This is a genomic window from Bordetella genomosp. 1, assembly GCF_002261335.1.
Lineage (GTDB): Bacteria > Pseudomonadota > Gammaproteobacteria > Burkholderiales > Burkholderiaceae_B > Bordetella.
The window spans coordinates 388,210-727,657 of the sequence record NZ_NEVL01000002.1 but is presented as its reverse complement, the minus strand read 5'-3'; the positions used below and the strand labels follow the sequence as shown (position 1 = coordinate 727,657).

The following is a 339,448-nucleotide window of genomic DNA, read 5'->3' as shown; positions in this document are numbered from 1 at the left end:
AAAACAAAACCCCACTGGAGGGTATCCAGTGGGGTTTTGAGGAATAAAAGCCTGACGATGACCTACTTTCACAGGCGAATGCCAACTATCATCGGCGCGAAGGCGTTTCACGGTCCTGTTCGGGATGGGAAGGAGTGGGGCCACCTTGCTATGGTCGTCAGGCGTAACCGGGTAAGCGGTTGACGCGGAGTCAAACACTTGAATTTGGAAGAAGCAGCACGCGCTCGTGTCACCGCGGGCTTGTGGCCAGGCGGGTCATCGAGAGCACGTAAAGTGTGTATGGGTTGCGTTGATGTATGTTTGAACGGCACTGGCAGAAATGTCGCCAGCGTCACATGCGAGGGGCAAGGGTTAGTTGCGCTCTACATGGTTAATTAAGACTTGAGAGTTATAGGATCAAGCCTCACGAGCAATTAGTATCGGTTAGCTTAACGCATTACTGCGCTTCCACACCCGACCTATCAACGTCCTGGTCTTGAACGACTCTTCAGGGGGGTCAAGCCCCCAGGGATACCTAATCTTCAGACGAGTTTCCCGCTTAGATGCCTTCAGCGGTTATCTCTTCCGTACTTAGCTACCCGGCAATGCCATTGGCATGACAACCGGTACACCAGAGGTACGTCCACTCCGGTCCTCTCGTACTAGGAGCAGGCTCCGTCAAGTATCCAACGCCCACGGCAGATAGGGACCAAACTGTCTCACGACGTTTTAAACCCAGCTCACGTACCTCTTTAAATGGCGAACAGCCATACCCTTGGGACCGGCTACAGCCCCAGGATGAGATGAGCCGACATCGAGGTGCCAAACACCGCCGTCGATATGAACTCTTGGGCGGTATCAGCCTGTTATCCCCAGAGTACCTTTTATCCGTTGAGCGATGGCCCTTCCATTCAGAACCACCGGATCACTATGTCCTGCTTTCGCACCTGTTCGACTTGTCAGTCTCACAGTCAAGCACGCTTATGCCATTGCACTATCAGCACGATTTCCGACCGTACCTAGCGTACCTTCGAACTCCTCCGTTACGCTTTGGGAGGAGACCGCCCCAGTCAAACTGCCCACCATGCACTGTCCCCGATCCGGATAACGGACCAAGGTTAGAACCGCAAACAAACCAGGGTGGTATTTCAAGGTTGGCTCCACGAGATCTAGCGACCTCGCTTCAAAGCCTCCCACCTATCCTACACAGACCGGTTCACAGTCCAATGCAAAGCTACAGTAAAGGTTCATGGGGTCTTTCCGTCTAGCCGCGGGTAGATTGCATCATCACAAACACTTCAACTTCGCTGAGTCTCGGGAGGAGACAGTGTGGCCATCGTTACGCCATTCGTGCAGGTCGGAACTTACCCGACAAGGAATTTCGCTACCTTAGGACCGTTATAGTTACGGCCGCCGTTTACCGGGGCTTCGATCAAGAGCTTGCACCCCATCACTTAACCTTCCGGCACCGGGCAGGCGTCACACCCTATACGTCGACTTTCGTCTTTGCAGAGTGCTGTGTTTTTAATAAACAGTCGCAGCCACCGATTCTCTGCGACCCCATCATGCTCAGCGCGCAGGCGCCTCACACTACCGGGGCATACCTTCTCCCGAAGTTACGGTATTAATTTGCCGAGTTCCTTCTCCCGAGTTCTCTCAAGCGCCTTGGAATATTCATCCCGTCCACCTGTGTCGGTTTGCGGTACGGTCTCGTACAGCTGAAGCTTAGAGGCTTTTCTTGGAACCACTTCCAATCACTTCGCGAGACATGCTCGCTCGAGCCACACCCTTGATTTACGCGCCCGGATTTGCCTAAGCGCCATCTTCAATGCAGCAACAGGGACATCCAACACCCTGATGATCTTCCGCGATCCGTCCCCCCATCGCACTGTACGACGGTGCTGGAATATTAACCAGCTTCCCATCAGCTACGCATCTCTGCCTCGCCTTAGGGGCCGACTCACCCTGCGCCGATGAACGTTGCGCAGGAAACCTTGGACTTACGGCGAGGGGGCTTTTCACCCCCTTTATCGCTACTCATGTCAGCATTCGCACTTCTGATACCTCCAGCAGCCTTCACAAGCCACCTTCGCAGGCTTACAGAACGCTCTCCTACCGCGTATATCAAAGATATACACCCGCAGCTTCGGTTTATCGCTTAGCCCCGTTACATCTTCCGCGCAGGACGACTCGATCAGTGAGCTATTACGCTTTCTTTAAAGGGTGGCTGCTTCTAAGCCAACCTCCTGACTGTCTATGCCTTCCCACTTCGTTTCCCACTTAGCGATAATTTGGGACCTTAGCTGGCGGTCTGGGTTGTTTCCCTCTTGAGTCCGGACGTTAGCACCCGGTGCTCTGTCTCCCAAGCTGTACTTGCAGGTATTCGGAGTTTGCCATGGTTTGGTAAGTCGCCATGACCCCCTAGCCATAACAGTGCTCTACCCCCTGCAGTAATACTTGAGGCACTACCTAAATAGTTTTCGGAGAGAACCAGCTATTTCCAGATTTGTTTAGCCTTTCACCCCTATCCACAGCTCATCCCCTAGTTTTTCAACACTAGTGGGTTCGGTCCTCCAGCACGTGTTACCGTGCCTTCAACCTGGCCATGGGTAGATCATCTGGTTTCGGGTCTACACCCAGCGACTGAACGCCCTATTCGGACTCGCTTTCGCTACGCCTTCCCTATCCGGTTAAGCTTGCCACTGAATGTAAGTCGCTGACCCATTATACAAAAGGTACGCCGTCACCCCACAAGGAGGCTCCGACTGTTTGTATGCACACGGTTTCAGGATCTATTTCACTCCCCTTCCGGGGTTCTTTTCGCCTTTCCCTCACGGTACTGGTTCACTATCGGTCGATCACGAGTATTTAGCCTTGGAGGATGGTCCCCCCATCTTCAAACAGGATTTCACGTGTCCCGCCCTACTTTTCTCATGCTTAGTTCCACCATCGACATTTCGTCTACAGGGCTATCACCTGCTACGGCCAGACTTTCCAGACTGTTCAACTATGTTGATGGCTAAAACATGAAGGCTCTTCCGATTTCGCTCGCCACTACTTTCGGAATCTCGGTTGATTTCTTTTCCTCGAGCTACTGAGATGTTTCAGTTCACCCGGTTCGCTTCCACTGACCTATGTATTCAGTCAGGGATACCGCTTGCGCGGTGGGTTTCCCCATTCGGACATCTACGGATCAAAGCTTGTTTGCCAGCTCCCCGTAGCTTTTCGCAGGCTACCACGTCCTTCATCGCCTGTGATCGCCAAGGCATCCACCATGTGCACTTAGTCGCTTGATCCTATAACACTAAAGTCTTATAGGACGCTTGTTGACATTTCGCGTTTGTGCCGTTCATCAAAGCTATTTTTCGATCGCCACTTGCGTGACCATCGAAACTTGAGACTTTGGAACAAAATCATGCAATCACAACCCGTATTCATCTTCGTCAACTTGCGTTGATTACTTGATGAACACTTTACGTTGTGCTTCTTCCAAATTGTTAAAGAACAAATATAGCTGTCAGGCCTAAACCCAACGATTAATACTGACTCGCAGCACTAATCGTTGAACTCTTGCGTGCTTAGTATCTACCAGGCAGTGCGCGAAGCACTGGTGGAGGTGAACGGGATCGAACCGATGACATCCTGCTTGCAAAGCAGGCGCTCTCCCAGCTGAGCTACACCCCCATACCCCGATCGCTCGGAATAACTTTGGTGGGTCTGGTTGGATTCGAACCAACGACCCCCGCCTTATCAAGACGGTGCTCTAACCGACTGAGCTACAGACCCCAGACTCTTACTCTCGGATCTGTACGATCCAGCAGCTATATTTCAAACAACCGATAAGCGTGGACACTTGACATCGAGCGCTAAGCTCTTAAAGGAGGTGATCCAGCCGCACCTTCCGATACGGCTACCTTGTTACGACTTCACCCCAGTCATGAATCCTACCGTGGTAATCGCCCTCCTTGCGGTTAGGCTAACTACTTCTGGTAAAACCCACTCCCATGGTGTGACGGGCGGTGTGTACAAGACCCGGGAACGTATTCACCGCGACATGCTGATCCGCGATTACTAGCGATTCCGACTTCACGCAGTCGAGTTGCAGACTGCGATCCGGACTACGATCGGGTTTCTGGGATTGGCTCCCCCTCGCGGGTTGGCGACCCTCTGTCCCGACCATTGTATGACGTGTGAAGCCCTACCCATAAGGGCCATGAGGACTTGACGTCATCCCCACCTTCCTCCGGTTTGTCACCGGCAGTCTCATTAGAGTGCCCTTTCGTAGCAACTAATGACAAGGGTTGCGCTCGTTGCGGGACTTAACCCAACATCTCACGACACGAGCTGACGACAGCCATGCAGCACCTGTGTTCCGGTTCTCTTGCGAGCACTCCCAAATCTCTTCGGGATTCCAGACATGTCAAGGGTAGGTAAGGTTTTTCGCGTTGCATCGAATTAATCCACATCATCCACCGCTTGTGCGGGTCCCCGTCAATTCCTTTGAGTTTTAATCTTGCGACCGTACTCCCCAGGCGGTCAACTTCACGCGTTAGCTGCGCTACCAAGACCCGAAGGTCCCAACAGCTAGTTGACATCGTTTAGGGCGTGGACTACCAGGGTATCTAATCCTGTTTGCTCCCCACGCTTTCGTGCATGAGCGTCAGTGTTATCCCAGGAGGCTGCCTTCGCCATCGGTGTTCCTCCGCATATCTACGCATTTCACTGCTACACGCGGAATTCCACCTCCCTCTGACACACTCTAGCTCGGTAGTTAAAAATGCAGTTCCAAAGTTAAGCTCTGGGATTTCACATCTTTCTTTCCGAACCGCCTGCGCACGCTTTACGCCCAGTAATTCCGATTAACGCTTGCACCCTACGTATTACCGCGGCTGCTGGCACGTAGTTAGCCGGTGCTTATTCTGCAGGTACCGTCAGTTGCACGGGGTATTATCCCGTGCCGTTTCTTTCCTGCCAAAAGTGCTTTACAACCCGAAGGCCTTCATCGCACACGCGGGATGGCTGGATCAGGGTTGCCCCCATTGTCCAAAATTCCCCACTGCTGCCTCCCGTAGGAGTCTGGGCCGTGTCTCAGTCCCAGTGTGGCTGGTCGTCCTCTCAAACCAGCTACGGATCGTCGCCTTGGTGAGCCATTACCCCACCAACTAGCTAATCCGATATCGGCCGCTCTAATAGTGCGAGGCCCGAAGGTCCCCCGCTTTCCCCCGAAGGGCGTATGCGGTATTAGCTACGCTTTCGCGTAGTTATCCCCCGCTACTAGGCACGTTCCGATACATTACTCACCCGTTCGCCACTCGCCACCAGACCGAAGTCCGTGCTGCCGTTCGACTTGCATGTGTAAAGCATCCCGCCAGCGTTCAATCTGAGCCAGGATCAAACTCTTCAGTTTAATCTCTGTTTTTCGCCGCCATCCGTAGACAGCGACTTCGCTTGCTTCTCAAAGGAAGTGAGGTATTACTACCTTACTTCTATTGTGTCGGCACTTTGATACTTTTGCTTTTGCCACCGAGCCGAAACCCGGTGGCAGCGCACTCGCATCAAGTGCCCACACTTATCGGTTGTTTAGTTGTTAAAGAGCGGTACTGCCAAATTCTTGCCTGCTACGCTCGAAGTCTTTCGACTTCGCTGCCAACTTCGCTTCAGTGACTCGCTTTCGCTTCGTCGCTGTCGCTGCGTTGTCAGCAGCAGAGAAACGAGATTATGAAGAAGTTTTTTTCGTTTGTCAACTCAGTTTTGAAGATTTTCATCACCGAGCAACTCACCACTTCTTCTCTCGCTTCCGGCGCCGTCGTTGCCGACCGCACCATCTGCTTGAGCGCCGTGCTTTCAGCACCTTGGCCTTTCTCGAAACATCAGGGTAAACCCTGAATTTTCGACAACTGCCAAGCCCGAAACTATAACACGATTTTTGCATTTCGTGCAACTCACATCGCACAATTTGCAGCTCATCGTGAGCAGCTTGTCGTTCGCGGCACCTACGCCTGACTCCCAACACGCTGCTGCTTCGAGCGGCCTTGGCTGCTTTCGCCACACCCGGGCAAACCCTGATGTTTTGATTACTGCCAAGCCCGAAACTATAACACGATTTTTGCAGATCATGCAACTCAGGTCGCACATCCTGCAGCTCACCGTGCAACGCTGGAAAGTCCGGCGGGTCATTCGACTCACACCTGGGCTACGCCCCACTCTCCTGCGCTGAAAGCCGCTTTTTCCGTCTCGCGTCCCACTCAAGTGGCAACCGCTTTGAGACCAGGAAACAGCTGCTTGCCGCTTCGGCTTCGTCGCTCGCATCAATGTGTGAGCAGCGAAGGGGGCGAACTATAGCACACAAAAAATCGCGGTGTCATGGAAACGCCAAACTTTCGTCATGCCACCGTCAATTTCTGCGGATTGCGGGGATGACACCCTGCCCTATCCTGCGAAACGAGGGGGTTCGACTCGGGTCCGCCAGGACCAGTTCCCCGGAATTCCAAAAAAGATTCGGCGCGCCGAGGCCCTCGCTCTGCCGCGTCAGCCAAGCCCTCCCTACGTGGCGTCGGGCAAGCCTCTATATAGGCAAGGTGAAAAACCCCGTGGGAGCACGAGGATCCGGCGCGCATGGCGCGCCCACGCCGCCGCGGGAAGGCGCCCCGAGGCGCCGCCCACTGGGCTCCCCCGGTATTCCCTCCCGCGCCCCGCCCGACCGTCCTCTATATAGAGGAAGGAAGACCGCCCCCCGGTCGGCCATCCCAGTGTGATGTCGAGCGGCAGCTGGCCGGCCGTCGAAGTCCGCGACCTGCTGCGCCGCCACCACCGGCGGGAAATCGTCTCAGCCGTGCCTCCCTGCGCGCGCCGGGCCAGCAGCCTCGACCACGCGGCGCGCCAGACGAGGCGGCAGCAGCGACATCCACCCTTTACGCCTCAGCGCACCACGAGGCTCTGCGCACGCGGTCGGACAGCGCATCGCGAGGAATGGCACGCGGGGGTCGGGCGTCGCACCGGCGCGCACGATGCGCCGCAAGGCGCTTGCACCGCGGCGTTCCCGCACGAGCCTCGGGACTTACGGTACCCTACGCAGGAAATACAGCAGATCTGACAACACGGAAAACAATGACTGAAGATATCCTGGTTAACGTCACCCCCTTCGAGACCCGTGTTGCGCTGGTTGCCCAGGGCGCGGTGCAGGAGCTGCATGTGGAACGCAGCATCCAGCGCGGCCAGGTGGGCAACATCTATCTCGGGCGCGTGGTGCGCGTGCTGCCGGGGATGCAGAGCGCCTTCATCGACATCGGGCTGGAACGCGCGGCCTTCATCCATATCGCCGACCTGCGCGAAAACCGGCTGGAGCGCAGCCAGGGCCACACGCCCACCCCCATCGAAAAGCTGCTGTTCGAAGGCCAGACCCTGATGGTCCAGGTCATCAAGGATCCGCTGGGCACCAAGGGCGCGCGGCTGTCGACCCAGATCAGCATCGCGGGCCGCATGCTGGTGTACCTGCCGCACGATCCGCACATCGGCATCTCGCAGAAGATCGACTCGGAGGTCGAACGCGTGCAGCTGCGCGAACGCCTCCAGGCGCTGATGCCCGCCGAGGAGAAAGGCGGCTTCATCGTGCGCACGCAGGCGGAAGGCGCCACCAACGAAGAAATCGCCGCCGACCTGGAGTATCTGCGCAAGCTGTGGGGCAGCGTGCAGGCGGCTGCGCGCACCCATCCGGCGCCGACCGCGCTGCATCGCGATCTCACGCTGGCGCAGCGCGTGCTGCGCGACATGGTCAGCCCGAACACGGGCGCCATCCAGGTCGATTCGCGCAGCACCACGGCCGAGCTGCAGGAATGGGCCCGCGTCTACACGCCCTCGGTGGCCGACCGGATCCGCCATTACAGCGGGGAGCGCCCCCTGTTCGACACGGCCAACGTGGACGAGGAAATCGCGCGTGCGCTGTCGCGCCGGGTGGACCTGAAGTCGGGCGGCTACCTGATCGTCGACCAGACCGAGGCGCTCACCACGGTGGATGTGAACACCGGCGGCTTCGTCGGGGGCCGCAGTTTCGACGACACGATCTTCAAGACCAATCTCGAGGCGGCCCAGGCCATCGCGCGCCAGTTGCGGCTGCGCAATCTCGGCGGCATCGTGATCCTGGACTTCATCGACATGGAAGACGCCGAGCACCGCGACACGGTGCTGAGCGAGTTGAAGAAGGCGCTGTCGCGCGACCGCACCCGCATGACCGTGAATGGCTTCACCCAACTGGGGCTGGTGGAGATGACGCGCAAGCGCACGCGCGACTCGCTCGCGCACCAGCTGTGCGAGCCCTGCCCCATGTGCCAGGCGCGCGGCAACGTGCGCACGCCCCGCACCGTCTGCTATGAGATCCTGCGCGAGATCCTGCGCGAGGCGCGGCAGTTCAATCCCAAGGAATTCCGCATCCTGGCCGCGCAGAGCGTGGTGGATCTGTTCCTCGAGGAAGAGAGCCAGCACCTGGCCATGCTGGGCGACTTCGTGGGCAAGCCGATCTCGCTCGAGGTCGAGGCCACGTACTCGCAGGAAAACTACGACATCATCCTGATCTGAGGTGCGCCGCGCCCGCCGGGCGCCGCGCATGTCACCGGCAAGGCGCATCGCCGCTCGGGTGCGCACCCGACGGCTCGGAGCGCCGCCCCGGCGCCGGCCTAGGGCCGGTCCGCGCCGGGCGCGGCGAGCAAGGCGCGGATGTCCTCGAACACGGCCTGCCATTCCTGCGGGCCGATCGACATGAAGTTGAAGAAGCGCAGCATGAATGCGCCCTCGGTCGCCAGGAAGGCCAGGCGGGCGCGGCGGCCCGCCTCCGTCGTGACGTCCAGCCCTTCGATGCGGCTGCGATACCAGGCCTGGGTGCTGGCCAGGTGCTCGGGCGACTGGATCAGCATGGCCATGAGGCCGGCCGCCTTGGCATTGGAGATCTCGTCGGCATCGCAGGTGGCGCCGGCGTGGGCCGCGACGCGGTCGAGCGGCGTGGGCGCGGGGCCGGCCACGGCGGCAAAGCGCGTTTCGTAGGCCTTGCCGAATCGCTCGAACAGCGCGTCGATGAGGGCGTCCTTGCTGCCGTAGCAATACTGGATGCCGCCCTTGGTCACGCCCATCTCGCGCGCGACGGCGTCGATGGTGAGACCGGCCGCGCCCTCGCGCGCCACGATGGCTTCCGCCGCGTCGAGCACCTTGTCACGATCGATGGTCCGCTTGCGCCCCATTTTTTGCCTCTTTTCAATACATACGTATGGATTTATATTATAACGCCTGAGCCATCCGCTCAGGGTTTCATGTTGGCCCTCCCCCGCGAGGCGGGACGCCGGGCCGAGGTTCGTATCATGCAGTCCCTTCCGCTCGACCCCAAGCGCTGGCGCGTGCTCGCCATCGTGTCCGTTGCCCTCCTGCTCATCACCATCGACGCGACCGTGCTCTATGCGGCGCTGCCGCGACTGACCCACGCGCTGCACGCCGACGCGTCGGCCAAGCTGTGGATCATCAATGCCTACCCGCTCGCGGTCACCGGCCTGTTGCCGGGTGCCGGGGCGCTGTCCGACCGTTTCGGGGCGAAGCGCATGTTCGTCGCCGGCCTGGTGGTGTTCGGCATCGCGTCGGCCTGCGTGGCCTTTTCGCCGACCTCGGGCTGGCTCATCGGCACCCGGGTGTTTCTCGCGCTGGGCGCGGCGATGATGATGCCGGCCACCCTGTCGCTGCTGCGCCATGCCTTCACCGACGAGCGCGAACGCGCGCTGGCCATCGGCGTGTGGGCCGCGATCGCAGCCGGCGGCGCGGCGCTCGGGCCGGTCGTGGGCGGCATCCTGCTGGAGTTCTTCTGGTGGGGGTCCGTGTTCCTGATCAACGTGCCCATCGTGCTGGCGCTGCTGTGGCCGGCCAGCCGCGTGGCCGAGGCCGGCGCCGGGCATGCCGTGCGGCCCTGGGATCCGGCGGGCTCGCTGCAGATCCTGCTCGGCATGGTCGGCGTGGTGTATGCGATCAAGGAGCTGAGCATGCCCGCGCCGATGTACGCGGCGGCCGCGGGCGCGGCGCTGCTGGGCGTGGCGTTCTGCGTCCTGTTCGTGCGGCGCCAGCGCCGCAGCGCGCAGCCGATGATCGATTTCGCGCTGTTTCGCCTGCCGCCGTTCCGCCAGGGCGTGGTGGTGGCACTGGTTGCGAGCTCAACCCTGGTGGGCGTGGAGCTGGTGCTGAGCCAGCGCCTGCAGCTCGTGCTCGGCCTGAGCCCGCTCGACGCGGCGCTGTATCTGTTGCCAGTGCCGGCGGCCGCGGCGGTGGCGGGCCCGGTCGCCGGCCTGCTGATCGGCCGCATCGGGCAACAGCCGGTGATGCGCGCCGCCCTGCTCATTGCCGGCGTCGGCATGGGCCTGGCCGCCTGGATGCACGCGCAACCGCCGCTGTCGCAGGTGCTGGCCCTGTCGGTGCTGGGCGTGGGCCTGGGCGCGGCGATCACCGCCGCATCGAACGCCGTGATGGGCAGCGCCCCGGCCGAGAGCGCCGGCATGGCGGCCTCGATCGAAGAGGTGTCGTACGAATTCGGCCACGTGCTGGGCGTGACCGTGCTGGGCAGCCTGCTGACGGCAATCTATGCCCGCACGCTGGTGCTGCCCGCCGGACTGGGCGGCGACGCGGCGCGCGACAGCCTGGACCGCGCCATGGAGGCGGCCGCCCGCCTCGACGCCGGCACCGCGCAGCACCTGCTGCAACTGGCCCATGGCGCCTTCGACCACGCCTATGTGGTGGTGGTGACGGTGGCGGCGCTGGTGCTGGCCGCGACGGGCCTGAGCCTGCGGCGCCTGCGCGCGGCCTGAGCGCCGGCGCAAACAGAAACGCCCGGCGCGTGCCGGGCGTTGGGTTGCGCGGACAACCGGGCGCAGCGCTCAGTCTTCGCGGAACTGCATGTTGTAGAGCGAGGCGTACATGCCGTTGGCGGCGAGCAGCTCGTCGTGCGGACCCTGCTCCACGATCTGGCCGTTGTCGAGCACGATGATGCGGTCGGCGTTCTGGACGGTGGACAGGCGGTGCGCGATCACCAGCGTGGTGCGGCCCTTCATCAGGCGTTCGAGCGAGGCCTGCACCTGGCGTTCGGATTCGTTGTCGAGCGCCGAGGTGGCCTCGTCGAGGATCAGGATCGGCGCGTTCTTGATGAGGGCGCGGGCGATCGCCAGGCGCTGGCGCTGGCCGCCGGACAGGCGCGCCGCATTCTCGCCCACCGCGCTGTGCATGCCCTGCGGCAGGCTGTCGACGAACTCCAGCAGGTTGGCGGCGGCGAGTGCATCGCGCACCTGCTCGTCGCTGGCCTTGCCGAGCGCGCCGTAGCCCACGTTGGCGGCGATGGTGTCGTCGAACAGCACGACATCCTGGCTCACCAGCGACAGGTGGGAACGCAGGCTGGACAGCGTCAGGTCGTCCACCGGCACGTCGTCGACCAGGATCTGGCCGCCCGTGGGCACCACGAAGCGCGGCAGCATGTTGGCCAGGGTGGTCTTGCCGCTGCCCGAGCGGCCCACCAGCGCCACGGTCTGGCCGGGCTCGACCGAGAACGAGACGTTGGAAACCGTGTCGCGGGTGGCGTCGGAGAACCGATGGGTGACGTCGCGGAACTCGACCTTGCCGCGCACCGGCTCGGCCAGCTGGCGCGTGCCGCTGTCGGGCTCCGGCACCTGGTCGACCAGCGTGAACACGCTTTCGGCCGCGACCAGCATCTTCTGCATCTTGCTGGCGAGGTTGGTCAGGCGCTTGATCGGGTCGAACAGCTGGGCCAGCGCGGCCATGAACGAGGCGAACGAGCCGGCGGTGAGCGTGCCGGCGTTGGCCTGGCCCAGCGCCACGGCGATGACGGCGCCGACCGCGATCGAGATGCAGACCTGGGTCAGCGGCGTCATGGCGGCGTCGGCCGTGGCGGTGCGCATGGCGTAGCGGCGCAGCTTGGCGTTGACGAAGCTGAAGCGGCTGCGCTCGGCCTCATAGCCGTCGAACAGCTTGATGACGCGCTGGCCGTCGATGCCCTCGCTCACGACGCGCGTGAGCTCGGCGTTCATGTTGACGGTTTCGCGGTTGATCTTGCGCAGGCGGCGGATGAAGCTGCGCGCGATCAGGACCGAGACCGGCAGCATCACCAGGATGATGAGCGTGAGCATCCACGACATGTAGAGCAGCACGCAGATCAGCGCGATCACGACCAGGGTTTCGCGCACCAGCACCGTGATGACGTCGGTGGCGTAGCCGGTGACGTTGCCCGCGTCGATCGTGAAGCGGTTGAGCAGGCGGCCGGTGTCGCCGCGCTTGAAGTCGGCGTCGGGCAGGCCGAGCAGGCGGTTGAACATGTCGCGCCGGATGCCGAGCAACACGTTGTTGGCGACCCAGGCCAGCAGGTAATCGGAGAAGAAGTTGCAGATGCCGCGCGCCATGATGAGCCCGACCACGGCCAGCGGGATCGACCACATGTAGGAGGGCTTGGCGCCGGAGAAGCCGTCGTCGAGCAGCGGCTTCATGATGACGGCCAGGGTGGGCTGGGTGGCGGCGGCGCCCGCCATCAACAGGATGGCCAGCAGCAATCCCTTCCAGTACGACCCGACCCGGCTGTAGATGCGATGCCAGAGTTCGGGGCGCACCGGTTGGGCCCCGGCCTGCGCGTTGCGTGCGGCAGAATTCAAGGAATCACTCGCTTTAATACAATTGTGCCCGTGATTGTACCGGCCGCTGGGCCGGCGGCCGGTTTTTCCCCGGCCGCGCCCCGGCCGTCATGGTGAACGCCTCTATGTCTATTTCGTGTCTTTACGTGCGCCTGCCCAACTGGGTCGGCGATGTCTGCATGAGCCTGCCCAGCCTGCGGCTGGCCCTGGCGACCGGCGTGCCCGTGGTGGTCTGCGCCCGGCCGTGGGCCCGCGAGCTGCTGGCCGGGCTGGACCTGGCCGGTTTCCTGCCCATGCGCGGCAAGCTGGGCGCCGACCGGGCGGCCGTGCGCGAGCACCGGCGCTCGCTCGGCGCCGGCGCGCGTCGCGCCCGCGGCCTGGTGCTGCCCGACTCGCTCTCCAGCGCGGCCGTGTTCCGGCTCGCCGGGGTGCCGAGCGCGGGCTACCGCGACGACGGCCGCAGCCTGTTGCTGCGCTGGCCGGTGCGCAAGCCCGCGCAGGCGCTGCATGCCGTGCAGTCCTGGTATTTCCTGACGCGCGCCGCGCTCCAGGCCTGGGGCCTGCCGGCCGGACCGGAGCAGCCCCCGGCCGCGCTCGACCTGCCGGTGACGCCGGCGCAGGCGGCCCAGGCCGACGCGGCCCTGGCCGAGGCCGGGCTGGCGGGCCGGCCGTTCGTGCTGATCGCGCCCACCGCCACCGGCCTGCACAAGGGCCGCGTGAAGGTCTGGCCGGGCTTCGACGGCCTGACCCGCCATTTGCAGGAACGGGGCCATACCGTGTTAATGTGCCCTCCGGCCTCCGAGGTGGACGACGCGCGACGCAATGCGCCGACCGCCACGCTGCTGCCGCCCCTGCCGCTGGGCGCGTTCGCCGCCCTGACGCAGCGGGCAGCGCTGGTGGTGTGCAATGATTCGGGCGTGTCGCACGTGGCCGCCGCCGCGCTGGCGCGCGAGCTCACGCTGTTTGGCGTGACCCGCCGCAGCCGCACCGGCCCGTGGTCGCCGCGGGCCGTGTTGCTCGGGGCGGAAAACGCCTGGCCCGCCCAGGACGAAGTGGAAAGTACGACAGTAGCCTTGCTCGCCGGCGACATGCCCGGGCAGACGCAGAATTGACATGCAGATCTCGACTTACCTGACCAATCTCATCATTCCGCTTAACCTCTGCATCACGCTGGTGGTGCTGGGCCTGGTGCTGGGCCTGTTCCGGCTGCGCAAGACCGGCGCCACGCTGATCGCGGCGGGCGTCCTGTGGGCGGCCGCCTGGTCGCTGCCGGTCACCTCGCTGTATTTCGGCGGCAAGCTGGAGGCCCATTACCCCTATCTGCAGCCCGAGACGGCGCCCACGGCGGACGCCATCGTGGTGCTGGGCGGCAACACCGCCAACGGCCGCGCCAACTGGTTTTTGCCCTACGACAAGGACAAGACCGTGGTGCGGGTGGACACGGCCACCGAGCTGTTCCTGGCCGGCCGCGCGCCCAAGGTCGTGGTCTCGGGCGGCGCGCTCGAGGGCGACGTGAGCGAGGCCAAGGGCATGGCACACCGCATGCGCCAGCAGGGCGTGCCCGAGCAGGCGCTGATCCTCGAGAACGCCAGCCGCAACACCTATGAAAACGCGGCCCTGACCGAAGATACGTTGCGCGCGCATCAAGTGAAGAAGGTGCTGCTGGTGACCTCGGCCCTGCACATGCCGCGCGCCATGGCCGCCTTCTCCAAGCAGGGCGTCGAGGCGATCGCCGCCCCCGCGCCGCGCCAGATCGTGCTGCCCGAAGACGGTTCCGTGTCGCTCTGGCTGCCCGACGAACGCACCTTCGACGCCAGCCGCTCCATCATCAAGGAGTACGCGGGCCTGCTGGTGTACTGGATGCGCGGCTGGGTTTGAGCATGCAATGCCGCCCCCGCTGCGGCGCCTGCTGTACCGCGCCCTCGATTTCCAGCCCCATCCCGGGCATGCCGGACGGCAAGCCCGCGGGCGTGCGCTGCATCCAGCTCGACGATGAACACGGCTGCCGCATCTTCGGCCAGCCCGAGCGGCCCGCCGTGTGCGGCGGACTGCAGCCTTCCGTGGTGATGTGCGGCGACTCGCGCGCCCAGGCGATGGCCTGGCTCACCGACCTGGAACGCGCCACCGCGCCCTGAGTCAGCCGCCCCGCGCCGCGCGGGCCGCCAGGACCTCGGCATAGATCGCCTCGAATCGGGCCGCGACCCGCTCCCAGCTGCGAGCGCGGGCGATCGCCTCTCCTCCCGCAATCAGCTGCCTGCGCAGGCCTGCATCCACGCCCAGCAGGGTGATGGCATCGGCCAGCTGGCGTACGTCGCGCGGATCTTCCAGGACGAGGGCATCCTGCGCGTGCGTGAGATAGCCCGCGAAGCCGCAGTAGCGCGCCGCGCTGACGATGACCGGCAGCCGGTGCGCCATGGCTTCCAGCGGGGTCATGCCGAAGCTGTCGTTGCGGGTGGGATGGGTATAGAGATCGGCCGCCTCGTAGTAGGGCGTGACGTCGGGCGTGGGTTCGATCAGCCGGACCCGGTCGGCGGCGTGGCCATGCGCCATCACGGCCGCCCGGGCGGCCTCGTCGGCCCCCACCACCACGAGGCCGTAGTGCGGCGGCAGCAGCGCGAGCGCGTCGAGCAGCGTGGGCAGGCCCTTGCGCATGGGATTGCGCGCCACCAGCAGGCACACCAGGTGGTCGGGACCGAAGCCCAGCCGCGCCCGCGTGTCGGTGCGCCGCGCCGCATCGGCCGCCGGCGCCATCCGCACGCCGGGCACGATGGTGGTGAGCGGCACCTCGCCGTAGGCGGCCGCCATCTGCTCGACGATGAGCTGCGAGACCGCGACGATGCGCTTGTCGGGCCGGGGCGCGACGCGCGCACGCTCGAGCAGCAGATAGGCGAGCTGGCGCGGATTCATCCAGATCCCCGGCCGGCGCCAGGCCGGCACGGCGCAGATCCGCTTGTAGCGCACCGGCGTGACGTGCATGACCTGCACGTCGCCGGCCCAGCCGTTCATGTGGGAATGCACGATGTCGAAGCGGCCGGCGCGGGCCAGCTGGCTGGCGCGCCAGGCGAAGTACAGCACGCGGATCCAGCTCGGCAGCCGGCGGCTCACCCGGATCGGGAGGTGCGCGACGGCGAGGTCGCTGTCGCAGGTCCGGGTGATGACGGTGACGTCGTGGCGCAGGGAGAGCTCCCGGGCCAGTTCGACGCCATAGGCTTCGGCGCCGCCGAAGCGCTTGCCGAATCGGTCGACCAGCAGGGCAATTCGCAGACGCGCGTCAGCGCCGCCGGCTGTCTTCATAGCGCGTGAGCGTTTTCTGCAGGAAACGCAGCAGATTCGTCGAGCGCGATACGGTCACGCGCGGCAGACCGAAAGGATCGTCGCGCTCGTTGGCCAGGCCGCGCACCGTGAGGGTGGCGTTGTCGTAGCCCGCTTCGCGCGCCATCTCGCGATGCTCGGGGTTGTTGTCGCCATAGGGGTAGCAGAAGGCCGTGACGGCCTCGCCCAGCAACTGCTCCAGCGCATCCTTGGAGTCGCGGATTTGGCGCCGTGCCTCGTCGGGCGCGACGCGCGGCAGGTGCACGTGATCGAGCGTGTGCGAGCCGACCTCGTTGCCGAGCCGGTGCCACTGGCGGATCTCGTCGGCGCTCATCAGGCCGGAATGCGGGATGCCCTTCTCGGCGTCCCAGACGTTGCCGCCGTCGAGCTGGTGGGCCACGAAATAGTTGGTGCCGGTGAAGCCGCACTCCTGCATGACCGGCGCCGCGTTTTCGAGCACGTTGCGATAGCCGTCGTCGAAGGTGATGCCGAACACCTTGCCGTGCTTCTCGCCGCGCAGGTAAGGCATCAGGTCGCGCATCGACAGGCCGCGATAGCCGAAGCGGCGCAGCCAGGTCATCTGGCGGCGAAAGCTCGCGGGATGCACCGTCAGGCCACGATACGGCGTGCCCTTGGGATTGGGCTGGCCGATCTGGTGATACATCAGGATGGGAATCGAGCTCATGCGGAATCTGTGGAGAAGAACGTGCGCGACGATGGCCCGCCGGGCCGCCCCGGATGCCGGGGTCGACCCAATTATATAAGCGGGGTGCGGGGGAAAAACCAGCGCAGAAACGCGCGTCAGCGGGCCAGTCAGCGGGCCAGTGCGGCGTGGTAGACCTGCAGGGTGGCCGCGGCGAAATCGTGCAGATTGAACTCGCGCACCGCCTTGGCCCGGGCGGCCTGCCCCATGCGCGGCGCGAGCGCCGGGTCCGCGAGCAGGGACTTGAGCACCGCCGCGATGGCCGGCACGTCGCGCACGCCGACCACCCAGCCGTCGGATCCGGGCTTGATGTTTTCGGGCAAACCCCCGGCATTGCTGGCCAGCACCGGCAGGCCGATCGCCATCATTTCGCGCGCCGCGAACGACAGCGCCTCGCGATAGGACAGCACGAAACCCACCTGGCAGGCGGCCAGCGCGGCGCGCACGTCGTCGAGCAGGCCCGGGAAGATGACCTTGCCCTCCATGCCCGCGTCGCGCACCCGCGCCAGCTTGACCGCGTTGGGCGGATCGCCCGCCACCAGGATGCGCACGCGCTCGCGCAGTTCGGGCGGCAGGCTGCCCGCGGCGTCGACCAGGTCGAGCCAGCCCTTGTCGAAATCGGTGCCGCCCGCGCTGCCCAGCAGCAGCTTGCCGCGCCAGTCGGCGCCGAAATAGATTTCGTGCAGCTTGGCCTCGCTGCCTTCGGCCGGCGGGGCGTAGAAGTTGGTGTCGATGCCGTGGTGCACCGTCGTGACGGGCACGTCGCGATAGGGCGAATCGCTGATCAGGCGCCGCACGTAGTCGCTGACCGCGATGACGTGGTCGGTGGCCAGGCGCGCGCGCACGCGGTTGCCCAGGCTGGCGAGCGGATGATCGTTGTGCTTGGTGAAGATCACGCGCGGCCGGTGCCGCAGCCCCATCAGGGCGATCATGACCTGGCGGTGATCCGACGAGCCGTTGCAGTGGATGATGTCGAAGCGCTCGCGGTCGATCAGGCGGCGCAGCGCCCGGATCGGCCCGAACCAGGACGTGAGGCGCGACGGGTAATCCATGGCGACCGCCTTCACGCCGGGAATCGCGCCCGCGTAGCGGAACAGCCGGCTGGTGCCCGGCGTGGCCACGGTGATCTCGTGATCGGCCGCCAGCGCACGCGCCAGGTTGATGATGTACGTGACGTGGCCGCCCCCGTTGCGGGGATGGAAGTTGGTGTAGAGGATCTTCACTTGCGCTGATCGGTCAGGAACATCAACTTGGCGTAGCGGTAGAAGCTGCCCGATGCGGCGGTGACGGCGAGCACGAGGCCATGCTTGCCATCGAGGAATCCGCGCCGGATCAGGTAGATGCGCACGAAGGTCCAGAAGCTGTGTCCGAGCGCCGAGAAGATGGTGGCGCGCTTGCCGCGCGCGTGCATCATGGCGGCGGCATCGGAGGAATAGCGGTTGGCCTTCGCGATCAGGGCTTCGAAGTTGTTGTAGGGGTAATGGATGAAATGGCCTTTGAGCCGTGCGGGCGTGCCCTGCTGCGGCACGACGCGCTCGTGCACGGCGGCGTCGGTGAAACGCGCGCTGCCACGCTTCCACAAGCGAAGCACGAAGTCTGGCCACCACCCGCTATGCCGGATGAAACGACCGCAAAAATCAGACAGCCGAGCGATTTCATAGGCGTCGGCGGTGGGATTGGCCATGACGGCCTTGATCTCGGCGGCCAGCTCGGGCGGCACGCGCTCGTCGGCATCGATCGACAGCACCCAGTCGCCGGTGGCGAGGTCGAGCGCGCGGTTTTTCTGCGGGCCGAAGCCGGGCCAGTCGGGGGTGATCTCGACGCGCGCGCCGAAGTCGCGCGCCAGCTCGACCGTGTTGTCGGTGCTGCCCGAATCGACCACGATGAATTCGTCGGCGAACGCGACGGACTCCAGGCACGCCAGGATGTTGGCCGATTCGTTTTTCGAGATGATGATGACGGAAAGCGTCATTTGCGGTTCCTCGAGCGCTTGCGCCAGGCCTTCCAGGCATGGAAATACGGGCCGATCACCGGATGGCGCGAGAGCCAGATGCGGCGATTGAGCCAGCCGGCGGCGCGGTTGCGCACGGCAAAGCGGTAGATGTGTTGCGGGTCCGTGCCGGGCGCGTTCTGCCCGAACGGATCGGTGGTGTAGAGATGGCGAAAGCCCGCGGCCTCGGCGGCGGCCACGTAGTCGGCGTCGAAATAGCCCTGCGGCCAGCACAGATGGCTGCTGACCTCGCCCAGGCGCGCGGTGAGCGTGGCGCGCGAGGCGGCCAGCTCTTCGGCGATGTGGCGGCACTTGGCCTCGCGGTCGCCGGCGCATTGCTTGTCCCAGCGCGTGTGCGTGTGGGTGTGGGAATGGAATTCGAAGGTGCCGGCGGCGCGCATGGCCTCGATCTCGCTCCAGCGCAGCATCACGTCGTCGGCGCGGCCGGCGGCGATCAGGCGCTTGCATTCATCGTGGTCGGGCGTGGCGGGCACCGTGACGTTGGGCCCGGCGTGCGCACGCACGGGGCCATCGCCGATCCAGCCGGTGATGAGGAAGATCACCGCGCGCATGCCGTAGCGCGCCAGCACCGGATGGGCATAGACCCAGTTGTTCAGGTAGCCGTCGTCGAAGGTGATCAGCACCGACTTCTCCGGCACCGGCGCCCCCTGCAGATAGGCCTCGAACTGGGCGCAGGTGAGCGACTGGTAGCCGGCCGCCGCCAGCGCGGCGATCTGCGCCTCGAACACGTCCGGCGTGGCGGCGATCATGCCGCCGGCCGGCGTGACGTGGTGGTACATCAGCACCGGCACATTGGGCGCGTTGCGCGGCACGGGAGTCTCAGCCATGGCCCGGATCCTTCAGCGGGGCGGCGCGCAGGTCAGGCGCCATCAGTAGGTCACCTCGACGCCGTCGGGCTTGGTCCAGGCGTTGAGATTCTCGAGCAGCGTGTCGGCCATGCGCACGCGCCACTCCTCGCCGAGCCGCACCGTGCAGAGGAAGTTGTCCTTGCGGTAGACGATGTCGACCGGCACGCCGGGCACGCCGTTCTCGGGCTCGGCGCGGAACGGGTTGAGCATCTGCTTGAGGCGCGCGGCATCGGCCTGGCCATTGAGCTTGATGCGCAGCGACCGGGCGCGCGCCTCGCGGGCCAGCTGCAGGTCGTAGAGCTGGTCGGCCACGATGCGCATGCCGCCGGAATATTCGTCGTTGCTGACCTTGCCCTGCACGATGATGAGCTGGTCTTCGCGCAGGCGGTTGCGGTGTTTCTCGTAGAGCTCGTTGAACACCGAGACTTCGACCTGGGCGGTGCCGTCGTCGAGCACGGCGAACACCATCTTGCCGCGCCGGGTCATCATGACCCGCACGCCGGCCAGCACGCCGCACATCCATTGCAGGTCGCGCTGCGGCTCGACGCGGGCGAGCTGCATCGGCACGATGCGGCGGACCTCGTCGCGCCAGTGATCGAACAGGTGGCCGCTGAAGTAATAGCCCAGCGCCTGCTTCTCTTCGGTGAGGCGCTTGTGCAGGTTCCAGGGCGCGACCTTGGCCAGTTCGCCCGCCACCACGTCGCCGCTGTCGTCACCGAACAGCGACACCTGGTTGGCGCTGCGCGCGGCCTGCTCGGCCGCTTCCATCGCCGTGGGCACCGAGGCCAGCATGGCGGCGCGGTTGGGTTCGATGGTGTCGAACGCGCCGGCGCGGATCAGGGCTTCGATGGTGCGGCGATTGACCGCGTGCTTGCTGACGCGGCGGCAGAAGTCGAACAGGTTCTGGAACGGGCCGTCGGCCTCGCGGGCACGCAGGATTTCCTCGACGGCGCCCTGCCCCGTGCCCTTGACCGCGCCCAGGCCGTAGCGCATGGTGCGCGGCGGCTTGCCCTTGGCCGTGTAGGCATCCTCGACCGGCGAGAAGCGGTAGCCCGAGAAGTTCACGTCGGGCGGCAGCACCTCGACGCCGTTGTCCTGCGCGTCGCGGCAGAAGATCTGGACCTTGTCGGTGTCGTCCATGTCGGACGACAGGGTCGCGGCCAGGAACTCGGCCGGGTGATAGGCCTTGAGCCAGGCGGTCTGGTAGGAGATCAGCGCGTAGGCGGCCGAGTGCGACTTGTTGAAGCCGTAGCCGGCGAACTTCTCCATCAGGTCGAACAGCTTGACCGCGAGATCGGGATCGTGGCCCTTCTCCATCGCGCCCTTCTGGAACAGCTCGCGATGCTTGGCCATTTCCTCGGCCTTCTTCTTGCCCATCGCGCGGCGCAGCAGGTCGGCGCCCCCGAGCGAGTAGCCGCCGAAGATCTGCGAGATCAGCATCACCTGCTCTTGGTAGACGATGACCCCGTAGGTGCTCTTGAGGGTGCCTTCCAGATCGTTGTGGAAGTAGTCGACCGCGGCGCGGCCGTGCTTGCGGTTGACGAAGTCGTCGACCATGCCGGATTCGAGCGGGCCCGGACGATACAGCGCCAGCACGGCGATCACGTCTTCGAAGGTGTTCGGGCGCAGCTTCTTGAGCAGCTCCTTCATGCCGCGCGATTCCAGCTGGAACACGGCGGTGGTGTTGGCGTCGCACAGCACCTTGTAGGCGGCCGGGTCGTCCAGCTCCAGCGCCATCACGTCGAAGTCGCGCTTGTCGGGATTGAACTGGCGCACGTAGCGCACGGCCCAGTCCAGGATGGTCAGGTTGCGCAGGCCCAGGAAGTCGAACTTGACCAGGCCGGCGGCCTCGACGTCGTCCTTGTCGAACTGCGAGACCGCGCTGTTTTCCTGGCCCGGCTGGCAATACAGCGGGCAGAAGTCGGTGAGCTTGCCCGGGGCGATCAGCACGCCGCCGGCGTGCATGCCGATGTTGCGGGTCAGGCCTTCGAGCGGCTGCGCCAGGTCGACCAGCGCGCGCACTTCCTCTTCCTGCTCGTAGCGCTCCTTGAACGCCGGTTCGTCCTTGAGCGTGCGCTCCAGCGACCAGGGGTCGGCCGGGTTGAACGGGATCAGCTTCGACAGGCCGTCGCAGAACATGTAGGGCATGTCGAGCACGCGGCCGGCGTCGCGCACCACGGCCTTGGCGCCGAGCGTGCCGAAGGTGGCGATCTGGCTCACGGCCGCGCGACCGTACTTCTCTTTGACGTAGTCGATGACCCGTTCGCGGTTGTCCTGGCAGAAGTCGATGTCGAAGTCGGGCATCGACACCCGCTCCGGATTCAGGAAGCGCTCGAACAGCAGGTCATAGCGGATCGGGTCGAGGTCGGTAATGCCAAGGGCATAGGCGACCAGCGAGCCCGCGCCCGACCCCCGGCCCGGCCCCACGGGCACGCCGTTGCTTTTGCCCCAGTTGATGAAGTCCTGCACGATCAGGAAGTAGCCCGGGAAGCCCATCTGGATGATGGTCTTGCACTCCCAGCGCAGGCGCTCGTAATACTGATCGCGCTTGGCGTCGCGCTCGGCGGTATCCGGAAAGAGGAATTCCAGACGCTTTTCCAGGCCCTGCTCGGAGAGCTGGACCAGGTAATCGTCGAGCGTCACGCCCTCGGGCGTGGGGAAATTCGGCAACCGCGGCTTGCCCAGCACCAGCGAGAGATTGCAGCGGCGCGCGATCTCGACGGTGTTGGCGAGCGCCGACGGCACGTCGGCGTAGCGCTCGGTCATTTCCTCGGAGCTGGCCAGGTATTGCTGCGGCGTGAAGCGCTTGACCCGGCGCGGATTGGCCAGGATCTCGCCTTCGGCGATGCAGACCCGCGCCTCGTGCGCCTGGAATTCCTCGCGGTCGATGAACTGCACCGGATGGGTGGCCACCACCGGCAGGCCGGCCTCGGCGGCCAGCCGCAGGGCGGCCTGGGTGTAGGCCTCGTCGCCGTCGAAACCGGCGCGCTGCAGCTCGATGAAGTAGGCGTTGGGGAACATCTGGCCCCACTGGCGCGCGAGCGCGAGCGCGGACGCCGTGTTGCCGGCCTCCAGGGCCTGGCCCACGTCGCCATTGCGGGCGCCGGACAGCACGATCAGGCCGTCCTGGCCCTGCAGCCATTCGCGCCGCAGCTCCGCGCGGCCCTTGTACTGGTTGCGCAGGAACGACTGCGTCAGCAGCTCGCAGAGATTCAGATAGCCCTGGTTGTTGCGCACCAGCAGCAGCACGCGGAACGGCTTGTCGCGATCGTCGTCGTTGGTGATCCACACGTCGGCGCCGGCGATCGGCTTGACGCCCGCGCCACGCGCGCCCTTGTAGAACTTGATCAGGCCGAAAATGTTCGACAGATCGGTCAGGGCGACGGCGGGCTGACCGAGCTTGGCGACGCGCTTGATCAGGTCGGGAATGCGCACGATGCCATCCACGACCGAGAGCTCGGAGTGGACGCGCAGGTGGACAAATGGGGGCGGATTGGTTACGGCTTCGGACATGGACGGGATTGTACCCAGTCGCACCCCGCCCCGGGGCCGCGCCGCCCCGCGCCGGCCGCTTTGCACCGCCGCGGGGGCGCCCGGCCCCGCAGGGGCTAAAATGGCGTCTGATTCCACACCCAAAGACCCGTCCCACAATGAAATGGTTGATCCCTGGCATCTGGCTGGCCGCCATCCTGTTCGCGCACTTCCGCGGACGCGTGCGCCTGCCGCTCGGCCGACAGTTTCTTGACCACTCGGTGCTGCTGGCGCCGGTCAACGCGTTCATGGTGCTGAGTTCGCGCGTGCCGACCACGCCCTACCTGACCTCGCGCGAGATTCCCGAGCTGCAGGTGCTGGACGACAACTGGGAGGTGATCCGCGAGGAGGCCCTGAAGATGGCGGAGCTGCGCCGCATCAAGGCGGCCGAGCGCCACGACGACATCGGCTTCAATTCCTTCTTCAAGTACGGCTGGAAGCGCTTCTACCTGAAGTGGTATGACGCGCGCCACCCGTCGGCCGAGGAGCTCTGCCCCAAGACCGTGGCCATCCTGAAGAGCCTGCCCAAGGTCAAGGCGGCGATGTTCGCCGAGCTGCCCCCGGGCGGCAAGCTCAACGCCCACCGCGACCCGTTCTCGGGCTCGTTGCGCTATCACCTGGGCCTGGTCACGCCGAACGACGACCGCTGCTTCATCCGCGTGGACGGCGACGACTACAGCTGGCGCGACGGCGAGAGCGTGGTGTTCGACGAGACCTACGTGCACGAGGCGCACAACCGCTCCGAGGCCAACCGCATCATCCTGTTCTGCGACGTCGAGCGCCCGCTGAAGTGGCGCTGGGCCGAGGCCTTCAACCGCTGGTTCGGCCGCGTGGTGATGTCGGCCGCGAGCTCGCCCAACGATGCGGGCGACCAGACCGGCGCGATCAACAAGCTCACCCACCTGCACTGGAAGGTCGACCAGCAGCGCAAGCGCTTCAAGGCCTGGAACCGCACGGTGTACAAGCTCACCAAGTATGCGTTGATCGTGCTCGTGATCGCGGGCTTCCTGCTGATCTGAGCGCCCGACCCGCGCAACAAAGCCCGGCCAGGCATGAACCTGACCGGGCTTTTTGTTTGCCGCCGCGGTAGCCCGCCTCAGCGGCGCAGCGACTCCCAGGTCTTCATCAGGCGCTTCACCGACACCGGCATGGGCGTTCGCAGCTCCTGCGCGAAGAGCGCCACGCGCAGCTCCTCGAGCAGCCAGCGGAACTCGTCCAGGCGCGGGTCGGCCGCCCCCTTGAGGGCCGCGCGGGCCCGCTGGTACTGCGTGAGCAGCGGCGCCATTTCCGCCATCAGGCGGGCGTCGCGGGCCGGATCGGCGCGCAGCTTGTCGATACGCGCCACGGCCGCCTTCAGGTAGCGCGGGAAATGCGCCAGCTGGGCATAGGCCGTGTCGCGCACGAACCACTTGGGCATCAGCGCGCCGATCTGCTGTTGCAGGTCGGCATAGGCGGCGGCATGGGCCTTGGCCTGCGGCAGCTTGCGCTGCAGCGCGCCGAACTCCGTCAGGATCGCTCCCGTCAGGCGTGCCACCTCCTGCGCCAGCAGGCCCAGGCGGCCCTTGCCCTCGGCGCGGCGCGCCTCGAACTGCTGCTCGTTGACGGGCCAGGGCTCGGCCAGGCAGGCCTGCGCCACGGCGCAATCGATCACCTGGTCGCGCAGCTCCTCCTGGGTGCCCAGGGTCATGTAGAGCATGCTCATCTTGGTGAGGTCGGTGAGATTCTTTTCGAGGAACTTCACCTGCTCGCGCAGGGCCAGGCGGAACAGGCGCAGCAGGCCGGCGCGGTGATGGCGGCGCGCCTCCTCGGGATCGTCGAACACGTCGAGATCGCAGTGCGCGCCCCGGTCGACCAGCGCCGGGTAGCCGATCACCGAGCGGCCGCCGCGCTTGATCTCCATGATCTCGGGCAGCGGCCCGAAGGTCCAGGCGGTGAGGTTTTCGTGTGCCAGCGCCTGCGCCACGTCGGTATCGCGCGCGGCCAGCTGCTGGAACGTGGCCTGGGCCTGCTTGCCGAGCTCGGCCCGCAGCTGCGCCAGGTTGCGCCCGGCGGCCAGCATGCGGCCGTGCTCGTCGACCACCTTGAAATTCATGAACAGGTGGGCCGGCAGGGTTTCGAGCTTGAAGTCGCTCGGCACCGGCCGCACCTGCACCTGCTTCCACATGTCGGCGATGAGCGCCTCGACCAGCCCCTGCTGCGGATCGTTGATGCGGTCGAACCAGCGGTCGAAGAAGCCGCTGGCGTAGTCGGGCAGCGGCACGCAGTGGCGCCGCAGCTTCTGCGGCAGCGACTTCAGCAGCAGCTGGGCCTTTTCCTTGAGCATGCCCGGCACGAGCCACTCGCAGCGCTGCGCGTCGAGCTGGTTGAGCGCGAACAGCGGCACGGTGAGCGTGACGCCATCGCGCGGCGAGCCCGGCTCGAAGTGATAGTCGAGCGGCATGACCACGCCCTGCCACTCCACCTTCTTGGGGAAGACATCGGTGGTGACGCCGGCCGCCTCGTGCCGCATCAGCTCGTCGCGCGTCAGCATGAGCTGCGCGGCGCGGTCCTTCTCCAGGCCGTGGACCCACTTCTCCAACGAGGCCGTCTGCGACATGTCGGCGGGCAGCTGGCGGTCGTAGAAGGCGTAGATCAGCTCGTCGTCGACGAGGATGTCGGGACGGCGGGTCTGGTGCTCGAGCTTTTCGATGCCCGCGATGAGCTTGCGGTTGTGCGCCACGAACGGCAGCCTGGTGTCGATCTCGCCCGGCACCAGGGCCTGGCGGATGAACAGCTCGCGCGCATGCGCCGGATTGACCCGGCCGTAATGGATGCGCCGCCCCGAATACACGGTGAGGCCATAGAGCGTGGCGCGTTCGTTGGCCACGACCTGGCCGGCCTTCTTCTCCCAGCGCGGGTCCGACCAGTTGCGGCGCAGCAGGTGGCCCGCGACGCGCTCGAGCCAGGTGGGCTCGATGCGGGCCACGCAGCGCGCATACAGGCGCGTGGTCTCGACCAGCTCGCCCGCGATGATCCAGCGCCCGGCCTTCTTCACCAGGTTCGAGCCCGGATGGATCAGGAAGCGGATGTCGCGCGCGCCCTGGTACAGGCCCGCCTCTTCGCCCTTGAAACCGATGTTGCCCAGCAGGCCGCTCATCAGCGCCAGGTGCAGCTGCTCGTAGGTGGCCTCGCTGGTGTTGACGCGCCAGCCCTGCTCGCCCACCACCGCGGCCAGCTGGCTGTGCACGTCGTGCCACTCGCGCAGGCGGATCGGCGACAGGAAGTTCTGCCGCAGCAGGGCCACCAGCTTGCGCTGCGAGCCCTTGTGCTGGACCTGTTCGCCGTACCACTTCCAGAGCTTGAGGAAGGCGACGAACTCCGACCTGTCATCGTTGAACTTGGCGTGCGCCGCCTCGGCGGCCTCGCGCTCGGCCATGGGCCGGTCGCGCGGGTCCTGCACCGACAGCGCCGCGGCGATGATGAGCATCTCGGCCAGGCACTGATGCTCGCGCGCGGCCAGGATCATGCGGCCGATGCGCGGATCGACCGGCAGGCGCGCCAGCTCTTCGCCGGTGCGGGTGAGCACGAAGGCGGGGCTGGTGCCGGCCTCGACCTCCTCGTTCATCTCGATCGCGCCCAGCTCCTGCAGCAGGTGGTAGCCATCGGCCACCGCGCGCCCGGGCGGCGCCTCGACGAACGGGAAGGCCTCGATGTCGTCGAGCCGCAGCGCCTTCATGCGCAGGATGACCGAGGCCAGCGAGGAGCGCAGCACCTCGGGATCGGTGAACGGGGCGCGGTTGTTGTAGTCGAGCTCGTCGTAGAGCCGGATGCACAGGCCCGGGCCGACGCGGCCGCAGCGGCCGGCGCGCTGGTTGGCCGAGGCGCGGCTGATCGGCTCGATGCGCAGCTGCTCGACCTTGTTGCGCCAGGAATAGCGCTTGATGCGGGCCAGCCCGCTGTCGACCACGAAGCGGATGCCGGGCACGGTCAGCGAGGTTTCGGCCACGTTGGTGGCCAGCACCACGCGCCGCGCGTTGGTGCGCGGATGGAAGATCTGCTCCTGCTCGGCCTGCGACAGGCGCGCGAACAGCGGCAGGATCTCGGTGCCGACCGGGTGGCGCTTGCGCAGCGCCTCGGCGGCCTCGCGGATCTCGCGCTCGCCCGGCAGGAACACCAGCACGTCGCCCGGACCGTGGCGCGCGCACTCGTCCACCGCATCGACGATGGCGTCGACCAGGTCGCGCTCCTCGTCGCCGCTCAGGCGCTCGTTGTTGCGCTCGCGCCGGGGTGCGGCGGGCGCGCTGGCCTCGTCGTCGGAGAGCGGCTGCTGCACCGGGCGGTAGCGCACCTCGACCGGATAGAGGCGCCCGGACACCTCGATGACCGGCGCGAGCTGCTCGGGGCCGGGCGCGAAGTGGCGCGCGAAGCGATCGGCGTCGATCGTGGCCGAGGTAATGATGACCTTCAGGTCGGGCCGGCGCGGCAGCAGCTGCTTGAGGTAGCCGAGCAGGAAATCGATGTTGAGGCTGCGTTCGTGCGCCTCGTCGATGATGATGGTGTCGTAGCGCCTGAGCAGCGGATCGCGCTGCGACTCGGCCAGCAGGATGCCGTCGGTCATCAGCTTGACCGAGGCGTTGGGCCCGGTGCGGTCGTTGAAGCGCACCTGGTAGCCCACCACCTCGCCCATGGGCGTGTCGAGCTCCTCGGCGATGCGCTTGGCCACCGAGGTCGCGGCCAGGCGGCGCGGCTGGGTGTGGCCGATCATGCGCTTGCGGCCTCGGCCGAGCTCGAGACAGATCTTGGGCAGCTGGGTGGTCTTGCCGGAACCGGTTTCGCCGCTGACGATCACCACCTGGTGCGCCTCGATGGCGCGCGCGATCTCCTGCCGGCGCGCGCTGACGGGCAGGTCTTCGGGATAGGTGATCACCGGGATCGGGCGTTCCGGGCGCGGCGGGGCGGCCGGCTCGGCGCGCTGGCCGCCGTGCTGGCCGCCGCGCTCGCCGCCGCGCTGGCCGCCGCGCTGTCCCTCCGGACGGGGCGGGTGCTCGGCGCCGGGCTGCGGGCCGGACGCACGTGGCGGTCGGGGCGCGCGCTCGGCGCGGTCGGTGCCTTCCGGCCGGGCAGCGCGCGCCGGGCGGGCGGCGCCTTCGGGACGGGCTGCGCCTTCGGGACGGGCTGCGCGCGCCGGGCGGGTCGTGCCTTCCGGGCGGGTCGTGCCCGCCGGACGGGACTGGCCCTCCGGACGGGTGGTGCCTTCGGCGGCCGGGCGCGCGGGGCGCGGCTCGTCCGCGGCGGCGCGCTCGGCTCCCGGCACGCGGGGCGCGCGCGGACGCTGGGTGGAGTCAGACATGTGTACGAAATCTACCGGTCAACCCGGCATTATAAATTTTTGCGCACCGGCCAGCCGCGCTGGTCCGCCCCGCCGGTGGAACCAATGAAATCGGGCCGCAAATTCCCGCTGTCCGCCGCCCACGGCGCGCCCGGTGCGGCCATATAATTTCGTCAGCCGCGCAGCCGCGCGGCCCCGACGGCCGGAACGTCCTCCGGCCGCCCCTACCGGAACGCCACCCCACATCATCATGCCCGACCTGGAACCTGACACCGTCTCCGCACTTGAAGCCCCTGAATTCGCCCCCGCGCAGTTCGTTCGATGGTTCCGAGACGTGGCGCCCTACGTGCATGCGTTCCGAGGCAAGACCTTCGTGGTGGCATTCGGCGGCGAGCTGGTCCAGGCGGGAGCGCTCAATACCCTGGTACAGGACCTGTCGCTGCTGTCGGCCCTGGGCATCCACCTGGTGCTGGTGCACGGCTCGCGCCCGCAGGTCAACGAGCAGCTGCGCCTGAAGGGCTACACCCAGCAGTTCGACCGCGGCATGGCGCCCACCGACGCCGCCGCGCTCGAATGCGCGAAGGAAGCCGCCGGCGAGATCCGTCTCGACATCGAGGCGGCCTTCAGCCAGGGCCTGCCCAACACGCCGATGTCGCATTCGCACATCCGCGTGATCTCCGGCAATTTCGTGACCGCCCGTCCGGCCGGCGTGCTCGACGGCGTCGACTACAAACACACCGGCCACGTGCGCAAGATCGACGTGGACGCGCTCAAGTTCGCCATCGAGCGCGGCTCGATCGTGCTGCTGTCGCCGCTGGGCTTCTCGCCCACCGGCGACGCGTTCAACCTGGCCATGGAAGACCTCGCCACCAGCGTGGCGGTGGCGCTGCGCGCCGAGAAGCTGATCTTCCTGTCGGGCTCGGCCGGCGTGCTCAACGAAGACGGCTCGGTCGACACCGAGCTCGCCCGCGCCGACGCCGACAAGCTGCTGGCCGGCGACGACCTCGACGAAGACACGGCCTACTTCCTGCGCCATGCCTCGCTGGCGGTCAAGCGCGGCGTGGCGCGCGCCCACCTGGTGCCGTACAACCGCGACGGCAGCGTGCTGCTTGAGATCTTCACGCACGACGGGGTCGGCACCATGGTGGTCGAGGACACCCTCGACGACCTGCGCCCGGCCACGCTCGACGACGTCGGCGCCATCCTGAGCCTGATCGAGCCGCTCGAGGCCGACGGCACGCTGGTGCCGCGCCCGCGCGGCGTGGTCGAGCGCGACGTCGACCGCTACACCGTGCTGGAGCACGACGGCGTGATCTACGGCTGCGCGGCCCTGCACCCGTTCCCCGAAGAGCAGATGGCCGAGATGGCCTGCCTCATCGTGCACCCGGAATGGCAGAGCTCGGGCGAAGGCGAGATGCTGTTGCGCCACATGGAGTCGCGCGCGCGCGCCATGGGCGCCAAGCGCCTGTTCGTGCTCACCACGCGCACCTCGCACTGGTTCATGAAGCGCGGCTTCGTGCAGGGCGGCATCACCGACCTGCCGCGCGAGAAGCAGAACAACTACAACCGCTCGCGTAACAGTCTGGTCTTCATCAAGAAGCTCTGAGCCCCGCCCGCGATAGACCCTGCCGAGCGCAGGGTCTATCCGGCGGCAGGCCCGGCCCAAGACCGCTAAAATGGCTGCATCCGCAACTCATCGGCAGCAATGACATGGCCCGTACCATCAACTGTGTGAAACTCAAGCGCGAAGCCGAAGGCCTGGACTTCCCGCCCTATCCCGGCGAGCTCGGCACCCGCATCTGGCGCGAAGTTTCCAAGGAAGCCTGGGAGGAATGGAAGCAGATCCAGACCCGCCTGGTGAACGAAAACCGCCTGAACCTGGCCGACTCGCGCGCCCGCAAGTATCTGCAGCAGCAGATGGAGCGCTTCCTGTTCGAAGACGGCACCGTCGAAGCCCAGGGCTTCGTGCCGCCCTCGGCCTGAGCGAACGGCCCCGCGGGGCCGGCGCCCCGCCCCGCGTGCAAGAACCGGCCCAAGAGGCCGGTTTTGTTTTTGGGGCGCGCGCAGCGGACGCGCGTAGCAGGCGCGCGCAGCGGACGCGCGTAGCAGGCGCGTGCAGCAGGCGCGTGCAACAGGCGCCTGCAACAGGCGCCGTGCACCAACACTCGCCCGCGCCGCCGTGCTGCGGTAGCCTAGCCGCATGACCGCCCTTCCCGCCCCCCTGATCGCCCAGACCCTGCACCGCCTCGACACGCGCGGCAAATCCCTGCTTGAGATCACCGAGCGCGTGGCGCGCGACGTGCGGGCCAGCGGCATCCGCACCGGCCTGGCCGTGGTCTACACGCGCCACACCAGCTGTTCGCTGCTGATCAACGAGAATGCCGATCCCACCGTCCGGGACGACCTGGAACGCTTCTTCGCGCGTCTCGTGCCCGAAGGCGATCCGCGCTATCGCCACGACGCCGAGGGTCCGGACGACATGCCGGCCCACATCCGCACCGCGCTCACCTCGGTGTCGCTCACGATTCCCGTGTGCGACGGCGAACCGGGCCTGGGCACCTGGCAAGGCATCTACCTGTGGGAACACCGCGACCGGCCGCACCGGCGCGAGGTGGTGGTGACGGTGCACGGGGCGCGGTGAGCTTTCTCTCACAGGTGCACGAGTCTCCTATTGGACGCCGCACCCGCCCGCGCCGGGCCTGAATCGATATGCTCGCTGGCACATCCACACATGACTGGCAGGATCTGCGAAGCAAGGAGCGCCTGTGATTCCAGGTTTCAATATTTCCGGTGTCATTCCGCCCTTCGTCGGCCTGTCGCCCACCGCTCGAGCGACGATGTCGCCCTACGCCACGACCATGCTCGAATTCGCCGAGTATTTTTCATCGTCGGTGGAACGACTCGATTTACTGGAAGGACTGGTCGCGTATCGGCGGGCGTTGCGTGCATCCGGCATCTGTGACGGGTTTCAATGGATCGACGGGAGTTTCGTCGAAAAGGTCGAGGCCAGGCTCCAGCGCGCGCCGGGCGACATCGATGTGGTGACGTTCGCACAACTGCCGTGCGATCGAACGCAGGCCGGCATGTTCCTGCAAGACAACGCGCACCTGTTTCACCCCTCGCTGAGCAAGCGCGACTTCAAGTGCGACGCATACTTCGTAGACCTCGGAAAGCGGCCAACTTTGATCGTGGATGACACGCGCTATTGGTTTGGCCTGTTTTCCCATCAGAGAGACACGAGCCTATGGAAGGGAATGATCCAGATCGGAATCGGGCTCACCGATGGCGAGGCGGAGGCATTCCTTCAGGAGAAACGACCGGCGCTTCTTCCGGGAACCGGGGAATCTCGATGCTGAAACATCTGCAACAGGCCGCGCTGAGCGCCGACATCGCGGCGCTCGACGCGTTGCTGGATGCCCGGACGGAATCCGAAGATCCTATTGGTCGGTTCCAGCTCGCAGCGCGTCGCGCCGAGTTGCTCGAACGGGTACGACGCGCCGGCGAGACCGCATCATGTCGTGCAACCGTGGCACTCCATTTTGGTGGCAAGCCCGTCACAGGCGCGTTAGGCGTGGATGCAAGCTTTGCAGGCAAAGCCCTCGAAAAGTTCCAGGACATCGTCGCCAACAGGCATGCAAGCTCGACGCGCGGCGAGGCATTGAAGGATCGCGGTCCGGTGCCTCATGGGCAGGACGCTGCGCTGATGATCACCGAGATCGCCCGAGGCTCCTTCGGGTTCATCCTCGAAGAATCCGAAACCTCTGCCCGAGATCATCCCGTCGAGCCGGCCTTGAAGAACGCAGTCGGGGAGGTCGCCACGCTGATGCGCGACCTGGCGCAAGACGACCTGGAAAGCTCGGTCGACCTGATCGACGAACGGCTGCTGGCCTCGCTCCGCGACTTCTTCACGTTGATCGATGAGGCCGGCGCGACCGTCCGCCTCGTGGCGGGCAACCATGACGTGCAGTTGGACCGGGACGCCGTCCATGGCGCGCGCCTCAAGACCGAGAGCATCGAGGTCCGGGTGTCGGAGCGGACCGAAACCGGGATTCTGTACATCACTCCTGACAGCCAGCGCTTCGATCTCGAACTGGAGGGGGGGCAGGAGGTGGTGAAGGGCAGGCTCGATCGATGCCTCCTTACCCGTCTCAGAGACCACCACGACGAACGGCTCAAAGCGATTCTGGGCACTACCGTACAGGCAACGCTGAGTGTTCAGGACGTCATCGCTCCGGCCGGCAATCTTCGGTCGAGTCACATCCTCGTCGACGTCAGTTGACCCCCAACGCGCAGGGGCGGGCGCGTCCTTGGCTCGACCTCCCGGCCGAATGCCAGCCCGAGCCCCTGCCCACGCCGGGCGCCGCGCAGCAAAGTGCCCCCCATCCATCCCCGCCCTCAGCTGCGCTCCGCGCCCGCCGCCAGCAGCGCCTCGATCTCGGCCTCGCTCTTGCCCAGGACTTCTCGCAGTACCTCGGCGGTGTGCTCGCCCAGCAGGGGCGGGGCGCGGCGGTAGGTGACGGGCGTGGCGGACAGGCGCAGCGGCGAGGCCGTGACGGCGGCCTGGCCGCCCAGCGGATGGTCCATGTCGACGCGCAGGCCGCGCGCCTGCACGTGGGGGTCGTCGAACACCTGCGCGATGTCGTTGATGGGGCCGCACGGCACGCCGGCGGCCTCGAGCTTGCGCAGCCAGTCGTCGCGCGGGCCGCGCCGCATGATGTCGCTCAGGATCGCCACGAGCTCCTCGCGCCGCGTGACGCGCAGCCGGTTGGTGGCGAAGCGCGCGTCGTCGCCGAGCTCGGGCACGCCGATCGCGCGGCAGTAGGCGCGGTACTGCGATTCGTTGCCGGTTGCCACGATCAGGTGCCCGTCGCTCGCCTCGAACACCTGGTAGGGCACCACGTTCTGGTGGGCATTGCCCGCGCGCTGCGGCGCCCGGCCGCTGTTGAAGTAGTTGGAGTTCTGGTTGGCCAGCATGGCGACGTGGCAATCGAGCAGCGCGATGTCGAGGTGCTGGCCCTGCCCGCTCGCGGCACGCTCGGCCAGCGCCGCCAGGATCGCGATAGTGGCGTACTGGCCGGTGAGGATGTCGGTGACCGCCACGCCCGCCTTCTGCGGCCCGCCGCCGGGCAGGTCGTCGCGCTCGCCGGTGATGCTCATGAGGCCGCCCATGCCCTGGATCATGAAGTCGTAGCCCGGGCGGCTGGCGTAGGGCCCGGTCTGGCCGAAGCCGGTGACCGAGCAGTAGATCAGGCGCGGATTGACCTGCGCGAGCGCGGCGTAGTCGAGTCCGTACTTGGCCAGCCCGCCCACCTTGAAGTTCTCGACCAGCACGTCGCACTGCGCGGCCAGCTCGCGGATCAGCGCGGCGCCGCCCGGCGAGGCGATGTCGGCGGCCACCGAGCGCTTGTTGCGATTGGTGCTGAGGTAATAGGCCGCCTCCGCAGTCTCGGCGCCCGCGCCGTCCTTAAGATAGGGCGGGCCCCAGTGGCGCGTGTCGTCGCCGGTGCGGGGCCGCTCGATCTTGATGACGTCGGCGCCCAGGTCGGCGAGATTCTGGGTGCACCACGGGCCGGCCAGGATGCGGCTCAGGTCGAGCACGCGCACCCCGTCGAGCGGGGCGCGGCGGCCGGCGGCAAAGGCTGGGTTCATGACTGTATCCTCGCGCTGCCATGCGACAGCACCATCACGCCGCGCCCGGGCGCGCGGGCCCGGAAGCGGATCTCGGCGCCGCGGCGCCACATCTCGAATTCGAGCGTCTCGCCCGGGAAGCACGGCGCCGAAAAGCGCGTGTTGAGCTCGGTCAGCGCGTCGCCGTCGCCGTCGCACCAGGTGTCCACGATGGCGCGCGCCGCCATCCCGTAGGTGCACAAGCCGTGCAGGATGGGCCGGTCGAAGCCGGCCTGGCGCGCGATGCCGGGATCGGCGTGCAGCGGGTTGTAGTCGCCATTGAGGCGATACAGCAGCGCGGCGCGCGGCGAGATGCGCAGCGCCGTGCTGCGCTCGGGTGGCGTGTCCGGCGTGGCGGCGAGCGGTTCGGGCGGCGCATCGCCCGCGCCGAAGCCGCCGTCGCCGCGCAGGAACGTGGTGGAGGTGAGCGTGGCCAGGTGCGCGCCGGCCTCGTCGAACAGACGCCGTTCGTTGATCAGCAACGCGCCGCGCCCCTCGCCCTTGTCGATCAGATGCGTGTTGCGCAGCTTGCCGATGACCGTACCGCTGGCCGGCAGACGGCGGTGCAGGCGCAGGCGCTGTTCGCCATGCACCAGCCGCACCCAGTCGACCCCGGTGCGCGGATCGCGCAGCCAGAAGCCCGGATAGGCGAGCGCGACGCTCAAGGTCGGATAGGCCGCGAGCGACTTTTCGTAGACGTAGCGCAGCGCGCGCGGATCGAGCGGGTCTTCGCCCAGGCCGATGCCCAGCGCGTACAGGATCGCGTCCTTCTCGCTGTAGTCGTGGCGGATATCGTCGAAGTGCCAGTGCCGCAGGGTGTCGTAGGAAATGGGCATCGGGGCGGCCTCAGATCGGATCCCAGTCGATCACGTCGGGCGAGCGCTCCAGCGCGTAGAAGTGCTTGCGCATGGCCGGGATCGCGATCTCGCCGATGGCTTCCGGCGTCCAGCCCTCCGACAGATGCACACTGCGCAGCGGGCGCGGCTGGCTCATCAGCATGATCTCGTTGGCGCGCACGGCGAAGATCTGCGCGTTTACTTCGCGGGCCGCGTCGGAGAGCAGGTACACCACCAGCGGCGCGACCTTGCCGGCCTCCATTTTCTTGAGCTTCTCCACGCGCGCGCGCTCGGCCTCGGTCTCGGCCGGGATCGAGCTGGTCATGCGGCTCCAGGCAAACGGCGCGATGCAGTTCGAGCGCACCGCATAGCGGGCCATGTCGAGCGCGATCGACTTCGACAGCGCGACGATGCCGAGCTTGGCCGCGGCGTAGTTGGCCTGGCCGAAGTTGCCGATCAGCCCCGAGGTGGACGTCATGTGCACGAACGCGCCCGACGCCTGCTCGCGGAAATGCGCGGCCGCGGCGCGGCTCATGTAGAACGTGCCGTTCAGGTGCACGTCCAGCACCTGGCGCCACTCCTCCTCGTTCATCTTGTGGAACACGCGGTCGCGCAGATTGCCCGCGTTGTTGACCACGCCGTCGATGCGGCCGTAGCGCTCGATGGCGGTCTGGATGATGGCGTTGGCGCCCTCGTAGCTCGCCACGCTGTCGGTGTTGGCGCAGGCCTGCCCGCCCGCGCCCTCGATCTCGGCCACCACCTGCGCGGCCGGGCCGGCGCTGCCGCCGGCGCCGTCGAGCGCCACGCCGATGTCGTTGACCACCACGCGCGCGCCGGCCGCGCCCAGGGCCAGCGCGATGCCGCGGCCGATGCCGCCGCCCGCGCCCGTCACCACCACCACCTTGCCCTGCATCATGCCGCCACTCATCGCATCGCCTCCTGTCGCGTCCGTTCACCGCACGCCTGATGGTCGCCCCGCCTTGACGGCAGCGCTTTGCAGCATGGTAGATTTCGGTGCAGGTTTGCAGAATTCGAAAATAGAAATACCCCCCTTCAGTGTGGTGGAAGATGAGACACGATCTGACAGACTTGCGATTGTTCGTCCACGTGGGCGAGGCGCTGAATCTCACGCGGGCCGCGGAGCGCACGTTCCTGTCGCTGCCCGCCGCGAGCGCGCGCATCAAGAACATGGAAGAGGCCTTCAAGGCGCGCCTGCTGGTGCGCCAGGCCACCGGCGTGTCGCTCACGCCGGCGGGCGAGGTGCTGCTCAAGCACGCCCACGCGGTGTTCCGCCAGCTCGAATGCCTCAACGCCGACCTGCAGCCCTACGCGAGCGGCATCAAGGGCCGGTTGCGCCTGCTGGCCAACACCACCGCCACCAACTCGTTCCTGGCCGACGCGCTGTCCACCTATCTCGCGCAGAGCGCCGACGTGGACATCGAGCTCGAAGAAAAGATGTCGGGCGACATCGTGCTGGCGATCCGCGCGGGCGCGGGCGACCTCGGCATCGTGGCGGGCAACATCGACGTCGACGGGCTCGACGTGCTGCCGCTGTTCCGCGACGAGCTCACCATCGTGACCGCGCTCGAGCATCCGCTGGCGCAGCGCGAATCGGTGCCCTTCGTGGAGGTGCTCGACCAGTACCAGTTCGTCGGCATCCATCCCGACAGCGCGATCCAGTCGTTCCTCGAAGACATCGCCTCCGGCCTGGGCAAGCGCATCTGCCAGCGCGTGCACGTCGGCAGCTTCGAGGCCGTCTGCCGCATGGTCGAGGCCGGCGCGGGCATCGCCGTGGTGCCGCGCGCCTGCGCCCGGCGCTACAGCCGCCCGGATGCGCTGCACGTGCTGCGCATCGAAGACAGCTGGTCGCTGCGCGACCGCCTGCTGGTGCGCCAACGCGGCCGCGACCTGCCGCGCTTCGCCGAAGATTTCATCGAACACATCCAGCGCGCCGCGCACGCGGCCTGAGCGGGCGTCGGGGATCCGGCCCCGACACCGACTGCTGCCTGGCCGAACGGGGGCTTAGGCAAATAAGAATCGGCGCCGCGCGGCCCCGGCCGAATAATAGGCACGCGCCGGCCACCGCGCCGCCGCGCCATAACGATACCGATATCCGGAGACAGTCATGACCGACCTCACCCGCCGCCGCGTGATCGCGGGGCTGGGCGCTGCTTGCGCCGGCGCCGTCTGGCCCGCGCTGGGCAGCGCCGCGAAAGGCGACGCCGCCTGGCCCGCGCGCCCCGTGAACTTCATCGTGCCCTTCCCGCCCGGCGGACCGGTGGACACCACGGCGCGCCTGTCCACCCAGCCCATGGCGCAACGCTGGTCGGAGCCCGCCGTGGTCGACAACAAGTCGGGCGCCGGCGGCATCGTGGGCGCGCAGTTCGCGGCCAAGGCCGCGCCCGACGGCTACAACTTCTTCTTCGCCTCGATCCATCACGCGGTGCTGCCCAGCCTGCGTGGCGGCCTGAGCTACGACATCACGACCGACTTCGCGCCGGTCGGGATGGCCGCGCTGTTTCCGATCGTGGTCGTGGTGCACGCCGGCCTGCCGGTGCAGGACATCAAGGGCCTGATCGCCTACGCCCGCGAGCATCCCGGCAAGCTGTCGTACGGTTCGTCGGGCACCGGCGGCGGCACGCATCTGGCGGGCGAACTGTTCTGCAGCATGACCGGCGTGAAGATGCAGCACGTGCCCTATCGCGGCAGCGCGCCCGCCATGCAGGATCTCCTCGGCGGCCAGGTGCAGGTGATGTTTGCCGACGGCCCCTCGGCCATGCCCCACCTCAACGGCGGCAAGCTGCGCGCGCTCGGCGTGGGCAACCCCGAACCGAGCGCCCTGTTTCCGGGCGTGCCCACCGTGGCGGCCGCGGGCGTGCCCGACTACGAGGCGTATTCGTGGAGCGGCATCCTGGCGCCCAGGGGCACGCCGGCCGCCGCCATCACGCGACTGAACGCGGACCTGGTGCGCGTGCTGAACGACCCGGCCACCGCGCGTGCCATGCTGGCCGCGGGCGCCGAGCCGCGCGCCGGCACGCCCGACGAGTTCGGCGCCTTCCTGCGCGCCGAGATCGACAAGTGGGGCAAGGTCATCAAGACCGCCGGCATCAAGCTCGAGAGCGGCGCCTGAGGCAGGCGCGGCAAGGGGCCGGCCGGCCCCTTGCGTCCAGCCCGGACAGCGTTCAGCGCAGCCGAGCGCGCGCCTGCGCATACTCCCGCGCCAGCTGCGCCACCAGCTCGGCGGCCGGCAGGATCTCCTGCACCGCGCCCACGCCCTGGCCCGCGCTCCACACGTCCTTCCAGGCGCGCGGCCGGCGGCTCTTGTCGAGCATCGGGCCCGCGGCGGGCGCCTCGCGCGCCTGCGCCGGATCCAGGCCCGCGGCGCGGATGCTGGCGCTCAGGTAGTTGGCCGGAACGCCCGAGAAGTAAGGGGTGTAGACCACGTCCGCCGCGCCCGCCTCGAGCACCATGTCGCGATAGCGGTCGGGCGCGAGTGACTCGCGCGTGGCGATGAAGCGGGTGCCGATGTAGGCGAAGTCGCAGCCCAGCACCTGCGCCGCGAGGATGTCCTTGCCGTGGCTGATGCAGCCCGACAGCGCCAGCGGGCCGTCGTAGAAGGCGCGGATCTCGTTGATCAGCGCGATCGGATTGAGCTGCCCCGCGTGGCCGCCTGCCCCCGCCGCCACCAGGATCAGGCCGTCGACGCCGGCGCGCACCGCGCGCTGCGCGTGGCGCACCGTGGTGACGTCGTGGAACACGCAGGCGCCGTACGCGTGCGCGGCCGCCACCACCGCCTCGGGCGCCTGCAATGAGGTGATGTAGAACGGCACGCGATGGGCGACGCAGATTTCCAGGTCGCCGCGCCAGCGCGGGTTGGCGTCATGCACGATGAGGTTCACGCCGTAGGGGGCGGCCGGGCGCTCCGGGTGCGCGGCGTCGTGCTGCGCGAGCCCGTGCTCGATGCGGCCGAGCCAGTCGTGCAGCTGCTCCTGCGGCCGGGCGTTGAGCGTGGGAAAGGTGCCCACGATGCCGCTGGTGCACTGCGCCAGCACCAGATCGGGCCCGGACACCAGGAACATCGGCGCGCCGATCACCGGCAGGCGCGTGCGGTCTTGCAGCTTCTCGGCGGCGTTCATGCGATCTCCTGCGTTGAGCGTGCCGCCGGCGCGCGCCGGCGGCGGATAGCCAGGCGCGCTAGTTCACCTGGATGTTGGCCGAGGCCACCACGTCCGACCACAGCGCATAATCGCGATCGATGCGCTGCTGCAGCACCTGCGCGTCCCCCGTGTTGACCGTGTAGCCGCCCTCCACCATCGCCTGGCGGAACTTGGGATCCTTCAGCACCGCCTGCAGCGCCGCGGTAAGACGCTGGTTGACCGGCGCAGGCAGCTTCGGCGGCGCCATCAGCGCGTACCAGCCCACCACCTCGTAGTCAGGCAGGCCCGCCTCGATCATGGTAGGCACCTGCGGCAGCTCGGGATTGCGGGTGCGCGAGGTGACGGCCAGCGCGCGCGCCTTGCCGCTCTTCACGAACGGGATCGCGGTGCTGGTGATGTCGAACATGAAGGTGATCTTGCCGCTCACCACGTCCATCATCGCGGGCGAGTTGCCGCGATACGGCACGTGCAGCATCGGCGCGCCGGCCTGTTTCTTCAGCAGCTCGGCCGACAGGTGGTTGGACGCGCCCACGCCGGCCGAGCCGAACGACACCGCGTCGGGGTGGGCCTTGGCGTAGCCGACCAGCGCCTGCACGTCGTCGGCCTTGACCTGCGGTCCGACCAGCAGCACGTTGGCATAGTCGACCACCAGGCCGATCGGCGTGAAGTCCTTGCGCGGATCGAACAGCGTGCTCTTCTGCACCTGCGGCGACATGGTGAGCGTGGGGCTGGCCGCGAAGCCCAGCATGTAGCCGTCCGGCGTGGCCTTGGCGGTTGCGTCCGAGGCGATCATGCCGCTCGCGCCGGCGCGGTTCTCCACCACCACCGCCTGGCCCAGCTTGTCGCCCAGATACTTGGCGAACACGCGCGCGGTGGTGTCCACCGGGCCGCCCGGCGCATAACCCACCAGCAGCCGGATCGGCCGGTCTGGATAGGTGTCCTGGGCGTGCGCGGGCCCCAGGGCCAGCACGCAGGCGGCCAGACCGGCCCGCAGCGCAAGGGGGAACTTCATGGCTGTCGTCTCCTTTGGTGTGTGGCCGGTCTGTACGGGCCTAGGGCCGCGCCGCCAGCCTTTCGCGCAGCGGCTGCTTGAGGATCTTGCCGCTGACGGTGGTGGGAATCGTGTCGATCAGGCGCAGCTCGGCCGGCCGCTTGTAGGGCGCCAGTTGCGTGCGCAAATGGTCCATCAGCGCCGGCGGGTCGATCGTGGCGCCGGGCAGGGTTTCGATGAAGGCGATCACCGCCTCGTTGCCGTCGGCTTCGGGCCGCCCGACCACGGCCGAGAGCCGCACGCCCGGCCAGGCGTTGATGACGCTCTCCACTTCCAGCGGATAGACGTTGAAGCCCGAGCGGATGATCAGGTCCTTCGAGCGGCCGACGATGTGCAGCGCGCCGTCGTCGGCCAGGAAGCCGATGTCGCCGGTGCGCAGCCAGCCGCCCTCGGGCAAGGCGTGCGCCGACAGCTCGGGATCCCTGTAATAGCCCAGCATCACGCCGGGCCCGCGCACCAGGATCTCGCCCCGTTCGCCGGCCGGCGCGGCGGGCGCATCGGGCGCGCCGATGCGCAGCTCCACGCCCTCCACCGCGCAGCCCGCCGCACAATCGCGGCGGGGCGCGTCGATGTCGGTGATGAAGAGCGAGCCCGCGTATTCGGTGATGCCGTAGCCATGATGCAGGGGCTGGCCGAAGCGCGCCTCGACCTCGCGCTTGAGCGTCGGATCGAGCGCAGCGCCGCCGGTGTAGAGATAGCGCAGTGCGGGCGCCACCGGCTCGGCGCCGGTCTCGCGCAGGTGGGCGAGCAGGCGCGTGAACATGGTCGGCACCCCTTGCAGGATGGTGAGCCCGGGGGTCTGCAGCGCCTGCAGCACGTCGGCCGGATCGAAGCGGCTGCGCACGATCAGGCTGGCGCCGCCGTAGAGCGTGGCCAGCAGCACGGTGGCGATGCCGAAGATGTGCGAGAACGGCAGCGCGGCGTAGGCGATGTCGGCCGGCCCCAGCCGGCGCGAGGCCGCCGAGATGCGGGCGAAGTGCAGCAGGCCGCGGTGCGGCACCAGCACGCCCTTGGGCGCGCCGGTGGTGCCGGACGTGTAGATCACGGTGGCCACCTGGTCGCGCAGCGGGCCGCGCTCGGGCTCGACGGCGGCGGCGGCGCGTGCCATCGCCACGCCCTCGCCCCAGACCGCGGCGGGCGCCGGCGTGGCGGCGGCCGCCTGGGCATGGGCGGCGGCATCGCGCGACACGGCCGTGGTGTAGAGCGTGAGCGCCGGCTGCGCGTGGGCCGCGATCACGCCGACCTCGCGCGCCGACAGCCTGGCGTTGACACCCACCGGCCACGCGCCGGCGCGGCTGCACGCGAGCAGCGCCACCACCATGGCGGCGCAGTTCTCGCCCACCATCAGCACGCGCGCGCCCGGGCCCGCGCCCGCCTCGCGCAGCCAGTCGGCCGCGCGGCTCACCTGGGCGTCGAGCGCGCCATACGTCACGCTGCCGGCCTCGGTGCGCAGGCACGGCGCGTCGGGCTGGCGGGCGGCCTGCCAGGCCAGCACCTGGTCGATGCGGGTGGCGTCCTTCAGGGATTGCAGGGTCGTGTGCGGCATGGTGGTCACAGCGTGGAAGCGTCGCCGAGAATGGCGGTGGATTGACTGGACAGCGTGCCGCCGTTGCCGTGCACCAGCGCCAGGTGCGCGTCGGCCACCTGGCGCTCGCCGCATTCGCCGCGCAACTGCCGCACTGCCTCGATCATGATGAAGACGCCATACATGCCCGGATGCACGCAGCACAGGCCGCCGCCGTTGGTGTTCACCGGCAGGCGCCCGCCCGGCGCAATCGCGCCGCCGCTGACGAAGGCGCCGCCCTCCCCCTTGGCGCAGAAGCCCAGGTCTTCGAGGAACAGAATCGTGTTGATGGTGAAGGCGTCGTACACCTCCAGCACGTCGATGTCGGCCGCGCCCACGCCCGCCATGGCATAGGCCTGCCGGCCGGACTGGGCCGCGGCGGTCACGGTGAGATCGTGCATCGACGAGATCTGGCGGTTCCACACGGCGGTGGCGTTGCCCAGCACGTAGACCGGCTTGCGCGGCAGGTCGCGCGCGCGCTCGGCGCGCACCAGCACGAAGGCCCCCGCGCCGTCGGTCACCAGGCAGCAGTCGCGCACGGTAAGCGGATCGGACACCATGCGGGCCGACAGGATGCTGTCGAGCGTGGCGGGCTCGCGCAGCTGGGCCTCGGGGTTGCGCTGGGCCCAGCGATTGGCGGCCAGCGCCACCTCGGCGAGCTGCTCGCGCGTGGTGCCGTACTGATGCATGTGGCGCGCGGCGGCCAGCGCGTACGAGCTCAGCGGGCTGAGCGGATCGTAGGGCGCCTCGTAGGGCTGCGGATCGAAGCTCTTGCGCACGCGCCCGATCTCGGCGCGGCTCAGCGTGGAGGTGCGCTGGGTGCTGCCGTAGCACACCAGCACCGCGTTGCACTGGCCGCTCGCCAGCGCATGCAGCGCCGGCAACAGGTGCGCGACGAAGCTGCTGCCGCCCAGCATGGTGCTGTTGATGAAGGTGGGCCGGATGCCCAGGTGCTCGATCACGGGCATCGCCCACATCGGGGCGGCCACGCTGGCGGTGCACAGGCCGTCGATGTCCTGCATCGAAAGGCCCGCATCGGCGACGGCGCGCTGGGCCGCCTGCACCAGGATCTCCATTTCGGTATAGCCCGCGGCCTGGCCCAGGCCGGCCTGGCCGACGCCCGCCACCGCCACCTTGCCGCGCAGTTCCTTGAGCGTGCTCATGCGCGGTCCTCCACGAACTCGACGCGCGGCACGTCGCCGCCCGCCACGCGCGCGCGCACGGCCATGCCGATGCGCACGTCCTGCGGCGCCAGCCCGGTGACGCAGCTCATCATGCGCACGCCCTCTTCGAGATCGACCAGCGCCACGTTGTAGTCGCCGCCCGCCTCGGGCTTGCGCCGCACCACCGTGGTGGAATAGACCGCGCCGCGCCCGCTCGGCGCGAACCACGCCAGCTCGGCGCCGCCGCAATGCGGGCAGATCATGCGTGGATAGAACACCGCCTTGGCACACGCGCCGCAGCGCTGGATGCGGAATTCGCCGCGCGCCAGCGCCTCCCGGTACTGCTGCTCGACGCCCGTGGCGCCGCCTGGAATCGATGCACTCATCGCGTTTCCCACTGCTTCGGATTGAGGTGCGCCCAGTGTCGGGGCTGCGCCGCGCGCCGGCCATTCTTCATTGCCGAAGCGTGGCTTCAGGTCATCCGTAGCGCCGCGCTTCCACTGATCCGAAGCCGCCCTTTTGCAGAGCCAGATTGTGCGGCGGCGCGCGCCCGTGGCTAGATACGGCACGAGGAGGCGTGAACATGGACCTGACCTGGACCCGGGAAGAGCGTGGCTTTCGCGACGAGGTGCGCGCATTCGCGCAGGCGCAACTGCCCGCCGACATCAGCGCCAAGGTGTGGCGCCACGAACGGCTGGCGCGCGACGACTACGTGCGCTGGCACCGCATCCTGGCCGACCACGGCTGGGGCGCGCCGGCCTGGCCGCGCGAGCACGGCGGCACCGGCTGGAATCCGGTGCAGCGCCTGATCTTCGAGATGGAGACCTTCAAGGCCGGCGCGCCGCGCCTGCTGCCGTTCGGGCTGCAGATGATCGGGCCGGTGCTGATGCGCTACGGCAGCGCCGCGCAGCAGCAGGCGCTGCTGCCGCGCATCATCCGGGTCGACGACTGGTGGTGCCAGGGCTATTCCGAGCCGGGCGCGGGCTCCGACCTGGCCTCGCTCAAGACCCGCGCCGAACGCGAGGGCGATCACTACATCGTCAACGGCCAGAAGACCTGGACCACGCTGGCGCAGTATGCCGACCGCATGTTCTGCCTCGTGCGCACCGACGCCCAGGCCAAACCGCAACGCGGCATCTCGCTGCTGCTGCTCGACATGCACGCCCCGGGCGTGACCGTGCGGCCGATCCGCACGCTGGACGGCGGCCACGACGTGAACGAGGTCTGGCTCGAGAACGTGCGCGTGCCGGTGAGCGACCGGGTCGGCGAGGAAGGCCAGGGCTGGACCTACGCCAAGTATCTGCTGGGCCACGAGCGCACCGGCATCGCGGGGCTGGGCCACTGCCATCGCGAGCTCGCGCTGCTCAAGCGCATGCTGGCCGCGGCCCACGACAGCAACGGCACGCCGCTGGCCGCCAACCCGCGCCTGCGCGACCGCCTCAGCCTGATCGAGGGCGACATCCTGGCGCTCGAGATGCTGCTGTACCGCGTGGCATCCGAACGCGGCGACCATCCCGGGCCCGAGGCCTCGGTGCTCAAGATCCGCGGCTCGGAGATCCAGCAGGACCTGGCCGTGCTGCAGATGGAGGTGGCCGGCCCCGACGCCTGGCCCTACGACCCGCAATGGCTGGACGCGGATGCCGCGTTCCATGGCCCCGGCCCCGACATGGCGGCGGCCGCGGGCGCGGGCTATTGCGACATGCGCAAGACCACGATCTACGGCGGCTCGACCGAGATACAGAAGGGCCTCATCGCCCGCATGGTGCTCGGCAGCTGAGCGCCAGGACAAGGAATCTATCGACATGGACTTCACCTACAGCGACGAGCAGCGCATGCTGGCCGACAGCCTGCGGCGCCTGCTGGACGACCAATGGACCTTCGCCCGGCGGCGCCAGCGCCGCATCGCGCCCGCGCCCGACCCCGCCCTGTGGCGTGCGCTGGCCGAGCTCGGCGTGCTCGGTCTGTGCCTGCCGCCCGAGGCCGGCGGCTTCGGCGAACCGCCGGCCAGCCTGCTGCCCGTGCACCGCGAGCTGGGCCGGGCGCTGGTGGACGAGCCCGTGATCCCGGTCGTGATGGCCGCCACCGCGCTGCAGGCCTGCGCCGACCTGGCGGGCGCGGCGCTGGCGCAGGACTGGCTGCCACGCCTCGCTGCGGGCGAGGCGCGGCTCGCGCTGGCGTACCAGGAGCCCGGGCGGCGCTACGCCACCCAGGCCGACGGCTGCCGCGCGGAGGAGCGCGACGGCGGCTGGCGCGTGCGCGGCGAGAAGCACCTGGTCTGGCACGGCGGCGCGGCCGAGGCCTGGCTGGTGAACGCCGTAACCCAGGCTGGCGAACAGGTGCTGCTGTGGGTGCCGGTGACGGACGGCGCCGCGCAACGGCTGGACACGCCCACGCTGGACGGCCAGCGCTGCGCGCGCCTGCGCTTTGCCGACGCGCCCGCGCGGCTGCTGGCGCATGGCGCGGGCGCCGAGGCCGCGCTCGAGCGCGCGCTGCAATGGGGCACGGCGGCGCTGTGCGCCCATGCCGCCGGCGCGATGGAGCGCCTGTTGGAGATCACCGCCGAGTACCTGCGCACGCGGCATCAGTTCGGCCAGCCGCTGGCCGCGTTCCAGGCCCTGCAGCACCGCGTCGCCGACATGCTGGTGGCGTGCGAGATGGCGCTGTCGATGGCCTATGTGGCGGCCGCCGCGCTGGCCGAGGACGAGCCGCGCGAACGCCGCCGCCTGCTGGCCCAGGCCAAGCTGCAGGTGGGCCGGCACGCGCGCCAGCTCGCGCAGGCGGCCGTGCAGCTGCACGGCGGCATGGGCATGACCGACGAGCTGGAGGTGGGCGACTACTTCAAGCGGCTGACCGCCGTGGACCTGCTGCTGGGCGACAGCGCCACGCAGCTGGGCCTGCTGGCGGCGCTGGCCGACGAGGCCGCCCTCGACGCCGCGCAGGTGCCGGCATGAGCGCCGCCTTCGAACAGATCGTGCTGGACTGGCGCGATGGCGTCGCCTGCATCACGCTCAACCGGCCGGAGCGCCTGAACGCCTTCACCGACGTGATGCAGGGCGAGCTGCAGGCGGCGCTCGACCAGATCGAGGCGCGCGCGGACCTGCGCGGCGTGGTGTTGACCGGCGCGGGCCGGGCCTTCTGCGCCGGCCAGGACCTGGGCCAGCGCAAGCCCCTGCCCGACGGCCAGCGCCGCGACCTGTCGCAGGGGCTGCGCCAGCATTACCGCCCGCTGGTGTTGCGGCTGCGCGCGCTGCCGGCGCCGGTGCTGTGCCTGGTCAACGGCGTGGCGGCCGGCGCGGGCGCGAGCCTGGTGTTCGCCTGCGACGTGGTGGTGGCCGCCGAGTCGGCGCGCTTCGTGCAGGCGTTCGCCCGCATCGGCCTCATGCCCGACGCGGGCGCCACCTACTTCTGGCCGCGGCTGGCCGGCAGCGCGCGCGCCATGGGCGCGGCGCTGTTCGGCGAACCGGTGAGCGCGCGCCAGGCGCAGGATTGGGGGCTGATCTGGGAGTGTGTGCCCGACGCGGAATTCGAGGCGCGTGCGGCCGCGCTGATCGCACGGCTGGCCCAGGGGCCCACGCGCGCATGGGCGGCCACCAAGACCGCCCTGCACGCCAGCGCCGCCAACACGCTGGAGGCGCAGTTCGACCTGGAATGCGCGCTGCAGCGAGAGCTGGGCTACACCGACGACTACCTCGAAGGGATGCAGGCCTTCGGCGACAAACGCGCGCCCCGCTTCACCGGGCGCTGAGGCGGCAAACAAAAACCCCGGCGCGAAGCCGGGGTCGTCTGCATGCGGCGCGGGCCGGGATCAGCCCTCGGTTTCTTCCTCTTCGCCGCGCGCCAGGCGCTCGGTGTTCTTCACGCCGGTGTGACGGACGTCGGCGCCCTTGACCATGTAGATCACGCGTTCGGCCATGTTCTTGGCATGATCGCCGATGCGCTCGAGCGCGCGGGCGATGAAGATCATGTCGATGGCGCGCGAGATGGTGCGCGGATCTTCCATCATGTAGGTGATCAGGTTGCGCAGCGCGGCCTTCCATTCCTTGTCGACCTCCTTGTCGGAGCGCACGACCTGCGCGGCGAGGATGGGGTCGAGACGGGCGAAGGCGTCGAGCGAGTTGTGCAGCATGTTGCCGACGTTCTGGGCCATGTGGCGCAGTTCGATCAGCGGAATCTGCTGCTGGTTGTTTTCGAACATGCGGCGCACGGCGGTGGCGATCTTCTCGGCCTCGTCGCCCGAACGCTCCATGTCGGTCAGCATCTTGGAGACGGCCAGCAGCGTGCGCAGGTCGATCGCGGTGGGCTGGTGGCGCGCCAGGATCAGGCTGATGCGCTCGTCGATCTCCACCTCGTGGCGGTTGACCTCTTTCTCGCGTTCGCGCACCTTTTCCACGAGGGTCATGTCGCCCGTGGGAATCGCTTCGATCGCCTCATGGATCATGGCTTCGACCACGCCCCCCATCTGGAGGAACTGCGATCGGACGTTTTCCAGATCGGCATCGAACTGTTTGTTGGTGTGCTCCGTCATCCGGACTCCCTGCGAGGTTGATCTCATCGTTATGTCCCCTCTGGGTAATGTGCGCGGGGGACCTGCCGACCCGCAAGGTTATGACTCGGATGTGACAGGATTATGAATGGGCGGGAGATGCCCTGCAAGCGCGCCGCGCCGGTGTGGCGCGGCGGCCGCGCGGGTGGGCGCGATCACGCGATCCGGGCTCGCGCCTTGCGGCGAGCCGCCAGGCCGGGCGCTGCCGCGCGCCGGCCCGCGCAGGCGCTCAGGCCTTGCGTTCGAGACGGCGGATGCCGTTCTGCGTGGCGAGCAGCGCCACGTCGGCGCCGGCGATGGCGAACAGGCCGACCGTGACCACGCCGGGGAGGTTGTTGATGCGGGCCTCGAAGCCGGGCGCGTCTTCGATCGACAGGCCGGCCACGTCGAGGATCTCATTGCCGTTGTCGGTGATGAAGCCCTCGCGCAGGCGCGGCGTGCCGCCCAGCGCGGCCAGCGCGCGCGCCACGCTGGCGCGCGCCATCGGGATCACTTCCACCGGCAGCGGAAACGCGCCGAGGCGCTCGACCAGCTTGGACTCGTCGGCGATGCAGACGAAGCGCGCGGCCACCGAGGCCACGATCTTCTCGCGCGTGAGCGCGCCGCCGCCACCCTTGATCATCGAAAGCCGCGCGTCGATCTCGTCGGCGCCGTCGACGTAGATGGGCATGTGCTCGACCTCGTTGAGGTCCAGCACCGGCAGGCCGTGACCGGCCAGGCGGGCGGCGCTGCGCTCCGAGCTGGCGACCGTGGCGCGGATGCGGCCCTTGAAGCGGGCCAGCCCGTCGATGAAGAGGTCGGCCGTCGAGCCGGTGCCCACGCCGATCACGACATCGGGGCCGGCCACCTGTTCGACCAGTTCGAGGGCCGCGTCGGCGGCTTGCTGCTTGAGTTCTTGCTGAGTGAGCATGTGCGGAAGTACGCGAAAAAAGCGATGAAGGAAATCCTGCGCGAGGCCTGCAATTTAGCAGATGCCCGGCCACGCCCGCGAAAGTATGGGGGCCACATCGACGCCGGCCCAGCCCTCGCCCCACAGCGTGCCGCCGCTGGCCAGCCGGGTCGCCACGAAGGCCTGCCCGACCGGCGCCGGCGCGTGCCGCAGCAGCAGGGCCGCCTGCCACAGCCGCGCCAGCCCGGCCGCCAGCGCCCGCGCGCCGGCCTCGCCATCGGCGCTTGCACCGGCGGCGCGGGCGAACCAGCGATCGCATTCGGCGTCGTAGCGCGGATCGCGGCCGGCCGCGATGCCGAGCTCCGCCCGCACGGCCTCGAGCACGTCGGGCTCGCGCGTGAGCGCGCGCAGCACGTCGAGCGCCATCACGTTGCCCGAGCCCTCCCAGACCGAATTCACCGGCGCTTCGCGATAGAGCCGCGCCAGCGGCGCCTCCTCCACGTAACCGTTGCCGCCCAGCGCCTCCAGGCACTCGCCGAGCGCCAGCACGGCGCGCTTGCAGACCCACAGCTTGGCCGCCGGCGTGCCCACGCGCAGCAGCGCACGCGCGGCGGGCGACTCGCGTTCGTCCATGGCGCGCGCCAGCCGCAGCCCCAGCGTGGTGGCGGCCTCCGACTCCAGCGCGAGGTCGGCCAGCACGGCGCGCATGGCGGGCTGGTCGAGCAGGGCGCGGCCGAAGGCCTGGCGCTGACGCGTGTGGTGCAGCGCCTGCACCACGCCCTGGCGCAGCAGCGCGGCGCTGCCCAGCACGCAGTCCAGCCGCGTGGTGGCGGCCATCTCCAGCAGCAGCGCCAGGCCGCGCTCGGGCTCGCCCACCATCACGCCCCAGGCCTCCTCGAACTCGACCTCGGCGCTGGCGTTGCTGCGATTGCCGAGCTTGTCTTTCAGGCGCCGCACCCGCACCGCGTTGCGCGGCCCGTCGGGGATCCAGCGCGGCACGAAGAAGCAGCCCAGTCCGGCGTCGCTGCGCGCGAGCACCAGATGGGCGTCGGCCTGCGGCACCGAGAAAAACCATTTGTGGCCGGTGAGGCGGTAGACCCGGCCGCGGCCGGCGGCGCCCTCGGGCGCGGCGTGCGTCGTGATGGCGCGCAGGTCGGAGCCGCCCTGCTTCTCGGTGAGCCCCATGCCGATCAGCGCGCCCTGCTTGGCCGTGACCGGCGCGTCGGCCGGATCGAACACGCGCGAGCCCAGGCGCGGCATCCAGGCATGGGCGAAGTCGATCGCGCCGGCCGGCTCGCGCGCGAGCAGCGGATAGGCCGCGTAGGTCATGGTGGTGGGGCACAGCGTGCCGGCCTCGACCTGGCCCTGCATCAGGAAACCGGCTGCGCGCGCAACCTGTGCGCCCGGGCCGGGACGCACCCATGCGCGGTTGTGCAGGCCGCGCGCGGCGATGCCGCTCATGAGCTGGTGCCAGGCGGGATGGAAGGCGACGCGATCGATGCGATGGCCGTTGCGATCGTAGGCATGCAGCTCGGGCGGATGGCGGTTGGCCTCCTCGCCGGCGGCGAGGGTCTGGGCCCGGCCGAGCCAGGCACCGTGCTCGCGCAGCTCGGCCTCGTGTGCGCTGGCGCCCTCGCGCGCCAGCGCGGCGGCGAGCACCGGGTCGGTGTCGTAGAGCGAGTAATCGTCCAGGGGCGGCACCTGATTGGTGACCGCATGCGTGAAGAACGGCTGCATGGCGTCTCCTTGCGGACCGACGCCTGCCGGATTGCGGCGTTGCCCGCCCAGCGGCTGGGCGGTGCGGCAGGCGCGCTTAACGCCCTAGTGTATCGGGTTCGTCGTCGGCCGGCGTTTCGGCGGGGCCGAGCAACTGCTGCGTCTCGGCCTCCGGCAGCGCCTCCACGCTCTTGAGGTTGCGCAGCATCGCGCGGGTGCGCACCTCGGTGGCGCCGATCTTGGTGCTGGCGTTGTCGAGCGATTTCTTGACGCTGGCCAGCGCGTCGCCGAACTTGGCGAACTCGGTCTTGACCGCGCGCAGCACCTGCCACACCTCCGACGAGCGCTGCTCGATGGCCAGCGTGCGAAAGCCCATCTGCAGGCTGTTGAGCAGCGCCGCCAGGTTGGTGGGCCCGGCCACGTTCACGCGCAGGCCGTGCAGCCGGTCGACCAGGCCGGGCTGGCGCAGCACCTCGGCGTAGAGGCCTTCGGTGGGCAGGAACATGATGGCGAAATCGGTGGTGTGCGGCGGCGCCACGTACTTGCTCGCGATCAGCCGGGCCTGGGCCTCGACCGCACGCGCCAGCGCACTGCCGGCCTGGCGCGCGGCCTCCGCGTCGGCGGCCTCCTGCGCATCGAGCAGGCGCTCGTATTCTTCCTTGGGGAACTTGGCGTCGACCGGCAGCCAGACCGGCTGGCCGCCCGCCTCGCGCCCCGGCAGCCGGATGGCGAACTCGACGATCGCGTCGCTGCCGGGAATCGGCTTCACGTTGCGCGCGTACTGGTCGGCCGTCATCGTGTCTTCGATCAGGCGCGCGAGCTGCACCTCGCCCCAGGTTCCGCGCGACTTCACGTTGGTGAGCACGCGCCGCAGATCGCCCACGCCCGAGGCCAGGGTCTGCATCTCGCCCAGGCCCTTGTGCACGGCCTCCAGGCGCTCGGACACCAGCTTGAACGACTCGCCCAGGCGCTGCTCGAGCGTGGCGTGCAGCTTTTCGTCGACGGTGCGGCGCATCTCCTCGAGCCGTGCGCCATTGTCGGCCTGCAGCGCCTGCAGGCGCGCGTCCACGGTCTGGCGCACCTCGGCCATGCGGCGGTCGTTGAGCTCGACCAGGCCCTGCAGGCGCTCGCCGAACTGCGCGGCGAAGCGTGCCAGCGAAGCCGCATATTCCTCGCGCGCCTCGCGGCCATCGCGCGCCAGCGAGGCGCGCAGGTCTTCCTGGGTCTGCATCAGCTCCGCGCGCAACGCCCGACTCGACTCGGCCAGCTCCGCGCGCAGCCCGCGTTGGCTCTCGGCCATCTCGCTGCGCACCAGCCGCTCCAGGCGCTCGAGGCCGTCCTGCACCCCGTCCACGCCCGGCGCGCGACCGGCGCGCAGCAACGCGCCGAGCGCGAACAACGCCGCCAGCACCGCGGCGCCCGCGCCCACCATGACCCACATCTGCATCGGTTCCAACCCGCTCTCCCTGCCTTCAAAGACACGCCATGCGCACAGCTGCGATTCTGCCTCAATCCGCGCCAGCGCTGGCGCGCCCGGACTGTTGTATGGCCGCGCCAGCCGCGCCGGCGCCGGGTTAAAAAAGTTAACATCGAGAATTCTTCCTTTGGTCCGACCTCGCCGTGTCCGCCCCGCCCCTGCCGTCCGCCTCTGCTGCCCCGGCGCTCCCGACCGGTGACGCGGCCGCCCCCGGGGTGCAGGCCGTGTTCGGGCCGATCGATCTGTCGGGTGCCACGCCGCTCGCCCAGGGCGGCGACCGCTACGTGTTCCAGCATCCGCACGAACCCGGCCTGCTCATCAAGGTGATGGACATGCAGGCGCGCGCGGTCTATCTGCAGGCGCGGCCGTTCAAGCGCTGGTACAAGCAGTTCCAGCGCGAGAGCGCCTACCGCGTCTACCTCAACGAATTCTCGGAATACGTGTGCACCACCACCCGTCCGTCGGGGGTCTGGCAGGTGCCGATGGCGCGCATCCTGGGCGCGGCGCAGACCAGCCTGGGCCTGGGCCTGCTGGTGGAGAGGATCAGCGACGGCAACGGCGGGCTGGCGCCCACGGTCGCCGACCTGGCCCGGCAGGGCCGGTTCACGGTCACGCTGGCGGCCAAGCTGGACGAATTCTTTGCCGACCTGGCCGACGCCCACCTCGTGATCCACGACATGTCGGCCAGCAACGTGGCCTGCGGCTACAACGCCGAGGGCCGGCCCGGCCTGTACCTGGTGGACGGCTTCGGCGTGCTGCCGTTGATTCCGATCCATGCCTGGAGCCGCTTGCTCAACCGGCGCCGGGTGATGCGCAAGTATGCGGCGCTGCGCGCGCGCATGCCGGCGCCCGTGCCCGACCCCGACTGATCAGGCCAGCTCGGCGCCGTCGCGGTCCATCCACACGTAGTCGCGGCCGGCCTGCTGGCCGCGCCGCAACGGATTGCGCGTGCAGAACGCCGCGTAGGCGGGATCGACGAAGCGATATGGCAGGTGCTCGTCGCGCCCGGCCGGGATGCCGAGCCGCGTGGTGCAGATCAGGCGCGGCATATCGGCGCCCACGTCCTGCACGAAGAATCGTTGCGGATCGAACTTCTTGCCGTCCCAGTCGGGCACCTTCAGGCCGAGCGCGCGGCACAGCAGCGTCTGGCCGGCGCACAGCCGGGTGGGCGCGCGCGGCTGGCCCTGGGCGTCGGGATTGAGCCGCTGCATGCATGCGAGCGCGCGCGCATCGCTGACCGCATCGATCCAGGGATGCGCGGACTTGATCAGCACCGCGTTGCCGGGGCCGTGCGCGCTGAAGTTCAGCGAGTCGCCGCCGCGGGCGTAATACATGTAGATCACGCCGCCGTCCATGAACAGCGCGCGGCGCTTGTGGGTGTAGCCGAGCGAGGCGTGGCTGCCGCGCTCGTCGAGGTAGTAGGCCTCGGTTTCGATGATGCGGGCCGACAGCCACAGGCCGCGCCAGCGCCGCCGGATCACCTTGCCCAGCAGATCGCGCGCCAGCGTGGCGGCGTCGCGGTCGAAGAAGCTGTCGGGCAGCGCCGGCCCGGGGGCCACGCGCGTCATCTCAGGCAAAGCGTTCGGTGTAGCGCTTTTCGGAAAAGCCCACGCTGACCTCGCCATCGGCGGTGACCGTGACGGGGCGGCGCACCAGCGCCGGATACTCGGCGATCAGCGCCGTCCATTGGGCCGGCGTGGCCGCGGCCTTCTGCGCGTCGCTCAGCGCGCGCCACGTCATGGAGGTGCGGTTCACGAGCTTTTCCCAGCCGCCCACCTGCTCGGCCCAGGTCTCAAGCGTGGCGGCGGGCACGGGATGATCGCGGTAATCGATGAAGTCGTGGGCCACGCCATGGGCGGTGAGCCATTCCCGCGCCTTCACGCAGGTGCTGCACTTGGTCAGGCCGTAGAGGGTGGTTTGCTTCATGATTGGGTTTCCTTGCGCACTTGCAGGCGGTTGGCCACGATCACGCAGGTGCCGACCGCCAGGATGAACAGCGTGGCCAGGGCATTGACCTCGGGCTTGAGGCCCAGGCGCACGCGCGAGAACACTTCCATGGGCAGGGTCGTGAAACCCGGGCCCGACAGGAACGAGGCCAGCACCACGTCGTCGAGCGACAGGGTGAACGACAGCAGCCAGGCCGAGGCCAGCGCCGGCACGATCAGCGGCAGGGTGATCGAGAAGAACACCTTGAGCGGCGTGGCGCCCAGGTCCAGCGCGGCCTCTTCGAGCGAGCGGTCCATGTCGCGGATGCGCGACTGGATCACCACCGCGACGAAGGCCATGCACAGCGTGACGTGGCCGACCCAGATCGTGAACATGCCGTTCTGCTCGGGCCAGCCCAGCGTGCCGCGCATCTCGACGAACATCAGCAGCAGCGAGATGCCGAGCACGACCTCCGGGATCACCAGCGGCGCGCTCAGCATGCCGAGGTAGAGGCCGAAGCCGCGGAACCGCCCCATGCGCGCCAGCACGTAACCGGCCCAGGTGCCGATGATGGTGGCGGCCGTGGCGGTGAACGCGGCGATCTGGAACGACAGCCACGCGGCGCGCAGCAGCGCGTCGTCGGCGAACAGCGCCGAGTACCAGCGCAACGAGAAGCCGGTCCAGGAGGTGACCACCGGCGAATCGTTGAACGAAAACACCATCAGGCTGAGGATGGGCACATACAAAAAGAAGTAGCCCAGGCCCAGCGCGAGGGTGCGCATCGACTTGTTGGGACCCTTCATCGGCGGCCTCCGCTGTCGACCTGTTGCTGCTTGACCTGGTTGTACTGGAACAGGGCCAGCGGCACCAGCAGCAGCAGCACCATCACGCAGGTCACCGCCGAGGCCATCGGCCAGTCGGTGTTGTTGAAGAATTCATTCCACATCACGCGGCCCATCATCAGCGTGTCGGCGCCGCCCAGCATCTCGGGGATCACGTACTCGCCCACGGCCGGGATGAACACCAGCATCGCGCCGGCGATCACGCCCGGGCGCGACAGCGGCACGGTGATGCGCCAGAAGGCTTGCCAGGGCCGGGCGCCCAGGTCGTAGGCGGCCTCGAGCAGGCGCAGGTCCATCTTCACCAGGTTGGCATAGAGCGGCAGGATGAAGAACGGCAGGTAGGCATAGACCATGCCGATGTACACGGCCAGGTCGGTGCGGTAGATCTCGATCGGGCTGGCGGTCAGGCCCAGGCCCATCAGCACCTTGTTCAGCAGGCCGTCGTTGCGCAGGATGCCGACCCAGGCGTAGACGCGCAGCAGCAGCGAGGTCCAGAACGGCAGGATCACGCCCAGCAGCAGGATGTTGCGGATGGCGGGCGACGAGCGCGCGATGTAGTACGCCATCGGGTAGCCGATCAGGATGCAGACCACGGTGGTGACCGCGGCCATCTTGACCGAGTTCAGGTAGGTGGCGAAATACAGGCTGTCGGTGAACAGCAGGATGTAGCCGCGCAGATGCAGGCTGAGCTGCACCGCCTCGTCCTTGAACTCGGCCAGCGGCGTGTAGGGCGGGATGCCGAACTGCAGCTCCGCGAAGCTGATCTTGAAGACCAGCAGGAACGGCACCAGCAGGAACAGCGCCAGCCACAGGAACGGCGGCACCACCGCCAGGGCGCGCCCCGACGGCAGCCAGCTACGCAACGCGCCCAGCTTCATGATGCCAGCACCGTGGCGCTGTCGGCGTCCCAGCTGACGAAGATCTCTTCGTCGATGCCCGGGGCGTCCATCGCGCCCAGCTGCAGGCTGGGCACGCTCGCCTCCACGACCTTGCCCGAATCGAGCCGGATCTGGTAGAGGCCGTAGCTGCCCATCCACGCCATGTGGCTCACCATGCCGTGGGCCCAGTTGTAGTCGCTCTCGGGCTGGTTGCGCGAGACCACCATGCGCTCGGGCCGGATCGACACGTGCACCTCCATGCCGAGCGGCTCGCTCACGCCGTGGTTGACGTAGAGCGGGCGCGTGAGCGCCTCGCTCTCGATGGCCACGTGATCGGGCTCGTCCTCGACGATGGTGCCGGTGAAGAGGTTGGTGCTGCCGATGAAGCCCGCGACGAAGCGCGAGTTGGGGAAGTTGTAGACGTCTTGCGGCGAGCCGCACTGCACGATCTGGCCTTCGGTCATGACGGCCAGGCGATGCGCCATGGTCATGGCCTCTTCCTGGTCGTGCGTGACCATGATGCAGGTCACGCCGACCTGCTCCAGGATCTTCACCAGCTCGATCTGGGTCTTCTGGCGGATCTGCTTGTCGAGCGCCGACATGGGCTCGTCGAGCAGCAGCAGCTTGGGCCGCTTGACCAGGCTGCGCGCCAGCGCCACACGCTGCTGCTGGCCGCCCGAGAGCTGGTGCGGCTTGCGGCGCGAGTAGCCCGCCATCTGCACCAGGTCGAGCGCCTCGAACACGCGGTCGTGGATCTCGGCGCGGTCCACGCCCTCCTGCTTCAGGCCGAAGGCAACGTTGGCCTCGACCGTCATGTGCGGGAAGAGCGCGTACGACTGGAACATCATGTTGACCGGCCGCCGGTAGGGCGGCACGGCCGTGATGTCTTCGCCGTCGAGCAGGATCTGGCCCGAGGTGGCCTCCTCGAAGCCGGCCAGCATCCGCAGCAGCGTCGACTTGCCGCTGCCCGAGCTGCCCAGCAACGCGAAGATCTCGTTGCGCTTGACCGCCAGGTTGACCGAACGGACGGCGACGGTGTCGCCGAAGATCTTGACCACATCGACGATCTTGACGAATTCGTCCGGATCGGTGGAATGCTGTGCCGTGTAACGGCTATCGCTCATGATGACTTATCTTCCGGACTTCAGTTCGGCCCACATGCGGGTCTGCAGGCGCTGGACCGGCAGCGGCTGCGCCTTGATGACGTACAGGGACTTCGACACCTCGGCGTCCGGGTAGATCATCGGGTTGTCGGCCACGTCCTTGACCACGTACTTGCGCGCCTCTTTGTTGGCGTTCGGGTAGAACATGGTGTTGGTGATCGCGGCGTGCACCTGCGGCGTCTCGATGTAGTTGATGAAGGCGTGGGCCTCTTCGGGATGCGGCGCATCCTTCGGGATCACCATCAGGTCGAACCAGGCCGGCGCACCGCCCTTCGGGATGAAGTAGTTGATGTCGTAGGTCTTCTTGGCCTGCTGCGCACGGTGGCGCGCGATCATCACGTCGCCCGAAAAGCCATAGACCATGCACAGGTCGCCCACGGCCAGCTCGTCGATGTAGCCCGAGGAGCTGAACTGGCGGATGTACGGCCGGATCTTCTTCAGGAGCTCGAGCGCTTCCTTGTAGTCTTCGGGCTTTTCGGAATTGGGATCCTTGCCGAGGTACTTGAGCGCGGCCGGGAACACCTGGGCCGCCTCGTCCAGCATCGAGATGCCGCAGTCCTTGAGCTTGGCCGCGTTTTCGGGCTTGAACAGCATGTCCCAGCTGGCGAGGTCGACGCCGTCGCCCAGGATCTGCTTGACCTTGGTGACGTTGAAGCCCAGGCCGTTGGTGCCGTAGCCCCACGGCACCGCGTACTCGTTGCCCGGGTCGACCGTGGCCACCAGCGCCATGATGTCGGGATCCAGGTATTTCAGATTGGGGATCTTGGACTTGTCGAGCTTCTGGAACAGGCCGCCCTGGATCTGGCGCGAGGCGTAGTGCGTCGAGGGCACGACGATGTCGTAGCCCGACTTGCCCGTCAGCAGCTTGGCCTGCAGGGTGTCGTTGTTGTCGTAGACGTCGTAGCGGACCTTGATGCCGGTCTCTTTCTCGAAGCCTGGAATCGTGTCGGGCGCGGTGTACTCGGCCCAGTTATAGACGTTGACGACCTTGTTCTGTGCCACGGCCGGTGCAACCGCGGCGGCGACCGCCGCCAGACCCAGCGCAAAGCGCATTCCCGTCATGAATTTCATCGCGACCCCTTGCCTAATTCGCGTTGTAAGGATTTCCAAAAGGCAAAATGATAAAGCCTTTTAGCGGGTGGTTGTTGGCGTCCGGCCCGGCAATCCAGGATTTTCGCCGCGCGATCGTGCCCGGGCGGCGCATCGGGCGTGACATCCGGCGGCACATCGGGCGGACAGCGCCCGCGCCCGCGCGCGCCATCGGCCCGCCGACCCGCGCCCGGCGTCAGCCCCGTCAGCCTCGTCAGCCCCGTCAGCCCCGATAGGCCGCGACGATGCGCTGCCAGGCGGCCACGCCCGGCTCGCCGGCGACCTTCACCAGCGAGCGCTTGAGCCGGTCGAGATTGGCCTGGCGGGCGCGCGGCGACACGCCGCCCGCGGTGCCGCGGTCGAAGTCGATCAGCCAGGCATGGCCGCGGGCGTCGAGCAGGATGTTGAAGGCGTTGAGATCGGCGTGCCAGACGCCGGCCGCGTGCATGTCGGCGATCGCCCGGCCCGCGGCCGCGCAGGCCGGCGCGTCCAGCACCTGCGCCAGCGGGCGGACGTCGGGAATGCGCTCGATCAGGATGGCGGCGCGATAGGTAAGCCCGCTGCGCCAGTAGCCGGCCGCGAGCGGCGCCGGCACGCGCAGGCCGTGCGCGCACAGCATGGCCAGCAGCCGGTATTCGCGAAACGGCCGCGTGCGCTCCTCGCCCTGCCACAGGTAGGCGTCGCGCGAGAGCCGCGCCACCAGGCCGCCGCGGCGATAGCCGCGCAGCACCCCGTGCCAGCCGGCGCCATCCACGAACCAGGCCGCCTGGCGCCCGCCCGCCTGCACCGGCCGCGCCGTGCTGCCGTAGGACTCGGGCCGCAGCAGCGCCGGATCCGGCGCGCCCAGGCGCCTGCTGTCGAACAGCATGGCGCCCCCGTCCCAGCCGTGGCGCCGCGCGCCGGGGTCGTTGGCGTCAATCCGCACGGTTGCGCATCCAGTCGGCCACGCCGAAGAACGAATGCACCAGGCGCTCGACCAGCGCCGGCGCGATCTGCTGGTCCTGCATGGCGCGGCCCATGCAGGCCACCCACTGGTCCCGTTCGACCTGGCCGATCGAGAACGGCAGGTGGCGAGCGCGCAGGCGCGGATGGCCGAAGCGCTGGATGTAGTGGTCCGGGCCGCCGAAGTAGCCACAGAGGAACCAGAACAGCTTGTCGCGCGCCTCGTCCAGGCTCGGGCCATGGGCGGCGCGCAGCTCGCGGAAGTCGGGCTCCAGGTCCATCAGGTCATAGAAACGGTCGACCAGCGCCCGCACGGCGGTCTCGCCGCCGAGCAGTTCGAAGATGGTCTTGGTGGTGTCGAGCGGTTCGAAAACGGGCTCGACGCGGGTCGTCGTCATCAGGCTTCTCGCAAGGTAACCAGGGGCGGCGTGCGCAGCACGCCGCGCAGGGCCAGCGCACCGCCGGCCCAGGCGCCGGCCATGCCGGCGGCCATGCCCGCCAGCCACGGCCAGACGCGCATGGTAATCGTGAAATCGAACACCTGGGTCGACAGGACCCAGGCCACCGCGGTGGCGCCGGCCGCCGCCAGCAGGCCGGCCAGGCCGCCCACCGCCAGCAGTTCGAGCCGCTGCGCCCGCGCCAGCTGCTGCCGGGTCGCGCCCAGGGCCCGCAGCACGGCCGCCTCGCGCACCCGTTCGTCGCGCGTGGCCGACAGGGCCGCGGCCAGCACCAGCACGCCGGCGCTCAGGGTGAACAGGAACAACAGCTGCACCGCGCGCGTGACCTCCTGCAGCACCGATTGCAGCTGCGACAGGATCGCGCCCACGTCGAACACGGTCAGGTTGGGGAAATCGCGCACCAGCCCGCGCAGCACCGGCACCTTGTCGGGCGGCAGGTGGAACGAGGTGATCCAGCTCTGCGGCATGTCGGCCAGGGCCGGCGGCGACAGGATGGCGAAGAAATTCACGCGCATGGTATCCCAATCCACGCGGCGCACGCCCGCCACCGTCACGTCGGTGGTCTGGCCGGCCACGTCGAAACGCAGACGGTCGCCCACCTTCAGGCCCAGCGATTCGGCCAGGCCCGACTCGATCGAGACCTCGTGCGCGGCCGGATCGAGCCAGCGCCCGGTCACGAGCCGGTTGCCCTCGGGCGGCGTGTCGGCGAACGAGAGGTTGAACTCGCGGTCGACCAGGCGCTTGGCGCGCGGGTCTTCATAGTCGTCCGGGCCCACCGCCCGGTCGTTGACCGTGAGCAGGCGGCCGCGCACCATCGGCCACAGCCGCACGTTGCCCAGGCCTTCGGCCTGCAGCCGCGCCAGCACGTCGGCGCGCTGGTCGGGCTGGATGTTGATCAGGAAGCGGTTGGGCGCATCGGCCGGCAGCGTGCGCTGCCAGCCGTCGATCAGGTCGGTGCGGGTCATCGTGAGCAAAAGCAGCGCCATCAGCCCGATGGCCAGCGCGCAGACCTGGGTGATGGTGGCGGCGCGGCGCCGCACCACGCCGGCCAGCGCGAAGCGCAGCGCCGGCAGCCCCGCCACCGCGCCGCGCAGGCGCGCGAGCAGCAGCACCGCCAGCCAGGCCACCAGCGCAAACACCAGAAAGGCGCCGAGGAAACCGCCGGCCACGGCCACGCCCAGCTTCAGATCGCCGGCGAACCACCAGATCAGCAGCGACAGCCCGACCGCGCCCACGGCATAGCCGCCCAGCCCGCGCGCGCGCCCGGCGCCGGCGTCGCGCCGCAACACCCGGGCGGGCGGCACGTGGCGCAGCTGCGCCAGCGACGGCAGGGCGAAGCCCAGCAGCATCAGGAGCCCGGTGACCAGGCCCTGCAGCGCCGGGATCACCGAGGGCAGCGGCAGGCTGGTGTCGATCAGGCCGGACAGCGCCATCACCAGCAACTGGTGCACGCCGAAGCCCAGCACGCAGCCGCCGAGCGCGGCGGCCAGGCCGATGAGCGTGAATTCGGCGCAGAGCATGATGCTGACCTGGGCCTGCGAGGCGCCCAGGCAGCGCATCACGGCAATGCCGTTGCGATGCCGCTGCATGAAGCGGCCCGCGGCCAGCGCCACCGCCACGGCCGAGATCAGCACCGCGAGCAGGGCCACCAGCGAGAGGAAGCGCTGGGCGCGGTCGAGCGTGCGGCGCACCTCGGGCCGGCCCGACTCGACCGTGGCGATCTTCTGGCCGCGCTGCAGATGCGCGCGCAACCAGGTCTGGTAGTCGGCCACCGCCGCCGGTTCGCCCGCCACCAGCAGGCCGTAGCCGATGCGGCTGCCCGGGGCGATCAGCCCGGTGGCGGCCAGGTCCGCGCTGCGCAGCATCACGCGCGGCGCGACGTTGACGAACTGCATGCCGCGATCGGGCTCGTAGGTCAGCACCCGTTCGACGCGCAGCCGGGCGTCGCCCAGGCCGATGCTGTCGCCCACGCCGATGCCGAGCAGCGCCAGCAGCTGCGGGTCGGCCCACACCGTGCCGGGCGACGGCACCTCATCGGTGGGCGTGTCCTGGGCGAACGGCGCCTCGGCCACCCGCAGCCGGCCGCGCAGCGGGTAGCCCGGCTCCACCGCCTTGATCGAGACGAGCTGGGCCGCGTCGCCCGCGCTCGCCATCGACGGAAACTGCAGGGTGGCGCTGGTGCGCAGGTCGCGTTCGCGCGCCGCCGCCAGGAAGGCGGGCGGCACGGGCTCGTCGGCGTCGAGCAGCAGATCGGCGCCCAGCATCTGCCCGGCGTCGCGCTCCAGGGCGCGCGAGACCCGATCCGACAGAAACCCGACGCTGGTGACGGCGGCCACCGCCACCACCAGCGCCAGCACCAGCAGGCGCAGCTCGCCGGCGCGCGCGTCGCGCACCATCATGCGCAGGCCGAGCGCCACCGAGGCGAAAAAGCCGGTGCGCCGGGCGGCGCGAGCGGAGGCATCAGGGAAATCCATCATTATCGAACCGTCAAGTAAACACAGCGACCCGCTATCATGCCGCAGGACGAAACCTCAGCTTTCGTCAGCATACCTAATAGAAAAGCCCCCTGGAGAAGACATCATGCGCAAGACGTGGCTCGCTGCCGCCCTGCTTGCCGCCGGCGCGTTCAGCGTGACCGGTCCGGCCCAAGCCCAGACCACCCTCAAGATGGCCTACGCCCTGTCGACCTCGTCGCATTACGGCGCGGGCGGCGACGCCTTCGCCAAGTCGATCGAGGCCAGCTCGGGCGGCAAATACAAGGTCCAGCAGTTCGCCAACAGCGCGCTCGGCGGCGAACGCGAAGTGATCGAAGGCCTGCAGATCGGCACCATCGACCTGGCCATCGTCTCGACCGGCGCCACGCTGAACTTCGTGCCCGAGACCGGCGTGTTCGACATCCCGTTCCTGCTGCGCGACCTGAACCACGCCCGCGCCGTGCTCGACAGCAAGATAGGCCAGGATATGCTCGCCAAGTTCCCGAGCCGCGGCATCGTCGCGCTGGCCTGGGGCGAACAGGGCTTCCGCCACCTGACCAACAATGTCCGCCCCGTGGCCACGCCGGCCGACGCCAAGGGCCTGAAGATCCGCACCACCGAGAACCCGGTCCACATCACCGCGTTCCGCCAGATCGGCATCCTGCCGACCCCGATGGCCTGGCCCGAAGTGGCCACCGCCCTGCAGCAAGGCACCATCGATGGCCAGGAGAATCCCCTGTCGGTGATCACCTCGGCCAAGCTGTCGCAGATGCAGAAGTACCTGTCGCTCACGGGCCACGTCTACGGCCCGGCGCTGGTGCTGATGTCGGCCAGCACCTACGAAGGCCTGTCGGCCGACCAGAAGAAGAACTTCGACAAGGCCGGCAAGGACTCCGCCCAGGCCATGCGCACGTTCGTCGACAACATCGAGAAGTCGGGCGTCGAGCAGCTCAAGAAGGAAGGCATGCAGGTGACCGAGGTCGACCGCGCCGCCTTCGCCAAGGCGGTCGAGCCGGCCTACCCCGAGTACTACAAGAAGTTCGACAAGAAGCTGATCGACTCGATCCGCGACACCAAGTAAGCGCCCCCGCGCCCCCGCCCGGCCGTCCGCCCTGCGCCGACGGCCGGTGCCGTTTTCTCTGGTACTGGAAGCCGTCATGCGTGTGTTGTGCCTTGCCGAAACCTATTTGTTCAAACTCGCGTCCGCGCTGGCCCAGCTGCTGCTGGTGGCCTCGGCGGGCGCCGCCTTCTACCAGGTGATCGCCCGCTTCGTGCTGCACTCGCCGGCCGACTGGAGCGAGGTCACCACCCGCGCGCTCCTGATCTGGACGGTGCTGCTGGGCGTGGCGCTGGCCTTCCGCCACGGCGCCATGATCAGCGTCGAGATGCTGCGCAACGCCCTCCATGGCCGCGCCCGTCGCGCCCTCGAATGGGCGATCGGGATCGTATGCATGCTGTTCCTGGGCGCGATCGCCTGGATCGGCGGCCAGATGACCTGGCGCGTGCGCTTCCAGAACGTGCCCAGCCTGGATATCTCGATCTCCTGGATCTACCTCGCCATTCCGGTGGGCGCGACGCTGGCGGTGATCGCCGTGCTGGCACGCCTGGCCCGCCACGAAGAGGAAGACGTCCCCGTGCGCAACGACGCGCAGGGCTGATTCCGATTCCCGCATTCCCGCTCACATTGAATAGAAAAGGCGGAAAGTCATGTCGCAGTTGATGATCGTCACGATGCTGATCTTCTTCGGCCTGTCGGTGCCGGTGGCGGTATCGATCGGCCTGGCCAGCCTGGGCGGCGTCGCCGTCGCCGGCCTGCCCTCGCTGGTGGTGGCGCAGCAGTTGTTCGCCGCGCTGGATAAATACCCCCTGGTCGCGATTCCCTTCTTCATCCTGGCCGGCAACCTGATGGAAGCCGGCGGGATCTCCGAACGCATGGTGGACTTCGCCAAGAGTCTGGTGGGCGGCATCCAGGGCGGCCTGGCCTGCACCTGCGTGCTGACCTGCATGATCTTCGCGGCGGTGGCGGGATCCAGCGTGGCCACCACCTTCGCGGTGGGCGCGATCCTGATCCCGGCCATGATCCGCCACGGCTACCCGGCGCCGTTCGCCGCCTCGCTGCAGGCGTCCGCGGCCGAGCTCGGCGTGATCATCCCGCCGTCGATCCCGATGATTCTGTTCGCGGTGTCCACCGACACCTCCACCGGCGAGCTGTTCATCGCCGGCGTGGTGCCGGGCATCCTGATCGGCATCGCGCTGATGTTCTACGTGTGGTTCTATGCGCGCCGCAACAATCTGGGCCTGCGCGACGGCGAGGGCCGGCTGCCGGTGTGGCAGGCCTTCAAGCGCGCCTGGCTGGCGCTGCTGATGCCGGTCATCATCCTGGGCGGCATCTACGGCGGTGTGTTCACGCCCACCGAGGCCTCGGTGGTGGCGGTGGTCTATGCCGTGATCGTGGGCAAGTTCATCTACCGCCGGCTGTCGTTCGCGGGCATCTCCACCACGCTGCACAAGTCGGTGGTGTCGACCGCGGTCATCATGTTCGTGATCGCCAACGCCGGCATCTTCAGCTTCCTGCTCAACCGCGCCGGCGTGCCGGACATGCTGGGCCAGTGGCTCTCGGGCGTGTTCGACAGCAAGCTGGGCTTTCTGCTCGGCGTGAATGCGGCGCTGTTCGTGATCGGCATGTTCATCGAGACCTCGGCCTCGATCGTGGTGCTGGCCCCGCTGCTGCTGCCGGTGGCGGTCGCCTTCGGCGTGGACCCGGTCCACTTCGGCATCATCATGGTGGTGAACCTGGCGCTGGGCATGATCACCCCGCCCTTCGGCGTGAACCTGTTCGCGGCCTGCGCGGTGGCCAAGCTGCCGCTCGAACGCCTGATCAAGCCGCTGATCCCGTTCGTGCTGGTGGTGATCGCCTGCCTGATGGTCATCACCTACTGGCCGGGCCTCTCGCTCGGCCTGCGCGACCTGGTCTACGCGCGCTGACGCGCCCGGGGCCGGCCGCGGCGCGCGGCCTCAGTGCCCCTGCTGCAGAAAGGCCGACAGCGCCGGCACCGTGTTGAGCACGTGCCGGCGCATCACCGCCTCGCAGCGCTCGGGGTCGCGCGTGGCCAGCGCGTCGATCAGCTCCTGGTGCGACTCGCGGGCGCGCAGGGCGCGGCCGGGCTGGCTCGACCACAGGCGCATGTAGGGCTCGACCACCGCGTGCAGCTCGGCGATCTGGCGCAGCAGCCGCGGCTGCTGGCAGAAGCTGCACAGGTATTCGTGGAACTCGCGGTGCGCCGTGGTCCAGTCGAGATAGTCGCCCGAACCCTGCTCGAGCTGGTCCAGCATGCTGGCCAGCCGGCGCAGATGCTCGGGGCCCATATTGAGCACGGCATTGCGCATCGCCAGGCCTTCGAGCACCGAGCGCATCTCGAACACTTCCCGCATTTCCTGGGGGTCCAGGCCGCGCACCACCGCGCCGCGATTGGGCCGGATCTGCACCAGCCCTTCGGAGGCCAGGCGGCGCAGCGCGCCGCGCACCGGCATGCGGCTCGTGCCGATGCGCCCGGCGATGATTTCGGGCACCAGCCGCTCGCCGGGCGCATAGTGGCCCAGGCGGATCTCCTGCTGGATGTGCTGGTAGGCTTCCTCTTCGGCCGTCATTGCCGTCTTCTGCAACTGCAGCATGGCGCTTGGATTCCTGTCGATGGTGAGGGCGCGGCCTGACGCCGCCCCGGCGCGAGGGCCAGAGTTTACGGGTTTGCGCGGCGCGCGACACGGGCGGGCGCGCGGCGACGGAAATATCTGTGCGCGCAACGACCCGGGCCACAGACGACACACGCGGGCGCGCGCGGCGCGGCAGCGAGCACCGAAGGCGCGTGGCGCGCGCCAGGCCGCGCAGCCCGCGCCGCAGACCGCGCCTGCGATGCGCAGGCGCAGGCCCACCCCTTGCAGGGCAAAATAACATAAACTGGATCCAGTGATCCATAGATGCAATCCCCGATAGGCGCGGCCCCGGTGCGCCGGTCTAATCCCGGCTGGAGCGGCATCGCCGTCCTGTCAGGCGGGCCGTTCCTTTTTTCGCTTTTGAATCAGTCATATATACAGGGGAAACCATGAAATTCCGTTATGTCCGGACGCTGCTCGCGGCCGCCGGCCTGGTCGCGAGCGCGCACGCCGCCGCCCAGGCCACCGACTGGCCCCAACACCCGGTCAAGATCGTGGTGCCGTTCCAGGCCGGCTCCGCCACCGACCTCATCACGCGCCAGCTCGGCGCCGCGCTGGCGCAGGAACTCGGCCAGCCGTTCGTGATCGAGGCGCGTCCGGGTGCGGCCGCCGCCATCGGCAGCGCCGCCGTCGCGCGCGCCGAACCCGATGGCTACACCCTGCTGATGGGCGGCCCGGCCGCCATCGTCACCAACCGCTTCCTGCAGAAGCGCCTGGCCTACGACCCCGACAAGTTCGAGCTGATCTCGATGGTGGCCTACACGCCCAACATCCTGCTCGCCAACACCAAGCAGCCGTTCAAGACGCTGCCCGAAATGGTGGCCTACGCCAAGGCCAATCCGGGCAAGCTGACCTACGCCTCGTTCGGCACCGGCACGACCTCGCACATGGCCGGCGAAATGCTCAAGTCGGTGGCCGGCATCGACATCCTGCACGTGCCGTACAAGGGCGCGGGCGAAGCCATCCCGGCGCTGCTGTCGGGCCAGGTGTCGATGTACTTCGACACCATCATGACCGGCCTGCCGCAAGCCAAGAGCGGCGCGCTGATCCCGCTTGGCATGTCCAACGCCAAGCGCTCGGCGCTGGCCCCCGAGATCCCCACCATCGCCGAGCAGGGCTTCGCCGGCTATGACATCGCGCCGTGGTACGGCCTGGTCGCGCCCCCGGGCACGCCCGCGCCCGTGCTCGATCGCCTGAACCAGGCCGTCAACAAGGTGTTGGCACAGCCCGCATTGCGTGACAAGCTGGCGGAAGCCGGCGCCGAACCGCAAGGCGGCACGCGCGCCGAATTCGCCGCCTTCATCAAGGCGGAGATCCCGCGCACGCAGAAGCTGATCGACCAGGCCGGCATCACCCCGCAATAATCCTCAACCGACTCATTCCCCCTCCAGCATCCATGTCTTCCTCTTTCGATTGGACCCTTCCCTACGCCTCCCGCAAACTGCCCGTGCTGGCCTCCAATGCGGTGGCCACCACCCAGCCGTTGGCGGCGCAGGCAGGGTTGCGCATGCTGCTGGCGGGCGGCAATGCCGTCGACAGTGCGATCGCCACCGCGATCGCGCTCACCGTCGTCGAACCCGTGATGAACGGGATCGGCGGCGACATGTTCGCGCTGATCTGGCATGACGGCCAGCTGCATGGGCTGAGCTCGTGTGGCGCGGCGCCGGCCGCGTGGACGCCGGAATACTTCGCCGGCCGCGACGCCATGCCGCCGACCGGCTGGGGCACGGTCACCGTGCCCGGCCAGATCGCCGGCTGGAAGGCGCTGTCGGATCGCTTCGGCAAGCTGCCCTTCGCGCAGCTGTTCGAGCCCGCCATCGCCTATGCCGAAGACGGCTTCCCGGTCTCGCCCACCATTGCCCGCCAATGGGCCACGCAGGCGCCCAAGCTGCAACACGAGCCCGGTTTCGCCGAGGCCTTCCTGATCGATGGCAAGGCCCCCGAGGCCGGCCAGTGGTGGCGCTTCCCGGCCCAGGCCCGCACCCTGCGCGAGATCGCGCAATCGGGCGGCGAGAGCTTCTACCGGGGCGACCTGGCGCGCCGCATCACCGACTTCGCGCGCGAAACCGGTGGCGCCCTCACGCTGGCCGACCTGGCCGACCACCGCGCCGAGTGGGTCGAGCCCATCGGCCAGAACTTCCGCGACTACACGCTGCACGAGATCCCGCCCAACGGCCAGGGCATCGCCGCGCTGATGGCGCTCGGCATGCTCGAGCGCTTCGACCTCGAAGGCATGGGCCGCGACAGCGCCGACTACTACCACGTCAGCATCGAAGCGATGAAGCTGGCGTTCTCCGACCTGCACGAGCACGTGGCCGATCCGCGCCACATGCGCGTGGGCGCGGCCGATCTGCTCGATCCCGACTATCTCGCCGCCCGCTCGCGCCTGATCTCGATGGACCGCGCCACCACGCCGGCCGCCGGCACCCCGCCCTCGGGCGGCACGGTCTACCTGACCGCCGCCGACGCCAGCGGCACCATGGTGTCGTTCATCCAGTCCAACTATCACGGCTTCGGCTCGGGCGTGGTCGTGCCGGGCACCGGCATCGGCCTGCACAACCGCGGCCTGAACTTCAACCTCAAGCCCGGCCACGCCAACCAGGTCGGCCCGCGCAAGAAGCCGATGCACACCATCATCCCGGCCTTCATCACCCGCCGTGGCGAACCCGTGATGTCGTTCGGCGTGATGGGCGGCTCGATGCAGGCCCAGGGCCACATGCAGGTGGTCACGCGCCTGGCCGCCTTCGGCCAGAACCCGCAGGCCATCAGCGACGCGCCGCGCTTCCGCGTCGAGAACGGTCCGGTCGTGAACGTCGAGTCGCACCTGCCCGCCGACGTGGTGCAGGTGCTGCGCGATCGCGGCCACAACGTCGCCGTCGCGCCGGTCGACAGCCTGGAGTTCGGCGCGGCCCAGCTGATCCATCGCCTGCCGCAGGGTGGCTATCTGGCCGCCTCCGACTCGCGCCGCGACGGCCAGGCCGTGGGCTTCTGAGCCGCGCCTGCCCGACGCAAAAGCGCCGCTCGATCGAGCGGCGCTTTTGCTTGGCGCGCGCGCGTCAGTCCACGCGGATGTTGACGGCGCGCACCACCTCGGCCCACTTCCTGAGCTCGGCGTCGATGAAGACGGCGAGCTCCTGCGGGCTGGTGGTGGTGGGCACCGCGCCCTCCTTCTCGAACAGCTGCTTCACCTTGGGCGCGCTCATGGCCGACTTGATCGCGGCGTTGAGCGTGTTCACGACCTCGGGCGGCGTGCCCTTGGGCGCGAGCAACGCGTTCCAGGTGTTGATCTCGTAGCCGGTGAAGCCCGGTGTCTCGGCCACCGTGGGCACCTCGGGCAGTTGCGCCGAGCGATTCGTGGTGGTGACGGCGAGCGGCCGCAGGTTGTTGGCCTTCACCTGCGGCATCGCGCCCGGCAAGGTGGCGAAGCTGAACTGCGCCTCGCCCGTCATCACCGCGGTGTTGGCCAGCGCGCCGCCGCGGTACGGCACGTGCACCAGCTCCAGCCCGGCCTGCTGCGCGAACATCGCGCCGGCCAGGTGCACCGGCGAGCCGTTGCCGCTCGACGAGTAGTTCAGCTCGCCGGGCCGGGACTTGGCCAGGGCCACGAGCTCGGGCACCGAGCGGGCCTCGAGTTTGGGATTGGCGACCAGCACCAGCGGGATGGCGGCCACCATCCCGACCGGCGTGAAGCCGCCCACCGGGTCGTAGCCCAGCGACTTCTTGTAGAGCGCGGGATTGATGCCGTGGCTCGAGACCGTGGCCATCAGGAGGGTGTAGCCGTCGGGATTGGCCTGCTGCACCGAGGCGGCCGCGATGTTGCCGGCCGCGCCCGCCTTGTTCTCGACGATGATGGACTGCTTGAGCGTGCGGCTCAGCTCCTCGCCGAGCGCGCGCGCCAGGATGTCGGTGGTGCCGCCGGCGGCGTAGCCCACGACGATGCGGATCGGTTGTTCGGGCCAGGCCGCGACGGCGGCGGGGGTGGCGCCGGCCAGGGCCGAGGCCAGCGCGGTGGCTGCCAGGATGCGTTTCATGCGTTGTCTCCGTGTGGTTTTGTGTTCTGTACGACGGGTGTATCGGCACTGCATGGCCTGGCGCGCCCGGCCCGGGCGGTCCGCCGGCCGCCTCGCGGCGGCCTGCGCCGGCGCCGCGCGGGCGGCCACCGGCGCCGCGCAACGGACGTGCGCGGTCCGGCCGGGCGGCGCCCGGCCTGTGAAACGGGGGAATGCGGCCGCCGCGATCGCGCGGCGCGGGACTCAGGTGCCGGTGAAGACGGGCGCCCGTTTTTCGGCGAAGGCGCGCTTGCCTTCGCGGTAATCGTTGCTCTCGAAACAATCCATCACGAGGCGCGTCATGGCTTCCATGTCCACGCCCGGGGCCAGCTTCTGCATCTCGCGGATCATGATCTTGCCGGCGCGCAGCGTGAGCGGCGCGTTGGCCGCGATCTGCGCCACGTAGTCGTCGACGGCGGCGTCCAGGCCGCTGGCCGGCACCACCTTGTGCACCAGGCCGCGCCCCTGCGCCTCGGCGGCCGGATAGCGCGCGGCGGTGAGGAAGATCTCGAGCGCGCCCGCGGGCCCGGCGGCGTGCACCAGGTTGCGGATCGCGGTCATGCGATAGCCCAGGCCGAGCTTGCCGGCCGGAATCGCGAAGCTGCTGTCTTCGCTGGCCACGCGCACGTCGCAGCACAGCGCGATGTTCAGGCCGCCGCCGATGCAGTAGCCGCGGATGCGCGCCAGCGTGGGCTTGTCGTAGTCGTAGAGCGCGAGCTGGGCGGCCTCGGCCACTTTCTCGTAGGCCTGCACCGCCTCTTCGCCGGAGCGCAGCTGGTCGAACTGCGAGATGTTGGCGCCGCTCACGAAGGCGCGCTCGCCCGCGCCGGTCAGCACCACCACCCGGATCGCGGGATCGGCGGCGAGCTCGGCCAGCGCCAGCGGAATGCCCTCCCACATCGCATACGACACCGCATTGTGCCGAGCCGGGTCGTTGAACGTGATCCAGCCCGCGGGGCCGCGCTTCTCGACGATCAGGTGTTCGGTGATGCGGTCCTGCAGAATGCGTTGGGCGCTCATGTGTGTTCCTGGACGGGCCGCTAGGAGGCGGCCGGGGGTTGGTCTTTGAGCAGCGCCTGGCGGCGCTGCATGCCATTGCTCAGATGCTCGCGCATCGCGGCGCGTGCCGCCTCGCTGTCGCGCGCGACGATGGCGTCGAAGATGCGGTGGTGCTCCTGCTCGATCTGCGTCACGCGGTCGGTGCCGGTGCTGCAGTAGCGCAGCGTGCGCACGGCGTCGCCGATGGCGCGCCCGAACAGCGAGAGCAGGCGCACGAAATACGGGTTGTTGGAGGCCTGACAGACCGCCATGTGGAAATCCAGCGCCCGCGCCGCGCCCTGGCGCCAGTCGCCGCTGGCCTCGTCGACCTGCCGGAGCGCGTCGCGCAGCTGGTCGATCTGCGCCTCGGTGCGGTGCTGGGCCGCCAGCGCGGCCGCGCCCGCCTCGATCTCGACGCGCAGCTGGTACACGTGTTCGAGCGCGTCGGCGCGCAGCAGGTCGGCCGGCAGCAGCTCGAACGCATGCAGGCCGGGGTCGGCCGCCACGAAGCTGCCCACGCCGCGGCGCGTCTCGATGTAGCCCGAGAGCTTGAGCCGCGCGATCGCCTCGCGCACCACGTTGCGGCTCACGCCGAAGCGCTGCGCCAGCTCCTGCTCGGTGGGCAGGCGCTGGCCCGGCTCGAACGCCTGGCTGACGATCTTCTCGCGTATCTGTTGCGCGATCTCGTCGGGCAGGTTGTCGGGCCGCGCGAGGCTGCCGAACAGGGCATCGGAAACGGTTTCAGGACGGGCCATGGGGTCTCGGCAAAGGGGCGGTCAGGGCCACGATGGTGTCACACCGCGCCCGCCGCGCGCAAACGCTGGCGCCCGGCCGCATCGATGCCCAGGCCTTCGAGGATGGCATCGGTGTGGGCGCCGGTTTCGGGCGCGGGCGCGACCGGCGGCGGCTCGGCGCCGCCGAACTTCACGGCAGGCGCGATGATGTCGATCGGGCCGCGCTGCGGATGCGCGACCCGGCGCGTCATCTGCAGGTGGCGCACCTGCTCGTTCTCGAAGGTGCCGTCCATGCCCAGGATGGGGCCGCAGGGCACGCCCGCCTGGTTCAGCCGCGCGATCCAGTCGGCGCTGTCGCGGGTCCGGGTGCGGGCGATGATCTCGCGATTGAGCGCGCCGCGGTTCTCCACCCGCAGGCCGGCCGAGGCAAAGCGCGGATCGTCCTTGAGCGCCGGCACCTCCAGCACGTCGCACAGCCGGGCGAACATGCTGGAGCCCATGGCGGCGATGTTGATGTAGCCGTCGGCGGTGGGATACACGCCGGTGGGCGAGCTGGTGGGATGGTCGTTGCCCGACTGCCCCGGCACCTCGCCGTCGATCAGCCAGCGCGTGGCCTGGAAATCCATCATCCACACCTGCGCCTGCAGCAGCGAGGTCTGCACCCAGCGGCCGGCGCCGGTGCGTTCGCGATCGAGCAAGGCGGTGAGGATGCCGATGGCGGCGAACAGGCCCGCGCTCAGGTCGGCCACCGGGATGCCGGCGCGCATCGGGCCGCGATCGGCGTCGCCGGTCACCGACATCAGGCCGCCCAGGCCCTGCGCGATCTGGTCCAGGCCGGGCCGGTCGGCGTAGGGGCCGTCCTGGCCGAAGCCGGAGATGCTCGCATAGACCAGACGCGGATTCACCTTGGCCAGCGAGGCGTAGTCGATGCCGAGCTTGGCCTTCACCGAGGGCCGGTAGTTCTCGACCAGCACGTCGGCCCGCTTGACCAGTTCCATGAACACCGCGAGCCCCTCGGGCTGCTTCAGGTTGAGCGTGAGGCTGCGCTTGTTGCGATGGGTGTTCTGGTAATCGCTGAACTTGGCCGCCCCGCCCGGCTTGTCGTCCTTCACCTGGGTGGGTTCCTCGATCTTGATCACGTCGGCGCCCCAATCGGCGAACTGGCGCACGGCGGCCGGGCCGGAGCGCACGCGGGTGAGGTCGAGCACGACGAAACGATCGAGCGGGGCGTAGATCATGAAGCCAGGTCTCCGGAATGTTCTCGGGGGTTGCCGCCGGCCTGCCCGCGCGGCCCGGAGGACTCCGGGTCGCGTCGCGCCGGCCTGGGCGGCGGCACCCCTACTTGTAGGTTGTTGGACATCCTACTTTTGTGAGCCCGCCTTCGCCATCCCGGGGAAACCCGCGGACGCTGGCCAGGCGCACGGGGCCCGCTGCCGCACGCGCCGGGCAAGTCCGGCGTCCGGCCCCTGCCCTACAGCACCAGGAAGCGCCCGATCTTGTCCGCCGCCGCCCGCGCCGCCGGCAGGATCTCGTGCGTGAGGCGGTCGAGCTGCGGGCGCGAGGTCTTCAGGCTCACGTTGATCGCGCTCACCACCTTGCCGCTGGCGCTGCGCACCGGCACGCCGATCGCGCACACGTTGAGCTCGAGCTCCTGGTCGCCGATGGCGTAGTCCTGGCGCTGCACCTGCTCGAGCTCGGCGCACAGGCGCGCGCGCTGGACCACCGTGTATTCCGTGTAGGGCTTGAGCTCGACCTCTTCGAGATAGCGCGCCAGCTGGACCGGCGTGAGCTGGGCCAGCATGATGCGGCCGATGGCGGTGCAATAGGCCGGCAGCCGGCTGCCCAGGCCCAGCGAGGTCGCGAGGATGCGATGCACCTCGGAGCGCGCGAGATACATCATCTCGTTGCCCTCCATGATGGCCAGCGCGCAGGTCTCGTTGACGGCCGCGCTCAGCTCCTCCAGCACCGGCTGTGCCAGCGACACGAAGGGGGTGGACGCGAAGTAGGCGTGGCCCAGGCTCAGGATCAGCGGCGTGAGCACGTAGTGCCGGTCGTGCTGCTCGGCGTAGCCCAGCGCCACCAGCGTGTAGAGGCAGCGCTGCGTGACCGCGCGCGACAGGCCGGCGCGGCGCGCCAGCTCGGCCGCGGTCTGGGGCTGGCGCCGCTCGCCGAACGCGCGGATCACGTGCAGGCCGCGCGCCAGCGTCTGCATGAAATCGGGATCGCCGCGCAGCTGCTCGGGATGGGCCTGCGCCGGCAGCGGCACCTTGTAGGCCGGCGTGGGGGATGGGGGATAGATCATGCTTGTCTCCACAGGGGTCGGGCCGTCGCGCGGGGCGCCGGCGACGGGCGCCGGCACGGGGCGCCGGAAAGGGGCGCCGGCACGGGGCGCCGGCAAGGGCTACGTCTGCGGCGCCAGCAACGGCGCCTCGGTGCGCGCCTGCAGCTCGGCCAGGCTCAGCCCCGGCACGGTGTCGCGCACGCGGAAGCCCTCGGGCGTGACGTCGATCACGGCCAGGTCGGTGTAGACCCGGTCGACCACCGCGCGCCCGGTGAGCGGCAAGGTGCAGCGGCGCAGCAGCTTGGCCGCCCCGTGCTTGCTGTTGTGTTCCATCAGAATGTAGACCCGGCGCGCGCCGACCGCCAGGTCCATCGCGCCGCCCACCGCCGGCGCCTCGCCCGGCCGGGCCAGCGACCAGTTCGCCAGGTCGCCGTTGTCGGCCACCTGCATGCCGCCCATCACGCACAGGTCGAGATGGCCGCCGCGCATCATGGCGAAGGAATCGGCATGATGAAAAAAGGCGCCGCCCGGCAGCAAGGTGGTGGGATGCTTGCCGGCGTTGATCAGGTCCAGGTCTTCGGCCCCGGGCGCGGGCGGACCGCCCATGCCCAGGATGCCGTTTTCGCTGTGCAACACCACTTCGCGTTCGGGCGCGAGAAACTGCGCCACGTGCACCGGCATGCCGATGCCGAGGTTCACGTAGCTGCCGTCGGGAATGTCGCGCGCCAGGCGCGCCGCCATCTCGTCGCGGGTCCAGGGCCGCCAGGCTTGGGAGGAATGCTGCATGGTGCCCCTCAGCTCGAAAAGCCCGCGTGCGCGACGCGGGTGACGCGTTGCACGAAGATGCCCGGCGTGACGATGGCCTCGGGCGAGAGCGCGCCCAGCGCCACTTGCTCGCGCACCTGCACGATGGCCGTGCGCGCGGCCATGCACATCACCGGCCCGAAGTTGCGCGCGCTCATGCGGTAGGTGAGATTGCCCCAGCGGTCGGCCAGGTCGGCCTTGACCAGCGCGAAGTCGCCGGGCAGCGCACGCTCGAACACATAATGGCGGCCGTCGATCTCGCGCGTCTCCTTGCCCTCGGCCAGCTCGGTGCCGTAGCCCGTGGGCGTGTAGAAGCCGCCCAGCCCGGCGCCGGCCGCGCGCAGGCGTTCGGCGATGGTCCCCTGCGGCACGCACTCCAGCTCGATCCTGCCCTCGCGGTACAGCGCGTCGAACACCCAGGAGTGCGAGGCCTTCGGAAACGAGCAGATCACCTTGCGCACCCGGCCGGCCTTGATCAGCGCGGCCAGGCCGGTCTCGTGATTGCCCGCGTTGTTGCTCACCACGGTAAGCTCGCGCGCGCCCTGCTCGATCAGCGCGTGCAGCAGTTCGGTGGGCATGCCGGCCCCGCCGAAACCGCCCACCAGCACGGTGGCGCCGTCGTGCACGTCGGCCACCGCCTCGGCGGGATCGGCCACGAACTTGTCGATCATCGTCGCCCTCCTCAGTTCACGGTGATGCCGGCATCCTTGATGATGCGGGCGTAGCGGGAAGAGTCGGCGCGCATCAGCGCGTCGAACTGCGCCGGCGTGCCGCCGGCCGGCAGGAAGCCCACGTCCATGAACTTGCGCTTGACGTCGTCCTCCTTGACGATGGCGCTGATCTCGCGCGCCATGCGGTCGATGATCGCCGGGTCCGTGCCCTTGGGCGCGAGCAGGCCCACCCACGAGCTCGTCACGAAGCCGGGCATGCCGGCCTGCTCCATCGTGGGCACGGCGGTCTCGGTCGGCCAGCGCTCCTTGCCCGTGAAGGCCAGGGCCTTGAGCCGGTCCTCCTTCACGTATTGCATCGGCACCAGGATCGGGTCGAACACCATCGACACGCGCCCGGCGAGCAGGTCGGTCAGGATCGGCGCGCTGCCCTTGTAGGCCACGTGCGTCATCTTCAGTTGCGCGCGCAACGCCATTTCCGCGCCCGTGAGATGGGCGCTCGAGCCCGTGCCGCTCGAGGCATAGGTGAGCTTGTCGGGATGGGCGCGGCCGTAGGCGATCAGCTCGGACAGCGAGTTCACCGGCAGGTCCTTGGTCACGAACAGGAACAGCGGCAAGTCCGCCATCTGCACCACCGGCACCAGGGTCTCCTGCGAGTAGTTGAGCTCGTACAGGTGGGCGTTGATGACGTAGGCCGGCAGGATGCTCAGGAAGGTGTAGCCGTCCGGCTCCGCCTTGGCCGCCACGGCCGCGCCCAGGTTGCCGTTCGCGCCGGGCCGGTTCTCCACGATGATGTTCTGCTTGAGCCGGCCCGACAGCTTTTCCATCACCACGCGCGTGGCGGTGTCGGTGGCCCCGCCGGGCGTGTAGGGCACGATCACGCGCAAGGGTTTGTCGGGCCAGGTACCCGCGGCCTGTGCGCCAGGACCCGCGATGCCTGCCAAGAGCGCGAACGCCATCGTCGCCAGCACGCGTCGGCGCTGGCGGGCTTGCTGCTGTGCCATGGATGTCTCCTCCATGAGTGGCCGTTGCCGCCACCCCGCCGTCTCCGGAAGACGTCGGGCGTGCGGCCGATGTCAGTTTTTCCTGACTATGTCTCGGTACCGTGGAAAAAAGTATGGCACGCCGCCCCGCGACGCCAAACGGGGTGGCGCCGGGAATGTGTTCGATCACCGGACGCCTGCGCCGCGCGTGCCGTGCGCCGTCGCGGCGACGTTTGCGTGCGCAGACAACGCGCCGGCGCGGGCGCCGCGGGCGCCGGACGCTGGGCTCGGGCGGCCCGCGCCCCGGCCGGCTTCAGCCCGGCAGAACAGGCACTTCGGCATAAAAAAACCCCGACGTCGCGAGACACCGGGGTCGATCGGCGGGCCGGTCCGCCTGCCCCGCGGGGCGGCGGGCGGGGCCGCGCGCGGGCGCGCTCAGCGCGGCCGCTTGTCGATCACGCGACGCGCCTTGCCGGTCAGCGTACGCTCGACGAAGCCGGCCTCGGCCACCTGGACCCGGGCCGACACGCCGATGTACGACTTCACCGCGTGCTGCAGCTGCTTGCCGACAGTGTTGCGCTCGTCTTCCGAGAGGCCGCCGAACTCCGGGCGCAGCTCGGTGAGGATCTCGAGCTCGTCGAGATTGCCGCTGCGCGACAGCACCAGCTGGTAGTGCGGCGCCAGCTGCGCGATCTTCAGCACCAGCTCCTCGACCTGGGTCGGGAACAGGTTCACGCCGCGCACGATCAGCATGTCGTCGCTGCGGCCGGTGATCTTGCCGATGCGACGCATGCTGCGCGAGGTGGGCGCGAGCAGGCGCGTGAGATCGCGCGTGCGGTAGCGGATGATGGGCATCGCTTCCTTGGTGAGCGAGGTGAACACCAGTTCGCCCTGCTCGCCATCGGCCACCGGCTCGCCGGTGTCGGGATTGATGATCTCGGCGTAGAAATGATCCTCCCAGACCACCGGGCCGTCCTTGGTCTCGACGCACTCGCTGGCCACGCCCGGGCCCATCACTTCGGACAGGCCGTAGATGTCGACCGCGTCGATGGCGGCCTCGGTCTCGATGTCGGCACGCATCTGGCCGGTCCAGGGCTCGGCGCCGAAGATGCCGATGCGCAGCGAACTTTGACGCGGATCAATGCCCTGGCGGCGCTGCTCTTCCAGAATGTTGCAGAAATAGGAGGGCGTGACCATGATGATGTCCGGACGGAAATCGTTGATCAGCTGCACCTGCTTTTCGGTCTGCCCGCCCGACATCGGGATCACGGTGCAGCCCAGCCGCTCGGCGCCGTAATGCGCGCCCAGGCCGCCCGTGAACAGGCCGTAGCCATAGGCCACGTGCACGATGTCGCCGGGCTTGCCGCCGGCCGCGCGGATCGAGCGCGCCACCAGATTGGCCCAGTTGTCCAGGTCGCGCGTGGTGTAGCCCACCACCGTCGGCTTGCCCGTCGTGCCGCTCGAGGCATGCACGCGCGAGACGCGCTCGCGCGGCACCGCGAACATGCCGTAGGGATAGTTGTCGCGCAGGTCTTTCTTGGTGGTGAACGGAAACTTGCTGATGTCCGAAAGCTGTTTCAGGTCATCGGGATGCACGCCCTTCTCGTCGAACGCGCGCTTGTAGTGCGGCACGTTCTGGTAGGCGTGGCTGAGCGTCCATTTGAGGCGCTCGAGCTGCAGGGCCTGCAGCTCGTCGCGACTGGCATGCTCGATCGGGTCCAGCCCAGGCTTGCTCATGGTGTTGGACATGTTGTCTCTCTCCTGATTTGCAACGCGCACGGGCCGCTGCCCGCGCGCCTTCATGATTGCGGGCGGTCACTCCCCGTCGGGGGTGCCCACCACTTGTCCCTTGATGCGATACGAGCGGCCGCGAAACAGCGCCACGGTCTTGCCGTGCTGGTTGCTCACCGTCACGTCATAGACGCCGGTGCGCCCGGCCAGCGAGCGCTCCTGCGCCTCGGCGGTCAGCACGTCGCCCTCGAAGCCCGGCGCGAGATAATCGACCACGCAGCCGGAGGCCACGGTCGCCACGTTGCGCGAGTTGCACGAAAAGGCGAACGCGCTGTCGGCCAGCGCGAAGATGAAGCCGCCATGGCAGGTCTTGTGGCCATTGAGCATGTCGCCGCGGATCGTCATGGTGAGGCGCGCATAGCCCGGCGCGATCGCCGTCACCTGCATGCCGAGCGCCTGCGAGGCCGCATCGCCGGCATACATGGTGTCGCGCACCGCGTCGGCCAGTTCCTGGGGGTCGGTGGGGATCGTTGCCACGGTCTCGCTCATCATTGCCCCTTGAACTTCGGTTCGCGCTTGTCGAGGAAGGCGGCCACGCCTTCGGCATAGTCGGCGCTGCGGCCGAGCTCGCGCATCATGTCGCGTTCCAGGTCGAGCTGGGTCGACAGGTCGTTGCCCAGGCTCTGCTGGATGGCGCGCTTGGTGAACGCGAGGCCCTTGGTCGGGGCCTGCGCGAAGTGCTGTGCCAGGCGGTCGAGGGTGGCCTCGAACTCGGCGTCGGCCACGCACTGCCAGATCAGGCCCCACTCCTGCGCCTGCTTGGCCGAGAGCTTGTCGCCCAGCAGTGCCAGGCCGAGCGCGCGGGCGCGCCCCACCAGGCGCGGCAGCACGAAGGTGCCACCGGTGTCGGGGATCAGGCCCAGCTTGCAGAACGACTGGATGAAGCTGGCCGACTCCTTGGCGATCACCAGATCGCCGGCGAACGCGAGGTTGGCGCCCGCGCCCGCGGCCACGCCGTTCACGCCCACCACCACCGGCAGCGGCAGCGCCTGCAGGCGCTTGACCAGCGGACCGTAGAACTTCTCGACCGTTTCGCCCAGGTCGGGCGGCGAGCCGTCGGCCGCCGGGCGGCGTTCGCTCAGGTCCTGGCCGGCGCAGAAGCCGCGGCCGGCGCCGGTGAGCACCAGCACGCGCGCGCCTTCCTGCTCGATGCGGCCGACCGCGTCGGCCACTTCACCGTGCATGCGGGCCGTGAAGCTGTTGAGCTTGTCGGGCCGGTTCAGCGTCAGGCGCGCGATGCCGCCCTCGAGGGTAAACAGAATGTCCTGGTATGCCATGGTGCGCGCTCCTCAGACGTGACGGCGGGTCTGCACCACGCGGAAGCGGTTCGACACGAACGCGGCGTCCGACAGCGCGGCATTGGCGGCCGGGTTGGCGCCGGTGCCGTGGAAGTCGCTGAAGGCAGCGGTCTGGTTGACGAACACGGCGCCGGTCAGGTTGAGCGACAGCGCCACGCCGGCCACCTCGGCCGCGTCCTGCACCGCCTCGGCCACCTCGGGCTTGGTGGTGTAGGCCGACAGGCTCAGCGCGCCGTGCTTCTGCACGGTCTCGCGGGCGATGGCGATGCTGTGCTCGGTGGAGTCGGTGGCGACCACGAACGAGATCGGGCCGAACCATTCCTGCTGGATCGCGGGGTTGCCGGCCTCGGCGCGCAGCAACAGCGGCGTGCGCACGCGCGCGCCGGCAAACTGCGGATGCTCCAGCGCACGCGAGTCGGCCACCACCGGCAGGCCCAGCGCGCGGGCCTGGTCGATGCGGGCGGCGGTGCCCTCGTTCTGGATCGCGCCGGTGAGCTCGACGGCCTTGGCCGCGTCGCCCGACAGCTTCTCGACGGCGGTGCCGAGCGCGGCCACGACCTCGTCGAAGCTCTTGTGGCCTTCGGCGGTGTCGATGCCGCCGCGCGGCACGTAGATGTTTTGCGGCGCGGTGCACATCTGGCCCGAGTACAGCGCCAGCGAGAACGCCAGGTTGCGCGCCACGCCCTTCAGGTCGTCGGCGGAGTCGATGATGACCTGGTTCACGCCGGCCTTCTCGGTGTAGACCAGGGCCTGGCGGGCGTTCTGTTCGAGCCAGTCGCCATTGGCGGTGCTGCCGGTGAAGTCGATCACCTTGACCGCCGGATCGAGCGCCAGCTGCTGCGCGGTGTCGTCGCCCGCGGCATGCGCGGCCAGCGTGACCACGTCGGGATCGAAGCCGGCCTCGGCCAGCACCTCACGCGCGATCTGCACCGTGAGCGCCAGCGGCAGGATGGCACCGGGGTGCGGCTTGACGATCACCGTGTTGCCGGTCGCCAGGCTGGCGAACAGGCCGGGGTAGCCGTTCCAGGTGGGGAAGGTGGAGCAGCCGATCACCAGCGCCACGCCGCGCGGCACCACGGTGAAGCGCTTTTCCATCTTGATCGGATCGTTCTTGCCCTGCGGCTTTTCCCACAGCGACACGCCGGGGATGCGCGACATTTCCTGCCAGGCGTAGGTCACGGCTTCGACGCCGCGGTCCTGGGCGTGCGGGCCGCCGGCCTGGAACGCCATCATGAAGCCCTGGCCGGTGGTGTGCTGCACCGCGTAGGCCATCTCGAAGCTCTTGCGGTTCAGGCGCGCCAGGATTTCCAGCGACACGCCGACCCAGGCCTGCGGGCCGGCGCGGCGCCAGCCTTCGAGCGCCTTCTGCGAGGCGGCGATCAGCTTGGCCGGCTTGACGTGCGGATAGGTGATGTCGAGCGCGAAGCCGAACGGCGAGACTTCGCCGCCGACCTGGCCATCGGCATCGGCCAGCGTCAGCGCAAACGGCTTGCCGCGCAGCGCCTCGAAGGCGGCGCGGCCGTCGTCGTTGGCGGTTTCGCCGTAGTTGCGCGGGCTGGGCGATTCGGCGAACGGGCTCCAGTAGCCGCGTTCGGCGGCGGCCTTGACGGCCTGTTCCAGCAGGGGACGATGACGCTCAAAGAAATCAATGGACACGCGGTTCTCCGATGTATTTTTGGAATTCGCAATAGGGACGGCAGCGGCCGGGCGGATGCGGACGATCAGGTTTCCTGGTCGAAATCGAGCACCAGCCGGTCGCTGACCGGAAAGCTCTGGCAGCTCAGCACGAAGCCGCGCGCCACCTCGTAATCCTCGAGGGCGAAGTTCGCATCCATGTCGACCTCGCCCTCCACCACCTTGCAGCGGCAGGTGGAGCACACGCCCCCCTTGCACGAGTAAGGCAGCTCAACGCCCAGGGCCAGCGCGGCATCGAGCACGCTGTCCTTGTTCTTGTCGATGGTGAAGCTGCGGCTGTGGCCGTCCTGGACCACCGTGACCTCGCACTGCCCCTTGCCCGGCGCGGTCGGCGCGTCGCGGCCGGTGCGCAGCGCGCGCGGGCCCTTGGGCGCGCCGAACAGCTCGAACTTGATGCGGCTCTTCTCGAGCCCGCGCGCCTGCAGGCGCTCGACCACGCTCTCGATCATGGTCTGCGGACCACAGACGAAGGCGTAGTCGATGTCGTCGGGGCTCATCCAGGCGCGCATCAGCTGCTCGACCTTGTCGCCGTCGAGGCGGCCGTTGAACAGCTCGATGTCCTGCGACTCGCGGCTCATGATGTAGACCAGCGAGAAGCGCTCCATGTAGCGGTTCTTCAGGTCTTCGATCTCTTCGCGGAACAGCACCGACGACGAGGCGCGGTTGCCGAAGAACAGGGTGAAGCGGCTGTCCGGCTCGGTGGAGAGCGCGGTCTTGACCAGCGAGAACACCGGCGTGATGCCGCTGCCCACCGCGAAGGCCACGTAATGGCGTGCGTTCTCCGGCGCGAAATCGACCGTGAAGTTGCCGGCGGGCGCCATCACTTCGAGGGTCTGGCCGGCCTGCAGCTGGTGGTTGGCCCAGCTCGAGAACACGCCCTCGTCGACCTTCTTGATCGCGACGCGCAGCAGCCCGTCTCCGGGCGCCGAACAGATCGAATAGGAGCGGCGCACTTCCTCGCCGTCGAGCTCGGTGCGCAGGGTGAGGTACTGGCCGGGGCGGAACGCGAAATCCTCGCGCAGCGCCTGCGGCAGATCGAAGGTCACGACCACCGCGTCGCGCGTGTTGCGCGCGACCGATGCGACTTTGAGCGTATGGAATGGGTTCTGGCTCATGCGTTCACCACGTCAGTGGGTCTTGAAGTAATCGAAGGGCTCGTGACAGGCCAGGCAGCGATAGAGCGCCTTGCACGAGGTCGAGCCGAAGTGGCTGATCATCCGCGTGTTCTGCGAGCCGCAGCGCGGGCACGCGATGGCCGGCGCGGCCTGGCGGCGGCTGATGCCGGAGATGTCGATCGCGCGTTCGGCCGGGGCGGCGATGCCGTAGCCCTTGAGCGCGGCGCGGCCGCGCTCGCTCATCCAGTCGGTGGTCCAGGCGGGCGACAGGCGGGTCTCGATCCGCACCTGCGCCACGCCATGGGCCTGCAGCGTGCGCGTGATGTCTTCGCTGATCTCGCGCATCGCCGGACAGCCCGAATAGGTGGGCGTGATCGTGACCACGCAGGTGGCGTCGTCGAAGCGCACCTCGCGCACCACCCCCAGATCCACCACCGACAGCACGGGGATCTCGGGATCGGGCACGGCCTCGAGCCAGACCAGCACGTCGGCGGGGTCGGCCTGCGGCACGGCGCGCGGCGCGGTCGCGTTCACCATTTGGCTCCGGGGTAGGCGCGCTGCAGATGCTGCATTTCGGCCAGCAGGAAGCCCAGCGCCTCGGTATGACGGCCGCTGCGGCCGCCGCGATGGGCCGGATGGAAGGCGGCCTCTTCTTCGGGCTGCGCCAGCGTGGCCTCGGCCAGCACCTCGCGCACGTGGGCCAGCCAGGGCGCGCGCAGCGCCGCCAGCTCGCAGCCCACGCCGCGCGCGGCCAGGTCCTGGTCGATCTCGTCGTCGACGAACAGCTCGCCGCTGTAGGGCCAGATCGCGTCGATGGCGTCCTGCATGCGGCGGTGGCTTTCGTCGGTACCGTCGCCCAGGCGCACCACCAGGTCCGACGAGCGGCGCACGTGATAGGTGACTTCCTTGAGCGACTTGGCGGCGATGCCGGCCACGCGCGCATCGGCCGACTGCACCAGCCGCTCGAGCAGGAAGTAATGCCACACGTCGAACAGGAACTGGCGCGCCATCGTGTCGCCGTAATGGCCGTTGGCGCGTTCGACCAGCAGCGGGTTGCGGAACTGCGGCGCATCGCGCAGATAGGCGAGCTGGTCTTCGTCGCGGCCGGCGCCCTCGATCTCGGCAGCCAGGCTCAGCCACATGCGCGCCTGGCCCAGCAGGTCGAGCGCGGTGTTGGTGAGCGCCAGGTCTTCCTCGAGCACCGGGCCGTGGCCGGTCCATTCGGACAGGCGTTGCGACAGCACCAGGGTGGTGTCGCCCATGCGCAGCGCAAACTCAAACAGGTTCTTGTCCATGGCCACCGCGCCTTACATGTGTTTGACTTCTTCCGGCATCGGGAAGAACGTCGGGTGGCGGTAGACCTTGTTGTTGGCCGGCTCGAACAGGGGTTCCTTGTCGCTCGGGCTGCTGGCCACGATGTCGGCGGCGCGCACGACCCAGATGCTCAGGCCTTCGTTGCGGCGCGTGTAGACGTCACGGGCGTGGTTGATCGCCATTTCGGCGTCGGGCGCGTGCAGGCTGCCCACATGCTTGTGGGCCAGGCCGTGCTGGCTGCGGATGAAGACTTCCCAGAGGGGCCATTCTTTGCTCATGATGCATCTCCTGCCAGGCGCGGCGCGGGCCGCGCGCGTGGCGCAGGTAGGGGGAGGATGGTGGGTATCCGGATCGGCGGAGCGGGCGCGGCGGGCGCGCGCCGGCCCGCCCGCTCGCCTCAGGCGGCCTTGCGGCGCGCCTGCTTGTCGGCATGCGCCGACAGGGCATCGCGCACCCAGGCGCCGTCTTCGTGGGCCTTCACGCGGGCGGCCAGGCGGTCGCGGTTGCAGGGGCCGTTGCCCTTGATCACCGCATAGAACTCCGACCAGTCGATCTCGCCGAAGTCGTAGTGGCCGCGCTCGGCGTTCCATTTGAGATCGGGATCGGGCACGGTGAGGCCGAGGTACTCGGCCTGCGGCACGGTCTGGTCCACCATCTTCTGGCGCAGCTCGTCGTTCGAGAAGAGCTTGATCTTCCACTGCATCGATTGCGCGCTGTTGGGCGAATCGGCATCCGACGGACCGAACATCATGAGGGCCGGCCACCACCAGCGGTTGAACGCTTCCTGGCACATGGCCTTCTGCTCCGGCGTGCCGTGCAGGCACATCTGGATCAGCAGGTCGTAGCCCTGGCGCTGGTGGAACGACTCCTCCTTACAGACCCGCACCATGGCGCGCGCGTAGGGGCCATAGGAACAGCGGCACAGCGGAATCTGGTTGATGATGGCCGAGCCGTCGACCAGCCAGCCGATCATGCCGATGTCGGCCCAGGTGAGCGTGGGGTAGTTGAAGATGCTCGAATACTTCGCCTTGCCGCTGTGCAGGTCGGCGATCAGCTCGTCGCGCGAGACGCCGAGCGTTTCGGCGGCGCTGTAGAGATAGAGGCCGTGGCCGGCTTCATCCTGGACCTTGGCCAGCAGGATGGCCTTGCGCTTGAGCGAGGGCGCGCGCGTGATCCAGTTGCCTTCGGGCAGCATGCCGACGATCTCGGAATGCGCGTGCTGCGAGATCTGGCGCACCAGCGTCTTGCGGTAGGCATCGGGCATCCAATCCTTGGCCTCGATGCGAACGCCGTCGTCGATGCGTTGCTGGAAGGCCTGTTCGGGACCGGTCAGCTGGTCCACGCCCTTGACCTGCTTGACCCCGGTTTCGACCAGTTGAGCGTACATGGTTTGTCTCCTTGCGCGGCGGCAGGCCCGGAACCGAAGCGGCGTCCGGGCAAGATCCGCTGTCATGCATCGATTATTTAATACAGAATTCCCATTGTCAAACCGATTTCTGTATCACATCGGATTTATGTATCATGTCGAACCGATGGTTTTTCCCTTCTGGCTCAGTGCTTTAGCTTCAGCAGTTATTGCGGCGCAGCGCACCTGGGACTTACCCTAACGACCCGCGATTCTCCATTCATGGCCTCCCCTTCCGACCCGTTGGACCGTTTCATCGCCCGCCTGCTCAAGCAGGATCCGCCGCGCGCCAAGTCGCTGTGCGTGAGCCTGCTGGGCGACGCGCTCGGGCCGCACGGCGGCGCCATCTGGCTGGGCGACCTGATCGAGCTGCTCGCGCTGGTCGGCATCAATGAGCGGCTGCTGCGCACCAGCGTGTTCCGCCTAGTGGCGCAGGGCTGGCTGCATTCCGAGCGCCACGGCCGCCGCAGCCTCTACCTGCTGTCCGAGCAGGGCCAACGCAACACGGCGCGGGCGTCACAGCGCATCTACGAAGGCCCGGCCGCCGAATGGAACGGCGAGTGGACCCTGGTGGCCCTGCCGCGCACCGGCGGCAACGGCCTGACAGAGCGCGCCGAGCTGCGCCGGGAGCTGGAGTGGGAGGGTTTTGCGCTGGTGGCGCCGGGGCTGTTCGCGCACCCGGCCACCGAGGCCCGCGCCGCGCACGACATCCTCGAGAAGCTGGGCATTCCCGACCGCGCGCTGGTGCTGTCGGCGCGCGACCTCGCCGGCGCCGGCGGGCTGCCGATCGCCAGCCTCGCGCCGCAATGCTGGAACCTCGACGCCGTGGCCGAGCAGTACCGCCAGTTCAGCCGCCACTTCGGGCCGCTGGAGGCGCTGCTCGACGGCCCCGAGGTGCTGCAGCCGGCGCAGGCCTTCGCGCTGCGCGTGCTGCTGCTGCACCATTGGCGCCGGATCGTGCTGCACGACCCGCAGTTGCCCATGCCGATGCTGCCCGCGCAATGGCCGGGCATCCCGGCGCGCGAGCTGTGCCGCCGCCTGTACTGGCAGTTGTTCGACGCCTCGGAAGCGCAGCTCGACGCGGTGGCGGGACGGGAAAACGCGGGCTATCGCCCGCTCGCGCCGGACATCCTGGCGCGCTTCGGCGGCCGCCCGGTGCTCGAGGCCGCCTGAGGCCGGGCCGGCGGGCCCTGCCCCGTCTCAGCCCAACGGCGCGTCGAAGGCGCGCGACAGCCAGTCGGGCGCCAGTTCGAGGGTGTCGAGATGCACCTCGCCGGCCGCGGCGGCGCCCGCGCCGAGCGCGAGCCCGGGCGTGGTGGCGATGAAGGCGAGCGTCCAGCGCGCCTGCACCGGCTGGCCCAGCGCCGCGCCGGTGTCGGCGGCGATGCCGCTGGGAATGTCGAGCGCCAGCACCGGCGCCTGCCAGGCGTTGACCGCATCGACGGCGGCCTGCCATTGCGCGGCCAGCCGGCGGTTCAGCCCGATCCCGAACAGCCCGTCGATGACGACCTGCGGCGCCTTGAGCGGCAGCGCCCGGTCTTCGACGCCGCCCGCGGCACGCCAGCCCGCGTAGGCCTGGGCCGCGTCGGGCGGCAGCGCCGCCGGCTCGCTCAGCATGACGACCTGGATCTCATAGCCCCAGCGGCACAGCCAGGTGGCGGCCACCAGCGCGTCGCCGCCATTGTTGCCGGGGCCGGCCAGCGCCAGCACGTGGGTTTCGGGGCCATGGCGCGCCGCGATGAAGTCGGCGGCGGCACGGCCCGCGCGCGCCATCAGGTCGAGCCCCTCGGCCCGGGCCAGCTGCTCGGCGCGGCGGATGCGGTCGGATATGGACGGGTTCATGGGCGGCGCGGGCGGCTCTCGCCGCGTAGTCAGGGTGCCGGCCCAGCGTACCGCAGGCCGGGCGCGCCGGGAACCCGCCGGGCCTCAGACCTTGAGGAAATGCTCGCGGTAGTACTTGAGCTCGTCGATCGACTCGTAGATGTCGGCCAGCGCCTCGTGGCGGCTCTTCTTCTCGAAGCCCTTGTACACGGCGGGCGCCCAGCGGCGCGCCAGCTCCTTCAGGGTGCTGACGTCGAGGTTGCGATAATGGAAGAAGCGCTCGAGCTCGGGCATGTAATTGAACATGAAGCGGCGGTCCTGGCTGATGGTGTTGCCGCACAGGGGCGACTTGCCGGCCGGCACGTGCTGCGCCAGGAACGCGATCAGCTGGGCCTCGGCCTCGGCCTCGGTCAGGGTCGAGGCCTTGACCTTGTCGATCAGTCCGCTCTTGCCGTGCGTGGACTTGTTCCAGTTGTCCATGGCGTCGAGCAGGCTGTCGGGCTGGTGCACGACCAGCACCGGACCTTCGGCGACCACGGTAAGATCAGGCTCGGTGACCACCACGGCCACTTCGATGATGCGTTCTTTCTCGGGATCCAGCCCGGTCATTTCCATATCGAGCCAGACCAGGCGATTTTCGTTCGCAGCCATATAATTTCATTTGCCTTGTAAAACAGCGATTTTCGCATACCGCGCCCGTGCCAGACGCCGCCTCGACCTTTGCCATCCTGTTTGTGATCCTGCTGCTGGCCGACACCGGCGTGCGGCTATGGCTGGCTGCGCGCCAGATCCGGCACGTCGCCGCCCATCGCGGCGCCGTGCCCGATGAGTTCGCCGCCCGCATCAGCCTCACCAGCCACCAGCGCGCCGCCGACTACACCGTGGCGCGCATCCGCCTCGGCATGCTCGAGCGGGTGTTCGACGCCGTGGTGCTGGTCGGCCTCACGCTGCTGGGCGGCCTGCAGGCGCTCGATCTGCTGATGAGCCAGATCACGAGCCATGAGCTGCTGCGCCAGTTGCTGTTGCTGGTGGCGGTGCTGCTGGTGCTGGGCCTGCTCGGCCTGCCCTTCACACTGTACCGCCAGTTCCGCCTCGAGGCGCGCTTCGGCTTCAACCGCATGACGCCCGAGCTCTTCATGGTGGACACGCTCAAGGGCGTGGTGCTGAGCCTGGCGCTGGGCCTGCCGCTCGCGGCGGTGATCCTGTGGCTGATGGCCAGCGCCGGCAGCCTGTGGTGGTTCTGGGCCTGGCTGGTCTGGAGCGTGTTCCAGCTGTTCGTCAATTTCATCGCGCCGGTCGTGATCGCGCCGATGTTCAACAAGTTCACGCCGCTCACCGACGCCAGCCTCGCCACCCGCATCCGCGCGCTGGGCGAGCGTTGCGGCTTCAAGGTCAAGGGCATGTTCGTGATGGACGGCTCGCGCCGCTCGGGCCACGGCAACGCGTATTTCACCGGCTTCGGCCGCACCCGCCGCATCGTGTTCTTCGACACGCTGCTCGACAAGCTCAACGCCGACGAGATCGAGGCGGTGCTGGCCCATGAGCTGGGCCACTTCGCGCGCCGTCACATCGTGCGCCGCCACGTGATCAGCATCGCGCTGGCGCTGGTGTTCTTCGCCGCGCTGGGCTGGCTGGCGAACCAGCCGTGGTTCTATGTGGGCCTGGGCGTGCTGCCGCAACTGGGCGCGCGCAACGACGCGATGGCGCTGATCCTGTATTTCCTGGTGATCCCGGTGTTCACCTTCATGTTCACCCCGCTGGCGAGCTGGTTTTCGCGCAGCGACGAATTCGAGGCCGACCGCTATGCGGCCAGCCAGACCTCGGCCACCTTCCTCGTGTCGGCCCTGGTCAAACTCTACGACGACAACGCCGCCACCCTGACGCCCGATCCCGTGCATTCCGCCTTCTACGACAGCCATCCCCCCGCCGCCATCCGCGTCCGCCACCTGATGGCGGCCGCATGACCGAGGCGCTCGAAGGCCGCATCATCACCGCCCACGGCCGCCACTACACCGTGGAGCTGGCCGACGGCAGCCTGCGCAAGTGTTTCCCGCGCGGCAAGAAAACCGGCCCAGCCGTGGGCGATCTCGTGCGCATTTCGCCGCAGGGCAAGGACGAAGGCGCGATCGACGCGGTGCTGCCGCGCCGCAACCTGCTGTTCCGCTCCGACGAGATGCGGTCCAAGCAGTTCGCCGCCAACGTCGACCAGTTGCTGATCGTGATCGCGGTCGAACCGACCTTCTCCGATGACCTGACCGGCCGCGCGCTGGCGGGCGCCTGGAGCGCCGGCATCGAGCCGCTCATCATCCTCAACAAGATCGACCTCGCCGACGGCCTGCCGGCCGCACGCGCGCGGCTGGCGCCGATCCAGGCGCTCGGCGTGCCGGTGGTGGAGCTGTGCGCACAAGACCGCGACAGCGTGCATGCGTTGCTGGCGCCGCGCCTGGCCGGCCGCGTCAATCTGCTGCTGGGCCAGAGCGGCATGGGCAAGTCGACGCTGCTCAACAGCCTGATCCCGGACGCCAACGCGGCGACGCGCGAGCATTCCACCGCGCTCGACATGGGCCGCCACACCACCACCAGCACGCGGCTCTATCACCTGCCGGCGCCGGGCGGCGACCTGATCGATTCGCCGGGGTTCCAGGCCTTCGGCCTGCAACACCTGAGCGGCGAGGACATCCTGCGCGGCTTCCCGGAGTTCAAGCCCTACATCGAACACTGCCGTTTCTACAACTGCTCGCACCGCCGCGAGCCGGGCTGCGGCGTGGTTGCCGCCCTCTCCGACGGCAGGATCGACCCGGGCCGCTACGCGCTCTACGAGCGCCTGCTCGCCGAAAACGAAGCGGCCCGCGTACGCTATTGACGGGTCGGGCGCTACACTGACCGTCTGCGCGTCTCGTTTTGAGACACCTGTCATTCGGATCGCGGACCGGTTCGCCCGGCCGCGGCCATGCCTCAGAGGACCGTTGCAATGCCGCGTTTTGCCGCCAATCTGACCACGATGTATGGTGATCTGGAGTTGCTGGATCGATGCGCCGCGGCCGCGCGCGACGGCTTTCGCGCCGTCGAGATGCAGTTTCCCTACGCCCATTCGGCCCGCACCTGGCAGGAGCATCTCAATGCCGCCGACCTGGAAGTGGTGCTGTTCAACACGCCGCCGGGCGACGCCGAACGCGGCGAGCGCGGCCTGGCCTGCCTGCCGGGCCGCGGCGACGATTTCCGCGCCGGCCTGGACCAGGCCCTGGACTACGCCGCCGTCCTGCTGTGCCCGCGCATCCACGTGATGGCCGGCTGCCCGCCGCCGGACGCCGATCCGGCCGAGGTGCGCGCGACCTACATCGAAAACCTCGCCTACGCCGCCGAGCAGGCGGGCGCGATGAACGTGGACGTGATGATCGAGCCGATCAACACCCGCGACATGCCCGGCTACTACCTCAATCACCAGCAGGTCGCGCACGACATCGCGGCGGAGACCGGTGCCGACAACGTGAAAGTGCAGATGGATCTCTACCACTGCCAGATCGTGGAAGGCGACGTCAGCACGCGGCTGCGCACCTATATCCCGCAGGGCCGCGTCGGCCACGTGCAGATCGCCGGCGTGCCGCTGCGCCAGGAGCCGGACCATGGCGAGCTGAACTATCGCTATCTGTTCCAGATCCTGGACGAGCTCGGCTACAACGGCTGGGTGGGCTGCGAGTATCGCCCGCGCGGCGACACGCGCGCCGGCCTGGGCTGGCTGCACGCGGCACGCCGCGCATCGTCGCATTGAGGACCGGCGGGCGCGCCGGGCCGGGCCGCCGGCCGGCGCGGTTCAGGGGCGTCCTCGCCGGGCGCCCCTCACCGGGCGCCCCTCGCCGGGCGTTCCTGACCAGGCGTTCTAACCCGCGCGTCGGGCGGTGTCGCCTTGTGCCAGGGTCTGGTAGAGATTGCGGAGCATGCCGGCCGTGGCGCCCCAGATGAAGCGGTCGCCGAACGGCATGGCGTAGTATTGGCGCACGCGGCCGTCGGGCAGGCGTGCCTGGTACAGGCGGTGATTGGCCGGATCCATCAGGAACGTGAGCGGCACCTCGAACACCTCTGCCACCTCGAAGGTATCGATCTCGGGTGCGAAGTCGGGCCGCACCAGCGACACCACGGGCGTGATCGAAAAGCCGGTGGAGGTGAGGTAATCGGGCATGCTGCCCAGCACCTCGACGCGGTCGGCGGGCAGGCCGGTTTCTTCCTGGGCCTCGCGCAAGGCGGCGGCGACCGGCGAGGAATCGCTGACCTCGACGCGTCCGCCCGGAAAGCTGATCTGGCCGGCATGGTCGTGCAGATGCGCGGCCCGCTGGGTCAGCATCACGCTCACGCCCTCGGGGCGCATCAACATCGGGATCAACACCGCGGCCAGCACCGGCGCGCCTTCGCGGCCCGGATAGAGCTCGACCTCGCGGTTGAGCGGGTCGATGGTCCAGCGCTCGGTGGTCTCGACCGGGGTGAGCAGCGTGTTGCGCAGGCGCTCCGGCGTCAGGATGGCGGGGGGCACGGCGGCCAGACCGCGATCGGCGGTCTGCCAGGGTTGCGCCATGGGATCGAACAAAGGCCGCACGACGGGGCGCCGGACGCGCGGCATGGAAGATTCGGACATAGTCCCAGTCAGATACGAAAAAGGCACCATGCAGTGACCTGCAGGTGCCTTTTTAACCCGGAAAACCGCTCGGGGATGATTCCATGAGCGTACCCATGAGACCGCTGTTCCCCGAAACGGCTGCCGTCTGCGATCAAGCCGCCTTGGCTTGCTTGCTGACGAGCTTTTCCTTGATGCGCGCCGACTTGCCCGAGCGGTTGCGCAGGTAGTACAGCTTGGCGCGGCGAACGTCGCCACGGCGCTTGACTTCGATGCTGGCGATTTGCGGCGAGTACAGCTGGAACGTACGTTCCACGGCTTCACCCGACGAGATCTTACGCACGATAAAGGCAGAATTCAGACCGCGGTTGCGCTTGGCAATGACCACGCCTTCGAAGGCCTGGACACGCTTGCGGGTACCTTCGACCACGTTGACGCTGACCACGACGGTGTCGCCAGGGGCGAATTCGGTCATGGGCTTGTCACCGGTCAGGCGGGTGATTTCTTCCTTTTCCAGGATAGCGATGAGGTTCACAAGAACTCCTTGATCATCATGCCTTTGCGGGGTGTTGCTCTTGCCGTATATGAAAGACCGGGCATTCAGCACGGACACATGGCGGCGCTGCACGAGGCAGCGCAACTCTGCGCCCTTGCCTGCGCCTGACGCTGCTCCCCGCTGACCGGAGGTCGCCGGCAGGGTTCAAGGCGCAAGGCTCGCCACGGCGTACGTTGTACTAGTGCCGCAAGCAGAGGATGAGATTTGGCAAACCCAGCATTCTACACCAGGGATCACGGGGGAGCCAGCGCAATTGCGCATTTATTGCGCAGCGGCCGCAGCCGGGGAGCGCTCGCGACGGGGGGACCTCCCCGGCGGGCCGCCCAGTTCCCGGGTGGACTTCCCGGGTGGACTTCCCGGGTGGACTTCCGGGTGGACTTTCCGGGCGGACTTCCCAGGTGGACCTCCGAAAAGAACCTCCCGCGGCCTCCCCGGAGACCGGCGGGCAAGCGCCGGGTCGCCCCGCCGCCCTGCCGTAGGTGTGCCGGAGCGTGGCATCGATGCAACATTGCCGCGCGCGTCATCAAACGGCAAACATCCATCATGCGCCGGGCGCCTGCCGCCAACGTCGCCGACCCGGCGCCCAACGGCCTCGCATATCGCGCCGAAGCATCCACATTCATCTAGACGTTTCGCTGCAAACCTGCGTTTTCATTGGCTTTTCGCCATATCAAAACAGCTGTGCCGGCCGCCGCTTTGCAGTAATCTGCATGGCTTTCCGGCACCTTTTTCGCGGCTGCTCGCACCGCCGCTTTCCCGATGTCCGCTTCATCCCTGATTTTGGTCGTCCTCGCCGCCATGGCGCATGCCAGCTGGAACCTGCTGGCCAAGCGCGCCGCCATGGTCGGGCCCATGTTCGTGTTTGCCTACGGCCTGGCCGCCAGCGTGATCTACGCGCCCTGGGTGGTGTGGGTGCTGCTGCACGAAGGGATGGTCTGGAGCTGGCCGGTGGTGCTGTGCATCCTGGCCTCGAGCCTGTTGCACCTGGGGTACAGCCTGTGCCTGCAACGGGGCTACCAGGTGGCGGACCTGTCGGTGGTCTATCCGATCGCCCGGGGCACCGGCCCCCTGCTCTCCACCATGGGCGCCTTCATCCTGCTGAGCGAACCCGCCACCACCGGCGGCATCCTGGGCATGCTGTGCGTGGTGGGCGGCGTGCTGCTGATCGCCACCCAGGGCCGACTCGCGATGTTCCGCCAGCCCCAGGCCTGGATCGGGGTGCGCTGGGGCGTCATCATCGGCCTCTTCATCGCGGCGTACACGGTGGTCGACGCCTACGGCGTGAAGGTGCTGCTGATCATGCCGGTGCTGTTCGACTGGTTCACCTGCGTGACTCGCACCGTGATGATGGTGCCGCACGTGGTGAAGCGCCGTGAAACCTACGTGCCCGCGATGCGCGGCTACTGGCGCCTGGCGATCGCGGTGGGCTTTCTGTCGCCGCTGGGCTACATCCTGGTGCTGTATGCCCTGCGCAACGGCGCGCCGCTCAGCCTGGTGGCGCCGGCCCGCGAGATGTCGATGATGCTGGGCACGCTCGCCGGCATGCTGCTGCTGCGCGAGAAGGTCGGCCCCGGGCGCCTGGCCGGCTGCGCCGCCATCCTGGCCGGCGTGGTGCTGCTCGGCTCGGCCTGACGCCGCCCGCGCCGCTCAGAAACCGACGGCGGCACCGACCCACATCATGGCGGGGATCATCACGCCCCAGCCCACCACCAGCGCCACATCGATCACCTGGCGGCGACGCCAGGCACTGCGCAGCGCCGGATCGGCCGCGAGCGCGGCGGCGAAGGTGGCGCCACCGGGCTTGCGCATCGCCGCCACACCCGATACCGAGGCGCCCGGCACATGGGCGCCGACCGGCATCTCGGCCGCCACGGCGTCGCCTGCCGGCGCGGCCGGCTGCGCCGTGTCGGGCGCATCGTGCTGCGCGGGCGCGTTGGCGGGATGACCGGCGGGCATGCGCGCCGGTCCGAGCGGCGGGAACGGCCAGCGGCGCGTGGCGGGCAACGCGCCCTGCCCGCCGCCCGCCAGCACCGGCGCGAACGTGCGCGACAGCACACCGGCCAGCATCCGGCGCATGCCGCGACGCAGGGCCGAGTGGCCATTTGCCGCGGCGGCGCCGAGTTCGTCGAGCCCATCGGTGGAAAGGATTACGCTGCTCATGATCACTCCTTAGATCGTGATGCCCTGCGCGGTGTCTGCGCGAGGGGCATCTGGGCGAAGTCCGAAGGACCGCACAGCCGGAGAGCGCGGTGCGTCGCCATCTGACACACCGTTGCGCGATAGGCTCGCGCGGGCTCTCTCGGACGATGCAACGGCCAGTCAGGTGAGGGACTGGGCCGGCCGCGCACTGCGCACAACCGAAGGACTTCGACCAGATTCAAGCGCCACGGCAATCGGCTGCCGTGACCAAACTGAGGCCGCGCCTGGGCGCGGGGGAAACAACCAACTCATCCAAGACATCCAACCGCCTCGAACGCGAACTGCCTCGCACTGCGTGAAACCCACCGCAACCCCGCGGTCATCCCGCGGTCATCCCGAGGCCAAACCCGAGGCCAACCCGAGACGAGCGGCCTGGGGGCAAGCCTGCGGTACGGCGCCGGCCGTCGGGTGGAGCGGCGGCGCGCGGCGGCGGCCACATGGCCACACGCACCGCCGCCGCGCACCGCTCTCATCGGGAGCCGCCTTGCCCGCGGCCCACCCATCCGGCCCGAAGACCGGCACGATTCACGCTGACGCCCACGCGTCAGAACAGATCCATCTGACCTTCCCGGCGCGCCCGCTCGGCGGCTTCGCGGCGCGACACGCGCGGCGCGAGCTGCGGCGCCACGAAGTGTTCGCACGACAGCGTGTGGCGCTCGTTGCGGATCGAGAAGCGCCGCAAGGCGACCTGGAACCGCTGCTTGAGGAGGTCGGCCCAGACGCCGGTGCCGCGCATGCGCGTGCCGAAGTCGGGATCATTGAGCCGGCCCTGGCGCAGGTCTTCGATGCGATGCAGGACGCGCTGGGCGCGATCCGGAAAATGCGTGTGCAGCCAGGTCTCGAAGACGTCTTTGACTTCCCAGGGCAGGCGCACCACGGTGTAGCTGGCCGAACGCGCGCCGGCCGCGGCGGCGTGCTCGATCACGTGTTCGAGCGCGTCGTCGTTGATGAACGGAATCAGCGGGGCCACCAGCACGCCCACCGGAATGCCGGCACGCGCCAGCGTGCGCACCGCCTGGATGCGACGCCACGGCGCGGAGGCGCGCGGCTCAAGCGTGCGCGACATCGCGGTGTCGAGCGTGGTGATGCTGATGTAGACGGTGATCAAGTTGCGCGCGGCCAGCCGCTGCAGGATGTCGAGGTCGCGCTCGACCAGGGCATTCTTGGTGACCAGCGTGGCGGGATGGCCGGTTTCGTCCATCAGCTCGAGCAGGCCCCGGGTGAGTTTCCAAGTGCGCTCGATGGGCTGGTAGACGTCGGTGGCCGAACCGATGTTGATCGGGGAGACCACATAGCCAGGCCGCGCGAGCTCGGCGCGCAGCGCCTCCACCGCGTTGGCCTTGGCGATCAGCCGGGTTTCGAAATCGAGGCCGGGCGAATAGCCGAGGTAGGCATGGGTGGGACGGGCGTAGCAATAGACGCAGCCATGCTCGCAACCGCGATAGGGATTGACCGCCTGATCGAACGGAATGTCGGGCGAATCGTTGCGCGACAACAGCTTGCGCGCCTGCTCGGCCTTGACCGTGGTCTTGAGCGCGCCGCCGGTGGGCAGGATGCTCGCGGCCGGCGGGACGCCGCCGCGCAGCGCCGCCGCATCGTGGCGGGACGGCGCCGCCGGCGCCACCGAGCCCGGCAGCACGCCACGGCGCGGATGGAACACCACCGGCGCGAATTCGGCGGACAGCCCGCGCGGCACCGCCAGCGCGGTGTCGGCAGGGGCGGCATCGCCGCCATCGTCCTCGGCAGCATCGCCGTGGCCATCGGCCGCGCCGGCACGCGGCGCCGGGCCCGACAGGCCATCCGGCGCGGCGGCGTGTGCGGCATCGCCGGCCGCAGCCTGAGCAACCTGGGCTGCCTGGCTCCGCTGGACCGCCTTGGCCGCCTGCGCCGCGTCGAACGCGGCCTGGGCGGCGGCCGCCTGCAGGGCCAGGGCCAGCGCGCGGGCCGCGCCCGCATCGGCGCCGGTGTAGGGCGAGGTGTTGGCACCGGCCGGATCGGCATCGGCGCCCTGCCCGGACGCGCGCGGCGCGCCGCTGGGCGATCCCGCCCCGGCATCCGCGCCATCGTGCGCGGCATCGTGCATCACCAGCGCCGACAACGACGCCTGCACGCCGAAGCGCGCCGGCGCGGGCGGATAGGCCATCGGATAGACCACGGTGGTGCGCGCGGCCCGCAGCTCCAGCGCGGCGCGCGCCGGCGCGGCCTCGGCAGCGGGGACACGGCGGTGGGAGGCCGCAACGGCCCCGCGCTCGTGAGAACGATCTTGAAGGTGATCGTGCAGGGTGTCGTGCAGCGGGTCGTGCAGGGCGTCTTGATCCAGATCGGGATCGTGGCCGGACAGACGGCCGGCGCCCTGCCCTGCCCAGGCCTTGCGCGGCACCGCGGCGGCACTGGCGCCGGAGGCGGAGACGCGATCCCAGAAGCCGCTGCGGGCGCTGGACGAGACCGCGGCTGCCGCGCCGCGCGACCGCGCGACGCCGGCGACGCTCGCGGCGCCGGCCGGACGGCCGCGGCCGCCCTCATCGATATCGGAATAGTCTTCGTCGACGGCGAGGTCGTAGTCGTCGGTAGCGACGGGCTCGGCCTCGATGCGGACGGTGGTTTCGCCGTCGTCAGGGCTGAGATCGACACCTATATCGGACCCATCCTCGCGCAGGGCGACCGCCTCGAGCTCGTCGGGATCGGCCTGGCGGAAATCGGCGGGATCGTAGGCGTCGTCGAAGCGCTCGCGCCGATAGCCGGCGTCGGCGTGGTCGAAATATTCGGGGACGGAATCGTCGGCATCCCCGCGGGCCTCGGCGCATGCATCGGCACCGCGAACCCCGGCGGCGGCCGGACGATATTCAGGGACAGACGCTGCGGGGCGCGAACGGCCGGCGCGGACGCCGGCTGCAGCCGCTTCCGGAGTGGCCAGGGGGTGACCATCCTCCGGATACCCGGCGTCGAGATCGACAAGCCCCTCTTGCCAGCCATCATGGACGATTTCACGGTCGTCTTGCTGGAAGCGGTGGCGAACATTAGTAACCGCACCCCGACCGCGCGAGGCGGCGGGGGCGGCAGCCGGGGACCCAGAACCGGCGGAAAGCGAATGTTCAGTGCTAGCCATGAAAGTACTGTACAAAAAACCAGTACTTCTTGCAAGCCCTGAACCGCTAACCGACTTTACCGCAACTCATCCCGGGCTGTCTGCGGGATTGCCGAAAGACTTGTTAAATCGCGGACAAGTCGTTGATTAATAAGCACTTTGCCGAAAAACAACAGCGATTTTTCGGTCTCTTCTTGACGTTCAGCGCAACATGCCGGCCGCTGCCGTCTGATGCGTGGCTTCATCGATCAGGATGAAGGCGCCGTTGCTCGCGATCTCGTCATACGCATCGACCGCGAGCGACTCGCGCGTGATCAACGACACGCGTCCGATGTCGTTCATCGCAAGCGCGCCCGCATCGTTCGGCACCTCCTGCAACTCGTGTATGTCGCGACGCGTGTGCAACGCGCGGATCTTCGCAGAGGTCAGTCGCGTGCCATGCTTGAGCAGATAGCGGCGCGCGGGATTGAGCGGCTGCGTGTCGAGCCAGCACAGCTCCGCATCGAACTCGCGGCTCACGCGCGCGGGTGCCTGCTCGTGCACGATCACATCACCGCGCGACACATCGACGTCGCGGTCGAGCACCACGGTGACCGAGTCGCCCGCGTACGCGGCATCGAGCACGCGATCATGCACGCGCACCTCGCGCACCACCGCGCTCACGCCCGACGGCTGCACCTGCACGCTGTCGCCCGCGCGCAGCGTGCCGCTCGCGAGCCGGCCGGCATAGCCGCGGAAATCGTCGGCACGATCGCCGCCTTCACGCGACACCCATTGCACCGGCAGGCGCAGCGGCTTGCTGCTGGCGTCTTCGTCTACTGCGAGTTCCTCGAGCAGCGACAGCAGCGGCTTGCCCTGGTACCAGGGCGTGCGCGGCGACAGCGTGACCACGTTGTCGCCATTGAGCGCGGACAGCGGCAGGATCTGGAACGTCGCGATGCCGAGCTTGGCGGCCAGCGCGGCGTAGGCGTCGCGGATGCGTTCGAACACGCCCGCGTCCCAATCGACCAGGTCCATCTTGTTGACCGCCACCACGATGTGGCGCAGGCCGAGCAGTTTGGCGATGGTGCTGTGGCGCTTGGTCTGCGGCAGCAGCACGCCGTCGGCGGCGCGGGTGGCGTCGATCAGGATGATGGCGGCGTCGGCGGTGGACGCGCCGGTCACCATGTTGCGGGTGTACTGCTCGTGGCCCGGCGCGTCGGCGATGATGAACTTGCGCGCCGGCGTGGCGAAGTAGCGGTAGGCCACGTCGATCGTGATGCCCTGCTCGCGCTCGGCTTCGAGGCCGTCGGTGAGCAGCGAGAAGTCGATGCCGTCGCCGGCCACGCGCTTGTACTTGGCGCGCGCGATGGCGTCGAGCTGGTCGGCGAACACGCCCTTGCTGTCATAGAGCAGGCGGCCGATCAGCGTGGACTTGCCGTCGTCGACCGAGCCGGCCGTGATGAGGCGCAGCACGCCGTTGTCGGCGCCGCCCAGAAAAGAATCGTTGAGTGCGTTCATGATGTGTCCCTGAGTCGAATGTCGCGCGCGGATCAGAAGTAGCCTTCGCGCTTGCGGCGCTCCATCGAGGCCTCGGAAGTCTGGTCGTCCATGCGGGTGGCGCCGCGCTCGGTGATGTCGGTCACGGCGGTCTCGGCGATGATGTCGGCGGCCGTGCGGGCCTCGGAGGCCACCGGGCAGGTGCACGAGATGTCGCCCACCGTGCGAAAGCGCACCGGCAGGCGCTCCACCACTTCGCCCTCGGCCGGCGGCGTCAGCCGCGTCACCGGCACCAGCAGGCCGCGGCGGCGCACCACCTCGCGCTCGTGCGTGTAGTAGATCGGCGGCAGCGCCAGCTTCTCGCGCTCGATGTATTGCCACACGTCCAGCTCGGTCCAGTTCGAGATCGGGAACACGCGCATGTTCTCGCCCTTGTGCACGCGGGTGTTGAAGATGTTCCAGAGCTCGGGACGCTGCGCCTTCGGATCCCATTGGCCGAATTCGTCACGGAACGAAAAGATGCGTTCCTTGGCGCGCGCCTTCTCCTCGTCGCGCCGCGCGCCGCCGATGCAGGCGTCGAGCTGCAGCTCCTCGATCGCCTCGAGCAGCGTCACCGCCTGCGCGGCGTTGCGCGAATCGGTCTCGCGCCGCAGCACCACGCTGCCGCGCTTGATCGAATCCTCGACGCTGCGCACCAGCAGGGTCTCGCCCAGCTCGGCGGCGCGCGCGTCGCGGAACGCGATCACCTCATCGAAGTTGTGGCCGGTGTCGATGTGCAGCAGCGGAAACGGAAATTTGCCGGGGCGGAAGGCCTTCTCGGCCAGGCGCAGCAACACCACCGAATCCTTGCCGCCCGAAAACAGCAGCGCCGGCCGGGCGCATTCGGCCGCGACCTCGCGCAGGATATAGATCGCTTCCGATTCCAGCCAGTCCAGGTGGCTGCGGTTGACGACGACAGACATGGTTATTCCTCAGTGCGATTGCGTCGTGCCCGCGGGCACGACCGAAATGATCTGGCTGCGCGGCGCAGCGGCGTTGCCCGCATGCAGCCCGCATTCTTTCGAGTCCGACGACTCCCACCACCAGCGTCCGGCGCGCACGTCCTCGCCCGGCCGGATGGCGCGCGTACAGGGCTCGCAGCCGATCGAGGGGTAGCCCTGGTCATGGAGGGGGTTGTAGGGGATGCCGAGCGCGCGGATCGCGGTCCACACGTCGGCCTCGCTCCAGGCCGCGAGCGGATTGAATTTCTGCAGGCCGAACACCGGGTCGTGCTCGGCCAGCGGCAGCTCGCCCCGGGTGGCGGCCTGCTCGCGGCGCTGGCCGGTGATCCAGGCGCTGCGGCCGGCGAGCGCGCGCTTGAGCGGCTCGACCTTGCGGATCTGGCAACAGGCCTTGCGCAGCGCCACGCTTTCATAGAAGGCGAACTTGCCGTGCTCGGCCACGTGCGCGGCCACGGCATCGGCGTCGGGCCGCCGCACGTCGATCTCGCGGCCGTAGGTCTCGCGCACGGTGTCGATCATGGCCAGCGTCTCGGCGTGCAGCCGGCCGGTGTCGAGCGAGAACACGCCCAGCGGCAGCCCGCCGCCGAAGATGGCGTGGGTCAGCAGCATGTCTTCGGCCGCCAGCGAGGAGGCCAGCACCGCGTCGGGGTGTTCGGCGGCGATGCCGGCCAGGCGCGCCTGCAGCTCGCGCCACAGGGTGGCGACGTGCGGGTCTGGAATGAGGGCGTCGGACATGGTTCAGGCCTGCGCGGCGAAGACCCGGGCACGGCGCGGACGCGCGAGCAGGGCCTCGCCTTCTTTCAGATTCAGTTCGCGGAACAGCCGCTCGGGCACCTCGGCCTCGATCAGCGCGTCGGCATCCTCGCGCGCCAGTTCGAGAAAGGCGCTCGGGCCGGCGAGATAGGCATGCGCCAGCCGCACCGGCACGCCCGAGCCGTCGGCGCCGGCGTCGGTCGCGCGCAGCACCTCGATCTCGTGCGGACGGATGTAGGCCACCGCGCCGACGTCGTGGCCCTGCTCCAGCCCGGGCGCCGGCAGCGCCACGCCATGGCCGCGCCACTGGCCGTCGCGGGCATGGCCGTGCAGCTGGTTCACATCGCCCAGGAAGCCGTAGACGAAGGGCGTGGCCGGGTTCTCCCAGACCTCGCGCGGCGTGCCGACCTGTTCGATCTTGCCGGCGTTCATCAGCACCACGCGGTCGGACACCTCGAGGGCCTCTTCCTGGTCGTGCGTCACGAACACGCTGGCCACGTTGAGCTCGTCGTGCAGGCGGCGCAGCCAGCGGCGCAGTTCCTTGCGCACCTTGGCATCGAGCGCGCCGAACGGCTCGTCGAGCAGCAGCACGCGCGGCTCCACGGCCAGCGCCCGGGCCAGCGCGATGCGCTGGCGCTGGCCGCCGGACAGTTGCGAGGGATAGCGGTCGGCCAGCCAATCGAGTTGCACCAGCTGCAGCAGTTCGTGCACCTTGGCGCGGATCTGCGTCTCCGAGGGGCGTTGCGAGCGGTGCTTCACGCGCAGCCCGAACGCCACGTTCTCGAACACGGTCATGTGCTTGAACAGCGCGTAGTGCTGGAACACGAACCCCACCTGGCGGCGGCGCACGTCCACGCCGGTGGCGTCCTCGCCGGAGAACAGCACGCTGCCCCGGTCGGGCGACTCCAGGCCGGCGATGATGCGCAGCAGCGTGGTCTTGCCGCAGCCCGAGGGGCCCAGCAGCGCGACCAGCTCGCCGGTCTCGATCGAGAGCGACACGTCGTCCAGCGCACGGAAGTCGTTGAAACGCTTGGACAGGTTACGGACTTCGATACTCATGTTTATCTCCTTCAGGCCACGGCGGCCGGGGCCGCGGCGGCCACCGGACGCTCCAGCGGCAGCGAGGCGTCGCGCAGCAATTTGTTGTTGCGCCACTCGACGACGTTCTTCACCAGCAGCGTGACCAGCGCCAGCAGGGCCAGCAGCGAGGCCACCGCGAACGAGGCCGCGAACTGGTATTCGTTGTAGAGAATCTCCACGTGCAGCGTCATGGTGTTGGTGAGGCCGCGCACCTGGCCCGAGACCACCGACACCGCGCCGAACTCGCCCATCGCCCGCGCATTGCACAGGATGGCGCCATACAGCAGGCCCCACTTGATGTTGGGCAGCGTGATGCGCCAGAAGATCTGCCAGCCGCTCGCGCCCAGCGTCAGCGCGGCCTGCTCCTCTTCGCTGCCCTGCGCCTGCATCAGCGGGATCAGTTCGCGCGCGACGAACGGGAAGGTCACGAACAAGGTGGCCAGGATCACACCCGGCACGGCATAGACGATCTTCAGGTCGTGCGCCTGCAGCCACTCGCCGAACCAGCCCTGCGAGCCGAACAGCAGCACGAACACCATGCCCGCCACCACCGGCGACACCGAAAACGGCAGGTCGATCAGCGTGATCAGGAACTGCTTGCCGCGAAACTGGAACTTGGTGATGGCCCAGGCCGCGGCCACGCCGAAGACCAGGTTCACCGGCAGCGCGATGAGCGCCACCAGCAGCGTGAGCTGGATCGCCGACCAGGCATCCGGCTCGGTGATCGCGGCCACATACACCTCCCAGCCGCGCTTGAAGGCCTCGGTGAACACCGCCACCAGCGGCACCAGCAGGAACAAGGCGAGAAAACCCAGGCCCAGCGCCAGCAGGATGCCGCGCACCCAGCGCGGCTCGGTGAGGTGGTCGGGACGATGATCGGCGCTCATGCGAGCCTCCCGTTACGGCGGGTCTGCCAGCCTTGCAGCAGATTGATGAGCAGCAGCAGCGCGAACGACAGCACCAGCATCACGCTGGCGATGGCGGCGGCGCCGGCATAGTCGAATTCCTCGAGCTTGGCGATGATGAGCAGCGGCGTGATCTCCGACACCATCGGCATGTTGCCGGCGATGAACACCACCGAGCCGTACTCGCCCACGGCGCGGGCGAAGGACAGCGCGAAGCCGGTCAGCAGCGCCGGGAACAGCGCCGGCAGCAACACGCGGCGCAGGGTCTGCCAGCGGCTCGCGCCCAGGCTGGCCGAGGCCTCCTCGAGCTCGCGCTCCACGTCTTCGAGCACCGGCTGCACCGTGCGCACCATGAAGGGCAGCCCGATGAAGATCAGCGCGATCACGATGCCCAGCGGCGTGAACGCCACCTTCAGGTCGAACCACGCGAGCAGCGGCCCGCCCAGCCAGCCATTCTTGGAATAGAGCGCGGTCAGCGCGATGCCGGCCACGGCCGTGGGCAGCGCGAACGGCAGGTCGACCAGCGCGTCGACGATCTTCTTGCCCGGGAAGCGGTAGCGCACCAGCACCCAGGCCACGATGGTGCCGAACACCAGGTTCACGAGTGCGGCCAGCAGCGAGGCGCCGAAGGTGAGCTTGTAGGAAGCCACCACGCGCGGCGCGGTCACCGTGTCCCAGAAGCCGGCCCAGCCCAGTCCCGCGCTCTTGATCGGCAGCGCGGCCAGCGGGATCAGCACCAGCAGGCTCAGGTACAGCACCGTGAAGCCCATGGAAATGCCAAAACCCGGCAGGACGCCGGGGCCGTTGCGACGGCGGGGCGCCGTGGCGCCCCCCGCGGTGATGGAGACTGAACTCATGTCCGCGATTCCGCTCTATGCCGCGTTATTTCTTCTGCGGCTGGTACACCTGGTCGAAGGTGCCGCCGTCGCTGAAGTGGTCTTTCTGGGCCTTGCGCCAGCCACCGAAGATCGGATCGTCGATGGTCACCAGCTTCAGTTTGGGGAAGCGGTTCTCATACTTGGCGGCCACGGTCTTGTCGGTCGGGCGATAGAAGTTCTTGGCGATGATTTCCTGGGCCGCCGGGGTGTACAGGAATTCGAGGTAGGCCTGCGCGGCGGCGCGGGTGCCCTTCTTGTCCACCACCTTGTCCACCACGGCAACCGGCGGCTCGGCCAGGATCGACAGCGACGGCACGACGATGTCGAACTTGTCCGGACCGAGCTCTTCCTGCGCCAGGAAGGCTTCGTTTTCCCAGGCCAGCAGCACGTCGCCCACGCCGCGCTCCACGAACGTGGTGGTGGCGCCGCGCGCACCGGTGTCGAGCACCGGCACGTGCTTGAGCAGTTCGCCCACGAATTCCTGCGCCTTGGCCGTGCTGCCGTTGTTCTTCTGCAGCGCGTAGGCCCAGGCCGCCAGGTAGTTCCAGCGTGCGCCGCCCGAGGTCTTGGGATTCGGCGTGATGACTTCCACGCCCTGCTTGATCAGATCGTCCCAGTCCTTGATCTGCTTGGGATTGCCCTTGCGCACCAGGAACACGATGGTGGAGGTGTAGGGCGAGCTGTTGAGCGGCAGGCGCTTCTGCCAGTCCTGCGGCAGCAGGCCCTTGTCGGCGATCGCGTCGATGTCATAGGCCAGGGCCAGCGTCACCACGTCGGCGTCCAGGCCGTCGATGACCGAGCGCGCCTGGCGGCCCGAGCCGCCGTGCGACTGGCGGATGGTCAGGTCGGTATTGGCTTTGGCCTTGTATTCCTTGATGAAGGCCTCGTCGACGGCGCGATAGAGTTCGCGGGTCGGGTCGTACGACACATTCAGCAGCGTCTGCTTCTGCTGGGCATGCGCCACAGGCAGGCCCAGGGTGAACGTCAGGGCGAGCGTGGCGAGCGCGGTAAAGATTCCGGCATTACGGGCAGGCATCGTACATCCTTGGTATGTGAGTAAGTGGATGCAAGTTTGACGGCCGGCCGTTGTGAACGGAACGAATCATTATTTGGTAGTTCATCGCCGCCAGGCATATAGAACGGCTGCGATCGAAAAATGAAAAAAGGCCGTTTTCCCAGGGAAAAACGGCCTTTTTCATAGTGGCGGGAGCGCACTCCCGGCCCCGGCGAAGCCCGTCGAAAAACGGCCTCGCCTACAGAAAAGTCATTTACTTATTCGGTTGCGGCGTGATGCGCAGATAGGGACGGACGGCCTTGTAGCCCTTGGGGAATTTTTCCTTGAGCACCGCTTCGTCCTTGAGCGACGGCACGATGATGACGTCGTCGCCGTCGGTCCAGTTCACCGGCGTGGCCACGCTGTAGTTGTCGGTGAGCTGCAGCGAGTCGATCACGCGCAGGATTTCGTTGAAGTTGCGGCCGGTGCTGGCCGGGTAGGTGATGATCAGGCGCACCTTCTTGGCCGGATCGATGATGAACACCGAGCGCACGGTCGCGGTGGCGCTGGCGTTCGGATGGATCATGTCGTAGAGCTCGGAGACCTTGCGGTCTTCGTCGGCCAGGATCGGGAAGTTGACCTGGGTCGACTGCGTGTCGTTGATGTCGCCGATCCATTGCTGGTGCGAGTCGACGCCGTCGACGGACAGGGCCAGGACCTTGACGTTGCGCTTGGCGAATTCGTCGGCCAGCTTGGCGGTGTAGCCCAGCTCGGTGGTGCACACCGGCGTGAAGTCGGCGGGGTGCGAGAACAGCACGCCCCAGCTGTCGCCGAGGTAATCGTAGAAACGCAGCGTGCCGGTGGAAGACTTTTGTTCGAAATCAGGGGCGGTATCGCCCAGACGAAGTTGGCCCATCGTGAATCTCCTGACTGCAAGTTGAGTGGCCAGATGATTCTTGCATCAAACCTGGCCTGCGGGAAATAAGAACCTTATATAACCTTATGCAATATCGGCAAGCGCCGCACTGGCGTCCGTGACCTCGCCGGCGCGCACCGCGGCCGACAGCCCGAGCGCGCGCGGCAGCAGCTGCGCGCCATAGAAAAGCGCCGTGCCGAGCTTGCTGCGATAGAAGGCATCGGTGCTGCCCTCGGCCAGGTAGCGGCGGCTCACCAGCGCCGCGCGCGCCATCTGCCAGCCGCCATGCACGATGCCGGCCAGCATCAGGTACGGCACGCTGCCCGCGTAGACGGCGCGCGGATGCGCGCTGGCATGCTCCAGCAGATAGGCCACCGCGCCTTCGTAGGCCTGGATGGCCTGGTCGAAGTTGTCGCGCAGCAGGCGCAGCCCTTCGCGGTCGGCCGCGTCCGCACGCGAGGTTTCGGCTTCGAGCGCCTTGAGCGTGTCGCGCATCGCGGCGATCGAGGCATAGGCGGTGGCGCCGCCGTCGCGCAGCGTCTTGCGGCCCACCAGGTCGTTGGCCTGGATCGCCGTGGTGCCTTCGTAGATCGGCAGGATGCGGGCATCGCGGTAGTGCTGGGCCGCGCCGGTCTCCTCGATGAAGCCCATGCCGCCATGCACCTGCACGCCGAGCGAGGCGACCTCCACCGCCGCTTCGGTGGAGAAGCCCTTCACGATGGGCACCAGATATTCGTAGAAGGCGCGGTTGCGTGCGCGCACCTCGGCGTCGGGATGATGCGTGCCCTTGTCGTGTGCCGCGGCCGCCACGTACGACACCGCGCGGGCGGCCTCGGTGAGCCCGCGCATCGTGAGCAGCATGCGCTGCACGTCGGGGTGATGCGAGATCGTGACCGGGCCGGCGGAGCCCTCGATGGCCCGGCCCTGCACCCGGTCGCGCGCATAGGCCAGCGCCAGCTGATAGGCGCGCTCGGACAGCGCGATGCCCTGCTGCCCCACCGAATAGCGCGCCGCGTTCATCATGATGAACATGTATTCCAGGCCGCGGTTCTGCTCGCCCACCAGGTATCCCACGGCACCCTCGCCCACCTCGCCCTTGCCCGAGCCATACAGCAGCACGGCCGTGGGGCTGCCGTGGATGCCGAGCTTGTGTTCGAGCGAGGCGCACCAGACGTCATTGCGCTTGCCCAGCGAGCCGTCTTCGTTGACGAGGAACTTGGGCACGATGAACAGCGAGATGCCCTTCACGCCCGGCGGCGCGTCGGGCGTGCGGCCCAGCACCAGATGGATGATGTTCTCGGCCAGGTCGTGTTCGCCATAGGTGATGAAGATCTTCTGGCCCGACACGCGATACGAGCCGTCGTCTTGTTTGACCGCGCGGGTGGTGACCAGCGCGAGATCGGAGCCGGCCTGCGGCTCGGTGAGGTTCATCGTGCCGGTCCATTTGCCGCCCAGCAGGTTGGGCACGTAGGTGCGGCGCTGCGCCTCGGAGCCCACCGTGAGCAGGGCCTCGATCACGCCGTCGGTGAGCATCGGGCACAGCGAGAACGCCAGGCTGGCCGCCTGGATGTTTTCGCCGGCCGGCGCCGACACCAGATGCGGCAGGCCCTGGCCGCCCCATTGCTGCGGATGCTGCAGGCCCTGCCAGCCGCCCGCCGCGTATTCGGCGAAGGCCTGGGCGAAACCCGGCGTGGTGCTGACCTGGCCATCCTTCCAGACCGGCGGCTGCGTGTCGCCCGCCACGTTGAGCGGCGCGATGGCGTTCTGCACGAAGCGCGCGTTCTCTTCCAGGATCGCATCCACCAGGTCGGGCGTGACCTCCTCGAATCCCGGCAGCTTGAGAATCTCTTCGAGGCCGGCCAATTCGTTCAGGGCAAAGCGGATGTCGCGCACTGGCGTGGTGTAGGTCATGGTGTCTCCGTGGAATTGAACACGGCGGGCCGCGCCCATGGCGCGCCGCCCGCCGGCGGATACTGACTTGCGGATACCGGCACTAGCCTACATGGTAGGCCAGCGCCACGATGAGCGGCCCCAGCACCGGCAGCAGCACATTGGCGATCGCATAGGTGACGGTGTAGCCCAGGATCGGGATCGGACTGCCGGCCTTGGCGATCACCGCGCTGAGCGTCGGCGTGCTGACGTGCTGGCCGGCAATCGCGCCCAGCAGCAGCGGCCCCTCGATCTTGAGGAACTTGTGCCCGATCCAGAGCGAGGCGCAGGCCGGGCCCAGCGAAACCAGGAGGCCCAGCAGCGGCAGCACCAGGCCATGCTCTTTCAAAAGCGTAATCGCCTGCGGCCCGGCGGACAAGCCCACGCAGGCAATGAAGATCGCCAGCCCGAGCTCCTTGATGAGGTGCAGCGCGGGCGCGGGGATGTGGCCGATGTGCGGCCGCTTGGCGGCGATCCAGCCGCACACCAGCCCGCTCACCAGCGCGCCGCCGCCGCTGCCCAGCGAGAGCGGGACCCCGCCCAGCGTGACGGCCAGGCTGCCGATCAGCAGGCCGGCCAGGATGCCGCCGCACAGAAAGATCAGATCGGTGGTGCCGTCGCGCCGCAGCTCGCCGCCCAGGCGTTCGGCGGCGGCGCCCAGCATCGGGTCGGTTCCCACCAGCGTGACCACGTCGCCGTACTGCAGCGCGGTCGAGGGCATGACGGGGAGGTCGTGGCCGGCGCGCTCGATGGCGAGCAGGAACACGCCGCGCGAATGATGGGCACTGGCGCGCCGGGCCAGCTCGGCCAGCGTGCGGCCGTTCACGCGCTTGCGGCTCACCACCACCTTGCGCTCTTCCATGTTGAGCGCGTCGGCGTGTTCGGCCGGCAGCTCGATCTCGGGGCCGATCAGCGCGGTGCCGCGCAGCGCGAAACGGCGCAGGCCGATGAACACCACGATATCGCCCGACTGCAGGATCTCGGTGCCATCGGGCTCGACGGCGGCGCCGTTGCGGAAGATGCGCGTGACCGCGGTGCGCCCGCCCAGCTCGCCTTCGATCTCGCCCACGCTGCGCCCGGCGGCATCACGCACCAGGTGCGAGCGGCCCACCAGCCTGGGCAGGGCCGGCACGTTGGCCTCGTCCGCCTCGGGCACCGCGCCCAGCTTCTCTTCCAGCTCGCGCGACGCGCGCTTGAGGTCGATGCCCAGCAACACCGGCGCCAGCTGGCTGGTGAACAGCACGATGCTGATCATGCCCACCAGATAGGTGAGCGAGTACGCGATCGCGATGTTCGCCTCCATCTGCTGCACCTGCGCGGCGTTCAGGTCGAGGTGGCGCAGCGCCTCCGACGCGGTGCCGACCACCGCGGACTCGGTGGCCGCCCCCGCGGCCAGGCCGGCCGTGGTGCCGGGATCGAAGCCGAAGAACAGGGCCGCGGCCAGCGCGATGCCGAGCACCAGCACGGCCTCCACCAGCGGCAGCACCATGAAGCGCAGGCTGGAGCGATTGAGGTTGGCGAAGAAGCCGGGGCCGCCGGAATAGCCCATCGCGAAGATGAACAGGGCGAAGGCGATGTCCTTGACCTGGAAGTTGGCCTGGCAGCCGGTCTGCCCGAGCAGCAGCGCGGCGATCAGGGTGCCGCACACGCCGCCCAGCTCCACCGGGCCGATGCGCAGCTTGCCGATCAGGTAACCCAGGCCGACCGCGATGAACACCACGGCGATCGGCACGCTGTTGAAGAATCCCACGGAGCAGGAGAGGTCTCTCATGACCCTGCTCCATCGCGCGCCATCGCGCGCACCGCCGAAGTGCTCCAAGCCATGCCGACATCTCCTTGAATGGGTATTTTTGGGAGGGTCTTGCGGTCTTGCAGGGTGCGCGCGGGACGCGGCAGCGAATCGGGGATTGGTCCTAGTCAGGAACCGTGCCGCAGACGTTAGCACCATTCGCAAGACTGCGGATAGTGCCGTCGCCGCTGGTGTCGCGATGGACGAAAAAAAACCGCAGGCCAGGCCCGCGGCTTCTCGTGGCACGGCGCGGTATCGCGCCGGGCCGGGCGCCTTACAGCGCCGAGGTCAGTTCGGGCACGACCTGGAACAGATCGCCCACGAGACCGTAGTCGGCCACGCCAAAGATCGGGGCTTCCGCATCCTTGTTGACCGCCACGATGACCTTGGAGTCTTTCATGCCGGCCAGATGCTGGATCGCGCCGGAGATGCCGATCGCCACGTACAGCTGCGGGGCGACGATCTTGCCGGTCTGGCCCACCTGCCAGTCGTTGGGGGCATAGCCCGCATCGACGGCGGCACGCGAGGCGCCGAGCGCGGCGCCGAGCTTGTCGGCGAGCGGATCGAGGATCTTGAAGTTTTCGGCGCTGCCCAGGCCACGGCCGCCCGAGACGACGACGCGGGCGCCGGCGAGTTCGGGACGATCGCTCTTGGCGACTTCACGGCTCACGAACGAGGACAGACCCGAATCGGCCACGGCTTCGATCGTGTCGACCGAGGCGGAACCGCCCTCGGCGGCCACGGCGTCAAAGCCCGTGGTGCGCACGGTGATGACCTTGACGGCGTCGCCCGATTGCACGGTGGCGATGGCGTTGCCGGCGTAGATCGGGCGCTGGAACGTGTCGGCGGATTCGACATCGGTGATGTCGGAGATCTGGGCCACGTCGAGCTTGGCGGCCACGCGCGGGGCGACGTTCTTGCCCGAGGCGGTGGCGGGGAACAGGATGTGGCTGTAGGCGCTCGCCACGGCCAGCACCTGCGCCGCGACGTTTTCGGCGAGCGCGTCGGCCAGCTGCGGCGCGTCGGCCAGCAGAACCTTGCTCACGCCGGCGGCCTTCGCGGCCTGGTCGGCCACGGCGCGGGCGTTGCTGCCCGCGACCAGCACGTGCACGTCACCGCCGATCTTGGCGGCGGCGGCGATCGTGTTCAGGGTGGCGCCCTTCAACTGGGCGTTGTCGTGTTCGGCAATAACCAGCGTCGTCATCACACCACCTTCGCTTCGTTCTTGAGTTTGTCGACCAGGGCGGCCACGTCGGCCACCTTGATGCCGGCCTTGCGCGCGGGCGGTTCGCTGACCTTCAGCGTCTTGAGGCGCGGCGCCGGATCCACGCCGAGGTCGGCGGGGCTCAGGGTGTCGAGCGGCTTCTTCTTGGCCTTCATGATGTTGGGCAGCGTGACATAACGCGGCTCGTTCAGGCGCAAGTCGGTGGTGACGATGGCCGGCAGCTTGAGCGCGACGGTTTCGAGACCGCCGTCGACTTCACGCGTGACGGTGACCTTGCCGTCGCCCAGTTCGACCTTGCTGGCGAACGTGGCCTGGGGCCAGTCGAGCAGCGCGGCGAGCATCTGGCCGGTTTGGTTGGCGTCGTCGTCGATGGCCTGCTTGCCCAGGATCACGAGCTGCGGCTGTTCCTTGTCGACCACGGCCTTGAGCAGCTTGGCCACGGCCAGCGGCTGCAGTTCGGCGTCGGTCTGGACCAGCACGCCGCGGTCGGCGCCGATGGCCATCGCGGTACGCAGGGTTTCCTGGCTTTGTGCAACGCCGCAGGAGACGGCGATGACTTCAGCGACGCTGCCCTTTTCCTTGAGACGCGTGGCCTCTTCGACGGCGATCTCATCGAACGGGTTCATCGACATCTTCACGTTGGCGATATCCACCCCCGTTTGATCCGACTTCACGCGCACCTTGACGTTGTAGTCAACGACACGCTTGACTGGTACCAGCACCTTCATCCAGCAGCCTCCTAATTAACAATAATTGCCCGGTGATGTCACCGGGCCCGCATTGCACAAATTTCTTTCGATTCTACAGCTTTGAAAGGGATCGTATGTGCGCCACGACACTTCGGCCCAATGCCGACAGGTTGTAACCCCCCTCCAGCATGCTGACGATGCGCCCCTGCGCGTGCTCGTCGGCCAGCGCCACGAGCTGATCCGTGATCCAGGCATAATCGGCCTCCACCAGCCCCATCTGTCCCATGTCGTCCTCGCGGTGGGCATCGAAACCCGCCGACACCAGGATCAGCTCGGGCCGGTGCGCCGCCAGGCGCGGCAGCCATTGTGCGCGCACGATCTCGCGCACGGCCGGCCCCGCCGTGTAGGCGTCGACCGGCACGTTGACCATATTGGCCGCCGGATGATCCGTCCCGCTATTGGGAAAGAAGGGATGCTGGAAAAAACTGCACATCAGCACCCGATCGTCGCCCGCGAAGATCTCCTCGGTGCCATTGCCGTGGTGTACATCGAAATCGACGATCGCGACACGCGAGAGCTTGTGAAAGTCCAGTGCGTGGGCGGCGGCGATCGCCACATTGTTGAGAAAGCAGAATCCCATCGCGCGGGCGGACTCGGCGTGATGGCCGGGCGGACGCACCGCGCAGAACGCCGTCTGGGCCTCGCCGCCCACGACCGCATCCACCGCGGCCACCCCGGCACCGGCCGCGTGCAGCGCGGCCTCGTAGGTGTAGGGATTCATCAGGGTGTCGGGATCGATGGTGGCGTAGCCCACCACGGGCTGGCGCTCGCGCAGATTGTCGAGATAGGCGCGCGTGTGCACGCGCAGGATGTCGGCGCGCGAGGCCTCGGGCGCCTGGCGCTCGTTGAGATACGGCGCCAGCCCGCTGGCCAGCAGCTGATCGGAAATGGCATCCAGCCTCTGCGGGCTCTCGGGGTGCCAACTGCCCATTTCATGCAGGCGGCATGAGGGGTGGGTAAGATACATGGTCTCCATAAGGAAGATTATGTTCATCAGTGGTCGTTTCCTGCAAATCGGCGCGTTTGCCGCCACCCTCGCCACCGCCCTGACGGGCTGCGCCAGCCCCGCCGCCAAGCCGGCCGAGGCGGCCCCCACGCCTTCCACCGCGCCCGCCAGCGGCAAGCCCGGCGCGGTGCGCATCGGCCCCGCCGAGCCCACGCCCGAACCCACCTCCGCCACGCTCACGCCGTCGGGCCAACTGCGCCCCGAGGTGCGCGCCTTCGGCGAGCAATTGGCGCGCGAACGCGGCCTGCCCCTGCCGCAGGTGCTGAGCACGCTGGAATCGAGCCGCTACAACGCCACGGTGTCGCGCCTGATCGCGCCCTCCGCGCCGGGCAAGAAGGTCTGGCGCAGCTGGAACACCTACCGCAGCCGCTTCATCGAGCCCAAGCGCATCGGCTGGGGCGTCGAGTTCTGGAACGCCAACGCGCCGCTGCTCAACCGCGCCGCCCAGCAATACGGGGTGCCGGCCTCGATCATCGCGTCCATCATCGGCGTGGAAACGCTCTACGGCCGCAATATGGGCAACTTCCGCGTCCTGGACGCGCTGGGCACGCTGGCCTTCGACTACCCGGATCCGGCCAAGCCCGAACGCGCCGAGATGTTCCGCGGCCAGCTCGCCGACTTCATCACGCTGTCGTACCAGGGCAAGCTGGAGATCGACGCGGTCGGCTCGTTCGCCGGCGCCATCGGCATGCCGCAATTCATGCCCGGCTCGATCGCGCGCTACGCGGTCGACGGCGACGGCGACGGCCACATCCGTCTGGAGAGCAGCGTCGAGGACGCGGTGATGTCGGTCGGCAACTTCCTGGTCCAGCACGGCTGGCAGCGCGGCATGCCGGTGTTCGCGCCGGTGACGCTGCCCGCCAATGCCGGCCCGCTGGTGGCCGGCGGCCTGACCCCCACGCTCGACTGGCCCGGCCTGCAACGCGCCGGCGCACGCCTGGCGCCGGGCGCCTCGGGCGGCACCTGGCAGAGCCAGCCGCTGGGCGTGATCGACCTGGCCGAGGAGATGCGCGGCACGGCGGTGTATCGCACCGCCACGCCCAACTTCTTCGCGCTCACCCAGTACAACCGCAGCTACTTCTACGCCACGGCGGTGTCCGACCTGGCCGACGAGCTGCAGGCGCGCATGGACCGCCAGGCCGCGGCCGCCGCCGCGCCGGCCGCCGCGGCCCCGGGCGCCGCTGCGCCCCGGCGCTGACGCGCGCCCGCGCACGTTAAACGCCCGCGTGCCGATCGAGACGCGCGGGCGTTTTCACGACTGCGGGGAAGACGTCAGTTGAAGACGCCGGTGGACAGATAGCGGTCGCCGCGATCGCACACGATGAACACGATGGTGGCGTTTTCGACCCGCTCGGCCACGCGCAGCGCGCCGATCAGCGCGCCCGCCGACGAGATGCCGGCGAAGATGCCCTCTTCGGCGGCAAGCCGGCGCGCCATTTCCTCGGCGTCGGCCTGGCCGATGGACTCGTAGGCGTCGACCAGGTTGCGGTCGAAGATCGACGGCAGGTAGGCCTCGGGCCACTTGCGGATGCCCGGGATCGACGCGCCTTCGGCCGGCTGGGCGCCCACCACCTGCACCGCCGGATTGCGCGACTTCAGGTAAGTGGACACGCCCATGATGGTGCCGGTGGTGCCCATGGCGCTGACGAAGTGCGTGACCTGCCCGCCGGTCTGGTCCCAGATCTCGGGACCCGTTCCCTCGATGTGGGCACGGGGATTGTCCGGGTTGGCGAACTGGTCGAGCACCTTGCCCTTGCCCTCGGCCTGCATCGCCATGGCGAGGTCGCGCGCGTACTCCATGCCGCCCTTGTCGGCCGGCGTGAGGATCAGCTTGGCACCGTAGGCCGTCATGGCGGCGCGGCGCTCCACCGAGAGGTTGTCGGGCATGATCAGGATCATGCGATAGCCCCGCATCGCCGCCGTCATGGCGAGCGCGATGCCGGTGTTGCCGCTGGTCGCCTCGATCAGGGTGTCGCCGGGCGCGATCTCGCCGCGCTCCTCGGCGCGCCGGATCATCGACAGCGCGGGCCGGTCTTTCACGGAGCCGGCCGGGTTGTTGCCTTCGAGCTTGGCGAGAATGACGTTGCCGCGCGGGTCGCCGGCCGCGCCCGGAATGCGTTGCAGGCGCACCAGCGGCGTGTTGCCGACGGTCTGTTCGACGGTGGGGTAGGTGACTTTGCTCATGAGTCGATCATAACCGCGTCTTTTGTGCGCGGCGGCAAAAGCCCGGGCGGCGTCATGGCCTCCGGGGAGCCGGCCCCGCCCACCCCCTGCCTGGCGCGAGAGTGCGGCGCCACGGGGCCGGATGGGCCGCGGCGCCGCCCGGCCCCGCATTGCGCTGCGGCAAACGAGGCGCGCCATGGCGGCGCTCAGTGCGCCGGCGGCGCCGCCGAATGGGACCGAACGCCACGCGCCGGCGCGGCGCCCTGCCCCGCCCGGCCCGGCGCACCGCCCGCGCCCGCGCCGCCCGCCGCGCCGGCCGACAGCCCCGCATCGCGCAGCGCCTGCAGCTTCTTTTCGCCGATGCCGCGCACGCGCTCGCGCAGCGCCTCGAGCGAGGCGAACGGGCCGTTGCGGTCGCGCTCGGTCACGATGCGGCCGGCCATCTGCGGCCCGATGCCGCGCACGGTCTGCAGTTGCTGGGCATCCGCCCGGTTGACGTCGATGGCATGGGCGTCGCCGCCCGGCAGCACCAGGCCGCTGAGCAGCGTGAGGGCGGCGAGCAGCCCCCGGCCGCGGCGCACGGCACGCGGCATCATGGAGATGAAGGAGGAAAGAGACATGGCAGGCTCCAGGGGAAAGGCGGCCGCCACGATGGCGGCCGCACCTGTGCCATGGTGCGCAAGCGCGAGCCGGCGCGGCCCGCGAAGTGCATGTTTACGTCCCTCAGCGCGGTCCGAAGCGAGGCCTCGGCCCGCGCCGGCAGGGCTTACTTCAGCGCGCGCCAGTAGCGCACGTATTCGCTCACGCCGGTCTGCACGTCGCGCATGGGCGCCACGAAACCGGTGGCGCGCAGGTTGTCGACGTTGGCCTGGGTGAAGCTCTGGTAGCGGCCCTTCAGGTCGTCGGGGAACGGGATGTAGCGGATCAGGCCCTGCTCCACCTGCTCGGCCAGCGTCAGCGCGGCCTCGCCGCGTTCGGCGCGCAGCGCGTTGACCACGGCGTGCGCGATGTCGTTGAAGGGCTGCGCCCGGCCGGTGCCGCAGTTGAACACGCCGGAGATCTGCGGGTGATCCAGGAAATGCAGGTTCACCGCCACCACGTCGTCGACCGAGATGAAGTCGCGGCTCTGGCCGCCATCGGCCCAGCCGTCCCAGCCGCCGAACAGGCGCACGTGGCCCTCGGCCAGGAACTGGTTCATGTTGTGGAACGCCACCGAGGCCATGCGGCCCTTGTGCTGTTCGTGCGGACCGTAGACGTTGAAGTAGCGCAGGCCCACGACCTGCGCGGTCAGGCGGTCCATGCGGGTACGCAGCACCTGGTCGAACAGCAGCTTCGAATAGCCGTAGACGTTGAGCGGCTTCTCGTTGGCGGGCTCTTCGACGTAGACCGACGAACCGCCGTACACGGCGGCCGACGAGGCGTAGAGGAACGGCACCTTGTGCGCCTGGCAATACTCGAACAACTCCAGCGTGACGCGGTAGTTGTTGTCCATCATGTATTGGCCGTTGCGCTCGGTGGTGTCCGAGCAGGCGCCCTGGTGCAGCACGGCGCGCAGCTTGGGCAGACGGCCTTCGCGCACGCGCGCGCGGAAGTCGTCGCGGTCGAGATAGTCGGCGATGCGGCAATCGACCAGGTTGCGGAACTTGTCGCCATCGGTGAGTTCGTCGACGGCGATGATGTCGGTGATGCCGCGGCGGTTGAGCCCGCGCACGAGGTTGCTGCCGATGAAACCGGCGGCGCCAGTGACCACGATCATGATGTTTCTCCTGCGAGTTCGGCGGCCGTCACCACCGAGGTACCGAGTTTGCCGACCACGATGCCGCCGGCGCGATTGGCCCAGCCCATGGCCTGGGCCCAGGGCTGGCCGGCGGCCCGCATCACGGCGAGCGTGGCGAGCACGGTGTCGCCCGCGCCGGAAACGTCGAAAACTTCGTGAGCCTGTGCGTCCACGTGCTCGCGGCCTTCCTGCGTGAACAGGGTCATGCCCTGCTCCGAACGCGTGACCAGCAATGCCTCGAGATCGAGCTCGCCGCGCAGGCGCTGCGCGCGGTCGGTGAGCTCGGCCTCGGTGTTCCAGCGGCCCACGGCCTGCTGCATTTCGGAGCGGTTGGGCGTGACCAGCGCCGCGCCGCGATAGCGGGTGTAGTCGTCGCCCTTGGGGTCGACCAGCACCGGGATGTTGGCCGCGCGCGCCAGCGCGATGAGGTGCGCGACGCGATCCAGCGTGCCCTTGGCATAGTCGGAGAAGATCACGATGTCGTGGCGCGCCAGCTCGCGCGCGAACGCCGCTTCGATATTGTCGAGCGCGGCGGCATCGGGCTGTTCTTCGAAATCGACGCGCAGCAGCTGCTGCTGGCGGCCGAGCACGCGCATCTTGAGCGTGGTGTGGCGCTGCGGGTCGCGCACCAGCTCGGCACGCACGCCGTCGGCGGCGGCCAGGGCCTGGATGCTGGCGCCGGCCTCGTCGTCGCCGATGATGCCGACCAGCGTGGCCTGCGCGCCCAGCGCGGCGATGTTGCGCGCCACGTTGGCGGCGCCGCCCAGCCGGTCTTCGCGGCGCGCGACGCGCACGACGGGCACCGGCGCTTCCGGCGAGATCCGGTCGACTTCACCGAACCAGTAGCGGTCCAGCATGACGTCGCCCACGACCAGGATGCGGGCCGCGGCGACTTTGGCGGAGGGGAAACGCGTCATTCGGATTCTTCCAGGCGGCGCGGCGCGTAGGTCTCCCAGGCGTTGCAGCCGGGGCATTGCCAGTAAAAGCGCCGCGCCTGAAAGCCGCAGCTGCGGCAGGCATAACGATCGAGTCGCTGCGTGTGTTTGTGGATCAGGCTGCGCAGCAGGCTGAGGTCGGCGCCGGGCACGGGGCCGTCCTCGGTGCCGTCCTTGGCGCTGGCCAGCTCGGCTTCGAGCAGGCGGTCCAGACCCAGCAGCGAGGGATGGTGGCGCAACGCATTGCGCGCGAAGGCCCAGGCCGTGGCGCTGCCCTGCTGCACGCGCAGCTCGCGGAACACCACGTTGAACAGGTCGAGCGAGGCATGGCGCTCGTACTGCTTGTGCAGCACCTCGAGGCCCTGCGCGGGCTGGCCGGCCTGGCGGTAGTTGTTGAGCAGCGTCTCGGCGACCAGGCCGGCGAAATCCGGCGCCTCGTTCAGCACCGATTCGAGGTGCAGGCGCTCGGTCTTGGGATCGTCGGTGGCGGCGGCCAGGCGCGCGCGCAGCATGGCGGTGCGCACCTTCGAGGCCTTGCTGGTGCCGCCGCTCTTGGCGGCCAGCTCGGCCGCGTGATCGGCGGCGTCGAGCGCGGTGTGGGCCGCCTCGATCGCGGGCGGCTTGGCCGACAGCGCCGTCTGCGCCTCTTCGCAGTAGTAATGCACGATCTGCGGCACCGGCTCGTCGACCAGGCCATGCAGGGTCTTGACCGCCTCGATGGCGCGCGGCCAGTCGTGCTCGGATTCGTAGATGCGGATCAGCGAGCGCAGCGCGGGCAGCGCATAGCGCGTGTCCTTGAGCGCCTCGAAGGTGGTCTCGGCGCGATCCAGCATGCCGGCCTTGAGGAAGTCCTGCGCCAGCTCGTGCTGCGCGTGTTCGCGCTCGGCCTGCGGCAGGTCGGAGCGCGCGAGCAGGCTCTGGTGCACGCGGATCGCCCGCTCCATTTCGCCGCGCCGGCGAAACAGGCTGCCCAGCGCGAAGTGCAGCTCGGTGGTTTCGGGATCGAGCTTGGCGACCTCGACGAACGCGTCGATGGCGCGGTCGGGCTGCTCGTTGAGCAGGAAGTTCAGGCCGCGGAAGTACGAATCGGGCAAGGTGCGCGTCTCGCGCAGCATCTGCCGGAAATCAAAGCGCGCCGCCAGCCATCCGAGGGCAAACAGCACGGGCACGAATATCAGCCACCAAGGTTCAAAATCCACAGCTTGGGCTCTCGCAGGGTTGCGTGAATAACAAAGATACCGTCTCGGGAGACGGTATCGGAAAAATCAGTGCAGGCGGGCAGGTTCCGCGCCGGATGGGCCTCAGAGGGGCGACATCGGGGCGACGGCCTCGGGCACGACCGGCTGCGGCGTGCCGTTGGCGGCGGCCTGCAGGCGCTCGACCTCGCGGCGCAGGCGCTGCGCCTCGCGGCGGCGGCGCATCGACGCGGGCACGGTCAGCAGCAGGCCGAACACGGTGCCCAGCACGAAGGTGACCAACATCACCACGATCAGCGGCACGTCGTGCACGACGTAGTCGGCATAGAACTTCACCGCGACCGGGTCGGTGTTCTTGAGCGCGAACATCAACACCGCAACGAACACGAGCAATCGCAGGGCCCAGACAAGGTAGCGCATGGCGCATGCTCCAAATTAGAGAAACTCAACGCGTGATTGTAAGCGAGAAGCGTCCCCGGACTGCCGCCTGCCGCGCATTGCCGCGCAGATAACGGGCCGGGCAGGCGCGATCGCGCCCCAAAAGAACAGGGCCCGTCCGAAGACGGGCCCTGGCAGGACCGACGGGGATCGCCGCGCGGGGCGGCCGCCAATGAACAAGGCCTCTCCGGGGAGAGGCCTTGTCGTGGGTCGAGACGACCTTCGCGGTGCGCCTGACGCGCACGCCCTGCTCAATGCATGGCGTGCAGGTCGAGGACGGACTGCAACGGGTCGGACGATCCATTGGACGAATCGCCACCCTGTTCGCTACCAACCAGATCCACGCGTTCGCGCAATTCCTTGCCGGCCTTGAAGTGCGGCACCTGTTTACCAGGCACCAGCACCTGCTCGCCCGACTTGGGATTGCGACCGACGCGTGGCGACCGCTGGGACAACGAGAAGCTGCCAAAGCCTCGGATCTCGATGCGCTGACCCGAGGCCAGGGCCTGGGTCATCGCGTCGAGCATGGTCTTGACGGCGTAATCGGTGTCGCGGGCGGCCAGCTGGGGATAGCGGGCCGCCAGAGCGGCGATCAGCTCCGACTTGGTCACGTATTAACCGTCGTTGCGCTGTTGGTCCAGCTTGGCCTTGAGCAGAGCACCCAGGTTGGTGGTACCCGAGGAGGCGCTGGCTTCCGACATGCGCTGGATGGTTTCGGCGGTCTCGGCGTTGTCGCGAGCCTTGATCGACAGCTGGATCGAACGCGCCTTGCGGTCGATGTTGATGATCATGGCTTCGAGGTTGGCGCCGGCGGTCAGCACGGTGGTGGCGTCTTCGACGCGACCCGACGAGATTTCCGAAGCGCGCAGGTAGCCTTCGACGTCGACCGACAGCGTCACCACGGCACCCTTGGGCTCGACCGACTTGATCGTGCCAGGAACCACGGCGCCCTTGTCATAGGTGGCCACGAAGTTGTTGAACGGATCGCCTTCGAGCTGCTTGATGCCCAGGGAGATGCGCTCCTTGTCGGTGTCGATACCGAGCACCACGGCTTCGATCTCGTCGCCCTTCTTGAAGTTGCGCACGGCTTCTTCGCCGGTTTCCGTCCACGACAGGTCGGACAGGTGAACCAGGCCATCGATACCGCCGGGCAGGCCGACGAACACGCCGAAGTCGGTGATCGACTTGATGGCGCCGCGGACCTTGTCACCACGCTTGAAGTTGGTGGCGAACTCTTCCCACGGGTTCTGGCGGCACTGCTTCATGCCCAGCGAGATGCGGCGACGGTCTTCGTCGATCTCGAGAACCATGACTTCGACTTCTTCGCCCAGGGTCACGACCTTGCGCGGATCGACGTTCTTGTTGGTCCAGTCCATTTCGGAGACGTGCACCAGGCCTTCGATGCCGGCTTCGACTTCGACGAACGCGCCGTAGTCGGTCAGGTTGGTCACCTTGCCGAACAGGCGGGTGCCTTGCGGGTAGCGGCGTGCGAGGCCCACCCACGGATCTTCGCCCAGCTGCTTGACGCCCAGCGAGACGCGGCTCTTTTCCTGGTCGAACTTGAGGACCTTGGCTTCGACTTCCTGACCCACTTGCAGGACTTCGGAGGGGTGACGCACACGGCGCCAGGCCATGTCGGTGATGTGCAGCAGGCCGTCGATACCGCCCAGGTCGACGAACGCGCCGTAGTCGGTGATGTTCTTGACCACGCCCTTGACCACGGCACCTTCGTGCAGGGTTTCGAGCAGCTTCTGGCGCTCTTCGCCCATGCTGGCTTCCAGCACCTGGCGGCGCGACAGCACGACGTTGTTGCGCTTGCGGTCGAGCTTGATGACCTTGAACTCGAGGGTCTTGCCTTCGTACGGGGTCGTGTCCTTGACGGGACGCAGGTCGACCAGCGAACCCGGCAGGAACGCGCGGATGCCGTTGGTCATGACGGTCAGGCCGCCCTTGACCTTGCCGGTGATGGTGCCGGTGACCAGCTCGCCGTTTTCGAGGGCCTTTTCCAGCTGCAGCCAGGCCGACAGACGCTTGGCACGGTCACGCGACAGGATGGTGTCGCCGTAGCCGTTTTCCAGCGAGTCGATCGCCACCGAGACGAAGTCGCCGGGTTGAACTTCCAGTTCGCCCTGGTCGTTCAGGAACTCTTCCAGGGGGATGAGGGCTTCGGACTTCAGGCCGGCGTTGACGACGACAAAGTTGTGATCGACGCGAACGACTTCGGCGCTGATGACCTCGCCGGACTTCATGTCCTGGCTCTTGAGGCTCTCGGCAAACAGGGCGGCAAAGCTTTCGCCGCCGGCAGCTTGAGTGGAAACGGAAGACATTAGGTTGGAATCCATTAGGCCAAAATGGCCAGTGAAAACACACCACAGCGGATTGCCCGCCACAGTGGAGTGAACAAACCTGGCGGTTGCGCCGGGCTCTTGCGGGGTGGTCCCGTGGGAGCGCGGTCTGGCCGTCAGGGCCTTGAAAACCTGCCGTGCACAGGCACGTCAGGGAGAAAACGAATCGGTGGGCAGCGCGGCTTGCGCCTGCGCTCAGCGGGGCCGGGCGCGCCAGTGATCGAGCACCGCCGCCACCGTCTGCTCGATCGAAAGCGAGGACGAATCCAGCTCGATCGCATCGGCCGCCGGCGCCAGGGGCGCCACCGCTCTCTGGGAATCGCGGGCGTCTCGCTCACGCAGATCTTTCAAGAGGTCGGGTAGGTTAGCAGAAATTCCCTTTTCGATCAACTGCTTACAGCGCCTCTCGGCGCGCGCCTCGACATCGGCGATCAGGAAGATCTTCAGGGACGCATCCGGGAACACCACGGTGCCCATGTCGCGCCCGTCGGCCACCAGGCCGGGGGGCAGGCGGAACGCGCGCTGGCGCTCCAGCAGGGCCTGGCGCAGCGCGGGATAGCCGGCGATGCGCGAGGCCATGTTGCCCACGGCCTCCTCGCGGATCTCGTGGTTCACGTCCTTGCCCGCGAGGTACATATGGGGACCCTCGAAGCGCACGTCGAGATTCTGGGCGATCGCCACCACGGCGGCCTCGTCCTCGGGCGCCACCCCGGCGTTGCGCGCGGCCAGGGCAGTGAGGCGATACAGCGCGCCGCTGTCGAGCACCGTGAAGCCCAGGGCCTTGGCCACGCGGTGGGCGATCGTGCCCTTGCCGGAGGCGGTCGGGCCGTCGATGGTGATCACGGGCGCCGGGGCGCCTGCGGCTGCGGTAGAGCTCATGCGAAATTCCAGTAAAGGCGGCGCCGGGTGGGCGCCCTGGCCGGCCTGGGCCGGCGGTCGAAAGAATGCCGGGCGGCGCGCGGCGCCCTGCCCGGCAGCGGCTCAGGCCGAGACCAGCCCGGCGTAGACGTCGAAATAGCCCGGGAAGGTCTTGCTGACGCAGCCCGGGTCCAGGATCCGCACCGCGGCCGGCCCGAACGCCGCCAGCGAGAAACACATCGCCATGCGGTGATCGTCGTAGGTGCCGATATGCGCATCATGCCACTGGCCCGCGGCCGGCGGCACCACTTCGAGCCAATCCGGCCCCGAGGTGACTGTGGCGCCCAGCTTGGCCAGCTCGGTGTGCATGGCGTGGATGCGGTCGGTTTCCTTCACGCGCCAGCTGCCGATGTTGCGCAACCGGCACGGGCCGTCGGCATACAGCGCCAGCGCGGCCGCCGTCATGGCGGCGTCGGGGATCAGGTTGAAATCGGTGTCGAAGGCCTTGAGGCGACCGCCTCGGGCCACCTCGACGCCGCGCACCTCGATCCAGTCCGGCCCTTTTTCGAGCGTGGCGCCCATGGCGGCCAGGGTATCGGCGAAGGCCACGTCGCCCTGGATGCTGTCGGCGCCCACGCCGGTCACGCGCAGCGGACCGCCGCCGATCGCGCCGAGCGCCAGGAAATACGAGGCGGTGGAGGCGTCGCCCTCGACGGCGATGCGGCCCGGGCTGCGGTAGCGCGCCGAGGCGGGCACGGTGAAACGCTGCCAGCCGTCGCGCTCGACCTGCACGCCGTAGCGCGCCATGAGGTTGAGCGTGATCTCGATGTAGGGCTTGGAGATCAGCTCGCCCACGACCTCGATCACCACCGGCTGGCCGCTGGCGGCGCAGTGGATCGGCGCGGCCAGCAGCAGCGCGGTGAGGAACTGGCTCGAGACCGAGCCCTGCACCCGCACCGGCGTGTCGGTGGCGATCGCCCCCTGGCCGATGTGCAGCGGCGGGTAGCCCTCCTGGCCGAGATAGTCGATGCGCGCGCCCCAGCCCTTGAGCGCCTCGGCGAGGTCGCCGATCGGGCGTTCGTGCATGCGCGGCACGCCGGACAGGCGATAGTCGCCGCCCATCAGCGCCAGCGCGGCGCACAGCGGCCGGAAGGCGGTGCCGGCGTTGCCCAGGAACAAATCCGCCTGGGTCACCGGAAACCGGCTCACGCCGGTGACCGCGACCTGGCCGGCGCCCGTGCCGGCGCCCTCGCCGGCGCCCTGCTCTTCGACCTGCACGCCGAGCTGGCGCAGCGCGGCCAGCATCACGCGGGTGTCATCGGAGTCGAGCAGGCCGGTGATCTCCGTGCGGCCCTCGGCCAGCGCGGCGAGCAGCAGCACGCGATTGGAAATGCTCTTGGAACCGGGCAACGCCACCACGCCCTGCGCGTGACGCACCCGCGGCAAGTCGAGATATGCCTGGGCGTTCATTCAGTGAGACTCCTTGCGCCAGTCACGGCGCGCATCGGCCGCCACCGCGAGCATGTCCTGCAACGCGGTGCCATCGCGGGCCCGCAGCGCGGACTCGGCAGCATCGAGCACCGCGCGCACGTCGGCCAGCTCGGCCAGCATCGCAGCGCGGTTCGAAAGAAAAATGTCGCGCCACATTTCGGGCGAGCCGGCGGCGATGCGCGTGAAGTCGCGAAAGCCCGAGCCGGCCAGCGCCAGGCGCGTATCGGCGTCGGCGGCCTGCACGACCTGGGCCATGTAGACGGCCGACAGCAGGTGCGGCATGTGGCTGACGGAGGCCAGCACGCGGTCGTGGTCGGCGGCGTCCATGTCGAGCACCTGCGCGCCGCAGGCCTGCCACGCGGCGCGCACGCGGGCCAGCGCGGCGGCGCCGTTCTCGGGCAGCGGCGTGAGGATCACGTTGCGCTGGCGGTACAGCGCCGCGTCGGCCGCGTCGGGACCGGTGCGCTCGGCGCCGGCGATCGGATGGCCGGGCACGAACTGGCCGATGCGATCGCCGAGCGCGGTGCGCGCGGCGTCGATCACTTCGGCCTTGGTGCTGCCGCCATCGGTGAGCACGGTGTCCGGCCGCAGGTGCTCGCGCATCTGCGCCAGCACCGCGCCCAGCCCGCCCACCGGCGTGGCCAGCATGACGAGATCGGCCTGCGCGGCGGCCTCGGCCGGCGTGGCCGCGGCGTCGATCAGGCCGAGCGCGCGTGCGCGCTCGAGCGATTGCGCGTTGCGGCCCACGCCCAGCACGCGGCCGACGTGGCCGGCCTGGCGCAGCGCGGCGGCGAACGAGCCGCCGATCAACCCTACCCCAACCACCGCCAGCACCGGGATCGCGGGCGTGCGCGCGACGCCGGTGGATTCGGCGGCGAGACTCATGCGGACAGGATCTCGGTCAGCGCGGCGATGAAGCGCTCGTTCTCGGCCGGCAGGCCGATCGTGACGCGCAGCCATTCGGGCAGATCGTCGCCCGCCACCGGGCGCACGATCACGCCGCGCTTGAGCAGCTCGAGATTGACGCGCGGCGCGTCGCCCACGTGCACCAGCACGAAGTTGCCGAAGCCGGGCACGTAGCGCAGCGACAGCGCCTCGAATGCGCGGTAGAGCTGCTCCTTGCCGGCCTTGTTGGCCTCGTAGGCGCGCTGCAGAAACTCGGTGTCGGCCAGCGCGGCGATCGCCGCGGCCTGGGCCAGCGTGTTCACGTTGAACGGCTGGCGCACACGGTTGAGCAGGTCGGTCAGGCCGGGCTGCGCCACGGCGAACCCCACGCGCAGGCCGGCCAGGCCGTAGGCCTTGGAGAAGGTGCGCGAGACGATCAGGTTGGCGTGACGGCGCACCAGCGCGGTGCTGTCGAAACGCAGTTCCGGATCGAGGTATTCGTTGTAGGCCTCGTCGAGCACCACGGTCACGCGGGTGCCGTGGGCGGCTTCGACGCGCTCGAGAAAGCGCGCGATCTCGGCGCCGGGCACGAAGGTGCCGGTCGGGTTGTTCGGGTTGGCGATGAACACCACGCGGGTGTCGTCGGCGATGGCATCGAACATCGCGTCGAGGTCATGGCCGTAGTCGCGCGCCGGCACCACGATGTGGCGCGCGCCGCGGGCCTGCGTGGCGAGGCGATAGACGGCGAACGAATGGCGGGCATACACGGCCGAGGTGCCCTGCTCCAGCAGGGCCAGCGCCACGATCTCGAGGATGTCGTTCGAGCCGTTGCCCAGCGTCAGCCAGTTGGCCGGCACGCTATAGCGTTCGGCGAGCGCCGCCTTGAGGTCGAAGCCGTTCGGATCGGGATAGCGGGCCAGCGCGTTGGCCGCGGCCAGCATGGCCTGGCGCGCCGATTCCGGCATGCCGAGCGGGTTTTCGTTGGACGCCAGCTTGACGATGCCGGCCGGGTCGAGCCCGAATTCGCGGGCCAGCTCTTCGATCGGCTTGCCAGCCTGATACGGCGCGATGGCGCCCACGTGGGCGGGCGCGACGAGATTTTTTTGTGCGGTCATGATGACGAGCGGAAAAAGGAACGAAGACCTACCGGGCAGGCCGCCGCAGGCGGATCACTGCGCCGGGTAGGAGCCCAGAATCTTGAGGAAGGCAACCTGCGACTGCAGCTCGGCGAGCGCCGTCGCCACCTGCGGATCGCGCTGGTGGCCGAGCACGTCGACGTAGAAGTAATACTCCCACTGGCCGGTGCGGGCCGGGCGCGACTCGAAGCGCGTCATGGACACGCCATTGGCGGCCAGCGGCTTGAGCATCTCGTAGACGGCGCCCGCGCGGTGCGGCACGGCCAGGATCAGGCTGGTCTTGTCTTTGCCGCTGGAGAGCGGCTCGATGTGGCCGATCGCCAGGAAGCGCGTGCGGTTGTACGGGTCATCCTGGATGCCCGACTCGACGACCTGGAGCTTCCAGGCCGGCGCGGCCACCTCGCCCGCGATGGCGGCCACCGAGGGATCCTCGGCGGCGACGCGCGCGGCCTCGGAGTTGCTGGCGGCGGCGACGCGGTTCAGGTTCGGGTAGTGGCGCGTGAGCCAGCCCTGGCATTGGGCCAGGGCCTGCGGATGCGCCGAAATCGTGGTGATGCCATCCATCGTGCCCGAGCGGGTCATGAGGCAATGGCGGATCAGGAGCGAACGCTCGCCCATGATCTTGAGTTGCGTGTTGAGCAGCAGGTCCATGCTGCGGTTGACCGCGCCTTCGGTCGAGTTTTCGACCGGCACCATGCCCATGTCGGCCTGGCCGCCTTCGATCGCGCGGAACACCTCGTCGAACGAGGCGCACGGCAGGCCCTGCACCGAATGGCCGAACTGCTCGAACGCGGCCTGCTCGGAAAACGAGCCCTGCGGGCCGAGATAGGCCACGGTCATGCCGCGCTCCAGGCCCCGGCACGCCGACATGATCTCGGTCCAGACGGACGCGACGGCGGCGTTGGGAAACGGACCGCCGTTCTTTGCCTGCAGGCCGCGGATCACCTCGGCCTCGCGCTCGGGACGCAGCACCGGGCCGTCGGCCTGGGCCGCGTGCTTGACCACGCCCACTTCCTGGGCGGTGCGGGCGCGTTGCGACAGCAGATCGAGGATCTGCGCATCGATGGCGTCGATGCGCGCGCGCAGGGGCGCGAGTTGCGCCTGCAGGGTCTCATCCATAACGGCGCTCGAAGTCCTTCAGGTAGTCGACCAGCGCCTGCACGCCCTCGAGCGGCATGGCGTTGTAGATCGAGGCACGCATGCCGCCGACGCTCTTGTGACCCTTGAGCTGGGTCAGGCCCGCCGCCTCGGCGCCTTGCAGGAAGGCGTCGTTGAGCGATTCGTCGCGCAGCACGAACGGCACGTTCATGCGCGAACGCACCGGCGCGTGCACCGGGTTGCGATAGAACGCGGAGCTGTCGAGGTAGCCGTAGAGGAGCTCGGCCTTGGCGCGGTTGGCGGCTTCCATGCCGGCCACGCCGCCGTTGGCCTTGACCCACTTGTAGACCAGGCCCGCGACATAGATCGCGAACGTGGGCGGGGTGTTGTAGCGCGAATGCTCGGCCGCGACGTTGGCGTAATCGAACGCCGACGGGCAGATCGGCAATGCCTTGCCGATCAGGTCGCGGCGGGCGATCACCACGGTCACGCCGGCCGGGCCGGCGTTTTTCTGGGCGCCGGCAAACACCAGGCCGGCGCGCTGCACGTCGAGCGGACGCGACAGGAAATGCGAGGAGGCATCGACCACCAGCGGCACGTCGGGCGCGCCCAGCGCGGCCGTGTCGGGCCACTCGGTGAATTCGACGCCGCCGATGGTTTCGTTGCTGCACAGGTGCAGGTAGGCGGCCTCGGGGCGCACGTTCCAGGACTCGACCGGCGGCACCCAGGTGAACGGCGCCTGGTCGGCGTCGTCGAGACGGGTGGCCGCGCCGCTGGTGGCGGCGATGCGCGCATCACCATAGCGGCCGGCTTCCTTGTGCGAACGGGTCGACCAGTGGCCGGTGACCACGAAGTCGGCGGCGGCCGGGCCGCGGCGGCCGATGAGGTTCATCGGCACGATCGCGTTCTCGCCCAGCCCGCCACCCTGCATGAACATGACGGCGTAATCGGCCGGCAGACCCAGCAGCTCGCGCAGGTCGGCTTCTGCTTCGTCGCAGATCTGCACGAACTGGCGCCCCCGGTGACTCATTTCCATCACTGACATGCCACTGCCATGCCAGTCCAGCATCTCGGCAGCGGCCTGCTGCAATACGGTCTCCGGCAATACCGAAGGACCGGCCGAGAAATTCCAGGGGCGGGCCATTTTTACTCCGTAGGTTCTGCAGTATCGGTTGCGGCGTCGGGCGTGGCGTCGCCCTGGCCATTGTCACCCGCCTCGCCGTCCTCGGCGTCGGCGCTTTCGTCGGCATCGCTTTCGACCACGCGGCGCACGCCGGACAGCGAGCTGCCGTCATCGACGCTGATCAGCGTGACGCCCTGCGTGGCGCGGCCCATCTCGCGGATCTCGCTCACGCGGGTGCGCACCAGCACACCGCCCGTGGTGATCAGCATGATTTCGTCGCTCGGGGTGACGAGCACCGCGCCCACCACCTTGCCGTTGCGCGAGCTGGTCTGGATCGCGATCATGCCCTTCGTGCCACGGCCGTGGCGCGTGTACTCGACGATCGAGGTGCGCTTGCCGTAGCCGTTTTCGGTCGCGGTCAGCACGCTCTGGCTTTCGTCGCCCGCCACCAGCAGCGAGATCACGGTCTGGGTTTCTTCGAGCATCATGCCGCGCACGCCGCGGGCGTTGCGGCCCATCGGACGCACGTCGTTCTCGTCGAAACGCACGGCCTTGCCGGCGTCGGAGAACAGCATGACGTCGTGCTTGCCGTCGGTGAGGTCGGCGCCGATCAGGTAGTCGCCGTCATCGAGGTCGACCGCGATGATGCCGGCCTTGCGCGGGTTGGAGAAGTCGGACAGCGGGGTCTTCTTGACCGTGCCGCGCGAGGTCGCCATGAACACGAAGTGGTCGTCGCTGAATTCCTTGACCGGCAGCACGACCGTGATCTTCTCGCCGTCGGCCAGCGGGAACATGTTGACGATCGGCTTGCCGCGCGAGGTGCGCGTGCCCTGCGGCACTTCCCAGACCTTGAGCCAGTAGACGCGGCCGCGGTTGGAGAAGCACAGCAGGAAGTCGTGGGTGTTGGCGATGAAGAGCTGGTCGACCCAGTCGTCTTCCTTGGTGGCGGTGGCCTGCTTGCCGCGGCCGCCGCGCTTCTGCGAACGGTATTCCGACAGCGGCTGGCTCTTGATGTAGCCGCCGTGCGAAAGCGTCACCACCATGTTCATCGGGGTGATCAGGTCTTCGGTGTCGAGCTCGGTCGCGTTGTGCTCGATGTCGGAGCGGCGCGAATCCTTGGCCGAGGTCGAGAACTCGGCCTTGATGGCCTGCAGCTCTTCGCTGATGATCGACGAGATGCGCTCGGGCTTGGACAGGATGTCGAGCAGGTCGGCGATGGTGGCCATCACGTCCTTGTACTCGCCAATGATCTTGTCCTGCTCCAGGCCGGTCAGGCGCTGCAGGCGCATGTTGAGGATTTCCTGCGCCTGGATGTCGCTCAGGCGGTACAGGCCATCGCCCTGCAGGCCGAACTCGGCCGCGAGATCGTCGGGACGGAACGCGTCACGGCCGCCGGCCGCGTCGCCATCGACGCGCGACAGCATCTCGCGCACCAGCGACGAATCCCAGGTGCGGGCCATCAGTTCCTGGCGCGCCACCGGCGGGGTCGGCGCGGCCTTGATGATCGCGATGAAATCGTCGATGTTGGCCAGCGCCACGGCCAGGCCTTCGAGCACGTGGCCGCGCTCGCGCGCCTTGCGCAGCTGATACACCGTGCGGCGCGTCACGACTTCGCGACGATGCTGCAGGAAGTATTCGATCATCTGCTTCAGGTTGAGCAGGCGGGGCTGGCCGTCGACCAGCGCCACCAGGTTCATCCCGAAGGTGTCCTGCAGCTGCGTGTTCTTGTACAGATTGTTGAGCACGACCTCAGGCACTTCGTTGCGCTTGAGCTCGATCACCAGGCGCATGCCGTCCTTGTCCGACTCGTCGCGGATGTCGGAGATGCCCTCGATCTTCTTGTCGTTGACCAGCTCGGCGATGCGTTCCTGCAGGGTCTTCTTGTTGACCTGGTAGGGAATCGCGTCGATCACGATGGCCTGGCGGTTGCCCTTCTCGAGATCCTCGAAGTGGGTCTTGGCGCGCATGATCACGCGGCCGCGGCCGGTCCGGTAGCCCTCGCGCACGCCGGAGATGCCATAGATGACACCGCCGGTGGGGAAGTCGGGCGCCGGAATGATCTCGATCAGCTCGTCGATCGTGCAGGCGGGATTGCGCAGGCAATACAGGCAGCCGTCGACCACTTCCTGCAGATTGTGCGGCGGAATGTTGGTCGCCATGCCCACGGCGATGCCCGAGCTGCCGTTGACCAGCAGGTTGGGCAGGCGCGAGGGCAGCAGGAGCGGTTCTTGCTCGCTGCCGTCGTAGTTGGGCCCGAAGTCGACCGTTTCCTGGTCGATGTCGGCCAGCAGCTCGTGGGCGATCTTGGCCAGGCGGATTTCGGTGTAACGCATCGCCGCGGCGTTGTCGCCGTCGATCGAGCCGAAGTTGCCCTGGCCGTCGACCAGCATGTAGCGCATGGAGAAATCCTGCGCCATGCGGACGATGGTGTCGTAGACGGACTGGTCGCCGTGGGGGTGATACTTACCGATCACGTCGCCCACGATACGGGCCGACTTCTTGTAAGCGCGGTTCCAGTCGTTGTTGAGCTCGTGCATGGCATAGAGCACGCGCCGGTGCACCGGCTTAAGACCATCTCGGACGTCCGGTAGTGCCCGCCCAACGATCACGCTCATTGCGTAATCGAGGTAACTGCGGCGCATCTCTTCTTCCAGCGATACCGGAAGCGTCTCCTTGGCAAAGGAATCCATATATATAACGACTGAATCGTGTTTAAGAAGGAACCCAGGCCGGGTAAACGGGAAATTCTATCATCCGAACGCCCGCCCCACGCCGGGGCGCCTCCGATCCGGCCCCAACCAGGCAACGCAAGCGCCCGCAACGGCCGCACCAGCCCTGTTGTCAAAAACCAACATGAAAAACGCGCCGGGCGCCGAAATGGTCATATCCTGCGCCGATGGGTGGCCGCAACGCAGCCAAAGGTCCCCAAATGCCTTAAGATTGTTTCCAGCACGCAGGAGACCCAGTGGCGGCCCTTTGAACCTGTTCTTGGCGTTGCTATACTGGCCCCGTTTTCCTGATATGCGGCGGGGGTTCGCTGCGAGTCACTTATCCAGCTTCAAGCTCAACGAGGAGAAACATGAACAAACCCTCCAAATTCGCTCTGGCGCTCGCCTTCGCCGCCGTTACGGCCTCTGGTGTAGCCTCGGCCCAGTCCTACCCGCAAACGGTGGACAACTGGCGCAATGCGTTCGGCGACGTGTGGAAGAACGGCACCAATGAACTGTGCTGGCGCGATGCGTTCTGGACCCCCGCTACCGGTATCCCCGGCTGCGACGGCGTGCCGGTCGCTCAGAAGGACAAGCCCGCTCCGATGGCCGCCAAGGTCGTGTTCAACGCTGACACGTTCTTCGACTTCGACAAGTCGGTTCTGAAGCCGGAAGGCCGTCAGCTGCTGGATCAAGTGGCCCAGCAAGCTGGCACGATCGATCTGGAAACCATCATCGCCGTCGGCCACACCGACTCGATCGGTACCGAAGCCTACAACCAGAAGCTGTCCGAGCGCCGTGCCGCTTCGGTCAAGGCCTACCTGGTCTCGAAGGGCATCGATCCCAACCGCGTCTACACGGAAGGCAAGGGCGAACTGCAGCCCATCGCCACCAACAAGACCGCCGAAGGCCGCGCGCGTAACCGTCGCGTGGAAATCGAAATCGTCGGCAGCCGTCGCAAGTAATTGCAACGTCGGTCACGATGAAAAGGCCTCGCTTCGGCGAGGCCTTTTTTTATGCCCGCGCGCCCCGGGCGGCACGCCCGCCGGGCCGCCGTGCCGTCATGAGACCCTGATTTCAGGCACAATCGAGGCTATGGGCCGTGCGCCCTTTTCTCATATTGCTTCCGCGCGCGCCGCGCGCCGGAACGTCCATGCCAGTGCCTGCCATGACCGTAGACAGCCCCACTTCGACCCGCCCCATCAACGCCGACCAGGCCGAGCTCGACAAGTTCGCCGCCCTCGCCTCGCGCTGGTGGGATCCTGAGAGCGAATTCAAGCCCCTGCACGCCATCAATCCGCTGCGCCTGGAATGGATCCAGGAGCTGGCCGGCCCGCTGTCCGGGCGCCGCGTGCTCGACGTGGGCTGCGGCGGCGGCATCCTGTCGGAGTCCATGGCCCGCGCCGGCGCCGAGGTCACCGGCATCGACCTGGCCGACAAATCGCTCAAGGTCGCGCGCCTGCACGGCCTGGAATCCGGCGTGAAGGTCGAGTACCGCAAGGTGCCCGTCGAGGAGCTGGCGGCCGAACAGCCCGGCCAGTACGACGTGGTCACCTGCATGGAAATGCTCGAGCACGTCCCCGACCCCGCCTCCATCGTGCGCGCCTGCGCGGCGCTGGTGAAGCCGGGCGGCTGGGTGTTCTTCTCCACGCTCAACCGCAACCCCAAGTCGTTCCTGTTCGCCATCGTGGGCGCGGAATACGTGCTGCGCCTCCTGCCGCGCGGCACGCACTCCTACGCCCAGTTCATCAAGCCCAGCGAGCTCGCCACCGCGGCGCGCCAGGCCGGCCTCGAGCCCTCGGGCATGCGCGGCATGGAATACAACCCGATCACCCAGGTGTATACGCTCAGCGCCAATACCGACGTGAACTACCTGATGGCGACCCGCAAATGAGCGCACTGGTTCTGTTCGACTTCGACGGCACCCTGGCCGACACGGCGCCCGACCTGGCCGCCGCCGCCAACCGCCAGCGCGAACGCCGCGGCCTGGCGCCCCTGCCCTACGAGACGCTGCGCCCCGTGGCCTCGCAGGGCGCGCGGGGATTGTTGCGTGTAGCGCTCGAACTCAAACCGGGCGACGCCGACTACGAGCCCACCCGGCTGCAGTTTCTCGAAGACTACGCGGCCGGCTCCACGAGCCAGAGCCGACTGTTCCCCGGCATCGCGGAATTGCTGGATGAGATCCGCGCAAGCGGTCTCGCGTGGGGCATTGTTACCAATAAAGTCACGCACCTAACCTTGCCTATCGTGGCCCATCTTGGGCTCAACGAGCACAGTGCAGTGTTGGTTTGTGGCGACACTACAGCACATTCCAAACCTCATCCATTGCCCCTAATCCATGCGGCTGAGGTCGCCGGATACCAACCGGATCGCTGCGTGTATGTCGGCGACGACCTGCGCGACATCCAGGCCGCCCACGCGGCCGGAATGCCGGCCGTTGCCGCGGCGTACGGCTATGTGGGGCAGGACGAAGATTGCACGACCTGGCTCGCAGAAGCCACGGCCGACTCCCCGGCCGACCTCTGGTCCGTGATCAAACCGCTGCTGCCGCAAGATCTGCGCTGAGCCGGCCCGCAGGGGCGCTGTCACACGGCGCCCCTTTCAAACGTGTCCCGGATATGAGATTTTAGTGAGCAAGATTTAGCATCTGGCTAATTCTTGCCACGCCTTCATTCGTTTCTTTCCGAATATTGCGAGGCACTCATCGCCCGCGCATAGCTACGCGCCCGGGACCACTTTCCTTGATTGGTGTGTCCGATGAAGATCCTGTCGATTTTTGGTACGCGGCCCGAGGCCATCAAAATGGTCCCGCTGGTGCGGGCATTACAGCGGGAAAGCGCGATCGAGAGCATCGTGTGCGTCACGGGTCAGCATCGCCAGATGCTCGACCAGGTGCTCGAGCTGTTCGAGATCCGCGCCGATCACGACCTCGATGTGATGGTGCCGAACCAGACGCTGAACGGCCTGTTTTCCCGCATCATGAGCCGCGTGGACGCGCTGCTCGAAACGGTCCGGCCCGACGTCGTGCTGGTGCACGGCGACACCAGCACCGCCACCGCGTGCAGCCTCGCGGCGTTTCATCGCCGCATCCCCGTCGGCCACGTCGAAGCGGGATTGCGCACCGGCAATCTGGCACAGCCCTTTCCCGAAGAAATGAATCGCCGCGTCGTCGACGTGGTGGGTCAATGGTTATTCGCGCCCACGGTGACGTCGCGCGCGAATCTGCAAAAAGAAAATCTGCAGGGCCGGATTTTCGTCACGGGAAATACCGTGATCGATGCCCTGGACCTGACATTAACAAAGCTTGACACTGACCAGGCATTAAATACAGCGCTGTCATCCAAATACCACTGGCAGAATCCGGACCGCCGACTTTTGCTCGTCACCGGACACCGCCGTGAAAGCTTTGGCGAAGGCTTCCGCAATATCTGCGCGGCCCTCGCCACACTCGCGAAGCGCGATGACCTGGATATCGTCTATCCGGTGCATCTCAACCCGCAAGTGCGCGAGGTGGTGATGGGCACGCTGTCGGGACTATCGAATGTGCACCTCATCGATCCCCTCGATTATCTGGACTTTGTTTGGTTCATGCGACGCGCCCACATCATTCTCACCGACTCCGGCGGTGTCCAGGAGGAAGCCCCTCACCTGGGCAAGCCCGTGCTGGTGATGCGTGACGTGACGGAGCGGCCCGAAGCCCTCGCCGCCGGCACGGTGGCGCTGGTGGGCACGGAGTCCGCGCGCATCGTACGCGAGGTCAATGCGCTGCTCGATGATCCGGCGCACTATGAACGCTTCGCACGCGGCATCAACCCGTATGGTGACGGGCATGCGAGCGCGCGTATCGTGGCGGCCCTGCTGGGCCGCGAGGTGAACGAATTCGATCCCAGCCGGCCGCACGTGGCCCTCTCCCATTGATCCGCCTCCAAGTCCATCCATGACCACTAACCGCAATTTCCGCCTTCATGCCGTGCGACGTGCGCTGCTGCTGGCCAGCCTTTCCGTGCCGGCCGCCGCCTACGCCAGCCCCGCGAGCGATGCGCTGCATGAACTCGGCCGTGATGGCCTGGTGCAGCGCTCCCTCTCGCTGAAGGACCTCGGCATCGGCAACCCCGTCGTGCTGGACCAGAGCGACAACCGCCAGGAGTTCTACCTGCCGGTGCCGCGCGGCGTCGCCCTCTCGGACGTGGCGCTCACGCTTGAAGGCAATTACCTGAAGGGCGAGGACGTGCCCGCCACCCTCAACGTCGCGGTCGATGGCCGCCCGGTGGTGGCGCAGCGCGTGGTGGATCGTGAAGGCAACCTGAGCCGGCCGCTGACGGTGGACACGCGCTCCCGCGATTCGGGCTTCGTGCAGCTGAGCGTGAACTGGAGCTCGCCGATCGGGCTGCGCCTGTGCGAATCCGATCGCCGCACGGCCAACGTGCTGACGCTGTCGCCCGACACGCGCCTGACCTATCGTTATGCCGCGCACACCGTGGGCGGGCTCGACGACGCCTGGCACACCCTGCCCGGCAATCCGGTGCTGCTGGTCGCCAACGGCAAGCTCGACAAACAAAGCTTCGACGCCGCCTGGCGCGTGGGCGTGGCGCTCGAGCGCGCGGGCAAGCACGCCCGCGTGCGGGCCCTGCCCGCCGTGGGCGACGAGGTGACATTCAAGGGCGTGCAGGTGCCGGCGGCGCTGGCCAACGTGCCGGCCTTCGCGGCGCTCAACGGCAAGGACGGCCACAAGCTGGCCGATCCCGCCGAGGTCGGCGCGCTGCTGGTGCTCGGCGCCGTGCCGGGCGACCTCGCCATCACCGATACCGCGCTGATCGGCCAGATCAACGCCGCGCTCGACGCGCTCGGCGCGCAGCTGCAGGGCGATGCCGACGCCACCCAGGCGCTGGCCCAATGGCGCGAACGCCACGCCTCGCTCGCCAGCGACAAGCCGGCCGCGCAGCAGATCAAGGTGGCGATGCTGGGTCACCAGCCGGTGATCTCGGTGTCGCCCGACGCGGGCGCCCAGGCGGCCGGCGTGTTCGACAGCATCTGGCGCCGTGTCCTGACCTCGCGCCAGGCCACCGTCTACCAGGCCGGCCAGGCCGGCACCTACGGTAGCGACACCACGCGCCTGAGCCTGCTGGGCGGCTCGACCACCGCCTTCGACGTGACCACGCGCGGCGACTGGAACCTCGCGTTCCCGCTGGCCGCCGTGTCCAGCGACGGCCGCATCCCGGGCGAGCTGGTGCTCGACCTGGCCGCCGCCCCCGGCGCCTCGGTGACCAAGCCGGTCGCCTCGGTGCTCTGGAACGGCGTGCTGCTCAACGCCAAGCAACTCGACGCCGACGGCCACCCGGAGCGCCTCGTGGCGCGCGTGCCCGGCTACGCGCTGGGCGTGACCAACAACCTGCGCGTGTCGTTCCAGCGCCAGCCGGTCTCGCCCAACTGTGCGGAAACGCCGCAGGGCTTCCCGGTCAACGTGCTGCCCACCAGCTTCGTGCGCGCCGCCAGCGCCGAGCCGGACGGCACCTTCGTCGGCCTGCTGCCGCTGCTGGCCGGCTCGCCGCAGCTGCTGGTGCCGCAGGCCGCGCTCGACGCGCCGGTCACCACGCTGCAGAACCTCGTCAACCTCGCCAACGCCAGCGCCCTGTCGCCGGTGCGCACCGAGCTGGTGGTGGCCGACGGCGCGCAGCCGTTCAAGCCGACCAAGCCGTTCCTCTCGATGGGCGTGCCGGTCGACGGCGCCAAGCCGCCGATCAGCGTGACCGACGGCAAGCGCCTGACGGTGAGCGGCCGCGCGCAGGACCAGCAACCCTGGCTCGACCTGGAAGGCCCGGACCGCCTGAGCACCGCCGCGGTGGTGAAGTCGGGCACGCAGAACGGCATTCTGTGGCAGGCGCTGGGCGAGCATCCGGCCCGCATCGGCGAGAGCTTCATGCTGACGCGCGGCAACGCCGTGGTGCTGGGCGAGCGCGGTGCGCTGGCCTGGGTCGACACCACCGATCCCGGGCTGAGCCAGCCCGCGGGCATGGGCGGCGGCCCGTTCTACGAATGGCGTCAGTATCTCGCCTGGGGCGTTCCGCTGATCGGCATCCTGCTGCTGCTCGCCATCGTCCTGGCCGTGATGGCGCGCCGCGCCAACAAGCGCAGCAAGAACCATTGACGGCGGCGGGCGACCATGTCTTCGCTCTACTGGCCCTATCTGGTCGCCGACTACTATCGCGGTCTGGAAATCCTGACCGTGATCGTAGGCGTGCTCATCATGCTGTCCAGCCTGGATGATCTGTTCATCGACCTCTGGTACTGGATCCGCGAGGCGTGGCGCTCGGTCACGGTCAAGCGCCGCTACAAGGCGCTGACCGCCGAACAGTTGCGCGCGAAACCGGAACAGCCGCTGGCCATCATGGTGCCGGCCTGGCTGGAGTACGACGTGATCGCGGCCATGTTGGAAAACATGGTCGCCACGCTCGAATACAAAAACTACATGATCTTCGCCGGCACCTACCAGAACGATGCCCGCACCATCCAGGAAGTCGAGCGCATGAAGCTGCGCTACCGGCAGCTGGTGCGCGTCGAGGTGCCGCACGATGGTCCCACCTGCAAGGCCGACTGCCTGAACTGGATCGTGCAGGCGATCTTCGCGCAGGACGCCAAGCAGCCCGAACCCTTCGCCGGCGTGATCCTGCACGACAGCGAAGACGTGCTGCACCCGCTCGAACTGAAGTACTTCAACTACCTGCTGCCGCGCATCGACTTCATCCAGCTGCCGGTGACCTCGCTCGAGCGCAACTGGCACGAGTTCGTGGCCGGCACCTACATGGACGAGTTCGCCGAGTGGCACACCAAGGACCTGGTGGTGCGCGAAAGCCTGTCGCGCATGGTGCCGTCGGCCGGGGTGGGCACCTGCTTCTCGCGCCGCGCGCTGCTCGACCTGGCCGCCCAGACGCACAACCAGCCCTTCAACACCGACACGCTGACCGAAGACTACGACATCGGCGCCCGCCTCTCGCAGCGCGGCATGAAGCAGATCTTCGGCAAGTTCCCGGTCGACTACGTGGCCAAGCGCAAGACCTGGTTCGGCCTGGGCCGCGAGAAGATGGTGGCGGTGCACATGCCGCTGGGCGTGCGCGAGTACTTCCCCAACACCTTCCGCACGGCCTACCGCCAGAAGGCGCGCTGGACGCTGGGCATCGGGCTGCAGGGCTGGCAGCAGGTGGGCTGGACCGGCACGCTCGCCACCAAGTACCTGCTGTTCCGCGACCGCAAGGGCCTGTTCACCTCGTTCGTCGCGATGGTGGCCTACCTGCTGCTGGCGCAGTTCCTGCTGTTTCTGCTGCTCAACGCCACGGGCCTCTGGACCACGTTCTACCCTGCCGCGTTCACGCCCAACAGCTGGGTGATGAACCTGATGTGGATCAACACCATCCTGCTGGGCGCGCGCGTGTTCCAGCGGGCCTGGTTCGTGGGCCGGCTCTATGGCTGGGAGCACGCGCTGCTCTCCGCGCCGCGCATGATCGTGGGCAACTTCATCAACGCCATGGCGGCCGCACGCGCCTGGCGGCTCTATCTCGGCCACCTGTTCCTGCGCAAGCGCCTGGTGTGGGACAAGACGATGCACGACTTCCCCTCGGCCGATCAGCTGACGCAACAGCGCCAGCGCCTGGGCGACCTGCTGCTGTCGTGGCGCGCCGTCGATGAAGAACACCTGCACAAAGCCCTGGCGTTGCAAAGCACCGAGCACAAGCCCCTGGGCCAGATCCTGCTCGAGCAGGGCTGGCTCGACGAGCCCACGCTGAAGGAAGCGATCTCCTATCAGCACGGCAACTCGACCCCGAATCATCCCCATCCGGCTCCGGCCGAAGAAAAACAAAACACAACATGATTGCACTCTCGCGCCCCCTGCTTCTGGCGGCTGCCTTGTGCGCCGCCACCGGCACGTCCCTGCTGCCGGCGCGCGCCGCCGTGGCGGCAGAAGAGGCACCGCTGACCGGCGACGCCTGGCAGTACGCCGACCAGGCCTACAAGAGCTACGAGGCGGGCAAGTATGCCGAGGCCCTCGAGCAGGTCAACGGCGCGCTCAAGACCCGCCCCGACGTCGCCCGCCTGCAACTGCTGAAGGTCTACACGCTGCAGAAGCTGGGTCGCATCAAGGAGGCGCGCGAGGCCGCACAGGCCGCGCTGAAGCAGGGCGTCGACGACCCCGGGCTGCGCGCGGCGGTGACCAACCTGCGCCAGGGTCCGGCGGCGGGCGCGCCGGCCGGCAACGGCCGCAGCGCCGCCTATAACCGCGCCTTCCCGTTCGCCACCAAGGCCTACGCCGACTACAACCGCGGCGACATGACGGCCGCGGCCGCGGGCGCCGAGCGCGCCTTCCGCACCGACCCGACGCAGGGCCCGTGGGCCCTGCTGTGGATCGATTCGCTCGAGGCGCAGAACCGCCTGGGCGACGCCGAACAGGCTGCCGAAACCGCGCTGAAACTGGGCGCGCCCAACAAGACCGACCTGGATGCGCGACGCCAGACGCTCAAGCGTCGCATGGCGGTCAAGCCCGCCGAGAACGGCTACCAGGCCCTGATCGCCAACCGTCCCGAGGAGGCCGTGCCGTACGCGCGCGAGGCCGTCCGGCTCGCGCCCGACGTGGGCACCCACCGCCTGCTGCTCATCACCTCGCTGATGCTGAGCAACCAGCTCGCCGAGGCCGAACAGGCCGCCAGCGACGCCATCGCCTACGACGACGAGAACACCGTGGCGCTGACGATGCGCGGCTATCTGCGCCAGCGCCAGGGCAAGACCGAGGCGGCCAACACCGACTTCGATACCGCGCTCAAGCAGGACTGGCTCGACGACGACCAGCGCCGCAACATCCGCCTGATCGCCGCCGACGCCGCCCTGGCCGCCGGCAAGCCGCAACGCGCGCTCGAGCTGATCAAGCCGCTCGACGCCAAGGACGACGCGGTGGCGCGCAGGCTCAAGAACGCGCGCAGCAACAGCGCGCCGCGGCAGCTCACGCTGGCGAACTATCCGCCGCCGGTGCAGGACTGCCACGACACGCCCTACGGCACCCAGTGCGAACTGGCGCCGTCGGATGCGCTGGGCGGCGGCAGCGGCCCGGCATCGCTGGCCTACGCCGCCTACGGCCGCCAGGACTACCAGGAAGCCATCCGCCAGGCGCAGGCCGCGGTCGATGCCGACCCGAACAACGCCGGCCTGCAGCAGCTGCTGACCACCACGCTGGCATCGGGCAACAAGGAACAGGCCGCGCTGGCCGAAAAACGCCTGAACGAATCGCTCGCCCAGACGCCGCAGGATCCCTCGCTGCTGATGCAGCGCGCCTACCTGCGCCAGCGCCTGGGCCAGCCCGACCGCGCGCTGCAGGATTTCCGCGCCGCGCGCGACACGGGCAAGGCGCCGCCCACCGTGGTGCTCGACGAGGCCTATGCGCTGTCGGCGATGGGCGAGAACCGCCAGGCCGTGCAGCAGCTCAAGCACGCGATCGACCTGGCCGACACCGGGGCGCTGCAACTCGACGACCAACAGCGCGAGAACACGCGCGGCGCCATCGCCGGCCTCTCGCGCGAATGGGGCGCCATCGCGTCGGTGGGCTTCCGCGGCGCGCGGCCGGCCTCCAGCAGCCTCGACGGCGCGGCCATCAGCACGCCGGGCGACGCCGCGTTCAGCACCGCCGAAGTGTTCTGGCGCCCGCCCGCCACCAACAACCGCTACGGCACGCTCGAAGCCTACGGACGCCTGTCGAACACGATCTATGACGGCGGCAGCGAGTTCCGCTCGACCCGCTTCGTCGATCCCTGTGGCGTGCTGCCCGACCAGGACACCGACCAGAGCCAGCGCAGTTCGTCCGTGACCGGCTGGCCCAGCACGATCGGCTCGCTCGGCCTGCGTTATGCGCTGGCGGACACGGGCCTGTCGTTCGGCCTGGAACGGCGCTTCTTCCTCGGCACCGCCACGCGCAAGGGCTCGCTGAACCCGGCCTCGCGCAGCACGCAGTGCGACATCCGCACCGACTTCGACAACGCCGCCGAGGCCAACACGGCCGCCAAGTACAAGCTCAACGGCGACGCCGGCGGCTGGATGACGTACATGACCTACGGCTACTACTTCGGCAACAGCCTGCGTTCGGACGTGCCGAGCTGGCTCACCGTCGAAGGCTATTCGCAGCTCGGCTACGCCTGGGACAGCAACACGGCGCGCTACACCATCCAGGGCACCACGGCCAACGGCGCGCCCGGGCGCGACATCCATTCCACCGGCAAGCTCAAGCGCGACCAGGTGTTCGCCTCGGCCGAGCTGCGCGCCGGCCAGAGCTTCCGCCTGGACAGCATCAGCAACCGCCTGGTGGTGTACCCGCACGCGGTGGTGGCGGCCGACTGGCTCTGGCAGAAGAATCGCGCGACCGGCGTGGACTACGGCGGCAACCTCGGCGAACTCAGCTACGACCTCTCGGGCAACGGCAAGAGCTGGTCGCTCGGCGCGGGTCCCGGCCTGGACTTCCGTTATTGGTTCCGCGAAGACCACTACAACGCGCCGCAATCGTATTTCAACATGTCGATGCAGTACCGGATCCCGATCGGCGGCGGCGCGACCGAACGCGCCAAGGGCTTTTTCATGACCGTGACGGTCTACTACTGATACGCGCCAATCTGCTTGAGGAGACTTTCTTGAAACCTTCGTTCATCCAATCGCTCGGCGGCCTGCGCCGCCCGCTCGCCGCGGCCGTGCTGACGCTGGCCGGCATCGGCGCGGCCCATGCCCAGGCGGGCTCCTCGATCGTGTTCCAGGGCAAGGACGGCTGGCTGTTCCCCGCCTGGGGCAGCCTGACCCAGGTCGACACCGCGGGCATCGACAACGCCACCCAGCTCATCAAGGAAACGCGCGACGCGCTGGCCAAGCGCAACATCGAGCTGCAGGTGCTGGTGCTGCCGGACAAGACCCGCTTCTACGAAGACAAGATGCCGGCCGACAAGAAGCTGAGCGCCGCGGTGCAGGGCCGCTACCAGCTCATCCTCGGCAAGCTGCGCAATGCGCAGATCCGCGCGATCGACGACGCGGCCGTGCTGAAGAAGGTGAAGGACGGCGGCGCCGACGTGTTCTACCGCAGCGACCAGCACTGGACCCAGGCCGCCGCCGACGCGACCGCCGTGGCCGTCGCCGCGGACATCAAGCAGAACATCAAGAACCTGTCCGGCAAGCCGGGCACGGGCATGGCGCTGGGCAAGGAGTTCAACGAACGCCGCTACGGCGACCTGGCCGAGCTGTTCCTGACCGCCGACCAGCGCAAGCAGATCGGCCGCGACACCTTCACGGTGCGCCGCCAGGCCGAGAACCAGGGCCTGCTCGACGACGCGCCGGCGCCGGTGCACGTGACCGGCCACAGCATGGTCCAGCCCTACTTCGGCTTCCCGCAAAAGCTCTCCAACGAACTGGACCGCCCGGTCTCGGTGAACTGGAAGCCGGGCAACATCGGCCACTGGGTCATGCTGCTCGAATACCTCGAGTCGCCCGCGTTCAAGCAGAACCCGCCGCAGGTGCTGGTGTGGCAGATGTTCGAGCCGGCCTATTCGCAGGGGCCGAACGCGCAGGGACTGTGGGACAACGCCTCCATCATGACGCCCGACACGTTCCGCAGCCGCATGCGCCGCGCCCTGGGGCAATGACACCATGAGCGTGCAAGAGCCGAACGCATCGGGCGCCGAGACCGCGCCGGGCATGGCGGCAGGCAAGCTGGCCGCCAAGGCCGGCGGTCCCGGCATCAAGAAAGCCGGGGGGGCGCCCGCGCCCAGCGGCCCCGAGCCTTCGCACCGCCTGACCGCCTTCGTGGTGGCAGGCCTGCTGGCGGTGGGGGGCGTCTCCGGCATCTGGATGCTGGCGCACGCCAACGTCAGCCGCGACCAGCTCGCCCCGTCCGCCTGGCTCGACGGCCACGCCGGCAACGCGCTGAACGCCGCGCTGCGCCTGCCCATCCAGGCGGAGCTCGACACGACCACGGCTGCCGCGCGCTACCGGCTGCTCGGCGACCTCGGCCCGCAGGTGGCGCTGGGCTGCCCGGACTGGCTCTTCTATCGTGATGGGTTGCGCCCGCAACCGGGCGTGCGCGGCGCCTTCGAAGACCGCATCAAACTGATGCAGCACTGGGTCGACCGGCTGCGCCAGCAGGGCGTGCAGGTGCTGGTCGTGCCCGTGCCCGACAAGTCGCGCATCCAGTCCGACGGGCTCTGCGGCCTGCCCTACGCCGAATCGATGCGCCAGCGGCTCGACGCCTGGCAGCAGGCGCTGGGCAGCTACAGGGTGCCGTACGTGGATCTGCGGCCGGCGCTGGCCAAGGGCGATGCGCCGCGGTTCTTCCATACCGACGTGCACATGACCGCCGTCGGCGCACAGGCGGCGGCCAATGCCGTGGCCGACGCCGCGCTGCCGCTGCTGGGCGGGCGCGGTCCGCAGACGTTCAAGGTCGATCCGCCCGGCGCCCCGGAGCCGCGCATGGGCGACCTGATCGTGCTGGCGGGCCTGGAACACGCACCCGCCGCCTGGCGCCCGCCGCTGGATCAGGAGCCGAAGCAGACCATCGCTCCGGTGCGCGGCGGGGGCCTGCTCGACGACACGCCGCCGGTGGAGGTGCTGCTCGCGGGCAGCTCCAACGGCCTGCGCAGCCTGTTTGCCGAGCGCCTGGGCGATCGCCTCGGGCGCGAGGTCTGGAACCTCAGCATGGACGGCGGCCAGTTTTCCGGCGCCCTGCTGGGCGCGTTCAAGCAGCAACAGAAATGGCCCAAGAGCCTGAAGCTCGTGATCTGGGAATTTTCGGAGATGGCGCTGTCGCTGCCGCTCACCCCGGAAGAACGCACGGCCCTCGCCGCCCTCAAATAACAACGACGACGCCGCGATGCTTTTCAACTCCTATCTGTTCCTGCTGGTTTTCCTGCCGATCACGCTGGCCGTGCACTACGCCGTCGGCGCCATCAGCCTGCGGCTGGCGGCGCTGTGGCTGTGCATCACCTCCATCGTGTTCTACGGCTGGTGGAACCCGCAGTTCGTGGTGCTGCTGGCCGGCTCCATCGCGTTCAACTACGTGGTCAGCCAGATCATCCTGAGCCTCGCGGCGCGGCCCAGGCTGCAGCTGCTGGTGACCGGCCTGGGCGTGGCGGGCGACCTGGTGCTGCTGTTCCACTACAAGTACTTCGTCACGCTGGTGAATTTCCTGCATGGCATGGGGATCGGCAACGGCGGCCCGGTCGACGACATCCTGCTGCCGCTGGGGATCTCGTTCTTCACGTTCACCCAGATCGGCTACCTGCTCGACTGCCGCGCCGGCGTCGTCAACGAGCGCAGCCTGCTGTCGTACGTGCTGTTCGTGACGTTCTTCCCGCACCTGATCGCCGGCCCGATCCTGCATCACAAGGAGATGATGCCGCAGTTCGCCCAGCGCGATAACTACCGCTTCCGCTCGGAGAACCTGTCGATCGGCGGCATGCTGTTCCTGATCGGGCTGACCAAGAAGGTGCTGCTGGCGGACTCGATCGCGCCCTACGCCGACGCCGGTTTCGCCGAGCCCGGCACGCTGCAGTTCTGGGCCGCCTGGGGTGCCAGCACCAGCTACGCGCTGCAGCTGTATTTCGACTTCTCCGGCTACTCCGACATGGCGCTGGGCCTGGCCAAGATGTTCGGCATCCGCTTCCCGCTGAACTTCAACTCGCCCTACAAGGCCTCGAGCATCATCGACTTCTGGGCGCGCTGGCACATCACGCTCACCCGTTATCTCACGGCCTATCTCTACTATCCGGTGGCGATGGCCGTGTCGCGCTGGCGCACCAATCGCGACAAGCCCGTGGGCGCGGCGGGCGTGGCCACGCTCGGCGGCTTCGCCTCCACCATCGTGCTGCCCACGGTCTTCACGATGGGCCTGGCGGGCATCTGGCACGGCGCCGGCCTGCAGTACCTGGTGTTCGGCCTGCTGCACGCGGGCTATCTGTCGATCAACCACGCCTGGCGCATCTTCGTGGTGGGCCGGCAGGCCGCCTCGGCGCGCCAGACCGGCCGCCTGACCAAGATCGGCTACCTGCTGCTGACCTTCGTCGCGGTGCTGGTGGCGCAGGCCTTCTTCCGCGCGCACAGCACCGCCGACGCCTGGCTGCTGGTCCAGGGCATGATGGGCCTGCGCGGCTTTGAAGGGCTGGAGACGTTCTCCTACCTGTCGGGCGTGTCGTTCGCCGACGGCTGGCGCATGCTGGCCGGCCGCCACATCCAGCTGCTGTACGTGATCGTGCTGCTCGCCATCGTGTGGTTCACGCCGAACGCACACCAGATCATGGGCCGCTACTCGCCCGCGCTGGTGCGCGCCAATCCCGCCCCCACGCCGTGGATGCGCTGGCAGCCGAACCTGGCCTGGCTGGGCGTGATGCTGCTTCTGCTGGCGCTGTGCCTGCTGAATCTGCACAAAGAGACCCGCTTCCTCTATTTCCAATTCTGAACCCCGCACTGGAGCCGTCATGGACATGCAAGCACTCGAACAACAAGTCGCCGACATCATCGAAGGCGTGATCCTCACCAAGGTCGATGCCGATACGCTGCTGGTCGAATCCGGCCTGATCGACTCGCTGTCGGCGGTCGACGTGGCGCTGGCGGTCGAGCGCAAGTTCGGCGTGAAGATCCCCCCGACCGAGATCGACGTGCACCTGGAATCGGTGCAGGCGCTGGCGCAGTTCATCGCCGAGAACAAGAAGAGCTGATTGCCGCCCCGGCCGCGGGGCTGACGCCGCACAGGAGTACCGGACATGCGTTTCGACTTCGATCTCTACGATTTCGCCGACCTCGACACGGCCCCCGACGCGCCCGCGATCCAGGATGCGCGCGGCACCATGAGCTGGGGCGAGCTGCGCGCGGCGACCGACGCCTGGATGGCCCGGGCCCGTGCCGCGGGCATCGCCCCCGGGCCGGCCCTGGTGATCTCCGGCCACAAGGAGGCCGCCTTCCTGGTGGCCATGATCGGCTGCCTGCGCATGGGCGTGACCTATGTGCCGGTCGACACCATCAATCCGCTGCAACGTATCCAGCGCATCGGCGAGATCGTGCACGCGCCGCTGCGCTACGACGCCACGGCCGACCGGTTCGAAGCGGCCAGCAGCGATCCGCAGCCGCTCGCGCAGCCCGGCCTGGCCTACATCATGTTCACCTCGGGCAGCACCGGCGACCCGAAGGGCGTGCAGATCGGCCGCGAGAGCGTGGCGCTGTTCGCCGGCTGGATCCGCGACTGCCTGCACCTCGGGCCCGCCCCGGCGTTCATGAACCAGATGCTGTTCTCGTTCGACTTCTCGTTGTTCGACATCTGCGGCGCGCTGGTGCTGGGCGGGGTCTGCGTGCTGTGCCCGCGCGAGGTGATCGGCCAGCGCGACGAATTCGTCGATTACCTGGCGCACAACCACATCGAGGTCTGGGCCTCCACGCCCTCCTTCGTGCGCCAGCAGCTGTTCAACGAGGATTTCAACCACGCGCACCTGCCCGACCTGCGGGTGTTCGTGTTCGGCGCCGAGTCGCTCACGCCCACGCTGGCCGAAGAGCTGTGGACGCGCTTTCCGAGCGTGCGCATCATCAATTCCTACGGTCCCACCGAGGCCACCTGCTCGACCACCTACGTGGAAATCGATCCGGCGATGCGCAAGAAGGCGCCCAATCCCTTCCCGATCGGTCGCGCCAAGCCCTACGCGGAGGTGTTCCTGGTCGACGGCGAGATCTGCATGGCGGGCGACCACGTAATGTACGGCTACCTCAACCGGCCCGACCTCGACCAGAACGTGCTGTTCATGCACAACGGCAAGCGGGCCTACCGCAGCGGCGACCTGGGCGAGATCGATGCCGACGGCCTGGTGACCTTCCGCGGCCGCAAGGACGACCAGATCAAGATGCACGGCTACCGCATCGAGCTGGCCGAAGTCGACGCGGCGCTGGCCACCCTGCCCGGCGTGCGCGCCGGCGCCACGGTGGCGCTGCGCCGCCCGGACGGCACGCTGGTGCGCATGATCGGCTTCGTCGAACTCGCCCAGGCGGGCGCGCCGGGCCTGAGCCCGCTGCCGCCGGCGCTGGCCGACTGGAAGCAACTGCTGGGCGTGCGCATGCCGCCCTACATGATCCCCTCGGAACTGATCGCGTGCGACCTGTTCCCAACGACCAACAGCGACAAGGTGGACCGCAAGAAGCTCGAGCGCATGTATCTGGACGCGCGCACGAGCAAGGCCACGGAGAAAGCAAAATGACCCGAGTTTCCCGACCGCAAGCCGGCCTGCAGGCCGCCACGATGGCCGCCGCGCTGGCCGCGCTCACCGCACTGGCCGCGCCCGCCGTCCATGCCGAGGGCGCCTTCGCCCAGTTGTACGCGGCCCGTCCGCCCGTCGGCTCGTCGTTCGTGCGCCTGGTGAACCCCGGCACCGACCCGATCAAGGTGAAGCTGGCCAACGGCCCCGAGCAGGAAATCGGCCCGAAGCAGCGCGCCAGCAGCTACGCCATCGTCAAGGGCGGACAGACCTTCGACGTGACGATCAACGGCAAGCCCGCCGGCGCCTTCGAAGTGGGCCCCGACACGTTCAACACGCTGCTGCCCACGCCCGGGGCGGCCCGCCCGTTCCAGGTGCTGGACGACACCAACGGCAACCAGGATGCCCTCAAGGCGGAAATCCGGTTCTACAATCTGGCCAAGGACTGCCCGGCTGGCAGCCTGACGGTGGTGAGCGGCCCCACGCTGTTTGCGGACGTCGCCACCGCCACCTCCAAGGCCCGCGCCATCAACCCCGTGACCGCCTCCCTGACGGCCACGTGCGGCCAGGCGGTGAGCCAGACCTGGGCCCTGCCCGCCCTGCAACCCGGTGACCATTACAGTCTTTTCCTGACCGGCAGCGCCACCGCTCCCCAATTGTCGGGCCAGACCGGCCGGACTGATGCGTACACCCGCTAGGCTGTCATTGCATGCGCAACGTTTTTCGTGACGATCACGAGCTGTTCCGTGACCAGGTTCGCCGCTTCATCGATGAAGAGATCCGGCCGCACTATGCCGACTGGGAACGCGCCGGCATCACCCCCCGCAGCCTGTGGCTGCGCGCCGGCGCCGAAGGCCTGCTGAACTGCTCGCTGCCCGACCCCTATGGCCTGGGCGGCGACTACGGCCACGCCGCCTGCGTGATCGAGGAACTGGCCCGCGCCAATTTCCTGGGCATCGGCTTCTCGATCCACTCCGACATGGTGTCGCCGTACATCATGCGCTATGGCACCGACGCGCAACGCGAGCGCTGGCTGCCGCGCATGACCAGCGGCGAGCTGATCGGCGCGATCGCCATGACCGAACCCGGCGCCGGCAGCGATCTCAAGGCGATCCGCACGCGCGCCGTGCGCGAGGGCGACGGCTATGTCATCAACGGCCAGAAGACCTTCATCACCAACGGCGTGAACGCCGGCCTGGTGGTCGTGGCGGCCAGCACCGATCCCGACCTGGGCGCGCGCGGCCTGTCGCTGTTCGTGATCGAGGAAAACACGCCCGGCTTCACCAAAGGGCCGGCGATCGACAAGATCGGCCAGCACGCGCAGGACACCTGCGAGCTGTTCTTCACCGACGTGCGGCTGCCGGCCGACTGCCTGCTGGGCGAGGAAGGCAAGGGCTTCGAGTACATGGGCGAGCAACTGGCCGGCGAACGCCTGGCCATCGCCCTGCGCGCGGCCGCCTCGGCCGAGGGCATGCTGGCCGAGGCCGCCAGCTACACCCGCGATCGCAAGGCCTTCGGCCGGCGCGTGTTCGACTACCAGAACACCCGTTTCAAGCTGGCCGACGCCCAGGCCCAGCTCACCATGCTGCGCGTGTTCCTCGACGACTGCCTGGCCAGGGAAATGGCCGGCACGCTCGACGCGCTGACCGCCGCCGTGGCCAAGCTCAACGCCACCGAGATCCAGGGCAAGGTGCTCGACGACCTGGTGCAGCTCTATGGCGGCTACGGCTACACGGCCGAATACGGCATCGGGCGCGCCTGGGCCGACGCCCGCGCGCTGCGCATCTTCGGCGGCACCAGCGAAATCCTGCGCGAGATCATCGGGCGCTCGCTCTGAGCCACGCGTGCAGCGACCGTGCCCGTCTCAGTGCGAGCGGGCCACGGCCACGCACTTGATCTCCACCAGCAGGCCGGGCCGCGCGAGCTCGCTCACGCCGATGCAGGTCCAGGCGCAGATGCCGCGCGGGAACACGCTGTCCTTGATCTCGCGGAACACGTCCATGTGGCGCGCCATGTCGACGTGATAGGTCGTCATGTCGACCACGTCTTCGAAGGTGCAGCCGGCCTCGGCCAGCACCAGCCTGAGATTTTCCCAGGCCGCCACGAACTGCGCGGCGGGGTCGGCGATCACCTGCAGGTCGGCCGTGCGGCCGACCTGGCCCGCGCAGTACACCGTGTCGCCTACCCTCACCGCGGGTGCATAGCCGGCACGCTGCGCCAGCGTCTGCATGGCGGCGGGAATCAGGATCTGGCGGTCGGTCATGGCAGGGTTCCTCAGAGCGGCGTGACGGCGCCCTTGCCCGAGAAGTGCCCTTCCATGTTGTCCAGGAAGATCGTGAACTGGGCCGCCACGGCTTCGGGCGACCAGCCCGCCATGTGCGGCGTGAGGATCACGTTGTCCAGGCCCACGAGCTCGGCGGGCGGCGCCGGCTCGCTCTCGTACACATCGATGCCGGCGCCCGCGATCGTGCCGGCCGCCAGCGCCGCCGCGAGCGCCTGCGTATCGACGATGCTGCCGCGCCCGACGTTCACCACGAAGCCCTCGGCGCCGAGCGCCTGCAGCACCTCGGCATTCACCAGATGGTGGGTGGACGCGCCGCCCGGCGCGGCGCACACCAGCACGTCGCACCATTCGGCCAGCCCCAGCACCGTGTCGAAATACCGGTGCGGCGAGCCGGCCTTGGCGGAGCGGTTGTGATAGCCGACGGCCATCCGGAACGCGCCGGCGCGGGCGGCGATCTTGTCGCCGATCGTGCCCATGCCCAGGATGCCGAGCCGCTTGCCCGACGCGTTGGGCGGCAGCGCGATCTGCGTGCGCCACACGCCCTCGCGGCAGAGCCGGTCGAGCTCGCGAAAGTTGCGCATGCACGCAATCATCAGTCCCATCGCATGATCGGCCACGCACTCGTCGTTGGCGCCTCGCCCGTTGGTGACCACGACGCCGCGGGCCTTCGCGGCCGCCACGTCCAGGTTTTCGTAGCCCGCGCCCATGCAGGAGGCCAGTTGCAGCGCCGGCATGGCGGCGATCTCGTCGGCCGTGAGACCGATGGTGCCGATCGTCACCACCGCCTGGAAACGCGCGCCGTGCTGGGCGATCGCCGCCTGGCGCTCGGCCGGCGTCGGCGCGTAGGTCACGTCATAGCGTTGCCTCAGGGTTTCCAGGTTGGCGGGTGCCACCGGGCACAACACGAGCAGAGCGGTTTTCATCTTGTACGGCGTATCGGTGTAGGGTCGCGCGTCCTGCGACGCGGCAGGTCGGTCGGGCCTCGATGGCGTCACGGCGAGGCCGCGCGCGCCGCCGAGTCTCGCGCCCCGTCGGCAGGTCCGGGGCTGACTATAGGCCTTTTCGTGGCGCGTGTCGTGCCTGCGCCGCGGGCCTCGCGCGCCGTCGCCGCGCAGGCCGGATCAGCCGCGGCGCGCGGCCTCGATCGCGGCCACGTCGATCTTGCGCATGGTCATCATGGCGTCGAACGCGCGCCGGGCGACGGCGGGATCCGGATCGGTGATGGCGTCGGTCAGCACGCGCGGGGTGATCTGCCACGACAGGCCCCACCTGTCCTTGCACCAGCCGCACTCGCTCTCCTGGCCGCCGTTGTCGACGATGGCGTGCCACAGCCGGTCGGTCTCGGCCTGGTCGTCGGTGGCGATCTGGAACGAGAAGGCCTCGCTGTGCTTGAAGGCCGGCCCGCCGTTCAGGCCCAGGCATGGAATGCCGGCGACCGTGAATTCCACGGTCAACACATCACCCTGCTTGCCGGCAGGATAGTCGCCGGGCGCATGCATGACGCGGCCGACGCGGCTGTCGGGAAAGGTGGCGGCATAGAAGGTGGCGGCGTCGAGCGCGTCGCCATCGAACCAGAGACAGATGGTGTTTTTGCTGACCATGCGGCGACTCCTGATGCGCGGCGCACCGGCGCGCGCGGCGAGGGCGAGCGTGACGCGGCGCGGGCGGCGAAGGTGAGACGCGCGGCGCCGGCGAGCCCCGGGCGGGCGCACGCTCGGACGCCCCGTACCCGGTATGCCGCCACGATACTCCCGGAGTACGGGCGCGCGGGCGCCGGATGCGTAGCCAAATGTGTGGCGCGGCCGCGCCAGACGGGGCCGGAGGACGGCCCGGCTCAGAAGTAGGAGCGGCGCCAGCTGCGGCGCAACGCCCGCGCCCGCTCGTCGTCGTTGGTGACCCAGGGATCGACCGCGAACCCCACGATGTGCTCGGCGCCGGTCTGTGCCGCCCATTCGAGCTGGCGCTGCACGCGCGCCCAGTCGGCGGACTGCGCGCGGAAATCCGTGCCGTCGTTCTTCTCCGAGGGCAGCTCCTCGAACAACTCGACGATCACGTCGAACGGCACGCCGCGCTCGCGCAGCATCTCGATGAGCGGCGCGACCTTGCTCAGGTTGGGCCAGCCGGCCACGCCCACGCCGTCCTGCACCATCGGCCGGATCTGCGCGCGATCGAGAATCGTGGACCACAGCTGCCGCAGCGTGCCCTGCGTCTCGAGCCGGCTGAAGTAGGTGGACATCGCGGGCGCACCGCGGCCCGCCTGCTGCGCGCCTTGCGACAGCGCCTGCAGCCACGTGCACAGCAGGTCCTGGCGCGCGGGCTCGGCCCAGTGATATTGCTCGAGCTCGTAAGGGATGTACCAGCCCGCGAAGCGGCGCCGCTGCGGCCAGGGCGCCGATGCCATGAAGGCCAGCGCCTCCTCGCGCGAACGCGTGAAGAAATCCTGCAGGCCGCGCGGATCCTGCTGCAGCGCCGCCCACCAGCGATTGTCGAAGGGCAGCCCCACCCGCACGTTCATGCCCTGCACCCCGGCGGTCTCGAAAATGGTTTCGAGCACCTCGTCGGGCACCCGCCATTCCGGATCCTTGCCGCCGTACAGACCGACCCATTGCAGCACCACCTCGCGGCACCCCAACGCATGCATCTCACCCATGCGGCGGCGCCATTGCGTGCGGGACAGGCTCAGGTGACTCTGCCAGGGCTGCAGGAAACTGCCCTGCAGACCGGGCCCGGTGCTGCACCCCGCAAGGCCGGCAAGCCCCAGCGCCGCGGGCCCCAGCAGCACGAGCCGCAGCAGCCGACGCCGCGCCTCGCTGGCGGGAAGCGCAGCGGCATCGCTGTCGGCCGGCGCGCGGGAAAGACGGTTCAGGGAGGGCAGATCAACGGGCATCGTGACTCACGAAAACGTGTCCGGCCCCGCGGTCGCCCGCAGGACCTCGAATGCCGATTATGCCCTGCCCCCACGCGCATTTGCGGTCCGCCTCACCATCCTGAACGTTTGCGTACACCCATGTTTCAAACGCGCCCGCTTCATTGCCGCACATTGCCGATTGTGTGGCGCTCGGGAGGGCTTCCGGGGCCGCGCCGCAGTGGTTGCGCGCGCAGCGATCCGGTCATGGGGCCCGCGCTGGCGGCACAGACCGGACGGCGCTGCCGCAGACGCGCGGGCGCCGGTGCGGCGGTGAGGCGGCGGCATGGACGGATTCGCAGGCGGAACGGGTGGCGGCGTTGCGCGGCAATCAAGCGAGGCGGCAACGGCGACAGAGGCCAAAGCAGCATTCAAGCGAAGGCAGCGGCGGCGACAGCGGCCAGAGCAGCATTCAAACGAAGGCAGCTGCGGCTGGAGCAGCAATCAAGCGAGGCGGCGGCAGCGGCCAGCGCACTCGCGGATCCGTGCGCCGCTCGGCGGCCCAGTGCAGCCGCGCGCATCTTCTGGCAAGATGCGCGCTGCGTGGCGACGTTGCTTGGATGTCGGCGTATTATTCCGACTGAGCGAACAGTCATTCCGAATCGCCGGCCTTTATCCCGTCACGAATCGGCTTTACAGTAGTCACACTACCCGCCGCCGCATCGCATTTCTTCCGCGGCGCGCCTCCTGCCCCAAACACCACCTCCATCAGCCCGATCTTCGGGCCAGTCCGCGTTGCCCTTTCGCGCAGCGCAGGGAGCCCCATGCTATTGCCCATCCTGCTCTTGTCGGCAGCCGGTTTCACCGTGCTGACCACCGAATTCCTCATCATCGGCCTGTTGCCGCCCATGGCGCGCGACCTCGGGGTCAGCGTCTCGCAGGCCGGCCTGCTGGTGTCGCTGTTCGCCTTCACGGTGGCGGCCGCCGGCCCGTTCCTCACCGCGCTGATGGCCAACATCGAGCGCAAGCGCCTGTTCATCGGCGTGCTCATCGTCTTCGGCCTGTCCAACGTGCTGGCCGCGCTGTCGCCCAACATCTGGGTGATGGCGGTGGCGCGCTTCATCCCGGCCCTCACGCTGCCGGTGTTCTGGTCGCTCGCCAGCGCCACCGCGGTCGAGATTGTCGGCCCCGCCTACGCGGGCCGCGCCATCTCCACCGTCGCGTTCGGCATCGTGGCCGCCACGGTGTTCGGCATCCCCATCGGCGTGCTGATCTCGGATGCATTCGGCTGGCGCGCCGCGTTCTGGGTGCTCGCGGCCGTGGCCTTTGCTAAGGCGTTGCTGCTGTTCGTGTACTTCCCGCAGAAGCGCATCGTGGGCGAGACCATCCGCTTCGCCACCCAGCTGCGCGTGGTGCGTGACCCCATCGTGGTGGGCAACGTGGTGTTGTCGCTGCTGATCTTCACCGGCATGTTCACCGCCTATACCTACCTCGCCGACATGCTGGAACGCCTGGCCGGCTTCGACGGCAAGATCGTGGGCTGGAGCATGATGGCCTTCGGCGCCATCGGCATCCTGGGCAACTGGATCGGCGGCCGCATGGTCGACAAGAATCCGCTCGGCACCACGACGCTGTTCGCCGCGCTGATGGCGCTCGGCCTGAGCTTCGTCACGAGCGTGATGCACAACCACCCGCTGCTCGCGCTCACGCTCGGCCTGTGGGGCATCTCGCAGGCGGCGCTCTTTATCGTGTGCCACGTGCGCGTCATGAAGTCGGCTCCGCAGGCGCCCGCGTTCGCCGCCTCGCTCAACATCTCCGGCGCCAACATCGGCATCGGCCTGGGCGCCGTCGTGGGCGGCGCCATCATCGACCGCCTGGGCCTCGCCGCCCTGGGCTGGAGCTCGGCGCTGATCCTGGCCGCCGCCCTCGTGGTCGCCATCGTCCTGATGGCCGCCAGCCGCCGCGCCACCGCGCGCCCGGCCGCCACGCCCGACGCCATCGCCGCCGACGCCTGCCCGGCCGGCACCGCCTGCGCCGACAGCCGCGGCTGATTCCCGCCGCGCCCCGGCCCGGGCGCTTTCCCGATCCCTGAAAGACAAGCAAAAAAAAGAGCGGTCCGGTTGCCCGGGCCGCTCTTCATCACTTGCTTGCGCCTGCAAATTTGGTGGAGCCGGGGGGAATTGAACCCCCGTCCGCAAGCCCTCCGCAGTCAGTTCTACATGCTTAGTCGATCTATTTGGATTTAACCCTGGACTTAGCCGATCAACGGGCCGGACCAGAGCGATTCACGTAGTTTAAGTCTGAGCCGTGTGACCCCAGCGCAGACCGATTCCTTGTGAAGGACGCTGCTGCGGTTCGAGGGTTGCCCCCCTAGAGAGTTGCCTCTCTCCGCCTGACCCAAGGACAGATCAGTGCAGCGGCTCACCGCTTAAGCGGCGAGAGCGAAACGCTCGTCGTTGGCGTTTAGTTTGTTTCCAGTGGATTTACGAGCTTACTGGTGCTCGGCATGCCCTGAGCTGTTTCATGACCCACGTCGAATCCGGATCGGCCCCAGGTGAACTTCATATTGTACGTCAAAATCGTGCCACAGTCCTGTGGCAGCACGGCGCCGGGGCGGATGCGGCCCCGGCGCGAACAGCGCTCGTGTCCCGCACGCCAGCGGCATCGAGGCGCCCCGCTCCCGACCCTCGTCGCGACAACGAGGCCGGGCGCTGCGCGCAGCGGCTCCAACGCGCATGCGCCCGGGAAACGGCACCACGCCTCTTTGGCACGACGACGCAAAAAAAGCGCCGAAGGCGAGGCCTTCGGCGCGAAGCATCGTGCAGGGTACTGCGTTTCCATGGGGTCCGGGTCCATGGTCCTTGCACGATCCGTGCCCGATGACGCCGCTGCCCTGGAGGAGACCGGCACAGCGCATCAGTGGGCGAATGCTACGGGCCCGCCGGGCCGCGAAATCACGTAGATCCTCGCCGCGGCGCGGCGGCGCAGTGCGCGAACGCGTCGGCCGGGGAGCCGAACGCGATCGCGACCGCATGCGAACGCACACGAACGGGCGCGGGGCTACACGATCAGCACCCCGGTGTTCACCAGGTTGTTGACGTTGGTGTCGAGGTCGACGCCGGTGAGGAAGATCTGTTGCACCGTGGTGCCCGCGCCGGCGCCGTCGACGTCGATGGTGATCAGCGTGCCGGTGGCACCCACGTCGGATCCGCGCGCGCCGGCAGGCGCGGTGACCCCGGTCTGGACCGAGACCCAGTCTTTCAGGTCGTTGCCCGCCACGTATCCTTCGAGCAGACCCTGGATGTCGAGGTGATCGGCGATGCCGTCCCCGCCGAAATCGCGGATCACGTCGAGCGCGGTGCCCTGCGTGCCGGCGTCGCCGCGCTGCCAGAGGAAGGTATCGGCGTCTTCCATGACGCGCCTCTCGTAGCCACCGCCGCGCCCGTACATGATGTCGTTGCCCGTGCCGCCCACGATGAGATCGTTTCCGACCATCCCCATGATCAGGTCATTGCCGGCGCCGCCATGGATCTGGTCGTTGCCGGCGCCCTGGTCCTGGGCGAACAGGTCGCTGCCGCCCTTCGCGCCATCGACGAAGGCGGTTTCCACCTGGGTGATCGCGTCGGTGACCTTGCCGGTGTTGTCGAACACGAAGCCGGGGTTGTTCTGGCCCGCTCCGTCGACCTCGGCGGTCACGGCCTCCTGAGGGCGGCCGCTGCCGACCCCGACGCCGAACCCGGAATCGTCCGCCGCGCCGGGCGCCGTGTCGCCGTTGCCCATCGTCGTGCCATGGCCCGCGCCGCCCTTGTCGCCTCCGGCGCCTGCGCCCACACCGCCCGCGCCGCCGGTTTTGAAAGCCGACACGCCCGCGCCACCGCCGCCGCCGCCGAACCCGCCGTTGTTCAACACGGGCCGCTGCCTGCCGTCGCTGCCGAAGCCGTCGCCGAACAGGATGTCGTCGCCCTGCCCGCCGTAGATGATGTCATCGCCCGAGCCCGGCGCGCCACCGAACCCATTGGTCAGGTTCAGCCCACCGCCCGACCCATCGCCGAAGATCAGGTCGCGGCCGTTGCCGCCGACCAGCGTGTCCGCGCCGCCCTGGCCGGAGCCGGGCATCTCGTTCGAGCCCTTCCAGCCATCGCCGGACGGATCGCCCCACAGCGCCGTGTCGGGCTTGGCGAGCCACTGGCCGTTGCTGTCGTGGAAGCCGGGCTGCGCACCGAGCTGGATGTCGATGACGTCGCCGCTGGCGCGATCGGTCACGGTGAAGCTGGCATGGGCAAAGGTGCCGGCCGTGTCCTGGCCGGATTGGGTGTAGCTCACCCGGATCCTGCCGGCCACCACGTCGGCGAGCGTGAAGGTGTCCACCGCCTGCCCGTCGCGGGTGAACGACAGGTTGACCGCCTTCGATACGTGCACCTGCGTGCTCGCGGCATCGTGATAGCCGGAGAGATTCAGGTGGGCGAGCGTCAAGGCCTGGCCGGTGGTATCGCCATTGGCCAGCACGTTGGCCTGCGGCGCGTCCGGCGTGCGCGAGGCGTCGAGCGTGAAGGCCAGGGCCCCGGCCGAATCCCAGTGCAAAACCTGCCAGTCGAGCGATCCGATGGCCTGCACGTCGGTGGTCGCGCCGGCGGTGTCGGTCTTGCGGACGCGCACCATGCCCTCGTCGTAGTGCTGGCCCTGCAGCAGGAAGGTCTTGACGCTGGCGTCGAAGCTGCTACTCCAGCTGGCGCCCCCATCGAGCGAGTACTGCCATTGCTCGCCCTGGCCCACGCCCGTGACCAGCATCGTGCCGGAGCGGCTCACGCCGTCTTCGGGCGTGCCCAGGTCGTTGCGCAACTGGACCGACATGCCGGTGGTAACGGTGATCGGCGCGGTGTTCCATGTCAGCTGCGACACGTTGCCGGCGCGGTCGAACTGGCGCACCCCGACCTGCCCCGCCGCATGGCTGCCGATCGCAAGTGCGAACTCGGTGCCCGATCCGGCGACCCAGCTGGCGCCGCCGTCGACCGAATACTCCCAGGTCCCGCTTGCCTCCAGGCTGCCGACGGACACGGCGCCGTCATGGGTGACGCCGTTGCGCGCGCCATGCAACAGCAGCTCCGGCGCGTCGGGCGCCTTCGTATCCACCGTGAACGGTTGTCTGTAGGTGATGACCGACGACATCTGGCCGCTGCGCGGATCCACGAATCGCACGGCGAGCGCGTCCAGCGTACTCCGGTGGTTGTAGCTGCCGTCGGGCACGACGAAGCTGTCGCCAACGGCGGGGCTCCACGTCTTTCCGCCGTCGAGAGAGTATTCGAGCCGCAGGTCGGCGGTGCCGCCGGACACCTTGAAGGTGCCATCGTTCGTCACGCGATCGCTGGCGCTGCTGCCGGTATCCTGCACCAGCGCCGGGCTCGGCGTCTTATCCATCAAGCCATCCAAGATTTCGTAGCGCTGCTTGTTGCTGAGGATATGGCCGTTCTTGTCGCGCGCCTGGATCTGGTCGACCTCGTAGGTGCCATTGCGCGCCCGGAACTCGTGCGACGAAGGCTTGCCCCGGCTCCACGTCTGGCCGCCGTCGAGCGAGTATTGCCATTGCCCGTTGTCCCTGCCGGAGAAGACCATTCTGCCGTCGGCGGTCACGCCGTCCGTGCCGCTCTCGCCGGTGTCGGCCTTGAGCTGCAGGGTGAGGCCGAACTGCGAGATCGCCAGCGTCGTGGCCGGCTCCGCCTCGGCCGAGCGGACACCGGCGGCATCGATCTGGCGGACCTGCACGGTGCCCTTGACGTAGGTGCCGTCGGTCAGCGTGAACCCATCGCCGACCCCGGCCTGCCAGGTCCGGCCGTCGGTGGTGTACTCCCAGGTGTTGCCGGCACTCACGCCCGACACCTTGACCAGGCCGTTCTTGCTGATGCCGTCGCCCGGGGTGTTGTCGTCGTCGGCAAGCGCCACGACCGGCGCCGGCACGCCGATGAACAACGCGCCGGCGTTGCGGCCCACGGCCGAGACGTTGCCCGCCGCGTCCGTTTGCCGCACGCGGATGGTGTCGGCGGCGTAGCTGCCCAGGGCAAGCACGAAATTGTCGCCGGAGCCTGCCTGCCAGCTGGCGCCGCCATCGGTGGAGTACTCCCAGCTTGCGCCCGCTTCGATGCCGGCCACCGAGATGGTGCCGTCACTGCTGATGCCGTCATTGTTGGCGGGCCCGTTGTCGTTTTTCAGCGCGAAGGTCGGCGCGGCCGGGGCGGAATGGTCGACGATGAGGGTGCGGGTGGTGTTCGTGAACTCCACGGGCAGGCCAGACGAATCGGAGACGGCACCACGTTTGGGCTCCACCTGCCGCACACGCAGAAAGCGCAGGTCGTAGCGGCCCTCGTCGAGCGTGAATTCGTCGCCGACGCCGTCGTACCAGATATTCCTGCCCAAGGTGTATTGCCAGGTATTGCCGGGGACGACCGCCGAGGTCAGTTTGAACGTGCCCTGGCTCACGAAGGTCCCCGCCTCGGCGCCGGCGGCGGTGCCGCTCTTCAGTTCGAACGTGACCACCGGCTGCGAGTTGCTCGAATCGATGTCGAACGTGCTCGTGTTGCTGACCGTGTTGTAGTTGCCGGCTTCGTCGGGCGCGCCGCGCACGACGATCTGGCCGGGCTGATACACGCCATCAACCACGGCAAACTGGTCTCTTTGCCTGTCCAGGCGCGCCGCCAGCTTCCATGTCGCCCCACCGTCGGTCGAGAACTCCCAGTTGATGTTTTTTCTGCCCTGCCATTCCACGGCGATGTAGGTCTTGTTGGTGATGCCATCGGTGTCGCTTTCGCCGGAATCCTCGACCAAGCGAAGCCGCGCGGGCGTCTGCTCGACAGGCGGCGGGGTCTGGTCGATCGTGATGGCGGTGGCAGGCTTTCCGATGGCGGAGCCGTTGCCGTAGACATCGGACTGCCGCACCTGCACGGCGTCGGCTGCGTAGCTGCCCTCCTTCAACGTGAACGTGTCGCCGCTGCCCTGCGTCCAGCTTGCGCCGCCATCGGTGGAATACTCCCAGGTGTTGCCGGCCCCGACGCCGGTCACGACCATCGTGCCGTCGCGGGAGATCCCGTCTGTGGCCGACGCACCGGTGTCGTTCTTCAGCGCCAGCGTCGGCGCGTCGAAGCCTGAGGTCGGGGGTGTCTTGTCGATCGTGATGGCGGCGGGCGTCGCGCCCGACACGGATGTGTTGCCCGCGGGATCGACCTGGCGCACCTTCACGTTGCCGGCCGTGTAGTCGCCTTCGGGCAGGTCGAATTCGTCGCCCGAGCCCGTCTTCCACGTGGTGCCGCCATCGGTGGTGTATTCCCAGCCGTTGCCCGGCGTCACGCCGCTGACCTTCATGGTGCCGTCTTTGGACAGGCCATCGCTGGCGCTGCTGCCGGCGTCATTCTTCAGGGCCACGCTGGGCGCGTCGAACCCGGAGGTGGGCGGGGTCTTGTCGATGCTGATGGCCGTCGGCGTATCGCCCGCGGGGGATTTGTTGCCGGCGGGGTCGATCTGACGCGCCTTGACCTTACCCGCCTGATAGTCGCCCTCGGGCAAGGTGAATTCGTCGCCCGTGCCCTTGGTCCAGCTGCTGCCGCCGTCGGTGGTGTATTCCCAGCCATTGGCCGGATCGACGCCGGTGACCTTGATCGTGCCGTCGTTCGACAGGCCGTCGCTCTGGCTGCCGCCCGCGTCGTTTTTGAGGGCCACGCCCGGGGCATTGAAGCCGGACGTCGGCGGTGTCTTGTCGATCGTGATGGCCGAAGGCGAGTCGCCCGACGCGGACGTGTTGCCCGCGGGATCGACCTGACGCACCTTCACGTCGCTCGCCTTGTAGTCGCCTTCGGGCAGGTCGAAATCATCGCCCGTGCCCTTCTTCCACGTGCTGCCGCCGTCGGTGGTGTATTCCCAGCCGTTACCGGTGGTGATCCCGGTGATCTTCATGGTGCCGTCGTTGGACAGGCCATCGCTGGCGCTGCCGCCGGCATCGTTTTTCAGCGCGACCGCAGGCGCGTCGAAACCCGAGGTCGGCGGCGTCTTGTCGATCGTGATGGCCGCGGGCGAGTCGCCCGAGGCGGATTTGTTGCCGGCCGGGTCGACCTGACGCACCTTCACGCTGCCGGCTTGGTAATCGCCCTCGGGCAGGTCGAATTCATCGCCCGTGCCCTTCTTCCACGTACTGCCGCCGTCGGTGGTGTACTCCCAACCGTTGGCCGGATCCACGCCGGTAACCTTCATCGTGCCGTCGTTGGACAGGCCGTCGCTGGCGCTGCCGCCCGCGTCGTTTTTCAAGGCTACGCCCGGGGCATCGAAGCCGGAGGTCGGCGGGGTTTTGTCGATCGTGATGGCCGAGGGCGAGTCGCCCGCGGGAGACGTGTTGCCCGCGGGATCGACCTGGCGCACCTTCACCGCGCCCGCGTTGTAGTCGCCCTCGGGCAGGTCGAACTCGTCGTCCGTACCCTTCATCCACGTGGTGCCGCCGTCGGTCGTGTATTCCCAGCCATTGCCCGACGTCACCCCGGTGACCTTCATCGTGCCGTCGTTGGACAGGCCATCGCTGGCGCTGCCGCCCGCGTCGTTCTTCAAGGCCACGGCGGGCGCATCGAAGCCGGACGTGGGCGGGGTCTTGTCGATCGTGATGGCCGTCGGCGTGTCGCCCGCAGGGGACGTGTTGCCGGCGGGATCGATCTGACGCGCCTTGACATCGCCGGCCTTGTAGTCGCCTTCGGGCAGGGTGAACTCATCGCCCGTTCCCTTCGTCCAGTTGGCGCCGCCGTCGGTCGTGTATTCCCAACCGTTGCCCGACGTCACGCCGGTGACTTTCATCGTGCCGTCGTTGGACAGGCCATCGCTGGCGCTGCCGCCCGCGTCGTTTTTCAAGGCCACGCCCGGCGCATCGAAGCCGGAAGTCGGCGGTGTCTTGTCGATCGTGATGGCCGAGGCCGAGTCGCCCGAGGCGGACGTGTTGCCCGCGGTGTCGACCTGGCGCACCTTTACGTCGCCGGCCTTGTAGTCGCCTTCAGGCAGGTCGAATTCATCGCCCGAGCCCGTTTTCCACGTGGTGCCGCCGTCGGTGGTGTATTCCCAGCCATTGCCGGGCGTCACGCCGGTGACCTTCATCGTGCCATCGTTGGACAGGCCATCGCTGGCGCTGCCGCCCGCGTCATTCTTCAGGGCCACCGCGGGGGCGTCGAAACCGGAAGTCGGCGGGGTCTTGTCGATCGAGATGGCCGAGGGAGCGTCTCCCGATGGCGAGGTGTTGCCGGCCAGATCGACCTGACGGACCTTCACCGCGCCCGCGTTGTAGTCGCCTTCGGGCAGGTCGAACTCGTCACCGGTGCCGGCTTTCCACGTGGTGCCGCCGTCGGTGGTGTATTCCCAACCGTTGCCCGGCGTCACGCCGGTGACCTTCATGGTGCCGTCGTTGGACAGGCCATCGCTGGCGCTGCTGCCCTTGTCATTCTTCAAGGCCACGGCGGGCGCATCGAAGCCCGAGGTCGGCGGAGTCTTGTCGATCGTGATGGCGGTGGGCGTGTTGCCGATGGGGGAGGTGTTGCCGGCCGGATCGATCTGGCGCGCCTGGACATCACCCGCTTTGTACTGGCCTTCGGGCAGGTCGAATCCATCGCCGCTGCCGCGGGTCCAGTGTTGGCCGCCATCGGTGGTGTATTCCCACTGATGGGCCGGGTCGACGCCCGACACGGACACGCGGCCGTCGTTCGAGACGCCATCGCTGGCGGAGCCGCCCGCGTCGTGCTTGAGCTTGACCACGGGAGCATCGAAGCCGGAGGTCGGCGGGGTCTTGTCGATCGTGATCGCGGCCGGCGTGTCGCCCGCGGGAGAGGTGTTGCCGGCCAGGTCGACCTGGCGGACCTTCACGTCGCCCGCGTTGTAGTCGCCTTCGGGCAGGTCGAACTCGTCGCCCGAGCCGGCCTTCCAGGTAGTGCCGCCGTCGGTGGTGTATTCCCAACCGTTGCCCGGCGTCACGCCGGTGACCTTCATGGTGCCGTCGTTGGACAGGCCATCGCTGGCGCTGCCGCCGGCGTCGTGTTTCAGGGCCACGGCCGGGGCATCGAAGCCCGAGGTCGGCGGGGTCTTGTCGATCGTGATGGCCGTGGGGGTGTTGCCGACGGGCGATTTATGGCCGGCCGCATCGATCTGGCGCGCCTTCACGTCGCCGGCCTTGTAATCGCCTTCGGGCAGATCGAATTCATCGCCGGTGCCCGCCTTCCAGGTGGTGCCGCCGTCGGTGGTGTATTCCCAGGTGTTGCCGGGATCCACGCCCTTCACGACCATCCGGCCGTCGTTGGAGACGCCATCGCTCGCGGATCCACCCGCGTCGTGCTTGAGGGCGAGGACGGGTGCTCCGAGCCGGGCGGGCGGCGTGACGGGCTGTGGCGCGCTCGGGGTGCTTGCGGTGTCGTCGTTGTCGTGGCCACCGCCGCCGGACGCCGCGGCGGCGACGCCCGCCACGCCCAGCGCGCCCAGGCCCAGCACCGTCCAGGGTGACAAGCCCGCCGGCGCCGCACCGGCGGCAACGGCAGCCGTGGCGGGGGCGAACTCGAGCATGCCGCCCGCCACCGGCGTGGCCTCGGCCAGCAGCGCATCAGCGGCATCGCCCAGCATGCCGTGCAGGGCTTCCGGCGAGCCGTAGGCATAGACGACATCCGCGCCGCCGGCGGTTTCGGCGGTGAGGGACACCGGCTCGGCGGCCGCGCCGTCGACCAGAATCTCGCACTCGCCATTGACGCATTCGGTGTAGAAATTCTCGACCCGCACGGACGTGCCGTCCGCGTATTTGAGCTCGAGGGCCTCTCCATCGCGGGTGGCGACGACATCTTCGGCCTGGCCCGGGGCGGCCTTGTCTGCCAGGGCCAGGCGCTGGCCCTTGGCGATCTTGACGACGGCGTGCTGGCCCGGCTCGACCGGCTTGACGACTGCCCCGCCGGCGGCAACGTTGGTGATCTGAAGCTTCATAGGATGGTTTCCGTGACGAGAGAGGATGCGGCGTGAGGGCGCAGCCCGGATGGCAAGGTGATGCAGGAGAACGATTCGGACGCCGGGCTGGTGCGGAGCCGCGGTGTAGCGGCTGTGATGCTGCGCGGATCAACGGGCATCGAGCGCGGGCCGCGCGGGCACCAGGGCGGCGTCAGTTTTCGCGAACTTCCCTGCCCGAAATGGTTCGAGAATAGGGCGAGATCGCGCCGGAACATCCTCTAAAACTCTCAAAGTGACGATGCGAGACCAGATCGCCGGGTGCGAAAAACGCGTCGATCCGGCAGGCCGCGATGCATCCGTCACACCATTGGTCCAGGACCGGCAAACCGCTTTGAGCGCGCGCCGCAGCTTGAGACGAATCGGCCAAAAACTGAGACCAACACGTCTTCATGGCCCCCACCCCGCACACCACAATGAATCCAACGCTCATCGTCCGATCCCCTCGACGCTGGGCCGCCGGGTAGCGGCGTGCACAGGCTTGAACTTCTCCTCGTCGCGCCGCGCGGTCCACCACCGCCATCGATCCCGGCTCAACTTGGAGATATCGCTCATGCCTCTGCCCAAGCTGCTCATCAGATCCGTCCGACACGGCGCGGTCGCCGCCATGCTGCTCGTCAGCGCCGCCGCGTTCGCGGCACCCCAGGGAGCCCACACCATGAAACTCGCGAGCGCACATTCCTTCTCCGACACCCTCCAGCGTCTGCGCGCGGCCTTCGCCGCCAAGGGGCTGAAAGTGTTCGCGACGATCGATCACCAGGCCGCGGCCCAGGCCGACGGCCTCGCGATGCCGCCCACCACGGTGCTGATCTATGGCAGCCCCAAGGCCGGCACGCCGCTGATGCTGGCCGCGCCCGACTTCGCGCTGGCCCTGCCGCTGCGGGTGCTGGTGCGGGAAGACGAGGCCGGCCGCACCTGGGTCGTCTACGACACCTCGGCTGCATACGAGGGCAAGCACGGGCTGCCCGCAGGCATGGCCGAGCGTCTCGCGCCGGCCGAGACGCTGCTGGCCGCGGCCATCGCGCCCTGATCCCGCCAGCGCCCCGCCCGGCGCATGCCGCTGCCGGCGCCGGGCGCTTTCCCAGTCGTGCTCGCTATCAAGGAGTCTCTCCATGGCAATCGATGACACACCGGCCCCGCACCCACGGCCCCATGCGCCACGGCGCGCCGGGCCGCCTGACACCACGACGCAGGACGAAGACGCGCAGACCTGTGCCCTGCTGGCCGACAGCGCGCGGCTGTCGCGGCGCAAGTTTCTCAATGCCGCGGGCGCCGGCGTCGCCGCCGCGCTGGCCGCCCCCGCATTGGCCGAGACCCTGGCGGACGTGCCGCCCCGGGTGCCGGGCGACCCGATCAGCCTGAACAGCAAACGTTCGACCCACGTCGCGCTGGCCCGCATCACCGAGTCGTCGCCCGGCAAGCTGAACGTCGACCCCGTTCTCGCGATCAATTCGAAGACGCCGCTGGACAAGCTCGAGGGCACGGTGACGCCCTCGGACCTGCACTACGAGCGCAGCCACTCGGGCTCGCCGGATCTCGATCCGGCCCGGCACCGGCTGCTGATCCACGGCATGGTGCGCAATCCCGTGGTGCTCGCACTGCCCGACCTCAAAGCCATGCCCTCGCTCTCGCGGCTGCATTTCATGGAGTGTTCCGGCAACGGCTGGGCCAACTGGAAGAAGGCGGATCCGACCCTGACTGTGCAGGAAACCCACGGTCTGGTCAGCATGCACGAATGGGCCGGCGTGCCCCTGAGCTACCTGATGGAAGTGGCCGGCGTGGATCGCGACGCGACCTGGATGCTGGCCGAGGGCGGCGATGCCGCGGGCGTGGCGCGCAGCATTCCGCTCACACCCGACGTGCTGTCCGATGTGCTGGTGGCCTATGCGCAGAACGGCGAGCCACTGCGGCCCGCGCATGGCTTTCCGATGCGGCTGCTGGTGCCCGGCATGGAAGGCAACCTCAGCATCAAGTGGCTGCGGCGCTTGAAGTTCGGCAAGCAGCCCTTCATGACGCGCTGGGAGACCGACCGCTACACGCAGCTGCTGCCGAGCGGGAAATCACGCCAGTTCCAGCTCTACCAGGAAGTGAACTCCGTCATCACCTCGCCCTCGGGCACGATGCGCATCGAACGGGGCCGTCAGCGCATCACGGGCCTGGCCTGGAGCGGGCGCGGCAAGATCGCGAAGGTGGAGTTCAGCACCGACGGCGGACACAGCTGGCACGTGGCGCGCATCAATCCGCCGGTGCTGCACAAGGCGCAGGTGCGCTTCGAGGCGGCGTGGACGTGGGACGGCAAGCCCACGCGTATCGTGAGCCGCGCGACCGATGAGAAGGGCAATGTGCAGCCGGACCGCAAGACCTTGCTGGCCACGATGGGCGAGAACGCGCTGTTTCACTACAACGCCCAGCAGACCTGGGCCATCGACGCGCAGGGAGGAGTGACAAATGTACTCGCCTAGATTCGTGATGCTTGTCGCCCTGCTGACTCCGCTCGCGCCCTTGGGCGCCGCGCAGGCCGCGCCGCCCCGCTACGGCAGGCCGGCCACGCCCGAGGACATCGCGCAATGGAACATCGACGTGTTGCCCGACGGTACCGGGCTGCCCAAGGGCAGCGGGACCGTGGCGCAGGGCAAGGCGCTCTACGACAACCATTGCATGGCCTGTCATGGGCCCGACGCGCAGGGCGGCTTCAAGGACCGGCTCGCCGGCGGCATCGGCACGCTCGCCACCGATCATCCGGTCAAGACCGTCGGCAGCTTCTGGCCCTATGCCACCACGCTCTACGACTACATCCGGCGCGCCATGCCCTACCAGGCGCCGGGGTCGCTCAGCAACGACGACTACTACGCCCTGGCGGCCTACCTGCTGAACCGCAACGGGCTGCTGCCGGACGACGCGAAGCTCGACGCGACGACGCTGCCGGCGATCCGCATGCCCAACCGCGACGGCTTCGTGCCCGAACCGGAATTCCGCCACCTCATCCGCAGCTCCAGGAAGAAATAGCCCATGGACACGACATCCCCGATCCCTCCCGGCCTGCCGCGTCGGCGCGCCCAGCTCGATTACCTGCCGGTGGGGCTGTTTGGTTCCGTCATGGGGCTGGTCGGTCTGTCGATCGCCTGGCGGGTCGCAGGCGGCCTGTACGGCGCACCGGCGTGGGTGGCCGGCAGCATCGGCGTGATCGCGGTGCTGGCGTTCGTGGCCATGGTGCTGGCCTACGGCTGGAAATGCCTGAGCGCGTGGCAGGCGGTGCGCAAGGAGTTCGGCCACCCGGTGGTGGGCAGCCTGTTCGGCACGGTGTGCATCAGCTTTCTGCTGGTGCCGTTGGTGATCGCGGAGGCCAGCCCGATGCTGGCGCGCACGATATGGGTCATCGGCGCGATCGGCATGACGCTGCTGGCCTGGTGGATCGTGAATCGCTGGATGGGCTCGCGCCAGGCGGCGGCCGACGCCACGCCGGCATGGATCGTGCCGGTGGTGGGTCTGCTCGACCTGCCCCTGGCCATGCCGGCGCTCGGGCTGCCCGTGCACGGCGGGCTGGCCGTGTTCGCGCTCGCAGTGGGGCTGTTTTTCTCGGTGCCGCTGTTCACGCTGATCTTCGCGCGCCTGCTGTTCGAGCCGCCGATGGCCGAGGGCATGCGGCCTTCGCTGATGATCCTGGTGGCCCCCTTCGCGGTGGGGTATTCGACCTACACCACCGTCACCGGCAACCACGACGTGTTTGCGCAGTCGCTGTATTTCCTGACCGTGTTCCTGATGGCGGTGCTGTGCCTGCAGATGCGGCACCTGGGCACCTGCTGCCCGTTCCGCGTGTCGTGGTGGTCGGTGAGCTTTCCGCTGGCGGCCTCGGCCATCTGCGCGCTGCACTACGCCGAGTACCACCCGAGCCTGTATGCGCATGGCATTGCGCTGCTGTTTCTCGCGCTGGCCAGCCTGTCGATCCTGGCGCTCTTGCTGCGCACGCTGGCCGGGTTGCTGACCGGGGAGCTGCGGACGCTCAGCGGCTGAGGAGCGAATTCGGGGTGTGCCGCTGAACCCGCAGCGCGAGATCGCGCCCGCGGCTCAGCCGACCGCGGGGCGCTGCATCAGCAACGACGCCTGCTCCAGGCGTCCGACGAACTGATAGCCCAGGCCGTGGATCGAGCAGACCGGCACGGGCTCGCCGAGCGTCTGCAGCAGCTTGGTCTTGAAGCGCGACACCACGACGGCGAGGTTGCGTGCATCGACGGGCTCGGCGACATCGCGGCTGCGGCGGCGGGCCGGCTGCACGGTCGTCCAGGCGGTGTTGGTGATGACGCGCCGTTCCGAGGCCAGGAAACCGAGCAGCAGCGCGCTTTCGCGGCGCGACAGCCGCAGCGAACGGCCCGACGGCGCGCGCAGGGCGCGCTGCTGCGCGTCGTATTGCCAGGTTTCGCCGGGCACGAGCAGGCTGGTGAGATAGAGCGCGTCCATGAACTGGTAGCCGGTGCCGCGCACCGCGCGCACGGGCAGCTCGAAGGGAGACTGGCGCGCGACCTTGGCCTTCAGGCGGCTGATCGCCACCGGCAGGTCGCGCACCGTGAGGCGGTCGGGCGCGTCTGCGGGCACCGCCTGGCCGCGCGCGCGCACCCAGGCCTGCGCGGTGAGCTCGCCATGCTCGGCTTGCAACATGGCCTGGAGCAGCCGCACCTCGTTGGCGGTGAGCCAGATCGGCTCGCCCACCGGCGTGACGAGGGCCCCGCAGACCGGATCGAGCGACCAGGTGGGCGCACCGCGAGGCGCACCGCGAGGCGCACTGCGCGGCGCGCCGGGCGGCACACACGAAAGATCGCCGATGGCGGGCACTGGAAGCGCGGGCGCGGACGTGGCGGCCGACTCGGCAGGCATCGCCGCGCCAGCCTCGGCATCGGCCTCGCCGCCGTGGCCGGCGGTGGCGTCGCGCTCGAGCAGCAGCCGGACGATGGCGCGCAGCTCGCGCGGCGCCAGCCGGGCCGGGCTGCAGAGATCCGCCCCGCAGGCCAGGGCCGCGAGCCGGAGGGTTTGATGCGCACCGAGCACCAGCAGCGGCACCGACGGCAGGCCGGCACGGAGCCGGGACAGGGTCCGGAGCAGAGCCGGCGAAGCGACGCATTCCGCGTTGAACAGGATCAGGTCGGGCTGCACCTGGCCGGCGGCGTGCACGGGATCCGCACACTCGTGCAGCGGCTTGAGACTGACGCGGGTGGGAAAGCCCAGGCCGCTGGCGCACTGCGTGAGGACGACGCCGCCTACCTCGAAGCCGACGGCCGTGAGCGAGAGCCCGCCAGTGAGGGCGTGAGGGCGCATCATGGCTGCGGCGTGGCGTAGGTGGGCGCCGCGGACGTGGCGGGCACCGCGACGGCGTCGGCCGCCGGCGGGGGCGGCTCCGCGAGCAGCTCGGCCATGAACTGGTAGCCCACGCCGCGCAGCGTGCGGATCGGCAGCTCGATGCCGGTGCGCACCGCCACCTTGCGCTTGAAGCGGCTGACCACGGCCGCCAGCTCCATGGCGCGCAGGTTGCGCACGGCCTCGGTGGCCGCCTCCGGTTTGTCGTAGGTTTGCAGCCAATGATCGCGGGTCAGCACCTGGTTGACCGCCATGCACAGGCCGTTCATCAGCACCGCCTCCTTGGGCGTGAGCCAGACCGGCACGCCCTCGGGCGAGGCCAGCGCGCCGCGCTCGCGATTGATGCGCCAGACGCTCGACTGGGCGGGTGGCGGCGCGGACGTCATGGCGGCAAGAGCGCCGGCCTCGATGGACCCCGCCTCGATGGGCCCGGCGCCGGCCGCGTCGGCAAAGGGCTCGGCGACGAACGAGGCCGGCGCGGGCGGCAGTGGGGGCTCGGACGTGGCGCGGGGCGCCGCGCCGGGCGCAGCTGGCGGCGCCGAGCGGCCGGGACGGGGCGGGTCGAGCAGCAGCTGCACGATGGCGCCGAACTCGCGCGCCGACACCGAGCTGGAGATGCAGACATCCGCGCCGCAGGCCATCGTGGCCACGCCGGCCGGCCCGGCCGCATCCGCCACCACGATGCGGCAGCCCGGCGCGATCGCGCGCAGCAGCGACACCGAACGCAGCAGGTTGCGGCCCAGCCGGGGCGCGCTCAGCAGGGCCAGGTCGGAGGCCTGCACCCGCGGGCCGCCCTGCCCCTCCTGGCCGAGCTGGGCGACGTCGGCCAGGGCCGAGAACCGCAGGCCGGGCTCGCGACGGGCGCAGGTGAGCAACGCATCATCGGCGGCGAACCCGACCGCGATCAGCCGCGGCCGGCCGTCGATGGCATAAAGCGGATTGATTTCTTTCATCGTGACTCCTAGCCAGGAACCCGCCCGGGGAAAACGCAACATCCTGTTTGCACGTACGGGCAGCATGGATGGCAATCTATCGCTTGATTGCGCGAGGCAAGCTCGTCAAACCTCGCTGGTGACGCGTGCATGGCGCCATTGCGGCCGCTGCCGCGGCCGGCGGCGAGCAACCCGGTTGAGAGAGGGGTGGGCGGCGCGCGGCAGCTGGCCGGCGACGGACAGCTGCCACCCGCGGGCTCGCGCGCTTCGAGCCGGGCCCGACCCCGGCGCTCGCCCGTGGCCCGCTCAACGCTCCCGCAGCGCGCCGCTGAAGGCGCGGGTGACGGGCTTGGCGAGGTAGACCAGGATCGAGCGTGTGCCTACCCGCACGTCGGCGGTGGCGATCATGCCGGGCTTGATGTCGGACGGATGCAGGCGGCGCGCGCCGCCGGCGGGCAGGTCGTCCCAGCTGGCGGTGACCTCGGCGCGGTAATAGACCTGCGCGCGCCCCTGCGCGCCGGGTTCGCTGAGCGTGTCGGGACTGATGTAGCGCAGCCGGCCCGGCACGGAGCCGTAGATGTTGGAATCGAACGCGTCGAAGCGCAGCGTGACGGGCAGCCCCGCATGCAGCAGGCCGCGATCGGCCGGATTGACCTTGACCTCGACCACGAGTGCGTCGTCGACCGGGCTGATCTGCATCAGCTCGTCGCTCGGCCGCAGCACGCCGCCCACGGTGTTGACCTTGACCGACTTCACCACCCCGTCCATGGGCGCGACCAGCGTGGTGTGGCGCAGCACGGTTTCGCGCTCGTCGCGCCGGGCGCGGCTGGCGGCGAGCTCTTCCTCGAGCTTGGTGACCTCGATGCGCGCGTCCTGGTAGTACTTGTTGCGCACGGTGCTGGTGCGCGCCTCGAGATCCAGCATCTGGCGCTGCGCCCGCATCACTTCGGTGCGGCTCAGGTCGCCCGCGGCGAAGAGCCGGCGACTCATGTCGAGCTCCTGGCGGGCCAGCGCCAGCGAGGACTGCAAGGCGGACAGCTCTTCGTCGCGGGTCTTGCGCCGCTGGACGTACAGGCCGGTCTGCGCCACGACGAAGGCCTGCGCGGTGGCGCCGAAGGCCGTGAAATCGGGCGCGTCGTCGGCCAGCTCGGCCTGGGCGCGCGCCAACGCGACCTGCTTGCTCAGGACCTCGGCCTGGGCCTGGGCGAGGCTGGCGCGGGCGCGGTCGGGCTCGAGCTCGGCCAGCACGTCGCCGGCCCGCACCCGGTCGCCCTCGCGCACGCGGATCGCGGTCAGCACGCCGCCATCGACGGCCTGGATCACCTGCGTGCGCGAGCCGGGGATGACCTGCCCCTGCGCCCGCACCGACTGGTCGATCTCGAAGAAGGCGGAGAAGGCGACCGCCGCGCCGATGGCCAGGGCCATGAACCACAGGATGGGATAGCGCCGGGTGGACTCGTGATTCATGTCGTCATGGCCTGCGGGACGGCGGGGGCGGCCTTGCGCGCCTCCGCCTGGAGTTTCTCGATCACGGCATCGCGCGGGCCGCTCGCGACGATCTGGTGGTGCGCCACCATGACGAGGCGGTCGACCAGCCGCAGCAGCTCGGGCTTGTGGGAGATGAGGATCAGCGTGTCGTCCGGGCGCAGCGCCCGTTGCAGCGCCGCGATCACGCCGCGTTCCGTGTCGCGATCGAGCGACGCGGTGGGCTCGTCGAGCAGCCACACGCGTGGCTTGCGCAGAAAGACCCGCGTGAGGTTGACGAGCTGGCGCTGCCCGCCCGACAGGCCGGCGCCGCCCTCGCTGATCTCCTGTTGCAGGCCGCGCGGGTGCGGCGCGATCACCGCCGGGAACAGGCCGGTGGCCACGGCGGCGGCCAGGATGGCCTCGTCGCCGGGGTCGAGCAAGCCGAGGATCAGGTTGTCGCGCAGGGTGCCGGACAGCAGCCGCCCCTCCTGCGGCAGGTAGCCGACGTGCTCGGCAAGCAGCGGCTTGGACAGATGGCCGATGTCGACGTCGTCGAGCAGGATGCGCCCTTCGCTGGCGCGGTACATGCCCGAGAACAGACGCAGCAGCGTGGTCTTGCCCGCGCCGACCGGGCCGATCACGCCGACCTTCTCGCCGGCGCGCACCGAGAGCCGCGGCACGTCGAGCACCACTCTGCCGCGCAGCGACATGCGCACCTGCTCGAAGCGGTAGTCGCCGCGGATCGTGTCGACGCAGACCGGCTCCTGGCCGTGGTGGTCGTCGTGCAGGCGCCAGATCTGGTCGAGCCCCTGCAGGGAGGCGCGCACATTGGCCCAGCCGCTGATCTGCGCGCCGAGCTGGGTGATGGGCGTGAGGATGCGGCCGGACAGGATCGAGCAGGCGATCACCGCGCCCATCGTGATGACGGCCTGGCTCGCGAGCCAGGCGCCGCCGGCCACGATGCCGGCGTAGGCGAGCTGCTGCATCGCCGCCGCGCGGTACTGCGCCAGCTCGTTCAGATGGCGCATCTGCAGGTCGATGTCGCGCGCCTCGTCGGTGGCGCCCAGCCAGCGGCCCAGCATGCGCCAGCCGCCCTGCCCCGACTTGATGATCTCCGCGCCCTCCACCGTCTCGACCAGCAGGCCGATGCGCAGGTTGGATGCCGCCGTGCCGCGCATCATGAGCTGACGGATGCGGCCCGCGTGCCAGAGCGCCATCGACAGCGACAGCACCAGGAACACCAGCGGAATCAGGGCGAGCCAGGGCGAGATCAGCGCGATCACGCCCAGGAACAACAGGGCGAACGGCACGTCCACCACGGTCTGCGACAGCAAGGTGGTGAGGAACGCGCGCACGCTCTCGTAGCCGCGCAGCTGGCTCGCCAGCGAGCCCACGCCCGGCGGCAGTTGATCGAGCCGGACGGACAGGAAGCGCAGGTAGACCACCCGCGCCAGCCGCTGGTCCACCGCATCGATCACGCGCTCGTACAGCCCCGAGCGCAGGCGCTTGCCCACGTATTCGATCAACACCGCCACCGCCACGCCGAGCGTGAGCACGAGCAGGGTCTGATAGGCCGCGGTCGGGATCACGCGATCGTAGACCTGCATGGAATAGAACGACACCAGCACGCTGATCGCCGCCAGCACCAGGCCGCCCACCGCGGCCTCCAGCAGCAGGCCACGATGCGACAGCACCTCCGCCATGACCAGCCGCAGCACGGCGCTCTGCGCGGCCGAATAGGCCGGCGTGAGACGCAGCGTGGCATAACGCTCGCCCGGCAGGGCAGGCGACGCCCGCTCGTACCATTTCTGTGTGGCCGCGTCGAACCATTCGCTCACCCACTGACCAGCCGCGTCGCGGGCGCGCAGCAGGCCCCATTGGCCATCCGGCGCCGCGATCAGCGCGGGCAGGCTGGCCTCGTCGGGGCTGGCGCGCCAACGCGGCGCACGCACCCGCAACGCGCCGGCCAGCCGGGCCAGCGCCTGCCGCGCATCGGGCGCCGCCTGCGCCTCGTGCGCGGCCTGCTGCAGCGCCAGCGCATCCACGCTTTCCCGCTGCAGCGCCGCCAGGCGCATCAGGGCGAGAAACAGCGGCGAAGAGGAATCCGGGGTCGAGTTCATGGTTGGAACAGCGCGTTCACGCCGCGGGTAAGGACCAGCAGACGCCAGCCGGTGAGTTGTTCGGCGCCGATCGTCTCGGCCAGCTGGGCGTCGGTCTGGGCCTGTTCGCGCGCGGAGTTCATGAGGTCCTGCCACTGCTTGCGGCCGGCCAGGAACTGCCGCTCCCAGGACAGCGACACATCGCCCGCCGCGCGGCGCGCCTGCGCGAGCGAGGCCTTGCGCTGCGCCGTGGCGCGCGCCAGCGTGAGATCGGCGGTCACCTGTTCGTCCAGCGTGAGCTGCTGGGTGCGCACGTTCTCGAGCGCGGCGCGGTACTGCGCGCGAGCGCCGTCGACGGCGCTGAGGTTCGACAGCCCGCCAGTGAACGCCGTGCTCACGCCGATGAACACGCGGTTCTCCGGCGGCGCGCCGCGCTGGTTGAAATTGCCGTACTGGCGTTCGGCGCGCAGATAGACCTCGGGCAGCATGGCCTGCTGCGCGCTGTCGATGTCGCGCTCCGCGAGCTGCGCCGCGACCCGGGCCCGCGCGATATCGGGGCTCATCTCGCGGGCCGCGGCGCGCAGGGCCGAGGCCGGCTCGCCCGCGACCGGTGCGGGCGGCGGCTCATCGACCAGCAGCGACTCGGGCACCGGCTGGCCCACCAGCACCGCGAGCCGCGCCAAGGCGGTGTCGCGACGGGCGCGCGCCGCTTCCAGATCGGCATTGACCGACTCCAGGCGCGAGCGGGCCAGCTGCACGTCGGCCTCGGGCGAGGCGCCGTCGGCGGCCCGCCGCGACACCAGCGCGCGCAGCCGCTCGTGCATCGCCCGGCTCTGCTCCAGCGCCTGCACGACCTCGTGGGCGGCCACCGCGTCGCTCCAGTGCTGGATCACGCGCAGCGCCACCTGCTGCCGCAGCGATTCGAGCTCCGCCTCGCTCTGATGCACGCGCAGCTGCGCGCGGTCGAGATTGGTGGTGAGGCGGCCGCCGGTCCAGATCGGCTGGCGCAGGCCCACCGTGAGGACCTGGCGGTCGCCGCGTTCCAGGCTGCCGGACGAGCCATAGGCGGCGCGTTCCATCGAGACGACGGGCGTGGGAAAGAATTGCCAGCGTGCGCCCGCCACGCCGGCCTGCGCTGCTTCCTGCTGAAGCTGTTGCGCGCGCAACGCCGGATAGCGGGCAAAGGCCATGCCGACCAGGTGGGGCAGGACGGCGGCGTCGGCGGGGTCATCGCGGGCGTCGCCCGCCGAGGGCGCGGCGGGCGCGCGCAGGCGGTTGCCGGCCAGCGTGTAGCGCGACGCGGCGGCTCGGGATGCGGGGGCGGCCTTGGCCGTTGTGCCAGCCGTGGCGGATGTGGCGAATGTGCTGGCCCTGGCCGATGTGCTGGCCCTGGCGGGTGTGTTGGCCGTGGCGGATTTGTTGGCCGTGGCGGATGTGCCCGCCGTGGCGGGCTGCGGGGTGGCCGGCTCGGCTGCGACGCCGCTCAGCCCTCCCGCCAGCGCGACGGCCAGGGCGACGGCAAAGGCCACGCGGGCGAGCCCGTGGCGCTTGCAGCGTCGCTGTCGAATCGAAGAATGCATCCCTGCTCCCGGACCGCCGCCTCGTCGGACCGTATTTCGGTCCGATACAAAGCGGCGACATTTGCCGGAAATCTAAGAGATTTATGCACTTAGCTTGCTCTCAAAAGCTCGCATCGCACGACGGGGCATGACGATTCCTGCGGGTTTGCTGCGCCCGCGCCGGCCGCCTCGCGTTGGCGGCGGCTACCGCCCCACTTCCATGGGCACGCTGCAGACCGCCCAGCTGCAACCGACGCGCAGGGGCTCGCCGGATGTCGCTCGCCGGCCTCAGGTGGCCGGCACCGGCGCGACCGCGACGGCCGGCTTCGGATCGGCGGTGGGCAGCGTGATGACCAGCCGCAGCCCGTGCGGCCGCACGATCTCGGCGCGCACCCGTCCGGCCAGGAACTCGGCCACCCGCGCCACGAGGTACAGCCCGAGCCCGCTGCCGGTGGCCTTGGTGTTGGCGCAGCGCACGCGCTTCTCGAAGATCGCGTCGAGCTGGTCTTCAGGCACGCCGGGCCCGTCGTCCTGCACCACCAGCGCCGATTGGTTGCCCTCGGCGCGCACCAGCACCGTGATGTTGGTGTCCGGCGGCGTGTGCACGATCGCGTTGTGCAGCAGGTTGCAGGCCATCATGTCGAGCATGTCGCGATTGCCCCTGACCCACATCTGCGGCGCGGCATGATAGACCTCGAAGCGATGCCGGTGCGCGCCCTCGCGCACCCGCGCCACCGCGCGCGTGGCGACGTCGACCAGGTCGACGCGACACAGCGGCGCACTCCCCGCCGCGCTATCGCCCGGCACCGAGCGCAAGGTGTGATCGACCAGGTGTTCGAGGTCATCGATGGCCTGGCGCGCGGCCGGCGGCGTGTCGGCGCGACCGTCGAGGTGATGGTGCAGCACGGCCAGCGGCGTGCGGAAATCGTGCGTCACCATGAGGAACAGATCGTGCAGCGCGCCCGTGGCCCGGCGCTCGGCCGCCAGCGCGTTGATCACGTTGAGGTTGGCCTGCCGCAGGTTCTGCTCGGCGGCCTCGCGCTGCTCGATCTCGCTGCGCAGTTCGGCGGTGCGCTGCGTGACGCGGGTCTCGAGCTTGCGCTCGGCGATCTGCAGGTGGTCGATCAGGAGGCGCTGCGCATCCTGGCGTTCGCGCTGCAGCCCGTGCATGCGCGCGATCACCGCCACGTTCATCACCATCATGTGCACGTAGGTGTTGTAGAGGTAGCTGTCGCGCAGGAACGGGAACTCGGGCAGCGCGCCGAGATTCCAGAAGCGCTGCGCGATGGTCAGCACGAACTCGATCGCGAACGCGATCGCGCACAGCCGCGCCGGCAGCTGGTCGCGCAACTGCGGCGCGAGCATCAGCAGGGCGCCGGTGAGCAGGAACGGCGGGAATGCCGACTGGATCAGCGGCGAGACGAGGTCGTAGCGGCCGAAGGCCGCGAGGCTGAGCCCGAGCACGCCCACCGCCAGGCTGGCGTAGCGATAGCGGTTGAACGCCACCGAGTAATAGCGTTGCGGCGCGGCCAGCCCCAGCGTTTCGACCGTCAGCAGGAACCACAGCGTGAGCGTGGACGACAGCACGTAGTTGAAGCTGCCCACCGGCAGCCAGTCGGACAGCATGCCGACCAGCGTCATGGTGCCGACCGCGATGCAGATCAGATAGGCCGAATAGAGGAAGTAGAACTGGAACCGCAGCCAGAGCGCATACAGCAGCACCCACAGCAGCGTGACCACCAGGCCGCCCCAGAAGAACGCGGCCTGCCCGTTGATGGGCCGGTCGCCCGAAAGCTCGAACTCGCTGCCGGCATCGATGAACACGTTGCGCGTGGTGCGTGTCTCGACTCGCAGGAACACCACCGTGCTGGCCGTGTCGGCCGGGTAGGCCACGGCAAACACCGGCAGGCGCTCGCCGCGCACGCCCTCGGTACGCCGCACCATGCTGCCGGCCGTCTGCACGCCGGTGACGCCGCCCGGATCGAACACGTCGATGCGATTGAGGTGGTACGGACCCACGCGCAGCCACAGGATGTGGGCGTCGTCGTCGGGGGGATAGGACAGGCGTGCGGCGAACCAGAGCGGCGGCCCGAAGCCGGCGGCGTAATCGTTGGCGACGGGCTTGCCCTCGCCCGCGCGCCAGGCGGCCTGCGCCTCGGCGAAGGACGTGGGCGCGGAACCGAGCAGAAAAAGCTCGACGGTGGTTTCGTCGGCAACCTGCGCGGTGGCGATCCGGGGCTGCCAGAGGCAGCAAAGGGACAGCAGCAACAACAACCGGTACAGCAGCAAGGCAGCGCTTGCGTTTCGACTCATCGACAGACTTCCGCGCTAAAACGGGAGGCGCGCCCTGCCGGGCCCGGCCTGCCCGCCGGATGGACTGCGATGCCGCCCGTGCTGCCGGCGGGCATCGCCGCCCGCGTTCAAAAAATTCTACAAAGACTTGGAAACAGGAAACGAGTTTCCGGCGATAGATCCGTCTGATTACAGAATCGTACTGTACGCCGCCACACGAGCGGCCCCCGGGCTTTCACTAACGATTCTGTCCGATAAATTGCGAAGATTCGCGAGGATTGCGCTCGGCAAATTTCCTATGATGTGATCGCGTCGCAGTCGCCGGGAGGCCGGCACGCACGGCCCTTGCGCGCCGGCATATGGCCGATCCCGTGCCGAGCCCTGCCACGATGCGTCGCCCGCGCGGCCGGCATCGATGTTGCGGATATCGGAAATGTCGCAGATGTCGCGATAGCCGGGAATGTCGGGAATGTCGCAGGTGTCGCGATAGCCGGAAATGTCGGGAATGTCGCAGGTGTCACGATAGACGGGGACGTCGCGGCTGCCGGGGCGGTCGCGGATGTCGCGGCATTCGCCGTTGCCGTGGAGGTGGCGGCTTCTGCGGGGGCTCGCCCGTCTCCGTCTCCCTTGCCCCGAACACCCGGCGGTTGCGGCGCCTCCACGCAATCCATTGAATCCGTTGTCCGACCTTGCCAGAATAGGCGGCGTGCTGGCGCAAGCTGCCAGCGGGCCCAAGACTCGCCACGCAGCCATGAACATCCTGATTGCCGAAGACCACCCCGAGTGGGGCCAGATCATCCTCAACCACGTGCAGCAGCTCGGGCACCAGGCCACGCTCTGCACCAGTTGCCAGGAAGCGCTGACGCTGCTCAACACGCAGACGCCGCAGATCTTCCTCACCGACGCCATGCTCACCGACGGCGACATGAGCGTGGAGATTCCGCGCATCCGCCAGCGGCTGCCGCACCTGGGCATCATCGTGCTCACCGCCAAGACGCGCTACGAAGAGCAGATCCGCGGCCTCACCGAAGGCGCCGACTACTACCTGATCAAGCCGATCAAGCTGCCCACCCTCACCGCCACGCTGGCCACGCTGTCGCGCCGCCTCGCCGCGCTGGAGCGCAGCGCGCCGCCTGACCAGGTGCAATGGGTGTTCGACCGCCCCACCGGCGAGCTCACGCGCCGGCCGGGCAACGAGGGGGTGCGCTTCACCGACCGCGAGAGCATCGTGTTCTCGCTGCTGCTGCAGAGCCCGGCGTTTCCGGTGTCGCACCTGGCGCTGTTCCAGGCGCTGGGCATCCCCGAATACGAATTCGATCCGCACCGCATCGACACGCTGATCTACCGCGTGCGCAAGAAGCTCGGCCAGATCGCCGACTCGCCCTTCAACATCAAGAACATCTATTCCGAAGGCTTTCTGCTGGCGGTCGCGCCCAACAGCAACGTGCAATTCAGCACCGAACAGTGACGCCGCGCGGCGCCGATACGCCGATGCGCGCCGGCCGAAGCGCGGCGCAGCCGGCGGCGACGCGCCACGGCGCGGCCGGCCCGGCCCGCGCCCGCCAGGGGTGATTCAGGTCGCGTCGACGCTGCCCCCGCCCCCCAGGAATTGATTCGGCCGGCGCAGCGCCGGGTCGAAGGGGTTGATGCGCGCCCCGATCTGCACGGCCTCCCGGCGCAGCATCTCCACGATCATCGGCACGCGCTCGGGCGTCATGCGCTCGGACGGGGCGGCCACGCTGAGCGCGGCCACTACCGTGCCGTTGCGGTCCGTGATCGGCACCGCCAGCCCCATCGTGCCCGGATACAGCGCCTGCCCCGTGCTGAGCGCGTAGTCTTTCTCGAGGCACTCCTTGAGCAGCACGCGCACCGAGATTTCGTCCATGAAACCCAGGTGGCGCAGGCGCGGAATGTTGAAGCGGATGATCTCTTCGCGCTCCGCTTCGGGCAGTCGTGCCAGCAGGATCAGGCCGGCCTGACCCAGGCCCAGTGGCATCTTGCCGCCGATGTCGCCGGTGTGCGAACGCACCGGGAACGGGCCATCGATGCGATCGAGGCACACGGCATCGAAGCCGTGGCGCACGAGCAGAAACAGGGTGTCGTTGAGCATGCCCGACAGGCGCAGCAGCGCGGGACGGCACACGTCGCGCAGCGTCGAATGGCGGTTGCCGGCCGAGGCGGCGAGCGCGAAGAAGGCCACGCTGAGCTGGTAGGTCTTGCTCTGCGGCGGCTGCTCGACCATGTCTTCCTGGATCAGGGCCTGCAGCACGCGGTGCGCGGTGGCGGGAGCCTGGCCGGTGCGGGACGCGATCTCGGTCAGGCGCAGCCGCTCGCCTTGCGCTTCGGCAAGCACGCGCAACACCCCGAAGGCGCGCTGCAGCGAGCCCGACGCGCCGCCTTCCTCTTTTTTTTCGGCCATGCCCAATCTCCTGTAACGGAATATTTTCATAAATTCTACGCTTGGATTTCCAATATCCAGAATAAATAAAAGAAAAATTCAGATATACGGAAAACCCTGCTTGACCCGCGATTTGGCGCAAACCTAGACTGCCCAGCAACGACATCGCAGCACCGGCCTTGCGGCCGGTCCCGGCCGCAAGGCCGGCAGCACAAGGCCGGATCCACGGCCGAAGGGGCGGAAAATGGCATTTCTCAGGCTGGAGCAGGTCTCCAAGTACTACGGCGATCTGTGCGTCGTCTCCGACATGAACCTGAGCGTCGAGCAAGGGGAATTCGTGTCGCTGCTGGGCCCGTCGGGCTGCGGCAAGACCACCACGCTGCAGATGATCGCGGGCTTTGCCGACGTCACGCGCGGCCGCATCACGCTCGACGGGCGCGACATCACGCACGCCAAGCCCAACACCCGTGGCCTGGGCATCGTGTTCCAGAGCTATGCGCTGTTCCCGCACATGACCGTGCGCGACAACGTGGCCTTCGGCCTCGCAATGCGCCGGGTCGAGCGCAGCGAACGCGACCGTCTCACGCGCGAGGCGCTCGCCATGGTCAGGCTCGACAAGCTCGGCGACCGCTACCCGCGCGAGCTCTCCGGCGGCCAGCGCCAGCGCGTGGCGCTGGCACGCGCGCTCGTGATCCGCCCGCCGGTGCTGCTGCTCGACGAACCGCTGTCGAACCTGGACGCGCAGCTGCGCGAGGAAATGCAGTTCGAGCTGCGCCGCATCCAGCGCCAGATCGGCACCACCACCATCATGGTCACGCACGACCAGGCCGAGGCGCTGTCGATCAGCGATCGCGTGGTGGTGATGCAGGAGGGGCGCGCGACGCAGGTGGACGCGCCCTATCGCATGTACGAACACCCCAGCACCCACTTCATCTCGCGCTTCGTGGGCAAGACCAACATGCTGGACGGCACCGTGGCCCGGGTCGACACGGTGGGCGCCGAGATCCAGGCCGGTCCGCTCAGCGTGCGCGTCGACGGCACCGACATGCGCGCGGGCGACCGCGTGACGATATCGCTGCGGCCCGAGAAGGTGCTTCCGGTGGCCGCCGGCGCCGGCAAGCTCGACGGCCGCGTCACCACGCGCTACTTCCTCGGCAGCCAGTGGCAATACGAGCTGGACACCGCCGCGGGGCCCTTGTTGGTACTGGCGCCCAACGACGGCCGCACGCCGCACGACGACGGCGCGACCATCGGGCTGGACTGGTCGGCGGACATCGTGCGGGTCTTGCCTGCCGGCGCGCGCGAGGCCTGAAATGAGCGCCGTCTCGCCCGCCCTGACCGCCCCGGCCAAGCCGCGCACCGAAGGCCTGCCGGCCATCCTGGGCTCGCTGCCGCTGGCCCTGCTGTTCCTGACCATGGTGCTGACGCCGCTCGGCCTCACCCTGCTGCTGTCGTTCGCGCAATTCGACTACAACACCGGCATCCAGCCCGGCTACACGCTGTCGCAATACGGGCAGGTGCTCACCGACTCGTACTTCCTCGAGATTTTCTGGCGCACCTTCTGGATCTCGGCGCTCACCACGCTGATCTGCGCCGCGATCGGCCTGCCGGAGGCCTACATCCTGAGCCGCATGCGCAAGCCCTGGCGCTCGGTGTTCCTGCTGGTGGTGCTGTCGCCGCTCCTGATCTCGCTGGTGGTGCGCGCGTTCGGCTGGAGCCTGCTGCTGGGCCCGAACGGCCCCATCGGCGCCGCGTCCGCCGCGCTCGGCCTGGGCGCGCTGCTCTACACCCCCACCGCCGTCATCATCGGCCTGGTGCACGTGATGCTGCCGTTCATGGTGATCCCGGTCTGGACCTCGCTGCAGAAGCTCGATCCCACGGTCGAACAGGCCGCCTACTCGCTCAACGCCTCGCGCACGCAGACCTTTCTGCGCGTGATCCTGCCGCAGGCCACGCCGGGCCTGCTGTCGGGCAGCCTGATCGTGTTCGGGCTGGCCGCGAGCTCGTTCGCGATCCCGGCGCTGCTGGGCGGCCGGCGCCTGAAGATGGTGGCGACCATCGTCTACGACGAGTTCCTCACCGAACTGAACTGGCCGCTCGGCGCCGCCATCGCGGTGCTGCTGCTGGTGGCCAACCTCATCATCATGCTGAGCTACAACCGCATCGTCGAGCGCAGCTACCGCCGCAGCCTGGGCTGAGCAGGAGAATCCCATGCAGAAAAACGGCGCCGTGGCGCTTGCCTTCAATGCCCTCGTGGTGACTTTCGTGCTCGCGCCGCTGGTCATCGTGTGCCTGGTGGCGTTCACCCCGGGATCGACGCTGTCGATCCCCACCACCGAATTCTCGCTGCGCTGGTTCAAAGCGGTGTTCGCCCACGCCGACTTCATGCAGGCGTTCCGCAACAGCCTGTGGCTGGCGTTCTGTTCGGCCAGCATCGCCTCGTGCCTGGCGGTGCCGGCGGCCATCGCGATCACGCGCTATCGCTTCCCCGGCCGCGACGCCCTCAACGGCCTGTTCCTGTCGCCGCTGATGATTCCCCACCTCGTGCTGGGCGTGGCGCTGCTGCGTTTCTTTGCACTGATGGGCACGACCGGCACGTTCGGCTGGCTGGTGCTGGCGCATGTGGTCGTCATCACGCCCTATGTGATGCGGCTGGTGATCGGCGCCCTGGTGGGCTTCGACCGCACGATCGAGCACGCCGCCCTGTCGCTGGGCGCGAGCCGCGCCACGGTGTTCTTCAAGGTCACGCTGCCGATGATCCTGCCCGGCGTGTCGGGCGGCTGGCTGCTGGCCTTCATCAACAGTTTCGACGAGCTGACGATGTCGGTGTTCATCACCGCGCCCAGCACCGTCACCCTGCCGGTGCGCATGTACATGTATGCGACCGAATCGATCGATCCCATGATGGCCGCGATTTCCGCGCTGGTCATCGCCCTGACCGCCGTCACCATGCTGCTCCTCGACCGCGTCTACGGTCTGGACCGCGTGCTGGTCGGCCAGAAGTGAACGTCATCCCGGAGAACGGCAGCATCATGCCCCTGCTCAAACGCGTGGCCGAGACCGACCGGCCTGCGCTCACCTTCATGCTCGACGGCGCGCCCGTCACCGCGCTGGCCGGCGACACGCTGCTCACGGCGGTGCTGACGCACGGCGAGCGCCTGCGCCGCTCGGAGTTCAGCGGCGCGCCGCGCGCCGGCTTCTGCATGATGGGCGCCTGCCAGGACTGCTGGATGCAGCTGGAAGACGGCACCCGCGTGCGCGCCTGCTCCACGTTCGTGCGAGAAGGCATGCGCGTGCGCACCCAGACCGGCGTGCCGTCATGAGCGCGCCCGTGGCTCCCGTGATCGTGGGCGCGGGCCCGGCCGGCGTGCGTGCCGCGCAGGCGCTGGTGCGCGCCGGCCTGCGGCCGATCGTGATCGACGAGGCGGCGCGCGCGGGCGGCCAGATCTATCGTCAGCCGCCGCCCGGATTCACGCGCGGCAAACCGGCCCTGTACGGCTCCGAACACCGCAAGGCCGACGCCCTGCACCGCGCGATGGACGCGCTGCTGCCGCACGTCGATTACCGGCCCGACACGCTGGTGTGGAACTGCGAGGACGGCGTGCTCGACCTGATGTGCCAGGGCGAGGCCGACGCCGTGCCGTTCCGCCAGCTCGTCATCGCCACCGGCGCCACCGACCGCGTCCTGCCCTTTCCCGGCTGGCTGACGCCGGGCGTCTATACGCTGGGTGGCGCGCAGGTGGCGCTCAAGTTCCAGGGCTGCGCGATCGGCGAACGCGTGGCGTTCCTCGGCACCGGACCGCTGCTCTATCTGGTGGCGTACCAATATGCCAAGGCCGGCGCGCGCGTGGCCGCGGTGCTGGACACGGCCGCGACGACCGACCGCCTGCGCGCCCTGCCCGGCATGCTCGCGGCACCGGCCCTGCTTGGCCGCGGCCTGTACTACATGGCCTGGCTGCGCGCCCACGGCGTGCCGCTGCACGCGGGCGTGCGGCCGGTGCGCGTGCTGGGCGGCCAGCGCGTGGCGGGCCTGCGCTGGCGTGACGCGGGCGGGGCCGAGCACGAGATGGCCTGCGACGCGCTCGGCTTCGGCCTGGCGTTGCGCGCCGAGACTCAGCTCGCGGCGCTGGCCGGCTGTGCCTTCGACTTCGATGCGCGCGACCGCAACTGGCTGCCACGCCGCGACGCCGCCGGCCGCGCCTCCGCGCCCGGCATCTACCTCGCGGGCGACGCCGCCGGCATTGCGGGCGCGGATGCGGCCGAGCTGGCCGGCGAACGCGCCGCGCTGGCACTGCTCGAGGATCTGGGCCTGCCCGCGGATACGCGCCGCGCCGCCGCGCTCGAGCGGCGCCTGCGCCGCATCGGCAGGCTGCGCGATGCGCTCGAACGCGCGTTTCCGTTTCCGCAGGATTGGGCCCGCGACATCGCGGACGACGTGGTGCTGTGCCGCTGCGAAGAAATCACGGCCGGCACGGTGCGCGCCACCGTCGCCACCGGCGCGGCCAGCGAGATGAACCGGCTCAAGGCCCTGACCCGGGTCGGCATGGGCCGCTGCCAGGGCCGGATGTGCGGCGCGGGCGCGGCCGAGGTGCTGGCGGGCGCGCTGGGCGTGTCGCCCGCGGCGGTGGGCCGGCTGCGCAACCAGCCGCCGATCAAGCCGATCCCGATTTCCCTGCACGCGGCCGGCACGATGCCGGGCACGCCGACCTGAGGCCGCCATGGACCGCCTCATCGACACCGACGTCGCCATCATCGGCGGCGGCATCATCGGCGCCAGCGCGGCGCTGTTCCTGCGCCGCCGCGGCCGCGCCGTGACGCTGCTCGACATGGGCGCGTGCGGCGCCAGGGCGAGCGGCGTGAACTACGGCGGCGTGCGGCGCCAGGGCCGGCCGCTGTCGCAGATGCCCCTGACCGCACGTGCCCACGAGCTCTGGCAGCAACTCCCCGCGCTGATCGGCACCGACGGCGAATACGTGCGCAGCGGCCATCTCAAGCTGGCCCGCAGCGCCGAGGACATGCAGGCGCTGGAGCAGTATCGCGACGCCACGCGCGGCCATCGCATGCACCTGCAACTGCTGGGGCCCGCCGAGCTGCGGCGCCGCTTCGGCTGGCTCACCGACACGCTGGCGGGCGCCTCGCTCTGCCCCGACGACGGCCACGCCAACCCCCGCCTCGTCTCGCCCGCCTTCGCGCTGGCGGCCGCGGCGGCGGGCGCGCGCATCCTCGAAGACACCCGCGTGCACCACGCCGCGCACGATGGCGCGCGCTTCGAGATCACCTGCGAGAACGGCCTGCGCGTGCGCGCCGCCGTGCTGCTGAACTGCGCGGGCGCCTGGGCCGGCGAGATCGCGGCGGGCTTCGGCGAGGCCGTGCCCGAATCGATGATCCACCCCTTGATGATGGTGACCGAGCCGCTGCCGCACTTCATGAGCGTGAGCCTGGGCATCCAGGGCGGCGGCATCTACGCGCGCCAGGTCGAGCGCGGCAACTGCGTGATCGGCGGCGGCCGCGGCGCGCTGCAGCCCGACGGCTACGCCCGCCCGAGCCGCAGCGCCCTGCCCGCTCTGCTGGCCCGCGCCGCCGAGCTGCTGCCGCCCTTGCGCGGCGCGCAGGTGATCCGCTTCTGGACCGGCGTGGAGGGCAGCATGCCCGACCACAATCCGGTGCTCGGCCCCAGCGCGCGCGTGCCCGGCCTGTTCCATGCATTCGGCTTGTCGGGCGCGGGATTCCAGGTGGGCCCGGCCATCGGCGAGGTGCTTTCCGAACTGGTGGTCGACGGCGCGTCGGCCATTCCTATCGATGCCTTCCGCATCGAGCGATACGCGGCGAGCGCTCATGACGCCGCATGTCGAACCGAGTCGTCCCGTGAGCAAACGCTGGAGTCAACATGATCGATCGCAATCGCGGCGCCCGACGGCGCTTCAAGACAATGGGGAAGTGGGTCGCCGGCGCGCTGGTGCTGGCGGCGTCGGCGGGCGCCATGGCGCAGAAGACGCTCTACGTGGGCATGAACGGCGGCGACATGGAGCGCGCGTTCACGCAGCATGTGTTCCCGGCGTTCGAGCGTGCCAACGACGTGAAGATCGTGGTGGTGCCCGGCACCTCCACCGACGTGCTGGCCAAGGCGCAGGCCTACAAGGACCGGCCGCAGATGCACCTGATGTTCCTCGATGACGGCGTGATGGCGCGCGCGATCTCGATGGGCCTGTGCCAGAAGATGGACGACGCACCGGTGTTCCAGGACCTGTATCCGACCGCCATCATGAAGGATCGCATGGCCGCCGGCATCGACATCGGCATGACCGGCCTGGGCTACAACACCAAAATCTTCGCCGAGCGCGGCTGGGCCCCGCCGACCTCGTGGATGGACCTCGCCGATCCCAAGTACAAGGGCAAGGTCGTGTTCCAGTCGGCCGCCGGCAGCACCTTCGGCCTGCACGCCTTCCTGATGTACAACCGCCTGGTCGGCGGCGACGACAAGAATCCCGATCCGGGCTTCAAGAAGTGGGGCGACACCATCGGCCCCAACGTGCTCGAGTACATTCCGAACTCGGCCAAGCTGGCCGAGATGATCCAGAGCGGCGAGGCGGCGATCTTCCCGCTCACGCCGACCGCCATCGCGCGCCTGAAGAAGCGCGACATCCCGGTGGAATACGCCCAGCCCAAGGAAGGCTCCGTGATCCTGATGGTGGGCGAGTGCGTGATCGCCAACAACACCGAGCCCGCGCTGTCGCAGAAGCTGGCCCAGTATCTGCTCTCGCCCGAGGCCCAGTCCGCGGCGCTCGAGTTCGGCGGCCACTTCCCGTCGAACCGCAAGGTGCAGGCCGACGCCGCCAACCAGGCCATCCTCAAGCAGTTCCAGGGCTACATGGAAAGCGCCAAGGTGCTGGACTGGGACGTGATCAACGCCAGCCGACCGGCCTTCAACGCGCGCTGGAATCGCACCGTCGAGCGCTGAACCGTACCGCACAGGGCGGGCGCGGCGACGCGCCCGCCTTTTTTCATGACGCAAAGGAAGCTCCGATGAGCCGTACGCAATTTCTCTTCGATGGCCAGACGGCCGTGGTCACGGGCGGCGCCCAGGGCATCGGCGCGGCCTGCGCGCGCCGCCTCGCCGAGGCGGGCGCCGCCGTCTGCATCTGGGACGTGGCCGACGCGCCGGGCCAGGCCCTGGTGGACGAGCTGCGCGGGCTCGGCGCCACCGCCCACTATCTGCGCTGCGACGTATCGCGCAAGGCCGAGGTCGACGCCGCGCTGGCCGCCACGCTGGCGCGCTGCGAGCGCGTGGACATGCTGGTGAACAACGCCGGCATCGTGCGGCCGTGCGAGTTCCTCGACATCAGCGAGGAGGATTGGGACCGGGTGATCGGCGTGAACCTCAAGGGCGCGTTCCTGGTCGGCCAGGCCGTCGCGCGCAGCATGGCGGCGCGAGGATCGGGCGCCATCGTGCACATGAGCTCGGTGAACGCCGTGATGGCGATCCCGACCATCGCCTCCTACAACGCCAGCAAGGGCGGCATCGCCCAGCTCACCCGCGCCATGGCGCTGGCGCTCATCGATCGCGGCATCCGCGTCAACGCGGTCGCGCCCGGCACCATCGCCACCGAGCTCGCGCAGAACGCCGTGATGGCCGACCCGGCCGGCCGCGCCCGCCTGCTCTCGCGCACGCCGATGCGCCGGCTCGGCGAGCCCGCCGAGGTGGCCGACGCGGTACTCTATCTGCTCAGCGACGCCTCCAGCTACATCACGGGCGAGACGCTGTTCGTCGACGGCGGACGGCTGGCCCTGAACTACACGGTGTGACCATGCGCATCACCATCGCCTCCGGCGGCCCCGCCGCCCTGCCCGAGTGGCAACGGCATTTCCGCGAATTCGATCCCGCCATCGAGGTGCTGGGCTGGGAGGCGGCGCAGGCCGATCCGGCCGGCGTGCGCTATGCGCTGGTGTGGCAGCCGCCGGCCGGCGGCCTGGCGGCCCTGCCGGAGCTGCGCCTCATCATCAGCGCGGGCGCCGGCGTGGACGGCATCCTGGCCGATCCGCAGCGTCCGGCCGGCCTGCCGATCGCGCGCATGATCACCGAGGAAACCCCCGAGGTGATGGCGGAATACGTGCTGACCGCCGCGCTGATGCTGCTGCGCGAGGCGCGCCTGATGGCGCTGGACCAGGCCGCGTGCCGCTGGAACGTGCTGCCGGCGCCGCGCCGCATGCGCGAGGTGCGGGTGGGCGTGATGGGCCTGGGCCAGCTCGGCGCGGCCAGCGCCCGCCTGCTGGCCCACACCGGTTTCCAGGTGTCGGGCTGGTCCCGCTCGCGCGCCGCGATCGCGGGCGTGCAGACCTACGCCGGCGAGGAGGAATTCGACGCCTTCCTGGGCGGCACCGACATCCTCGTGTGCCTGCTGCCCGCCACGCCCGCCACCCGCGGCATCCTGGGCGCCCGCACGTTCGCGCGCCTGCCGCAGGGCGCGGCCGTGATCAACGTGGGCCGCGGCAGCCACCTGAACGAGGCCGAACTGCTCGACGCCCTCGACGGCGGCCGGCTGGCGGGCGCCGTGCTCGACGTGTTCGACACCGAGCCCCTGCCGGCCGACTCGCCGCTGTGGTCGCATCCGCGCATCATCGTCACGCCACACTATGGCGCGACGCCCTCGCGGCGCGACCGGGCCCGCCACGCGGTGCGCCTGATCCACCTCCACGAGCGCGGCGCGGCGCTGCCCCACCTCTACGACGCGGGGCGCGGCTACTGAAGCGGCCACCGAGCCGCTATCGAGCCGCTGCGGCAAGCCGCGTCTGGACGATAATGGGCGGATCCTCCCTCTCTGTGATCCGCTCATGAACTGGCATCTCTACCGCACCGCCCCCATCGACGTGGGCTGGGACTTTCTCCTGACCCTCACCGAGGCCTTCGCGCTGCTCGAGGCCGCCGAAGAACGCGGCGAGCCGATCGACGTGGACCTCAGCCACGATCAGTTGCGCGCGCAATTCGTCGAGGTGCAGGAACGCGCCGAAGCGATCGGCTGGGAAGGCGACTTCCGCGTCGAGCCGCACGTACTCATGCTGCCCGACCCCGCCTCGGGCCGGCTCGCGCCGGGCTTCGTCTGGAAGCAGGACAACGACGGCCTGTGCTTCGTGGCCTCGCCCTTCGCCCTGCCCTGGCTGCTGGGCTGAGGCCCGCTCAGCGCCGCTGATGCGTGGCGTTGGCCGGGTCGAGTTCGGCCGCCGGCCGGGTGCCGTGCGCCTCGTACACGAAGGTGCGGTCGCGGCCGGCCTCCTTGGCATCGTAGAGCGCGCGGTCGGCGTTCTGGAAGGCCTCCTCCACGGTCGCGCCCGATAGCGGGAAGTGCGCCACCCCGACCGAGATGGTCATGGGGCGGCCGCCCTCCACGCGCAGGCTCGACACCACCTGGCGCAGGCGCTCGGCGAAGGCCGCGCCACCCGTCACGGGCACGCGCGGCAGGATGATCATGAACTCGTCGCCGCCCAGGCGCGCCACCGCGTCGCGCTGGCGCGCCTGCTGCTCGATCGCGCGCGCCACCTCCTGCACCGACAGGTCGCCGATGTGGTGGCCGAAGGTGTCGTTGATGGTCTTGAAGCGGTCGATGTCGAAGGTGATGATGGCGAACGGCGTGCCGCTGGCCGCGAGGGCGTCCACCACGCTCTGGAGGCCGCGGCGGTTGAGCAGGCCGGTGAGCGGGTCGCTCTCGCTCTCGCGCCGCAGGGTGCGGATGCGCCGCAGCGTCGCCATGAGCCCGATCAGCAGGCCGCGCCGCAGGTCGGCCGCCTCCTGGTACCAGCCGCGGATCGCGCGCACCGTGGCCGGCGTGCCCGGATCCTGCATGGCGGTGGCGGCGCTCGCGAGCGCGCGCAGCGGCCGGGTGATGAGCCCGGACAGCCACCAGATGGCGAACAGGCTCAGGCCGATCAGCGGCAGCGCATACATCAGCGTGCGCCAGAGCGCGGCATCGACGCGCTCGAGCGCGGCCTCGGTGGGCTTCTGGATGATCACGCCCCAGCCCACCGATGGCACCGGCGCATAGCCGCCCAGCATCTCCACGCCCTCCTGGTTCACGAAACGCATCGCGCCGCGCTCGCCGCGCCGCACCGCCTGCTCGGCGGGGTTGTGCACCACCTCGCCCTCGCGCACCGACGAGGGGTGATAGATCAGGGCGCCGCCGCTGTCGACCACATAGCCGTAGGTGCCGTCGAGATAGGTGTGCTCGCCCAGGATGGCCTGCAGGATCGCGGGCTGGTGCAGGTAGATCAGGCCGGCGACGTAGCCGATGTATTCGTTGTTGGCGTCGTACATCGGATGCGACAGCATCACCACCCAGCGGCCGTTTTTACCGCGGCGAAACGGCTGGCTCGTGAGCGGGCCGCGCGCGGCCAGCGCGAGCCGCGCCGGCTGGCTGTCGACCCGCTGGCCGACCAGCCGGGCCGCCGCATCGGTGTCGGCGATCACCACCGAATCGGTGTTGACGACCAGCAGCTCGTTGAACAGATCGCTCACGCGCAGCATGTGATCGACCGCCTCCTGCGCCGGGCCCGGCGCCAGCGGCCCCGCTTCGAGGTCTTCGCCGACGGCGAACAGCAGGCGGCGGCAGCTGCGCAGATAGTTTTCGGTGACGCGCGCCAGCTTCTCGGCGTAGACGCGGTTGGCCTCCAGCGTATCCTGCAGCAGGATGTCGCGCTTGACCACGTAGGTGGCATAGAACGTGTTGGCCAGGACGGCCGCCACGAAGAACACACAGAACCACAGGATCAGGCTGCGCAGATGCACGCGTATGGGGAGAAGCATAGGCAGGCAGCGGAGGGGGCAACCTTGCCATGATAGCGACTGACCGTGGCAATCGCGAGCGGCGCCATGCGGCCGTTGCGCGGACGTGTCAGCCCAGCTCGTGCGCCGAGCAGACGCGGTTGCGGCCCTCGGCCTTGGCGCGATAGAGCGCCTGGTCGGCCCGGCCCAGCGCCTCGGCCAGCGTCGCGCCGTCCTGCGGGTAGGCGGCCACGCCCACCGACACGGTGCGCGCGCCCTGCGGAATGGCCTGGAAGCCCTCGATGTCGGCGCGGATCCGCTCGGCCACCCGCAGCGACACTTCGTGCGTGGCACCCGGCAGCAGCATCACGAATTCCTCGCCGCCCAGGCGGCCGACGATGTCGTGGCTGCGGGCGCGCTTGACCAGCAGGGCCGCGATCCCCTGCAGCACGGTGTCGCCGGCGGCGTGGCCGTGCTCGTCGTTGACCGACTTGAAGAGGTCGATGTCGATCGCCAGCACCCCCACCGGCGCGGCCAGCGGCAGCTCGTGCGACAGGAACTGGTCGAGGCCGCGGCGGTTGAGCGTGCCGGTCAGGGCGTCGGTCAGGCTGTCCTGGCGCAGCCGGTCGAATTTGTTGCCGATGCGGCGGCGCGCGGCCGCCAGCGAGCGCTTGATCTGGTCGGCCTCGCGATACCAGGCGCTGATGGCCTCGATCCGGCGCGGCGCGCGGAACTGGTCCAGGTCGATGGCCACGGCGGCCAGGCGCGACAGCGGCCGCACGATGCGGTTGGCCAGCCACCATACGCACAGGATCGACAGGCACAGCCAGGGCAGCGAAAGGAACAGGGTCTGGCGCACCAGCTGCGGCGCGCGCGCCAGCACCGCGTCGACCGGCCGCTGCACCACCAGGCCCCAATGGGCCGTGCGCACCAGCGCGTAGCCGGCCAGCAGGTCGCCGTCGCCGGGGCCGTCGAGCCGCATCGCGCCCTCCTCGCCGCGCATGAGCGCGGCCACCACGGGGGTCTCGCCGAGCGGCGCGCCCACGGTTTCGTACTTGGGGTGATAGAGCACCACGCCCTGCGCGTCCACCACGTAGTGCTGCGTGCCGTTGCGATGCTCCTGCTCGCCGAGCAACTCGCTCAGGCCGTTGGGCTCGTGCAGGAACAGCGCGCCGAGCACCATGCCGCCATAGCTGCCGTCGGCCAGGAACACCGGCTGGGAGATCGACACGACCCAGCGGCCGGAATCGGTGATGAAGGGGGCGCTGATGCGCGCCTCGCGGCTGTTCAGCGCCTTTTCGGTCTGGGCCGCGCGGGCGCGGCGCGGCACGTTGGCCGAGGGCGGGGCCTGCGCGGTGATGACGCCGTCGGCGCGCACGAAGGCCACGGCATTGAAGTCGGTGCCCTGGCTGCGCATGCGGCGCAGCTCCGCCTCGACCACGTCGGGCCGGGCGTCGGCCGCGCCGATGGTGGTGGCGCCATAGGCGAGATCCGACAAGGCGTTGCGCAGGAAGACGTCGGCCGTATGCGCGAGCTTCTGGGCGAACACGCGATTGTCTTCGAGGGTGCTGCTGGCCAGGATGTCGCGTTGCACGACCGTGCTGGCATAGAGGGCGCCCGCCAGGCCCAGCAGCAGGGAAACAATGCTCAACCCGAGAACCAGGTGACGAAGATCGAGTTGGCGCATAACGCTGTCGGCCAGGCAACACACAAACCCTCGATCATAGCCGCCAGGGCGCGCCAATGGTATGCCCCGATCGTCGTAATCGCATAAACCCGGAGGATCGGGCCGGATACGGGCTTGCACCGTGGCGCGGAACGCACGATAGTAAGAGGGACGACTCGGGACACCCGGCACACCCGGAACGAACCGCGAGCGGCCGGGCGCCCGCCTCCGCCGGTTCGGCCGAGCCGCGAGGCCGGCGCTGCTGCCGGAGGCCGACGGGCGGACCGCGCTTTACCCGCCCGCCGTCATGCGCCCGAGGAGACGGCCATGAAATATGTCATTGCCTGCATTGCCGACACCCCGCGTGCCGAGGATGTCTGCGACCACGCCATCTGGGCTGCCCAGCGCCTGGACACCGACCTGGAATTCCTGCACGTGCTCGAGTACCAGCCCGATGCGGCGCCGATCACGGACCTCAGCGGCGGCATCTGGATGGGCGCCCAGGAAACCCTGCTGCTCGAGCTGGCCGAACTCGACAAACGCCGGTTCGAGCTGGCCCGGACTCAGGGCCAGCAACGGCTGCAGTCGGCGGTCGAGCGCGCCCGCGCCCAGGGTGCGCTGCGCACCGACGGCAAGCAGCGCCAGGGTCTGCTGGTGGACACCTTGCTGGAGATCGAGGCCGACACCCGGCTCTTCGTGATGGGGCCGCACAGCGGCCCGCCGCGCAGCTCGCGCCTGCTGCCCGACCACAAGCTCGAGGCCTCGGTGCGCGCGTTGCGCCGGCCGATCCTGGTGGCGAACCAGCCGTTCCGCGCCCCTGCCCGCTTCATGCTGGCCTTCGACGGCAGCGAGACTTCGCGTCACACCGTCGAGGCCGTGAGCCGCAGCCCGCTGCTCACCGGCCTGGCCTGCCAGATCGTGGTGGTGCAATCTGACGGCAAGGACGGCAGCGATGCGCTGCAATGGGCGCGCAGCACGCTGGTGCAGGCGGGCTTCGCGGCCGAGGGCGTGCTGCTCGACGGCGAGCCCGCGCCGCAGCTGTTGCGCCACGCCACCGAGCAGGCGATGGACCTGCTGGTGATGGGCGCCTATGGCCATTCGCGCATCCGCCAACTGGTGCTGGGCAGCACCACGACCGCGCTGCTCAACCAGGCGGCCGTGAACCTGCTGATCCTGCGCTGAGCGGTCTCAGCCGGCCTGGCCGCGCCCGTTGAGCAGGCCGGCCAGCGAGCCCAGCAGCTTGGCCGGGTCAAGCCCCTGGCCGGCGGCCAGCGCGCCGTCGGGCGTAGCCTGGTCGACGAGCTTGGGCAGCAGCGTGGCGAGCTGGCTCAGCACGTCGCCGCGCGATTCGCCGGTGCGGTTGGCCACGGCGTCGACCATGCCGGGCTCCAGCACGGCGTCGAGCTGCTCGGTGGAAACCGGCTGGTTGGGCCCGGTGCCGATCCACGAGGCCACCACCTCACCGAGCCCGCCCTTCTGGAACCGCTCGATGAGACCCGACAGCCCGCCCGGGTAATTGTTGATCTGCTCGATCAGCGCGGGAATCAGAGAGGCGGCGCCGCCGGATGAGCCATTGCCCCCGGCCAGCGAAGAAAGCGTGTCCAACAGACTCATGATGCGCTCCTCGAGAACGGGGCAAGCCCCCGACAGCCGCAGTCTAGCGCGCGACGCCGCGCGCCATCCTCCCGCCCCCATCCGAATTTGCAACGATTCGTGCGGCCGGCTAGGTGCGGCCGGCCAGGTGCGGCCGGCTAGACGCGGCAGAAAGAACGCAGGGCCGGCCCCGGCCCGCAGGCCGCGGCCTCGCCCTTGCCTCACTGCTGGCGCAGCGCCTTCAGCGTCTTCTGGCCGGCGCGGCCGTCGTCGGGCAGGCCCAGCTCGCGCTGCACCTGCTGCAGCGCCTGGCGCGTGCGGGTGCCGATCACGCCGTCGGGCTTGCCGATGTCGTAGCCGCGCGCCACCAGCAGCTCCTGGATCTCGCGGCGCTCGGCGCGCGACAGGCCGGGATCGTCGGTGGGCCAGGCGCGCACGAAGGGCATGCCGCCTCGCAGGCGGTCCGACAAGTGCGCGATCGCCAGGCCGTAGCTCTCCGCCGCGTTATACGAATAAAGCGCGTCGAAATTCTTCGTGACCAGGAACGCGGGGCCCTGCGGGCCCGCCGGCAGGAGCAGCCCGGCCTGCAGCTCGCCGGCCGGCAGCGCGCGGCCGTTGGCGCGCTTGATGCCGGCCGCCGCCCACTGCGACATGGGCTTCTTGTTGCGCCGGCCCGCGCCGCTGGTGTCCAGGCCGCTGGGCAGGGTCACTTCGAAGCCCCAGGGGATGTCGTTGTTCCAGCCGGCACGCTTGAGGAAGTTGGCGGTCGAGGCCAGCGCGTCGGGCACGCTGTCGACCAGGTCGCGGCGGCCGTCGCCATCGAAGTCCACCGCAAGGCGCAGATAGGTGGACGGCATGAATTGCGTCTGGCCGAAGGCGCCGGCCCAGGAGCCATTGAGGCGCTCGGGCTTGACGTGCTCGTCCTGGATGATCTTGAGCGTGGCGAAGAACTCGCCGCGGAAATAGGCCTGGCGGCGGCCGAAGCACGAGAGCGTGGACAGCGACTGCAGCAGCGGGCGTCCGCCGAGGTTCTTGCCGAAATTGCTTTCCACCCCCCACACGGCGACCACCGTCGCGGGGTCCACGCCGTATTGCGTCTGGATGCGGGCCAGCTCCTTGGACCATTGCTCCAGGCCCTGCTCGCCGTCGTGGATGCGCTCGGCATCGACCAGGCTGGCCAGGTAGTCCCAGATCGGCGTCTTGAATTCGGGCTGCGCATCGAGCAGCTCGAGGATGGACATGTCGGGCGTGATGCCCTGCGTGTAGGTGTCGAACGTGGCGCCGCTCACGCCGGCCTTCAGCGCGTCGGGGCGCAACTGGCCCAGGCAGGTGGCGTAGGCCTTGAGGTCGGCATCGCTGGGCGGCTGGGCGGTGCTCTGTGCCTGCGCGGCGGGCAGGATCGCGGCGGAGAGCGCGGCGGCGAGCGCGGCGCCGGCGGCGCGGCGGGAAAGGAAGCGGCGTTGGACGGGTCGGTTCATGCGCTGATTCTAAACGCAGCCCCCGCCCCGCGGTGTCACAAGCCGTCACCCCGCAGGCGCCGGTTCCAGTCTTCGGCCACGCCGGCCTCGCGCCGTTTCGCGAACAGCGCGCGCCAGTTGGGCGAGAGCTCCGGCATGTCGGCCAGCTGGGCCAGCGCCGCGCCGTCGACCACGCGCCGGTTGAGCAGGTCCTGGATGCGTGCCAGCGTCCAGCCGGGCCGCGGCCGCGCGACGCGTTCGAGCTGCGCGCCCGCGTGCAGCGTGCCCGGCTCCAGCACCCGGTAATACCAGCCCGTCAGGCCGCTGCGCTGCACCTCGGCGGCCATGCCCTTGTGCGCGAAACGCACGTCGAGCTTCCAGCAGGGCTGGCGCGCCTGCGACACCTGCAACACCAGCGTGCCGCAGCGATAGATGTCGCCGATGCAGACCTCGCGTTCGGTCAGGCCGACGGTGCTGATGTTCTCGCCGAAGGCGCCGGGCCGCGTCAGCACCTCGCGCGCGCCGAGCGCCTGCTGCCAGAACGGATAGTGCTCGTAGGCGTAGTGATGCACGGCCTTTTCCGGCCCGCCGTGAAAGCGCGGGTCGGCCTGCTCGTCGCCCGCCAGCCCCAGCGGGCCGACCGCCACCGGCGCCGCCAGCGCGTGCTTGGCGATGGCGCTGGTCTTGCCGCTGTCGCCCAGCGGCGCGACCGGTCCGGCCAGCACGGTGAGGATCGTGTGGCCGCTCATGACGCGCGCTCCGGCATGCCCGCCGCGAGTTCGGCCAGCTCGGCCTCGTCGAAACCGGCGGCGCGGCGCGCCTCGAGATTGAAGGGGCCGCGCAGCCGCGGGGCGTCGTACTGGCGCGCCAGCACGCCGTATTGCGACACGGGATCGAGGCCGCGTTCGGCGCAGAAATGGCGATACCAGCGATTGCCGATGGCCACGTGGCCGATCTCGTCGCGCAGGATGATCTCCAGGATGGCGGCGCCCTGCGCGTCGCCGGCGCGGGCGAGCTTGTCGCGGATCGGCGGCGAGGCGTCGAGGCCGCGCGCCTCCAGCGTGCGCGGCACCAGCGCCAGCCGCGCCAGCAGGTCGCCGCGGGTCCGTTCGGCCATGTCCCACAGGCCGTTGTGCGCCGGGAAATCGCCGTAGCCATGACCCAGCGTGGCCAGATGGCGGTTGAGCAGGTCGAAGTGACAGGCCTCTTCGCGGGCCACGCCGAGCCAGTCGCGATAGAAGGCGTCGGGCAGGCCGGCGTAACGCCAGATCGCGTCCAGTGCCAGGTTGATCGCGTTGAATTCGATGTGGGCCAGGGCGTGCAGCAGCGCCGCCCGGCCTGCGGGCGTCTGCACCGAGCGCTGGCGCACCTGCGCGGGCGGCACCTGCTCGGGCGCGCGCGGGCGCCCCGGCAGGCCGGCCGGCTCGGCCAGCGCCAGCTCGGCGCCCGCCGGCAGGGTGTCGTCGATGGCGGCCACCGCCGCGAGTTTGTCGGGCCACTCGGCGGCGCACAGCGCCGCCAGCGCCTGGGACCGCAACGTGGGCTGCGGGGTCGCTGCATTCATGAAAGTTCCGCCAATACCGGGAAGCCATCGACCCGACGCGGTCATGCCGCGCCAAGTCACGCGCAGACTTTATCATTGCGCCATGGACACCGCTTACCGCCTCGCCGTCGAATCCTCGCTCGCCGGCATCGACCCGGCAGAATGGGATGCGCTGGCAGGCGGGCAGCCCTGCCTGAGCCATGCCTATCTGCACGCCCTGCACGAGACCGGCTGCGCCACGCCGCAGACCGGCTGGACGCCCTACTACCTCGTGCTGCGCGCGGGCGAGGCCCTGGCCGGCGCGGTGCCGCTCTATCTCAAGGCGCATTCGCGCGGCGAGTACGTGTTCGACTACGCCTGGGCCGACGCCTACCATCGCCACGGCCTGCGCTACTACCCCAAGCTGCTGGCGGCGGTGCCGTTCACGCCGGTGCCCGGCCGCCGGCTGCTGGCGCGCGACGCGGCGGTGCGCGACGCGCTGGCCGAGGCCCTGGTGGGGCTGGCGCGCGAACTCAAGGTGTCGTCGCTGCACGTGCTGTTTCCCGACGCGGCCGACCGCGACGCCCTGGCCCGCGCCGGCTGCCTGGTGCGCGAAGGCGTGCAGTTTCACTGGCGCAACGCCGGCTATGCCGACATGGCCGCCTTCCTGGCCGCCTTCAATCACGACAAGCGCAAGAAGCTGCTGCAGGACCGCAAGCGCGTGGCCGCCGCCGGCGTGACGTTCCGCCACGTCGAGGGGCCGGCGCTGTGCGACGCCGACCTGGACTTCTTCTATGCCTGCTATTGCCAGACCTACCTCGAACACGGCAATCCGCCCTACCTCACGCGTGCCTTCTTCGACCGGTTGCGCGCGCATCAACCCGGCTCGCTGGTGCTGGTGCTGGCCGAACGCGACGGCGAGCCGGTCGCCGCGGCGCTCAATCTGCGTGGGGGCCAGGTGCTGTATGGCCGCTACTGGGGCTCGCGCGTGTTCGTGTCCGGCCTGCACTTCGAGACCTGCTACATGCAGGCGATCGAGTACTGCATCCGCCACGGGCTCGACACCTTCGAGGGCGGCGCGCAGGGCGAGCACAAGATGGCGCGCGGCCTGATGCCGGTGGCGACCTGCTCGGCGCACTGGATCGCCGACCCGCGCTTCGAGGCCGCGATCGACGAATTCCTGGGCGATGAGACGCGCGCGGTCGATGCCTATCGCGGCGAGCTGGAAGCGCACACGCCGTTCCGCCGCGGCGGCCCCTGAGCCGGGAAACCCGGGTCAGAGGAAGCGGTCGAGCAGCTTGCGGCTGGCGCGGTCGAGCGCCTGCGCGTCGCGGATCAGGTAATGGATGCCGTGGCTGTCGGTGATCAGCAGTGTGTGGCCGGCGAGCCGGCGGATGTCTTCCTCGCCGCGCAGCACGAACGACACCTCGCCGCGATCGGTCTGCACCTTCCAGGTGGAAGGCGTGGCATAGGTGGACACGCTCACGAGCCGCTGGATCTCCGGCATGAATTCGCGGCCGGCCAGCTCGGCCTCGATCAGCTCGCGCACGGCCGGGGCCAGCGCCTGGGGATCGGCGATCCAGATCAGCTCGTGGCCGTCGGGGCTCATCAACGAGAGGCCGCCGGCCGGCTCGCTGATCGGAAACGCGCGGACCGGCACCACGCCGTCGTGGGTTGCGCCCGCCTCGTCGACATAGACCAGGCGGCCCATCGCGTTGCGCTGCAGATTCAGTTCGGACAGGGAGTGCGCCATGGCGTCACGCGACGGCGACGATGTCGTCATCGTCGTCGCCGCTTTCGGAGTCGTTGTTGCGGGCCTGGGCCTGATAGAGGCGGTAGTAGGCGCCTTCGCGCGCCATCAGCGCCTCGTGCGGGCCCTCTTCGACCACCTGGCCCCGGTCCATCACCACCAGGCGGTTGGCCCGGCGCAGGGTCGAGAGCCGGTGCGCGATCGCGATGGTGGTGCGGCCGCGCACGAGGTTGTCGAGCGCCTTCTGGATTTCTTTCTCGGTGGTGGTGTCGACCGAGGAAGTGGCCTCGTCGAGAATCAGGATGCGCGGGTCGATCAGCAGCGCGCGCGCGATCGAGATGCGCTGGCGCTCGCCGCCCGACAGCGCCTGGCCGCGCTCGCCCACGAGCGAGTCGTAGCCGTGCGGCAGGCGCAGGATGAAGTCGTGCGCATGCGCGGCGCGCGCGGCGGCGATGATTTCCTCGCGGGTGGCCTCGGGCTTGCCGTAGGCGATGTTCTCGGCGATGGTGCCGAAGAACAGGAACGGCTCCTGCAGCACCAGCCCGATGTTGCGCCGGTACTCCGACACCCGCAGCGAGCGGATGTCGATGCCGTCGACCAGCACCGCGCCTTCCGACACGTCGTAGAAGCGGCAGATCAGGTTGATCAGGGTGCTCTTGCCCGAGCCGCTGTGGCCCACCAGGCCGATCATTTCGCCCGGTGCGATGTCCAGGTTCAGGCCACGGATGACCTGGCGGTTGCCGTAGCGAAAGCCCACGTCGCGCAGCTTGATGTGGCCTTGCACCGGCGGCAGGGCCACTGGGCGCACCGGCTCCGGCACGCTGGAGACGTGATCGAGAATGTCGAAGATGCGCTTGGCGCCGGCGGCCGCTTTCTGCGTGACGGACACGATGCGGCTCATCGAGTCGAGGCGCGTGTAGAAGCGCCCGATATAGGCGAGGAACGCGGCCAGCACGCCGACCGTGATCTGATCCTGCGACACCAGCCAGATACCGAAGATCCACACCACCAGCAGGCCGATCTCGGTGAGCAGCGTGACGGTGGGCGAGAACAGCGACCAGACCTTGTTGACCCGGTCATTGACCTCGAGGTTGCGATTGTTGGCCTCGCGAAAGCGCTGCACCTCGCGCTTTTCCTGGGCGAAGGCCTTGACCACGCGGATGCCGGGAATCGTGTCGGCCAGCACGTTGGTGATCTCCGACCAGATGCGGTCGACCTTCTCGAAGCCGTGGCGCAGGCGGTCGCGCACCACGTGGATCATCCACATGATGAAGGGCAGCGGGATCAGCGTGACCAGGGCCAGCGAGGGATTGATCGAGAACAGGATGGCCGCGGTCATCGCGATCATCAGCACGTCGTTGGCGAAATCGAGCAGGTGCAGCGACAGGAACACGCAGATGCGGTCGGTTTCGCTGCCGATGCGCGCCATCAGGTCGCCCGTGCGCTTGCCGCCGAAATACTCCAGCGAGAGCTGCTGCAGATGCTCGTAGGTGGTGGTGCGCAGGTCGGCGCCGATGCGCTCGCTCACCCAGGCCAGAATGTAGGTGCGGGCCCAGCCCAGCGCCCAGGCCAGGATGGCCGAGGCCAGCAGGCCGCCCAGATACAGGCGCACCTTGCTGTAGTCGATCGAGACGCCGTTCTGGTAGGGAATCAGCACCTCGTCCATCAGCGGCATGGTGAGATACGGCGGCACCAGGGTGGCGGCCGTGCCCAGCAGCGTCAGGAGAAACCCGGCCAGCAGCGGGAAGCGGTACGGCCGGGCAAAGCGCCACAGCCGCAGCAGCGCCCACGTCGAGGGCGGCTCGGCCGACTCGCCGTCGCACTGCGGGCAATCTTCGTCGTCGGGGTCCAGCACGGCCTGGCAGGTGGGACAGACGGCGTCGCCGCTGGCCTGCGCCTGGGTGTTGGACAGGCGCAACGCCTGCTGGCTCTCGAACTGGTTGAGCAGCCGCAGCGCGGCCGGATTGCGGCCCAGCGTGAAGCGCCACATGCCGAGCCGTTGCTCGCCGTCGTCGAGCTCGAAGGCGGCGGCGCCGGCGTGATCGTGCAGGTTCAGGCGCAGCGCACTGGAATAGGGCCACGATTGCCATTGGCCGGCGGCATCGCGCGCCAGCAGGCGCTGGTCGGTGGCGATCACGAGCCCGGGCGCATAGCGCAGCCGGGCATCGAGGTCGGTTTCCAGCCAGGCCAGAATGCCCTCGTCCTCGCCCAGCCGGGCATCGGCTTCGGCCTGCCACTGGGCAGGTAACTCGCGCGCGTTTGCGCTGGAAGTTGTTGGGTGTTTTTTCATCAGAACGCGTATTACACCGCCCCCGGCCGGCCCTGGGGAATCGTTCCCCCGGCCACGGACCGAAAACGTGTCCGTTCCTTACAACAGCGCGAGTTTATATGGGCAAAAAGGCGGCGTATAGTAGCAGCCGAGTTTCGTATTTTCTACTGCAGGAAATCGCCACCCTTCTCACATAGGCTACACCCCCGTCCGGCACCAGTCTGGCTTTACGGCACGCCCCGGGAACCCCTCCCCGCCTATGTGTAACCGCACCCCAAGCTTCCATGAAAAAAAAGGACATTGAATTTCTCGATGTCGTGGCTCTGCGCGGCCCGAACATTTGGACGTATCGCCCGGTGCTCGAAGCCTGGGTCGACATCGGGGAGTTGGAGAATTACCCCTCCAACGTGATCCCCGGTTTCTACGAAAGGCTCACCGCCTGGCTGCCCAGCCTGATCGAACACCGCTGCAGCCCGGGCGTGCGCGGCGGCTTCCTGCAGCGCCTGCGCGAGGGCACCTGGCCCGGCCACATCCTCGAACACGTCACCCTCGAACTGCAGAACCTCGCCGGCCTGCCCGGCGGCTTCGGCAAGGCGCGAGAGACCTCCACGGTCGGCGTCTACAAGGTGGTGGTGCGCGCCTGGCACGAGCAGGTCACCCGCGCCGCGCTGGCCTCGGCGCGCGACCTGGTGATGGCCGCCATCGAAGACCGGCCGTTCGACGTGGACGAGGCGATCTCCGATCTGCGCTCGCTGGTCGATCGCCATTGCCTCGGCCCGAGCACGGCCTGCATCGTCGACGCCGCCGACGATCGCGACATTCCCTATACCCGCCTGTTCGAAGGCAATCTGGTGCAGTTCGGCTACGGCGCGCGCCAGCGCCGCATCTGGACCGCCGAGACCGACCGCACCAGCGCGATCGCCGAAGGCATCTCGCGCGACAAGGATCTCACCAAGTCGCTGCTGTCGACCTGCGGCGTGCCGGTGCCCGAGGGCCGCCTGGTCGAGACCGTCGAAGACGCCTGGGAGGCCGCGCAGGACATCGGCCTGCCGGTGGTCGTCAAGCCCTATGACGGCAACCACGGCCGCGGCGTCTTCACCAATCTGATGACGCGCGAAGAGGTCGAATCGGCCTACGGCGTCGCGGTGGAGGAAGGCAGCGGCGTGATCGTCGAGCGCTTCGTGCTGGGCCTCGAGCACCGCCTCCTGGTGGTGGGCGACCGGCTGGTGGCCGCGGCCGCCGGCGAGCCGGCCTGGATCACGGGCGACGGCAAGAACACCGTCGAAGACCTGATCGCCAGCCAGATCAACACCGACCCGCGCCGCGGCCGCACCGAAAACCATCCGCTCAATCCGGTGCGGCTGGACTCGGCCGCGCGCCTCGAAATCAAGCGCCAGAACCTCAGCGCCGACAGCGTGCCGGCCGACGGCCAGCGCGTGCTGATCCAGCGCAGCGGCAACGTCGCGTTCGACGTGACCGACCGCGTGCATCCGGACACCGCCGCGCTGGTGGTGCTGGCCGCGCGCGTGGTGGGCCTGGACATCGCGGGCGTGGACCTCGTGGCCGAAGACATTTCGCGTCCGCTCGACGAGCAGCGCGGCGCCATCGTCGAGGTCAACGCAGGCCCCGGCCTGTTGATGCACCTCAAGCCCGCCGACGGCACCGCGCGCCCGGTGGGCCGCGCCATCGTGGACCACCTGTTCCCCGAAGGCGAAGACGGCCGCATCCCCATCGTGGGCATCACCGGCACCAACGGCAAGACCGTGGTCGCCCGCCTGGTGGGCCGCATCCTGCACCTGTCCGGCAAGCAGACCGGCGTGGCCTGCAGCGAAGGCCTGTACCTGAACAAGCGCGCCGTCCAGCAGGGCGATTGCGCCACCTGGGCGGCCGGCCGCCGGGTGCTGATGAACCGCTCCGTCGACGCGGCCGTGATCGAGAACGACAGCAGCGTGATCCTGGGCCAGGGCCTGGCCTACGACCGCTGCCAGGTCGGCGTGATCACCAACATCGACGACGGCGATCATCTGGGCGACTTCGACATCAACGAGACCGACCGCCTGTTCAACGTGCTGCGCACCCAGATCGACGTGGTGCTGCCGGGCGGCGTGGGCGTGCTCAACGCGCGCGATCCGCGCGTGGTCGAAATGGCCGAGCTGTGCGATGGCGAGGTGATGTATTTCGGCCTGACGCCGAACGTGCCGGCGCTCGCCTCGCACGTGGCGCTGGGCAAGCGCGCCGTGTTCGTGCGCGACGGCCACATCGTGCTCGCGCGCGGCCGCACCGAAGAACGCCTGGCCGACATCGCCGCGGTGCCGCTCACGCATGGCGGCCGGGTGCAGTTCCAGGTCGAGAACGTGCTGGCCGCCGTGGCCACCGCCTGGGCGCTCGACGTGCCGATCGACGTGATCCGCGCCAGCATCGAGACCTTCGACATCGACCAGGCCGATGCGCCGTGGCAGTTCACGCTGTTCGAGCGCAACGGCGTGTCGGTGGTGGTGGACGACGTGCACAACGCGTCGGCGCTGCGCGCGCTGCTGGCCGCGATCGAGCAGTTCCCGAGCCAGTCGCGCGTCGCCGTGTATTCGGCCGGCCAGGACCGGCGCGATGAAGACCTGATCGAGCAGGGCCGCCTGCTCGGCGCGGCATTCGACCGCGTCGTGCTCTACGACGATGCCACCGTCAAGAGCAAGCGGCCCGCAGGACAGGCCCGCGCGCTGCTGCGCCAGGGCCTGGAACAAGGAGGCAGGGCCGTCGAGATCGTCGACGAACCCGACCACGCGCAAGCCATCCGCCGGGTGCTCACGCAGCCGGCGCAGGGCGAGTTCGTACTGCTGCAATCCGATGAAGCGTTCTCCGGTCCCACCATAGACCTCGTGCGCCGCTGGATCCAACAAGACTGACAACCAATAAAGCGCCGCGACCAGCGGCGCACTTTCCCGACAGGAACGCCTGCCATGGAAGTTTCACGAATCCGCGCGCTGCGCGGCCCCAATCTCTGGAGCCGCAACACGGCCATCGAGGCGGTCGCCTCCTGCGCCGACGACGAATGCTCGCTGGCCCTACGCCCCGAACTCGAAGCGCGGCTGCGCGGCCGCTTCCCCCAGCTCGGGCTGCTGCAGCCCGAGGGCCACGCCGACGCGGTCTCGCTCGCGCACGTGCTGCAGATCATTGCCCTGCAGCTGCAGGCCTACGCCGGGTGTCCGGTCACGTTCGGCCGCACCTCGCCCACCATCGAACCCGGCGTGTTCCAGGTCGTGGTGGAGTACAGCGAGGAAGAGGTCGGCCGGCTGGCCATGACGCTGGCGCGCGAGCTGATCGACGCCGCCCTGGCCGACACGCCGTTCGACGTGCCGGACGCGCTGCGCCGCCTGCGCGAGCTCGACGAGGACGTGCGCCTCGGGCCCAGCACCGGATCCATCGTGAATGCGGCCACCGCCCGCAACATCCCCTACCATCGCCTCACGCAAGGCAGCATGGTGCAGTTCGGCTGGGGCCGGCGCCAGCGCCGCATCCAGGCCGCCGAAACCGATCGCACCAGCGCCATCTCCGAATCGATCGCGCAGGACAAGGACCTGACCAAGATGCTGCTCGACGCGGCCGGCGTGCCGGTGCCGCTGGGCCGCTCGGTCGACACCGCCGAAGCCGCGTGGGAAGCCGCGCAGGAGCTCGGCGGCCCGGTCGTGGTCAAGCCGCGCGACGGCAGCCAGGGCCGCGGCGTGGCCGTCAACATCGAGACGCGCGAGCGCGTGCTGGCCGCCTTCGAGGCGGCCGCCGACATCAGCTCCGAGGTGATCGTCGAGCGCTACATTCCGGGCCACGACTTCCGCCTGCTGGTGGTCGGCAACACGCTGGTCGCCGCCGCGCGCCGCGATCCGCCCCAGGTCACGGGCGACGGCGTGCAGACCATCCGCCAGCTGGTCGAGCAGGTCAACGCCGACCCGCTGCGCGGGGACGGCCATGCCACCTCGCTCACCAAGATCCGCTTCGACGACATCGCCCTGGCGACGCTGCGCAAGCAGGGTTACGAGGCCGACTCGGTGCCGCCGGCCGGCACCCTGGTCGTGCTGCGCAACAACGCCAACCTGAGCACGGGCGGCTCGGCCACCGACGTCACCGATGAGGTGCACCCCGAGATGGCCGCGCGCGCCATCACCGCCGCCCGCATGATCGGCCTCGACATCTGCGGCGTGGACGTGGTCGCCGAGACCGTGCATCTGCCGATGGAAGAGCAGCATGGCGGCGTGGTCGAGGTCAACGCCGCGCCGGGCCTGCGCATGCACCTGAACCCCTCGTTCGGCAAGGGCCGCGCGGTGGGCGAAGCCATCATCGGCCAGATGTTCCAGGACGGCGAAGACGCCCGCATTCCCGTGATCGCCGTGGCCGGCACCAACGGCAAGACCACCACGGTGCGCCTGAGCGCGCACCTGCTGGCCTGCGCCGGCAACAACGTCGGCATGACCAATTCCGACGGCGTGTATGTGGGCAAGCGCCGCATCGACACCGGCGATTGCAGCGGCCCGCGCAGCGCGCGCCGCATCCTGCTCCATCCCGAGGTGGACGCGGCCGTGTTCGAGACCGCCCGCGGCGGCATCCTGCGCGAGGGCCTGGCCTTCGACCGCTGCGACGTGGCCATCGTGACCAACATCGGCGCGGGCGATCACCTGGGCCTGGGCTACATCAGCACGGTCGAGGACCTGGCCGTGGTCAAGCGCGTGATCGTGCAATACGTGAAGAGCACCGGCATGGCCGTGCTCAACGCCGCCGACCCGATCGTGGCCGAGATGGCCAGCGCCTGCCCGGGCGAGGTCACCTACTTCGCCCAGGATCGCAATCACCCGCTCATCGCCACCCACCGCGCGCAGGGCAAGCGGGTGGTGTATCGCGACGGCGGCAACATCGTGGCCGCCCAGGGCACGCAGGAAGTCAGCCTGCCGCTGGCCGCGATCCCCCTCACCCGCAACGGCGCCATCACGTTCCAGGTCGAGAACGCCATGGCCTGCGTGGCCGCCGCCTGGGCCCTGGGCCTGGACTGGCAGGTGGTGCGCACCGGCCTGGCCAGCTTCGTCAACGACGCCGCCACCGCGCCCGGCCGCTTCAACGTGTTCGACTACAAGGGCGCCACGCTGATCGCCGACTACGGCCACAACCCGGACGCGATTCTCGCGCTGGTGCAGGCGGTGCAGGCCATGCCGGCCAAGCGCCTGAGCGTGGTCATCAGCGGCGCGGGCGACCGCCGCGACGAAGACCTGACGCGCCAGACCGAGATCCTGGGCGACGTGTTCGACGACGTGATCCTCTACGAAGACCAGTGCCAGCGCGGCCGTTCCGACGGCGAGGTGCTGGCGCTGCTGCGCCAGGGCCTGAACAACGCCAAGCGGGCTTCGCACATCGAGGAGATCCGCGGCGAGTTCATCGCCATCGATCGTGCCCTCGCCCGCCTCAACCCGGGCGATCTGTGCCTGATCCTGGTCGACCAGGTCGAGGAAGCGCTGGCCCACATCGCGGCCCGCGTGGCGGGCAACTGACCCCCCGGTCGCGCGGCGGCAGCACGCCCGCCGCGCGACCGGGTCGGATCCGCCCGCGCGGCCCCGCGGGCGTGCTTTGGGCTTGCGGGCCGGGCACATCGGCCGCAGGGGTGGGAAACCCGGCACGCCGGCCCGGTGCGGTGCGCTGCCGGCGCCTGACCTGTTCGGATCGACAGCCCGCTGCCAGCTTCGCGTCATGGGGGAGCGGCTAGTATCAGACCCTTTGACGGTGGTGTTTTGGCGATTTGCCGTAAAGCCGTCGTTCCCGAGGAGTTCCGATGTCCGCCGTTCCCCCGCCGCAGCGCTACTCGCGCCCCGCCGTCGGCCTGCACTGGCTCATTTTCCTGCTGGTCGCCCTCGCCTATTTCGCCATCGAGTTCCGCGGTCCGCGCGGCGCGCCCGAGCGCGCGTTCTGGACCGGCATCCACCTCTGGGCCGGCGTGCTGGTGCTGCTGCTGTCCATCGTGCGCATCGGCTGGCGCGCCACCCACGCCGCCCCTGCGCCGGTGCCGGGCCCCGCGCTGCAGACCTGTCTGGCGCGCGCGGCACACGTGGCGCTCTATGTCTTCATCCTGGCCCAGCCCATCCTCGGCATCCTGCTGCTCAACCTCAATGGCCGCCCCGTGACGCTGATCGGGCTGGACTGGTCGTTCGCGGTCGTCGGGCCGAACCCGGGCCTGCGCCCGGCCGTGAAGGAGGCGCACGAACTGCTGGGCAACGCCTTCTATTTCGTGATCGGCCTGCACGCGCTGGCCGCCCTCTGGCACCACTACGTCAAGCGCGACGACACCCTCAAACGCATGATTTAGCCGTTACATCCGGTCGCATGGCGGGCTCAAAACGGGCCAATTGATGCTCAAAATGTAAAAAATGGGTGGACCAGGTCCATCCCTTTTTTTTACCGATTCCCTGTAAAAACCGCGCGCCGACTGGGTTTGCTGGGGATGCGCCGCTCTGCATCCGCCGGCCCGGGCACGCTGCTTGCGAACGTGGGAAGCGTTGCTGAGGGGGGGATTTACATTTCCCCACACGCCGGCTTTGACAGGCCCAGCCGGGCACCCGTACGGTGAAGACGTGCTGATCAGCAACCCCACATCCCGGGGAACCGGAAGCCCAGGCCAGGGCACCCGGCCCCGACAGCAATGCAAGGAGAGGCAGATGAACAACGACATCATCGCGGGCAAGTGGAAGCAAATGACCGGTAAGGCCAAGGCCGCCTGGGGCGACCTGACCGACGACGAATTGACGCGTACCGAAGGCAACGCCGAACGCCTGGCGGGCCTGATCCAGGAACGCTACGGCAAGACCAAGGAAGAAGCCAAGAAGGAAGTCGACGACTTCTTCGACCGCAACCGCTGATGCCAGTGGGGGCGGGCCCGACGGGCACGCCCCTTGCTGTAACGAGTCCGCCCCCCGATCGCATCGGGAAAACTTCCGAGGAGAATCACCATGCTGTACTACGCAGCTGTCTTCTTCGTGATCGCCATCATCGCCGCAGTGCTCGGCTTTGGCGGCATCGCAGCCGGCGCCGCCGGCATTGCCAAGGTCCTGTTCTTCGTGTTCCTGGTCCTGGCCCTGCTTTCGATCCTGAGCGGCGCGCTGCGCAAGAGGTAGTCCCGGGCGTGGCATCGGGCGCCGGTCTGATTCTGTGCTCCGACCGCACCCACCCCGGGGGCCAACCCCGGCGCGGACGGAGCCGCCCCCCGGATCGGGCCGGCGCTCGATGCCAGGCCCAGCGCCCAGAGCGCGCACGTTCCAGAACCACAACTCACAACCGCATTTGGAGTCTGCCATGAATACTCGCAAACTGATCGCCGCCCTTGCCCTGGGCACCACCGCCGTCCTCGGTACCTCGGCCTACGCTGCCGACGAGAAGCCCAAGCAGTCGGTTGGCGAATACGCTTCCGACGCCTCCATCACCACCAAGGTGAAGGCCGCCATCGTCGCCGAAAAGGACCTGAGCGCCCTGGACGTCGCTGCCGAGACCAACAACGGCGTCGTGACGCTGTCCGGTACGGTCGGCACCGCCGACCAGGCTGACCGCGCCGCCAAGGTTGCGCGCGGCGTGGAAGGCGTCAAGCAGGTCATGAACAACGTCAAGGTCGACCCGGCCAAGGCGAAGAAGTAAAGGGCGCAGCCGCCCCGCCGTGCATTGCACGGCTTGCTCTCAAGTGACCACGTTCATCCTCGCGGTGAGCGAATCTTCCGGACCCTCGTGGTCCGGTTTTTTTTGCCCCGCGTGGGCCTCGCCGCCGCGCCCGCCCGGCTTCAGGCGTCGCCCGCCTGCATTTCCTCGCAGGCCTGGGCCTGCGCGGCCAGCTTCGCATCCCAGCCGCGCTCGCGGCACAGCACGTCGAAATCCCGCGCCAGGTCCGACAGCGCGATGCGGCCCAGCCGTTCGACGAGCAAGGCCTCGGCCTGCCGCAGCGCGTCGTCCAGCGCGGCGTTCACCACCTGCTCCACGCCGCACTCGGGATTCTCGATCTCGTTGCCGATGGCAAACAGGCGTGGCCCGCCCACGGCGCGGTGGATGTCGAGCAGCGACACCTGCGCCAGGTCGCACGCGAGCGACCAGCCGCCCCCATGGCCCTTCTCCGAGCGCACATACCCGGCCTGCCGCAGCCCGGCCATGGTCCGGCGCACCACCACCGGGTTGGTGTGCAGCATGCGGGCGATCTGCTCGGAGGTATAGGGCGCGTCATGACGCGCCATGTGCAGCAGCACGTGCAGCATGCGGGACAGGCGGCTATCGCTGCGCATCGGATCTCCAGGGCGGGCACACCGGGCGGCGTGCATACGAAACATTATAAGTTGCGTGAAAGGCCATGCACGCCCTATCATGTAACTTCAAAAGTTTCGTAATGCGGCGCGCCCCTTGCCGCCCAAGAAGGAGAATCCCCATGTTCCATGACGCCATCATCATCGGCGGCAGCTATGCCGGCCTGGCCGCCGCCCTGCAACTGGCCCGCGCGCGCCGCCGCGTGCTGGTGGTCGACGCCGGCGTGCGCCGCAACCGCAGCGCCGCCCACTCCCATGGCTTTCTCACCCGCGACGGCGAGCCGCCCGCGGAAATCGCGGCCATCGGCCGCGCCCAGGTCCAGGCCTACGACACGGTCACCTGGATCGACGGCACCGCGGATTCGGCCGAGCGCATCGAAGGCGGGTTCCGCGTGGCCATCGGCGGCGCCGGCATGGCGCAGGGCCGGCACCTGATCCTCGCCACCGGCCTGCGCGACCACCTGCCCGCGCTGCCCGGCCTGGCCGAACGCTGGGGCCGCCACGTGTTCATGTGCCCGTACTGCGACGGCTACGAACGCGAGCGCGGCCGCCTGGCCGTGTTCGCCAGCTCGGCGCTGGCGATGCACCAGGCGCTGTTGCTGCCCGACTGGGGCCCCACCACGCTGCTGCTGAACGACGCCTTCACCCCCGATGCCGAGCAGTTGCGCCAGCTGGCCGCACGCGGCGTGGCGCTCGAGCACACCCCGGTGGCGCGGATCGAAGGCGATGCCGACGTGGTGCTGCGCGACGGCCGCGTCCTGCCGTTTGCCGGCATCTTCACGGCCACGCGCATCGAGGTGGCCAGCCCGATCCCGGCCCAGCTGGGCTGCGCGTTCGACGAATGGCCGCAGGGATCCACGGTGCGCACCGACGCCATGAAGGCCACCAGCGTGCCCGGCGTCTATGCCTGCGGCGACGTGGCCCGCGCGGCGGGCTCGGTCACGTTCGCCGTGGCCGATGGCGCGATGGCCGGCATGGCCGTGCACCGCGAACTGGTGTTCGGCCCGGCGCACTGAATCTTGCGCCGCCGGGCCGCTAGGCCCGGCTCAGGGCAGGCGCACCTCGCCCTGCCCCAGCTCGATCACGCGGCCGCCCACGCGGATCGCGCCGTCGGCGGACACGTCGAGCAGCAATCGGCACGGGCGCTGCACCTGGTCGCCCTGGCTGACCCGCACCTGCGCGGGCGACTCGCCGCGCGCGATGAGCCAGCCGCCGAGATTGGCGCAGGCCGAACCCGTGCCCGGATCCTCGGCCACGCCGCCGCCGGCCTTGGCGAAGAAGTAGCGCGCGGTCACGGCGCGGCGCGCACCGGCGCCCGCGCCCGCCGTCGCGTCGTCGAAGGCGAACACATAGGCCGTGCGGCGGCCCAGGCTGGAGAGCTCCCATTCCTCGAGGCGGCCGCTGTCCGGTTGCGCGCGCAACACGGCGTCGAGGCTGCGCACCGGCACCAGCAGCTGGTCGGCGCCGGTGTCGACCCACGACGGCGCGTCGAGCAGGTCGTCTTCGCGCAGGCCCAGGTGCGATGCGATCACGGCCGGGGCCAGCTTGGCGGCGGCCGTGCGCGGCGCGCCCTGCGTGGGCGCGGTCAGGGTCCAGGTGTCGCCCTGCGCCTGCACGTCGACGATGCCGGCCGGAAACGACAGCTTCACGGCGTCGCCGCGGTTGAGCAGCGCGCGCACCACGTGGGCGGTGCCGAGCGTGGGATGGCCGGCGAAGCGCATTTCGTAGCCGGGCGTGAAGATGCGCACGCGGGCGTCGGCGCCGTCTTCGGCCGGCAGCACGAAGGTGGTCTCGGAAAGATTGAACTGCAACGCGAGCGCCTGCATGGTGGCGTCGTCCATGCCGCGCGCGTCTTCGAACACGCACAGGGGGTTGCCCCCGAAAGTGGACTCGGCAAAAACATTGAGCAGGCGGTAGCGGTAGGTCTTCATGGCTGTCCTTGGATACGGCACGGATTCGAGCGGCCACTATACCGACGGGCGGCGCGCGGTCGAAAGAGACAGTCGCGCGAAAAAGCACCGATACAGCATGCCTGAAAAAACAGGCCACCCGCAGCGGGGTGGCCCGTATCGCATCCGCGGCGCCGCGGGCTCACCACGCGATGAAGAACAGATACCAGGCCAGGCAGAACGGCGCGAGGCCGGCAGCGGCGACGATCCAGGCGGCAATGCGGCGCACCGGGCCGTGGCTGCGCTGGTGCAGCACGCGCCACAGCAGGCGCAGCGTCCAGGCCACCGCCAGCGACAGCAGCGTCATGCGCACCGGCGTGGCCCAGCCCGTGCGCACGCCTTCGTGCTGCAGCAGCGTGAGCGTGGTGGCCGACAGGCCGAGGAACACGCCTACGCCGGCGGTCGGGATGTAGGCCTGGGCCAGCTTGTTGAGCCCGGCCAGGCGGCCATGGGCGATGTGGTCGGGATGCTCGGCATCGCCCGGTGCCACCACGGCGCCGGTGAGCGGCGCGATGCGATCGGCCAGCCACAGCGCCAGCCAGGCCACGCCACCGACACAGACGAGGCTGCCGGCGCAGAAAGCCAGGATCGCGCCGCCGTCGAGCCACGAGAAGCTGTCGTTGACCTCGGGGTAGTGGGTCAGGATGAACCACGGCGCGTTGTCGGCGAGCGGCCACATGATGTCGTTTTCGACCAGCCAGGTGGCGGCCCACTGCTTGAGCGTGACGTACCAGGGGCTCGCGCTCCACAGGAACGCGCCGATGGCGATGCCCATCAGGCCGAACAGGATCAGCGCGGTCTGCCAGTTGTCGCCCTGGGCCACGTGCACGATCTCTTCTTCGGGCGAGCGCGGCGTGAGCTGGATGGCGCCGCGATAGTCGCTGCAGCGGCCACAGACGTGGCAGTCGCCCGCGCCCTTCATGTGGCGCAGCGGCACCAGCGGCGCACAGTTGACCGGCTCGATCCGGATCACCGGATGGCGCCAGGTGTCTTCGTTGACCTTGAAGTGCCAGGGGGCGAGCTTGGCCAGCAGGTTGAACACGCCGTTGACCGGGCACAGGTATTTGCACCAGACGCGCTTGCTGCGGCCGTAGCGATAGCCCACCAGCATGGCCGCCACCGTGGAGCCGCCCAGCACGGCCAGCACCGCCAGCGGGTACTGGTACACGCTCACCAGCTGGCCGTAGACCGTGGTGAGGGCGAACGCGACAAAGGGCCAGCCGCCCCAGCGCATCCACTTCGGGATCGCCTTGCCCTGGCCGCGCTCGCTCGCCCATTCGGTGAGCATGCCCTCCGGACAGAGCCAGCCGCACCAGGCCCGGCCGAGAATCGGCATCGACACCAGCACGAACGGCCACCACACGCCCCAGAACGCGAACTGCGCGACGATGGTCAGGTTGTTGACCACCGAGGCCGCGTTGTCGGGCAACGGCAGACAGGCCGGCACGATGAGCAGAAAAGCGTAAACCGCGACGATCCCCCACTGCAGCTTGCGCAGCAATGGGGCATGGTCGCGGAGGAAGTCGGCAAAGCGGGCGGTCGCCCGCCCGAGCACAGCTGCCATGTTGAAACCTTAAAAAACCACGCCGGTGTCGGAACTCCCGACCGGATCAGGAAGCGGGCCGCGGCTGGGGCCGGGCGGCCGCCCGGTTGGCGCGGCCCAGCAACAGCCACACCACCAGCCAGTAGGCCACCCAGACCAGCACCGAGGTCAGTGCCGGGAAAGCACGATAACCCGCAAAGTCGGCCAGCAGCTTGCCGATGCCGCTGCTGTCGTCGAGAAGCCACGACGAGTCCCAGACCGGATCGAGTAGCGGCGGCACCACGCCCAGCGAAATCAGGCGATCCAGGCCGCCGATCAACAGCGCGCCGGCCAGCAGCAGCAACAGGATCTCGGTGACCAGGAAGAAGCGGCGCCACGTGATGAGCTTGCCGCCCAGCTGCAACAGCCAGAACGTGAACAGCGCGACGACGAAACCGCCCAGGCCGGCCAGCGTGAGCGACAGCATGCCGCCCTGCTCCTGGGCCGCGGCCACGGTGCCGTAGAGGAACACCACGGTTTCACTGCCTTCGCGCGCCACGGCGATCATGACCAGGATGAACAGGCCCCACCAGTTGTCGTGGGTGAGCGAGTCCTGGGCGCCGCCCTCGAGCTCGCGCTTGAGCGTGCGGCCGTGGCGCTTCATCCAGACCACCATCTGCACGACGAGCGCGCAGGCCACCAGCGACATGCCGGCCTGGAACCACTCCTGGCCTTCGTCGGTGAGCCATTCGGATACGCCCAGCAGCACCAGCGCGAGCGCGAACGCCAGCGCGAGGCCGGCAACGACGCCGCCCCACAGATAGGGCATGCCACGGCGCCCCTGCGGCGCGGCGCGCAGCCAGGTGTAGAGAATCCCCACCACCAGCAACGCTTCGACGCTCTCGCGCCAGACAATGAAAAGAACCTGTTCCATGACTACTCTCGCGTTCAGTCTTTGGGCTTGACCACCAGCGTGCCTTTCACGTCCTGGTGGAAGTCATCGAAGAACGGATACTCGCCGGGCCGGGAGATGGTGATGACCACGAACGACTTGACGCCGGGGCCCAGCACCTTTTCCTTGCGCAGCGGAATGCTCTCGAACTCGACGGGGGCATTGCTCTCGTTGATGAGCTCGATCTTGAAACGCCCGGCGGGCACCTCGAGCCGTGCGGGCTCGAAGGTGCCGTCGGGCTTGAACGTGAGCGTGAACGTGGGCAGCTCGTCCGCCTGCGCGGCGTACGGCCACGCAAGCGCAATGGCGACCAGGCACGCGGAAAGACCTGCCCACAGTGCTCGCACGATCAGTACCCGCCCTTCTTGCCGGTGCCGGCGAAGACGAATTCATAGTCGATGTCGAAGGGCTCGAACCACGGGCCCACGCCGGTTTCCTTGTCGACGTGACGGCCGAAGTGGCTCATCTTGTCGGCGGTGGGGGGCAGGATCGAATACTTCAGCTTGTACTTGCCGGGGCCGTCGAGCTTGACGTTTTCACCGTAGTGCGGACCGTCGTTGGCGACCATGGGCATGAACGTGCCCTTCTGCACCTTGTCGCTGCCGATCTTCTGGATCTCGTACTTGACGACCAGATAGGGCATCCATTCGCCTTCGGGGAAACCGGTGGGGTTGCCGGCGGTGGCGTGGATGTCGGCTTCGAGGTGGACGTCGGAATCCTTGGCCGGGCGCATCATGCCCGGCGGGTCCATTTCGATGGGCTGGAGATAGACGGCACCGATTTCCATGCCGCCCTTTTCGACAGGCTTGCCGATCGGGTATTCAGCAGCCAGCGCGCCGGCGGAGAATGTCATCCCGGCCAGGGCCAGTACTAGGGCTTTTTTCATCATCAGGGGATCCTTGAGTGACAGGGGGCAGTTCCGAAGATTCATAAACAAGAACTGTTTTCATTAATGTAGCTTTGGCGCCCTGACATCAACCTTAAGCTGCCCTATGGCGGGGGTCCGAGATCCCAATGAAACGGGGCCGCGTGTGCGGCCCCGGAACGAATTCAGCGACGGATCGGCGCGCTTACTTGCGGCCGCCGCCCCCCGGGGGCGTGGTGCCCGGCGGGAACGGGAAGGTCGAGAACATCGCGCGCGTCTGGTCTTGCATCTGGTCCTGCATCTGCACGAACAGATTCTTCGACTGGTCGATGTAGTTGTTCATCATCTTCTGCAGCATCGGCGTCTGCACGTTCATGAACTGCGTCCAGGCCTCGGGGCCGAACTGGCTGCCATACACGCCCTTCGACTGCTCGGCCATGCGCTGCTGGATCTCCATGAACGCCTGGATGTTCTTCTCCAGGTAGGAACCCATGATGCCCTGCATGGCGTGGCCGTAGAAGCGGATGATCTGCGACAGCATGTTCGACGAGAACATCGGCATGCCGCCGCTCTCTTCTTCGAGAATGATCTGCAGCAGGATGCTGCGCGTGAGCTCCTCGCCGCTCTTGGCATCGACGACCTGGAATTCCTCATTGGCGAGCACCAGCTGCTTGACGTCGGCCAGCGTGATGTAGGTGCTGGTCTGCGTGTCGTACAAGCGGCGGTTCGGGTACTTCTTGATCAGGCGCTGGGCGGCGCCAGTCTGAGCTTGCGTCATGGTTGTCCCCGAGATCGGGAGATCTCTTTAACTTTGAATGATTTTACGTGCAATGCCGGGCGGCCGCTGCAAGCGGACGCGCCCGGCGTCTCCTGTGTGTTGCCGGACCTGACCCGCTCAACCCATGTGCAGGCCGCCGTTGAGCGAAAAATCCGCGCCCGTGGCGAAACCCGATTCCTCGCCCGCCAGCCACGAGGTCATGGAGGCGATCTCTTCCGGCGTGCCGAGGCGGCGCACCGGGATGGTGGCGACGATCTTCTCGAGCACGTCGGGGCGGATCGCGCGGACCATGTCCGTGCCGATGTAGCCCGGCGAGATCGTGTTGACTGTCACGCCCTTGCTGGCGAGCTCCTGCGCCAGCGCCATGGTGAAGCCGTGGATGCCGGCCTTGGCGGTGGAGTAGTTGGTCTGGCCGAACTGCCCCTTCTGGCCATTGACCGAGCTGATATTGACGATGCGGCCGAACTGGCGTTCGACCATGCCGTCGACCACTTGCTTGGTGACGTTGAAGAGGCTGTTGAGGTTGGTGTCAATCACCGCGCGCCAGTCGTCGACCGACATCTTGCGGAACAGGCCGTCGCGCGTGATGCCCGCGTTGTTGACCAGCACGTCGACCTCGCCGTGGTCGGCCTTGATCTTGTCGAACGCCTCCACGGTGGAGTCCCAGTCGGAGACGTTGCCGACCGACGCGTAGAAGGTGTAGCCCTGGGCGGCCTGCTCGTCGATCCATTGTTGGTAGTTACGGCTGGGACCGCAGCCCGCCACGACGCGGAAACCGTCCTTGGCCAGCCGTTGGCAGATCGCCGTTCCGATGCCGCCCATACCGCCCGTCACATATGCCAGTTTTCCGCTCATTTGAAACCCTCCTTGGGTGACGCACGCATGTTGATGGATGAAACGCCGGGCCGCGTCTGGCGCGCGCCCGGTAGTGCATTGCTAGACTGCCCGCACCTTCACGTAGCTGCCCGGTGCGGCTTCGAGCGGGGTATAGCGTTTGTTGCCGAGCTGGCGGCGCGCGGCCACCTTGGGGCCGGCGTGACTGCCCAGCCAGTCGGCCCAGTCGGGCCACCAGCTGCCGGGCTGCTCCTGGGCCTGCGCCAGCCAGGCGTTGGGATCGCCGGGCAGGTCGTCGCTTTCGGGGCCGACCCAGTAGCTGCGTTTTTTCTTGGCCGGCGGATTGATGACGCCGGCGATGTGGCCCGACGCGCCCAGCACGAAGCGGCGCGATCCGCGCAGCAACTGCGTGGACGCGTAGGCCGACACCCACGGCACGATGTGATCCTCGCGCGAGCCGAACAGATAGGCCGGCATGTCGAGGCGGGTCAGGTCGATCGGCGTGTCGGCGGCCTGCGCCAGGCCGGGCACCTTGAGGTTGTTTTCGAGATAGGTGTTGCGGAAGTACCAGGCGAAGAACGGCCCCGGCAGATTGGTGCTGTCGGCGTTCCAGAACAGCAGGTCGAAGGCCGGCGGCGTCTGGCCCTTGAGGTAGTTGCCGACGACGTAGTTCCAGACCAGCTCGTTGGGGCGCAGGAACGAGAAGGTGGTGGCGAGGTCGCGCGCGGGCATCAGCCCGCCATTGCCGAACTGGCGCTCGCGGAACTGCGCGTGCAGCTCGTCGACGAACACCTTGAGCACGCCGGTGTCGTGGAAATCGAGCAGCGAGGTCAGCAGCGTGAGGGAGGCCACGGGCCGCTGGCCGCGCGCGTCGGCCAGCGCCAGCGCGGACGCCAGCATGGTGCCGCCCACACAGAAGCCGAGCGCATTGACCTGTTCTTCGCCGGTGATCTCGCGCGCCACGTCGAGCGCGCGCAGCACGGCCTGGTCGAGGTAGTCGGTCCAGGTGGCGCCATCGACGCCGTCGGCATCGGAGGCGAGCGGGTTGCGCCACGAGATGATGAAGACCGTATGGCCCTGCTCGACCGCGTGCCGCACGAAGGAATTCTCGGGCTGCAGGTCGAGGATGTAGTACTTGTTGATGTTGGGCGGCACGATCACCAGCGGGCGCCGATGGACCTTGTCGGTCGTGGGCGCGTACTGGATCAGCTGCATCAACGGATTCTGGTAGACCACCGCGCCCGGCGTGACCGCGACGTTGCGCCCGATCTCGAACTGGGCCTCGTCGGTCTGGCTGATGCGGCCGCGCTTCAGGTCGGCCAGCAGATTGGCCAGCCCGGCGTTGAGCACCTTGCCCGCGCTGTCGATGATGGACTGCTGGGCGTCGGGATTGAACGCCAGGAAATTCGACGGCGACAGCGCGTCGATCCATTGCATGATGGAGAAGCGCAGGCGGCTGCGCAGCGCCTCGCTGACCTGCGCGGCGTCAACCATGCGGTTGAGCACGCGGGCCGACAGCAGGTAGGCGTGGGCCATGAGCTGGTGGGAGCCGGTACGGGCCCAGGCGGCGCCGGCGAAGCGGCGGTCGGACAGGGGCGGCAGCGTGCCGGACTTGGCCTGCTCGCACAGGCTCAGCCACTCTCGCGAAAACTCGGCCTGGATGTCTGCCAGAGCGTCCGGTGCCACGCTCACCGGGGGCCATGCAGCGGATAGATGGGCGTTCACTTCGACACCTTGTTATCGGAACTGCGCGAATCGATGGTGCATGGCAGCGTCAAACGCTGTCAATGCGGGTATACCTAGGATAATGCATCCGGAACGACCCGCCGGGCGCTAGCGACCCGATGGTCTTCCGGCAAATTGCTGCGCCGCCTCGCGCGCCGCTCAGGCCGGCTGCAACCAGGCCAGCAGGGCCATGCGGCCGGTGACCCGGTCGCGCCGATACGAAAAGAACCGGCTCGCATCGCTCACCGTGCACAGCCCGCTCAACTCGACCTGCGCCACGCCTGCGCGCTGCAGGCGCAGGCGTGCCAGCGCCGGCAGATCGGCGAGCCACTTGCCGGGCACGCCCGCGCGCGGCACGAAGCAGGCGCGTGCGTCCTCGCCATCGGCCGCGAAGGCCTCGAGCACGTCGCCGCCCACCTCGAAGTGGGCCGCGCCGATGCCGGGACCGACCCAGGCGCGCAGGCCGGTCGCGGCCGGCGCCTTGGCCGCCATCGCGGCCAGGGTATTTTCGAGCACGCCGCCCGCCAGGCCACGCCAGCCGGCGTGCGCCGCGCCCAGCACCGTGCCCGCGGCGTCCGCGATCACGACCGGCAGGCAGTCGGCCACCATCACGGCCAGCACCTGGCCGGGGGTGGTGGTGACGCTGGCGTCGGCGGCGATCTCGCCCGCCGGCGCCGGCAGGTCGGCGTCGTGCACGTCGGCGCCATGCACCTGGCGCAGCCAGCGCGGCTCGCCGGCCACGGCGGCGCGCACGCGACGGCGGTTTTCCGCCACGGCGGCCGGGTCGTCATCGGCGCGGATGCCGAGATTGAGCGAGGCGTGCGGCCCCTGCCCCACGCCGCCCGCGCGGGTGGTGCAGAAATAGCGCACGCCGTGCCAGTCGGCGCCCGCCACCACGGGCAGGCCGGCTTCTATGCGTTCCATGTGAGGGTCTCCTGTACCGCCTGCATGTCGGCGGGCACCGGCGCGCTGAAGCTGACTTCGCCGCCGCCGCCCGGATCGTCGAAATGCAGGGCGCGCGCGTGCAGCATCTGGCGCGCGGCGCCGCCCAGCGGCTTGCCGCCGTAGACGGTGTCGGCCAGCAGCGGATGGCCCAGGCTGGCCATGTGCACGCGGATCTGGTGGGTACGGCCGGTTTCGAGGCGGCACACGACTTCGGTGACGCGTTCGCCGGCCGGCGCCGTGCCCAGGCGCTGCGGCTGGTAATGGGTGATGGCGGGCTTGGGGGCGACCGGACGCTCGACGCTCATGCGCACCGGCACCCGCGGATCGCGCCCGATCGGGCGGTCGACCTTGCCGCCCTGGGCCAGCCAGCCGTTGAGCAGGGCGAGGTATTCGCGGCCCATGCTGCGCGCCTGGAGCTGGCGCACCAGGTGAGTCTGGGCGATTTCGTTGCGGGCGACCACCATCAGGCCGGAGGTATCCTTGTCGAGCCGGTGTACGATGCCGGCGCGGGCCACACGTGCCAGCTCGGGGTAGCGATGCAACAAGCCGTTGAGCAGCGTGCCGCTCCAGTTGCCGGCGCCGGGATGCGTCACCAGGCCCGCAGGTTTGTCCACCACGATCCAGTCGGGGCTGTCGGCCACCACGCCGAACGCAACGGGCTCGGGGGCGAAGGCCTGGCTTTCGGGCGAGGCCTGCTCCCAGACGGTGAAGATGTCGCCCGGACCGACGGTCTGGCGCACCTTGGCCGGCTTGCCATTGACCAGCACGTGGCCACCTTCGATCCAGCCCTGCAGGCGGCTGCGGGAATGGTCGGGCAGCAGGCCGGCCAGGACCTTGTCCAGGCGGTCGGCCCGAACGTTTTCAGGCACCGTGAGCAGTTGGGGTTCGTCGTCGGAAAGCGCTTCGGCGCTGACGGCTGTATCGGACATGGAGACAAATCATATAATCAGCCCAGCATGCTAACACCAAGGAAACGACTCTCGTGATTCTCCGCCACGCTGCTCCTACCGATACCGCCCCCCGCAAAGGGGCGGTCCTTGCCGCGGCAATCGCGCTGGCTGGCGTTCTCCTCGTCTCGGGTTGCGGCGGCGCCGACACCAAGTACGACAAGACCGCCGGCTGGAGTGCCGAGCAACTCTACGCGGATGCCAAGGAGGAAGTCTCTGCCGGCAACTGGAACGAAGCGCGTGAACGTCTGACGGCCATCGAGAGCCGCTATCCGTTCGGCACCTACGCCCAGCAAGCCCTGATCGAGCTCGCCTACGTCAACTGGAAAGACGGCGAAAACGAACAGGCGCTCGCCGCCTGCGACCGCTTCCAGCAGCTCTACCCGAACCATCCCGGCACCGACTACGTGCTCTACCTGAAGGGTCTGATCAACTTCACGCCGGCCAGCGCCTTCATGAGCAACCTGACCGGCCAGGATCCCGCCGAGCGCGATCCCAAGGGCCTGCGCGCGTCCTATGACGCCTTCGGCGACCTGGTCAAGCGCTACCCCGACAGCAAGTACACGCCCGATGCGCAGAAGCGCATGACCTGGCTCGTGAACGCGATCGCGATGAACGAAGTCTATGTGGCGCGCTACTACTACGAGCGCGGCGCCTACGTGGCCGCGGCCGGCCGCGCCCAGACCGTGATCACCGACTTCGACGGCGCGCCCGCCACCGAAGAGGCGCTCTACCTGCTGGTGCGCTCCTACGACAAGCTCAACATGACGCAGCTGCGTGACGATGCGCAGCGCGTGCTCGACCAGAACTTCCCCAACAGCCAGTTCAACAAGGACGGCCTGAAGGCGGAAAAGCGCTGGTGGAATCCGTTCGACTGACGCGCACGACCCGGCCATGCCGGCATTGAAAACGGGGGCGGTCCTTTGGGATTGCCCCCGTTTTCATTGGGACGGCCACTATTTCGTCGGACCAGTCTGATAGCAGCGTCGCAGGCGCCGTCGGCATGCGGCAGGCGGGCGCACCGCGGGTACCTTCTGCGGTTGCCCTCCTCACCAGGTATTCGACATGGCCCTGCTTCCCCGCCCCTTTCCCCTGCCCGCCATGCGCTGGCGCCGGCTGCTGACCTGGCTGCCGCTGCTGCTGGCCGGCTGCGTGAGCTACGACTACGTGCCGCCCACCACCGACGCGGGCCGCCAGTGCGTGGCGACCTGCGAGGTGGCCACCCAGACCTGCGCGGCGGGCGCGCGCCAGGCCAATGCCACCAACAACTCGTCTAACCAGATCGCGCGCAGCACCGCGCTGGCCGCCTGCCTGGGCACGGCGCGCAACGACCACGACCGCAAGAAATGCCGCGAGCGCAATGGCGACTGGGGCGGGGGCGGCGGCTTCGGCGGGGGCGGCGACGGGTTTTCGTTCCATCGCTCATGGAACTTCGGCAGCGGCGGCGGGGGCGATTTCGGCCCGATGGGCGGCATGGGCGACGGCGGAGGCGACTGCCAGCCCGCCTACGACCGCTGCTTCCAGACCTGCGGCGGCCAGATCATCGAGCGGCGCCAGTAGCGCCCGGCGTCAGTCGCCCTCGGCCTTGCGCGCGAGAAACGCCAGCGCCTCGTTCATCTCGCGGGTGCGGGCAAACGGCGGCAGGCCGCGCCACAGCCGCTTGCCGTAGGGCTTCTCCACCAACCGGGCGTCGCCCACCATCAGCACGCCCCAATCCGACTCGGTGCGGATCAGGCGGCCGGCGCCCTGCTTGAGCGAGATCGCGGCCTCGGGCAACTGGTACTCGGCAAACGGATTGCCGCCCTCGGCGCGGCAGGCGCGCAGGCGCGCCTCGATCACCGGGTCGTCGGGCGGCGCGAACGGCAGCTTGTCGATCGCCACCAGCGTGAGGATGTCGCCCGGCAGGTCGATGCCCTCCCAGAAGCTCGCGCTGCCCACCAGCACCGGGTGGGTGAGCTTGGCGAATCGCTCCAATAGATCGCGCCGGGTCGATTGCCCCTGGCGCAGCAGCGGCCAGTCGTGGCCGGCATCCTCGAAGGCGTCGGCCAGCATGTCGGCCACGCGCTCGACCGCGCGCAACGTGGTGCACAACACCAGCGCGCCGCCGGGGCTGGCCTCGAGCAGCGGCAGCAGCGTCTCGACGAAGCGGGCCGTGAACTGCGGCGCGTGCGGCTCGGGCATGTCGCGCGGCACGAACAGCAGCCCCTGGTTCGGATAATCGAAGGGCGACTCCCATTTGCCGGTGCGCGCGCCTTCCAGGCCGAGCTGGCGCAGGAAGTGCTGGAAATCGCCCTGCACCGACAACGTGGCCGACGTCATGATCCAGGCCTGCCCACCCTTGCGGTAGCGCGAGAAGGCCTTGGCCACCGACAGCGGCGCGGCGTGCAGCCGCACGTGATGCTGGCCCTGCTCGACCCAGCGCACGGCCGGGCCGCTCCAGCTGTGTTGCGCCTCTTCGGCCAGCGCCGCGAACGCCGTGGCCACCTCGGGCGAGGCATCGGCGGGCAGGTTGATGTCCTGGCCGAAGCCCGCGTCGTCGTCGGCCCCCTGCGCCTGGCCCTGGCGGCCCGGCTGCGCCCAGCGCGACAGCCGCAGCGACAGCGCCGCGCCGGCGCGGGCCGCGGCCATCAGGTCGGGATGCTTCTCGGCCACGCCGGTCAGGGCGCGCGTGGCCGCGTCGACCACCTCGCGCAGATGGGCCAGCGCGGCGTCGAACTCCTCCGCATTGGGAATGGCCTCGAAGGTGGCCTTGCGGCCGGGCATTTTTTCGAGCGGGGCGCACACCAGCCGCAGCTCGCGCGCCGCCGTCTCGACGGTGCGGCTCACGTCGCTCCACTTGGCGGCCTCGCGCGCATAGGCCAGGCCGGCCGCCTCGAGCGTGCGGCCGAAGTCGAGCAGCTGGTGCGTGGACACGCTGCTGCCGAGAAAGCGCGTGGCCACGTCGGGGAGCTGGTGCGCCTCGTCGAAGATCACGGTGTCGACCTCGGGCAGCAGGTCGGTCACGCCCTCTTCGCGCAGCACCAGGTCGGCCATGAAGAGCGCGTGATTGACCACGACCACGTCGGCCTCCTGCGCGGCGCGGCGCGCCTTCACCACGAAGCAGTCGCGGATGCGCGGGCACTCCTGGCCGAGACAGTTTTCGCGCGTGGAGGTCACGCGCTGCCAGATTTCGGCGTCTTCGGGGATCTGCGCCAGGTCGGATCGATCACCCGTCTTGGTGATGCCCGCGAACACCTGGATCTGCCGCAGCTGCGCCACCTCGGTGCGCGACTTCAGGGCGCGCTCGTCGCCCTGCAGGCGATCGAGATGGTAATGACAGACGTAGTTGCCGCGGCCCTTGAGCAGGGCGGCCGTGACCGGCGCGGTGAGCGCGGCCCGCACGCGCGGCAGGTCGCGGGCATAGAGCTGGTCCTGCAGCGTGCGGGTGCCGGTGGAGATCAGCACCTTGCCGCCCTGCACGAACGCAGGCACGAGATAGGCCCAGGTCTTGCCCGTGCCGGTGCCGGCCTCGGCCACCAGCGTGGCGCGATCGACGATGGCCTCTTCAATGGCCTGGGCCAGGGCGACCTGGGCCGGCCGGGCACGGTATCCCGGCATGGCTTGGGCCAGCGGGCCGTCGTCGGCGAAAAATTCCGAAATGTTGAGGTCCAGCATCGAGGCGGTGGGTGCGCTAAAGTGGCAGGCATTTTAGCGCGCCGGTCCCCGGGGTCCTGGCGTTGCCTCCCCGTTTCGACGGGGATTTACCTGTCACGGCAGGTGTGCCGGCCATGTCTCGTAACAGGGCGACACCCCCCGCTTGTGGCACAATCCGCCCCTTGTTTTCCCTTAGCCGCGGTATCGAGATGTCCGAAATTTCCGTCACCACGCCCGCCACGCCGAGCGTCGATCACGCCCGGATCCTTGCCCAACTGGCCACCGAACTCGGCGCCCGCGCCGCACAGATCTCGGCCGCTGTCGAACTGCTCGATGATGGCGCCACCGTGCCCTTCATCGCCCGCTACCGCAAGGAAGCCACCGGCGGCCTGGACGACACGGTGCTGCGCAATCTGGAAGTGCGCCTGGGTTATCTGCGCGAGCTCGAAGAGCGCCGGATCGCGATCGTCGAATCCATCTCGCAGCAGGGCAAGATGACGCCCGAGCTGCAGAAAGAGATCGGCAGCGCCGACACCAAGCAGCGTCTCGAAGACCTGTATGCGCCCTACAAGCCCAAGCGCCGCACCCGTGCGCAGATCGCGCGCGAAGCCGGCCTGGAGCCGCTCGCCGACGCGATCCTGGCCGATCCGGCCTGCGACCCGGCCGCCCTGGCCGCGCAATACCTGAATCCCGAAGCCAGCATCAACGATGCCAAGGCCGCCCTCGACGGCGCCCGCGACATCCTGGCCGAACGCTACGCCGAGAATGCCGACCTGCTGGCCGACATGCGCGAACACCTCTGGAATACCGGCCTGCTGTATTCCAAGATGGTCGACGGCAAGGAAAACGACGGCGCGAATTTCCGCGACTGGTTCGATTTCAGCGAAACCGTGCGCACCCTGCCCTCGCACCGCATCCTGGCGCTGCTGCGCGGCCGCCAGCAAGGCGTGCTCGAGCTGCGCCTGGGCCTGGACGCCGAGCTGGAAGCGCAGGTGCCGCACCCGTGCGTGGCACGCGTGGCGAGCTTCCTGAAGCTGGGCAATCTGTTCGCGCTCGACGCGAGCCCGCGCAACCGCTGGCTCGGCGAGGTGTGCCGCTGGACCTGGCGCGTGAAGCTGCTGACGGCGTTCGAGAGCGAGCTGTTCGGCACGCTGCGCGAAACCGCCGAGGCCGAGGCCATCCGCGTGTTCGCGGCCAACCTCAAGGATCTGCTGCTGGCCGCGCCGGCCGGCCCCAAGACCGTGCTGGGCCTGGACCCCGGCATCCGCACCGGCTGCAAGGTCGCGGTCATCGACCGCACCGGCAAGGTGGTGGACACCACCACCGTGTATCCGTTCGAGCCGCGCCGCGACCGCGAGGGCACCATCTCCACGCTGGCCGCGCTGTGCAAGCGCCACCAGGTCGAGCTGATCGCCATCGGCAACGGCACCGCGTCGCGCGAAAGCGAGAAGCTGGTGGGCGACATGATGAGCCTGAACCCCGACATGAAGCTCACCCGCGTGGTGGTGTCGGAGGCCGGCGCGTCGGTGTATTCGGCCTCCGAGACGGCCGCGCTGGAGTTCCCCGATCTCGACGTCACGCTGCGTGGCGCCGTGTCGATCGCGCGCCGCCTGCAGGATCCGCTGGCCGAGCTGGTCAAGATCGATCCCAAGGCGATCGGCGTGGGCCAATACCAGCACGACGTGAACCAGCGCGAGCTGGCGCGCTCGCTCGACGCGGTGGTGGAAGACTGCGTGAACGCGGTGGGCGTGGACGTGAACACGGCCTCGGCCGCTCTGCTGGCGCGCGTGTCGGGCCTGAACTCGCTGCTCGCCAAGAACATCGTGGCGTGGCGCGACGAAAACGGCGCGTTCCCGACCCGCCAGCAGCTGCTCAAGGTACCGCGCTTCGGCGACAAGGCCTTCGAGCAGGCCGCCGGCTTCCTGCGCATCCCGAGCGGTGACAATCCGCTCGACGCCTCGGCCGTGCACCCGGAAGCGTATCCGGTGGTCGAGCGCATCGTGGCCCGCATCAAGGCCGACGTGAAGCAGATCATCGGCCAGCGCGAGGCGCTCAAGGGCGTGTCGCCGAGCGAATTCACCGACGAGCGATTCGGCCTGCCGACCGTGCGCGACATCTTCGCCGAGCTCGAAAAGCCGGGCCGCGATCCGCGCCCCGAGTTCAAGACCGCGCAGTTCAAGGAAGGCGTGGAAACGCTCAACGACCTGCACCCGGGCATGCTGCTGGAAGGCGTGGTCACCAACGTGGCCAACTTCGGCGCCTTCGTCGACATCGGCGTGCACCAGGACGGCCTGGTGCACATCTCGGCCCTGGCCGAGAAATTCGTCAAGGACCCGCGCGACGTGGTGCGAGTGGGCCAGACGGTGCAGGTGAAGGTGCTCGAGGTCGACGTGCAGCGCAAGCGCGTGGCCCTGACCATGCGCCTGAACGACCCGGCCGAGCCGGCACGCCGCGGCAACGCGGGCGGCGCCGGCGCCGGTGCGCCGCGCGGTGGCGATCGTGGCGGCCGCCGTCCGCAGGGCGGCGACAGTGGCCGCGGCGGCGCCGGCCTGGGCAACAGCGCGATGGCCGACGCCTTCGCCAAGCTCAAGCGCTGAGCCTGGCCTGACGCGCAAGAAAAAAACCGCCGGAAGCGAACTGCTTCCGGCGGTTTTTTCTTGCCCCGCCCGCCACGTGGGCGGGCGCGGCCGGCTCAAGCGGCCAGCGAGGCGAGCGCGTCCTGGACCTGCACCTGCAGCGCCTGGGCCGCGGCCGCATCTGCGGCCGGCGCGCTGCGCGCGATCTCGGCGCCCTCCAAGCGTGCCACGACCGCCTGGCCATCCAGGGCCACCTCGGCCTCGCCGGGCTGCTGCAGGCGCTTCAGGAGCGCGCCAGCGGCCTTGGGATCGGCATGGCTGCCCGACACCAGCAGCTCCTCGCCCTCGGCGCCCAGCAGGCGGAAGCGGAACGAGCCGTCGTCGTCACGGAAGCTCACCACGCGCGCGCCCTTGACGGCCTTCTTCGCGCCCTGCGCCGCCTTGACCGGGCCGCTGCCCAGGTTGCGCAGGCCGACGGCCTCGCGCAGCGCCTGGATCAGCGGACGGGCCAGCTTGCGGGCCTTGTCGGCGCCGGCCTGCAGGATGTCTTCGATGCGGGCCGGGTTGGCGATCAGGGCGTCGTAGCGCTCGCGCATGGGCGCGATGTCGCGCTCGAGGCGCTGGATCAGGGCCTCCTTGGCGTCGCCCCAACCCATGCCGCCTTCCAGTTGCGCGCGCAACTCGGCGGCTTCGGCCTGCGTGGCGAAGGCGCGGAAGATGGTGTACAGGTGGGCGCTGTCGGCATCCTTGGGCTCGCCCGGCTGGCGCGAGTCGGTGACGATGCGCGAGACCGCCGCGCGCAGCGCCTTGGCGCCGCCTTCGAACAGCGGGATCGTGTTGTTGTAGCTCTTGGACATCTTGCGGCCGTCGAGGCCGGGCAAGGTGGCCACGTCTTCCTCGATGACCACGTCGGGCAGCGCGAAGAACTCGCGGCCGTACAGGTGGTTGAAGCGCTGCGCGATGTCGCGCGTCATTTCGATGTGCTGGACCTGGTCGCGGCCCACCGGCACCTTGTTGGCGTTGAACATCAGGATGTCGGCCGCCATCAGCACAGGATACGAGAACAGCCCCATCGTGACGCCGTCGTCGGCTTCCACGCCCTTGGCGGTGTTCTGGTCGACCGAGGCCTTGTAGGCGTGCGCGCGGTTCATCAGGCCCTTGCCCGTGACGCACATGAGCAGCCAGCACAGCTCGGGGATCTCGGGGATGTCGGACTGGCGATAGAAGGTGGCGCGATCGGTGTCGAGCCCGCCGGCCAGCCAGGTGGCGGCGATCTCCAGGCGCGAGCGGGCCACGCGGGCCGGATCGTCGCATTTGATGAGGGCGTGGTAGTCGGCGAGGAAGAAGAACGCGTCGACGCCGGGCTGGGTGCTGGCCTGGATCGCCGGGCGGATGGCGCCGGCCCAATTGCCGAGGTGGGGAGTACCGGTGGTGGTGATGCCAGTGAGGACGCGGGTGTTCATGACGCGATTGAAGCCTGGAAGTGGTCGACGACAGGCTGCAGTTTACCGTGCCCGCCGCCACGCGGCCGGCACGGCGGGCGCCGCGTCAGGCGACCCAGGCAAACACCGGCGCGGCGACGGCGCAGGCGCCGCCGGCGGCCAGCGCCACGCGCGGCAGGTAGGTGAGCGCCCAGATCAGCAGCAGGCCGGCGATGCTGAGGATGCCGATCCACTCGACGGTGCCGTAGCTCCAGCCCCAGGCACGCGCGGAGGCCAGCAGCGACAGCGTCAGGCCGAGCCAGCCCAGGCTGCGCAGGAACACGCGGTGGCGCCGCGGCAGGCTGCGGTCGAAGAGGTCTTCGTAGTGGCGGTCCATGCCGAGGCAGAGCGCGGCGAAGCCGGCGTAGGCCAGGCAGAAGGCGGCAGCATTCATTTCGTCACCTCGTGGCGGCGGAGGGGTTGGTGTCGATCGGCGCGGGCTTGGCCTCGGCCCGGTCGGCGCCCGCAACGGGCGCCGGCTGGGGGGCGGGCTTGGCCGCGGGCGCCGGGCGCGCGGCACGGGCCGCGGGCTGCGGCTTGGCGCGGCCGGACTTGTAGGTGATCCAGCCCAGCGTGAGCGCAGTGGCGAGACAGGTCAGGTCGAAGCCCGCCATGATCCAGTCGCCCTTGAGCAGCGACACGCCCAGATGGCGTTGCGTGGTGAAGACGTTGACCAGCGGAATCAGCGCGAACAGCAGCGTGGCCAGGCCCATCAGGTCGCGCCACTTGGTCTTCTGGCGCAGGAAGGCGTAGACGAACGACAGGCCCCAGACCCAGAAGAACACACGCACTTCCATGCGGGAATGATCGGCGAGCTGCGGATCGAGCAGGCGGTTGGCCAGGAAGTAGGCGGCCATCGCGGCGAAGATGCCGGCGATGGTGCCCGCGTTCAGGGCGTCGACCAGGCGCAGCGAGAACGCCTCGCGCTGCGCGCCCTTCGGCGCCTTCTGGCGCCGCTTGGCGATCCACAGCACCAGGCCGGTGCCGACCATGGCCGTGCCGGCCAGGCTCACCAGGAAATAGAACCAGCGCAGCAGCGGCTCGGCGAACAGCCCGAGATGCAGGCCCACGATGGTGCCGGCCGTGACGGCGGCGGCGCTGGGCGCCTCGGCTTCGCTCACGAGCTCGCCGGTCACGCCGTTGTAGGTGTTGGTCGGCGCCATGCGGCCGAACGACACGCGCTCGGTCATGGAGCGGGTGACGGTGACGACCGCGCCCGCGTCGTTGGGGTGATTGACCACGATGCGGCCGGCGCGCCCGCCTTCCCAGCCGGCCTCGGCCTGGGCCAGCACGGTGTTCAGGTCGACCAGCGGCGCGGCCTGCCGGGTGGGCTTGGTCACCTTGAAGGCCGGGAACATCTCGTCGAAATACTGGCGATCGTTGTCGTAGGCGGCCAGGATGCTGGCCGGCATCAGCATGAAGACGAACAGGATCAGGCCGCTGAACGTGATCATCAGGTGGAACGGCAGGCCCAGCACCGACAGGGCGTTGTGGCCGTCCATCCAGGCGCGTTGCCCGCCCTTTTTGGGCCGGAACGTGAAGAAATCGGTGAAGATCTTTTTGTGCGTGATGACGCCGCTGATGATGGCCACCAGCATGAACATGCCGGCGATGCTGGCGATCCAGCGCCCCCACGGGAAGCCCATTTCGAGCTCGAAATGGAAGCGGTAGAAGAAATCGCCGCCGCGCGTCTCGCGCGCCGACAGCACGTCGCCGGTGGCGGGATCCAGCGTGACGCGCTTGAATGCGCGCTCGCCTGGCGGCGGCTTCTCGCGTTGGTACGACAGATGGATCGCGGGCTCGCGATCGGACGGCAGCGAGATGAACCAGCGGTTCGAATCGGCGGCGTGCGTGCCGAGATACTTCTGGGCGATGGCCAGCGCCTGCGCGGGCGGCACCTTCTGCACCTCGATCTCGGGCTGCATCCAGCGCGTGATCTCGGGCCGGAAAAAGGCCAGCGTGCCCGTCAGGAACATCGCGAACAGGACCCAGCCGAAGATCAGGCCCGACCAGGTGTGCAGCCACGACATGGCTTGGCGCAGGCCTTCACCCTGCGGAACCGGCTTCCTGGCCGGCGGCAAATTCTCGGCGACCGTGCTCATGCCCGTCCTACCCAATACAACAGCGCGAAAACCAGGGTGGGCGCAATGATGCCCACCCAGGCGCGCACCGTGGTGCGCGTCGCAAATACCCATATCACGGCGCAGGCGTAGACCACGAACGAGGCCAGCTGTGCGGTCACGACGGCGTCGAGACGGCTCATCGGCAGCCAGACCGCCAGGAAGGCGGCCACGGCCGAGGCCAGCGCGTAGCCGCCGCCGATGGCGGCTATCGCGCGCGATGCGACGATGAAGCGGTAGCGCAGCATGCCTGCGCCGGATACGGGCGCTTTCACTTGGCTTGTTCGAAAGTCAGGGTGGTGACGTAGCGAACCTTCTTGAACGGCTTGCCGTCGTGTTCGCCGGTCTTCTCGACGCCGTGACCGGCTTCGAGCACGTACTGGCCCGACCACGGGGTCTCGATGGTGAACTTGCCGGCTTCGTCGGTGTGGTATTGCTTGAGCCACTTCGGCGGGCCGAACACGGTGACTTCGGTCTTGGCCAGCGGCTTGCCTTCGAAGGTCAGCACGAAGGTGTTCGAGCCGGCGGCCGTCGGCACGATCTCCAGCGGCAGCTCGCCCTTGGTGTCCTGGCGGCCCAGGCGGGCGTTGTAGTCGACCAGCGTTTCCTTGAACAGCACGGCCTGGCCCAGGCGGGCATCGGCGCGCGCATCGAACTCGAAGTAATCCGCGCCCTTGCCGGCAGGCTTGGTGGCCTTGCCGTTGACCTTGGGCTCGGTGATCACCTTGCCGAGAAATCCGTCGACCTTCTCGCGCTGGTCGTCGGCCCACTCGCCGAAGTAGGCGCGGACCTTGGAATCGCCGGCGGGCTCGAGCCACACGAAGTGGGCCGAAGCCATGCTGGTCCAGCCCAGCAGCGCGAGCGCTGCGACGGATTTGATGATGCGCATATTGCTTTCCTTGTGGTGATACGGAATGCGGGCCGCCCCCCTTGGCGGCCGCGCACATGCCCCGTGTCTCGTTGGGATGCCTGACCGGGCGATCTCCCGGCGGCAATGCACGCAGGCGGGCGCGGAAACCCGGAAAGCCGGGCGCGATCGCGCTACGTCCGCAAATTATAATCATTCTTAATTAAACACGGGACACCCGTATCGTTGCGCGCGCGACTTTTATCGATTTCAGGCGGTGACAGGACGAATTCGGCCGCAAGCGCCGGGAGGCGGCGGCGCCGCCGTCCTGCCTACAATGCCGGCATGCCCCCTGCCACCGAGCCGCACGCCATGACTGCTCCCGCCCTGCCCTGCCTCTCGTTCGAAAGCCCGGTGGGCCGCTTGACGCTGGTGGCGCGCGGCGAGGCGCTGGCCGCCGTGCTGTGGCCGCAGGATGCCGCACGGCCGCGCCGCGTCGTGCTGGCGGCGCTGCAGGAGTCGCCCGCGCATCCCACGCTGCAGCGCGCCCGCGCGCAGCTGCAGGCGTATTTCGAGGGGGGGCGTGACGGCTTCGACGTGCCGCTCGACTTCGCCGGCACGCCGTTCCAGCAACGGGTCTGGCGCGCGCTGCTGGCGATTCCGCACGGACAGACGCGCACTTATGCGCAGATCGCGCAGGCCGTGGGGTCGGCGGGCGCGGTGCGCGCGGTGGGCGCGGCCAACGGCCGCAATCCGATCTCCATCATCGCCCCGTGCCACCGCGTGATCGGCAGCAACGGCACGCTCACCGGCTTTGCCGGCGGGCTCGAGGCCAAGGCCTGGCTGCTGCGCCACGAGGGCGCGCTCGCGCCGTGAGCGCCGGCCGCCGCGGCCCGGTCAGGCGGACTCGAGGTCCGGCGCCGGCGGCGCGTCGGGGGCGGTGGGTTCGACCTCGGCCGGAAGCGGCGCGATGGCCGGCGCCGGCGGGCGGGCCGGCGGCGTGGGCTTGAAGAAATCCGCAATCACGTCGACGCCATCCATTCATGCCTCCATGCGGTGATAGACGAAGCCGGCGTGGTGCAGCTTGCCGTCGCGGAACACGCCATCGGCGGCGTGGCCGCTGTCGTCGCGGTATTCGATGTAGTTGCCCTCGATCCAGAAGCGTCCGCCGATGCGGCGCGACTGGCCGTTGCGGGCCTCCTGATAGCGGCCATTGGATTGCAGCTCGTGGCGCGCCGCGCCATCGGCCGTGACCCAGGTGCCGAGAAACCGATCGGGATCGCCGGGCGCGTCGCGATCGACGCCACGCTCGGCCAGCGCCTGCGCGCCCCACACCGGGAGCGCCGCGCCCCGGCGCCCCGAATGGCTTCGTGGGCCTCGGGAGAAAAGCGCGGGATTCTTGATATTCATGGCTGGACTCCTTCAGGTACGACACCCGCCGGGACCTTCCCGACGTTGAGCGACATCTTAGGGATCCCCCGCAACTGGGGAAATATCCAGGACTCTCCCGTTATTGCCTATTCCTCCATTTTTTTGAGAGCAAGCACCATCACGGGGCAGATTTATGGTCTATTGCTACTTTCCTCATCTCAGCAGATTCCAGCATGGCCGCCCACGTCGACCCCGCCCTCACGCACCAGACCGTCGCGCTCGTCAAACAGCTCGCGCCGACGGAGGGCTATACCCTCACCGCGCTGCCGGGCGTGAAGCTGATGCGCTCGCACCGGTCGCTGCCGCGCACGCAGGTGCTCTACGAGCCCAGCATCGTGATCGTGTTCCAGGGCCAGAAGCGCGGCTTCCTGGGCGACTCGATCTACATCTACGACGCGCAGCACTATCTCGTGCTGTCGGTGCCGCTGCCCTTCTGTACCGAAACGCAGGCGAGCCCCGAACAGCCGCTGCTCGCCATGTCGATCCAGCTCGACATGACCGCGGTGGCCGACCTGGTGCTGGCGATCGACCAGTCGGGCCATCACGCGCCCGCGCCGCCCTGCGGCATCCTCTCCACCCCGCTCGACGACACGCTCGCGCACGCCACGCTGCGGCTGCTGCGCGCGCTGGCGCATCCGCTCGAGGCCGAGGTGCTGGGCCCGGCCATCGTGCGCGAAATCAGCTATCGCGTGCTGATGGGCGAGCAAGGCGGCGCGGTGCGTGCCGCGCTCGCGCAGCACGGCCATTTCGGCAAGATCGCGAAGGCGCTGCGCCGCATCCACACGGGCTATGCCGAGGCGCTCGACGTGAGCGGCCTGGCCGACGAAGCCGGCATGAGCGTGGCGGCCTTCCACCTGCACTTCCGCGCCGTCACGCAGACCTCGCCGATCCAGTACGTGAAGTCGACCCGGCTGCACCAGGCGCGCCTGCTGATGATCCGCGAACGCATCACGGCCGCGGCCGCCTGCACCCGCGTGGGCTACGAAAGCCCGTCGCAGTTCAACCGCGAATTCAAGCGCTTCTTCGGCCGCACCCCCGGCGAGGAAACCGAGGCCATGAAAGAGGCCTTCGCCACCGAGCGCCTGCAGCCCGTGGCCGAGCGCTACGTGGCCACGCTGCGCTGAGGCGCTAGCGCGGCTTGCGCACCCGCGTATCGGCGGGCGCGATCACCTCGCCCTGCGCATCGCGCGGCACCATCGGCGCCAGCGCGCGGCCGCTGCGCACGTCCAGCAGCACCGAGTGCGGCTCGCCGCGCGCAAACAAATGGCGCTCGCCCCACTGGCGCAGCGCCACCACCAGCGGAAACAGCTGCTCGCCGCGCGGCGTGAGCACGTATTCCTGGTAGGCCGAGCCGTCGGAGGCCGGCTGCAGGGCCAGGATATCGGCCTCCACCAGGCGCTTGAGCCGGTCGGCCAGGATGTTGCGCGCCGCACCCAGGCTGCGCTGGAAATCGCTGAAGCGGCGCATGCCGTCGAAGGCATCGCGCACGATCAGCAGTGCCCACCGGTCTCCCAGCAGATCCGCCGAACGCGCGACCGGGCAGGTCGACGCGGCGGCGTCGGAGCGACGTGCCATGGCATGGTTTCCTTGTGAGGGGCGCCCGTGCGCCCGCCGTTACCCGTTACCGCTTTGTGGTTGCATTTTAAAACCGGAATGCCTATGCTCCAACTGGTTTTTATTTGAAACCACAAGGAGCCCTTCATGCAGGCGTCCGCCTCCCTTCCCGCCTCCGTCGCGCCGGCGCCCTTGCGGCCCGGCCAGGTCCTGCTGCTGGCCTGCGCCAGCGGCCTGTGCGTGGCCAATGTGTACTTCGCCCAGCCCCTGCTCGACGCGCTGGCACGTGACTTCGGCATCGCCCGCGCCGATGTGGGCATGGTGGTCAGCGCCACTCAGGCGGGCTGCGCGCTGGCGCTGTTGTTGCTGGTGCCGTGGGGCGACCGGGCCGACCGGCGCCGCCTGCTGACGGCCCAGCTGCTCGCGCTCGCGGCCGCGCTGGCGCTGGTGGCCGGGGCGCGCTCGGCCCTGCCGCTGCTGGCCGGCATGCTCGCCGTGGGCATGCTGGGCACGGCCATGACGCAGGGCCTGATCGCGTATGCGGCCACCGCCGCCGCGCCCGCCGAACAGGGCCGCGTGGTCGGCGCGGCACAGGGCGGCGTGGTGGTGGGGCTGCTGCTCGCGCGGGTCTACTCGGGCGCCATCAGCGAGCTCGCCGGCTGGCGCGCGGTGTATGTCTGTGCCGCAGGCCTGATGCTGCTGCTGGCCTGGCCGCTGTGGCGGCGCCTGCCCGCGCTGCCGCCGCCGGCGCGGCCCCTGCCCTACCGCCGACTGTTGGGATCGATGCTCACGCTGCTGCGCGACGAGCCGGTGCTGCGCGTGCGCGGCATGCTGGCGCTGCTGCTGTTCGCCAGCTTCAACGTGTTCTGGAGCGCACTGGTGCTGCCGCTCAGCGCGCCGCCCTACGAATACGGCCATGCGGCGATCGGCGCCTTCGGCCTGGTGGGCGCGGCCGGCGCGCTGGCCGCGGCGCGGGCGGGGCACTGGTCGGACCGCGGCCGCGCCCAGCAGGCGAGCGCGCTGGCGCTCGCCCTGCTGCTGCTGGCGTGGTGGCCGCTGGCGCACTGGCAGGCGTCGCTGTGGCCCCTCGTCGTGGGCATCCTGCTGCTCGACCTGGGCGGCCAGGCGCTGCACGTGACCAATCAATCGCTGATCCTGCGCGCCCGCCCCGACGCGGCCGGGCGGCTGATCGGGGTCTACATGCTGTTCTATGCGGTGGGCAGCGGGCTGGGCGGCTACGGCGCGACCCGTGCCTACGCTTACGGCGGCTGGGCCGCGGTGTGCGCGCTGGGCGCCGCGCTCAGCCTGCTGGCGCTGCTGTTCTGGGCGCTCACGCTGCCGCGCGCGCACCCGGCACGCCGCTGACGCGCAAAAAAAAGACCGCGCAATGCGCGGTCTTGGTGCGGCGGGGCGGCGCGCTCAGAGCGTGGCGCTCTTGCGGCGCTCGGCCTCGAGGTATTCGCGCGACTGCATCTCGAGGATGCGCGACACGGTGCGGTGGAACTCGTTGGCCAGCGGCCCCTCGGTATAGATCTCGTCGGCGGGGCACTCGGCCGACATGATGAGCTTGACCTTGTGGTCGTAGAACACGTCGATCAGCCAGGTGAAGCGGCGCGCCTCCGAGGCCTGGCGCGGCCCCATGCGCGGCACGCCCGACAGGATGACGGTGTGGAAGCGGTTGGCCAGCTCGAGGTAATCGTTCTGCGAACGCGGGCCGCCGCACAGCGTGGCGAAGTCGAACCACACCACCGAGCCGCCCAGCGCGAGCGCGCGGATCTCGCGATGCTCGATGTGCAGCACGGGATCCTGCGCCGGCGTGTCGGAGAGCCGGTCGAAGGCGTCCTGCAGCGCGGCCTGGGCGGCGTCGTCGAGCGGATGGTGATACGACTGCACCTGCTCGAGCGAGCGCAGCCGGTAGTCCACGCCGGTGTCGACGTTCATGACGTCCATGCGCGACTTGATCAGCTCGATGGCCGGCAGGATGCGGTCGCGGTGCAGGCCGTCGGGATAGAGCGTGGAGGGCTCGTAGTTCGACGTCATGATGAACGAGGTGCCGTACTCGAACAGCTTGAGCAGCAGGCGGTACAGGATCATGGCGTCGGCCACGTCCGACACGTGGAACTCGTCGAAACAGATCAGGCGGTAGCGCTTGGCCACGCGCTTGGCGACCTCGTCGAGCGGGTCCTGCATGCCCTTCACGTTCTCGAGCTCGCGGTGCACCCCGCGCATGAATTCGTGGAAGTGCAGGCGCGTCTTGCGCACCACCGGCACGGTGGCGTAGAAGGCGTCCATCAGGAAGCTCTTGCCGCGTCCGACGCCGCCCCACAGGTACACGCCGCGCGGCACGTCGGGACGATTCAGCAGCTTCTTCAGCGCATTGGAGCGCATCGCCTTGAAGCGCACCCAGTCGTCGTAATAGCGTTGCAGGCGCTCGATCGCGCGTTCCTGCGCGGCATCGGGCTTGTAGCCACGCTCGGCCAGGGCATGTTCGTAGTATTCGCGGACGTTCATCGGAGAGCAGCACTCCAGAAAGCAAAAAGGCGGATCGCGCGATCCGCCCCGATTCGGCCGCGGGCAGGCGCCCGCGGCACCGGGCGCCGGCGGTCTGCACCGCCGGTGGCCCGGACACGCATCAGAAGTTCAGCGTGCGCTTGTCGACGGCCAGCGCCGCTTCCTTCACGGCTTCCGACAGGGTCGGGTGCGCGTGGCAGATGCGGGCGATGTCTTCGGCGGCGCCGCGGAATTCCATGATGGTCACGGCTTCGGCGATCAGCTCGGAGGCCATCGGGCCGATGATGTGCACGCCCAGGACCTCGTCGGTCTTGGCATCGGCGATCACCTTGGCAAAGCCCGTGGTGTCGCCCATGGCGCGCGCACGGCCGTTGGCCATGAAGGGGAACGAACCGGCCTTGTACTCGCGGCCTTCGGCCTTGAGCTGCTGTTCGGTCTGGCCGACCCAGGCGATTTCCGGCGAGGTGTAGATGACCCACGGCACGGTGGCGAAGTTGACGTGACCGTGCTGGCCGGCGATACGCTCGGCCACGGCAACGCCCTCTTCCTCGGCCTTGTGCGCCAGCATCGGGCCGCGCACCACGTCGCCCACCGCCCAGACGTTGGGCAGGCTGGTCTTGCAGTCGGCGTCGACCACGATGAAGCCGCGCTCGTCGAGCTTCAGGCCCACGGCGTCGGCGTTCAGGCCGCCGGTGTAGGGGACGCGGCCGATCGAGACGATCAGCTTGTCGACCACCAGCTTCTGCTCGCCGCCCTTGGCGTCGGTGTAGGGGATGGTCACGCCCTTGGCGGTGGCCTTCACTTCGCCGATCTTCACGCCGGTCTGGATGTCCAGGCCCTGCTTGGCGAAGGCTTTCTGCGCTTCCTTGGCCACTTGCTGGTCGGCGGCCGCGAGGAAATCGGGCATGCCTTCCAGGATGGTGACTTCGGCGCCCAGGCGGCGCCACACGCTGCCCATTTCGAGGCCGATCACGCCGGCGCCGATGACGCCGAGCTTCTTCGGCACGGCCGACAGGTTCAGCGCGCCGTCGTTGGACAGCACGGTCTTTTCGTCGAACGGCAGGCCCGGCAGTTCACGCGCCGAGGAACCGGTGGCGACGACGACGTGCTTGGCCACCAGGTCTTCTTCGGTGGTGCCGCTGACCTTGATGCCCCAGCCGCCTTCGACCTGGCCGGCGAACGCGCCCTTGCCATGGAAGAAGGTGACCTTGTTCTTCTTGAACAGGTACAGGATGCCGTCGTTGTTCTGCTTGACGACCTTGTTCTTGCGGCCGATCAGCGTGTCGAGCTTGAGGGTCACGCCCTTGACTTCGATGCCGTGCTCGGCGAAGTGGGTGTTGACCTCTTCGTAGTTTTCCGAGGACTGCAGCAGGGCCTTGGACGGGATGCAACCGACGTTGGTGCAGGTGCCGCCGGGCGCCGGACCGCCTTCGCCATTCTGCCAGGCGTCGATGCACGCGACGCTCATGCCGAGCTGGGCGGCACGGATGGCCGCGATGTAGCCGCCGGGGCCGGCACCGATGACGACGACGTCAAATTGTTTGGACATAGTGTTCTCGCGATGAGTGAGGTTCAGGCTGGAGGCCCCTGTGGGCGGCTCCATCGGCGCGGACGCATCGCAGCGTCCGGTGTGCGCCGGGACCAGCCGCCCGCGCGTGGGGCGGCCAGCGTAAAAACGGGCGAAACAGCCTTTGCTCTTTCGCCCGTCGCTGTCGGATTACAGATCCAGCAGCAGACGCTGGGGATCTTCCAGCGCTTCCTTCATGGCCACCAGGCCCAGGACGGCTTCGCGGCCGTCGATGATGCGGTGGTCGTAGGACATGGCCAGGTAGTTGATCGGGCGGATCACGATCTGACCGTTTTCGACGACCGGGCGCTCCTTGGTGGCGTGCACGCCGAGGATGGCCGATTGCGGCGGGTTGATGATCGGGGTCGAGAGCATCGAACCGAACACGCCACCGTTGGAGATCGAGAAGGTGCCACCGGTCATTTCTTCGATGCCCAGCTTGCCGTCGGCAGCGCGGCGACCGAAGTCGGCGATGGTCTTTTCGATGTCGGCGATCGTCATCTGATCGGCGTTGCGCAGGATCGGCACCACCAGGCCGCGCGGGCTGCCCACGGCGATACCGATGTCGAAGTAGCCGTGGTAGATGATGTCCTTGCCATCGACCGAGGCGTTCAGGAGCGGGTACTTCTTCAGCGCGGCAACGGCGGCCTTGACGAAGAAGGACATGAAGCCGAGCTTCACGCCGTGTTCCTTTTCGAACTTCTCTTTGTACTTGTTGCGCAGGTCGATCACGGCCTGCATGTTGACTTCGTTGAACGTCGTCAGGATGGCGTTCTCCTGCTGCGATTGCAGCAGGCGCTCGGCCACGCGGGCACGCAGGCGGCTCATCGGCACGCGCTGTTCCGGACGGCCGTCGAGCGAGAACGTGGCCGGGGCAGCCGGGGCGGCGGCGGCCTTGGCGGGAGCGGCGCCAGCCTGGGCGGCCAGGGCATCGCCCTTGGTCACCCGGCCGTCGCGGCCGGAGCCGGCGACGTTGGCGGCGTCCACGCCCTTCTCGGCGAGGATCTTCGAGGCGGCGGGCGAAGCGACGCCGGCAGCGGCGTTGCTGGCCGGGGCGGCGGCGGCAGCCGGCGCGGCGGCAGCGGCCGGCGCAGCGGCGGCCGGGGCAGCAGCGGCAGCGGCGGGCGCGGCAGCGCCGGCCTTGGCGGCCGTGTCGATCTTGGCGATCAGCTGGCCCGAGGTGACGGTGCTGCCGTCACCGGCCACGATTTCGGACAGGACGCCCGAAGCCGGCGCGGGGACTTCCAGCACCACTTTGTCGGTTTCGACTTCGATCAGGATTTCGTCGGCCTCGACTGCGGCGCCAGGCTGCTTCTTCCAGGTCAGCAGGGTGGCTTCCGAAACGGATTCGGAGAGTTGAGGAACGACAACGTCGGTAATAGCCATGGTAATGAATTCCGTAGAGTTGATGTTCTGGGTCGCTGGATTACTTGGTCAGCATGAAGCCCTTGTACTTCGCGGCGAAGGCCTGCTCGATGAGCTGCTTCTGCTGTTCCTGGTGCTTGGCCAGGTAACCCACCGCGGGCGAAGCCGAGGCGGCACGGCCGGCGTACGCCAGCTTCTGGCCTTCGACCATGTTTTCGTACAGGTGATGCTGGACGTAGAACCAAGCGCCTTGGTTCTGCGGTTCGTCCTGAACCCAGATCACTTCGGTCGCCTTCGGGTACTTGCGCAGCTCGGTCTCGAACGCCTTGTGGGCGAACGGGTAGAGCTGTTCGACGCGGACGATCGCGACGTGGTCGGCTTCGCGTTCGCGGCGCGCGTTGACCAGATCGTAGTAGACCTTGCCCGAGCAAGCCAGCACGCGCTTGACCGAAGCGGCCTTGATCGATTCGTCGACTTCGCCGATCACCGGGCGGAAGCTGCCGCCGGCCAGGTCGGTGAGGGGCGAACCGGCGTCCTTGTTGCGCAGCAGCGACTTCGGCGTGAAGATCACGAGCGGCTTGCGGAACTGGCGGATCATCTGGCGACGCAGCAGGTGGAAGATCTGCGAAGCCGAGGTCGGCTGCACCACCTGGATGTTGTTGTCGGCGCAGAGCTGCAGGAAGCGTTCGATACGGCCCGACGAGTGCTCCGGACCCTGACCTTCGTAGCCGTGCGGCAGCATCATGGTCAGGCCCGACTGGCGGCCCCACTTGGCTTCGCCGGCGCTGATGAACTGGTCGATCACGACCTGGGCGCCGTTGACGAAGTCGCCGAACTGGGCTTCCCAGATGGTGAGCGTGTTGGGCTCGGCCGACGAGTAGCCGTATTCGAAGGCCAGCACGGCCTCTTCGGACAGCACCGAGTCGATCACGGTGAACGGCGCCTGACCTTCGGAGACGTTCTGCAGCGGGATGTAGGTGCCGTCGTTCCAGCGCTCGCGGTTCTGGTCGTGCAGCACGGCGTGGCGGTGCGTGAACGTGCCGCGGCCCGAATCCTGGCCGGTGATGCGCACGGCATAGCCCGAGGCCACCAGGGTGGCGAAGGCCAGGTGTTCACCCATGCCCCAGTCGAGGTTCTGCTCGCCCTTGGCCATGTTGCGGCGGTCGTTGAGCAGCTTGTTGACCAGCGGGTGCACGGTGAAGCCTTCCGGCGTCGTCGTGATGCGCTCGCCGATGCGCTTGAGCTCGGCCAGCGGCACGGCGGTGTCGGCCTGGTCGGTCCACTTGGACGCCAGGAACGGCGACCAGTCGATCGCGTACTTGCTCTTGTAGTCGGTCAGGACGGGCTCGATGGTGCGCTGACCATCTTCCATGACCTGACGGTAGTCCTTGACCAGCTGATCGGCATCGCCTTCGGCCAGCACGCCCTGCGTGACCAGTTTGTCGGCGTACAGCTTGCGCGTGCCGGGGTGATGGCCGATGCGCTTGTACATCAGCGGCTGGGTCAGCGACGGGGTGTCCTGCTCGTTGTGGCCGAGCTTGCGGAAGCACACGATGTCGAGCACGACGTCGTGGCGGAATTCCATGCGGTAGTCGAGCGCGAGGCGGGTGGCGAACACCACGGCTTCGGGATCGTCGCCGTTGACGTGGAACACCGGGGCTTCGATCATCTTGACCACGTCGGTGCAATACAGCGTCGAGCGCGAGTCGCGCGGATCCGACGTGGTGAAGCCGATCTGGTTGTTGATGACGATGTGCAGGGTGCCGCCCGTGCCGTAGCCGCGCGTCTGGGCCAGGTTGAGGGTTTCCATCACGACGCCCTGGCCGGCGAAGGCCGCGTCACCGTGCACCAGCACCGGCAGCACTTGCTTGCCCTCGGTGTCGGCGCGGCGTTCCTGGCGTGCACGCACGCTGCCTTCGACCACCGGGTTGACGATTTCCAGGTGGGAGGGGTTGAACGCCAGCGACAGGTGCACCGGACCGCCACGGGTCGAGATGTCGCTCGAGAAGCCGTTGTGGTACTTCACGTCGCCGTCGGTCAGGCCTTCGGCGTGCTTGCCTTCGAACTCGGCGAACAGGTCGCCGGGCATCTTGCCCATGATGTTCACGAGCAGGTTCAGGCGGCCGCGGTGGGCCATGCCGACCACGATTTCCTGCACGCCGGCTTCACCGGCGTGGTTCACCACTTCGTCCATCGAGGCGATGAAGCTTTCGCCGCCCTCGAGCGAGAAGCGCTTCTGGCCGACGTACTTGGTGTGCAGGAAGCGCTCGAGGCCTTCGGACTCGGTCAGCTGCTGCAGGATGTGGCGCTTTTCTTCAGCCGAGTAGGTCGGGGCCGACAGCGTCGATTCGAGACGCTGCTGGATCCAGCGCTTGGCGGCCGGATCGGAGATGTGCGAGAACTCGGCGCCCACCGAGCGGCAATACGTGTCGCGCAACGCCTTCAGGATCTCGCGCAGCGTCATGGTGCTGGCGGTCGTGAAGTAGGTGTTGGTGGCGGAGTAGGTTTGATCCAGGTCGGCTTCGGTCAGGCCGTAGAAGGCCGGATCGAGCTCGGGGATCGCGGGGCGCTCCTGGCGCTTGAGCGGATCCAGGTCGGCCCAGCGCGAACCCAGCGAACGGTAGGCGGCAATCAGCGATTGCACCGAGACCTGCTTGCTGGCGACGGAAAGGTCGGGCTCGGCGGCGCGTTGCAGGAATGCATTGGCGCGGGCGCGTTGCGAGAACGATTCGACGATGGGCGCGTGAGCCTGGTCACGCGTGGATTCTTGACCGTCGGTCGCGGGGGCATGTTGCAGCTGGTCGAAATACTCGCGCCAGTTGTCGGCCACCGAACCGGGATTGTCGAGATACTGTTCGTAGAGTTCTTCTACATAAGGCGCATTACCGCCGAACAGATAGGAGGATACTTTGGATTCTGATTCCGTAGACATAATGTCGCTTCACCTTGACGAGTGCTTCACTCGCATACGATGCAGGAAAACCTTCCGCGACACGGGCTTCCCGTTTAGCGGATAGCAGGGGCAGAAGGCACGTACAAGCCTCGAAAGCCGTGTCGGCAGTATACCCCTTTGATATTGGGGGCGTCTTGCTGCAAGCGCGTGACATTCAACGAAGATCAAACATGGATGCATTCCTGGCAAGAATGCCTGCGGCTTCGCCGCGCATAACGTTGTCTACGCGTCGCCATTATCGGCAATCGGTCATTGCCGGGTCGGCCTCGCCGGCCCGGCCACACTGTCTCCAGAATACGACGCAAATCAGGCGCGGTTCAAGACCCGGCGTCCAATCCACACCGCCACCAGGGCAAATACGCCAAGCCCGAGCCACCGCGCGACCGGTTCGAAGCCCTCGCCCACCAGCGCCAGCGGCGCGTTCTGGCCGCTGAAGCCGATCACGGCGGCCAGCAGCACGCCGACCAGGCTCTCGCCCACGATCAGGCCGGAGGCGATCAGCACGCCGCGGCGGTTGGGCGCATCCGCGTACTGCTCGTAGGGCTGTCCGGCGGCCTGCGCGCGCCGGCGCAGCGCGCGCTCGAGCACCCAGGCCAGGAACGCGCCGACCACGATGGGCGCGCTGACGGTGGGCGGCAGGTAGATGCCGATGCCGACCGCCAGCACCGGCAGGCGCGCCACCCGGCAGGTGCGCGCGAGCAGCCCGTCGATCACGATGAGCGCGACGCCGACCGCCATCCCGATCAGGATCATGGTCCAGTTGAGTTGATGGGTGAAGATGCCCTGCGCGATGGCGAGCATCAGCGTGGCCTGCGGCGCGGCCAGCGCCTGATCGGGGTCCATGCCGGCGCGCGGCAGCGCATCGGCAAAGCCATAGGCGTTGTAGAGCAGGTCCAGCACGGGCGAGATCACCGCCGCCCCCACCACGCAGCCGATCAACAGCGCCACCTGCTGGCGCCAGGGCGTCGCGCCCACCAGCCAGCCGGTCTTGAGGTCCTGCAGGTTGTCGTTCGAGATCGAGGCCACGGCCACCACGGCGGACGTGGTGAAGATGGCCAGCGCGATGGCCAGCCGCACGCCCTCGTCGCTGCCGAGCAGGCCGCCGCCGTCGTTGATGAGCACCATCAGCAGCGACACCAGCACGATGGCGACGATGCCCACGCCCGAGATCGGGCTGGTCGACGAGCCCACCAGGCCGGCCATGTAGCCGCAGGCGGCCGCCACCAGGAAGCCGAACACGAAGGCGAACAGCACCGCGTAGGCGACCAGCACGCCGATGCGTCCGGCCGTGAGCGGCGCCGCGCTCATGAACGAGGCGAAGGTGAACACCAGCACGGCCAGCAGCACCAGCGAAATGCCGATCACCCAGCCGGCCGGCAGGTCGCGCTCGGTGCGCGGCGCGGGGCCGCTGCGGCGCTCGCCCTTGCCCACCATGCCCATCGAGGCGCGCAGCCCTTTCACCATCGGCATGAACAAGGTCGCCAGCGTCCAGATGGCGCCGACGCCGATCACGCCCGCGCCGATGAACCGCACCTGCGAGCCCCACAGGTCCGTGGCGTAGGCGGCCAGCGACTGGTCGGCCGCGCGCTCGCCCATGGCGGTCAGCACCGGCACGGCCACGCCCCAGGCGATCAGCAGGCCCACCAGCATCGCCAGGCCCGCCACGATGCCGATCAGATAGCCGGCGCCGAGCAGCGCCAGCGAGAATCCCATGGGCAGGCGCAGCACGGCGCCGCCGAGGGCGACGAAGCTGCTGGCGCCATCGGCCAGCACGCGCAGGCCGCTGGTGGCAAAGCTGACGATGGCCGCCACGCCGCCGCCGAACAGGATGTCGCCCATGCCGGTGCCGCCCGCGGGCCGCCCCGCCGCCGGCGCCTGGCCGGTGGCCTGCGCGCGCTCCTCGGCGCGCGCGGCGCTGCCCACGCGCAGGATCTCGGCCGCGGCCACGCCCTCGGGATAGGGCAGATCGCTCTTGACCACCATCACGTGGCGCAGGGGAATCGTGAACATCACGCCCAGCATGCCGCCGGCCGCACAGATGGCCATCGTCTGCCAGAACGGAAACGCGCTCCAGTGGCCCAGCATGACGAGGGCGGGCAGGATGAAGATGATGGACGACAGCGTGCCCGCGGCCGAGGCCTGCGTCTGCACCATGTTGTTTTCGAGGATGTTGGCGCCCTTGAACATGCGCAGCACCGACATCGAGATGACCGCGGCGGGGATGGCCGAGGAGAACGTCAGCCCCACCTTGAGGCCGAGGAACACGTTCGAGGCGGTGAAGATCACCGTGATGAGGGCGCCGAGAATGACGCCGCGCAGCGTCAGCTCGGGCAGGGACATGTCGTCCGGGACCCGCACACCATCATTCATCGCTCACCTCCTTTTGTCGATGCATCCGCGCGATTCTAGCGTCCACACCCTGGACATATCCTGACAAGGGCCGGCCCTTGCGGCGACCGCCCTCCCCGGTTTGCAGCAGATTCTGCCGCCCTCGCCCCGCCTCGACCCTGGTACATGCTGCAGAGGCGGGCATTCCCGCATCCCGTTCGGTCACTTCTGCGCGTCCGCCGGGGCTAGGATGGCGCTACAACCAGACTCACAATACCCGGAGACACCCCATGCGCGAGGCCCAGGCCGCCGGCATCACCGGCACCGATCCGTCCCAGCACGACAGCGATCCCCAGGAAACGGCGGAATGGCGCGACGCGCTGAGCGCGCTGACCCACGCCGACGGCGCCCCGCGCGCGGCCTACGTGCTGGCGCGCCTGCTGGAGCATGCGGCGGGCCTGGGGGTGCGGGCGGGCGGCCAGACCCGCAGCGCCTACCTCAACACCATCGGCGCCGACGCCGAGCCGCCCTTCCCCGGCGACCTCGCGCTGGAGGAGCGCATCGCCTCGATCAATCGCTGGAACGCGCTGGCCATGGTGGTGCGGGCCAACCAGGCGCACGGCGAGCTCGGCGGCCATATCGCGAGCTACGCCTCGGCCGCCGACCTGTTCGAGGTGGGCTTCAATCATTTCTTTCGCGGCCCCGATGCGCCCGGCGGCGCGGACCTCGTCTACATGCAGCCACACTCGGCGCCCGGCGTCTACGCCCGCGCCTATCTCGAGGGCCTGCTCGACGACGCCGACCTCGCGCTGTTCCGCCAGGAGATCACGGCGCGCGCGCAGGGCCGCCGCGGCCTGTCCTCGTATCCGCATCCCTGGCTGATGCCCGACTTCTGGCAATTTCCCACCGGCTCGATGGGCATCGGCCCGATCAATGCCATTTATCAGGCGCGCTTCATGCGCTACCTGGAACACCGCGATCTCGCGCCGGCCTCCGGCCGCAAGGTGTGGGGCATCTTCGGAGACGGCGAAATGGACGAGCCGGAATCGATCGCCGCGCTCACGCTGGCGGCGCGCGAGAAGCTCGACAACCTGATCTTCGTCGTCAACTGCAACCTGCAGCGGCTCGACGGCCCGGTGCGCGGCAACGGCCGCATCATCGACGAGCTCGAGACCCTGTATGCGGGCGCGGGCTGGAACGTCATCAAGGTGGTGTGGGGCAGCGACTGGGACGCCCTGCTGCGCCGCGACGCCAGCGGCGCGCTGGCACGCGCCTTCTCGCACACGGTCGACGGCCAGTTCCAGACCTTCGCGGCCAACGACGGTGCCTACAACCGCCAGCACTTCTTCGGCCAGAACCCGGCGCTGGCCGCGCTGGTGGCCGACTGGCCCGACGAGGCCATCGACCGCCTGCGCCGCGGCGGCCACGACATGACCAAGATCCACGCCGCCTACGCGCGCGCCGCGGCGCATCGGGGCCAGCCCACGGTGATCCTGGCGCAGACCAAGAAGGGCTACGGCATGGGCACGGCCGGACAGGGCAAGATGACCACGCACCAGCAGAAAAAGCTCGACGACACGGCGCTGCTGGCGTTCCGCGACCGCTTCGCGCTGCCGCTGTCGGACGCCGACTGCCTGGCGCTGCGCTTCTACCGGCCGGGCCCCGACAGCGCCGAGATGCGCCACCTGCAGGCGCGCCGGGCCGCGCTCGGCGGCCATCTGCCGCGCCGCCGCGCCGACGCGCCCGCGCTGGCCGTGCCCGCGGCCACGCAATGGGCCGGCTTCGCGCTTGCGCCCGAGGGCAAGGAGATGTCCAGCACCATGGCCATCGTGCGCATGCTCACGCAGCTGTTGAAGGATCCGGCGCTGGGGCCGCGCATCGTGCCCATCGTGGCCGACGAGGCGCGCACCTTCGGCATGGCCAACCTGTTCCGCCAGATCGGCATCTACTCGGCCCAGGGCCAGCTCTACGAGCCCGAGGACATCGGCTCGGTGCTGTCGTATCGCGAGGCGCGCGACGGCCAGATCCTTGAGGAAGGCATCACCGAGGCCGGCGCGATCTCGTCGTGGACGGCGGCCGGCACCAGTTATTCGGTCAACGGCCTGGCGATGCTGCCGTTCTATATCTATTACTCGATGTTCGGCTTCCAGCGCATCGGCGACCTGATCTGGGCGGCGGCCGACCAGCGCACGCGCGGCTTCCTGATCGGCGCCACCTCCGGGCGCACCACGCTGGGCGGCGAAGGCCTGCAGCACCAGGACGGCACCAGCCACCTGATCGCGGCCACGGTGCCCAACTGCCGCGCCTACGATCCGGCCCAGGCCTGCGAGGTGGCGCTGATCGTGGAGCACGGCATGCGCCGCATGCTCGAAGACGCGCACGACGAGTTCTATTACCTCACGGTCACCAACGAGAATCTCGCGCAGGCCAACCTGCCCGACGACCCGGCCGCGCGCGAGGGCATTCTGCGCGGCATGCATCGCGTACAGGCCTGCGACGCGCCCGGGGTGCGGCTGCTGGCCGCCGGGCCCGCGCTGGCGCAGGCGCTGCAGGCGGCCGCGCGCCTGCACGCCGACCATGGCCTGGCCTGCGAGGTCTGGAGCGTGACCAGCTACAGCGAGCTGGCGCGTGACGCGCGCGCCGCCGAACGCGCGGCCGCGCTGGGCCAGCCGCATGCGCCGGCCTGGCTGGCGCACTGCCTCGGCGAGACCGGCGTGCCGGTGCTGGCGGCCAGCGACTACGTGCGCGCGGTGCCCGACCAGATCCGCGCCTGGGTCCACGCGCCCATGCGCACGCTCGGCACCGACGGCTTCGGCCGCAGCGACACCCGCGCGCAGCTGCGCGACTTCTTCGAGGTCAGCGCCGACTGGATGGTGCTGCACGCGCTCGACCTGGCCGCGGCCCATGCCGGCCCGGCCGAGCGGGAGGCCCTGCGCGCGGCGCTGGAAACGCAGCGCGCCGCGCTGTCGGCCGCCACGCGCGAACTGCCGCCCTGGCAGGCCTGAAACCGGCCGCGCGTCCTTTTCGCTGCAGTGCAGCAAGGGCGCGCGCGGGGTTTCTGTGTTGAAATACTGGCCTGTTCCGAGCCGCGCGCGGCCTGCGGTCATGCGCCGCGCGCCCTCCGTGACCCGTTTTTCGGCGGCTTTCGCCGCAGTTCACCCGCTTATCAGTTAGCGCCGCAAAGGCTGTACCTCATGGACGAAACCCTCAGCAAGCGGGCGTTGGATTACCACGCCTATCCCACCCCCGGCAAAATCTCCGTCACGCCCACCAAGACGCTGGCCAACCAGGACGACCTGTCGCTGGCCTACTCGCCCGGCGTGGCCGCCGCGTGCATGGCGATCTTCGACCAGGGCAACGACGCCGCCTCCATGTACACCTCGCGCTCCAATCTGGTGGGCGTGGTCACCAACGGTACCGCCGTGCTCGGCCTGGGCAACATCGGCCCGCTGGCCGCCAAGCCGGTGATGGAAGGCAAGGGCTGCCTGTTCAAGAAGTTCGCCGGCATCGACGTGTTCGACATCGAACTGGCCGAGAACGACCCCGACAAGCTGGTCGACATCATCGCGGCGCTGGAGCCCACGCTGGGCGGCGTCAACCTCGAAGACATCAAGGCGCCCGAGTGCTTCTACATCGAGAAGAAGCTGCGCGAGCGCATGAAGATCCCCGTCTTCCACGATGACCAGCACGGCACCGCCATCATCTCGTCGGCCGCCATCCTCAACGGCCTGAAGGTCGTGGGCAAGGAAATGGGCGAGGTCAAGCTGGCCTGCTCGGGCGCCGGCGCCGCCGCCATCGCCTGCCTGGATCTGCTGGTCGACCTCGGCATCAAGCGCGAAAACATCTACGTGGTGGACTCGCGCGGCGTGATCTGGGAAGGTCGCGACGAAAACATGGAGCCCAACAAGCGCCGCTACGCGCAAAAGACCGACGCGCGCACGCTGGCCGACGTGGTCAATGGCGCCGACGTGTTCCTGGGCTGCTCGACCGCCGGCGTCCTGACCGCCGACATGGTCAAGACCATGGCGGTCAAGCCGCTGATCCTGGCGCTGGCCAACCCCGAGCCGGAAATCCGTCCGGAAGTCGCCAAGGCCGCCCGCCCCGACTGCATCATCGCCACCGGCCGCTCCGACTACCCGAACCAGGTCAACAACGTCCTGTGCTTCCCGTTCATCTTCCGCGGCGCGCTCGATGCCGGCGCCAGCCGCATCACCGAAGAGATGAAGCTCGCGTGCGTGAAGGCCATCGCCGAGCTGGCCCAGGCCGAGCAGAACGATGAAGTGGCCCGCGCCTACGCCGGCGAAGAGCTGTCGTTCGGCCCCGACTACATCATTCCCAAGCCGTTCGATCCGCGCCTGATCGTGCAGATCGCCCCGGCCGTGGCCCAGGCCGCCGCCGACTCCGGCGTGGCCGCGCGCCCGATCGAAGACATCGAAGCCTACCGTCGCAAGCTGATGGGCTTCGTGTACCACTCCGGCCAGCTGATGCTGCCGCTGTTCCAGGAAGCCCAGAAGGCGCCCAAGCGCGTGGTCTACGCCGACGGCGAAGACGAGCGCGTGCTGCGTGCCGTGCAGGTGGTGGTCGACGAGAAGCTCGCGCTCCCGATCCTGGTGGGCCGTCCGTCCGTGATCGAGATGCGCGTCAAGAAGTTCGGCCTGCGCCTGATCGCCGGCCAGAACATCGAGATCGTCGATCCCGAAGACGACGCCCGCTTCAACGAAACGTGGCAGGGCTACTACGAGCTGCGCGGCCGCGAAGGCGTGACGCCGGCGATCGCCAAGGCGATGATCCGCAAGCACAACACGCTGATCGGCGCGATGCTGCTGCATCGTGGCGATGCCGACGCGCTGCTGTGCGGCGTGGCCAGCAAGTACGACAACCAGCTCAAGTACATCGACGAAGTGATCGGCAAGAAGCCCGGCCAGACCTACGGTGCGCTCAACGTGCTGATGCTGCCGAACCACACGCTGTTCATCACCGACACGCACGTCAACGAAAACCCCAGCGCCGAAGAGATCGCCGACATCACGATCCAGGCCGGCGAAGAAATGATGCGCTTTGGCGTGGTCCCCAAGATCGCGCTGCTGTCGCACTCCAACTTCGGCAGCCGTCCGACCGAATCGTCGCGCAAGATGGCGCACGCCCGCCGCCTCGTGGCCGAGCGCGCACCGCACCTCGAAGTCGACGGCGAAATGCACGCCGACTCGGCGCTGTCGGAATCGATCCGCTCGCAGGCCTACCCCGACAGCACGCTCAAGGGTCGCGCCAACCTGCTGGTGATGCCGAACCTCGACACCGGCAACATCACCTACAACATGCTCAAGATGACGGGCAGCAACGGTGTGGCCATGGGCCCCATCCTGCTGGGTGCCGCGCGTCCGGTGCACATCCTGACGACCAGCGCCACCGTGCGCCGCATCGTCAACATGACGGCCCTCGCCGTCGTGGATGCGCAGCAGGAAGCCACGCAAGGCTGATCGCCCCGGCGATCACGGCAAAGGGCCTCCCTTCGGGGAGGCCCTTTTTCTTGGGCCGCGCCAGCGGGAGGCCTCCGCGCGCCCCGCGCTTCCTTGCCCGCGCCGCCGCCCCCTGCCCGATTTTTCCTCGGCTTCGACCGCGCGCATGGCACGGCGCGATACGCGCGGGCGCCAGAATTGGTAAAAGGGAGGAAGTCGCTGGCGCAGTCCGCGCCGGCCCCTGCCGGACTTTTCTTCATGGTGCTCGACGCGCTGCTGGCCTGGGCCCACTTCCTGGCCATTTTCTTCCTGATCGTGGTGCTCACCGCGGAGGCGGTGCTGCTGCGCCCCGGCCTGAGCGCCCAGACCGTGGGCCGGCTGGCCCTGTACGACCGGCTCTACCTGGTGTCGGCGGTGCTGGTGCTGGCCACCGGCCTGGCACGGCTCATGCTGGGCGCCAAGGGCGTCGCCTTCCTGATGCCCAACCCCTGGTTCCACGCCAAGATCGCGCTGTTCGTCGTTATCGGGCTCTGTTCGATCCCGCCCACGCTCGCGTTTCTGCGCTGGAAGCGCCAGGCGGCCAGGCTGCCGGGCTTCGTGCCCGACGACGCCGAGATCCGGCGTGCACGCCGCTGGGTCATGCTGTCGTCGCACCTGTTGATACTGCTGCCGCTGTTCGCCACGCTGATGGCGCGCGGCATCGGGCTTTGAAGGACCCCGCATGACGCTCTCGATCCACGACGACCCGCAGGACCTGGCCGCGCTCAAGGCCGCCGTGGCGCGGCTGGAGTCGCCGTCCCTCACGATCCGCCTGTCGAACCTGATCGGCTCGCCCATCGAATGGGCCATCAGCAAGCTGCCGCGCGCGGCCTCGTCGCGCATCCAGGACGCGGTGCACGCGGCGCTGCACAAGTCGGTGTCGGCGGCGCTGCGCACCTTCAACGGCAAGACCGGCACCGTCGCGCCGCGCAACCGCAGCCACGGCGCGGCCGCCGCGCTCACCGGCGCCGCCGGCGGCTTCTTCGGCCTCACCGGCACGCTGGTCGAGCTGCCCTTCTCCACCACCATCATGATGCGCTCGGTGGCCGACATCGCCCGCAGCGAAGGCTTCTCGCTCGCCGATCCGGATATCCAGCGCGAATGCGTGCAGGTGTTCGCGATGGGCGGCAACTCGAAAGACGATGACGCCGCCGAATCGGCCTACTACGCGCTGCGCACCGCGTTCAACGAGGTGGCCAAGGAAACCGCCAAGGCGCTGGCCGAGGTGGCCACCAAGCACTCCGCGGGCAAGGTCGCCGCGCATTTCGGCTCGCCCAAGCAGGCCGGCACCTGGCTCGCCAAGACCATCGAGGTGGTGGCGCAGCGCTTCGGCATCAACATCACCGAAAAGATCGCCGCGCAGGCCGCGCCGGTGGTGGGCGCCGTCAGCGGCGCGGCCATCAATGCGCTTTTCATCAGCCATTACCAGGACATGGCGCGCGGCCACTTCACCATCAAGCGGCTCGAACAGAAGTACGGCGAAGCGGCGGTGCGGGCGGCCTACCAGGACGTCCTCGCCCGTGTCGCCGCAGACTGACGCGCGGCGAGGCCAGGGACGGGCGCAGCGCGGCATCCTCCCGGCGCCAACAAAAAACCCCGGAGGTCTCCCTCCGGGGTTTTTTGTTGCCAGTACGGCGTGACGCGTGTGCTCAGCGCTTGGTGGGCACGTCGCGCGACACGGAACCGGTGTAGAGCTGGCGCGGACGGCCGATCTTGTACTCGGGATCCGACAGCATTTCGTTCCACTGGGCGATCCAGCCCACCGTGCGGGCCAGCGCGAAGATGGCCGTGAACAGCGAGGTCGGGATGCCGATGGCGCGTTGCACGATGCCCGAGTAGAAGTCCACGTTCGGGTACAGCTTGCGCTGCACGAAGTACGGGTCTTCGAGGGCGATGCGCTCGAGTTCCATGGCCAGCTTGAACAGCGGGTCGTTTTCCAGACCCAGGGCCTGCAGCACTTCCTTGCAGGTTTCCTGCATCAGCTTGGCGCGCGGGTCGTAGTTCTTGTAGACGCGGTGGCCAAAGCCCATCAGGCGCACGCCCGAGTTCTTGTCCTTGACCTTCTCCATGAACTCGCCGACCTTGGCCACGCCGCCGTTGGCCTGCAGCTCTTCGAGCATCTGCAGGCAGGCTTCGTTGGCGCCGCCGTGAGCCGGACCCCACAGGCAGGCCACGCCGGCCGCGATGGCGGCAAACGGGTTGGTGCCCGACGAACCGCACAGACGCACGGTCGAGGTGGAGGCGTTCTGCTCGTGATCGGCGTGCAGGATGAAGATGCGGTCGAGCGCGCGCTCGACGACTTCGTTGACCTTGTACTCTTCGCACGGGGTCGCGAACATCATGCGCAGGAAGTTGCCGGTGTACGACAGGTCGTTCTGCGGATAGATGAACGGCTGGCCTTGCGAGTACTTGTACGCCATCGCGACCAGGGTCGGCATCTTGGCGATCAGGCGGATCGCCGAGACGTGACGGTGCTGGGCGTTCGTGATGTCGGTCGAGTCGTGGTAGAAGGCCGACAGCGCGCCCACCAGGCCCGTCAGGACGGCCATCGGGTGCGCATCGCGACGGAAACCGCGCAGGAAGAAGTGCAGCTGTTCATTCACCATCGTGTGGTGCGTGACCTGCGAATCGAAATCCGTCTTCTGGCCGTCGTCGGGCAGTTCGCCGTTGAGGATCAGGTAGCAGATGTCGAGGAAGTCGCAGTTCACCGCCAGCTGTTCGATGGGGTAGCCGCGATACAGCAGTTCGCCCTTGTCGCCATCGATGTAGGTGATGCCCGACGCCGTGGCGGCGGTCGACATGAAGCCGGGGTCATACGTGAACATGCCCGTCTGGCCATACAGCTTGCGGATGTCGATCACATCCGGGCCAACCGTGCCCTTGTACACCGGGAGTTCAATAGGTGCGCTGCCATCCGAGAGGGATAGAGTGGCTTTTTTGTCAGACAGGTTCATCGCTGTTTCCTCACAATAAATCAGAGCTCACGCATGCGGCTGATGATGGTCCGGAGCCGAGGGGTGTCCAGGTCCCCTTCGAGCTCCTTCCGGGCCAGCAGCAGGTCGAGCAGATCGTTGTCTCCGAGCTCGAAGAGCTGCGTCAGTGCCGTTACGTCTTCATCGGTCAGCTGGGTCTCGTATTGATCCAGATACCGGGTGATGATCAGGTCATTTTCGAGCAGGCCGCGGCGCGCTCGCCAGCGCAACCGCGCCCGTTCCAATTCGGTAAGCCTGCTCATTTCAATGCCTTGCCAAGTACTAACACTAGACCGTACGACGGACCATCAGTTCCTTGATCTTGCCGATCGCCTTCGTCGGGTTGAGCCCCTTGGGACAGACGTCGACGCAGTTCATGATGGTGTGGCAACGGAACAGACGGTACGGATCTTCCAGATTGTCCAGACGGCGGCCGGTGGCTTCGTCGCGGCTGTCGGCGATGAAGCGGTAGGCCTGCAGCAGGCCGGCGGGGCCGACGAACTTGTCCGGGTTCCACCAGAACGACGGGCAGGAGGTCGAGCAGCAGGCGCACAGAATGCACTCGTACAGACCGTCCAGCTCTTCGCGTGCCTCGGGCGACTGCAGACGCTCGCGCTCGGGCGGCGGCGTGTCGTTGATGAGGTACGGGCTGACCGAGTGGTACTGGTTGAAGAAGTGCGTCATGTCCACGATCAGGTCGCGGATCACGGGCAGACCGGGCAGCGGCTTCAGAACGATCGGTTCCTTCAGCTCGCGCAGGTTGGTCGTGCAGGCCAGGCCGTTCTTGCCATTGATGTTCATGGCATCGGAACCGCACACGCCTTCACGGCACGACCGGCGCAGCGCCAGGCTGTCGTCGACGTCGTTCTTGATGCGCACCAGCGCATCGAGCAGCATCTTGTCGGTCGGCTGGAGTTCGACTTCCAGCTTCTGCATGTACGGACGCTCGTCCTTGTCGGGATCGTAGCGGTAGATTTCGAATTTAACGATTCGTTTGGAGCTCATGCCAGATCCTGCTTAGAAAGTACGGGCCTTGGGCGGGACGGACTCGACCGTGAGGGGCTGCATCTGCACCGGCTTGTAATCCAGGCGGCTGCCTTCGGAGTACCAGAGCGTGTGCTTGAGCCAGTTCACGTCGTCACGGTTCGGGTGATCGTCGAGCGCGTGGGCGCCACGGCTTTCGGTGCGATTGGCGGCCGACTTGATGGTGGCGCGGGCCACTTCGGTCATGTTGGCCAGCTCCAGCGCTTCGACGCGAGCCGTGTTGAACACCTTCGACTTATCCTTGAAGTAGATGTGTTCGGCGGTCTTGGCCAGGTCTTCGATCTGCGTCACGCCTTCGTTGAGCAGGTCGATCGTGCGGAACACGCCGCAGTGACGCTGCATCGAGACGCGGATCGCGTTGGCCACGTCCTGGGTCTTCTCGCCCGAGGTGCGCGATTCGAGCTTGTCGACACGGGCCAGCGAGGCGTCGACAGACTCCTGCGACATCGGCTGGTGCGCGTGCTGGCGCTCGGGGTGCGAGTTGACGATGTGGTTGCCGGTGGCGCGACCGAACACGATCAGGTCGAGCAGCGAGTTCGTGCCCAGGCGGTTGGCGCCGTGGACCGACACCGCCGCGCATTCGCCGACGGCGTACAGGCCATTGATGACCTTGTTTTCGCCGTTGACGCGCTCGAGCACCTGGCCGTGATAGTTGGCCGGAATGCCGCCCATCTGGTAGTGGATCGTCGGCACGACCGGGATCGGTTCCTTGATCGGGTCGACGTTGCCGAACTTGATCGCGATTTCGCGGATCGAGGGCAGACGCTTGTTGATGACGTCGGCGCCGAGGTGGTCGAGCTTGAGCACCACGTAGCTGCCGTCAGGACCGCAGCCACGGCCTTCCTTGATTTCCTGGTCCATCGAGCGCGACACGAAGTCACGCGGCGCCAGATCCTTCAGCGTGGGCGCATAGCGCTCCATGAAGCGTTCGCCATCCTTGTTGAGCAGGATGCCGCCTTCGCCACGCACGCCTTCGGTGATCAGCACGCCGGCACCGGCCACGCCGGTGGGGTGGAATTGCCAGAATTCCATGTCCTGCAGCGGGATGCCCGCGCGGGCGGCCATGCCGAGGCCGTCGCCGGTGTTGATGAAGGCGTTGGTGGAAGCGGCCCAGATGCGGCCCGCGCCACCGGTGGCCAGCACCGTGGTCTTGGCTTCGAGGATGTAGATCTCGCCGGTTTCCATTTCCAGCGCGGTCACGCCCAGCACGTCGCCGGCTTCGTTGCGCAGGAGGTCGAGGGCCATCCACTCGACGAAGAACTGGGTGCGCGACGCGACGTTGCGCTGGTAGAGCGTGTGCAGCAGGGCGTGACCGGTACGGTCGGCCGCGGCACAGGCGCGCTGGACGGGCTTTTCACCGAAATTCGCGGTGTGTCCACCGAACGGACGCTGATAGATCGTGCCGTCGGGGTTGCGGTCGAAAGGCATGCCGAAATGCTCGAGTTCGTACACGGCATTCGGGGCCTCGCGGCACATGAATTCGATGGCGTCCTGGTCGCCCAGCCAGTCCGAACCCTTGACGGTGTCGTACATGTGCCAGAGCCAGTTGTCTTCGCTCATGTTGCCCAGCGAGGCGCTCACGCCGCCCTGCGCCGCAACGGTGTGCGAGCGGGTGGGGAACACTTTCGACAGCACGGCAACGGACAGGCCCGCCTGGGCCAGTTGCAGCGAACAGCGCATGCCGGCACCGCCGGCGCCAACGACCACCACATCAAACTGGCGGCGCGGCAAAGATTTCTTGACAGCGACCACGGCTTAGATTCTCCAGAGGGTTTGCGCGAAGAAGACGACCGAGGCCACCAGCCACAGGATCGTCAGCACTTGCAGCGTCAGACGCACGCCGACCGAACGGACGTAGTCCATCCAGATGTCGCGCACGCCGATCCAGGCATGCCAGGCCAGCGCAAAGAAAGCGAGGGTGGCCAGAAGCTGGCCGACCGGAAGAGCGAACACGTGGAAGGTGAACAGCGACTTCCAGTTTTCATACGTGAACGAGGGCATCACCAGCAGGCCGATGATCAGCACCAGCGTGTAGACGGCCATGATGATGGCGGTGATGCGCTGGACGATGAAGTCGATCGTGCCGTAGTGGGCGCCGACGACCAGGCGCTTGGGGCCGTAGTTTTTGACGTCAGCCATTACAGGACTCCGAACAGTTTGAGAGCGATCACCAGGGTCAGCGCCAGGCTGACGCCGAACACCACGCCCGCGGTCTTCTTGGCCGACTGCTTGTCGATGCCGATGTGCAGGTCGAGGATCAGGTAACGGATGCCGGCACAGAAGTGGTGCAGGTAGCCCCAGATCAGGACCAGCAGGACCAGCTTGACCAGCGGATTGCCCGCGTACTGCGCGACCTGTGCGTAGGTCTCGGCCGAGGTCACGCTCGCGCCGAACAGCGGAACGATGACCAAGGGCAAACAGAGGAACAGCAGCGCGCCGCTGATGCGGTGCAGGATGGACAGTTTGCCGGCCAGGGGCAGGCGATAACTGAGGATTTGCGGGATGGTGATATTGCGAAACTGCGGACGCGGCTTGGCAGCTGAGTCGGACATGACGGCCTCGGTGTTTCGGAACTAGGGAATCGTGATGGCGAAATTGCTGTCGTCCTTGCGGACAAACGCTCTATTTTCGCCCAGAGATCGGCTTCGTATCAAATCGTAGAAAAAAAGTTCATCAATTCAAACTATTGCGGTAGTGATAGTGATCGGTCAGGTACAGGCCGCGACGCACTTCCATCGGCCGGTCGCCATACGTATACGAAATTCGGTCCACCTGGAGTAAGGGCGCACCGGGGGAAATGTTCAGCAGGCGGGCGATTTCTTCGTTCGCCGCCACCGCGCGCAGTTTTTCGTCGGCGCGGACCATGCTCACGCCGAACTCCGACTCGAACAGGCCGTACATCGGGGCGCGGTTGGCCGTCAGGAGCTCCAGCGTCAGGCCACGGAAGGCGGTGCCCGGCAGCCAGATGTCGTCGATGACGGTGGGGGTTTGATTCATGGAAAGCTGGCGCCGGATCATGACGACCGTCTCGCCGGCGCGCAATTCGAGGGCGCGGGCGATCTCGGCGGGTGCGCGCACGCGGCGGCACTCCAGGATGCGGCTCTCGGCGCGCCCGCCCTCACCCTCTTCGTCGGCGGCCAGGCGCAGGAAGCGATAGCGCACGCGGGCTTCGTGATGGGTGGCGACGAAGGTGCCCTTGCCCTGCCGGCGCAGCAGCAGGTGTTCGGCGGCGAGCTCGTCGACCGCCTTGCGAACCGTTCCCTGGCTGACCTGGAAACGCGCGGCGAGATCGATTTCGCTGGGGATCAGCTCACCCGGCTTCCATTCGCCGCGATCCAGGCTCTGCACCAGCAGTTCCTTGATCTGGCGATACAGCGGACTGAAAGCGGCCCCCTCGCCTGCCGGTTTCGCGGCACGCGTTCGTAGAGGGGTTTCGGACCGGGGGTCTGCCATGGGGTGTCTGTGTCGGTTTTCGGCTCGCCCGAATCGAGGCGGGCACGAGGCACCGGCACAGCTGGGACGCGGCAAAAACGCCGGGCGACCACGGATTCGGACAAACACGCCATTCTCGCACAGCAGCCCCATACTGTCCAACGTCTTATGTCTTATATAAGATATAAGATCGTTTGACGCATGCGTGAATTCAATCTAGGATTGCCGGCTGTCGGAGCACCCTCCGCAGCACTGTCCGCAGACGTGGCGCAAGGGCTCCAGCGATTACACTGTGAGTGAGATTTTGTCTCGCCCAATATCCTTCGGAGAACGTTAATGTCTAAGCCCGCCATGCGTGTCGCCGTCACCGGCGCCGCCGGCCAGATTGGTTACGCCCTGCTGTTCCGCATCGCCTCCGGCGAAATGCTGGGTAAAGACCAGCCGGTCATTCTGCAACTGCTCGAGATCCCCGACGAGAAGGCCCAGAAGGCCCTCAAGGGTGTGATCATGGAACTGGACGATTGCGCTTTCCCGCTGCTGCAGGAAGTGACCGCCCACAGCGATCCCCGCACCGCCTTCAAGGATGCCGACGTGGCCCTGCTGGTCGGCGCCCGCCCCCGCGGCCCCGGCATGGAGCGCAAGGACCTGCTGCAGGTCAATGCCCAGATCTTCACCGCCCAGGGCCGCGCCCTGAACGACGTCGCCAGCCGCGACGTGAAGGTGCTGGTCGTCGGCAACCCGGCCAACACCAACGCCTACATCGCCATGAAGTCGGCGCCGGACCTGCCCGCAAAGAACTTCACCGCCATGCTGCGCCTGGACCACAACCGTGCCCTGTCGCAACTGGCCGCCAAGTCGGGCAAGGCCGTGGCCGAGATCGAAAAGCTGGTCGTGTGGGGCAACCACTCGCCCACGATGTACCCGGACATCCGCTTCGCCACCGTCGGCGGCCAGAGCCTGGCCAAGCTGATCAACGACGACGCCTGGAACCGTGACACGTTCATCCCCACCGTGGGCAAGCGTGGCGCCGCCATCATCGAGGCCCGTGGCCTGTCGTCGGCCGCCTCGGCCGCCAACGCCGCCATCGACCACGTGCGTGACTGGGTGCTGGGCAGCAACGGCAAGTGGGTCACCATGGGCGTGCCCTCGGATGGCTCGTATGGCATCCCCGAAGGCATCATCTACGGCGTGCCCGTCACGACCGAAAACGGCGAATACAAGCGCATCGAAGGCCTCGAGATCGACGCCTTCTCGCGTGAGCGCCTGGACTTCACGCTGAAAGAGCTGCTCGAAGAGCGCGATGGCGTGAAAGACCTGCTGAAGTAATTCGGCGCAATGAAACAGGCCCGCCGACGCGGGCCTGTTTCTTGTGGGCCCCGCCCCACCCGGCACATCGGTATGTGCGCTTGGAACAATTGTCACCAAGTGGACAGATTCATGTTTCGGATCCGCGTTAAGGTCTGGCCCACGAGGCCGGCTTGCGTTCTGGTCAGGAGCCCGGCTCCGCCGTGCGCACCCCGGTCTGGCGGGCCGCCCCGTGCGCGGCGCCCCCAATAACGACGGAGACTCTCATGACCCGACCCGCATCCCCCGGCGCCCTGTTCCGCCAGGCCCTGCGCGACGAACAGCCGCTGCAGATCATCGGCGCGATCAACGCCAACCACGCCCTGCTGGCCAAGCGCGCCGGCTACCGCGCGATCTATCTTTCCGGCGGCGGCGTGGCCGCGGGCTCGCTGGGCCTGCCGGACCTCGGCATCAACACGCTCGACGACGTGCTGACCGACGTGCGCCGCATCACGGACGTCTGCGACGTGCCGCTGCTGGTCGACATCGACACCGGCTTCGGCCCCTCGGCGTTCAACATCGCCCGTACCGTCAAGAGCCTGATCAAGTTCGGCGCGGCCGCCTGCCACATCGAAGACCAGGTCGGCGCCAAGCGCTGCGGCCATCGCCCCGGCAAGGAAATCGTCAGCACCGAAGAGATGGCCGACCGCGTGAAGGCCGCCGCCGACGCGCGCACCGATTCCGATTTCTTCCTGATCGCGCGCACCGATGCGATCGCCTCGCACGGCGTTGACGCCGCCATCGAACGCGCGATCAAGTGCGCCGAGGCCGGCGCCGACGCGATCTTCGCCGAGGCCGCCTACGACCTGCCCACCTATCGCCGCTTCGTCGACGCGGTGCAGGTGCCGGTGCTCGCCAACATCACCGAATTCGGCAAGACGCCGCTGTTCACGGTCGAAGAGCTCAAGAGCGCCGGCGTGGGCATGGTGCTGTACCCGCTGTCCGCGTTCCGCGCCATGAACAAGGCCGCCGAAAACGTCTACCAGGCCATCCGCCGCGACGGCCACCAGAAAAACGTGATCGACCTGATGCAGACGCGCGACGAGCTCTACGACCGCATCGGCTACCATGACTTCGAGAACCAGCTCGATCAGCTGTTCGCCAAAGACAAGTCCAAGTAATCGCGCGCGGCCCGTCGATGCACGCGGCCGCCGCGCCTGTGATCACCTGTGTTCACCCCCATGGGAAGGAGTAGGAGAGACATGACTACCTCGAAGAAAGCGGCCGCTGCGCCCGTCGAAGAAAAAGCGGGTTTCAAGCCCAAGAAGTCGGTTGCGCTTTCCGGCGTGGTCGCCGGCAACACCGCGCTGTGCACGGTCGGCCGCACCGGCAACGACCTGCACTACCGCGGCTACGACATCCTCGACTTCGCCGACGTGGCCGAGTTCGAGGAGATCGCTCACCTGCTGGTGCACGGCAAGCTGCCCAACAAGGCCGAGCTCAAGGCCTACAAGGAAAAGCTGCGCGCGCTGCGCGGCCTGCCGGCGCAGCTGCAGAACGCGCTCGAGGCGCTGCCCGCGGCGAGCCATCCCATGGACGTGATGCGCACGGCCGTGTCGGTGCTGGGCTGCGTGCTGCCCGAGAAAGACGATCACAACACCCCGGGCGCGCGCGACATCGCCGACCGCCTGATGGCCAACCTCGGCTCGGCGCTGCTGTACTGGTATCACTACAGCCACAACGGCCGCATCATCGACGTGCAGACCGACGACGACAGCATCGGCGGCCACTTCCTGCACCTGCTGCACGGCCAGAAGCCGTCGGACGACTGGGTGCGCGCCATGCACACCTCGCTCATCCTCTACGCCGAGCATGAATACAACGCCTCGACCTTCACCTGCCGCGTGATCGCCGGCACCGGCTCCGACATGTATTCGTCGATCACCGGCGGCATCGGCGCGCTGCGCGGCCCCAAGCACGGCGGCGCCAACGAAGTCGCGTTCGAAGTGCAGAAGCGCTACGAGACGCCCGACGAGGCCGAGGCCGACATCCGCCGCCGCGTCGAGAACAAGGAAGTGATCATCGGCTTCGGCCACCCGGTCTACACCATCTCCGACCCGCGCAACAAGGTCATCAAGGAAGTCTCCAGGCGCCTGTCGAAGAAGGCCGGCAGCACCAAGATGTTCGACATCGCCGAGCGCCTCGAAACCGTGATGTGGGACATCAAGAAGATGTTCCCCAACCTCGACTGGTTCTCGGCCGTGAGCTATCACATGATGGGCGTGCCCACCGCGATGTTCACGCCGCTGTTCGTGATCGCGCGCACGGCCGGCTGGTCGGCGCACATCATCGAGCAGCGCATCGACAACAAGATCATCCGGCCGACCGCCAACTACACCGGCCCGGAAAACCAGAAGTACGTGCCGCTCGAAAAGCGCAAGTAAATCCCGAACGACGACACCGCGCCCCTCGAGGGCGCGGCGTTTTTTGCGCCCTGCGATCCGGGGCGCCGCGTCCTTGCGCCTGCCATCTCTCCAGGAGCCGCCATGTCCGCACCCATCTCCAACGTCCGGCCCGACCCCGACCAGGTCCTGGTCGACATCGCCGACTACGTCATCGACCATCCGATCCAGAGCGAGCTGGCCTACGAAACGGCCCGCCATTGCCTGATCGACACGCTGGGCTGCGGCCTGGAGGCGCTCGAATACCCGGCGTGCAAGAAGCTGCTCGGGCCGATCGTGCCCGGCACCATCGTGCCCAACGGCGCCAAGGTGCCCGGCACCCCGTTCCAGCTCGATCCCGTGCAGGCCGCCTTCAACATCGGCGCCATGATCCGCTGGCTCGACTTCAACGACACCTGGCTCGCGGCCGAATGGGGCCATCCCTCCGACAACCTGGGCGGCATCCTCGCCACCGCCGACTGGCTCTCGCGCACCGCGGTGGCCGCCGGCAAGCCGCCGCTGACCATGCGCGACGTGCTGACCGCGATGATCAAGGCGCACGAGATCCAGGGCTGCATCGCGCTCGAAAACGCGTTCAACAAGGTCGGGCTGGACCACGTGGTGCTGGTGAAGGTGGCGTCCACCGCCGTGGTGGCGCAGATGCTGGGCCTGTCGCGTGACGAGATCATCAACGCGGTCTCGCTGGCCTGGGTCGACGGCCAGAGCCTGCGCACCTACCGCCACGCGCCCAACGCCGGCAGCCGCAAGAGCTGGGCCGCGGGCGATGCGACCAGCCGCGCCGTGCGCCTCGCCCTCATCGCCCGCACCGGCGAGATGGGCTACCCCTCCGTGCTGACGGCCAAGACCTGGGGCTTCTACGACGTGCTGTTCAAGGGCCAGCCGTTCAGGTTCCAGCGCCCCTACGGCAGCTACGTGATGGAGAACGTGCTGTTCAAGATCTCGTACCCGGCCGAGTTCCACGCGCAGACGGCGGTCGAGGTGGCCATGCAGGTCCACGCGCGGCTGGCCCAGGCCGGCAAGACCGCCGCGGACATCGAGCGGATCACGATCCGCACCCACGAGGCGGCGATCCGCATCATCGACAAGCAGGGCCCGCTCAACAACCCCGCCGACCGCGATCACAGCATCCAGTACATGGTGGCGGTGCCGGTGCTGTTCGGCCGCCTCACCGCGGCCGACTACGAGGATGCGGTGGCGCGGGACCCGCGCATCGACGCGCTGCGCGCCCGCATCGTGTGCGTCGAAGACCCGGCCTACACCCGCGACTATCACGACCCCGCCAAGCGTTCGATCGCCAACGCCCTCACCGTGACGTTCAAGGACGGCACGGGCCTGGACGAGATCGCGTGCGAATACCCGATCGGCCACCGCCGCCGCCGCGCCGACGGCATTCCGCTGCTGGAGGCCAAGTTCCGCACCAACCTGGCCCGCATGCTGCCGCCGCGGCAGCAGCAACGCATCCTCGACGTGTCGCTCGACCAGGCCGTGCTGGAGCGCATGGCGGTGCACGAGTACGTGGACCTGTATGTGATCTGAGCCGCGGCTCGGAGCCGGCCGCCCGTGCCTCGGCGGCCGGCCTGGCCCGGCCGCCAGCCCAACCCTCAGGGCCGCGGCCGGGGCAGCGTGAGGGTGAAGCGGGTCGACTGCGCGTCGGACGCCACGGCCACGCTGCCGTGATGGGCCTCGACGATCGAACGCACGATGGCCAGGCCGATACCGCTGCCCTCGCCGACGTGCTGGCGCGACGGATCGACGCGATAGAAGCGGTCGAACAGCCGGGGCAGGTGCTCGGCCGCGATCGGCGTGCCGGGGTTCTCGACGGTCAGGCATACGAGGTCGGCCCGGCGCGCCAGGTGGACCGTCACCGCCATGTTGCGCGGGGTGTGGCGGACCGCGTTGGAGAGCAGGTTGCTGATCGCGCGGCGCAGCATCAGCGGATCGCCGACCACCTCGCAGGCCTCGCCCGCGAAGCGCAGCGCCACCTGCCGCTCGTCGGCCCAGGCCTCGAAGAAATCGAACACCTTCATCACCTCCTCGGCGAGGTTGAGGCGGCGGCGCTCGGGCAGCAGCAGCTGGTTGTCGGCCTGCGCCAGGAACAGCATGTCGCTCACCATGCGCGACATGCGCGAGAACTCCTCGAGATTCGAGTACAGCACGTCTTCGAGGTCCTGCGGGTTGCGCGGCTGGCTCAGCGCGATCTCGGTCTGGGTGACGAGATTGGTGATGGGCGTGCGGATCTCGTGCGCGATGTCGGCGGAGAAGTTGGACTGGCGCGAGAACACGTCTTCGATGCGCGCGAGCATGTGATTGAACGACACCGTGAGGCGCTCCAGCTCGACCGGCACGCGCGCGGGATCGAGGCGCACGTTCAGGTCGGCCGAGGTGATGCTCTCGATCCGGTCGCTCACGTCGCGGATCGAGCGGTGGCCGCGCTGCACCACGAACTGCACGACGAAGATGATCAGCACGCTGAACAGCAGCGCCACGTACACGAGATTGCGCTTGAGCGCCGCGAGGTAGTGCAGGTGGAAATCCATGGGCACGGCCATCAGCAGCCGGTAGGCGGGCCGCCCGTCGCCCGCCTCGCCGAACGCCAGCATGATCCAGCGCCAGGAGCTCGCCGCCACCTCGCGGTCGGCATGCGGCGGCGCGTGCGGGCGCGGATCGGTCCAGGAGATGAGGTCGCCGCTGCGCAGCCGCTCGGCCAGGCCCGGCACGCGCAGCACGCGCTCCAGGTCGGGCCCGCCGGGCGAACGGAAGATCGGCGTGCCGGTCGCGTCGCTGATGCAGATGGCGACCTCGCCATAGTCGTCGATGGCTCGCTGCAATATCTGCTGGCGCGGCGCGCCCGGGTATTCGGTGAGATTCAGCGCCGTTTCGATCGTGGTGCCCAGGCGCCGCAGGTCGATCTCGTCGCGCTCCTTGAAGTGCTGCCGCACCGAGTGGACCATCAGCCAGGCGAAGGCCATGAACGCCAGGATCATCGACAGGCTGATGAAGAAGGTGAGGCGCGCGGCCAGCGAGAACGGCCGGCCCGACGGCCTACGCCACATCGGGCGCTCCCAGCACGTAGCCCACGCCGCGCACGGTCTGGATGAGCTTGGGCTCGAAGTCGTTGTCGATCTTGGCGCGCAGGCGCTTGACCGCCACGTCGATGACGTTGGTGTCGCTGTCGAAGTTCATGTCCCAGACCTGCGAGGCGATCAGCGAGCGCGGCAGCACCTCGCCCTGGTGGCGCAGGAAGAACTCGAGCAGGGTGAACTCCTTGCCGGTGAGCGTGATGCGCGTGCCGTTGCGGGTGACCTTGCGGCTGCCGAGGTCGACGGTGAGATCGGCCACCTGGAAACGGCTTTCCATCATCACCGCGGCCCCGCGCCGCAGCAGCGTGCGCACCCGCGCCAGCAGCTCGGCGAAGGCAAACGGCTTGACCAGGTAATCGTCGGCGCCGAGCTCCAGCCCCTTGACCCGGTGCTCGACGGTGCCGAGCGCGGTGAGCAGCAGGATGGGCATGCCCTTGTTGGCCGCGCGCAGCATCCTGACGATGTCCCAGCCGTTCACGTCGGGCAGCAGGATGTCGATGATCAGCAGGTCGTATTCGCCGGTGATCACCAGGTGGTAGCCATTCAGTCCGTTATCGGCGAGGTCGACGACGAAGCCCGCCTCGGTGAGCCCCTTGGCCAGGTATTCACCGGTTTTCTTTTCGTCTTCGACGACCAGGATCTTCATTGCCGCTCCTCGCATCCATCGGATGCTTGCGTGATCCGATTCTAGAGATGCCGATTCGGTTGGCAAGGAATGTTCAGAAGAATGACGAAGATGTCATGAACGGGTCATCCCGGCTTCAGATGCACGGCACGCGACGGCCCTCGCGCTGTGGCCCGCCGATGCCGCGCGGCGCGGGCCGGTGACCGATCTGTCATTCGCGCGTCATGCGTCGAACAGTGGCTGCGCCGTAGAGTGCCAAGCATCGATCGCCGATCCTCGGCCTCGCACGCTTCGCCGGAAACCGCCATGCGCCCCTTCACGCTCCTGACGTTCAGCATCCTGTCCGTGCTCGCGGGCTGCGTGTCGCTGGCGCCGGCGTACGTGCGCCCGGACGCGCCGGTGCCGCGCCAGTTCTCAGTGGCGCGGCATGGCCTGGTGGCGGCGCCCGCCGACTACCGCGACAGCGGCTGGCAACACTTCTTCGCCGACCCGCAGCTCAGGGCGCTGATCGCCACGGCGCTGCGCAACAACCGCGACCTGCGTGCGGCGGTATCGAAGCTGCAGCAGGCACGCGCCCAGGTCGCCGCCAGCGCCGCGCTGCGCGAACCGCAGCTCGGCACGGCCGCCAGCGAGACCACCAGCGCGAGGCTCGCCACCAACACCACGCCGCGCCACGACTACCAGGCCGGGCTCAACCTCAGCTTCGATTTCGACGTGTTCGGCCGCCTCGCGAGCCTGACCGAGGCGGACCGCCAGCGCTATTACGCCAGCGCGGCCGCGCGCCGCGAGGTGCACATCCTGCTGGTGGCGGGCGTGGCACGCGCCTACTTCAATCGCGAACTCGCCGCCGCGCAGCTGCGGGTGGCGCGCGAGACGCTGCAGAACAGCCGCCAGGCGTATGCCGACGTGCAGCAGCGCCTGCGCCACGGCCGCGCCGACGTGCTCGCGCTCGAGCAGGCGCGCGGCATGGTCGAGGTGGCGAGCACCGACATCGCGCGGCGCGAGGGCGAGTTCGCGCGCGCCGGCGACGCGCTGCAATTGCTGCTCGGCAGCTATCCCGACCTGCCCGCGGAGGGCGCGCGCGCGGATGCCGACCTCAGCCCCGTGGCCCTGCCCGAGCCGCTGCCCTCCGACATCCTGCTGCAACGCCCCGACATCCAGCAGGCCGAGCATGCGCTGCAGGCGGCCAATGCCAGCATCGGCGCCGCGCGGGCCGCGTTCTTCCCCGCCATCACGCTCGGGGGCGGGCTCTCGGCGCGCAGCCCGGATCTCGCCACCCTGTTCGATGCCGCGAGCGGCATGTGGAGTTTCGTGCCCAGGATCGAACTGCCCATCTTCACGGGCGGCAGGCTGCAGGCCAATCTCGACATCGCGCAACTGCGCCGCGACGAGGCGGTGGCCAATTACGAAAAGAAGATCCAGACCGCGTTTCGCGAGGTGGCCGACGCGCTGGCGCTGCGGCCGGCCATCGCCGGCCAGGCCACGGCGCAGCGGCGCTATCTGGCTGCCCTCGAGATCACCCGCAGCCGGGCCTGGGCCCTGTATCGCCAGGGCGCCGCCAGCTATCTCGATGTGTTGAGCGCCGAGCGGGCCCTGTTCGCCACCCGCCAGAACCTGCTTGCCCTGAACTACGCGCGCCAGGCCAACGAGGTCGACCTGTACGCGGCCCTGGGCGGCGGCTGGGCCGACTGAACGCCCACCGGTTCCCCACCCCCCCCTGGAGATCGCTCATGAATCCCTTCCTCACCGTGGCGGCCGCCACCCTGCTTGCCGCGTCGATCGCGCCCGCCCATGCGGCTTCCCCCGCGTCGGGCCAGACCATGAACACAGACATGAAGGCCGCCGCGACGGCCCCGCCGGCGCAGGCCGTCAGCGCCTCGGGCGAGGTCAAGGCGATCGACCCGGACACGCACAAGGTGACCATCGCGCACGGCGCCATCCCGGCGCTGAACTGGCCGGCCATGACCATGCGCTTCACCATCACGCCGCAGACCCGGCTCGGCGCCGTGAAGCCGGGCGACCAGGTCGACTTCACCTTCATCCAGCAGGGCAACCTTTCCTTGCTGCAGACCATCCACGCCAAGTGAGGCGCGCCCGCGCCCGCCCCCGCCTCTCTCGAGGGAAACGAACATGACTTCCACACGAAGCAGAAGCGCCGCGCTGGTGCTCGGCGCGATGGTCGCGGGCGGCGCGATTGCGGCGGGTCTGTACGCCTGCTTCCAACCGCCCGCCACCGCCACGGCTGCTGCGGCGGCCGATGCCGCGGCGGCCGATGCCGCGCCGGCCGGCACCGCGCCGGCCGGGCGGCGGGTGCTGTTCTGGTACGACCCGATGTTTCCCAACACGCGCTTCGACAAGCCCGGCAAGTCGCCCTTCATGGACATGGACCTGTTGCCCAGATACGCCGACGAGGACGGCGCCGAGGGCGCAGCGGCGGGCGTGCGCATCGACCCGACCCAGACGCAGAACCTCGGCCTCAGGACCGAGCCGGTGCGGCGCGGCATGCTGACCTACCGCCAGACCCTGCCCGCCAACGTCGGCTACAACGAGTACCAGTTCGTGATCGTGCAGGCGCGCTCGGCCGGCTTCATCGAGCGGGTCTATCCGCTCACCGTGGGCGACCGCATCGCGCGTGGCACGCCGCTGGCCGAGCTGACGATTCCCGAATGGGTGGAGGCGCAGAGCGAATACCTGCTGCTGCGGCGCACCGGCGGCGCGGCCGCCGACGCCCGCGGCCTGCTCGAACGCCTGCGCCTGGCGGGCATGCCGGAGGAGGATCTGCAGCGCCTGGTCGCCAGCCGCACGGTGCAGACCCGCTTCACGCTCAAGGCGCCGATCGACGGCGTGATCACCGCCTTCGACCTGCGCACCGGCATGAACGTGGCCAAGAGCAGCGTGGTCGCGCGCATCCAGGGCGTGGATCCGGTCTGGATCACGGCTGCGGTACCGGAGTCGATCGCGGGGCTGCTGCACGACGGCGCCGGGCTCGACGTGAGCGTGCCGGCCTGGCCCGGCCGCCCCTTCAAGGTCGAGCGCTGGACGCTGCTGCCCAGCATGGACGCAGCCACCCGGACGCTCCAGCTGCGCCTGCAGGTCGACAACCCGGACGAGGCGCTCAAGCCCGGCATGAACGCCTACGTCGAGGTCTCGGCGCGCAGCGCCCCCCTGTTGCTGATCCCGTCCACCGCGCTGATCGACACGGGTGCGGAGCAGCGCGTCATCACGGTCGACGCGGCCGGACATTTCGTGCCGAAGCGCGTCGAGGTGACGCAGGAGTCCGGCGGCCTGACGGCCATCGGCGCCGGGCTGGCGGAAGGCGAGAAGGTGGTGTCCAACGGCCTGTTCCTGATCGACTCGGAGGCCAACATTGCCGGCGCTCTGGAGCGCATGCGCGCCCGGCCGCCGCAGGCGGCGCCTGCGCACTGAGGAAATGCAATGATTGAATGGATCATCCGGCGCTCGGTTGCCAACCGTTTCTTCGTCATGATGGGCGCGCTGTTTCTCAGCCTCTGGGGCGCCTGGACCATCCTGCACACGCCGGTCGACGCCCTGCCCGATCTCTCCGACGTGCAGGTCATCGTCAAGACCCGCTACCCCGGCCAGGCGCCCGAGCTGGTCGAGAACCAGGTGACGTGGCCGCTCACCACCACGATGCTGTCGGTGCCGGGGGCCAAGACCGTGCGCGGCTTCTCGCAGTTCGGCAACTCGTACGTGTATGTGATCTTCGAGGACGGCACCGATGCCTACTGGGCCCGCTCGCGCGTGCTGGAGTATCTCAACCAGGTGCAGGGCCAGTTGCCGGCCGGCGTGAGCGCCGAGATGGGCCCCGACGCCACTGGCGTGGGCTGGATCTTCGAGTATGCGCTGGTCGACCGCAGCGGCAAGCACGACCTGGCGCAGCTGCGTTCGCTGCAGGACTGGTTTCTGAAGTATGAACTCAAGACCATCCCCAACGTGTCGGAAGTGGCGTCCGTGGGCGGCGTGGTCAAGGAGTACCAGATCGTGCTCGACCCGGTGAAGCTCGCGCAGTACGGTGTGCGCCTGGCCGAGGTCCGCACGGCGCTGCGCGGCGCCAACCAGGAGGCCGGCGGCGCCTCGGTGGAGCTGTCGGAGGCCGAGTACATGGTGAGCGCGGGCGGCTACCTGAAGACGCCCGAGGACTTCCGCAGGATCGTGCTCAGAAGCGGCGCCGACGGCGTGCCCGTGTACCTGGGCGACGTGGCCCGCATCGCGATCGGGCCGGAGATGCGGCGCGGCATCGCCGAGCTCGACGGCGAGGGCGAGGTGGCCGGCGGCGTGGTGATCCTGCGTTCCGACAAGAACGCCCGCGAGGTGATCGCCGCGGTCAAGGCCAAGCTCGCCTCGCTCGAGCACAGCCTGCCCGAGGGCGTGGAGGTAGTGACCACCTACGATCGCAGCGAGCTGATCGACCGCTCCGTCGCGAACTTGAGCCACAAGCTGCTGGAGGAGTTCGTCGTGGTCGCGCTGGTCTGCGCGCTGTTTCTCTGGCATGCCCGCTCCGCGCTGGTGGCGATCATCTCGCTGCCGCTGGGGCTGTGCATCGCCTTCATCGTGATGCACTTCCAGGGCCTGAACGCCAACATCATGTCGCTGGGCGGCATCGCCATCGCGGTGGGCGCCATGGTGGACGCGGCCATCGTGATGATCGAGAACGCACACAAGCGCCTGGAGGAATGGCGCCATGCGCATCCCGACCAGACGCTCGACAACGCGGCGCGCTGGGAGGTGATCACCAACGCCTCGGTGGAGGTGGGCCCGGCGCTCTTCATCAGCCTGCTCATCATCACCATGTCGTTCATTCCGATCTTCACGCTCGAGGGCCAGGAGGGCAAGCTGTTCGGTCCGCTGGCCTTCACCAAGACCTGGTCGATGGCCGGCGCCGCGCTGCTGGCGGTGGTGGCGATCCCCATCCTGATGGGGTTCTGGATCCGTGGCCGCATCCCCGACGAAAACCGCAATCCGCTCAACCGGGTCCTGATCCGCATCTACCGCCCCCTGCTGCTGCGGGTGCTGCACTGGCCCAAGGCCACGCTGCTGGTGGCGGCGCTGTCGATCCTGACCGTCGCCTGGCCGCTGGGCCGGGTCGGCGGCGAGTTCCTGCCCCAGATCAACGAGGGCGACCTGCTCTACATGCCCTCCACCCTGCCCGGCATCTCGGCCGGCCAGGCGGCCGCCATGCTGCAGATCACCGACAAGCTGATCCGCCAGATGCCGGAGGTGGCGCGCGTGTTCGGCAAGGCCGGCAAGGCGGAGAGCGCCACCGACGCCGCGCCGCTGGAAATGATCGAGACCACCATCCAGCTCAAGCCGCAGGAGCAGTGGCGGCCCGGCATGACGATGGACAAGATCATCGCGGAACTCGACCGCACCGTGCGGCTGCCGGGCCTGGCCAATCTGTGGGTGCCGCCGATCCGCAACCGCATCGACATGCTTTCGACCGGGATCAAGAGCCCCATCGGCATCAAGGTCTCCGGCACCGTGCTGGCCGAGATCGATGCCATCGCGCAGCAGATCGAGGTGGTGGCCCGCACCGTGCCCGGCGTGAGCTCGGCGCTGGCCGAACGCCTGATCGGCGGGCATTACCTCACCATCGACATCGACCGCGAGAAGGCGGCGCGCTACGGCATGTCGGTGGCCGACGTGCAGCTGTTCGTCACCTCCGCCATCGGCGGCGCGCGGGTGGGCGAGACCGTGGAGGGGGTGGAGCGCTATCCGATCAACATGCGCTATCCGCAGCATTACCGCGACAGCCCGCAGGCGCTGCGCGCGCTGCCCATCCTCACCCCGCGCAAGCAGCAGATCACGCTGGGCGACGTGGCCACCGTGCGGGTCGTGACCGGCCCGGCGATGCTCAAGACCGAGAACGCCCGCCCCACCAGCTGGATCTACATCGACGCCCGCGATCGCGACATGGTGTCCGTGGTGCACGACCTGCAGCAGGCCATCGACGAACACGTCAAGCTCACGCCCGGCACCAGCGTGGCGTTTTCCGGCCAGTACGAGCTGCTCGAGCGCGCCAACCGCAAGCTCGCCCTCATGGTGCCCATGACGCTGGTGATCATCTTCGTGCTGCTGTACGTGGCGTTCCGCCGTTTCGGCGAGGCCGCGCTCATCATCGCCAGCGTGCCGTTCGCCCTGGTGGGCGGGATCTGGTTCCTTTACTGGATGGGCTTTCACCTGTCGGCCGCCACCGGCACGGGCTTCATCGCGCTGGCCGGGGTGTCGGCGGAATTCGGCGTGGTGATGCTGATGTATCTGCGGCACGCCATCGAGAACCACCCGGCGCTGGCCCGGGGCGCGGTCAACGAGGCGGACCTCGACCAGGCGCTGTACGAGGGCGCGGTGCTGCGGGTGCGGCCCAAGGCCATGACGGTGGCCGTCATCATCGCCGGGCTGCTGCCGATCCTGTGGGGCACCGGCGCCGGGTCCGAGGTGATGAGCCGGATCGCGGCGCCCATGATCGGCGGCATGATCACCGCGCCCCTGCTGTCGCTGTTCATCATTCCGGCGGCCTACAAGCTGATGTGGCTGTTCCGGCGGCGCCGCCCGGGCGCGGCCGACACCGTCCGCTAGTCGCCCGGCGGCGGCCGCCGCTCGCGCCGGCGCTTGCGGCATGATGTCGCAGGGGCCGGATGCGCGGCCCCGCTCGCCGTACAATGGCGCGTTACAAAAAAGGGACGCGCGTCATGGCCATGCTCTGGATCAAGGCTTTCCATATCGTCTTCATCGCTTCCTGGTTCGCCGGGCTGTTCTATCTGCCGCGCATCTACGTGAACCTGGCCCAGCAATCCGACCCCGCCATCCAGTCCTGTCTGATCGGGATGGCGCGCCGGCTCTACCGATTCATGACCATCCTGGCCATCCCGGCCGTGCTGCTGGGGCTGTGGCTGTACGTGGGCTACCGCATCGGCGTGGGCCCCGGCAACGGCTGGATGCATGCGAAGCTGTTCTTCGTCATCCTCATCATCGGCTACCATCATGCTTGCGGCGTCATCCTGCGCAAGTTCGAGCAGGGCCGAAATACGCGCTCCCACAAGTTCTATCGCTGGTTCAACGAAGTCCCCGTCCTGCTGCTCGTGCTGGTGGTGGCGTTGGTCGTTGTCAAACCTTTCTGATATTCGCGCTTCATCCTCAGGCCGCCCGGCGGCCCTATCCGTATGTCTTCTGATGATCAAGACCGTCCGCGCAAGACGCTGACGGTCAAACCCAAATCGCGCGCCGACGCTCCGGCCCGCGACGATTTCTCGCGACCCAAACGCACGGGCGCGCGGGCGCGCCTGGTCGCCCAGAACGAGCGCGCGCGCGAGCAGATCGACCGCCTGCGCAACCCCGACGCGCCCAGCGCGCCCTCGCGTGAGCGCGACGACCGCGGCGGCTATCGCAACGAACGCAGCAGCCAGGACGATCGTGGCGGCTATCGCGGCGAGCGCAGCGGCCAGGGCGAGCGCGGCGGCTATCGCAACGAGCGCAGCAGCCAGGGCGACCGCGGCGGCTATCGCGGCGAGCGCAGCGGCCAGGGCGATCGTGGCCGCTATCGCAACGATCGCAGCGGCCAGGACGAGCGCGGCGGCTATCGCGGCGAGCGCAGCGGCCAGGGCGAGCGCGGCGGCTATCGCGGCGAACGCAGCGGCCAGGGCGACCGCGGCGGCTATCGCAACGACCGCAGCGGCCAGGGAGACCGTGGCGGCTATCGCGGCGAACGCAGCGGCCAGGACGATCGCGGCGGCTATCGCGGCGAGCGCAGCGGCCAGGGCGATCGCGGCGGCTATCGCAACGAGCGCAGCGGCCAGGGCGATCGCCACCCGGTCCGCACGCCGCAAGGCGGGGGCCGGGGCCTGCCGCCCATGCCCACGTCCCTGCCCGGCGAGGACGACTTCGACGTGACGCCCGGCGCGTCGTGGGACGAGGTCTTCGAAGGCGACGGCGCCTCCGCCGCGGACACGCCGGTCGACGCGCCGCGCGACTGGGACGACGTCTACGCCGGCGCAGCGGCCGAGGCCGACGCCGACACCGATGCCGCAGCGCCCGGAGCCCACGAGCCCGAAGTGCACACGCGCCGTCCGCGCGCGCCGCGCCAGGCCGAGACCTTCCGCATCTACGCGCCCTGCCCGCAGGGCCTGGAAGAGGCGCTCACCGCCGAGATGCAGGCGCTCGGCTTCGACGATGCCGAGCCCGGCCGCGCCGGCTGCGCCTTCTCCACCGACTGGGCGGGCGTGCAGCGCGCCAATCTGTACTCGCGCCTCGCGACCCGCATCCTGGTGCAGGTGGCGCAGGAAGAAATCAGCCACGAAGACGACCTGCTGGACCTCGCACGCAGCGTGCCCTGGGAACGCTGGTTCGGTCCCGAGGACACGCTGCGGGTCGACACCTCGGCCATCAAGAGCCCGGTGCAGAGCCTGCAGTACTGCAATCTGCGCGTGAAGGACGGCATCTGCGACCGCCTGCGCGAAGTCGAGGGCGCGCGCCCCAGCATCGACACCGTGCGTCCCGACGCGCGCGTGCAGCTGTTCATGCAGGGCACGATCGCCACGCTGTATCTGGACACCTCCGGCGAATCGCTGTTCAAGCGCGGCTGGCGCCTGGACAAGGGCGAAGCCCCGCTGCGCGAAAACCTCGCCGCAGGCATGCTGGCGCTGGCCGGCTGGGATCCGGCCGCCCCGCTGCTCGATCCGTTCTGCGGCAGCGGCACCATCCTGATCGAGGCGGCCTGGATCGCCCTGGGCGTGCCCCCGGGCATCTCGCGTCCGTTCGGCTTCGAACGCATGCGCGACTTCGACGCGCGCCGCTGGCGCGACTTGAAGGACGACGCGCGCTCGCGCATCCAGACCCAGCTCGAAACCCCGCTCGTGGGCTACGACCTGGATCCGCAGGCCATCGGCTTCGCCCAGGCCAACGCCGAGCGCGCCTGGCTCACCGCCGAGACCATCCGGTTCGAGGTGGGCGACGCGCGCAGCATCGAGCCGCCGGCCGAATCGGGCTGGATCGTCACCAACCCGCCCTACGGCGAACGGCTGCCCACCGAGGGCGAAGAAGCCCTGTGGCGCGACTGGTCGGCGAACCTGAAGCGCGCCTTCGGCGGCTGGCAACTGCACGCCATTTCGAGCGACATGAAGCTGCCCCAGCAGCTGCGGCTGAAGGCGCAACGCCGCACGCCGCTGTTCAACGGCGCGCTCGATTGCCGCCTGTTCAGCTTCGAGCTGACCTCCGGCAGCTACCGCGACGCGTCATAAGCACATGCCCGGAAGACGGATTTCGGTCCGTTTTCCGGGTGCTGCGTTGTAAAAGCGCCGCAACATGGTCTGCTTATCGTGGGGGCTTGCGCCACGCGGGAACTGAATTGGGGCATTATCAGCACCAGGACAGCGCCGTGTTGCACCAAAAGATTGCGCAGTGCTTGCACAAGTCTAGGGTTTACCCTAAAATCCGGGTTAACCCTAATCGTTAAGCAAAGCACACAGCCGATGGAGGCTACCGTGATCGACCTGAACAACACCACCCGCCTGACCGACGAACTCGAACGCCAGCTGATGCTGCAAGCTATGGAAGAGCAGTTCCGCCCGCACCCGATGCGTGCCCTGGGCAACGGTCTGCTGAAGCTGGCTCAAGGCCTGAAGCTGCTGGCCGGCAAGATGGGCGCCAACGTGCACTCGGCTGCCTGAGCGCCGCCAGCGTCCCGCACGACCGCGTCAGCACTGACGCACCCGCACTACCGTATCTGCAGTATCTGCAATACCGCCTTCGCCAGACCACAAACCGCGCGGCCGCGGCCCGGGCAGCACTTCCGCCCTCGAGCCGACCGACGCGCAGCAAGGCAGATGTACCGTTTTTCCCCTTGGGGGCTGCAAAGCCCCTTTTAAGACCCACCCTTACCGGTGGGTTTTTTTTTGCCCGCCCGGGGCTGCCCTGTGGCCGAGGCGCTGCGGCGCGCGCTCCCGCCCGGAGCGGAGTGCCGGGGTCGCCCCGGCCGAGAGGTTTCGCTGCCGCCCGGCCCGCAACTGCGGGCAATCCTGGCTCGCCAGCGGCGCGGTTCCATGGATAATACGGGGCCATGACCGCCGCCACCCACCTCTCAGCCACGCCCAGCCGCCTGCGCCGCTTCGCCTGCATGATGTACGAGGGCGTGCTGCTGTTCGGCGTGGTGTTTCTCGCCGACTACCTGCTCGACACCCTGACCCAGAGCCGCCACGGTCTGGCGCTGCGCGGCGTGCGGCAGGCCTGGCTGTTCGGCGTGATCGGCCTATATTTCGTGCTGTGCTGGCGCAAGCGCGGCCAGACCCTGCCCATGAAAACCTGGAACATCCAGCTGCTCGACCGCCACGGCAACGTGCCGGCGTGGCCGCGCCTGGTGCTGCGCTACGTGCTGCTGTGGCCGCTGCCGCTCGCCACCGCCGCGCTGGTGTGGTGGAGCTCGCACGCGCTGGGCTGGCCGGCCGTCTCGATGTTCGTGGTGGTGGCGCCGTTCACGATCTTCGTGCCCAGCTGGTTCGACCCCGCGGGTCAGTTCCTGCACGACCGGCTGGCGGGCACCCGGCTCGCCGAGGCGCCGCCGCGGCCGGCCAAGGCCGCGCCGGTCAGCGCCTAGCCAGGTAGTCGGCCGCGCCCTGCCCGGCCACCCGGCCGCCCGCCATGCAGGCGGTCAGCAGATAGCCGCCCGTGGGCGCCTCCCAATCCAGCATTTCCCCCGCGCAGAACACGCCCGGCGTGCCGGCGAGCATCAGCGCCTCGTCGAGCGCGGCGAGCGTCACGCCGCCCGCCGTGCTGATGGCCTCGTCGATCGGCCGCGGCGCCAGCAGGGTGAGCGGCAGGGCCTTGATGCGGGCGGCCAGGCGTTCGGGGTCGGCGTAGTCGTCGCGGCTGGCCAGCTCGCGCAGCAGCCCCGCCCGCACGCCGGTGAGCTTGAGCCGGCTCTGCAGGTGGCTGGACATCGAGCGGGATCCGCGCGGATGCGCCACCTCGGCGTACACGCGCTCCGGCGACCAGTCGGGCATCAGGTCGAGCCAGACCCGGGCCTGGCCGCGCGCCTCGATCTCGTCGCGGATGGGCGCGGACAGCGCGTAGACCAGGCTGCCCTCCACACCGTCGGCGCTGATGACGAATTCGCCGCGCCGCGACACGGCGGCACTGCCCTGGCCCGCGCTCAGCCGCACCGCCTTGACCGGATCGCCCGCGTGGCGCTCGCGCAACCAGTCGCTCCAGTTTGCAAGAAAGCCGCAGTTGGCGGGCCGCAGGGGCGCGACCGGCACGCCGTGCCGCGCCAGCGTCTCGACCCAGGCGCCATCCGATCCCAGCCGGGCCCAGCTGGCGCCGCCCAGCGCCAGCACCACGGCGTCGGCCGCCACGTCGCGCTCGCCCTCGGGCGTGGCGAAGCGCAACCGCGCCGGCGAGGCCGGCTCGTCGGGCTGCCAGCCCAGCCAGCGGTGGCGCATGTGAAAGCGCACGCCCTGGCCGCGCAGGCGCGCCAGCCAGGCGCGCAGCATCGGCGCCGCCTTCATCTCGCGCGGGAACACCCGGCCCGAGGTGCCGACGAAGGTCTCCACGCCCAGGCCGTGGGTCCAGTCGCGCAGGGCCTCGGGCGACAGCGCGCGCAGCCACCCGGCCACGCGCGGCTCGGCCGCGCCATAGCGGCCCAGGAAGGCCGGCAGGGCCTCGCTGTGGGTCAGGTTCAGGCCGCCGCGCCCCGCCAGCAGGAACTTGCGGCCCACCGACGGCATGGCGTCGTACAGATCGACCTGCACCCCGCCCGCGGCCGCCAGGGCCTCGGCCGCCATCAGCCCGGCCGGGCCGCCGCCGATGATGACGGCGCGCCGGACGGGGGCAGCGGAAACGGGGGTGGCGGGATCGGGTCGGGACATGGGGTGTGGCAAAAAGACAATGCGCCCGGATTGTCGCATGTGACCGGGCACGGGACCGTCACAACCGCGTCATCGCGGGGTCACGCGCACGTCATGCGGAACTGTTTTCATGGTCGCGCGACGAAGCCCTACGGAGACCGCCTTGACCGAGAACCAACCCACGCACTGGCGCACGCTCTGGATTTCCGACATCCACCTCGGCACGGCCGGCTGCAAGGCCGAGTTCCTGCTCGACTTCCTGGACAACAACGACTCCGACACGCTGTACCTGGTGGGCGACATCGTCGACGGCTGGCAGTTGCGCAAGCACTGGCATTGGCCGCGCGCCCACAACGACGTGATCCAGCGCATCCTGCGCAAGGCGCGCAACGGCACCCGCGTGGTGTTCGTGCCCGGCAATCACGACGAGTTCGCCCGCGAGTTCGTGGGCTTCGCGTTCGGCGACATCGAGGTGCTCGACGAGGACGTGCACGTCACGGCCAAGGGCACCCGGCTGCTGGTGCTGCACGGCGACCAGTTCGACGGCGTGATCCAGCACAGCAAGTGGCTCGCGCACCTGGGCGACACCCTCTACCAGCTGGCGCTGTGGCTGAACAACCACTACAACCGCCTGCGCCACCGCCTCGGGCTGCACTACTGGTCGCTGTCGCAATACCTCAAGCACAAGGTCAAGAACGCGGTCTCCTTCATCACCCACTTCGAGGAGGCGCTGGCCGGCGAGGCGCGCCGCCGCGGCCTGGACGGGGTGGTCTGCGGCCACATCCACAAGCCGGAGATGCGCGACGTCGACGGCGTGCTGTACTGCAACGACGGCGACTGGGTCGAGAGCCTGTCGGCCCTGGCCGAAACCCACGACGGCAATCTGCAACTCATCGACTGGGCCGAGACCCTGGCCGAGCGTGGCACGGATACCACAGGTTCGCGTGCGCGGCGCCCCCTGGCCCTCCCGGCCCTGCCGTCGGCACTGCGTCGCAAAGGTGAGCACCCGTAAATACCCTTATACGTCCCCGATAGGGACATGGGAATGTTGCAGTTCCCGGCCCTCTCGTTCATGCTTGCAGCTGGAGGGACTGCCCCATGTCCGCGGGTGCCAGACCCACCACCGCTGCCACCGAGCTCACACCAAAGGGCCATGAACGACCAATATCAGGCGCTCTACCAATCCTTCCGCTGGCTGGTTCCGACTCAATTCAACATCGCTGATGTTTGCTGCCATCGTTGGGCGGCCAGCGGCTCGGACGCCCGGCGGATCGCGATCTTCTACGAAGACGAAGCGGGCAACCGCGAAGTCTGGACCTACGCGCGCCTGGCCGAAGCGGCCAATCAACTGGCCCACGGCCTGATCAAGATGGGCGTGGAGCCCGGCGACCGGGTCGGCGTGGTGCTGGGCCAGCGGCCCGAGACGGTGGTGGCCCAGATGGCCATCTTCACCGTGGGCGCCGTGGTGCTGCCGCTCTCCGCGCTGTTCGGCCCCGAGGCGCTGGAGGCCCGGCTCGCCGATTCCCAGGCGCGGGTCGCCATCGTGGATGCGGCCTCCAGCGCCAATCTGCTGGCCGTGGCCGACCGCTGCCCGCACCTGCACCAGGTCATCGGCATCGGCTTCGCCGACGAGCGCGTGCTGCCGTGGCGCAGCCTGCTGGCGCGCCAGCCCGGTGAATTCAAACAGATTCCCACCAAGTCCTCCGATCCGGCGATCCTGCTCTACACCTCCGGCACGACCGGCGCGCCCAAGGGCGCCCTGCTGCCGCACAGCGTGCTGATCGGCAATCTGCCCGGCTTCGTCGCCTCGCAGGACTGGTTTCCGAAGCCCGGCGACGTGTTCTGGTCGCCGGCCGACTGGGCCTGGACCGGCGGCATGATGGACGCGCTGCTGCCCACGCTCTATTTCGGCCATCCCATCGTGGGCACGCGCAGCCGCTTCTCGGCCGAGCGCGCCTTCGAGCTGATGGAGCGCTACCAGGTCACCAACACCTTCCTGTTCCCGACCGCCCTCAAGATGATGATGAAGGCCGTCGCGGCGCCGCGCGAGCGCTACCGCCTGGCCCTGCGCAGCATCATGAGCGCGGGCGAGAACGTCGGCGAGACCGTGTTCGGCTGGTGCGAGCAGGCGCTGGGCATCACGCCCAACGAGATGTTCGGCCAGACCGAGATGAACTACATCGTGGGCAACAGCAACCGCCGCTGGCCCGCGCGCGCCGGCAGCATGGGCCGCCCCTACCCCGGCCACCAGGTCGCCGTGATCGACGACAACGGCGCACCGGTCGCGCCGGGCGAGATCGGCGAGGTGGCCCTCAATCGCCTCGACATCCACGGCTTTCCCGACCCGGTGCTGTTCCTGGGCTACTGGAACAACCCGCAGGCCACCGCCGACAAGTTCACGGGCGACTGGTGCCGCACGGGCGACCTGGCCCGCATCGATGCGGACGGCTACCTCTGGTACGCCGGCCGCACCGACGACGTGTTCAAGTCGTCCGGCTATCGCATCGGCCCGGGCGAGATCGAAAACTGTCTGCTCAGCCATCCGGCCGTGGCCAATGCCGCCGTCGTGCCCAAGCCCGACGCCGAACGCGGCGCCGTGGTGAAGGCCTATGTGGTGCTGACGCCCGACTTCCAGGACCGCGACACGGCCGAGGTCACGCAGGCGCTGCAGGACCACGTGCGCGACCGCCTCGCGCCCTACGAATACCCCAAGGAGATCGAGTACGTCGCCGAACTGCCCATGACCACCACGGGCAAGGTTCAGCGCGGCGTGCTGCGCCGGCGCGAAGCCGAACGGGCGCCTGTGCCGGCCCCGGCCGCACCCCGCACGGGCGCCGACACCGGCGCGGGCACCGGCGTGGGCACCGGCACCGGCTCGCAGGCCCCCGGCCGCACAGTCGATGCCGGCGCGGATGCCGCCCCCGACACCGCGCCCGGTGCGCCCCCCTCCGCCTGATTGCAGGAGCTTCACGCGTCATGCCGATTTACCAGCTCGACCAGCACGTCCCCCAGGTCGCCCCCGACGTCTACCTCGCCGACAGCGCCGACATCATCGGCCAGGTGACCCTGGAATCGGGCGTGAGCATCTGGTCCCACGTCGCCATCCGGGGCGACAACGAGCCCATCCGCGTGGGCGCGGGCTCCAACATCCAGGAAGGCAGCGTGCTGCATGTGGATGCCGGCTGTCCGATGCACATCGGCCCCAACGTGACCATCGGTCACCAGGCGATGCTGCACGGCTGCACCATCCAGGAAGGCGCGCTAGTGGGCATGCAGGCCATCGTGCTGAACAAGGCCGTGATCGGGCGCAACTGCCTGATCGGCGCCGGCGCGATCATCCCCGAAGGCCGGGTGATCCCCGACAACCACCTGGTGATCGGCATCGGCAAGATCGTGCGCGAGCTCACGCCCGACGAGATCGCCAACATGCACGCCAACACGCGCCACTACGTCGAGCGCGGCCAGCACTACCGGACCGCGCTCAAGCGCATCGGCTGAGCCGCGCCCGGGCGGCTCAGAGGTTGAACGCCGCGCCGATGAGCGCGCGGGTATAGGCGGCGCAGGGCGTCTCGAAGATGGCCGCGATGCCGCCCTCCTCGACGATCCTGCCGTCCTTCATCACGATCACATAGTCGGACATCGCCCGCACCACCGACAGGTCGTGGCTGATGAACACGTAGGCCAGGCCATGCGCCTCCTGCAGCCGGCGCAGCAGCGCGATCACCTGCCCCTGCACCGAACGGTCCAGCGCCGACGTGGGCTCGTCCAGGATCACGACCTGCGGCTTCAGGATCATGGCGCGCGCGATCGCGATGCGCTGGCGCTGTCCGCCGGAAAACTCGTGCGGGTAGCGGTTGCGGCAGGCCGGGTCCAGGTCCACCTCGGCCAGCGCCGCGCAGGCGCGGCGGTCGCGCTCGGCCCGGCCCAGCGCCGGCTCGTGCACCTGCAGCCCCTCGGTCACGATCTCGCCCACCGTGCGGCGCGGCGACAGCGAGCCATAGGGATCCTGGAACACCAGTTGCAGGCTGCGCCGCAGGGGCCGCATGCGGGCGGCGTCGAAGGTCGAGATGTCGAGCGTGCCGTAGCGGAAGGTGCCCGCGGCGGGCAGCAGGCGCAGCAGCGCGCGGCCCAGCGTGGACTTGCCCGAGCCCGACTCGCCGACGATGCCGATGGTCTGCCCGGCACGCAGGCGCACGCTCACGCCGTCGACCGCGCGAAAGTGCGAGGCGCCGCGCCAGCCCGCGCGCCGCACCCGGTAGTCCACCGTCACGTTCAGCCCCTCGAGCACCATGGGCGCGCCGGCGGGCGGCGGCCCCTTCGTGCCGGTGGGTTCGGCGGCCAGCAGCATGCGCGTGTAGTCGGCCCGCGGCCGCGTGAATATCTCGGCCGTGCTGCCCTGCTCCACGATCTCGCCCTCGCGCATCACGGCGACCCGCCCGGCATGGCGCCGCACGATGCCGAGGTCGTGCGTGATCAGCAGGATGGCCATGCCGAAGCGCCGCTGCAGCGAGGCCAGCAGCTCGAGGATCTGCGCCTGGATGGTGACGTCGAGCGCGGTGGTGGGCTCGTCGGCCACCAGGATGTCGGGCTCGCAGCCCAGCGCCATCGCGATCATGGCGCGCTGGCGCTGGCCGCCCGACAGCTCGTGCGGATAGCTGTCGATGCGGCGCCAGGGCTCGGCGATGCCGACCAGCTCGAGCAGCTCGCGCACCCGCGCGCGCGCCTGGCGCAGGCTCGTGCCGCGGTGGCGCATGATGGGCTCGGCCAGTTGCCGGCCGATCGGATAGAGCGGGTCGAGCGAGGTCATGGGCTCCTGGAAGATCATCGCGATCTTCGCGCCGCGCACCCGGTCGAGCGCGGCGCGCGGCAGCCCGATGAGCTCCTGGCCGGCGTAGCGCGCCGAGCCGCCGACGCGGCCGTTGCGGGCCAGCAGTCCCAGCATCCCCATCATCGACTGGCTCTTGCCCGAGCCCGATTCGCCCACCAGCGCCAGCGTCTCGCCGGCGGCCAGGTCGAGGTCGATGCCACGGACCGCGTCCACCCGGCCGTCGTGGGCGTCGAATTGCACGGTGAGGCCGCGCACCGCCAGCAGCGGCTCCCTGCGATGGGTCATGTCAGCGATCCTTGGGGTCGAGCGCGTCGCGCAGCCCGTCGCCGACGAAGTTCAGCGCAAACAGCGTCACGACGAAGAACAGGGCGGGGAAGATCAGCAGCCAGGGCGCCGACTCCATGTTGTTGGCGCCCTCGGAAATCAGGGCGCCCCAGCTGGTGAGGGGCGCCTGCACGCCCAGGCCGAGGAACGACAGAAAGCTCTCGAGCAGGATCACCCTGGGCACGATCACCGTGACGAACACCACCACCGGGCCCACGGTGTTGGGAATGATGTGGCGCCGGATGATCTGCCAGTCGCTCAGGCCCAGGGCCTGCGCGGCGCCCACGAACTCGCGGCGCTTGAGCGCCAGCGTCTGGCCGCGCACGATACGCGCCATGTCGAGCCACTCCACCGCGCCGATCACCAGGAAGATAAGGATGAACGAACGGCCGAAAAACACCACCAGCACCACCACCAGGAACACGAACGGCAGCGAGTAGAGGATCTCCACCAGGCGCATCATCACGTTGTCGAGCCGCCCGCCGATATAGCCGGACACCGCGCCATAGACCACGCCGATGCCGAGCGACACGAGGCTCGCCAGCAGGCCCACGGCGATCGACACCTGGCCGCCCAGCATCACGCGCGCCAGCAGGTCGCGGCCGTTGGCGTCGGTGCCGAAGAAGAAGTGGTCGCGCATGATCCCGCCGGCCAGTCGCAGCGTGCGGCCCTCGTCTTCGGTCGCCACCACCCGGGTGTCCCGGAACGCATTGGCGCGGTCGAAATAGCGGACCACGCGCGGATCGATGCGCTGCGCCGCGCTGATCGTGGCGCCGTAGCCCTCGCCCTCGATCTGCAGCGCGTCGAGGTGGACGCGCGCGCGTGCCGCCACCTGGGCCGCCGCGCGCTGGAGGGCGATGTCGTCGGGCCGGGCCGCCAGGCTCGGCGGCGCCAGCACGTAGGCGGCAAAGACCTGGTCGTAGCCGTGCGGCACGAACAGCGGCCCGGCGAAGGAAAACAGCGCGATGATGGCCAGCACGAGACAGCCCACCATCGCGGCGCGGTTGCGCACGAAGCGCAGGCGCGCGAGCTGGAACAGGCTGCGTCCGGCCGCCGCCGCGCCGGCATGGACGGCATCATTCATGGCGCACCCGCGGGTCGAGCAGGCCATACAGGATGTCGACCACCAGATTGAACAGGATCACGAACACGGCCACGAGAATCACCGTGCCCATCACCAGCGTGTAGTCGCGATTGATCGCGCCCAGCACGAAGTAGCGCCCCACGCCGGGTATCGTGAAGATCATCTCGATCACCGCCGAACCAGTGAGCAGCGCTGCGGCACAGGGCGCGAGATACGACACCACCGGCAGCAGCGCGCCGCGCATGGCGTGCGTGACCACCACGGTGCGGGCGCGCAGGCCATAGGCCCGCGCGGTGCGGATATGGTCGGCGTGCAGCGCCTCGATCATCGCGCCGCGCATCAGCCGCGCGAACACCGCGAGCTGGGGCAGTGCCAGCGCGATGACCGGCAGCACCAGGAAGCGCGCCGATCCGTCGCCCCAGCCGCCCGCCGGCAGCCACGACAGCAGCACCGCGAACACCAGCGTCAGCACCGGCCCGACCACGAAGTTGGGCACGGTGACGCCGATGGTGGCCACCGACATGATCGCGTAGTCGGACAGGCGGTTCTGCCGCAGCGCGGCCAGCGTGCCGGCCGCCACCCCGGCCACCAGCGCCAGCGCCAGCGCGTAGCTGCCCAGCGTCAGCGAATACGGCAGGCCCTTGCCGATCAGCTCGGCCACGCTGTTGTCCTTGTAGACGTAGCTGGGCCCGAAATCGCCCCGCACGGCGTTGGCGAGGTAGTGGGTGTACTGGCGCCACAGCGGCTGGTCGAGCTGATAGGTCTGCATCAGGTTGGCCATCGTCTGCGGCGGCAGCGGGCGCTCGAGATTGAACGGTCCGCCGGGCGCGAATCGCATCAGGAAGAAGGAAAGCGTGACGACGATGAGCAGCGTCGGCACCGCGCTGGCGAGCCGGCGCAGGACGAAAGAAAGCATGGCAGGCCTCCGGGCAATGCGCCGCGCGATTACTCGGAGAGGCTCAGGAACCGGCTCAGGTGCTGGTTCACGACGTTGTCGTGCCAGCCCTTCACCCGGTTCGACACCAGCCACAGGTCGGTGATGGTGAGCAGCGGCGCCATGGGCTGCTCCTGCATCAGCAGCGCCTCGGCCTCGTGCAGGGTGCGGGCCCGCACGGCGGGATCGCGTTCGTCGTACGAGCGCTTCATCAGCGCGTCGTAGGCCGCGTTGCTGAAACGGCCGTAGTTGAAGGTCTGGTTGCCGCTCACGCTCAGGCCGAGAAAGGTCTCGGCATCGGCGTAGTCGGCGATCCAGCCGGCGCGCGCCACGTTGAACTTGCCGCCCTCCTGGAGATAGGCGTAGTGCGACGACACGTCGAGGTTGACGAGCTTGACCTTGGCGCCGAAGACCCGCTTCCACATGTCGGCCACGGCGGTGGCGACGCGTTCGTGGTCGCGGCTGGTGTTGTAGCGCACCTCGATCTCGAGCGGCTTGCCGCCTGGCCCATAGCCCGCACTCGCCATCAGCGCGAGCGCACGGTCCTCGCGTTCCAGTTGCGGCAGCGCGGCGAACGTGGGCGCGGTCGGCGCGCCATACGAGGCGATGCCGGGCGGCACCAGCGCATAGGCCGGCACCCGGGTGCCGCCATAGATCTCCTGCGCCAGGAAGTCGCGATCGATGGCCATCGACAGAGCGCGCCGCACCCGGACATCGCTGAACGGCGGCTGGCGCGTATCGAAGGCGTAGTAATAGGTCGCGAGCGCCGTCTCCACATGGGCCTGGCCGGGATAGCGCTCGCTCAGGCGCTTGTACTGGTCGGCCGGGTAGCCGAACATCACGTCCATCTCGCCCGCCTCGAAGCGGCGCACCGAGGCAGACTGGTCTTCGGTGGGATAGAACACCACCTTGTCGAGCTTGACGTGGGTGGCGTCCCAGTAGTGGTCATTCCTGGCCATCGTGAGGCGGTCGTTGGGCACGTAGCCCACCAGGCGAAACGCGCCGTTCGACACCATCACGCCGGGCTTGATGAAATCCTTGCCGTTTTTCTTGAGGCTGGCCTCGTTCACCGGCAGCGCGCTCTGGTTGGTGAGCAACTGGAGAAAGAACGGCGTGGGACGCTCGAGCGTGATGCGCAGGGTCTTCGCACCGAGGGCCTCGACGCCGAGCTGCTCGACCGGCAGCTCGCCGCGATTGACCTTCTCGGCGTTCTTGATCGGATACAGCAGGTTGGCGTAGCCGGCCGCGGTCTTGGGATCCTCGATCCGGCGGAACGAAAACACGAAGTCCGCCGCAGTGAGGTCCGAGCCGTCGGACCATTTTGCCTGAGGCCGCAGCGTGAAGGTATAGACGGTGGCGTCCGGCGAGATCGTCCAGCCCTGCGCCGCGCCGGGCACGAGCGTGCCGGTGGCGTCGTACACGGTCAGGCCCTCGAACAGGTCTTTCAGGATGAACTCCTCGATGTTGATCGAGGTGTGGGCCTGGTCCAGCGTCTGCGGCTCGCCGCCGTTGGCCCGATGCAGGACCCGCTCGGCCGAGGCCGCCCCCATCATGCCCAGGCACAGCGCGCCCAGACACAACACGCGGCCGAAACTGAATTTTTGTCGTCTCATCGTTTTTCTCCTGTCCCGGGCGAGCATGGCGTGTGCCGCGGGCGGCGCGGTGCTGGCCTGGGATCACGCAGGCGCCGGCGCCGCCGATATCACGGTTGTGTGACATGGGCGCCGACGAATGTACGAGCGCGGGCCCTGCCCATGACGTCGAGGGGGTGCTTCTCGGACCGAACGGCGGGAAAACCTTGCGGCAGCGCAAACGCGGGCCTCGGCCGCGCCACGCCGCCACCCGGACGCGCGGCTGGGCGCCAGCGCCGGGCCGCCTCGCGGCCGGCCCGGTGCAGCGGCCCGGGGCGCGCCCTACTTCGCGATGCGCAGGAAACGGCTCAGGTGCTGGTTGGAGGTGTTGTCCTGCCAGCCCTCGATCCGGTGGGCCACCAGCCAGAGCTGGTTCTGGAACAGCAGGGGCGCGACCGCCTGCTGCTTCATCAGCAGGGCCTCGGCCTCGTGCAGCACGCGCGCCCGCGCGGCCGGATCGCGCTCCTCGTAGGACTGCTTCATCAGCGCGTCGAACGCGGGGTCGTGGAAGTGGCCGTAGTTGAAGGTCTTGTTGGCGGTGGTCAGCAGCGACAGGTAGTTTTCGGCATCGGCGTAGTCGGCGAACCAGCCGGCGCGCGCCACGTCGAAGCGGCCGCCCTCCGTCAGGTAGGCATAGTGGGAGGACTTGTCGAGGTTGAGCAGCCGCACCTTGGCGCCGAACACGCGCTTCCACATGTCGGCGATCGCGGTGGCGACGCGCTCGTGGTTGCGGCTGTTGTTGTAGCGCAGCTCGATGTCGAGCGGCTTGCCCTGCGGCCCGTAGCCGGCCTCGCGCATGAGCGCCTGCGCCCGGTCTTCGCGCTCGAGTTGCGAGAGCTCGGCGAAGTCGGCCTGGGTGGGCGCGCCATACGAGGGGATGCCGGGCGGCACGAACGAGTAGCCGGCGATCTGGGCCCCGGCGTAGATCTCGGTGGCCAGGAAATCGCGGTCGATCGCCATCGAGAGGGCGCGGCGCACGCGCGCGTCGTCGAAGGGCGCATGGCGCGTGTCGAAGCTGTAGTAGTAGTTCGCCAGCAGCGGCGCCACGTGCACGCCGGTGCCGTAGCGCTGGCGCAGGCGCTCGATCTGGTCGGCCGAGAAGTTGTAGACCACGTCCATCTCGCCCGCCTCGAAGCGGCGCAGCGCGGCCGCCTGGTCGTCGATCGGGTAGTACACCACCTTGTCGAGCGCCACGTGCGCCGCGTCCCAGTACTTGGAGTTCTTCACCATGGTCAGGCTGTCGTTGGGGATGTGGGCCGTCAGCCGGAATGCGCCGTTGGACACCAGCACGCCGGGCTTGACGAAGCCGGCGTGGTTTTTCTCGACGTTGGCCCGATTCACCGGCAGGGCGGTCTGGTGGGTGAGCAGCTCCAGGAAGAACGGCGTCGGCCGCTCCAGTGTGATCTCCAGCCGCTTCGCGCCCAGGGCCTTCACGCCCAGCTGCTCGGGCGGCAGCGTTCCCGCGTTGACCTGCTCGGCGTTCTTGATCGGGTACATGATGTTGGCGTAGCCCGAGGCCAGCTTCGGATCCTCGAGGCGGCGCAGGGAGTACACGAAGTCGTCGGCCGTGACCGGCGTGCCGTCCGACCACTTCGCGTCGGGCCGCAGCACGAAGGTGTAGCGGGTGCCGTCCGGGGAGACCGTCCAGCTCGACGCGGCGCCGGGCACGATCCTGCCGCCCGCGTCGATCACCGTGAGCCCCTCGAAGAGATCCTTGAGCACGAAATCCTCGATGTTGCTGGTGGTGAGCGCGGGATCGAGAGTGCGCGGCTCGCCCGGATTGCCGCGATTCAGGGTGCCGCCGGCCCAGGCCGGGGTGATACCGGCCAGCGAGAAGGCGGCGGCCAGTGCGGCGGCGAGTGTGGCAGCCCTTGTGGCAGCCCTTGTGGCGGCCTTTGTGGTCGCCCTTGTGGCGGCCTTTGCGGCGGGCTCTGTGGCGGGCTTGGTGGCCGCTCGAGAGGTAACGAGCGCGGCGGCGAGCGCGGCGGCTGGCGCGGCGGCTAGCGCGGTGGCGAACGCGGCGGGGCCGCGCCTGGGGTTTGCGGTATGCATTTCCGTCCTTGCGCCCCCGGGGTGGATGGTGTGCCCATCGGCATCGCGGGGGATCAGGGGCGGGGTGTGGCATTCCGGCGCGGGCCACGGCGCGCGAAACGCCGGCGTGGGCGCGACGACTTTACGAGCCGCGGCCGGGCTCGTTCATGCCGTGCGCCTGCTTATCGGACGGAGCATGCGTGGACACCCGCGGCTCGAAGCGCTGACGTCAGGCCGCGTCGGGCGGCGCCGTCAGCGTGCCCTGCATCACGATCACCGCCCCGCCGCCCACGCTGGCGCGCACGCCGTCGGCGCCGGACCGCGCGCGTGCCTGCAGCAGGCTGGCGCGACCCATGTCCACGCCCTGCCCCACCGTGAGCGACACGGCGTCGCCGGCCAGCGCGGCGCGCAGCCCCGCCATGGCCGCGGTGGCGCTGCCGGTGGCGGGATCCTCGGTCATGCGGCTGGTGAACATGCGCGCCTGCACGTCGGTGCCGGGATCGGCCTCGCGGGTGTAGGCATAGATCGAATACGCGCCATCGAGCGGCAGCAGCGCCGCGTAGCCGTCGCGGTCGGGCGCCGCGCGGCGCAGCGCGTCGCGGCTCGCCAGCTGCACCACGACGAACGGCAGTCCGACCGACACGACCTGCGGCGCATGCTCGGACTGCAGGATATCGGCCGGCGCCAGCTTGAGCGCGCGCGCCACCGCCTCGGCGGGCGCCTGGGACGCGCGGCTCAGGGGCAGCGGCGCCTCGACGTGCGCGCTCTGGCCGTCTTCGGCGAGCGCCACGCGCACCAGGCCGGCGCCCTCCTCGAAACGCCATTCGGCCGGCACGGCCAGGCCCTGGGCGGCATGGCGCGCGGCCAGCGCGACCGCCGTGCCGACGTTCGGGTGGCCGGCGAACGGGATCTCGCGATCGGGCGTGAAGATGCGCACCTGCGCGTGGTTATCGGGCGAGGCCGGCGGCAGGATGAAGGTGGACTCGGAGTAATTGAATTCGCGCGTGATCGCCTGCATCTGCGCCGTGCTCAGGCCGCGCGCATCGAACACCACGCCCAGCGGATTGCCGCGATAGGCGTGGCGGGTGAAGACGTCGACGATGGCAAACGGATAGGACATGCGGATTTCCCCTGTGAGATGGCCCGCCCAGTATCGCGCGCCGCTCGGCCGCGCGACAGACACAGAGGCGCGCCGCGGCGAACACAACAGCGGCCGGGCGGCGGGCCGGGGCGCGCTCGGCGGCCGCGCCTTGCCGCGCGATCCGCCCCCGCGAAACGGCGCCGCCCGGCCTTGCAATCGGCCCGCCCCGCCCCCATCTGGGAAGGCAATGGCGGGACGTTGCCCCGCCCCTAATTTCGCCAGCCCGCCCCCGCCGCGCCACGCGGCCCGCGGCGGGTGATCGGCTAACATTCTCACCATGACCGACCTTCTCAAGAAATACCTGTTCGAGACCCGCACCGTGCGGGTCCAGGCCGTGCGCCTGACCGACACCTGGCGCGACGCGCAGGCCCATCACGCCTACCCGGCCGCGATCCAGCGCCTGCTCGGCGAACTGGTGGCGGCCTCGACGCTGCTGGCGGCCAACATCAAGTTCGACGGGTCGCTGATCCTGCAGATCCAGGGCGACGGCCCGATCGCGCTGCTGGTGGTGGAATGCCGCTCCGACCTGAGCGTGCGCGCCACCGTGAAGGTGCGCGAAGGCCACGAGGTGCCGACCGACGGCACCATGCAGAGCCTGCTCAACCCCAACGGCAACGGCCGCTTCATGGTGGTGCTCGACCCGCATCGCAAGGTGCCCGGCCAGCAGACCTACCAGGGCATCGTGCCGCTGGAAGGCGAGACCGTGGCCGAGGCGCTCGAGCACTACATGAAGGCGTCCGAGCAGCTCGACACGCGCCTGTGGCTCGCCGCCGACGACAACGTCGCCGCCGGCCTGCTGCTGCAGCGCCTGCCCGATCATGGCGGCGAGGACCGCCCGCAGGTCACGGCCGAAGTGGCCGGCGAGGCCTGGAGCCGCGCGCTGCACCTGGGCGGCACGCTCAAGAGCGACGAGCTGGTGGCGACCGACACCGACACCCTGATCCATCGCCTGTTCTGGGAAGAGACGCTGATCGCGTTCGATCCGCAGCCGGTGCGCTGGTTCTGCCCCTGCACGCGCGAGCGCGTGGCGGCCATGCTGCGCACGCTGGGCCAGGCCGAGGTCGAAGACATCCTGGCCGAACGCGGCGAGGTCGAGGTCACCTGCGATTTCTGTGGCAAGCCCTACCGCTTCGACCCGGTCGACTGCGCCGGCCTGTTCAGCCCGGCCACGCCCGTGTCCGAGCAGGATCCCCCCACCGTCCACTGAGCCCGGCGCGCGGGGCGCGGCGGCCGTGACACATCGGCCGCTGCGCATTGCCCACAATCGCCGGCGCGTCCCGGCATGGCCATACTCCGGCCATGCCCCTCCCCTTCCCGCGCCAACGCGGCGCCGCCCTGATCGAAGCCGCCCTGGCGGTGCTGGCGCTGTGCGCGCTCGCCACCACGCTGGTCGAGGCGAGCCGCTGGCACACGTTGCAATACGCGCTCTACGCGGCGCTCACCGACGCCGCGCGCGCCGGGGCGGTGGCGCACGCGGCGCCGCGCGTCATCGCGCAGGCCTTCACGCGCGCCCTGCCGCGCGCGGCGCGGCGGGCGCTGTCGGGCGCGGCCGGCTGGCGCATCGAGGTGCTGCAGCCCGACACCCTGGCCTATGCCCGCCACGCCAGCGCCGGGCTGGCGCTGCCGCCCGAGGCGCGCGGCTGGCCGGCGATCCGCAACGATCACCAGGCCGAACAGCAGGCCCTGCGCCCGGGCCTCGCGCCCGACGTGTTCCAGGCCAACCGCCTGCGGCTGCGGCTGCGCTATCCGGTGCGGCCGCTGGCGCCCTGGAGCGCCGCGCTGCTGCGCGCGCTCGCCGCGGGCGCGGCCGACGCCTGCACCCGCGCCACGCTGGCCGCCGGCGCGCTACCGCTGCAGCTCACCCTCGAGATCGACATGCAGTCGCACCCGGTGCAATTCCCGGACGCCCCGCCGGTCTGGGTGCGCACGCACCCCTGCCCGCCATTGCGTCGCAAGGGCAGGCGTGTCGGAAAGCGGAAGCGAGGGGGCCGCGCTCAACGCTGCGGCGTGGCCGGCCGGTTGCCGGTGGCGGGCGCGCCGGGCCGGTTGGCGGCGGGCGGCGGCTTGGGCGCGGTGGCCTGCGGCGTGGAGTTGGCCGACGGCAGGGCCACGCCCGGCGGCAGGATGTGCACGAACACTTCGCCGTCGCGCATCATGCCGAGCTCGCCGCGGGCGCGCTCTTCGATGGCGCCGGTGCCCGTTTCGAGGTCGCGCACCTCGGCCTGCAGCGCAGCATTGCGCGCACGCAGACCTTCATTGGTTTCGCGCTGCTCGGCGACCTGACGTTGCAGGTCCCAGACCTTGAACCAGCCGCCCTTGCCCAGCCAAAGCGGATACTGGATCAGAGCCACCAGCGCGAAGAGCACCAGAAACAGCAGGCGCATACGACGGACCCTGGAAAACGGTTGGGCGGTAAAACCCGGCCCGCTTGCGCGGGCCGGGCGTGAAGCGCTTTAACGCAGGTTGTAGAACGCGTCGCGGCCGGGGTAGGAGGCCACTTCGGCGAGCTCTTCCTCGATGCGCAGCAACTGGTTGTACTTGGCCATGCGATCCGAACGCGACAGCGAGCCGGTCTTGATCTGCATCGCGTTGGTCGCCACGGCGATGTCGGCGATGGTCGAGTCTTCGGTTTCGCCCGAGCGGTGCGACACGACGGCGGTGTAGCCGGCGCGCTTGGCCATCTCGATGGCGGCGAAGGTTTCCGACAGCGTGCCGATCTGGTTGATCTTGATCAGGATCGAGTTGGCCACGCCCTTCTGGATGCCTTCACGCAGGATCTTGGTGTTGGTGACGAACAGGTCGTCGCCCACCAGCTGGACCTTCTTGCCGAGCTGGTCGGTCAGGAGCTTCCAGCCGTCCCAGTCGTTTTCGGCCATGCCGTCTTCGATCGAGATGATCGGGTACTTGTCGCACCAGGTCGCCAGCAGGTTGGCGAATTCCTGCGACGACAGCGACACGCCGCCTTCGCCGGCAAGGGTGTACTTGCCGTCGCGGTAGAACTCCGAGCTGGCGCAGTCCAGGCCCAGGGCGATCTGGCTGCCGGCTTCGTAGCCCGCTTCCGAGATGGCCTTCAGGATCAGCTGGATCGCGGCTTCGTGGTTCGGCACGTTGGGGGCGAAACCGCCCTCGTCGCCCACGGCGGTCGACATGCCTTCGGCGTGGATCAGCTTCTTCAGCATGTGGAACACCTCGGCGCCCCAGCGCAGGGCTTCGCGGAAGCTCGTCGCGCCGATCGGCAGGATCATCAGTTCCTGCAGGTCGAGGGTGTTGTTGGCGTGCGCGCCGCCGTTGATGACGTTCATCATCGGCACGGGCATGCTCATGGGGCCGCTGCCGCCGAAGTAGCGGTAGAGCGACAGGCCCGATTCGTCGGCGGCGGCGCGAGCCACGGCCATGCTGGCGGCCAGGATCGCGTTGGCGCCCAGGCGCTCCTTGCTTTCGGTGCCGTCGAGCTCGATCAGCGTGCGATCGACGAAGGTCTGTTCCTGGGCGTCCAGGCCCATCAGGGCTTCGGAGATCTCGGTGTTGAGGTTTTCGACGGCGCGCAGCACGCCCTTGCCGAGGTAACGGCCCTTGTCGCCGTCACGCAGTTCGATCGCTTCACGCGCACCGGTGGAGGCGCCCGACGGCACGGCCGCGCGGCCCATGGCCCCCGACTCCAGCAGCACGTCGCACTCGACGGTAGGATTGCCGCGCGAATCAAGAATCTCGCGGCCGATGATATCGACGATTGCACTCATGGTAATTACATTCCCTGAACGATAAACATATTCATGACGGCGGCGCCTTCGCGGGCATTGCGGGCGCGGCGGTACTGCCAGGAATCATAGAAGGCCTGGGCCGCGGCCATGGAGGGAAACTCCATGATGACCGTGCGGCCCGGTTCGCGGCCTTCGAGGTGCTTCGACTCGCCGCCGCGCACCAGGATCTTGGCATCGTACGCACGCATGGCCAGCGTGGACAAGCGCTTGTAATCCTCGTATTGCGCGGGCTTGGTGACGGTGACGTCGGCGATCAGATACGCACTCATGTGATTCCTTTCAAGCAAAGATTGTCGGGAAAAAACCGCTGGCCACGGCGCTTCCGGCTCGGAGCATCATAGCCAGCGCAGGCATGTCGGACACTAAGTTGTTGTATCCGAAAGCAGCCCGCCCCGGCGGCCCTCCTCGCGGAAAGCCCCGGGGCGGCCGGGATCATGCCTTCTGGTCGCGCCGCGCCTTCAGGTCGATCGCGGCCTGGATGTAGCTCGAGAACAGCGGGTGGCCGTCGCGCGGGGTGGACGTGAATTCCGGGTGGAACTGGACGCCCACGAACCACGGGTGGTTCGGCAGCTCCATCATCTCGGGCAGGTTTTCCGTCGGCGTGCGGGCGCTGATCACCAGGCCGGCCTCTTCGAGGCGCGGCACGTAGACGTTGTTGACCTCGTAGCGATGGCGGTGACGCTCGTTGACCTCGTTGCCGTAGATCGACTGGGCGCGCGTGCCCGGCTTGATCGGGCAGCGTTGCGCACCCTTGCGCATCGTGCCGCCGAGATCGGAGCTGTTGTCGCGCCGCTCGACCTTGCCTTCGCGGTCCATCCACTCGGTGATCAGCGCGACCACCGGGTGCGGGGCCGAGGGATCGAACTCGGTGCTGTTGGCGCCGCCGAGGCCGGCCACGTGGCGGGCGAACTCGATCACGGCCAGCTGCATGCCGAGGCAGATGCCCAGGTAGGGCACGCCGTTTTCGCGGGCGAAGCGGATCGCGGCGATCTTGCCCTCGGTGCCGCGCTTGCCGAAGCCGCCCGGCACCAGGATGGCGTCGAGATGCTTGAGCTGGTCGGTGCCGCGGGTTTCGATGTCTTCGGAATCGATGTACTCGATCTTGACCTTGGAGTGCGTGTGGATGCCGGCGTGCACCAGGGCTTCGCTCAGCGACTTGTACGACTCGGTCAGGTCGACATACTTGCCCACCATGCCGATGGTGACCTGGTGCTGCGGATGCTCCAGGTCGTGGACCAGGCGGTCCCACATGGACAGGTCGGCCGGCGGCGGGGTCAGGCCCAGCGCCTCGCAGACGATGTTGTCCACGCCCTGCTGGTGCAGCATGGCGGGGATCTTGTAGATCGAATCGACGTCCCAGACGGAGATCACGGCGTCGAGCGGGACGTTCGAGAACATCGAGATCTTGGCGCGCTCGTCATCGGGGATGCGGCGATCGGCACGGCACAGGAGCGCGTTCGGATAGATCCCGATTTCGCGCAGCTTCTGCACCGAGTGCTGGGTGGGCTTGGTCTTGAGCTCGCCGGCCGAGGCGATGAACGGCACCAGGGTCAGGTGCACGAACGCCGCGTTGTTGCGGCCCATGCGCAGGCTCATCTGGCGCGCGGCCTCGAGGAACGGCAGCGACTCGATGTCGCCGACCGTGCCGCCGATCTCGACGATGGCGACGTCGGTGTTGCCGCCCCAGGCGGAGTCGGCGCCACGGGCCACGAAATCCTGGATCTCGTTGGTGATGTGCGGGATCACCTGGACGGTCTTGCCGAGGTAGTCGCCCCGACGCTCCTTGCGCAGCACCGATTCATAGATCTGGCCGGTGGTGAAGTTGTTCACCTTGCGCATCTTGGTGGAGATGAAGCGCTCGTAGTGACCCAGGTCGAGATCGGTCTCGGCCCCATCTTCGGTAACGAACACTTCGCCGTGCTGGAACGGGCTCATCGTGCCGGGATCGACGTTGATGTACGGGTCCAGCTTGAGCATCGTGACTTGCAGACCGCGCGATTCGAGGATCGCGGCGAGAGACGCGGCGGCGATACCCTTGCCGAGGGATGACACCACACCGCCGGTGACAAATACGTATTTGGTCATCGTGATTTAGCACCCGGGACGAGCGGGCGCATGCGGGAAATTTGGATTATACCCGGGACCGCGCCAAAATATGGGTTTTCCCCTACGTCAGTTCGGTAACAGGCCGGGCTGGCTCCGGCCCCGATCCGAGGCCGGCGTACACTCCCCGTGCCGCGCGCCCGACGCCGTGGCACGGAGCCCCCAGGAGTCCGCCGCGCATGTCCGAAGTACGTCCGTTGCCCGCCAGCCGGTGGGCCGTTTCATGTTGCATCACCGCCCTGCTCGCGGTGTGCGCCGCCGCGCTGGGCGAGCGCGCGCAGATGTGGTCGCTGGACCACAGCGCCGGCCCGCTCGCGGTGCGTCCGTCGCTCGCGGGCACCGTCTCGTTCACGCTGGCCAGTGCCTGCCTGGCCGTGCTGGTGTGCGCCTGCACCCTGCTGCGCGCGCAGCAGTCGCGCCCGGGCCGCGTCCCGGTCGCGCCGCGCGCCTGGTCGCTGGTCTACGGCGTGACGCTGGCGCTGCTGTACGGCGCCTGGCTGCAGGGCATGAACCACTTCAGCCTGCACGGCTTCTACGCCGCCACCGACGCCTGGCTGCAGGCGCATGGCGTGGCGCAGCCCCTCACCCGGCTGGCGCTGTTCATGAACCTGCGCAGCCTGATCAACCTGCTGGTGCTGATGCTGGCCACCTGGCTGCTGCTGCGTGCCGCGATGGGTGTGGCGCGCTGGCGCCACGACCCGCGTCCGGCCCGGCCGCGCCTGCGCCGCACCTGGATCGTGTGGCTCGCCGCCGGCGCCACCTACGCCTGGCAGACCGCCATGCTGCGCCTGGCGGCCGGCTGGCTGGCCGCGCTGCAGGCCCGCACCGAGGGCCTGGTGCCCTGGCTCACCTGGCTCGCCCTGCCCCTGGCCGCCGGCCTGGTGGTGGCCCTGGCGGTGCGCCACACCCTGCCCGCCACGCCGCGCTCCACCGGCGTGAGCCGGGCCGTGGGCGTCGGCACCACCGCCTTCTGGGTGGCGCAGGGCGCGATGGCCGCCCTGGCCGCGCCGCTGGCCGCCGCGCTCTCGAGCGCGGCCTGGCAGCGCCTGCTCGGCATGCCTGTGTTCGGGCTGGCCGCGCTGGCCGCGTATCTGGTACTGCTGGCCGTGCTGGCCTCGAGCCTGGCGCGCAGCGCGTTCCGCACCTACGAAGGGCCGCTCTCCGAGACCTCGCAGGCCTGAGCGGCGGCCCCTCCCCGGGGCAAGAAAAAAGCGGATCTGGCAGCAGATCCGCTTTTTTTGGCGCCGATGACCGCGCCGGCTCAGGCCGCGAGGGGCTCGGTGCGCGTGATGAGCCAGTCGAGCGCCGCGCCGTCGACCAGCGGCGCCACGCGCTCGCGCACGGTGCGGTGGTAGTCGTCGAGCCAGGCGATCTCGTCGGCGCGCATCAGCGAAAGCTCGATGCAGCGCGTGTCGATCGGGCACAGCGTGAGCGTCTCGAAACAGAGGAATTCGCCCAGCTCGCCCTCGAGCCAGCTGCGGTTGGCCACGAGATTCTCGATCCGCACGCCCCAGCGGCCCGGCCGGTAGATGCCCGGCTCGTTGGAGGTGATCATGCCGGGCTCCATGGCCGTGTGCGGGCCGGGCTGGGCGCGGTACGAGATCACCTGCGGACCTTCGTGCACGTTGAGGAAATAGCCCACGCCGTGGCCGGTGCCGTGGCCGTACTCGGCGCCGCCCGCCCAGATCGGGGCGCGCGCGATGGCGTCGAGCATGGGCGACGGCGTGCCGCGCGGAAACGACGCGCGCGACAGCGCGATCATGCCCTTGAGCACCAGCGTGAAGTCGACCTTCTGGTCGGCGTTCGGCGTGCCGACGGGCACCACGCGGGTGATGTCGGTGGTGCCGCCCAGGTACTGGCCGCCGGAGTCGATCAGCAGCAGGCCGTCGCCCTCGATCACCGCGTGGCTGGCCTCGGTGGCGCGGTAATGCGGCATCGCGCCGTTGGCGTTGAAGCCGGCGATGGTGGCGAAGCTGGGGCAGACGTAGTTGGGCCGGCGCGCGCGCGCGGCGGTGATCTTCTCGTCGATCGTGAGCTCGGTGATGCGCTCGCGGCCCGAGCCGGCCTCGAACCAGGCGAAGAACTCGGCCAGCGCGGCGCCGTCCTGCGCCATGGCCTCGCGCACGTGGGCCAGCTCGGCCTCGCTCTTGCGCGACTTGAACAGCGTCGAGGGGTTGATGGCCTCCACGCGCGGCACCTCGGGGTCCATGCGCTGGAACACGCCGCAGGTGACGCGGGCCGGGTCGATCAGCAGCGTCTGGTCGGTCTGCAGCGAGCCGAGCGCGTCGCTCACCTCGCCATAGTCCGCCACGTCCACGCCGTCGTCGGCCAGGCGGGCGCGCAGCGCCTCGTCGATCTTGCCCTCGGCCACGAACAGCGTGGCATGGTCGGTGCCGATCAGAGCGTGGGCCAGGAACACCGGGTTGTAGTTGACGTCGGCGCCGCGCAGGTTGAAGACCCAGGCGATGTCGTCGACGGTGCAGAGCAGGTGCACGTCGGCACCCTTGGCGCGCATGGCCTCGCGCACCCGCGCCAGGCGCTGCGCGCGCGACTCGGTGGCGTACGGCGGCAGGTGCTCGTAGACGGCCGCCTGCGGCAGCGCGGGACGGTCGGGCCAGGCCTCGGCCAGCAGGTCCACGCCCAGCACCAGCTCGATGCCGGCCGGCGCGAACGCCGCCGACAGGCCGCGGAAGGCCGCCAGGCCCAGCACCGCGCCGTCCACGCCCACCCGGGCGCCCGCGGCCAGCTGCGTGGCGAGCCAGTCGACGTGGCCCGGCGTGGTCGCCAGCGCGATCTTCATCAGTTGCACGCCGGTGCCCGCCAGCTGCGCCTCGGCCTGCACCCAGTAGCGGCTGTCGACCCACAGGCCGGCGAAGTCGGCCGTGAGCACCAGCGTACCCACCGATCCGTTGAAGCCGCTGGCCCAGCGACGGCCCTGCCAGCGTGCCGGCAGGTACTCCGACAGATGGGGATCGGCCGACGGCACGATGCAGGCATCGAGCTGGTGGCGGCGCATGGCCTGGCGCAGGGCGGCAATACGGGAATCGGTGGTGGACATGGGTTTCCTGGACGAGGGCGGCGCGGCGGGCGCGCGGATTAGCGCAGCATGAAAGACATGGCCGCCAGGCTGTTGAGCGTGCGGATCGCCGCCTGCATGTTCTCGACCGTGAACTGCAGCGTGACGCCGTCGACGCGGGTCAGCGTGGGCCACATGCAGAACAGATCGGCCAGCGCGGCGGTCTGCGTCTGCAGACGGCATTCTATCGGCCCGGGCACCACGAAAGGAACCGCCTGCTTGAGATTGCGCACCGCCGTCTCGGCGGCCTGGGCGATGGCGCGGCGCGAGGCGGCCGGCGACAGCGTGATGCCGCTGCTCAGGCCGTGCGCCACCTTGGTCTGCACCCACTCGGCCTGCGGAAACAGCGGCCGGGTCTCTTCGATGAACACGTCGTCGCCCGTGGCCAGCACCACCGGCACGCCCAGCTCGCCCGCCAGCGCGCCGTACAGGCCGGCCTCGCCCAGCTCCATGCCATTGATCCAGACCCGCGCGAACGCGAAGCTGTTGATGGTGTGAGCCAGGATGCCGCGGCCCTGCGAGCGGCTGTGGTAGCCGATCATGAAGACCGCGTCGCACCGCTCCTCGAGGCCGCCCATCATGCCCAGGTAGCGCGGCTTGCCCAGCACCAGGCGTGCGCGCTCGTCGATCAGGTCGGGCAGCAGGTTGCGAAAGCCGCCGTGCGAGTCGTTCACCAGCACCTCTTCGGCGCCGCCGGCGATCGCGCCCTGCACGGCCGCGTTGGCCTCGGCGGTCATCCAGGCGCGGGCGCGCTCGTACTCGCCATTGCCCGCCCGGACCTGTTCGTGATGGAAGACACCGGCCACGCCTTCGATGTCGGTGGAAATCAGGATTTTCATGGTTACCCCCCGTCTGCACGGGACTGTCATGCACATACCGCGGGCCGCGCCCGCGGGTCCAAAAATCAGAAGGCCGACTCGGCCAGCCAGTCGCGCCACTGCGGCACGACGTCCTGCAGCGCGCGGCGCTGGTGGCCGTCGCGTCCCGTCACGCCGGTGGCGTGCCAGAGGGCGGCCACGATGGCCTGTTCGCAGGCCTCGGCGGCCGCCTCGAAGAGCGGATCGATCAGGGTTTCGTGCAGCATCGCGACCGCCGGCATGCCGGCGTCGGCCAGGTGCGGCACGGTATAGGCGGTGGAAAACGCCAGCGCGATGTCGCCGCTGCCGTGGCCGAACACCGAGCCGGTGCGGGCCAGGCCGGCGCCGGCGCGCAGCGACAGCCGGCGCAGCTGGCGGGCGTCCAGCGGCGCGTCGGTGGCGACCAGCAGGATGATGGAGCCCTTCTCCGGCGCCTGGGCGTCGGCCTCGCGCGCCAGGATCTCGGCGATGCGCGGGCCGAAGCGGCGGCCGGCGATGGTCATGTTGGGCAGGCGGCCGAAGTTCGACAGCACCAGGGCGCCCACCGTGTAGGCGTCGCCCGCGCGGGTCCGGGCCAGGCGCGAGGCGCTGCCGATGCCGCCCTTGAGCGAGAACGACGACATGCCGCGCCCGGCGCCAACGCTGCCCTGCGCGAAGTGCGCGTCGCAGGCGGCATGCGCGGCCACGTAATCGGCCTCCTGCACGGCCAGCGCCTGGATGTCGTTCAGGTAGCCGTCGTTGCACTCGAACACCAGCGGATTCACGGTGGCCCATTCGCGCCCGATGGCCGGGTTGGCGGCCACGGCGGCACGGATCTGCGCATTGGCCACGGTGCCCACGCCGAAGGTGTTGGTCAGGCCGATCGGCGTTTCGAGCACGCCGAGCTCCTCGACCTGGACCAGGCCGGTGCTCTTGCCGAAGCCGTTGAGCACAGTCACGGCGGCCGGCACCTTGTCGCGGAAGTGGTCGCCGCCATGGGCACGCACCACCGTCACGCCGGTCTGGCAGGCGCCGTTGGCGCGGGTGTGGTGGCCGACGGTCACGCCGGCCACGTCGGTGATGGCGTCGCGGGGGCCGGCGGGCAGCACGCCGATGCGCGGCAGAACGGGTTCAGTCATGTGCATTGCCGCGCGAGGCGGCCTCCAGAATGCAAAACGCCGCCTGGGCGGCACCGGGCGCGGCACGGGGCCGCGTCCGGGACGTCCAGACGGCGCAAGAACGATTTACTTGCGGTCGATCTTGGGGTCGAGCGCGTCGCGCAGGCCATCGCCCAGCAGGTTGAATGCCAGCACGGTCAGGAAGATCGCCAGCGCGGGGAAGATCGCCACGTGCGGCGCCATCACCATGTCGGCGCGCGCTTCGTTGAGCATGGCGCCCCACTCCGGCGTCGGCGGCTGCGCGCCCATGCCGAGGAACGACAGGCTGGCGGCGGTGATGATCGAGGTGCCGATGCGCATCGTGCCGTAGACCACGATCGGCGAGATCGTGCCGGGCAGGATGTGGCGCATGATGATGGTCCAGTCGGACGCGCCCACGCTCTTGACCGCTTCGACGTAGGTCATCTGCTTGATCGAGAGCGTGTTGCCGCGCACCAGGCGGGCAAACGCCGGCACGCTGAACACGGCCACGGCCACGACCACGTTGACCATGCTCGACCCGAGCACCGCCACCACGCCGATCGCCAGCAGCATGCCGGGGAACGCCAGCAGCACGTCGGAGATGCGCATCGTGATGCGCTCCCACCAGCCCTGGTAGTAGCCGGCCATCAGGCCCATGAAGGTGCCCACCACGGCACCCATCGCGACCGACAGGAAGCCCGCGGCCAGCGAGATGCGCGAGCCCATCAGGATGCGGCTGAAGATGTCGCGGCCGAGCGAGTCCACGCCGAGCCAGTGCACGGCCGACGGGCCGGCATTGATGGCGTCGTAGTCGAAGAAGTTCTCGGCGTCAAACGGCACGATCCACGGCGCGAAGATGGCCACGATCACCAGCAGCAGCACGAACAGGCCTGCGCCCACGGCGAGCTTCTGCTTCTTGAACTTGCGCCAGAACTCGGTGAGCGGCGTGCGCACGTCGTTCTTGGGTGCCGCCTGGGCGGCGGTGGCGGTAGTCGGATTGCTCATGCCGCCCTCACTTGTATCGGATGCTGGGATTGATGACGCCGTACAGCACGTCGACAATCAGGTTGATCAGGATGAATTCGAACGAGAACAGCAGCACGAGGCCCTGGATCACCGTGAAGTCGCGCTGGGTCACGGCGTCGACCAGCAGGCGGCCGAGGCCGGGCCAGTTGAACACCGTCTCGACCACGATGGAGCCGCCCAGCAGAAAGCCGAACTGCAGGCCCATCATCGTGATCACGGGAATCAGCGCATTGCGCAGCGCGTGCTTGATCACCACGCGGCGCTCGGACAGGCCCTTGGCGCGGGCGGTCCGGACGAAATCCTCCTGGATCACTTCGACGAACGACGCGCGGGTGAAGCGCGCCATCACGGCGGCCACGGCGGCGCCCAGCGTGATCGAGGGAAGAATGTAGTGTTGCCAGGTCGAGGCGCCCACGGTGGGCAGCCAGCCCAGGTTCACCGAGAACACCTGCATCAGCATCATGCCCAGCGCGAAGGCCGGGAACGAGATGCCCGACACCGCCAACGTCATGCCGAGCCGGTCGGGCCAGCGATTGCGCCACACCGCCGAGACGATGCCGATCACCATGCCGAATATCACGGACCAGACCATACTGGTGATGGTCAGCCACAGCGTGGGCATGAAACGGTCGGCGATTTCGGTCGCGACGGGACGCTTGGTGCGCAACGAATTGCCCAGGTCGCCCTGGAGCAGATTCGAGAAATAGCGCACGAACTGCTGCGGCAAGGGCAGATCCAGGCCCAGCTGCTTGCGCACGAGATCGACGGTTTCCTGGTCGGCCTCGGGGCCCGCGGCCAGGCGCGCCGGATCACCGGGCAGCATGTGCACGAACAGGAACACGACCACGGATACCAGAAGCATCGTGGGGATCATGCCCAATAGACGTTTGACGATGTAGGTCAGCATTGAAATTCCTGCGACATCGGCGGGGGCACCGTGCCCCCGCCAAATGCGGCCTTCTTGGGTTTACTGCGTTTACTGCTTCAGATCGATGTCACCGAACCAGAACGAGGTGTCGGGTTCGACATACACGCCGGTCAGGTTCTTCGACTTCACATACACGTTGTTCTGGGTCACCAGGAACGCCCACGGAGCGTCGTTCCAGATGGTTTCCTGAACGTTCTTGTAGATCTCGGTCTTCTTGGCGCGGTCGGTCGTGGCCAGGGCTTCCTGGATGCCGGCGTCGACCTTGGCGTTCGAGTAGTACGACACGTTGTTCAGCACGGGCGGGTAGGCCGGGGTGCTCAGCAGCGGACGCAGGCCCCAGTCGGCTTCACCGGTCGAGGACGACCAGCCGGCGTAGTACAGGCGGACCTTCGCGTCTTCAGGCTTCTGCACCTGTTGCACGCGCTGCACGCGCTGACCCGATTCCAGCACTTCGACCGAGGTCTTGATGCCGACCTGTTGCAGCTGCTGCTGCAGGAACTGCACCACCTTGACCGAGGTGCCGTCGTTATAGGCGGACCACAGCTGGGTTTCGAAACCGTTCGGGTAGCCGGCCTGCTTCAGCAGTTCGCGCGCCTTGGCGGGATCGTAGCCCCACGGGCCGGTCTTGTAGGCGTAGTCCACGCCCTGCGGCACGACGCCGTCGACCACGGTGGCGTAGCCGTTGAAGGCAACCTTGGCCAGCGCCTGCTTGTTGATGGCGTAGTTGATGGCCTGGCGCACGCGCACGTCGTCGAACGGCTTGACCAGCGTGTTCATCGACAGGTAGCGGGCCATGATCGAGTTCTTGTGGTCGACCACGTCCAGCTTGTCGTTCTTGGCCAGCATCGGGGCCTGCTCGAACGGCACCGGGAAGGCGAAGTGCGCTTCACCGGTCTGCACCACGGCGGCGCGGGTGTTGTTGTCGGTCACGGTGCGGAAGGTGATCGAATCGACCTTCGGCTTGCCCTTGTTCCAGTAGCCGTCGAACTTCTTGACCTTCAGGTATTCGGCGGGCTTCCACTCGACGAATTCGAACGGGCCGGTGCCGACCGGGTGGAAACCGATGTCCTTGCCGTACTTCTTCAGCGCGGCGGGCGAGATCATCATGGCGGCCGGGTGGGCCAGCGCGTTGATGAAGGCCGAGAACGGCTTCTTCAGGGTGATCTTGACGGTCAGGTTGTCGACCACTTCGATCTTGTCGATCACGCTGAACTGGATGTAGCGCGACAGACGGTTGTTCGGGTCGGCCGGACGGTCGAAGTTGATCTTCACGGCTTCGGCGTTGAAGTCGGTGCCGTCCTGGAACTTGACGCCGGGGCGCAGCTTGAACGTGTACACCAGGCCGTCTTCGCTGGCGGTGTAGTCGGTCGCCAGGACCTTCTGGACCTTCAGGTCCTTGTCGAATTCGAACAGGCCTTCGTAGTAGGCCTTGCCCACCGCCTGGTTCAGGGTGCTGTTCGTGTTGTACGGATCGAGCGTTTCCAGCGCGATCGACACGGCGAAGGTCACGTCCTTGCTGGCGTGCGCCAGGGGCGACGCGAGGACACCGAAGGCCAGCGCGGCGGCGGCCATCAGCTTGGTGGGGCGCAGTACTTTCATCATTGCGGACTCCTGATTCGTAAAGGAGAGGCGGATTGGCGGAAAAAACCGTAAGAGGCGCGGCCGGCGGCCGCTACGCTCACGACACAGCGAAAAACGATCTCAGTACGCGCCACCCACCGGGTGGCGCGCCACGAAGTGATCCGGGCCGACCTGAACCAGCGGCGCGACCACGGGCTCGTCGTCGAGTTTGCGGATCGGGCTGGGGATCTCGTCGGACAGCAAGGCGCGCTTGAGATGACGGCGCGACGGGTCGGCGATCGGAACCGCCGACATCAGCTTCTTGGTATAGGGGTGCTGCGGGTTCTCGAAGATCGCGCGGCGCGGCCCGATCTCGACGATCTGGCCCAGGTACATCACCGCCACGCGGTGGCTGATGCGTTCGACCACGGCCATGTCGTGCGAGATGAACAGGAACGACACGCCGAGATCGCGCTGCAGGTCGATCAGCAGGTTCACGATCTGGGCCTGGATCGACACGTCGAGCGCGGACACGGATTCGTCGGCGATCACCACCTTGGGGTTCAGCGCCAGGGCGCGCGCGATGCAGATGCGCTGGCGCTGGCCGCCCGAGAACTCGTGCGGATAGCGCTGCGCCATTTCGGGCGGCAGGCCGACGCGTTCGAGCAGCTCGGCCACGCGGGCCTCGGCGGCCTTGCCGCTGGCCACGCCGTGCACCAGCAGCGGCTCCATGATGGAGAAGCCGACCGTCACGCGCGGATCGAGCGAGGCGAACGGATCCTGGAACACGAACTGGATGTCGCGGCGCAGCGACTGCAGCTCGCTGTTCTTCAGGCGCACGATGTCGCGGCCGCCGAAGCGGATCTCGCCGCCCTGGCTGTCGACCAGGCGCAGCAGCGAGCGGCCCGTGGTCGACTTGCCGCAGCCCGATTCGCCCACCAGCGAGAGCGTCTCGCCGGGGTACAGATCGAAGCTGACCTTCTCGACCGCGTGCACGCGGCGCTGGACGCGGCCCAGGATGCCGCCGCGCAGATCGAAACGGGTGATGAGGTTGCGCACGCTCAGGATCGGATCCTTCTGCTCGCGCGGCACTTCCTGGGTGCTGTCGGCGCCGGCCTCGGCCACCGGCTGGGCCCGGCCCTCGACCTGCAGCAGCGGGAAACGCGCGGGCAGGTCGGTGCCGGTCATGGCGCCCAGGCGCGGCACGGCGGACAGCAGCGCCTTGGTGTAGCTGTGCTGGGGCGCCTCGAACACCTGTTCGGACGGGCCTTCCTCGACCTTGTCGCCGCGGAACATCACCAGCACGCGATCGGCCACCTCGGCCACCACGCCCATGTCGTGGGTGATGAACACCACGCCCATGTGCATCTCTTCCTGGAGCTGACGGATCAGCTGCAGGATCTGCGCCTGGATGGTCACGTCGAGCGCCGTGGTGGGCTCGTCGGCGATCAGCAGCGCCGGCTTGCAGGCCAGCGCCATCGCGATCATCACGCGCTGGCGCATGCCGCCCGACAGCTGGTGCGGATAGCGGTCCAGCACCGACCTGGCCTCGGGGATGCGCACCTGTTCCAGCATGCGCAGGGCCTCGGCGCGCGCCGCGGCGGCGTCCTTCTTCTGGTGCAGGCGGATGGTCTCGGCGATCTGGTCACCGGCGGTGAACACCGGGTTCAGCGAGGTCATCGGCTCCTGGAAGATCATGGCCATGTCGGCGCCGCGCACGTCGCGCATGGCGCGTTGCGAGGCGTTGACCAGATCGATCACATTGCCGTTGCGCCGGCGCAGACTCATCGAACCCTGGGCGATGCGGCCACCGCCGTGCTCGACCAGGCGCATCAGCGCCAGCGAGGTCACGGACTTGCCCGAACCCGATTCGCCCACGATGGCCAGGGTCTCGCCCCGGTCGACGTGGAACGACAGATTGCGCACGGCTTCCACCGTGCGCTCCGAGGTCACGAAGCGCACCGTCAGGTCATCGACCTGGACCACGCGGTTATCCGGCAGGGCCAGGGGCTTTGCGCGATCAACCATATTCAATTCATTCCTAGTGCTTGCGGGGCGCGCAGCGCGCGCCGTGTCATCGGTAAATGGCAACGTCGGGCTGCTGGCCAACACGGCCAAAACCCCGGTACATGCCTTCGGTGTTGAAGGGCAACGCCACGTTGCCCTGTGCGTCGACGGCCACCAGGCCGCCCTTGCCCTCGATGGTGGGCAGCTTTTCCATCACGACGCGATCGGCGGCCTGCTGCAGGCTGGCGCCGGTGTATTCCATCAGGGCGGAGATGTCGTAGGCCGCCACCATGCGGATGAACATCTCGCCGGTGCCGGTGGTGGACACCGCGCAGGTGCGGTTGTTGGCGTAGGTGCCGGCGCCGATCAGCGGCGCGTCGCCGACGCGGCCGACCTGCTTGTTGGTGATGCCGCCGGTCGAGGTGGCCGCGGCCAGGTTGCCCTGGGCGTCGAGCGCCACCGCGCCCACCGTGCCGAACTTCTTGTCGCTGTCGAGCGGATCGGCCGGCGCGGGCTGGCCGCGGGCCACCAGTGCCTGGCCGTCGTGATCGAGCACGGCGGCGTCGGGGTTCTCGCGTTGCACGCGCAACAATTGCTCGCGGCGCGCCTCGGTCGAGAAGTACGACGGGTCGACGATGTCCAGGCCCTGTTCGGCGGCGTAGGTCTCGGCGCCCTCGCCCACGAAGAACACGTGCTTGCTGTTCTCCATGACCTTGCGCGCGGCCAGCACCGGATTGCGCACGTTGCTGACGTTGGCGATGGCGCCCGAGCGCAGCGTGGCGCCGTCCATGATGGCGGCGTCGAGCTCATGCGTCGCGGCGCTGGTGAACACGGCCCCGTGGCCGGCGTTGAACAGCGGGCAGTCTTCGAGCAGGCGCACCGCTTCGGTCACGGCGTCGAGCGCCGAGCCGCCATCGGCCAGCACCCGCTGGCCGGCGGCCACGATGCGGCGCAGCGCGTCCAGATATTCCTGTTCCTTCTCGGGCGACATCGCGGCGCGCGCCATCGCGCCGGCGCCACCGTGGATCGCGATCACGGGGGTAATCATCGTTTTCCTGCTCCTGCTACACCATGGATAAGCCAGGGCATGACCGACTGGGTCACGCCAGCGGCGGCTTCGATTGAGTCTTTAGCGCGATGCGCGACCGCGGCCGACAGGCCCTCGATCAGGCCCAGCGCGCCGGTTTCGGAATTCGACAGCAACTGACGGCTCGAATGCGCGTACAGCGCCACCGTGGCGCACGGCGCCAGCGGCGAGGTCGGCTTGTCGGTCAGCACCAGCACCGGCACGCCCGCGCTCTGGGCGGCGCGCGCCAGCGTCACCGTGTCGGCCAGGTAGCGCGGAAAGCCGATCGCGATCACGAGGTCGCGGCTGGTCATGCGCGACATCTGGCGCGCGGCATGCGACACGCCACCCGGCCCGGCAAGCGACTCGCAGGAGTGCAGATGCATGCACAGCCCGCGTTGCAGCATGCCGGCCAGGAAGCCGCTCGCGCCGAAACCGATGATGAACACGCGCTCCGCGCCCAGCACGGCCTGCACCGCGCGCTCACAGGCGGCCGCGTCGAGCGACTGCAGGGTGCGCTGCGCGTTGCGGATGTCTTCCTCGAGCGTGGCGGCGAAGATCTGCACCGCGCTGGCCGAATGGGCCAGCTCCACGCGCAGCTTCTCCACCGGCTCCAGCGCCGACTCGAAGCCGCGCGCCAGCTCGGCGCGGAACTGCGGGTAACCCGGCAGGTCGAGCGCCCGCGCGAAGCGGTTGGCGCTCGCCACCGACACGCCCGCCGCACCGGCGAACTCGTCGATCGTCATGGTCGCGACGCGGAACTGGTGCGCCAGCACGTATTCCGCCATCCGGTGCTGGGTGCGGCTGAACGTAGGCTGGGCGCGCGCGATGCGTTCGGCGATCGGAGTGGCGGCCTGGGTCATGGAGGGGCGGGAGTGGGCGTGCGGCGGAGGCGTTGGGAGAGGACGGATCGTGCGGGTGCCGGAGATGCGAAGGCGGCCTCGGCGGCCCCCTTTATGTAAATTTGTTTACCGGCGAATTTTAAGTAAGAAAATAAATTTTCATATTTAGGGAATACCCTTGCGGCCATTCTGGTGCATGGGCCTCGCTCCTGGGAGACGCCCCATCACGGTGCATCGTGCACCGGGGCGAACGTCCACTTGACGGACGATTTTCAGGGGCGTGGGCCGCCCACAAGCGCAAAAAAACCCCGCAGGGCGACGCCGTGCGGGGTTTTCATGCCGGCGCGAGGCCGGCCGACGGAGGTTCAGCTGACGGCGGAGACGTCGAGCTTGGCGCCGGTCTTGGCCTGGATCTCATCGACCGTGACGCCGGGCGCCACTTCGATCAGCTTCAGGCCCGCTTCGGTGACTTCGAGCACGCCCAGATCGGTGATGATCAGGTTGACCACGCCCACGCCGGTGAGCGGCAGCGTGCATTCGGGCAGCAGCTTGATGTCTTCGGTGCCGTCTTTCTTCTTGGCGATGTGTTCCATCAGCACGACCACGCGGCCGACACCGGCGACGAGATCCATCGCGCCGCCCATGCCCTTGACCATCTTGCCCGGGATCATCCAGTTGGCCAGGTCGCCCTTCTCCGACACCTGCATCGCGCCCAGGATGGCGAGGTTGATCTTGCCGCCGCGGATCATCGCGAACGAGTCGGCGGACGAGAAGATCGACGAGCCCGGCAGCGTGGTGACCGTCTGCTTGCCGGCGTTGATCAGGTCGGCATCGACCTCTTCCTCGGTGGGGAACGGGCCGATGCCGAGCAGGCCGTTTTCGGATTGCAGCCAGACCTCGACACCCTTGGGCACGTGGTTGGCGACCAGGGTCGGCAGGCCGATGCCCAGGTTCACATAAAAGCCGTCTTGCAGCTCGCGCGCCGCACGCGCAGCCATTTCATCGCGGGACCATGCCATGACTGTTCTCCTTTAGGCCGGGCGAGTGGTGCGTTGTTCGATGCGCTTCTCGGGATTCGTGTTGAGCACGATCCGGTGCACATAGATGCCGGGCAGGTGGACCTGATCGGGGTCCAGCGTGCCGGTATCAACGATCTTCTCGACCTCGACCACGGTGATCTTGCCGGCCATGGCGACGTTGGGATTGAAGTTGCGGGCGGTCTTGCGGAACACCAGGTTGCCGCTGCGGTCGGCGATGTGCGCCTTGACCAGCGACACGTCGGGCGTGAGCGCGCGTTCCATCACATATTGATGGCCGTCGAACTCGCGGATTTCCTTGCCGTCGGCGACGATGGTGCCCACGCCGGTGCGGGTGAAGAAGGCCGGGATGCCGGCGCCGCCGGCGCGCAGCTTCTCGGCCAGCGTGCCCTGCGGCGTGAACTCGAGCTCGAGTTCGCCCGACAGGTACTGGCGTTCGAATTCCTTGTTTTCGCCCACGTACGAGGCAATCATCTTGCGCACCTGGCGCGTGTTGAGCAGCTGGCCCAGGCCGAAACCGTCGACCCCGGCGTTATTGCTGATGCAGGTGAGGTCTTTCACGCCCGAATCGCGCAGCGCGGCAATCAGCGCCTCGGGAATGCCGCAAAGGCCGAAGCCGCCCACGGCGATCATCTGGCCGTTCTTGACGATGCCTGCGAGCGCCTCCTGGGCGCTTGCATATACCTTGTCCATCGCTCCAACTCCTGGTTGATATAGAGAATCAAACTGGCGGGAGGCCCTGACGACGATACGCCGCGCCCCCTTCGATATTCTTTTGTGCTTTGCAGCGATTCTACCGGCTAGCGTGATTGCTGCAAGCGCAGTTGGTCCGCCAGGCGCGCCAGCACCTCGGGCGGCCAGGGCGCCGAGCGGTTTGCCACGTAGTCCATCCAGACCAGCACGTTGCGGCCGCGCGCATACGGGCCGCCATCGTCGCCGACCTTCTCGAGCGTGAGCTCGAGCTCCATGCTGGAGCGGCCCATCTTGCTCACGGTATGCGTGACGCGCACCGTGGCCGGATAGGTGAGCGGACGCAGGAAATCGCACGAGGCGTGCGCCAGGATCGGCCCTTGCTCAGCCGGCAGCGTGAGCCCCGAGTCATAGAGGATGCGCATGCGCGCCTCTTCCATCAGGCGGAAGTAAAGGGTGTTGTTCAGATGGTTGAGGGCGTCGGAATCGCCCCAGCGCAGCGGCAGATCGATTTGATGCACGGCGCCCACTTCAAGCGTGGCCGCCGGTTCTGTAGGGTTCACTCACCGGACTCCTGTAATCACGGGCATGCAGCCTGAGTGCAGGCTGCAATACAATCATTGATAATACCGCCTGCCAGAGCAGGACACATAGAGGGGATTTTCGTAATGTCTGAACGCGAGTCGATGGAATACGACGTGGTGGTGGTCGGCGGCGGTCCCGCCGGTCTCGCCACTGCCATCCGCCTGAAACAGCTTGCCGCCGAAAAGAATCAGGAAATCGGCGTGTGTGTATTGGAAAAAGGCGCCGCCATCGGCGCGCACATCCTGTCGGGCGCGGTCATGGACCCCAGCGCACTGACCGAGCTGATTCCCGACTGGAAGGAAAAAGGCGCGCCGCTGAACGTGCCGGTCACGCAGGATAAGTTCCTGTTCCTGAGCCCCACCGGCGCGCGCAGCACGCCCGAATGGCTGCTGCCCGACTGTTTCCACAACAAGGGCAACTACATCGTGCGCCTGGGTGACGTGGCGCAGTGGCTGGGCGAGCAGGCCGAGGCCCTCGGCGTGGACATCTTCCCGGGCTTTGCCGCCGCCGAAGTGCTCTACGACGAAGCGGGCGCCGTCCGTGGCGTGGCCACCGGCGACATGGGCGTGGCCCGCGACGGCTCGCACACCGACCATTACCAGCCCGGCATGGAACTGCTGGCGCGCTACACCATCTTCGCCGAAGGTTCGCGCGGCCAGCTGGGCCGCCAGCTGATCGAACGCTTCAAGCTCGACGAGGGCCGCAACGCCCAGAGCTACGGCATCGGCATCAAGGAAATGTGGGAAGTCGATCCGGCGCAATCGCGTCCCGGCCTGGTGGTGCACACCGCCGGCTGGCCGCTGGATGCCGACACCTACGGCGGTTCGTTCCTCTATCACCTCGACAACAACATCGTGGTGGTCGGCCTGATCGTGGGCCTGGACTACGCCAATCCGTGGCTCTCGCCGTTCGAGGAATTCCAGCGCTACAAGACCCACCCCGCCATCCGCGGCACCTTCGAAGGCGGCAAGCGCATTGCCTACGGCGCCCGCGCGATCACCGCGGGCGGCCTGCTGGCGCTGCCCAAGCTCACCTTCCCGGGCGGCGCGATGGTCGGCTGTGAGGCCGGCTTCCTGAACGCCTCGCGCATTAAGGGCAGCCATGCCGCGATCAAGTCGGGCATGATGGCCGCCGAAGCCGCGTTCGAGGCCGTCGTCGCCGATCGCCGCCAGGATGAGCTCTCCGCCTACCCGGCCGCCTTCGAGAAGTCGTGGCTGCACGCCGAGCTCGATCGCGCGCGCAACTTCAAGCAGTGGTTCAAGAAGGGCCGCACGGTGGCCGTGCTCATGACCGGCATCGAACAGAAGCTGCTCAAGGGCAAGATGCCCTGGTCGCTGCGCAACAACAAGCCCGATCACGCCTGTCTGCAACCCGCTTCGCAGTGCGCACGCATCGACTATCCGAAGCCCGACGGCAAGCTCACGTTCGACCGCCTGAGTTCGGTGTTCATCTCCAACACCAACCACGAAGAGAACGAGCCGGTCCACCTCACGCTCAAGGATCCCGAGATCCCGGTGACGGTGAACCTGGCCACCTACGGTGGCCCCGAGGCGCGTTACTGTCCGGCCGGCGTGTACGAGTTCATCAAGGACGACCACGGCGCCGATCGCCTGCAGATCAACGCGCAGAACTGCGTGCACTGCAAGACCTGCGACATCAAGGATCCGCGCCAGAACATCGTCTGGGTCGCCCCGCAAGGTGGCGAAGGTCCGGTCTACAACGGCATGTGACGGACGGCGCGCGCCCGCGACGGCGCGCACCGCCCCGCCTGCCACGACGCCTGCCGGATCGCCTCCGGCAGGCGTTTTCAATGGGAGCGATACATGACTGAGCGCATCTTGCTGGCCGGCTGCGGCGACCTGGGCATGCGCGCCGCGCAACGCCTGCTGGCGCGCGGCGACGAGGTCTGGGCCCTGCGCCGCTCGCCGCCGGCCGACGGCCCGGCCGGGCTGCGCTGGATCGCCGCCGACCTGGCCGATCCCGCCTCCCTCGCGCAATTGCCGGCCGGCATCACCCGCGTCGCCTACCTGCCCACGCCGGGCGGACGCGAGCCGCAGCGCTACCGCGCGGTGTTCCTCGACGGCCTGGCCAACCTGATGGCCGCGCTCGATCACGCGGCGCTGGCGCGCTTCGTGTTCGTGTCGTCGTCGGCCGTCTATGGCGAGCACCATGGCGACTGGATCGACGAAACCACGCCGCCGGCGCCCCAGGGCTTCAATGGCGAAATCCTGCTGCAGGCCGAAACCTGGTTGCGGGCGCAACCGGTGAGCAGCGTGTCGCTGCGGCTGGCCGGCCTGTACGGGCCGGGCCGCGTACAGCTGCTCGAGCGGTTGCGCGCGGGCAAGGCTGCGGCGCCGCGCACGCCGCCGCACTGGGCCAACCGCATCCACATCGACGACGCGGCCGCAGCGGTCGCGCACCTGCTGCACCTGCCCGAAGCCGAGGCCTGCTACGTCGGCGCCGACGACACGCCGCTGCCGCTCGACGTGCTGTACGCCGACCTGGCGCGCATGCTGGGCGCACCGGCGCCCGCCGAGGGCCCCGCGCCGGCGGCGGTGGGCAGCAAGCGCCTGCGCAACGCGCGGCTGCGCCGCTGCGGCCTGGCGCTGGCCTGGCCGGATTCGCGCGAAGGCTACCGCGCGCTGATCGACGCCGCACGCACCGGCGACTGAGCCGCAGGCCACGCTTCGGCCTGCGCCGAAGCGTGCCGCCTCGCGCCCGCCGATACTTTCCGCCAGGCGCCACCGAGCGGCGCCGCTTTCCGTCCGGAGCGCCCCATGATTGCCGTCATCTTCGAAGTCACGCCTGCCGAAGGCCAGCGCGACACCTACCTCGACATCGCCGCCACGCTGGTGCCGCGCCTGCGCCAGATGGACGGTTTCCTCTCCGTCGAACGTTTCCAGAGCCTGAGCACGCCGGGCAAGATCCTGTCGCTCTCGTTCTGGCGCGACGAGGCCGCCGTGCAGGCCTGGCGCAACCTCGATGAACACCGCGCGGCCCAGGCCAGCGGCCGCGCCGGCGTGTTCGCCGACTACCGGCTGCGCATCGCCGGCGTGATCCGCGACTACGGCATGCAGGAACGTGCCCAGGCGCCCGCCGACAGCCGGGCCGCCCATGCTTGATTGATTTTTTCTTTATAAAAAGACAATTTCGGCACCAAAAACTGCGCCGCGGCAGCCAGGCTCCGCTACCATAGCGCCTGCCCCTGACCGCGACCGCCTGCCGATGTCCGCTCCTTCCACCGCCCTGCCCCGCCCCACGCCCCTGCAGGTCGACCTGGCCCGCCGCCTGGCGCACGACATCGCCGCCGGCCGCTATCCGCAGGGCTCGCACCTGTCCGAACAGGCGCTGTGCGCGCACTATCAGGTGTCGCGCACGCCCATCCGCGCCGCGCTGCGGCTGGTGGCGCAGCAGGGCCTGATCGCCCATCGCCCCAACAGCGGCTACACGGTGGCCAATGCGGGCACGCCCGACGCCGCGGCGCTGGCCGGCCACGCCGCCGGCCCGACCCAGGACGAACTCTGTCGCCGCGTGGTCGAGGACCGCGCCGCGCGTGCCCTGCCCGACACTTTCTCCGAGCGCGACCTGATCGCGCGCTACGGCGCTGCGCGCAGCGTGGTGGCCAAGGCGCTGGTGCAGCTGTCGGCCGATGGCCTGGTGGAAAAGCGCAAGGGCCATGGCTGGCAATTCGCGCCCTCGCTGGCCAACGCGCAGGCGCTGGCAGAGAGCTACCGCTTCCGCATGACGGTGGAGTGCGCCGGCCTGCTCGAGCCCACCTTCCAGGCCGACCCGCAGGCGCTCGCCCGCATGCGCGCCGCGCACGAGGCCGTGCTCGCGGGCGAGGTCGACATGCCCGCGCACGCCTTCTTCGACCTGAACGCCTCGTTCCACGAGCTGCTGGCGCGCTTTTCCGGCAACCGCTACATCCTGCAGGCGGTGCAGCAGCAGAACCAGCTGCGCCGCCTCGAAGAGCACCGCGCCTACTACCACGCGGCGCGCTCGGTCGACTCCAGCCGCGAACACCTGCAGATCCTGGCCGCCATCGAAAGCGGCGACCAGGAATGGGCCGCGCAACTCATGCGCCAGCACCTGAAGACCTCGCTGCAACTCTCCTGATCCGTCACGGCCAGCCGGCCGCTCGGCATGCGGCCGTGCCTTTGCACGTCTACTCACCGATTGTATTTTTTGATTTATTAATACAAAATGGCGCCATCGCAAACCCGTTAGCAGGAATGCCCGATGACGCCTCAACTCCCCAACCCCGACGCCTACTGGCTGCCCTTCACCTCGAACCGGCGCTTCAAGCGCAATCCGGTGGTGTTCAGCGGCGCGCAGGACATGTATTACTTCCGGCCGGACGGCAGCGAAGTGCTCGACGGCATTGCCGGGCTCTGGTGCGTGAATGCCGGGCATGGCCGGCCCGAGATCGTGCGCGCCATCTCGCAGACGGCCGCCGACCTGGACTACGCGGCCTCCTTCCAGATGAGCCACCCGCTGGCGTTCCGCTTTGCCGATGCGCTGATCGACGTGGCCCCGCAGGGCTTCTCGCAGGTGTTCTTCTCGAACTCGGGCTCGGAGGCGGTCGACACCGCCCTGAAGATCGCGCTGGGCTACCACCGCGCCCGCGGCGACGCGCAGCGCGTGCGCCTGATCGGCCGCGAGCGCGCCTATCACGGCGTGGGCTTCGGCGGCCTGTCGGTCTCGGGCATCGCCGGGCATCGCAAGGCCTACGGCAATCTGCTGCCCTTCGTCGACCACCTGCCCCACACCTATGACCGCGAGAAGATGGCCTACACCCGCGGCCAGCCCGAATGGGGCGCGCACCTGGCCGATGCGCTCGAGCGCATCGTAGCGCTGCACGATGCCTCGACCATCGCGGCCGTCATCGTGGAACCCGTTGCGGGCTCAACCGGTGTGCTGGTGCCGCCGCGCGGCTATCTGCAGCGCCTGCGCGAGATCTGCGACCGGCACGGCATCCTGCTGATCTTCGACGAGGTGATCTGCGGCTTCGGCCGCATCGATGGCGCCTATTCGGCCAGCCACTTCGGCGTGATGCCCGACATCATCACCAGCGCCAAGGGCCTCACCAACGGCGCCATTCCGATGGGCGCCACGCTGGTGCGCGAGTCGGTCTACGAGGCCTTCATGCAGGGGCCGGACAGCGCCATCGAATTCGCCCACGGCTACACCTACTCGGGCCATCCCCTGGCCTGCGCCGCCGGCCTGGCCACGCTGGAGATCGCCGCACGCGAGGGGCTGTTCGAGCGGGCGCGCGAGCTGGCGCCGCTGTGGGAGGACGCGGCCCACTCGCTCAAGGGTCTGCCGCACGTGGTGGACGTGCGCAACATCGGCCTGCTTGCCGCCATCGAGCTGGCGCCCGAGGACGGCAAGCCGGGCCAGCGCGGCTTCGCCGTGCACCAGGCCTGCCTGGAGCGCGACTGCCTGATCCGCTCGGCGGGCGACACCATGCTGCTGTCGCCGCCGCTCATCATCGAGCCGGACCAGATCGCCCGCCTGTTCAGCACGCTGGGCGACGTGCTGCGCGGCCTGCCCTGAGTCCGCCGCGCGCCGTCCGCGGGCCGCGGGCCGGGCCGAGCCTCAGTGCGCGGCCGTGGCGCAGTAGTCGGCCACCGCGCGCACCACGCGGCGCACGTCTTCGGTGCTGATGTCGAGGTGCGTCACCAGGCGGGTCGGCCCGCCATAGACCGCACGCATCTTGATGCCCTGGCCGTCGAGCGCGGCGGTCAGGCCTTCGCAGCGCGCCGGCTCGAACTCGGCGAACACCATGTTGGTCTGCTGCGAGATCACGCGCACGCCGGCGATGGCGCCCAGGCCTTCGGCCAGCAGTTTGGCGTTGGCGTGGTCATCGGCCAGCCGCGCCACGTTGTGTTCGAGCGCGTACAGGCAGGCCGCGGCCAGCATGCCGGACTGGCGCAGGCCGCCGCCCACCACCTTGCGCCAACGGCGCGCCTGCGCGATCAGCGCTCGGCTGCCCACCAGCACCGAGCCCACCGGCGCGCCCAGGCCCTTGGAGAAGCAGATCGAGACGCTGTCGAAGGGCTCGCACAGAGTGCGCAGGTCCAGGCCGGTGGCGGCGGCCGCGTTGAACACGCGGGCGCCGTCCAGATGGACGCCCAGGCCGTGCTCGCGCGCGAACGCGCTGGCGCGCAGGATGTAGTCTTGCGGAATCACCTTGCCGTGGAAGGTGTTCTCGAGCGCGAGCAGGCGCGTGCGCGCGTAGTGCGGATCGTCTAGCGGCTTGATCGCGGCGGCCAGCTTCTCGATCGGCAGCGAGCCGTCGGCGGCGTGTTCGATGGGCTGCGGCTGGATGCTGCCCAGCACCGCGGCGCCGCCGCCTTCGTATTTGTAGGTGTGGGCGAGCTGGCCCACCAGGTATTCATCGCCACGGCCGCAATGCGCCATCAGGCCGACCAGGTTGCTCTGCGTGCCCGAGGGGCAATAGAGCCCGGCCTCCTTGCCGGCGCGCTCGGCCAGCACGGCCTCGAGCTCGCGCGTGGTCGGGTCGTCGCCCATCACGTCGTCGCCCACCGGCGCCCGCATCATGGCCTCGCGCATCCCCTCGGAGGGGCGGGTCACGGTATCACTGCGCAAATCGATCATCATCGTTCCTTCTCAAACCCGTTGCCGGACAACATCAGAAAATCTCAGGACCGCGCGGCGCGGCTCACCACCAGAATACCGCCCAGGATCAGCGCCATGCCGGACAGCTCGGCGCCGTTGGGCTGCTCGTGCAGGATCAGCCAGGCCAGCAGCATCGCCACCACCGGCACGCCCAGGCTGGACAGACCGGCCACCGAGGCCGGCAGGCGCCGCACCACGGCCAGCCACAGCAGCCAGGCCAGCGCCGACGCGATCAGCACGATATAGGTCATGCCGGTCCAGAGCTGCCAGCCCCAGCGGGCCTCGATCTGCGGCACCAGCAGCGCGATGGGCGTGATCGCCAGCCCGCCGATCAGCATCTGCCAGGCGGTGAAGGTGATGATGTCGGGGCGGTGCCGCTCGAACATGCGCTTGGAAAACACCGTGCCCAGGCCCCAGCACAGGCCGCTCGCCACGCCCAGCACGACGGGGCCGATGTCGCCCACGCCGGCCCAGGGCTCGACGAAGCAGATCAGGCCGAGCGCGGCCAGCGCGATGCCGGCCCAATGGCGCCAGGTCGGGCGTTCGCCCAGCAGCAGCCAGGCAAACAGCACTACCCAGAACGGCATGGTGTAGGCCATCAGCGAGACCTTGCCCACGCCCCCGGTCACCAGCGCGGTCTGCACGAAGCCCTGGAACGACGCGGTCTGGGTCAGGCCCACCGCGACGGTCAGCTTCCAGGGCGGCATCGCGAGCGGCCGGCCGGTGAAGACCAACACGGCGAACAGCACGGCGGCGCCGCTCAGGTAGCGCACCACCACGAAGTCATAGGGGCCGATGTAGGGCACCACCAGCTTCATGGCGATCCAGCTGCCGGCCCATACCAGGACCGTGCCCAGCATCAACAACACCCCGGTACGGTCGAAACCCGCGCGACTCACGGCCCACTCCTGGCGACGAAAAAAAAACCTGCACGGAACAGCCCGTGCAGGTTTGCCATTATGCGCCTGTCGCGGTACGCCAGCCGAACACGGCGGCGCGACAGGTTGCGTTCACAACGATTTCGACAACTGGTCCAGGATCGCGGGGTTTTCCAGCGTGGACACGTCCTGCGTGACCTCTTCGCCCTTGGCCACCACGCGCAGCAGGCGGCGCATGATCTTGCCCGAGCGGGTCTTGGGCAGGTTGTCGCCGAAGCGGATGTCCTTGGGCTTGGCGATGGGGCCGATTTCCTTGGCGACGTGGTCGCGCAGCAGCTTGGCGATCTGTTGCGCCTCCTCGCCTTCCGGACGCGCGCGCTTGAGCACCACGAATGCCACCACGGCTTCGCCGGTGGTGTCGTCGGGACGGCCCACCACGGCGGCCTCGGCCACCAGCTCGTGCGCCACCAGCGCCGACTCGACCTCCATCGTGCCCAGGCGGTGGCCGGACACGTTGAGCACGTCGTCGATGCGGCCCATGATCCAGAAGTAGCCGTCGGCGTCGCGCTGCGCGCCGTCGCCGGCGAGGTAATAGCCGCGCAGCTCGGGCGGGAAGTAGCTCTTCTTGAAGCGCTCGGGATCGCCCCAGATGGTGCGGATCATCGAGGGCCACGGCTTCTTGATGACGAGGAAGCCGCCGTTGCCCTGCTCCACGTCGGCACCGGTCTCGTCGACGATGGCCGCGGCGATGCCCGGCAGCGGCAGCGTGCACGAACCCGGCTTGAGCGGGGTCGCGCCCGGCAGCGGCGTGATCATGTGGCCGCCGGTCTCGGTCTGCCACCAGGTGTCCACGATCGGGCAGCGCTCGCGGCCGACGTTCTTGTGATACCAGATCCACGCCTCGGGATTGATGGGCTCGCCCACCGTGCCGATGATGCGCAGCGAATCCAGATCGTAGTTTTTCGGGTGGGTGGTCGGGGTGGCTTCCGCGGCCTTGATGAGCGAACGGATGGCGGTGGGCGCGGTATAGAACACCGACACCTTGTGGCGCGCGATCATGTCCCAGAAGCGGCCGGCGTCGGGATAGGTGGGCACGCCCTCGAACACGACCTGCGTCAGGCCGGCGGCCAGCGGGCCGTAGGTGATGTAGGTGTGGCCGGTGATCCAGCCCACGTCGGCCGTGCACCAGTAGACGTCGTCGGCGCGCGCGTCGAAGGTCCACTTCACGGTCAGCAGCGACCACAGCAGATAGCCGGCCGACGCATGCTGCACGCCCTTGGGCTTGCCGGTCGAACCGGAGGTGTAGAGGATGAAGAGCGGATGCTCGGCATTGACCGGCACCGGCTCGCAGGTGTCGGGCTGGTCGGCCTCGACATCGTGCATCCAGAGGTCGCGGCCTTCCTTCCAGGCCACCTTGCCGCCGGTGCGGCGATACACCACGACCTTGGTGACGGCATCGCAGCCGCCCATGGCGAAGGCTTCTTCGATGGCGGGCTTGAGCGGAATGGTCTTGCCGCCGCGCACCTGCTCATCGGCCGTGATGACCAGCGAGGCGCCGACGTCGACGATGCGTTCCTGGAGGCTCTTGGCGGAGAAGCCGCCGAACACCACCGAGTGCGTCACGCCCAGGCGCGCGCAGGCCTGCATGGCCACCACCGCCTCGATCGACATGGGCATGTAGATGATGGCGCGGTCGCCCTTCTTGTAGCCCAGCGCCTTCAGGCCGTTGGCGAAGCGGCACACGCGCGCCAGCAGCTCGCGATAGCTGACCTTCACGGACTTGCCGTCGTCGGACTCGAAGATGATGGCGGTCTTGTCGGCGTTGCCGTTCGTGAGGTGCACGTCGAGGCAGTTGGCCGAGACATTGAGCTCGCCGTCGCCGAACCAGCGGTAGAACGGCGCGTCGGACTCGTCGAGCACCTGGGTGAAGGGTTTGGTCCATTGCAGGTTCTCGCGCGCATGGCGCGTCCAGAACCCGTCGAAATCCTGCTCGGCTTCCTGGCAGAGCGCGCGGTAGGCGTCCATCCCGGAAATGGCAGCGCCCTTCACGGCCGCTTCCGGCGGCGGGAAGACGCGGGTTTCGACCAGGACGGATTGGATGGCATTCGACATGGTTTTGTCTCCGAATAGTGATTTTGGTGCTGCCGTTTTTGCCGACACGCAACCGTATCGCCATGCTCTTACTGGCACCTTACGCTCGAAGCGGGGGAAGCGTCGCAGAATCGGTGCCGCATGGTGAGCCAAGTTCTAGGATAGCAGCCATGGATAACGCCCGCTTGAACGGCGCGGGCCCGCCTGGGGCCCGCCGTACGAGCGATCGCGCTACCCCGCCGGCCCGGCCGGGTGCGCTGCCTGCGGGAGGGACGACGGCGGCACCGCCGCCTCGCGCCGTGCCATGCCGCGCGCCATGTCGACGCGCGCCAGCAGCAGCAGGCCGGCCACGAAGAACAGGCCCGTGACCAGGATCGCGAGGCGATGGTTGCCCGCCGTGAGCCAGGTGACGATGCCGTAGGTGAGCGGCCCCACCACGGCGGCGAGCTGGATCGCGAAGGTCCAGAGCGCGAAGAATTCGGCCAGGCGCCCCGGCGGCGCCAGCGCGCCCACCATGGTGCGGCCGGCGCTCTGGCTGGTGCCCATGCACAGCCCGGCCAGCACGGCGGCCACCCAGAACACCGATACCGTGACCGCCATGTAGGCGGTCAGCACCATCACGATCCAGCCCGCCAGCGTGATCGCCAGCGCGCGCTTGTGACCGATGCGATCCTGGACGTAGCCGAAGCTGAAGGCGCCGATCGCCGCGCCGATGTTCACCGTGAACACCAGCAGCATGATCTGCGGCATGCCGAAGCCCATCACCTGTTCGGCATAGACGGCGGCCAGCGTGATGACGACCGCGATGCCGGCCTGGTAGGCCGAGCCGCAGAACAGCAGCCGGCGGAATTCGGGATAGTGCGCGCCGGTATCGCGCCAGGCTCGCGCCAGGCGGCCCAGCATGTTCGGCGCCTGCAGCGTGACCGCATGCGGCACCGCGCGTTCGCGCAGCAGAAAGAAGGAAGGCAAGGCCGCCAGGCCGAACATCACCGCGGTGATCACGATCACCCACGGCACGTATTCGGTCGCGCCCATGCCGCGGCCCTCGCCCCAGGTGACGAGCGCCAGCGACAGGCCCAGCGTGAGCATGCCGCCGCAGTAGCCGAAGCTCCAGCCCCAGCCCGACACGCGCCCCAGCGCCTGCGGCCGCGCCAGCTCGGGCAGGAAGGCGGCGATGATGGATTCGCCGATGCAATAGCAGTAATTGGACACGGCGATCGCGGCCAGCGCGAGCCACACGTCGCCCGGTCCGGCCTGCGTCAGCAACAGCGTGGCGAGCACGCAGCCCAGCGTGCTGGTGTAGAGCAGTCTGCGCTTGGACGCGCGCGCATCGGCACGCGCGCCCAGGCTGGGCATGGTCAGCATGATGGCCAGGTACGACACCGACAACGCCGCGGTCCAGGCCAGCGTGGCCCAGTGGGCCCGCTCGCCAACCACGCTGACGAAGTAGGTGCTGAACACCGTCGTGAGGATCACGGTGGTGTAGCCGGAATTGGCGAAGTCGTACATCGCCCAGGCCCAGACCTCGCGGCGCGTGACGCCGGGGTTGAGCGCGCCGCCCGCGATGGACGGCGCCTGACTCACGCCCGCTTCACTCATAGACCGATCGCGGCGATGCCGGCGCGGGCGATCTCGGCGTCTTCGGTGGACTTCACGCCCGACACGCCCACGGCGCCCAGCGTTTCGCCATTGGCCTGGATCGGCACGCCGCCTTCGAGCATGCCTTCGATCAGCGGCGCCGACAGGAACGAATAGCGGCCGTTGTTGATGATCTCTTCGTAGATGCGCGATTCGCGGCGGCCCAGCGCGGCGGTGCGCGCCTTCGCCGGCGCGATGTGCGAGGAGATCGGCGCGGCGCCGTCGCCACGCAGCATGCCCAGCAGGTGGCCGCCATCGTCGACCACCGCGATGGTCACGGCCCACTTGTTGGCCAGCGCATGCGCTTCGGCGGCCGCCAGGATCTTCTTCACATCTTCCGCAACCAGCACGGGTTTGGTTTTCATTGGAGCGATTCCTTGATTTGTTCCAGGGCAAGAGGATCTTCGATGGTGGTCAGATCGCCGGGATCGCGGCCTTCGCAGACCGCCACGATCGCACGCCTGAGCACCTTGCCGGAACGGGTCTTGGGCAATGCCCCCACGAAACGGATGCGCGCCGGCCGCGCCACCGCGCCCAACTGATCTTCCACCAGCCGCATGATATCCGCTTCCAGCGCCTGCGCCGCGGCCGCACCTTCGGCCTGGTCGGGCGACTTGAGGACGACGAACGCCATGGCGACCTGCCCCTTCAGGCTGTCGGCCACGCCCACCACCGCGCACTCGGCCACGCCGCCGTGGTTGTTGACCGACTCCTCGATCTCGCGCGTGCCGAGCCGGTGGCCGGCCACGTTGATCACGTCATCGGTGCGGCCCAGGATGAACCAGTAGCCGTCGTCGTCGACCAGGCCCCAGTCGAAGGTGGAGTAGAGCTGGCGACCCGGGATGGAGGTGAAGTAGGTCTGCACGAAGCGCTCGTCGTCGCCCCAGATCGTGCTCATCGCCCCCGGCGGCAGGGGCGGCTCGATCGCCACCACGCCCTTCTGGTTGGGCCCAAGGTCGCGCCCGTCCGCCTCGCTCACGATGCGCGCGTCGAAGCCGTACACCGGAAAGCTGGGGCTGCCGAAGCGGGTCGGCACGCGTTCGACGCCGGGCTGCGCCGACAGGATCGGCCAGCCCGATTCGGTTTGCCAGTAGTTGTCGATGATGGGCTTGCCCAGGCCCTGCGAGATCCATTCCGCCGTCGGTTCGTCCAGCGGTTCGCCAGCCAGGTAGACGGCGCGCAGCGACGAGAGATCGTATTTCTTGAGCAGCGCGGGGTCCTGGCGCTTGAGCACCCGCACCGCCGTCGGCGCCGAGAACAGGGTGTTGACCTTGTAGCGCTCGACCAGCCGCCACAGGATGCCGCCGTCGGGCCGCACCGGCGTGCCTTCGTACAGGATCGTGGCCTGCCCGCCGATCAGCGGGCCATAGACAATATAGGAGTGCCCCACGACCCAGCCGATGTCGCTGGTGCAGAAGTAGGTGTCGCCCGGCTCGCCATCGAACAGATATTCCATCGAGGTCGCCAGCGCCACCGCGTAGCCGCCCGTGTCGCGCTGCACGCCCTTGGGCCGGCCCGTCGTACCCGAGGTGTAGAGGATGTAGCTGGGCTCCGACGATTCGAGCCAGGTCACCGGCACGCGCGCGCCCTCGTGGCGCGCACGCAGCGTCGCGTAGTCCAGGTCGCGTCCGGCCACGCGCGCGACCTCCGCCAGCCCGCGGTCGTACATCACCACCTTGGCCGGCGGCGACTGGCACAGCCCGAGCGCCCGGTCGAGCAGCGGCTTGTAGGCCACCACCTTGCCGCCACGCGACCCCGCGTCGGTACACACGATCACCTTGGGCGCCGCATCGTCGATGCGCTGCGCCAGATTGCTCGACGCGAAGCCACCGAACACCACCGAATGCACGGCGCCGATGCGCGCGCAGGCCAGCATCGTGAACACGGCCTGCGGCACCATCGGCATGTAGAGCAGCACCCGATCGCCCTTCTCCACGCCCAGCTCGACCAGCATCGCCGCCACCGCGTTGACCTCGTCGAACAGCTGCTGGCGCGTGTAGGTCTGCTGCTGGTCGACCTCGGTCGAGAACCAGATCAGCGCGGGCCGGTCGGCCTGTTGCGGCAGCCACCGGTCGACCGCGTTGTAGCAGAGGTTGGTGCGGCCGCCCACGAACCACTTGGCGAACGGCGGCCGGGAGAAATCCAGCACCTCGGTGAACGGCGTCTCCCAATGGATCCGCTCGGCCTCGTCACGCCAGAAACCATTACGGTCTTGTATAGAACGGTAATGGAAATCCCGGGTTCTTTTCATCCTTGTCTCCTGGTATGGTCCGGTAGCTCTTGGGCAACTTGGTTTACTTCTCCTTATTTTCAGCGGCAAAGCTTGCACGAGTCTTGCCACCAATATACGGGGATGCCCTAGCATCAAGCAGGCTTCAGCCGTCATTCGGCACCAAAAAGGTGCATTAGTGCCATCCTATAGTCACAATAGGTTTGGTAGAATCCCTGAAAATTTTTCTTTCATCCATGGGTTGCGTCCCCGTTACCCGTGGTTTTGGCGAGCATGCATCGACACTCCACCCTCGCGCTACCCGACATCCTCTCCCGCCACGCGCAGCGTAGCCTGCGTCTGCTGGCGGCCGCGTGTTGCGTAGCCGGGCTGGTGGGTTGTGCCGGCACCGCGGCCAACAAGTCCGCCTCCGGTTCGTATAGCTACGATTCCGAGATCGACCCCTACGAAACCGACTGGGTCGCCACCGCAGACGATCCCATCGGCCTGCTCGTCACCCACAAGCTCAAGCGCGAACGCCAGCGCGAAGCCCAGGCGCCGTTCTCGTCCGAGAGCGCGCTGGTGGCCGAAGCCCTGAACCAGCTCGGCGTGCGCTACCGCTTCGGCGGCAACTCCCCCGACACCGGCTTCGACTGCAGCGGCCTCGTGGCCTACTCGGTCGAGCGCTCGCTCGGCGTCAAGATGCCGCGCAATTCGGCCGAGATGGCCCGCACCGCCACCGCCATCGAGAAAAACGACCTGCGCCCCGGCGACCTCGTGTTCTTCAACACGCTGGGCCGCCGCTACTCGCACGTCGGCATCTACATGGGCGACAACCGCTTCGTGCACTCGCCCAGCGCCGGCGGCGTCGTGCGCGTCGAAAACATGACCGTGGCCTACTGGTCCAAGCGCTTCAACGGCGCGCGTCGCATCGACGGCGCCCTGCTCGCCTCGGCCCGCGCCTCGCGCGACTGAGCCGCACGGCCGCCCCCACGAAAAAGCGCCCTCGGGCGCTTTTTTGTTGCGCGCGCAACCTGCGGCGCCGACCGCGCGCCCTGGCCGCCCACGGCGATCGCGTCATCCCGACTGATTTCCGGGCCGCACCGTGGCGCCACGCCGCGTGGCCGCTAAGTTGGCGGGTTGCGACCCGATCCGCCCCCTGATGCGCGCCGCGCCGCGCCGCCGCCCCCATGCGCCGGCGATTCGCGTCCGCCATCGTCCCCGCCCAAGGAACCCGCGCATGAACCGCCGCCACTTTCTCCGCGCAGCCGCGCTCACCGCCGCGCCCCTGATGCGCCGCGCGCACGCGGCGCCGGGCGCCGACCGCTACGTGCGCTACCGCGGCCAGACAGTGGCGATGAGCATTCCCGAGCATCCCCACTACGAAGCCATGCTGCGCGTGCTGGCCGCGTTCACCCGTCACACCGGCATCCACGTCGAGGTCGACCGGCGCCCGATCCCGGCGATGAAGCGCCTGCAAGGGCAGGCACTAAGCGCGGCTCAGGGCGATTACGACCTCGTCAGCTACTTCGCCAAATGGCGGGATCCCTACGTTCGCGCCCGCCTGATCCGCGATCTCACGCCCTACCTGCGCGACCCGGCGCTGGCGGACCCCGCGTTCGACCTGGCCGACATCGTGCCGGCCTACCTCGACAACATCGGGCTCGCGAGCGGCCCGCGCGGCGATCCGGCCGGCCCCGGCGTGGGCCTGTTCGGCCTGCCGTATGGCGCCGAGACCTCCATCCTGGCCTATCGGCACGATCTCTTCGCCGGCCTCGGGCTGCAGGCGCCCCGCAACTACGCGCAGCTGCGCCACCTGCTGCCGCTGCTGCGCGAGCGAACCGGCCTGGGCGCGCTCGCCTCGCGCGCACGCGCCGGCCATCACTGCGTGCACGCCTGGCTGCTGCACCTGGCGCCGCTCGGCGGGCGCGTCTTCGATGCGGGCTGGCGCCCGCGCTTGAACGACGCGGCGGGATGCGAGGCGCTCGAGCTGCTCAAGCTTATCGTCGCCACCGGGCCGGCCGGCGCGCCCGGCTTCGACCAGCACGACATGCTGCAGGCCTTCCTCCAGGGAGAGGCCGCGATGTATCTCGATTCCACCCTCGTGTTCGGCGCCGTGCGCGATCCGGCGCGCTCGCGCGTGGCGGGCAAGGTGGCCTACGCGCTGCACCCCTGGGGCGTGCGCGCGGCATCACAGACGGGCGGCCTGGGGCTGGCCATCCCGGCCAACGCGCGCCACCCGCGGGCCGCCTTCCTGCTGCTGCAGTGGCTGACCGCGAAGCGGCAGGACCGCTGGGTCACGCTCGCCGGCGGCGTGCCGGCGCGGATGAGCACGATGCGCGACGCGCGGGTGCTCGAACGCTTTCCGGAGTATCGGATCATGCGGCAGCAACTGTGCTTCGCCGACCCGGACTGGCGCCCGCTGGTGGCCGCGTGGGACGGGCTCGACGTCGGTTGCATGGGCAGCGCCATCGCGGATGCGCTGAACGGAAGGAAGACGGTGCGCGAGGCGCTCGACGGCGCCGCCGCGGAAGTGGCCGCCGTCATGCAGCGCGCGGGCTACTACGGCGCCTGAGCCCGCGGCCGCCCTGCCCGCTGGCCGCCCTGGCCGCTGGCCGCCCGCGCGTGGCGGGCGGCCCCGCCACAAAAAAGGGCATCGTCGGAATCTTCCGACGATGCCCACAAAAAACGGCTGGCATGGCCGCCGCGTCAGCTCCCGGCATCCGCCATCGAGGCGGGACACCGGCGCCTTCCCGCGGAGTCCGGGGGAGGCAGCAAGCGGCGACGATGCCTTCCGGCGGCAAAAAAATCGATACGACCGACGTGCGGCGGGCGCTGCGCCCGCGCTGCGCCCGCGCTGCAGATCAGTTGGGTTTGCCCTTGGCCTTGCAGTTCGCGGCGTTTTCGCAGAGTCCGCATTGCTGCAGCGCCTGCTGCATGCTGCAGACCGAGCGTCGACAAGCCACGACGCGGATGCCGCCGCGCTGCGCGGCGTTGCGGAACGTCTTCATGACGTTGTGGCCGAGGAAGTCGGTGAGCAGAATCACCAGCTGCGTGCCGGAGGGCAGCTGCAGCGTTTTCTTCTGGTGCGAAGGATCACGGCCACTGATGTGGTGCGTGATCGAAATATTGTGGCCCCGGAGGAGGTCCGGAATATTGCCTAGCCTGTCTGCGCCCACTACCACTGCGCTGAGCCCTGCAACCATGATAAGCCTCGTCGGTCGTTGATCTGGAAGTAATGATAATGATTCCCATTGATGGACTCAACCGAAATAGCAGTGATTCTTATTTAATTCTTTCAATCGGCCTTTCGATTCGCATAGCGGCGCTCCTGCCTCCGCCACCGATCCATCTCCGATCTTGCGCCGAACGGACGCGTTCGCCCCTGATCTACCTCAACCTGCACCGGATTCAAGCCCTCGGACGGAACAACAGGTCCGCGTCCCCGTAGGACGATCGGAAACGGCGGCGGTGATGCTGTCGCACCGGCCGGCGCGCCCAAACAAAAACGCCGCCCCCGACATGGGGACGGCGTCCGGGACCAGCCTGCGCGATGCTCAGCGCGGCACGCCCTGCACCGCGTCGGTGACGACCTGGCGCGTGAGCGCCGGCGCCAGCATTTCGAGGAAGGTGTAGACGTAGTCGCGCAGGAACACGCCGGCCTTCACGCCCACGCGGGTGGTGTGCGTGCCGAAGAGATGGCCCACCGGCAGGCCCACGAGGTTGCCGTCGCGGCGCGGGTCGTAGGCGACGCCGGCGATGATGCCGATGCCCAGGCCCACGTCGACGTAGGTCTTGATCACGTCGGCGTCGATGGCCTCGAGCACGATGTCCGGATGCACGCCCTGGCTGGCGAACACCTCGTCGATCGTGGTCCGGCCCGTGAAGGCGCGGTCATAGGTCACGATGGGAAACTCCGCCAGTTGCGACAGCGTGATGCGCTTGGCCTCGCTGGAGGTCAACTCGGCGAGCGGATGGTCGGGGCGCACCACCACGGTGTGCTCCCAGGCATAGACAGGCAGCGTGGCCAGGCCCGGCGTCAGCGCGAGCGACTCGGTGGCCAGCGCCAGGTCGGCCTGCTCGTGCAGCACCATCTCGGCCAGCTGCGCCGGGCTGCCTTCGGCCAGCGACAGATGGACCTTGGGGAATTGCTTGCGGAACGCGGGGATGACGCGCGGCAGCAGGTAGCGGGCCTGGGTGTGCGTGCACGCGATCACGAGGCCGCCCTCGTCGCGGCGGGCAAACTCGTCGCTCACCTTCTTGAGGTTGTCGACCTCGCGCATGATGCGGTCGATCACCTGCGACACGGCCAGACCCGGCTTGGTCAGCCCTTTGATGCGCTTGCCGTGGCGCTCGAAAATCTTGATGCCGAGCTCGTCTTCGAACTCGATGATGGCCTTCGAAACGCCCGGCTGCGACGTGTAGAGCATGCGCGCGGCTTCGGTCAGGTTGAAGTCCCGGCGGATGGTCTCGCGCACGAAGCGGAATTGTTGAAGGTTCATTGCAGGCCCCTGATGACAGAAGCTGATTATAGGTAATATAGAAACCATTCAATATTACTTATTTGTCTTAGCTTAGGGCCGGATCGAAAGATTGCGGGACGGAGCCAGCGCCGCTCCAGCATCCATGCCGTGCCGCCGCCCGCTGCGGTCCCGGGGCTGCGGGCCCCAGCATCCCGCGCGGCGCTGCCACAGTCCGGCGAGGCGAGTCATCCCGCCAGCACGCCCCCGTTGCTGGCGAATTCCCGGGTGTAGGCGCTCGGCGTCTTGCCGGTGAACGAGGTGAAGGCGAGCGTGAAAGCCGCCACGCTGTTGAAGCCTACCTCCAGCGCCGTCTGCGTGACCGACAGACGCCTGATGGTCAGCAGCTCGATGGCGCGCGCCATCCTCAGCTCCTTCAGAAACAGGCGCCAACTGGTGCCGAGTTCATCGCGGAAGTAACGGCGCAAGGTACGCACCGACGTGCCGGCAGCCTCGGCTGCCAGTTCGATCGTGACCGAGTCGAGGCGTGTGCGGCTGTAGGCGATGGCGCGTTTGAGTTCGACGGAGTCGCCGAAAGGAATCCACATCATGCGCGAGCAGCGAAACCACTCCCTGCACAGCAGACCCATCGCGTTGAAGTAGGCGTTGGCGACGGGATCGTCCTCGGCGCGGTCCCTGCCCCACCGCAACGCGTAGCCGAGCATTTCCCTGGCCAGGCCGTTGATGGGCGCGGCCCAACAGCCTTCGTGCTCCCAGACCGTGTGATGCCGGCTCAGGTGCACCACGCCGACCACCGTGTCCGGATTCGTGCAGATGCGGTAGGGCCTGCCATGCGGGATGAAGACCATGTGCGCCGGCAACAAGGTCCACTGGCCGTGCGGTCCCTCCAGCTTCAACGCGCCTTGCTCGACGCAAAGAATCTTGTTCTTTTCGTCGCCCAACGATCCGATGCGCCGTTTACCCGGTCTGATTTTCTCCATGCACTCCGCCAGCGCGTCGATGCATCGGAACGGATTGTCCGGATCGTCCTGCGGCGTTTCCCAGTCGGCACGCGCCGTTGCGGTCGTCATGGCGGTCTCCCGTGCGAAGCCCGGTTTGGGCCTGGCCGTTTTTCGATGGTCTCGTGGCCGTTTTTAGATTGAAGCCTTGCCGGCACCACTGAACAATAGTCGAAATCAAAAATTTATCCAAAAAGAACGAATTCAGGCCATGACACCCGCCTGACGGAGACAAACATGAACGCAGCCACCGCCGGCCAGGGCACCCGCAGCCCCACGCCGCCCGCCGCCCTGCTGGCGGTGCAGGGCATCGGCAAACGCTTCAACGGCGTGCCCGTCCTCAAGGATGTCAGCTTCGATGTGCGCCCCGGCGAAATCGTGGCGCTGCTGGGCGAGAACGGCGCCGGCAAATCGACGCTCATCAAGGTGCTGGCCGGCATCCATGCGCCCTCCTCCGGGCAGCTGTGGTTCCGGGGCGAGCGGGTCGACACACGCGCGGCGCACCAGCGCATCGCCTTCGTGCACCAGGACCTCGGCCTGGTCGATTGGATGAGCGTCGCGGAAAACATCGCGCTCGCCACGCGGTTCCGCAGGCGATTCGGCCTGATCGACTGGCGCCAGGTGCGGGCACGGGCGCGCGCGGCCCTGGCGCTGGTGGGCGGGGCGATCCACCCGGATGAGCGGGTGGCCGCGCTGTCGCGCGCCGAACGCTCGCTCGTCGCCATCGCGCGCGGGCTGTCGTGCCGGGCCGATCTGCTGGTGCTGGACGAACCGACCGCCAGCCTGCCGCAAAGCGAGGTGGAGCAATTGCACCGAGTGTTGCGGGGGCTGCGGGACCAGGGCGTCGCGATGCTCTACGTGTCGCACCGGCTGGACGAAGTGTTCGCCCTATCGGATCGCATCGTGGTGCTGCGCGACGGCAGCCTGGTGGCCGATCAGGCCACGTCGATCACCCGGCCCGATGAACTGATCCGCCACATCGTCGGCCGTGAGCCCGATGCCGTATTCGTACGCGCGCTGGCGACCGCCGCGGCGCCGGTCGCGCTGTCCGTGCGGCGGCTGGTCACCGACGAGGCCGGCCCGCTGGACTTCGATGTGCGCTGCGGCGAGATCCTGGGGCTGGCGGGCCTGCGGGGCGCCGGCCAAGACAAGGTCGGCAGGGCTTTGTTCGGTGCGGAGCCGGTCCTGTCCGGAACGGTACTGCTCGACGGCCGGGGAGCCGACCTGTCGAGCCCGGGCGCCGCGTTGCGCAGCGGCCTGTGCCTGGTCGCGGGCGACCGCTACGGCGAGTCGATCGCGCCCGGGTTGAACATACGCGAGAACCTCTTCATCAATCCGAAGGCGACCGGACGCGCGGCCTTCGTGCTGCGCTCGACGGCCAGTGAAGCCGAGGAGGCGCAGCAGCTCGGCCGGCGCGTGGCGCTCCGGCCCAATGATCCGGACGCGCTGATCGAAACCTTGTCGGGCGGCAATCAGCAAAAGGTCGTCATCGCCCGATGGCTGCGCGTCGGCGCACAGGTGCTCGTGCTCGAGGACCCCACCGCCGGCGTGGACATCGGCGCCAAGGCCGAAATCTACCGCTTGCTTGGCGACGCCGTGGGCACGGGCATGGCGGTCATCCTGATCTCTTCCGACTTCGAGGAAATCGCACAGATCTGCCACCGCGCACTCGTGTTTCGCAACGGCGCCATCGCGCGCGAGTTGCCGCAGGCGCAACTGAGCGTGTCAGCGCTGTTGCACGGCGCCTCACTCGACGGCGGCGCCGTGCCGACCGAATCCCTCCATTGACCGACCGCGGAGTCCGCCATGCAATCCCTCAAATCGAATGCGCTGGAGCCCACCCGCCGCGAGCTCGCGGCGCTTGCCCCGCTGGCGCGCTGTACGCGGCTGCTGCCGGTCTTCGGCCTGCCCATCCTCACGCTGCTGCTCATCCTGGTGTTTTCGGTAGCACTGCCGGACACGTTTCCGACGCTGCTGAACGTGCGCTCGATCACGGGCGACAAGTCGATCATCGCGCTCCTTGCGCTCGCCGCGATGATTCCGATGATGACGGGCCGAATCGATCTGACGGTCGGCTACGGCATCGTCATGTGGCACATCCTGGCCATCAGTCTGCAGACGCTGTATGGACTCGACTGGATCACGGCCGTGCTCGTCGTGCTCGCGCTCGGCGCGCTGCTGGGATTCGTGAACGGCATGCTGGTCGAGATCGCGCAGATCGATTCTTTCATCGCAACGCTGGGCACGGGCACGGTGCTGTACGCACTGGCCATGTGGCATACCGGAGGCAGGCAGGTCATCGGCGCGCTGCCGGAGCCGTTCACATCGCTCTTCGCGACATCGCTGTTCGGCTTGCCGATCGCCACCACGTACGTGATCGTCCTCGCGATCGTCCTGTGGATCGCCGCCGACTACCTGCCGATCGGCCGCTACTTCTACGCGATCGGGGCGAACCCGCGCGCCGCCGCCCTGAACGGCATCCCGACCCGGCGCTACGTGATCCTTGCCTTCATCGGCTCGGGCCTGCTGACCGCCTTCGCCGGCGTGGTGCTGGCCGCAAAGCTGCGCATCGGCCAGGCGAGTGTCGGCCTCGACTACCTGCTGCCCGCGCTGGTCGGGGCATTCCTCGGATCGACCACCATCAAGCCGGGGCGGGTCAACGTCTGGGGCACCGTATTCGGCGTGCTGATCCTGGCCGTGGGTATCGCCGGCATCCAGCAGCTGGGCGGGGAGTTCTACGTCGAGCCGCTCTTCAACGGCGCCACGCTGCTCGTCGCGATCGGCATTGCCGGATACGCGCAGCGGCGCCGGCGCAGTCCGCGTCGCCAGACTGCGCCGATCGCCGCACCCGCCGCACCGAATACGCAAGGCGGCTGATCCTGGTCGCAGCCGATCCAGAAACCGCCCGAACCCTCACTCGACCCAAGCACAACGCCGGAGACATCATGACGCGCCCCCTCATCACTCTTTCCGCCGCCATCGCACTGCTCGGCCTGTCGGCCACGCTCCATGCCGCCGACGACCTCGTCGTCCAGGCAGAGACATACACCGCGCAGGCGACCCGGGCCAGCCTGCCCTGGTCGGGCCCCACCACCGGGCCCGTGGCCCAGCCGGGCAAGACAATTGTCTTCGTGTCGGCCGATCAGCGTGACAGCGGCCCGCGCGGGGTCGCTCAGGCAGTCAGGCAGGCGGCCCAGGCGACTGGCTGGAACTACCGCATCATCGACGGCCAGGGCTCGATCTCCGGCCGCTCCAGCGCATTGAATCAGGCGCTGGCGCTCAAGCCTGATGGCATCGTATTGGGCAGCGTCGATGCGAAGGAGCAGGCCGCATTGATCCAGCAGGCCGCGTCGAGCGGCATCAGGATCGTGGGCTGGCACGCCTCGGCCAGGCCGGGGCCTGCGCCGCAGGACGGCATCTACACCAACCTCATGACGGACCCGCTCGATGTCGCGAAGGCGGCGGTGATGTACGTGATCGCGGCGTCGAAGGGCAAGGCCGGGGTGGTCATCCTCACCGACTCGACCTACGAAGTGGCCACGGCCAAAGCCGACGCGATGGCGGCGCTGGTCAGGCAATGCGCCGGCTGCCAGCTGCTCAAGGTGGAGGACACGCCGCTGTCGGACACCGCGACGCGCATTCCCCAGCTCTCGGCAACCCTGCTCCAGCGCTACGGGGCGAAATGGACCTGGACGCTGACCATCAACGACATGCCCTTCGACTTTATGGCACCGACCTTGCAGCAGGCGGGCTACAAGGGCGCCGGTCCGCTGCTCGGGGTGTCCGCCGGCAACGGCAGCGAATCGGCGTTCCAGCGCATCCGCAACAACGAATACCAGGTCGGCACGGTGGCCGAACCCGTGGCACAACAGGGCTGGCAGGCGGTGGACGAATTGAACCGCGCGTTTGCCGGCGCGCCGGCGAGCGGCTACTCGGCGCCCGTGCACCTCGTCACGCACGCCAATGTGGGCGCGGAAGGGGGCAAGGACAACGTCTATGACCCGGACAACGGCTACCGCGACGTCTATCGCCGGATCTGGAACGTCAAGTGAGCGCCCTCTCCCCTCGCCGGCGGACGCGCAGCGCGCCTTCACCGTCATGCACAAATACTTCATTCCGGACCTGCACATGAAAACGACTTCCAGCATCACGCCCGACTATGCGCACCACATGCGCCTCGTCGGGCACAGCGATCAGGGCGGTCGCGCAGACGGCGTGCAACTGATGGTGCACCGCGGCCACGCCTATATCGGCCACATGTTCTCCCGGGGCTTCAGCGTGGTGGACATCCGCGATCCCCAGCGCCCCCGGACGGTCGCGTTCCAGGAAGCCCCGCCCAATACCTGGAACATCCACCTGCAGACGCACGACGACCTGCTGCTGGTGATCAATGCGAAAGACATGTTCGCGGCCGACGAATTCCAGGACGAGCGTGAGTACTATCGCGGCGCGCTGGGCCGCAAGGTGGGCACGGCACAGGCCTCGGCCACGCCGAAAAACTGGCGCGCCGGCCTGGCGGTCTACGACATTTCGAAAGGCGACCGCCCCCGCGAGATCGGCTTCATGCCCATCGAAGGAGGCGGCGTACATCGGGTCTGGTACAGCGGCGGCCGCTGGGCCTATGCCTCCGCGTTGATCGACGGCTACACCGACTACATCTTCATCACGATCGACATGTCCGACCCCACGCGCCCCCAAGAGGCCGGACGGTTCTGGCTGCCCGGCATGCATGCCGCCGGCGGAGAGACGCCCTCCTGGGACGCATCGCGCCGCTACGGCCTGCATCATCCGATCGTGCATGGCGACACCGCCTACTGCGCGTGGCGGGATGCCGGCCTCGTCGTCCTGGACGTGGCGGATCGTGCCAGACCGGCCTTGCTCGCGCATCGCAACTGGTCCCCGCCCTTTGGCGGCGGGACGCACAACTGCCTGCCGCTGCCGGAGCGGGATCTGCTGGTCGTCTTGGACGAGGCCGTGCTGGATCACCAGCAGGACGGCGAAAAGCCGATCTGGCTGTTCGATGTGCGCGAACCGTCCAATCCCGTCAGCATCTCGACCTTTCCCAGCCCGGGCGAAGCCGATTACAAGCGCAAGCCGGGCCACTTCGGTCCGCACAACCTGCACGAAAACCGGCCGGGCAGCTTCGTGAGTTCCACCCTGATCTTCGCGACTTACCAGAATGCCGGAGTGCGCGTGTTCGACATCCGCAACCCGTATCAACCGATAGAAGTCGGCGCGTACGTGCCGCCCCGACCCGAGCGGCTGATGGACCGCCGGCCGAATCGCGCCCGGGTGATCCAATCGTGCGACGTGTTCGTCGACGCCGGCGGCCTGATCTACGCGACGGACTACAACGGCGGGCTGAGCATTCTCGAGTTCAGCGGGCTGCGCTAGCGCGCCGCCAAACCGCGGCGCAAGCAAGAAAGCCCGGGCCGCCAGGCCCGGGCTCTCGTCGTAGTGCAGCGCTGGCGCGGGGCTCAGCGCATCGAGATCGTGGTGTTGACCGAGCGGCCGTGGGCCGACCAGCGGGCGGTCACGGTCTTGGTCTGGGTCCAGAACTGCACGGCCTGCTTGCCATTGGGGCCCAGGTCGCCCAGCTTGGAGCCGCGCGAGCCGGTGAAGCTGAACCAGGCCACCGGCACGGGGATCGGGATGTTGATGCCGACCTGGCCCACGTCGATGTTGTTCTGGAAGTAGCGCGCCGCGCCGCCGTCCTGCGTGAAGAGCGCCACGCCGTTGCCGTTCGGATTGCGGTTGATGAAGGCGACGGCGTCTTCCAGCGTTTCGGCGCCGACCACGCACAGCACCGGGCCGAAGATCTCTTCCTGGTAGATGCTCATCGTGTCGGTCACGCCGTCGAAGATCGTGGGGCCGACGAAGTTGCCCGACTCGAAGCCCGCCACCTTGAGGTCGCGGCCGTCGAGCAACAGCTTGGCGCCCTCGTCCACGCCCTGCTGGATCAGGCTTTCGACGCGCTTCTTGGCGTTGGGCGAGACCAGCGGGCCGAGATCGGCCTGGCGGTCGGTGCCGTTGTTGACCTTGAGCTTCTTGGCGCGCTCGACGAAGTCGGGCAGCCAGTTGCGCGCCTCGCCCACCAGCACCGCCACCGAGGTGGCCATGCAGCGCTGGCCCGCGGCGCCGAACGCGGCGCCCACTAGCTGGTTGAGCGCCACTTCGGGATCGGCGTCGGGCAGGATCACGCAGTGGTTCTTGGCGCCCATCATCGACTGGCAGCGCTTGCCGGCGTTGGAGGCGCGGTTGTAGATCTCGGTGCCGACGCGGGTCGAGCCGATGAACGACACGGCCTTGATGTCCGGGTGTTCGCACAGACCGTTGGCGATGTCGGGGCCGCCGTGCACGACGTTGAGCACGCCCGGCGGCAGGCCGGCCTCGAGCGCGAGCTCGGCCAGGAACAGCGAGGCGCTCGGGTCCTGCTCGGAGGGCTTGAGCACGAAGGTGTTGCCGCAGGCCACCGCGATCGGGAACATGAAGCAGGGCAGCATGACCGGGAAGTTGAACGCGGTAATGCCCGCGCACACGCCGAGCGGCTGGATCAGGGTGTAGACGTCGATGCCGCCCGCGGCGTTCTCGGCGTATTCGCCCAGCTGCAGATTGGCGATCGAGCAGGCATGCTCGACCACCTCGAGACCGCGGCCCACTTCGCCTTCGGCGTCGGGCAGGGTCTTGCCGTGTTCGCGCGTGATCATCTCGGCCAGCTTGCCGGTGTTGTCGCGCAGCAGTTGCTGCAGCTTGAGCATGACGCGCATGCGCGCGCCCTGCCCGCTGTTGCGCCAGGTCTGGAACGCTTCCTTGGCGTTGGCGACGGCGAGATCGAGCTCTTCGCGCGTGGCGAACGGCACCTGCGCCACCACTTCCTGGGTGGCGGGATTGATCACGTCGCGCCATTGCGTGGTCTTGGACTGCACCAGTTTGCCGCCAATCAAGAGCGGGATGCGGGGGACGTCACTCATTGCTTGCTCCTCGGACTGCAGGGTCGGTGCGGCGCGGGGCCGCGCTTGGGGAGGACGGCCCTTGCGCGGGCCGCCCGATACGGGAACGTCAGGGTTTGGCGACCAGGGGGCAGGTCGAGTCGGCCAGCGGCTGGAAGGCCTCGGCCGCCGGGATTGTGGCGACCAGCTTGGAGTAGTCCCAGCCGCCCTTGGAGTCGGCGGGCTTCTTGACCTCGTAGAGATACATGTCGTGGATCACGCGGCCGTCCTTGCGGATCGAGGCGTTGCGCATGATCGGATCCTTGATCGGCAGCTCGCGCATCTTGTCGGCCACGACCTTGCCATCGGTGCTGCGCGCGGCGGCCACGGCGCGCAGATAGTGCAGCACGCTCGAATACACGCCGGCCTGCGTCATCGTGGGCTTGAGCCCGCGGAAGGCCTTCTCGAACCGGGCCGACCACGCGCGCGTGGCGTCGTCGTAGTCCCAGTAGAAGCCGTCGACATACGACAGGCCCTGGGCGTTTTCCAGGCCGAGCGCGCGCAGGTCCGACAGGAAGATCAGCAGCGACACCAGGCGCTGGCCGCCCGCCACGATGCCGAACTCGCGCGCCTGCTTGACCGCGTTGACCGTGTCCTGGCCGCCGTTGGCCAGCGCCACCACCTGCGCCTTGGAGCTCTGCGCCTGCAGCAGGTAGGAGGCGAAATCGGGTGCGTTGAGCGGATGGCGCACGCTGCCCGCCACCGTGCCGCCCAGCGACTTCACGGCCTTGACCGTGTCGGCCTCGAGCGAGTGGCCGAAGGCGTAGTCGACCGTGACGAAGAACCACGACTTGCCGCCCGCGCGCACCGTGGCCTTGGCGCCGCCGGCCGACTGCGAATAGGTGTCGAACATCCAGTGGAAACCGACCGGCGAGCATTCCTTGTTGGTGAGCGCCGTGGTGGCCGGGCCGGAGAACATCACGACCTTGTTCTTCTCGCGCGCGATGCCCTGCACCGCCAACGCCACCGCCGAGTTGGTGAGGTCGGCGATGGCGGACACGCCGTCGCGGTCGAACCACTCGCGGGCGCGCGCCGCGCCCACGTCGGCCTTGTTCTGGTTGTCGGCCGAGACCAGCTCGATCTTCATGCCCTTGCATTCGGCGGCGAGGCAGTCGTCGATCGCCAGCTGCGCCGCGGCCACCGAGCCGGCGCCGCCCATGCCGGCGTAGGTGCCGGACATGTCCGTGAGCACGCCGATCTTCACCGGCGGCATATCGGCCGCCCCCGCCTGACCTGCTCCCAACAAGACGCCCAGGCACAACCCTGCGGCGGTAGCGCGCGCATGCGATCTCATGACCTTGTCTCCTGTGTTTTTATGGGCTCACGCCGTCGCCGCGAGGGCTCGCGGGCGGGTGGCTGCCCTAGTGTAGATGTGTGAAAATCCACAAGCAACGCCAGAAATGCACATAGATTGTGCATGAATGCACAACCAAAACCGGGGCGCCACGATGCTCGATTGGGACAGTCTGCGATTCTTCCTGGAGGTGGCCCGCACGCAGCGCGTGAGCGCCGCCGCGCGCCGCCTGGGCGTGGAACACACGACCGTGGCGCGGCGCGTGCGCGCGCTCGAGGCCGAGCTGGGCAGCCTGCTGTTCGAGAAGTCGCGCAGCGCCGGCTTCGTGCTCACCGAAGACGGACAGCGTCTGTTTGTGCACGCCGAGCAGATGGAAAGCACGGTGCAGACCGCGCGCGAGAGCCTGTCCGGCATCGGCCAGGCGCTGTCGGGGCACGTGCGCATCGGGGCGACCGAGGGCTTTGGCAGCTACGTGGTCACGCCGCTGGCCGCCGATTTCCAGCGCCGCTATCCGCACATCACGCTCGACATCCTGCCGGTGCCGCGCTTCGTCAGCCTGTCCAAGCGCGAGGCCGACCTGGCCATCACCATCGAACGGCCGCAGCGCGGCCCCTATGTGTGCAGCAAGCTGTGCGACTACACCCTGATGCTCTACGGCACGCCGCAGTACCTCGCGCGCCATGCCCCGATCCGGCGCCGCGAAGACCTCGCCGGCCACACCTTCATCGGCTATGTCGACGAACTGCTGTTCAGCGAACGGCTGCGCTATCTCGAAGACGTGTTGCCCAACAGCCGCGTGATGCTGCGCAGTACCAGCGTGGTGGCGCAGTATCACGCCGCGCTGCAGGGCCAGTCGCTCGCCATCCTGCCCGGCTTCATCGCCGCGCAGGACGCGCGCCTGGTGCCGGTGCTGGGCGAGGAGATCGCGATCACGCGCAGCTTCTGGATGTACTGCCACGAAGACCTGCACAAGCTCAAGCGCGTGAGCCTGCTGTGGGACTTCATGCGGCGTTCGGTGGAGCACAACACCGCGCTGCTGCGCGGCCAGGGCGGCGCGATGCAGTACCTGGCATGAAAAAGGCGGCCGCAGCCGCCTTTTTCAACGATGCGCCGGCGCCTAGGCCGGCTTGTGGTCGCGCGGCGCCTTCACGCGCAGACGGCGCATGAGCAGGAACACCGCCAGCGCCGTCACCACGGCGTGGATCGCCCACACGCCGATGCCGAAGCTGATCTTGCCGCTGCTGATCCAGGCGCGCGAGAGGTTGATGAGGTTCATGTACAGCAGGCCCACCAGGCCCGCGATCAGCAGGTCGCCGGAGCGGCCCAGGCGCGGATTGACCGCGCCCAGCGGGATCGCCAGCAAGGCGAGATTGAGCGCGGCCAGCGGCATCGCGATGCGCCACATGATCTGCGACCACGCGCTGTCGGTGTTGTCGGCCACCAGCTGCATCGTGGGGCGCGCCTTGCTCGAGCGCTCGGCGGCGGCACGCGCCTCGGCCAGCGGATCCTCGCCGGCCTTGCTCTCGAGGCGCAGGCCGTACTTGTCGAACTCGCTCAGGCGCATTTCCGGCGTGCCGGGCTTGAGGTCGTAGCGATTGCCTTCGGACAGCACCAGGAAGCGGTCGCCGTTTTCGAGCGTCTCGCTGTGGGCGCTGCGCGCGGTCAGCACGCTGAACCATTCGGGATCGATGGCGCGCGCGAACACCGCGCCGAGCTCGTCGCCGGGACGGGTCGGATCTTCGGCGAAGAACACGCGATCGCCGCGCCCGGATTCGGCGAACTGGCCGGCCGCGACCTTGGACAGGTCGGAGCGCTGCTCGAAGCGTTCGCGATACTCGCCGATCTGGCGATAGGCCCAGGGCGACGCGGCCAGCGTGAGCACCGCCACCAGCGCGGCCACGGGCACGGCCACGCGCAGCACCGGGCGCAGCCAGTCGGCCAGCGACAGACCGCTGGCGAACCACACGACCATTTCGGATTCGCGATAGTTGCGGGTGACCGTGGTCAGCACCGCGATGAACAGCGACACCGCCAGCACGGTGGGCAGTGCCGTGATGGTGGAGAAGGCCGCGAGGCCCAGCACCACGTCGGCACCGATGCTGCCGCCGGCCGCTTCACCGAGCAGACGCACGAGCAGAACACTCAGCCACACAACGACGAGAGTGGAGAACACCACGCCGGCGTGACTGGTAATCTCGCTGACGACAGACCGTTTGAATAGAGACATGGAAGAATTTGCGGGATAATCGACCGCAACATACGACGCACTCGGGAAATCCCCATGGAATTTAGCACACAGACCACCGCTTCCCTGCATCAAATCAAGACCTCCGCCCTCGCAGTGGGCGTGTTTGCCGACGGCATCCTCAGCCCGGCGGCGGAATTGATCGATCGCGCCGCCAATGGCGCGGTGCGCGCCGTCGTGAAGGCCGAGTTCCGCGGCCGCACCGGCTCGACCCTGGTGCTGCGCGCCCTGCCGGGCGTGAGCGCCCAGCGCGTGGTGCTGGTGGGCCTGGGCAAGCGCGAAGACTTCAGCGCCCGTGCCCACGCCGCCGCCGAGCAGGGCTTCGCCGCCTATGCCGTGTCGGCCCAGCTCACCGAAGCCGTGTCCACGCTGGCCGCCAACCCGCTCGAAGGCGTGTCGATCCGCGCCCGCGCCCGGGCCGCCGCGATCGCCGCCGGCGCCGCCACCTATCACTACGACGCGACCTTCGGCAAGACCGACCGCGACGCCCTGCCCAAGCTGAAGAAGGTGGTGCAGGTCGTCGAGCGCGCCGACACCGCGCAGGCCCAGCTCGGCCTGCGCGAGGGCGGCGCCATCGCCCGCGGCATGACCCTCACCCGCACGCTGGGCAACCTGCCCGGCAACGTCTGCACCCCCACCTACCTGGCCGACACCGCGCGCAAGCTGGCGCGCGAGTTCAAGACCTCGCTCAAGGTCGAGGTGCTCGACCAGGCCAAGGTCGAGGCGCTGGGCATGGGCTCGTTCGTGTCCGTGGCCCGCGGCTCCGCCGAGCCGCTGCGCTTCATCGTGCTGCGCTACAGCGGCAAGGCCACCAAGAAGGCCAAGGCCGCGGCCGGCCCGGTCGTGCTGGTCGGCAAGGGCATCACCTTCGACGCGGGCGGCATCTCGCTCAAGCCCGCCGCGACGATGGACGAAATGAAATACGACATGTGCGGCGCCGCGAGCGTGCTCGGCACCTTCCGCGCGCTGGCCGAACTCGAGCTGCCGCTCGAGGTGGTGGGCCTGATCCCCGCCTGCGAAAACCTGCCCAGCGGCACCGCCAACAAGCCGGGCGACGTGGTCACCAGCATGTCGGGCCAGACCATCGAGATCCTCAACACCGACGCCGAAGGCCGCCTGGTGCTGTGCGATGCCCTGACCTACGCCGAGCGCTTCAAGCCCTCCGCCGTGATCGACATCGCCACGCTCACCGGCGCGTGCGTGGTCGCCCTGGGTGGCGTCAACACCGGCCTGTTCTCGAAAAACGACGGCCTGGCGGAAGCCCTGCTCGCCGCCGGCCGCGAAGCGATGGACACGGCGTGGCGCATGCCGATGGACGACGCCTACCAGGACCAGCTCAAGTCGAACTTCGCGGACATCGCCAACATCGGCGGCCCGCAGGCCGGCGCCGTCACCGCCGCCTGCTTCCTGTCGCGCTTCACCAAGGCCTATCCGTGGGCCCACCTCGACATCGCCGGCACCGCCTGGAAGGGCGGCAAGGACAAGGGCGCCACCGGCCGTCCCGTGCCCATGCTGATGCAATACCTGCTCGATCAGGTCGCCTGATGCGGCGCACGGCATGACCCGCGTCGACTTCGCCTTCGGCGCCCCCGACCGCCTGCGCGCGGCCTGCCAGACGGCGCGCAAGCGCTATCTGGCGGGCCAGCGCCTGGTCGTCTATTGCAGCGACGGCAGCCGCCTGTCGGCCTTCGATCGCATGCTCTGGGCCTTCGACGACACCGCCTTCGTGCCGCACGTGCTGGCCAAGGATCCGCTGGCCGAGCGCACGCCCGTCGTGCTGACGGCCACGGATCCGCAGAGCGCGCCGGGGATGGAGCCCACCGCCTGGCTGCTCAACCTGGACGATGCCTGCCCGCCCCGGTACGATGGTTTCGAGCGCGTCCTCGAGATCGTGTCCGACGACGCCGCCGAGAAGCAGGCCGCCCGGGCCCGCTGGCGCGACTACCAGGCCGCCGGCCACAGCCTGCACAGCCACGACCTGAGCCGCGGCGCCTGAGCGCCGCGCGCCGTTTTCCCGTATCGCCATGTCCCGCCCTGAAACCGATCCCGGCATTCCCACGCTCACGCAGCGCGTCGCGGCCCCGGCCCAGCCGGCCCCGGCCGCCCCCGACACGCCCGCGCTCGACGCGCTCGACGACGTGCCCGTGCTGGACCTGCCCTGGGATCCGGTGGACGTGACGCCCCCGCCCGCACCGCACGACCCCGAGCCCGAGGCGGCGCCGCCTGCCGCCGCGGCCGAGCCGGCCTGGCCAGCAGCCGCCTCGGCGCCCGCCGACGCGCCCGCCGCCGCGTTTGCCGACGCGCGCGTCCCTGCCCCGGTCGCCCCGCAGGCTGGCGACGCCCTCGTCCCGGCGGCCGAGCCGGTGCTGCGCGCATTGCTGCAGGCCGAGCTCGAGGCCGCCGTACAGGCGGCCGCCGACCGGGCCGCCGCCGACATGCGCGCCCGGCTCGAGGCCGAGCTGCCCGACGTGATCGAACGCGCCCTGGCCCGGCTGCGCGCAGGCTGAACACCGGCCACGTCGCGGCGGCCGCCTTTTCCGGCGCGCCGTCCCGCTCCGCGCGGCGCGCTCTTGAAAGCGGCGATTGCGGCCCCATATTCGGCAAAACGCTGGATTGTTAAGGGAACTGTCAGGTAGACTTCCCATCTAAGCTATCAAGGCAATTTCTTTTTGCCGCACTCAGGAGTCGTCAATGAACGAATATCGTCCGTCCCCTTTTAACCGCTCCGGTTATGCCGGTGCGCCGGGCGAGGTCGTCCGGAACCAGGTGCTGCGCAACACCTACTGGCTGCTCGCGCTGTCGCTGATCCCGACCGTGCTGGGCGCGGCCGTGGGTCTGTACACCGGCATCAACCGCGTCATGGCCGGCAGCCCCGGCCTGTCGGCCATCGTGTTCCTGGTCGGCGCCTTCGGCATGATGTTCGCCATCGAGAAAAACAAGAACAACTCGCTGGGCGTGGTGCTGCTGCTGGCCTTCACGTTCTTCATGGGCGTGATGCTGTCGCGCCTGCTGGGCTTCGTGTTCGGCATGAGCAACGGCGCGCAACTGGTGATGATGGCCTTCGGCGGCACGGCCATCGTGTTCGGCACCATGGCCACGCTGGCCACCACCATCAAGCGCGACCTCTCGTCGATGCAGAAGTGGCTCTTCACGGGCGCCGTGGTGATCCTGGTCGCCGCGCTGGCCAACATCTTCCTGCAGATTCCTGCGCTGATGCTGACCATCTCGGTGCTGGCCATCGTGATCTTCTCGGCCTTCATGCTGGTCGACCTGCAGCGC

General features: G+C 68.6%; 283 protein-coding genes, 2 tRNA genes, 3 rRNA genes and 1 other RNA gene (1 of these 289 cut by a window edge). 112 read left to right on the top strand and 177 right to left on the bottom strand.

Going from position 1 to position 339,448, the window contains the following annotated elements; genetic code table 11:
- Nucleotides 1–49 precede the first annotated feature (49 nt).
- The 5 genes from rrf to CEG14_RS08410 form a co-directional block, all read right to left on the bottom strand.
- Nucleotides 50–162: ribosomal RNA gene (gene rrf, locus CEG14_RS08430) — 5S ribosomal RNA — on the bottom strand.
- Between the two features lie 230 nt (nucleotides 163–392).
- Nucleotides 393–3,275 (bottom strand): 23S ribosomal RNA (locus CEG14_RS08425).
- A gap of 312 nt (nucleotides 3,276–3,587) precedes the next feature.
- Nucleotides 3,588–3,663, bottom strand: a tRNA-Ala gene (locus CEG14_RS08420).
- Nucleotides 3,664–3,688: 25 nt separating this feature from the next.
- Nucleotides 3,689–3,765: transfer RNA gene (locus CEG14_RS08415), tRNA-Ile, on the bottom strand.
- Nucleotides 3,766–3,855: 90 nt separating this feature from the next.
- Nucleotides 3,856–5,386: ribosomal RNA gene (locus CEG14_RS08410) — 16S ribosomal RNA — on the bottom strand.
- The 16S, 23S and 5S rRNA genes sit together here with 2 tRNA genes alongside, the layout of an rRNA operon.
- Nucleotides 5,387–5,697: 311 nt before the next feature.
- Here CEG14_RS08410 and CEG14_RS26295 point away from each other — a divergent pair.
- Nucleotides 5,698–5,865 (top strand): hypothetical protein, encoded by a 168-nt coding sequence (locus CEG14_RS26295; RefSeq protein ID WP_179280553.1) that lies wholly within the window; start codon nucleotides 5,698–5,700, stop codon nucleotides 5,863–5,865.
- A gap of 1,221 nt (nucleotides 5,866–7,086) precedes the next feature.
- Complete coding sequence (gene rng / locus CEG14_RS08405; protein ID WP_094825890.1) at nucleotides 7,087–8,550, top strand: ribonuclease G; 1,464 nt, start codon at nucleotides 7,087–7,089, stop codon at nucleotides 8,548–8,550.
- Between the two features lie 98 nt (nucleotides 8,551–8,648).
- Here the strand turns inward: rng and CEG14_RS08400 are convergent, their stop codons facing one another.
- Entirely contained in the window at nucleotides 8,649–9,206 is a 558-nt protein-coding gene (locus tag CEG14_RS08400) for a TetR/AcrR family transcriptional regulator (protein WP_094825889.1), read from the bottom strand.
- A 117-nt stretch (nucleotides 9,207–9,323) separates the two neighbouring features.
- Between CEG14_RS08400 and CEG14_RS08395 the strand changes: the two genes are divergently transcribed.
- Entirely contained in the window at nucleotides 9,324–10,805 is a 1,482-nt protein-coding gene (locus CEG14_RS08395) for an MFS transporter (RefSeq protein ID WP_094825888.1), read from the top strand.
- Nucleotides 10,806–10,874: 69 nt separating this feature from the next.
- Here CEG14_RS08395 and msbA read toward each other — a convergent pair whose 3' ends face one another.
- Nucleotides 10,875–12,650 carry a lipid A export permease/ATP-binding protein MsbA gene (gene msbA / locus CEG14_RS08390; RefSeq protein WP_094825887.1) on the bottom strand — a complete coding sequence of 592 codons (1,776 nt, stop codon included), beginning with the start codon at nucleotides 12,648–12,650 and terminating at the stop codon, nucleotides 10,875–10,877.
- Nucleotides 12,651–12,754: 104 nt separating this feature from the next.
- Here msbA and CEG14_RS08385 point away from each other — a divergent pair, with 104 nt between their 5' ends.
- Genes CEG14_RS08385 through CEG14_RS08375 form a run of 3 tightly spaced genes read left to right on the top strand, consistent with a single transcriptional unit; the run spans nucleotide 12,755 to nucleotide 14,764 of the window.
- The gene (locus CEG14_RS08385; RefSeq protein ID WP_256985608.1) at nucleotides 12,755–13,741 is read left to right on the top strand and encodes a glycosyltransferase family 9 protein; all 987 of its coding nucleotides are present in this window, start codon (nucleotides 12,755–12,757) and stop codon (nucleotides 13,739–13,741) included.
- Nucleotide 13,742: 1 nt separating this feature from the next.
- A complete protein-coding gene (locus CEG14_RS08380) occupies nucleotides 13,743–14,507 on the top strand; it encodes a YdcF family protein (protein ID WP_094825885.1) in 765 nt (254 codons plus the stop codon).
- A 2-nt stretch (nucleotides 14,508–14,509) separates the two neighbouring features.
- The gene (locus CEG14_RS08375) at nucleotides 14,510–14,764 is read left to right on the top strand and encodes a YkgJ family cysteine cluster protein (protein WP_094825884.1); all 255 of its coding nucleotides are present in this window, start codon (nucleotides 14,510–14,512) and stop codon (nucleotides 14,762–14,764) included.
- A gap of 1 nt (nucleotide 14,765) precedes the next feature.
- Here CEG14_RS08375 and CEG14_RS08370 read toward each other — a convergent pair whose 3' ends face one another.
- The 6 genes from CEG14_RS08370 to dnaE all read right to left on the bottom strand — a co-directional run bounded on the left by CEG14_RS08370 (nucleotide 14,766) and on the right by dnaE (nucleotide 23,016).
- Nucleotides 14,766–15,923 carry a glycosyltransferase family 4 protein gene (locus CEG14_RS08370; RefSeq protein ID WP_179280552.1) on the bottom strand — a complete coding sequence of 386 codons (1,158 nt, stop codon included), beginning with the start codon at nucleotides 15,921–15,923 and terminating at the stop codon, nucleotides 14,766–14,768.
- Complete coding sequence (locus tag CEG14_RS08365; protein ID WP_256985607.1) at nucleotides 15,901–16,626, bottom strand: polysaccharide deacetylase family protein; 726 nt, start codon at nucleotides 16,624–16,626, stop codon at nucleotides 15,901–15,903. Before CEG14_RS08365 ends, CEG14_RS08370 begins: the two co-directional genes overlap by 23 nt.
- Nucleotides 16,627–16,754: 128 nt before the next feature.
- Nucleotides 16,755–17,867 carry a glycosyltransferase family 4 protein gene (locus tag CEG14_RS08360; protein ID WP_094825883.1) on the bottom strand — a complete coding sequence of 371 codons (1,113 nt, stop codon included), beginning with the start codon at nucleotides 17,865–17,867 and terminating at the stop codon, nucleotides 16,755–16,757.
- On the bottom strand, nucleotides 17,864–18,616 hold the full coding sequence (locus CEG14_RS08355; protein ID WP_094825882.1) for a glycosyltransferase family 2 protein: 753 nt from the start codon (nucleotides 18,614–18,616) through the stop codon (nucleotides 17,864–17,866). Before CEG14_RS08355 ends, CEG14_RS08360 begins: the two co-directional genes overlap by 4 nt.
- A complete protein-coding gene (locus CEG14_RS08350) occupies nucleotides 18,613–19,482 on the bottom strand; it encodes a polysaccharide deacetylase family protein (RefSeq protein ID WP_094825881.1) in 870 nt (289 codons plus the stop codon). The genes CEG14_RS08355 and CEG14_RS08350 overlap by 4 nt, the downstream gene beginning before the upstream one ends.
- 42 nt (nucleotides 19,483–19,524) lie before the next feature.
- Nucleotides 19,525–23,016 (bottom strand): DNA polymerase III subunit alpha, encoded by a 3,492-nt coding sequence (gene dnaE, locus CEG14_RS08345; protein ID WP_094825880.1) that lies wholly within the window; start codon nucleotides 23,014–23,016, stop codon nucleotides 19,525–19,527.
- A 137-nt stretch (nucleotides 23,017–23,153) separates the two neighbouring features.
- Here dnaE and lpxO point away from each other — a divergent pair, with 137 nt between their 5' ends.
- Complete coding sequence (gene lpxO, locus CEG14_RS08340) at nucleotides 23,154–24,053, top strand: lipid A hydroxylase LpxO (RefSeq protein ID WP_094825879.1); 900 nt, start codon at nucleotides 23,154–23,156, stop codon at nucleotides 24,051–24,053.
- A gap of 77 nt (nucleotides 24,054–24,130) precedes the next feature.
- Here lpxO and hrpA read toward each other — a convergent pair whose 3' ends face one another.
- The gene (gene hrpA / locus CEG14_RS08335; RefSeq protein ID WP_256985606.1) at nucleotides 24,131–28,363 is read right to left on the bottom strand and encodes an ATP-dependent RNA helicase HrpA; all 4,233 of its coding nucleotides are present in this window, start codon (nucleotides 28,361–28,363) and stop codon (nucleotides 24,131–24,133) included.
- Nucleotides 28,364–28,592: 229 nt separating this feature from the next.
- Here hrpA and argA point away from each other — a divergent pair, with 229 nt between their 5' ends.
- From argA to CEG14_RS08310, 5 genes are all read left to right on the top strand, one after another.
- Nucleotides 28,593–29,948 (top strand): amino-acid N-acetyltransferase, encoded by a 1,356-nt coding sequence (gene argA, locus CEG14_RS08330; protein WP_094825878.1) that lies wholly within the window; start codon nucleotides 28,593–28,595, stop codon nucleotides 29,946–29,948.
- A gap of 104 nt (nucleotides 29,949–30,052) precedes the next feature.
- A complete protein-coding gene (locus CEG14_RS08325; RefSeq protein ID WP_094825877.1) occupies nucleotides 30,053–30,325 on the top strand; it encodes an oxidative damage protection protein in 273 nt (90 codons plus the stop codon).
- Between the two features lie 217 nt (nucleotides 30,326–30,542).
- On the top strand, nucleotides 30,543–30,983 hold the full coding sequence (locus tag CEG14_RS08320; RefSeq protein ID WP_094825876.1) for a secondary thiamine-phosphate synthase enzyme YjbQ: 441 nt from the start codon (nucleotides 30,543–30,545) through the stop codon (nucleotides 30,981–30,983).
- Nucleotides 30,984–31,107: 124 nt separating this feature from the next.
- The gene (locus CEG14_RS08315; RefSeq protein WP_176461413.1) at nucleotides 31,108–31,698 is read left to right on the top strand and encodes a DUF6932 family protein; all 591 of its coding nucleotides are present in this window, start codon (nucleotides 31,108–31,110) and stop codon (nucleotides 31,696–31,698) included.
- Entirely contained in the window at nucleotides 31,692–32,621 is a 930-nt protein-coding gene (locus CEG14_RS08310; protein ID WP_094825875.1) for a hypothetical protein, read from the top strand. Before CEG14_RS08315 ends, CEG14_RS08310 begins: the two co-directional genes overlap by 7 nt.
- A gap of 116 nt (nucleotides 32,622–32,737) precedes the next feature.
- Here CEG14_RS08310 and CEG14_RS08305 read toward each other — a convergent pair whose 3' ends face one another.
- Genes CEG14_RS08305 through CEG14_RS08295 form a run of 3 tightly spaced genes read right to left on the bottom strand, consistent with a single transcriptional unit; the run spans nucleotide 32,738 to nucleotide 35,773 of the window.
- Complete coding sequence (locus CEG14_RS08305) at nucleotides 32,738–33,991, bottom strand: CaiB/BaiF CoA transferase family protein (protein ID WP_094825874.1); 1,254 nt, start codon at nucleotides 33,989–33,991, stop codon at nucleotides 32,738–32,740.
- Nucleotides 33,988–34,845 (bottom strand): MaoC/PaaZ C-terminal domain-containing protein, encoded by an 858-nt coding sequence (locus CEG14_RS08300; RefSeq protein ID WP_094825873.1) that lies wholly within the window; start codon nucleotides 34,843–34,845, stop codon nucleotides 33,988–33,990. Before CEG14_RS08300 ends, CEG14_RS08305 begins: the two co-directional genes overlap by 4 nt.
- Before the next feature lie 10 nt (nucleotides 34,846–34,855).
- Complete coding sequence (locus tag CEG14_RS08295; RefSeq protein ID WP_094825872.1) at nucleotides 34,856–35,773, bottom strand: SDR family NAD(P)-dependent oxidoreductase; 918 nt, start codon at nucleotides 35,771–35,773, stop codon at nucleotides 34,856–34,858.
- 140 nt (nucleotides 35,774–35,913) lie between these two features.
- On the opposite strand from CEG14_RS08295, the gene CEG14_RS08290 reads away from it, so the two are divergent.
- Nucleotides 35,914–36,813, top strand: a complete 900-nt coding sequence (locus CEG14_RS08290) for a LysR family transcriptional regulator (RefSeq protein WP_094825871.1) — start codon at nucleotides 35,914–35,916, stop codon at nucleotides 36,811–36,813.
- 157 nt (nucleotides 36,814–36,970) lie between these two features.
- A complete protein-coding gene (locus CEG14_RS08285; RefSeq protein WP_094825870.1) occupies nucleotides 36,971–37,975 on the top strand; it encodes a Bug family tripartite tricarboxylate transporter substrate binding protein in 1,005 nt (334 codons plus the stop codon).
- 52 nt (nucleotides 37,976–38,027) lie between these two features.
- Here CEG14_RS08285 and CEG14_RS08280 read toward each other — a convergent pair whose 3' ends face one another.
- Genes CEG14_RS08280 through CEG14_RS08260 form a run of 5 tightly spaced genes read right to left on the bottom strand, consistent with a single transcriptional unit; the run spans nucleotide 38,028 to nucleotide 43,166 of the window.
- Nucleotides 38,028–38,981 carry an NAD(P)H-dependent flavin oxidoreductase gene (locus CEG14_RS08280; RefSeq protein WP_094825869.1) on the bottom strand — a complete coding sequence of 318 codons (954 nt, stop codon included), beginning with the start codon at nucleotides 38,979–38,981 and terminating at the stop codon, nucleotides 38,028–38,030.
- Between the two features lie 58 nt (nucleotides 38,982–39,039).
- Nucleotides 39,040–40,014, bottom strand: coding sequence for a Bug family tripartite tricarboxylate transporter substrate binding protein (locus CEG14_RS08275; RefSeq protein WP_094825868.1), 975 nt, complete (start codon nucleotides 40,012–40,014; stop codon nucleotides 39,040–39,042).
- Between the two features lie 40 nt (nucleotides 40,015–40,054).
- Nucleotides 40,055–41,599: a class I adenylate-forming enzyme family protein gene (locus CEG14_RS08270; RefSeq protein ID WP_094825937.1), complete on the bottom strand. Its 1,545-nt coding sequence runs from the start codon at nucleotides 41,597–41,599 to the stop codon at nucleotides 40,055–40,057.
- A 5-nt stretch (nucleotides 41,600–41,604) separates the two neighbouring features.
- Nucleotides 41,605–42,780, bottom strand: a complete 1,176-nt coding sequence (locus tag CEG14_RS08265) for a thiolase (RefSeq protein WP_094825867.1) — start codon at nucleotides 42,778–42,780, stop codon at nucleotides 41,605–41,607.
- Nucleotides 42,777–43,166 (bottom strand): Zn-ribbon domain-containing OB-fold protein, encoded by a 390-nt coding sequence (locus tag CEG14_RS08260; protein WP_094825866.1) that lies wholly within the window; start codon nucleotides 43,164–43,166, stop codon nucleotides 42,777–42,779. Before CEG14_RS08260 ends, CEG14_RS08265 begins: the two co-directional genes overlap by 4 nt.
- Before the next feature lie 197 nt (nucleotides 43,167–43,363).
- Between CEG14_RS08260 and CEG14_RS08255 the strand changes: the two genes are divergently transcribed.
- The 3 genes from CEG14_RS08255 to paaG (CEG14_RS08245) are packed head-to-tail and all read left to right on the top strand — an operon-like array spanning nucleotide 43,364 to nucleotide 46,525.
- A complete protein-coding gene (locus tag CEG14_RS08255; RefSeq protein WP_094825865.1) occupies nucleotides 43,364–44,557 on the top strand; it encodes an acyl-CoA dehydrogenase family protein in 1,194 nt (397 codons plus the stop codon).
- Between the two features lie 25 nt (nucleotides 44,558–44,582).
- Entirely contained in the window at nucleotides 44,583–45,731 is a 1,149-nt protein-coding gene (locus CEG14_RS08250) for an acyl-CoA dehydrogenase family protein (protein ID WP_094825864.1), read from the top strand.
- The gene (paaG, locus tag CEG14_RS08245) at nucleotides 45,728–46,525 is read left to right on the top strand and encodes a 2-(1,2-epoxy-1,2-dihydrophenyl)acetyl-CoA isomerase PaaG (protein WP_094825863.1); all 798 of its coding nucleotides are present in this window, start codon (nucleotides 45,728–45,730) and stop codon (nucleotides 46,523–46,525) included. The genes CEG14_RS08250 and paaG (CEG14_RS08245) overlap by 4 nt, the downstream gene beginning before the upstream one ends.
- A gap of 60 nt (nucleotides 46,526–46,585) precedes the next feature.
- Here paaG (CEG14_RS08245) and phoU read toward each other — a convergent pair whose 3' ends face one another.
- The 4 genes from phoU to rmuC form a co-directional block, all read right to left on the bottom strand.
- Nucleotides 46,586–47,305 (bottom strand): phosphate signaling complex protein PhoU, encoded by a 720-nt coding sequence (gene phoU, locus CEG14_RS08240; protein WP_094825862.1) that lies wholly within the window; start codon nucleotides 47,303–47,305, stop codon nucleotides 46,586–46,588.
- A 247-nt stretch (nucleotides 47,306–47,552) separates the two neighbouring features.
- Nucleotides 47,553–48,233: a ribose-5-phosphate isomerase RpiA gene (gene rpiA, locus CEG14_RS08235; RefSeq protein ID WP_094825861.1), complete on the bottom strand. Its 681-nt coding sequence runs from the start codon at nucleotides 48,231–48,233 to the stop codon at nucleotides 47,553–47,555.
- A 54-nt stretch (nucleotides 48,234–48,287) separates the two neighbouring features.
- Nucleotides 48,288–49,949, bottom strand: coding sequence for an isovaleryl-CoA dehydrogenase (locus CEG14_RS08230; RefSeq protein ID WP_094825860.1), 1,662 nt, complete (start codon nucleotides 49,947–49,949; stop codon nucleotides 48,288–48,290).
- Nucleotides 49,950–50,025: 76 nt separating this feature from the next.
- On the bottom strand, nucleotides 50,026–51,375 hold the full coding sequence (gene rmuC, locus CEG14_RS08225) for a DNA recombination protein RmuC (protein ID WP_094825859.1): 1,350 nt from the start codon (nucleotides 51,373–51,375) through the stop codon (nucleotides 50,026–50,028).
- Nucleotides 51,376–51,563: 188 nt separating this feature from the next.
- Between rmuC and CEG14_RS08220 the strand changes: the two genes are divergently transcribed.
- Nucleotides 51,564–52,274 (top strand): PhoP regulatory network YrbL family protein, encoded by a 711-nt coding sequence (locus CEG14_RS08220; RefSeq protein ID WP_094825936.1) that lies wholly within the window; start codon nucleotides 51,564–51,566, stop codon nucleotides 52,272–52,274.
- Here the strand turns inward: CEG14_RS08220 and CEG14_RS08215 are convergent, their stop codons facing one another.
- From CEG14_RS08215 to CEG14_RS08175, 9 genes are all read right to left on the bottom strand, one after another.
- Entirely contained in the window at nucleotides 52,275–52,973 is a 699-nt protein-coding gene (locus tag CEG14_RS08215; protein WP_094825858.1) for a DNA-3-methyladenine glycosylase, read from the bottom strand.
- A gap of 1 nt (nucleotide 52,974) precedes the next feature.
- On the bottom strand, nucleotides 52,975–53,331 hold the full coding sequence (locus CEG14_RS08210; protein ID WP_094825857.1) for an arsenate reductase: 357 nt from the start codon (nucleotides 53,329–53,331) through the stop codon (nucleotides 52,975–52,977).
- Nucleotides 53,328–54,134: an ABC transporter permease subunit gene (locus tag CEG14_RS08205; RefSeq protein ID WP_094825856.1), complete on the bottom strand. Its 807-nt coding sequence runs from the start codon at nucleotides 54,132–54,134 to the stop codon at nucleotides 53,328–53,330. Before CEG14_RS08205 ends, CEG14_RS08210 begins: the two co-directional genes overlap by 4 nt.
- Entirely contained in the window at nucleotides 54,131–55,051 is a 921-nt protein-coding gene (locus CEG14_RS08200) for an ABC transporter permease subunit (protein ID WP_094825855.1), read from the bottom strand. The genes CEG14_RS08205 and CEG14_RS08200 overlap by 4 nt, the downstream gene beginning before the upstream one ends.
- On the bottom strand, nucleotides 55,048–56,175 hold the full coding sequence (locus tag CEG14_RS08195) for an ABC transporter ATP-binding protein (protein WP_094825854.1): 1,128 nt from the start codon (nucleotides 56,173–56,175) through the stop codon (nucleotides 55,048–55,050). The genes CEG14_RS08200 and CEG14_RS08195 overlap by 4 nt, the downstream gene beginning before the upstream one ends.
- Nucleotides 56,176–56,181: 6 nt before the next feature.
- Nucleotides 56,182–57,285 carry a polyamine ABC transporter substrate-binding protein gene (locus tag CEG14_RS08190; protein ID WP_094825853.1) on the bottom strand — a complete coding sequence of 368 codons (1,104 nt, stop codon included), beginning with the start codon at nucleotides 57,283–57,285 and terminating at the stop codon, nucleotides 56,182–56,184.
- A 241-nt stretch (nucleotides 57,286–57,526) separates the two neighbouring features.
- A complete protein-coding gene (locus tag CEG14_RS08185; RefSeq protein WP_094825935.1) occupies nucleotides 57,527–58,171 on the bottom strand; it encodes a 3-deoxy-D-manno-octulosonic acid kinase in 645 nt (214 codons plus the stop codon).
- 46 nt (nucleotides 58,172–58,217) lie between these two features.
- A complete protein-coding gene (locus tag CEG14_RS08180; protein WP_094825852.1) occupies nucleotides 58,218–58,643 on the bottom strand; it encodes a group II truncated hemoglobin in 426 nt (141 codons plus the stop codon).
- On the bottom strand, nucleotides 58,643–61,180 hold the full coding sequence (locus tag CEG14_RS08175) for an ABC transporter permease (RefSeq protein WP_094825851.1): 2,538 nt from the start codon (nucleotides 61,178–61,180) through the stop codon (nucleotides 58,643–58,645). The genes CEG14_RS08180 and CEG14_RS08175 overlap by 1 nt, the downstream gene beginning before the upstream one ends.
- 103 nt (nucleotides 61,181–61,283) lie before the next feature.
- Between CEG14_RS08175 and CEG14_RS08170 the strand changes: the two genes are divergently transcribed.
- The 3 genes from CEG14_RS08170 (at nucleotide 61,284) to CEG14_RS08160 (ending at nucleotide 64,162) form a co-directional block, all read left to right on the top strand.
- Nucleotides 61,284–62,258: a TRAP transporter substrate-binding protein gene (locus CEG14_RS08170; RefSeq protein WP_094825850.1), complete on the top strand. Its 975-nt coding sequence runs from the start codon at nucleotides 61,284–61,286 to the stop codon at nucleotides 62,256–62,258.
- Between the two features lie 76 nt (nucleotides 62,259–62,334).
- Nucleotides 62,335–62,835: a TRAP transporter small permease gene (locus CEG14_RS08165; RefSeq protein ID WP_094825849.1), complete on the top strand. Its 501-nt coding sequence runs from the start codon at nucleotides 62,335–62,337 to the stop codon at nucleotides 62,833–62,835.
- A gap of 49 nt (nucleotides 62,836–62,884) precedes the next feature.
- Entirely contained in the window at nucleotides 62,885–64,162 is a 1,278-nt protein-coding gene (locus CEG14_RS08160; protein ID WP_094825848.1) for a TRAP transporter large permease, read from the top strand.
- Between the two features lie 30 nt (nucleotides 64,163–64,192).
- Here the strand turns inward: CEG14_RS08160 and CEG14_RS08155 are convergent, their stop codons facing one another.
- Nucleotides 64,193–64,849 carry a GntR family transcriptional regulator gene (locus CEG14_RS08155; RefSeq protein WP_094825847.1) on the bottom strand — a complete coding sequence of 219 codons (657 nt, stop codon included), beginning with the start codon at nucleotides 64,847–64,849 and terminating at the stop codon, nucleotides 64,193–64,195.
- A gap of 428 nt (nucleotides 64,850–65,277) precedes the next feature.
- On the opposite strand from CEG14_RS08155, the gene CEG14_RS08150 reads away from it, so the two are divergent.
- Nucleotides 65,278–66,252, top strand: a complete 975-nt coding sequence (locus CEG14_RS08150; RefSeq protein ID WP_094825846.1) for a Bug family tripartite tricarboxylate transporter substrate binding protein — start codon at nucleotides 65,278–65,280, stop codon at nucleotides 66,250–66,252.
- Nucleotides 66,253–66,284: 32 nt separating this feature from the next.
- On the top strand, nucleotides 66,285–67,880 hold the full coding sequence (gene ggt, locus CEG14_RS08145; protein WP_094825845.1) for a gamma-glutamyltransferase: 1,596 nt from the start codon (nucleotides 66,285–66,287) through the stop codon (nucleotides 67,878–67,880).
- A 64-nt stretch (nucleotides 67,881–67,944) separates the two neighbouring features.
- Here ggt and CEG14_RS08140 read toward each other — a convergent pair whose 3' ends face one another.
- The 17 genes from CEG14_RS08140 to paaA all read right to left on the bottom strand — a co-directional run bounded on the left by CEG14_RS08140 (nucleotide 67,945) and on the right by paaA (nucleotide 84,045).
- On the bottom strand, nucleotides 67,945–68,919 hold the full coding sequence (locus CEG14_RS08140) for a Bug family tripartite tricarboxylate transporter substrate binding protein (RefSeq protein WP_094825844.1): 975 nt from the start codon (nucleotides 68,917–68,919) through the stop codon (nucleotides 67,945–67,947).
- 222 nt (nucleotides 68,920–69,141) lie between these two features.
- Nucleotides 69,142–69,957, bottom strand: coding sequence for an enoyl-CoA hydratase (locus CEG14_RS08135; protein WP_094825843.1), 816 nt, complete (start codon nucleotides 69,955–69,957; stop codon nucleotides 69,142–69,144).
- 20 nt (nucleotides 69,958–69,977) lie between these two features.
- Nucleotides 69,978–70,730 carry a FadR/GntR family transcriptional regulator gene (locus tag CEG14_RS08130; protein ID WP_094825842.1) on the bottom strand — a complete coding sequence of 251 codons (753 nt, stop codon included), beginning with the start codon at nucleotides 70,728–70,730 and terminating at the stop codon, nucleotides 69,978–69,980.
- Between the two features lie 38 nt (nucleotides 70,731–70,768).
- Entirely contained in the window at nucleotides 70,769–71,947 is a 1,179-nt protein-coding gene (locus CEG14_RS08125) for a CaiB/BaiF CoA transferase family protein (RefSeq protein ID WP_094825841.1), read from the bottom strand.
- A 233-nt stretch (nucleotides 71,948–72,180) separates the two neighbouring features.
- Complete coding sequence (locus CEG14_RS08120; RefSeq protein WP_094825840.1) at nucleotides 72,181–73,011, bottom strand: IclR family transcriptional regulator domain-containing protein; 831 nt, start codon at nucleotides 73,009–73,011, stop codon at nucleotides 72,181–72,183.
- Between the two features lie 99 nt (nucleotides 73,012–73,110).
- Nucleotides 73,111–73,776 carry a 3-oxoacid CoA-transferase subunit B gene (locus tag CEG14_RS08115; RefSeq protein ID WP_176461412.1) on the bottom strand — a complete coding sequence of 222 codons (666 nt, stop codon included), beginning with the start codon at nucleotides 73,774–73,776 and terminating at the stop codon, nucleotides 73,111–73,113.
- An 8-nt stretch (nucleotides 73,777–73,784) separates the two neighbouring features.
- Nucleotides 73,785–74,465 carry a 3-oxoacid CoA-transferase subunit A gene (locus tag CEG14_RS08110; RefSeq protein ID WP_094825839.1) on the bottom strand — a complete coding sequence of 227 codons (681 nt, stop codon included), beginning with the start codon at nucleotides 74,463–74,465 and terminating at the stop codon, nucleotides 73,785–73,787.
- Nucleotides 74,466–74,476: 11 nt separating this feature from the next.
- Nucleotides 74,477–75,466 (bottom strand): Bug family tripartite tricarboxylate transporter substrate binding protein, encoded by a 990-nt coding sequence (locus tag CEG14_RS08105; RefSeq protein ID WP_256985605.1) that lies wholly within the window; start codon nucleotides 75,464–75,466, stop codon nucleotides 74,477–74,479.
- 414 nt (nucleotides 75,467–75,880) lie between these two features.
- Nucleotides 75,881–77,194, bottom strand: a complete 1,314-nt coding sequence (paaK, locus tag CEG14_RS08100; protein WP_094825837.1) for a phenylacetate--CoA ligase PaaK — start codon at nucleotides 77,192–77,194, stop codon at nucleotides 75,881–75,883.
- A gap of 66 nt (nucleotides 77,195–77,260) precedes the next feature.
- Nucleotides 77,261–77,728 carry a hydroxyphenylacetyl-CoA thioesterase PaaI gene (gene paaI / locus CEG14_RS08095; protein ID WP_094825836.1) on the bottom strand — a complete coding sequence of 156 codons (468 nt, stop codon included), beginning with the start codon at nucleotides 77,726–77,728 and terminating at the stop codon, nucleotides 77,261–77,263.
- Entirely contained in the window at nucleotides 77,725–78,513 is a 789-nt protein-coding gene (paaG, locus tag CEG14_RS08090) for a 2-(1,2-epoxy-1,2-dihydrophenyl)acetyl-CoA isomerase PaaG (protein WP_094825835.1), read from the bottom strand. The genes paaI and paaG (CEG14_RS08090) overlap by 4 nt, the downstream gene beginning before the upstream one ends.
- A 12-nt stretch (nucleotides 78,514–78,525) precedes the next feature.
- Nucleotides 78,526–80,190, bottom strand: a complete 1,665-nt coding sequence (gene paaN, locus CEG14_RS08085) for a phenylacetic acid degradation protein PaaN (protein WP_094825834.1) — start codon at nucleotides 80,188–80,190, stop codon at nucleotides 78,526–78,528.
- A 65-nt stretch (nucleotides 80,191–80,255) separates the two neighbouring features.
- The gene (paaE, locus tag CEG14_RS08080) at nucleotides 80,256–81,344 is read right to left on the bottom strand and encodes a 1,2-phenylacetyl-CoA epoxidase subunit PaaE (RefSeq protein WP_094825833.1); all 1,089 of its coding nucleotides are present in this window, start codon (nucleotides 81,342–81,344) and stop codon (nucleotides 80,256–80,258) included.
- 12 nt (nucleotides 81,345–81,356) lie between these two features.
- Nucleotides 81,357–81,881 (bottom strand): 1,2-phenylacetyl-CoA epoxidase subunit PaaD, encoded by a 525-nt coding sequence (gene paaD / locus CEG14_RS08075; protein WP_094825832.1) that lies wholly within the window; start codon nucleotides 81,879–81,881, stop codon nucleotides 81,357–81,359.
- On the bottom strand, nucleotides 81,875–82,639 hold the full coding sequence (gene paaC / locus CEG14_RS08070) for a 1,2-phenylacetyl-CoA epoxidase subunit PaaC (protein ID WP_094825831.1): 765 nt from the start codon (nucleotides 82,637–82,639) through the stop codon (nucleotides 81,875–81,877). Before paaC ends, paaD begins: the two co-directional genes overlap by 7 nt.
- 12 nt (nucleotides 82,640–82,651) lie before the next feature.
- Nucleotides 82,652–82,936: a 1,2-phenylacetyl-CoA epoxidase subunit PaaB gene (gene paaB / locus CEG14_RS08065; RefSeq protein ID WP_094825830.1), complete on the bottom strand. Its 285-nt coding sequence runs from the start codon at nucleotides 82,934–82,936 to the stop codon at nucleotides 82,652–82,654.
- Between the two features lie 119 nt (nucleotides 82,937–83,055).
- Nucleotides 83,056–84,045 carry a 1,2-phenylacetyl-CoA epoxidase subunit PaaA gene (paaA, locus tag CEG14_RS08060; RefSeq protein WP_094825829.1) on the bottom strand — a complete coding sequence of 330 codons (990 nt, stop codon included), beginning with the start codon at nucleotides 84,043–84,045 and terminating at the stop codon, nucleotides 83,056–83,058.
- Nucleotides 84,046–84,285: 240 nt separating this feature from the next.
- On the opposite strand from paaA, the gene paaX reads away from it, so the two are divergent.
- The gene (gene paaX / locus CEG14_RS08055; protein ID WP_094825828.1) at nucleotides 84,286–85,236 is read left to right on the top strand and encodes a phenylacetic acid degradation operon negative regulatory protein PaaX; all 951 of its coding nucleotides are present in this window, start codon (nucleotides 84,286–84,288) and stop codon (nucleotides 85,234–85,236) included.
- 27 nt (nucleotides 85,237–85,263) lie between these two features.
- Here paaX and CEG14_RS08050 read toward each other — a convergent pair whose 3' ends face one another.
- The gene (locus tag CEG14_RS08050; RefSeq protein WP_094825827.1) at nucleotides 85,264–85,905 is read right to left on the bottom strand and encodes an NAD(P)H-hydrate epimerase; all 642 of its coding nucleotides are present in this window, start codon (nucleotides 85,903–85,905) and stop codon (nucleotides 85,264–85,266) included.
- An 84-nt stretch (nucleotides 85,906–85,989) separates the two neighbouring features.
- Nucleotides 85,990–86,535, bottom strand: coding sequence for an oligoribonuclease (gene orn / locus CEG14_RS08045; protein WP_094825826.1), 546 nt, complete (start codon nucleotides 86,533–86,535; stop codon nucleotides 85,990–85,992).
- A 47-nt stretch (nucleotides 86,536–86,582) separates the two neighbouring features.
- On the opposite strand from orn, the gene CEG14_RS08040 reads away from it, so the two are divergent.
- From CEG14_RS08040 to otnI, 3 genes are all read left to right on the top strand, one after another.
- Nucleotides 86,583–87,848, top strand: coding sequence for a M48 family metallopeptidase (locus CEG14_RS08040; RefSeq protein ID WP_256985604.1), 1,266 nt, complete (start codon nucleotides 86,583–86,585; stop codon nucleotides 87,846–87,848).
- A complete protein-coding gene (gene rsgA / locus CEG14_RS08035; protein WP_094825824.1) occupies nucleotides 87,845–88,747 on the top strand; it encodes a ribosome small subunit-dependent GTPase A in 903 nt (300 codons plus the stop codon). Before CEG14_RS08040 ends, rsgA begins: the two co-directional genes overlap by 4 nt.
- A 108-nt stretch (nucleotides 88,748–88,855) precedes the next feature.
- Nucleotides 88,856–89,653 carry a 2-oxo-tetronate isomerase gene (otnI, locus tag CEG14_RS08030; RefSeq protein ID WP_094825823.1) on the top strand — a complete coding sequence of 266 codons (798 nt, stop codon included), beginning with the start codon at nucleotides 88,856–88,858 and terminating at the stop codon, nucleotides 89,651–89,653.
- A gap of 108 nt (nucleotides 89,654–89,761) precedes the next feature.
- Here otnI and CEG14_RS08025 read toward each other — a convergent pair whose 3' ends face one another.
- Nucleotides 89,762–90,511, bottom strand: a complete 750-nt coding sequence (locus tag CEG14_RS08025) for a CoA pyrophosphatase (RefSeq protein ID WP_179280551.1) — start codon at nucleotides 90,509–90,511, stop codon at nucleotides 89,762–89,764.
- 133 nt (nucleotides 90,512–90,644) lie between these two features.
- Entirely contained in the window at nucleotides 90,645–91,025 is a 381-nt protein-coding gene (gene rplS / locus CEG14_RS08020; RefSeq protein WP_094825822.1) for a 50S ribosomal protein L19, read from the bottom strand.
- Nucleotides 91,026–91,805: 780 nt separating this feature from the next.
- On the opposite strand from rplS, the gene CEG14_RS08015 reads away from it, so the two are divergent.
- Entirely contained in the window at nucleotides 91,806–92,678 is an 873-nt protein-coding gene (locus CEG14_RS08015) for a DMT family transporter (protein ID WP_094825821.1), read from the top strand.
- Nucleotides 92,679–92,693: 15 nt separating this feature from the next.
- Here CEG14_RS08015 and CEG14_RS08010 read toward each other — a convergent pair whose 3' ends face one another.
- Nucleotides 92,694–93,206 carry a hypothetical protein gene (locus tag CEG14_RS08010; protein ID WP_094825820.1) on the bottom strand — a complete coding sequence of 171 codons (513 nt, stop codon included), beginning with the start codon at nucleotides 93,204–93,206 and terminating at the stop codon, nucleotides 92,694–92,696.
- A 583-nt stretch (nucleotides 93,207–93,789) separates the two neighbouring features.
- Complete coding sequence (locus CEG14_RS08005; RefSeq protein WP_373454183.1) at nucleotides 93,790–94,929, bottom strand: PA0069 family radical SAM protein; 1,140 nt, start codon at nucleotides 94,927–94,929, stop codon at nucleotides 93,790–93,792.
- A gap of 579 nt (nucleotides 94,930–95,508) precedes the next feature.
- On the opposite strand from CEG14_RS08005, the gene CEG14_RS26290 reads away from it, so the two are divergent.
- Nucleotides 95,509–96,393, top strand: a complete 885-nt coding sequence (locus CEG14_RS26290; RefSeq protein WP_179280550.1) for a hypothetical protein — start codon at nucleotides 95,509–95,511, stop codon at nucleotides 96,391–96,393.
- A 138-nt stretch (nucleotides 96,394–96,531) separates the two neighbouring features.
- Here CEG14_RS26290 and CEG14_RS07995 read toward each other — a convergent pair whose 3' ends face one another.
- From CEG14_RS07995 to CEG14_RS07935, 13 genes are all read right to left on the bottom strand, one after another.
- Entirely contained in the window at nucleotides 96,532–97,830 is a 1,299-nt protein-coding gene (locus CEG14_RS07995; protein WP_094825819.1) for a sulfate adenylyltransferase subunit 1, read from the bottom strand.
- A gap of 32 nt (nucleotides 97,831–97,862) precedes the next feature.
- Nucleotides 97,863–98,771, bottom strand: a complete 909-nt coding sequence (gene cysD, locus CEG14_RS07990; protein WP_094825818.1) for a sulfate adenylyltransferase subunit CysD — start codon at nucleotides 98,769–98,771, stop codon at nucleotides 97,863–97,865.
- Nucleotides 98,772–98,780: 9 nt separating this feature from the next.
- On the bottom strand, nucleotides 98,781–99,545 hold the full coding sequence (locus tag CEG14_RS07985) for a phosphoadenylyl-sulfate reductase (protein WP_094825817.1): 765 nt from the start codon (nucleotides 99,543–99,545) through the stop codon (nucleotides 98,781–98,783).
- Nucleotides 99,546–99,548: 3 nt separating this feature from the next.
- Nucleotides 99,549–100,622: a sulfate/molybdate ABC transporter ATP-binding protein gene (locus CEG14_RS07980; protein ID WP_094825816.1), complete on the bottom strand. Its 1,074-nt coding sequence runs from the start codon at nucleotides 100,620–100,622 to the stop codon at nucleotides 99,549–99,551.
- A gap of 11 nt (nucleotides 100,623–100,633) precedes the next feature.
- Nucleotides 100,634–101,530 (bottom strand): sulfate ABC transporter permease subunit CysW, encoded by an 897-nt coding sequence (gene cysW, locus CEG14_RS07975; RefSeq protein ID WP_094825815.1) that lies wholly within the window; start codon nucleotides 101,528–101,530, stop codon nucleotides 100,634–100,636.
- Entirely contained in the window at nucleotides 101,527–102,405 is an 879-nt protein-coding gene (gene cysT / locus CEG14_RS07970; protein ID WP_094825814.1) for a sulfate ABC transporter permease subunit CysT, read from the bottom strand. Before cysT ends, cysW begins: the two co-directional genes overlap by 4 nt.
- A 25-nt stretch (nucleotides 102,406–102,430) precedes the next feature.
- Nucleotides 102,431–103,462 carry a sulfate ABC transporter substrate-binding protein gene (locus tag CEG14_RS07965; RefSeq protein ID WP_094825813.1) on the bottom strand — a complete coding sequence of 344 codons (1,032 nt, stop codon included), beginning with the start codon at nucleotides 103,460–103,462 and terminating at the stop codon, nucleotides 102,431–102,433.
- Nucleotides 103,463–103,694: 232 nt separating this feature from the next.
- Entirely contained in the window at nucleotides 103,695–104,336 is a 642-nt protein-coding gene (locus CEG14_RS07960; RefSeq protein ID WP_094825812.1) for a peroxiredoxin, read from the bottom strand.
- Between the two features lie 84 nt (nucleotides 104,337–104,420).
- Nucleotides 104,421–106,247, bottom strand: coding sequence for an acyl-CoA dehydrogenase (locus CEG14_RS07955; RefSeq protein WP_094825811.1), 1,827 nt, complete (start codon nucleotides 106,245–106,247; stop codon nucleotides 104,421–104,423).
- An 82-nt stretch (nucleotides 106,248–106,329) separates the two neighbouring features.
- Nucleotides 106,330–108,036: an aspartate-alanine antiporter gene (gene aspT / locus CEG14_RS07950; RefSeq protein ID WP_094825810.1), complete on the bottom strand. Its 1,707-nt coding sequence runs from the start codon at nucleotides 108,034–108,036 to the stop codon at nucleotides 106,330–106,332.
- Between the two features lie 292 nt (nucleotides 108,037–108,328).
- On the bottom strand, nucleotides 108,329–109,258 hold the full coding sequence (locus CEG14_RS07945; RefSeq protein ID WP_094825809.1) for an electron transfer flavoprotein subunit alpha/FixB family protein: 930 nt from the start codon (nucleotides 109,256–109,258) through the stop codon (nucleotides 108,329–108,331).
- Complete coding sequence (locus tag CEG14_RS07940; protein ID WP_094825808.1) at nucleotides 109,258–110,007, bottom strand: electron transfer flavoprotein subunit beta/FixA family protein; 750 nt, start codon at nucleotides 110,005–110,007, stop codon at nucleotides 109,258–109,260. The genes CEG14_RS07945 and CEG14_RS07940 overlap by 1 nt, the downstream gene beginning before the upstream one ends.
- 73 nt (nucleotides 110,008–110,080) lie before the next feature.
- Entirely contained in the window at nucleotides 110,081–111,004 is a 924-nt protein-coding gene (locus CEG14_RS07935) for a histone deacetylase family protein (protein WP_256985611.1), read from the bottom strand.
- 10 nt (nucleotides 111,005–111,014) lie between these two features.
- Between CEG14_RS07935 and mltB the strand changes: the two genes are divergently transcribed.
- Nucleotides 111,015–112,232, top strand: a complete 1,218-nt coding sequence (gene mltB / locus CEG14_RS07930; RefSeq protein WP_094825807.1) for a lytic murein transglycosylase B — start codon at nucleotides 111,015–111,017, stop codon at nucleotides 112,230–112,232.
- Between the two features lie 74 nt (nucleotides 112,233–112,306).
- On the opposite strand, the gene cysM is transcribed toward mltB, so the two are convergent.
- The 15 genes from cysM to gyrA all read right to left on the bottom strand — a co-directional run bounded on the left by cysM (nucleotide 112,307) and on the right by gyrA (nucleotide 129,169).
- On the bottom strand, nucleotides 112,307–113,218 hold the full coding sequence (gene cysM / locus CEG14_RS07925) for a cysteine synthase CysM (RefSeq protein WP_094825806.1): 912 nt from the start codon (nucleotides 113,216–113,218) through the stop codon (nucleotides 112,307–112,309).
- 185 nt (nucleotides 113,219–113,403) lie between these two features.
- A complete protein-coding gene (locus tag CEG14_RS07920) occupies nucleotides 113,404–113,817 on the bottom strand; it encodes a ComEA family DNA-binding protein (RefSeq protein WP_094825805.1) in 414 nt (137 codons plus the stop codon).
- A gap of 146 nt (nucleotides 113,818–113,963) precedes the next feature.
- A complete protein-coding gene (gene rfaD, locus CEG14_RS07915) occupies nucleotides 113,964–114,953 on the bottom strand; it encodes an ADP-glyceromanno-heptose 6-epimerase (protein ID WP_094825804.1) in 990 nt (329 codons plus the stop codon).
- A complete protein-coding gene (rfaE1, locus tag CEG14_RS07910) occupies nucleotides 114,950–115,891 on the bottom strand; it encodes a D-glycero-beta-D-manno-heptose-7-phosphate kinase (protein WP_094825803.1) in 942 nt (313 codons plus the stop codon). The genes rfaD and rfaE1 overlap by 4 nt, the downstream gene beginning before the upstream one ends.
- Nucleotides 115,888–117,108, bottom strand: coding sequence for a lipopolysaccharide assembly protein LapB (gene lapB / locus CEG14_RS07905; protein WP_094825802.1), 1,221 nt, complete (start codon nucleotides 117,106–117,108; stop codon nucleotides 115,888–115,890). Before lapB ends, rfaE1 begins: the two co-directional genes overlap by 4 nt.
- Nucleotides 117,109–117,210: 102 nt before the next feature.
- Nucleotides 117,211–117,525 (bottom strand): LapA family protein, encoded by a 315-nt coding sequence (locus CEG14_RS07900; protein ID WP_094825801.1) that lies wholly within the window; start codon nucleotides 117,523–117,525, stop codon nucleotides 117,211–117,213.
- A gap of 269 nt (nucleotides 117,526–117,794) precedes the next feature.
- The gene (locus tag CEG14_RS07895) at nucleotides 117,795–118,154 is read right to left on the bottom strand and encodes an integration host factor subunit beta (protein ID WP_094800991.1); all 360 of its coding nucleotides are present in this window, start codon (nucleotides 118,152–118,154) and stop codon (nucleotides 117,795–117,797) included.
- A gap of 3 nt (nucleotides 118,155–118,157) precedes the next feature.
- Nucleotides 118,158–119,870 carry a 30S ribosomal protein S1 gene (gene rpsA, locus CEG14_RS07890; protein ID WP_176461408.1) on the bottom strand — a complete coding sequence of 571 codons (1,713 nt, stop codon included), beginning with the start codon at nucleotides 119,868–119,870 and terminating at the stop codon, nucleotides 118,158–118,160.
- A 213-nt stretch (nucleotides 119,871–120,083) separates the two neighbouring features.
- Nucleotides 120,084–120,767: a (d)CMP kinase gene (gene cmk, locus CEG14_RS07885; RefSeq protein ID WP_094825799.1), complete on the bottom strand. Its 684-nt coding sequence runs from the start codon at nucleotides 120,765–120,767 to the stop codon at nucleotides 120,084–120,086.
- A gap of 102 nt (nucleotides 120,768–120,869) precedes the next feature.
- Nucleotides 120,870–122,216 (bottom strand): 3-phosphoshikimate 1-carboxyvinyltransferase, encoded by a 1,347-nt coding sequence (aroA, locus tag CEG14_RS07880; protein WP_094825798.1) that lies wholly within the window; start codon nucleotides 122,214–122,216, stop codon nucleotides 120,870–120,872.
- Nucleotides 122,217–123,122, bottom strand: a complete 906-nt coding sequence (locus CEG14_RS07875) for a prephenate dehydrogenase (protein WP_094825797.1) — start codon at nucleotides 123,120–123,122, stop codon at nucleotides 122,217–122,219.
- Nucleotides 123,119–124,237, bottom strand: a complete 1,119-nt coding sequence (hisC, locus tag CEG14_RS07870; protein WP_094825796.1) for a histidinol-phosphate transaminase — start codon at nucleotides 124,235–124,237, stop codon at nucleotides 123,119–123,121. Before hisC ends, CEG14_RS07875 begins: the two co-directional genes overlap by 4 nt.
- A 54-nt stretch (nucleotides 124,238–124,291) precedes the next feature.
- On the bottom strand, nucleotides 124,292–125,377 hold the full coding sequence (gene pheA, locus CEG14_RS07865; protein ID WP_094825795.1) for a prephenate dehydratase: 1,086 nt from the start codon (nucleotides 125,375–125,377) through the stop codon (nucleotides 124,292–124,294).
- A complete protein-coding gene (serC, locus tag CEG14_RS07860) occupies nucleotides 125,370–126,500 on the bottom strand; it encodes a 3-phosphoserine/phosphohydroxythreonine transaminase (RefSeq protein WP_094825794.1) in 1,131 nt (376 codons plus the stop codon). The genes pheA and serC overlap by 8 nt, the downstream gene beginning before the upstream one ends.
- 2 nt (nucleotides 126,501–126,502) lie before the next feature.
- Nucleotides 126,503–129,169, bottom strand: a complete 2,667-nt coding sequence (gene gyrA, locus CEG14_RS07855) for a DNA gyrase subunit A (RefSeq protein ID WP_094825793.1) — start codon at nucleotides 129,167–129,169, stop codon at nucleotides 126,503–126,505.
- A 389-nt stretch (nucleotides 129,170–129,558) separates the two neighbouring features.
- Between gyrA and ompA the strand changes: the two genes are divergently transcribed.
- The 14 genes from ompA to CEG14_RS07785 all read left to right on the top strand — a co-directional run bounded on the left by ompA (nucleotide 129,559) and on the right by CEG14_RS07785 (nucleotide 147,262).
- Entirely contained in the window at nucleotides 129,559–130,152 is a 594-nt protein-coding gene (ompA, locus tag CEG14_RS07850; RefSeq protein WP_094825792.1) for an outer membrane protein OmpA, read from the top strand.
- Nucleotides 130,153–130,355: 203 nt separating this feature from the next.
- On the top strand, nucleotides 130,356–131,081 hold the full coding sequence (gene ubiG, locus CEG14_RS07845; RefSeq protein WP_094825791.1) for a bifunctional 2-polyprenyl-6-hydroxyphenol methylase/3-demethylubiquinol 3-O-methyltransferase UbiG: 726 nt from the start codon (nucleotides 130,356–130,358) through the stop codon (nucleotides 131,079–131,081).
- Complete coding sequence (gph, locus tag CEG14_RS07840; RefSeq protein ID WP_094825790.1) at nucleotides 131,078–131,752, top strand: phosphoglycolate phosphatase; 675 nt, start codon at nucleotides 131,078–131,080, stop codon at nucleotides 131,750–131,752. The genes ubiG and gph overlap by 4 nt, the downstream gene beginning before the upstream one ends.
- 192 nt (nucleotides 131,753–131,944) lie before the next feature.
- A complete protein-coding gene (gene wecB, locus CEG14_RS07835) occupies nucleotides 131,945–133,105 on the top strand; it encodes a non-hydrolyzing UDP-N-acetylglucosamine 2-epimerase (protein ID WP_094825789.1) in 1,161 nt (386 codons plus the stop codon).
- A gap of 19 nt (nucleotides 133,106–133,124) precedes the next feature.
- Nucleotides 133,125–135,332, top strand: coding sequence for a hypothetical protein (locus CEG14_RS07830; protein ID WP_094825788.1), 2,208 nt, complete (start codon nucleotides 133,125–133,127; stop codon nucleotides 135,330–135,332).
- Between the two features lie 15 nt (nucleotides 135,333–135,347).
- Entirely contained in the window at nucleotides 135,348–137,051 is a 1,704-nt protein-coding gene (locus CEG14_RS07825; RefSeq protein WP_094825787.1) for a glycosyl transferase family protein, read from the top strand.
- Nucleotides 137,048–139,816: an NfrA family protein gene (locus CEG14_RS07820; RefSeq protein ID WP_094825786.1), complete on the top strand. Its 2,769-nt coding sequence runs from the start codon at nucleotides 137,048–137,050 to the stop codon at nucleotides 139,814–139,816. The genes CEG14_RS07825 and CEG14_RS07820 overlap by 4 nt, the downstream gene beginning before the upstream one ends.
- Nucleotides 139,817–139,845: 29 nt before the next feature.
- Nucleotides 139,846–140,841, top strand: coding sequence for an alginate O-acetyltransferase AlgX-related protein (locus tag CEG14_RS07815; protein WP_094825785.1), 996 nt, complete (start codon nucleotides 139,846–139,848; stop codon nucleotides 140,839–140,841).
- Between the two features lie 4 nt (nucleotides 140,842–140,845).
- Complete coding sequence (locus tag CEG14_RS07810; protein WP_256985603.1) at nucleotides 140,846–142,048, top strand: alginate O-acetyltransferase AlgX-related protein; 1,203 nt, start codon at nucleotides 140,846–140,848, stop codon at nucleotides 142,046–142,048.
- Between the two features lie 16 nt (nucleotides 142,049–142,064).
- Nucleotides 142,065–143,648, top strand: coding sequence for an MBOAT family O-acyltransferase (locus CEG14_RS07805; protein WP_094825784.1), 1,584 nt, complete (start codon nucleotides 142,065–142,067; stop codon nucleotides 143,646–143,648).
- 19 nt (nucleotides 143,649–143,667) lie between these two features.
- Nucleotides 143,668–143,907, top strand: coding sequence for an acyl carrier protein (locus CEG14_RS07800; RefSeq protein ID WP_094825783.1), 240 nt, complete (start codon nucleotides 143,668–143,670; stop codon nucleotides 143,905–143,907).
- A gap of 45 nt (nucleotides 143,908–143,952) precedes the next feature.
- Nucleotides 143,953–145,428, top strand: a complete 1,476-nt coding sequence (locus tag CEG14_RS07795; protein WP_094825782.1) for an AMP-binding protein — start codon at nucleotides 143,953–143,955, stop codon at nucleotides 145,426–145,428.
- A complete protein-coding gene (locus CEG14_RS07790) occupies nucleotides 145,425–146,123 on the top strand; it encodes an alginate O-acetyltransferase AlgF (protein WP_256985602.1) in 699 nt (232 codons plus the stop codon). The genes CEG14_RS07795 and CEG14_RS07790 overlap by 4 nt, the downstream gene beginning before the upstream one ends.
- Before the next feature lie 11 nt (nucleotides 146,124–146,134).
- Nucleotides 146,135–147,262, top strand: coding sequence for an acyl-CoA dehydrogenase family protein (locus tag CEG14_RS07785; RefSeq protein ID WP_094825780.1), 1,128 nt, complete (start codon nucleotides 146,135–146,137; stop codon nucleotides 147,260–147,262).
- A 27-nt stretch (nucleotides 147,263–147,289) separates the two neighbouring features.
- Here the strand turns inward: CEG14_RS07785 and CEG14_RS07780 are convergent, their stop codons facing one another.
- The 4 genes from CEG14_RS07780 to CEG14_RS07765 form a co-directional block, all read right to left on the bottom strand.
- Nucleotides 147,290–147,688: a RidA family protein gene (locus CEG14_RS07780; RefSeq protein ID WP_094825779.1), complete on the bottom strand. Its 399-nt coding sequence runs from the start codon at nucleotides 147,686–147,688 to the stop codon at nucleotides 147,290–147,292.
- An 11-nt stretch (nucleotides 147,689–147,699) separates the two neighbouring features.
- On the bottom strand, nucleotides 147,700–148,632 hold the full coding sequence (locus tag CEG14_RS07775) for a 2-hydroxyacid dehydrogenase (RefSeq protein WP_094825778.1): 933 nt from the start codon (nucleotides 148,630–148,632) through the stop codon (nucleotides 147,700–147,702).
- 198 nt (nucleotides 148,633–148,830) lie between these two features.
- A complete protein-coding gene (locus CEG14_RS07770; RefSeq protein ID WP_094825777.1) occupies nucleotides 148,831–149,310 on the bottom strand; it encodes a VOC family protein in 480 nt (159 codons plus the stop codon).
- A gap of 233 nt (nucleotides 149,311–149,543) precedes the next feature.
- Nucleotides 149,544–150,596, bottom strand: a complete 1,053-nt coding sequence (locus tag CEG14_RS07765; protein ID WP_094825776.1) for a DUF4434 domain-containing protein — start codon at nucleotides 150,594–150,596, stop codon at nucleotides 149,544–149,546.
- A 782-nt stretch (nucleotides 150,597–151,378) separates the two neighbouring features.
- On the opposite strand from CEG14_RS07765, the gene CEG14_RS07760 reads away from it, so the two are divergent.
- On the top strand, nucleotides 151,379–152,605 hold the full coding sequence (locus CEG14_RS07760) for an MFS transporter (RefSeq protein ID WP_094825775.1): 1,227 nt from the start codon (nucleotides 151,379–151,381) through the stop codon (nucleotides 152,603–152,605).
- A 111-nt stretch (nucleotides 152,606–152,716) separates the two neighbouring features.
- Here the strand turns inward: CEG14_RS07760 and ssrA are convergent.
- Nucleotides 152,717–153,106: a transfer-messenger RNA gene (gene ssrA / locus CEG14_RS07755) on the bottom strand.
- A gap of 508 nt (nucleotides 153,107–153,614) precedes the next feature.
- A complete protein-coding gene (locus tag CEG14_RS07750; protein ID WP_094825774.1) occupies nucleotides 153,615–161,525 on the bottom strand; it encodes a hypothetical protein in 7,911 nt (2,636 codons plus the stop codon).
- 571 nt (nucleotides 161,526–162,096) lie between these two features.
- Between CEG14_RS07750 and CEG14_RS07745 the strand changes: the two genes are divergently transcribed.
- The 4 genes from CEG14_RS07745 (at nucleotide 162,097) to CEG14_RS07730 (ending at nucleotide 165,554) form a co-directional block, all read left to right on the top strand.
- On the top strand, nucleotides 162,097–162,573 hold the full coding sequence (locus CEG14_RS07745; protein WP_256985601.1) for a DUF302 domain-containing protein: 477 nt from the start codon (nucleotides 162,097–162,099) through the stop codon (nucleotides 162,571–162,573).
- Between the two features lie 82 nt (nucleotides 162,574–162,655).
- A complete protein-coding gene (gene soxC / locus CEG14_RS07740) occupies nucleotides 162,656–164,005 on the top strand; it encodes a sulfite dehydrogenase (protein WP_094825773.1) in 1,350 nt (449 codons plus the stop codon).
- Nucleotides 163,992–164,549, top strand: a complete 558-nt coding sequence (locus tag CEG14_RS07735) for a c-type cytochrome (RefSeq protein WP_094825772.1) — start codon at nucleotides 163,992–163,994, stop codon at nucleotides 164,547–164,549. Before soxC ends, CEG14_RS07735 begins: the two co-directional genes overlap by 14 nt.
- A 3-nt stretch (nucleotides 164,550–164,552) precedes the next feature.
- Nucleotides 164,553–165,554 (top strand): SLAC1 anion channel family protein, encoded by a 1,002-nt coding sequence (locus tag CEG14_RS07730; protein WP_094825771.1) that lies wholly within the window; start codon nucleotides 164,553–164,555, stop codon nucleotides 165,552–165,554.
- Between the two features lie 54 nt (nucleotides 165,555–165,608).
- On the opposite strand, the gene CEG14_RS07725 is transcribed toward CEG14_RS07730, so the two are convergent.
- The 6 genes from CEG14_RS07725 to CEG14_RS07700 all read right to left on the bottom strand — a co-directional run bounded on the left by CEG14_RS07725 (nucleotide 165,609) and on the right by CEG14_RS07700 (nucleotide 175,259).
- Nucleotides 165,609–166,853 carry a hypothetical protein gene (locus CEG14_RS07725; RefSeq protein WP_094825770.1) on the bottom strand — a complete coding sequence of 415 codons (1,245 nt, stop codon included), beginning with the start codon at nucleotides 166,851–166,853 and terminating at the stop codon, nucleotides 165,609–165,611.
- The gene (locus CEG14_RS07720) at nucleotides 166,850–167,842 is read right to left on the bottom strand and encodes a winged helix-turn-helix domain-containing protein (protein ID WP_094825769.1); all 993 of its coding nucleotides are present in this window, start codon (nucleotides 167,840–167,842) and stop codon (nucleotides 166,850–166,852) included. The genes CEG14_RS07725 and CEG14_RS07720 overlap by 4 nt, the downstream gene beginning before the upstream one ends.
- 285 nt (nucleotides 167,843–168,127) lie before the next feature.
- Nucleotides 168,128–169,288, bottom strand: a complete 1,161-nt coding sequence (locus CEG14_RS07715) for an HlyD family efflux transporter periplasmic adaptor subunit (RefSeq protein ID WP_094825768.1) — start codon at nucleotides 169,286–169,288, stop codon at nucleotides 168,128–168,130.
- Nucleotides 169,285–171,408: an ATP-binding cassette domain-containing protein gene (locus CEG14_RS07710; RefSeq protein WP_094825767.1), complete on the bottom strand. Its 2,124-nt coding sequence runs from the start codon at nucleotides 171,406–171,408 to the stop codon at nucleotides 169,285–169,287. Before CEG14_RS07710 ends, CEG14_RS07715 begins: the two co-directional genes overlap by 4 nt.
- A complete protein-coding gene (locus tag CEG14_RS07705; protein WP_143277182.1) occupies nucleotides 171,405–172,967 on the bottom strand; it encodes a TolC family protein in 1,563 nt (520 codons plus the stop codon). The genes CEG14_RS07710 and CEG14_RS07705 overlap by 4 nt, the downstream gene beginning before the upstream one ends.
- A gap of 267 nt (nucleotides 172,968–173,234) precedes the next feature.
- On the bottom strand, nucleotides 173,235–175,259 hold the full coding sequence (locus CEG14_RS07700; protein ID WP_094825765.1) for a sensor histidine kinase: 2,025 nt from the start codon (nucleotides 175,257–175,259) through the stop codon (nucleotides 173,235–173,237).
- Nucleotides 175,260–175,989: 730 nt separating this feature from the next.
- On the opposite strand from CEG14_RS07700, the gene CEG14_RS07695 reads away from it, so the two are divergent.
- Nucleotides 175,990–176,706 (top strand): response regulator transcription factor, encoded by a 717-nt coding sequence (locus CEG14_RS07695; RefSeq protein ID WP_176461407.1) that lies wholly within the window; start codon nucleotides 175,990–175,992, stop codon nucleotides 176,704–176,706.
- A 105-nt stretch (nucleotides 176,707–176,811) separates the two neighbouring features.
- On the opposite strand, the gene CEG14_RS07690 is transcribed toward CEG14_RS07695, so the two are convergent.
- Nucleotides 176,812–177,657 (bottom strand): IclR family transcriptional regulator, encoded by an 846-nt coding sequence (locus tag CEG14_RS07690; RefSeq protein ID WP_094825763.1) that lies wholly within the window; start codon nucleotides 177,655–177,657, stop codon nucleotides 176,812–176,814.
- Nucleotides 177,658–177,880: 223 nt separating this feature from the next.
- On the opposite strand from CEG14_RS07690, the gene CEG14_RS07685 reads away from it, so the two are divergent.
- The 10 genes from CEG14_RS07685 (at nucleotide 177,881) to CEG14_RS07640 (ending at nucleotide 186,801) form a co-directional block, all read left to right on the top strand.
- Nucleotides 177,881–178,948 (top strand): ABC transporter ATP-binding protein, encoded by a 1,068-nt coding sequence (locus CEG14_RS07685; RefSeq protein ID WP_094825762.1) that lies wholly within the window; start codon nucleotides 177,881–177,883, stop codon nucleotides 178,946–178,948.
- 1 nt (nucleotide 178,949) lies between these two features.
- Nucleotides 178,950–179,834, top strand: coding sequence for an ABC transporter permease (locus tag CEG14_RS07680; protein WP_094825761.1), 885 nt, complete (start codon nucleotides 178,950–178,952; stop codon nucleotides 179,832–179,834).
- A 13-nt stretch (nucleotides 179,835–179,847) separates the two neighbouring features.
- Nucleotides 179,848–180,642: an ABC transporter permease gene (locus CEG14_RS07675; protein WP_094825760.1), complete on the top strand. Its 795-nt coding sequence runs from the start codon at nucleotides 179,848–179,850 to the stop codon at nucleotides 180,640–180,642.
- Nucleotides 180,643–180,668: 26 nt separating this feature from the next.
- Nucleotides 180,669–180,959, top strand: a complete 291-nt coding sequence (locus tag CEG14_RS07670; protein ID WP_094825928.1) for a (2Fe-2S)-binding protein — start codon at nucleotides 180,669–180,671, stop codon at nucleotides 180,957–180,959.
- Nucleotides 180,956–182,347: an FAD/NAD(P)-dependent oxidoreductase gene (locus tag CEG14_RS07665; protein ID WP_094825759.1), complete on the top strand. Its 1,392-nt coding sequence runs from the start codon at nucleotides 180,956–180,958 to the stop codon at nucleotides 182,345–182,347. The genes CEG14_RS07670 and CEG14_RS07665 overlap by 4 nt, the downstream gene beginning before the upstream one ends.
- 7 nt (nucleotides 182,348–182,354) lie before the next feature.
- On the top strand, nucleotides 182,355–183,527 hold the full coding sequence (locus CEG14_RS07660; RefSeq protein ID WP_094825758.1) for an NAD(P)/FAD-dependent oxidoreductase: 1,173 nt from the start codon (nucleotides 182,355–182,357) through the stop codon (nucleotides 183,525–183,527).
- Complete coding sequence (locus CEG14_RS07655) at nucleotides 183,524–184,594, top strand: ABC transporter substrate-binding protein (protein WP_094825757.1); 1,071 nt, start codon at nucleotides 183,524–183,526, stop codon at nucleotides 184,592–184,594. The genes CEG14_RS07660 and CEG14_RS07655 overlap by 4 nt, the downstream gene beginning before the upstream one ends.
- A gap of 65 nt (nucleotides 184,595–184,659) precedes the next feature.
- A complete protein-coding gene (locus tag CEG14_RS07650; protein WP_094825756.1) occupies nucleotides 184,660–185,439 on the top strand; it encodes an SDR family NAD(P)-dependent oxidoreductase in 780 nt (259 codons plus the stop codon).
- Between the two features lie 2 nt (nucleotides 185,440–185,441).
- Nucleotides 185,442–186,380 (top strand): 2-hydroxyacid dehydrogenase, encoded by a 939-nt coding sequence (locus CEG14_RS07645; protein ID WP_094825755.1) that lies wholly within the window; start codon nucleotides 185,442–185,444, stop codon nucleotides 186,378–186,380.
- An 85-nt stretch (nucleotides 186,381–186,465) separates the two neighbouring features.
- Nucleotides 186,466–186,801, top strand: coding sequence for a hypothetical protein (locus tag CEG14_RS07640; RefSeq protein WP_094825754.1), 336 nt, complete (start codon nucleotides 186,466–186,468; stop codon nucleotides 186,799–186,801).
- Between the two features lie 7 nt (nucleotides 186,802–186,808).
- Here CEG14_RS07640 and CEG14_RS07635 read toward each other — a convergent pair whose 3' ends face one another.
- Together CEG14_RS07635 and CEG14_RS07630 are read right to left on the bottom strand one after the other, a co-directional pair.
- Nucleotides 186,809–188,428, bottom strand: a complete 1,620-nt coding sequence (locus CEG14_RS07635) for a GGDEF domain-containing protein (protein WP_094825753.1) — start codon at nucleotides 188,426–188,428, stop codon at nucleotides 186,809–186,811.
- Nucleotides 188,429–188,516: 88 nt separating this feature from the next.
- The gene (locus CEG14_RS07630) at nucleotides 188,517–190,037 is read right to left on the bottom strand and encodes a sensor domain-containing diguanylate cyclase (protein ID WP_256985600.1); all 1,521 of its coding nucleotides are present in this window, start codon (nucleotides 190,035–190,037) and stop codon (nucleotides 188,517–188,519) included.
- 342 nt (nucleotides 190,038–190,379) lie between these two features.
- Between CEG14_RS07630 and CEG14_RS07625 the strand changes: the two genes are divergently transcribed.
- A complete protein-coding gene (locus CEG14_RS07625; RefSeq protein ID WP_094825751.1) occupies nucleotides 190,380–191,234 on the top strand; it encodes a universal stress protein in 855 nt (284 codons plus the stop codon).
- 6 nt (nucleotides 191,235–191,240) lie between these two features.
- Here the strand turns inward: CEG14_RS07625 and CEG14_RS07620 are convergent, their stop codons facing one another.
- The 4 genes from CEG14_RS07620 to CEG14_RS07605 form a co-directional block, all read right to left on the bottom strand.
- Nucleotides 191,241–191,666, bottom strand: a complete 426-nt coding sequence (locus CEG14_RS07620) for a YidB family protein (RefSeq protein WP_094825750.1) — start codon at nucleotides 191,664–191,666, stop codon at nucleotides 191,241–191,243.
- Nucleotides 191,667–191,866: 200 nt separating this feature from the next.
- Nucleotides 191,867–193,123 (bottom strand): lytic murein transglycosylase, encoded by a 1,257-nt coding sequence (locus tag CEG14_RS07615; protein ID WP_094825749.1) that lies wholly within the window; start codon nucleotides 193,121–193,123, stop codon nucleotides 191,867–191,869.
- A 35-nt stretch (nucleotides 193,124–193,158) separates the two neighbouring features.
- The gene (locus CEG14_RS07610; protein WP_094825748.1) at nucleotides 193,159–193,851 is read right to left on the bottom strand and encodes an MOSC domain-containing protein; all 693 of its coding nucleotides are present in this window, start codon (nucleotides 193,849–193,851) and stop codon (nucleotides 193,159–193,161) included.
- A complete protein-coding gene (locus CEG14_RS07605; protein WP_373454180.1) occupies nucleotides 193,848–194,666 on the bottom strand; it encodes a ferritin-like domain-containing protein in 819 nt (272 codons plus the stop codon). Before CEG14_RS07605 ends, CEG14_RS07610 begins: the two co-directional genes overlap by 4 nt.
- Before the next feature lie 82 nt (nucleotides 194,667–194,748).
- Here CEG14_RS07605 and CEG14_RS07600 point away from each other — a divergent pair, with 82 nt between their 5' ends.
- Nucleotides 194,749–195,885 (top strand): GNAT family N-acetyltransferase, encoded by a 1,137-nt coding sequence (locus CEG14_RS07600; protein WP_094825746.1) that lies wholly within the window; start codon nucleotides 194,749–194,751, stop codon nucleotides 195,883–195,885.
- A gap of 15 nt (nucleotides 195,886–195,900) precedes the next feature.
- On the opposite strand, the gene CEG14_RS07595 is transcribed toward CEG14_RS07600, so the two are convergent.
- Together CEG14_RS07595 and CEG14_RS07590 are read right to left on the bottom strand one after the other, a co-directional pair.
- On the bottom strand, nucleotides 195,901–196,407 hold the full coding sequence (locus CEG14_RS07595; protein WP_373454179.1) for a cyanophycin metabolism-associated DUF1854 family protein: 507 nt from the start codon (nucleotides 196,405–196,407) through the stop codon (nucleotides 195,901–195,903).
- Nucleotides 196,382–198,664 (bottom strand): cyanophycin metabolism-associated ABC transporter, encoded by a 2,283-nt coding sequence (locus tag CEG14_RS07590; protein ID WP_094825744.1) that lies wholly within the window; start codon nucleotides 198,662–198,664, stop codon nucleotides 196,382–196,384. The genes CEG14_RS07595 and CEG14_RS07590 overlap by 26 nt, the downstream gene beginning before the upstream one ends.
- Nucleotides 198,665–198,927: 263 nt before the next feature.
- Between CEG14_RS07590 and cphA (CEG14_RS07585) the strand changes: the two genes are divergently transcribed.
- From cphA (CEG14_RS07585) to CEG14_RS07560, 6 genes are all read left to right on the top strand, one after another.
- The gene (gene cphA / locus CEG14_RS07585) at nucleotides 198,928–201,543 is read left to right on the top strand and encodes a cyanophycin synthetase (RefSeq protein ID WP_094825743.1); all 2,616 of its coding nucleotides are present in this window, start codon (nucleotides 198,928–198,930) and stop codon (nucleotides 201,541–201,543) included.
- 54 nt (nucleotides 201,544–201,597) lie between these two features.
- Nucleotides 201,598–204,168 (top strand): cyanophycin synthetase, encoded by a 2,571-nt coding sequence (gene cphA, locus CEG14_RS07580; RefSeq protein ID WP_094825742.1) that lies wholly within the window; start codon nucleotides 201,598–201,600, stop codon nucleotides 204,166–204,168.
- A gap of 278 nt (nucleotides 204,169–204,446) precedes the next feature.
- Nucleotides 204,447–204,977: a cytochrome b gene (locus CEG14_RS07575; protein WP_094825741.1), complete on the top strand. Its 531-nt coding sequence runs from the start codon at nucleotides 204,447–204,449 to the stop codon at nucleotides 204,975–204,977.
- Between the two features lie 349 nt (nucleotides 204,978–205,326).
- Nucleotides 205,327–205,527, top strand: a complete 201-nt coding sequence (locus CEG14_RS07570) for a CsbD family protein (RefSeq protein WP_094825740.1) — start codon at nucleotides 205,327–205,329, stop codon at nucleotides 205,525–205,527.
- Between the two features lie 90 nt (nucleotides 205,528–205,617).
- Entirely contained in the window at nucleotides 205,618–205,782 is a 165-nt protein-coding gene (locus tag CEG14_RS07565) for a DUF1328 domain-containing protein (protein ID WP_094825739.1), read from the top strand.
- A 178-nt stretch (nucleotides 205,783–205,960) separates the two neighbouring features.
- Nucleotides 205,961–206,296: a BON domain-containing protein gene (locus CEG14_RS07560; RefSeq protein WP_094825738.1), complete on the top strand. Its 336-nt coding sequence runs from the start codon at nucleotides 205,961–205,963 to the stop codon at nucleotides 206,294–206,296.
- Between the two features lie 140 nt (nucleotides 206,297–206,436).
- On the opposite strand, the gene CEG14_RS07555 is transcribed toward CEG14_RS07560, so the two are convergent.
- A complete protein-coding gene (locus CEG14_RS07555; RefSeq protein ID WP_094825737.1) occupies nucleotides 206,437–206,928 on the bottom strand; it encodes an Rrf2 family transcriptional regulator in 492 nt (163 codons plus the stop codon).
- Between the two features lie 140 nt (nucleotides 206,929–207,068).
- Here CEG14_RS07555 and CEG14_RS07550 point away from each other — a divergent pair, with 140 nt between their 5' ends.
- On the top strand, nucleotides 207,069–207,962 hold the full coding sequence (locus CEG14_RS07550) for an NAD(P)/FAD-dependent oxidoreductase (protein WP_094825736.1): 894 nt from the start codon (nucleotides 207,069–207,071) through the stop codon (nucleotides 207,960–207,962).
- 30 nt (nucleotides 207,963–207,992) lie between these two features.
- Here the strand turns inward: CEG14_RS07550 and CEG14_RS07545 are convergent, their stop codons facing one another.
- The 10 genes from CEG14_RS07545 to CEG14_RS07500 form a co-directional block, all read right to left on the bottom strand.
- Nucleotides 207,993–208,877, bottom strand: a complete 885-nt coding sequence (locus CEG14_RS07545; protein ID WP_094825735.1) for a PhzF family phenazine biosynthesis protein — start codon at nucleotides 208,875–208,877, stop codon at nucleotides 207,993–207,995.
- Between the two features lie 160 nt (nucleotides 208,878–209,037).
- Nucleotides 209,038–210,459 carry a 4Fe-4S binding protein gene (locus CEG14_RS07540; protein WP_094825734.1) on the bottom strand — a complete coding sequence of 474 codons (1,422 nt, stop codon included), beginning with the start codon at nucleotides 210,457–210,459 and terminating at the stop codon, nucleotides 209,038–209,040.
- 46 nt (nucleotides 210,460–210,505) lie between these two features.
- Nucleotides 210,506–211,351 carry an FTR1 family iron permease gene (locus CEG14_RS07535; RefSeq protein WP_094825733.1) on the bottom strand — a complete coding sequence of 282 codons (846 nt, stop codon included), beginning with the start codon at nucleotides 211,349–211,351 and terminating at the stop codon, nucleotides 210,506–210,508.
- Between the two features lie 14 nt (nucleotides 211,352–211,365).
- Nucleotides 211,366–211,716, bottom strand: a complete 351-nt coding sequence (locus tag CEG14_RS07530) for a cupredoxin domain-containing protein (protein ID WP_094825732.1) — start codon at nucleotides 211,714–211,716, stop codon at nucleotides 211,366–211,368.
- Between the two features lie 2 nt (nucleotides 211,717–211,718).
- A complete protein-coding gene (locus tag CEG14_RS07525; protein WP_094825731.1) occupies nucleotides 211,719–212,258 on the bottom strand; it encodes an iron transporter in 540 nt (179 codons plus the stop codon).
- A gap of 181 nt (nucleotides 212,259–212,439) precedes the next feature.
- Nucleotides 212,440–213,012 (bottom strand): polyhydroxyalkanoate synthesis repressor PhaR, encoded by a 573-nt coding sequence (phaR, locus tag CEG14_RS07520; protein ID WP_094825730.1) that lies wholly within the window; start codon nucleotides 213,010–213,012, stop codon nucleotides 212,440–212,442.
- 117 nt (nucleotides 213,013–213,129) lie between these two features.
- Entirely contained in the window at nucleotides 213,130–213,867 is a 738-nt protein-coding gene (gene phbB, locus CEG14_RS07515) for an acetoacetyl-CoA reductase (protein WP_094825729.1), read from the bottom strand.
- Between the two features lie 81 nt (nucleotides 213,868–213,948).
- Nucleotides 213,949–215,571 (bottom strand): class I poly(R)-hydroxyalkanoic acid synthase, encoded by a 1,623-nt coding sequence (gene phaC, locus CEG14_RS07510; RefSeq protein ID WP_094825728.1) that lies wholly within the window; start codon nucleotides 215,569–215,571, stop codon nucleotides 213,949–213,951.
- A gap of 159 nt (nucleotides 215,572–215,730) precedes the next feature.
- Nucleotides 215,731–216,495: a peptidoglycan editing factor PgeF gene (gene pgeF, locus CEG14_RS07505; protein WP_094825727.1), complete on the bottom strand. Its 765-nt coding sequence runs from the start codon at nucleotides 216,493–216,495 to the stop codon at nucleotides 215,731–215,733.
- A complete protein-coding gene (locus tag CEG14_RS07500) occupies nucleotides 216,483–217,445 on the bottom strand; it encodes an RluA family pseudouridine synthase (protein WP_094825726.1) in 963 nt (320 codons plus the stop codon). The genes pgeF and CEG14_RS07500 overlap by 13 nt, the downstream gene beginning before the upstream one ends.
- 53 nt (nucleotides 217,446–217,498) lie before the next feature.
- Here CEG14_RS07500 and CEG14_RS07495 point away from each other — a divergent pair, with 53 nt between their 5' ends.
- Both CEG14_RS07495 and CEG14_RS07490 read left to right on the top strand, forming a co-directional pair.
- Nucleotides 217,499–218,341 (top strand): outer membrane protein assembly factor BamD, encoded by an 843-nt coding sequence (locus CEG14_RS07495; protein WP_176461406.1) that lies wholly within the window; start codon nucleotides 217,499–217,501, stop codon nucleotides 218,339–218,341.
- Between the two features lie 187 nt (nucleotides 218,342–218,528).
- Nucleotides 218,529–219,023 carry a hypothetical protein gene (locus CEG14_RS07490; RefSeq protein WP_094825725.1) on the top strand — a complete coding sequence of 165 codons (495 nt, stop codon included), beginning with the start codon at nucleotides 218,529–218,531 and terminating at the stop codon, nucleotides 219,021–219,023.
- Between the two features lie 9 nt (nucleotides 219,024–219,032).
- On the opposite strand, the gene CEG14_RS07485 is transcribed toward CEG14_RS07490, so the two are convergent.
- On the bottom strand, nucleotides 219,033–221,117 hold the full coding sequence (locus CEG14_RS07485) for an ATP-dependent DNA helicase (protein WP_094825724.1): 2,085 nt from the start codon (nucleotides 221,115–221,117) through the stop codon (nucleotides 219,033–219,035).
- Nucleotides 221,118–221,305: 188 nt separating this feature from the next.
- On the opposite strand from CEG14_RS07485, the gene tex reads away from it, so the two are divergent.
- Nucleotides 221,306–223,693, top strand: a complete 2,388-nt coding sequence (gene tex / locus CEG14_RS07480) for an RNA-binding transcriptional accessory protein Tex (protein ID WP_094825723.1) — start codon at nucleotides 221,306–221,308, stop codon at nucleotides 223,691–223,693.
- 95 nt (nucleotides 223,694–223,788) lie between these two features.
- On the opposite strand, the gene CEG14_RS07475 is transcribed toward tex, so the two are convergent.
- The 5 genes from CEG14_RS07475 to CEG14_RS07455 all read right to left on the bottom strand — a co-directional run bounded on the left by CEG14_RS07475 (nucleotide 223,789) and on the right by CEG14_RS07455 (nucleotide 228,162).
- Nucleotides 223,789–225,135 (bottom strand): tryptophan--tRNA ligase, encoded by a 1,347-nt coding sequence (locus tag CEG14_RS07475; protein ID WP_094825722.1) that lies wholly within the window; start codon nucleotides 225,133–225,135, stop codon nucleotides 223,789–223,791.
- 85 nt (nucleotides 225,136–225,220) lie between these two features.
- Complete coding sequence (locus tag CEG14_RS07470; RefSeq protein WP_094825721.1) at nucleotides 225,221–225,547, bottom strand: DUF3325 domain-containing protein; 327 nt, start codon at nucleotides 225,545–225,547, stop codon at nucleotides 225,221–225,223.
- 4 nt (nucleotides 225,548–225,551) lie between these two features.
- Nucleotides 225,552–227,255, bottom strand: coding sequence for a PepSY-associated TM helix domain-containing protein (locus CEG14_RS07465; RefSeq protein WP_094825720.1), 1,704 nt, complete (start codon nucleotides 227,253–227,255; stop codon nucleotides 225,552–225,554).
- Nucleotides 227,252–227,548: a DUF3649 domain-containing protein gene (locus tag CEG14_RS07460; protein WP_255032148.1), complete on the bottom strand. Its 297-nt coding sequence runs from the start codon at nucleotides 227,546–227,548 to the stop codon at nucleotides 227,252–227,254. The genes CEG14_RS07465 and CEG14_RS07460 overlap by 4 nt, the downstream gene beginning before the upstream one ends.
- Nucleotides 227,545–228,162, bottom strand: a complete 618-nt coding sequence (locus tag CEG14_RS07455) for a DUF4198 domain-containing protein (protein WP_094825718.1) — start codon at nucleotides 228,160–228,162, stop codon at nucleotides 227,545–227,547. Before CEG14_RS07455 ends, CEG14_RS07460 begins: the two co-directional genes overlap by 4 nt.
- Nucleotides 228,163–228,492: 330 nt before the next feature.
- On the opposite strand from CEG14_RS07455, the gene CEG14_RS07450 reads away from it, so the two are divergent.
- Nucleotides 228,493–228,996, top strand: coding sequence for a methylated-DNA--[protein]-cysteine S-methyltransferase (locus CEG14_RS07450; protein WP_094825717.1), 504 nt, complete (start codon nucleotides 228,493–228,495; stop codon nucleotides 228,994–228,996).
- A 21-nt stretch (nucleotides 228,997–229,017) separates the two neighbouring features.
- Here the strand turns inward: CEG14_RS07450 and CEG14_RS26285 are convergent, their stop codons facing one another.
- Both CEG14_RS26285 and CEG14_RS07445 read right to left on the bottom strand, forming a co-directional pair.
- Complete coding sequence (locus tag CEG14_RS26285; RefSeq protein WP_176461405.1) at nucleotides 229,018–229,161, bottom strand: hypothetical protein; 144 nt, start codon at nucleotides 229,159–229,161, stop codon at nucleotides 229,018–229,020.
- Nucleotides 229,162–229,530, bottom strand: coding sequence for an Atu4866 domain-containing protein (locus tag CEG14_RS07445; RefSeq protein WP_094825716.1), 369 nt, complete (start codon nucleotides 229,528–229,530; stop codon nucleotides 229,162–229,164). It lies immediately after the preceding gene.
- 194 nt (nucleotides 229,531–229,724) lie between these two features.
- Between CEG14_RS07445 and CEG14_RS07440 the strand changes: the two genes are divergently transcribed.
- The gene (locus CEG14_RS07440) at nucleotides 229,725–230,675 is read left to right on the top strand and encodes an AraC family transcriptional regulator (protein ID WP_094825715.1); all 951 of its coding nucleotides are present in this window, start codon (nucleotides 229,725–229,727) and stop codon (nucleotides 230,673–230,675) included.
- A 4-nt stretch (nucleotides 230,676–230,679) separates the two neighbouring features.
- Here CEG14_RS07440 and CEG14_RS07435 read toward each other — a convergent pair whose 3' ends face one another.
- Nucleotides 230,680–231,126 (bottom strand): winged helix-turn-helix transcriptional regulator, encoded by a 447-nt coding sequence (locus tag CEG14_RS07435; RefSeq protein WP_094825714.1) that lies wholly within the window; start codon nucleotides 231,124–231,126, stop codon nucleotides 230,680–230,682.
- A gap of 126 nt (nucleotides 231,127–231,252) precedes the next feature.
- Here CEG14_RS07435 and CEG14_RS07430 point away from each other — a divergent pair, with 126 nt between their 5' ends.
- Nucleotides 231,253–232,470: an MFS transporter gene (locus tag CEG14_RS07430; protein WP_094825713.1), complete on the top strand. Its 1,218-nt coding sequence runs from the start codon at nucleotides 231,253–231,255 to the stop codon at nucleotides 232,468–232,470.
- A 54-nt stretch (nucleotides 232,471–232,524) separates the two neighbouring features.
- Here CEG14_RS07430 and zapE read toward each other — a convergent pair whose 3' ends face one another.
- From zapE to CEG14_RS07405, 5 genes are all read right to left on the bottom strand, one after another.
- The gene (gene zapE / locus CEG14_RS07425) at nucleotides 232,525–233,616 is read right to left on the bottom strand and encodes a cell division protein ZapE (RefSeq protein WP_094825712.1); all 1,092 of its coding nucleotides are present in this window, start codon (nucleotides 233,614–233,616) and stop codon (nucleotides 232,525–232,527) included.
- 121 nt (nucleotides 233,617–233,737) lie between these two features.
- On the bottom strand, nucleotides 233,738–235,165 hold the full coding sequence (lpdA, locus tag CEG14_RS07420; protein ID WP_094825711.1) for a dihydrolipoyl dehydrogenase: 1,428 nt from the start codon (nucleotides 235,163–235,165) through the stop codon (nucleotides 233,738–233,740).
- Nucleotides 235,166–235,333: 168 nt separating this feature from the next.
- Complete coding sequence (odhB, locus tag CEG14_RS07415; protein WP_094825710.1) at nucleotides 235,334–236,569, bottom strand: 2-oxoglutarate dehydrogenase complex dihydrolipoyllysine-residue succinyltransferase; 1,236 nt, start codon at nucleotides 236,567–236,569, stop codon at nucleotides 235,334–235,336.
- A gap of 40 nt (nucleotides 236,570–236,609) precedes the next feature.
- Nucleotides 236,610–239,480: a 2-oxoglutarate dehydrogenase E1 component gene (locus CEG14_RS07410; RefSeq protein ID WP_094825709.1), complete on the bottom strand. Its 2,871-nt coding sequence runs from the start codon at nucleotides 239,478–239,480 to the stop codon at nucleotides 236,610–236,612.
- A 327-nt stretch (nucleotides 239,481–239,807) separates the two neighbouring features.
- A complete protein-coding gene (locus CEG14_RS07405; protein ID WP_094825708.1) occupies nucleotides 239,808–241,871 on the bottom strand; it encodes an OPT family oligopeptide transporter in 2,064 nt (687 codons plus the stop codon).
- Between the two features lie 248 nt (nucleotides 241,872–242,119).
- On the opposite strand from CEG14_RS07405, the gene mdeB reads away from it, so the two are divergent.
- The 4 genes from mdeB (at nucleotide 242,120) to CEG14_RS07385 (ending at nucleotide 248,861) form a co-directional block, all read left to right on the top strand.
- On the top strand, nucleotides 242,120–244,834 hold the full coding sequence (mdeB, locus tag CEG14_RS07400) for an alpha-ketoglutarate dehydrogenase (protein ID WP_094825707.1): 2,715 nt from the start codon (nucleotides 242,120–242,122) through the stop codon (nucleotides 244,832–244,834).
- A 189-nt stretch (nucleotides 244,835–245,023) separates the two neighbouring features.
- Nucleotides 245,024–247,306 carry an NADP-dependent malic enzyme gene (locus tag CEG14_RS07395; protein WP_094825706.1) on the top strand — a complete coding sequence of 761 codons (2,283 nt, stop codon included), beginning with the start codon at nucleotides 245,024–245,026 and terminating at the stop codon, nucleotides 247,304–247,306.
- Between the two features lie 237 nt (nucleotides 247,307–247,543).
- Entirely contained in the window at nucleotides 247,544–247,996 is a 453-nt protein-coding gene (locus CEG14_RS07390; protein WP_094825705.1) for a DUF2214 family protein, read from the top strand.
- Between the two features lie 10 nt (nucleotides 247,997–248,006).
- Entirely contained in the window at nucleotides 248,007–248,861 is an 855-nt protein-coding gene (locus CEG14_RS07385; RefSeq protein ID WP_094825704.1) for an EcsC family protein, read from the top strand.
- Nucleotides 248,862–248,973: 112 nt separating this feature from the next.
- On the opposite strand, the gene CEG14_RS07380 is transcribed toward CEG14_RS07385, so the two are convergent.
- The 7 genes from CEG14_RS07380 to CEG14_RS07350 form a co-directional block, all read right to left on the bottom strand.
- Nucleotides 248,974–250,278 carry a citrate synthase gene (locus CEG14_RS07380; protein WP_094825703.1) on the bottom strand — a complete coding sequence of 435 codons (1,305 nt, stop codon included), beginning with the start codon at nucleotides 250,276–250,278 and terminating at the stop codon, nucleotides 248,974–248,976.
- A 20-nt stretch (nucleotides 250,279–250,298) separates the two neighbouring features.
- Nucleotides 250,299–250,559, bottom strand: coding sequence for a succinate dehydrogenase assembly factor 2 (locus CEG14_RS07375; protein WP_094825702.1), 261 nt, complete (start codon nucleotides 250,557–250,559; stop codon nucleotides 250,299–250,301).
- A 25-nt stretch (nucleotides 250,560–250,584) separates the two neighbouring features.
- Nucleotides 250,585–251,301 (bottom strand): succinate dehydrogenase iron-sulfur subunit, encoded by a 717-nt coding sequence (locus tag CEG14_RS07370; RefSeq protein WP_094825701.1) that lies wholly within the window; start codon nucleotides 251,299–251,301, stop codon nucleotides 250,585–250,587.
- Between the two features lie 12 nt (nucleotides 251,302–251,313).
- On the bottom strand, nucleotides 251,314–253,092 hold the full coding sequence (gene sdhA, locus CEG14_RS07365) for a succinate dehydrogenase flavoprotein subunit (RefSeq protein WP_094825700.1): 1,779 nt from the start codon (nucleotides 253,090–253,092) through the stop codon (nucleotides 251,314–251,316).
- A gap of 3 nt (nucleotides 253,093–253,095) precedes the next feature.
- Nucleotides 253,096–253,479, bottom strand: coding sequence for a succinate dehydrogenase, hydrophobic membrane anchor protein (sdhD, locus tag CEG14_RS07360; protein WP_094825699.1), 384 nt, complete (start codon nucleotides 253,477–253,479; stop codon nucleotides 253,096–253,098).
- The gene (gene sdhC, locus CEG14_RS07355; RefSeq protein ID WP_094825698.1) at nucleotides 253,479–253,892 is read right to left on the bottom strand and encodes a succinate dehydrogenase, cytochrome b556 subunit; all 414 of its coding nucleotides are present in this window, start codon (nucleotides 253,890–253,892) and stop codon (nucleotides 253,479–253,481) included. The genes sdhD and sdhC overlap by 1 nt, the downstream gene beginning before the upstream one ends.
- Nucleotides 253,893–254,013: 121 nt before the next feature.
- Nucleotides 254,014–254,793 carry a GntR family transcriptional regulator gene (locus tag CEG14_RS07350; RefSeq protein ID WP_094825697.1) on the bottom strand — a complete coding sequence of 260 codons (780 nt, stop codon included), beginning with the start codon at nucleotides 254,791–254,793 and terminating at the stop codon, nucleotides 254,014–254,016.
- 315 nt (nucleotides 254,794–255,108) lie between these two features.
- Here CEG14_RS07350 and CEG14_RS07345 point away from each other — a divergent pair, with 315 nt between their 5' ends.
- The 4 genes from CEG14_RS07345 (at nucleotide 255,109) to CEG14_RS07330 (ending at nucleotide 260,054) form a co-directional block, all read left to right on the top strand.
- Nucleotides 255,109–256,098: a malate dehydrogenase gene (locus tag CEG14_RS07345; protein ID WP_094825696.1), complete on the top strand. Its 990-nt coding sequence runs from the start codon at nucleotides 255,109–255,111 to the stop codon at nucleotides 256,096–256,098.
- Nucleotides 256,099–256,343: 245 nt separating this feature from the next.
- Nucleotides 256,344–257,237 carry a methylisocitrate lyase gene (gene prpB, locus CEG14_RS07340; protein WP_094825695.1) on the top strand — a complete coding sequence of 298 codons (894 nt, stop codon included), beginning with the start codon at nucleotides 256,344–256,346 and terminating at the stop codon, nucleotides 257,235–257,237.
- Between the two features lie 81 nt (nucleotides 257,238–257,318).
- On the top strand, nucleotides 257,319–258,500 hold the full coding sequence (gene prpC, locus CEG14_RS07335) for a bifunctional 2-methylcitrate synthase/citrate synthase (protein WP_094825694.1): 1,182 nt from the start codon (nucleotides 257,319–257,321) through the stop codon (nucleotides 258,498–258,500).
- Nucleotides 258,501–258,602: 102 nt separating this feature from the next.
- A complete protein-coding gene (locus CEG14_RS07330) occupies nucleotides 258,603–260,054 on the top strand; it encodes a bifunctional 2-methylcitrate dehydratase/aconitate hydratase (protein WP_094825693.1) in 1,452 nt (483 codons plus the stop codon).
- Between the two features lie 65 nt (nucleotides 260,055–260,119).
- On the opposite strand, the gene CEG14_RS07325 is transcribed toward CEG14_RS07330, so the two are convergent.
- Together CEG14_RS07325 and CEG14_RS07320 are read right to left on the bottom strand one after the other, a co-directional pair.
- A complete protein-coding gene (locus CEG14_RS07325) occupies nucleotides 260,120–261,571 on the bottom strand; it encodes a Cu(+)/Ag(+) sensor histidine kinase (RefSeq protein ID WP_094825692.1) in 1,452 nt (483 codons plus the stop codon).
- Nucleotides 261,561–262,244 carry a copper/silver response regulator transcription factor gene (locus tag CEG14_RS07320; RefSeq protein ID WP_094825691.1) on the bottom strand — a complete coding sequence of 228 codons (684 nt, stop codon included), beginning with the start codon at nucleotides 262,242–262,244 and terminating at the stop codon, nucleotides 261,561–261,563. Before CEG14_RS07320 ends, CEG14_RS07325 begins: the two co-directional genes overlap by 11 nt.
- Before the next feature lie 285 nt (nucleotides 262,245–262,529).
- On the opposite strand from CEG14_RS07320, the gene CEG14_RS07315 reads away from it, so the two are divergent.
- From CEG14_RS07315 to CEG14_RS07280, 8 genes are all read left to right on the top strand, one after another.
- Entirely contained in the window at nucleotides 262,530–263,915 is a 1,386-nt protein-coding gene (locus tag CEG14_RS07315) for a Cu(I)/Ag(I) efflux RND transporter outer membrane protein (protein WP_094825690.1), read from the top strand.
- 38 nt (nucleotides 263,916–263,953) lie between these two features.
- A complete protein-coding gene (locus CEG14_RS07310) occupies nucleotides 263,954–264,310 on the top strand; it encodes a copper-binding protein (RefSeq protein WP_094825689.1) in 357 nt (118 codons plus the stop codon).
- Nucleotides 264,311–264,353: 43 nt separating this feature from the next.
- Complete coding sequence (locus tag CEG14_RS07305) at nucleotides 264,354–265,649, top strand: efflux RND transporter periplasmic adaptor subunit (protein WP_094825688.1); 1,296 nt, start codon at nucleotides 264,354–264,356, stop codon at nucleotides 265,647–265,649.
- Nucleotides 265,650–265,658: 9 nt separating this feature from the next.
- Nucleotides 265,659–268,817, top strand: a complete 3,159-nt coding sequence (locus CEG14_RS07300) for a CusA/CzcA family heavy metal efflux RND transporter (protein ID WP_094825687.1) — start codon at nucleotides 265,659–265,661, stop codon at nucleotides 268,815–268,817.
- 119 nt (nucleotides 268,818–268,936) lie between these two features.
- Nucleotides 268,937–269,359: a CopD family protein gene (locus CEG14_RS07295; protein WP_094825926.1), complete on the top strand. Its 423-nt coding sequence runs from the start codon at nucleotides 268,937–268,939 to the stop codon at nucleotides 269,357–269,359.
- Between the two features lie 729 nt (nucleotides 269,360–270,088).
- Complete coding sequence (locus CEG14_RS07290) at nucleotides 270,089–271,474, top strand: THUMP domain-containing class I SAM-dependent RNA methyltransferase (protein ID WP_094825925.1); 1,386 nt, start codon at nucleotides 270,089–270,091, stop codon at nucleotides 271,472–271,474.
- A gap of 231 nt (nucleotides 271,475–271,705) precedes the next feature.
- Complete coding sequence (locus CEG14_RS07285) at nucleotides 271,706–271,903, top strand: hypothetical protein (RefSeq protein WP_176461404.1); 198 nt, start codon at nucleotides 271,706–271,708, stop codon at nucleotides 271,901–271,903.
- Between the two features lie 389 nt (nucleotides 271,904–272,292).
- A complete protein-coding gene (locus CEG14_RS07280; protein WP_094825686.1) occupies nucleotides 272,293–272,826 on the top strand; it encodes an RDD family protein in 534 nt (177 codons plus the stop codon).
- Here CEG14_RS07280 and CEG14_RS07275 read toward each other — a convergent pair.
- Nucleotides 272,816–274,096 (bottom strand): TIGR03862 family flavoprotein, encoded by a 1,281-nt coding sequence (locus tag CEG14_RS07275; protein ID WP_094825685.1) that lies wholly within the window; start codon nucleotides 274,094–274,096, stop codon nucleotides 272,816–272,818. The two genes, CEG14_RS07280 and CEG14_RS07275, sit on opposite strands and share 11 nt — an antisense overlap.
- Nucleotides 274,097–274,205: 109 nt before the next feature.
- On the opposite strand from CEG14_RS07275, the gene CEG14_RS07270 reads away from it, so the two are divergent.
- From CEG14_RS07270 to CEG14_RS07260, 3 genes are all read left to right on the top strand, one after another.
- Nucleotides 274,206–275,087, top strand: a complete 882-nt coding sequence (locus CEG14_RS07270; RefSeq protein WP_094825684.1) for a UDP-2,3-diacylglucosamine diphosphatase — start codon at nucleotides 274,206–274,208, stop codon at nucleotides 275,085–275,087.
- A 141-nt stretch (nucleotides 275,088–275,228) separates the two neighbouring features.
- Nucleotides 275,229–277,031: an acyl-CoA synthetase gene (locus CEG14_RS07265; protein ID WP_094825683.1), complete on the top strand. Its 1,803-nt coding sequence runs from the start codon at nucleotides 275,229–275,231 to the stop codon at nucleotides 277,029–277,031.
- A 20-nt stretch (nucleotides 277,032–277,051) separates the two neighbouring features.
- Nucleotides 277,052–277,573: a gamma carbonic anhydrase family protein gene (locus CEG14_RS07260; protein WP_094825682.1), complete on the top strand. Its 522-nt coding sequence runs from the start codon at nucleotides 277,052–277,054 to the stop codon at nucleotides 277,571–277,573.
- Nucleotides 277,574–277,589: 16 nt separating this feature from the next.
- Here the strand turns inward: CEG14_RS07260 and CEG14_RS07255 are convergent, their stop codons facing one another.
- From CEG14_RS07255 to CEG14_RS07230, 6 genes are all read right to left on the bottom strand, one after another.
- The gene (locus tag CEG14_RS07255; RefSeq protein WP_094825681.1) at nucleotides 277,590–279,188 is read right to left on the bottom strand and encodes an ABC transporter ATP-binding protein; all 1,599 of its coding nucleotides are present in this window, start codon (nucleotides 279,186–279,188) and stop codon (nucleotides 277,590–277,592) included.
- A gap of 1 nt (nucleotide 279,189) precedes the next feature.
- On the bottom strand, nucleotides 279,190–280,311 hold the full coding sequence (locus CEG14_RS07250; RefSeq protein WP_094825680.1) for an ABC transporter permease subunit: 1,122 nt from the start codon (nucleotides 280,309–280,311) through the stop codon (nucleotides 279,190–279,192).
- Nucleotides 280,304–281,227: an oligopeptide ABC transporter permease OppB gene (gene oppB / locus CEG14_RS07245; protein WP_094825679.1), complete on the bottom strand. Its 924-nt coding sequence runs from the start codon at nucleotides 281,225–281,227 to the stop codon at nucleotides 280,304–280,306. The genes CEG14_RS07250 and oppB overlap by 8 nt, the downstream gene beginning before the upstream one ends.
- Nucleotides 281,228–281,256: 29 nt before the next feature.
- Entirely contained in the window at nucleotides 281,257–282,858 is a 1,602-nt protein-coding gene (locus CEG14_RS07240) for a peptide ABC transporter substrate-binding protein (RefSeq protein WP_094825678.1), read from the bottom strand.
- Nucleotides 282,859–283,158: 300 nt separating this feature from the next.
- Entirely contained in the window at nucleotides 283,159–284,928 is a 1,770-nt protein-coding gene (locus CEG14_RS07235) for a peptide ABC transporter substrate-binding protein (RefSeq protein ID WP_218831318.1), read from the bottom strand.
- A gap of 208 nt (nucleotides 284,929–285,136) precedes the next feature.
- The gene (locus tag CEG14_RS07230) at nucleotides 285,137–286,027 is read right to left on the bottom strand and encodes a PhzF family phenazine biosynthesis protein (RefSeq protein WP_094825677.1); all 891 of its coding nucleotides are present in this window, start codon (nucleotides 286,025–286,027) and stop codon (nucleotides 285,137–285,139) included.
- A gap of 298 nt (nucleotides 286,028–286,325) precedes the next feature.
- On the opposite strand from CEG14_RS07230, the gene hslO reads away from it, so the two are divergent.
- Nucleotides 286,326–287,255 (top strand): Hsp33 family molecular chaperone HslO, encoded by a 930-nt coding sequence (gene hslO / locus CEG14_RS07225; protein ID WP_094825676.1) that lies wholly within the window; start codon nucleotides 286,326–286,328, stop codon nucleotides 287,253–287,255.
- A 787-nt stretch (nucleotides 287,256–288,042) separates the two neighbouring features.
- Here the strand turns inward: hslO and ftsB are convergent.
- The 4 genes from ftsB to CEG14_RS07200 form a co-directional block, all read right to left on the bottom strand.
- Nucleotides 288,043–288,432 (bottom strand): cell division protein FtsB, encoded by a 390-nt coding sequence (gene ftsB / locus CEG14_RS07215; RefSeq protein WP_094825675.1) that lies wholly within the window; start codon nucleotides 288,430–288,432, stop codon nucleotides 288,043–288,045.
- 69 nt (nucleotides 288,433–288,501) lie between these two features.
- Nucleotides 288,502–289,788: a phosphopyruvate hydratase gene (gene eno, locus CEG14_RS07210; RefSeq protein WP_094825674.1), complete on the bottom strand. Its 1,287-nt coding sequence runs from the start codon at nucleotides 289,786–289,788 to the stop codon at nucleotides 288,502–288,504.
- Between the two features lie 5 nt (nucleotides 289,789–289,793).
- Nucleotides 289,794–290,078 (bottom strand): DUF1330 domain-containing protein, encoded by a 285-nt coding sequence (locus CEG14_RS07205; RefSeq protein WP_094825673.1) that lies wholly within the window; start codon nucleotides 290,076–290,078, stop codon nucleotides 289,794–289,796.
- A 163-nt stretch (nucleotides 290,079–290,241) separates the two neighbouring features.
- On the bottom strand, nucleotides 290,242–291,894 hold the full coding sequence (locus CEG14_RS07200) for a CTP synthase (RefSeq protein WP_094825672.1): 1,653 nt from the start codon (nucleotides 291,892–291,894) through the stop codon (nucleotides 290,242–290,244).
- Between the two features lie 197 nt (nucleotides 291,895–292,091).
- Between CEG14_RS07200 and CEG14_RS07195 the strand changes: the two genes are divergently transcribed.
- Nucleotides 292,092–293,093, top strand: coding sequence for a hypothetical protein (locus tag CEG14_RS07195; RefSeq protein ID WP_143277181.1), 1,002 nt, complete (start codon nucleotides 292,092–292,094; stop codon nucleotides 293,091–293,093).
- An 80-nt stretch (nucleotides 293,094–293,173) separates the two neighbouring features.
- Here CEG14_RS07195 and CEG14_RS07190 read toward each other — a convergent pair whose 3' ends face one another.
- From CEG14_RS07190 to CEG14_RS07135, 12 genes are all read right to left on the bottom strand, one after another.
- Nucleotides 293,174–294,970, bottom strand: coding sequence for an aminopeptidase P family protein (locus CEG14_RS07190; protein WP_094825670.1), 1,797 nt, complete (start codon nucleotides 294,968–294,970; stop codon nucleotides 293,174–293,176).
- Between the two features lie 38 nt (nucleotides 294,971–295,008).
- Complete coding sequence (locus tag CEG14_RS07185) at nucleotides 295,009–295,827, bottom strand: M55 family metallopeptidase (protein WP_094825669.1); 819 nt, start codon at nucleotides 295,825–295,827, stop codon at nucleotides 295,009–295,011.
- Nucleotides 295,828–295,892: 65 nt separating this feature from the next.
- Nucleotides 295,893–296,969 (bottom strand): DmpA family aminopeptidase, encoded by a 1,077-nt coding sequence (locus CEG14_RS07180; protein WP_094825668.1) that lies wholly within the window; start codon nucleotides 296,967–296,969, stop codon nucleotides 295,893–295,895.
- A 99-nt stretch (nucleotides 296,970–297,068) separates the two neighbouring features.
- The gene (gene gsiD, locus CEG14_RS07175; protein WP_094825667.1) at nucleotides 297,069–297,968 is read right to left on the bottom strand and encodes a glutathione ABC transporter permease GsiD; all 900 of its coding nucleotides are present in this window, start codon (nucleotides 297,966–297,968) and stop codon (nucleotides 297,069–297,071) included.
- 7 nt (nucleotides 297,969–297,975) lie between these two features.
- Nucleotides 297,976–298,896, bottom strand: a complete 921-nt coding sequence (gsiC, locus tag CEG14_RS07170) for a glutathione ABC transporter permease GsiC (RefSeq protein WP_094825666.1) — start codon at nucleotides 298,894–298,896, stop codon at nucleotides 297,976–297,978.
- A 69-nt stretch (nucleotides 298,897–298,965) separates the two neighbouring features.
- Nucleotides 298,966–300,519, bottom strand: coding sequence for a glutathione ABC transporter substrate-binding protein GsiB (gene gsiB, locus CEG14_RS07165; protein ID WP_094825665.1), 1,554 nt, complete (start codon nucleotides 300,517–300,519; stop codon nucleotides 298,966–298,968).
- A 99-nt stretch (nucleotides 300,520–300,618) separates the two neighbouring features.
- The gene (locus CEG14_RS07160) at nucleotides 300,619–302,505 is read right to left on the bottom strand and encodes a dipeptide ABC transporter ATP-binding protein (RefSeq protein WP_094825664.1); all 1,887 of its coding nucleotides are present in this window, start codon (nucleotides 302,503–302,505) and stop codon (nucleotides 300,619–300,621) included.
- A gap of 46 nt (nucleotides 302,506–302,551) precedes the next feature.
- On the bottom strand, nucleotides 302,552–303,532 hold the full coding sequence (locus CEG14_RS07155; RefSeq protein WP_094825663.1) for an isoaspartyl peptidase/L-asparaginase family protein: 981 nt from the start codon (nucleotides 303,530–303,532) through the stop codon (nucleotides 302,552–302,554).
- Nucleotides 303,529–304,413: a MurR/RpiR family transcriptional regulator gene (locus CEG14_RS07150; RefSeq protein ID WP_094825662.1), complete on the bottom strand. Its 885-nt coding sequence runs from the start codon at nucleotides 304,411–304,413 to the stop codon at nucleotides 303,529–303,531. The genes CEG14_RS07155 and CEG14_RS07150 overlap by 4 nt, the downstream gene beginning before the upstream one ends.
- Before the next feature lie 344 nt (nucleotides 304,414–304,757).
- Entirely contained in the window at nucleotides 304,758–305,411 is a 654-nt protein-coding gene (locus CEG14_RS07145) for a CoA transferase subunit B (RefSeq protein ID WP_094825661.1), read from the bottom strand.
- 12 nt (nucleotides 305,412–305,423) lie between these two features.
- The gene (locus tag CEG14_RS07140; protein ID WP_094825660.1) at nucleotides 305,424–306,122 is read right to left on the bottom strand and encodes a CoA transferase subunit A; all 699 of its coding nucleotides are present in this window, start codon (nucleotides 306,120–306,122) and stop codon (nucleotides 305,424–305,426) included.
- Between the two features lie 107 nt (nucleotides 306,123–306,229).
- Nucleotides 306,230–306,682, bottom strand: coding sequence for an acyl-CoA thioesterase (locus CEG14_RS07135; RefSeq protein WP_094825659.1), 453 nt, complete (start codon nucleotides 306,680–306,682; stop codon nucleotides 306,230–306,232).
- Between the two features lie 105 nt (nucleotides 306,683–306,787).
- Here CEG14_RS07135 and CEG14_RS07130 point away from each other — a divergent pair, with 105 nt between their 5' ends.
- From CEG14_RS07130 to CEG14_RS07110, 5 genes are all read left to right on the top strand, one after another.
- Entirely contained in the window at nucleotides 306,788–308,434 is a 1,647-nt protein-coding gene (locus CEG14_RS07130; protein ID WP_176461403.1) for an electron transfer flavoprotein-ubiquinone oxidoreductase, read from the top strand.
- Between the two features lie 93 nt (nucleotides 308,435–308,527).
- Complete coding sequence (locus CEG14_RS07125; RefSeq protein ID WP_094825657.1) at nucleotides 308,528–309,376, top strand: NAD-dependent epimerase/dehydratase family protein; 849 nt, start codon at nucleotides 308,528–308,530, stop codon at nucleotides 309,374–309,376.
- A gap of 105 nt (nucleotides 309,377–309,481) precedes the next feature.
- Nucleotides 309,482–309,826: an antibiotic biosynthesis monooxygenase family protein gene (locus tag CEG14_RS07120; RefSeq protein ID WP_094825656.1), complete on the top strand. Its 345-nt coding sequence runs from the start codon at nucleotides 309,482–309,484 to the stop codon at nucleotides 309,824–309,826.
- Between the two features lie 103 nt (nucleotides 309,827–309,929).
- Nucleotides 309,930–310,820 (top strand): GntR family transcriptional regulator, encoded by an 891-nt coding sequence (locus CEG14_RS07115; RefSeq protein ID WP_094825655.1) that lies wholly within the window; start codon nucleotides 309,930–309,932, stop codon nucleotides 310,818–310,820.
- Between the two features lie 123 nt (nucleotides 310,821–310,943).
- Nucleotides 310,944–312,260 (top strand): aspartate aminotransferase family protein, encoded by a 1,317-nt coding sequence (locus tag CEG14_RS07110; RefSeq protein WP_094825654.1) that lies wholly within the window; start codon nucleotides 310,944–310,946, stop codon nucleotides 312,258–312,260.
- Between the two features lie 42 nt (nucleotides 312,261–312,302).
- On the opposite strand, the gene ltaE is transcribed toward CEG14_RS07110, so the two are convergent.
- The 6 genes from ltaE to CEG14_RS07080 form a co-directional block, all read right to left on the bottom strand.
- Nucleotides 312,303–313,325, bottom strand: coding sequence for a low-specificity L-threonine aldolase (gene ltaE, locus CEG14_RS07105; RefSeq protein ID WP_094825922.1), 1,023 nt, complete (start codon nucleotides 313,323–313,325; stop codon nucleotides 312,303–312,305).
- A 44-nt stretch (nucleotides 313,326–313,369) separates the two neighbouring features.
- Nucleotides 313,370–314,245, bottom strand: coding sequence for a DMT family transporter (locus CEG14_RS07100; RefSeq protein WP_094825653.1), 876 nt, complete (start codon nucleotides 314,243–314,245; stop codon nucleotides 313,370–313,372).
- A 111-nt stretch (nucleotides 314,246–314,356) separates the two neighbouring features.
- Nucleotides 314,357–316,336 carry an acetate--CoA ligase gene (gene acs, locus CEG14_RS07095; RefSeq protein ID WP_094825652.1) on the bottom strand — a complete coding sequence of 660 codons (1,980 nt, stop codon included), beginning with the start codon at nucleotides 316,334–316,336 and terminating at the stop codon, nucleotides 314,357–314,359.
- Nucleotides 316,337–316,546: 210 nt separating this feature from the next.
- Nucleotides 316,547–317,914 carry an MFS transporter gene (locus tag CEG14_RS07090; protein WP_094825651.1) on the bottom strand — a complete coding sequence of 456 codons (1,368 nt, stop codon included), beginning with the start codon at nucleotides 317,912–317,914 and terminating at the stop codon, nucleotides 316,547–316,549.
- Complete coding sequence (locus CEG14_RS07085) at nucleotides 317,911–318,318, bottom strand: GlcG/HbpS family heme-binding protein (protein WP_094825650.1); 408 nt, start codon at nucleotides 318,316–318,318, stop codon at nucleotides 317,911–317,913. Before CEG14_RS07085 ends, CEG14_RS07090 begins: the two co-directional genes overlap by 4 nt.
- Nucleotides 318,315–320,204, bottom strand: coding sequence for a propionate--CoA ligase (locus CEG14_RS07080; RefSeq protein ID WP_094825649.1), 1,890 nt, complete (start codon nucleotides 320,202–320,204; stop codon nucleotides 318,315–318,317). Before CEG14_RS07080 ends, CEG14_RS07085 begins: the two co-directional genes overlap by 4 nt.
- Nucleotides 320,205–320,456: 252 nt before the next feature.
- Here CEG14_RS07080 and CEG14_RS07075 point away from each other — a divergent pair, with 252 nt between their 5' ends.
- Nucleotides 320,457–321,137 (top strand): C40 family peptidase, encoded by a 681-nt coding sequence (locus tag CEG14_RS07075; RefSeq protein ID WP_094825648.1) that lies wholly within the window; start codon nucleotides 320,457–320,459, stop codon nucleotides 321,135–321,137.
- Nucleotides 321,138–321,402: 265 nt separating this feature from the next.
- On the top strand, nucleotides 321,403–322,737 hold the full coding sequence (locus tag CEG14_RS07070; protein ID WP_094825647.1) for an ABC transporter substrate-binding protein: 1,335 nt from the start codon (nucleotides 321,403–321,405) through the stop codon (nucleotides 322,735–322,737).
- Between the two features lie 289 nt (nucleotides 322,738–323,026).
- On the opposite strand, the gene CEG14_RS07065 is transcribed toward CEG14_RS07070, so the two are convergent.
- The 3 genes from CEG14_RS07065 to CEG14_RS07055 all read right to left on the bottom strand — a co-directional run bounded on the left by CEG14_RS07065 (nucleotide 323,027) and on the right by CEG14_RS07055 (nucleotide 325,713).
- Nucleotides 323,027–323,368, bottom strand: coding sequence for a DUF2325 domain-containing protein (locus CEG14_RS07065; protein ID WP_094825646.1), 342 nt, complete (start codon nucleotides 323,366–323,368; stop codon nucleotides 323,027–323,029).
- Nucleotides 323,369–323,719: 351 nt separating this feature from the next.
- A complete protein-coding gene (locus CEG14_RS07060; RefSeq protein WP_094825645.1) occupies nucleotides 323,720–324,664 on the bottom strand; it encodes a CysB family HTH-type transcriptional regulator in 945 nt (314 codons plus the stop codon).
- Between the two features lie 206 nt (nucleotides 324,665–324,870).
- The gene (locus CEG14_RS07055; RefSeq protein WP_094825644.1) at nucleotides 324,871–325,713 is read right to left on the bottom strand and encodes a helix-turn-helix domain-containing protein; all 843 of its coding nucleotides are present in this window, start codon (nucleotides 325,711–325,713) and stop codon (nucleotides 324,871–324,873) included.
- A 165-nt stretch (nucleotides 325,714–325,878) separates the two neighbouring features.
- Between CEG14_RS07055 and CEG14_RS07050 the strand changes: the two genes are divergently transcribed.
- From CEG14_RS07050 to CEG14_RS07035, 4 genes are all read left to right on the top strand, one after another.
- Entirely contained in the window at nucleotides 325,879–327,429 is a 1,551-nt protein-coding gene (locus tag CEG14_RS07050; protein ID WP_094825643.1) for a sugar ABC transporter ATP-binding protein, read from the top strand.
- Nucleotides 327,430–327,447: 18 nt separating this feature from the next.
- Nucleotides 327,448–328,518: an ABC transporter permease gene (locus CEG14_RS07045; protein WP_094825642.1), complete on the top strand. Its 1,071-nt coding sequence runs from the start codon at nucleotides 327,448–327,450 to the stop codon at nucleotides 328,516–328,518.
- Nucleotides 328,519–328,586: 68 nt separating this feature from the next.
- The gene (locus CEG14_RS07040) at nucleotides 328,587–329,693 is read left to right on the top strand and encodes a substrate-binding domain-containing protein (RefSeq protein WP_094825641.1); all 1,107 of its coding nucleotides are present in this window, start codon (nucleotides 328,587–328,589) and stop codon (nucleotides 329,691–329,693) included.
- Nucleotides 329,694–329,769: 76 nt separating this feature from the next.
- Nucleotides 329,770–331,035: an LVIVD repeat-containing protein gene (locus CEG14_RS07035; RefSeq protein WP_094825921.1), complete on the top strand. Its 1,266-nt coding sequence runs from the start codon at nucleotides 329,770–329,772 to the stop codon at nucleotides 331,033–331,035.
- 83 nt (nucleotides 331,036–331,118) lie between these two features.
- On the opposite strand, the gene CEG14_RS07030 is transcribed toward CEG14_RS07035, so the two are convergent.
- Together CEG14_RS07030 and CEG14_RS07025 are read right to left on the bottom strand one after the other, a co-directional pair.
- Nucleotides 331,119–332,612 carry a CoA-acylating methylmalonate-semialdehyde dehydrogenase gene (locus tag CEG14_RS07030; protein ID WP_094825640.1) on the bottom strand — a complete coding sequence of 498 codons (1,494 nt, stop codon included), beginning with the start codon at nucleotides 332,610–332,612 and terminating at the stop codon, nucleotides 331,119–331,121.
- 88 nt (nucleotides 332,613–332,700) lie between these two features.
- Complete coding sequence (locus CEG14_RS07025) at nucleotides 332,701–333,924, bottom strand: ABC transporter substrate-binding protein (RefSeq protein WP_094825639.1); 1,224 nt, start codon at nucleotides 333,922–333,924, stop codon at nucleotides 332,701–332,703.
- Nucleotides 333,925–334,078: 154 nt separating this feature from the next.
- Between CEG14_RS07025 and CEG14_RS07020 the strand changes: the two genes are divergently transcribed.
- Nucleotides 334,079–334,999 carry a LysR family transcriptional regulator gene (locus tag CEG14_RS07020; RefSeq protein ID WP_094825920.1) on the top strand — a complete coding sequence of 307 codons (921 nt, stop codon included), beginning with the start codon at nucleotides 334,079–334,081 and terminating at the stop codon, nucleotides 334,997–334,999.
- A 42-nt stretch (nucleotides 335,000–335,041) separates the two neighbouring features.
- Here the strand turns inward: CEG14_RS07020 and lptF are convergent, their stop codons facing one another.
- The gene (gene lptF / locus CEG14_RS07015) at nucleotides 335,042–336,151 is read right to left on the bottom strand and encodes an LPS export ABC transporter permease LptF (protein WP_094825638.1); all 1,110 of its coding nucleotides are present in this window, start codon (nucleotides 336,149–336,151) and stop codon (nucleotides 335,042–335,044) included.
- A 54-nt stretch (nucleotides 336,152–336,205) separates the two neighbouring features.
- On the opposite strand from lptF, the gene CEG14_RS07010 reads away from it, so the two are divergent.
- From CEG14_RS07010 to CEG14_RS06995, 4 genes are all read left to right on the top strand, one after another.
- A complete protein-coding gene (locus tag CEG14_RS07010) occupies nucleotides 336,206–337,714 on the top strand; it encodes a leucyl aminopeptidase (protein ID WP_094825637.1) in 1,509 nt (502 codons plus the stop codon).
- Between the two features lie 13 nt (nucleotides 337,715–337,727).
- On the top strand, nucleotides 337,728–338,165 hold the full coding sequence (locus tag CEG14_RS07005; protein ID WP_094825636.1) for a DNA polymerase III subunit chi: 438 nt from the start codon (nucleotides 337,728–337,730) through the stop codon (nucleotides 338,163–338,165).
- A gap of 28 nt (nucleotides 338,166–338,193) precedes the next feature.
- Nucleotides 338,194–338,676 carry a hypothetical protein gene (locus CEG14_RS07000; protein WP_094825635.1) on the top strand — a complete coding sequence of 161 codons (483 nt, stop codon included), beginning with the start codon at nucleotides 338,194–338,196 and terminating at the stop codon, nucleotides 338,674–338,676.
- A 184-nt stretch (nucleotides 338,677–338,860) separates the two neighbouring features.
- Nucleotides 338,861–339,448, top strand: the 5' portion of a protein-coding gene (locus CEG14_RS06995) for a Bax inhibitor-1/YccA family protein (RefSeq protein ID WP_094825634.1). The gene runs 120 nt beyond the window's last position; 588 of the gene's 708 nt are visible here — the first part of the coding sequence; its start codon is at nucleotides 338,861–338,863; its stop codon lies off the right edge, out of view.

What these genes read in the sequence shown, in the direction of transcription:
- CEG14_RS26295 (WP_179280553.1), top strand. Translation starts at nt 5,698, where the DNA reads ATGAAGAAGTTTTTTTCGTTTGTCAACTCAGTTTTGAAGATTTTCATC.
- rng (WP_094825890.1), top strand. Translation starts at nt 7,087, where the DNA reads ATGACTGAAGATATCCTGGTTAACGTCACCCCCTTCGAGACCCGTGTT.
- CEG14_RS08400 (WP_094825889.1), bottom strand. Translation starts at nt 9,206, where the DNA reads ATGGGGCGCAAGCGGACCATCGATCGTGACAAGGTGCTCGACGCGGCG.
- CEG14_RS08395 (WP_094825888.1), top strand. Translation starts at nt 9,324, where the DNA reads ATGCAGTCCCTTCCGCTCGACCCCAAGCGCTGGCGCGTGCTCGCCATC.
- CEG14_RS08385 (WP_256985608.1), top strand. Translation starts at nt 12,755, where the DNA reads ATGTCTATTTCGTGTCTTTACGTGCGCCTGCCCAACTGGGTCGGCGAT.
- CEG14_RS08380 (WP_094825885.1), top strand. Translation starts at nt 13,743, where the DNA reads ATGCAGATCTCGACTTACCTGACCAATCTCATCATTCCGCTTAACCTC.
- CEG14_RS08375 (WP_094825884.1), top strand. Translation starts at nt 14,510, where the DNA reads ATGCAATGCCGCCCCCGCTGCGGCGCCTGCTGTACCGCGCCCTCGATT.
- CEG14_RS08370 (WP_179280552.1), bottom strand. Translation starts at nt 15,923, where the DNA reads ATGAAGACAGCCGGCGGCGCTGACGCGCGTCTGCGAATTGCCCTGCTG.
- CEG14_RS08365 (WP_256985607.1), bottom strand. Translation starts at nt 16,626, where the DNA reads ATGAGCTCGATTCCCATCCTGATGTATCACCAGATCGGCCAGCCCAAT.
- CEG14_RS08355 (WP_094825882.1), bottom strand. Translation starts at nt 18,616, where the DNA reads ATGACGCTTTCCGTCATCATCATCTCGAAAAACGAATCGGCCAACATC.
- CEG14_RS08350 (WP_094825881.1), bottom strand. Translation starts at nt 19,482, where the DNA reads ATGGCTGAGACTCCCGTGCCGCGCAACGCGCCCAATGTGCCGGTGCTG.
- dnaE (WP_094825880.1), bottom strand. Translation starts at nt 23,016, where the DNA reads ATGTCCGAAGCCGTAACCAATCCGCCCCCATTTGTCCACCTGCGCGTC.
- lpxO (WP_094825879.1), top strand. Translation starts at nt 23,154, where the DNA reads ATGAAATGGTTGATCCCTGGCATCTGGCTGGCCGCCATCCTGTTCGCG.
- hrpA (WP_256985606.1), bottom strand. Translation starts at nt 28,363, where the DNA reads ATGTCTGACTCCACCCAGCGTCCGCGCGCGCCCCGCGTGCCGGGAGCC.
- argA (WP_094825878.1), top strand. Translation starts at nt 28,593, where the DNA reads ATGCCCGACCTGGAACCTGACACCGTCTCCGCACTTGAAGCCCCTGAA.
- CEG14_RS08325 (WP_094825877.1), top strand. Translation starts at nt 30,053, where the DNA reads ATGGCCCGTACCATCAACTGTGTGAAACTCAAGCGCGAAGCCGAAGGC.
- CEG14_RS08320 (WP_094825876.1), top strand. Translation starts at nt 30,543, where the DNA reads ATGACCGCCCTTCCCGCCCCCCTGATCGCCCAGACCCTGCACCGCCTC.
- CEG14_RS08310 (WP_094825875.1), top strand. Translation starts at nt 31,692, where the DNA reads ATGCTGAAACATCTGCAACAGGCCGCGCTGAGCGCCGACATCGCGGCG.
- CEG14_RS08305 (WP_094825874.1), bottom strand. Translation starts at nt 33,991, where the DNA reads ATGAACCCAGCCTTTGCCGCCGGCCGCCGCGCCCCGCTCGACGGGGTG.
- CEG14_RS08300 (WP_094825873.1), bottom strand. Translation starts at nt 34,845, where the DNA reads ATGCCCATTTCCTACGACACCCTGCGGCACTGGCACTTCGACGATATC.
- CEG14_RS08295 (WP_094825872.1), bottom strand. Translation starts at nt 35,773, where the DNA reads ATGAGTGGCGGCATGATGCAGGGCAAGGTGGTGGTGGTGACGGGCGCG.
- CEG14_RS08290 (WP_094825871.1), top strand. Translation starts at nt 35,914, where the DNA reads ATGAGACACGATCTGACAGACTTGCGATTGTTCGTCCACGTGGGCGAG.
- CEG14_RS08285 (WP_094825870.1), top strand. Translation starts at nt 36,971, where the DNA reads ATGACCGACCTCACCCGCCGCCGCGTGATCGCGGGGCTGGGCGCTGCT.
- CEG14_RS08280 (WP_094825869.1), bottom strand. Translation starts at nt 38,981, where the DNA reads ATGAACGCCGCCGAGAAGCTGCAAGACCGCACGCGCCTGCCGGTGATC.
- CEG14_RS08275 (WP_094825868.1), bottom strand. Translation starts at nt 40,014, where the DNA reads ATGAAGTTCCCCCTTGCGCTGCGGGCCGGTCTGGCCGCCTGCGTGCTG.
- CEG14_RS08270 (WP_094825937.1), bottom strand. Translation starts at nt 41,599, where the DNA reads ATGCCGCACACGACCCTGCAATCCCTGAAGGACGCCACCCGCATCGAC.
- CEG14_RS08265 (WP_094825867.1), bottom strand. Translation starts at nt 42,780, where the DNA reads ATGAGCACGCTCAAGGAACTGCGCGGCAAGGTGGCGGTGGCGGGCGTC.
- CEG14_RS08260 (WP_094825866.1), bottom strand. Translation starts at nt 43,166, where the DNA reads ATGAGTGCATCGATTCCAGGCGGCGCCACGGGCGTCGAGCAGCAGTAC.
- CEG14_RS08255 (WP_094825865.1), top strand. Translation starts at nt 43,364, where the DNA reads ATGGACCTGACCTGGACCCGGGAAGAGCGTGGCTTTCGCGACGAGGTG.
- CEG14_RS08250 (WP_094825864.1), top strand. Translation starts at nt 44,583, where the DNA reads ATGGACTTCACCTACAGCGACGAGCAGCGCATGCTGGCCGACAGCCTG.
- paaG (WP_094825863.1), top strand. Translation starts at nt 45,728, where the DNA reads ATGAGCGCCGCCTTCGAACAGATCGTGCTGGACTGGCGCGATGGCGTC.
- phoU (WP_094825862.1), bottom strand. Translation starts at nt 47,305, where the DNA reads ATGACGGAGCACACCAACAAACAGTTCGATGCCGATCTGGAAAACGTC.
- rpiA (WP_094825861.1), bottom strand. Translation starts at nt 48,233, where the DNA reads ATGCTCACTCAGCAAGAACTCAAGCAGCAAGCCGCCGACGCGGCCCTC.
- CEG14_RS08230 (WP_094825860.1), bottom strand. Translation starts at nt 49,949, where the DNA reads ATGCAGCCGTTCTTCACGCATGCGGTCACCAATCAGGTGCCGCCCCTG.
- rmuC (WP_094825859.1), bottom strand. Translation starts at nt 51,375, where the DNA reads ATGCAGATGTGGGTCATGGTGGGCGCGGGCGCCGCGGTGCTGGCGGCG.
- CEG14_RS08215 (WP_094825858.1), bottom strand. Translation starts at nt 52,973, where the DNA reads ATGACGCGCGTGGCCCCCGGGCCGGCGCTGCCCGACAGCTTCTTCGAC.
- CEG14_RS08210 (WP_094825857.1), bottom strand. Translation starts at nt 53,331, where the DNA reads ATGAAGCAAACCACCCTCTACGGCCTGACCAAGTGCAGCACCTGCGTG.
- CEG14_RS08205 (WP_094825856.1), bottom strand. Translation starts at nt 54,134, where the DNA reads ATGAAGGGTCCCAACAAGTCGATGCGCACCCTCGCGCTGGGCCTGGGC.
- CEG14_RS08200 (WP_094825855.1), bottom strand. Translation starts at nt 55,051, where the DNA reads ATGAAGCTGGGCGCGTTGCGTAGCTGGCTGCCGTCGGGGCGCGCCCTG.
- CEG14_RS08195 (WP_094825854.1), bottom strand. Translation starts at nt 56,175, where the DNA reads ATGAGCGATAGCCGTTACACGGCACAGCATTCCACCGATCCGGACGAA.
- CEG14_RS08190 (WP_094825853.1), bottom strand. Translation starts at nt 57,285, where the DNA reads ATGAAATTCATGACGGGAATGCGCTTTGCGCTGGGTCTGGCGGCGGTC.
- CEG14_RS08185 (WP_094825935.1), bottom strand. Translation starts at nt 58,171, where the DNA reads ATGCTGTTCGACAGCAGGCGCCTGGGCGCGCCGGATCCGGCGCTGCTG.
- CEG14_RS08180 (WP_094825852.1), bottom strand. Translation starts at nt 58,643, where the DNA reads ATGACGACGACCCGCGTCGAGCCCGTTTTCGAACCGCTCGACACCACC.
- CEG14_RS08175 (WP_094825851.1), bottom strand. Translation starts at nt 61,180, where the DNA reads ATGATGGATTTCCCTGATGCCTCCGCTCGCGCCGCCCGGCGCACCGGC.
- CEG14_RS08170 (WP_094825850.1), top strand. Translation starts at nt 61,284, where the DNA reads ATGCGCAAGACGTGGCTCGCTGCCGCCCTGCTTGCCGCCGGCGCGTTC.
- CEG14_RS08165 (WP_094825849.1), top strand. Translation starts at nt 62,335, where the DNA reads ATGCGTGTGTTGTGCCTTGCCGAAACCTATTTGTTCAAACTCGCGTCC.
- CEG14_RS08160 (WP_094825848.1), top strand. Translation starts at nt 62,885, where the DNA reads ATGTCGCAGTTGATGATCGTCACGATGCTGATCTTCTTCGGCCTGTCG.
- CEG14_RS08155 (WP_094825847.1), bottom strand. Translation starts at nt 64,849, where the DNA reads ATGCTGCAGTTGCAGAAGACGGCAATGACGGCCGAAGAGGAAGCCTAC.
- CEG14_RS08150 (WP_094825846.1), top strand. Translation starts at nt 65,278, where the DNA reads ATGAAATTCCGTTATGTCCGGACGCTGCTCGCGGCCGCCGGCCTGGTC.
- ggt (WP_094825845.1), top strand. Translation starts at nt 66,285, where the DNA reads ATGTCTTCCTCTTTCGATTGGACCCTTCCCTACGCCTCCCGCAAACTG.
- CEG14_RS08140 (WP_094825844.1), bottom strand. Translation starts at nt 68,919, where the DNA reads ATGAAACGCATCCTGGCAGCCACCGCGCTGGCCTCGGCCCTGGCCGGC.
- CEG14_RS08135 (WP_094825843.1), bottom strand. Translation starts at nt 69,957, where the DNA reads ATGAGCGCCCAACGCATTCTGCAGGACCGCATCACCGAACACCTGATC.
- CEG14_RS08130 (WP_094825842.1), bottom strand. Translation starts at nt 70,730, where the DNA reads ATGGCCCGTCCTGAAACCGTTTCCGATGCCCTGTTCGGCAGCCTCGCG.
- CEG14_RS08125 (WP_094825841.1), bottom strand. Translation starts at nt 71,947, where the DNA reads ATGATCTACGCCCCGCTCGATCGTTTCGTCGTGCTCGACCTCACCCGC.
- CEG14_RS08120 (WP_094825840.1), bottom strand. Translation starts at nt 73,011, where the DNA reads ATGATCTATCCCCCATCCCCCACGCCGGCCTACAAGGTGCCGCTGCCG.
- CEG14_RS08115 (WP_176461412.1), bottom strand. Translation starts at nt 73,776, where the DNA reads ATGCAGCATTCCTCCCAAGCCTGGCGGCCCTGGACCCGCGACGAGATG.
- CEG14_RS08110 (WP_094825839.1), bottom strand. Translation starts at nt 74,465, where the DNA reads ATGATCGACAAGTTCGTGGCCGATCCCGCCGAGGCGGTGGCCGACGTG.
- CEG14_RS08105 (WP_256985605.1), bottom strand. Translation starts at nt 75,466, where the DNA reads ATGGCACAGCAGCAAGCCCGCCAGCGCCGACGCGTGCTGGCGACGATG.
- paaK (WP_094825837.1), bottom strand. Translation starts at nt 77,194, where the DNA reads ATGTCCAACACCATGAGCAAGCCTGGGCTGGACCCGATCGAGCATGCC.
- paaI (WP_094825836.1), bottom strand. Translation starts at nt 77,728, where the DNA reads ATGATGAGCGAGACCGTGGCAACGATCCCCACCGACCCCCAGGAACTG.
- paaG (WP_094825835.1), bottom strand. Translation starts at nt 78,513, where the DNA reads ATGGCATACCAGGACATTCTGTTTACCCTCGAGGGCGGCATCGCGCGC.
- paaE (WP_094825833.1), bottom strand. Translation starts at nt 81,344, where the DNA reads ATGAGCCAGAACCCATTCCATACGCTCAAAGTCGCATCGGTCGCGCGC.
- paaD (WP_094825832.1), bottom strand. Translation starts at nt 81,881, where the DNA reads ATGGTGAACGCGACCGCGCCGCGCGCCGTGCCGCAGGCCGACCCCGCC.
- paaC (WP_094825831.1), bottom strand. Translation starts at nt 82,639, where the DNA reads ATGGACAAGAACCTGTTTGAGTTTGCGCTGCGCATGGGCGACACCACC.
- paaB (WP_094825830.1), bottom strand. Translation starts at nt 82,936, where the DNA reads ATGAGCAAAGAATGGCCCCTCTGGGAAGTCTTCATCCGCAGCCAGCAC.
- paaA (WP_094825829.1), bottom strand. Translation starts at nt 84,045, where the DNA reads ATGTACGCTCAACTGGTCGAAACCGGGGTCAAGCAGGTCAAGGGCGTG.
- paaX (WP_094825828.1), top strand. Translation starts at nt 84,286, where the DNA reads ATGGCCTCCCCTTCCGACCCGTTGGACCGTTTCATCGCCCGCCTGCTC.
- CEG14_RS08050 (WP_094825827.1), bottom strand. Translation starts at nt 85,905, where the DNA reads ATGAACCCGTCCATATCCGACCGCATCCGCCGCGCCGAGCAGCTGGCC.
- orn (WP_094825826.1), bottom strand. Translation starts at nt 86,535, where the DNA reads ATGGCTGCGAACGAAAATCGCCTGGTCTGGCTCGATATGGAAATGACC.
- rsgA (WP_094825824.1), top strand. Translation starts at nt 87,845, where the DNA reads ATGACCGAGGCGCTCGAAGGCCGCATCATCACCGCCCACGGCCGCCAC.
- otnI (WP_094825823.1), top strand. Translation starts at nt 88,856, where the DNA reads ATGCCGCGTTTTGCCGCCAATCTGACCACGATGTATGGTGATCTGGAG.
- CEG14_RS08025 (WP_179280551.1), bottom strand. Translation starts at nt 90,511, where the DNA reads ATGTCCGAATCTTCCATGCCGCGCGTCCGGCGCCCCGTCGTGCGGCCT.
- CEG14_RS08015 (WP_094825821.1), top strand. Translation starts at nt 91,806, where the DNA reads ATGTCCGCTTCATCCCTGATTTTGGTCGTCCTCGCCGCCATGGCGCAT.
- CEG14_RS08010 (WP_094825820.1), bottom strand. Translation starts at nt 93,206, where the DNA reads ATGAGCAGCGTAATCCTTTCCACCGATGGGCTCGACGAACTCGGCGCC.
- CEG14_RS07995 (WP_094825819.1), bottom strand. Translation starts at nt 97,830, where the DNA reads ATGAACGCACTCAACGATTCTTTTCTGGGCGGCGCCGACAACGGCGTG.
- cysD (WP_094825818.1), bottom strand. Translation starts at nt 98,771, where the DNA reads ATGTCTGTCGTCGTCAACCGCAGCCACCTGGACTGGCTGGAATCGGAA.
- CEG14_RS07985 (WP_094825817.1), bottom strand. Translation starts at nt 99,545, where the DNA reads ATGTCCGACGCCCTCATTCCAGACCCGCACGTCGCCACCCTGTGGCGC.
- CEG14_RS07980 (WP_094825816.1), bottom strand. Translation starts at nt 100,622, where the DNA reads ATGAGTATCGAAGTCCGTAACCTGTCCAAGCGTTTCAACGACTTCCGT.
- cysW (WP_094825815.1), bottom strand. Translation starts at nt 101,530, where the DNA reads ATGAGCGCCGATCATCGTCCCGACCACCTCACCGAGCCGCGCTGGGTG.
- cysT (WP_094825814.1), bottom strand. Translation starts at nt 102,405, where the DNA reads ATGAGTTCAGTCTCCATCACCGCGGGGGGCGCCACGGCGCCCCGCCGT.
- CEG14_RS07965 (WP_094825813.1), bottom strand. Translation starts at nt 103,462, where the DNA reads ATGCCTGCCCGTAATGCCGGAATCTTTACCGCGCTCGCCACGCTCGCC.
- CEG14_RS07960 (WP_094825812.1), bottom strand. Translation starts at nt 104,336, where the DNA reads ATGGGCCAACTTCGTCTGGGCGATACCGCCCCTGATTTCGAACAAAAG.
- CEG14_RS07955 (WP_094825811.1), bottom strand. Translation starts at nt 106,247, where the DNA reads ATGACCTACACCACGCCAGTGCGCGACATCCGCTTTGCCCTGAACGAA.
- aspT (WP_094825810.1), bottom strand. Translation starts at nt 108,036, where the DNA reads ATGAGAGACCTCTCCTGCTCCGTGGGATTCTTCAACAGCGTGCCGATC.
- CEG14_RS07945 (WP_094825809.1), bottom strand. Translation starts at nt 109,258, where the DNA reads ATGACGACGCTGGTTATTGCCGAACACGACAACGCCCAGTTGAAGGGC.
- CEG14_RS07940 (WP_094825808.1), bottom strand. Translation starts at nt 110,007, where the DNA reads ATGAAGGTGCTGGTACCAGTCAAGCGTGTCGTTGACTACAACGTCAAG.
- CEG14_RS07935 (WP_256985611.1), bottom strand. Translation starts at nt 111,004, where the DNA reads ATGGAGACCATGTATCTTACCCACCCCTCATGCCGCCTGCATGAAATG.
- mltB (WP_094825807.1), top strand. Translation starts at nt 111,015, where the DNA reads ATGTTCATCAGTGGTCGTTTCCTGCAAATCGGCGCGTTTGCCGCCACC.
- cysM (WP_094825806.1), bottom strand. Translation starts at nt 113,218, where the DNA reads ATGAGCAAAGTCACCTACCCCACCGTCGAACAGACCGTCGGCAACACG.
- CEG14_RS07920 (WP_094825805.1), bottom strand. Translation starts at nt 113,817, where the DNA reads ATGTCTCTTTCCTCCTTCATCTCCATGATGCCGCGTGCCGTGCGCCGC.
- rfaD (WP_094825804.1), bottom strand. Translation starts at nt 114,953, where the DNA reads ATGATCGTGGTCACTGGCGCCGCCGGTTTCATCGGCAGCAACCTCGTG.
- rfaE1 (WP_094825803.1), bottom strand. Translation starts at nt 115,891, where the DNA reads ATGACGCGTTTCCCCTCCGCCAAAGTCGCCGCGGCCCGCATCCTGGTC.
- CEG14_RS07900 (WP_094825801.1), bottom strand. Translation starts at nt 117,525, where the DNA reads ATGCGCTACCTTGTCTGGGCCCTGCGATTGCTCGTGTTCGTTGCGGTG.
- rpsA (WP_176461408.1), bottom strand. Translation starts at nt 119,870, where the DNA reads ATGTCTTCCGTTTCCACTCAAGCTGCCGGCGGCGAAAGCTTTGCCGCC.
- cmk (WP_094825799.1), bottom strand. Translation starts at nt 120,767, where the DNA reads ATGAGCTCTACCGCAGCCGCAGGCGCCCCGGCGCCCGTGATCACCATC.
- aroA (WP_094825798.1), bottom strand. Translation starts at nt 122,216, where the DNA reads ATGAACGCCCAGGCATATCTCGACTTGCCGCGGGTGCGTCACGCGCAG.
- CEG14_RS07875 (WP_094825797.1), bottom strand. Translation starts at nt 123,122, where the DNA reads ATGAGTCTCGCCGCCGAATCCACCGGCGTCGCGCGCACGCCCGCGATC.
- hisC (WP_094825796.1), bottom strand. Translation starts at nt 124,237, where the DNA reads ATGACCGCACAAAAAAATCTCGTCGCGCCCGCCCACGTGGGCGCCATC.
- pheA (WP_094825795.1), bottom strand. Translation starts at nt 125,377, where the DNA reads ATGGATGAGACCCTGCAGGCGCAACTCGCGCCCCTGCGCGCGCGCATC.
- serC (WP_094825794.1), bottom strand. Translation starts at nt 126,500, where the DNA reads ATGGCCCGCCCCTGGAATTTCTCGGCCGGTCCTTCGGTATTGCCGGAG.
- gyrA (WP_094825793.1), bottom strand. Translation starts at nt 129,169, where the DNA reads ATGGATTCCTTTGCCAAGGAGACGCTTCCGGTATCGCTGGAAGAAGAG.
- ompA (WP_094825792.1), top strand. Translation starts at nt 129,559, where the DNA reads ATGAACAAACCCTCCAAATTCGCTCTGGCGCTCGCCTTCGCCGCCGTT.
- ubiG (WP_094825791.1), top strand. Translation starts at nt 130,356, where the DNA reads ATGACCGTAGACAGCCCCACTTCGACCCGCCCCATCAACGCCGACCAG.
- gph (WP_094825790.1), top strand. Translation starts at nt 131,078, where the DNA reads ATGAGCGCACTGGTTCTGTTCGACTTCGACGGCACCCTGGCCGACACG.
- wecB (WP_094825789.1), top strand. Translation starts at nt 131,945, where the DNA reads ATGAAGATCCTGTCGATTTTTGGTACGCGGCCCGAGGCCATCAAAATG.
- CEG14_RS07830 (WP_094825788.1), top strand. Translation starts at nt 133,125, where the DNA reads ATGACCACTAACCGCAATTTCCGCCTTCATGCCGTGCGACGTGCGCTG.
- CEG14_RS07825 (WP_094825787.1), top strand. Translation starts at nt 135,348, where the DNA reads ATGTCTTCGCTCTACTGGCCCTATCTGGTCGCCGACTACTATCGCGGT.
- CEG14_RS07820 (WP_094825786.1), top strand. Translation starts at nt 137,048, where the DNA reads ATGATTGCACTCTCGCGCCCCCTGCTTCTGGCGGCTGCCTTGTGCGCC.
- CEG14_RS07810 (WP_256985603.1), top strand. Translation starts at nt 140,846, where the DNA reads ATGAGCGTGCAAGAGCCGAACGCATCGGGCGCCGAGACCGCGCCGGGC.
- CEG14_RS07805 (WP_094825784.1), top strand. Translation starts at nt 142,065, where the DNA reads ATGCTTTTCAACTCCTATCTGTTCCTGCTGGTTTTCCTGCCGATCACG.
- CEG14_RS07800 (WP_094825783.1), top strand. Translation starts at nt 143,668, where the DNA reads ATGGACATGCAAGCACTCGAACAACAAGTCGCCGACATCATCGAAGGC.
- CEG14_RS07795 (WP_094825782.1), top strand. Translation starts at nt 143,953, where the DNA reads ATGCGTTTCGACTTCGATCTCTACGATTTCGCCGACCTCGACACGGCC.
- CEG14_RS07790 (WP_256985602.1), top strand. Translation starts at nt 145,425, where the DNA reads ATGACCCGAGTTTCCCGACCGCAAGCCGGCCTGCAGGCCGCCACGATG.
- CEG14_RS07785 (WP_094825780.1), top strand. Translation starts at nt 146,135, where the DNA reads ATGCGCAACGTTTTTCGTGACGATCACGAGCTGTTCCGTGACCAGGTT.
- CEG14_RS07780 (WP_094825779.1), bottom strand. Translation starts at nt 147,688, where the DNA reads ATGACCGACCGCCAGATCCTGATTCCCGCCGCCATGCAGACGCTGGCG.
- CEG14_RS07775 (WP_094825778.1), bottom strand. Translation starts at nt 148,632, where the DNA reads ATGAAAACCGCTCTGCTCGTGTTGTGCCCGGTGGCACCCGCCAACCTG.
- CEG14_RS07770 (WP_094825777.1), bottom strand. Translation starts at nt 149,310, where the DNA reads ATGGTCAGCAAAAACACCATCTGTCTCTGGTTCGATGGCGACGCGCTC.
- CEG14_RS07765 (WP_094825776.1), bottom strand. Translation starts at nt 150,596, where the DNA reads ATGCCCGTTGATCTGCCCTCCCTGAACCGTCTTTCCCGCGCGCCGGCC.
- CEG14_RS07760 (WP_094825775.1), top strand. Translation starts at nt 151,379, where the DNA reads ATGCTATTGCCCATCCTGCTCTTGTCGGCAGCCGGTTTCACCGTGCTG.
- CEG14_RS07750 (WP_094825774.1), bottom strand. Translation starts at nt 161,525, where the DNA reads ATGAAGCTTCAGATCACCAACGTTGCCGCCGGCGGGGCAGTCGTCAAG.
- CEG14_RS07745 (WP_256985601.1), top strand. Translation starts at nt 162,097, where the DNA reads ATGCCTCTGCCCAAGCTGCTCATCAGATCCGTCCGACACGGCGCGGTC.
- soxC (WP_094825773.1), top strand. Translation starts at nt 162,656, where the DNA reads ATGGCAATCGATGACACACCGGCCCCGCACCCACGGCCCCATGCGCCA.
- CEG14_RS07735 (WP_094825772.1), top strand. Translation starts at nt 163,992, where the DNA reads ATGTACTCGCCTAGATTCGTGATGCTTGTCGCCCTGCTGACTCCGCTC.
- CEG14_RS07730 (WP_094825771.1), top strand. Translation starts at nt 164,553, where the DNA reads ATGGACACGACATCCCCGATCCCTCCCGGCCTGCCGCGTCGGCGCGCC.
- CEG14_RS07725 (WP_094825770.1), bottom strand. Translation starts at nt 166,853, where the DNA reads ATGATGCGCCCTCACGCCCTCACTGGCGGGCTCTCGCTCACGGCCGTC.
- CEG14_RS07720 (WP_094825769.1), bottom strand. Translation starts at nt 167,842, where the DNA reads ATGAAAGAAATCAATCCGCTTTATGCCATCGACGGCCGGCCGCGGCTG.
- CEG14_RS07715 (WP_094825768.1), bottom strand. Translation starts at nt 169,288, where the DNA reads ATGAATCACGAGTCCACCCGGCGCTATCCCATCCTGTGGTTCATGGCC.
- CEG14_RS07710 (WP_094825767.1), bottom strand. Translation starts at nt 171,408, where the DNA reads ATGAACTCGACCCCGGATTCCTCTTCGCCGCTGTTTCTCGCCCTGATG.
- CEG14_RS07705 (WP_143277182.1), bottom strand. Translation starts at nt 172,967, where the DNA reads ATGCATTCTTCGATTCGACAGCGACGCTGCAAGCGCCACGGGCTCGCC.
- CEG14_RS07700 (WP_094825765.1), bottom strand. Translation starts at nt 175,259, where the DNA reads ATGAGTCGAAACGCAAGCGCTGCCTTGCTGCTGTACCGGTTGTTGTTG.
- CEG14_RS07695 (WP_176461407.1), top strand. Translation starts at nt 175,990, where the DNA reads ATGAACATCCTGATTGCCGAAGACCACCCCGAGTGGGGCCAGATCATC.
- CEG14_RS07690 (WP_094825763.1), bottom strand. Translation starts at nt 177,657, where the DNA reads ATGGCCGAAAAAAAAGAGGAAGGCGGCGCGTCGGGCTCGCTGCAGCGC.
- CEG14_RS07685 (WP_094825762.1), top strand. Translation starts at nt 177,881, where the DNA reads ATGGCATTTCTCAGGCTGGAGCAGGTCTCCAAGTACTACGGCGATCTG.
- CEG14_RS07680 (WP_094825761.1), top strand. Translation starts at nt 178,950, where the DNA reads ATGAGCGCCGTCTCGCCCGCCCTGACCGCCCCGGCCAAGCCGCGCACC.
- CEG14_RS07675 (WP_094825760.1), top strand. Translation starts at nt 179,848, where the DNA reads ATGCAGAAAAACGGCGCCGTGGCGCTTGCCTTCAATGCCCTCGTGGTG.
- CEG14_RS07670 (WP_094825928.1), top strand. Translation starts at nt 180,669, where the DNA reads ATGCCCCTGCTCAAACGCGTGGCCGAGACCGACCGGCCTGCGCTCACC.
- CEG14_RS07665 (WP_094825759.1), top strand. Translation starts at nt 180,956, where the DNA reads ATGAGCGCGCCCGTGGCTCCCGTGATCGTGGGCGCGGGCCCGGCCGGC.
- CEG14_RS07660 (WP_094825758.1), top strand. Translation starts at nt 182,355, where the DNA reads ATGGACCGCCTCATCGACACCGACGTCGCCATCATCGGCGGCGGCATC.
- CEG14_RS07655 (WP_094825757.1), top strand. Translation starts at nt 183,524, where the DNA reads ATGATCGATCGCAATCGCGGCGCCCGACGGCGCTTCAAGACAATGGGG.
- CEG14_RS07650 (WP_094825756.1), top strand. Translation starts at nt 184,660, where the DNA reads ATGAGCCGTACGCAATTTCTCTTCGATGGCCAGACGGCCGTGGTCACG.
- CEG14_RS07645 (WP_094825755.1), top strand. Translation starts at nt 185,442, where the DNA reads ATGCGCATCACCATCGCCTCCGGCGGCCCCGCCGCCCTGCCCGAGTGG.
- CEG14_RS07640 (WP_094825754.1), top strand. Translation starts at nt 186,466, where the DNA reads ATGAACTGGCATCTCTACCGCACCGCCCCCATCGACGTGGGCTGGGAC.
- CEG14_RS07635 (WP_094825753.1), bottom strand. Translation starts at nt 188,428, where the DNA reads ATGCTTCTCCCCATACGCGTGCATCTGCGCAGCCTGATCCTGTGGTTC.
- CEG14_RS07625 (WP_094825751.1), top strand. Translation starts at nt 190,380, where the DNA reads ATGAAATATGTCATTGCCTGCATTGCCGACACCCCGCGTGCCGAGGAT.
- CEG14_RS07620 (WP_094825750.1), bottom strand. Translation starts at nt 191,666, where the DNA reads ATGAGTCTGTTGGACACGCTTTCTTCGCTGGCCGGGGGCAATGGCTCA.
- CEG14_RS07615 (WP_094825749.1), bottom strand. Translation starts at nt 193,123, where the DNA reads ATGAACCGACCCGTCCAACGCCGCTTCCTTTCCCGCCGCGCCGCCGGC.
- CEG14_RS07610 (WP_094825748.1), bottom strand. Translation starts at nt 193,851, where the DNA reads ATGAGCGGCCACACGATCCTCACCGTGCTGGCCGGACCGGTCGCGCCG.
- CEG14_RS07605 (WP_373454180.1), bottom strand. Translation starts at nt 194,666, where the DNA reads ATGAATGCAGCGACCCCGCAGCCCACGTTGCGGTCCCAGGCGCTGGCG.
- CEG14_RS07600 (WP_094825746.1), top strand. Translation starts at nt 194,749, where the DNA reads ATGGACACCGCTTACCGCCTCGCCGTCGAATCCTCGCTCGCCGGCATC.
- CEG14_RS07595 (WP_373454179.1), bottom strand. Translation starts at nt 196,407, where the DNA reads ATGACGACATCGTCGCCGTCGCGTGACGCCATGGCGCACTCCCTGTCC.
- CEG14_RS07590 (WP_094825744.1), bottom strand. Translation starts at nt 198,664, where the DNA reads ATGAAAAAACACCCAACAACTTCCAGCGCAAACGCGCGCGAGTTACCT.
- cphA (WP_094825743.1), top strand. Translation starts at nt 198,928, where the DNA reads ATGAAAAAAAAGGACATTGAATTTCTCGATGTCGTGGCTCTGCGCGGC.
- cphA (WP_094825742.1), top strand. Translation starts at nt 201,598, where the DNA reads ATGGAAGTTTCACGAATCCGCGCGCTGCGCGGCCCCAATCTCTGGAGC.
- CEG14_RS07575 (WP_094825741.1), top strand. Translation starts at nt 204,447, where the DNA reads ATGTCCGCCGTTCCCCCGCCGCAGCGCTACTCGCGCCCCGCCGTCGGC.
- CEG14_RS07570 (WP_094825740.1), top strand. Translation starts at nt 205,327, where the DNA reads ATGAACAACGACATCATCGCGGGCAAGTGGAAGCAAATGACCGGTAAG.
- CEG14_RS07565 (WP_094825739.1), top strand. Translation starts at nt 205,618, where the DNA reads ATGCTGTACTACGCAGCTGTCTTCTTCGTGATCGCCATCATCGCCGCA.
- CEG14_RS07560 (WP_094825738.1), top strand. Translation starts at nt 205,961, where the DNA reads ATGAATACTCGCAAACTGATCGCCGCCCTTGCCCTGGGCACCACCGCC.
- CEG14_RS07555 (WP_094825737.1), bottom strand. Translation starts at nt 206,928, where the DNA reads ATGCGCAGCGATAGCCGCCTGTCCCGCATGCTGCACGTGCTGCTGCAC.
- CEG14_RS07550 (WP_094825736.1), top strand. Translation starts at nt 207,069, where the DNA reads ATGTTCCATGACGCCATCATCATCGGCGGCAGCTATGCCGGCCTGGCC.
- CEG14_RS07545 (WP_094825735.1), bottom strand. Translation starts at nt 208,877, where the DNA reads ATGAAGACCTACCGCTACCGCCTGCTCAATGTTTTTGCCGAGTCCACT.
- CEG14_RS07540 (WP_094825734.1), bottom strand. Translation starts at nt 210,459, where the DNA reads ATGGCAGCTGTGCTCGGGCGGGCGACCGCCCGCTTTGCCGACTTCCTC.
- CEG14_RS07535 (WP_094825733.1), bottom strand. Translation starts at nt 211,351, where the DNA reads ATGGAACAGGTTCTTTTCATTGTCTGGCGCGAGAGCGTCGAAGCGTTG.
- CEG14_RS07525 (WP_094825731.1), bottom strand. Translation starts at nt 212,258, where the DNA reads ATGATGAAAAAAGCCCTAGTACTGGCCCTGGCCGGGATGACATTCTCC.
- phaR (WP_094825730.1), bottom strand. Translation starts at nt 213,012, where the DNA reads ATGACGCAAGCTCAGACTGGCGCCGCCCAGCGCCTGATCAAGAAGTAC.
- phbB (WP_094825729.1), bottom strand. Translation starts at nt 213,867, where the DNA reads ATGAGCGGAAAACTGGCATATGTGACGGGCGGTATGGGCGGCATCGGA.
- pgeF (WP_094825727.1), bottom strand. Translation starts at nt 216,495, where the DNA reads ATGGAACGCATAGAAGCCGGCCTGCCCGTGGTGGCGGGCGCCGACTGG.
- CEG14_RS07500 (WP_094825726.1), bottom strand. Translation starts at nt 217,445, where the DNA reads ATGTCCGATACAGCCGTCAGCGCCGAAGCGCTTTCCGACGACGAACCC.
- CEG14_RS07490 (WP_094825725.1), top strand. Translation starts at nt 218,529, where the DNA reads ATGGCCCTGCTTCCCCGCCCCTTTCCCCTGCCCGCCATGCGCTGGCGC.
- CEG14_RS07485 (WP_094825724.1), bottom strand. Translation starts at nt 221,117, where the DNA reads ATGCTGGACCTCAACATTTCGGAATTTTTCGCCGACGACGGCCCGCTG.
- tex (WP_094825723.1), top strand. Translation starts at nt 221,306, where the DNA reads ATGTCCGAAATTTCCGTCACCACGCCCGCCACGCCGAGCGTCGATCAC.
- CEG14_RS07475 (WP_094825722.1), bottom strand. Translation starts at nt 225,135, where the DNA reads ATGAACACCCGCGTCCTCACTGGCATCACCACCACCGGTACTCCCCAC.
- CEG14_RS07470 (WP_094825721.1), bottom strand. Translation starts at nt 225,547, where the DNA reads ATGAATGCTGCCGCCTTCTGCCTGGCCTACGCCGGCTTCGCCGCGCTC.
- CEG14_RS07465 (WP_094825720.1), bottom strand. Translation starts at nt 227,255, where the DNA reads ATGAGCACGGTCGCCGAGAATTTGCCGCCGGCCAGGAAGCCGGTTCCG.
- CEG14_RS07455 (WP_094825718.1), bottom strand. Translation starts at nt 228,162, where the DNA reads ATGCGCATCATCAAATCCGTCGCAGCGCTCGCGCTGCTGGGCTGGACC.
- CEG14_RS07450 (WP_094825717.1), top strand. Translation starts at nt 228,493, where the DNA reads ATGACTGCTCCCGCCCTGCCCTGCCTCTCGTTCGAAAGCCCGGTGGGC.
- CEG14_RS26285 (WP_176461405.1), bottom strand. Translation starts at nt 229,161, where the DNA reads ATGGATGGCGTCGACGTGATTGCGGATTTCTTCAAGCCCACGCCGCCG.
- CEG14_RS07445 (WP_094825716.1), bottom strand. Translation starts at nt 229,530, where the DNA reads ATGAATATCAAGAATCCCGCGCTTTTCTCCCGAGGCCCACGAAGCCAT.
- CEG14_RS07440 (WP_094825715.1), top strand. Translation starts at nt 229,725, where the DNA reads ATGGCCGCCCACGTCGACCCCGCCCTCACGCACCAGACCGTCGCGCTC.
- CEG14_RS07435 (WP_094825714.1), bottom strand. Translation starts at nt 231,126, where the DNA reads ATGGCACGTCGCTCCGACGCCGCCGCGTCGACCTGCCCGGTCGCGCGT.
- CEG14_RS07430 (WP_094825713.1), top strand. Translation starts at nt 231,253, where the DNA reads ATGCAGGCGTCCGCCTCCCTTCCCGCCTCCGTCGCGCCGGCGCCCTTG.
- zapE (WP_094825712.1), bottom strand. Translation starts at nt 233,616, where the DNA reads ATGAACGTCCGCGAATACTACGAACATGCCCTGGCCGAGCGTGGCTAC.
- lpdA (WP_094825711.1), bottom strand. Translation starts at nt 235,165, where the DNA reads ATGTCCAAACAATTTGACGTCGTCGTCATCGGTGCCGGCCCCGGCGGC.
- odhB (WP_094825710.1), bottom strand. Translation starts at nt 236,569, where the DNA reads ATGGCTATTACCGACGTTGTCGTTCCTCAACTCTCCGAATCCGTTTCG.
- CEG14_RS07410 (WP_094825709.1), bottom strand. Translation starts at nt 239,480, where the DNA reads ATGTCTACGGAATCAGAATCCAAAGTATCCTCCTATCTGTTCGGCGGT.
- CEG14_RS07405 (WP_094825708.1), bottom strand. Translation starts at nt 241,871, where the DNA reads ATGAATGATGGTGTGCGGGTCCCGGACGACATGTCCCTGCCCGAGCTG.
- mdeB (WP_094825707.1), top strand. Translation starts at nt 242,120, where the DNA reads ATGCGCGAGGCCCAGGCCGCCGGCATCACCGGCACCGATCCGTCCCAG.
- CEG14_RS07395 (WP_094825706.1), top strand. Translation starts at nt 245,024, where the DNA reads ATGGACGAAACCCTCAGCAAGCGGGCGTTGGATTACCACGCCTATCCC.
- CEG14_RS07390 (WP_094825705.1), top strand. Translation starts at nt 247,544, where the DNA reads ATGGTGCTCGACGCGCTGCTGGCCTGGGCCCACTTCCTGGCCATTTTC.
- CEG14_RS07385 (WP_094825704.1), top strand. Translation starts at nt 248,007, where the DNA reads ATGACGCTCTCGATCCACGACGACCCGCAGGACCTGGCCGCGCTCAAG.
- CEG14_RS07380 (WP_094825703.1), bottom strand. Translation starts at nt 250,278, where the DNA reads ATGAACCTGTCTGACAAAAAAGCCACTCTATCCCTCTCGGATGGCAGC.
- CEG14_RS07375 (WP_094825702.1), bottom strand. Translation starts at nt 250,559, where the DNA reads ATGAGCAGGCTTACCGAATTGGAACGGGCGCGGTTGCGCTGGCGAGCG.
- CEG14_RS07370 (WP_094825701.1), bottom strand. Translation starts at nt 251,301, where the DNA reads ATGAGCTCCAAACGAATCGTTAAATTCGAAATCTACCGCTACGATCCC.
- sdhD (WP_094825699.1), bottom strand. Translation starts at nt 253,479, where the DNA reads ATGGCTGACGTCAAAAACTACGGCCCCAAGCGCCTGGTCGTCGGCGCC.
- sdhC (WP_094825698.1), bottom strand. Translation starts at nt 253,892, where the DNA reads ATGTCCGACTCAGCTGCCAAGCCGCGTCCGCAGTTTCGCAATATCACC.
- CEG14_RS07350 (WP_094825697.1), bottom strand. Translation starts at nt 254,793, where the DNA reads ATGGCAGACCCCCGGTCCGAAACCCCTCTACGAACGCGTGCCGCGAAA.
- CEG14_RS07345 (WP_094825696.1), top strand. Translation starts at nt 255,109, where the DNA reads ATGTCTAAGCCCGCCATGCGTGTCGCCGTCACCGGCGCCGCCGGCCAG.
- prpB (WP_094825695.1), top strand. Translation starts at nt 256,344, where the DNA reads ATGACCCGACCCGCATCCCCCGGCGCCCTGTTCCGCCAGGCCCTGCGC.
- prpC (WP_094825694.1), top strand. Translation starts at nt 257,319, where the DNA reads ATGACTACCTCGAAGAAAGCGGCCGCTGCGCCCGTCGAAGAAAAAGCG.
- CEG14_RS07330 (WP_094825693.1), top strand. Translation starts at nt 258,603, where the DNA reads ATGTCCGCACCCATCTCCAACGTCCGGCCCGACCCCGACCAGGTCCTG.
- CEG14_RS07325 (WP_094825692.1), bottom strand. Translation starts at nt 261,571, where the DNA reads ATGTGGCGTAGGCCGTCGGGCCGGCCGTTCTCGCTGGCCGCGCGCCTC.
- CEG14_RS07320 (WP_094825691.1), bottom strand. Translation starts at nt 262,244, where the DNA reads ATGAAGATCCTGGTCGTCGAAGACGAAAAGAAAACCGGTGAATACCTG.
- CEG14_RS07315 (WP_094825690.1), top strand. Translation starts at nt 262,530, where the DNA reads ATGCGCCCCTTCACGCTCCTGACGTTCAGCATCCTGTCCGTGCTCGCG.
- CEG14_RS07310 (WP_094825689.1), top strand. Translation starts at nt 263,954, where the DNA reads ATGAATCCCTTCCTCACCGTGGCGGCCGCCACCCTGCTTGCCGCGTCG.
- CEG14_RS07305 (WP_094825688.1), top strand. Translation starts at nt 264,354, where the DNA reads ATGACTTCCACACGAAGCAGAAGCGCCGCGCTGGTGCTCGGCGCGATG.
- CEG14_RS07300 (WP_094825687.1), top strand. Translation starts at nt 265,659, where the DNA reads ATGATTGAATGGATCATCCGGCGCTCGGTTGCCAACCGTTTCTTCGTC.
- CEG14_RS07295 (WP_094825926.1), top strand. Translation starts at nt 268,937, where the DNA reads ATGCTCTGGATCAAGGCTTTCCATATCGTCTTCATCGCTTCCTGGTTC.
- CEG14_RS07290 (WP_094825925.1), top strand. Translation starts at nt 270,089, where the DNA reads ATGCCCACGTCCCTGCCCGGCGAGGACGACTTCGACGTGACGCCCGGC.
- CEG14_RS07285 (WP_176461404.1), top strand. Translation starts at nt 271,706, where the DNA reads ATGGAGGCTACCGTGATCGACCTGAACAACACCACCCGCCTGACCGAC.
- CEG14_RS07280 (WP_094825686.1), top strand. Translation starts at nt 272,293, where the DNA reads ATGACCGCCGCCACCCACCTCTCAGCCACGCCCAGCCGCCTGCGCCGC.
- CEG14_RS07275 (WP_094825685.1), bottom strand. Translation starts at nt 274,096, where the DNA reads ATGTCCCGACCCGATCCCGCCACCCCCGTTTCCGCTGCCCCCGTCCGG.
- CEG14_RS07270 (WP_094825684.1), top strand. Translation starts at nt 274,206, where the DNA reads ATGGTCGCGCGACGAAGCCCTACGGAGACCGCCTTGACCGAGAACCAA.
- CEG14_RS07265 (WP_094825683.1), top strand. Translation starts at nt 275,229, where the DNA reads ATGAACGACCAATATCAGGCGCTCTACCAATCCTTCCGCTGGCTGGTT.
- CEG14_RS07260 (WP_094825682.1), top strand. Translation starts at nt 277,052, where the DNA reads ATGCCGATTTACCAGCTCGACCAGCACGTCCCCCAGGTCGCCCCCGAC.
- CEG14_RS07255 (WP_094825681.1), bottom strand. Translation starts at nt 279,188, where the DNA reads ATGACCCATCGCAGGGAGCCGCTGCTGGCGGTGCGCGGCCTCACCGTG.
- CEG14_RS07250 (WP_094825680.1), bottom strand. Translation starts at nt 280,311, where the DNA reads ATGAATGATGCCGTCCATGCCGGCGCGGCGGCGGCCGGACGCAGCCTG.
- oppB (WP_094825679.1), bottom strand. Translation starts at nt 281,227, where the DNA reads ATGCTTTCTTTCGTCCTGCGCCGGCTCGCCAGCGCGGTGCCGACGCTG.
- CEG14_RS07240 (WP_094825678.1), bottom strand. Translation starts at nt 282,858, where the DNA reads ATGAGACGACAAAAATTCAGTTTCGGCCGCGTGTTGTGTCTGGGCGCG.
- CEG14_RS07235 (WP_218831318.1), bottom strand. Translation starts at nt 284,928, where the DNA reads ATGCATACCGCAAACCCCAGGCGCGGCCCCGCCGCGTTCGCCACCGCG.
- CEG14_RS07230 (WP_094825677.1), bottom strand. Translation starts at nt 286,027, where the DNA reads ATGTCCTATCCGTTTGCCATCGTCGACGTCTTCACCCGCCACGCCTAT.
- hslO (WP_094825676.1), top strand. Translation starts at nt 286,326, where the DNA reads ATGACCGACCTTCTCAAGAAATACCTGTTCGAGACCCGCACCGTGCGG.
- ftsB (WP_094825675.1), bottom strand. Translation starts at nt 288,432, where the DNA reads ATGCGCCTGCTGTTTCTGGTGCTCTTCGCGCTGGTGGCTCTGATCCAG.
- eno (WP_094825674.1), bottom strand. Translation starts at nt 289,788, where the DNA reads ATGAGTGCAATCGTCGATATCATCGGCCGCGAGATTCTTGATTCGCGC.
- CEG14_RS07205 (WP_094825673.1), bottom strand. Translation starts at nt 290,078, where the DNA reads ATGAGTGCGTATCTGATCGCCGACGTCACCGTCACCAAGCCCGCGCAA.
- CEG14_RS07200 (WP_094825672.1), bottom strand. Translation starts at nt 291,894, where the DNA reads ATGACCAAATACGTATTTGTCACCGGCGGTGTGGTGTCATCCCTCGGC.
- CEG14_RS07195 (WP_143277181.1), top strand. Translation starts at nt 292,092, where the DNA reads ATGTCCGAAGTACGTCCGTTGCCCGCCAGCCGGTGGGCCGTTTCATGT.
- CEG14_RS07190 (WP_094825670.1), bottom strand. Translation starts at nt 294,970, where the DNA reads ATGTCCACCACCGATTCCCGTATTGCCGCCCTGCGCCAGGCCATGCGC.
- CEG14_RS07185 (WP_094825669.1), bottom strand. Translation starts at nt 295,827, where the DNA reads ATGAAAATCCTGATTTCCACCGACATCGAAGGCGTGGCCGGTGTCTTC.
- CEG14_RS07180 (WP_094825668.1), bottom strand. Translation starts at nt 296,969, where the DNA reads ATGCACATGACTGAACCCGTTCTGCCGCGCATCGGCGTGCTGCCCGCC.
- gsiD (WP_094825667.1), bottom strand. Translation starts at nt 297,968, where the DNA reads ATGAGCAATCCGACTACCGCCACCGCCGCCCAGGCGGCACCCAAGAAC.
- gsiC (WP_094825666.1), bottom strand. Translation starts at nt 298,896, where the DNA reads ATGCTGACCTACATCGTCAAACGTCTATTGGGCATGATCCCCACGATG.
- gsiB (WP_094825665.1), bottom strand. Translation starts at nt 300,519, where the DNA reads ATGATGAAAGTACTGCGCCCCACCAAGCTGATGGCCGCCGCCGCGCTG.
- CEG14_RS07160 (WP_094825664.1), bottom strand. Translation starts at nt 302,505, where the DNA reads ATGGTTGATCGCGCAAAGCCCCTGGCCCTGCCGGATAACCGCGTGGTC.
- CEG14_RS07155 (WP_094825663.1), bottom strand. Translation starts at nt 303,532, where the DNA reads ATGATTACCCCCGTGATCGCGATCCACGGTGGCGCCGGCGCGATGGCG.
- CEG14_RS07150 (WP_094825662.1), bottom strand. Translation starts at nt 304,413, where the DNA reads ATGACCCAGGCCGCCACTCCGATCGCCGAACGCATCGCGCGCGCCCAG.
- CEG14_RS07145 (WP_094825661.1), bottom strand. Translation starts at nt 305,411, where the DNA reads ATGGCATGGTCCCGCGATGAAATGGCTGCGCGTGCGGCGCGCGAGCTG.
- CEG14_RS07140 (WP_094825660.1), bottom strand. Translation starts at nt 306,122, where the DNA reads ATGGACAAGGTATATGCAAGCGCCCAGGAGGCGCTCGCAGGCATCGTC.
- CEG14_RS07130 (WP_176461403.1), top strand. Translation starts at nt 306,788, where the DNA reads ATGTCTGAACGCGAGTCGATGGAATACGACGTGGTGGTGGTCGGCGGC.
- CEG14_RS07125 (WP_094825657.1), top strand. Translation starts at nt 308,528, where the DNA reads ATGACTGAGCGCATCTTGCTGGCCGGCTGCGGCGACCTGGGCATGCGC.
- CEG14_RS07120 (WP_094825656.1), top strand. Translation starts at nt 309,482, where the DNA reads ATGATTGCCGTCATCTTCGAAGTCACGCCTGCCGAAGGCCAGCGCGAC.
- CEG14_RS07115 (WP_094825655.1), top strand. Translation starts at nt 309,930, where the DNA reads ATGTCCGCTCCTTCCACCGCCCTGCCCCGCCCCACGCCCCTGCAGGTC.
- CEG14_RS07110 (WP_094825654.1), top strand. Translation starts at nt 310,944, where the DNA reads ATGACGCCTCAACTCCCCAACCCCGACGCCTACTGGCTGCCCTTCACC.
- ltaE (WP_094825922.1), bottom strand. Translation starts at nt 313,325, where the DNA reads ATGATCGATTTGCGCAGTGATACCGTGACCCGCCCCTCCGAGGGGATG.
- acs (WP_094825652.1), bottom strand. Translation starts at nt 316,336, where the DNA reads ATGTCGAATGCCATCCAATCCGTCCTGGTCGAAACCCGCGTCTTCCCG.
- CEG14_RS07090 (WP_094825651.1), bottom strand. Translation starts at nt 317,914, where the DNA reads ATGAGTGAAGCGGGCGTGAGTCAGGCGCCGTCCATCGCGGGCGGCGCG.
- CEG14_RS07085 (WP_094825650.1), bottom strand. Translation starts at nt 318,318, where the DNA reads ATGAAAACCAAACCCGTGCTGGTTGCGGAAGATGTGAAGAAGATCCTG.
- CEG14_RS07080 (WP_094825649.1), bottom strand. Translation starts at nt 320,204, where the DNA reads ATGAAAAGAACCCGGGATTTCCATTACCGTTCTATACAAGACCGTAAT.
- CEG14_RS07075 (WP_094825648.1), top strand. Translation starts at nt 320,457, where the DNA reads ATGCATCGACACTCCACCCTCGCGCTACCCGACATCCTCTCCCGCCAC.
- CEG14_RS07070 (WP_094825647.1), top strand. Translation starts at nt 321,403, where the DNA reads ATGAACCGCCGCCACTTTCTCCGCGCAGCCGCGCTCACCGCCGCGCCC.
- CEG14_RS07065 (WP_094825646.1), bottom strand. Translation starts at nt 323,368, where the DNA reads ATGGTTGCAGGGCTCAGCGCAGTGGTAGTGGGCGCAGACAGGCTAGGC.
- CEG14_RS07060 (WP_094825645.1), bottom strand. Translation starts at nt 324,664, where the DNA reads ATGAACCTTCAACAATTCCGCTTCGTGCGCGAGACCATCCGCCGGGAC.
- CEG14_RS07055 (WP_094825644.1), bottom strand. Translation starts at nt 325,713, where the DNA reads ATGACGACCGCAACGGCGCGTGCCGACTGGGAAACGCCGCAGGACGAT.
- CEG14_RS07050 (WP_094825643.1), top strand. Translation starts at nt 325,879, where the DNA reads ATGAACGCAGCCACCGCCGGCCAGGGCACCCGCAGCCCCACGCCGCCC.
- CEG14_RS07045 (WP_094825642.1), top strand. Translation starts at nt 327,448, where the DNA reads ATGCAATCCCTCAAATCGAATGCGCTGGAGCCCACCCGCCGCGAGCTC.
- CEG14_RS07040 (WP_094825641.1), top strand. Translation starts at nt 328,587, where the DNA reads ATGACGCGCCCCCTCATCACTCTTTCCGCCGCCATCGCACTGCTCGGC.
- CEG14_RS07035 (WP_094825921.1), top strand. Translation starts at nt 329,770, where the DNA reads ATGAAAACGACTTCCAGCATCACGCCCGACTATGCGCACCACATGCGC.
- CEG14_RS07030 (WP_094825640.1), bottom strand. Translation starts at nt 332,612, where the DNA reads ATGAGTGACGTCCCCCGCATCCCGCTCTTGATTGGCGGCAAACTGGTG.
- CEG14_RS07025 (WP_094825639.1), bottom strand. Translation starts at nt 333,924, where the DNA reads ATGAGATCGCATGCGCGCGCTACCGCCGCAGGGTTGTGCCTGGGCGTC.
- CEG14_RS07020 (WP_094825920.1), top strand. Translation starts at nt 334,079, where the DNA reads ATGCTCGATTGGGACAGTCTGCGATTCTTCCTGGAGGTGGCCCGCACG.
- lptF (WP_094825638.1), bottom strand. Translation starts at nt 336,151, where the DNA reads ATGTCTCTATTCAAACGGTCTGTCGTCAGCGAGATTACCAGTCACGCC.
- CEG14_RS07010 (WP_094825637.1), top strand. Translation starts at nt 336,206, where the DNA reads ATGGAATTTAGCACACAGACCACCGCTTCCCTGCATCAAATCAAGACC.
- CEG14_RS07005 (WP_094825636.1), top strand. Translation starts at nt 337,728, where the DNA reads ATGACCCGCGTCGACTTCGCCTTCGGCGCCCCCGACCGCCTGCGCGCG.
- CEG14_RS07000 (WP_094825635.1), top strand. Translation starts at nt 338,194, where the DNA reads ATGTCCCGCCCTGAAACCGATCCCGGCATTCCCACGCTCACGCAGCGC.